A 423,099-nucleotide genomic window follows, 5' to 3' on the forward strand; every position below is an offset into this window, starting at 1 on the left:
GTGAGTTATCAGTTGTTTCGCGCGGTGCGACTGCACAGGATGCTGGCGGCTCGTCTGCTGCGTGATCTGGGCCTGCATCTCGGCCAGGAGCTGTTGCTGATGCATTTGTGGGACTCCGGCCCGGTGCGCCAGAGCGAACTGATCGCGGTGCTCGACTCCGACTCGCCGACCATCACTCGGATGGTGCAGCGGCTCGGGAAGGCCGGCCTGATCGAGCAGGTGCCCGATCCCACCGATGGACGCGCAAGCCTGGTGTCCGCCACCTCCGCGAGCCACACCTTGCGCCCAGAAGTCGAGCGCATGTGGCGCGCTCTGGAGGCAGCGACCATCGGAGGCCTCACCGACTCCGATCTCTCTGCCACGCTCCGCACCTTGAACCAAGTCGAAGCCAACCTCACGACCGCCTTGGCCCACACCCGACCCGCGACGTAGAGATCACTGCCGCTGTCACAACTGCGCCACTGACTGCTCCTGTGCGCAGCAATGACATGTGGCTGTCAGAGACCTCGAGTCTCCGTTGCGATGATCGCAGCGTGCAGCCTGACAAGTCGCGCTCGGGCGCAGGTCGCCGCACCCGACCACAGGGCTCGTGCGGCAAGGCCTATGCCCGTGACGCCTGCCGGACACGGGCTTTCGATCACCTGAGCGCGTGTCCCGTCGGGTCGGTTCACGTGCGAGGAAGGGCAGCAGCGTTCAATTGGCCGGCGGCGGGCTGGGTTTGCGCCCAGGTGGTCCGTGCCGGTCGACCTCATCCGCGAAGCGAGTGAGCAGGGCGGCCAGATGTGCGACATCGTCCTGTGGCCACTGGTGCAAGGTCTCGGTGAGCCAGGTGAGCCGGAAGCCGGTGGCGCGTTGTCTGGTGTGGCGCCCGCTTTCGGTGAGCACGACCCTGGTCCTTCGGGCGTCAGCGGGTGAGGGTTCGCGTCGCACCAGTCCGGCCTTGGCGGCGCGGTCGACGAGGCGGCTGGCGGTCGAGTGCTCGGTGTCGGTGAACGCGGCGATGTCGCGGATCGTGGTGTCCTCGCCGGCCTCTGTTCCACGCGCGCACGCCTCGATCACCAAGATGCTGGACATGTCCACGGCGACGCCGCCGTCGTCGATGCTCGACCGCGGTGCACTCCACAGCCTGCGCAGTCTGACCAGAGCCCGGTCGAGGTCGTCCAGGGATCGCTCACCCGTCATGTATGTATGGTACATGTAATGGAGTGAGGGTGATCGGCGGAGGTGCTCGATGAGGATCGTGGTCTTGGGTGCGGCGGGCCGCACCGGACGTGTGACCGTGGCGGAGTTGCTGCGCAGAGGGCATGAACTCGTGGCGGTGGTGCGTGATCCCGAGCGAGCTGGGTTGCCCGGTGAGGTGACGCTCGTCGTGGGTGATGTGCGGAGCGCGGAAGTGCTGGAGCAGGCGGTGCCGGGGGCGGACGCCGTGGTGTCGGCGCTCGGGCCGGGTCCCGACGCGCCCCGGTTGCACGGCGAGGTCGCCCCGGTGCTGCGGGCGGTCATGGCCAAGCACAACGTGCGCCGCTACGTCGGTGTCAGCGGCGCAGGGCTCACGGTTCCCGGTGATCGCAAGAGTGTCCGCGACCGGGTCTTCTCGGCGCTGATGTCCCGGTTGCCGATGGTGCTGGACAAGGCTGCCGAGTACCAGGTGTGGGCAGGCAGCGGGATCCGGTGGACGCTGGTGCGGCCGCCGCGGCTGAACGACGAACCCGCCGAGGGCCGCGTGGAGCACCACGCGCACGCCTCTCCGCGGCGCACCGCGCTCAGCCGCGCCGATCTCGCTCTGTTCCTCGTCGACGTGACCGAGGACGATCTCTACCTCGAGCAGGCACCGCTGGTGGCGGCGCGGTGAAGGCCGTTGTGCTGCAAGGCCGCGGCGGCCCGGAGGTCCTCGCATGTGCCGAGGTGCCCGACCTCGGTGCGCCCCGCGGCGACGAGGTCCTCGTCAGGGTGCGGGCCAGCAGTGTCAACGGCACGGATCTGGGTCTGCGCCGAGGTGGGGTGCCGGTCCCGTGGATGCGGCGCGGGGGCTTCGTGCCGGGATTCGACCTCGCCGGCACGGTCGTCGCATGCGGACCGACGGTGACTGCTTTCGCCCCTGGTGATGAGGTGGTGGCGCTGCTCGGTCACCGCGGCGGAGGGCAGGCCGAGTACGCGCTGGTCCGTCAGGACCGGGCGGTGCTCGCTCCGCGCGGTGTCCCTGCCGCCGAGGCGGCGGCGGTGCCGCTGGCCGGTTTGACCGCGTTGCAGGCGCTGTACCGCCGAGCCCATCTGCACCGGCGGCCTGGCGCACGGGTGCTCGTGATCGGCGGAAGTGGTGGCATCGGCGTGTTCGCCGTACAGCTGGCGGCACTGGCCGGCGCACACGTGACAGCCACCGCCTCCATGGTCAAACGCGACCTCGTCGCATCCCTCGGCGCCCATGACGTGCTCGCTCCCGACGAGATCCGAGGCACCTACGACGTCGTGCTCGACACCCCCGGCGTACTGCCGGCGTCAGCGGCGCACCGCCTGCTGGGCTCAGGTGGCCTCATGGTGTCCACGCGGCCGGCGAGTGCCCAGGCCGTGCGGGGACTGCTCACCTCGGCGCTGGGCGGTCCCGGCTATTCCGTGGTGGCTACCTCGGCGAGACCCACGGACTTATCCAGGCTCGTGCGGCTCGTCGAGGACGGTGCCCTGCGGGTTCCCGTCGACCGGGTGTTCCCGCTCAGCGAGGCCTCGCACGCCCACGCGCATCTGGACAGCGGCACGAGCACGGGGAAAGTCGTTCTCGCCGTCGCAGAGGAGCCGGTGCCATGATTCTGATCACCGGCCCGTCAGGCAACGTCGGCGCTGAACTCGTCGCCCTGCTCGACCAGCACCCCGGCGTGCCGCGGCGCATCGCGAGCAGGCATCCTGTGCCCCATCGAGCCGATCACGCCCGCCTGGACTTCGCCGACCGAACCACGTGGACGAACGCACTGTCCGGTGTGGACACCTTGTTCTTGCTCTTCCCGTTGCCCGGCAACAAGGCAGCCCGCGAGCGGATCATCCCGTTCGTCGAGGCAGCGGCCCGAGCGGGATGCCGGCACGTCGTCTACGTATCGGTGTTCGGCGCGGACCGTCTCACCTTCCTCCCGCATCACAAGGTGGAGAAAGCGATTCAGGCCAGCGGCATGACCTGGACCGTACTGCGCTGCTCGTTCTTCATGCAGAACCTGCACCGCGCTGTGTCCACCCACGGCATCGACATCGTCGAGCACGGCGAACTGTTCGTCCCAGCGGGCAAAGGACGGACAACGTTCTTGGACGCGCGGGACGCCTCAGCCGTCGCACTCGACGCCCTGCTGCACCCTGATCGCCACCGCGACACCGTCCACCACCTCACCGGCGGACAAGCACTCGGCATGTCCGACGTCGCCGCCGAACTAGGTGTCGCACTGGGCCGGACGATTCGCTACACCCGCCCCGGCCTGATCCGGTTCACCATCCGGCTGCGGCGCCGCGGAGTCGGTTGGGACAGCATCGGCTTCATGGCCGCGGTCTACACCGCGACGCGGCTCGGCCTCAACCAGCCGGCCACGGACGAGGTGAGGACGTTGCTGGGCGAAGAGCCCACCCCACTGCGGCGCTTCCTCGACGACTCGGCCTGGCGCTGGCGAGACCGGCGATGGACCTGACTCACTAAACCGTCCGGACGGTACAGTAGAGGGCATGGCTGACACCCGTGACCAGATCCTCGACGCGGCCGAGCGGCTGCTGATCGCCGGCAAGGTGCCCCCGCCTCTGCACGCCGTGGCGGAGGAAGCCGGTGTGAGCAAAGGCGGTGTGCTCTACCACTTCACGACCGCGACGCTGCTGCACGGCGTCGTGCAACGTGCGGTCCGACTGGCCGACGAGCGGCTCACGGCGGCCGCCGCCCAGGGCGCGATGGCCGCCGCGTGGTTGCGGCTGTCGGTGCCCGACGACCAGGAACGGCGTCTGTTCCAGGCGATGCTGTCGATGGTGAAGGTGACCGCGGTGGGGGACCTCGACCTGCCCGCGGAGGTGGGGGAGGCCATCGAGCGCTGGGACCGCATGCTGGAAGCGGAGCTCGGTGATCCGGTCCGCGCTCGCGTGGTCCGCCTGGTCGGAGACGGGTTGTTGTTCACCGCGCTCACCGCGCAGCCGCCCGGCGCGGCCGACGTCGACGCTCTCGTCGCCCACTTCGGACTGCCGCTGGGCGTCGAATGAGTCCCGTGCTGCTCGCGGGCATCGTGGGACTGGCGTTGCTGGACGCGCTGAACCCGGCGACGATCGCCGGTGTCGCGTTGCTCCTGCTCGCCCCGTTGCGCCGACCGGTGACCGCCGCGGTGCTGTTCGCGCTGGGCGCTTACGCCGCGGTGTTCGCGCTCGGCGTCGTGCTCCTGCTCGGTGCCGACGTCGCAGCGGGTGTCATCACCGACGCGATGGCGTGGTTGCGCCGTGCGGCGCTGCTGCTCGGGGCTGGCTCACTGGCGGTGGCGGGTGTGCGCCGCTTTCGCACACGTACCCGCACTGCTGTCGTGCTGCCGTCGTGGGTCTCGGTGCGGACCGCGGTGCCACTGGGTGTCGTGGTCACAGGCGCGGACCTGCCCAACGCCTTCCCGTACTTCCCGGCCGTCGAGCGACTGGTCACCGCCGGCGTCCACACAGGACAGGCGCTGCTCGTCCTGGCCGGCTACGCGCTGATCTACTGCCTGCCATGCCTCGTCCTCATCGTGCTGGGCGCGGCTTTCGGCGGACGAGTGCATGCCCGGCTCGCCGGCCTGTACGCCCGACTCGGTGCCGAAAAGGTCCTGCCGGCGAACGCCGCACTGGCCGTGCTGTGGCTTCTGCTCGCCTGTTGCGTCGTGGTACTTGCCTTCCTTTGGTGAGCTGACGCGGAGATCGACGCGCAGGAAGGCCCGCTGGAGAAGGCCACTGCGGGCCACGACCCGCCGGATCGCGGAGCTGGGACGGAGACAGCGACGTCTCGCCAGCGGTCTGGCCCGGTTCTGGCGGGACACCCCCTCCGGCGGCTGGCCCGAACCGCGCTCGATCAGGACATCGCCCATCGCGCGACGTACATCGCCGCCCATGGCGTCGGCAGGCGTTCGGAGCACTCCACCACGGCCTCGATCGGACCGGCGACGCGGTCACCCTCGCCGAGTCGTCGGATGGCGAATCGATGTCACCGGCTGGAAGCTGGTCCTCGTTCCCGGCGTGCTCTGTGGGTCCGACGTCATCATCCAGGTCGACACCGTTGCCATTCCTTCGCGGTTCACCCTCTGCCGCCCCAGGCTGACACGATCGTGCGTAGCTCGGTGGCCGTCTCGGCGATCAGGTCGGCGAGCGAGGCGTCGCTGCCGGGTGCGACCCAGCGGGCGTATGCAACCCGGAAGACCGTGATACCGGACTCGGCGGCCAGGGTGGCCGTGGTTTCGTGGAGGCCCTTGGCGCGCAGAGTGGTGGCGACCGCGGCCGCCAGCGAACCGATCTTGCGTAGCTCACGCTCTTGCAGTTCTGGACTGGCCTCGATGATGGAGTGCCGCACTCGGATCAGATCGAGGCGATCGGCGAACATCACCTGCGCGACCCGGCGGAAGGCGGTGATGACCGCCTCGAAGGGGTCGGCGTCGGTGTCGGTCACTGCCCTCACCAGGATTTCCTCCAGGTGCCCACTGCCGCTGAAGAGTGCCTCGCGCTTGTCGCCGAAGAGTCGGTAAAAGGTGCGCTTGTCGAGGCCGGCGCGGGCGGCGATGTCGGTGACCGTGGTCTGGTCGAACCCGCGCTCGCCGAACAGCTCCAAGGCGGCCGCCTCCAAGCGGCCGCGTGCGTCTGGTTGCCAGCGGGCCATGTGGGGATGGTATCTGATGTCACCCTGCGACTTCCTTCTTTGCCAGAGGTATGTCGCATGGTGACATCATGGGGGGTACGGTGATGTCGCAAGGTGACATCGATGGTTGTGAAGGGACTCCCATGCGGTTACTCGTTACAAGTGCTTCTGGCCATCTCGGCTCCGCAGTCGTGCCGGAACTGATCTCCGCCGGACACGAGGTTGTCGGCCCGGCCTGCGCCGACACGTCCGCTGCCGCGATTGAGAAGCTCGGCCCTCAGGCACGCCCCGGTGACCTGTCCGTGCTCGCCGCGCGCTCCAGCGGTGCCATCAACCCGCTGGTGGCGCGAACTTCCCAGCTGCGCGACGCCGACCACACGATCCGCCACGCCCAGCAGGGCCGCCTCTTCGGAAAGGTGGTGTCGGTACCGTGATGGCGCGCCTTCTCACGACCTCAGCGGCCATCCGGCGCTTTTCAGGAAGCACCGTGCTCCTTTGGGTCTCCCTGGTCATAAGCACCGTGATGTTCAGCGTGCTCGTCCCCGCCGGCTCCCGAGCCGTCACCTCCGATGGCGTCCGTGGCGCGCGGCTGTTGGACGAAGAAGTGCCGATCTGGTCCGCCGCCGGGGCGCGTGCGCTGCTGGCGGGCCTCGGCCCAGACGGCCGCGAGGCGTACCAGGACTTCTACCTTCGTCTCGATTTCTGGTTCCCGGTGCTGAGCCTGAGCGTCTTCTTCGCGGCGGCACTCTCCTTGCTCTACCCGGTGTCGAGCCGGCTCCAGTGGGTGAACCTGCTACCGCTGCCGCTGTGGATTCTCGACGTGGCCGAGAATGTCAATCACTTCACGATGGCCGCAGCTTTCCCCGAACGGTTTGAGCCGTCGTACCAGCTCGGGCCGTTCTTCACCCTGGCCAAGTGGCTCGTGATGGCGGCGTGCATCGTCCTGCTCGTCGTCGGGCTCGTCCGTCGGCTCGCGGTGTGGAGGGCTCGCGGCAGGCGATCCCTGAAGTGACTCCCGCTGGCCCGACGCCTCCAGACTTGGCAGTAGCCGAGGAGAAGAACGCGCGATGGGGCAGCGAAGCAAGTACCCCGAAGTAGTTCCGGCGCAATGCCACGAAGCTCGCCCACGACGGTCGTCGCCCGGTCCGGGACGTGGCTTGCGGGCTCAGGGAATCCACGAGACGCGGCGGAACTGGGGCGAGGCGTTGCGCCGGAACGCCGTGACCGACCGGCGCGGTCGGCGGGAGTGACTGCACCGCGGCTTGCTGTGGAAGCGCGGCATCAAGCCCCTGATTGCCCGACGCGGCACAGTCCACGGCTCCGGACCGGGCAAGGTCCGCTGGGCAGTGGAGCGGGTGCGCCGTGAGGCGCTTGTGGGTCGGGTGGAGGTGAAAGACCCGCACCAGCCTGCTTGGTCGTCGAGATGGCGATGACCGTCCTTACCTCGCAGGCCGGACAGGACCGCGGCCCACGAGCGGCCTCGACCTTGAACCGCGATCGTTCACAGCCCAAGATCTACTTTCGTCACACGGTCTAAAAGACGTCGCGCAGGGTCTCCAGGAGACGGGCGATGTTGTCTTCGTCGCGGCGGTAGTAGGTCCACTTGCCTCGCCGGGTGGCGATCACCAGCCCTGCCTGTCGCAGCATCGTGAGGTACTGCGAGGTGGTCGGCTGACTCAGACCAGCACGCTGCTGGATGTCGGTCACGCAGACGCCGATCTCGACGTCGTCGAGCTCCTGGCCGGGGAAGCTCATCGGCTCCTTGAGCCACACCAGCATCTGGCGGCGGGCCGGATTGGACAGGGCCCGGAACACAGCCAGCAACTCCGCCTCCGAGAACACGCGATCATCGTAACGCAGGATCACATTGACGATTTGCAATTTATCAATCTAAGGTTGCCGCATGGCTACCTCGATGCGCGTGATGGAACTCGTCCGCTTCGGTGGTGCGGACACCGCGTTCGCCACCCGAGAGCTGCCGCGGCCTGCTCCGGGGCCCGGCCAGGTACTGGTGCGGGTGATGGCCACGTCCGTGAACCCTCTTGATCTGCAGACCCGGCGCGGCGACTACCGCGACCAGATCGCGCTGCCGGCGGTAATCGGCAACGACGTGTCCGGAGTCGTGGTCGAGACCGGCCCCGGGGCAGACGATTTCCAGCCGGGTGACGAGGTCTGGTACCTGGCGCCGGTGTTCGCCGGGCAGGGAACCTATGCTGAGTTCCACTTGGTCGACCAGGCACTGGTCGCCCGCAAGCCCACACGCCTGTCGCACGTCGAGGCCGCTGGTCTCGCGCTCGTGGGCGTGACGGTGTGGGAAGCGTTGGTCGAACGCGCCGGGGTGCGGGCCGGGGAACGGGTCCTGGTGCACGGCGGAGCGGGCGGGGTCGGTTCGGTCGCCGTCCAGATCGCCAGAGCGCTCGGAGCCGAGGTGATCACCACCGCGCGGGCCAAAGATCACGAGTTCGTCGCCGGACTGGGCGCCGACACCGCGATCGACTTCTCGACCGGTGACTACGCGCCGCAGGTCCGCGCGATGGGCGGGGTGGACGTCGTCCTGGACACCGTAGGCGGGGACACCCTCACCCGCAGCCCGGAGATCCTCGCCGACCGAGGCCGTGTGGTGTCCATCGTGGACATCGCCGAACCCCAGAACCTGCTCGCCGCGTGGGGCGTGAACGCGACCTACCACTTCGTCTTCGTCAGTCCCGGCCGTGCGAAGCTCGAGGCCCTCAGCCGGCTGGTCGACCAGGGAGAACTCCGACCGGTGATCGGTGCCGTGCTGTCGCTGGCCGACATCGCGCAGGCGCACACACTGCTGGAAGGCGACTCTGCCGGCGAAGGCCGCAGGCGCCCTCGCGGCAAGATCGCCATCGCCGTGCACCCCCTGGACCAGCCGCCGCAGGGGACGGGGTCCTCGGGTCGGAAGGGGTAACGGACCGCTTGCCGCCCATGCCCTTTCGCCCACCGCTCGGCGAGCAGGCCGTGAGGAAGAAGCTCTCCTGGTCGACCTGACGGGCACGGCAGAATCCCAGGCGCCGGGGGGACAGCAGCGCCACAGGTCCTCGATGGCCAGCGCTTGCTGCTCGTCGACGGCACCGGGGCGGCTGCCGTGCAAGTGGTCCCGTTCCCGCGGGCTGATAGGACACGGCCACGCCGATCGCCGCGATGGCGACCGTCGTGGCCGTGATCCCGATGAGTCCTCGTAACCTCGTGCGTATCGTGCTTCCTCCACACCCGGTGGGGCGGCGGCGGATCACTGCCCGAACGAGAACCAGTTGACGTTGACGAAGTCGGCCGGTTGCCCGCTCGTGAAGGTCAGGTAGACGTCCTGCTTGCCGGTCAGCGGTGACATGTTCGCGGGCACGGTGCGCCAACTCTGCCAGCCGCCGGTGTTGCCGACGGCGAACGAGCCGAGCACGGTGCCGGTGGGACTGCCGGTTCGGACCTCCACCAAGCCGCTCACGCCGCCGGCGGCGCCGCTGGCGACCCGTGCGGTGAACTGCCTTCCGGTGGCGGAGCCGAAGTCGACTCCCCGGAACAGCGCCCAGTTGCCGTTGCCGAGCCCGGCGATGTTCTGGCCGCCGCCGGTGTCGGTCGTGGTCTCGGTGAGCACGCCGCTCTGCCCGTCGAACGACTCCGCCTGGATGGTCGCGAACGCGTTCCTGCCGCCGGGCGGGTTCGTGGTGGTTGTGGTGGTGGTCGTTGTTGTTGTGGTGGTCGTCGGCGATGTCGGGTTCACCCCGCCGCTGCCGGAGTCAGTGCCGCTGCCCGCCGGACCGCGCCACGCGGTCGAGGACGCCGGGACGGACAACGTCTGGCCGTCGGAGAAGCTCACCGTGGCCGTGGTGGTGCCGGGGTTGTAGGCCACGTAGGTCCGCGCGCCGTTCTTCGCCAGCACCGCGTACGTCGGGACGCTGGCGGTGACGGAGTGATCGGGTGTGCCGTAGGTGTTCAGCGACGTGATCCAGTGGTAGGCGTGCGCCCTGGAGTCACCGGCCTCCGGTTCGAGGCCGCCGCCGTAGTTGGCGAGGGCCTGCGCCGGGTCGGCGATGGCGAGGAACTCGGTGATGACGTCCTTCCACTCCACCTCCGTGCCGCCGTTGGCCGCGCGCATCTCGGCGATGTTCTGCAGGATGTCGGCTTTCCACGCCCCGTGGTACAGCGAGCCACCGGTGATCGGCAGCATGTTGATGCCGTGGATCTCTTCCGGGTTCGCGGTCCACCACGTGCCGTACGTGCCACCAGCACCCCAGACGATGCCGACCGTGCCGTGGTTGAACCCTGCCGGGAAGACGGCGTTGTCCTTGTTGAACCAGTACTGGCCGATGGCGGCCTGCTGGGTCGTGTAGAGGTAGATGCCCGCGTCGCGGAGGGTGTTGTCACCGGTCGCCTGGCCGAACAGCACGGCGGCGGTGGCGAACATCATCGACTCCGAGGAGGACTCCTCGTTGTTGCCGTGTGCGAAGCCCGCGTGGCCCGAAGCCCAGTTCTGCCCCGCGTATGCGTCGAACGACCGCAGGAACGGGAAGCGGCTCTCGGAGCGGTCGTAGTTGTTGGCGTCCTTGACGAGCATCTTGATCATGCCGCCGTAGCGGGCGTCGGACGCCCACGCCGGATCGTGCTGCGCCACGATCGCCGCGGCCAGGATGTAGTAGCCGTAGTGGAAGTGGTGGTCGTTCAGTTCGCGGTCGGACCCGAACGACGCCGGGTAGCCGATCAGCGTGTCCCAGGTCGAGTCGTAGGCGAAGTGCCTGCCTGCCTCGCCGGGGGTCGCGGTGAGCCAGTCGGTGAGCCGGTCGCGGACCATCGCGATGAGCCGGTCGCGGCCCGCGGTGTAGCCGATCTGGTTCGCGATGCGGGCCAGGTTCGACAACCGGTTGAGCGCCTTGCCGGTCCAGTAGGTGTCCGTGGCTCCCTTCCACGGGTCCGCGGCGTTGAGCTCGGCGTCGATCTCGTTGCGCAGCCTCGTGGTGTCGGCCTGCGACGAGAGCGGCAGCGCGGGCAGGACGCCGCTGAACGCCTGGCGCGTGGTGAACGAGCCGCCTTCGCGCAGCCGCATCTCGCCGCGCGGCGAGATGTAGCGGTGCGCGGTCACCGCGTCGGTGGTGTTGAGCCACTGGTGGCGGTACAGCGCCTGGAGTGTGCCGGTCTGCGTGCCCTGCCTGGCCACCGTGGTCGCCGAGTAGGTCGCCGACGACTGCGCCGTGCCCGCGTTGTACGACCAAGACACCTTGGTGTCGGTGACGAACGAGAAGGCGTACTTCTGGAACAGCGCTAGCGCGTCGCGGGAGGGCAACAGCGCGACGGAGAAGAAGGCCGCGGCCGAAGTCGCCTCGGACCCGGACACCGTCCAGGTCGACGGTGAGAACAGGGCGTACTCGTGGCCGTTGATCGTCACCCCGAGGACTCCGGGAGTGTTGCTCCACACTGTGGCGGTCGCGTTGAACGCGACGCGGGCGTTGCCGCCCGTCGCCTCGGCGTGGACGAACGGCAGGCCGTGGCCGATGGTGGCGCGCAGGGTACGACCACCACCGGTCCACAGTGGACTGACAGTCCAGTCCGACCAGCCGTCGACGGCGACACCGGGCGCGTTGAGCCCGGTGACGCCGACGAACAGGTCGTCGCGGTGCAGCATCTCGTAGGCGGTGCCGTTGGAGACGACGGCCGCGGTGTTCGGGTACCCGACGCCGAGGCCTTGTGCCTGAGCGTGGAACGACATCGGGTGGGCGTACAGGTTCTCGCCGTACGGGTTGCCCGCGTAGCGCTGCCACACCAGGGACGACCACCACTCGTTGGTGGGCACCGGCTGGCCCGCCATGCGCGCGGTGACCTTCGGCGTCACGGGGGCGCCGTCGGAGTTGGACGGTCCGGCGGCGCCCGCGGGCCGCTCGGTGGCATAACTGCCCGCTCCGACCGCGACCGCGTTTGCGGCCGGAGGGAGTATCAGGGTGATCGCGGTGGCCGCGACCACCGCGGCGGCGAACGCCGCCAAACGTGGTCGGATCGAACGCACAGGGAACCTCCAGCGGAGCAACAGGGACTCACACTGTGAGAGCGCTCTCACATTATCGATACGGTAAACCTAAGGTGTCCGACTGTCCACGTTTTGTTTCGTTTGTGTTTCTTGCCCGAGAGAAGAGGGCTACTTCAAGGGAAGGCTGTCCCAGCCTGTGGTGCCCGTGGTCCGGAAGGTCGACTGGACGCCGTCGAACTCGGGCGTCAAGGGTGCTGCGTCGTGCGGCGTGCGAGGCGTCCGGCGGATCTTGCCGGCGGCATCGTCCAGGTCCAGGTCCAGGTCGAGGTCGGGCTGGCTCAACCGCGACCACGAGACGCCTGCGACGGGGAAGGTCGGTGGCAATTCCTCATCCAGGCCGGGGCCCCGGTGGTCCACGGGCTGGTCAACGCTGTGGCAACGTCGACATCGAAGCTGCCGACGGGGTGGGTGAAGTGCATCAGCCCCGTTACGGCCGGCATTCGACGGGCCCGGACCGGCTCGTGGGACGGGGTGGCTGCTGCTGCGAGCGCAGCGCATCATGAAATCCCGGTTTATGGGTGGTTGGAGTACCTGCTCGCACATCTGGTGCGCAGGTGGGGCAGCTTGGACGGATGCGGCGCAGGACCAAAGGACGCGGTCCAGAAGCGCGAGATGCTCGTCGTCGGGCGGTGTCCCTGCAGGGCGGCCCTGAGCGCGGCGGCGCGCTCCGGGTCGATGTCCGGTTGGTGAGTTCGAAGCCTTGCTGCGTTGAGATCCCGAGGCTCGGCAGGTGCGGCTATTACGCAGTAGCCGCAAAAACGGCAACACCTCGTCCCGTAACTCTGGTGCCATCGCGATCGCGCAGCGCGACCCGGTCGAGTGTGGCCTGCCGTCAGCACCACAGACCAGGTTCAGTGCGGAGGGGCTGTACCGGCGAAGCTTTTGCGCTCGGGCGGCAGAAGGACAGCGCGGTGACGCCGAGGACCGGCTGGTCGTGGTGGACCAGGCCGAGCCAGATGACGCACAGCGGGTTGGTGTCTTTCGAGTTGCTTCTGGCGCCAGAGCGCGACGGATGAACGAGCGGTGGATGTCTGGTCAGGAGTCAGCAGCCACCGCTGGCGCTCGCCGGTCAGATCATCGACGCGCAAGCGGTCGCGAGCGCCGTGGGACGCAGGTCGAGGTTGCCGAGTTCGGTGTCGGTGACCCAGTGCGCTTCGCCGTGACCAACCTGGATCGCACTGGGATCGGTAAGGGCCACGTCGGACAGCATCGCCAATTCGTAAACCGCGGGCTTTCCTCCTGCCGCGCGATGGGCAGCTCCACGGCGGCGCAGAAGTCGAGGTGGGCGACGTGCGAGTTGACTTGATCTCGCAGGATGCGCCGCAAGGCGTACTCGACAGGCTCGCCTGCCGATCGGACCGCTATCGCGATTTTGCAACTAGTTGTGTGGATTTTTCATGCTTGACACACAGAGTTGCGGTCGCGACGCTGTGAGAGCGCTCTCACTTCGCGAGACCGAGGAGTTCTGTGATGCGTGCTGTCGACAGAGCACAAGTCGTAGTGGCTGAGTCGGGGTTGCTGTTGTCGTCGGTGTCGAGACCTAGAACGGGACCAGGACCGGGATCAGGCATCGTCGGTCGCGCGCGCGGGATGGGTTTCGCAAGTAGGCGGCGGATCTCCGTGGCGTGAATCCGATCATGCCCCGCATCGTCGAAGTCGATCTTCCCTTCAGGTCGGAGAGCGGGAGGCGGGCAATCTGTCGCCCCTGGACGCCAGTTTCCGGCTCTGAAATCATTTTCTGATCAGTTTGTCATTACCAGCGGTGCGACATGTGCTTCTATCCGGTATCTCGGCTTGAGGTGAGGGTGCAGGCGATAATCGACTTGCCATGATTTCAGGTAGTGGCCCGAAGGTGATGTTCACAGGTAGAGACGATGTCGATCGATCAGTCGTCCTGATGGGGTCGGTGGACAGTGCAAGGCGATCGACCCGACTTCATGAAGCCGGAGCCGGTCACTGCTGCACAACGGTGCGAGCGGCGTTCCCTCGTTCCCTCGTTCTCCTGCAACGGCACTGAGCGGCCAGATCAGCACCTTCCTTCGACCGGTTGATCAATCGACTGAATAAGACGTGCTGATCCCAATGGATCACCGCAATCGACCGAATGGACCGGTCGAAAATGTCACGAGACAGCTTCGTCGGGAAAGCTTGTCGCCTCTGAGTAATCAACGCTAACTTGTCTAGACCACGTCGTGTGGTTCATCGACTTCGGGTCGACGATGTCGAGGTGTGTGCGAAACACTATTCTTGGAGGCACTTCAAGTGCGTTCAATCAGAAGGAGAACAGGCAGTTGGGTGGCCCTCGCCTCCCTCGCGTTCGGTACCGTGCTCGGTACGCCGCCGACGGCCAACGCCGCGCCGGGCGGACCGCTGGTCGGTCAGTCGGTCACATTGATCACCGGTGACCGCGTCGTAGTCCTGGATGCGCAGCGGGACGTCAAAACCATCGTGCCCGGCGAGGGCCGGAGCGAGATCGAGTTTTCCACGTACCAGCGGAACGACCACCTGTTCGTGGTCCCGAGGGACGCGGTTCCACTCGTCCGGCAAGGAAAGGTCGATGAGCGTCTGTTCGACGTGACGACGTTGCTGGACTCCGGCTACGGCGACAGCAAGCGGGCAACGCTCCCGCTCATCGTGACCTACGCACCTGGTGTCGCTCACGCGCAGTTGGCCGGCGTCAAGCAGACACAGAGCCTGGCGAGCATCAACTCGTCCGCGGTCAGCGCGGACCGTGACGGATCGGCCTGGCAGTCGATGCAGAGCACCACCGTGCGGAAGGTCTGGCTGGACTCTGTGAAGCACACCTCGCTGGACCGCAGCGTTGCGCAGATCGGCGGGCCGGAGGCGTGGAGAGCCGGTTACACCGGTGCGGGGACGAAGGTCGCCGTCCTGGACACCGGTGTCGACGAGACCCATCCGGATCTGGCAGGCCGTGAGGTCGCCGAACAGAACTTCAGTGGCGCTGCGGACACCTTGGACCGGATCGGCCACGGCACGCATGTCGCGTCGATCGTCGCCGGCACAGGAGCAAAGTCGGGCGGCAAGCTCAAAGGCGTTGCCCACGAGGCGCAGATCGTCGACGGCAAGGTGTTCGACGACAACGGCCGAGCCACGGACTCAGGGATCATCGCCGGCATGCAGTGGGCGGTCGAGCAGGGCGCCAAGGTGGTGAACATGAGCTTGGGGGGATTGGACGACGAAGGGGTCGATCCGCTGGAGGAGGCCGTCAACGAACTGTCCAAGACGGGCACGTTGTTCGTGATCTCCGCGGGCAACAACGGCAACGGTGGCGACGGCACCGTCCTGTCGCCGGGTAGCGCGGACGCCGCGCTGACGGTCGGGGCCGTGGACCGCGAGGACAACCTGGCGTCGTTCTCCAGCCGTGGCCCGCGACTCGGCGACGGCGCGATCAAGCCGGACATCACCGCACCCGGCGTGGGCATCGTGGCCGCGAAGGCCACCGTCGGCCAAATCGGTACGTCCACCGGCGACGGGTACGTCGCGCTGAGCGGCACGTCGATGGCGGCCCCGCACGTGGCCGGATCGGCCGCGCTGCTGGCGCAGCAGCACCCGACGTGGACCGGGCAGCAGCTCAAGGCTGCGCTGACCGCGTCGGCCACACCGAACGACAAGCTGAACGTCTTCGCCCAGGGCTCCGGCCGCGTGGACGTCGCCCGCGCGATCAGCCAGGTGGTGACGAGCGAACCGACGAACATCGGTTTCGGCACCCAGCTCTGGCCGCACGACGACGACCAGCCGGTGAGCAAGAACGTGACGTACCGCAACGCGAGCACCGCGGACATGACCCTGGACCTCGCGGTGACCGCGACCGGTCCTGACGGGAGGCCCGCGCCCACCGGCATGCTGACCCCCTCGGTGCCGAGGGTGACGATCCCGGCCGGCGGCACGGCGTCGGTGAACGTCGTCGCCGACACGCGGCTGGGCTCGCTCGACGGCGTGTTCAGCGGGGTGCTGACCGCGACCTCACCCAGCACCCAGGTGCTCACGCCGGTCGCGGTCACCCGCGAGGGGGAAGCCCACACCTTGACCATCAACCACATCGGCCTCGATGGGCAGCCGACCACCGCCGAGTACGGCACCTATGCGCAGAACATCGACACCGGCGACATGTACCGCTTGTTCAGCCCGGACGGACGCGTGTCGATTCGCTTGCCCAAGGGGCGTTACATCCTGGACAGCGTGCTCACCGCCAAGCACACCGCATGGCTGGTGTACCCGTCGCTGGACATGACCCGGGAGTTGAGCGTGGACTTGGACTTCCGCGCGGCCCGGCAGACGAAGATCACCCCACCGGACAACGCCTCCTTGGGCGTCGCTGACGTCAGGTACACGAGGTACGGACGCATCAAGGGTGGTGCCGGCTTTACCTGGGTGCGCTTCGGCGGCGACCTGGGCACCCTGTGGACCGCCGGGCTCGGCCCGGAGCTGCCGCCGAACGAGTTCGTGACGCAGTACAACACGCAGTGGGTCGGCGGCAACGCGGACTTCTACGGCCTCGGATACTACGCCAACGGTTCCTTCCCCGCCGGATTCACCCGAGCGGACAGGAAGGAGGACCTCGGTCGCGTGCACACCACGTACGCAGTCCCGCTTCCTGGCAGGTCGGGGCTGGCGTGGTCGTTCCCGCATCCGAAATTCGGTCCGGCGCTGTCGGGGTGGTGGTCCAAGGTCATGCCCGTCTCCCTGCCAGGTGAACGATACGGGTACTACTCCTCCGACGCGCTGTGGGTGCTCGAGGCCTGGCAGATGAGCCCGGAGCAGACGCTCGAGCAGCGACTCATCTCGCGGCCTCGGTCGGTGCGGGCGGGCACCACCATCGAGGCGCCCTTCAACCGCGGCGTGTTCGGGCCGGCGTTGCCGGAGTCGAAGTACGACAACGACTACCTGACCAGAGCCGGCAACGAGATCCGGGTCAACATCCCGCTGTGGGGCGACGCGGCAGGCAACATGGGTGTGACGGCAGCGGACAAGCACAGCATCGTCCTTTACAAGGACGGCGTGAAGATCGGCGAAAGCACCTACGGCGCCGATGACTTCAAGGTCCCGTCGGAGCCAGGCAACTACACGTTGTCCATTGAAGGCGTCCGCAGCCGTGCCGCCGACGTGACCACCACGGTCCGGCTCACGAGCACGTTCCGTTCCGAACACGTCGGTCCCAACCGGACGCGGCTGCCGCTGTCGGTCCTCCGCTTCACGCCCAAGCTGGACGACAACAACTCGGTGCCGGCAGGTAGCTCGCTCATCGTGCCCGTCGCGCTCCAGCAGCAAGCGACGAACACCAGCACCGTGCCACGGACGTTGAAGGTCGATGCGTCGTTCGACCGCGGCCTGACCTGGACGCCGGTGACCGTCGTGGCGGACGTGCTGGCGGTCGTCCAGCACCCCGATGACGCTACCTCGGTGTCATTGCGGGCCAAAGCGACAGACGCGGCCGGCAACTCCGTCGAGCAAACGCTGATCAACGCCTACAAGTTGCACTGATCGATCGACTGAGCACTTCGTTCGGGAACCGCGCCTCGGAGGCCGGAACGTCATCCGGTTCCGGCCCCCGAGGAGCGACGCACGGATTGATGCTCCACGGGTCCACCGACATGTGGCGCGGTTCGGTCTCGCGGACGGCGGTGTGTTCTGAGCCGCCATCGGCCCGGCCTTGACCTGAACCTTGGTTGAAGTCCTAGCGTCGCGGTCATGTCTTTCGATCTCGACCGCACCGTTCTCGTCACCGGAGCCACCGGCAAGGTGGGCCGTCATGTCGTCGCCGGTCTGCTGGAAGCCGGCGCGCGCGTGCGGGCGCTCGTCCGCGAGTCCGCGACCGCCGGGCTGCCCGGCGGCGTCGAGGTCGTCGCCGGGGATCTGCATGCCCCGGCGACCGTGGACGCGGCGGCGCGCGGCACCGACGCCGCGTTCCTGCTCTGGCCCGGCTTCTCGGCGGACGGCGCCGCGCAGGCGGTCAAGGCTCTCGCCCGCCACTCGAGTCACCTCGTCCACCTCTCCGCCGCGCGGCTGCAGAGTGACGACGGTCCGACGCCCGGCGTGTGGGCGGACGTCGAGGCGCTCGTCGCGGCGTCCGGAGCCTCGTGGACGTTCCTGCGCGCGGGCGGCTTCGCGGCGAACACGCTCGAGTGGGCCGAACAGATCCAGCGCGGCGACGTCATCGAGCTGCCGTTCCCCGACGCCGCCCGGTCACTCGTGCACGAGCGCGACATCGCCGACGTCGCGGTGCGCGCGCTGCTCGACCCGGCGCTCGCGGGCGGCGCGTTCCCCGTCACCGGGCCGCAGGTGTTGACCCAGCGCGAGCAAGTGGCAGCGATCGGGGCGGCACTCGGACGCGAGCTCAGGGTGCGCGAGCAGTCCCCTGAGGCGGCTCGGCGCGCGTACGCGGCGGTGCTCGGCCCGGACTACGCCGCGGCGGCGCTGGCCCACTGGGCGACGCTGGCCGAGCGCCCGGAGCGCGCGACGGACGACGTGCGGCGCATCCTCGGCCGACCGGCCCGAACGTTCCGGGAGTGGGCGAGGGACCATGCCGGCGACTTCACCGCCTGACCGCGGCGAACGATCGGACTGCACGATGCCGCGGGCCACGCACCACCACGACCCCGACTGGCACGTCGATGGCCTCACCGTCGGGCAAGTCGCCGAGCGCAGCGGTCTCGCGCCCTCCGCGATTCGCTTCTACGACCGCAAAGGCCTCCTGCGCGCCGACCGCACGACCGGGAATCGGCGTCGCTTCCGCGGCGACGTTCTCTGCCGCGTCGCCATGATCGGCGCCTGCAGACGCGTCGGCCTGACGCTTGCCGAGATCCACGCCGCGCTCGCCGCGCTGCCGGACGACCGCCCGCCCGGACCGGCGGAGTGGCAAGAACTGTCCGAGCACCTGCAGCGGGAAGCCGGCCTCCGCATTCGACAGCTCCAGGAGGCGCTCGACGAACTGGTCGCCGGCGCGATCCTGCCGCCCTCGGCGATGGCAGGACCGCGCCGCTAGGACCTTCACCCATCACTGCGGACCCGTCGGCCTGCCGCGACATGTACTCCTGGCGCGGCGAAGATTCGATGTGCGACCGGCATCGCCGTGGCCGGGGTCTTCGCTCCATCTCGGCGGCTCGATGTGGTCAATCGTCACGAGCTGTTGCATCGGTGTAGATCAAGAGCGCGGCGCCGGGTGGACGTCGGCATGTTGCCGAACAAGGCGGTCGCCGCTCAGTAGCATCAACTATTTTCAGGACCGTTCGAGCGGGGGTCAGAAACTATGGCGCGGAGATCCGTCCGGTCCGGCCGTGCCAACGATCGCCGAGCCAAGCCGACGTCGAGTGACGTAGCCGCTGCGGCAGGAGTGTCGCGGGCAGCGGTGTCGTTCGCTTACAACAACCCGCACCGGATTTCTGCGGCGACGCGAGAGCGCATTCTGGCGGCGGCCGAGGAGCTGGGGTACGCACCGAGCACGGTGGCGCGGATGTTGCAGGCAGGTCGGACCAACGCGTTGGGTGTGCTGCTGCCGCAGAACCTGGCGACGGTGATGGAGAACCCGTACTACGCACAGTTTCTGATGGGCGTCGGGCAGGTGTGCGACCAGGAGGGGTTCACGCTGCTGCTCAGCGCTCCGTTGCGGGATTCGATGCTCAAGGCGATCCCGTACGCGGCCGTGGACGGGTTCGTGGTGTGCGGGCTGGAGAGCGACCGGGGCGAGGTCGCCGAACTCGAGCGGCGCAAGATCCCGTTCGTCCTGGTCGACAGTGATCCGCAGGAGAACGTGCCGAGTGTGGACGTCGACGACCGCATGGGTGCTCGTGAGGTCGTGGAGCACCTGCTGGAGATGGGACACCGGCGTCTGGCGGTGTTGTCGATGGACCCTGGTCCGGACCATGCCGAGCGTGGTTACCGGGGTCCGCTGGCGCGGCGGATGGAGGGCATTGTCGAGGCGTTGGCCGAGGTCGGGATGACGATGGCGGACGTGGAGCTGCTCGAGGTACCGGTCACCCGCGTCGACGGGTTCCGGGCGACGAAACGGCTGATGGCCGAGTACGCGCCGACCGCGATCGTCGCGTTGTCGGACGTGTTGGCGATCGGCGCGCTGGACGCGCTGCACGAGTTGGGACTCGACGTCCCGGGGCAGGTGTCGGTGACCGGGTTCGACGACCTGCCGGAGGCGGCGTGGCAGCGGCCCCGGTTGACCACGGTGCGGCAGGCGATCGCGACGAAGGGGCGGACGGCCGCGGATTTTCTGATCTCGGCCATCCGCGGAGAGGATCAGCACCCCCACCAGTACTTGAGCGCGACGCTGATCGTGCGCGAGTCGACCGGACGGGTTCCACGTTCCCCGTGACGCGGCCGAGGGCCGGCCCTCCAGCTCGGGGTGCCGGCCCTCGGGGTGAGGGCGGTTACTGGATAAGACGGAACACGGCGGTGGTGCGCGGGGGCACGGTGAAGGTGCCGGTGGACGGGGTGAACGTGGCGGTCTTGACCACCGGGTCACTGCCGGCGGCTTGGGTGGGGTCGAGGGTGTAGCCGGCGCCCTGTGCGGCGGCGAGGGTGTGGCTGGTGGGTTGGGTGCCGGCGTTGAAGATGACCACCAGGCCTTTGACGTTGGGGTCGACGTCGGCGCCGGTGGTGTCGTCGATGCGCATGACGATCACGCCGGGCTTCTGGTTGGGGCCGCTGTCGGGGAACGAGACCTTCTGTTGCACTTGGGCGGCGGTGGCCAGGCGGAACAGCGGGTTGGTCGCCCGGATCGTCAGGAAGTCCTTGGACTGCGCGGCGGCTTTGGCGATGTCGGCTGGTGACGGCTTGAGCGCCGGGTCTGCCAGCAGCGGTGTGGCGTAGGACCACTGACTTCTGGCGCGTTCGGAGGCGGGCAGGCCGCGGCCGAAGCCGTTGTCGGTTTTGGTCGGGTCGTAGACGTTGAACCAGTCGCCGGAGTTGTAGCTGTTGCTGTCGAAGGACTTGCTGCGCAGCATCTCGCTGCCCGCGTGCCAGAACGCCACGCCTTGGCTCAGGGCCGGGATGCTCAGTGCGAGCGACTGCGCGCGGATGCGGTCGGCCATGGTGGTGCCGGTGGGCAGTTTGTAGGTCAGGTTGTCGAACAGGACCAGGTCGTCGTGCGCGTCGACGTAGGCGACGCTCTCCTGCGGGTCACTGGTGTAGCCGGTGGGCGAGCCGCCGTAGGGCACTTGGGAACCCTTGACCGTCGCGCCGGTGCGGTCGACGAACGAGTAGTCCTTGAGGTTGCCGGTCAGGCCGACCTTGATCTGGTCCTGCTGCAGCAGGAGCTTGGTCTTCTGCGCGGTGCTGTCGCCGTTGACGCCGTCGCCGTTGGACGCGGTGAACAGGCCGCTGGCGAAGCCCTGCGCGCGAGGGTTGGCGTCCGCGGGACCGCCTCCGCGCACGGCGTCGCGGATGCGGTCGTTGAAGGTGCCGACCCCGGTGCCGGCCATGTTGACCTGGGTGGCCTGGGTGAACAGGGTGTTGCCCGCCACCTCGCCGAAGTCCCAGCCCTCGCCGTAGAGGTAGACCGCTTTGCCGTCGACGCCGTCCTTGGCGACGGTGAGCGTGTCCAGGGCGGCGCGCAGGTCGGTGAGCACGGATTTGGGGTGGTGGCCCATCAGGTCGAAGCGGAACCCGTCGATCTTGTACGCCTTGGCCCACGTGAGCACGGAGTCGACCAGCAACTTGCCCATCATGGCGTGCTCGGCGGCGGTGTTGGGACAGCAGGTGGAGTTCTCCACCTGTCCCTCGGCGTTGAGCCGGTGGTAGTAACCGGGCACGATGCGGTCGAGGTTGTTGGTGCCGCTCGGGCCCGCGTCGGGCGTGTGGTTGTAGACCACGTCCATCACCGCCCGCAGGCCGGCGCCGTTGAGCCCCGCGACCATCTGCCGGGTCTGCAGCGTGCGTGCGCCGCCCTGGGGGTCGGTGGCGAATGATCCTTCCGGAACGGTGTAGTGCTGGGTGTTGTAGCCCCAGTCGAAGCCGTCGCTGTTGGCCACGGCGTTGACGCAGGACTGCTGCTGGTCGCTGTCACGTGCCATGGATCGCAGGTCGCACTGCGGGTTCTGGTGCTGTGAGCGCTGCTCTTGGATGGTGAAGTCCGCGAAGGGCAGCAGATGCACGGTGGTGAGACCGGCGCGGGCGAGGTCGGCGAGGTGTTTCATGCCGTTGCTGCCCGCGTGGGTGAAGGCGCGGTAGGTGCCGCGGTCGGCGGCGGGGACGGTGGTGTCACCGATGGAGAAGTCACGGATGTGCAGCTCGTAGATCGCCTGGTCCTCGGGCTTGGCCAAAGCGGGCTTCGCCAGTGACGTCCAGCCGGCCGGGGCCAGGGCGGGGTCGGCCAGGTCGAGCAGGGCGCTGCGGGTGCCGTTGGTGGACAGGCCCACCGAGTAGGGGTCGGTGACCTGGTGCCGCTGGAAGGAGCCGTTGTCGGCCAGCACCTCGACGTCGAACAGGTAGAACTTGTTCTTCCACGTGGCGTTGCCGGTCGCGGTCCACACGCCGTCGCCGCCCGCGGCCAGGTCCACTGTGGACGACGGCGTGCCGGTGGTGGCGTCGTCGTAGAGGTTGACCTTGACCGAGCGGGCCGTCGGCGCCCACAGGTGCAGCGCCGGTACGCCTGCGGTCCACATCGGCCCGAGGGCACGCGTGCGGGCCGAAGCGTGGACATCGTCGAGAACGCCGTGGTTGCGCAGCCGGGTCGACGCGCGCAGCGACGCGCCGTCGAACGCGGCCACCGCCACGTCACCGGTCAGGATCTTCTCGATGTCGGCTTCGGCGATGCCGTCGGGCAGCGCGAGCGCGCCCAGGTCCGCCTGCCGCGGGAAGGCCCGCCTGAGGTCCGCGGGCAGGCCGCCGGGAACGGGCTCCAGCTTGATCGCCCGGCTGGGCGCGCCGATGCGCACGTCGCCGTCGGGTCGTGTGTACAGGTAGTACGTGCCGGTGCCGGTGGCGCGGTCCCAGGCGATGTGCTTGCGCGACAACCAATGGGCCTTGATGCCCGCCTCAGGCGGCGTGCCAGGTCCCGGCGCTCCGATGCCGCCATCGGAGCGCGCCGTCAGCAGATGACTCGTGGCGTTGTAGGCGAAATCGGTCTTCGCGCCGTTCCCGCTCACGGTGAAGGCGATGTTCGCACCGTTGGGCGTGCCGTCCTGGCCGTAGTTCTCATCCCACGACCCGCCGATGGTGGCCTTGACCTGCCAGGCGCCGGCCGGGATCGCGGTGGTGGAGAAGGTGTACGTGCCATCGCCATCGGTGTCGGACAACCGCGAGTTGCCACACGAGGGCGACCAGTCGCCGGCGCAGCCGAGTTCGGACTGGAAGTCGCCTGCGGCCACCACGGCAAGGGTGCCGCCACCTCCGCCGTGGGAGGTGACGGTCAGCACGTGAGTGGCCGAGTTGTAGCTGAACGAGGTGGTCGCGCCGGCGGAGGGCACGGTGAAGGGAATGTCGGCGCCGCCGCGGACGCCGTTCTGTCCGTAGTTCTCCGCCCACGACTGTCCGATGGCGGCTTTGACGTGGTGGGTGCCAGCAGGGATCGCGTTTGTGGACCAGGTGTAGGTGCCATCGCCGTCGATGTCCTGCAGCCACGACTTGAGGCAGTCAGGGGCCCAGTCATCGGCGCAGGCGAGCTCGGACTGGAAGGATCCCGCCGCGGTGACGATGCGGTGGTTGACGTCGTCGGTGATCCAGTGCGTGACGGGGTCGTAGGCGAACGTGACGCGCGCCCCGCCCGCTGGCACCTCAAGCGCGATGTTCGGCCCGTTGGCGACAGCGCCCGCGCCGTAGTTCTCGCTCCAGGAGCCGTTTAGCGCTGCTTTGTAGGAATGCCGGCCAGCGGGCAGGGACAGAGGCACGGACCACGTTCCGTCCGCGCGCCGGGTCAGCCGCGTCGCGGTGCACGCGACGTCCCAGTCGGTCGCGCAGCCGATCTCACCGGTGAAGTCCCCGACGACTCCCACCGAGGTGGGAGGTGCGGCCACGGCGGACGGCCCGACGACGCTGCCCGCCATCAGGCTGGCTATGGCGAACACGGCTAAGAGGGCACGACGGGGGACAGAGCCTCTGGGCCTCATGGGAGCACTCCTCGTTGAGTAGCCGCAAGCTGTCATGTTACTAACTCGATTAACCACGTGAAGGGTCACTGGTCAAGCTCCGAGACTCACAAGGGGCGCTCGACGGCGTCGGCAAGGCGGCGCAACGACGCCGAACAGCAGTTCGCACGAGTTCCGCCTGTCGGCATCATCGGCCGGTGGGTGCACGACCCGCCAACGTCGAGCTCCCTCGATGGCGGCGACGAAATGGACCAAGACCCGCGGAACTCTGGCTCAGCGGCTCGCAGGTGGACAACGACGGGAGAACGTGATCAATGGCCAGCAACTGGCTCGGCAAGTGCGTCAAGGTGCCGAACTGGAACTTCAGCGATGGTCAGCGACTGACGTGTGGGGAACTGCGGTGCGGTGCGGTGCCAGTCAGACGTGGGAGTTCGTCGGCAAAGCCCTGCGGCCGCACAACAACATGTGCAAGGACGTAACACGGGGTTCGATGGCGATGGCACTGTCGTGCAGATCGTGCGGTGCAACGGCAATCCGGCACAGCTGCTGGTGCCGAATTCGGTGGAGACGAGCGGCGGAGCGTCTCGTGCTGACGATCGACACCCGTCATCGCGGTCCCAGGTGTCACCGCAAGCGGCGGCCGGAATTGCGGGATGGCCGGTTTTGTCAGAATCAAGGTGAGTGCTTTGCCCGTGCCTGCGGCCATGCCACTCTGAAGTTGCGTCGACGCGATTCGTTTCTTCCCTGTCACAAGGAGCGAACGTGCACCGAACTACGCCACACAACAGAATCCTCGCCCTGACGACGATCGCATTCGCGGTGCTGGCCGTCAGCCCAGCGGCCCAGGCCACCGGCGCCAGGGAGCTGTCCTCCGGCGAGCAACGCACGCTGACCCAGCGCCCGCTGATCGAAGCCGCCGAGGTCTTGTACGCCACCACTCCCGGCCTGTCCGGCTATGCCGGGATCACCTTGACCGACACCGCGGTCAACCTGTGGTGGAAGGGAATCCCTCCCGCCGCGACCACCGCGGCACTACAGCGGGCCGTCCGGCACGCTCCGGTCCACATCCGACCGGCCGCGCACAGCGAGGCCGAGCTCGACCACGCCACCACGCGCCTGCGGTCCTGGCTGGACCAGCAGGGCGAGTCCACCGCCGCCATCAAGACTCCCGGCGACGGCAGCGGCCTGGTCGTGTCCGATGAACCGGGCGCCACCACTTTCCGCAGCTCTGCCGAAGTCACCGGCGTCGCAGGCGTTCCCGTCCGGGTTTTGTACGAAGAACAGCTGAAACCGGTGTCGCGACAGGACGACAGTCCGCCGTGGAGCGGCGGCGCCCGCACGTGGAACCAGACCGCGAGCACCATCTGCACGTCAGGGTTCGGTGTCCGCAACGGCGCGGGCCGGCAGTTCGTCCTGACCGCCGAGCACTGCGGCCAGGTCGGCCATCGGATCGCCGACGGACGAGGCGAGCTCATCGGCAACACCAGTCACGGCCACGACGACCACGACATCGGACTGGTGCCGGCGAGTCAGGTCAGCGATCGCATGTACGTCGGTGGACGGGACAGCAACACCACCGAACACGTCGTCGGCTGGGGTCATGTCTTCGTCGGTCAGTACCTGTGCCAGAGCGGGGTGACCAGTGCGGAGCAGATCGGCGGTCCGGTGTGCGACCTGAAGGTGCTGTTCTTCTGGCAGGACAGGGAAGACCTCGTCGAGGTGGAGCAGCAACAGGGCCAGCCCGGTGCCAGGGGCGGCGACAGCGGCGGCTCGGTGTACTCGCACGTGTCCGGCGGTGTGCGCGCCAACGGCACGGTAACCCGCGCTGCTGGACCACGCATGGCCTTCCAGGACTTCGCCACAGCCGCGTGTGACTTCGGAGTCGACATCCCGTGATCACGGCGAGGGCCGGGTCCTGACCTGCGGGAGCCGGCCCTCGTCACGTCAGGTCACATCCTGGCCGCAGGGCACAAGTGGACGCGGTGCTGTGCTTGCTCGAGGCGGACCGGGTGATGCTGCACCGTCGAATGGGACGTGGTGAGCACTCTCCTGCTGAGCCGGTCGCTTGGACCCGAGCCGAGCGACGTGCTGGATTGCGTACGCTCGCCGCTACGAGCATGAAGGGAACACCAGTGCTCCCATTTCTCGAGCCCGCCGCTCTTCGGTGCGGACGGCTTCAGCGTAGATCGCAGATTGCTCGAGCACGGTGCGCGGAATGAGTAGAAGGTTCTCAGGTTCGCACCCGATTGCAGCGAGCCGAGCCACTCGGCGTCGTAGTCGCGCCTGAGGAAGGGCAAGGTCAACGCGCCGGCTACATGACCAGATCATCGAGTCCTGCTACTGCATACGAATCAAGAACTCAGGACACTAGCTGCCCGCGCGCAGCAGCTGGGCGGTGCGCGGGTTGAGCTCCTCCGCGCCGTCGTCACCCACGAGCACGGTCCCGCCGACCGTGACGAGGTGGCGCTCGAAGCCGCAGCTCGGCTCGAAGGCGAACGTCATTCCCTTCGCCAGCACCAGGTTCGGGGGCATCGTGGGTGTTTCCGGGCAGTTCGGGTACTGCTCGATGCCCTCGACGCGCAGGGAGTTCGCGGGAATGCGAGCGAGCCCGACGCAGGGGTTGAGCGCGTGAACCTGCGGACCGCGTACCCACCCGCCCGCCGCTTCCACCGGCGCCAGCATCGCTTCAGCGATGTCGCCGAATGCTGCGCCTGGGCGAAGGGCGGCCAGTCCCGCCCGGTAGGCATCGCCGGCGATGAGCGCCGCGCGCTCGATGTCCTCGTGCACCTCACCGACGGCGATGGTCACCTGGTGCTGCGAGGCCCGCATGCCGAAGTTGCAGAAGACCTCGGCCATGAGGACATCGCCGTCCTGGATGATCCGCGCCTCCCCTGGGCGGTAGGACCACGCGGGCGGCCCCGACGCCGCGTACTCCGAGCCCGACCACAGATGCATGCCGGGAACGACGGTGCCGTAGCTCAGCGCCGCGGCGGTGCCCGCCGTGTAGACCGCAGCCTCCGACACACCGGGCCGGGTCGCCTCGACCATCGCCTCGACCATCGCGTCGCCGATGCGCGCGGTGTACCGGACCACCTCGACCTCCTCCTCGCTGAGCTGGAACAGCAGCAGCCCGAACTCCGACCCCACCGAGACGATCTCGACCTCGGGCAGCTCGACACCCAGTCCGTGCATCAGGCGGAACGGGATGACGCCCTCGGGGTGCCACGGGATGTGCGGGTCCAGCCCGACCACCCCGATCCGCGCTCGCGACAGCCCCAGGTCCCGGAACGCGGCGATCAGCGTGCCCGCGTCGCGACCGAGGCGGACACTGGGCGCAGAGACCCAGACGTCGTGTCCCCGTCGCTCCGCCTCCAGCCGGTCGAGCAGGTACAGCGGCATCGGCACGAGGACGACCGGCTCTTCTCCCTTGGGCATGAGCACGGTTGTCCCGGCCCGGTCGTTGGTGAACCAGGTGTCGAAGTAAAGGGGCATCGCACCAGCGTCCTCGTGTTCGCCGTAGACGAGGAGCGCGTCGAGACCCCGGCGCTCCATGAAGGCGTTCGCGAGGTCCCACCGGCGGTCGCGCTCCGCGAGCGAGAACCGGGGGATGGTGGTGCGAACATTGGTAGTCATCAACTTTTTCCTTTCACGAATAAAAGACGAGAAGGAATACCAGCGCCTTCCTCGACGGCTTCGTCGCCCCGGTAGCAGCCGGGGCCAAGGGACTGTCACTGCCCGATTGACGCGCCGGCTCCGGTGAGAGCGGCGGTTGCCAGCCACAGGCTTTGGGCAACGGTCGGGTTCAGGCCGGCCCGGCTGGGCTTCCGGACAAGGGGGTGTCCCGTGAAGCTGAACAAGCCGTCGGGGCCGACGTATGCGTTGCCGGGGATGTCCTGCGTGGCGGCATAGAGAAGTGGTAGCGCTCCGTGCTCGGCGTCTTGAACCAGGAATGGGAGCCGGTTGACAAATCGTAGGTTCGAGTGGTCGACCAGTCCGGTCCGGGCGACGCCGGGATGGGCGATGACCGAGCGGATGTGGCTGCCCGCCGCAGTCAGGCGGCGCTGCAGTTCCAGCGAGAACAGCACGACCGCGAGCTTGGACGACTGATAGGCCGCCATTGCGTCATATTTGCGCGTACGCCAGTCGAGGTCGTCGAGATCCAATTTGCCGAACCGGTGCATCTGGCTGGACACCGTCACCACGCGGTCGGTCAACCGGGACAGCAGCAGGTTGGTGAGCAGGAACGGCCCGAAGTAGTTCGTCGCGGTCTGCACGTCCAGGCCCTGCGCGGTCCGCGCCGCCGGGATGTCCATCACCCCGGCGTTGTTGATCAGGATGTCGATGTCACCGGTGTACGTCTGCGCGAACGCGCGTACCGAGTCCAGATCGGCGACATCGAGATGCTGGAATTCGAATTCACCTCGCATATTGGTGGTCGCCTGGCGTGCCTTGTCGATGTTGCGCACGACCAGCACCACGTGGGCGCCAACCCGGGCGAGTTCCCGGGCGGTCACCAGTCCGATTCCTCCACCCGCGCCGGTGATCAGCACCGTTTTGCCGGTCATGCTCGGCAGTTGGTCCGCGGTCCATTTCGCCATGAAACTCCTTCTGAGGTAAGGGGGCTCGATTCGGGAAACGTCATCAGTTCCTGCGCCCCTGTGATGCTGCCGCTCATTTCAGGTGCGGCGAAATCGCCTCGAACTTCGCGACAAGTACTGGCCGCGCGCCTCGTTACTGGCCGGCACAACAGATCAACGAATCGAAATCAGCATGCTTGCGGCTCGTTCCGGCAAGGCCTTGGCCACCCGGCATTGCGCCTAGAGGATGCCGTCGCGTGCGGCGGCGTAGATGGTCGGCACGCTCGGAGAGAAGCCGAGCTCACGGATGAGGGTGCCGTCCAGATGTCCGAACCACGGATTGGCCAGCGGCTCGGCGGACCCTTCGATCGGTTGCCCGGCGAGCCTGGCCATCTCGAAGATGGTGACCGGGGCGCCGTCGGTGACGTTGACGATCCGGCCGTCCATCACCCCGGTCAGCGCGAGGCGCACGGCGGCCGCGACGTCGCGGTGGTGCGCCACGGCAAAGGCCTGCGCCGGGTGCAGGCCCAACCGCGGGGCGAGCATCTGAATCGACGCGAGGTGACCGTCGCCCTCCCCGTACACGAACGGTAGCCGCAGGACCGCCCAGGTCAGGCCACTGTCGCGGAGCAGCTGCTCCGCCGCCAGCTTGCTCGCCGGATAGGCGGCGGCCGGCGAGCACGCGTCCGTTTCAAGCGCCGGGCGTGTGGCGTTCGCGTTGTAGACGTTCCCGGTGCTGCTCATGACGAGCCGGGTGTTCGGCGCGTGCTCCTTCACGGCGGCGATCAGGTTGCGGGTGCCGTCGAGGTTCGCGCGCCAGATGGCGGCATCGTCGCTCGTGCGGAACTGCGCCGCCAGGTGGACCACCGCGTCGACGCCTTCCACCGCCGTACGCAGCGTGTCCGGGTCGTCCAGGTCACCGCGGACGCCGGTGGTCCCCGGCGGCAGCGCGGCGTCGCCGCGGACGAGCGCGCGGCACTTGAAGCCGTCCTGTGCGAGGCGTGGCAGCAGCCGTGAACCCACGAGACCGGTGGCACCGGTGAGCAACAGAGTCGTCATAATCTTCCCCTTCGCTGATCGTCAGTACTACTGACGATCAGCGTAACAGTATCCTGTCGAGATGACGACCGAAGGGGACCTGGAGCCGCGGCTGAGCGCGCGGTTGACCTATCTGCTCAAGCGCGCCCTCGTAGCCCTGGAAGACCTGCACGCCGAACACCTGGCACCGATCGGAGTCAACGGACGCGAGCTGGCCGTCCTGCTCCTCCTGGACGGCCACAATCCCGAGTCGCAGCAGCAGGTGGCCGGACGTCTCAGGGTCGACCGGACCACGATGGTCGCGCTGCTCGACGGGCTGGAGGCCAAGGGGCTGGTGGCGCGGCACGCGGACGCCGGGGACCGGCGTCGCAACGTCGTCGAGCTGACCGGGGACGGGCGGACGGCGCTGGTCCGAGCGGTCCGCGCCAGCGACGAGGCCGAACGGCAGCTCCTCGCGGAGTTCGACGACGACGAATCCGCGCAGTTGCGCACGCTGCTGACGCGCCTGATCCAGGACCGCTCGAAGCCCTAGGCTGAGTTGATCTTTAACCCGTACGGCGTGGACGGGGTTGTTCGAGGTCCTTGGACTCGTCTTGGCTTCGCGCTGATGTGCACGTCGTGGTGTGCGGCGGTCTGGGTGTTGCGGCGTCCGCTGCCAACCGTTGAAGGTGGTCGTTCACCGCCGCTAGGTCGGCCACTGTCCAATGCTGGACGTATACCAGTGGAGGCAGTCGTTCACGTTCTTGCGCCGCTCCGGCCCTGTCCGATGCGCATAAAGGGTATCTCTCATTCCCCTTGATTTCGGCCCGGCTCTGACACGGCCCCTGATATCAGCGTGTAATCGACTACGTGCCGATTGGCCTGCAGATCGGCACGCAGCGTGTGTTCGATTAGGCCGATATGAGGTCTCATTCATGTGAGAACAGCGCGTGGGTGCGTACTCGCGGACGCAGTTCCGTAGATGGCGCGAATCCGTCGAAAGTTGGCAATTATCCGAGGCCGACCTTACTATGCCGACCCTAGGCTGAGGTTATGGAATCTGTTGGTGTTGATAGCGCTGACGAGTCAGGTTCGTCTTCTCAAAATGGGGTTGGCCGCCGCGGGTTGCTGTTCTCGGGTGCGCGGGTCGTGGCAGCGGCCGGCCTGCTCGGCGTCGCGGGCTCGGGCGTGGCACCGGTGGCCACCGCTGCGCAGCCGGTCCGGTACCCGACGACGGGGCTCCGTATCCCGGATACGGAGTTGGCCCGTCAGGCGATGGAGTTCGTACGTGAAGTGTCCACTCCGACGCTGTTCGGTCATGTGATGCGTTCTTATCAGTTCGGCGTGCTGATGCTCGAGCGGACGGGCCAGAGGTATGACCGTGAGCTTTTGTTCGTGGGCGCCGCTCTGCATGATCTTGGCCTCGTTGAACGCTTCGTCTCCACTGCTGAGCGCTTCGAACTGGACGGCGCTGACGTGGCACGGCGTTTCCTGCGGGAACGCGGCATGAGTACCGCCCGTGCGGAGGTCGTCTGGGACGCGATCGCGTTGCACACCAATTTCACGATCGCGGCGCGGAAACGGCCGGAGATCGCCGCGGTGGCGGCCGGCGCCGGTGTGGACGTCTCCGGTCAGGGGCTGGACCAGCTGGATCGTGACGACGTGGCCGAAGTGCTGGAGACTTATCCGCGCCTCGGGTTCAAGCGTGAAGCCGTCGCCAACATCATCGACCAGTGCAGACGCAAACCGATGGCGTACCTCCTGCACCCGTTCGCGGAGGTAGGGCGTAAGTACATTCCAGGGTTCCCTGTTCCCACCATCGAGCAAGCCGTGCTGGCGGCCCCATTCCCGGAGTGACCCGCGCGCCTGGGGCTCCACGAGCCCTTTGGTCACCAGCCCGTCGAGCAGTGCGACCATCGTGGTCCGGTGGCGCCTCGCGTCAAGCATGTTCGAGGAGTTGATCGGGCGGGTCTGCGGTCGCTGTTGATCGTCGCCGATGGGTGGATGTCTTCCACGGCTCGACGCGCCGCTTCTAGGAGCCCGAGTTCGAGGGCTCGGAGCTGATCTTCGTCGGCTGGCTAGGCTTGACACCCATGATCGTCTCGTGCTCACGACTGGTCTGCAGCATGGCGCCGGCAAGAGGCACCGCCGAACCCCGCCGTGCCCATGGACGCGGCAGCACCATGACGGGCCGATGTTGAATCTGCACGATCGTTCTCCGCACTGTTCGAGCACACGCGGTGACCACGACTTCAGCGACGTCCACACCGGTCGAGCGTGATCGGGACCGACCGTGGTCGTCGGCTCGCTGGACGGTCGCGTCCTCGCCGGCGCCACAGATCGTGCACAGCGCTACCCGCACGCACCTCAGTCGCTGTTGCTCTGGCAGAAGTGTTCATTGGTTCGCTGTGACCGAGTGCGCCCTCCGGGTGATCTGCAGGGAGCAAGGTCGGGATCGTCAAGACCTGCAAGACGAAGCCAACCGGCCTTGTCACGATGTCCTGGCTGGTACCGCGGTCGGTCGTGTAGGGCGGAGGAGCCGGACGGCGAGCGCGAGGAGGAGCGCGGCGACCGCGACGACGAGCAGGGCGGTGGGCAGTCCGGTGGCGTCCGCCAGGACGAGGATCGCAAGTGGGCAGGCGAACTGGCCGATGAAGATCGCGGAGGTCCAGATTCCGGTGCCGCGGCCGCGTTGTGCGAAGGTCAGGTTGCCCAGCGCCCAGGTGAGCAGTGCGGGCAGCATGAGGCCGTTGCCCAGGCCGGCGACGACGGCGCCGAGCACCGCGACCGGTACTGACTGGGCCAGCGCGAGGCCGAGGATGCCGATCCCGCAGAGCGCGAACGCCGCCGGGACCGTGACGGCTGGACCGAACCGGGCGACGCGGGGGAACAGATAGGCCGCGACGGCGGTGGCCAGTGAGCCGACGGCGCTGGCCATGCCGATGGTGGCGGTGGACGTGACGCCGATGCCGTCGAGCACATAGGACAGTTCGACGATGAGGACGTAGAAGACGAGACCGCCGAAGAGGCTGACGCAGACCGGGGCCAGGAGGTCGCGCCAGGGCAGGGACGGGAGCTTCTCGCGGGTGCGGTGCTGCGGTGGCTGCCAAATGACGCGAGCCGCCACGAACGCGAGCGGCAGACTGATCGCGTAGAGCCAGAACGGAGTACGCCAGCCCCACGAGCCGAGCAATCCGCCGACGGCGAAGAAGATCGTTGCGGCCACGGTGGTGTAAACGGTCTGGAGGCCGAAGTACCGCTCCCGCTCGGGGCCGTGGAAGTAGTCGGCGAGCAGCGTCGTGCAGCAGGTCATGATCGCGGCTTCGGTGAGGCCGACCAGGACCCGGCTGGCGACGATCAGATGCAGGGACGGCAGCCACAGCGGCGCGGTGCCGACGACGGCGTACACGACGAGAGCGCCCACCAGCAGCCGTTTGCGGCCCAGCCGGTCGACGACGCGCCCGGCGAACGTCGCGGTGAGGCCGATGACCAGTGCCGGCACGGTCAGGACCATGGGCGTGAGGGTGGTGACGCCCGGTATGCCGGCGAAGGCGTCCTGGATGCGGGGTAGCACCGGGGCGAGCAGCACCGCGCCGAGCACGGCCAGGCAGCTGGACAGCAGTAGGACGACGGCTTGGGCGGTGCCCGCCGGGCGCCCGGTGGCCGGGTCGGCGGTGGCTTGGTCCGCGGTGGTGCTGAGCGGGGGAGCGGAGTGCGTCACTGGCTTCTCCGATGAAGTCAGGGCCGGCTCTCGACGACCGGCGTCACTGACGTCGAAGTGTCAGCGCGGGTACCGCACGAGCGGAAATCAAATCTGCCGAAGCGCGGTATCAGCGGCATCGATGCGGACGGCGCGGATGACGAGGTCTCGCAGGTAGCGGTGCTCGGGATCGTCGTCGTACATCGGGTGCCACCACATCGCCTCCACCAACGGGCCTGCCTCGAACGGGCACGGCAGTGCCCGTACCCCCAGGTCGTCCGGAATCCGGTCGGCCAGGCGTCGTTGCAGCAGAGCGACGCGATTCGAGCCGGCGACGAGTGCCGGCACGGTCAGGAACGTCTCGGTGACGACCTGGATGTGCGGTTCGATGCCGAGCATGCGCATCTGCCGCGCGGCCGGCGTGGACGCGGTGGGGCCGTGGTAGGTGACGACCCACGGCATGGTCTCCAGTTGCCCGACGGTGAGCGAATCACCGACCTCGGTGTTGCCGGCGGAGACCAGGCACACCCACTCGTCGCGGTAGAGATCGTGGTGCGAGAGGTCCTCGACGAACCCGTGCGGGATGACGAGCAGGTCGATGTTGATCAGCACCTGTGCGGCCGCGTCGACCATCTTCGGCGTGTTGGCGGGGAACCGCAGCCTCGTCCTGGGGGCCTCTTCCGCGAGCAGTGCCACGATGCCGGGGCCGAGGACCGCGATGCCGTAGTCGGCCATCAGCAGCGAGAACTCCCGGGTGGACAGTGCGGGGTCGAAGTCGGGCTCGGCCGCGAACACCCGTTCCGCGCCGGCGAGTGCGACCCGCACGCGGTCCTTGAGCTGCAGCGCGAGCGGCGTGAGCCGGTACTGGTTACCTGCTCGGGTCAGCAACTCGTCGTGGAAGTGCCGGCGCAACCTGCCCAGCTGGGCCGACACCGCGGGCTGACCGAGCCCCATCTGCTCGGCGGCGCGGGTCACGCTGCGCTCCCGCAGCAGGGCGTCCAGTGCCACGAGCAGGTTCAGGTCCAGTCGCGCGAGGTTCATGCCGCCGACGGTATCAATCTCGTCGATACCGTTCATCAACGATTTCGGCTTCCCTGATACCTCGCTGTCGCTGAAGGTGAGGTGGTGGACAGAAACGATCCCGAGGGCGCGATCGCGGCTGCGGCCGAGCGGTGCTCCAACTGGGGCCGCTGGGGCGCCGACGATGTCCTTGGCACGCTGAACTTCCTGGACGAGGCAAAGCGCAGGGAAGGCGCCGCACTCGTCCGCCGGGGCGCCAGTTTCTCGCTGGCGCAACGGTTCGACGCGAACGGCCCGCAGAAGGGCTGGCGCCGGCGTACCAATCCCGTGCACACCATGCTCGACACCGGGACGGACGCAGAGCGCGGCACGCAGGGTTTTCCGCACGGCATCGGCGGGGCCGACGACGTGATCTTCATGCCCTTGCAGGCCTCGACGCAGTGGGACGGTCTCGGCCACATCTTCGACCACGGTCTCGCCTACAACGGCCGCCGTGCCGGGGACGTCGTGACCAGCGAGGGCGACCGGATCACCGGCATCGAGACCACGGCAGGACTGATCGCGGGTCGCGGCGTGCTGCTCGACGTCGGCCGGGTGTTCGGTGTTGGCCAGAAGGGTGGAGCAGAGGGTGAGCTGCCCGACGGCTTCGCCATCACCACCGGCCACCTGGAGGCGACGATCGCCGCGCACGGTGACACTGCACGGGTCGGCCGCGGTGACCTGCTCCTCGTGCGCACCGGCCGGTTGACCAGGGCGCGGCGGGAGGGCTGGGGCGACTACGCCGGTGGGGACTCGGCCGGCCTGTCGTTCTCCACTGTGGACTGGTTGCACGGCACGGAGATCGCCGGGGTCGCGACCGACACCTGGGGCGTCGAGGTGCGACCCAACGAGTTCGACAACGCGTTCCAGCCGCTGCACCAGGTGGCCATCCCGCACATCGGCCTGTTCCTCGGTGAGATGTGGGACCTCGACGCACTCGCCGACGACTGCGCCGCTGACGGGGTCCACGAGTTCTGGCTGACCGCAACGCCGCTGCCGGTGACCGGCGCGGTCGGCGCCCCGGTCGCCCCCATCGCCGTCAAGTAGCCGGACAAAGGAGTCCTCATGCCTTCGGTCGACAACGTGCTGGTGGTCGGAGCCGGTCTCGCCGGCACCGCGACGGCGATCCTGCTCGCGCGGGAGGGCGTCGCGGTCGACCTCATCGAGGTCAAGCCGGACGTCGCCGCGATCGGTTCCGGAATCACCTTGCAGGGCAACGCTTTGCGCGAGCTGCGCCACCTCGGCGTGTGGGAACGCGCGAGAGCGGCCGGTTTCTGCTTCGACTTCCTCGGCATGCGCGCCCCCGACGCCGCCGGCACCCTGCTGGTCGAGGTGCGGGACGTGCGCAGCGGCGGACCGGATCTGCCTGCCACGATGGGCATGCCTCGGCCGACACTGGCGCGGATCCTGCTGGACCAGGCAGCCGTTGCCGGGGTGAAGTCCCGCTTCGGGGTCACCGCGACGCGGCTGGAACAGGACACCACCGGCGTGGACGTGACGCTCACCGACGGCTCGAGCCGGCGCTACGACCTCGTGGTCGGCGCGGACGGCGTCCGCTCCGCAATCCGCCGCATGGTCGGCATCGAGATCGGGCCCCGGCCCACAGGCATGGGGATCTGGCGGGCGTTCGGGCCGCGTCCGGCGTCCGTGACCCACAGCGATCTGTTCTTCGGTGGCCCCTGTCACATCGCCGGATACACGCCCACGGGAGAGGACTCGCTCTACGCCTTCATCGTCGAGGACGTCCAGGACCACAGCGAACTCGATCCTGAGCGGCGGCTCGCGGAGATGCGCCGGCTCGCCGCCGACTACCACGGGCCGTGGGACGAGATCCGGTCCACGCTCGACGATCCGAGCCGGGTGAACTACACGCGGTTCGAGACGCACGTGCTGCCGGCGCCGTGGAACCGCGGCCGGGTCGTGCTGATCGGCGATGCCGCGCACTCGTGCCCGCCCACCCTCGCACAGGGCGGCGCACAGGCACTGGAGGACGCGACGGTGCTGGCCGAACTGCTGCTCACCAACGACGTTCTTGACGACAGCCTGTGGGACGCCTTCAGCGCCCGCCGCCACGACCGCGTCAAGACGGTGGTGGAGGCGTCGAACCAACTCGGTCAGTGGCTGCTGGACCACGAGCAGGGCGACGTGGCCGGTCTCGTCCGCCGCATCGGTGACCTGGTGTCCCACCCCGCCTGAAGGGAAAACCCGTGACTGAACCTGTCATCACCCACCTGCGGCACGTCGACCTGGCCGTGCCCGACCTCGCGCGGCAACAGGAGTTCTTCACCGGTGTGTGGGGCCTTACCAACGAACACAGCGACACCGGCATCTCGTTCCTGGCCGCCGAGGGCTCGCCGGAGCAGTACGTGGTCCGGTTGCGCGAGGCCGCCGACAAGCGGATCGACCTGATCGCGTTCGGCGCCGCGACACCCGCTGACGTGGACACGTTGGCACACCGGCTGCTCGTGGCCGGTGTGAGGCTCGTGCACGAGCCGACCGCGCTGCAGACACCCGGCGGCGGGTACGGGTTCAGGTTCTTCGACAACGAGGGCCGCACCGTCGAGATCAGCGCGAACGTGGCGGTCCGGCGGCACCGCAAGATCGAGGTGGGCGAGTCCGTCCCGGTGCGGCTCTCGCACGTGGTCGTCAACTCGGCCGATCCCGAAGGTACGCGTGCCTTCTACGAGCGCCATCTCGGGTTCCGGCTGTCCGACACGCTGATGCATCCGCGCATGGGCGAGATGATGTACTTCCTGCGGATCAACGCCTGGCACCACAGCCTGGCGATCGCCCGCGGCCCGCACCCGTCGCTGCACCACGCCTCGTTCGAGCTGCGCGGGCTCGACGAGTACCTGCGGGGCACCGGGCGGCTGCTGCGGGCCGGGGTGGAGAAGATCTGGGGCCCAGGGCGGCACCTGGCCGGCAACAACACGTTCAGCTACTTCCTCGACCCGCACGGCAACACCGTCGAGTACACCACCGAGCTGGAGCTCGTCGACGAGGACGCCTGGCACCCGCACCTCTACGACTTCAGCCAGCCAGAGGTGTCCGACCAGTGGGGCACGGCGAACGCGATGAACGAGTTCGTGGCGCAGAAGTCGTTCAACGACCTGGACAAGGGCCTGTTCGTGGCCCCGCCGGTCTGATGCGCTTCGCCACCTACGAGCACCGGGGAACGGTGCGCGCGGGCGTGGTCTCCGACGGCGGCATCCACCCCTTCCCGCGCGGGGTGACGGTGCTCGACCTCGTGCGGTCGGGCTCGCGGGCCGCGCAGGACGCGGGCAGGACAGTCCTCGGCGAGACCCCCGTGCCGCTCGACCAGGTCCGGCTGCTGCCGCCGCTGGACCCGCCGACCGTACGAGATTTCGTCGCGTTCGAAGAGCACGTCGAGGGTGTCGTCGCGAGCGTGTCCGGTGGCAGTGGCGTGCCACCGGAGTGGTACGAGGCGCCCACATTCTACTTCACCAACCCCTACGCGCTGCTCGGTGCGCATGACGACGTACCGGTGCCGCCCGGCTCGCGGCTGTTCGACTTCGAGCTGGAGGTCGCCGCCGTGGTGGGCCGGGACGGGATGTCGCTGAGCCCCGAGCAGGTCGAGATCTTCGGCTACACGATTCTCAACGACTGGTCGGCCCGTGATCTCCAGCGACGGGAGATGAAGGTCCAGCTTGGCCCGGCCAAGGGCAAGGACTCGGCCACCACGCTCGGACCCTGGCTCGTCACCGCCGACGAGCTGGAGTCCTGTCGGGACAGTGATGGGCTTCTGGGGCTGAACATGCGGGTGTCTGTGAACGGCACCGAGATCGGTCACGACCGGCTGTCCAACATGGGCTGGCCGTTCGAGGAGCTCGTGGCATACGCCTCCCGCGGTACGTGGGTGCGCGCGGGTGACGTGCTCGGTTCCGGCACCTGTGGCAACGGCGGCTGCCTGGCCGAGCTGTGGGGCCGCAGGGGCGAGCAGAACCCGCCTCCGCTGCGCGTGGGAGACGTCGTCGAGATGACGGTCGAGGGCATCGGCGCCATCCGCAACACGGTCGTGCCGGGCCTGGACCTGCCACCGGTTCGCCCGGCTCGCACCAGGACGCGGTCGCGGTGACCGGAGCGGGGATGGCCGGCAAGGTCGTGCTCGTCACCGGCGCGGGCAGGGGACAGGGCGCTGCCGAAGCACGCCTGTTGGCAGTTCTGGGTGCCACCGTCATCGGTGTCGACCTGACGGACGTGCCTGCGGAGGAACTGCCCGGCGTCGACTACCGGCGGCTCGACGTCACCGACTCCGCGGGCTGGGTCGGCCTCGTCGCCGGCCTGGACAGGATCGACGGCCTGGTCGCGAACGCCGCCATCACTTGGCGTGCTCGCCTGGACGAACTGGACCCCGCCGACCTGGCACGCGTACACGACGTCAACGTCGGCGGCGTCCTGCGGGCGATGCAGGCCGTACTGCCGCTCATGCCCGCCGGCGGGTCGATCGTGGTCGTCGGCTCGGTCGCCGCGCTGACGGGCCACTTTCCCATCGCCTACACCGCCGGCAAATGGGCCCTGCGCGGCCTGATGCGCGCCGCGTGCCTCGAACTGGGGCCCCGCGGGATCCGGATCAACGCCGTGCATCCCGGCTACATCGACACCCCGATGACCGCGTCAGCGTCACCCGCGTTCCGCGACGCGAACATCGTCGAGACCCCACTCGGCCGGACCGGCACCGTGGACGAGATCGCCCCGCTCGTCGCGTTCCTGATCAGCGACGAAGCCTCGTTCATCTCCGGCGCCGAGATTCCCGTAGACGGTGGCATGACCGCCCATGGTGGCGTGAAGTCGATCAGCGAAGCAGCACGAACCTGAGAGGAACCGCTGTGTACGAGTACTTTCCCGGCAACTACGTCTGGAACCTGGGCGTGGTCGCCACCCTCAACAGCGGCGGCCTCATCGACGAGGTCGACCGTGCCTGCCGCTCCATCCGCGAGGCCGCCACCCGCGGCGAGGACGCCGGCACCCCGGACTTCCTGCGGGCCTGGACGGCACTCACCGACCAGCTCGTCACGCAGGCCGAGGAAGCCGAGAAGGCGGGCCACACCCGAACCGCCGGGCAGCTGTACGCCAGGGCCACCAACTACCTGTGCCAGGCCGAGCGGCTGCAGAGCCCGTCGGCGCCGGGAAGGCTCGACACCTACCGCCGCGTCCTCGAACTGCAGCAGAAAGCGTTCGACCTCAAGAATCCCAGCATCACTCGCGTGGCGATCCCCTACGAGGGCACGACGATGCCCGCGTACTTCAGCTCAGCCGGCGACCGCGCCCCGGTGATGATCTTGTGGAACGGGCTGGATTCCACCAAGGAACACATGTACTCATCGGACCACTGGCGGGAACTGGCCGCGCGCGGAATCTCGTGCCTGATGGTCGACTGCCCCGGCTCCGGTGAAGCGCTGCGCGTGCAGGGCCTGACCGCCCGCATCGACACCGAGGCATGGGCCACCGCCTGCGTGGACTACCTCCAAACCCGCGCCGACGTCGACCACGACCGGATCGGGCTTGCCGGCTGGTCCCTGGGTGGCTACTACGCCCCCCGTGCCGCCGCGTTCGAGAAGCGCCTTGCTCTCGTGGTCGCCTGGGGTGCCAACCACGACTGGGGCGCCGTGCAACGCCGCCGTCTCGAGCGAGAAGGCGAGCGCCCGGTCCCGCACTACTGGGACCACGTGCGGTGGGTCTGGGGGCACGACGACCTCGACACGTTCCCCGACTTCGCCGACCACGTGAACCTCGACGGCGTGGTCGAGCACATCACGGTGCCGTTCCTCATCTGCCACGGCGAAAACGACCGGCAGATCCCCGTTGCCTACGCCCACCGCTCCTACGAGCAGGCCGTCCACAGCCCCAACCGACGGCTGCGGCTGTTCACCGCTGAGGAGGGCGCGACCGAACACATCGGACTCGACCACCTGTCCCACGTCAGCACCTACATCGCTGACTGGGTCGCCGACACCCTTGTTCAGCCATGAGAACTGACGTGGTGGCTGCCCTGAAGGGCCCACCGTGCTCGATCGTGGACCTTGCCTCCGGTACAGGAGGGCACCTTCGCGCTCCCTACGGCGCAGGTCGCAGCCGTCGGCGCCTCGCATCCGGATCGTCAGCAGCCTTTGATCGACTACCTCGCCGCTGCGGCCCAGGTCGCCAGCGAGGTGCCCGGCTGGATGTCGGCGAGCCTCCACCGCAGTCTGGACGGCACTCGCCTGGTGAACTACGCGCAGAGCGAGGATCAGGACGCCGCGCAGAGGGTGTTCCAGCACCTGAAGTCCCGAGGAGTGATCGAGGGCATCAAGGCGTTCGGGCAAGCCGACCCAGGTCTGTACGAGGACTCGTTCACCCTTGATCGAGACGGTCGCTGACGCCTGTCTGATCGGTCCCGGTCAGGCGCAACGAGTCGGCCGCCACCGGAGCCGGCATCGAGACGTTGGCCGAGAGCATCGACGATCAGCACCGTTCGACTGGTCAGTTGCACGCCTCGATGGAAGAACGGCGACCAGTACCCCGTCGAGTCATACCTGTAGATGAGACTTCCGTCCATCTGGGACGGTTTGAGCAACTGCCGACATATGGCGCGAGAACCTGTCGCCGAAACTCACCGGGGTCGATATAACGCTTTCGGAACCGAATGTTGTAATTGCCGAGAAGTACCTCCATGCAGTTCATCAGGCATCGATGGGTAGCGCTCGTCATCCGGCATGATCGCGGCCATGCTGGCTTGGGTCGTCGCGACTTCACGCGCTGAGCCGGCGCACCAGTGAGGTGGGCAGTAGAACTGATGAAGGTAGCTGGGGTTCGCCGGCGAGTTCGGCGATCAGCCGCCAGGCCATGGTGCTCCCGAGCTGTTCGATGTCCTGACGCACCGTGGTGAGCGCAGGCCTGGCGTTGAGGGCCATCGCTGAGTCGTCGAAACCGATGATGGCAACGTCGTCGGGAACCCTTTTACCCCTGGCGTGCAGGACGTCCAGTGCGCCCAGTGCCATGATGTCGGCGGCGGCGAAGACAGCGTCGAGATCCGGCGCTCTGTTCAGCAAAGCGTTCATCGCACGGGCACCGCCCTCGAAGGTGAAGTCGCTGTGCACGAACAGGTCCGTCGGAATTTGCTGCTCGCCGAGACCGCGACGCCATCCACTCAGCCGCTCCATGCCGACTGCCGTGTTACTCGGGCCGGCGATGGTCGAGATTCTGGTGCGGCCGAGTGTTACGAGATGACGCGCCGCTTCGAGTGCTCCGTTGAAGTTGTCCGCATCAACGAACGGGATGTCGCCGCCTGCGAGCGGCCTGCCGCCCATCACGACAGGAAGGTCGCTCTCGCGCAGCATGCGGGGCAGAGGATCGTCGCAGTGCAGGCACAACACCAGCACACCGTCGACATGTCCGCCGGTCAAATAGGTCGCGAGGTCTTGGTTCGCGGTGTACTGGCTGGTCATCAGAAGCACGTGGATTCCCTGCCCGGCAAGTTCCGCGTGCACGCCGCGAAGCACGCTTGCGACGAACGGGTCGGTGAGCACATGACTGCCGTGGTCCTGCACCACCATTGCGATCGCGTTCGCCTTGCTGCCCGCGAGTGTCCGAGCTGCGTGGTTGGGACTGAATCCAAGGCGTTCGATCGCCCGGTTTACGGCGTCGCGAGATCGCTGGCTGACGTACGGCTCGTCGTTGATCACCCGGGAGACGGTCGACTTCGAGACACCAGCCGCATGCGCGACCTCGTCGATGCGCGGACGAGAGCGCCGGGCTTGTGCGCCCGTGGTCATGACACCGCGACGAGCGCGTTTTCGAGTGCCGCCGGCGCGTACCGTTCGGCGATCAGTTCGCTGGCGGGTGTGTCTGCAGAACCGCAGGCAGTGCCGGTGCGATGAGCTAGGGCTTCGGCCCGACGGCGGTGGCCCACGAGAAAACTCCGATGGTCGCGATGGACGAGTTCTGGCGGCGCTGCCGAGCACAAGTCTCGCGTGGCGCTCAGAGACGCGTCAACGAGCCCTGGCCGTTCCGCAACCAAAGACACAGCCGTGGTGTTGTGAATGACGCGACGTGCAGGTTGAGATTGGGCCAAGGGGCACCGGGAAAGCCCCGCCAGCAGAGCGATCACTACCGAAGCGAGTTCCGGCACGGACGCAGTCCGAGCGCTTGGACGCTGCTCTGTGGATGGCCGCGAGTCGCGACACGCTGCGGCGGACTTCGGTCCACAATGGACGTTGGTGCGCTGCGCGATGAGCCGCTCGTTGCTCCCCGCAGCGGCTTGATGCGCAGGTCAGGCCGATGAGCAGCACGGAGGCGATCACGGCGACGATGACAATGGTCCGACGGCAGGCGCCAGATCGTTCTGGGCGTGGCGTTGTCGAACGGCTCGCTGGGGCTACTGCGAGCGCTATCGTCGCGTCGTGACGTCACCAGCCCGCGCTCGTGCCACGCCGACATGGCCGGACCTGCCCGAAGCAGCCCGCGACGTCCTGATGGAAGTGCTGATCCACGGGGCCATGTCCCGAGCCGAGATCGCCCCGCGGGTGCGCCTGTCGAGAGCGACCCTCACCCGTGCGGCCAGGGCTCTGGTCGGCCACGGATTGCTGGTCGAGGGCGGCACCGAGCTGCGCTCCTCCACCGGTCGTCCCTCGGAGATCCTGCACGTCCGGGGCGAGGCTCACCAATTTCTGGGCGTGAAGCTCACCGCCGACCGCCTCTACGCCGCCGTCGCCGACCTGACCGCCACCGTGACCGACGCCGTCGACCAGCCGTTGCGCTCCACCGACCCCGCCGAGGTCGTCGCCCGGATCGCCGAGCTCGTGACCGACCGGCCTCGGTTGACCGGGATCGGTGTCACGCTCGGTGGTGTCGTTCGTGACGGCGTAGTCGTCGACGCCGGGTTCCTGGGCTGGGAGGACGTGCCGCTCGCGGAGTCGGTCACCGGGGCGACCGGGCTGCCCGTCGCCGTCGACAACGACGTCCAGGCGTTGACCTCCGCCGAGCACTGGTTCGGCGCCGGCGCGGGCGTGGAGTCGATGGTGGTGATCACCGTCGGCGCGGGTGTCGGCACCGGTCTGGTCATCGACGGCAAACTCGTCCAGGGCGCACACCGCCGACCGCCTCGCTTCGCCCACCTCCTCGTCGACCCCAGGGGACCGCAGTGCGGCTACGGTCATCGCGGCTGTGCCTCGAGCTATCTGATGAGCCACGTCATCGCGCGCCGAATCGACGGCTGCGCCACCTACGACGAGGCGGTCGAACGGGCACAGGCCGATGACCCCGAGGCCAAGCAGGTCTTCGCCGAGGCCGGCTACGCGCTCGGTGTCCTCATCGGACACGCGGCCAACTTCCTGGACCCGGCCAAGATCCTGCTCACCGGCGACGGCCTGCCCCTCTACGAACTCGCCTCCGGGCAGGTCCACGACGGCATCGAGGACACCTACGAGGACGACCCCGCCCTGATCGACCTGAACGTACAACCGTTCGACTTCGGCGAATGGGCACGCGCCGCCGCCGTGCTCGCCATCAAGGCCGCGATCACCGGCACCACCTGATCGCGCCGCTGGGGGAGCAGGAGCGGTCCGGGCGTCCGGTCAGGGCCCCGCTGCCCGGCCCGACCGGACGCCCGGTCCGCGTCGACGTCGATCAGATGGGCCTGACGTCGACCCAGAAGCGGGTGTCGTTGCTCAGGTTGGCCGAGTTGCTGTTGAGCTGGTCCCTGATCCAGTAGATGGCGGTCTTGTAGCCGTTGATGTCGCCCGTGTTGGGGTTGTTGATGCCGGTCTGACCGTTGCGGTGGCCGCCGAACCAGACCGTCATGCCGTAGGCGTTCTGGCTCTGGTGCAGGCAGGAGATGTCGGCGGTGAGGTTGCTGTTGAGCGCGGCGCCGTTGTTCCACTGGCTGGTGGTCTGGCCGCGGAACCGGTCGCACTTGCTGCGCAGCATGTACCAGTTCTGCTTGAAGATGCCGAAGTTCGCGGCGTCATCCCGCTTGTTGTCGCCGTAGGGGTAGTTGGTGTTCATGCGGTCGGTCTCCAGCATGGCCACCGCCAGGTCGAGCACGTTGCCACCCGCGTTGCGGACCTGTTGCTTGCGGCTGCCCAAGCCGCTGATGCTGTACGAGCCGCAGCGCATGCCCGATGGGCAAGCGGCTATGACGATGCCGTCGGCTGCACTGTCAGATGTCTTCTGCGCACTGGACGGGACGGCGGACAGTGCCGCTCCGGCAAGCGTCAGTCCCAAGGTGACCATGATCGCGGGAAGTCTCCGCATGTGCTCTCACTCCTTCGTGAGTCCACTCGTCAAAAGCAGGGCGGTGACGACAGGGGAGTTGTGACCGTGTCGTCTACCGGAAGCTGGGCAACTCGTCGCGGGTGATGACGTAGCTGCTGGCGTACACCTTCTGCAGGTGGGCGACCGAATTGTGCTGGGTCAGGTACTGCGAGTTCCAGGTCATGAACCACAGCCACCGGGTGTTGGTGGACTGCAGGCGGTCCGGGTCCGGGATCGGTCCGTTCTCGTGCAACGCCACCGGTACTTGGGAACCGACGGCGTTGCGCGCGGCGTTGTACATCGCGTTCTGCGGGTCGTAGTTGCCGCTCCCGGCGTAGGTGTCGGCGCCGCCGATGTCCACATAGGACCGGCCGGGGTAGAAGGATCCGTTCGGGCTGCCGTTCGTGCCGAACATCCAGATCAGGTTGTTCAGGCCCTTGGGCCGGGTCATGTAGTCGTACATGTAGCGCCAGAGCCGCACGTACTGGCCGCCGCCTTCCTTGCTCCACCAGAACCAGGTGCCACCGGCCTCGTGGAACGGACGCCAGATCACCGCGGCGCCGATGTCCTCCAACCGCTGGAGATTCGCGGCGGCGGCGTCCATGCGCTGGCGGAAGGAGGTGTTCTCGGCCGTGCCGGAGGTCAGCACGGCGTTGATGGACACGGCCATCTGGCTGCCCTCGTAGGTGTCGGGCTTCGTCGGCGCGCCCATGTGGTACGCCACCTCGGGGATGCCGCCGGAGTTCCACCAAGCGATGGCGCGGCCGACGTAGTCGGTGGTGGCCTGGTCCATGCCCCGCAGCGCCGGAAGTTTGCCGGTGTTGCGCTGGACGTAGCTCATCTCGTACTCGGGTCCACCGTTCCAAGTGGACTCTTCCTGGCCCGCGAGGATGTGGTTGCCGTACTGCGAGTGCAGGTAGCACAGGACCTTGCGCACAGCGGCGTTGGAGCCGGGGTTGACCGGGTTGACCGAACACGTCGGGTCGGGACCGGTGTCGGCGCGCCACTGCTGGTTGGTCTGCCCGTTGCAGTTCCAGGTGTTCACCAGGGTGCCGTTGGCCGTCGCGGCCCCGACCACGTCCAGGCAGAGACCGGATTGGACCGCGGTCACGGAACCGTTGGCGTTGAGCCGGAATCTCTGGTTGGGCTGTCCGGTGCTCTCCCGGATCAGCGCCCGCGCGCCCGCGGTGGTGGAGCCGTTCTCCACGTCCAGGCAACGGGTGCCGCCGAAAGTGCGCAGGTCACCGGACGCGGTGAAGTCCCATGACTGGTTGGCCTGACCGTTGCAGTCCCAGATCGCCACCGCCGATCCGGGGGTGTTGCTGTTGCCCACCACGTCCAGGCACCTGTTGGACGCCACGCTGGTCAGCGAAGCCGGTGCCGCGACTGCCGGCATGGCGCTCACCACGGCCAGGCCGGGTACCGTCAGGGCGATCGCCAGCAGCGTCCGCCCGAGTTTTCCCTTGGGGTGCATTGGATCTCCTTTGATCCAAGGTGACCGGACGCCACCGGACACCGGCAGTCGGCAAGCGACGGCGGAGGTGCCGCGCAGTGACGGCTGGCGGCACCGGATGCGGATCCGGTCACGACGAAGGGCTGACGCGGCTGACGAGCCACGCCCCTGCCTTCCGGGTCCTCGACCGGCAAAGTCCTTGCGAGACAGCCGTAAGCGGGTGCGCCGGACCAATACTGGAGAGCGTTCCTCCGGAACGTAACGCAGCAAGCCGGTTCAGAACAAGGGGTTCGGCTCAAGTTGAAACTAACTGCGGGCGAGTGCGCTTCGAGGCGGGCGGGCCAGCGGAGTCAGGTCTTGGTCCAACGCTGGTTGATGCCCCCGTTGCAGTCCCAGATCACGGTTCTGGTGCCGTTCGCGATGCCGGCGGCATCGAGGCACTTGGCGGACCCGCCGGCCAGGACGGTGCCGTCGGTGTTGACGACGAACCGCTGGTGTGCGCCTCCGTTGCAGTCCCAGATGGCCACCGCGGTGCCGTTGGCGGTGCCGCCACCGACGACGTCCAGGCACTTGGCGTTGTCGTACACGCGCAGCTCGCCGGCGGTGGTGGCGGTGAACCGCTGGTTGGGCTGCCCGTTGCAGTCCCAGATTTCGGCGAGTGCGCCGTTGGCCTGCGCGGCGCCGGTGATGTCGAGGCACCTGTTCGATCCGTTGCCGCGCAGGGAGAAACTCGTCGCGGGTTTGCCACCGCCGCTCACGATGTACATGGCTGCGCCGTGGGCAGGGACGGAGGCGCTGATCGTGCCGCCGCTGGTGCCCGTGGTGTGAGCCCACAGGTCGCGCACCGAGTAGCTGCTCGCGGGGCCGAGGCCGATCTGCGACGCCGTGCTGGAGACGGTGGCGGTGCTGCTGCCGCGGTTGAGCAGGACAACGGCGACAGAGCCGTTGGCCATGGGCTTCGTCCAGACTTCGGTGTTGCCGTTGTCCACGATCCGGTTGCCTTGGCGGCCGCCCCAGTCCTGGTTGACCCCGATGACCTCGGTGTTGGTCAGGATCGTCCTGGTCGCCTCGCTCATGGTGCGCAGGTCGTTGCCGGCGAGCAATGGCGCGTTGAGCAGGGCCCAGAGGCTGAAGTGCGCGCGGGCTTCGGTGTCGGTCAGGCCGTTGCCGACTTCCAGCATGTCGGGGTCGTTCCAGGCGCCGGGGTGTGAGGCTCCGGCGTACCGGGGCTGGGCGTCCAGGATGCCCATGACCGAGCTCCAGTTGCCTTCGATGTCCCCCGTGGTGCGCCAGGAGTGGCCCGTGGCGGCTCCCCACTGGATGACGTTGTCGTTGCCCCAGTTGCAGATGGCGAAGAAGATCTGCCTGCCGGTCCTGGCGAGGGCGTCGCGCATCGCGGTGTAGCGGGCTTCGGCGGTGCGGCCCTGGTGGTCACCGCAGTTGTCGTACTTGAGGTAGTCGATGCCCCAGGACGCCCACAGGTTCGCGTCACGCTGCTCGTTGCCCAGACTGGCCGGGTACCCGGCGCAGGTCGTCAGGCCGGCCGAGGAGTAGATGCCCAGCTTGAGGCCCTTGCGGTGCACGTAGTCCGCCAACGCCTTCATGCCGCTCGGGAACTTGGTCCGCGAGGCCACCAGGTTGCCGCTGCCGTCACGCGACATCTCCGACCAGCAGTCGTCGATGTTCACGTACCTGTACCCGGCTGCCGCCATGCCGCTGGAGACCATCACGTCGGCGGTCTGGCGGACCAAGCTCTCGTTGACGTTGCAGCCGAAGCTGTTCCAGTTGTTCCACCCCAGCTGCGGGGTACGACCGAGACCGTTCTCCAACGCCTGCGCCGGACTGGCCGGCGCCAGCGCGACCGGCACGACAGCGGCGGCGAGCACCGCCGCCAACGCGGCGCGCAGCAGTTTCTTCACGTGGGTCTCCTTGTCGGCTCCGACGGTGCTCAGGCAGCGGTCCGAGGGGCTCGGAGGGGGTAAGCGCAGCGTCACGATGATGTCGCATCGCGTTGAATGTTGTTTGAATTTGACACAAAGACATCGGGGTGTCAACGAGCCATATGGCTCATGCGATCCGAGCGGAATCAAGTGGGCAGTGAACGGTCTGCCGGAAGAGGCGCGTCGATCGGCGTGAATCGAATCGAACACAACTGTGTTCGATCGTTGCCTGATGGGCGAGGGTGTCGCACCAATCGGCAGTGAGACCATAGTTGATTTCACGATGGTACTAACCCCTTGTTCGGACCGGAAGTGCTGCGCTACGTTGCGCAAGTAGCACGCCGGGCAGCCGAGAGTCGCTGTATCACCGGTCATCGCCGCGCACGACGCCGGATTCGGTTGCTCGTCGCCCGTTTCCGGCTCCACTCCACCGTGTCGACGACGACACGCGCACCCTGGAGGCTTTCGTGGAGATCAGCCGTCGCAACTTCCTGGAGTTGGGTGCGACCGGAATCGGAGTGGCGGGCTTGTCCGCGTTGGGTGCGAGTGCCCTGGGTGTCCCCGCAGCCGGCGCCGCACCCGCAGGCCCCGCCACCGAGACCCTGTTGCTGACCGGTTCCGACGCGGACAACACCGTCCCCTGGGACTTCCAGGTGACCGAAGGGCGCAACGCCGGTGTGTGGCGCACGATCCCGACGCCGTCGAACTGGGAGTGCCACGGTTTCGGCACCTACCAGTGGGGCTGGAACCTGCGGCCCAACGAGAAGGGCCTCTACCGGCGTCGTTTCACCCCGCCCTACACCTGGTCGGGCCGACGGGTCTTCGTGGTGTTCGAGGGTTCGATGACGGACACCGAGGTGCGGATCAACGGCACCCTGGCCGGCCCGATCCACCAGGGCGGGTTCTACCGGTTCCGCTACGACGTGACGCCGTTGGTGCGGCCGGGACAGGAGAACCTGCTCGAGGTGACGGTCAGCCGGGACTCTGCGAACAACTCGGTCAACGACGCCGAGCGCCGGGGCGACTACTGGAACTTCAGCGGCATCTACCGGCCGGTGTCGCTCCAGGCGTTCCCCGCCTCGCGGATCGACAGGGTCGCGATCGACGCCAGGCACACCGGCGCGTTCCGGATGGACGTGCACCTGGCGGGGGTCAGCGCGGCGGGGCGTGTGGCCGGTCAGCTCCGGCGGCTCGACGGCACCGCGGTCGGTGGTCCGTTCTCGGTGGCGGTCTCGCCGGGGGCGACGGCGGCGACGCTGACCACTTCGGTGCCCTCGCCTCAGACGTGGACCGCGGAGACGCCGAACCTGTATCTGGTCGACGTGCAGCTCACCAACAGCGGCGGCACGCCCCTGCACGGGACGACCGAGCGGTTCGGCTTCCGCACGATCGAGGTGCGTGCCGGTGACGGCGTGTACGTCAACGGCTCGAAGGTGATCCTCAAGGGCACCAACCGGCACACGTTCTGGCCGACCCTGGGACGCGCGTCCAGCCCGCGCATGGCCCGGATGGACATCCTCCTGATGAAGGAGATGAACAACAACGCCGTGCGGATGTCGCACTACCCACCGGACACGTTCTTCCTGGACCTGTGTGACGAGCTGGGCCTGTACGTGATCGACGAGTTGGCCGGGTGGCAGAAGCGCTACGACGAGAACGTGGGCGCGCCGCTGGTCGCCTCGATGGTGACGCGGGACGTCAACCACCCGTCGATCCTCATGTGGGCCAACGGAAACGAGGGTGGCTGGAACACCGCCCTAGACGACGACTACGCCCGCTACGACCCGCAGCGACGCCCGGTGATCCACCCGTGGGCGACGTTCGGCGGTCTCAACACCGACCACTACGAGACCTACGACAGCACCCGGACCATCCTCAACGGTTCGGCGATCCACCTGCCGACCGAGTTCCTGCACGCGCTGTACGACGGCGGGGCGGGAGCTGGCCTGAACGACTACTGGGCGCTGCTGGGTGCGGGCACGCGCCGGGCGGGCGGCTTCATCTGGGCTTTCGTGGACGAAGGGCTCCGCCGCGACGACCTGGGCGGCGCCATCGACACCACCGGAAACTCCGGCCCGGACGGCATCCTCGGCCCGTTTCGCGAGAAGGAAGCCTCCTTCCACACCATCCGCGACATCTGGTCCCCGGTCCAGCTCACCAACCCCAGCTACTACACCACGACGTTCCCCGCGGGCTTCGACGGCCGGGTCAACGTCGTCAACCGCTACGACCACACCAACCTGCAGGGCTGCCGGTTCAGATGGCAGCTGCTCAGGCAGCCCGCACCGGGCACGCCGGGCACCACGCCGACCGTGATCGCGCAGGGCGCGGTCGCCGGTCCGAACACCGCGCCGGGAGCCACCGGCTCGGTCGCTCTCGGCCTACCCGGCACGTGGGCGGACGCCGACGCGCTGCGGATCGACGTCCTGGATCCCGCCGGCCGCACGATCGGCACCTGGAGCTGGCGGATCAAGAAGGCGGTCGACCTCGCGCGGCGCATCGTGGTCCCGGCGCCGGGCACCACGTCCGTCACGGAGGACAGCACCAGCGTGACCATGACCGCGAACGGCACGGTGATCACGATCTCCAAGTCGTCCGGCAGGCTGTCCCGCGTCAACCGCGACGGGACCACCGTGTCGCTCACCAACGGCCCGGCCATGGCGGTGGGCTCGGCGGCGCTGACCGGCATCTCGCACTTCCGCGACGGCACCGGCCACGTCGTGCAGGCCACCTACAGCGGCGATCTGAACCAGGTGCGGTGGCGGCTGGACTCCAACGGGTGGCTGCGCCTGGATTACCGCTACACCCGCACAGGGCCGCACGACTTCCTCGGCGTGAACCTCGACTACCCCGAGAACCGGGTACTGGGCATGACCTGGCTGGGTGACGGGCCTTACCGGGTGTGGAAGAACCGGATGCGCGGCGTGCACCACGGCGTGTGGAGCAAGGACTACAACCGGACCGCGACCGGAGCGAGCGCCTGGCAGTACCCGGAGTTCAAGGGCTACCACGCCAACACCTACTGGGCCGCGCTGCGCACCACTGAAGGCACCATCACCCTCGTGTCCGAACAGGACAACCTGTTCCTCCGGCTGTTCACCCCTGACGTCGGAGCCAGCCCGATGAGCGCCACCGCGCCGTTCCCCGGCGGAGGGATCTCCCTGCTCGACGCCATTCCGGCCATCGGCAACAAGTTCCACACCGCCGACAGCCTCGGCCCGGAAGGGCAGAAGTCCGCGGCCTCCGGCCAGTACAACCGCGCGGTCCACTTCCGTTTCACCGCCTGACGCCGGCACACCGGCCAGCCGACCGAGGCCACCACGTCAATCCCTTGTGGACATAAGGCCGTGGTAGCCGTGAACGCAGTGCGCGACAGGGAAGAGCACGCCATGGATGCTCCGAACCGCAACGACACAGCGCTCAGCACCACTGAACTCCGCACACGCGACGATGTGCCGGTCATCGAGGTCAACGGAGAGATCGAGACCAGCAACGGCGCAGCCGGTCGAAGTCCGATGGTGTCAACGGCATGCGGCCATCCAACCAGTGCGGGCCAGTCCGACCGCGGTCTGATGAGCCGCCATGCACACCCGTGCTCGCCGCGCGGCAGCTGCGTTCGAGTATCTCGGCGACGGAGTTGTCGTGGGCGCTTGAGGCGTCCAACTCCTACGTCGTTGTCCGCGTCCAAGATCAGTCACCAGGTCGACGGTTCGGGTAGCACCCCGCGACCAGTTGTAACCGCCGCAGCAAGTGCGTGGAGGCTGTCGCGGGTGAGGTCGGCGAGTGTGAGGTAGCCGTCGACCGCCATGATCAAGTCGGCCTCGGCAAGGATGGATCGCAGGACGTGCACGATGCCGTCGGTGCCGCCCAGGGCGAGGGCCTTGACGACGTCGGCGCCGGTGCGGACACCGGAGTCGAACAGGACCGGAAGTCCGTCTGCCGCGTCGATCACGCCGGGAAGGCAGTCAAGGGCGGTGCCCGATCCGGGGAGTTGGACTCCGGGCGTCAGGATCGACGCGGGCACCGGCTCCGGCAACGGCGCCCCCTGGCCGGAGTTCCTGGTCATCCGCAACGACAGGGCCGCGGCGCTGTGCCTGGTCGCCGGCAGCTCGACCGGCGGCATCACCGGCGCCGGCGTCGCCGAGATGGAAGGTCGCGGCAGGCACAGCTACGCCACGCTCACCGCCGCGCGGCCGTTCGACTACGTCGACGCCTGGAATTTCCTCGACGGCACGAGCATCCAGTTCGGGATCACCACCGAGGACGTCGTCGCGGTGTCGGTGGTGTGGCAGGACGGCAGCATGACGCCCGCGCGGCTGCACGACGGCACGTTCGCGGTGAAGATCGACCGCGGCGAGATGTGCGGCAGGCCCGGCCACCCCGACGCGGCGCCCGTGGCGAGCAACGTGGTGCGGGTGACGCTCGGCAACGGCCAGATCGTCGAAGGCCCGCTGTGCAAGCCCGCCGGGTAGGTGCCGCCCGCCAGGGCCAGTGCTGCAACAGCTACCGGGACGCGATGTTCCATCTCGGCGCGGACGAACTCATCACCACCGGGCTGTTCCCCGGCGCCTGCTGCAGATCGGCAGTCGCTCGCTGCTGGCCGCCCTTCCAGCACACGCTCCAGCCAGTCCTGGACGGGCGGGACGCCGATGATCAGCCCGATGGCGTGCTCGGCCGGGTTCAGCGTCCGCCAGCTCACGTTCGCGCCCGCCGCGCAGTAGGTGTCGTAGAGCGCCTTGGCCTGCCCGAGCGGCACCACCTCGTCGGCTCCGGCGTGCGTGAGCAGCACGGGCACATCCGGAGACGTGCCGCCGAGGCTGTTCTCCATCAGCCGCGCCCGCCAGAGCGGGTTGTTCAGCGGGTTGGCGGTGGTGTACTCCGACAGGCGGTGGAACGCCGCGGCCAGGAACGCCGGACCCGGCGGCAACAGGCACTCGTACCGGATGCTGTTGACCATCGCGCGCCCTTGGGCGTTCAGGTACCGGTTCAGGTCCAGCTCCGAGTAGGCGGTGTCGAACCCGACGGACGCCATCAGCAGCATCCCGGTGAACGGACCGCCGTCGGCCCCCGCGGCGATGCCGGCCATGTCCGCCGGGACACCGCCGGCCGCGACCCCGCGCACGTCGAGTTCTGGGGCGTAGTCGTCCTTGAGCTGGGCCGCCCACGCGGCGGAGGCGCCGCCTTGGGAGTAGCCCTGGATGCCCACCGGCCCGGCGGCCGGGAGCTTCGCGGGCGCCAGGCGCTGGGCCGCGCGCACCGAGTCGAGCACCGCGTGCGCGGCGGAGTGGCCCACCAGGTAGGTGTGGTCGCCCGGCGTACCGAGGCCCTCGTAGTCGGTCACCGCGACCGCCCAGCCGCGCTGGAGCGCCGCGGCCACCGCGAAGCCCTCGTAGTCGGTGCCGATCGTCAAGCCGCGGCTGGGCGCGCACTGGTCACCCATGCCGTGGGTGCCGATCGCGTAGGCGACGATCGGCCGGGGCCCGGCGTACCTCGCCAGCGGCACCAGGATCGTGCCGGAGACGGAGATGCGCTCGCCGGTCGCCGACGTGCTCAGGTAGAGCACCTGCCACGCCTTGGCGCTGGAGGGCACCAGCGGCAACGGGTGGAACGCGACCGGCCTTGACCTGATCACGTCGCCGGGCTTGCCCGCCGGCAGCGGGGACGGTGGGGTGAAGAACGAATCGGCCGGCGCCGGGGCGGACGTGGCCGGGGCGTCCGGCTCGGCTCGCGCCGTGCCGGTGTGGGCCGTGAGGAGCAGACCCGTGATCAGGGCCAGTGCCGCGAGGCATCGCGGACGGCCGGGCAGGGGGATCGACATCACTCACTCCGATGGTCGGGTGGTGCTGTGAGCAGGGCCTTGATCACGACAGTGCTGATGTGGTCGACGAGGGCGTCATGGCGCAGGTCGATGTCACCCGCGCGCCACGCGGCAATGAGGTCGAGCGCGCCGCCGGAGAGCATGAGCATCGTGGCGCGCAGCTCCTCGACCGGCGCTGATTTCGGGCCGAGCGCGCGGGCGACCTCGTTGGCGGTGAACTCGGCGGCGGCCACGAGAAGCCGTCCACGCCACCGCGTCGCCGGGCCGACGACGTCGGTCTCGCCCAGCAGGAGCTGGCCGAGCGGCTCGTCGCCGGCCACGAAGTCGACCAGCGCCGCGACGGCAGCCTTCACGTGCGCAAGCGGGAGCGACTTGGCGGGCAACCCGGTGCGGGCGGCGAGCATGGCGGCGGCCAATCGGTGCCGCGCGACGTCGAACAGCTCGGCGAGCAGCGCGTCCCGGTCCAGGAAGCTCTCGTAGAAGTAGCGCTGGTGCAGCCCGGACCGCTCGCAGACCGCGCGCAGCGTGACCGCGGCCGGGCCGCCTGTGGAGAGCAGCCCGATCGCTGCCTCGACCAGCTTGGTATGGCGGCGCCGACGGCGTTCCTCCCCACTCACCCCGCCGTAGCGGCGAGCGGGCTCGTCAGTGCTCACCGCGCCACCGGATCTCTGGAAGTTGTGGCACGGGACACATCTGGATACGCATGTATCCAAAATGGGCGCACAGGACTGCGGTGTCAACGGTTCGAGCTCTTCTTGCCCCCGGCTGTCTCTACATTCGGCCATCCGGTGCGCCCGAGACGAGCTTGGAACACAGGCCCCAGCTGGTCTGACGACAACGAGCGCCCGGCGGTTTCTGCTGCCGGGCGCTCGCCGCGTTGATCACCTTCGAGGGCCGGTGGTCTGAGCCCTGGAGACAGTCAAGGGTGTAGGAGCTGGAGACCTGATGGTCGACACCGCCGGGGAGGGCCGTCATCCATCTCCACGATGCTGACGTGAGGTGGAGTCAGCGAATCAGACTCCCAGCCTGCCGCGCGTGCGCGCGAGTGCGTTCCTGGAGCTTTGAGCAGCCGCAGCAGCCTGGAAAGCCGCCCAGCTGCCAATGGCCTGGCGCATCACGGTGATCGTGGCGTTCTCGACAACCCAGGTTTCCGCACGCCGGATGCCCGGACCGAGCTGTCCGGCCGAGGCTCCCGAGACGACACACGCAGTGAGCACATCGCTGATCGCCAGGTCGGTCTTCGGCTTGTCCGGCGTGATCCTCTGCGTCACGTAGGTGCCCGCCACACCACCAAGACATCCGCCCACGATCGCCGCGACGACAGAATCCGTACCCCCGGTGACCGCCGCGACGGCAGCCGTCGCGAAGGTGGCGACCACGAGTGCGACGGCGAGGCCGGCGAGCGTGGCGAGTACCTGCTGCGCCCACCGCGGGACCGAAGCCAGGTTGCGGCCCTTGTGCGGCTCCACCTTCTGGGCGATGCAGTTCTGGGCCGCGACCCCTCGAAGGTCGCTGTACGCCGTCACAGTGACCGTGTCGTTCGATTGCGACACGTGCGTCTGCATGCGCACGTTGCCGACTTCCGTGCCGTTCTGCCGGCCGTACGCCTTGGCCAGGTTCTCGGCTTCGCGGACGCTGCTCGCGTTGACGCGGTAGGTGTGGCCGACCCGGCATCCCTTCCCGTTGACAGCGAGCACGAACTCGTCCTGCTTCACGGCCACCGAGTGCGGTGGCGCCGCCTGAGCGGTGCCCTGAACCAGTCCGGCGAACACTGCCGACGTGGCGACGAGCACGACGGCGGAACGGCGAGCGGCGACCATGGCCGGACGTAGCCGATCACGATGCGGCGAAGCGGGAGTGTCGATGACGTGCACGACTGATCCTCCTGAGACAGGGCTGCGCGCCAGCCGGCGCGCCTGCATTGGATGGAGTGCGAACCTGCGGGCCTCGGCTTCGATCGGGAGCGACGAAGCGGGTGAGGGCCCCAGCCATTCGGGTTCGAGCAGTGGATGAACGGCTGGAAGTTGTGACGGGGAGAACGCTATGCAGCTCGACCTTCGTCCACATCGGCCACTTCGCCCGGTTCTGCGATCTGGTCGAGCGGGAGACCACGCGGCACGCGTCCACCACATCAGCCAGCTGGCTGATTTCTCGCTGCCGGCCCTCGCCGGGACGACTGGATCGGCGCTCCGATCAGTGCTGACGTGCGCGCTCTGTTCGACCTCGGGCTTCGGCTTCGGCTGGCCGTCGCGCGGGCGATCGCGCCGACCGTCGAACCGAGCGGAGGCTCACCCGCCCAGACGACGATCCTGTCTCCGGCGTCGTATCGCCGCACTCCGTCGAATTCGAAGTCGATCGACGTCGAATCGCCGTCCGGACTGTTCTGCCGAGTGCGGACGCGGCATCGTGAGCAGCCGACAGGGACGCGGACCCGGCGAAAACACGCCGGCTACCACTCCTCAAGGCCTCCGGGTAGGCGGTGAGACGCGGACAGGTGAGCCGACTTCGTTGTGCGGCGGGCGGATCACGCGCTGGGTGGGGTGATCATCGCTGGTTCGTCGGCCGAGAGGTTCTCGGGCAGTCGCTGTGTCGCGTGCAAGGGCACGAGTTCGGACTGCAGCACCATGGCGGCGGCGCCGATCGCGGGGGCTGTTGCCGCTGTGTGGGAGAGCCGCACGTCGACGGTGTGCACACCGCGCGCGAAGAAGCTTCGGTCCAGATCCTCGCGAACGATCGGCAGGTACACCGATCCGGCGACGGCGAAGCTCGGTCCGGTGAGGACGATGAACTCCGCGTCCATGACGTTGGCCAGCGTGCGGGCGGCCACCGCCACGTACCGCGCGGAGCGTTCGAGGATCGCGGTGGCCTGCGGCTCGCCCTGCCGCGCTGCCCGGCTCACCGCCGCGAAGTCCGCGGCCAGCGAGTGGTGGGATCGGCTCGTACCGACGAGGCGGGCGAGTGCCGGGTCCGCGCGCGCCGCGGCGACGACGGCGCCGGGGCCTGCCAGTGCCTCGATGCATCCGCGCGCTCCGCACCAGCATTCAGGACCCATGATGTCGACGCAGACGTGCCCGATCTCGCCGGCGTTGCCGCTCGTGCCGCGGTAGGTGATGCCGCCGATCACGATGCCCGCGCCGATGCCGGTGCCCATGTAGAGCGCGGCGGAGGTGGAGGCGCTGCCCATGCCGCCCGACCAGTGCTCACCGAGCGCTGCCGCGGTGGCGTCGTTGTCCAGCACCACGGGCAGGCCGGTCGCCGTCGAAAGTTCGAGGTCGACGGGATAGTCCTCCCACTGGCGCATCGCGGGCGGGGTGAGGGTCATGCCGGTGCTCGCGCCGAGTGGACCGGGGGACACCAGTCCGAGCCCCAGCACCTGACCCGGCTCGACGCCGACCCTGGCGACGAGTGCGGCGACCTCGTCGGCCATGCGCCTGACGATCACGGACGGTTCCCGGACTCCGGCTCCCGGCCTGGAGATGCGCGCGACCACGGCGCCACCGAGATTCGTCAGCACGTAGGTGATGCGTCCGTGGTCGAGGTGCACGCCGACCGCGTAGCGCGAGTCGTGGTTGAGCTGGAGGAGCACCCTGCGTTTGCCACCGGTGGACTCGGCATGGCCCGTTTCCACCACGAGGCCCTCGTCGAGCAGTTTGCGGACCGCGATGGAGATCGTCGCACCGGTCAGGCCGGTCGCGTTGATCAGTCCGACCCGGCTGATCGTGCCCGCCGCTCGGATGACGTCCAGCACCGCGGCCTTGCTGCTCGCATGCGGGGTGGTGCGTGCCGGGGCGTTCACGGTCACCTCCGCGTAGTCACTTCACCTGCTGATCAAAGGCTAGCAACCAGCGCTGCTGGCGCCACGCGTTAGCACCAGTGAACCAGCAGGTATTGACTTTGTTTCTTCATCTACTTAAGAATCTCACCTGATGGTGTGATCCAGCCCACTACGCTCCCTCGGTGAGAGGACCCTCGATGTCCCCGAAGTCACAGCGGGTGCGCGTCGTCGCAGCCGGCTTGGCGTTGCTCGGCCTGGTGGCGACCGGATGCGGCTCGTCGACCGGCACCAGCTCGGCGGACGCCGAGACGCTGATCGTGTTCACCGGGCAGTCCGGTGACTACCAGGGCAACTTCAACCCGTACTCGCCGACCGTCAACGAGGGTCCCGGCACCATCTTCGAACCGCTGTTCTTCTTCAACGCCGTCAAGCGCGACGCGAAGCCGAAACCGCGGCTGGGCAAGGAGTTCTCCTGGAACGCCGACGGCACGGAGCTGTCGGTGACGTTGCGGGACGACGTGAAGTGGTCGGACGGTCAGAAGTTCTCCGCGAAGGACGTCGTGTTCACGCTCGACATGGTGCGCAAGAACAACACCATGAACTCGACCGGCTACCGCGGTACGGCGACAGCCGTCGACGACACGCACGTCGTCGTCAAGTTCGACGAGCCCGCGTTCATGGAGGGCCCGCAGGTGCTCGGCAGGCTCTGGATGGTTCCCGAGCACCTGTGGAAGGACCTCGCCACGCCGGCGACCGACCCGATCAAGACGCCGGTGGGCACGGGACCGTTCCAGCTCGACGAGTCCAAGGCGCAGGCCATCACGCTCAAGTCGAACCCCGGCTACTACGGCGGCGAGCCCGCCGTGAAGAAGGTCCGCTACCTCTCGCTGTCCGGCAACCAGGCCGGTGCCGACGCGCTCAAGGCCGGCAAGATCGACTGGCAGACCGGGCCGGTGCCGGACATGAAGAACGTCGAGAAGAACTACCCCGGCTACAAGGCCATCACCATCCCGCAGAACCAGACGGCGCTGTTCACCTGCTCCAACGCCGAGCTCGGCTGCGCCGGCCCGCAGACCGATCCCGCCGTCCGCAGGGCGATCTACCACGGCCTCAACCGCGAGCAGCTCAACGCGCTCGCGTTCCAGGACACCTCGAGCGAAATCTCGCCGGGATTCGCCCTGCTGGAACGGGACCAGCCCTACATCTCCGCGAAGTTGAGGGACAAGTCCGCGCCGATGGGCGCCGACGTGGCGAAAGCGACCCAGCAGCTCGAGAGCGCGGGCTACGCCAAGGGGCCCGACGGCATCTACGCCAAGGACGGCAAGCCGCTGTCGCTGACCTTGAAGGTCGTGTCCGGCTGGACCGACTACATCACCGCGGTCAACACCATCGGCCAGCAGCTGCAGCAGGTGGGCATCAAGGTGACACCGCAGCAGCTCTCCTGGAACGAGTGGTCGGAGCAGCGCAACCAGGGCAACTACGAGCTGTTGATCGACGCGGTCGACCAGGGGCCTGCGGCGGACCCGTTCTACACCTTCAGCTACTTCTTCGACAGCAGCAACACGGCGCGGGTCGGTGAGACGGCGAACCCGAACTTCGGCCGGATGAAGGACGCCCAGGTCGACGCCGCGCTGGCCGCCCTCAAGCGCATCAACCCCGAGGACACCGCTACCCGGCAGCCCCACTTCGACGTCATCCAGACCCGGATCGAAGAGGTCATGCCGTACATCCCGGTGCTCACCGGTGGCACCACCAGCGAGTACAACGCGAAGAAGTTCACGGGCTGGCCGACCCAGGACGACCTCTACGCGTTCCCGGCGATCTGGTCGCGGCCCGCGCACTCCGAGATCTTCATGAAGCTCAAGCCAGCGGGCAAGTGACGAACCGATGGCGTACTACGGCAGGAAGTTGTTGTTCTACTTGGCCGCACTCTGGGCGGCGGTGACGCTGAACTTCATCATCCCCAGGCTCATGCCGGGCAACCCGGTGGACATCCTGCTGGCGAAGCTGCAGCAGCGCGGTGGCTCGGTCGACCCGTCCGTGCGGCGCTCGTACGAGCTGCTGCTCGGCACCGGCGGCGGCGGGTCCGCGGTGAGCGAGTACTTCGCTTATCTGGGCAACCTGGCCCGTGGTGATCTCGGCATCTCGGTGAGCGTGTTCCCGTCGCCGGTGTCCGAGGTCATCATGGCCTCGCTGTGGTGGACCGTCGTGCTGGTCGGCATCGCGACGCTGCTGTCGTTCCTGCTGGGGGTGGCGCTCGGCGCCCTGGTCGGCTGGCGGCGCGGCACCTGGCTCGACAACCTGGTGCCGTCGACCACCGTGCTCGCGGCGGTGCCGTACTTCTGGCTCGCCCTGCTCCTGGTGGCGCTGCTGTCGTCGGCACTGGGCTGGTTCCCGTTGCTCGGCGGGTACGACGTGGTGCTCTCGCCCGGCTGGAACGCCGAGTTCCTCTCGTCCGCGATCTACCACGGCACGTTGCCCGCGCTGACCATCGTCCTCTCGTCGATCGGCGGCTGGCTGCTGGGCATGCGCAACATGATGGTGTCGGCCATGTCCGAGGACTACGTGCTGACCGCGCGGGCGAAGGGGTTGCGCGGTAGCCGGGTCATGATCCGCTACGCGGCGCGCAACGCCGTCCTCCCGTCGGTGGCCGGCTTCGCGATCTCGCTGGGTTTCGTGGTCGCCGGCTCGATCGTCACCGAACAGGTCTTCTCCTATCCCGGCATCGGGTCGCGACTGCTGCAGGCGGTGCAGAACAACGACTACGCGTTGATGCAGGGCATCTTCCTGGTGATCACCATCGCGGTGCTCGGCGCCAACCTGGTGGTCGACGTCATGTACGCCCTGATCGACCCCCGAACCCGCGTGAGCGGCTGAGAGGAGCTGGCCGTGACCAACATCAGCACAGCCACCACCCTGTCCGCCGCCCCGGCTTCCCGCGCGGGCTGGCGGTCGATGCTGCCGCGCTGGACGCCGAAACTCGGTGTCGGACTCGGCCTGATCATCGTGATCACCCTGTTCGGACTGCTCGGGCCGCTGTTCGCGGGAGACCCGGACGCGGTGCGCGACATCGGCCTGACCCCGCCGGGCGGTGAGCACCTGGTGGGCACCACCCAGACCGGGCAGGACGTGCTCGCCCAGCTGACCCACGCCACCAGGGGCTCGTTGCAGATCGGCCTGCTCGTGGGCGTGATGGCCACGATCCTGTCCGCCTTCTTCGGGATCATCGGCGCCTACGCCGGCGGCTTCGCCGACGAGTTCTTCTCGTTGTTCTCCAACGTGATGCTGGTGATCCCGGGCCTGCCGCTCGTCATCGTCATCGCCGGGTTCGTGCCCGCCGACCAGCGCGGGGCGTGGACGATCGCGATCGTGCTGGCGGTCACGAGCTGGGCCGCGTCGGCCAGGGTGCTGCGGGCGCAGACGCTGTCGCTGCGCAACCGCGACTACGTCGCCGCGGCGCGGGTGGCGGGGGAGAAGTCGTGGCGGGTGATCACGGTGGAGATCCTGCCCAACCTGTTGCCGCTGCTGGCCTCCCAGTTCGTGTTCGCGGTCATCGCGGCGATCCTCGGCGAGGCGGGGCTGTCATTCCTCGGGCTCGGGGCGTCGAACTCCTCGACGCTGGGCACGATGCTCTTCTTCGCCCAGAACGGATTCGCGCTGCAGCTCAACGCGTGGTGGTGGTTCGTCCCACCTGGACTCATCATCGCGTTGTTCGGTTGTGGCCTCTCGCTGGTGAACTTCAGCATCGACGAGATCATCAACCCCAAGCTGCGGGACGTGCCGCTGCGCGCGAACGAGGCCCCCGTGGCCTCGAGGGCGGTACCGGCCGCGCGCACGAAGGACGCGGTGCTCACCGTCGAGAACCTTTCCGTTGTCTACCAAGGACCTGCCCCGGTGCACGCCGTGCGGGACGTGTCCTTCACCCTGCGCCGCGGTGAGATCCTCGGCCTGGCAGGGGAGTCGGGATGCGGGAAGACCACCCTGGCCTACGCGGTCAACCGGCTGCACCGGCCGCCGGCCGAGGTGACGTCCGGGTCCGTGACCTTCCACGACCACGACGGCGCGGACGTCGACGTGCTGGCGCTGGCACCCGAAGAACTGCGTGCGTTCCGCTGGTCGAAGCTGTCCATGGTCTTCCAAGGTGCGATGAACGCGCTGAACCCGGTGACGACCATCGGCGCGCAACTCGACGACGTGTTCACCACGCACCGGCCGGACATGTCCCGCGACGATCGGCGGCAGCGGTGCGCCGACGTGCTGGAACTGGTCGGTGTCGACCCGCGGCGCCTCAGCTCGTTCGCGCACGAGCTGTCCGGCGGGATGCGGCAACGGGTCATGATCGCGATGGCACTGCTGCTCGACCCTCAGGTCATGATCATGGATGAACCGACGACGGCGCTGGACGTCGTGGTGCAGCGCGGCATCGTGCAGGAGATCCTGCGATTCCGCGACGAGCTGGGCTTCGCCGTCGTCTTCATCACCCACGACCTACCGCTGCTGCTGGAGATCAGCGACCGGATCGCGGTCATGCGCGACGGCCGGGTCGTCGAGCTCGGCACGGCGGAGGAGATCCACCGAGCGGCCGAGCACCCCTACACCCGCGAGCTGCTCGACGCTTTCCCGAGCCTCACCGGCGAACGAGGCGGGTTCGTTCGTGACGCGAAGCCGTTGCTGCACGAAGGAGGAGTGCGATGACCACGCTGCAGGCGCGCGACCTGGTCAAGAGCTTCACCGTGCGCAACGGGATGCGCCGCACGACCCTGCGCGCGGTGGACAACGTCTCCTTCACCCTCGAACCCGGCAGGACAGTGGCGCTCGTCGGCGAGTCCGGCTCCGGCAAGTCGACGATCGCGCGGATGATCGCCCGCCTGGAGCGACCCACCTCGGGCGACATCGTCGTCACCGACTCGGACGGTGCGCCGGTGCCGGACCGCGATTACCGGCACCGCGTGCAGATGGTGTTCCAGGACCCGTTCGCCTCGCTCAACCCGTTTCACACGGTCGAGCACCATCTGGTGCGTCCACTGCTTCTGCACAGCAGGGCGCGTGGACGTGCGGAGTCGGCCCTGCTGGCAGAGGAACTGCTGGAGCGGGTGACTCTGTTGCCGCCCCGCGACTTCCTCCAGCGGCGGCCCCACGAGCTGTCCGGCGGCCAGCGCCAGCGGGTGGCGATCGCCCGTGCCCTCGCTCCGGGCGCGGAGATCCTCGTCGCCGACGAACCGGTGTCCATGCTGGACGTCTCGATCCGGCTCGGTGTGCTCAAGCTCCTCGCCCGGCTGCAGCGCGAGGAGAACCTCGCCGTCCTGTACATCACGCACGACCTGGCGACGGCCCGGCACTTCTCCGACGAGATCCTGGTGCTGTACCGGGGCAGGGTGGTCGAACGCGGACCGGCCGACGCGGTGATCCTCGAGCCCCGCCACCCCTACACCAAGCTGCTCGCCGCGGCCTCGCCGAATCCCGAGGCCCGCGGGCGCACGTTCGACTCGGACGCGAAGTCGTGGCGGAGGCTGGCGCCGCTGCGGCGTACGACCACCACACGGGTCGATGGGAGGGCGCCGCGTGATCTGGTCCGCAGGTGGCGTGCGACTGGCGTTCTCGATCGGCCCGGACGCACCCGTGGCCCTGCTGTCCCTGCGTCCCAGGGGAAACAACGGTGGTGGGCTGCCGACGGCCTCGCCACTGGTCGAGATCCTCGCGATCGGGCACGGACGGTTTCCCGGCAGCCACCGCTACGCCGACACCACGATCGGCGCCAGGCTGCGCCATCGCGACCACACCGCCACGGCGCACGAGCTGAGGATCGTGCAGGCGGATCCCGTGAGCGGCCTCATGGTCACCAGCGTGTTCCAGGCGACGCCGGACGTGCCGGCTGTCCGCACGTGGACCACTGTCGAGGTCGAGGGGGACGAACCGGTCTGCCTGCACGCCGTCACCTCGGTCGTCATCTCGGCGTTCCACGCGGACGCGAACCGTTCGGTGGACCAGGTGGACCTGGTGCACGGCGACTCCGACTGGGTGGCCGAGTCGCGGTGGCGGCGAACACCGCTGCGCGCCGCCGGTCTCGTGGCGATGGACCCTGCCGCACACCACCACGCTTCTCGCAGCCGTTTCGCGCTGACCTCACGCAGTTCGTGGTCCACCGGAGAGCACCTGCCGACCGGCGTGCTCGTCGCCCGTGACGACACGTGGGCGTTGTCCTGGCAGATCGAGCACAACGGCGCGTGGCACTGGGAAGTGGGGGAGACCCTGACCGGTGCCTACCTCGCGTTGCTCGGACCGACCGACGCCGAGCACCAGTGGCACACCGAGGTGTCCGCCGGACAGGGCTTCACCACCGTTCCGGTCTCGCTCGCCGTGGCCGAAGGCGGAACCGACGACGCTCTGGCCGCCCTGACCCGGCAACGCCGGGCGACGTTGCTGCACCGGCGCGCCACGCACCTTCCCGTGGTGTTCAACGACTACATGAACACGCTCATGGGCGATCCCACGACCGGCAAGCTCCTGCCGTTGATCGACGCGGCGGCGGACGTGGGAGCGGACTACTTCTGCGTCGACGCGGGCTGGTACGACTCCGACGGCGGCTGGTGGGACAGCGTGGGGGAGTGGCTGCCGTCCACGACCCGGTTCCCAGGGGGCTTCGGCGAGGTCACCGACCGCATCCGGGCCCGGGGGATGGTGCCGGGCATCTGGCTCGAACCGGAGGTCGTCGGTGTCCGGTCGGCGCTGGCGGACAAGCTGCCCGCGGAGGCGTTCTTCCAACGCCGCGGTGCCCGTGTCGTCGAGCACGGCCGGTTCCACCTCGACCTGCGCCACCCCGCCGCCGTGGACCACCTGGACGAGGTGGTCGACCGGCTGGTCGGCGACTTCGGCATCGGCTACGTCAAGCTGGACTACAACATCATGCCGGGAGCGGGCACGGACGTCGGTGGATGCTCGCCGGGCGAGGGCCTGCTCGGCCACAACCGCGCACACCTGCGTTGGCTCGACGCGCTGCTGGAACGCCATCCGCGGCTGCTGGTGGAGAACTGCGCCTCCGGAGCGATGCGGATGGACTACGCGTTGCTCTCCCGCCTGCACCTGCAGTCGACCTCCGACCAGCAGAACCCGTTGCTCTACCCGCCGATCGCCGCCGCAGCGCCCGCCTCCATGCTGCCGGAGCAGATGGGGGTCTGGGCGTACGCACAACCCGGCATGACGCCGGGCGAAGCGGCGTTCACGCTCGCCACCGGCCTGCTCGGTCGGCTCTACCTCTCCGGCAGGCTCGATCTGATGGATCCTGAGCAGCGCGCGACGGTGCGCGATGCCGTGACCGTCCACAAGAGACTTGGCAAGGAGATCGGTGACTCCGTCCCGTTCTGGCCGCTCGGCCTGACCGCACCCGCCGGACCGTGGGTGACGATGGGCCTGCGCTGTCCCAGCACGACTTACCTGACGCTGTGGCGCCTGTCAGGCGCCTCGGCGACCTTCGCAGCCCCGGTGGCCCACCTGCGGGGCTCGGACGTCTCCGCGGAGCTGCTCTTCCCGGCTGCCGCGGCGGCCGGCTGGTCGCTGCACTGGCACCGCGACACGGGTGTGCTCCACATCGCGTGTTCCGCGGGCCCCCCGACTTCCGCCGTCATCCAGCTCACTCGCAAGTGATCAAAGGAGATCTCATGCGACACCTCCCCAGGGTGGGCGCGGCGTTGTCCGCGCTCGTCCTGACAGCACCCCTGCTCGCACTGATCAACCCGGGCACCGCGATCGCGGTGCCCACGCCCTACACCAGCGCGGCGTCCGGCCGATGCCTGGACGTCGCCGGAGCCTCCACCACCCAGGGCGCGCTGATCCAGATCTACGACTGCAACGGAGGCGCCAACCAGGCCTGGGACCTGACGCCGGCGGCGGAGTTGCGCGTGTTCGGCGGCACCCGGTGCCTGGAGGTACCGGCAGGCCAGACCGCGCCCGGCACGCGTCCGCAGATCGCGAACTGCACCGGCGGCGCCGGCCAGAAGTTCCGGCTCAACTCCGACGGCAGCATCGCGGCCACCCAGACCGGGCTCTGCCTGGACGTCGCGAACGCGGCCACGACGAACGGGTCCGCCGTGCTGCTGTGGAACTGCAACGGGCAGGCGAACCAGCGGTGGTCGGCGGGCGGCGGCGCACCGCAGCCCGCGTGCTCGGCCACCCCGGTCGGCCCGAACTCGACCACGCAGGCCCGCAAGCTGCTGTGCTACCTGTACAGCCAGTACGGCAACCACATCCTGTCCGGGCAGCAGGAGTCGACGTGGATCGGCGGGCCCGAGTACGAGATGAACCACATCCGGAACAACACCGGCAAACTCCCGGCCATCCGAGGCCTCGACTACGGCGACTCCAAGGACCTCGCACCCAGGGCGATCACCTGGTGGCAGGCGGGCGGCATCCCGATGATCGGCTACCACATGGGCGCGCCGACCAAGCCGGACACCTACGAGGGCAGCCAGATGACGGTGTCGATCAATGCCGTCCTCACGCCCGGCACGGCCGAGTACACGTCGTTCATCCAACGCCTGGACGGCGCGGCGGGAATGCTGCAGCAGCTGAAGAACTCGGGCGCGGCGGTGATCTGGCGCCCGTTCCACGAGGCGGGCGGCACCTGGTTCTGGTGGAGCAAGGAGGGCGGCGGCCAGTACAACCGGCTGTGGCGCTTCATGTTCGACTACTTCACCAGGGTCAAGGGCCTCAACAACCTGGTGTGGCTGCACGGGTACAACGGTTCTCCGCAGTCGTCGTTCTACCCCGGAAAATCCTATGTGGACGTCGGCGGTGCGGACACCTACGCCGGTAACGGCAACTACGACCCGCTCAAGCCGATGTACGACTCGGTGCGCAACATCGTCGGCGGCACGATCCCGATCGCGCTGCACGAGAACGGTCCCATCCCGGACCCGGACCGGCTGCAGTCCTCCGGCGCGCGCTGGGTGTTGTTCGGCACCTGGCACGGCAACCACCTGACGCAGAGCAACTCGGTGAGCCATCTGCAGAAGGTGTACGGCCACAGCTATGTGATCACCCGCGATGAGCTGCCCAACCTGAGGTAGCCCGCGCGGCTGTCGCGGGCGATCGCGGGCGCGGCGCCCGCGGCAGCCGGTCTCCTAGCACGTTGACTTACTTTACTTGCCGACGTAACGATCGCCGTGGTGACCGCGGCATCGGGGAGCGAGGAACGATGAAGCGCCAGACGTTGCACGACGGGTGGCAGCTGAGCGTGGCGGCGGGCCCCGTGCCCGACGGTGTGCGGGACGCCCGTGTGCCTGCCGCGGTGCCCGGCAGCACGCACCTCGACCTGCTGGCGGCGGGACTGATCCCGGATCCCTTCCTCGACCGCAACGAGGAGTCGCTCACCTGGATGCACCGCACGGACTGGCGGTACGAGCTGACCTTCGACACCACGGCACCGTCCGTGGACGAACGGGTCGATCTCGTGTTCGAGGGACTCGACACAGTGGCCGCCGTCGAGCTCAACGGCCTGCCGGTCGGCACCGCGGTGAACATGCACCGCACGCACCGGTTCGACGTGCGTCCTCTGCTCCGCGACGGCGCGAACGAGCTGACCGTCACCTTCTCCTCCGCGCTGAACCACGCCCAGCAGCTCGAGCAGGAACTGGGCTGGCGGGACCACGCCTATCCGCACCCGTTCAACATGATCCGCAAGATGGCCTGCTCGTTCGGCTGGGACTGGGGTCCCGACCTGCAGACCGCGGGCATCTGGCGACCGGTGCGCCTGGAACGCTGGCGCACCGCGCGCCTCGCGTCGGTCCGCCCGCTGGTGACCATCGACCCCGACGGCACCGGCCGGGTCGAGGTGCACGCCGGCGTCGAGCGCGGCGATCCCGGCGCGCAGCGGCTGTGGCTGGCGGCTACCGTGAACGGACGCACGGCACGGGTTCCGTTCAGCGGTGACACGGCCGTCGTGACCGCGTTCGTCCCCGACGCGCGGCTGTGGTGGCCTGCCGGGTACGGCGAGCAGCCCCGGTACGACCTTTCCGTGTCGCTGGAGTCCGACGGCGAGACGATCGACGCGACGGAGCACCGAATCGGGTTCCGCACGATCACCGTGGACACCGAGCCCGATGAGATCGGCACTCCGTTCACCTTCGTGGTCAACGGCAGGCGCGTCTTCGCCAAGGGCGCGAACTGGATCCCGGACGACCACTTCCTCACCCGGATCACCCGTGACCGCCTGGTGCGGAGAGTCGATCAGGCCGTCGAGGCGAACTTCACCATGCTGCGGGTGTGGGGCGGCGGCATCTACGAGTCCGAGGACTTCTACGACGTCTGCGACGAACGCGGAATCCTGGTGTGGCAGGACTTCCCGTTCGCCTGCGCCGCCTACCCCGAGGAAGAACCGTTGTGGAGCGAGGTGGAGGCCGAGGCACGGGAGAACGTCGCCCGGCTCACCGGCCACCCGTCGCTCGCGCTGTGGAACGGCAACAACGAGAACCTGTGGGGCTTCGCCGACTGGGGCTGGCCGGAGCAGCTCGGCGGGAAGACCTGGGGCCTGAGGTATTACACGGAACTGCTGCCCGCGATCGTCGCCGAGCTGGACCCGACCAGGCACTACGCGCCAGGCAGTCCGTACAGCACCGGCGATCGGCATCCGAACGACGCCGATCACGGCACCCGCCACGACTGGGAGGTGTGGAATCGCGTCGACTACCAGCACTACCGCGACCACGTGCCGCGGTTCTGCTCGGAGTTCGGCTTCCAGGGGCCGCCCACGTGGGCGACGCTGTCGAGCTGGGTGCACGACGAGCCGCTGACCCCCACCTCGGCGGGGTTCCTCCTGCACCAGAAGGCCGACGACGGCAACGGCAAGCTCGAACGCGGGCTGGCAGCTCACCTGCCGGTGCCCGCGGACTTCGCCGATTGGCACTGGGCGACCCAGCTCAACCAGGCGCGTGCCGTGGCGTTCGGCATCGAGCACTTCCGGTCGTGGTGGCCGCGCACGGCGGGCGCGCTGGTCTGGCAGCTCAACGACTGCTGGCCCGCGACGTCGTGGGCCGCCGTCGACAGCGACGGGCGGCGCAAACCGCTCTGGTACGCGCTCCGGCAGGCGTTCGCGCCACGCCTGCTGACCGTGCAACCGAGGGATGGCCGCTCCGTCCTGTTCCTCGTCAACGATCACGACGACCAGTGGAGCGGCCACCTGCGCGTCGAGCGGCAGTCGTTCGCGGGAGCGGTGCTGGACTCCGCCGTGCTCCCGTTCTCGGCGCCTGCCAGGTCCGTCGCCCGTGTCGAGTTGCCGGAGAACCTGCTCGTCCCTTCCGGTCCTGCCGCAGAGGTGCTCGTCGCGACCACGGACGAGGCTCGTGTCGTGCACCTGTTCCGCGAGGACCTCGATCTGGCGTACGACCCGGCACCGCTCACCGCGCACGTGGAGGTCGTCGAAGGCGGATATCGTGTCGACGTGCGCGCCACCTCGTTCGCACGAGATGTCGCCGTGCTGGCCGACCGGGTCGCCCCGGACGCTGTCGTCGAGGAGATGCTGGTGCCGATGCTCGCCGGCGAGACCCGCTCGTTCTTCGTGCGGACCGGGACACGGCTCGCCGACCCCGCCGTGCTGGCCGGACCGCTGGTGCTGCGCAGCGCCAACGGGCTCTGCGCACCGATGGTGAGGTCCTGAGTGGCTGCTGCGGATTCGTCTGGCGCCGTCGGGCTGGTGCTGGCCCGCCCGGCCCGGCTGCTCGGTGCCGAGCCGTTCTTCATGGAGTTCATCGCCGGCATCGAGGAATGCCTCACCGAGCGCGACATGTCCGTTCTGCTGCACGTGGTCACGACGCACGCCGCAGAGCTCGCCGCATACCGGCGGTGGGCGGCCGGCCGGCTGGTGGACGCGGTCGTCCTGGTCAACCGGTCAGTCGTCGACCCGCGTCCGGCGCTGTTGCGCGAGCTCGACATGCCTGTTGTGGTCGTCGGCGAACCCGCTGCCGCGCTGGGCGGGCCCGCGGTGCGCACCGATGACGCCGGTCCGGTCGTGGAAGCGCTGCGTCACCTGTTCGAGCTCGGTCACTCCCGCATCGCCAGGATCACCGGACCGGCAGGCTTGCTGCACACCGCCGCGAGAACCGCGGCGATGCTCGACGGGTGTCGCGCCGCCGGTGCCGTCCCGATGATCCTGGAAGGCGACTACTCCGAGGAGTCCGGCGCGAAGCTGACCGCCGCGCTGCTCGGCCGGTCCGAGCCGCCCACCGCGATCCTCTACGACAACGACGTGATGGCGGTCGCCGGACTGGGCGCGGCGAAGGAGCTGGGCGTCTCGGTGCCCGGCCGGCTCAGTCTGATCGCCTGGGACGACTCGACGTTGTGCCGGCTGGCGTCACCCTCGCTGACGACGATGAGCGTGGACGTCCACCAGTTCGGCGTCTCGGTCGCGCAGTCGGTGCTGGAACTGACCAGCGGACAACAGGTCGCTGAACGGTGGTCGCCTGCCGCCACGCTCCTCGTCCGGGAAAGTTCGGCCATCGTGGCGGCTCACTAGAGCCGAACCAGTTCGAACCAGCGTTGTGCACGGGAACCATGCGTGGCTCACGCAGGGTTTCGCCGTGAGCAAAAGATCTTTCTTCAGTTCGTCATGACTGCCGCACATCTCACTCCGCGATCGTCGCGGACTTCGGCGACCTCGATCGACCGGCGGCGGGCGATGGTGAGCAACCAGACGAGCAGGCTGCCCTTGGCGGGGTCGAAACTCTCCCTGCCGCGCCACGCCGTCACGAACGTCGTCCGCGCCACGTCCTCGGCGTCCGCCCGCGACGGCAGGCTCGACGCGGCCACCCGCAACACCGCTGGGGCGTAGCGCTCGTAGACGGCTCCAAGTGCGCCTTCCTCACGTGCGACGAAGGACTTGGTCGTCTCGACGACGGTGTCGCTGGCGCCGGTCAGCACGGTGACCCCCGCGGGCAAGATCGCACCACCTGACCGGATCTGGGGCTCGCGGACGAGGTTCGCTCAACGGGCGGGCGCGCCCTCACCGTGGTGGGCGCGCCGGGACAGGGGAGACCTCATCGCAGCACCGGTTGCCGTACCCGATGACCAGGCCGGCGGAGAATGCGGTGACACCGAACGTGCTGTCCAGCACCGACGCGGCACCGGGTGTCAGAGCGAGCGTGACACCCTGCGGCGTCGCGGCTCCAATGATGAACAGGTCAGCGCGCTGCCTGAAGTTTCCAGACCTGACAGCACACCCCGGTTGAGGTCGATCGTGTAGTTGGTCAGGTACGAACGGGTGTGCCCGGCCTGCGGCACGAGTCCGCCGACGTGCTCGATCGTTCCGTCGGACGGGTCGCCGACGATCGCGAAGCTGATCGCCGCTCCTGTTTGCCGGCGAACACGGGCTTCACCTTGACCCCCAACGAGGTCAGCGCCGCCGCGGCGGGGTCGAGCGTCAGATCGGTGCGGCCCTGGAAGAAGGCCGATGAGCGTCCATCATGTCAACATCTGGTCGGCTCACCACGCAGCTTTGAGCGATGGAGCGGAGGGACGCTGTGGCAGGCGGAGAGGAAATCACTACCGGCACTCCTCTTGCTCGAGTCACACCCTGCAGGATGGTGCGGTGAAGCTCGCCTGCGAAGTGGAGGATCGATGCTTGTGGTGACCGGTCCTTCCGGCAACGTGGGCGCCGAGCTGACCGACCTGTTGTGTTCGCGGACTGCGGACTGCGGACTCCTGGCGAGTGGGCAGTCGGCGCCCTGAGTTGATGGCCGAGCGTGCCGCGGCCGGCGGTGGTCAGGCGGTGCGGTTCGACTTCTTCGACTCCTCCACCTGGCCTGCGGCGCTCGACGGCGTCCGGGAGTTGTTCCTCCTCTTTCCCCTGCCTGCCAACAAGGCGGCGCGGACCGCGATGCTGCCGTTCCTCCGCGCCGCGGAGAAGGCCGGCTGCGGCACGTCGTCTACGTGTCGGTGTTCGGTGCGGACAAGGCGCGGTTCATCCCTCACCACAAGATCGAGCAGGCCCTGTTCGCGTCGTCCATGACGTGGACGGTGTTGCGGTGCAGCTTCTTCATGCAGAACCTGTTCCGGTCGATCTCGACGCATGGCGAGGACATCGCGGAACGCGGCGAACTGTTCATCCCGGCTGGGCGTGGCCGAACCACGTTCATCGATGCCCGTGACGCTGCTGAGGTAGCCGTCGAAGAGTTGCTCGACCCAAACCGCCATCGCAACACCGTGCACCACCTGACCGGTGCGACGGCCTTGAAGATGGACGAGGTTGCCGCGTCTCTGAGCATCCACCTGGGCGCACCGGTGAGGTACACCAACCCGAGTCTGCCCCGGTTCGCCGGGCGCTTGCGCAAGCGCGGAGTGGGTTGGGACAGCATCGGTTTCATGTCAGCGGTGTACAGCTTGACCCGCTTGGGACTCAACCAGCCGATCACCGGTGACGTGGAGCGCCTTCTTGGCCGGCGACCGCGCACCCTGGACGACTTCCTGGTCGATCAGTCCTGGCGATTCGCGGGACGATCTTGGACCTGAGGCCGAGCCGAGATCATCGCTTCGCTAGAGCCACTTGTTGCGCCTGAACAGCCGGTACATCACGAGGCACGCGACGGCCAGGGCCGCGAGTACGAGCGGGGCGGCCGTAGGTCCACCGGAGTTCGGGCATATGGTCGAAATTCACGATCATCTTCAAGGCCGACGTCAACGCCCAGGCCGGCGCCTATGCCACCGGCATCCTGGCGATGATGGTCTCCGCATCGGTCGCCGTGACCATCTCCGCTGTCCGGCGGCGATAGCGATGGGCCGCGGTCGCGTTCACCGTGCTGACGCTCATCCTGCTCTACGCCCTGGTGGAGAACGTGATCGAGAAACCGGACGGCATCACCATCTCGCTCTTCTTCATCCTCGGCATCATCGCCATCTCGCTGGTGTCCCGGGTCACCCGGACGACCGAGCTGCGGGTGGAGCACATCGAACTCGACGAGACAGCCCGCCGGTTCGTCACCGACTCGCTGATCCACGACGGTGCTCTCACGATCATCGCCAACCGCCGTCAAGCGGGAGACGCCACCGAGTACGCGGAGAAGGAGGCCGAGCAACGAGGGACCAACCCCGTACCCGGTACGGCAGACGTGATCTTCCTGGAGATCGACGTGGTCGACCCCTCCGACTTCAGCGACGTCCTGCAGGTGCGCGGGGTGGAGGTCGACGGACATCGGATCCTGTGCGCCGGCAGCCCCGCCGCACCCAACGCCATCGCCGCGATCCTGCTCGCCCTGCGCGACGCCACCGGGGTGCGGCCGCACTGCCACTTCGCCTGGAGCGAAGGCAATCCGCTGGGCCACCTCTTCCGCTACCTGCTCCTCGGCCGCGGTGACACGGCCCCGGTCGTACGAGAGATCATCCGGGCCAGCGAACGCGATCCCGGCCGGAGGCCCGGCATCCACGTCGGCGGCTGAAGCCCACGGCCGTTAGGCTGCGTCGATGGGTGATTGGCCGGACCTGCGACGCCGTGCTGACGAGGGCGATCAGGACGCGGTGGACGAGCTGGTCGAGCTCGCGGGCGAGGCCGGTGACGTGGACGAGCTGCGGCGGCTCGCCGAGGCGGGCAGCACCGACGCGGCCGACCAGCTCGTCGAACTCGCGAGTGAGCGCGAAGACTTCGACGAACTGCGCAGGCTGGCGGCGCTGGGCAACAGCGACGCCGCCGACGTGCTGGCCGAACTGCAGGAGTGACATCTGCTCGGATGTTCGTGACCTCCTGAGATGAACTCGGTCAGAGTCCGGCGCCCGTGTGTGGTGTCGAATCAGGGGCGGACCGATCCGCCGAGGTCCAATCCTTCCAGCCATCGCTGGTGCCAGTGCAGCAGGCAGGGGCGCAGCCATCGGCCCGCGATGGCGGGGAGGAGTCCTCGCTGGGTTTCCTCCGTGACCACGTGGGTCGTCCCGTCGGGTTGCGGTGTGAGCAGCCAACGGTGGTGGCCCTGCGTGCCGAACGCGGTCCCCGTCCAGCCGAGTTCGCGGTGCGGGTCGAAGAAGGTGACGATGCAGTCGACCCGGACGTTGAACGTGGTCCAGCGGAACCGGGTGCCTGGACCGAGCTCGGTCACGTCGTCGAGCTGGATCCTGCGTGTGTTCCGGTACCAGTCGGGCCAGGAGCGGGCGTCGACGAGCATCTTCCAGATGACGTCGACATCGGTGTCGACCACCAGTTCGTTGCGGGTGTGCACCAAGGTTTCCTCTGGTGACAAGCCCTGTGGCCAGTGGATGGTCATGACGGTCTCCTGGCGAGGTCACGCAGGTTGGTGCCGCGCACGGTCAGCGCGAGGTCGGTTTCGTGCACCTGGGCGGGCGTCCGGTAGCCCGGCACCGCCGCTCCGGCACCTGTGCGGGCGAGGAGTTCGGCTGCGGCGTGGGTGAAACAGGTAGGCCTCTCGCCCGGTGAGCACCGCTTCGGCGACCGACCCGTCCAGTGCTGTCGCCTTTCCGTGCACGACCGTGCGTCCAGCGGCCAACTGCTGGTCCGATGTCGCCCCGGTTGACCCACCGTGCGGGTGGATCTCGAGAAGCTCGGCCGACTGGCGCTGGAGATGGTCTTGTCGAGTGGGGACGGCGTCCCGCGGACCTGCCGGGAGAAGTGCCAGGTGGTACCGGGTTCCAGCACACCCGGCCCAAGCCCGTTGGCCGGAAGTCCGCGGCGAGAGGGTGACCACGGCGTGGTCACCGGCCATCGGCGGTGGACTTCCGGGTCGACCGCGCTCGGCTGCGTCACGCCGGCCGCCGGGACCACTCGCCGTCGACTCGGCGCGGTACGTGCCACGGGTTGTCCCGGCGCAGGGGCGGCGGTAGCAGCACGTCCGGCACGTCCTGGTAGGCCATCGGGCGCAGCCACCGGTTGATGGCGGTCGCGCCGACACTGGTGTGCAACGGCGCGGTGGTCGCGGGCCACGGCCCTCCGTGGTGCATGGCCGCGGTGACCGACACGCCCGTGGGCCAGCCGTTCCAGACCACCCGGCCCGTCTGCACCGCGCGGAACACCTTGAACGCCAGTTCTTCCTCGGCCTCTCCGTGCACGGAGACGGCCAGGCTCGCGGGCAGCGTCGCGAGAGCGGCCAGCAGGTCCTCGTCGGACTCGTACTCCACAACCACCGCCGACGGGCCGAAACACTCCGCGACCGGTCCTTCCCGCAAGGCTGAAGCGGACATCGTGAAGAGGCTCGGTGCAACCGCGTCTTCCGTTCCCCCGGGCAACGGCACGATCTCGCGGACATCGTTTCGCCGTGCGAGCTCGCCGACCGAGGCCAGGTAACCTTCCCGGATCCAGGCGCCCAGCAGGAGCCTCGGCGCGACCTCCGCGACCGCGAGCCGCAGGACCTCGTCCAGACCGTGTCCTGCGGGCAGGAAGAGCAGGCCGGGTTTCGTGCACAGCTGGCCCGAGCCGAGGGTGAACGACGCCACGAACGCCTTCGCCACCTCCTCTCCGCGAGCCGCCACGGCAGCAGGGGTGACGACGGCCGGGTTCACCGAGCCCAGCTCGCCGTAGAACGGGATCGGGTCCTCCCTGCCGGTCGCGAGGTCGAACAACGCGCGTCCACCGGCGCCGGAACCGGTGAACCCCACGGCGGTGATGTTCGGGTCCACCACCAGCGCCCGGCCCGCATCCCGGCCGGTGACGAGCGACAGCGCGCCGTCGGGCAGCACGTCCGCGGCCAGTGCGCACGTCAGTTCCGACAGCTCCGGATGTCCCTCGTGGGCTTTGACCACCACCGGGCATCCCGCGGCCAGGGCACTGGCGGTGTCGCCGCCGAGCACGGAGAACGCGAACGGGAAGTTCGACGCCGCGAACACGCCCACCGGTCCGAGCGGGGTGAGCATCCGGCGGATGTCGGGCCGGCCTGCGGGCGGCGGACCCGCTATCGGCCGGTCGACGACGACGTCGAGATAAGCGCCATCGGTGACCACGTCGGCGAACGCGGTCAGCTGGAACCGGGTGCGGTCCACCTCGCCGCCGAGGCGCGCCGCACCGATGTGGGTCTCGCGGTCGGCGACTGAGACGAGTTCATCGCGGTGCTCCTGCAGTACCTGCGCGAGACGGTGCAGCAGGTCGGCGCGGTCACGTGGTGACGACGCGGCAAGAGCGGGAGATGCCGCGAGGGCGGTCGCGGTCACCTCGGACACTCGGCCGGTCACAGATGTGGTGTGCATCAGACCTCGCAGTGCTGGGCAGATCGACGAAATCCAGAATTTCCGGCGCCGACACTTGCGCTTGGTATCTTGGTATACCAACATACCGGTATGCCGTACGGAGATGTGACCCGGACCATAAGCTCACCGCGCGCGCCGGTCAACGGAGCAGCGCTGGCCGCTTTGCTGCCTCCCGCCCAGACGCCCGCGTCCCGCGCCGACGTGGTGTGCGAGGCGTTGCGCCGGGCGATCCTCGACGGCGTGCTCCAGCCAGGACAGCCGCTGGTCGAGCGTGAGCTGGCGGACATGCTCGGCGTCTCGAAGACGCCGGTCCGCGAAGCGCTCAAGCAGCTGCGGTCCACCGGCCTCGTCGAGGTGGCGTCGTTCCAAGGCGTGCGGGTGCGCGAACTGGACGCGGACTACGTGGAAAAGCTGTACGCCGCACGAGCGAGCACCGAACCGTCCGCGGTTCGCCTTGCCGTGCAGCGGCTCGGCGCCACCGAGCACGCCGCCGCGCACGCCGCATTGGGCGAGGCGGCCGACTGCGCCTCTCGTGGCGACCGCACCGGGATGGGCATTGCGAACCGGACCTTCCACCGAGTGCTGTACACGGCGTCGGACAACGGGTTCCTGTGCGACTTCCTCGACCAGTTGCAGGATCTGACCGCCTTCGCGGCCACCACCGGGTGGCGGCTGCGGGCCACCTTCGAGCAGGAGGCGGCCGAGCACGCCGCGATCCTCGCCGCTGTGGAGCAGGGCGACGCGGACCTGGCCGAGCGGCTGGCCCGCGAGCACATCGAGAAGGCCGCCAAGACGCTGTCGGACACCTTGCACGAGGCGGACGCGGGCCATGAAGCTTGATCTCTTCGCCCACCCGGTCTCCTTCCGGTCCGACCGGGAGGGAGAAGCCGCGCGGATCGCGGCCACGGGCGCGGACGGAGTCGTCCTCGCGCTGGCCTACCACAGCGGTCGCTGGCTGCTCACCACCAGCGATCCCGGCGCCGTCGTCCACCTCGACGCGGGACGCTTCTTCCGCGCCGACGACCCGGACCTGCTCGACCAGTCCGTTGTGGACGACTCGTCCGCGGGCGTGGTCGGGGCGTTGAGGTCGGCCGGGCTCGACGCGTCCGGCTGGCTGGTCGGTCTGCACCAGTCGGAGATGGCCACCCGCCGCCCCGATCTGGCCCTGCGCAACGCGTTCGGCCACCGGTACCGGCACGCGCTGTGCCCGGCGAGACCGGAAGTCGTCGCGTTCGCCCGCGCCCTGGTGGCGGGTGCGGCGCGGGCCACGGGTGTGTCCCGGCTGGAACTGGAGGCGTTCGGTTACCTCGGCTGGGAGCACCAGGGAGCACACGAGAAGGTGGGCACCGCGCTCCGCCCGGCCGACCGGTGGCTGTTGTCGCTGTGCGTCTGCTTGGCGTGCTCGGCGCAGTTCAACGACTCAGGCGTGGACCCGGCCGAACTCGCCGAACGGACCGCCACGGCGGTCCGGACCCAACTCGCCGAACCGCGTCCGGCCGCGACCGACCCGGTGGAGGACGTCGACTCGGCGCTCGGACCCCAGCTCCACCAAGCGGTGCTCCGAGTCCGGTCGCGGGTCAGCTGTGACCTGGTGACGGCAGCCGTCGACGCCGCCGGGAGCACCCCGGTCTCCGTGCGCGCCACCGCCGACCCCCACGGCTGCGCAGGCAAGACGGCGGGAGGTCTCGGCGATCTCACGGCCACCCGCGCGGGGCTCACCGTCACCGACCTGTCCGGTGATTTCGGTGCCCTGCAACGAGAACTCGAGGCGGCCGCCGCGGTCGCGACCCACCTGACCGTCGGCTGGAGCCTCTTCCACTCCGCCACCCCGACCAGCGCGGTGCTGGGAGCCGTCACGGATCTGGCGCTCGCGCACGGGGCAGACGCGCTCGCGCTGTACCTCTACGACCTCGTTCCCGCGGCCCGGCTGCGGGACCTGTCCACCCAGCGCCGCGCGTCCGCGCTCGTCACCACGGGGGAGACGTCCCGATGACGGCTTACCTGATCCGCCGGCTGGCGCAGCTCGTGCCGGTCCTGATCGTCGTCTCGATGGTCCTGTTCGCGCTGCTGCGGCTGCTGCCCGGCGATCCCACCACGGAGATCCTCGGTCAGGAGGCCAGTGAGGCCGACCGGGCCGCGTTGCGAGCAGACCTCGGCCTGGACGACCCGGTGTGGCTGCAGTACCTGAACTGGACGGGAGGTGCGCTGACCGGTGACCTCGGCCGGTCCTGGCTCACCAACGAACCGGTCGGCGCCGTCATCCTCGACCGGCTGCCCGCGACCGTGGAACTCGGCCTGATCGCGATCGTGCTGACCGTCCTCATCGGACTCCCGGCGGGCATCATCGCCGCGGTGCGCAGTCGCACCAAGACCGACGCGGTGATGACCACGGCCAGCGTGTTCGCCCTGTCGACGCCGCACTTCTACCTGGCGGCACTGCTGATCCTGGTGTTCGGGCTCTGGCTCCGCATCCTCCCGCCGTCGGGATACGTGCCGTTCACCGAGGACCCGCTGCAAAACCTGCTGCACATGGTGCTGCCCGCGATCACGATCGGGTCCACGATCATCGCGGTGATCATGCGGCAGACCCGTGGCTCGCTGCTGGCCGCGCTCGGCGAGGACTACGTCCGCACAGCGCGTGCCTCGGGACTGGCCCAGCGCAGGATCGTCACCGTCTACGCGCTGCGCAACGCCGTGGTGCCGGTCGTCACGGTGGCCGCGTTGCAGATCGGCGCGCTGATGAGCGCCACCGTGGTCACCGAAGCGGTCTTCACCGTGCCGGGCATGGGCACGTTGATCGTCAACGCCATCTTCAGCAGGGATCTGCCCATCGTCCAGGGCGCGGTGCTCGTGGTCGTGGTGTTCGTCCTGCTGGTCAACCTGCTCGCCGACCTCGTCTACGCGCGGCTCGACCCGCGCATCACCTACTAGGAGCCCGACCATGGCGATGACGACGAAGTCCCCGCCGCGCGAGCGGCCCGTGCTCGACAGCCTGCGCCGCGACCGACGTGCCTGGTTCGCCCTGCCCGTGCTCGCGCTGCTGGTGCTCGCCGCGGCCACCGCGCCGTTCCTCGACGACGCGGTCGCCGACACCGACACCGACAACCTGCTCGCCGGGCCCTCCGCCGCACACCTGCTGGGCACCGACGAACTGGGCCGCGACATCCTCGTCCGCGTTATCGCCGGCGCGCTGGTGACCTTCGAGGTCGCCACCATCGCCGTCGGCCTGGCACTCGTGCTGGGCACCGCGCTCGGCCTGGTCGCGGGCTACCGGGGCGGCTGGGTGGACTCGGTGCTCATGCGTGTCACCGACGGCCTGCTCGCCTTCCCCCTGCTGGTGCTCGCGCTGACCGTCGTCGCGGCACTCGGACCGGGACTCCGCAACGCGCTGATCGCCATCGCCGTCGTGACCACACCACGCTTCGCCCGCTTGGTGCGTGGTGAAGTCCTGTCCCTGCGCACCCGTGAGTGGGTGTCGGCCGCCAGGATCGTCGGTGTCGGCACCCCGACGATCCTCGTGCGGCACCTGCTGCCGCACCTGGCCGGCACCCTCCTCGTGTTCGCCGCCCTGCAGGCCTCCACCGCGATCATGGCCGAGGCGTCGCTGAGCTTCCTCGGGCTCGGCGTGCAGCCACCCCAGCCCGGTTGGGGCGGCATGGTGGCCTCCGGCACCGCGCACCTCGACTCCACCTGGGCGCTGAGCGTGTTCCCCGGCCTCGCGATCCTGCTGACGATCGCCGCCTTCAACCTCCTGGCCGACGCGGTGCGCGACGCGCTCGACGCACATCGGCCGGTGCTGTCCCCGATCCGCTGACCTTCGCTCCTCCGCCCCCGTGAAGGGATCCGCTGCCGTGTCCCACCCCAGCACAACCCGGCGTGCCGCACTCTTCGGCCTCGCCGCCGTCCTGATCGCCTCCACCGTCGCGTGCGGGAGTTCCGCTTCCACCGGTCCGCGCAACGCGCCCCGCACAGGCGGCACGGTGTCCGTCGGGTTCGACAACGAACCGACCACTTTGGACCCCGCGTTCTCCAGCCAGATCTCCTCTGACCGCAGCGTGCTGAACCTGTTCTACGACACACTGCTGCGCCAGAACCGCGACGGCGGCTTCGTGCCCGCCCTCGCCGAGAAGTGGGAAGCAGAACCTCGCGCGCTGACGTTCACGCTCCGCACCGGCGTGAAGTTCCACGACGGCACGCCGTTCGACGCGCAGGCCGTCGCCGCGAACATCAACCGCGTGCTCGACCCGGCCACGAAGTCGACCAAGACCAGTGCGCTGAGCAAGGTCGCCACGGTGCAGGTCGTCGACACCACGACCGTGCGCTTCAACCTGAAGGACCCGGACCCGCTGCTGCTGGTCCAGCTCGCCCACGAGCCCGGCATGATGGTGTCGCCGGCCGCGCTGAAGGCCAAGGGCGGCGAATACGGTCGCAACCCCGTCGGCACCGGGCCGTTCACGTTCGACCAGTGGCGCTCCAAGGTCCAGCTCACGGTCAACCGCAACACCTCCTACTGGGCCAAGGACTCCGACGGCAACCAGCTGCCGAGGCTCGACAAGGTCGTGGTCCGGTTCATCACCGAACCCAAGGTGCTGCGCACGGAGCTCGCCACCGGTGGTGTCCAGCTGGTGCGCGCCCTGCCGCCGGAGGAGTTCGCGCAACTCGCTTCCGACAAGCAGGTCAGCATGGAGGACGTCGGCGTGCGCCGGTCGTACTACGTGGCGCTCAACACGACTCGCGCACCGTTCAACGACCCCAAGATGCGCGCCGCGTTCACCGCTGCCGTGGACCGATCCGCCATCGGCAAGGTCGCGGCGTCTGACCAGTTCGATCTCGTGCCGTCGTTCGCGACGAAGAAGGACTGGTACTACGACGACTCGATCACGTCGCCCTCCTTCGACCAGGCGGCGGCCAAAGCGGCCGTCACCACACCCACGTCCATCACCGTGCTGGCCCGCAGGCGCGCACCGGACCCGACGATCGCCGAACTGCTCCAGGCCCAGCTCTCCGACGCGGGATTCACCGTGAAGTCCGAGGTGCTCGAGCTGCAGACGCAGCTCGACCGGATGCGCAAGCAGGACTTCGACGCCGCGGTGCTGGTGGTCGACGTACCGCGACTCGATCCCTCCCTGGTGTTCGACCCGTACTTCACCAGCAAGGGCTCGAACAACTGGTCGGGTCTGACCGACAGCACGCTGGACGACGTGCTCCTGCTCGCCCGCAGCACCGACGACAAGGTCGTGCGCAGCAAGGCCTATGGCGATGTGCAGCGCCGAATCCTGGACCAGCGCTACTGGACCTTCCTGCACCAGGCCAAGTCCCCGCTGATCCACCGCACCGCGCTGAAGGGCGTCGTGCTCAACGTCGACGGCCAGTGGCGCCTCGACGAGGCCTACCTCGACCGATGAGGACATCCATGAGCTTGTTGCGCGTCACCGATCTCGCGGTCTCGTTCGCCGGCCGGCCGGGGCAGGACCCGGTCCGGGTGGTCGACGGCGTCGACCTCCACCTCGACGCAGGGGAGACCCTCGCGGTCGTGGGGGAGTCCGGGTCGGGCAAGACCGTCACCGCACTCAGCCTGCTCGGTCTCAACCCCGCGTCACCGACGTGCACCACCACCGGGTCCGTGCTCGTCGACGGCACCGAGGTCGTCGGACTCGACGAGCGGCAGTGGCAGCGGGTCCGGGGGAGCACCGTCGCGATGGTGTTCCAGGACCCGAGCGCCGCCCTGAACCCGTTGCTCACCATCGGCACCCAGATCGCGGACGCTGTGCGCGCCCACGAGCCGATGTCCCGCGAGCAGGCCCGGCGCCGGGCGGTGGAAGCACTGGACCTGGCGCGGATGCCCAACCCGCAGGGGCGGCTCGGGCAGTACGCGCACGAGCTGTCCGGAGGTATGCGGCAGCGTGCGGCGATCGCGTTGGCGATCGCCGCACGGCCTCGGCTGCTGATCGCGGACGAGCCCACCACGGCGCTCGACGTCGCGGTGCAGGCCGAGATCATGGGAATGCTGGGGTCGCTGTGCACCGACCTCGACATGGGGCTGATCCTCATCACGCACGACCTCGGTGTCGTCGCGGGTCACGCCGACCGCGTCGCGGTGATGTACGCCGGGCGCCTCGTCGAGACCGGCGCGGCGGCGACTGTGCTGGGCGATCCGCGGATGCCCTACACCCAGTCGCTGCTCGCCGCGACACCTCGTGTGGACGGGCCCGCACGGCAGCGGTTGACCGCCATCGGCGGGCGGCCGCCGAACCCCCGCGAGCGTCCGGAGGGATGTCCGTTCCAGCCGCGGTGCCCGGTGGCCGTCGAACGCTGCTCCACCACCCGCCCGGTGCGGGTGGACCTCGGCCTGGGCCACAGCGCGGCGTGTCTCCTCGTCGAGCAGCGTCCCTCCATCGAGCCGCCTGCTGTTGCGATCCACAGCGGACCAGCGGCCGGCGCTGAGGTCCTGGCGCAGTTCGACGACGTGTCGCTGAGCTACCCGATGCGCGGAGGTCTGCTGCGACGGGTCACCGGACACGTGCACGCGGTCCGCGGCGTGAGCCTGTCGGTCGCCCGCGGGCGGACAGTGGCACTGGTCGGCGAGTCGGGATCGGGCAAGACCAGCCTCACGAAAATGTTGCTGCGCCTGGAGAAACCGGACCAGGGCACAGTCCTCTACGACGGCATCGACGTCACGAGGCCGGACCGTGACCAGCTCAGAACCCTGCAACGCGACGTCCAGGTCGTGTTCCAGAACCCTTACGCGAGCCTGGATCCCCGGATGCGGGTGCGCGAGCTCCTGGCGGAGCCGATGAAGGTCCACGGCCTGGACACGGACGAGGCCGAACTCGTCCGGCTGCTCCGTGAGGTGGGGCTGGACGCCGGTGCGCTCACCCGGTACCCGACGGCGTTCTCCGGTGGCCAGCGGCAACGGATCGCCATCGCACGGGCACTGGCCCTGCGGCCGAAGCTGATCGTGTGCGACGAGGCGGTCAGCGCGCTGGACGTGTCGGTGCAGGCGCAGGTGCTCAACCTGCTGGCCGACCTCCAGCAACAGCACGGGCTGGCCTACCTCTTCATCACTCACGACCTGGCCGTCGTGAGGTCCGTCGCGCACGACATCGCCGTGATGCGCGACGGCCAGGTGGTCGAGGCCGGCCCGGCCGAGGAGATCTACCAGGACCCGAAGCACGACTACACCCGTTCACTGCTGGCCATGGCGCCAGGACACCCCACGGCACCCCAGAGGAGCACGGCATGACCCGCATCACCGGGGTCCGGTTGACCACTGTCAACACCCCGCGGCACAACAGCATCACCTGCGGGCACGTGATGGTCGAACTGCTCACCGACACCGACCTGGTCGGGCTGGGGGAGATGTCGGACCTGCAGCACCTGCCGCGGTTCCACTTCGACATCCCCGAACTGGCCGCGACCCTCGAAGACCTGCTCGTCGGTCTGGACCCGTTGCAGACCACGGAGGTCGAACGCAGGCTGGAAGCCAACTTCCCACAGGCCGGCTACATCTACGACAAGAGCCGTGCGATCAAGTGCGGCGTGGACATCGCCGTCTGGGACCTGGCCGCCAAAGTGCTCGGCCTGCCGCTGTACCAGCTGCTCGGCGGGCAGGTGCGCGACTCCGTGCCGATCGCCTACCCCGTGTTCCGGCAGCAGAGCGAAGCCGACGTCGAGCGCAACCTCGCGATGGTCGACCGCAGGCTGGACGAGGGCTTCGAGTTCTTCCGCGTCTACGTGGGCCGCGACCTCGCACTGGACGAGCGGTTCCTGCGCGAGGCGCGGGACCGGTTCGGTGACCGGCTCACGATCAAGTCGCTGGACTTCTCCAACCTTCTCGACGCCAAGTCCGCTTGCGCCTTCGCCGAACGGGTCGCCGACGTCGGCTACGGGCTCGTCGAGGCGCCCGCACCGAACCACGACGTGCGCGGACTCGCGTACGCGCGCAACAGGTTGCACGTGCCGATCAGCGAGCACGTCTACAGCAACCGGTGGGCGCTCGACCTCGTGGCGGCCGACGCGGTGGACGTGTTCAACGTCAGCGTGATCGCCATCGGCGGCATCACCCCTGCGCGGCGCATCTTCGCCATCGCCGAGGCCGCGGAGAAGACCTGCCTGATCGGCACGACCCAGGAACTGTCCATCGGCACCGCCGCCGCGGCCCACGTCGCCATGGCCATGCCGGCCGCGACGCTGCCCAGCGACCCGGTCGGCCCGCTGCTCTACACCCGCGACGTGGTGCGCGAGCCGGTGCGGTACGAGAAGGGCCGGCTGCACGTGCCCGAGGGCCACGGGCTGGGCATGGAGCTCGACCCGGACCTCCTCGAGGCCAGCGCGGGCCCGCTGACCTGGCGGCACACCACCGCAGACGCCGTGGTGGACCGGCAGCAGGTGACACCGTGACCCAGCGCTTCTCCGGCAAGGTCGTTCTTGTTACGGGCGGCGCGCGCAACATCGGCCGGGCCATCGCGCTGCGGATGGCGCGGGAGGGCGCCGCCGTCGCCGTCAACGGCCCGGACCCCGACGAAGCCGAAACCACCGCCCGCGAGCTGCGCGACGCCGGGGCGCAGGCGGTGGCCTGCCCGGCGGACGTGTCGGACGGTGAAGCGGTCGACCGTGCCTTCGAACGGGTGCTCGCCACGTTCGGCAGGCTGGACTTCCTGGTCAACAACGCCGCCCTGCCCATGGTCGGGCGCGCTCGCCTCGTCGACCTCGACCCGGCCGACTGGGAGCGCAGCTTCGCCGTCAACGTGCGCGGCGTCTTCCTGGCGACGGCCGCGGCGGCCAAGATAATGCGGCCCGGGTCAGCCGTCGTGAACATCTCCTCGATCGGTGCCACCCGCGCCCACCTCGGCACCATCGCCTACGACGCGGGCAAAGGCGCGGTCGAGGCCGCGACCAGGGCCATCGCCGTCGACCTCGCTTCGGTGGGCATCCGCGTCAACGCCGTGGCACCCGGACCGATCGCCAACGACCGGTTCGACGCGCTCTCACCAGAACAGCAACGCGCCCGAGCCGAACCCGTACCGCTCGGGCGGGTCGGGACCGGCGCCGACGTGGCCGGGGTGGTCGCGTTCCTGTGCTCGCCCGACGCCGCCTACATCACCGGTCAGGTCATCACCACCGACGGCGGCCTCACCGCGCAGGCCCGTCCCACCGGTCTGGACCCGACCCTCGACCCGCCGCCATCCGAACACGAAGCAGAAAGCCGGCACCGATGACTGACAGCTCCACCATCCCGCTCGATCCCGACGACCTCGGCGCACTCGCGGAGGCGGGCACCGCGACCGTGACCACCCAGCTGTTCAAGCTGGGGCTGCGCAACACCTTCCTGGCCGGACTGCGCACCTACGGCCGTCCCACCAAGCGAATGGTCGGCGAGGCCTTCACGTTGCGGTACATCCCGGCGCGCGAGGACATCGACGTGCTCGACGTGTTCGACGACTACGACCACCCTCAGCGCCTGGCCGTCGAATCCGTCGGCCCCGGCCAGATCCTCGTGGTCGACTGCCGGGGCGAGGGCCGGGCGGCCTCCGCGGGGCACATCCTGCTCACGCGCCTCGCGGCCCGCCACGCCGCCGGGTTCGTCACCGACGGCACGTTGCGCGACATCGCGGGCATCGACGAACTGCCCATGCCCGTCTACGCCACCGGCCCGGCGGCCATGACCAACCTCGCCCTGCACCACGCCGTCGACGTGCAGCTGCCGATCGGCTGTGCGGGAGTCGCCGTCTACCCCGGTGACGTGCTGCTCGGCGACGCTGACGGCGTGGTCTGCGTGCCGCGCCACCTCGTAGCGGCGATCGCGAACCCCGCACGAGAGCAGGAAGAGCTCGAGTCGTTCCTGCAGCAGCGTGTCGCCGGCGGTGCTCCGCTGCGCGGCACCTACCCGCCCGACGAGGCGACCATGCTGGCCTACCGCGCGTCCACCCGGCCGTCCGCGGCCGCTTCCTGAGCCGTCGGCGAGCGGGCGGTGCTCGTCACCCGCCCTGCCCGCTCGCCGCCCGATCCCGAGGAACCCCATGGACAGCCTGCTCGATCGACTGCGCGCGGAGATCGGTTCCGGCAACGTCCTCACCGATCCCGACGTCACCGACTCGTATGCGCGCGACATGATGCCGCTCGTTCCGGCAGGGCGCCCCCTCGCCGTCGTCCTGCCGATCGACACCGCCGGAATCCAAGCCGTGGTGCGCGCCTGTGCTGAGAACGGTGTGCCCGTCGTACCGCGTGGTGCGGGCAGCGGACTGACCGGCGCCGCCAACGCCGTGGACGGCTGCGTTGTGCTGTCGCTGACCAAGCTCGACCGGGTGCTGGAGATCGACCCGGACGACCGGATAGCCGTGGTGCAACCGGGTGTGGTCACGAAACACCTGCGCGACCAGGTCGCTGACCACGGCCTGTTCTACCCACCCGACCCGTCCAGCTACGACTGGTGCACCATCGGCGGGAACCTGGCCACCAACGCGGGCGGCCTGTGCTGCGTGAAGTACGGCGTCACCACGGATTCCGTGCTGGGCTTGGAAGTCGTGCTCGCGGACGGGTCGGTGCTGCGGACCGGCAGGCGCACTGTGAAGGGTGTCGCGGGGTACGACCTGACTAGTCTCTTCGTCGGCAGCGAGGGAACCCTCGGCGTCATCACCGAGGCGACGCTCGCACTGCGTCCCCTACCGGCGGCACCGAGCACGCTCGTCGCCGCGTTCGCCTCGGCCCAGGACGCGGGCCTCGCGGTCGCCGAGGTCGTCCGCGCGGGTGTAGTGCCGTCGCTCATGGAGATCATGGACGCCGTGTCGATCGAGGCGGCCGAGTCCTACCTGCGGGCCGACCTGGGCGCAGGGGACGGGACAAAAGCCTTGCTGTTGTGCCAGTCCGACGCCGGGCCCGCCGCCGGCGACGACCTCGCGGCCGTGGAGCGCCTTTGTGAGAAGCACGGCGCGCTCTTCACCCACACGACCGACGACCAGGCCGAGGGCGCGATGCTGCTCGAAGCACGCCGGGTCGTCCTCACCGCGTTGGAAGCCCGCGGTGCCCTCCTCGTCGACGACGTGTGCGTGCCCCGCACCCGGATTGCCGAACTGATCCTTGGCTGCGAGGAGATCTCGGCGGAGGTCGAGTTGACGATCGCCGTGGTCGGTCACGCCGGTGACGGCAACATGCACCCCACGATCGTGTTCTCCGGCCCTGGCGAGGTGAACAGGGCTCGCCAGGCGTTCGATTCCATCCTCGCGCTGGGCCTGTCGCTCGGCGGCACGGTGACGGGTGAACACGGGATCGGGCGGCTCAAACGCGACTGGCTCGCCCGCGAGATCGGTGAGGCCGGACTGGCCGTCCACCGATCCGTCAAGCAGGCGCTCGACCCGCACGGCTTGCTCAACCCCGGAGCCGTCTTCCACTGACGGGCCGTCCCCACCCTTCTCCCGCACAACGGAACCAGGCGTCGCGCTGAACGACGCCGGCCCCCGGCGCGCGGTCGCTCACCCACTCCCACCCCAGGAGGTATCAGTGTCGATACCAGCAGACGTCACTCCGACCGGCCGTTCGCGTCGCCGTCCTCGCCGGCTGGCCGCCGCCTTCGTGGCCGCGGCGTTGGCGGCGGCGACACCGCCGTCCGTCTTACCGGCGGCCGCCGCTGCCGACAGCGCCGACATCACCGACGCGTTCACCGGCGACGTGGGCTCGTCCCCGGCGGGGTGGACCGCCTCGCCCGAAGGCGGAACCGCCACCGTGCAGCAGGTCTCCGAACTCGAACGGAGCCTGCGGTTGCAGGACGACTCGACGACCGCCTCGATGGTGGTCACCCGCTCCCTGGGCACCACCAGGTCCACCCTCGTCGCCGCCGCGCGGCTGCGCGCCGCCCAGACGACGTCGGTGATCGGCGTGCACCTCAGGGGACCGGCGGGTGACGCGGCCACCGTGGCGGTGGACGCCGCAGGCCGCCTGTACACCTACAACGGGGCCAAGCGCGTGGAGTTGGGCACCTACCGAGCCGACGAGTGGCTCGACCTGCGGATCGTGGCGCAGCCCACCGCCCGGAAGTACGGCGTTTTCCTCAAGGGCAAGCAGATCGCCGCCGACCTCTCGTTCCGCGTCGGCACAAGCACCCTGACCGACCTCCGGATCGGAGTGAGCAGGGAGAGCGTCGGCACCGTGTGGATCGACGACGTGCGCGTCTTCGCCTCACCCGCGCCCGGCGGCTGGACCCCTGTCGGGACCGTCACACCCCGCACCGCGAAGCAGATCGGCTCGTCACGACTGCTGTCCGGCTGCGAGACCACCGGCCGCAAGTACGCCAAGTTCTCCGAGTACCGCGACCAGTTGCTCGCGCTGGGCACCACGACCTGCCGCGTCCAACCCGAATGGAACGCCGTCGAGGCCAACGCCGACGGCAAGTACAACTGGACGACGGTCGACGAGATCGTGGACGCGCTCCTCGAAGCCGGCATCCAGCCGTGGCTGCAGGTGTCGTACGGCAACTGGGCCTACGGCAAGAAGGGGATCCCGGCCGGCGGCGCGAACCTCGGCGCGCCCCTGCCGAGCGGCGCGGGCCTGGAGGTCAACGCGAACTGGGTCAGGGCAATGGTGGAGCGGTACAAGCCCGGCGGTGTGCGGTACCAGGGCCGCGGCGCGGGCTACGGCGTCCGTCATTGGGAGATCTGGAACGAGCCAAACCACCCCGACGCGCCCTCGACCATCGGCGCCGACTACGCGGCCTACTACAAGCTCATGGCCACGATCGTCCGGCAGCAGCAGCCGGACGCGGTGCTCTTCGGCGTGGAGTACGGCCTCGACGTGGCTTTCGCCGACAAGTTCATGTCCGCTCTCAAGGCGGCCAAGGACGAGGGCGAGGCGGACGGCGACACGACCAAGCAGGCCGCCCGGATCGCTTTGGTGAACGGGTTCTCCTACCACCCGTACAGCAACTACCCGGACAACCCGGCGCTCTACAACTCGATGGCCGCGCTGCGCACCGTGCTCGCCAAGTACTCCCCGGCGATCGAGATCCGCCAGGGGGAGAACGGCGCGCCGAGCACGGCGGGTTCGGTCGGGGCGTTCGGGCAGGACACCTTCACCGAGTACAGCCAGAACTCCTACGACCTGCGCCGGGTCGTCGGAGACCTCGGCGTCGGCATCAGCACGGAACTCCTCGGCACCGTGGACCTGTGGTACCGGTGGACGCCGAGCAGCGCGCCCCAGATCAACTCCAAGGGACTCGTCGCGGCCACTTCGGGCCTCAAGGCGACCTACACGAAGAGGTCGTACTACGGCGTGCAGAACGTGGCTGCCTTGTTCGACAACACCCTGAGCCCCGTGACACGGCTGGAACCGTCCGACGACATCAAGAAGAAGTCGCCGATCCAGGGCTTCGACTTCACCACCTCCGGCAACGGCGACCGGACCGTCACGGCGCGGGCGTTCGAGAAGAACGGTTCCGGTCAGCACGCGGTCGCGCTGTGGTTCGGTGGCGACCCCGCGCAGCAACCCCGCTACGACAGCACCGGCAAAGAGATCGACATCGCATCGCGACCCGACCGCGTGCCGAACGAGAACCGGGCCACCAAACCCGTCACGGTGACCTTCCGCGACGCGAAGATGAGCAACCCCCGTCTGGTCGACCTCACCACCGGCACCGTCTACCGGATACCGCCGAGCGCCGTGTCCCGGCACGGCAGCTCCCTCACCATCACCGGGGTTCCCATCGGCAACACACCGGTCGTGATCGCCGACCGTTCGATCACCGGCGGCTGACGGACTCCGGCGCCGGAAGGGCACACCCCTTCCGGCGCCGGAGTTCCGCATCGTGGATCCACTCTGGACCACGGCTGCATCCGTCGTCATGTCGCCGGTGGCGCCATTCCCGTGGTGGTGACCGGGACGCCCGGCGTGGTGCGGTACGAGTCGGGTACTCCCTTGGGAGTGGTGAGCACGCTGTCCGTCGTCGATGTCGGCGCCTGCAGGGACGGGCCGGGATCCACCGGCGTGCTGGTGGTGTCGGGCAGGAAAGCCAGTGCCAGCACGAGGATCCCCGCCGTGGCGACGACACTTCCCGTCACCGCGGCGCTACGACGCCGTGACTGCCTCGCCCGGCTGCACCTGATCAGGTCGGTGGCGGAACTGGAACCCGGTGGTGCCGTCTGCGACCGCAGCGCGGAGAAGATCGCTCTCAGTTCGTCTTCGTGGACCATCAGGCCTCCAGCCTCGACCGGCCGAACCCAGGACCGAGCTTGCCCCGCAACGTCAACAACCCCTTGCTGCTCTGCGACTTCACCGTGCCGGTCGAACACCCGAGTGCGGCGGCGACGTCCTCCACGCTCATGTCGTTCCAGTAGCGCAGCACCAGCACCGCACGCTGACGCGCGGGCAGCGTGGACAACGCCTCCCACACCACGAGACCGTCCTCGGCACCAGGCGTGTCGAAGACCTCCTCTGGTGGTGCGTCGGTCAGCTCCTCTCTGCGCCAGCGCAGGCGTCTGCGCTCGGCGAGGAAGGTCCGGACGACGACCTGCCGCAGGTACGCCTCGATCCCGCTCCGGTCAGCCAGCTTCGGTCCGGCCTGGTAGAGCTTCATGAACGCCGACTGCATCACGTCCTCCGCCTCGTGCCAGTTGCCGCACAGCAGATAGGCCGTGAACCGCATCGAGTCCGCACACCGGTCGAAGAGTTCGGCGAACTCGGTTTCCCAGCTCAGCGTCGTCCCCTATCTGACGGGCCGTGGCGGCGAGGACGGCACGGACGACGGCGTCCTCTGCCACGTCATGTCATCCGTGCGGATCACTGTGGGCCGCTGCTCCGGAGCTCGTTCCACATCACGGAGCGCGAGCACCGGAACGGCGATGACCGCGAGGGCGAGCAGGAACACCGCCACTGCGATCACCTGGCCCGCTCGCACCGCGATTCTCCCCGAGGATCAGTGGCGCCTGGCAGACGCCCTCACCCTTATCCATGCGATGGGAGGCCGGTTTGGTTGCCCGTGTGTTCTCAATCGCACCGCCGGCACGTGCGAGTGCCACAGACATCGGGCGCTCGGCGATCCTGACGCCTCTCCGTGTGCGGAGGTCTCGTCCTCTGTGGAGTGTCCGGTGTGTTCGGACAGCTGCAGGTTTTCGTTGCGGTCTGCTCATGAGCGTCAACGTGTCGGTCGGCACCCGGATCCCGGCCTTCGCGACCTCGACGGGCCGGGTGCTCCTGGCTCGGGCGCCGGACACCAGCGTGAAGTCGACTACGTGCCAATCGGTACGTGGCGTGCCTTCGATTTCGGCCGACATGAGGTCTCATTCATATGAGAGCAGCGCGGAGTGCGTACTCACTGGACGCAGTCCCCGTAGATGGCGCGAATCCGTGGAAAATTGGCAATTAGCCGAGACCGTCGCTGCAACGCCGACCCTAGGCTGCGGTTATGGGATCTGTTGGAATTGACAGCGCTGACGAGTCAGGTTCGTCTTCTGAAAGTGGGGTCGGCCGTCGCGGCTTGCTGTTCTCGGGTGCGCGGGTCGTGGCAGCGGCCGGCCTGCTCGGCGTCGCGGGCGCGGCACCGGTGGCCGCCGCTGCGCAGCCGGTCCGGTACCCGACGACGGGGCTTCGCATCCCGGATACGGAGTTGGCCCGTCAGGCGATGGAGTTCGCGCGTGAAGTGTCCACTCCGACGCTGTTCGGTCATGTGATGCGTTCTTATCAGTTCGGCGTGCTGATGCTTGAGCGCACGGGTCAGAGGTATGACCGCGAGCTTTTGTTCGTGGGCGCAGCTCTGCACGATCTCGGCCTCGTCGAACGCTTCATCTCCACCGGTGAACGGTTCGAACTGGACGGCGCCGACGTGGCACGGCGTTTCCTGCGGGAACGCGGCATGAGCACCGCCCGTGCGGAGGTCGTCTGGGACGCGATCGCGTTGCACACCAACTTCACGATCGCGGCGCGGAAACGGCCGGAGATCGCCGCGGTGGCGGCCGGCGCCGGTGTGGACGTCTCCGGTCAGGGGCTGGACCAGCTGGATCGTGACGACGTGGCCGAAGTGCTGGAGACTTATCCGCGCCTCGGGTTCAAGCGTGAAGCCGTCGCCAACATCATCGACCAGTGCGGGCGCAAACCGATGGCGTACCTCCTGCACCCGTTCGCGGAGGTAGGACGCAAGTACATTCCAGGGTTCCCCGTTCCCACCATTGAGCAAGCCGTGCTGGCGGCCCCGTTCCCGGAGTGACCCGCGCGCCTGGATTTCCATGACCATCTCCGACGGGCGAACGTCGCCCACTTCAACCGCAATCCGGAGAAGGCCGTCGCTGGCCACCACCGCGAGATGCACACCGCACGAACGCGTTCCGGGCCGCCGTCGCGATCACGCCGCTGAACACGTCACCGCTTGACGGGCCAACGCCCAAAGGCCCTCTCGCCTGCCGCTACTGGCTTGAACACGTTGCCAGGGTTGGGCGAAACGGTTTTTCTCGTCAGTGCTGCGAGACGGAACAGCGGCCCGACCAGCCGGTCGTACAGGCTCGGCAGGCAACGGAACGCCGAAATGATCAACGGATTGGCCGGGCCGACTGGAACGGAGACGTGTCGCCGAGGCCGGTCGGCCAAGCGGACGATCGCGGCGGCTACGCGGTCAGGACTCAAAACCGGATCGGTGGCCGTGCCGCGACCGGTGTAGTTGGCGGCCTGGTCGTACACCGGTGTGTTGACGCTACCGGGGCTCACGATGCACACGTGCACCCTGCGTTCGTCGCGGGTTTCCTGTTGCAGGGTGCGCAGAACCGCGCGCTGTCCCCATTTGGCGGTCGAGTAGGCGCCCATCTGCGGGACGGTGATCGAGCCGAGCAGGGAGTTCACCGCGATGAACACACCTCTGCGCTGACGGCGCAGGACAGGCAGGACCGCTTGGGCGAGGTGGAGCGTGCCGTGGATCGCGGTGTCGACGACGGTGTTGAACACCTCCGCGGGCATCGACTCCACGGTGCCGTATCCCAGCACCGTGGCACTGTGCACCACGATGTCGATGCTGCCGTGCAGGTCCAGCGTCCTCGCGACGATCCTGGCGGCGCCACCGGAATCGGCGATGTCGTCGACGACGACGTCCACCGCGCCGGCTCCCACCGCGCGGCAGGCCTTGTCCGTGGCGTCAAGTGCCAGGCCGCTACGGGAGGAGGTCCTCCCCGCGAGAGGCGAACGCCGTCGCCGCGGCGAGCCCGATCCCGCTGCTGGCTCCGACCACGAGCACGACCCGCCCGGTCATGGGGTCAACACGACCTTGATGCAGCCATCGCTCTTGGCGCGGAAAATCTCGTACCCGCGTGTGGCGTCGGCGAGCGGGATGCGGTGCGTGGTCAGGTCCAGCGTGCCGAGCGGGTCGGCCGGGTCGAGCACCAGCGGCAGGATGTCGTCTGTCCAGCGGTCGCCGGGCAGCGATGCGGAGCAGTGGTACCGCAAGGTCTGAGGATCTCGCAGTCGCTGAACCAGAAGGCAGGGCGTCAGCAGCGTCAAGACGGCGACAGAGTGAGCGCTGAGGCCTTTGGTGACCTACCGACCGCGGTGGCGCAGGTGGCCGCCGAAGCCCACCTCCGCTTGAAGGAGGTGGCCCTCGGCGGCCGTGTCTCAGCTGCCGGCTTCGCAGAGTTCCTTGTGTGCGGCCCTGGCGGCGAGGATGTGGAGGAAGCTCTGGCAGCTCGCTTCCTCTGACAGCCTGTCGTAGGCGTCGTGCACTGCTTGGCGCACGGCTTGTGGTTCCACCGTGTCGCCGCAGCGCCTGGTGACTTCCTCGGCGGCGAGTTCCAGTTGTGCCTCGACCTCCGCGTGGAGGTCGTGCGGATCGCGGACGACATGCCCTTCGAGGGTGCTGACCACGGCTCCTCCTCTTGGTCGGAACAGGCGCCACCTGGTTGCCCGACTGTGCTCGAAGTCAAACGACGTCGTCGGCCGAGCGGGGCGGTCTCCCGCGACTGGTCGGCCGATCGGGCTACGTTGACCGGGTGGTTTGGGAAGGGCCGCGGACAGTGGCAGAGCTGGCGGCGACATCGAGCGACTGGGTTGTTCAGCGCGGCACCGAGTACGGCGGGTGGCTCACCGCCGAGCGGGTCGTCGAGCAGGACGGTCGCAAGTGGAGGCTCGGGCTCACGCTCGCCGGCGGGGCGCTCGTCGCCTTCTTGCTGTGGCTGGGCGACGAGGAGTCGGTGAGCTTCAACTCGGCCATGATCTTCTGTGCGGCCGGTGTGCTGGCCAGGAAAAGTGAAGCCGTAGCCGTTGTTCTTCAGCGCTGCCAACATCTCCCGCGACCCGCGTGAGTCGACCGTGCCCCGCAGTCCCGCGCAGGCGAGCCGGTCACGCACCCGTTGGTCGGCGAAGAACGCCTCCTTCTCCGATCCGATTACACCGCGCACGTCGGTGAGCTGCCCCGTGCAGCCGCCTCGCTGCTCGGCCGTGTACCGGTCGAGCACGACGAACCCGACGGTCGCGATCAGCACCACGCCGAGTGCGATCGAGATGTACCTGATGAACGCAGCCTGTCTCGCCGCGCCATCATTCCTCCGAGACTCTGGTTGCGGGTGAGACGTGTGATCGGTCCGGCCGGGTTCCCGTCACGGCCGTTGATTCAGATCTTTGGTCGGCTCCGCAGAGCTGCTGCCGCCCAGCACTCCAAACGCGATCAGCGTCCCGGCCACCGCGAGCGCCAGCGGCGTCACCGGCCGCCACATCCGGTCGACCAACCCGTTCAGCACCAGCACGAGCCCCGCGCCCGCCCCGGCGAGCGCGGCGACAGCACCCCACACCAGACCGCGCGGCGTGCGCCTGGCCGGCGGTGGCGAGGTCCTGACCGCGGGCATGATGATCGTGTCGATCGCCGCCCGCGCCGCCGCGCCCAGCTCGCCGGCCGACTGGTAGCGCCGCTCCCGGTCCTTCTCCAGACCCTTCAGCACCACCTGCCGCAGCGCAGCGAGAACGTGGTCCGGCAACGGGTCCGGCTGGTCGAGCACGTGCGCGGTGAGCACCGCCATGTCGTTGTCCCGCACGAACGGCCGACGCCCGCCAGGCATTCGTAGAGCACCACGGCGAGCGAGTAGACGTCCGCGCGATGGTCGGCCTTCGTGCCGGACTGCAGTCGTTCGGGTGCGATGTAGCCGGGCGTGCCTGCGCGCCCCGTTCTGGACGCGGTGATCGTACGTGGGCGAACCGGGGAGCGGTCCTTCTTCACTCAGATGCCGGTGGACCTCCCTGTCCGCCCAGGGCGGTCTCCCAACGAGTTCGATCCGCGGCGGACGACATTGCCGTGTAGCCGAACGATCACAAATGGTCACGCAGTCTCCAGTGAGGGAACTGGTTACCTCCTGCAAGCCGGTACTCGATCTGACGTCCACGTTGGAACCCAAGCATTCCGAGTGGTGTCGGGCCGAAAGCACGGGTGCTAGATCACGTATGGCCTGCGGAACTGTGTCGTGCAAGCAAGGCTCACCACTGTCGTCGATGTTGACGCTAGCTCGCGATGCACTCCCACCCCGCGAATCAGCTCTCTTCCGGGCCTACCGGAGGGTAAGTGGGCTCCGTCCGTGCCGCGTGCGCAGCACAGCCGCGCGAGCTGCTGCAGCAGCGCTGGCGGACCGGTTCCACATCGGCGACGAGTTCGGTGAGGTCGTCCAGTCCTGGAGCGTCTGGGTGTACGAGGCGCCACCGTGCCAGTTGTCGCACCGTCGTGGCGTGGCTGACGCCGACGTCGCGGTACTCGTCCTCGAGCTGATCGCACCATGAGCTGTCGGCCTGTCCTTGCGTCAGCCCGGCGAGCTCGCGGGCCAGATCGCGAGCCTCGGCGAGCTCGGCAAGGATTGCAACAAGAAGCGTATATGGGCTTGGGCCTGTGCAGTGGGAGCAGCGCCGCATCCGCGCTCGGCGAGGATCGCAACGCCTCGGCTCACCCCGGCTCGTCGATGCCGCGTGCGCGGACTGCCAGTCCACACCGGGGAGTGCAGCACCCTCGACTCCCGCTTGCTCATCACGCGCAGGTCGTCACGCTCGCGCAGCAACCGCACCAGCACTCCTGCGGTCGTCCGGGATGCGGATCACAGCCAGCGACCGACGACAGCTTTCGGGACGGGGTCGCCGAGTTCATGCCGGCACCTTGACGACGAGCGCTGCGGGGTTCACTTCGACCTTCAGTGACTTGGTTGTCCCGCAGACTTCTCCGTCGACCTCGAACGGCTTGGTGCGGCTGCTGCGCAACTCCAAGCGTCGGAACCGGAACCGCTCCACCGCCGGCCCGTCCACCCGGCGGGAACCGATCAGGCGCCCCGCCGTGACCAGCCAACCCCTGGTGTGCACGTCATGCAGCAATGCCAGGTCCAGGAGCCCGTCGGCGGGATCTGCCTCTGGCAGGAGGGAAATCCCGCCCTGCAGGGCTCCTATGTTGCCGACGACCGCCCCAAGGACGCGGCGGGTCAGCCAGGGGCCGTCGTCGAGCCGGACGGTCACTCGACTGGCGCCCGACCTCAGACCTTTGAGGACCGCTGGTACATAGGCGGGCCACCCCAGGAGGCGCTTCATCCTGGGCGAGGTGTCGCGGACCATCTGCGCGTCCAGGCCGATCCCGCCCATGCCGACGAAAGGGCGTCCGTCCAGCAGGCCCATGTCGACGCGGCGGTCCGTCCCGTCGAACGCCGATGTGACCGCGTCCTCCACCCCGCTGCCGATTCCCAGGTTCCGGGCCACGAGGTTCCCCGTGCCGATCGGCACGATTCCCATCGCCACCCCGGTGTGCGCCAACCCGGCGGCCACCGCGTTCACCGTGCCGTCTCCACCACACGCCAAAACCAGCCGCGGGTGGTTGCGCAGGGCGAGCGCCGTTACCCCCGTCCCGGCATCGTCACGGGTGGTCTCGAACCACTGCGGCTCGCACCAGCCGCGGTCCCGGGCGGTCCGAGATATCAGGTCGCGCAATCCGGAGTGGTCCACCACGGCGACCGGATGAACGACCACCGCCACACGAAGCCCGTCACGCCATGGATCCACCCGAACCGCCTTCACGAGGTCGACACCGGACCGGATGCCCTGCGACAGGCGAACGCACACGTAAACGCGACACGCAAACCGCTGTTGACCCGGCCGGGCCGGTCTACAGCCACGCCCCGTATCGCCGGCGCGGGTGCGGAAAGGGCCACAAGGGTGTCCGTCCGGCCCCTGGCCCTCGCTCTACCAGGGACGATGACTTACCGAGCGGTACAAGATGCACCTTCATGATCTACGTCATACGCACAGACCTGGCTCATCGAAGACGACGTGCCCCGTGTGCTGCGTCTGGAGCGGCTGGGACACAAGCGCAAGGACGTTGACGACGGCTACTCGCACGTGACGGATTTGATGATCAGCCGGATGCTGGCGGCGCTGCAGCGCCGGTGAGAGACGGGACGAGGGTGGACCTGGAACCAGCAGGCAATGCCTGAAGTCGTGCCTCAGACACTGTGACCACTTAGGTGTCGCGAATGTGGTCAGGAGGCCATGCTCCCAAATTGTTCCCACGGTAACGCAAACGGCCCGCCGATATAATCACCGACAGGCCGTCTGACTAGGTAAAATACACTGTGGGCGATACTGGGATCGAACCAGTGACCTCTTCGGTGTGAACGGATCCTGCCGAGTGTCAGGTGCTCTGATCAGTCTCAGTGTTTATGTCCTGATCTGCAGGAACCGCACGTTCGCGTCTCAGGGATATTCGGGCATCTCGCTTATAGCTGGCTATTTTAACTACCGGATTTACTACCGCTTGGGTCGGATGTCGGTCGCGGGGTGGCCCGGCGAGGTGGATCAGCCCGGAAGCAGACGCCACATGTGGTCGGGAGTGTGGGTGTCGCTGAACTGCACGACCTGCGCGGAGTCCTGGTAGGACATGCCGTCTACGGCCAGGACCTTCCTGGAGTGCTTGTTCTGCAGACGCCACACGGTGTCCGTGTCGATCCGCAGGCGCCAGAGGTGGTCTGCGGTTCCGTTGTCGGCGAACTGGACCACGGGTGCGGAGTCCGCAGTGGACATCAAGTCGACGCCGAGCACCTTGCCGGAGTTGAGGTTGCGGATGCGGAAGCAGCCGTCAGCGTCGGGCAGGAACTGCCAGAGGTGGTCCCGAGTGCCGTTGTCGGCGAACTGGACCACGCGGGCGGAGTCGGCGGCGGACATGCGGTCGACGCCCAGAACCTTGGTCGAGTTGAGGTTCTGTATCTTCACGATCCCGTCCGGTATCGCCCGCCAGAGGTGGTCGCGGGTCCCGTTGTCGGCGAACTGCACCACCCGAGCGGAGTCCGCTGTGGACATCTGGTCGACGCCGAGCACCTTGCCGGAGTGCTCGTTGCGCAACCGGAACCAGCCGTCACCGTTGTCCAGCAGCTCCCACCGGTGGTCAGCGGTGCCGTTGTCCTCGAACTGCACGACTTGTGCGGAGTCCGCGGTGGACATCTGGTCGACGCCGAGCACCTTGCCGGAATGTTCGTTGCGCAGCTTGACCCGGCCGTTGCCCAGGTCGACCAGTCGCCACAGGTGGTCCGCGGTCCCGGTGTCGGCGAACTGCACCGCTCTCGCCGAGTTCGCGGTCGACATCCCGTCCACGGCCAGCACTTTGCCGCTGTTGAGGTTCTGCAGCCGGATCAGCACGCCGGGGGTGCCCCACCCGCGCGAGCCACCGCTGCGCGGGAAGGTGGTGATGCGAAGCCTTGCCGCACCTGAAGGGATCAGTGTCGCTTGCCGCGCAACCGAGGAGACCTGGACGGGACTGTCGCTGAGCGTGCCCACCACGTGTTCGCCGTCGGCACTCCAGTCGGACACCTCGCGCACCCGCGCCGTGATCTGGACAGGGCTGTTGCCCGGCGCGAACGGGTCCGATGGGTTGCCGCCGCCGCTGACGGCGGTCAGCTGCGGATCGGAGTCGAGTGCGACGTTCCACGCCGAGGCGGCTGTCACCTCCCACTCGGGCCAGTCGACCGTGCCCCCGTACCGGTTCCACCGCTCGTCGATGCGCAACGAGAAGGTGAGCGGGCCGCGCTCGACTGAGACCGCGTTGTGGTTGCCCTGCCACGTCCGCAGAACAGGTGACATCGGCAGGCGCAGGACGATGACGTCACCGGAGGACCACTGCCGGCGAATGGTGGAGAAGCCGGCCGACACAGGTGCCGGTTGGCCGTTCACCGTGGCCGACGCTGTGCGGCACCAGCCTGGGATTCGCAGGACCAGGGGGAAGGTCACCGGCCGAGCGGTCTCCAGCCGGAAGGTGATGACATCTCCGAACGGGTAGGTGGTCTCCTCGGTGATCGTGACCGGCTGACCACCCGCTACCTCTGCCGTCACCCGGCACGGGCCGTGATGCGCTGCCACCAGGCCACCGTCGTCGGTGGCCCACCACATCTCCTCCACGAAGTACGGCCAGCCCTGGCCGTAGTTGTGCGGACAGCAGCGGTACTCGTCGATGCCCGGCTTGTAGGCAAGCATCGGAAAGCCGTTCTGGAACTGCCTCCGGCGCTTGACATCGTTGTCCAGGCGCACGCTGTTGGCGCTTGTGACGTAGTGGCTCACCTTCCCGGCCGGGTCGAGGGCGGCGGGGAGGAGGTTGAACGCCAGCTCCTCGGTGCGGTCGGCCCAGACCGGGTCGCCGGTGATGCGCCCGAGGAGCTCGTGGCTTCCCATGAGCTCGACGATGCCGCACGTCTCGAAGCCTTGGCGTGGGTCGCCGAATCCGGGCCGCGCGTTCTCGTCACCGGCGAAACCGCCGCCCGGGAATTGACCGTAGGTGCGCATGACGGTGTCGTAGGCGCGATAGGTCGCGTTGCGGTGAGCGTCGTCTCCCGACAGCAGCCAGTACTGGGCGGGTTCGCGGAAGCCCTGGGCGATGTTGACGTTGTGCAGCGTGGGCAGGGGGCCTGACCAGTCCGCGGACAGCCGGTGGATGCGGTGCGTCAGGTCCACCAGCAGCGGATCGCCGGTCCGGTTGTGCAGCCACGCGATCACGTCCAACGTGTCACCCCAGCGCGTCAGGCCCCACCCGTCGGTGAACACCGCGTCCGGCTGACGGCTCATGAACGCGAAGAACCTCGTCAACGCCTGGTCGACTCGGCTGTCCCGGTGGTACTCGGCCCACGACCGCAGTGCGTGCAGCATCGGCATGTGCGGCCAGAAGTCGGCATGCCCGTTGAGCGATGACCGCAGACCGCGGGGCCCGAAGAAGCCGTCGGCGGCCTGTGTGGCCAGTACACCTTCGATCCACCGCGCGGTGTCGTCGAGCACCCGCGCATCGCCGGTGACATAGCCGAGATCACCGAATCCTCGCAGCCAGTACGGCAACTCCTCCCAGCCGCCGTTGTCCGGGTGCACCCATCCCGAGCGGTCGAAGCGCAGGAAGTGCGAAATCTGCTCGAGCCGGCCGTTCAGGCCGTTGAGCTGCTTGTCCAGCTCGGTGGCCAGCCAACCTCGGGCGGTCACCGCGCCTGGCGGCAGTCGCAGGTAGGCCGCTTTGCGGAAAGGAGCGCGATAGGAGCCGTACAGCGGTCCTTCAGCCGCATTGGATGCGCTGCCGAGCATGTGGGTCGTGGTCGCGGCAAGTCCCGCCACCAAGATCGTTCTGCGCTGGATCGACATGACTCTCCTTGTGCGTCGTCGTCGACGGGCGGAGCACCTGCCAGATTTACAACGTTGTAACCGTGGTCTCCGGAGTTCCCCTCGGTCATGTCGGGAACAGGGGAGCGAGCTCGACGAGGGCCACCGGAACTCAGCTCGCCCGCTCTGCCCGCCATCCCCTTGCGGGCAGAGCCGGCGAGCACGCCTCGTGCCGTCGCGGCCGACGCCACCGTAACCACGATGTCATCGATGTCGCAACGGAGTCGCCTGTGCCGTCATCGCGCATGTTCCACCGGAGCGCGCACGGACCAAAGCTGTGTAGTCGCGGTGGCTGCCACGGCAGGTGCGATCAGCCGAAGGGACAGGGTTGGACAGGACACGAGTTGTGTCATGTGTTGACCGGTCCGAGTTGCTTGATGCAGCTTGAGAGCGCTCTCATGTTCGTCGCCTCGGCAACGGGGCCGGTGGCGATCCTGCACGGACAAGGAGGAGAGCATGCGATCGACCCTGCCGAGAATCGCGCCGGTGCTGGCGCTCGTGTTGGTCGGAACCACGCTTGTGACGCCGCTGCAGGCGTCGGCGAAAGAGTTATCACCTGGTCTGCTCGCCGCGATGAGCTCGGTGTTCGGGCTGAGCGAACAGCAGGCGCGGCTGCGCCTGGAGAAGGAGGAACGCGCGTCGGTGCTCGCACCGCGCGCGGAGGCCGAGGCCGGCACCGCCCACGCGGGCAGTTGGTTCGAGGACAACCGCCTCGTCGTCGGCGTCACCGACCAGTCGGCGGCCCGCCGGGTCGAGTCCACCGGCGCCGTGGCGAAGGTCGTCAGCCGCTCGGCCGGCTCGATGAACGCCCACAAGAACCGGCTCGACGCCCTGTCCGCGACCGGCTCCGTGCCGGCCGCGGTCGCGAGCTGGCACCCGGACCCCAAGTCCGGCACCATCGTCGTCAACGTCGAGGCGGGCAAGCAGACCGCCGAGGTCGTCGCGTTCCTCGACAAGGCCAAGCAGTTCGGCGCCATCAGCGTCAACACCGCCAGCGTCCAGCAGCCGCAGCCGTTCGCGGCGGGCACCGTCGGCGGCGACCCGTACTACACCGGCAACGTCCGCTGCTCCATCGGCTTCTCGGTGCACGGCGGCTACGTCACGGCCGGCCACTGCGGCGGCAACGGCGCGGCGGTCTACGGCTGGGACCGCTCCTTCCAGGGCAACTTCGCCGGTTCCTCCTTCCCCGGCAACGACTACGCGTGGGTCCGCACCGGCGGCGGCTGGTGGACCGTGCCCGTCGTGCTCGGCTGGGGCACCGTGCCCGACTCGCTGGTCCGCGGCTCGTGGGAGGCGCCGGTCGGCACCTCGGTGTGCCGCTCCGGCTCGACGACGCGCTGGCACTGCGGCGTGGTCCAGAGCCGCAACGAGACCATCCGCTACGCGCAGGGCGACGTCCACCAGATGGCGGGCACCAGCGTGTGCGCCGAGGGCGGCGACTCCGGCGGCTCGTTCATCACCGGTGACCAGGCGCAGGGCGTGACGTCCGGCGGTTACGGCAACTGCTCCAGCGGTGGCCGCACCTGGTTCCAGCCGATCAACGAGATCCTGAACGTCTACGGGCTGCGCCTGCACACCGCCTGATCATCGGAGGACCAGCTTTAGGGCTTCAGCCTTCACACAAGCCGTTCATCTGGCGAGTCGACGAGCGGGCTCAAGACTCACGTGTCGACTCGGTCCGCGTCGAGGTACTGCATGTCTTCGACGTGATTCGTTTCTTCCCTGCCATGAGGAGCGAACGTGCATCGAACTGCGTTCCACAAGAGAATCCTTGCCCTGACGGCCATCGCACTCGCAGTGCTGGCCGTGAGCCCTGCGGCCCAAGGCGCCGTGGCCAGGGCGTTGACCGCCGGCGAGCAGCGGTCGCTGGCCCAGCGGCCTCTAGTCGAAGCAGCCGAGGTTCTGTACGCCGCCACGCCCGCCTTGTCCGGTTATGCCGGGATCACGTTGACCGACACCGCGGTCAACCTGTGGTGGAAGGGAGCTGCTCCCCACGCGGCGACCGCGGCGGTACAACGGGCCACCCGGCACGCTCCGGTTCACATCCGGCCAGCCGCGCACAGCGAGGCTGAGCTCGACGACGCCACTGCGCGGTTGCGGACCTGGCTGGGGCAGGGGGGTGAGTCCACCGCGGTCATCAAGAGCACCGGCGACGGCAGCGGTCTGGTCGTGTCCACCGACCTGGCAACTATGCAGAACAGCTCTGCCGAGGTCTCCGACATCGCGGGTGTTCCCGTCTCGGTGCGGTACGAAGAACAACTGATGCCGGTGTCGCGACAGGACGACAGTCCGCCGTGGAGCGGCGGTGCCCGCACGTGGAACCAGACCGCGAGCACCATCTGCACGTCGGGGTTCGGTGTCCGCAACGGCGCGGGCCGGCAGTTCGTCCTGACCGCCGAGCACTGCGGCCAGGTCGGCCATCGGATCGCCGACGGACGAGGTGAGTTCATCGGCAACACCAGTCACGGCCACGACGACCACGACATCGGACTGGTGCCGGCGAGTCAGGTCAGCGATCGCATGTACGTCGGTGGACGGGACAGCAACACCACCGAACACGTCGTCGGCTGGGGGCATGTCTTCGTCGGTCAGTACCTGTGCCAGAGCGGGGTGACCAGTGCTGAGCAGATCGGCGGTCCGGTGTGCGACCTGAAGGTGCTGTTCTTCTGGCAGGACAGGGAGGACCTCGTCGAGGTCGAGCAGCAGCAGGGCCAGCCCGGCGCCAGGGGTGGTGACAGCGGCGGCTCGGTGTACTCGCGCGTTTCCGGCGGCGTGCACGCCAACGGCACGGTCACCCGCGCTGCTGGGCCGCGTATGGCGTTCCAGGACTTCGCCACAGCCGCCCGCGACTTCGGAGTCGACATCCCGTGATCGCGCGCGAGGGACGGGTTCTCCGCTGACGGGAACCCGTCCCTCGTCGTGACAGGCTTTGTGTCGTTGGCTGACGACCTACCTTGGGCTACTCGGCGTTCTCCGCTTCCGGGCGCGCCTGGTTGTTGTCGAGGTCGTCGAGTTGTCGTCGAACGCGGTCGGCATGGGTGCTGTTTCGGGCTCTCCCGCTCAAGGGCTGAGTTCGTCGCGTGGAGCCACCTGCTGGATCCAGATCCGAGCGGGACATCCTAGGGCGAGGCCAGCACAGACGGCTGGCCTCGCCCTAGGATCAACAAGGCCGAAGTCGGTCTTGCTCCGCTTCCTGAACATATTCGCCCACAGGCAGCTTGGCCTGATCGTCCACGGTGGGCAGCGCCAGCCCTTGGAGGTAGGTGAAGGTGGTGAACACACCATCCGGTGCAATGGCGTCTGTGACTCGTTCCAGCAGCAGCTGTTGCTTGGCGTGGGTGAACAACGTCCACGGCAGGCAGGAGATCACCACATCCGCAGGTCCGCGGCCTTCCGCCTCCAGTACGGACTGGATGTCCGCGGCATCGGCGTGGTGAGCCGCCGCGTCGGGTTGGTGACGGCGGAAGAAGGACAGCATGCCGGAGTCGGCCTCGATGGCTATCTGGTGGCCACGACCGCCCAGCCGCGCGGCGAGCACTCTGGTGACTGCACCTATGTCCGCTCGAGCTCGGTCGGTATCGCCGCTTCCACGGCAACACCGACGGTGTGAACATTCGGTCGTGCTCCCACTGGGGTGGGTGGCTACAAGCGGTTTCGGGCCGTGGATGCTGTCGGTATGAGTGAGACTCCTGGGTCGACGCAGAATCTGCGTGCGGACGCGCGCCGCAACCACGAGCGCATCCTGGAGGCGGCGCGCGCTGTGATCGTCGAGCAGGGTGCCGGGTTCGGGATCAACGATGTCGCGATCCGGGCCGGGGTCGGGCTGCGAACGGTGTACCGGCGGTTCGCGAGGCGCGAAGATCTTGTCAGCGCGTTGTTCGAGCAGTATGTCGCCGAAGAGGTCCGCCCCCTGGTCGAGGCCGCGGTCTCGCACGACGATCCGTGGCAGGGCCTGGTGAACGGGCTTGAGGCCACGATTGTCAGCGTTGCCAACAACTCCGCGTTGCTGCAGGCGGCACAGGACACCGCGCTGGTCACACGCGCGACAACTCAGAGCTTCATCGAACCGCTCGGGCGTGCTTTGGCGCGGGCGCAGGCTGCCGGAGTGGCCCGCAAGGACCTGAACGCGGCCGACTTCCCGTCGCTCATCGCCATGGTCGTGGCCACGATGCTCGTCGTGCCCGAGCTCGACAGCGAGCAGCCCGTGCGATGGCGGCGGTACCTCGCCTTGCTCTTGGACGGGTGCCGCGCCGGCGAGGCCAAGCAGCTACTTCCATGATCGTGTCCTAGAGCACATCCGAGCTAAGTGACAGTCGTGTGCCATTTAGCGGTACCGTCAGGAGGCGAACACACGGTTCATCCCTGGGAGTTGGCAGATGCGGCCCGATACCGCGGAGATCCCTCGCTTGCCGTTCGATCGTCCGGCGGTGCTCGACATCGGACCGGTCTGGGCGGATCTGCGGGCCCGCCACCCGGTCTCTCGTGTCCTGACCCCTGCCGGCGATCCGGCCTGGTTGGTCACCGGCTACGCCGAGGCCAAGGCGCTGTTCAGCGACCCGCGGCTGGGGCGCTCGCATCGCCGGCCCGGCGAAGCCTCCCGGATTTCCAACTCCGGGTTCAACGGCGGCCCGGTCGGAGACTTCGACGCCGAGCCGGCCTTCAACGCCTGCCTGCGTCGCGTCCTGGTGCCCTCGTTATCCGCGCGTCGCATGCGGCGTCTTGAGGACGAGGTGCAGACGCTGACCGACTCGCTCGTGGACCGCATGATCGCCGAGGGTGGTGACGGCAAGGTTGTTGACCTGCACCAGCACCTTTCGCTGCCGCTTCCGATCTTCGTGATCTGCCAGCTGCTCGGTGTGCCCTACAGCCACCGCGACCACTTCAAGGACCTGTCCGAGCGCTCGGCCACGATGACCGGTGACGATCCGCTTTCGGGCGTCGTCGAGCTGTTCACGTACGCGGCGGAGCTCGCCGAGGTCAAGAAGCGGGAGCCGGGCGAGGACGTCATCACCGATCTCGTCCAGGCCCAGCGCGACGATCCTGATTTCACCGACAGCCAACTGGCCATGGTCGTCGCGGGCGTGCTCTTCGCGGGGCATGAAACCACCGTCAACCGCATCAGCATCGGAACCCTACTGCTGTTGGAGAATCCCGAGACACGCCGCCGGCTGGTCGAGGACGCGGACAGTCGAGCCCCGATCGTCGAGGAGGTGCTGCGCTTGGCAGCACCCGAGGGTTTCGGTCTCGCGCGATATGCGCGCGAGGACATCACGATCGGCGAGGTCACGATCGCTTCCGGGGACGCGGTCATCATCTCCACGCTCGCGGGCAATCGCGACGAGTGGGTGTTCCCGGATCCCGAAGCCTTGGACCCCGAGCGGCGTACCGGCGCACCTCATCTGAGCTTCGGGCACGGCGCGCACTACTGCATCGGCGCAAGCTTGGCACGGGTCGAACTCAAGATCGCGCTCACCACCCTGTTCGCCCGCGTGCCCGATCTTCGGCTCGCGGTCGACGTGGGCCAGCTGAGCCTGCACACCGAGCGGCTCACCGGCGGTTTGCACGACCTCCCGGTCACCTGGTGACCGAACCCGCCTCCACCACTTCCGCACCTCCACGAGGAGAGCCGATGACTATTGCACACGAGCTGTTCGCCGGTGGTTTCTGGGACAATCCTTATCCGGCCTACGCCGAATTGCGGGAGGCCGCGCCGGTACACCGCATCGATCACGCGGGCACCACGGTCTGGCTGCTCAGCCGCTACGCCGACGTACGCGCCGCGCTCGCCGATCCACGGCTGTCCAAGGACAAGCGCTACACACTGCCACCCGAGCAGCGCGCCGAGGCGCCGGGCCCCGCGGTGGAGATGATGGTGCTGATGGATCCTCCAGACCACACCCGACTGCGCAGGCTGGTCTCGCGGGTGTTCACGACCCGGCGCATGGAAGCGCTGCGCCCTCGCGTGGAACAGCTCAGCCGCGAGCTGGTCGACGCACTGCCGGCCACTGGGCGAGTCGACATCTTGCACGAGTACGCGTTCCTGTTGCCGGTGTTCGTGATCTGCGAGCTGCTCGGTGTTCCGCCTGAGGATCGCGACGATTTCGCCGCTTGGTCCGGTGTGGTCGTTGACGACTCCACTCCGGAAGCGTCGATGGAGGCCATGGGGAAGTTGTACGTCTACTTGTCCGGTCTCATCGAGACGAAGCGGACTCAGCCAGATGACGCGTTGATCAGCGCGTTGATCAACGACGCCGACGACGACAAGCTCTCCCATACCGAACTCGTCTCGATGTCGGTGATGCTTCTGATCGCCGGGCACGAGACGACGGTCAACCTCATCGGCAACGGTCTGCTCGCCCTGCTGACCCACCCTGAGCAGCTCGTCTCGTTGCGCGAAAACCCGGATCGCATGCCGGCCGCGGTGGAGGAGTTCCTGCGATGGGACTCCCCGGTCCACTCCCTGAGCACGTTCTACACGACCGAGGACGTCGAGTACTCAGGAGTCACGATTCCGGGCGGGTCCGTCGTGCAGGTGTCGCTCGCCGCCGCCAACCGCGATCCGGAACGCTTCCCCGACGCTGAGGAACTACGGCTCGACCGCACCGAAACCGGGCACCTGGCCTTCTCCCACGGCCTGCACTACTGCCTCGGAGCACAGCTCGCCAGGGTCGAGGGACAGGAGGCCATTCGAACCCTGATCACCGCGCGCCCGAACATGTCACTAGCTGTGAAACCCGCGGAGCTGGAATACAGGCGCAGTCGTGTCGTACGCGGTCTGAAGGAGCTGCCGGTGTTGCTGGGTACTTGAGCATCAAGCTCTCAGGCGCTCCGATCGCGATGATCGCTATGAGAATGATGCTCATGTGGACGATCACCCTCCCAACGAGATCGAATCGATGCCCGCCTGCAGGCGTCCGTCGCACTGCGAGTGGCCGGCATCATCCATTTGCGCCTCGGGGTTCGATGACAAGCGGGACGAGTGATTGATCGGCGGGAGTACCAAAGGACAAGAACAAGGCTGACCTGCGATCTATGCGGGTAGCCTGGTGGTGGAATCATCCTTCGGCCTATCTGTGCCCGATTCGCGGCCTGTGTGCGGGCGCGTTGAACCCGTGCTTTGCGTCGGCCGGGGGACAAAACCTGCTGCGATAATTTGCGGCGCGCTAATGGTAGGCGCGCGACCGCGCTGATGCATGGGCCCTTTGTGCGGCGTTTGCTCCACGAAGATGTTCACTCGTTGTTGGCCCACGATGGTCATGACGTCAGGAAAGATCTCCCTGGGAACATTGCGCCCGTGAGTGTTTTGAATGCCTAATCCGGGTGAAGCAAGGATGGCTACCGTGTTCAGACGCACTAAAATCCCGCAACGACGTAAATTCTCTACCCTCGGCACAGCGTTGACGCTGTGCGTTGCGATGATGGTGAGCAGTACCTCGACTGCGGACGCAGCGGTCATCTCCAGCGCGAGAGAGTCAGTCGTGCCGGCGGCGGCATTGAACGGGGTCCAAGTCGCGGCCGCGGGCGAAGACGTGGTCGTCTCGCTGGACCTGCAGAGCGACTACGACCGCGCCGAGCTGGACCGGATCGTCACCGAGATCCAGCAGGGCCACGCGCACCTGAGCGACACGATCCTCAGTCAGTTGCAGACCTACAGGGTGGACGTGCCGGGCTCGTCCACGGACGACTGGCACCAGTTCGACGGCACCTTCTCCACCACCCCGACGGGGCTGCAGGTCGTCATCCGAGGTGGCGAAGTCTGGACGAACGCCTCCTGGTGGGCGACCGCTCTGGCGTCCGTGGTCGGCGTCATGGTCGGCCTGGGAATCCGGATGCTGTGCGTCGGCACGCTGGTGGCGACCAATCCCGAAGCCGGTCTGGTCATCCCGGTCGCGTGCGCGATCCTCGGCGCCTTCATCGGCAGCATGACCCGCAGCATGATTCTCATGGTGATCGACGGCAAGGCCGCCGACGCGGAGGAGTGGGCGAAGGCACTGTGGACCGCGTTGATCGCCGGTTTCGGTGCAGCGCTGTGGGAAGCGGGAATCAACGTCTGGTCCAAAGAGACCTTGCCCGGCCTGCTGACGCAGTTCGGGACCTGGGTGAAGGACACGGCGAGGAAGTTGCCTGGGTACTTCTCGTCCATCCGTGACGGGTTCAGCGTCGTGGGCGACAAGCTGAAGGAAATCGGAAGCTACCTTCCGGGCCTGATCGTCCTCCCGCCGACTGGCGGCGGGGGAAAGCTGACGGTGTTGCCGTTGGGGGATTCGATCACCGCCGGCGTCGGCAGCTCGAACGGCGCGGCGTACCGCGGGGTGCTGTACGACAGGCTGGCCGCCAAGGCCGACTTCGTCGGCAGTCAGCGCAGCGGCAGCATTCCCGACCGGGACAACGAAGGGCACTCCGGCTTTCGAATCGACGAGATCGCCGCCAATGCGACTGCCTGGGCTTCGACGTACCGCCCGGACGTCGTGGCCCTGCACCTGGGAACGAACGACATGGACCGGAACTACCAGACGGCCACGGCACCGGACCGGCTCGGCGCGCTGATCGACCAGATCCTTGCGGCCAACTCGAAAACCACTGTGCTCGTTTCCTCGCTCGTACCGTCGGCCAATGCCACGACGCAGGCGCGGGTCGCCGAGTTCAACCGGCGTGTTCCGGATGTCGTCGCGCAACGGGCGAACGCCGGCAAGCACGTCCTGTTCGTCGACATGGCCGCAGTCACCACCAGTGACCTGGACGACCTGCTGCACCCCAATGACCGGGGCTACGCCAAGATGGGCAACGCGTTCTACGACGGCATCAGGAAAGCCGTGGACAAGAAGTGGATCCCCGACCCAGGACCGGGCAATCCCGCGCCAGCGGATCCGGAACCTGCAGCGAAACCGGAACCAAAACCGAACCCAGGCGACGCCAGCGCGTCTTCCGGGCTCACGCCGGGGGTCGACACCCAGGTGCGCTTCGCCGACTTCGACGGCGACGACAAGGCCGACTACGTCGTCGTGGACCCCGACGGATCTGTCCGGGTCTGGTTGAACAAGGGAGGCGACAGGGTCGTGCCCGCCTCGGAACTCCCGTACGAGGGCTGGGCGCCGCTGGGGCGGGTCGCCGCCGGAGTCGGCGTCGGCGGAAACCGCGTGCGAATGGCGGACATGACGAACGACGGGAAGGCGGAGTACCTCGCCATCAGACCGGACAACTCGGTCAGCGAGTGGATCAACAAGGGCGGCGACAGGGTCGTGCCTGCCTCGGAACTCCCGTACGAGGGCTGGGCGTACAACGGCACGGTGGCAGCCGGCGTCGGTGCCCAGCCTGGCCACGTCCAGTTCGCCAACTTCGACGGGGACGGCAAAGCCGACTACATCGTCGTCGGTGACGACGGATCGCTGAACGTCTGGCTCTTCGACGGTGGCGGAGTGGAAGGCGGATGGCGCCCCCTCGGCAAGGTCGCCGCGGGCGTCGGGGTTCCTGGAAACAGGGTGCGACTCGCCGACGTCAACAGCGACGGGAGAGTCGACTACCTCGCGGTGGGCGACAACAGCTCGGTGCGGTGCTGGCTGAACAACGGTGGCGACAGCCCGGACGGCGCCGGCTGGGTATATCTGCCGAACTTCGCGGCCGGAGTCGGGGTTTCGCCCGACCAGGTCCAGTTCGCCGACATCAACGGCGACGGCAAGGCCGACTACCTGGCGGTCGGCCCCGGCGGCTCGGTGAAGGAGTGGGAACGAACCGACGACGACTGGGCCTATCGAGGACAGATCGCAGCGGGCGTGTCGGGCGTCAGCTGAGAGCGGCGGCTGCCTGCTGAGCAGCGGAGGGGCCGGTGGCGCACGCGGCGCCACCGGCCCCTTTGCTTCCGTGGATCTACCTCTTGCTGTCGACGCGTCCGTGCGCGGCGGCGTGCTTTTCGAGTGCCGCACAAGCATCCGCCCACGCTGGGCACCCTCGCGGCGAGCGGACCGGGGGTAGGCACAGGTCATGTGAGGCGTGTTCTCGAGCCGCTCCAGGTCTTCGTCGTCGGTTTCCTTGAGGTTGTAGCCGGCGATTCCGCCGAGGAAGTGCGTGGCGTCGAGGAGAGTCAGCAGGTGGCCGGCAACCGCCGCCGCCCAGAACGGGAAGACCTCAGTAGTCGAGGTCGCGTCTGGTGACCTGGTGAACCATTCAGGGCGACGGCGACACCACGGTCGCTGCAATCGTGGGCGAGTACACCCAGATCCCGGACGGCAAGTTTGTGTTCGTTCTAAATGATGATCAGGTTCCTGACTGGGCTCGGACAGAGCCGCGAGCTGTCACGCCCTCTGGACGTGTTTGGTTAGTGCGCTGTCAGGCAGCTCTGGTCGTGGTGATGCCGCCGTCGACCGCGATCGTCGCGCCGTGCACGTACGCCGCCTGATCCGAGGCCAGCCAAGCGATCGCGGCCGCGATGTCCGCTGGCAGGCCTGCGCGCCCGGCCGGGAGGTTCTCGGTCATGCGGCGGATGACGTCGTCGGAGCCGTCGTTGATCGGGGTGCGCGTGGCGCCCGGCGCGACGATGTTGACGCGCACGCCGCGCGGCCCGAACTCGGCTGCCCAGCTGCGGGCCAGTTGCGCTTCGGCTGCCTTCGACGCGGAGTAGAGCCCGACGAACGGGTGGCCGACCTCCGCCATCCACGAGCCGACCACGATGATCACGCCCTGTCCCTGCTTCGTCATCGCGGGCGCCAGCGCGGCGGTGAGGACGTGCGGGGCACGGATGTTGACCGCGAGTGTCTGCTCCAAGTCCGCATCGGACAGTGCGAGCGTGTCCACGGCGGGGCAGACCGCGGCGTTGTGCACCAGCAGATCGATGGGGGAGCCCGCGGCGTCGGTGGCCTCCTTGGCGAACTCACGAAGAACGTCAGGAGCGGCAGTGAGGTCGGAGGCGACGAACAACGCATCGCCGCCGTTGTCGCGAATCTCCTTCGCCACGGCGTCACCGCGCGCGACGTCGCGACCGGTGACGACGACCCGCGCGCCTTCAGCGGCGAGTCGGTGCGCGGTGGCGGCGCCAATGCCGCTGGTGGATCCGGTGACGAGGGCTGTGCGACCGGTGAGTGTCTGGGTCATGCCGTCCAGACAAACCAGTTTCGGGGCGGGGTACCAGTGCGAGCGGTGCCTGGTCACGGCATGACCAGGCACGAGCCCTCGACGCTGTTTAGGCTGGTGGACGTGCCAGCAGACCGTGTCGCCCTCGGGGCTTTCCTTCGTTCGCGCCGGGACAGCCTGACCCCGGCGCAGGTGGGGATCGAACCGTTTCCCGGCCTGCGCCGAGTGCCTGGGCTGCGCCGCGAGGAACTGGCTGTTCTCGCGGGGCTCAGCCCGGAGCACTACAGCCGCATCGAGCAGGGCCGGCAGCACACGATGAGCGAGAACGTCGTGGAAGCGCTGGCGCGGGCGCTCGGACTTGACGACATCGAACGCGAGCATCTTCGCGACCTTGCCGCCCCTGTCAGACGCGCCTTGCGCGACGACAGCGCACCGCAGCAGGCGGATCCCGGCCTGCTGCGATTGATGGACAGCCTCGATGTCCCGGTGTTGCTGCTCGGCCGCCGCGGTGAGGTCCTGGCGCGCAACGGACTCCTCACCGGCGTGCTCGGGGCGCCGATGGAGCCAGGGTTCTCCTTCCTGCGCTGGCTTTTCCTTGACCAGCTCGCTCGCGAGCGCATCGTGAACTGGGCTGACTTCGCCGCCGCTGCCGTCGGTGCGATGCGGTATGAGCTCGGCAGGCACCCCGCCGACCGACGCCTCGGCGCGCTGATCGCCGAACTGCGCGCTTCCGACCCAGACGTGGCGCGGTGGTGGGATGATCACGGCGTCACCGACCGCACGTCGGTGGCCAAGCGGATCGCGCACCCAGTGGCTGGACCGCTGGAGTTCTGGATCGAATCGGTCGCCAAACCGCACGAGCCCGAACAGCGGCTGGTCGTCTACACCGTCGAACCGAACTCGCTCACCGCGCGGAACCTGCCGCTCCTCGCGGCATGGGAGACCGTCGGCTGACAGCAACGCACAGCCATACCTTGCCGTGCATCCACCCAGTTGATCTCAGGGCTGTCCACAATGGATGGGGCTGGAGACGAGCATCGTCGTCTCGGCTCGGATGTCAGCCCCGCGATCGCCCGCCTGATCGGTGCGCGCTAGGGCGATCGCCATTCAGTGAATTGGCGGAGGACGACCGGGACGTTGCTGATCTGTCGATCATGGCGCAGCACTCCTTCATGGCCCAAGGGGTGTATGCAGCGCAGGCTGCGTGACCCCCGCCAGAACTCGTTATGGCCAAGGCTGCATCGAGACTCGAACCTTTCAGGAGAGCCCAGGTCGCCAGCTCGGTGCGACCGGAAGCATCGAGCTCCGGACGGGTCGAAGTACTGCTGTCCTGACCCGGCCGGAGCTCGGCGCTGTGTCGAGGATCGATCAGATGGGCCTGACGTCGACCCAGAAGCGAATGTCGTTGCTCAGGTTCGAGGAATTGCGGTTGAGCTGGTCGCGGATCCGGTAGACGGCGGCCTTGTAGCCGTTGATGTCTCCGGTGTTCGGGTTGTTGATGCCGGTCTGACCGTTGCGGTGGCCGCCGAACCAGGTGTTCATGCCATTGCTGTTCTGGCTTTGGTGCAGGCAGGAGATGTCGGCGGACAAGTTGCTGTTGAGCGAGGCGCCGTTGTTCCACTCACCCGTGGACTGGTTGCGGAACCGGTCGCACTTGCTGCGCAACATGTACCAGTTCTGCTTGAAGATGCCGAAGTTCGCGGCGTCATCGCGCTTGTTGTCCCCATAGGGATAGTTGGTGTCCATGCGTTCGGTCTCCAGCATGGCCACGGCCAAGTCCAGCACGTTGCCGCCCGCGTTGCGCACCTGCTGCTTGCGGGTACCCAGACCACCGATGCTGTACGACCCGCAACGCATTCCCGAGGGACAGGCGGTCGTGGCGTTGCCATCGGCCGGGCCTCCGCGCACTACGCACGACCTGCTGTTCTCCCAGCCCCATCCATCCCCGTCAGGATCTGTAGCACTTTCGTTGACGCAGCAGAGGTAGCCGTTGGGTGCGTTCTCCGCCCACGCCGACCCTACTGACAGCGATGCCCCGGCGAGTACCAACGTCAAGGCAGCCATGAGCGCGGATAGTCTCCGCATGCGCTCTTACTCCCTCGTGAGTTCACGTGTTGAGCAGGCGACGGTCCAATCAGGATGGGTGGACCAATTGGTCAAGTCAATGACCCGCAGAGACACGTCGAAGGTGTCAAGAATCTCCTATATCGATTAAGTCGGTCTCTTCCCGTCGAATTCGACGAGTTTTCGATAGGTTGCCGTACTGCGTTAGGGTGAACCTGCCGCTGTAGGCGCCTGAAACATGTCTGTCCTGCAGTTTTTTCAACTGGTGAACGGTGTCGAGTGGGTGGCGTGGTCGGCCCGAGCGCAGGATTAGGTGTCTGTCGATGGGCGTGCCTGAACGTTGCGTGATCCTCTCAACTGCGGCTTAGCGAATCTCGATCGTTAGATATCAACAACTGTTGATATTGTGTCGCCGCCAGCGTAAGGTGCGTAAGGAAGGCGTCGTGGCCATCGAACAGTGGTGGGGGATAGTCCTCCCGCGCTATCGCAACGGTGTGGCGCGCAAGGGCAGTCGGCACCATGGTGACTGCTGCGAGCGGTGCGCCAGAGCTGGGTGCAAGCGGAATAGGGCCAATCGTTTAGCGCTGTCGACGCGTTTAATGTTTCTCTGAGAGAGGCGTGAGCATGAATTCTGGCACCGTCCTGATCACCGGCACATCGTCAGGCATCGGACTGGCTACGACAGTCGCCGCCGCGCGGGCCGGCTGGCGCGCGGTCGCCACGATGCGCGACACGTCGCGGGCCAAGGCGTTGCTCGCGGAGCTGGACAGCGCCGGCCTGACCGACCTGGTCGACGTGCGGCACTTGGACGTCACGGACAGGGACTCCGTCGATGCCTGCATTCGTGGGGTCGTAGCCGACTACGGCCGACTCGACGCGCTGATCAACAACGCGGGGTCCGGACATGTCGGCACCCTGGAGCAGGACACGATCGAGACGATCCGCGAGGTGATGGAGGTGAACTTCTTCGGCGTACTCGCGGTCACCCGTGCTGCTCTGCCGCATCTGCGAGCGGCTTCCGGGCGGATCGTGACGATCACCAGTGTTGGCGGTGTCGTCGGCCAGCCGTTCAACGAGGCGTACTGCGCGGCGAAGTTCGCCGTCGAGGGGTTCATGGAATCGCTCGCACCGGTCGCCGCCGGCACGGGGGTGAAGGTGATCGTGGTCGAGCCGGGCGCGGTGGCCAGTGAGTTCGTCGGCAACACCGGTGTGCAAGCCGTCGACATCGACGCCAACGGGCCGTATGCGCCCGCACTGCGTGCCTATCTCGAGCGAACCAGTGGCGCCTTTGCCGACGCGCAGACGCCAGCCGATGCGGCGGCCTCGATCGTCACCGCTTTGACGTCCGACACGCCGCCTTTTCGCGTGCAGACCTCGGACCGGGCTCGAGCGTTCGCCGGTGTGAAGCTCGCGGACATGGACGGCTCTGCTGTCCAGAACACTCTGAAGGCGTGGCTGGGCTGAACCTCGCATTTGGGCATTCGTCGTGCCGACGGGCGGAAGTTGTCCGGACGTGCCCTTTCACCTGTCTGGGCTCAGGGAAAAGTTCCGCATTTGTGCAGTCCTATCGGATCTGCGACCTCGAGCTTGTGTACGCCGAGCGTCAGAGCCAGCGCTTGAACTTGAACACGCCCCAGAGCCCGACACCCAAGCCGAGCATGAGCACCACCGCGAAGGGATAGCCCCACAGCCAGTGCAGCTCGGGCATGTGGTCGAAGTTCATTCCGTAGACGGAGGAGATGAGGGTGGGGGTGAAGAGGATCGCCGCCCAGGACGAGATCTTCTTGACCTCTTCGCCCTGTTCGATGGTTTCGCGTGCGAGTTGCCGGCTTTCCTCGCCTTGAGCGAGGCTGGCGCTGGACATGCGCCGCATCGCCTCGTTCTGCTCCAGGGATACCAGGGTCGAGTGGACGGTGAGCGCGTTCTCCAGCAGTGATCGGCAGGTGTTGACTCGTTCGGTGATCCGGATGACGTGGTCGAGGACGTTGCGAAGCCGGTTCTGGACGTCGTCGCCGGTGCCGTAGCGTCCGGCGCCGCGCAGCAGGCCCTGCACCATTGTCGGAAGTGGACCGATGGCGCGCTGGAACGAGAGCACCTGTTCGATCAGCCGGTAGATGCGCTGCGACAACGCGGGGTCGACGTGGCCGTCGATGAACAGGCTGTCCTCGACCTGGTCGATGTCTTCCTCGAGTCCGGAGACCATCGGTGCGTATCCGTCGACGATCTCATCGAGCAAAGCCGTCAGCATGGCCTCGGGGCCGGTGCCGAGAAACTCCGGTTCTGCTTCGAGCGCCTCGCGAGTGGCCGCCAGGTCTGGACGGTTGCCGCGACGGAGGGTGAGAACGAACCTCGACCCGACGAACAGATGTACTTCGCCGAACTCGACTCGTTCGGTGTCATCGTCATACGTCCCAGGGCGCAGGACGACGAACATGGTGTCGCCGTAGCGTTCCAGTTTCGCGCGTTGGTGGCCTTTCCGTGCGTCCTCAATGGCCAGTGGGTGCAGGCCGAACCTCGCCGCGGCTTCGTCCAGCGTCGCGGGATCTGGCTCTCTCAACCCTATCCAGGCAACGGCACCTTCGCCCTCGAGCGCCTCGGCTGCTTCTTCGAGACTGTGGAGTTCTGCCGTCCGGTGTCCGTTGACGTAGATGTGACCGTCTATCCGCGCCACCCGACCACCCTTCTTCGATCTTGGTGGTGTCAGCCTGCCGGGAGTTGCGCCCTCCCGCTCGTTCAGGCCGAGTCAGCACCGCTCAGTCGGGTGTGAACGCTGGAGGCTGCGGGTGGGGCGGACGTCTCGTGCGCACCCCACCCGCAGCGCGTCATCGGTCGCCGCTACCGCACCTGTACCGGCAGTTGCAGGTAGGAGGCGTGCTCGCCGCCCGTGTGGATGATGTGCTTTCCCTTGTTGGCGGGCTCGTACTCCCGCAGCCTGGGCATCATCCCGCCGAGCAGGTGCCGGCCGCTCACGACGAATCGGAGTTGCTCACCGGGGTAGAAGACCAGCCCGACCGGCAGCAGGTCGATCTCGATGTCGACGATCTCGCCGGGCGAGAGCTTCTCCTCTCGGTCGAACCGGTGGGCGGGAACGTCCTCGGTGGACAGCGACTGGTCCAGGCTGCGCAAGGACACCCGCAGACGCCCGTCGGAGCCCTTGTACCGCAGGATCGAACCGCCGCGTTCGGTGAGGTCGTGCGCCATCGCACTCTGGTTCGGCGAGGTGAACTGCTGCAGCGGAGTGCCGTGGACGTCCAGTTTCTGCACCAGCACGAACAGGTCCATGTCGTCGGAGCCCTGTGCCTCGACCCAGAGGTGTGCCTTCGGGTAGCCGACCAGGACGGTCTCCTTGTCGAACCGCGCGATGAACGACACCAGGTCCGGGTTCGCCCCGAACTCGTAGCCGACGCTGGTCTCGTCGGCCGGTGCCGTCGTGACCAAGGCTCGTGTCCGGCCGTCGAGGTAGTACTTCGTCGAGGTGACGTCCACCGGCGGGAACTCGTCAGCGGCGAGGTTGACCTGGTCTCCGCCCTGGAGGTCGAGCAGCGAGTATCGGACGCGAGGGGTGTTCTCCCACCCGTTGTCCTCGCCCTTGAGGTAGTGGTCGAAGAACCGGCGCAGGTCCTCCCGGTTCGCCTCGTCGTAGTAGTCCGGCCATTCCTGGGTGTTGTGGATGCGCAACCACTTGTCCTCGGAGGCGATCCGGCGCCAGGCCCGGAACGTTCCCGCGGTGTGCAGCGTGTTCGAGTAGCTGGCCACGACGTACGCCGGCACCGTGATCTGGTCGAACTGCGGGATCTTGTTCTCCCACAGGTCGGTCATCAACGGGTACTGGTCCGCCTCGGCGATGATGTCTTCCTTCCGGCTCTTGCCCCAGAAGCTGTAGTCCCGCAACTGCTGGGCGAAGCCGTGGTCCGGCATGCCCCCGCGCAGCACGAGGTCGCGGTAGACGTCGCTGACGCCCTCCCACGGGTTGATCGCCGCCAGGTGCGGAGGCTGCTCGGCGGCGGTGAACCACTGCGAGACCGCGAGGTATGAGGTCCCGCTCATGGCGACCTTGCCGGTGCACCAGTCCTGGACGGCCAGCCACTCGATCAGGTCGTGGCAGTCGCGGCCTTCCTGGCGGTCCCACAGGACGCTGTCGCCCTCGGAGTCGACCACGCCGCGGACGTCGGGGTTGCAGATCGCGTAGCCCCGCGCGCACCAGTAGGCGGGGTCGGGACCTTCGAACTTCTCCAGCCCGGAGACGATCCCGTTGTCCAGCCCGACCAGGCCGAACACGCCCATCACGCTGGTCGCGGTTCCCTGGCCCTTGCCGTACGGGCTCCAGGCCACGATCACCGGCACCTTCTCGGCTCCTACTGGGCGCAGCACGTCGACGTGAATTGTGACGCCGTCCCGCAGGGTGACCGGGACGTCCTTCTCGAACACGATGTCGATCGGCAAGGGCAGGAACGGCGGTGCGATCTGGAAGCCCGCCTCCAGCGTCCGCGTGCCGGGCTCGAACCCGGACAGCACGCCGTACCTGTCGCTTCCCGGCTCGAGCGGTCGGGAGGGCATGAACACCTTCTGGTCGTCGCTCATGACGAGCTCCTCACGTTGTCGTCCGAGGACCGGCGTCATGTCGGTTCGCGGAGGCCCAGACGTCACTGTCTGTCAACAACCTACCTCCGGATGGCCTAGATATCAACACGCGTTGATATGCTTCGAACGTGTGAACTTGGTCATCGTCGCGGTAGGTGACGGCGCGGTGTCGTGGCTCGCTGGCATCGAACCTTAAGGTTTGCCAGGTTAAACGGCTCGCTCAATTGCGATCGGTTCAGTAAATCACCCGGTGTTGATATCTTCGGCGGTTTTGACCGATGTTCAGCAAAGGGTCGAAAGCGGCAAATCCTGGGTGTGTACCCTCTGTGATATCTACAACCGTTGACAATTGTCTTGGTGAAGATCCATCCTGAGGCATGTCGTCAAGTCAGAGCGGTGCCTCTTCACCCGTCAGGCGGGGGAGAAGGCCCGGCCAGCCTGAGACGCGGCAGGTCATCCTCGACGCGGCTCGCGCACGCTTCGCCTCGGACGGGTACACCGCCACGACGATCCGCAAGATCGCCGCCGATGCGGGTGTCGATGCGGCGCTGGTCATGCAGTACTTCAAATCGAAAGACGAGTTGTTCGCAACTGTGCTGTCCGTGCCGGCGCACGCGCTCATGCGGATGACGGACGCGTGGCGCGGTCCTGAGGTCGGCATCGGTGAGCGTGTGGCGCGCGCCTTCCTCGAGGTGTGGGAGAACGATCCGACCGCGTCGGAGCCGTTGCTGGCGATGTTGCGCGGTGCGATGTCCACCGAGCAAGCGGCCGCGCAGTTGCGTGACTTCATAGAGGACCGGCTCCTGATCGGGGTGTCCGCTCATCTGCGGGGGGACGATCCAGACACCCGCCTGCGTATCGGGATCGCTTCGGCGATGCTGGTCGGCATCATCGTTGCCCGCAGCGTCGTTCGCGTGCCCACCGTCGCGAACGTGAGCCTGGAGTCGATCGTCAGCGCGACAGCCACGGCGTTGCAACCGTTGCTCGCGTCTGAGTGACAGCGGCACGAGGCCTGAACCGGCGGTCGTCCACCGGAACGTACCGATGCCACCTCGTGCACGACACGGCACGTCGTTTGTTCTCTCAAGTGGACACCCGGCTGCGGCCATGGAGACGTCTCCATGGCCGCAGCCGGGTGTCGTGACGCTCAGCTGTGGCCATGCTCGTGGTTGGCGCGGCGCACGGCAGCGTCGATGAACGGGGTGGCGTCGAAGTAGAAGGGGCGGATCTCGCAGATCTGACCCCCGCGGAAGCGAATCACTTCAGCGACCTGCGTCGGCGGCCCGTCGTGTCCGTCCAGGACGAACTCCACGATCTGGACCGCGTAGTCATCTCCGACGGTGGTCGCAACGAACCGCAGGTCCTTCACCCCGGCGCTGGCGACGACGATCGGGATGAGTTCGCGAAAAGCACCTCGGCCTCGGTACACCCCAGCGAACGGCATGTACGACGGGATCTCGATGACGAAGTCGTCGGTCAGGAACTGCTCGGCCGCGTCGTGATCACCCGCAGCCTGAAGCGCGTAGTGACGTTTGACGGTTTCGAGCTGGTCTTGCGGCGTCATAGCGGCGACCTTTCATCCGTGTCATCAGCCGGGTTCACGCGGGCCAGTCCTCCGTCGTCAGCCGGGTGCCGTCGAAGCCTGCGACCGGGCGCAGACTCGGGTCGTTTCCGTCCCGCAGCCGGACGGAGGCGTCGGGGTGGTCGTCGAACCAACCGGTGGTCGGATACCGGTACATCCAGTCGACGGACAGCTTGCGGCGCGCGATCCGCCAGGCGCCGTCACGTTTTTCGAACCTGTCGAGGTAGCGCGCCCACAGCTTGACGGTGTCGTTCTTCCAGTGGTGCTCGTCCGACCCCTGGTGATCGGCCTGGAGGTAGGTCTCCACGTGAGCGACGTCGGGGCCGTCGAAGTCGATCAGGCTGTTTCCGAGGAAGTGCATGGTGCGCACGAAACGAGGCATCTCCGCGGACAGGAACTCCACGAAGCCGTCGACCGATCCGGTGTGCAGGCTCTCGGGGAACTGCACCCACGCGTCGTCGTGGAAGGCACCGCGCACGAGGTTCATGTCGACGCGGTCCAGCCCGCGGCAGTACCGCAGCAGGACGTCGTGGATCTCCGTACGGGCGAGTAGCTCTTCGATCTTCATCGATCTCTTCCTGCCTGTTGAACTGTGGTGACTAGCAGGTGGTGATGGCCGTGCTCCAGCAAACGTTCACCTGGTGGTGGCCGCGGTGAACCGCTGCTCGTTCGCGACCACCGCGTTGCGCAACACGCCGAGACGTTCGATCTCGACTTCGACGATGTCTCCTGGCCGCAGGAACTGGGGTGGGGTGCGGGCGTACCCGACGCCGGCCGGTGTCCCGGTCGCCAGCAGATCGCCAGGACGCAGAGACAGTGTGTGAGAGATCTGCGACAGCGTCTCGCCGACGGGGTACATCATCTGCTTGGTGCTGGCGTCCTGCATCGTCGCGCCGTTGACGCGGGTCTGCAGTCGCAGGCCGTCGCGCAGGTCACCGACCTCGGCGGCGGGGACCATCGGGCCGATGGGCCCTGACCGGTCCGCGTTCTTGCCCAAGGTCCACTGAGAGGTCCGCTTCTGCGCCGTGCGGGCGGTCAGGTCGTTGAACGCGGAATAGCCGATGACCGCCGCCAGCGCTTCGTCGGGGGAGGCGTCGATCAGCGGGGCGCCGATCCAGGCGACGACCTCGCCTTCCCAGTCCAGGCCCTGCTCGTTCGCGGGTACTGGGATCTCGGCGCCGTCGACGGTGAGCGACTGGGTCCACCGCGCGAACAGGGTCGGATGTGCGGGCAGGGCTTCGTCGCGGTAGCTGCCTTCCGCGACGTGGTCGTGGTAGTTGAGACCGACGCAGAGCACTCGTGCGTCGGGCAGCACCGGCGGCACATGCTCCAGTTCCGCTGTGTCGAACGTCGGTCCAGCGGGCGGCCTGGACAGATGTCCCGCTGGATCGGCCCAGAAGTCGGCGAGCGAGGCGATGAGAGTGACTTCGGCGTTGTCCTCCGCCAGCGCCGCGACCATCACACCGGAGCCCTGTGTTTGTCTGACCCCTACGATCCTCATCTGTTCCCCTTCGTTTTGATCTGGGACAACGCGGTGCCGTCGCGGAGTTGTGCTCCGCCGGTGATCCGCCGCCTGGATGTTCAGCTGGTGGCCGGCCGGATGACGAGCATGCTGGCGGGCAGGTGGGTTCGGTTGACGACCTGACGCAGCGTTCCGGCGGAGAAGCGCACGGAGTCGTACGGACCGAGAGCCTCCTCGACTCCCTCGCTGACCATGACCAGTTCTCCGGAGACCACCACGTACACGGTTTCCGTGGGCTGCTCGGCCAGTTCCGCTTCGCCGTAGGGCAAGTAGTGCGACAGCACCACGGTCACGCCGGCCTGGGATGGGCCCGGACCGTTCTGGAGACGGACGGGACCCACACCGCGGTGTCCCGGCGGGTCGAACGGCTCAGCGTCGGCGAGCCTGAAGACCTGCATGCCCATGATCGATCACTCTCCCGAGGTCGTGGCTGGCTGGATCGCCTGGCGCAGGCGCGTCAGAAAGTGTGGGACGTCGGTGTGCGCGCCGGCGGCGAAGACGTAGAAGTCCGGGCGGGCCAGGATCGCCTGACAGCTGTGCGCGTCGAACCAGCGTTTGTAGTGGCCGTCGACGTCCTCGACGTGGCCTTGACCGGAGACGTCGGCAATGACGCCGCCGATCTGCCGAAACCACGACAGGTCGTCGGCATCGCACAACTCGGCTGGATCTCCGCCGAAGCTGAGCAGTTGCCATTCGCCGCCCACCACGTCGTCAAACAGACCCACCCGCTCGCCAACGCGAACACGGCCCTGCGGCGCCAGTCGCCCGTCGTTGTCCGCACTGGGATCCGTCAGCGACGGCTGACCGAGACGAGGATGGGGTGGTTCACGTGTGGCAGCACCAGGATCCTGCGCACGTAGCCTCATTTCGGCGTCGCGAGCTGCCGCCCGCTCGACGTCGAGCTCGCAGATGACCCGGCCCGCCGCTACGGCCTCGTCGATGATCTCGCAGACGTGCCCGGTGCGTTCCGGTCCATAGGTGTCCAGCACCGCGGGCCGCGCGAGTCCGTGGTGCACCAGGCTCAACCGCCAAGAAAGAGAACGTGCGTCCCTGAGTCCCGAGCACAGTCCCTGCCCCAGGAAGGGAGGCATGACGTGTGCTGCGTCCCCGGCGAGAAAAACGTTGCCCTCGCGCCAAGATTGAGCGCACTGCCCCTTGAAGGTGTAGACGGCGTGTCGCTCCAGCCGGGCACTCTCAGGTGTCACGCCCCAGGGCGCCATCAAGCGCCATGCGGTGTCCTGCCGCCCGAGTTCGTCCGCGGTGATGTCCTCGCGGCGCATGAACTCGAACCGTCGCCGTCCCGGGCCGCTGTTCACCGCGGTCGCCGGTTGTGCCGGATCACAGTACTGGGTCACGAACGCCGTCCAGTCCTCATCGGACAGTGGCTGGTAGTCCACGACCAGCCAGTCGGCCTCGAAGCCCGAGTCCTTGACAGCGACACCGAGTTGCGAGCGCACTGCGCTGTTGGCTCCGTCGGCGCCGACGAGCCAACGGGCATCGACTTGCGCGAGCTCGGTCTGCTGATCGGTGCGGGCCAACCGGGCGGTGACTCCGCCGTCGTGCTGATCGAAGGCAGTGAACGTCCATCCACGGTGGACGCTCACGCCGGGTGTCGTGCTCGCCAGGTCTTCCAGGGCCGCCTCGAGGTCGGGCTGGTAGAAACCGTTGGTGTTGGCCCATCCCGATTCGGCGACCCGGTTCCAGTTGATGGTCTGCAGGAGTTCGCCGTCACCGTTGCGGAACTCGTAGCCGCCGCGTTCGCCTTGTGAAGGCTCGAAGAGGTGGGCGTGCTCGGCCATGAACCCCGCGGCCTGCAGGATGCGGATCGCTTCGTGGTCGATCGTGCAGGCCCGAGGCAGCGGATAGCGCAGTGGCCAACGCTCCACCACGGCGACCCGCAGACCGTCCCGTCCGAGCAAGATCGCGGTCAGCAGCCCGACTGGTCCGCCGCCGACCACCAAACAGTCGACTTCCCGCGGCGGAGGGGCAGCGTCCTGACCCACTGGACTCGTCATGCGTCCCACCCAGCCGCGTCCAGCGCGGCGACCTGGATGTTCGGGACCGCGCCACCCCTGGACAGTGCCCGCGTCGAAGTCCGCTGCACCACAGCTCAGCCCTCCTGTCGGCTTTGACAGTGCTCGGCGCACGACTCAGACGTGAGCGGTGCCGATAAACGACCCGTATGTTTCGGGTAGTTTTGAATACTGGCTTTGGCGGTCAGCCGCTGTCAAGGGCTAAACTATGCGTATGTTTTCGCGACCGCCTGGCCTGCCGCAGAACCTCGCCTCTGAGATCGAGGCGCTGATCGGCACCCGCGGCCTGCAGCCAGGAGACCGGATCGCGACTATGGAGGAGCTACGCACCCAGACCGGCTACGGCCGGGGAACCATCGGTGAGACCTGCCGTCTGCTCTCCGAGCGAGGGATCGTCGACGTTCGTCCTGGGCGCGGTGGCGGCTTGTTCGTGGCGGCCGCCGGTCCGGTGGTGCGGCTGCGTCAGACGCTCTTGACGGTGCCGCAGGGAGCGGGCACGGTCGCCCACGCGATCGCGGTACGAGATGCGCTCGAAGAGCTCATCGCCGTTGAAGCGGCACTGCACCGGACCGATCGGGATCTGCGCGACCTGGACGTATGCCTCGACGCGATGCGACGGTCCGACGACCTCGAGAGCTTCCTGCAGTCGAACTGGTCTCTGCACGAGCGGATCGCCGACATCACTCCTAACGAGATCGCTCGCGCGGTGTACGTCTCGTTGATCCGAACCATCGCCGAGTTGTCGGTCCGCGCCGACCCTGAGCGTTCGTCGACCTCGGACGGGTACCTCGTCGAGCGGTTGGCAGTGCACGAGGAACTCGTCGAAGCGATCCGCTCGCGCGACGAGGATCGCGTACGAGCCGCGGTCGTGGCACATCGCGGCGACGCCTCGTCGGGTTCGCTGAACGAAGACCAGGAAGAGTTGCCCGCGACCGTCCGTGCGCACGGCTCCAGCCGTCTCGTTTTTGCCGAGGCGCACGACGTCCGTCCGTGATCGCTGCTTCGGGATGGGCTGCTGACTCAGGTTTGGAACCGCTGGCCTGGTCCACAGTGGCAGCCCGCCGTGGTCAGTGGTGTAGCACCACCGACCACGTTCTCCCGGGCTCAGATGTCGGAGCGCGCCGACAACTCCGACGCAGCTCGCAGGATCCAGTTGTGGAACTCCACCGCGAAATGCTCCAGGTGGTGCTCGATCACCGTCGGACTGCACGAGGCTGGGAGAGTCACCGAGAGGCTGGCGGTGAACCCGCCCTCGACGTCGGTGAACGCGTTGGCGATGCCGCCGATGACGGTGCCGTCCTCGAGCACCATGCGCGAGCGGCGGCCGTACGTCGAGTTCGGGTCTGCGGGCAATGTCGGCGCTTCCGGGCTCTTCGCCTCGTCCCACTCGCGCATGTAGAACGAGCAGATGTGATCGCCGAGAGTTTCGACGATGTTGACCCGGCCGCCGCCGGCGTGGATGGAGTAGTGCTCCGGGTGCCCGGCGAGCAGGACGTCCTCCCGCGCGAAGGCCTGTGAGAGCCAGCCCGTGAACTGCCCCGCGGTGATGCCGTGTGCGTGCAGCGTCGTTGTGCCTGTTGCCTCCTCGCCGGCCGAGCGCGCGACTTGGTCGCGCAGGTAGGCGTCACCCGCTGCGATCTCGTCGGCGAGGAGGTCGAGGAGGCGCTCACGGCCGAGCTTGGTCTTGAGCAGTGCGAGGGCACGTTGTGCGGAGCGGACCTCGAACCGATCGATAGAGCTGTCGTCCTGCTCGCCTGCCAGGCAGACCCGCCACTCGGACGCCGCCGTCGTGCTCTTGCTGCTGATGGTCTCCGTGTCGCTGCTCATGGTGGTCCTCCGTCGGGTGACTCGTGACGTCGTTGTCCTGATGCCGCAGGAGATGCGTACACGTGCGGGTGGAGCACAACGGCCCGTTCAGCCAGCGTTGCGGGCAGCGCTTGCAGCGGACCGGTTGAGGGTGGTGATCCCTGCGAAGTCGTGGGGCTGGATGCCGGCCATGAGGCGCCCGTAGTTCTCCGAGAGCGCTTCCAGGTTCAGCGCGCCGTGGAGTGTGACAACGCGCGCGTCGCGCCACGCCCGCTGGATGTGTTCGAAGTCCATGATCGCGGTGGAGCCGGAGTTGCGCTGGAGCAGCTCGATCGCTTCGGCGCACCACTTGGCGGCGTAGGCAGTCTCAGCGAGAACTCGCGCGCTGAAGTGCTGCAGGTACTCCGGCGACGCGGGCGGGCCGGCGGCGGCGAGCTCGCCCAGGCGATCGGTCTCGGCCGCGTTGGCCTGTGCCATCAACGTCGCCGACCGGATCTTGCTGTGAACCTCGGTCAGCATGAGGTGCGTCAGCGGCGCTTCGAGCTGGTTCTTGTAGGTCGTGCCACGGATCGGCCGCCCGGCGGAGCGCTCGAGGAAGCGGGCCAGCGCGCCCTGGGCGATCCCGATCGACATACCGGCCATGAGGCTGAACGCCCAGCCGAGCGAAGGCGCTTTCCACAGTGATCCGGCAAGGCCGTTGTCCAGGGTGCCGGCCACGACGTCGCGGAAATCGACGACGCGGTGCGCGGGGACGAACAGCTCATCGGCCGCGAGGGTGACGGACACACTGCCCGTGGCGCGCATGCCGGCGACTTGCCAGTCGTCGAGGAACCGCAGTTCGTCGCGGGGGACCTGGACCCCGACGAGGTGAGGGCCGTCGCCGTCGTCGGCCATGCAGCCCAGGTTCGTGTACGGCGCCCACAGCGCATCGCTGCCGAAAGTCCACGGTCCACCGGAGACGATCCAGCCGCCGTCCACCCGCTTCGCGCGTCCCCGTGTCGCCGGGAAGTGGCTCGATCCGGCAACGCGGGGCCCGACCCACGCGGGGCCGTAGACCTCCTCCACGACCCTCGCGCCCGAGCCGGCCGGAATCCAGTTCGTCGAAGCCCCCACCCACACCGTCCACCCGGCCGAACCGTCCCACGACGACACCTCGGTGACGACGTCGAGCTGGTCGCGGACCGGGAGTTCGGCACCACCGAACTCCGCAGGGCTGGCGATGTTGAAGGCACCCGTGGCGTCGAGCGCGGCGATCGTCGCGTCGGAGTGGCGGCCTGCGCGTTCACCCTCCAGCGCGGCGGCGCGCAGGGTCGGACCGACCTCACGCACCTTCTCCAGGACAGCGGCGAGCGTGGTGGGCCTGTCATCGGTGACGAGCATCGTGGACTCCGTGTCGGGTCGATCGTTCAGAGGACGCAGAACTTCGCCGGCGATCTGGGTCGTCACCGGCTCGCCTTCACGGCGTTCAGGTAGGCGACTCGACCGGCTTCCGCGTGCTCACGTAGAACGTTGAGCTCCATGTCGGGCCGGTGCTCGGCGTTCGGCACGGGTACGAACGGGTTGCCGGTCCAGGCCTGCAACCGGCAGACGCGCCGCTGGATGCGCCAGCCGCCCTCGGTGCGGACGAGCTCGTCGTCGTACCAGCCGGTGCCTGTCCACGTGGGGCCGCCCTCGGCCGCCTCCCGGATGAGCAGCCAGTTTCCGTAGCTGAACGCGTTGGCACGATCGCCGTCGACGTGGACCAGTTGCCCCATCATCGTGTGCTGGTGGCTGTCCAGCGTTTCGTGGAACTCGGCGAAGGACCGCTTGAACTCCTCCAGGCCGATCCACGCGTTCCCGGCCGGACCGAACTCGGCGGTCACGTCCTCGGAGAAGACGAGGTCGAACAGCTCCCAGGCGTGCGCGTCCAAAGCGAACCCGTACAGGTTGAGTAGCTCGGTGATCGCTGCCTTGTCCTCGGTGTTCGTCACGCTGCCCGTCTCCGTCCCTTGCTGTGACATGTCACAGAATGTCTGTGGAATGTCTAGACTGGTCGTTGGGGGGTGTCAAGACGGAAGTGGCAACCCGCTCGGAGGTACTCTGGTGGGCCCGGTGGTCCACCAGCACGAGGTAACGACCTGAGGGGCAACCCAGTTGACTGACGTGTCCGACTCCCGTGTCTCGTTGAACGAGACGGCCTACCGCCAGCTGAGAGGCGACATCATCGCTTGCCGTCTGGCGCCCGGTCAGCGGCTCACCGAGAAGCAGCTGGCGGCTGACATGGGCTTCAGCGTTGCGCCTCTGCGCGACGCCCTCATCCGCCTCGATCACGAAGGTTTGATCCGCACCCTGCCTCGCAAGGGTTATCAGGTCACGCCGTTGACGCCGAAGTCCATCGACGACCTCTTCGGCGTTTGGGGGCTCGTCGGACCCGAGCTCATCCGGCTCGGCCTGCGCCAAGCGAGCCAAGCCCAGCTCGACGCGGCGCGGGAGGCGTTCGACGGACTGGACGCCCTCTCTCAGGAGCAGGGCGGATCACCGTCGGTCCTCCTCGACATCGACGTCGTCAACAGGACCTTCGAGGTTCTGGCCGAGGCCACCGGCAACACCTATTTGATCAACTTCTTCCAGCAGCTCATGGGCGACATGAGTCGCATTCGCGCACTGCTGCTGACCTCGGATCGCACGAGCGCTGCGACGGGCCTGGCCGACCACTGGGTGCGCCACATCCTCGATGAGCAGGACGTGGACAAGGCCGCAGAGCACGCCAGGCGCTACATCGAGGACGTCCACCAGCACGTTCTCCGGGTCATCATCAGGTGGCCCTCGGTGATGAGCAGTGAAGTCAGTGTCCTCCCGCCCCGATGATCACACCGACCTGACTCTGATCGGCGTCACTGTGCCGGTGAACGCGGTCCTGTGGCTGGTGTGACTGCGGTCTGAACGGGTTTCGGACGCGGTGCGGAAGGGGCGAAGAAGACGGCGAGGCCCGCGATGGCGGCCGCTGCGGCGGACAGCACCGCGATGCTTGCCAAGCCTGCCCCGGCGTCGACCAGAAGGCCGCCCAGGGAGGTGCCGGCTGCGGCGCCAACCCGACCGGCGCTCATCGTGAAACCCAAGGCGGTGGCGCGTGAGCGGTCGCCGTATCGCTCTGCCACGAACGCCCACAGCACCGTTCCGACGCCGACACCGCACGCACCGGCGACGAAAAGCAGCATTGCGATCACACCCGCCGGCATCGCGGGCAAAGCGAGCAACCCGAGAGCGATCGCCGCGGCCACGTACAGCCCGCCGGTCACGACTCGGCCGCCCAGGCGGTCGGACATCACGCCTCCGAGCACCGCGCCCACCAGCGCCCCGACGTTGAGCAACAGCTGGAACCGGAGCGAGGACTGCACGCTGTACCCAGCCTCGGTCATCAACTGCGGGAGCCAGACGGTGATGGAGAAGACCAGCAGAAAGGCAGAGAAGTTGGCCAGTGCGAACAGGGTGGTCGCCACGCCGGCCCGTCCCTTGAAGATCGCGACCCATGGACTTGTACTCGTGTGCCTTGTGCTCTGATCGCTGGAACTGCGGAAACCGGGAGACTCCGGCAGCAGCCAGATGGCCAGCGGCACGACGGTCACCAGTGCGATCCCGCCGAGGGCGAACATGAACCGGAAACCCAGGTCCTCCAGGAGGGCGATGCTCAGCACCGAGGCCAGGATGGCGCCGACACCGAAGCCGGAAGCGGTGACGGTCGTGAGGAATGCGCGACGCCTCGCCGGGGCGAACTCGCTCACCAGCGCGATCGCGATCGGCGGAAGTCCTCCGAGGCCGATGCCGGCCAGGAAGCGGCACAACGCGAGCAGTTCGGGACTCGGTGCGACCGCCGAAAAGATCATCATGACCGAGAAGAACGACAGCATGCTGATGAAGCTCACGCGGCGTCCGGATCGGTCGCTCAACCAGCCTGCGGCCAACGCGCCGACCACCATGCCCGCGAGAGCAGCAGACCCGATGAAGCCGACCTGCGCCGCGTCCAGCCCCCACTCGGAGTGGGCGAGCAGGTCGGGAACGGCGGATCCGTAGATGATCAGGTCGTATCCCTCGAAGGCGGTGGCGAAGAAACCGAGGACTACGACCAGGTAGACCGATCTCGAAGAGGCGCCTGGCGAAGCGGATGCAGACATGTTGCTCTCCAAAGAGGACAGGACACGAAGGAATCGGCGTGGTCGGTCGGGTACGGGGTGTGGACCGTGTTGGGGCGTACCGCTCCAGTTGTCGCTGTGCAGCTGACGAGACAAGTCGGTGGACGTACTCCAGCCGGGATGTCATCGGTGTGCGACGGCGTACCGGTACGGACCGAGGAACGCGAACAAGCCGGCGCAGCCCACGCACGCGACGGCCAGCACCAACATCGCCGGGCAGTAGGAGCCGTAACTCTCACGACTCATGCTCACCAGGAAAGGTGCGACGGCAGAGCCGAGTTGGAACACGGCGAACGCGATGCCGTAGATCTTCCCGAACGCCAAACGCCCGAAGTACGGCGGAATGAGATAGCTGAGGACGTCGAACTCGGCGCCGATCAGCAGACCGGCCAGTGCTCCCGCGATGATGGCCGTGGCCACGTTCGGCCCCGCGGCGAACAGCAGGAACGAGACCACGCCGCCAAAGAGGGCTGCTGACATCACATAGGACACCTTGAAGTGATCCAGCAGCCAGCCCGTCACGATTCTGGCCACGATGAGCGCCACGCCGAGTGCGATCGGCATCAGGTTCGCGACGTTCGAGGGGACGCCGGCGTCGAGCAGCAGGCGGATCTGGTGGACGACAACCGACGAACCGATCATTCCCAGAAGCAGGAAGGCGGCCAGGACGAGCCAGAACGGTCGTGTCCTGGCGGCAACCCGCAGCGTGTCGCCGCCGAAGTGGACAGTCGTCTTACGCGGACTCGGTTCGGAGAGGAAAAAGAAGGCGACTGGGAACGCGAGGAGTGCGAGACCCCCGAGACCCAGAAATGCCCCGCGCCAGCCGAAGTTGGCGATCAGCACGGCGGTGACGATCGGAACGATCACCGAACCGATGCCGACGCCGGAGTTCGCGATCCCCAGCGCCAGACCGAGCCTGCGTTCGAACCAACCCGCCGTGACGCGCAGGTAGGTCACCGGCCACAACCCCAGTCCGCACAGCGGAAGGAGGACCCACGCCAGGTAGAACACCGGCAAACTGTTGGGCAGCAGGGACATCGCTATCAGCGAAGCCCCGAAAGCCGGGGCACTGAACAGGATGAGCCGGCGGCCACCGATCCGGTCGACCAGAAATCCCAGAACCGGCGAGATCAGCATGACCGTCACGCTGAGGATGGACGCGCCCAGCGCAATGGCGGGCACTCCCCATCCGAACTCCTCGTCGAGAGGGGTGATGAGGGCTCCGAAAGCCATGACCAAGAGCACGCTGGGGCCGAAAGTCAGCCCGATTGCCGACGCGACGGCTGTCCGCCAACCTCGGTTGCCTGCTTCTTCGGCTACTTCGCGCAGTGCCACCGACTGGTCCGAACTCATGTGGATTCTCCTGACACGTTGCACGACCTCGGCCGGGTCGCCACGGGCAGGACGCCTCACTCCCGACCACTGTTCGAGATCGCCGTGCGCGCACTGCTTTGGGACTCATGGACAGCTCTCGGCATGGCATGGCTCATCCGGCGCTGACTCCACGGCGAGGAGGTCATGCGGTGCCATCGATCTGTCCGCCAGGCGACGTGCTGGCTGGTTCAGCTAAATACCCGTATGTTTCGGATGGTTGATCCTGCTGTGACGGCGATCGCATGTCAACCCGCAATTCGTTCACGGAACGGGGTGCGCGGGTCTCAAACAGAGCGCCCACTCTTTTTGGATGCTAGTCTCAAACGGAGCGAGCGTTCTGTTTGAGATGCTGTGAGGGAGGCGTCGTTGCCCAAGCTCAGCCAGGCCCGTCAAGAGTTGCGCCGTCAACAGATCCTCCAAGCGGCGATGCGCTGCTTTGTGCGCAACGGCATGGGACGGACCTCGGTCGCGGACATCACGGCAGAGTCCGGACTGTCCGCCGGGTCGATCTACACGCACTTCGCCAGCAAGGCCGAGATCGTCCAGGCCACCGCACAGGACCTGCTGGAGCGACGGCTGACAGCTCTCGCGGGTTTCGTCGGCGAGGCGCGTTTGCCGAGTCCGGCGCAGTTGCTGCGGCATCTCGCAGACGGCATCAGTCGCGACGAGGCGCGGGTCGGTTTGCAGGCGTGGGGAGAGGCGACGACCGATCCCGTCATGTGCGGCAACGTCGTGGCTACCACGGATGGCATGCGTGATGCGATCGCCGCTCATTGTGAGGTCTGGCTCGTCGCGGTGAAGGGGCACGAAGCATCAGTCGCCCGCTCCCGCGCTGCCGGGCTCGCCGCCCAGCTCATGGCCGTCTACCAAGGGCTCATCGTTCGAAAAGCGCTGTTCGGCACGACCGACGCTGCCGATGAAACCTTCATCGCCGACGCGGCCGACAGGTTCGCCTGATCTCACCCCGTGCCGAGCGGCATCTACGCTGCCAGAAAGGAAACTGATGACTCGCGCCTACGATCCACGCCTCAGTTTCAGGATCATCGCGATCCTGCCGATCATCTTGTTCGTCCCGTCGCTCGTCTCCTTCGCCATCAGCGAACCGGGAGTGGTCTGGCCTGAGTGCTCAGGCGTTTTCTTCCATCTGGCGATCCTCTTGCTGGTCTCCCGGTTGGACGCACCCAACTGGGCCAAGGCGGCTGGCTACAGCTGGATCACGCTTGACGTGCTCACCGGCATCATGTCGATCAACGGCGTGGCGCATGACATCACGTGGCCGATCCGCTTGGGCGGCCACGTCTTCGCAGGCGTGTGGATTGCGGTCGCTTCAGCTTGTGCGAGCCGGCAGATCATCCGCGTCGTCGGCATCGTCACTGGCGTCTGGCTCGGTGGTTACTCCTTCGTCGCCGACATCGCGCCCGACTTCGTTCTTTACCCCAGTGCCCTTCTGATCATCGTCTGGTTCGCCTTACTGGCGGACATGTACGACGCGACGAGCGCTTCGGAACGCTCTCCGCTCAGTCCACACGGGAAGAGGCACTGGCCTAAGTGGATGGTCGCGGTCAGTTAGTCTCCTGCTGAGCGGGCGAGGCGGCCCCATCAGGCACGACGACGTACTTCTCGTGCGATGAGTCAGCCTGGGCCGCCCAGGCTGCCGGAAGTTGCTCCAGCGCGATCCTGCGGACATCGAGACGCAACTCGTCCCGGCGAATGGCGGTCCACAGCCAGCTCAGCACATCGTGCTTCTCCTGGAACGGGATGTGCAGGCCGGCAAAGCCAGACAGTGTCAACTGCTTGCCCCGCAACAGTCCCGCTGGCACCTGCGCGGTAGCCCCGGCGGCGTTGCCGATGTTGACCACGCGTGCACGCGGCGCACATACCTGCAGCGCGGCCTCGAGCGGTGGCCCGTACACGCCATCGAGAACGACATCCACCGCTCCGGTCACCGCCAACAACCTGTCTGCCAGCTCATCTGCAGTTTCGTCGGCGCGCAACTCGACGACGGCGTCCGCGCCAAGGCCGCGCAACTGTGCCAGTGCTGCGCGGTTGCGTCCTACGCCGATCACGCGACCAGCTCCGCTTCGGTGCGCGATCTGGACAGCGATCTTGCCGACCGTGCCGGTCGCTCCCAGCACCAGAACCGCGTCCCCTGGGCGAAGGCCGCCTATCTCGATCAGAGGTGCGAACGCGGCAACGCCAGCGTTGCCGACGGCCGCGGCCAGAACGGGATCGACTCCATCGGGCAACGCCAGCAGGTTGTCGTCGGCAACCAGGACCTGCGCGGCGAAGGTACCCGGAGTTCTCGGAGAGGCGTGGCACTCCGCGTACATCAGGGTTCCTGGTGGGTAGCGGTCGGAGTCGAGCACGGCGCCGACGCACTCGCTGCCGGGGACGTACGGAGCGCCGTGCATGGAGTGGAACGTGCCTGAGGCGATGGCCAAGTCCAGAGGATTCAACGGAGCGGGCACTACAGAGAGCAACGTTGTGCCTGATGTCCGCGTTGGTTCCGGTACCGAGCCCAGTCGCGGCTGTGCGCCGGGAGCAGTGACGATTGCCGCTGGCATCTTGCCGCGCCCGTTGGTTGTTCCTGTGGCGTCACCAACTTCGGTCATGCCTGCCTCCAGCGACGGGTGGTGGGACGAGGTTGCTCAGTGATCAGGCGAGTGCGCGGACCGGCCCAGGAGGGCTGACACTCGACGCATCTGAACTTGACAGACGGTCACGGCCGGATCAGAGTAGCAAAAGACACGAAACATACGGGTGTTTTAGCTCGGTCCTCGACGATGAGGGAAGTGCAATGGTGCGTGAGGGAAGGGTCGCCGGACCCATCGCCGGCTTGCGGTTCGAGACGCCCACCTGTTCAGGTGTGACCGACCACGCGGGCACTTTTCAGTTCCGCAACGGGGAGATCGTCACGTTCTTCGTCGGCAAGGTCGTGGTTGGCACGGCACGCGGCGCGGAGAGGCTGACTGTCGCCGACCTCGTGGCGAGAGTGGACGGGAGTCTCTCCAAGGTCGCTGATCCCGGGCTGACCAACATCGCCCGATTCCTGCTGACACTTGATGACGACGGCAATCCGGACAACGGGATCACCCTGACGGCCGAGATCCACGAGTTCGTGGGAGATCGGGCCATCGACTTCCGCTACCGGATCATGTCCCTGCCCGGCGCCCCGATCGATCCGGTTCAGGCGTTCACCGATGATCCCGTTGTCGTGCAACTCTTGCAGGACCTGAACGAGGCGAAGGTGTTCACGGGCTCGACGCCACGAGGGCTCGCCTCCGCTGCCGCGGCGCGCAACGAGGTGCGTCGCAACATTCTCGGCATCCGTCGCTACCGTGACGTGAAGATCCCTCTGCGCAACGGGTCCTTCGTCTACGCGGACGTCTTCCGCCCGGACAACGACGAGCCGGTTCCGGTCGTGATGAACCTCGGTGTCTACGGACGGGCGTTCGTCCATCACTCCATCGACGGTGACGAGGCCGCCGAGCACCACGAGGTGATGGAGGACCGGTACTTCCTCGGTAACCCGGACGGGTACGAGTACGAGAACCACGAAAGCATCAACACGGCCACCTGGATCCCGCGAGGCTATGCCCTCGTCCGAGTCGATGGCCCTGGAGCGGGCAAAAGCCCCGGCACTCTGGGGATCTGGGGCATCGAGGAAGCCGAGGCCTTCTACGACGCGATCGAGTGGGCCGGTGTTCAGCCCTGGTCGAACGGGAACATCGGTCTGTGGGGGATGTCCTACTACGCGGTCAACCAGCACGCGGTAGCCAGTCTCCGTCCGCCGCACCTGAAGGCGATGATCGCGATCGGGACGGACACCGACCTCTACGAGGAGCTCGCGTACACCGGCGGCATCTTCAACGAGGAGTTCTTCCCCGGCTGGTTCGCCAACGGCATCGTCCCGGCGATCGTGGGCGACATCGACGCGAAGGACTTCCTCGCCGCGGCAAAGGCGAATCCCTTCAAGGACTCCGATCCCTCGCTGATCTTCGGGCCGCGCTCCGAGGTGCTCATGAGCCCGGAAATGAGCGACGTGTCCGTGCCACTGTGGACGGTCGCCGCGACCGCACATCCAGGCAATTTCCACCAGCTCGGCAGCAGCGAGACCTTCCTCAACACGCCCACGCCGAACAAGAAGATCGACTTCTGGGAGGACTGGTTCCTCAAGTCGTACTCCGCCGCTGCGGTCGAGGACCACGTGGCGTTCTTCGACCACTGGCTCAAGGGTGTCGACAACGGGATCATGGACACCCCTCCGGTCCGCATGGAGATCCGCACCGGCCGCGGCACCTCGTATCTGCAAGAAGAGAACGAGTGGCCGATCGCCCGCACCCAGTACGTCAAGTGGTACCTCGACGCGACTCCCTCGGAGTGGAACGGGCTCACCGGCTGCGACTACGTGCTGCGCCTCGAGCAGAGTGCTCCCGAGCACGCGGGAGAGGTGACCTACTCGGCCGAGGTGGACAGTTCCACCGCCTTCTCCGCCGGTATCGACATCGCGGAATTCCGCAGGCGTGCGGCTCAGACAGCCGCGCAGCTCGCTGCCACCGCGTCCGCGCCGTGCTCCCCAGGAGCGACGTTCGTCAGCGCACCCTTCGAGGACGACACCATCCTCGCCGGCTACAGCAAGCTCGTCGTCTGGGTGTCCTCCACCAGTGAAGACATGGACATCTTCGTGTCTCTGCGCGTGCTCGACGAGAACGACCACGAGGTCGACTTCTGCGGGCCGGCGCTCATCCCTGGCATCTCCACCCGGTTCTACCCGCTGGCCAAGGGCTGGCTCAAGGTCTCGCACCGCAAGCTGGACCCCGAGCGGTCGACCGAGTTCCGACCGAAGCACACCCACCTGCGCGCGGACCACGCGCCGCTGCAGAACGGCGAGATCGTGCCGGTGGAGGTGGAGATCATCCCGAACACCGGCCTGATCCGAAAAGGACAGCGTCTGCGCGTCGACATCGAGCCCTACACAGGCGCCGGGCACGGGATGCGTCACACCTACGACGCGACCTACCACGACGGGGCGCAGAACACGATCTTCACCGGCGCGCAGTACCCGAGCTACGTGCAGCTGCCGGTCCTGCCGCCCGCCGGTCCATGAGCGGCACAACGGCAACGCGGCCACGCACTACCGAACATCAGCAGCAGAGGTGATCAACACATGGCGACTCCCAGCACCACGCAGGTCGATCGGCCGCGAGCTCAGGACATCCTCGCCCACATCGCGGAGATGACGCCCTGGTTGCGCGAGCACCAGGCCGAGACCGAACACCAGCGCCGCGTTCCCCAGGAGACCGTCGAACGTCTCGACAAGATCGGCATCTTCAGCCTGACCACGCCGACGCGCTACGGGGGCGCCGAGTTCACCACCCGCGAGACGCACGACATCTTCCGGGCACTCGCATCCGGCTGCGGCGCGACCGCCTGGGTGGTGTGGGCCGCCGCCGGCGGGAACCTGTGGAGCTGCGCCTTCCCCGAGGACGTCATCGCGCCGGTGTACGAGTCACCGTGGGTGGGCAACCGGACGTTCGCTCTCGGCGGCACGAGCCGACGCATGTCCGGTACCGCGCGCAAGGTCGACGGTGGCTGGATGATCAAGGGCGTCTGGCCGTTCGCCACCGGCAGCGTCCACGCCTCGCACGGCTACCTCGCGGTCTTCTACGACGAGACCGACGACTCCAAGGTGGGCATGGCGCTCATCCCCAAGGACCAGCTCATCGCTCGTGACGACTGGGACGCCATGGGTCTGGCCGGTACCGGTAGCCAGACCGTGGCGACCGACGGCGAACTGTTCGTGCCGGACGAGCGCTTCAGCACCCCTGCGCGACTCGCGGAGCAGATCGAGGAACTCACCAAGCAGGGACTCGGCCCGGCGCGCGGCGGCATCGTCCGCTCGCTCATCTGTGGTGCGGGGCTTGCGCTCGGCATGGCCGATCAGGCGATGGAGGTGTTCCTCGCCAACATCGGCAGGCGCAGCTTGCCCTACTCGCCGTACGCAAGGCAGCTCGACGCACCGGTCGCCCATCACACCGTGGGTCGCGCCTACGCCCAGATCCGCGCCGCCGGTCGCGTCGCGGACGCGGCGATCGCCGAGCTCGACCGCTTCCAGAACGAAGGCACAGACCCCTCGGAACTGGAAGCACTGAAGCTGCACACCGACGCCGCCTACATCTGGGATGCGTGCGGTTCCGCGGTCGAGACGCTGTTCCGGGCCTCTGGAGCATCGGTGATCATCAAGCGCAACCCGCTGCAGCTGATCACCCGCAACTGCCTGGCCGGCAGCACGCACGCGGCCAACCACCTCGACACCTGGCTGGAGAACATCGGCCGGACGCTGTGCGGCGCCGACGCGGCGCCGCTGTCCACCAGCGTCCTGGAACGTCCGAAGGCCTGAGCAGCGAACGACGAAGAAGGCAGCATGTCCGAATCCATCGACCCGCAGCACTTCCGCCATGTGCTGGGTCATTTCCCCACGGGTGTCGCCGCCGTGACCTCGTGTGACGGCTCCGGGGCCCCGGTGGGAATGACGGTCGGGTCCTTCGTCTCCGTCTCCCTGTCACCTCCGCTGGTGGCGTTCCTGCCTGGAAAGCAGTCGCGCACGTCCGCACAGATCCTCCAGAGTGGACGGTTCTGCATCAACGTGCTGGGAGCCCACCAGGAGTCGGCTTCCCGCGCGTTCGCCACCGGAGGCGACCGCAAGTTCGACGGCCTCGACTGGACGATGTCGTCCAGCGCCCTGCCACGCCTCGACAGCGCCGTCGCGTGGATTGAGTGCACGGTCGACGCGGTCCACGACGCCGGCGATCACGACATCGTCGTCGGCCGGGTCACGTCCCTTGACGCGGCGGGACCGTCTTTGCCTCTCCTGTTCTTCCAGGGCGGCTACGGACGCTTCTCCCCGCTGTCGCTTGCGGCAGCGGGGGAGCCCGACCTCATCGAGCACCTGAAGCTGGTCGACGTCGCGCGACCGGTCATGGAAGAGGTGGCAGATCAGCACGACGTGGAATGCCTGGCCTCCGCCGCGGTCGGCGAGGAGATCGTCCTGCTGGCCACCGCGGGCAGGCCTGCTGGTGGCCGTGCCTACAGCCGGGTCGGTCAACGGTTGCCGCACATCCCTCCGCTGGGAACCGCGCTCGTGGCCTGGTCTGACAAGGCGACACAGGCGTGGATGGCGCGTGCCGGCGGGTCGCCGTCGTTGTGCTGGGGCCACGATCCCCAGCAGCTGGTCGATCGTGTGCGTGCGCGCGGCTGGTCGGTCGCGACGTGGAGCGACAGCCTGCGCAAGCTCGAGTCCACCGTCGACGAAACCACGCTCAACGGACTGACTCCGCACGGCCGCCTGGCGATCCGGCAACTGATCGGACAGCTCGGCGGCGAGCACGAGCCCGACGACCTGCAAGACCGGAGTCGGGAGTACAGCATCCGCAGCGTGTCCGTTCCGGTGTTCGACGCGCGGCAGCAGGTCGTCATGCAGCTCACTGTCGACGGCTTGCCGCTTGATGCCAACCACGCCGATGTCGATCGGTACGTCGCGCGTCTGATGACCGCGGCCGAGACCGTTTCCCGTGCTCTGCCCGGCGCAGACGCAACAGCACCCGCTGCCTCGGTGAAAAGGAACCATTGATGACGTGTGCAGGCTCTTCGAATACACCCCGTTCAGCGACCGAGGGGCCGCTCAGCGAGCTGCTCGTGGTGGATCTGAGCCGCGCCGTGGCGGGGCCTCACGCCACGATGATGCTTGGTGACCTCGGTGCGAGGGTGATCAAGGTGGAGGCTCCGGGCACCGGCGATGACGCCCGTGGCTGGGGGCCGCCGTTCATGACCACCGAGGGGCAGGAGCAGGAGTCGACGTACTTCCTCTCGGTCAATCGGAACAAGGAGTCGATCTGCCTCGACCTGAAGGCGGCCGCCGACATCGAGGTGCTCGAAGGACTGGTTCGCCGTGCCGACGTCCTGGTGGAGAACTTCCGCACCGGCGTGATGGACCGGCTGGGACTCGGCGCCGCACGACTGGCCGAGCTCAACCCGCAGTTGGTGATCCTGTCGATCACAGGGTTCGGCCACGACGGACCTGAAGGCGGCCGGCCAGGCTACGACCAGATCGCCCAGGGCGAGTCCGGGCTCATGTCGGTGACCGGATCCGGCCCTGACGACCCGCAGAAGCTCGGCACTCCCATCTGCGATCTGCTCTCCGGGATGTACGGCGCCTACGGCGTTCTCGCCGCACTGCACGAACGCGCTCACACCGGTCGCGGCCAGCACGTGCGTACCTCATTACTCGCCGCCGCTGTTGGCGTGCACGCGTTCCAGGGCACGCGCTGGACCGTTGCCGGCGAGGTGGGACGAGCGGCCGGTAACCACCACCCTGCCATCGCTCCCTACGGTCTCTTCCGCTGCGCCGACGGGTCGGTCCAGATCGCGGTCGGTACGGAAGCGCAGTGGCGCAAGTTCTGCAACAGCTTCGGACTTGACCCGGCCTTCCCGGGGCTCTCCTCGAACCCCGAGCGGGTCGCCCGGCGCGAAGAGCTCATCGCTCTGGTGGAAAAGGCTTTCTCGACGTGGAACGCCGCGGACCTGCTCGACCGGTTGAACGAGGTCGGTGTCCCCGCGGGCAAAGTGCGCAGCCTCGACGAGGTGTACACCTGGGACCAGACGCGAAGCCAGGGCCTGCTCGTCGACGTCGACCACGACAGCCTGGGGAAGATCACCCTTCCCGGCCCGCCCTTGCGGTTCTTCGAGCCATCGGGGGCTGAACGCACCCGAACCGGCCACCGCGCGCCCCCGAGGCTCGACCAGCACGGCCGTGCCGTCCGCTCCTGGATCAGCGATCGAACGGACCCGCAAGCGGTCTCGACGAACGAGCACTGACCGTTCCCCATGTCCGCGCCGTCCGGACACGAAAGCCACTACGCCCCAACCGAATCCCGTTGCTCACGGCTGATCGCCAAGGACCTCTCTGATGCCGGAAGACTTCCGCGACTATCTGACGCCGCTCCACTCCGAGAAGATCGCCGGCATCGGCGACCTCGATGCGTATCAGTGGGTGGAGAGGCACCTTCAGCAGGACACATTTCGCAGCGCTGTCGACGCCTGGACCGGCCTGTTCGCCGCCACGTCGTTCCGCGGCATCACCACCGACGGCACCCTGGACCGGGCGTTGTTCCCACGCCGGCCCGAGAACGCGCCGACCGCCGAAATGGTCGCTGCGGCGGGGCTGCTGCTCGGCACACTCGACGACCAGCAGCGCAGCGCCGTGCGTCACCCGCTGAACAGCCGCGTCTGGCGTGCCTGGATGAACCCCGAGCTCTACGTCAACCGATTCGGCCTGCGCCTGGACGAGGTCTCCGTCAACGTGCGTGAGGCAGTGCTGGGGCTCGTCCAAGCGAGTCTGAGCAAGAGTGGGTTCGAGAAGGTCCGCAAATGCATGTGGACCAACGACTTCCTCGGTCAGCTGGTCCGTGGCCCCCGCGTCATGAACGAGTTCAGCTACAACTTCAACCTCTTCGGGGAGCCGAGCGAAACCACGCCCTGGGGATGGTCGCTGTACGGACACCACGTCTGCGTCAACGTCATGGTGGTCGGCACGCAGATGGTCGCAAGCCCCGTGTTCCTCGGCGCCGAACCGAACATCATCGACGAGGGCCCGTACGCGGGAACCAGGTTGTTCGTCAAGCCGGACGAACTCGCCCTGGAGTTGCTGCACAGCTTGCCGAAGGCCGCCCGCGACGCGGTCGTGCTCTACCCCGACAAGCGGCACCCCGACATCCCGCCCGGCCGAGAGGTCTTCGGTGACGAACTGCACCTCGCCGGCATGTTCCAGGACAACCGCGTCATCCCCTACGAGGGCGGCCGCGCCGCCGACTTCCCGACGGACAGCCGCGAACTGCTCCTCCAACTCGCCGGCAACTTCGTCGATCATCTGCCACCCGGTCCCTACCGGGCACGCCTCGACGACATCCGCGCACACCTGGACGACACCTGGCTGTGCTGGATTGGCGGATCGAGTCCCGACAGTCCCTTCTACCTCCGCATCCAGAGTCCTGTGGTCCTCATCGAGTACGAACACCACGCCGGAATCATGCTCACCAACAAGAAGCCGGCCAAGTTCCACACCCACACGATCATGCGCACGCCCAACGGCAACGACTACGGCGCCGCGTTGGTCGCGCAGGAGACCGGACAACAGCTCACCTTCACCGACGAGTCGTGACACCATCCCCTTGAAAACAAAGGAAGTGGTGCCGGGATCTCGTCGCCATCGGACCGTCATCACCCGAGTACGGGTCTTTGACGGCCAGCAGGTCACCGAGCCGCGCACCGTCGTCGTAGAAGACGGAATCATCCGCGCCGATCTGGACACCGCCGGCGCCCGCGTTGTCGACGCCGATGGATCGGTGCTGTTGCCCGGCCTGATCGACTCCCATGTTCACCTCAGCGACCTCCAGGCGCTGGAGCAGTTCGCGGCTCACGGTGTGACCACGGCACTGGACATGGGGACGTGGCCGCCGAGCCTGGTGGATTATTGCGTCACCACGCCGGTCTGACCGACATCCGGAGTTGCGGGGTGGCAGCGTCCTCACCGGCCAGCGCTCATGGTCAGCGCCGGGGGCGCCAGGCGAGCGGACTTGTCGAGGGACCCGAGGCCGCGGAGGAATGGGTCGCGAAGCGGGTCGTCGAAGGCGTCGACTACGTCAAGATCGTGATCGACCTACCAGGATTCGATCAGTCCACAGTGGATGCTTTGGCGACTGCGGCTCGCAGGCGAGGCCTGCGCACGATCGCTCACGTCTCGTCGTTGTCAGCGGTCCGGATGGCTCAGGTGGCGGGCGTGAGCGTGCTCGCCCACGCGCCGCTGGACCGTGCAGTGGAAGAAGTCGACGTAGCGCGTGCGGCCTTCGAGAAGCGCGTCATCATTCCTACGCTGACAATGATGGAGGCCATCTCCGACAGGCTCGTTCATGCCGCGAGATCGCGACCTTCTTACGAGGCCGCCCGCGCGAGCGTTGCCGCGTTGCACCGCGCAGGAGTGCCCGTTCTGGCAGGTACCGGCGCCAACAAGGCAACCGGTGTGCCCGCTTGGCCGCCGTTCGGAGAGAGCCTGCACCACGAACTGGAGCTGCTGGTAGACGCGGGGTTGTCCACGGTGAGCGCCTTGCACGCCGCGACCGCCCTTCCGGCCGTCCACTTCGGCCTGAACGATCGCGGCACGATCACGCCTGGAGCGCGAGTCGATCTGCTCCTGGTCGCGGGCGATCCAGTGGCCGACATCAAGGCGACTCGGCTGGTGGAGCGTGTCTGGTGCGCAGGCGTCGAACACAGGTGGTCGACGTGAGAGAGCCGCTCCAGAAGCGAGCTCCTCGAACGGGCGTCATCCTTGGCTCACCCTGTCAGCAACGTTGAGTTCCAGCTTCAACGCAGGTGTCGCAACAGGAACCGCCCGACGAGTTGAATCGACTTCCGGGCGGTCTCGACCGGCGGGAAGTGGCTGAAGCCGTGGTCTGCCGCTGGAAAGCGTCGATGATCAACCTGGGCACCTTCTGCCATCAGCCTTTCGGCGAGCGTGTCCATTTCAGGACCTAGCGTGTCCAGCCCACCGGTCAGGATGAGCGTCGGAGGCAACGCCGCGGCCAGATCCGGATCGAAGGCAGGCGAGGCGAGCCGCTCGGTGCGCTTCACCGTGTCAGCGAAGTAGCTGTTCAGCATCAGCTTCTGGGCGCGAGTGTCGATCAACGCATCTGGCTTGGGAGAGGTTCGGTCGGTCCGCGTGGCATCGGCGACGGCGCAAATGGCGACAAGCGCACGCAGTGGCCTGTCGCCGGCCGCATGAACCATTTGAACGATGTTGAAGGCCAGTTTGCCGCCCGCGCTGGTGCCACCGACCGATACGCGTGATCCGTCCCAGCCGTACCGCCATGCATTGCCCTGTACCCAGGTTGCCACGTCGTAGCACTGCTCCTCAGCCGTCGGGTACTGAACCTGAGGGGCGACGCGGTAGTCCGGATTGATCACGACCGCTCCGACCTCGGAGGCGATGTAGGAGTTGATGTGGTCGTCCTGCTGCGGAACCCGGATGAAGAACGCGCCTCCGTGGATCTGGAGATGGACGGGGAGCCTGCTGTTCGATTCGGTCACCAGCGGAGCGCTCGGGTGCGGCCGGTGGACCCTGCACCGCACGGGGCCGTGCCTCGTCGGCACCGTCATGATCACGGGTTCCGGTACGTCGCGAGTCGCGAAGTAGAGCCTTTTGTCCGTGCGCAGGCCTACCGCTGAGATCTTTTGTGCGAGGAACGACATCACTTTCGGGGCGAAGGCGATTCGGGCAGTCACTTCGGGTCTCCTGTGATCCTCTACCACCTTGTTCGCTGACTGGCCACTTGGCGGTGAAGCGGTGGGTGGCTGCGCTTCAGGACCGCGGCCATGTCATCTGGCAAGGGGTGCGATCGAAAACGACAACGCACTTTGCGTGCGGCGAGTGCGCCTGATCCCGCCAGGCCCTCGGCAGTTCCTCGAGAGAGACGGTACGAACCTCGAGCTGCAGCTTGCTGCGAACGAGTGCGTTCCACAACCAGCTCAGCGCGACTCGCTTTGCCTTGAGAGGTGTGTGCAAACCAGCGAAGCCGGACAGGGTCAGTTGCTTGCTGCGGACGAGTCCGGCAGGTACCTGCGCGCTGGCGCCGGCGGCATTGCCGATGTTGACCACACGTGCCCCTGCGGCGCACGCCTGCAGCGCTGCCTCGAGAGGTGCTCCGTAAAGTCCGTCGAGTACGACATCCACAGGTCCAGCTGCGGCGAGCAGTCGAATCGCCAGCTCGTTCGTCGGTTCGTCGGCCCGGAGGTCGACGACCGCGTTCGCTCCCAAGCCGAGCAGCTGTTGCAACGCCGCATGATCTCGGCCGACGCCCACCACCCTGCCGGCTCCGGTCTGGCGTGCGATCTGGATCGCGATCTGCCCTACGGTTCCAGTGGCTCCCAGCACCAGCACCGTTTCCCCTGAGCGCAGGCCACCCCGCTCGATGAGCGGCATGAACGCGGCAGTGCCAGAGTTGCCGACGGCCGCGCCGAGCACCGGGTCGACTTCCTGAGGCAGCGGTATGAGGTTCTCGTCTGCGACGAGGACGCACGCCACGAAGGTGCCGGGCGAGGCCGGCGATGCGTGACACTCGGCGTAGACCCACGAACCAGGCAGGTAAACGTCGGACTCGAGCACCATGCCGACGCACTCACTACCCGGCACGTAAGGAGCTTCGTGTCGCGCCGAGTGGAATGTTCCCGAAGCGATGGCCAGATCGAGCGGATTCAGAGGCGCGGCGACCACGGCCACCACCGTGGTGCCGGGTGTGCGCACAGGTCTCGCGACCGAGCCCAGGCGAGGTTCCGCGCCAGGCGCGTCAACGATCACAGCCGGCACGGCCGCATCGCGATACCAAGCTTGTTCGTAACGCATACCGCCGTAGGTGATCATGCCGCCCGCTTCGACATCAGCGTCATGAACTTCGCGGTGCGACGCGGTGTCGCACCAGTCGCAGGTGGTGCTGCGCCCCGAGTGATCAGGTTGGTCGTGGCCACAAGCTTCCCTTCTCGAGCTGGATCGTCATCGGAACCGGCGGGGCGACCTGGGTAACCGATCCAGCGTGTCCGGAGTTCGGCGTTGCGTCGCGCTCTGCAGAGGGTAGCAAAAGATACATAAGATACGAGTATTTAATGTGACGCTTGCGACGACCGATGACCGATGACCGATGACCGATGACCGATGGCTTGTGGCGCAGCTGAGGCGCTGATCGGGCTTTTCTCCAGCGTGCCAAGCGGCCGGTCCGTGTATGTGAGCATGTGGATGCCCCGCGAGGTCTGCGGGGTTGGTTGCTGGGCGTCGGCGGACAGTCGACCTTGAGGCGGGCGTGTGATCTCGCTGTCGTGTTTCCGAAGGCCGGCGATGGGCACTTGATCGGCACCTGGCAGCGTCCAGGCCAAGGGGCGCTGCCGGTGCGCGCTTCTGGTTCGGTGTCGAGGCGCCGAACCCGTGAGGCGTCTGGCCGTTGATCGTGGCTACGGCGACGAGAACCTGGTCAGTTCTCTCGTTTCGTCAGGCGACCGTGCGCTGCGTGGCGGTACGACGGCGCAGAAGTGGGTTCTGGAGGGCCGGCGGAATGTAGGCCTGGTCAAGCGTGCCGACGTCGAAGCCGGGAGGCACGATTTCATCGATGCGGTCGAGGACGTCATCGGTGAGAGTGACGTCCACGCCGGCGAGCAGGTCGTCGAGATGAGCCATCGTGCGAGCACGGAGGAGCGCGCTTGTGACGCCGGGGTGGGCGATGGTGAATGCCATCGCGAGGTGGGTCATTGGCAAGCCGACGTCGGCGGCCCGCGCGCCGGCGGCGCGCCGCCGCGCAACGAAACGTCGAGGTGTTGGTCGAGGCCGCGAAGGCGGTGTTCGACACCTCAAGTGTCGACGCTCCAGCCAAAGAGATCACCGAACTTGCCGGAGTGGGTGTCGGCACGCTGTATCGGCACTTCCCGCAACGCGCGGACTTGGTGAAGGTCGTGGTGCAGAGCGGGATCGACTCTGTCGTTGAAGCCGGGCCCCTGCTCAGCGCGAGCCACTTTCCCGACGAGGCGCTGAACCGCTGAATCGAGAGTTTCATCGACCTGCTCGCCACCAAGCGAGGGCTGGCGTCGGCCCTGCACTCCGGCGACCCGGCCTTCGACGGTCTGTCGGGGTACTTCCTCCGGCGCCTGGTTCCTGCTCTTGGATCCTTGCTCGAAGCGGCAGCGGCCGAAGGCGCGATTCGTGGTGACGTCGGAGCCGAAGATCTCTTGTGCACCAGTGCTCTGCTGTGTTAGCCGACACCGGGCCGCGAGCTGGAGGACAGTCGTCGCATGGTGGGCGTCTTCGTTGACGGGTTGCGGTACAGAGCCTCACCGGCATGAGGTCAGCAAGACGCCTGCCGGCATTGGTGGTCGTCTCGCCAACTGGTCCGAGCCCGGAGGTGAGCGGCACCGGACGGATCCGATGAGCCACGCCTATCGGATGCGAAGTGCCAGCTGGTCGTCGCCTCGCTGTCGATCCCAATTGGACGGAGGTTCCGGGTTTGTCATCTCTCCCTCCGTTTCAACGTGGGAGCAGGCTGGCCAATCGTTGCAGTGCAGCACGAAGGCTGGCGTCTCCGGTGCCGCGGGCGCTGAGATAGCCGTCGGGACGTACGAGGATCCAGTCCCCATCGGTTGCGGCCAGCGTGTCCTGGACTCGGCCGTCGGGATCCCACACACCTTGGTCAGTCTCATCCAGCCGATGCCGGCTGATCGTCACCTTGTCCAGCCAGGTCGGCAATGACCTGGTTTGCGCGGTGACCTGATCCTGAGTGGTGGCGTACGTGCTCCCAGTGAAAGCGAGCAGGTGCCAGGCTGAGGTCCGGAGCAACGCGCGCAGTGCGGTCCAGCCAGGTGATTGAGCGTCAGCAGCGGAGATCTGGGTCAGCCGCTGACCCGGTCGCGGACCCGCGCCTGACTTGTCGCCGGGCATTGTCAGAGGGCTGTCGGGGTAAGCGATGTGCAGACCCGACATGTTCCGAATGAGCTTGTGCATGAACTCGCGATCGGAATCCCCCGTGTCCTTGGTGTTCCCCGCTGGGCTGTCGACCATGGCTGTATTCATGACCTCTCCGGTGGAGGCGAGTAGTGCTTGGCCGATGGGGACGCGTTCTGTGTCGCAGGTGTCGAGCAGTGCGGCATCGGCGTGGCCGTGTAGGACCATGGCCAGCTTCCACGCCAGGTTGTACGCGTCCTGGATTCCGGTGTTGAGGCCCTGTCCCGAGGCGGGGGAGTGGACGTGGGCGGCGTCGCCCGAAACGAAACACCGCCCGACGTGCATCGAGGGCACCGCGCGCTGCTGAATGGTGAACTTCGACGCCCAGGTGGGGTTGTCCACTGTGGTGTCGCACCCCAGGGCCTGTGACAACTTGGTGCTGAACTGCTGGGCAATCTGCCCGGAATGCTCAGGCTCTCCTTCGCCGGTGGTGTCGAGCAGCCGCCACTTGCCTGGGTCGGGGAACGGGAATGCCATCAGCGCGCCACCGGCCGGGAACAGCCAGTGCACCCCATCTCGCTCAAGATCGGTGTGCACGACCGCATCGGCGATCAGCCAGGTGTGGGCGGCTTCGCCCGCCAGTGGGAGTTGGAGGGTCTTGCGGACGGTCGAGTGTCCGCCGTCGCAGCCCCAGAGGTACCGCGCACGCACCGTCTCCCGTGTCGCGCCAGAGTCATCGCCGCTGAGCAACGTGGCTGTGACGGCATCTTCGTCGTGCTGAAACGACTCGAGCCTGGTGTCCCACTCCACCTCTGTCCCGGCCGAGGCGGCATGTCCGCGGAGCACGCGTTCAGTGATCGCCTGATCGATGTTGAACATGTACGGAAACTGGGTCGCCAGACCACCGAAGTCGTAGTCGACCCGGGACGCGCGCTCGGCATGATGGCGGATGAACGCGTTGACCCTTGTTCCGTGTGGAGCGATGTCGCCGAGAATCCCGAGATGATCACAAATCTCCAGGCTGCGGGCGTGCATACCTAGCGCACGGCTGGTGGTGGCCGGACCATGTGCGGCATCAACCAAGCGAACTGAGATACCCCACCGGGTCAGCTGTAACGCCGCCGTGAGTCCGACCGGGCCGGCCCCAGCGATGAGGACGTCAACGTCATAACCTGTCATGGCAACGAACTCCTCTGTGTCACCTTACCTGACACTGGAGCCTACTCTCGAGCGATAGGAACGCGAGCGATGAGCGCTGAAGATCACTCGGACGCGAAGCCGCCGCTGCTCACACTGCTACAACGAGGCGCGCGGTGGTTTTCCGACGAGCTGGTGGAGCGCCTGGCCGCCGCGGGCGTGGATCCCATCACGCCGGCGCACGCAGCCGTGCTGGCGCACCTGGAGAACGACACAGCGCTGAGCGTCGCCGAACTCGCCCGCCGCGCCGGCGTCGCCCGCCAGACAATGCATCGCGCAGTCACACAGCTTGTCGACGAGGGCCTGCTGGTCAGTACGCCAGGGCCAGGATTTCCGCGCAGCACCCTCATCGCACTGACCGCCGCAGGTTGTCAGCGTCGCGATGTCGCATCGGGGATTCTGCTTGACCTGGAACAGATTGTTGAGAGTCGGCTGGGACCCGCAGCACTGGCGGAGTTGCGCGACAGCCTGACGCGAGCATGGCCGCGGTAAGAATCGGCCGAGTGGGCCGCGTGCGAGGCAATGCGCCCTGGTGGTCGGCATGAGCTCGCACGCCAAAACCTGGTATGACACCAGTGTCTGGACGAAGAACTACAACGACACCGATCGGGGTGTAGAGCTGGACGTGCCCGGCGTTCAAGGGCCACCACGCGAAAATCCGGCGAGTCATCCTGCACACGACGGCTGGAACCATCACAGTGGTCGCGGACCAGGAGGGCCTTCGTACGCCCGCCGAGCCGAGGCAAAGCTGACTTCCTTATCATCGGGTCGCCGACGCTGCCCGCAGATCGCACGTAACCGCTCTGGGCCGTTCGCTGCGTGTCCAGCGCTGTCCGGGCTTGGCCAATCGCGACTACAGCGACCCGCGCACCACCTTCTGGTTGCGGAGCAGTGGAGGCGATTGTCAGAGCTCTGAACACGCACGACGGTGGGTGTTCAGAGCTCGTCCTTGCGTAGCCGCCCGGAGATCTCCTCGCCATCCGAGATGGACAACGGCCCGCTGGGCTCAAGACCGAGCTGAATTGCCAGATCTCGTCCGTGGAGATCGGCGGCGGACTCGACCAATGCGCACAGCGTCGCGGTCGCAGCCCGGGTCCTGACCAGTGAGACGACCAGCACCGCCAGTGCGATGGGTAGCGCTGGCCACCACCGCACGCCGAGCACGCCGTACAGCAGAGCCCAGCCGCTCAGCGTGCTCGCCACGACGTAGGAGTTCTGCGCTGTGGCGATAGTGATCCGCAGGTGTTCGGGCAGCACCGACCACAATCGCGGCCACGTCAAAGTCAACTCCAGCCCGTACGCCCGATGTACGCGGACGGACAACGCCCTCCACTGATCTGCGGTCCACGTCGGACGCTCGGGTGGTTCCAGCGCCACCGCGTCCCGCCGGGCCAGGCGGTCGGCGACCTGGGGACCTGTGATCACGGTCGCGGTGTTCGGCGGGGCGGCGCGGACTGCGGCGGCCACGGCGGCGGTGACCTTGCGGTCCGCGCGGCGCCAGCGCCAGCGGCGCAAGGTGGTCAGCACGCGGGCGGGCCACCAGTGGCCTCGCAGCAACGCGAGCCTGCGCGTCGTGGTGCCGAGGCCGGTGGCGACGAGGCCGGCTGCCGAGGCGGCAATTAGCAAGGCTGCGACGACAGTGGGGCTGGGCTTGGTGGCGATCAGGTCGGTGAGGGCGCGCGTGTTGAACACCCGTTTCCAGGCCAGTATTGCGACCGCGACCCAGAACACGCCGGGTAGCAGGATCAGTTCCAGCCAGCGTTCGGCGACGCGTTTGCCCAGTGTTTCGAGGAAGGCGGTCACCCGCTGATCACCTTGACCGGTGCCAGTTCGTCGGAGGTGAGCGCACAGACGGGCGTGCGGCGGCCGGTCTCGACGCGGTCGCATGGGTGTGTGTGAGGGCATCGCCAGCCGCGCACGGTGCGAACGCTGACATCCGGAAGCGCTTCGTACTGCCGGTCGCCGGTGGTCACGCCATCGATGCCGGCCGAAGCCGCGACGTCCTCTACGGCGTCCAGCAGCGCGGTCAGCGCATCCGTGTCCGCGCCCCGCTTGACCGCGTCGGCGAGCTGGTTCAGGGCGTCACCGGGTTGCAGTGCCCTGCGCAGGTCCGGGTCGTCGCCGAGGTTGCGGCACAGTCGGCCGACGCGGATCTGCACGTTGTTTCCTCTCAAAAAGGGCCGCTGTGCGTTATCGGCACATTACCCTTGGCGACCGGAGCAAGGGGAGGACAATGCGCGTTCTGCTTGTCATCGGGGCGGTCGTCACCGCTGTCCAAGGCGGGCCTTGGTGGGTTCCTGCGGCGTGTGCGGCACTGGTGACCATCCCGATGATGAACGGCTTTTACGTGCTCGGGATCGGCGTGCTGATCTACCTCACCTGGGGCACCTGGTGGATGGCGTTGCCGCTGCTGGTGTTCGTCGTCTCCGTGCTGCCGAGGCCTCGGATCGGACCGCGCACGCTGAACATCACCTTGGGCATCGACCTGGTCACGTTGCTGTTGCTCCTGGTCGCGGTGGCCGCCCAACTGCTTGACGCTCCGCAGTGGCTGCGCATCGCTTCGGCCGTGCTGTTCTCGGTGTATTGGATATTCGAACCGCGGGCGTCTTTGCCTGTCGACGTGGCGAAGCGCAGGGTCGAGGCGCACATCGGCCGCTTCCGGCGGTACGGCGTCAAGATTTTCGCGCGGCGCGCGGGCATGTTGTGCAGGGCCGCGCTCGCCAACCTGCCCGAAAACCACGCCGATCGCCCTTGGTTTCAGGACAACCTCGGCCACAGCCTGCACCTGTTGTTCATGCGGACCGGTGACAAGACTGCGCTTGCCGAGGCCGTGTCAGCGGGGCGGGCGGCGGTGGCCGCCGATCCGGCCAATGGCACCTATCTCATGAACCTGTCGCTCAGCCTGATCATGAGCTGTGGTGCCGAGCTGGAGCGGGAGGTGCTGGACGAGGCGCTCCACGTTGCCAGGGAGGCGGTGCGGGTCAGCGAACCGGGTGACGTGAACCTGTCCAGCCGGATGACGAACCTCGGCTTGTGCCTGTTCTTGCTGTTCGTGATCGAGCAGGACGCGGCCGTGCTCGACGAGTCGGTTCAGGTGGCCCGTGACTCGGTGGCCGCCATGGTGCCCGACGATCCGGATCCGTCCGGCTACCTGATCACGCTGAGCATCAACCTGCTGCTGGTGTACACGTCCCGTGGTGATTTGGCCGCGTTGGAGGAGGCGGTGAGCGTCGGCAGGAAGGCCGCGGCTGCCCGCTCGGGCACGAGGCTCGAACGGTCCGGCAACCTCGGAAATCTCAGCAGCGCGTTGTTCCAGCTCGCCGGTCGCCGCGCGGACCGGGCACTGTTGCGGGAGGCCATCAAGGTGTGCCGTGAGGCCGTTGCCGTGACGCCGTGGAGCCACCACAACCGGCCGTTGCTGATGGTGAACCTCAGCCAGGGCTTGCGGATCCTCGCGAGGTCGACCGACGATTCCGCCGCGGTGCGCGAAGCGGTCAGCGTCAGCAAGGCCGCCCTGGCCGCGACACCGGTCGGCAGTCCCGGTCGTAGCGCGAGCCTGTCCGGACTCGGCGCTTCGTTGCACGAGCTGTCGCTGCTCACCGGTGACCCGGTGCCGCTGCAACGGGCGCTCAAGCTTTGCCGGGAGGCGGTCCGGCTGATGCCCACCGGCGCGCCCGCCAGGGTGGCCTGTCTGACGACGTTCGGGGAGGTGTCGCGAAGCCTGTTCGAGCAGTCGGGCGACCCGGCTCATCTGCTGCAGGCCGGGCACGCGTTCGCGGAGGCGGCCGAGAGTGGAACGCAGGTGCTCGCTACGCTTGCTGCAGCGCAGCAGGCGGCCGACCTCGATCTGCGGCAGGGCGACACCGCTCACGCGATGGCCATGGTCGACCTCGCGGTGGGGCTGTTACCACAGGTGACGTCGAGGCAGGCCGGTCGCGTGGACCGGCAACATCGCATCACCGGTTTTCCCGGTCTGGCCTCCACAGCCGCGACCGCCGCGATCTCCGCCGAACAACCGGACCGGGCGGTCGAACTGCTCGAGCAGACCCGCGGCCTGGTGCTGGCGAGCAGCCTCGACATGCGCGGCGAGACCACCGCGCTGCGTGCTGCCGCTCCGGAGCTGGCCCGCGAGTTCGACGAGCTGCGGTCGATGCTGGAGATCGCCGACTACGCTCCGCCGACGCCGCACAGCCAGCCGGCCGAGCCTGCGATGCACGAGGCGCTGGCCCGGCGCCGCGCCGACCTGGAAGCACGGTGGACGCAGCTGCTCGGCCGCATCAGATCTAGGCCGGGGCTGGCGGGTTTCCTGGTGCAGCCGTCGATGGACGGGCTCCGCGCACAGGCGTCCGGCGGGCCGATCATCTACGTGCTGGCACACCACTTGAGCGGCCACGCGCTGATCGTGACCAGCGACGCCACCCAAGTCGTGCCGCTGCCCGAGTACACCCTGAAAGCGGCCGCGGAACAGGCCGACCGGCTGAGCACCTCGCTCAGCAACGCCGCGGACCGCATGCGCTCCGCCGCCGCCCGAAGCCAGGCACAGCAGGATGTCCTCGAGCTCCTAGGCTGGCTGTGGGACGTCGCGGCCGAACCGGTCATGTGCGCGCTCGGGCACACCGCCACAACCGACCACCCGCCCCGGCTGTGGTGGTGCCCGGTGGGTGTCAGCACGTTGCTGCCGCTGCACGCCGCCGGACGTGGCGACGACGCCGTGGCGAACCGGGTGATCTCCTCGTACACGCCGACCATCCGCGCACTCGGTCACGCCCGCGCGCGCCGAAGTGGGCACAGCGGCCGGTCGCTGCTGGTCGTGGCGGTTCCCGACGCTCCAGGTGTCCCACCGCTACCTGGGGTGACGTGCGAAGCCGACCTGCTGCGCCAGCTGGTGCCCGGTGCCACGGTTCTCCCGGCCGCGACCCACGACGCCGTGGCCGAAGCGCTCACCCGCCACCGGATAGCGCACTTCGCCTGCCACAGCTTCGCCGACCTCGTGGACCCGTCGTCCAGCAGGCTGGAACTGACCGACGGCCCACTCACCGTGAGCGAGCTGTCGCGCCTGCAACTTGGCCACGGCGAGCTCGCGTACCTGTCGGCTTGCGGAACGGTCGGCATCGACCGCCGGCACGCCGACGAGGCCGCGCACCTCACCGCGGCCTTCCAACTGGCTGGGTATCGCGCGGTCGTCGGGACCCTGTGGACGATCAACGACCACGCCGCCATCGCGGTGGCGGTAGGTTTCTACCGTGCTCTCGCCCATGCCGGGATCAACGAGTCCGCAGCGGCGCTGCATGCATCCGTGCGGGAGCAGCGGGCCAAGTTCCCCGCTGTGCCAACGCGTTGGGCCGGTCACGTCCACATGGGAGCCTGAGACGACAGATAGGTGTCGGACTGTTCGCAATGTCTCGGGTCTGTACGGCTAGGCGATGTGGTGGCACGGAACAGTCGCGGCTCCGGCTCTGCGCGCGATTCTCGAACCATCCCGAGGCTCTGCAACGGCGAAATCGCGGTCTCGAATCTGACTGCCCGGCCATCGCATCACGATGACAAACGCAACGGAGACGCATCTGCCGGCAGGTGTGCCGTCGGCTACTTCTTGCTCTTACCTGGCAGCTGCGGCTTGTCCTTCTGCTTCTTTGCGTCCGCTTTCGCAGCCGGGGCCTGGACGGCTGGTTGTTGTGCCACCTCTGGAACGGCCTGAACGGGGGTGACGGTGTCGACCTGGGCGGCGGGCTGTTGAGCTGGCATCGTCACCGGTGCCGCGGTCTGGGGCGATGCGGTGGATGCTGGAGCCACTGAGCTGGAGGACGTGGTAGTCGAGGGCGCGCTCGACACCGGTGCCGAATTCACCGGCTGCGCACCGGGTGCGATCGCCCACGCGACGCTGACCGCGCCCAACAGCGCCGCCGCCGAGGCGAGGAGCGCCTTGCGGGGCACCCGTGCCGACCGCTGCACCTCCACCGGAGCCGTTTCCGTCACGTGGGCGGGGACCGGCAGGGTGTCATCGGCGGGGGTCGCCTGCAGGGCGCGGACGCAGTCGACGGCGGCCGGCCGCTGATCGGGGGCGGAGGCGGTCATCGACGACAGCAGTCTGACCAGATCGGCCGGCAGGTGCTCGGGGATCGCGGGGGAGCGGTGCAGGCGGGCGACGGCAGCCTCGACCTCGCTGCCGGGGTATTCGCGGCGCGCGGTGAGGCACTCCAGCAGGACCAGGCCGAGGGCGTAGATGTCGGCGGGGTAGTCGACGTCGCTGCCTCGGACCTGCTCGGGTGCCAGGTAGGCGGCGGTGCCGACCATCTGGTCGGCGCGGGTAAGCCTGGTCGCGCCGGGCAGATGGGCCAAGCCGAAGTCAGCCAGGTACGGCTTGTCGAGGGCGTCGAGCAGGATGTTGGACGGCTTGACGTCGCGATGCACTACGCCCTGGGCATGCACATAGGCCAGGGCCTCGGCCAAGTTCATGCTCAACCGGCGCACTCGCTGCGCCGACAACGGGCCGTCAGCGATCTCCGCGCGCAGGGTGCGCCCCTCGACCAGCCGCATCACCAGGAACGGCGTGTCATCCTCGGTACAGGCGTCATGGACCGGCACCAAACCAGGATGCGACAGCCCGGCCAGCGTCCGAACCTCGGCCTCGAACCGGTGCCTGGCCGTGTCGTCCCACCCAGACCGGAAGACCTTGACCGCCACTGCACGGCCCAGCACGGTGTCCTCGGCACGGTAGACCTCGGCCATCCCGCCGGTGCCCACCATGTCCAGCAACCGGTAGCGGCCCGCCAGCAGGCTGTCGTTCACCGTCAGTGACACCGCCACACCCTCCATCGCCCGACCCGACACTTTCGGGTGCCCTGCTGTGCAGACGCGAAAACACGAGAGACATCAACACATGCGTGTGGTCGATGGTGCTTGCTCGCCGGGCGGGTGTGCCTGCGAAATGCCGAAGCTGGTGTTGTGGGCGTGACCTGCTGCTCTCCACGGCGTCGCTGGTGTCGGCCGCGTGCGGCGACCAAGGAACCGATGATCAGGCAAGTTGCGCGTGATCTCGTGGCCGGCTTCGCAGACCAGGGCGAGGCCGACCCCGTGGCGGACTTCGCCGTCCCGCTCCCGATCACGGTGATCACGGTGATCACGGTGATCTTCGGCATCGAGGCGCCCGTGGCCCACGTGAAACGCTAGACCGACGGTGCTTTCACCCTGGGACTGTCGTTCATCGACAGCGCGACCCGCGAACGCCTCACCGCCGAGCAGGTGGCCTTTTCCGCAGCGTTGGACGATGCCATCGCCCGCCATCGCGCGGAGCCGGGTTCAAGTCTGGCGGCGAGCCTCGTCGCCAACATGACCAACGTCGAGGCCAGGGCGGTCCTCGCACAACTTCTCATAGCCGGCAACGAGACCACGACCAACTTCCTCGGCAATCTCGTGCACCTGCTGCTGAGCAGGCCGGATCTTCACCGTGGCGACCTGTCGGCCGTGGTGGAGGAGGGGCTGCGCCTCGTCGGGCCGGTCAAGGGCCTGCTCCGCAGGGCGACACGGGACACCGAGGTGGGCGGTTGCCCGGTCGCGCGTGACGCCCGGCTGCTGGTCCTGTTCGCCTCGGCCAACCGCGACGAGGCGGTGTCCGCCGCCGCCGACGAGTTCGTCCCGGACCGCCCAGAACTCCGTCGTTCGCTGGCGTTCGGCCGTGGTGTCCACTTCTGCGCCGGTGCGGCACTGGCGCGCATGGAGGTGAGAATGGCGTTGAAGGTGCCGTTCGGCGCCCTGCCACGACTGCGCCTCCACGACGTCCGGCGCGCGATCCGCACCGGTGAGTTCCATTATGGACTGACGTCGTTGCCGGTCGCGTGGCGCGCCGAGAATTGTTGAGCGCAGGGCAATGCTCTGCTGCGGCGTACTTGAGGTGTCGTGGGCAACCCCGCTCACTTCCCTGATCCGCCTGCGGCCAGCAGCTCGGACGTCCGCGACCTCGGCAGGGTTCCAGCCCAGGCGTGGCACCGAGGCGAGGAGCAGCTCGGTGTAGGTGCCGGTGGGCCGGCTCAGGACCCGGTCGGTCGGCCCTCGCTCCATGCCTCTGCTTTTGCGCATGACCAGCGTGTCATCGGTGCAGTGGGCCACGACGGCGAGGTCGTGGCTGATGAACACGAGCGCGACGCCGGTTTCCCTGCGGATGTACTGCAGGAGCTTGAGGATTTGCGCCTGGATGGAGACGTCGAGCGCGGCCACCGCTTCGTCGAGCACCAGGACTCGTGGGCCGACCGCAAGCGCACGGGCGATCGTCAGTCGCCGACGCTGTCCGCCGGACAGCTCGTTAGGGGCGGGTGCCGGCCTCCCTTGCGCCCAGTCCGACACGGTCCAGGAGATCGCGGATGTGATCGGCATCGGCGTTCTTGCCGTGCAGGCGCAGCGCGGTCCACAGGCACTGCTGTGCGGTCAGTCGTGGTCCAGCGAGCCGACTCGCCGAGGTCGTGGCTGCCAGTCCTGTGCCCATCGCCTGCGGCGAACGTTTGTATTCGCGGGCCGACTTCCTGCCGGCCTTGCGCGCGGGTATCGCGGTCGCCCAGCCTGACCTGTCCCACGCCGGCGGCATTTCCGAGGTGCGCCGGATCGCCTCGCTGGCCGAAGTGCACGATGCCGTGCCGGCACCACATTGCCCGCTGGGGCCGATCGCCCTCGCCGCCAGTCTTCAGATCGCCTTCGCCACGCCGAACTTCCTCATCCAGGAACAAAGCATCGGCATCCACTACCACGACGGGGCCGAGTTGCTGGACTACGTGGTGGACCGGGCGCCGTTCGCGTTCCCCAGCGGCGCCATCCGCCGGTGGGAGGCGCCTGGTCTGGGCATCGAGGTCGACGAGGACGAGGTGCGGCGCGCCGATGCAGTCGGCCACCGATGGCGACCACCGCTGTGGCGGCACGACGACGGTTCGTTCGCGGAATGGTGAGATCTTTGGGGAAGGCGACTATGAGCATCGTGGAAGCTTTGGCCGAACACCGGCTGCTCGGCATCATCCGCGGCAACGATCCCGACGCGTGCGTTGAGACCGCCAGGACACTGCTCGCCCAAGGGGTCGAGGTGCTGGAAGTCTCGCTTACCAGCCGCGATGCCCTCACCGTTCTAGGGCGCTTGGCCGGCTCTGCTCGTTGGATCGGCGCCGGCACCGTGCTGACCGCGAGAGACGCCCGCCGTGCTCGCGATGCCGGCGCCACGTTCGCCGTCACCCCGGCGCTGGGAGAGGGGGTCACAGCCTCGATCGAGATGGGGTTGCCAGTGCTGGCCGGCGCACTGACGCCCACCGAGGTGCACGCCGCCGTCACCGCTGGCGCTGCGGCGGTCAAGCTGTTCCCCGCCTCGGAGTTCGGTCCCGACTACCTCGCTGCTCTGCGCGCCCCGTTCCCCGGTGTGCCGTTCGTTCCGGTGGGCGGTATCAGCGTGGAGGACGTACCGCGCTACCTCGCCGCCGGCGCGCTCGCCGTGGGCGTTGGGAGTCCGCTGGTGGGCGACGCTCCCGATGGCGGCGACCTGTCCGCGCTGGCCGACCGCGCCGCGCGGTTCGTCAAGGCTTTGTCATGATCGACGTGGTACTCGTCGGTGAGACGATGATGTCGCTGCGGGCACGCGGCACGTGGCGCCTCGGTGCCGATGCCCGTACGTCGATCGCCGGCGCCGAGGCGACCGTCGCGATCGGACTGTCGAGGCTCGGGCACAGCGCCCGCTGGGTCGGCAGAGTCGGTGCCGACGAACCCGGCGAACTGATCCTGCGGACCCTGCGAGCCGAGGGCGTGGACACCTCGGCGGTCGGCCGCGACCCTGACACGCCCACCGGCTTGATCCTGTTCGAACAGCGCACCCCCGAGGTCACTCGAGTCCTCTACCACCGAGCCGGCTCCGCCGGATCACACCTCGACCGGCAGGATGTGCAGACCGGCCTCGACTGCGACGCCCGCTTGCTGCACCTCACCGGGATCACGCCGGCGCTGAGCAACACCGCTCTCGACGCTGTGCACGCCGCCCTGGCCCACGCCCGCGAACGAGGCTGGACCGTGTCGTTCGACGTCAACCACCGCTCTCGGCTGTGGTCGGCCGACCGCGCGGCGTCCGTGCTGTCACCCCTGGCGCGCAGAGCAGACGTGGTCATCGGCTCACCCGGCGAGATCGACCTCATCGGCGGCCCAGAACTCCTCATGGCATCCGGCGTCACCGAACTGGTGACCAAGAATGGAGCCGCGGGCGCGTCAGCACGCACCCGCGATGGGCTTTGGAGCGCGCCTGCGCACCTCGTGACTGCCGTGGACACCATCGGTGCGGGCGACGCCTTCACTGCCGGGTACCTGTCCGGGCTGCTCGACGATGTTGCTCCGGAGGAACGTCTGGCACGGGGCAATGCCGTCGGGGCCTTCGCCGTGATGGCCGCCGGCGACTGGGAAGGGCTACCCACCAGAGACGAGCTGGACCTGCTCGGCTTGGGCGACGGCGTGGCGCTGCGCTGACCGACATGCCGGGTTCGCTGGCGAGCAGGTACCGCTGTGCCCAGCGGTTCACCGTTGCCATGAGACCGCGATCCGCTCCGCGGCCCGAGCCACCGGCCAGCCCTTGTCGACGATCAGCCTGGCAAGGCGTGACCGGGCACGCGGGGTCAACGCTGCGTTGGCGTGAGACACGACCTCCTGGGTCGTGGTGCGGATGCCGTCAGACAGCTCCACACCACCCCAGGAGGTCTTCCAATATCAAGATCAGGCAGATCGTGTCGCCACACGACCAACGTCCCCGGTCAATACAGCTGGTGCAGCTGTGCGCCGGCTGCTGCTGCCGTGTCCCGCAGCCAGCAATGAGCCGGGTCGCTTGTGTGGGCCACGTGCCACCACAAGGTCTCCACCAGCGGTGGTGTCTGGAACGGTGGTTGCAGAACCCGCATGGACGGCGGTGAGCCCGTGATCATGCGTGAGGGTACAAGCCCGATACGGCGACTATTTCGTACCAACGGGATGACAGAGTGGAAGTCGCCCACCACGCACTGCACGTGGGGCTCGACTCCGTGAGCTCGTAGGGCGGTCATCACAGAGCTCGTGTGCTCGGTGGTGTCCTGGACGACCCAGGGGAGAACGGCCATGGAGTTGAGGGTCAGCCGGTTTCCGACATCGGGGTTGTCCTCGTCCACGAGACACATCCACGTGTCCTGAAACAGATCGAGACCGGTAAAGCCCTCTACTGCCATCCCACGAGGCATGACGAAGCCAGCGACCTTCCGCGCTGCCAGTGAGGCGGTATCAGTGGATTCCCTCGGTAGAGGAAGAAGTCGCAGGCGCGCCTTCGGAGCAGCTTCGAGCAGTACCTGCGCCAGCAGGGGTCCGTACACCGACGCGGCGTAGTCGGACACCAGGAGCACGAACTCCTGTTCGCACTCCGCGGGGTCGAATCGGGTGTTCGCCGAGAAGGTTTGTTCGATCAGCAGCAAGGCAGCGGCCGAAGAGTGGCGAAGACCCGCTGCGAGCGGTGTCAGCTCGTAGCGGTTGCCGACTCGGTGCAGCAGTTCGTCGCCGAAGTGGCGGCGTAGGCGGCCGAGCGCTTCGCTGGTGGCCGACTGGCTCAGCCCCATTCGACGGGCAGCCCGGCTCACGTGCCGTTCCTCGAGAAGGGCGGTCAGCGCTGTCAGGAGGTTCAGGTCGAGGGACGCGATCTTCACGTAGTTCCTCCGCGCTCGTCACCTGAGGAATCCAAGATTCATCACGAGTGCGTCGCGGACAAGGGGGTCCTACCGATTCCAGGTATCGGTGCGGTTGATACCCGAGGTACGAGATCAGGCGTGGACGCGAATCGGCAGGCGGATGAAGCCGCCCCCGATGAGGCCTGTGTCGTTGTCCGGTGCGCCGGACAGCTCGATGGACGAGGTACGAGCAAGCAGCTCCTCCAGTGCCACCCGCATTTCCAGCCGTGCCAGCGGTGCTCCGATGCACTTGTGGATGCCGTGACCGAAGCTCAAATGCCGGTTGGGGTTGCGCGAGACGTCCACGTCGTCCGGACGGTCGAACACCTCGGGATCTCTGTTGGCCGCGGCAAGTTGAGGCTGACGGCGCTGCCGTCCGGGAGGGTCCTGCCGTGCAGGTCGACCACGTCCGCGGGCGTGCGGCTGAGTTCGTGTAGTGGAGGGTCGATGCGGATGAACTCCTCGATGGCGTCGGGGAGCAGAGTGAGGTCGGCGCGCAAACGACTCTGCAGGTCTGGATCCTCCGCCAGCCGGTGTATCGCCGAGGACAGGCTGTCCGCCGTGGTGGCGTGCCCGGCGGCGATCATCTGCACCCCGATCATGATCACCTGCTCGACGGTGATCTCCTCACCGTCGATCTCGGTGGCGAGTGCACCGCTGAACATGTCGTCGTCGGGATCGAGCGGCTCGGCCATACGTTGTGCGACGACCGTGGCGATGTGTTCGCTGAACACCCCGAGGATCATGTTGTTGACCTGCTCGGGTTTCCAGCCGACCGCGTCGAACCGCCGGAACTGGGCCAGCAAGTCCTGCCAGGCGCCCTCGGGCAGGTTCAACAGGGTGGCCAACGCGCGAGCTGGTAGCGGCCGGCAGAAGGCGGTCATCGCGTCGGACTCACCTGCCTCGATGAGCGCCTCGACGTGCTCGACGGCGAATGCGCGGATCAGCGGTTCGAGGTCTCGCATGCGCTCCGGCCGGAAGAAGGGGTTCAGCAGACGGCGGAAGAACCGGTGTTCCGGCGGGTTGAGGGAGATGGGGATCTGCCCGACGAGATCGGGCATGGCGATGAACGGCCGACCGCTGCGGAACCGCTTGGTGTCCACCGCCGCGGCGGTCACATCCGCGTACCGGGTCAGTGTGAAGAAGCCTCCCAGTTGATCGGACCAAGCGACGGGCGCCTGTTCGCGCAGTCGAGCGTATTCGGCGAACCGCTCGGCGGAACGCAGACCGTCGCCTCGTGTGCCGTCGGCGCGATCCTGCTCCGGATCCCAGTCGACCGAGTTGATCGATGAGTGCTGTTCAGGCATCGTCGCCCGCCCTTCGCCAGGTTTCCCGGCGCGGAGCATAGGTGTTTCTGTTCGGCAAAAACCGTTGTGAGCAAACGGTTCGCACGGGTGTGGCCATCGGTCATGCCGATAGTCGAGTGAGCTATCGGTCGGGCCGATGGGCAGGGCAGCGCGGATCGATCGCCGAAGTGCTGACCCGCCGGGTAGCGGCGCCTAGGGTCGGTGACCTGACTTCGTCCGCAGAAGAAGGAGCGTTGTGGGAATCGACAACCTGGACGGGCAGACCGTCCTCATCGTGGGAGCCGGTATCGCCGGGACGGCACTCGCCACGGCGTTGGGACGACTGGGCGTCCACAGCGAGGTGATCGACGTCGACGACCGCACTGTCGGTGCCCACATCGGACTGACCAACCGCGCAGTGGACGTCCTGTCCGAGATCGGTGTTCTCGACGAGGTCGTGGAAGCTGGGTCGGCGCAGCAGGACAACGTGTTCATCCGCATGTACACCGAGGACGGTCAAGCCATCCCGGTTCCCCCGCCTCCTCGGCCGGACACCGACCTGCCCGCCTCGATCGGCATCTACCGGCCCACCCTGTCGGAGATCCTGGTCCGTGCCGCGTCAGCAGCCGGTGCCACTGTCCGTCGTGGCATCTCGGTGTCCTCGTTCAGCCAGGACGACACGGGCGTCGATGTCACCTTCACCGATGGCAGCACGGGCAGGTACCCGCTCGTCGTCGGCGCCGATGGTGTTCGCAGCCGCGTCCGCGAGCTGGTGCACCCCGATCTGACGCCGCACTACACCGGCGTCGCCGCCCTGCGGTGGATGCTCGACGAGGAGCCGCCGGGCCCTGTCGGTTTCTACAACACGAGGACCGAGATGGTCGCGGTCGCACCGGTGAAGGGCGGCCTGACGTACGTGGCCACCGGCGCGGAATCCCCTGAGGGGCACCGTGTTGACGCCGGTGAGGCGCGTGATCTCCTGCGCTCGGTGCTCGCCAGGTTCCCGGCTCCCGTCACCTCGGCACTGCTGGCCAAGCTAACCGACGACCAGAACGTGCTCGTGCACCCCTACGAGTGGATCATGGTGCCGCCGCCGTGGCACCGCGGCCGGATTGCCTTGATCGGCGACGCCGCTCACGCGACCACCGCGCACATGTCCTCGGGTGGTGGGCTCGCGTTGGAAGACGCCGCGGTCCTGGCTCAGGAACTGGTCGCCGCTGACTCGGTGGAAGTAGCGCTCGACCAGTTCACCGCCCGGCGGTTCGAGCGGGTGAAGCTCGTCGTCGACGCGAGCGTGAAGTTGCTCGAGATGCACCAGGCCGGAGCCTCACAGATGGAGATGGGCATGTTGCGCACCAAGGCGACGGCGGCACTGATCCAGCCCTACTGACGACGCGAAGTCGTCAGCACCCCACGAATCCACACCGGTCACAGCTGTTTCGGTTGTGAGGAAGGAACCACGACTTGTCCACCAGCACGGGCGCCGAGTCCCATCCCGTTCCCGGGTACGTCGCCGGGACCTGGCGCATCGATCCCTTGCACACCCACGTGGGGTTCTCGGTGCGCCACTTGATGATCAGCAATGTCCGAGGCCGGTTCGGCACCGTCTCGGGCACCATCACCACGGACGAGGACGTGGTGCTGTCGTCGGTCGTGGCGGAGATCGGCACGGCATCGATCGACACCGGATTCGCCGCGCGAGACGAGCACATCCGCTCCGCCGAGTTCCTCGACGCGACTGAACACCCGGTCATGACCTACCGGTCCACGGGTGTCGAGCGTCGCAACGAGGACTACGTCGTCACGGGTGAGCTGACGTTGCGCGGCGTCACCCGACCGGTCGACCTGGCCGTGCAGTTGCTCGGCTTCGGACCCGACGACCACGGCGGAACCCGGTGCGGCTTCAGCGCCAACGCCGAGCTGAACCGGCTGGACTTCGGCGTCCAGGGCAACAAGAGGCTTGACGGCGGTGTGGTGATGATCGGTGACACGATCCGCGTCACCCTCGAGGTCGAAGCTGTGCTCGAGTCCTGAACAAGTGTCCTGGAAGGACGGTGGACCAAGGCTTCACCGTCCTCGTCCGTGTTCGGCACGGCGTCCGGCCGCCAGGACCTGGTCGCGCAACCACCGGTGCGCGGGGCAACGGGTGTGCGCGGGGTACCGCCAGAAGTTCTCAACGACCGGCGCCACCTCGAAGGCGGGCGCCCTTGTCGTGCGTCACCTCGGCGGTGATGTGATCGATCATCGCGGTGCGGAGCTCGGTCGCCGGCAAGGTTCTGCACCCAGTCGGGTGTTTGGTTGTGCCACACCAGTGTGTGACCGCGTACCGCTTGTTTCGCTGCCTTCGCGACATCTACCACCACCTCGTCGGCGGGACTGAAGTCGAATCTGCTGCCGGCGCTGCAGGTCCCACCCGTTCCGTCTCGAAGGTGGTGGCTTTGCCTGTCATCTAGCGGTGTCATAGCGTTGCCGTGCCGCGATGACCTCGGGCATCTGCGCCTCGACGTCCTTGATCAGACCGAGGAGCAGTTCGGCTGTGTGCCTGCCCCGATCGGTCAGGCTGTACTCCACCTTCGGGGGAATCGTCTGCTGTGCCTCGCGATGGACGAACCCGTCCCGCTCCAAAGCCTGCAGCGTCTGCGCGAGCATCTTCTCGCTCACCCCGTCAACCCGGCGGCGCAGTTGGTTGAACCGGAACGTGCCCTCGTACAAGGCCACCATCGCCAACGTGCCCCACCTGCCGGTCAGGTGCTCGAGTGCCGATCGAGACGGACAGCGCTGCGCGAACACGTCGAACACGAACTCGTCGTGCTCGTCCACGGAACTCACCACGTCGCTCACAGAGCCATACTACCTATTACACCGCACAAGCTATGTGACTGCGCTCACTCAAAGGTTGCACTTTCAAAAAGTTTGTACAATCTTGTGGTTAGTACAAACTCGAAGGAGAGCTCCAATGATCGTTGTCACCGGTGCCACCGGACACCTTGGCCGCCTCGTGGTGGAAGCCCTTGCGCGAAAGATCCCGGCAGACCAGATCGTGGCGACCGTGCGGAACCCGGAGAAGGCCGGAGGCCTGGCGGCGCTCGGCGTCCACGTGCGAACTGCCGACTACGACCAGCCGTCTACGTTGACCGAGGCATTCGCGGGCGCGGAGAAGCTGTTGCTGGTCTCGGGCAGTGAGATCGGTCGCCGCGTTCCCCAGCACACCGCCGTCGTGCGGGCCGCCAAGGCCGCTGGCGTGAACCACCTCGTCTACACGAGCGTGCTGGGCGCCGACACCAGTACGACCGTGGTGGCCCCTGAGCACAGGGCCACCGAGGAGGTCGTCCGCGCTTCGGGCATCCCGTTCACGTTCCTGCGCAACGGCTGGTACACCGAGAATTACGAGCAGGCCGTCGCCCAGGCGCTGGCGACCGGCGCCATCCTCGGCAGTGCGGGCGAGGGCAAGGTCGGCGGCGTGCCGCGCGCCGACTACGCCGACGCCGCGGTCAAGGTGCTCACTAGCACTGGCCACGACAACACGGTCTACGAGCTCGCCGCCGACGAGGCCTGGAGTTATGCCGACCTGGCCGAGTCGGTCGGCCGGATCGCCGGGAAGCCGATCAGCTACCAGGACGTCCCCGCGGAGCAGCACCGTGCCATTCTGCTCGGCGCGGGCCTGCCGGAGCCTATCGCGAACATGCTCGTGGACAACGACCGCGCGATCGCCGCCGGCGAGCTGGCCTCTGACAGCGCAGATCTGCGCGCGCTGCTCGGCCGTCCCACCACGAGCCTGGACGACGCGGTTGCCGCGCTGCTCAAGGGCTGAGGCCGGCGACGGCTTGCAGGCTCAGACGTCTCACAAATCGTACCGAATCTGTAAGCGTGTTGCGTTTGCAGACCGGACCGCCGTCACACCTGAAGCGGCTCAACGCGGCTCAGGTGTGACGGGATGGTCCGACGTGTGCCGAGATAATCTTGGAGCTTCCGTGGAAGGGCACACGATGATCATCGATGTGTGGGCGCAGCACCCCACCCGGCGGTTCATGCAGCACGACATGTTCGACTCGCTGCGACGGTGGACCGGCACCACGGCGCCCTTGGACGAACTCCCGGTGGCGGCGACGATTGCCACCATGGACGCGGCTGGCGTGGACGTCGCACTCATCAGTGCCTGGTACGGGCCGGAGGGAGCGTTGATCTCCAACGACGAGGTCGCCGGTTTCGTCGCCCAGGCACCTGGCCGCCTCGTCGGAGTCGCCGCCGTGGATCTGGCGCGCCCGATGAGCGCGGTGCGGGAGCTGCGCCGCTGCGTGCGAGATCTCGGCTTTGCCGCACTGCGGGTGGTTCCCTGGTTGTGGGGCTGGCCGCCGGACGACCGCCGCTACTACCCGCTCTACGCCGAATGCGTCGAACTCGGCATCCCCTTCTGCACCCAGGTCGGCCACACCGGCCCATTGCGCACCTCCGAAACGGGCCGACCGATCCCGTACCTGGACAACGTCGCCCTCGACTTCCCCGAACTGGTGATCGTTGCCGGACACGTCGGCTACCCGTGGACCAACGAGATGATCGCGGTGGCGCACAAGCACCAGAACGTCTACATCGACACCTCGGCCTACACCGTGACGCGGTTTCCATCCGAACTCGTCGCACACCTGAAGGGCGACCACCACAAGGTCCTCTTCGGAACCAACTATCCGATGATCAGCGCGGCCAAGGCGCTGGAGGGACTGGACGAACTCAAGCTGAGCGAGTCGTCCGCACAACTGTTCCTCCACGGTCACGCGGAGCGGATCTTCGGTGTGAGCGTCGCCAGGTGATTTCGGCGCGTGCCAAGTTCCGTCTGGCGACGAAGTCGTTGGGCGGAGCGAATTGGGCGGACATGCAGGAGCGTCGTGACCAGGAGGTGCCGGCGTCGGATCGCGAGTTGGTGAAGCAGGTCCTGGCGGAGGTGCGTCGCAGTGCGCTGGGCAGGTGCTGACGGCCTGGACTTTCGTCCTGGACGCTAGGGCAAGGCTCCACCGTCCTCATCCGCGTTCGATCAGGCGTCCCGCCGCCACGACCTGATCCCGCAGCCATCGGTGCGCGGGGTCCCGGGTGTGGACAGGGTGCCACCAGAACGTCTCCACCACGGGCGCCACGTCGAAGGGCAAGGGCAGTAGTTGCAGGCCCGCCGACGTCGCCTTGCCCGCCAGAAGCCGCTCTTGCACCACGCACGCTCGCTTGCTCTCCCGCACCAGATCAGCCACGAGGGAGAACTGGTCGACCACGACCTCCACCTCGGGGCGGAGTCCGTGGGCCCGCAACGTGCCCATGATCGATGTCGCACGTTCGGCCAGTTCGTGCAGCACCCAGGGCAAGCTCGCCAGCACCTCGACGGTCAACGGTTGCAGCGCCGCCGGGTTGTCGTCGGACAACGCGCACACCCAGCGGTCGCGAAACAGCGTGACGCCGGGAAAGCCTTCGACCGCGATGCCTCTCGGCAGCACGAAACCGTCGACGTTGCGGGCGTGCGGGGTGATGGTGGTTTCGGGTTCCTCGGCGGGGATCCTTCCGAACCGGAGACGTGCTCCAGGCGCCTGACCGCGGACCGCGGCGATCAGGTGTGAGCCCAGGACCCCGGCCGCGTAGTCCGACGCCAGCAGGGTGAACTCGCGTTCGCAGGTCGCCGGGTCGAAGCTCTCGGCGATCCTGAACGTCTGGTCTACGAGTTCTACCGCGGCCGCCGACGAAGCACGCAGGCTCGCACCCAGCGGAGTGAGTTCGTACCGGTTGCCGACCCGGACGAGCAGCTCGTCGCCGAAGTGTCTGCGCAGCCGGCCCAGCGCATCGCTCATCGCCGGCTGGCTGAGCCCGATCCGCCGACCTGCTCGGGTGACGCTCCGCTCGTCCAGCAGCGCGTCCAGAGCGTTGAGCAGGTTGAGGTCGATAGTCGTCCGCATGTGCCCTCCCACACCTGTGTGGATTCGGTCCAACTCAGTGGCTGCTCGCGGCAACTCGTGCCGCTTCCTCGACAACGCCCCGCAGCCACCGGTGCCCTGCATCGGCGGTGTTCACCGGATGCCACCACAGAGCCAGCTTCAGGGGAGCCAGTGGTACCGGGGACGGCACGGCGCGTACCGGCCAGGCCAGGGCGAGGCGCTCAGCAAGCCGACGCTGCACCAGGGTGATGCGGTCGGTGCCGACCAACAGAGCGGGTAGCGTTGCGTAGCTCTCGGTCACAAGGCGCACCTTCGGTTCCACGCCGTGCATCCGCAGCTCTCGCAAGGCCGTCGTGAAGGCGGTCGGGCGGTGGTAGACCGTTACCCACGACAGCTTCGCCAGGTTGTCTGTGGTCACCACGTCGTTGACGACGGTGTTGCCTTCCGCGATGAGGCAGACCCACTCGTCGGTGATCAGGTCGGTGTGCGGCAAGTCAGACAGGAAGCCGTGTGGCAGAACGAAAGCATCGGATTCGCGCAATGTCTCTGGTGCACCGTCGACGGCTTCGCTGGTGATCGGGCGCAGATGCAACTGCACGCCGGGAGCGTGCTCGGCGAGCATCGTGGACAGCGGTGGTCCGAGGGTGCTGATGGTGTAGTCCGAGGCGACCACGGTGAACCGGCGCTCCGCCGACGTGGCGTCGAACTCGGGTTGCAGTGAGAACACGCGGTCGGCCATGGTCATCGTCGTCGTGACCTGCTCGAGGAGCTGCGTGGCAAGCGGCGTGACCTGGTAGCCGTTGCCGACCCGCACGAGCAGTTGGTCACCGAAGTGGCGGCGCAGTTTGCCCAGAGCGGCGCTGGTGGCGGGCTGGCTCAGCCCGATGCGCTCGGCCGCGCGCGTCACGTTGCGTTCCTCCAGCAACGCGCGCAATGCCTTGAGCAGGTTGAGATCCACATCCTTGGGCACACCGACACACTATTCGTGAAGCGGATACCCCGCATACCCAAACTCGTCTTCCCGGATGGTCCATCGCGTCGCACAGTGGATGTTCCGCTACCGAGGAGGACCTACGCGATGGCGCGTCTCGTCGAGGTCGTGTGCGTACCGCACGACCCCACGATCCCGGCAGGCCTGCGGGCTGCCGAACCACCGAAGGCGCTGGCTGAGACCCGCGATGCCTTCGAGCACCTGCGCGGCCGGCTGAAGGAGGCCAGCCCGGACGTGCTTCTCGTAGCCGCCGGTGATCACCTGAACCAGTGGTTCATGCACAACATGCCGCAGTTCCTCATTGGCAAGGCGCCGCGGGCGGCAGGTCCGTTCGACCACGAGCGTGAGCTGTTCGGGTTGGACGCCTATGACACCGAGATCGAGGGAGCGCTCGCCCGGCACCTGCTCGACCGCGGTGTCGAGAAGCACTCTGACTTCGCCTACTCCAACGAGTTCACCCTCGACCACGGCTTCGTGGTGCCGCTGTCGATGTTGCGGCCCGAGCAGGACCTGCCGGTGGTGCCGCTGTTCACCAACGTCATGGCACCGCCGGTCGCGCCGGGCACGCGGTTCCACGCACTGGGCGTGGCGGTGCGCGAGCTCGTCGAGCGGTTCGACCAGGACCTGAGGGTGGCGGTGATCACCAGCGGTCACATGTCCAACAGCATCGGCGGCCCGCGGATGCTCGACTTCGTGAAAGACCCGCTGTCGGAGTGGGATCGCAGGACGTGGGAGCAGCTGCACGACGGTGATGTGGGCGAGCTCGTCGCCGAGTGCACGTTCGAACGGCTCTATGAGCAGGGCAACGGCACCGCGGGCTTCCTGGACTACCTGTTCGCGCTGGGTCTCGTGGGCGATGCGCGACCGACCTGGTCAGCGCTCGCCGCCGGCCCCACCCAGCCACCGGCCGGATTCCTGCGGTGGGACGAGGCGACGGTGAACGGAGTGCGCGCATGAGCCGTTACGAGGTCGACAAGGCGCTGTGGGACGTCTATCGGGACGCGTCCGCGGCCAAGCAGTACAGGCGGGATCCTGTCGGGTTTCTCGCGCCGCGCGACCTGTCGGACGAGGAGCGAGAAGCCCTGGCGGCTCGGGACGTCCGCCGGCTGGTGGCGTTGGGCAGCCATCCGTTCCTGACCTACAACTTCGCCCTGCGCCTCGCCGGGGGCTTCAGCATGCCGTTCGTCCAAGACTACGTCGGGCAGCTCCAGGGCTTGGTCGTCGGAGACATCACGACATGACGAGACGAGGAACCACCGAGATGAGCACGGGTCTGCGAGCCGGAACCTTCGGCATCGGCACCTTCGAAGCGAGCGGCCGGACGTTTCCCGGGCTCGTGCTGCCCGACGGCGAGGTGATCGACGTGGGCGACCGTTTCACCGACACCCACGAGATCTTCGGAGACTGGCCACGCAACCTCGAACTGCTCGAACGGCGGACAGCCGACAAGCCTCTGGCGAGCTTCCAGGACGTCCGCCCACTGCCACCCCTGGCGCACCCGAACCTGTTGTGTGCCGGCGCGAACTACAAACAGCACGTCGCAGAAATGCTGACCAAGAACAAGTTCAACCAGCACAACAAATTGCTCGGCGAGACCGACGAGCAGTTCTTCGCGCGCAACTACGCGATGATGGACCGCCGAGCGGCCGAGGGCACCCCATTCCTGTGGGCGGGTGTCCACTCCGCACTGATCGGTGCGCACGACGACCTCGTGCTGCCACCGGTCGGCGTGCAGCACGACTGGGAGCTGGAACTCGGCGCGGTCATCGGGGGCACCGGCCGGTACACGACGGTCGACGAAGCCGAGCTCCTGATCGCCGGCTACGTCATGCTCAACGACGTGGGGTCGGTGGACACCTTCCGGCGCACCGACATCCCCTGGGGTTACGACTGGATCGGCAAGCACCAGCCCGGCTTCAAGCCGGCCGGGCCGTTCGTCGTTCCCGCGCAGTTCGTCGACGTCGCCGAGCTCACCATCACGCTGAAGGTCAACGGGCAGACCATGCAGGACTGGCCGGCGGACGACATGGTGTTCTCGCTGCCCCAGCTGATCACCTATGCCAGCGAACGGGTCCGGCTGACGCCGGGCGACGTGGTGACCGCGGGATCGCCGCCCGGCAACGGGATGCACCACGGCAAGTTCCTGTCGCCAGGCGACCTGGTGGAGAGTGAGATCACCGGGCTCGGTCGTCAACGCAACCAGTGCGTCGCCGAGGACATCGGCGACCGCAAACCGGTGTTCGGGGCCTGGAAGAACGCGGACTGACACAACGGCGCCGCGAGCGGTCAAGGCCCGCCCGTCAGGTCGGCGTTGCACGCTGCCACCAGCACCTCTCGCATCCAGGCGTGCTCGGGATCATGGGTGTACATGGGGTGCCACCACAACGCCTCCGCCAGTGGCACGGCGTCGAACGGGCACTCGAGCACCCGCAACCCCGACTGTTCCGCGATCCGGACGGCCAGTCGTCGCTGCATGAGCGCGACCCGGTCCGTGCCTGCCACCAGGAACGGGATCGCGAGGAAGCTCTCCACGACGACCTGCACGCGTGGTTCGACGCCGAGCAGTTCGAGCTGCCGCATCGCTGGGGTGAAAGCCGTGGGGCGGTTGAACGTCACAACCCACGGGCTTTCGGCGAGGTCTTCCATGCTCAACGTCGCCCCGACGCGCGTGTTGTCCTCCGACACCACGCAGACCCAACGGTCGTGGTGAAGATCCACGTGCGGCAGCCCGGTGATGAAGCCGTGGGGGAGCAGGAGCCCGTCGACACTGCGAAGCGCCTCTTCCGCGTTGTCCACAGCTGTGTCGGAGATGTGCTCGACCCGAACGCGCACCAGCGGCGCTTCCTGTCGCAATGCTGCGGACAGGTTGCGACCGGCCACGGCCGCGCCGTAGTCGGAGGAGAGAAACGAGAATTCGCGCCGGGAGGCGGAAGGGTCGAAGTCCGGCTGGACGGAGAACACCCGCGTCACCCCGTCGAGCGCCACGCTGGTGCGCTCGCGCAGGCGTACCGAGAGCGGCGTCAGCTCATACCTGTTACCCACTCTCACCAGCAGGTCGTCCCGGAAGTGTCGGCGCAGCCGTGCCAGTGAGGCGCTGAGGGTGGGTTGGGTGAGACCCAGGCGTGCCGCGGCGCGAGTGACGCTGCGCTCCTGCAACAGCGCGTCCAGCGCGACCAGCAGGTTCAGGTCGAGGTTGCTGATATTCACCCACACCTCCGGGTATCGACACGGTCTATTCCGGTCATGGGAAAGTACAACTTCCTCGATGTCTTCGCAGCCGCCAAAGTGAGCTGCGACTCGACGAGGAGGCACGGTGGGCATCACGGGATTCGGCACGTTCTCCCACAGCGGCGGTACGAGGTTCGCCGGCCTGGTCCGCGACGACAGGGTGCTGGCACTGCCCGGCACCACGACCCGCGATCTGCTCGCCGACGTGGACAACTCGTTTCCTGAGTTGCTCGCCAGGACACCTGACGAGACTTGGTTGCCGTTGAACGATCTGACCGTCCACGCGCCGGTGGAGCCACACCAGGTGTTCCAGTGCGGTGCGAACTACCGCACACATGTGATCGACCTGGCGGTGGCACACGGAGCGGGAGAACGCGACGAGGTCGCCGCGATGATGGACCGCCGCGCCGCGAACGGAACCCCCTACCTGTTCCTCGGGCTGCCCAGTGCGGTCACGGGACCGTACGACGACGTCGTGCTGCCCGGTTACAGCGAACAGCACGACTGGGAGCTCGAACTGGTCGCGGTCATCGGGAAACCGGCGTTCCGCGTCTCACGCGAGCAGGCTCTGGACCACGTCGCCGCCTACACCGTCGGCAACGACCTCACCACCCGAGACCTGGTGTTCCGCAAGGACATGAAGGAGATCGGCACCGACTGGTTCCGCGCGAAAAACGCCCCGGGCTTCCTGCCGCTGGGCCCGTACCTGGTGCCGGCGAGCCTGGTCGATCCCACCGACCTGCACCTGGAGCTGCGCGTCAACGGGACCGTGATGCAGGACGAGTCCACGAAGGACATGCTCTTCGACGTCGCGGCGATGGTGGAGGCCGCCTCCCAGATCACCACCCTGCTGCCCGGCGATCTCGTCCTGACCGGGTCGCCGGCCGGAAACGGCATGGCGAGCGGTGTGTTCCTCAAGCCCGGTGACGTCATCGACGCCTCGATCACCGGCCTGGGCGCGCAGCGTACGGAGTTCACCGCATGATCGACCGCACCGACCCCGAAGGCACGATCGCCGCCGCGGCTCAGCGGTGCTCGAACTGGGGCAGGTGGGGCGAGGACGACGTGCTGGGAACGCTGAACTTCCTCACCGACGACAAGCGGGTCGAAGCCGCTCGGCTGGTCCGCACCGGCCGCGTGTTCTCCCTGGCCCAGCCGTTCGACGCCAACGGTCCGCAGCGCGGGTGGAGGCGTCGCACCAACCCCGTCCACACCATGCTCGACACCGGCCTGGACGCCGAGCGGGGAACGCAGGGCTTCCCTCACGGTTTCGGCGGCGCGGACGACGTGGTGTTCATGCCGCTGCAGTGCTCCACGCAATGGGACGGGCTCGGCCACATCTTCGACCATGGTCAAGCCTGGAACGGTCGTCCCGCAGGCGACGTCGTCACGTCCGAAGGTGACCGGGTCACCGGTATCGAGACCGTCGGCGCGCGCTTGACCGGACGTGGCGTGCTGCTCGACTTCGGCGATCTGCCCGACGGCCACGCCATCACCGCTGACGAGCTCGACGAGTGCGCGCAGGACCAAGGCGTCGAAGTCGGGCAGGGTGACATCGTTTGCGTGCGCACGGGCCAGCTTGCGCGCGCCAAGCGCGACGGATGGGGCGACTACGCGGGCGGTCCGGCACCGGGACTGTCGTTCACCACCGTCGACTGGCTGCACGCCAAGGAGATCGCCGCGATCGCCACCGACACCTGGGGCTTCGAGGTCCGGCCCAACGAGTTCGACGAGGCGTTCCAGCCGCTGCACCAGGTCGTCATCCCGCACCTCGGTCTGTTCGTCGGCGAGATGTGGGACTTCGAGGACCTGGCCGCCGATTGCGCCGCGGACGGCCGCCACGACTTCTGGCTCACCGCGGCGCCGCTACCGGTGAGCGGCGCCGTCGGCTCACCCCTCAACCCCGTTGCCGTGAAGTGAGGAACCGAACATGACGAGTTTGCGCACAGTGCTGGTGGTGGGGGCGGGCGCGGCGGGCGCCGCTGCCGCCACCCTGCTGGCCGCAGGAGGCGTCGAGGTCGACGTGGTCGAGCGAGAGCCAGAAGTCGGCCTGCACGGAGCGGGGATCACCCTGCAGGGCAACGCTTTGCGCGTCCTGCGCGAGCTCGGCGTGTGGGATCAGGTGCGCAAGCTCGGGTACGCCTTCGACAGCCTCGCGCTGCGCACCCCCGACGGCCGTCTGATCGTCGAGATGGACGACCTGCGCACCGGCGGCGACGACCTGCCCGCCACCCTGGGCATGCAGCGACCTGACTTCGCCCGCGTGCTGGTGGACCGGGCACGTGAAGCCGGCGCTGCTGTGCGCACCGGCATCACGGTCGCGGAACTGGACCAGGACGACCACGGTGCGGACGTGCGGTTCTCCGACGGCTCCGCCGGGCGCTACGACCTGGTCATCGGCGCCGACGGCATCCGGTCCGCGACCCGGCAGCAAATCGGCACATACCTGGATCCGCAGCCCACCGGCATGGGCATCTGGCGTGTCACCGCGTCCCGCCCGGAGGGTCTCGACCGCACGGAGCTGATCTACGGCGGTCCCTGCTACATCGCCGGCTACTGCCCGACCAGTCCCGACACCGTCTACGCCTACCTCGTGGAAGCCGCGCAGGACCGCTCGGGGTTGACCGCCGAACAGCGCCTCGAGGTCGTACATGACCTGGCTGCAGGTTATGGCGGCTACTGGGACCACATCCGCGAGCACATGACCGACCCGAACTACACCTGGTTCGAGGCTCACGTCGTGGAACGCCCTTGGCACAAGGGGCGCGTGGTGCTGATCGGCGACGCCGCGCACTCCTGCCCGCCGACGCTGGCCCAGGGCGCCGCGCAGGCGCTCGAGGACGCCTCGGTGCTGGCTGAGCTGCTGCTGGCGGCCGACGAGGTCGACGAGGAGTTGTGGCAACGGTTCGGTGATCGGCGCTTCGAGCGGGCCAAGACCGTGGTCGACGCCTCGGTGCAGGTCGGACGGTGGCTGCTCGACGGCGAGCGCGGGGACGTGCCGGGCCTGATGGGCCGCATCGCCACGATGGTGAGGGAGCCCGCGTGACCGTCGACGTGCACGCCCATGTCCTGCTTCCCGCCGTTGAGGAACTCGTCGCCGGCGCTCCCGGTCACGCCGAGCACCGCGCCCTGGACGCCGCCCGCAACGGCGAGGCGTCGCTGGCCGCGTCCGGGCGGATGATCGCGGAACGCCTTCCCCGGTTGCTCGACCTCGACGCCCGGCTGGCCGCCATGGACGCGTCCGGAGTGGACAGTCAGGTGGTGTCGGTCTCTCCGTCGCAGTACCACTACTGGGCTGAACCGGAGCTGGCTAAGCAGGTCGTCAAGCAGATCAACGAGGGTGTCGCCGCCTTGTGTGCGCAACGCCCGGACCGCCTGACCGGCCTGGGCACCATTGCCCTGCAGCACCCTGAGTCGGCGGTCGACGACCTCGAGCACGCCGTCCTGGGCTGCGGGCTGTGCGGAGTGCAGATCTCCTCACACGCTCCGACCGGCGCCTCGACGGTGGAGTTGTCGGATGACAGGCTGTCGCCTTTGTGGGCGCGAGCCGAGGAGCTGGGCGCGGTCGTGTTCGTCCATCCCTTCGGATGCACGCTCGACGCCCGCCTGGACCGCTGGTACCTGTCCAACAGCGTCGGGCAGCCGGTGGAGAACGCCGTGGCGTTGTCACACCTGATCTTCTCCGGTGTGCTGGACCGGCATCCCGACCTGCGGCTGCTGTTCTCGCACGGCGGCGGCTACCTGCCCACCTACCTGGGACGGGCGGACCACGCCTGGCGCACCCGTCCCGACGCCCGATCCTGCCGAGACCTGCCCAGCAGCTACGTGCGCCGCGTGCACTTCGACTCGCTGGTCCATACGCCTCAAGCATTGCGCGCACTGGTGCTGGCGGTCGGTCCTGAGCAGGTGCTGCTGGGCTCGGACTACCCCTTCGACATGGGGGTCGAGGACCCGGTCACCCGGCTCGACGCGGCCGGACTCGCGCCACGCGACCGCGACCGCATCGCCCACGGCAACGCCCGCAGGCTCGGCCTGCTGCCCCAGGAGGAGTCATGACAGACCGGCTGATCACCCACTTGCGGCACGTTGACCTCGCCGTACCCGACTTCCAGCGGCAGCGGGACTTCTACGTCGACATGTGGGGCCTGACCCCCGTGCACGAGGAGAAGGGGCTCGTCTTCCTCGCCGCCGAGGGCTCACCCGAGCAGTACGTCGTGCGCATCCGCACCGACGAGCAGAAGCGCCTCGACCTGGTGTCCTTCGGTGCCGGCTCGCGCGAGGACGTGGACGCGCTCGCCGAACGCCTGGGCCGCAAGGGCGTCAAGCTCGTCAGCGAACCCGATGTGGTGCAGACCCCCGGCGGTGGCTACGGCTTCCGCTTCTTCGACATCGACGGCCGGACAGTCGAGGTGTCGTGCGAGGTGGAGGTGCGAAAGCACCGCAAGGTTGAGGAAGGGGAGTCGGTCCCCGTCAAGCTTTCGCACGTCGTGCTCAACTCGCCCAGCCCCGAACGCACTGTGGCGTTCTACGACGAAGCGTTGGACTTCAAGCTGTCGGACACTTTGACGTCGAAGCACATGGGCGACGTGATGTGGTTCCTGCGCTGCAACCCGCAGCACCACAGCATCGCGATCGCTCGCGGCCCGCACGTCTCGTTGCACCACGCGTCGTTCGAGATGCGTGGCATCGACGAGTACATGCGCGGCTCCGGCCGGCTCATGCGGGCCGGGATCACCAAGGTGTGGGGCCCTGGCAGGCACATGGCGGGCAACAACACCTTCACCTACTTCCTCGACCCGCACGGGAACACCGTCGAGTACACGACCGAGCTTGAGGAGCTGGACGAGGACACCTGGCACCCGCACCTCTACGACTTCTCGAAGCCCGAGGTCACCGACGTGTGGGGGACCGCGAACCCGATGAACGAACTGGTCGCCAAGGAGTCGTTCAACGACCCCGACAACGGCGTGTTCGTGGCGCCGCCGGTCTGATGCGCCTCGCCACCTACCGCCACGAGGGACGCGTACGCGCGGGAGTCCTCGTGAACGACCACCTGCACGACCTGCCCAACGGCTACACGGCGCTGGACGCCGTGTGCCTGGGCTTGGTCGAGTTGCTCGACCTGGGCAACCGGGCGATCAACTCGGCACCCCCGGTGCCACTGACCGAAGTGCGCCTGTTGCCACCGTTGACACCGCCGACCGTGCGCGACTTCGTCGCCTTCGAAGAGCACGTGGAAGGTGTTGTGCGCAGCGTGTCCGGCTCTGCCGGCGTGGCACCCGAGTGGTACGAGGCACCCACTTTCTACTTCACCAACCCTTCCGCCCTCATCGGCGCACATGATCCGGTCGAAGTACCTCACGGTTGCGAGAAGCTCGACTTCGAGCTGGAGGTGGCCGCGGTCATCGGCAGGGAAGGGATCGACCTGGATCCGGTGGCTGCCCGCAAACACATCATCGGCTACACGATCCTGAACGACTGGTCCGCCCGCGATCTGCAGGCGCGCGAGATGCGCGTCAACCTCGGCCCGGCCAAGGGGAAGGACTTCGCCTCCACCCTCGGGCCGTGGCTCGTCACCGCGGACGAGCTGGAGGCACACCACGACGCCGACGGCTTCCTGCGGCTGAGGATGACCGTTGAGGTCAACGGCCGGTTGGTCGGGGAGGACCTGCTGTCCAACATGGGCTGGCCGTTCGGAGATCTCGTCGCCTACGCATCACGCGGTGCGTGGGTCAGACCCGGCGACGTGCTCGGATCCGGCACGGCCGGCAACGGCGGCTGTCTGGCAGAGCTATGGGGGAGGGGCGTCGACATCCCGCCCCTGCGGCCAGGTGATCAGGTCACCATGACCGTCGAGGGCATCGGCACCGTCACCAACACGGTCACCGCCCGCTCCAGTCCGCCACCACCTCCGGTTCGGCCGGCTCGTGCTCGGCCGAGAGACCGCGGGTGACCGGCGCGCTCGCCGGGAAGGTCGTCGTGGTGACGGGAGCTGCGCGCGGTCAAGGCGCCGCCGCAGCCCTCGCCCTGGCCGAAGCGGGCGCCCAGGTGATCGCCACCGACCTCGCGGAGGAAGCTGATCTGCCTGCCACGGTCGGGTACCACCGCCTGGACGTGACCGATCACGCCGGCTGGTCGGAGCTGGCACAGAGGCTGACGGACCAGCACGGCGCGGTGCACGGCTTGGTCGCCAACGCCGGGGTGACGTGGCGGGCTCGCCTGGGTGACGTCGAACCCGCCGATCTGCATCGCGTCGTGGACGTGAACGTCATCGGCGTGCTCCTTGGCGTGCAACACATCACTCCGCTGATGCCGGCGGGTGGGTCGGTCGTCGTCATGGGCTCGGCCGCTGCCCTCACCGAGCATTACCCGGTGGCCTACACAGCGAGCAAGTGGGCGTTGCGCGGCTTGGTGAAGGCCGCGTGTGTGGAGCTCGGTCCGCGAGGGATTCGAGTGAACGCCGTGCACCCCGGTTTCATCGAGACCCCGATGACGGCGTCGGCACCACCCGCGTTCCGCAACGCCGACATCGCTGAAACCCCGTTGGGACGCACGGGGACAGCGGATGAGGTCGCTTCCGTCGTGCTGTTCCTGATCGGCGACGGGGCGTCGTTCGTGACCGGTGCCGAAATCGCGGTAGACGGCGGGATGACGGCTCACGGCGGTGCGAAGTTGATCTCCGATGCCGTGCGGTGATGCTCGCCTGCGCCCACACCCTCAGCTTGATCGTGGACCGTGCAGCACCACGGCGGTACCGTCCGGAACGGTCACCACGCAGCGCAACTCGTGCGGTCCTTCGGTGATCGGTCCGACCTCGAGACCTGAGTCTTTCGCGCTGGCGTGTGCTCGTTCCAGGTCGGGCACTCGCACCAGCACTGCCGGGCCGTCGTGCACACGATCGGTACCGGCCAGCGCCAAGCGTCCGCCCGCCACGTCGAACTGAGCCCAGCGGTCACCGTCGACGAAGGTGGGCGGCACGCCGAGCAGGGCCGACCACAGCGCGACCGAACCTGCCAGGTCGTCGGCGGGGATCATCGTCGCGATGCGCTCGGCGCTCATGGGCAACAAACCTACTGACGTGTCAGTCGGTCGTCAACTGGTTGTCGAGGAGGTCCATCAGCAGCTCGAATGCGGGAATTGTGGGTGCGTCGGGCTCGAGGAGCCAGATCTTCTGCAAGCCATTGATGGTCGCCGCGACGAGGGTGACGACGGTTTCCAGGTCTTCTGCCGGCGTCTCGTGCTCTAGGCGCCGCCGGATCTCGTCGCGCACCTTCACCAGGCGTTCGGCCACGTACCGCGCGGCGGCCTCGTTGCCCGCAATCGCCTCACCCTCCAGCACGTGGACGAGCTGCAGCGGGGTGCGTGCCGCCGCGTCGCGGCCGAGGAAGACTCCGAGCTCCCGAATGGTGTCCAGGCCGGTGGTTCCCGTCTCGCCGCCCGCGCGTTCCTGCGCCCACTCGCGTTCCCGGTCGAGCACTGCCAGGAACAACGCCTCCTTGGACGGGAAGTGGTGCAGCAGACCGGTGCGTCCCAGCCCCACCCGCTTGGCCACCGCGTCCAAAGTGGTCAGTGCGTAGCCGTTCTCGGCGAAGACCTCGGACGCCGCGGTGACGATCTCCGCCTTGATCGTGGCGCTCTCCTCGATCTGGCGCTGGGAGCGCCGGCGAGGCCGGCGGGCGGGTGGCTGCGGCGGAGTCTGCTCGATCACCGGCTGATGGTATCCACGGCGCAAGGGCATGGAGCGCGTGAATACGCGGTATCGGAAGCATCGATTTCCGGTCTGTCCGGGTCGTTGCGACAGTGGGGGCGTCTTGCGTCCTGGTGACGCAGCAAACCCGTGTGTTCGACGGACATAGGAGTCCCATGTCGACCAGAACCGATACGCCTGCGCACCCGCCGCGCGTCCGCGCACCTTTCCTCGTCTCCTACGGCTTGGCCAACTTCGGCCTCTGGCTGGCCGTGATGACGCCCGTCATCGTCTCGCTGCAACTGCGTGTCGCCCAGATCGACCCCGTGGCGAAGGAGCGCAACCTCTCCCTCGTCCTCGGCCTCGGGGCGTTCGTCGGGATGGTGGCCAACCCAATCGCCGGCCGGATGTCGGACCGCACCGCGTCGCGGTTCGGCATGCGCAAGCCGTGGATCGTCGGCAGCGCTCTGCTAGGGGTCGCAGGGCTGACGGTCGTCGCGATGGGTGACACCATCGCCGTGGTGGCCGCGGGGTGGTGTCTCGCGCAGATCTCCTACAACGCCATGCTCGCCGGTTTGATGGCGGTGCTGCCCGACCAGGTTCCGCCCGAGCAGCGCGGCACGGTGTCCGGGACGCTCGGCATGGGACAGGCGGTCGCGGCCGTGGTGGGCACCGGGATCGCGGGGGCGCTGTCGGACTCGGCTCTGCTCATGTTCGTGGTACCCGGTGTGGTCGCCGCCGTCAGCGCGATAGTCATGGCCGTGCAGCTGCGCGACCGCAGGCTCGACCCGGTCGACCGGCCGCCGTTCGCGTGGGCCGACCTGGCGCGCAGCTTTTCGCTCAACCCGCGTCAGCACCCGGATTTCGCCTGGGCCTGGCTGAGCCGGTTCATGATCTTCATGGCTATCGCCTCGGTGCTCAACTACCAGGTCTACTACCTCCAGGACCGGTTGGGCCTCGGTGACGACGTCACGCGCGTGCTCGGGCTCGGAGTCGTCGTGCAGACGGTGACGGTGGTGCTGACCAGCAACCTGATGGGGTGGCTGTCCGACCGCGTCGGGCGGCGGCGGATCTTCGTCTGCATCGCCGGACTGGTCGCCGCGAGCGGTCTGGTCCTCTTGGCCGTCGCCGACGACCTGCCGCTGTACGTGGTGGCCATGGCGCTCACGGGGCTCGGGCAGGGCACCTACTTCGCCGTGGACTTCGCACTCGTCGCCGACGTGCTGCCCGACCGGCGGCGCAACGCGGCCAAGGACCTCGGAGTGATCAACGTGGCCAACACCTTGCCGCAGTCGTTGGCGCCCGCGATCGCACCGGTGTTCCTCGCGGTCGGCGCGGGGGACAACTACCCGCTGCTGTTCACCGCTGGTGCGGTGTTCGCGTTGCTCAGCGGTCTGACCGTGCTGAAGATCCGCGGAGCACGCTGATCGGTGCCGCCGATTTGCTCGAGGAACTCCGCACGTCTATTGACCGACTGACAAGTCAGTCGTTAGATTCTTCTGCATCATCCGACTCTCCGCCGAGAGGTCTTCATGCGCATCGACGTTCACGCCCACTACTGGGCGGCTGAGTACATCGACCGGCTGGTCGCCCTGGGCCGCAACGACCTCGCCTTCGCCGGCCGTCAAGCGGACGACCTCGCCCAACGGGTCGACGAAATGGATTCGGTCGGCGTCGACGTGCAGATCCTGTCCGCCATCGGCCTCAACACCGAGGTGCCGGATCCGGCCGGTTCCCGTGATGCGGCCCGATGCATCAACGACATCTACGGCGGCATCGTCGAGCGGTTCGGCGGTCGCTTCCGGGCGTTCGGCAGCGTTCCGCTGCCGTTCGTCGACGAGGCGATCGCCGAGACCGACCGCGTTCTGGGCGAGCTGGGTATGACCGGCATCGCGTTGCCCTGCTCCGTCGACGGCCGTCCCCTGGACGCCCCCGAGTTCGAGCCGTTCTGGGAGAACCTGGCTCGTTACGACGCGGTGGTGTACCTACACCCGGTCGGCTCGAACTCGGCCGTGCACCCCGGCTTGGGCGACTGGGGGCTGCACACCGCCTACGGCAGCCCCCTCCAACTGGCCACCGCCGCCACGCGGATGGTGTTCTCCGGCTTGACCTTCCGGCACCCGACGCTGAAGTTCGTCTTCGGTGTGTGCGGCGGCATCCTGCCCTTCCTGTGGCCGCGTCTGGAACGCAACCTGCGCCGCGCTTTCGACCACAGCGCGGACAAGGCCGTGGGCGGCGGCTACTTCAGCTGGGTGAAGGAGCTGCCGCTCGACCCCGACGACCCCATGTCGGCGTTCAAGCGGTTCTGGTACGACACCAGCACCCAGGAGGTGCCAGAGGCGTTGCTGCTGGCCAAGAACACCTACGGCGTCGAGCGGATGTTGCTGGGCAGCGACGCCATCTTCGCCTCTCTCACCGAAGCCGTGCACTACATCGAGAGCTCCTCGTACCTCACCGACGAGGAGAAGCACGACGTGCTCGACCTCAACGCCCAGAAGCTTCTCAACCTGCCCGCACCCCGCTGACCCCTGGAGCCCGATATGCGCGTGTCCGTATTCATGGGCCCGTTCTCCCGCGGTCCGCAGGAGGACAAGCCCAACATCGACCTGTGCATCGAGCAGGCCGTGCAGGCCGCCGAGGCAGGGTTCGCCATGGTCACCTTCGGCGAACAGCACTTCAACAATTACGAGCCTTACAGCAACCCGTTCCTCATGGCGGCACGCCTCGCCCCGCACCTGGGGGAGACGTGGTTCGGCACCACGATCGTGCCCCTGGTCTTCCACGACCCGTTGCGGCTGGCCGAGGACGCCAGCGTGGTCGACCTGTTGCTGGCAGGCCGGTTCATCTTGGGGATGTCCGCAGGAAGGGTCGGCTTCTCGCCCGACTTTGCCAATTTCGGTCTGTACGCCGAGGACCGCGATGCGATCTTCGCTTCCAAACTGGACACTTTGCGTGCCGCGTTCGCCCACGAACCCGGTGACCCGCCCATCGAGGTCGACACCCCGTGGCACCGCGGCACGCTCAACGGCAGGCTCATGCCGGTGTCCCACCGCGCGGGCGGACCGCTGCTGGCGATCGGCACCAACACCGACGCCACCATCGTGCGCATCGCCGAACAGGGAACGCCGGTGTTCCTGGGGCCGTGCACGCTGCCTGATGCTGCGGCGAAGTTCCGCACGCACAGGGACGCGGCCATCGCCGCCGGGCACAGCGAGTCCGATGTGGACGTGATGTCGTCGCGCTCCCTCGTCACCCGGCACGTCATCGTCGGCCGGACTTCCGAACTGGCCTGGGAGCGCGCGGAACTCATGGCCGGTGCCAACCCGATGATGGACCGCTCCAACGACGGGCGTTCCCTGCGAGAACTGGCCAAGGTCGACCTGGCCGAGAACCCGGACGACCGCAACGCCAAGCATGTGCAGTCGTGGATCCTGGCGGGGGATCCCGACGAGGTGACGGCGCAGATGCTGGCTTACCGGGCCGCCGGAGTGCCGCAGCTGCTGACCCGCTTCACCGTCGGCGGTTACAACCCGGACGAGATCCGCGACTCGTTCCGGAGGTTCGTCGACCACGTGATGCCCGCACTCGACGCACCTGTGTTCCCGCCGCTGCCCGAGCACGAGGTCCGCAAGCACGAATCCCCCGTCCTGCCTGCTGTTACCGGTCTCGCGGGCACGGGAGAGATCGAAGGCAAGTGGCGCGTGGTGCTGGACACGCCGATGGGCAGGCAGCCGGTCGAGCTGGAACTGCTGGTCGACGAGGGCAGTCTGCGCGGCACGGTCACGCAGGGCGGTGCGGCCGTCGATCTGGCCGACGGCCAAGTCAACGGCCAGGACGCGACCTTCACCGCCGCGGTCACCCAACCGTTCCCAATCACTATCACCTACGCCGTCACCGTGGCAGGTGACACCATCAGCGGTACGGCGCAAGCGGGCGCCTTCCCGCCCTCACCTCTGACGGGGGAGCGCGCGTGATGACGCTCGACAGCTCCGACTTCCGCAGGGTCCTGTCCCACTTCTGCAGCGGCATCGTCGTCGTCACGGCCGTGCACGACGGCGACCCGGTCGGCCTGACCTGCCAGTCGTTCACCTCGCTATCGATCTCTCCGCCGCTGGTGTCCTTCGCCGTGGCCAGGACTTCGAGCAGCTGGGCGCGGATCAGGGCGGCGCAACGCTTCGCGGTCAACATCCTGGGGGAGCACCAGCAGCACGTGAGCCGGTCGTTCTCCGCGAGCGGGACCGACAAGTTCGCTGGCCACTCCTGGAGGACCGGACCGCTCGGTTCCCCGTTGTTGGACGGCGCTATCGCCCACGTCGACTGCGAGCTGCATGCGGTGCACGAGGGCGGGGACCACGACATCGTCGTCGGCGCCGTACACCAGGTGATCGAGAACCCGGCCGCGGGGCGTCCGTTGTTGTACTTCCGCAGTGCCTACCACGTCCTTAGGGACGAGCACCCACCCGCCGCGTGAACCGGGCCGCCCTTGTCTGGGGCGGCCCGCACGACTCAGACCCGTCGGCCCACCAGTGGGGAAGGCGGGAAGTGACCAGCGGTCACCTGCCCCGTCATCTCGTCGCCCGCGACCGTCACGTCGAACTGCAGCTTCAGCGGAATCGGCACGGTGATCGAGGTCGTCCACGTGAGGTGGTCACCGTCCGCGGAGCCGTCGGCGATCGGTACGGACTCTCCGTGCGCCGTGGACGTGCCGGTCAGCGACGAGCCGTCCACCTCGAGGTCCAGCTCTGTCTCCTGCACACCCATTCCAGTAGTGACCGTCGCCGTCCACGTCCCATCGGCCGCCATGCCCGCTCCCTCGCTGAAGATGTCTGTCCGAACGCGACCGTACGAGTGGGGGACGGGCGCCGATACCTTTCGCACCATCGCTTTTCCAGATGGTGCGCTTCGGCCGGACCGATGCCGTGAACGACTGCTGATCAAGCCTGTCATCGCGCAGGAGGTCATAGCGGGTATACGAAAAAGGGATCATCGACCGGCTCTTCGCAGTCTTCCTCCCGCCCTACTCTTCTGCCGGTACAAGTCCTGACTAGACCGAGTGGAACCGAGGAGTCACTGTGGGAGTTCCGGCAGTCCCCGCAGATCCCGCAGAGCTGCTTCGGTGGTTGGCCGACCACGCCGCCATCCGTGCGCTGATCGACGCCTTCGCGATCAGCATCGACACACGGGATCAGGAAACCTACACGGACACCTTCACCGAGGACGCCACACTTTCGTTGCCGTTCGGCTCTTTCCGCAGCCGTGGGGAGATCGCCGCGATGCCCACGGCGCCGCCACCGATGACCTCGCACCACCTGGTCGGTACCCACCGCTGCGATGTGAACGGGGATGACGCACAGGCGCGGTGGAACGTCATCGCCACCCACATCTTCGATGCGGCGCAACCGGACAAGCACGCTCAGGCAGGTGGCTGGTACGAGGCGACACTGCGGCGCACCGAGCAGGGATGGCGCTTCTCGTCCGTGCAGCTGCACATCAAGTGGAACAGCGGCGCCATGATTCCCAGGAAGAGCTCGTGACGACGCGGACCCCTGTCGCCGAATCGCCGTTGCTGAGCGGTCCGCATCGGCTCAAGCTGGCCACCTTTGGCTTCAACGCCCAGGGCGGTACGACCATCACCAGCGCGGAGGGACCTCCGGACACCGACTGGGACCAGCAGGTCCGCATCGCCCAACTGTCGGAGGCTGCCGGTATCGAAGCGGTGCTGCCCGGCGCGCGGTGGCTCGGCTACGGCGGTCGCACGAACTTCCAGGGACGCAGCTACGACACGTTCGCCTGGGCTGCGGCCATCGCCGCTGTCACCACGCGTTGCCAGGTGTTCGCCACCTTCCACCTGCCCACGGCGCACCCGGTGCGGGTGGCCAAGACGATCGCCACCATCGACCACGTCTCCGGCGGCCGTTTCGGGTTGAACATCGTCGCCGGCTGGAACGTTGACGAGCTGTCGATGTTCGGCCTGACGCAGCGCGACCACGACGAGCGCTACGACTTCGGTGATGACTACCTGGCTGTCCTGAACCAGCTGCTCGACCACGACGGGTTCTTCGACCACACCGGCCCGTACTTCGAGCTGAAGCGGGGGTACTCCGAACCCAAGCCGCTCCAGTCACCCCGGCCGGTGTACATGGCCGCCGGTCTCAGCCCCCGCGGCCGCCGGTTCGCCGCCCAGCACGCCGACATCAGCTTCATGGCCGTGCAGGACGTCTCGAAGATCGCACCCGCGATCGCGCAGACCAAACAGGAGGCCCGCGACTTCGGACGCGACCTGATGGTGTTCGTGCAAACTCCGATCGTGTGTGCCGACACCGAGAAGGAGGCGCAGGAGCTCCTAGGTCACTACGTGGACGAGATGGGCGACTTCGAGGCCGCCCGCAACATGGTGTCGTCCTTGTTCGGAAACACGCTCGACACGACCGGTGCGCAGCGGGATGTCCCGGTGGAGGAGGGAGTGCGCGCCTTCCTGCGGCTCGCTGTGGCCGGGCACGGGGCCGCTCCTCTGATCGGCACACCGGAGCAGATCGTCGACGCGCTGCTCGTGCGTGCCGAAGCGGGAATCGACGGAGTGACGCTGTCCTGGCTCAACTACGAAGAGGGTCTGGTGCAGTTCCAGGAGAAGATCCTCCCGCTACTGGTCCAGGCAGGCTTGCGGGTCGACGAGGATCTGCCGGCGTCGTCACCGGAGCCGGTCCGGTGACCACCTCGGTGCTCGCGGTCGACGGGTCCCCGACCGGATCTGGGCGTACGAGGCTGGTGCTGGACGCCGTTCTCACGGGAGCCGAAGCCGTCGGTGCCCGGACGAGCCTCATCTCGCTGGCCGAGGCCGATGTGACCGAGGCGGTGGCAAAACTCGGCGAGGCCGACGCTTTCGTCATCGGCAGCCCGGTCCACCGGGGCTCCTACGCGACTCCGCTGAAAGCCCTGATCGACCGCACACCCCGCGGACGTTGGGGAGAGACCGAGCAGCCGCTCACCGCGCGTGCGGTCGGGATGGTGCTCACGGGTGCGCAGTGGTCGCACTACCTCGCGCTCGACGGTCTGCGCAGCGTGTTGGCGGGCTTCTTCGCCGCGCACGTCCTCAGTCCTGGGCTTTACGTGCCGGGTGAGGGATTCGGTCCAGACAAGAACCTGGTCGACTCCTTCGCAACCGAGGCGGCATCACAAGGAGCCGCTCTCGTAGCCCTGGCCGAGGCAGTCGCCGGATCGCAGGCGCTGCGCGCGGTCGAACCGCAGGTGTGAGGGAACTGCCAGACGCCGGTCTGGTGCCAGTCCCGCAACCGCCGCCACGCGGTCATGCCGGAACCGACCCGAGCACCAGAGGCAGGAACTCCCACGGGATCCCGGTGCAGAGCACAAACAGGATGCCGCACAACACCTTCCGGTCATCCAGCCGTTTACGCGCCGGATGGTCCGCACGACGCGGAACCACCGGGAGCAACGGCTCGATCCGCACCCACAACTCGTCGGACACGATTCACGGAAGCTGCTCACCCTTCCTCGCCAAGGTCAACAGCTAGATGATCAACGGTATTCCAAGATCATTGTGTTAGGAGTTCTTAGGGGCGAAGTGGCATCGAGGCGAACAGCGGGTCGGTGAAGTCCGTGATGCGGGCGTGGTCGTCCGCGATCCGCGCGTACACCTCGGCCGCGGCAGAGGGCGTGAAGACGTCGGCAGTGGTGACCATCGCCTTGACCGCGCTGTCCCAGCCTGGGTGCACGCCGCTGCCCACCGCCGCGCAGATGGCGGCACCGAGACCCGCGGCGTCGCTCATCCTCGTGCGCCGCACCGGACGTCCGAACACGTCGGCGAAGATCTGCATCATCAGGTCGGACCGCGACCCGCCGCCGGAGACGATCAGCTCCGGGAACTCGCGGTCGAGGGCGTCGGCCATCGACTCGCTGTGCCGGCGCATGGTCAGCGCGATTCCTTCGAGGATCGACCGGTACACGTGGTAGCGCCCCTGGGTGCCGTCGAAGCCGAGTAACGCGCCGCGCCGGTACGGGTGGTCGCCCGGCGCCAGCCAGTCGAGCACCGTCATGAGTCCGCCGCAGCCCGGTTCGACGGCCGTCGCACCGGCTTCGAGTTCGCCGAGGTCGGAGTCGACGAGCTGGCGGTACCAGCTGACCGTCCACATGCCGCGCCGGATCCCGTTGCTCTCGTAGAGGTACTTTCCTGGCACAGACCCGAAGTTCGACCAGAACCGTCCCGCGGGGTCGACCGTGTGCCGGTCGCCGGTGGTCATGGCGGCGATGTAGGTGCCGAGCGACACCAGCAACTCGTCGGCGAGCCCGCTGCCCAGCGCCTCGACCGCCTTGTCGTTGGAGGTCGCGAACACGGGCAGTCCGGCGGGCAGACCCGTGGCCGCGGCGGCCTCGCTGGTCACGGTTCCCAGCAGCGCACCCGGATCGACGAGGTCGAACAATTCGTCGCGGGGCATGCCCGTGTCCACATAGGACGGTGATGAGTCCGGCCAGCGCCACGTCTCGTGGTCGATCGGCCACATGCCCTCGTAGTTGCCGGCGGTGTCACGCCGCTGACCGGTGAGCCGGAGCGTCACGTAGCCCGACGATGGAGAGACGAGACGTCTCGTTTCGCTGGGCCCCTGGGGCTGCGCGAGCCGGTCGTCCATCCAGCTCAGCATCGGTTCGGTGAGCCGGCCGTCGGTGTCCATCAACGCCCGGCAGAACCGAATCGTGCACAGCCCGACGCCCGCGATCTCGCCCGGCGCGCCGGTGAACCGTTGCATCGCCTCGGTGCAGGCCTCGGTGATCGAGTCCCACACGTCGTCGTCCGGGTGCACGACCTGGCCGGGCGACGGGTGCGCGTACGGCCGCAGCGGGCGCTGGGCCGACGCGTGCACCCGGCCGACCTCGTCGACGATCGACACCTTCGTGCTCTGCGAACCGTTGTCGATCGCGATCAGGTAGCTCATGACACCGGGAAGATCGTGCCGGCGTTCATGATCCCGTTCGGGTCGAAGCCCCGCTTGAGCACCTCGAGCATCGGGTAGGCGCTGCCGTGCTCGTGACGCGTCCACGGCGTGCGGTACTTGCCGATGCCGTGGTGGTGCACCATGGAACCGCCCAGCCGCAACGACTCCTCGACGATGATCGCGTTGAGCGGGATGTGGTATTCGATGATCTCCTGCTCCGGCTCGCAGGTGATGTCGTAGTCGTAGACGAAGTACAGGTTCGTGCCGGTCTGGTAGCTGTGCGACGAGTGCGCGCCGAGCATCGTGAGGTCGGCGAAGCGCGGGAACTCGTCGCGCACGCGGGTCATGATCGCGTCGTAGAGCGGGGTGACGTTCGACCAGTCGACGGAGACCTCGGTCGTGTAGCCGAGGTGCCGCGTCTCCAGCATCGCCCGCTTCTCGGCGTCGATCTTGTCCTGGCCCCAGTTGAGGTTGTCGAACCACTCGACGACCAGCTTCGGGTCCACGGCTTCCGTGCCCGCGAACGTCCTCTCGATCGCCTCGGACGTCGCGCGCGCGATGCCCTCCGGGCCCTCCGCGACGAGCACGACCACGTTCTTGCCGTCCGAGAAGTGGCTGAAGTGCTGGTTCGCGTCCTCGGGGGAGTAGACGCGGCACACGCTCGGCCGGTACCCGTCGGTGATCAACGTGCGCAGCCGCTCGACGGCGTCACCGAAGTCCTCGGTGAGGAATCCGAAGTAGTGGTTGTTCTCGGGCTGGTACTTGAAGAGCTTCACGGTGACCTCGGTGATCACGCACAGCGCGCCCTCGTTGCCGATCACGACGTGCCGGATGTCGGGGCCGGCCGCGCGGCGCGGGACGTTCTTGATCCGGCTGACCGTGCCGTCCGGGAACACCGCCTCCAGGCCGACGACCATGTCCTCGATGCCGCCGTACAGCGTGGAGAACTGGCCGATCGAGCGGGTCGCGACCAGCCCGCCCATCTGCGCGAGGGGCTTGGACTGCGGCGAGTGCCCGGTCGTGAGGCCACGCTCGCGCAGCGCGTCCTCCAACTGCTGCAACGGAACGCCGCACTGCGCGGTGACCATCATGTTGACCGGGTCGATGCGGACGATCGCGTCCATTGTGGAACCGTCGAGCACGACGGTGTCCTCCACCAGCGTCTCCAGGCCGCCCTCGGTGGCGGTGCGGCCGGTGCGCGGGACGATGTTGATCCGGTGCTCGTTCGCGAACGCCAGCACCTTGCTGACTTCCTCGGTGCTTCCCGGCTTCACGATCGCGGCCGGGATCGGGCCGGTGAAGATGCCGTGCACCGAGGTGTACTTGCGGAACCTGTCGACGCTGGCATCCCGCAGTTCGTGCTCGTCGGTGGAGACCTTGGCGGAACCGAGGAGTGCGGTGAGCCCGGCGACGATCTCGGAGCGGCTCAGGCCGGAGGCGGAGGGAACGGGGGGCGGCGGTGCAGGAAACATGGCTCTGCCTTCGAGAAGAGTCAGCGAACGAGGTATCCGCCGTCGACCACGAGCGTGTGGCCGTTGACGTAGTCGGAGGCGCGGCAGGCGAGGAACACCAGTGCGCCCATCAGATCGCTCGGATCACCCCAGCGACCGGCCGGGATGTGGTCGATCACGCGCTGGTTGGTCGCGGGGTCCGACCGGGTGGCCTCAGTGATCTTCGTGGAGAAGTAGCCCGGCGCCAGCGCGTTGACCTGGATGTTGTGCTGCGCCAGCTCGTCGCAGTAGGCCTTGGTGAACCCGGCGATGCCGTGCTTGGTGGCGGCGTAGGCGGGGGACTGGCGGCCGCCGAGGAACGAGAACAGCGACGCGATGTTGATGATCTTCCCGGACCGCTGCGGGATCATGTACCTGGTCGCCTCGTGGGCCAGTTCGAAGGCCGCGGTCAGGTTGACCGCGATCATCGGGTCCCACTTGGCGCGGTCGAAGTTCTCCACGTCGTCGAGCAGGCTGATGCCGGCCGAGTTGACGATGATGTCGACCGAGCCGAGCTGGTCGGAACAAGCGTCCACAACGGACGCACAGGCGCCGGGCGCCGTGATGTCCGCGGTCATCCCGGCGAACCGCTGTCCCTGCGCCTCGACGAGCTTCTGCGTCTCACCCTCGTCCGAGACGAGGCTCGGCACGAACACGTCCGCCCCGGCGGCGGCCAGGCCGAGCGCGAACGCCTGGCCCAGGCCCGTGTTGCCGCCGGTGACGATCGCGTTCTTCCCCTTGAGAGAGAACAGGTCCAACCCGAAGTCCATCAGATGCTCCCGAACGGATCAGACAGAGCGACATAAGTGGTTTCGAGGTACTCCTCGATGCCCTCGGCCCCGCCCTCGCGGCCGATGCCCGAGTGCTTGACGCCGCCGAACGGCGCGGCGGGGTTCGACACGATTCCCGTGTTGAGGCCGAGCATCCCGGTCTCCAGGGACTCCGCGAGCCGCAGACCCCGGTTCAGGTCACGGGTGTAGGCGAAGCACACCAGGCCGTACTCCGTGGAGTTGGCGATCCGGACCGCCTCTTCCTCGGTCTCGAACGTGACCACCGGCGCGACCGGTCCGAAGATCTCCTCGTGCAGCAGCCGGGCGTCGGCCGGCACGCCGGACAGCACGGTCGCCTCGAAGAAGAAACCCCTGCCCTCCAACGCGGCCCCGCCCAAAGCCAGTTCGGCACCGCGGTCCAGGGCGTCCTCGACGAGCTCGGTGACCTTCGCGCGAGTCCTGGCGTCGATCAACGGGCCGAGCGGGTAGTCCTTCATGCGCGCGGCCAGCTTCGCCGTGAACTCCTCGGCGACCGAGCCGTGCACGAGGAACCGGTTCGCCGCCACGCACGCCTCGCCGCCGTTGCGCAGCTTGGCGAGCACGGCACCGTCGGCGGCCGCGTCGAGGTCGGCGTCCTCGAAGACGAGGAACGGCGCGTTGCCGCCCAGTTCCATCGAGACCCGCAGCACCTGGTCGGCGGACTGCGCGATGAGCTTCCTGCCCACCGCCGTCGACCCGGTGAACGACAGCTTGCGCAGCCGCGGGTCGGTCAGCAGCGGGCCGGTGACCGCGCCCGGATCCGTCGTGGTGATCACGTTGAGCACACCCGCGGGCAGCCCGGCATCGGTGAGCACCTCGGCGAACAGCAACGCGGTCAACGGGGTGAGCTCGGCGGGCTTGAGCACCATCGTGCAGCCCGCCGCGATCGCCGGGGCGATCTTGCGCGTGGCCATCGCCAGCGGGAAGTTCCACGGCGTCACGAACAGGCACGGTCCGACCGGCCGCTTCACCGTGACCAGACGGTTGCGGCCGTCCGGTGCGGTGGTGAACCGGCCGGAGATCCGCGGAGCCTCCTCGGAGAACCACCGCAGGAACTCCGCGCCGTAGGCGACCTCGGCCCGTGACTCGGCGAGCGGTTTGCCCATCTCCGAGGTGATGAGCGCGGCGAACTCCTCGGTCCGCGCGGTCACCAGTTCGAATGCCTTGCGGAGGATCTCGGCACGCGCTCGTGGCGCGGTCTTCCCCCACGCGGCCTGGGCGGCGACGGCGGCGTCGAGCGCTTTCAGGCCGTCCTGAGGAGTGGCTTCGGCGACGTGCGCCAGAACCTCCTCTGTGGACGGATCCAGCACCTCGAACGTGCGGCCGTCACCCGAATCGAGCCAGTCGCCGTCGATGTACAGCTTGGTGTGCATGGCGTGTCCCCTCACAGCCTCAGGTCGACCCCGATGAGGTCCTCGTAGAGCTTCACCGGGGTCATCTCGCCGGCCCGGTCTCCGTAGCTCGCGCGGGCCCGGCGGAAGATCTGCTCGACCAGCGCGGACAGCTCGGCGGGCACCCCGACGGACGCCGCGAGATCGGTCGACAGACCGAGGTCCTTGCAGGCCAGCGCGATCGCGAAACCCTCGTCGTAGTCGCCGTGGTCCAGGACGGACAGCACGTCGCGTTCGACGAAGTTGCTCTGGGCCGGGCTGTTGACCAGCGCGTTGCGCAGCACACCCAGGTCTACACCCGCCTTGACGCCGATCGCGAGCACCTCGGCCGTGGCGACCAGGTGCGAGAACCACAGTTGGTTCAGCATCAGCTTCACGGTGTAGCCCGCACCGTGCCCGCCGACGTGCAGGATGCGTTCCCGGTCGCCCATGGCGTCGAACACCGGCCGCAGGCGGTTCACGTCATCGGTGTCACCGCCGATGAAGATCTGCAACGTGCCGTTCGCCGCGCCCACGGACATGCCGCTGACCGGCGCGTCCAGCACGTGCAGGCCGGGGTTCTTCTTGCGGATCTCGTCGGCCACCTCGGGCACCGAGGTGGACATGTCGATCCACGTGCCGGTGGGGGCCATCCCGGCGAGCACGCCGGCCTGGCCGTTCATGACCTCGTGGACGTGCTTGGGCGTGGGCAGCATGGTGATCACGAGGTCGCTGCTTGCAGCGACCTCGGCGGGCGTGTCCGCCCAGCGGGCGCCGCCGGCGACCAGTTCGTCCGCCGACTCGCGGCGGATGTCGTTGACCACCAGCGAGAACCCGGCCTTGCGCAGGTTGCGGGTCATGCCGGAGCCCATGCTGCCGAGTCCGATGAAACCGACGGTCACATCAACTGCGGGGGTCGTCACGCTCTCTCCTCGGGTGGCGTGTAGAAGGGGTTGCTCGGAGACGCCGCCAGCACGTCCTCAAGAAGCGGAAGGTCCTGTGCGCCGTTGGCCAACGCGGTGCGCGTGGCCTCGCGGTTGTTGCGGTACACGGTGTCCGCGTCGTCGGCACCGGGGTTGACCCAGACGGCCGCGATCAGGACGTGCGTCGAGGTGTCCGGCTCCGGGATGCTGCCCTCGGCCACCGCGTCGGCGACCCCGGCGGCGACACCGGCCTGGGCGGGACCCCAGATCAGCAGTCCGTGGTCGTCGGAAGCGGGTGCGGCCTTGGTGACGAACAACGTCATCGGCTTGACCGGCAGCGAAGGCCGCAGCACGGCGACGAACGGGACATGACCGGCGGAAGGCGTGGCGAGGGCCGTTGCCCACGCGGTGCCGGCCGGTCCGTCGCGGTGGCCGAGCACGGTGTTGATGTGGGCGGCGTTGACGCCGTCGCCGACGAAGCTCTCTCCGATCTGCACGGTCAGATCAGCCCCTGCGCGGTCAGCCACTCCTGCGCGACCTCGTCCGGCTCGTCACCGTCGACGTCGACCTTGGCGTTGAGCTTCTGCATCTCTTCCGTGGTCAGCTTGTCTGCCATGGGCTTGAGCACGTCCGCGATCTTCGGGTGGCTCTTGAGCACGTCGGCCTGCAGCGTGAACCCGCCCTGGTAGATCGGGAAGAACGCCTTGTCGTCCTGCAGCACGGTCAGACCCAGAGCGGCGATGCGGCCATCGGTCGCGAACACCTCACCGAAGTTGCAGTCCTTGCCGTCCTTGGTGGCGGTGTAGATGACGCCGGTGTCGAGCAGCTTCACGTTGTCCTTGGGGGCGTCGAAGCTGTAGGTCTTCGAGACGCCGGGCCAGCCGTCGTCGCGCGTGGAGAACTCGCTCTCGATGCAGAACGTCCGCTCGTTCGCGGGCAGCTTGGCGATGTCGCTCATCTTGGAGACGCCGAGCTCCTTCGCCTTCTCGTTGCGGATCGCGAAGGTGTAGGTGTTGTTGAACTTCGCGGGCGAGACCCACGCGATGCTCTTGGCCTCGTCGGCTTTTTTCACCGCGTCGAACTGCTCCTGCTCGGTCTTCATCGGCGCGGTCTGCTTGTTGTAGGTGATCCAGGACGTGCCGGTGTACTCCCAATAGCCCACGAACTGCTTGTTCTCCAACGCCTGCCGCACGTTCGCCGAGCCGACCAGCTTGGTGTTGGCCTCGAGTGTCGCGCCGTGGGCGTTGAGGAGCTTGGTCGTCAGGTGGGCGAGGATGTACTGCTCGGCGAAGTCCTTGGAGCCGATCTGGCCGGACAGTCCCGCGAGATCGCTGGTCTTCGCGGCGATGCCGGCGGACGGGGAACTGGAACAGGCGGCCAGCCCGAGGGCCAGCACGCCGATGAAGGCGCGCTTGTACATGGAGGGTTCCTTACGGCGGAAGGGACTTAGAGACCGCGGGGGCGGACAAGGTCCTCGACGAGACCGGCGGCCCAGTCGATGAGGACGGCGATCGCGGCGACGAGCACGGCGCCGACGACGATCACGGGGTAGCGCTGGAGCTTCAGGCCGTTGACGATCATGTCGCCGAGGCCGCCTGCGTTGATGAACGTCGCGATGGTCGCGACACCGACGGAGAACACGAGCGCGGTCCGCAGCCCGGCCAGGATCACCGGTGAGGCCAGCGGGAGCTCGATGCGCCACAGGACCTGGCGCGGGGTCATGCCCATGCCCCTGGCCGCCTCGCGGGTGGCCTGGTCGACCTGTTCGAGGCCGGTCAGGGTGTTGCGCAGCACCGGGAGGAAGCAGTAGGCGACCAACGAGATCAGGGCGGTGAAGAAGCCCGTCTGCCACACGATCGCCAGCAGGATCACGACGCCGACCGCGGGCGTGGCCTGGCCGATGTTGCCCAGGCCGATCACGAACGCGCGGACCGCCTTGGAACGGACGCGGTAGGCGGCGATTCCCGCCGGGATGGCGAGCAGTGCCACGAGCGCGGACGAGGCCACCGTCAGGATGAGGTGTTCCTGGGTGCGTTCGACGAGGTAGCTGGTGTTGAGCGTGCGTTCCTCGATGGAGTCGAGGGTGAGGCTGCCGAGCCAGAGGAACAGGACGGCCAGCACGACCACGACGGCGAACGGCGTACCGAACCGCTTGAGCCCCAGGCGAGCACGTTGTTCGGTGAGGGCGGTCATGACGCCTCCACCGGATGCCGGGCCTTGTTCAGCGCGGCCGAGATCCTCGCGTGCGTCAACGACCCCTCGCCGCCGGACACGTTGACCCGCTCTGCCCCCGTGACCATCAGCAGGTCCAGCGCGTCGCGCAGCGAGGAATCCGCGTCGACGGCGGGCGCTGTCGCGTCCGGCGCGTCGAGCTCGACGTCGGAGATCGGGATCAGTGCGAGGCGCATGAGGCCGGCGCCGTGGCCGATGAAGCTGGACACGTAGTCGTTGGCGGGGTTGGCGAGGATGTTCGCGGGTGTGTCGAACTGCTCGATCCGGCTGCGTTCGCCCAGCACCGCGATCCGGTCGCCGAGCCGGACGGCCTCGTCGAAGTCGTGCGTGACGAAGATGATCGTCTTGCCGATGTCCGCCTGCAGCTTGAGGAACTCGGCCTGCAGCTTCTGCCGGGTGATCGGGTCGGTGGCGCCGAACGGTTCGTCCATCAGCATCACCGGCGGGTCGGCGGCCAGGGCGCGGGCGACACCGACGCGTTGCTGCTGACCGCCGGAGAGCTGCTTGGGGTAGCGGTGGGCGAACACCGCGGGGTCGAGCTGGACGGTCCGCAGCAGCTCGTCGACGCGGTTGTTCGTGCGCTCGCGAGACCAGCCCAGGAGCTTCGGGACGGTGGCGATGTTCTCCGCGATCGTCATGTGCGGAAACAGGCCGATCTGCTGGATCACGTACCCGATGTGGCGGCGGAGCTCGTTGGGGTCCAGTGACAGCACGTCCTGGCCGTCGATCGTGATCGACCCGCTCGACGGCTCGATGATGCGGTTGATCATCTTCATCGTCGTGGTCTTGCCGCAGCCCGACGGTCCGACGAACATCACGAGCTCGCCGGGGTCGACGCTCAGCGAGAAGTCCTCGACCGCGGCCTGCTGCTGGCCCGCGTACAGCTTGGTGACGTGGCTCAGTTCGATGCCGACTCCAGGCTCAGACACGGAGACCCCTCGAGGTGCTGTAGCGGGCGATCAGGACGAAGGCGCCGTCGATCAACAGGGCCAGCAGCACGACGCAGATCGTGCCGGTGAGCGCGAAGTTGAGCGCGTTGGCCGAACCGAGCGAGGACAGGCCCTTGAAGATGTAGAGGCCGAGACCGGGACCGGCGACGTAGGCTGCGATCGCCGCGATGCCGACCGTGAGCTGCGCCGCGACCCGGATGCCGGTGACGATGACCGGCCAGGCCAGCGGCAGCTGGATGCTCAGCAAGGTCTTCACGGGCGTCATGCCCATGCCGCGCGCCGACTCCACGAGGTGGGCGGGCACCTCCCGCAGACCGACCACGGTGTTCCGCACGATCGGCAGCAGCGAGTAGAAGACCAGCGACACCACCGTGGGTGCCCAGCCGAGCCCGAGCACGGGGCTCAGCAGTGCGAGCAACGCCAGCGACGGGATGGTGATGGCGATGCCGGCGGCGGTGAGCGCTGCCGTGCGGGGGACGTTGCGGTCCCACACCAGCAGGCCGATCAGGACGCCGAGGACGGTGGCGATGGCGAGGCTCAGGGCCACCACGGCGAGGTGTTGCAGCGTCAGCATGACGAGGTCTTCCCAGCGGCGGGCCAGGAACACGTCGAGAGAACCGGACACGGGGCCTCCTTTCGGCGTCGGTGCCGATGGCCGGGAACGGTAGATTTGGCGTGGTCTTATGCACAACACGTGTTGGCAATATGGCAACCGCCCTCGTAGCGTATGGCCTCATGCAGGGATCACGACGCAACTCGGCAGGCCTGGCTCGCGACATCGAAGTGCTGGAGGTGCTCGGCCGACCCGAAGCCGTGCAGGCCGGCGGCCTCGGCGTCGTGCGGATCGCCGCCCTCGTCGGCAGGGACAAAACGGTCGCGTCGCGGACCTTGGCGACCCTGGCCGAGAGCGGGCTCGTCGACCGGGACCCTGACACGCAGGCCTACCGGCTGGGCTCACGGCTCTACGCGCTGGCCGCCAGGACCTCCGAGGGTGCTCTCGGGTGGAGCGCCCGCGGACGCCTCAAGCACCTGGCGCAGGTGACGCGCGAGACGGCGCACCTGTGCGTGCTGCGCGGCGGGAACGTGCTGACATTGATGAGCGAACTGAGCCCGAACCGCTTCCACACCACCAGGTGGGAGGGCGTGACGACCGCCGCGTGGCGCACCCCGTCGGGCCGGGCGCTGCTCAGCGACTGGGACGCGGGCTCGCTCGCCGTCTGGTACGCCGAGCACGGCCACGACGAGGGCGTGCTGGAGGCAGGGGAGCGGGCGGACTCGATGTTCGCGGTGCTGGCCCAGCCGTCACCGCGGCCGAACTCGATCACCGACCTGGAGTCGCTGGTCGCGGAGCTGCGGCGGGTGCGGGAACGCGGCTACGCGACCTCGGACGAGGAACTGGAGCGCGGAGTCGTCGCGGCCTCGGCGCCGGTGCACGACTTCACGTCGCGCGTCGTGGCGGCGCTGAACGTGTCGGCGCCCAAGGAGCGGATTGGGGGGCAGCTGGACAAGCTGGGCCGGATCGTGTCCGGCGCCGCCCGCGACCTGTCGGCCGCGCTGGGCCACACCGCCTAGCCGTAATGACCGAGAGGTCAGGAACGCGGCTGGACGGTAGGCCCTGGAATGCGAAGTGACCGCGGTGGTCGTTGCAGGTGCACTTGCCGGCGAATGGGTTTGGCTGGCACGCGGGATTGCCAGCGCCGACCACGAGCCGATCCCGAGCAGATCTCGGCCGCCTCTGAGGGGGCGCGCCGTAGTTACTGTCGCTGCCTCAACTGAAGGTTCCCGCGCCGCTACCCATTTTTCGGACGTGCTGGCCCTCAACTCAGGGTTGAGACCACTGTTCGTCGTCGGCCTCATGAGTTCATCATGGCCATCAACAGGCTGGCTCCGCTAGACGTTTGGAGAGCAGTACGCCGCCGGTCTGCCTACACCTCCTGGAGTGCAGATGAGTCCTGTGGTTCAGCAACTACTAACTCTCGCTGGTGTACTTCTCGGTGCGTCCGCGTCCTTCGCGGCCACGACGTTGACTGAGAGATCGAGGTGGAGGCGGACGCATAGCACGCGGTGGGACGACAAGAGGCTTCTTGCTTACACCGACTACGCGAACGCGATCAAGACCGCTGTTCACGTCTGCTACCGGCTCGCCGGAACTCGGGGCTTCCCGGCAGGTGGCGTCGCGGTCGATCTGGAGACTGGTCTCAAGGAACTGAGCGACGCGGAGCGAGATCGCACAGTCAGGTGGGAACTGGTCCTGTTGCTCGGAAGCCCGGCAGTCACTGCAGCTGCGCGTCGATGGCACGAATGCCTGTGGAGACTCGAAGCGCTCGCTCGAGGAGAAGCTGCGACCGAGGAAGACTTCCTCAAGATGCATACGGACTTCAACCAGGCGCGAGATGTCTTCTACGCGTGTGCTCGTGCCGATCTGGGCGTGACCAGTGGCGAGTTGCCTTCGCCGGGACTGCGAGACACGTTTCGATGGAAGCCTCTGGCGGACAAGACCACGGCGAACCTGACCGAATCTACAAGGTGAGCAGAGCCGGGAAAGATCAGCGAGCGCCACGGCCGGATAAGACTGCCGGCATCCTGAGATCCTGCAGCACTTCCGTAGTGGCCACAAACGTTCGGTCCGCACCGGGCGGCCGGATAGTCGACGGTCAGCCGTTCGAACTCTCGAAGAAGGGGAGCGGGGCCGCAGCAGTAGACCTTGATGTCCGATCCCGCCCGAGTCAAACCACCGCGACTCCCGCGTCCCGTCCGCGTTGTACTTGCGCAGCCGTTCGTATGCGTCTTCCATCGCTCGTGCCGCTCGAGGAGCTCACGCCAGGGTCTTCCTTCCGCTGGATCGCGTTGGTCACCTGCCGGTGGCTACGCCACAGGTCATCCTGTCTCCCCGTCTGCGCGGCAGCAACAGCGTGATCCTCGCCCAGGCCTTACCTGTCAGTTCAGCACGTCCGACCACACAACATCATCTGAACACGATCATGAGATATTCGCAGGACTCGCGCTAGCCGGAAGCGGTGTGATCAGGTGCCACGAGCAGCCCGGTCGCCCTGGTGGGGGTGGCGCGCGAGCGGCGCAGGGGATCGGCTGGGCCGGAGGTTTCCGGGAGGTCGCGGAACTTCTTCGAGAGGGTCTTCGCCGCGCGCAGTCTGCTGTTGAACCGGTCCGTGAGGTTCGCGTAGCCGCCCATGATGTTGTTGACCCGCTCGAAGGCATCGCGCGCCTGGTGCGCTAGTTCCGCGTCCCTGGTGAGCACCGCGTACAGCAACGTGATGTCGTGGGCGGCGAGCAGCCGGTTGGGTGAGGGGTGGTCGGCGGCCATCGTGACGAACCGTTCGAACTGCTGCTCGACCAGTTGCGCGTGCCGTCTGCTGGGCACGGCGATCGCGAGGTCGTTCCGCCGCACGGCGAAGCCCAGTGCCAGCTCCAGAGAGCGGCGTTCCCTGGTGAACTGGATTTCGACCCGGTCGTCGGTGTCCGCAACGGCGTGCACTCCTCGCATTGCCCTGATCGCCTTCGCCCGGTCGCCGTTGCGCAGCACTTCGGTGTAGGCGAGCTGCGCACGCGCGGTCTGCAGGCTCTCGCGGTGCAGCAAGTGTTCCTCCCCGGTTTCGTCGTCTCGCGCCTGGAAGTGCGCCGCGTGCCGTGCAGCGGCGGCGAAGCACCGGATCGCCGCGTCGTAGTGGCCGAACATCTGCAGGATGTGCCCGCGCCCGCTCATGCCGCGGGCGACCCGCGGGTCGGCGGTCCCGAGCGGGCTGTAGCGTGCGGCGTCAACCTGCCAGGCTCGGGCGTAACGCAGCGCGGCGATGTTCTCAGACTCCATCGCGGCGTGGTAGCGCAGCTGCAGGTACGACAGCCAAAGGTCGACACCCGCCGCACCGACGTCGGGGAGGTCGACTACGCAACGGCCTGCGGCCAAGGCATCCCGTGCCGCCGCTTCGCCCGTTCGGCGAAGGCCGGTGGAGAGATCCGATGCGAACAACAATCCGGCCGGCGACTGCAACAACGCCGCGCCGTACGGCACTCGCACCAGCTGTGCGATCTCTGCGCTGCTCCTCAGACCGGAGCGAAGCTGATCGAGATTGCGTTGTGCGGCGACCGGATCCACCTGGTCACGCTGGAGGGCGGCTCGCAAGGCCTCGTCATCGCTCTTGATCTTCCGCGCGCCGCGCGAGTCGTCGCCGATCTCGTTGGCGAACTCTTTCACCGACTCGGTTATCGACGGGGGATATGTCCGCTGATCAGCTACGGGCGCGTGCAGGACTTCGCTGACTAGATGGCCGATGATCGCACCGCGCAGATCTCCTGGTGGCAACCTCCTCACCAGGTCAGCCATCAGCGGGGCGTCGTTCTCCGGCAGCGGGACGCCGATGTGTAGTTGCATCCACAGCCGGATCTCGGCCTCGGTCGTGGGCTCGGGCCGGTACCTGGCGAGAATCTCCCGTGCCTGCACCACATCGCCGGCGTTGTGCACAGCGGCCAGCAGGTTCCACGCGAGATCTGGATCTTCGCGTACGGCGAGGCCAGTCTTCGCCAAGGTTGCCGCCTCGGAGTACTGGTCACGCTCGACGTTCCGCGACACCAGCCATTTGCACGCCTGAAGCCGCATGTCGTCCGACAGGGCATCGTTGGAGACGATGGCCGCGCTCACTTCCTCGGCGCGGTCCAAGCTTTTGTGACGGCGCAACAGATCGGCCAGCAGCACCATCGTGATGGGATCCGGCCGCGACCGGAGTTGTTCCTCACATTCCTGGATGGCGGCATCGGGACCGGAGTGGTCCTCGAGCACGATGACCAGCACATGCACTGCTTGTGCATCACTCAAGATCAATTCACGCAGCCGCGCTGTACCTAGTTCGTGATCCGTCGTCCTGGCGAGGTACTCGGCGCGAAGGATCTCCAGAGTGACCTGCGGAAGGGCCTTTCGCCGCGCCAACGAGTCCGCCGCTTCAGGCCACACCCCTAGCCTGACCAAACGGGGCACGAACCGTGCCGCGGTCGCATCGTCTTCTGCTTTCTGCACCAACTCGGCCCACATCGCTACGCGTTCTGACGGTGACAGCTCGGCCTCGGTCTCGAGCGCGGTCAGCTCGCGCAGTCGCGGACCGGCCGGCAGCAGCTGCCGGAAGAACGAGAGAGCAGCCGCGTTGCCGTCAGCGAGAGCCGCCAACGCGCCCAGACGGGCGACAGAGGGGGAGACCGACTCGATTTCGAGGGCTGTTCCGCCTTGAGAGATGGGCAAAGCGGCCCGCACGGCCTCGCGGAACTCGGCATTCGTCACCAGGAGTTCGACGAGGACGGTGAGCGCGTCCGCGCTCGGCCCTGCCCACCGTCGACGATCCTCGACTGCTGCCTGAGCATGACCGACAGCCCGCCGACGCTCCTGCGGCGAGTGGTTGCCTTCTCTCATCGCGCGTTGCCAGATATTGCGAGCCAGCTCGAGCCGGATTCCGCTGTGCGGCTCGCTGGATGCGTCGACCGCACGTTGCCGATAAGCGATCGCCGCGGTCAGATCCCCTCGACGAACCTCGACCTCTCCGAGAGCGTTCAATACCGTGGGTTCGCCGTCGAGCTGAGCTTCGGACGCCTCACGAATCGACTTCGGAACCTCGATCTCGCCGGCCACGTCCGCGAGGACGTCCAAGATCATGAAGCCGACGTCGGCCAACAGGGTCTGACCTCCGTCACGGGCACGACCAAGAAGTTCGGCCGCCAGCGGCCGGTCGACGAACACCAGGCTGAGCCCACCGAAAGCGTTCGCGCGAGCTGACCTCGGACCCTCCGCGGCGGCAGCGAGCCGGAAGGCTGCGGCCGCTTCCCGATCGGCTGTGTGCTCGCCTGCGTAGGCGGCGACCGCGCACCACAGGTCCTGGGCCGAATCGCTGTCGGCGAGCCAAGTGGGCTGCGCCGCCGTTACTGAAGCCGCTGTCATCGCGGGTTCTGCACGTCCGGCCGCGAGCCGGTCGGCCAGACGTGCCGCTGCCAGTGGATCCACCTTGGCGGCTCGGCGCAGGTTCGACACCGAGTCCGGTGGGAGTACGCGGTAATGCCCAGGCAACGACCCGATTAGGGTCTCACTCCGCCCGCCGATTTCGAGCAGCGCGTCACGCGCCGACCGATCAAACGGTTGGTTCCGGGGGACCGTGAGCTTGTAGGCCTTTTTCGTCTCGGTCACCGAGCTGGTGGAGACTACTTGCCAGTAGGCTTTTCGATCGGTGTCGACGAGGACCACGATGACCGGGAGGGAGTGCCCGAGCCAATACGCGATGTGGTCGGCGTTCGGCCGGAAGACCCATCCGTCGGCGGTCTCCTCGTCAAACCAGGACGAGCCGCTCTTGATCTGCAGGGCGATCAACCGCCCCGTCACCAACTCGTCGTCGGTCTCGATCTCGGCGTGTGCGTCAATTCCGTAGTCCTGCACGGGCTGATCGCGAAAGATCCACTCAAGCTCATCCTCGACCAGGTCGGCGACTGCCCGGACGCCGCGGTCGCTGACCCGGGCGGTGTGGCCTCGCCGCATACCAGGTGCTTTGCGACGAGGTACGCCACCGTCTGACGAAGCGCCCGGCTGTCCATCCACCGACTAATTATTGAGCAGCGCGCGGCCTTCGGTGAGGAGAAACGCCGAATCGGTGACGAGACCGCATAGAGCCTGTCCTGTAAGCCGTTGATCTGGGCGTCTGGTATTTCACTGCGGTGGTTGGTCGCGGTGAGTTGACGGATCGGGCGTGGGCGGCGATCGCGCCGCTGCTGCCCCCTGTGTGGGGCGGTGGGCGGCGGTGAAGGGATCACCGTCAGGTGATCAACGCGATCCTGTGGAAGCTGCGGACCGGTGCGCCGTGGCGTGACCTGCCCGAACGGTATGGGCCGTGCAAGACCGCGCATGAACGGTTGCGGTTGTGGACCGAGGATGGCACCTGGGCACGCATCCCAGACGAGGTGATCGTCAAGGACGACTCCATCGGCGATGTCGAGTGGGTGATCAGCGTGGACTCCAGCGTCGTGCGGGCCCATCAGCACTCGGCCGGAGCCCGGAAAAAGGGGGCTGTACTGCCGGAACCGAGGCTCTCGCCGTCGACGGGGAAGGACTCGGCCGCTCCCGCGGCGGACTGAGCACCAAGACCCACTTCGCGGTCGACGGCCGTGGCCTGCCGATGCGGATCCTGCTCGCCGCCGGCCAGGTCGGCGACAACCCGCAACTACTGCCTCTGCTCGACGGCATCCGCGTCCGGCGCGACGACCCGGGCCGTCCGCGATCATGACCGAGTGCCGTGATCTCGGATAAGGCATACTCACATCCCTCGACACGACAAGCATTACGCCGCCGGAAGATCACGTTCGTCAGCCCGAAACGCGCCGACCAGATCGCCCTCCGCATGAGCAAAGGCGCCCGTGGCGGGTGATAACCGGCGTTCAACGCCGAGTGGACAAGCAGCGCAGCGTGGTCGAACGATGCTTCAACCGGCTCAAGCAGTTCCGCGAACTCGCCACTCGCTATGCCAAGCGCGTTGCCCAGTACCAGCCGAACTCACCATCGCCGCTATCGTGCTCTGGCTCTGATGACTGACAGGATAAGCACTAGTAGTACTTTGTTAGGTGTTGCTGACCTGGTCGGAAACCTTCGGAGCGGTGAAACACACCAATTCGAGGCCGCGTTCTGGGAGCTGTACCTGCACTACCGCCGGACTGGATGTCTGCACCACCGGACTTCGACGAAGGCTGAGATCGACTGGCCTGGAGTGCAGTGGGTCGAAGGGGCACGGTTGCCACAGGAACTTGTTGGCCGGACGCGAAGGAGTGGATCTTGAGTCGCTGCTCAACATGCGCCAGCGCACTTGATTCGCAGTCAAGTGCGCCGAACCGCGGTCAAAGCACCTGTTTTTGCAGGTCAGCGGCTCGTGAACCCGTATCTGGGGTCAAGGGGTCGCAGGTTCGAATCCGGTCATTCTAACGGTTTGAGTCAGCCCGGTGATCCAGGTGAAAGCTCAAGTCGCCGGGAATTTCGTGCATTCGAAACGATCGATATTTGATCATCATGTTGATCAATGGCCGGTGGAGGAGTCGCGAACTCCTCGCCTTCTTTCTCGTGCTCCTCGAGGCGCAAATTTCGTACCTGCGCTTCCGGTACGCCTTCCGAGCGAGGGCTGCCGCCTCCTGCGCTACACCATCACGGAGCTTGTCGATGCCGACTAGCCCCAGTGGATCATGGTCGGAAGGGACTTGGTCACTTCCAGACGGGTGAATCCGAAGCTGTCATCGGTTGAGGTGTCCCCAACGGGCTCGTAAATCGGAGTTAAGAGGCGTCAAGTCGTCTCTCCGGGAGGACACCCGTGGCTTACATCGACCGTGAAACCTTTCTGCGTTCAGGAGATTTCGCCTCCAGCGGGCGACGTTCGTCTTCCGTGTCGCCTGTCCCAGCGGAGCCCTCCGAGGACGCCCTGCCGAACCAGGCCGCCAGCGTCCGGCCGCCTGTGCGTGACCTACCGGCCACTGCGGACCAAATCCTGTTCACTCCTGCCCAAGCGGCTGCGCTGCTACAGGTGCGGGAGACGTGGCTGCGACGGCGCGCTGCCCGGAGGTTGGTGCCGTGCACATTCCTTGGCAAGCACCTGCGCTTCTCCCGCGACAACCTTGAGCAGATCGCTGCGGACGCGGTCCGTCCAGCGAGTACCGCCTCCGAATCGTCAGCCCGGTCAAGCGGACCACGTGGTGGCAGGAGCGCCTACGGGCATCGGCGGGGTCGGTCTAAGAAGTCCTCCGGTCAAGAACACATTTAGGTTGCCCTTTTCTCTGAAACGAGCGTTCATACAGGTTGCGCATGATTCATGCGCATGTTCGGATCTTGGTGAAGGGTGAATGATGGCCTGGGTAGAAAAGCATGGAGACACGTTTCGCGTCCGCTATCGTCTTGACGATGAAACGGTCTTCTCTGAGAACGGGTTCGCGACGATCACATTGGCAGAGAATCGGGCCGCCGATGTGGAGTCTGATCAGCGGCGGCAGCGGTTCACCGATCCGCGCTTGTCGAGGACCACGGTCGACGAATGGATCCGAGTGTGGTCGGAGGCGCACAGCGTTGCGGCTATGACGTGGTCGACCTATGACTCGCGCATCCGCAACCACATCCTGCCCCGGTGGTCCGGCACGGCTGTCGGTGACATCGAAAGGATCAAGGTGAAGGGATGGGTGAACAAGACACTGCGGCAGAACCTGGCCGACAAAAGCGTCAAGGACATCTTGGTGCTGTTCTCAATGATCCTCGGCGAGGCCGTCGAGGAGGGACTGCTCACCTTGAACCCGTGCCGGAAGCTGCGGATCGCCTTCGACGAGGCGCCGGAACGACCGCACGCCAGTACGAAAGAAGTCGATGCGCTCGCGGGACGAATGGATCCTGACGACGGGCTGCTGACGGTCACGGCCGCATACACCGGGCTGCGGTGGGGCGAGCTGGCTGGACTGCAGTGGATCAGGACTTATCTTTCGAGCGATCCCAGGATTGAGGTCGACCCGAAGTTCGGTGCGCTGCACGAAGTCCGAGGACGGAAGCTCGAACTCGGCCCGCCCAAGACTCCTGCCAGTGTTCGGTCTGTGCACCTGCCGCCGTTCCTGGTTGATGAGTTGCTCGCGCACCGGGAGCGGAACCTGGATGCACGGTTCGTGTTCCCCGGAGCGAGGGGAGCGTTGCGGCGTCGATCGAACTTCCGGCAGCGAGTGTGGTTGCCGGCTCTGGCTGGTGACGAGAGGCCGGGCTGGGCGCCGCTCAATCAGGAAATGCATTTTCATGATCTACGTCACACACACAAGACCTGGCTCATCGAAGACGACGTGCCCCGCGTGCTGCGTCTGGAACGGCTGGGGCACAAGCGCAAGGACGTTGACGACGGCTACTCGCACGTGACGGATTTGATGATCAGCCGGATGCTAGCGGCGCTGCAGCGCCGGTGGGAGACGGACGGCGGGGGGACCTGGAACCAGCAGGCAATACCCGAAGTCGTGCCTCAGACACTGTGACCACTTAGGTGTCGCGAATGTGGTCAGGAGGCCGTGCTCCCAAATTGCTCCCACGGCAACGCAAACGGCCCGCCGATGTAATCATCGACAGGCCGCCTGACTAGGTAAAACACACTGTGGGCGATACTGGGATCGAACCAGTGACCTCTTCGGTGTGAACGAAGCGCTCTCCCGCTGAGCTAAACGCCCGTGTTCTGTTGTGGTGCTGTTCCGCTCTCGCGGTGTGGCCATAGCCTACAACATCATCAACGAGAACCAAAAATCGGGCTCTGCAACCAGCTCCACTCGATGCCGAACCAGCCGCCTACCAGCGCGAACACGTTGAGGAAGTAGCAGGTTGCGAGGACGATGGCGCAGACGCCGGCCATCACCAGGCCTCGGACCCAGGACGGCTGGCGCTTGAGCCACTCGACCCAACGGTCGTAGTAGCGCTTTGCGAACTTCAGGACTCGGCCTGCCCACTCGAACTCCGTGGCGAGGATGGCCAGGCCCGCGAAGACCACGAGCCAGCCTGGGCCGGGGTACGGGATCATGATGATGCCCGCTACCAGCACCAGGCCGCCGATCACGCCCACGCCGATGCGGTAGGCGAGGTTGAGCGCCGGGTTTCTGTGGAACCAGTGGCGCCAGCCCTTGTGCTCTTCGGGCTTCACGTCGGGCTTCGTCATGTGTCGATCATCCTGTTGGGATTCAGGCGGGTGCAACCTGGCCGCCCGCTAGCACTTCCGAGGGTTTCGGCGGGGCTTGGCGGCCTGGTTCGAGCGACACCGCGAAGGTCGTGTGCTTGTGCGCGTCGGAGGACCAGGCCAGCAGTTGCGGGTCGGTCGAACCGGCGCGTACGTCGAACACCGCCAACGGTACCGGCGACTTCGTGCTCGCGCCCCAAACTACGTAGATGTGGCCCTGGTCGGTTGGTTTCAGGTTCGTCGGCACCACGGCGCCCGAGGTCGGGTTCGAGAGGACCACGGCCACCTCGTCGCCTGTGCCCGTGCGCAGGACCGCCCTGTTCGTGGCCGGGTCCGCGGCCAGGGAAAGGGCCTTGTTCAGGTCGTTCGTGCGGGCCTCGGAGGCCGCCACCTCGCCGGAGAGCTGGTTGACGCGCACGCCTAGGTAGCCGGCGCCCGCGAGGACGGCCAGCGCTGCCGCCGCGGCCAGCAGGACGCGGCCCGTGCGGCGGCGGTGTTGCGGGCGTAGCGGGATCGGGGCCGCGTGGCGCGGCGTGTGGTGTGCGGGTGGTTCCTGGGGGATGTGCTCGATCTGTTCCATCAGCCTCGCGCGCAGGCGGGGTGGTGGTTGTTCCTGGCGGACCGCGCCGCCGATGCCCGCGAGCACCTCCTGCGTCGCGTCCACGGTGCTCCTGCACGTGGCGCAGGTCGGCAGGTGGTCGCGGACCAGTGCTTCCTCGTCGGGCTCCAGGGAGTGCATCGCCCAGCCGACGGCGAGCTCCTCCTGAGCGCACGGGTCGCCGTTCACCGGTGAACTCCTGTCGTCTCGCCGGTTTCTCCGGCCCACAAGGTCCCCAACGTGCCTCTCAGGCGTCTGATCGCCGCGAACGTGCGCGATTTCACAGTTCCCAGTGGGACGCCTGTCAGTTTTGCCACCTCGCACTGCGTGTAGCCGCCCAGATAGGCGAGCGCGATTACTTGGCGCTGTTCTTCGGGCAGCGTGTGGAGGGCCGCTCTGACCTCGGCGCTCACCACGCTGACCAACGCTGCGTGGTCGGAACCTTCGACCGGAGGTGAAGCATCGTCGGTGAGGGGAACAGTTCGACGACGCTGAGTGTTCTCTTTACGTACGGCGTCCACCGCGCGGTGGTGAGTCAAGGTCATCAACCAGGTGCCGAAACTTCCGCGGGTGGGATCGAACCTGGCAGGGTGCCGCCAGAGCGCGAGGAAGGCTTCCTGGACGACGTCCTCGGCCAGTTCCGGGTCCACGCAGATCCGCCTGGCCAGCGAATATGCTGGTGTGCCGTACCTGTCGTACAGCTCACCGAACGCCGACCGATCGCCCTGTGCGAGTCTTTGCACGAGCTCGAAATCGGTCGGCCGGCCGTCGCTCGACGCGACGGTTGGGCCGGGCGAGTCAGCCACCAGAGATGTCCTCACGTCCAACATTCGCGCAACAGCCGGTACCGGGTTCAGGTTAGACCCAGCAAGATGGGAGTCGCTGAACACCGGCTGACGAACGAGGAGGCCACGCAGAGCGTGCACGCGATCGCGTTGCGGAGTCGAGCTGACCCGATGGGGTGATCTGCACCCGATTCGCGAGCGTTCCTCGCCACATGCACGTCACAACTAAGGTGCTCGGTCGTTTCATTGACCGGGAAGGGAGAAGAGGGTAACGACGATGCGCAACGATCACGTGACGCTCCGCTCGACAGCGGTCTTCGACCTGCTGGCACCGAGGACCCCTGCGGTCCCGGTTCAAGTGGAGCTGCGATACGACACGAAGGACCCGTACGCGGTCGTCGCCGCGTTCCGCACCGGCCGCGCCGGTTGGGTCGAGTGGGTGTACGCCCGCGACCTGCTCGCAGACGGACTCATCGCCGACGCCGGCGACGGTGACGTCCGGATCCGCCCCGCCGCCGACGACCCCGAGGTCGTCGTGATCGAGCTGAGCTCGCCTTCCGGGCACGCCATGTTCGAGGCGTCCGCCCAGGAACTCGCCGACTTCCTCGATCGGACCTACGACGTCGTCGTACCGGGCAACGAGCACCTGTGGGTCAACGTCGATGAGGCGCTCACGCACCTCATCTCGAACGACCTGAGCTGAATAATCCGAGGTAGGGGGCCCGCGAAGGCGATGCGGGCACCCCCGGTGAAACCCGCTTGAACCCCTCGTATAAGCTTTGTTTCAACATCATGAAGTCAGTGGTGTAAGCGGATGTAGCGCAGTTGGTAGCGCATCACCTTGCCAAGGTGAGGGTCGCGAGTTCGAGTCTCGTCATCCGCTCTGTGGTTCCACGGTGTACCTGCCGTGGGGTCATGCTCCTGGCGGAGTGGCCGAGTGGCTTAGGCAAGGGCCTGCAAAGCCCTGTACACGGGTTCGATTCCCGTCTCCGCCTCGGACGATTAGCTCAGCGGGAGAGCACTACCTTGACACGGTAGGGGTCACAGGTTCAATCCCTGTATCGTCCATTCGGAACTCGGGGCGAGCTGTGTTCGCGGAAGGCGCGAACCGGCTCGCCCCGAAGTGTTTTCTGGGGGTGCAACCCTCAGACCCCGCCTGGCGGGCTCCGCCCCCGGACCCCCGACTGTGGTCGACCTGGGCTCAAGATCAGCCGATTTGGAACTTCCGGGGACCGTCGGATAAAGTTCCTCTCGCGCCACGGGAAACCGGGGAGCGACGCGGATGTAGCGCAGTTGGTAGCGCATCACCTTGCCAAGGTGAGGGTCGCGAGTTCGAGTCTCGTCATCCGCTCGGACGATTAGCTCAGCGGGAGAGCACTACCTTGACACGGTAGGGGTCACAGGTTCAATCCCTGTATCGTCCACTTCAGACAGGAAGCCCTCGATCATCATGATCGGGGGCTTCCTGGCGTTACAGGGTGATCCAGGCGACCAGTTATTGTCCAGTTTTTGGTCGTAAGCCCTGAAAATGCCCACTTTTTCGTCTTTTATAGACGCCTCGACCGCATCTACCGTGGTGCGCTGTGTCCGGCTACAAGTACGACTTCTTCATCAGCTACTGCCGCCACGGCAGCGTGCAGAGGTGGTTGCTGAACCACTTCCTCGACAAGCTCAAGGAATGTCTGGCTGATCAGTACGCGCCGACTCCGACGGTGTACGTCGACCGCACCATGGAGCGGGGTGTGCACTGGCCGTCGAACCTGCGGGATGCCCTGCGGCACAGCAAGATCATGATTCAGCTCCAGACGCCGCAGTACTACGAGTCGCGCTGGTGCATGGCGGAGCAGACGAGCATGCGAGCACGGGAGAACATGCTCGGAATCGCCAGTCTGAAGAATTCCCAGGGATTGATCTACCCCATTCTCTACTCCGACTCGGAGAACTTCCCGGAGCAGGAGAAGGAACGGTCCTGGGTGAACTTCAAGGACGTCGCCCACCCGGATCTCGTGTACCAGCAGAGCAAGAAGTACCTCCGGTTCCACACGCGGGTCAACGACCTGGCGGCCGATCTGGTCCGGCTCGCCAAAACAGCGCCGCCCTGGCAGCCGGACTGGCCTGACATCGACACCCCGGAACCGCCGCTCATGCCGCCGCCGCAGATACCGAGGTTCTGACCATGGCTGGGACCGTCATCACCTTCTACTCCTACAAAGGCGGCGTCGGGCGCAGCTTCACCATGGCCAACATCGCGGTTCTGCTCGCCCGGTGGGGTTATCGGGTGCTGACGGTCGACTGGGACCTGGAAGCTCCTGGACTGCACCACTACTTCGCGCCTGTGCTGCGGGAGAAACCGCGCGGCGGTGTGATCGACCTCGCGCACGATTTCCTCGCCGGCGCCGTGGAGCCCGCCCCGCACATCGAGAAGGTCGATGTCGGCGGCAGTGGGACTCTCGCGTTGCTGGCCGCGGGGAAGATGGACCGCTCGTACATGGGCCGGATGCAGTCGATCGACTGGGAGAACCTCTATGCACAGGGCTTCGCGAACTTCCTCGAGGTGTGCCGGGCCGAGTGGACGGCTGAGCACGACTTCGTGCTGATCGACAGCAGGACCGGTATCTCCGACATCGCGAGCATCTGCACCGCCCACCTGCCCGACCGGTTGGCCGTCGTGTTCACCGCCAACGACCAGAACCTGGACGAGGTTGTCGAGATAGCGCGGCGCGCTGACGACGCGAGGGACCGGATGCCGTACGACCGGCCTCGGCACGTTGTGCTCCCCGTGCTCTCACGGCTGGACAACAGGGTGGAGTACAAGCGTGCGGAGGCATGGAAGATCAAGTGCGCCGCAGCGGTCGCCCCGCTCTTCGAGAACTGGCTGGTCAAGAGCGTTCCGGAGGACCTGATGCTGCGGCATCTCACCGTGCCGTACGTGTCGTACTGGAGTTTCGGCGAACAGCTCCCTGTGCTGGAGGAGCCCACTCCCTCACCGGAGCAGATCTCGTACGCGCTGGAGACCGTCGCCGCGGTGATCGCGCAGGGCTTCGACCGGACCGACGTGCTCGCGGACAACCGCGATGCCTACGTCGCCGCCGCGCGCAACCAACACCGCCAGTTCGACCTCGACCTGTTGGTGTCCAGTCCCCGGACGCTGCTGAAAGCCACCGAGAAGCTCATCGTCGAACTCAACGCGCTCGGCGTTCGAGCGGAGCGCTCCGTCTCCGGTGATCCGGAGATGCTGGAGCAGGCCGGCGAACAGGCAGAACACCTGTGCCTTCTCGTGGACGGAAACGCGAGCCGCTGGCAGATCACCGAGGCCGAGCGGTTCCTCCGGCACGCGATCGGTCTGGAAGGCGAGCAACGGCAGTTGTTCTGCGTGCTGTCGAGGAACACCGACCGCGACCAGCTGCCGGGCTTCCTGCGCAACCTGCGGCACCTCGAACTCGGCTCCCGGCCGGAGCTGGTCGCGCGGCAGCTCCACGACCTCATCCAGGGGAGCAGCGAGCAGGAGCCGAACCTCGAAGCCCTGACGAAGGCGGCGGACGCCCTGCGCGGCGTGCCGGACCGGATGCCCTATGCCGGACGCTTCGCGCTCGTCCAGGAGACGGTGCGCGGCATGAAGGCAGCTCTCGACGCCGGCGACGTGGAGCTGCTGCTGGACCACTCCGCCGACCTGGCGCTGATCAGCAAGACGCACGGCGACGGCGCTCAGGCCGCCATGCCGACGGAGCTGCGAGCCGCTGTGGGAGAGCTGCTCGCGCGGATCGATCGACGACTCAACGCGTTCACCGACTGAGAGAGGCGGCGTGATGCCGGAGAAGTTTGGTGCCCCTGAACGTGCGGCGCTGATGGTGCTGATGCTGGAGAACCGCAAGCTGCTCAACACCGAGCTGAAAGATCAGGTGAGGCTCGCCAAGGCCGGCCGTGAGAAGTTGAACGAGGCCGGCCTGATCCACACGGACAACACCGTCACGCCGATGGTCCACGAGATCACGGACGAGGGAATCTCGTGGTGCCTGAGCGATCTCGTCAGTGGTGACTTGCCGCCCAGGTCGACGTCGCACGCGCGGGCCACCTTCGGGCTCCTCAAGAAGTTCGTCCTGCACCACCAGGAGCGCGGCGACCTCGTCGAGGTGTTCCGGTCGAGGGATCTGGAGTCGTTGATCCGCTCCGTCTACGAGGACCTGGCCGTGGAGCCGCAGGACTGGATCCGGCTGGCGCGCATCCGGCCTCGTCTCAACGGCGCGGACAAGGGCGAGGTCGACGTCGCGCTGGTGAAGATGATGAAGACCGGGACGGTCCACTTCGCGCCCGAGTCCAACACGAAGGTGCTCACCGCCGAGGACCACGCCGCCGCGCTGCGGGTCGGAAGTGAGGATCTGCACCTCGTGGCGATGGAGGAATCATGACCGCACAACTGCGGGAGGCACTCGCCGCGCTCAGGTTCAACTCCGCCGAGACCCCGGACGACGTCTGGCGCACCTCTCCGTTCCATGTGGACGGTCTGCACACGAGGGCGGAGCACCGCATCAGGACGGGCATCGCGGATGCCAGGGACAGCCGGGACTCGAACCCCATCGGGCTCGTGCTGCAGGGACGCAAGGGCGTGGGCAAGACGCACCTGCTCGGCACGGTCCGCAGCATGGTGCAGGGGACCGGCGGCTACTTCTTCCTGATCGAGGTCACCTCCGCGGTGATGTTCTGGGAGGACGTCGCCGACGCGATGCGCAGCGAGTTGCTCAGGACCGACGACAGCGGAGAACTCCAGCTCGTCGTCCTGCTGCGGCAACTCTGCCGCGGCGCGGACGTGCCAGAAGAGGTCACTCGCGCGATCGTCAACGAGGCCACGTTGACCCCTGAGCACCTGCGTGTGCTCATCGCCGGTCTGCGCAGGGTGGATGCCCGGATCGCAAGCGAGTGCGAGGACGTCATCCGGGCACTGGTCCTGTACACGTCGAGCTACTCGGCAATCGGCCGGACATACCTCGAAGGTCTCGAGGACGGGGTTGCCGAGCGACGTGAGTGGGGCTTGTCGGCCAGGCCGAAGCCGGCACAGCACCTGGTGCGCGACATCTCGCGCGTGCTCGCCATGACGGGTCCGTGTGTGATCGCGATCGACCAACTGGACACCGTGGTCAACAAGAGTCAGGAGCGCATCGAGGACGAGATCAACCCGGAGGAGGCGCGGGAGCTCGCGCTCATCTCGGACGGGTTGATGCAACTCCGCGAGATCACTCGTCGAACGTTGACCGTCGTGGCCTGCCTGCCGACCACCTGGAAGAAGTTGAGCAAGGCCGCGAGCGACACCGTCGGCGACCGGTTCACGACGACCCCGGTCCTCGGCGCGATCATGGACCCGGCGATCGCGAAGACGCTCGTCGAGAAGTGGTTGACCGTGATCTACCGGAGCAAGGAGATCACACCGCCTCACTCGACCTGGCCGATCGCCGCTGAGGCGTTCGGCGAGCACTGGCAGGCGGAAACACCCCGCACCCTTCTCAAGCGCATCCACCTCCACGCGGAGGCGTGCCTGCACGGCGAGATCCGGGAACTCCGCTCGTTCCAAGAACCTTTGACGGAGGAACCGCAGGCGTCGGTCGCGACATTCGTGGCGGAGCCGCTCTCCGAGGAGGGTTACCTCTCCGAGCTCGATGCCAAGTTCAGGCGGTTGCGGGAGAGAGCCGCTCTCGCCGCCGCAGACGTTCGTCCGCACAACGAGGACGACGTCATGCCGGAGTTGCTGCTGGCCGGGCTGAGGTCCTGGGTCACCGAGATCGGCAACGACGACCTCGCGTGGCACCCCGAACCCCAGTCCGCGGACAAGAGCCTGCACGCGAGCCTGCGCCACACCGTCGACGAGGAACGGGACGTCGAGGAGCGCTGGGTCTTCCGGCTCATCGCGAGCAGCCACGGCAACCGGGTCCTGCGCAAGCTGCGCGACGCGCGGGCGGCGGCCGAGGACGGACGCGGGCGGCACCTCGTCCTGATCCGCAACGGCTCCAAGGGATGGGCCGGGGCGAAGACCAAGGGCGAGGTCGCGGAGTTCGAGAAGCGCGGTGGCAAGAGCATCGACGTGTCCGACGACGATCTGCGCACGTTCATCGCGCTCAAGGAGATGTGGTCGTCGCAGTCGCACCAGCTGCTCGCGTGGCTCGTGGCGCGGAAGCCGGCCAGCAGCACCACGTTCCTGCAGGTGATCCTCCCGGACCCGGTGAGGAGTGGCGCGAGGAGCGGACACCAGGAGACACGGCCGCCGCCGCGACCAATGCCCGAGCCACGATCCAAGCCCCAGTCGAAGGCACAACCGAAACCGCTACCCGAGCAAGGACCACGATCGCAGCCCAAGGTCGAGAGACAGGTGCCCGGGGCGAGTGACGGGGCGATCCTGCTCGGGATGGACGGGGAGATCCGGATCGAGCTCGAGTCGTTGCGCAAGCACGCGATCGTGTTCGCCGGGTCTGGCAGTGGCAAGACCGTGTTGTTGCGGCGGATCGTTGAAGAGTGTGCGCTGCAAGGGGTTTCGGCGATCGTGCTCGATCCCAACAACGACCTCGCGCGGCTCGGGGATGCCTGGCCCGAGGTGCCGGGGGAGTGGCGGGCTGGTGATCCGGCGCTGGCCGCCGAGTACCTCGCCGGTACCGAAGTCGTGGTGTGGACGCCTGGGCGGGCCGGTGGGCGGCCCTTGAGTTTTCATCCGCTGCCTGACTTCGCGCTGGTTCGGGGGGATGAGGATGAGTTCGAGGCAGCTGTCGAGGCTGCTGTTGCTCGGTTGGTGCCTCATGCCCGGATCGCCAGTGAGACGAAGTTCGCTGTTCGGGGGCGGGCTGTGCTCAAGGAGGCGTTGAAGCACTATGCGCGCAATGATCGCAGGGATCTGAACGGGTTGGTGGACCTGTTGGCCGAGTTGCCGGACGGGGTCAGCAAGTTGTACTCCGCCACGGCTACCGCGGCGGATCTGGCCGAGACGTTGCGGGCCGCGATGGTCAACGATCCGTTGCTCGCCGGGACCGGTGAGGCTACTGATCCCGGGGTGTTGTTCGAGCCTTCCGCGGGGAAGAAGGCCCGGATCTCGGTGGTCAGCTTTGTCGGGTTGCCGTCCGACGAGCAGCGGCAGGGGTTCATCAGCCAGTTGCAGCTGGAGGTGTTCGCCTGGATCAAGCGGAATCCCGCTGTGGATCGGCCGCTCGGTGGGCTGATGGTGATGGACGAGGCGCAGACGATCGCGCCTTCCGGTGGTGCTTCGGCCAGTACGCGGACGACTATTCTGCTTGCGTCGCAGGCGCGGAAGTACGGGCTTGGGTTGTTGTTGGCGACGCAGGCGCCCAAGGGTGTGCACAATCAGGTGACCGGGAATGCGACCACGCAGTTCTTCGGGCGGTTGAACAGTCCGGCGCAGATCGCCGCGGCCACGGAGATGGCTCGGGCCAAGGGGAGTTCGATCTCGGACATCTCGCGGCTGGAGCGCGGGCAGTTCTACGTCACCGGCGACACGTTCGGGTTCCGGCGGATGCGGGCGCCGTTGTGCCTGAGTCACCATCCGCCCAGTCCGTTGCGGCTGGAGGAAGTGATCGAGAGAGCCCGGCAGTGAACGAGGGCGGTGCCCCCTGAACGTTGGGGGCACCGCCCTTCGGTCTCACAGCGCGGTGAGCATGTCCTCGATTCGTTGCCACAGCACGGGTAGCTGTTCGGCTGAACCGACCAGCACGACGAAGTTCACCCTCTCGTTGTCGCTGTCGACCTGCAGCGCGTACACCGCGTCGCCCGCCCGTTCGACGCGCAGGGCGATCGTGCTGTCGCCCTGGTGCAGGGTGCCGGTGAGGCCGCGTCCGGCCAGTGCGGGTGAGGCCGCGGCGAACTGTTCGGCCAGCTGGCGCAGGGCGTTGCCCGCGGGTGCCGGCTGCTTGTGCGCTTCGGCCAGATCGGACACCAGGGCGCGCTCCTCTCCTGCGGTTTCCGCGGCTTCCACGCGGGCCACGAGGGTGTCGACGAGGTGTTCGTCGGCGCGCAGGTAGATCACGTCCGACGACGCGGGCGGCTCGCCGGTCAGGACCGGGAGCACGTGGTCGCGGTCCACCAGGTCGTCCACTGTGGACACGAACGGCACCAGGAAGCGCACCCGGGCCTGCGGCAGGTCGTTGCCCTCCAGCACCGTCAGGCCGCGCTGGCGGCAGGCCTCGACCACCTCGTCGACGACGGCGCGCTGTTCTTCGGCGAACGACACGGCGATGTCGTAGGTCGCGGATTCGGTCACTCGAACCTCCTCGGTGAGTTCCGGCCGGCGGCCGGGCGCGCGCAGCATTCACCGGGGTTGTCGACCAGAAGTGGATGAGGAGTGGACGCGTTGACCACCTCGGTGGGCAACGGGAAACACCTGGTTCCACGCTTTTCGAAGACGAATGCTCGAAGGGAGCCCGCAGAGAGCGGGCGAAATCCGGAAATCAATTCCGATCACCTTCGGAGGATTCGCCATGTCCAAAATCGTGTCCACTGTCGCCGCCGGCGCCGCCACGCTCCTGACCGCGATCGCCATCGCGGGCTCCGTTTCCGGTGGTGTCGCGGCCAACGCCGACGACAACCCGCCGCCGCCCCCCACCACGACCACCACGGAAACGCAGGACGGCGGCGGCAACGTGTGGCACGGCTGAGGTAGTCGTGAAATCGCCCCGGCCCTATTTTCAGCAGGGCCGGGGCGATTGCCTCGCGCACGTTCGGATGATGTACTCGGAACACGCCGGAAGGGGAGGTAATCGTGGCCGCGACCTTTGGTGAGTTGTTGCGCCGGCATCGCATCGCCGCGGGTTTGTCGATGGGGCAGCTGGCCAAGCTGATCCACTACAGCAAGGGCTACCTCAGCAAGATCGAGAACGACCTCAAACCACCCACCCCGACGGTCGCCAGGTTGTGCGACGGCGTGCTGGAGGTGGGAGGTCTGCTGGTCGAGGCGGCGATGAGGCCGGCCTCCAGCGGACGCAGACACGTGCTGGTCGCCGGGACGATGCTCGGCGCGAGCACGATGCTCGGCGTCGCGCCGCTCGGGGGCGGCGGGGCGCGGTCGGTCCCGGACGAGATGGTGCTCGCCGGGATGCGCACGTCGTTCGAGACGCTGCAGGGCCTCGGTCTGCGGACCAGCCCGCTGGTGCTGGTCGAACCGCTGAAAGCCTTGCAGCACACGGTGCACGGGATGGCGCGCGAGAACACCGGGCCGGTCGGCACGCGGTTGCTGCGGCTCGCGGCGCGCATCGCCGAGTACACCGGCTGGATGTGCCAGGAGGCCGGGGACGAGCCGAACGCGCTGTGGTGGACGAGGCACGCGTCCGAACTCTCCCGCGCGGCAGGCGATCCCGACATCGCCGCCTACGCGTTCGTGCGGGAGGCCGGGCTCGCGCTCTACCGGCAGGACGCGGCCTCCACGATCAGCCTCGCCCAGCAGGCGCAGTGGATCGGCAGCGCCGGGTCGCGGGTGCTCGCGCTGGCCGCACGGCGTGAGGCACAGGGACATGCGCTCGCCGGCGACCGGTACGGGACGGAGAGCGCGTTCGACCGGGCGGCGAACCTGATGGAGGCCGTCGACCCGGACGGCCCCTACCCGGCGCTCGGTTCCAGCGCGCCCGATCCGCTGGAACTGGCGAAGGGGTGGTCGCTGTCCGACCTCGGGCTCAACGAGGAGGCGGCGGCCGTGCTGGACCGCCAGCTCGCGTTGGTACCGGCCACGTCCCGCCGTTCCCGGGCCAGGTTCGGCACGCGCAGGGCACTCGCGTACGCGTTGTCAGGCGAGGTGGACGAGAGCTGCCGGACGCTCGCGTCCGTGCTGGACGACGCGGCGCAGGTCGACTCCGCGACGGTGCGGACCGACCTGCGGCAGCTCGCGAGAACCCTGGGGCGGTGGCACAACCACGGCGCGGTCCAAGAGGTCTACCCGGATCTGAAGCGCCTGCTCACTCACCGCTGACGCAGTCGCACGTCAGCGCCGCCCGTTCGGCCCGCACCTCCTCGGCCTCGGCTTGTCCGAGCTCGCGGAAGAGCGCTTCGGCGGAGTCCCAGTGTGCGACGGCTTCGGCGTGACGTTCGAGCGCGTGCAGCATCCGGGCGACGCCGAGCTCGCCGTGCGCCTGGTTCGTCAGGTTGCCCGTGCCGGTGGTCTCGCGCAACGACTTCTGGAACAGGAGCAACGCCGCGGCCCGGTCTCCGCCGTCCCGGACGGTGGCGGCGTGGTCGCGGTAGAGCCGTGCGTTCAAGTCCGGGTCGTGCAGTCCTGCCGCCGCCTTGGCCGCCAGGCCGTGGTGGTGCAACGCTTCGGTGAGCCTGCCCGCGAGCCGGTGGGCGTCGGCGATGTTGGTCAGGGCGAAGGAGGCTGTGCTCGCATCGCCGATCTCGTCGGCGATGTCATGTGCTTCCAGGTGGATCGGGATGGCCCCGTCACGGTCGCCGAGGTGCTGCCGGATCGCGCCGAGGTTGTTGAGCGCGTGCGCGAGACCGAGCCGGAACTGGATCTTCCGGAAGACCTCGACGGCTTCGTTGTGCTGCGCCAGCGCGATGTCGTAGTGGCGGTGCTGTTCGTTGATGAAGCCGAGCATGGTCAACGCGTGCCCGCGGCCGCGCTGGTCGCCGCACTCCTCGCACTTCGCTTGCGCGGCCTCGAAATGCTTCAACGCCTGGTCGTGCAAGCCGAGCTGGAGGGACGACACGGCGAGCGCGCCCAGCGTCACCGCTTCGCCCGCCACGTCGCCGAGCCGGGTCCAGCGCGCCAACGCCTGCTCGGCCAGCTTCAACGCCTCCGCGTGCCGCCCGCACCTGTCGTTCGCGGTGGAAAGGCGTTGCAGCACATGCGCTTGGCTGTAGTCGTCGTCCGTGCGCACGTACTTGACGGCCTCGATCCAGTCCTCGAAGAGGTTCAACGTGAGGAAGTGCCGCCAGATGAGCGCAGCCAGCCGCCACGCCTGGTCCGAGCCGGAACGCCGGATCGCGGCCATCAGGTTGTCGCGCTCGGCGGTGATCCACGTCAGCGCCTCGCCCTCGGTGGTGAAACTGAGGCCGTGCGGGCTTTCGCGTTCTGGGGAAGGCAGTGCGAGGCGGTCGAACGGGTGGGCGACACTCACCGCGCCGGCCAGCGTCACGAGGTAGAAGTCCAGCAGCCGCGTCAAAGCGTCGGCGGGTACCTCTTCCTGGGCGGCGAACTCCTTGATGGAGTCGAGCATCTGGTAGCGGTCCGGCGCGACCTCTTCGAGCAGGCAGACCTCGTGCAGGTCGTAGAGGAGCTTGCGGGTGGTGGCGACGTCGTGGTCTGCCAGCGCGGCCGCGCCGATCAGGTCGACGTCAGGGCCCGGGAGGTGGCCGAACAGGCGGAAGAGCCGTTGCTGCTGGTCGTCCAGCTGCTGGTAGGAGGTGTGGATGGCGGCGGTGCCCTCCTGCCACGACCCGCTGTCGTCCATCAGGCCGAGCAGGTGTTCGAGCGACCACCTGTCGTGCTTGCGCAGCAAGGCCGCGGCGACCGTGATGGACACCGGCAGGTAGCCGCAGCGCTTCACCAACCCGGCCACGGCCTTCGACCTGCCGTGCACGCGTGGTCCGGTCAGCGTCAGGAACAGCGCCTCGGCGTCGTCGCGCGGCATCGGGGACAGCCGGACGTGCTCGCTGATGTCGGGCTCGCCCATCCTGCGGCTGGTGACGATCGCGAAGCAGTCGCGTGCCTCGGGCAGCAACGGGCGGATCTGTTCGGGTGACGCCGCGTTGTCCAGCACCACGAGCGTTTTCGTGCCGTAGAGCTGGGTCTGGTAGAGCGTTGCCTTGCGGCCCTCGGTGTCCGGGATCTGTTCGGGCGGGATGCCCAGCTCGGTCAGGAGTTGCGTCAACGCCTCCGACACCGACATCGGGGCCACGTTCGGCGTGAACCCGTTGAGGCCCACGAGGAGCTGTCCGTCGGGGAAGCGGTGGCGCAGGCGGTGCGCGGCCTCGACGGCGAGGCCGGTCTTGCCGACGCCGGGCGTGCCGCTGATCCACACCGCGCGGCGTTCGTTCGATCCCGCGGCGGCGGCCTCGATCGTGCCGAGTTCCCCCGACCGGCCGGTGAAGCCGCCGGGACGGGTCGGCAGCGAGCTGGCCGGTTCGCCGCGGCGGGCGCGTTCGGCGAGGTTGCGCAGCACGGTTCCGGGTTCGAGGCCCAGGTCGGCGAGCGCTTCGGACGCGGCGTCGAAGGCCTTGATCGCCCCGACGCGGTCGCCGCCCGCGATCAGCGCGCGCATCAGCAGTTCCGTGTACTTCTGGTGGGCAGGCTGGAGGCGGACGGCGCGGCGCATCCGGTCGCGGGCCGAGCGGTGGTCGCCGGTGACGAGCTCCAGTTCGGCGAGGTCGCCGAGCGCGTCGAGGTGGGCCTCGTCCGGCGGGATCACCTCGGTGCCGCCGATCCGGTCGATGTTGATGTCCTCCAGGAAGTCGCCACGCCACAGCGCCACCGCCTTGCGCAGCAGTGCGACGGCACGCCTTTGGTCGTTGTCCTGCAGGGCCTGGGCCGCCTCGGCGCGCAGCCGTTCGAAGAGGACCGCGTCGATCCGGTCCTCGTCCACGCGCAGCACGTACCCGGTGGCCGTCCGCTCGATCAGCGCGTCGGTGCCGTCGAACGCCTTGCGCAGCTTGTTGATGTACCCGCGCACCAGCGTCCGGCGTTCCGGGTTGTCCGGCCACACGATCTCGGTGATCCGTTCGGGTGACACGGGTTTGTTCGCGTTCAGCAGGAGCACGACGAGGATGAAGCGTTGTTGCTGGTCCCCCAACGGTATGGCGGCGTGGTCGTGCCATGCGTCCAGTGGGCCCAGCATTCGAAATTCCACGCCGCCTCCTGCTCTGAAGCTTCCGTCTGGGTGGAATGTCGCGCAAGGCCGCTTCCGCGTGTCAGGGAATCATCTTTTTGTCCACGTTTGATCAACGCGATCCGGTAACGGTGCACGTCATGGTGCCCGATGTGTTGCCGTGCTACCTGCTGTGCGACGTGTCGTTCTCGATGAGCGACCACATCGACGAGGTCAACGCCGGAATGCGCGAGTTCCGCGGCGTGGTGCACGCGGATCGGCGCGCTGCCGCGCAGATCCGGCTGTGCGTGGTCGCATTCGCGGAAAGTCCGCTGGTCGTGCGGCCTTTGCAGCCCGCACTCGACCCGTCGGAAATCATTCGTCCTCGCCAGGAATCGGGATCCGACTTCGGGTCCGCGTTCACCCTGGTGCGCACCGTCATCGAACGCGACGTGCACGCCCTCAAGGAACAGCGGTTGCGGGTGCGCCGCCCGATGCTGTTCTTCGTCTCCGACGGCAGGCCGACCGATCCGGCCTGGCCCGCCGCGCTGGCACGGCTGACGGCCACCGCGTCGTGCCCGGAGATGATCGCGTTCGGGCTCGGCGCGGTCGACCAGCCGACGCTCGGCCGCATCGGCACCTCGCGCGTCTTCCTCGGCCGCGACGGCGTCCGCCTGGGCAACGCGCTGGCCTCTTCGGTCGCGCGGACGGTCCTGCGAGCGGAGCACGTGTGACGAATCCACGGCGTGTCCACTTCTCGTCCACACGCCCACCGCAACCTGCCCCCGCCGCACGTGAGAGAGCACGGGAGGAGATCGGGATGATGACGAACCTGGTCCGGGAGCTGAAGACCCTCCGCAAGGGACGGGGCGTGCACGCCGGACGGATCGCGGACAGGGTCGGCCCGTCGCTGGCCGCCGCCTGCGGGATCACCAGCGCGGACGGGTCGGTCGCGGCGAAGCAGAAGCTCGTCACGCGGCTGACCGAGCTGGTCGAGCAGCTCCCGGAGGACCTGCAGCTCGCGGCGCGGGCGGCGTTCGGTCTCATCGCCGACGTCCGGCAGCCGCTCTACCAGGAGCGCGTCACCTGGGTGGCCGCACGGATCGACCGCGACTCCCGCACCGTGCGCCGGCGCGTGGACGAGGCCGTGGAGCAGCTGGCCGAGCTCGCCGCCACGACGTCCCCGCGCACGGACGGCGGCTGGCACACCGCGGAGCTCAGCGTCGCGGTGGTCCTGGACCAGGGGCAGCCGGAGGTGCTGGAGCGCTACCAGGTCGTCGCCGACCAGGACGGCGTCGACTCGCTGGACTTCGCCCCGGTCTTCCCCGTGCGGCGGCGCGACGTGGACGTGCACCTCCTCTACGGCGGCACCCTGCAGGAACGCGGCGACGGCATCCGGCCCGGCTTCACGCTGATCCCGGCCGAACCGCTGGCGCGCGGCGTGACCCACGACTTCGCGATCCGCTACCGGATGTCGCACCGCGACGCCATGCACCCGTGCGTGCTGCACGTGCCCGAACGGCCGTGCGAGCTGTTCGACCTGCGTGTGCGGTTCGAGCACGACCGCAAACGGCTGGTGCGGGCGTTCGACGGGGTGCTGGTGCAGCGGTCCGACGGCGAGCCGGCCGGGATGGCGCAGGCGGTGGACCGGGCGGGAGAGGTCCACCTGCGGTTCCGGCGGCTGCTGCCCGGGCTGCTCTACGGGGCGCGGTGGGGGAGCGCGGCGGTGTGCGCGGCGCGCCGGGCGTCATGAGCGGCGGGGCTCGTACCAGGTCTCGCCCACCGGTTCGCCCGCCATGTTCCACGCCCAGACGCGGGTCGGGGTGATCCGGCTGTAGACGCCCGGACCGACGAGGCCGACGCGGTCCGCCGGGTCGTCGGCGACGCCGTAGACCCGGATCGCCCTCGCGACGAACGGGGTGAACGAGACCAGGTCGTCGACCACGAGCGACACCTGGCGGCGGCCGGCGGTGATGTTGCGGAACTTGCGGGTGTTCCTGACCTGGTCACCCACACCGCCGACCCAGAGGTGCGTGCCGTCGTACTCGAACGCCACCGGCACCACGTCCGGCTGGCCGTCCTCGTTGACGGTGGCGAGGCGGGCCAGGGGTTGTTCGCGCAGGTAGGCGATCTCTTCGTCGGTGAACATGTACCTATGAGAACAGCAGGCCGCGATTTCGACCATCAGGCGGCGGTCACGACCCTCAACGCCCACGGCACCACCGGGTCGAGCGTGTGCAGCCGGTCGCACAGCCTGGTGTCACCGACCAGCACCCCTGAGGCGAGGCCCGCCGCCACATCGGGCTGACGGCTCAGGTAGGTCTGCTGCAGCGTCCCGTCGCGGAGGCGTTCGTAGTCCTCGCGCCAGTGCCAGCCGACGCCGGGATCGAGGCGGGTGTTGGCCGCGTAGGCCGCGCCGCCGTTCGCGATCTTGCGCTCGTACTGGTCGTAGCCGCGGTCCGGCACGTGCAGGATGTCGATGCCGGCCGTCGTCATCGGGCCGAGGCGCGGGCCGGACACGCCGTGGTTGCCCTGGTCGACGGTGACGTCCGGATCGCCGCGGTGGCAGGTCTTGGGCCCGATCCTGGTGCCGCGCGGCGACAACGACGCGGTGTCGCGCAGGACCAGCCGCCGCATCCAGCCACCGCCGGCGGACGGGTCGGCGACCAGGTTGTCGCGCCGCATCTCCACCACCCCGAACGCCGGGTCCACCGCGCCGAGGTCGTCGCGCAGCGAGGTGGACGCGGGCCAGAAGAACTCGTCGGCGTCCGCGTTGACCACCCAGTCCGCGCCGTGCACGGCGGCCGCGCGGCGGGCCATCGCGGTCACCCAGCGGCCCTGCTCGTAGTCCTGCGACGGTTCGTGGTGCAGCTCGAGCGCACCCGCGTCGCGGTAGGCCTCCAGGACCTCGACCGTGCCGTCGACCGAGCCGTTGTCGGTCGCGACGACGAGGTCCACACCCGCCGCGAGGTGGTGTTCGATCATCGCGGCGACGACGTCGGCCTCGTCGCGGACGAGCAGGGTCATGATCAGGCGCACCCGGACAGCCTACGGACGGGGCCGGGGCATGCTGGAGGGATGCGCCCGTTGATCCTGCTCGACGTCGATGGCCCGCTCCACCCGTGGGCCGCGAACCCCAAACCGGACCGCTACCGGCTGTTCGAGATCAAGGCGGGCTGGCGGCGGAGACTCCGCGTCTGGCTCGACCCGGACCACGGCCGCCAGCTGAGACAGCTGGCGCAGGACACGGGAGCCGAACTCGCGTGGGCCACGACGTGGCTGCACCGGGCGAACACCGAGATCGGGCCACGTCTGGGCCTTCCGCCGCTCAAGGTGATCGAGTTCCACGACGCGACCGGGTGGAAGTACCCGGCGGTGGCGCGCTATGCCTACGAAAGGCCCCTGGTCTGGTTCGACGACGACTTCGGGCTGCACGCGTCGCGCCGCGAGGAGTTCGTCCACAAGCGACGGCGGTTGACCACCGCGCTCATCCACGTCGATCCGGCCACCGGGATCTCGGCACAGCACCTCGCCGAAGCTCGGAAAGCATTCAGCGGTCACCTCTGAGGCACCGAGAATTCACGGTTGGAGTCGAGAAGGTCTCAACCGGCGCGGCTGGCTTGACAACGAAAGCATCCCGAGCCAATCCTCCGCTGGTGCTGAAGCGAGGGAACGTCACGACGAAGTTGATTGGCGTCGGCGCGTTGGTGCTGGCGGTGGCCGCATGTGGCGCCCCGCCCGCCAAGGAGACGCCCGCCGGCGCCGCCGGGACCGCGAAGTCCGCGAGTGAGCTCGGTGGCATGGACAAGCTGGTCGAGGCCGCGAAGAAGGAGGGCAAGCTCAACGTCATCGCGCTGCCCCCGGACTGGGCCAACTACGGGAAGGTCATCGAGGCCTTCAAGGCGAAGTACGGCATCGAGGTCAAGTCCGACCAGCCGGACGCCTCCAGCCAGGAGGAGATCAACGCCGCCAAGCAGCTCAAGGGCACCGACCGCGCGCCCGACGTGTTCGACCTCGGACTGAACGTGGCGCTGGCCAACAAGGACCTGTTCGCTCCCTACAAGGTCAGCACGTGGGAGGACATCCCCGCTGAGCTCAAGGACGCGGACGGCGCCTACTACGGCGACTACGGCGGCTTCATGTCGATCGGCTACGACGCCGCCAAGGTGCCCGCGCCGACCAGCGTGAAGGACCTGCTCAAGCCCGAGTACAAGGGCAAGGTCGCGCTCAACGGCGACCCGACGGCCGCCGGTGCCGCGTTCTCCGGTGTCGTGATGGCGGCGCTGGGCAACGGTGGTTCCGCCGACGACATCGCGCCCGGTGTCGAGTTCTTCAAGCAGCTCAAGCAGGCCGGCAACTTCCAGCCGGTCGACCCGTCGCCCGCGACGATCGAGTCCGGTCAGACGCCCGTCGTCATCGACTGGGACTACACGAACGCCGCCCAGACCGACAAGCTCAAGGGCAAGCTCGACTGGAAGGTCGTCGTGCCCGCCGAGGCGCAGATCGGCGGCTACTACAACCAGGCCATCAGCAAGGACGCGCCGCACCCCGCGGCCGCGCGCCTCTGGCAGGAGTTCCTCTACTCCGACGAGGGCCAGAACCTCTACCTGCAGGGTCTCGCCCGCCCGGTGCGCCTCGACAAGATGGGCGACAAGGCGGACAAGGCGGCGAAGGAGAAGCTGCCGAAGACCGACGGCAAGCAGGTGTTCCAGACGCAGGCCCAGGCCGACAAGGCCAAGGCCGTCCTGACCGCGACCTGGGCCCAGGCCATCGGATGACCTCGGTCGCTCCCGTAGCGGCGGCGAAGCCCGGCGGTTCCACCCCCAAGAAGGGTGGGGCCGCCGGTCGGCCGTCTGCGGCCGCGTGGCTCGTCGCGGTGCCGTTCCTGGCGTTCGTCGGCACCTTCCTCGTCTACCCCACGGTGCTCGTGCTGTTCGGTGCCTTCCAGGACTCGAACGGCGCGTTCACGCTCGAGAACCTCACGACCCTGTTCACGGGTGTCGTGTTCGACGCGTTCGTGCGCAGCATCGAACTCTCCGCGCTCACGGCGGTCATCGGCGCGATCTTCGGCGCGCTGCTCACGTGGGCGATCGCGGTCGGCAACCCCGACGGGATGCTGCGCCGGACCGTCGTCGCGGGCAGCGGTGTGCTCGCCCAGTTCGGTGGCGTGCCACTGGCGTTCGCGTTCCTCGCGACGGTCGGCTTCGAAGGTCTTGTCACGAAGTTCCTGCGTGACAACGTTGGCATCGACCTGTTCGCCGGCAGCGCGTGGCTGTTCGAGCTGCCCGGCCTGACGCTCGTCTACACGTTCTTCCAGATCCCGCTGATGGTGATCGTGTTCCTGCCCGCGCTCGACGGTCTCCGGCCGCAGTGGCGCGAGGCGAACGCGAGCCTCGGCGGCACGAGCTGGACGTACTGGCGCCACGTCGGCGGACCGATCCTGACGCCGCCGTTCCTCGGCGCGCTGCTCCTGTTGTTCGCCAACGCCTTCAGCGCGTACGCCACGGCCGCCGCCCTCGTCTCGCAGGGCAGCCCGATCGTGCCGCTGCAGATCCGCGGGTTCCTCACCGGCGAGGTCGTGCTGGGCCAGGAGAACCTCGGCAAGGCGCTCGGCCTCGGCATGGTGATCGTGGTCAGCATCGCCATGGGCGTGAACGTGCTGCTGCAGAAGAGGGTGGCCAAGTGGGTTCGCTAGTGAAGCAGCGCGTCCTGCGCACGATCGTCCTGCTGGTCCTGGGTGTCTACTTCATCCTGCCGCTGATCGCGATGGCCGAGTTCTCCACGCGCGGCAGGGAAGGCAGCCGCAGCCTGGAGTCGTGGACGTCCATCGTCGACGACGAAGGGTTGATGGAAGCACTCGTCAACTCGTTGCTGTTGTCGGTGACGTCGGCGGTGCTGATGCTGGTGCTGCTCGTGCCGACGATGGCTTGGATCCGGTTGAGGCTCCCGCAGCTGCAACGGTTCGTGGAGTTCCTGTGCCTGCTGCCGCTGGCGATTCCCGCGATCGTGCTGGTGGTCGGCATGGCGCCGCTCTACGCGTGGGTGAACTACTTCCTCGGCGACTCACCGCTGACGCTGACGTACGCCTACACGATCCTGGTGCTGCCGTTCGCCTACCGCGCGGTCGACGCCGGACTCTCCGCGATCGACCTGAAGACACTGGCCGAAGCGGCGCGCAGTCTTGGCGCGTCGTGGTTCACGGTGCTGTGGAAGGTCGTCGTGCCGAACATCCGCGTCGCACTGATCGGTGCTTCGCTGCTGAGCGTGGCACTGGTGCTCGGCGAGTTCACCATCGCGTCGCTGCTCAACTTCGACACGCTGCAGGTGCAGGTCAACCTGCTGGGCAAGCGGAACGCGGGTGTGTCCATCGCGGTGTCGTTGCTGTGCCTGATCTTCGCGTTCGTTCTTCTTTTCGCACTTTCCTACGTCGGCCAGCGGCGCCGTCAGACCGTGGTCGAGGAGTGAAGATGGGTCACCTGGTACTCAAGGGACTGCGCAAGACGTTCGGCGACAACACCGCGCTGGACGGTCTCGACCTGGAACTGGCCGAGGGCGAACTCGTGTCGCTGCTCGGCCCGTCGGGCTGCGGCAAGACGACGGCGCTGCGCATCGTCGCGGGCTTCGAGACGTCCGACTCGGGCACGGTCACCGTGGGCGGCAAGGACATCACTCGCGTTCCGGCCAACAAGCGGGACATGGGCATGGTCTTCCAGGCCTACAGCCTCTTCCCGAACATGACCGCGGCGCAGAACGTCGCGTTCGGCCTGAAGATGCGCAAGGCCGACTCCCGCAAGGCCGGTGAGTTGCTGGAACTGGTGGGGCTGGCGCACCTGGGCGGTCGCTACCCGCACCAGATGTCCGGTGGTCAGCAGCAGCGCATCGCGCTGGCCCGCGCGCTCGCGATCCAGCCGCGCGTGCTGCTGCTCGACGAGCCGCTGTCCGCGTTGGACGCCAAGGTCCGCGTGTCGTTGCGGGACGAGATCCGTCGCATCCAGACGGAGCTCGGCATGACGACGCTGTTCGTCACGCACGACCAGGAGGAGGCGCTCGCCGTCTCCGACCGGGTCGGCGTGATGTCGCACGGACGTCTGGAGCAGCTCGACACCCCGTCCGTGGTCTACCGCGAGCCGAAGACCGCGTTCGTCGCGCAGTTCGTCGGCGTCACGAACTCGGTGGAGGCCAAGGCGGAGGGCCAGACCGTCGTGGTCAACGGCGTGACGGTGGCGGCCTCGCACGACCAGCCGTCCGGCAGCGACGTCCGGTTGATCGTGCGCCCGGAGGACATCGGCGTTTCCGCGCACGACGGCGACGCCGGTGGCAAGATCGTGGGCGACGTGCTGACCCAGTCGTTCCTCGGGCCGGTCACGCGGATCTCGGTCAGGGTGGGGGAGCAGGTGCTGCGCATCGACCAGCCCTCCAACACCGCCGCCGCGTACCAGCCGGGCACGCGGGTCGCGCTCGACCTCAGCGAATCAAGGATCATGGTGGTGCCCGGATGATCAAGAAGCTCCTCGCGCGCGACACGGCGGAGGCCCATCGGGTCGCGACGCCGCTGGAGCTGCTGTTCGACCTGAGCTTCGTGGTGGCGGTCGCCCAGGCCGCCGCCTCGTTGCACCACGCCGTCTCCGAGAACCACGCCGGGGCCGGCCTGCTGGCGTTCTGCATGGCGTTCTTCGCGCTGTGGCTGCCCTGGCTGAACTTCACCTGGTTCTCCAGCGCGTTCGACAACGACGACACGCTGTACCGGATCATCACGATGGTCCAGATCGCCGGTGTCCTCGTGATCGCGGCCGGCATCCCCGCCGTCTTCGAGCACCAGGACTACCGGATCGTCGTCGGCGGCTACGTGGTCATCAGGCTCGCGATGGTCACGCACTGGCTGCGTGCCGCGCGGGACAACCCGGAGCACAAGGCGTGCGCGTACCGGTACGCGGGCGGCATCGCGGCCATGCAGGTGCTGTGGGTGTTGTGGCTCTTCATGCCGCCGGGCCTCGCGCTCGCGTTCTGGGTGCTCGGCATGCTCGCCGAGCTGCTGATCCCGGCCTGGGCCGAGAGGACGACCGCGACGACGTGGCACCCGCACCACATCGCGGAGCGGCACGGCCTGTTCACGCTGATCGTGCTCGGCGAGTCGATCCTGGCGGCCACGCTCGCGTTCCAGAAGGGCTTCGACAGCGGCGTCAACCTCATCTCGCTCGCCGCGGCCTCGCTCGTCATCGTGTTCTCGGTGTGGTGGATCTACTTCGAGGCGCCGGCGCATCTGCACAACCTGAAGAAGGCGTTCCTGTGGGGGTACGCGCACCTCTTCATCCTCGGCTCGATTGCGGCACTAGGTGCGGGGCTCGCCGCTTCGGTGGACTACGACCTGCACATCTCGCACGCGCCCGGGACGACGGTGGCCGCGTTCACGACGGTGCCGCTGGCGGTGTTCTTCCTGTGCGTCTGGTACGTGCAGGACTGTCCCGGCCAGTCCGGGGTGCGCAAGTACCTGCTGCCGCTCGGGTCGGTGGCGGTGCTGGCGGCGACGTTCGGGCCGGCGCCGATCCACGTGACGGCGGGGATCGCGCTGGTCCTGGTGGTCGCGACGCGCCTGGTGCTCGGGCAGCCGCAGCGCGTCGAGGTGTAGTCCCGGACGGTCTGCCGGGGAGGGGAGTTCGGCGGGTTCGCCTTGTTCTGACACGAGTGGTGCGATGATCGTCACCATGACCGGTGTCCGTGAACTCCGCCTAGTCGTCACCGCGGCCGACTACGACGAGGCCCTGCGTTTCTACCGAGACGTGCTGGGGCTCGAGCAACGGGCGGCGTTCGCGTCCGACGGCGGGCGGGTCACGATCCTCGAGGCCGGGCGGGCGACGCTGGAGATCGCCGATCCGCCGCACGCCGAGTTCATCGACGAGGTCGAGGTCGGCACGCGCGTCGCGGGGCACGTCCGGATCGCGTTCGAGGTGGACGACTCCGCGGCGACCACCCGTGAGCTGGAGGCCGCAGGGGCCGAGGTGATCGCGGAACCGACGCGCACGCCGTGGAACTCGCTGAACGCACGACTGCAAGCGCCTGCCGGGTTGCAGCTGACGTTGTTCCAGGAGCTGGGCGAGTAGATGACGATCTCCGCTGCCGGGTACCGCGACCTCGCGAACCGGGACGTGCTGGCGTGCGCCGTGGTGACGGTCGCCGCGAAGTTACCGATGTCGATGACGCCGCTGATGATGGTGTTCCTGACGAGAGGGCTGCCCGGCGGGTACGTGCTGGCCGCGTCGCTGGTCGCCGTCTACGTGCTGGGCGAGGTCCTCGGCGCCGCGCTGCTCGGGTTGTTCCTCGACCCGTCGCGGATGCGCGGGCAGTTGTCGGTCGGGCTGCTCGTCGGCGCCGGGGCGTTCACGACGCTGGCGCTCACGCAGAACGTGACGGTGCTGGCGATCGCGGCGTTCGTCGCGGGGGCCGGGCCGTCGACGACGCCGGGCGGGTTGCGGGCGATGCTGCTCGGGCTGGTGCCGGACGCGTTGGTGCCCAAGGCGATGGGCTTCGACGCCATGATCACGCAGGTGGTGTGGGCGGTGGCGCCCGCGCTGGTCACGGTGCTGGCGCTGAGCGTCGACCACCGGGCGCCCGTCGTGGTGTCGGTGTCGCTCGTCGTCGTGGCGGCGTGGCTGGTGTTCATCCTGCCGCGCGGGCACGTGACGTCGCGGTCGGGGACGGCGAAGCCGCACGTGGTGGCGTCGGCGTGGCCGATTTACCTGGTGAGCGCGGCGGCACTGGCGCAGCTCGCGGTCGCCGAGCTCGTGCTGCCCGCGTTGCTGGAGCACCGGGGGATCGCCATCGGCTGGATCGGGCCGTTGCTCATGGGGTTCGCGGCGTGCAGTGCGCTGGGGGCGGTGCTGTACGGGCTGCGGCCGTGGCCGGGATCGTTGCGCACGCAGGGTTTGGTGCTGCTCGTCGTCACGGCGACGTGCGTCGGCGCGCTGGCGTTGTTCCCGAACCTGCCGGGCATCGCGGGCGCGTTGCTCGCGGCCGGGCTGTTCCAGTCCGGGGTGCTGGTGACGCGCAGTCTCGCGTTGCGCGAACGGCTTCCGGTCGGCGCGCACGCGGCCGGGTTCTCGATGATGTACGCGGTGACGGGCGCGGGCTACGGGCTCACGGCCGTCGTCGCCGCGTGGGCGATGGACGTCGGCAACCCGGTGTGGGCCGTTTTCGGTGGTGTCGCGGTGACCCTGGTCCTGACAGCAGTCAGCGCGGCTGCCGAACGCCGGCAGCCGCGCTGATCTGAGAGGGCTTCTACCCGCGGTAGAAGTTGCCCTGGGTCTGCACGTTCAGCTCGTCCGTGCGGAACAGCTTCGCGACGAACGTGCGCGGGTCGCGCATGTCGATGACGTCGAAGCCGCGGCCCATCTCCGAGGAGTAGATGTAGCCGTTGTACCAGTAGGTCGACCAGGTGCCGCCGCCCTGGAGGTTCGGCATCGGGCCGCGCTCGAAGAAGCCGATCTCACGCGGCTTGGCCGAGTTCGTGAAGTCCCACACCGAGATGCCGCCCTGGTACCAGGACTGGACCATGATGTCCTTGCCGGGAACCGGGATCAGCGAACCGTTGTGCGCGACGCAGTTCTCCGAGTCGGTCTGCATGCGCGGGATCTTGTAGTAGGACTTGAACACCAGCTTGCGGTCCTTGCCCTTGCCCACGATGTCGTAGATGCCGTTGGCACCGCGGTTCGGGCCGATCTTCTCGTTGCACGTCGCCGCGCCACCGCCACCGAGCTCGTCGGTGAAGACGACCTTGGTGCCGCTGTTGTTGAACGTGGCGGAGTGCCAGAACGCGAAGTTCTTGTCGTCCTGCACGCGGTTGATCTCGACCAGGTTCTCCCGGTTGGAGATGTCCCACAGGACGCCGTCACCCATGCAGGCGCCGGCCGCGAGGTCGAGCTGCGGGTAGACGGTGATGTCGTGGCAACCCGAGGTGGCCGTGACGTAGCCGGTCTCGATGCTGCCGGGCTCGCCGTCGTTGCCGCCGTCCGGGAAGAGGACCGGTGCCTTGAGCAGCGAGGCAGCGGACGGGTTCTTCACCGGCACCTTGACGATGGAGATCTTGTCGTGCGGCGGCTGGCAGTCCGGGAACGTGGCGTTGGGCGAGTAGGAAGAGACGTAGAGGTACACGTCCTTCTTGTTCTTGCTCGGCACCATCGTGTGGGTGTGCGAACCGCAGGCGGTCTCGACGGCCGAGACGTACTTCGGGGCCTTCTTGTCACTGATGTCGAAGACCTTGATGCCCTCCCACGACTCCTTGACCGTCGCGGGCTGGGACACGCTGCTGCACGAGTTGTCGCTGCGCGACGAGTCGGTCGACAGGAACAGCAGGTTCCCGTACACCGAGATGTCGTTCTGCGAGCCGGGGCACAGGACCTGGCTCTTGATCGTGGGCTTCTTCGGGTTGCGGATGTCGTAGATGACGAAGCCGTCGTAGTTGCCGACGAACGCGTAGTTGTCCTGGAACGCGATGTCGGTCTGCGTCGAGTTGAGCGGAGCCTGCTTGTCCAGGTGGGCGACCGGGACCATGTTGCGGCTGCGGCTGATCTCGTCGACGCCCGGAAGAGCGGCGGACCCGTCCGCGCGCGACTCGAGCTGAGCCTCGCTCAGTCCCTTGCCGTCCGCGGGCAGGTCGGGCTCGGCGTACGCGGGCGCGGTCACCGTCGACAGCGTCAGCGCGAGCGCCCCCAGAACCGCCAACGACGCTCTGCGCCGCCCGGCAGTTGCGCGTGAAGTCACAGCTGTACCCCCTCAGTACGGGTTGGTGAGGGGGAGTATGACCCTTTCGCCTTGCTAAGGGCCAGCTTCTTTCGGAGGGTTCTGCACTCTTTGTCCACGCTCGAAGGGCAGGACGTACTTCATGGAGTGATTGTCCGGATTCGCACCGTCACCGGCAGTATGCCAAGTCGCGAGTCCCGTGATCACGGCGCGGCGAACTGTATTGTCCGAAGCATGCGCTCTGGGGTGTTGGTCATCGTGGCGGCGATCGCGCTGCTCGCAGGCTGTTCGTCCGAACCCGAGGCGGCGCCCGTCATCGCGCCGGACACTCCCGGCGGCTCCGCGCCGACGGTCGCGCTCTCCGACGTGACCGGGGTGACCCCGGCGCCGCCGAACGACGCCGACCGCCAGTACGTGGCGATGATGATCGCGCACCACGAGCAGGCGCTCGCCATGACGCGGTTCGCCCCCGACCGCGCGCAGAACGAGACGGTGAAGGGCCTCGCGGACCGCATCCGGTTCAGCCAGGAGCCCGAGATCGGCGCCATGAAGCAGTGGCAGCGGACGTTCAACGCCATCGGCACGCACGGCGACCACTCGTCGATGCCCGGCATGGCGACGCAGGACCAGCTGACCGCGCTGGGAGCCGCGCGCGGCAAGGACTTCGACCGGATGTTCCTGGAGCTGATGATCAAGCACCACGAGGGTGCGGTCAAGATGGCGACGGACGTGCGCGGGGCCGGCACCAACGTCCAGGTCGAGGAGATGGCCGACGACGTGGTGGCCACCCAGGACGACGAGATCAACCGGATGAGGAAGCTGCGGGCAGAGCTGTGAGGCGGGCGCGGGCCTGGGCGGCGTCCGCGTGGTTGAGCCGTTCGTAGATCTCGAGCGCCTCCTGCCAGACGCGGCGGGCCTCGTTCACGCCACCAGTCGCCAGATGGGTGTCGCCGAGGTTCACCAGGGTGGTCGCGATTTCGAACTGCTCGCCGATGGCGGTGAACACCTCCAGCGACTGCCGGTAGTGCTCGATCGCGCCGGAGAAGTCGCCGTCGTGGTGCAGGTTGTAGGCGATGCTGTCGAGCGTGCTCGCCTCACCGAGCTGGTCACCGCATTCCCGGTGCAGCGCCAGTGCGGTCCGGCAGTGATCGAGGGCCTGGGCGCGGTCGCCGAGCAGCCCCAGGTACCAGCCGATCTGGTTCATCGACCCGGCGTGCCCGGAGACGTCGCCGAACCGCTCGCTCAGGTCCGCCGCTCGCCGCGCGTGGTGCAGCGCACCGGCCAGGTCCTCCGTCGTCTCCTTGCAGAACGCGTAGTAGCGGTGCACGCGGATCTGTCCGTCGATGCTCTCGGTGAGCTCGTTCAACCGGAGGGCTTCAGCGAGATGGGTCTCGGCGGCGGCGGGATCGCCGAGCCGGAGTTCGGCGTGGGCGAGCAGTTGGTTCAGCAGCGCCGCCGCCCGCTCGTCGTCGAGGCGGCGCGTGGCGGTCAACGCGCTGCGGAGCAGACCGGCCGCCTGGTGCCAGCGGCCGAGGATGTCCATGAAGTTGTAGACGCCCCAGGTGATCTGCCACGCGTGCCGGTCCTCCCTGCTCGCCAGTGCGAGTTCGCTCAACGCGATCAGCACCTCGATCTCCGTGTCCAGCCACAGCTGTGCGCTCGTCCGGTCATCCGTCGTCTCCGGCACGACCCCGGCCGCCGGTGCGAGGACGTCCACCTCGGACAGGAACGGGTGCAGCACCCCGGCCGCGCCGACCGCGCTGTGCAGGTAGTGGTCGAGCAGGCGGCGCAGGCCCTCCCTGCCCTCCGCCTCGCCGGCCAGGTCACGGGCGTGGGCGCGGACGAGGTCGTGCAGCTCGTAGCGTCCGGGCCTGGTCTCGGTGATGAGGTTGGCGGCGACCAGTTCGGCCAGTGGGGGAGCGCCCGCGGCGAGACTCCGGGCCGCGGCGGCGGACACGTCCGGGCCCGGATGCACGCCCAGGAGGCGGAACAGGCGTTGTGCGGCAGGGGAAAGCCGGTGGTAGGACCAGTCGAAGACGGACCGGACACTGGTCGTCTCCTCGCCGGTGTCGAGGAAGTCGAGCACGTCGTCGTTCGCGAAGTCGTCGGCGAGCGCGGTCAGCGAGTGCTGCGGGTCGGCGCGGGCGGCCACGATCGCGAGGGCGAGCGGTAGTCCACCGCACCGCGCGGCGAGTCTCGACAGGGCTTGGGGTTCGGCGGTGGCGCGGGCGCCGATCCGCTGGGACAGGACGTCCTGCGCCTCCGCGTGGCTCAACGCGTCGATCCGCACCCTGGTGGTGCCGTCGAGGTCGTCCATCCGGTTGCGGCTGGTGATCACCACACGGCAGGCGGGGTCGTCCGGCAGCAGCGGACGCACCTGGTCGGCGTCGCGGGCGTTGTCGAGCAGGAGCAGCATGTTCTTGCCGCGCAACAACGTCCGGTAGAGCTCGCCCTGTTCGTCGGTGCCCGCGGGCAGGTTGTCCGGTGGCACGCCGAGCGCGCCGAGAAAACCGCGGATGGCGTCCTCGGCGCGTGCGGGTGCGGTCGGGTCGAAGCCGCGCAGGTTCACGTGCAGCTTGCCGGCGGGGAAGTCGGCCTCGTTCGCCCATTGCAGCGCGAGGGTGGTCTTGCCGGCGCCTCCCACGCCGCTGAGCAGGGTCACCGGACCGGAACGGCGCAACGCGGCGAGTTCGCGGTCACGGCCGGCGAACTGGGCCAGCGGTGCGGGAACCTGGCGCGGCACCGGCACGAGCGCCTCGACGGCCTCGCGTTCGCGGGTCAGTTCCCGGGCGGTCGTGCTGACCGCGTCGATGCCCTCGAACGGGTCGCCGCGCCACAACGTGAGCGCCTCGGCGTGCCTGCCCTGGTCGCGCAGCGCGCGGAAGTCGATCAGGTCCGAGTCGGTGACGTGGGCGAGGTACCCGGTCTCGTAGGTGCGGATGAAGTCCGCCTCGCCCAGCGCCCGCCGGAGTCTGCTGATCGCGGTGCGCAGGGCCTGGGTGTCGCCGAGTTCGTGCAGCGGGACGACCTCGTTCGCGCGGGCGACGAGGAGCGCCAGCAGGTCCCGTCCGCGGCCTGCGGGCAGCGCGATCGGCTGCCCGCTCACCTCGACCGCGAGCGGGCCGAGCACAAGGAAGCGGACGTCCCCCACGCGGGGATTATCGCCTATTCGGTGCGCTGGCGCGGCAGCACCATGTCCTCCGCGTGCGTGAACCGCTCCGGCTCGTTGCCCGTGACCAGGCGTGCGATCGTGCGGTGGCCCTTATGCGCCTCGCGGAACGCGTCGGAGGCGACCCACGCGCGGAAGGCCTCCTCGGACTCGAACTCGTTGACCGAGACGTACGGCTGGTCGTCCTGCGTCGGCTTGAGCAGCGTGCTGCGCAGCAGGCCGGGGACTCCGGGCAGGTGGGTGCGCATGTTGCCGCGGAAGTACCGCTCGAACTCCTCGGACATGTCCGTGTTCACGAACATCCGGTTGGTCGCGATGAACATGCTGGCCTCCCTGATCCCGACGCTCTGTCGGGAACTATTCCAACTCCCCGTCGGGAAATCAAGCGCGATACGATCCCGATGTGCCGAGGATCAGCGCAGACACCGTGGCCGAGCACCGCGCGAACCGGTTGCGCGCCCTGCTGGACGCCGGGCGCGACATCGTGGCGACCGAGGGAGCGGAGGCGCTGACGCTCGCGTCGCTCGCCAGACGGGTCGGGCTGTCGCGGCCGAGCCTCTACGAGTACTTCCGGTCGCGCGAGGAACTGGTCGCCGCGATCGTGTCGGACGCGCTGCCGGAGTGGGCGGACAAGCTGGAGGACGCGGTCAACAGCGCGTCGTCCGTGCCGGAGAAGATCGAGGCGTACCTGCGCACCGAGCTCGCGATCATCACCGACGGCAGCCACGGCGCGGTGGTGGCGTTGTCCGCGCACACGCTGCCGGACTCGTCGCGCGAGCAGATCCGTGCCGAGCACGAGCGGTTGCTGGCGCCGCTGGTCGGGGTCTTCAAGACGGCCGGGGTCGAGCGCGCGCCGTTGCGGGCGATGCTCGTGCACGCGATGGTCGAGGCGACGTCGCGGATGATCACGCCGGGCCGCAACGAGCACAACGAGGCGGTCATCCGGACGCTGCTCGACCAGGTGGTGCACGGGCTGGACAAGCCCATCAGCTGAACGGCACGACCTCGCCGTGGCGGACGAGTTCGCCGTAGTGCGCCGGGTTCAGCGGTTCGAGCGCCAGGTCCAGCAACGCCGTCGCGGCCTGGGCCGGGGCCGGGGCGGTGCTGACGTCCCACCACAGCGCGGACGTGGGTGTGTTGATCATCCCCGGACAGGCGGCGGCGATCAGGATCCCCCGTGCCAGGTCGTTTTCGCGGCGTTCGTCCGCGAGCACGCGCACGGCGGCGACCTGGCCGATCTTGGACGGGATGTTCACGAACCCCGGCCACGCCCCGGCCCTCGCCCTGCCGTCCTTCACCTCGTCGCGCCAGCGGGCGATCTGCTCGTCCAGCTCGTCCAGAGTGGACGGTCTGGTGAACCGCCTGTGCAGCACCGGTGCGAGGTGGTGGAGGGTGCCGAGCGAGCTCGCGACGACGACCAGCCTGCCGTTGTCGTTCAGCAGCGGGGCGAAGGCTTTGAGGAGCCTCGTGGTGCCGAAGTTGTTGACCTCGGTGTAGGTGTCGATGATCGCGCGCGGGTCGTCGTCGGGGCCGACGCGCATCACGGCGTTGCCGAAGACGACGTCGATGCCGCCGTGCCGTTCTTCCAGCTGTGCGGCGAGTCTCGCGGCGGCGTCCGGGTCCGCGACGTCCAGGAGTTCGCCGCGGACCCTCGCACCGCCGCCGGGCATCGACCGCACGGCCTCGGTGATCCGGTCGATGTTCCTGCCGGTGAGGTAGACGGTGTCGGCGGGCTCCAGGCGCTGGGCGAGTCCTTCGACGAGGGCCAGGCCCAGGCCCTGGGTGGCGCCGGTGACCAGTGCGACTGTCATGTCAGGCCTTCTCGATGAGGGTCTCGGAGTACGTCCAGAGGCGGGCGGCGTTGTCCGGGTCGACGGCATAACGCGCGACGCCGTGCAGGGGCGGTGCCTCGTCGCGGCGGTCGACGGTCTGCGTCTCGTTGCAGTCGTCGAAGTAGCGGCCGCCGACGCCTTCCAGCAGTGGCGAGGTGGCCAGCAGCACCGACGTCGCCGCGCCCTGCTCGGGCGTCTTGATCGTGGAGAGGTCGACGTCGGCCTCCGTGATGCCGAGGTGGGCCGACAGGTTCGTGAAGATCATGCCGGGCATGGCCGCGTTCGCCGTGATGCCGTCCCCGGCCCAGCGGCGGGTCGCCTCGACCGCGAACAGGACGTTGGCGGTCTTGCTCTGGCCGTAGGCGGTCCACGGGTCGTAGGCGCGGAACGCGTAGTTGACGTCGTCGAAGACGACCGGCGAGCGCATGTGGCCGGTGGAGGTGACGACGACGATGCGGGCGTCGCCGGCGGCCCTGAGCGCCGGGTGCAGGCCGGTGGCGAGCGCGAAGTGGCCGAGGTGGTTCGTGGCGAACTGCCACTCCCAGCCCTGCTCGGTGTACTGCTCGGGGACGGCCATCACGCCCGCGTTGGCGATCAGGACGTGCAGCGGCCCGTCCCAGTCGCGGACGAACGCGTCGACGGACGCGAGGTCGGTCAGGTCGAGCTTCGCGACGCGGACGTCGCCACCGATGTCCCGCGCGGTCTTCTCGCCCGCGGCGACGTTGCGAACGGCCAGGGTGACCTCGGCACCCCCACCCGCCAGGGCCCGTGCCGTCTCGACGCCGATACCGGAGGCCGCGCCGGTCACGACGACGCGTTTCCCGGTCAGGTCGATGCCTTCAGCGACCTCGGCGGCGGTGCTGCTGAATCCGAACTGGGTCTTGATCACACCTCCACGCTAGGCCGCTCGGACGCATGCGGGTAGCGAGAGTTCCTCATCTCGGGTATGCGTATACGTCATGTCTTTGACCGACGCCTCGCTGGTGGCGCTGCGCGTGTTCCGCGAGGTGGCCGAGCGTGGCACGCTGACCGCGGCGGCGACAGCCCTGGGTTACACGCAGTCCGCGGTGTCGCGGCAGATCGCGGCGCTGGAACGGGCCGCGGGCGCGGAACTGCTGGAGCGGCGGCACGACGGCGTGCGGCTCACCGCGGCCGGCCGGCTCGTGTTGCGCCGCGCCGCCGTCGTCGTGGACGAGGTCGACGCGGGCGCCCGTGAGCTGGCCGGACTGCCGGACGACGTGAGCACCATCAGGCTCGGCTGGATCGCGACGGCCGGGGCGTGGCTGGTCCCGCGGGCGTTGACGGCGTTGACGCGCACGCACCCGTCGATCACCGTGGTCACACGGGAGGGGAGCACCCCGGCGTTGGTGCGCGCGCTGCGGGCGGGCACGGTGGACGTCGCGCTGATCTCGTCGTCGCCGCCCTTCCGCGCGCCGGACGACGAGACGCCGCCGCTGGAGGTGGACACCCTCGTCGAACGCAGTCTGCGCGTGGCCGTGCCGTCCACACATCCCCTGGCGCGCAACGACTTCATCGACGTCGCCGACCTGCGGGGCCAGCGGTGGATCTCCGGTCCGGGTGACCAGTGGGTGATGGGGGTGTGGCCGGGGCTCGACGAACGGCCCGTCGTCGCCCACACCGCACGGGACTGGCTGGCGAAGGTGCAGCTGGTCGCGGCCGGGCTCGGCATCACGACGATCTCGGCGTCGCTGGTGGCCGTCGTTCCCGCCGGGGTGCGGGTCATGCAGGTGCGGGGAGGGCCCGCGGAGCAACGCCGGACGATGCTCGCGCGGTTGCCAGGACCGATGCCCGAGCCCGTCGCGAGACTGGCCTCCGCGTTGCGTGCCGCCGTTCTGGAGACTGAGTGACGGCATCAACCGATCGGTTGATGCAGCCGGCGCTCGTTGTTCGATGATCTTCTCGCTCTGTTCTCCGACGCTGGAGGCATGGCAATCATCGAAGTGCGCGACCTCGGGAAGAGGTACGGGCCCCGCGTGGCGGTGGACTCCGTGTCGTTCGAGGTGGCCGAGGGGGAGATCTTCGGGGTCCTGGGGCCGAACGGGGCGGGCAAGACGACGACGGTCGAGTGCGTGTCGGGACTGCGGGCGCCGGACCGGGGGAGCGTGTCGGTGCTGGGGCAGCGGCCCGCGGACGTGCGTGCGGCGATCGGGGTGCAGCTGCAGGACTCGGAACTGCCGGAGCGGATGCGGGTCAGCGAGGCCCTGGAGTTGTTCTCGTCGTTCTACCCGTCGCCGGCCGACTGGTCGGAGCGGCTGGGGCTGACCTCGCACCTGAGGTCGGAGTTCGGGCAGCTGTCGGGCGGGTTGAAGCAGCGGTTGTCGATCGCTCTGGCGCTGATCGGCTCACCGCGCGTCGCGATCCTGGACGAGCTGACGACGGGACTCGACCCGCAGGCGCGGCGGGACACCTGGTCGGTCATCGAGGAGGTGCGGGCGGCCGGCGTGACGATCCTGCTGGTCACGCACTTCATGGAGGAGGCCGAACGGCTCTGCGACCGGGTGGCGGTGTTCCGCGACGGGCGGATCGTCGCGCTGGACACGCCGTCCGCGCTGGTGTCGCGTGTGGACGGTGCCACGCGGGTGCGGTTCGTGCCGTCCGTTCCGCTGGACGTGTCGTTGCTGGAGGCGTTGCCGGAGGTCACTTCGGTGTCGTCGGTGGGGGAGCAGCTCGTGGTCAGCGGGTCGGAGAACCTGGTGCACGCGGTGACCTCCCTGCTGGCACGGCGGCAGGTCGTGGCACGCCGGCTCCGCGTCGACCAGGTCTCGCTGGACGACGCCTACGTCGAACTCACCGGGAGTCGTGATGGTGAAGATCATTGAGATCGAGGCGCGGTTGTTCCTGCGCGATCGGCTGAACTCGCTGTTCGCGGTGCTGTTCCCGAGCTTGTTGTTGCTGGTGCTGGGCGCGATCCCGGCGTTGCGGACGCCGGACGCGAACTTCGGCGGCCAGCGGTTCATCGACAGCTACGTGTCGGCGCTCGTCGTGTTCACGCTGGTGTTCATCGGGTTGCAACGGCTACCCGCCGTCGTGGCGACCTACCGGGAGAAGGGCGTGCTGCGGCGGTTGGCGACGACGCCCATGCACCCGGCGCGGCTGCTGGCCGGGCAGCTGGTGGTCAACTTCGTCGCGGTGATCTTGTCGGTGCTGCTCCTTATGCTCGTGGGGTACGTCGTTTTCGGCGTCGACCTGCCTCACCATCCCCTCGGCCTGGCGTGTGCCGTGGTGCTGGGAGGCGCGGGCACGTTCGCGTTGGGCCTGGTGATCGCCGCACTGGCTCCGAGCGCGCGGGCGGCCGGTGGCTGGGCGACGGTGGTGTTCATGCTGCTGATGTTCTTCGGCGGTGTGTACCTGCCGCGGTTCATGCTGCCCTCGGTGATCCAGGCGATCGGTTCGTACACGCCTCCCGGTGTGGAGGCGTTGCAGCAGGCGTGGCTCGGTACCGCGCCGGACTGGAGGCATCTCGCGATCATGGGGCTGGTGAGCCTCGTGGCAGGTACCGTCGCGGCCAAGACCTTCCGCTGGGAGTAGTTCGTGGACATGGCCGCGTTGGACAGGTGGGAGCGCAGGCTCGTCTCGATCGCCCGCGTGATCCCGTACTTCGTGCTGACCGTGACGACGGTGCTGTACTCGATCTTCACCACGCACTCGGTGGCGGAACGCTGGTTCACCTACGGCGTGGTGGCGTTCGGCTTCGTGTGGATGTTGTGGTGGTTCACGCTGCATCCCGCGTGGCACAAGCGTGCGGGGCTCATGGCCGTGTTCGTCGGCGGCATGGTCGTGTTCTACGCGGTGCTCGGCATGCGGGAGCACTGGTTCGGCGCGGTGTCCTACGCGGTCTACATCCACGCGAGCGAATTCCTGCGCGGGCGCTGGATGTTCGTCGTCGTGGGGCTGACGGCCGGGCTGGCGACGCTGTCGTTGTTCGGCGGGTACCCGTCCGACGCGCCGGCGGCGTTCTGGTTGCTGCTGCTCGTGTTCGTGGTGCTGGCGTGCACCTTCACGTACGTCGGCCACGTGACGACGGAGCAGTCCAGGCTGCGCAAGGAACTCCTCGACGAGAACGAGGGGCTCCACGCCCAGTTGCTGGTGCAGGCGCACGAGGCAGGTGTGCAGGACGAACGCCACCGCATGGCCGGCGAGATCCACGACACCCTGGCGCAGGGCCTGGCGGGCATCATCACGCAACTGTCGGCGGCCACGAGCACCGACTGGGAACGCCGCGTGGCGGTGGCGGCGGAACTGGCGCGCGCGAACCTGGCCGAGGCCCGCCGCTCGGTGCACGCCCTGAGCCCACCGGCGCTGGACTCGGCCGCGCTGCACGAGGCCCTGGACGACGTCGCGTCCGGCTGGTCCAGGCACAACGGCGTGCCGATCTCGGTGACGCTGACCGGAGCCGTGCGCGAAATGCACCCAGAGGTGGAGGTCGCGCTGCTGCGCACCGCCCAGGAGGCCCTGGCGAACGTGGCGAAGCACGCTTCGGCGTCCCGCGTGGGCCTGACCCTGTCGTACATGGAGGACGTGGTGACCCTGGACGTGCGCGACGACGGCGTGGGCTTCGACCTCGCGGTGCAGTCCGGCGGCTTCGGCCTGCCCGCGATGCGCCACCGCGTGCACCGCCTGTCCGGCGCGCTGTTCGTGGAGTCCGAACCGGGCGCGGGCACGGCGATCTCGGCGCGGGTGCCCGCGTGATCCGCCTGGTCATCGTCGACGACCACCCGGTGGTCCGCGACGGGTTGCGCGGCATGCTGTCCACCGGCGACTTCGAGGTGGTCGGCGAGGCCGCGTCGGGCGACGAGGCCGTCGCCGTCGTCACGGCCGTGGCGCCGGACGTGGTGCTGATGGACCTGCGCATGCCCGGCTCGGACGGCGTCTCCGCGATCGAACGGCTGCGCGACCACCCGTGCCGCGTCCTGGTGCTGACCACCTACGACACGGACCGCGACGTGCTGCCGGCCATCAAGGCGGGCGCCACCGGCTACCTGCTCAAGGACACCCCGCGCGACGAACTGCAGCGCGCCATCCGCGCGGCGCACTCGGGCGAGGCCGTGCTCTCGCCTGCGGTGGCGACCAGGCTGCTCGGGCAGGTGCGGGAGCCCGCGCTGGAACCGTTGTCCACCCGCGAGCTCGACGTGCTGGCGCTGGTGGCGAAGGGGACGACGAACCGGGCGGTGGCGGCGGCGCTGTTCATCAGCGAGGCGACGGTGAAGACCCACCTGCTGCACGTCTACGCGAAGCTCGGGGTGTCGGACCGTGCGGCGGCCGTGGCGGTGGCGTACGAACGCGGGCTGTTGAGGGGGCGTGGGCGTTGATCACCGACCAGCCGTTGTCCTGGTTGTGCCACCTCTCGCCGCTGTTGCGGAGCACGAACTGCAAGAGCTGGCGTTCGGTGCGGACTGGGAGGCGGCCGGGCAATTCGGGCAGGAGCTCAGGTTTCCTGACGCGACCTGCCCTCGGAGGCGACCACGCGCGTCGCTCGATGCGCTCGCCAAGATCAGCGCCGCGGTCAACGGGGGCTGAGGCTTCCCCCGCGGCGGGCCCGGCCGGAACCGGACCCGCCGCCTGCGGCAACTCCCCCTTGCCAGTGGCACCCCCCGATGCCACTTCCCTCACCCCTCGCGATGTAGGAACTCCCGCCAGTCCCCCAGATACGAGATGTCCCGGATGTCACCTGAATGGAGCAACGGGTCGACCATCGCGTCGCGCAGGACGGTCGCGAGGGCCGCGCTGCCGTCCTCCAGTTCGATGACACCGATCTCCAGCTCGGCCGGCTCGGCGGGGACCAGGTGGTCGCGCAGGACCTTCAGCGGCAGGTCGTAGAGCTCACCCACCACCGAGGCCGAACCCGACTCGTGCATCGCGGGGAACTGCCCCCGCACCGAGAAGTACCGGTACCTGGCCGCACTGCGCGCCCGGCACACCATCGGCGTGCCCTGCAGCTGGGAGTGCAGCGGTCCGCCCTTCATACCGCCGCCGTTGAGGAAGATCAGCGCCATGACTCTCCAGGGTTCGGTGGATGGGGGTGGTCAGCGAGGACAGCGGCAGGCCGGTGCCGCCGTGCCGCACGGCGACGAGCTCGGCCGCGATCGACACGGCGGTCTCGGCGGGGCTGCGGCCGCCCAGGTCGAGGCCGACGGGGGACCGGAGCCGTGCCAGCGAGGCCTCCGGGACGCCTTCCGCGCGCAGCCGCGCCAGCCGTTCCAGGTGGGTGCGGCGGGAGCCGAGCGCGCCGACGAACGCCAGCGGGCGGGACAGAGCCTCCACCAGTACCGGGATGTCGAACTTCGGGTCGTGGGTCAGCACGACGACGGCGGTGGACGAGTCGGTGTGGGTGGACGCGAGGTAGCGGTGCGGCCAGTCGACGACGACCGAGTGGGCTGCGGGGAAACGTTCGGGAGTGGCGAACACGGGCCGTGCGTCGCACACGGTCACGTGATAGCCGAGGAAGCGTCCGATCTCGGCGACCGCGGCGGCGTGGTCGATGGCGCCGAACACGAGCAGACGCGGCGGCGGCATCCAGGACTCGGTGAACACCCGCCCCTCCGCTTCGAAGCGAACCGAAAGCGGTTGTCCCGCAACGGAAGCCTCCAGAGCCGCGCGCAACGACGGGGAGTCGCGCTGCACGAGCACGTCCAATGAGCCGCCGCAGGTGAGACCGACCGCGAACGCCGTGTCGTCGGAGTAGCCGAACGAGGCGAGCGCGGGGACACCGCTCGACAGCACCTGGCACGCCAGGTCGTAGACCTCGGCCTCCACGCAGCCGCCGGACACGCTGCCGATCACCTCACCCGAGGGGCCGACGGCCATCGCGGCGCCGACCGGGCGCGGCGCACTGCCGCGCACGGCCACCACCGAGGCGACCGCGAACCGGTCCCACGAGAGCAGGGTCGGAGCCAGGTCACGCATCGAACCTCCCAGGAGCGGGGCTCGGCCGGGTGGCCGCCCGGCCGAGCCCGCGTCACTTGCCGGTGATCAGGTCCACGGCGAAGTACACCGCGAACATCAGGGCGAGGCCGGTCATCAGCCAGCCGGGCCAGCGGCCCTTGCAGACGCGCAGCACGACGTAGGACACGAGGCCGGCGCCGATGCCGTTGGTGATCGAGTAGGTGAACGGGATGATCGCGATCGTGAGGAAGACCGGGATCGTGTAGTCCGTTTCCTGCCAGGGGATTCGGCGGATCTGGGTCATCATCAGACCGCCGATCACCACCAGTGCCGGAGCCGCCGCCTGCGCGGGCACGACCGTCGCGAGCGGTGTGAAGAGCAGTGCCACCAGGAAGAGTCCGCCGGTCACCACCGAGGCCAGACCGGTGCGGGCGCCTTCGCCAACGCCCGCCGCCGACTCCAGGAACACGGTGTTCGGGGCGGACCCCGTGACGCCACCGGCGATCGCGCCGGCCCCGTCGACCACGAGGATCTTGCCCATGCCCTCGACCTTGCCGTCCTTGGTGAGCCCGGCCTCGTCGGACACCGACGTGATCGTGCCCATGGCGTCGAAGAAGCCGGACAGCACCAGCGTGAACAGGAAGATCGTCGCCGCGATCACGCCCGCCGACACGAAGCCACCGAACAGGTCCACCCGTCCGAACAGCCCGAAGTCCGGCGAACTCACCACCGAGGAGGGCAGCGACGGGGTCACGAGCCCCCAGCCCTCGACGTCGAACGCGGCGTTCACGCCGATGGCGACGAGGGTGGCCACCACGATGCTGATCAGCACGGCGCCGGGCACGCCGCGCGCCATCAGCACGATCATCAGCAGCAGACCCAGGCAGAAGATCGCGATCGGCCAGCCGCTCAGGTGGCCGTCGACGCCCATCCGCACCGGCACAGTCGAGTGCGCCGCGTCCGGCGTGCGGGTCACGAAACCGGCGGAGACCAGTCCCACCAAGGCGATGTAGAGCCCGATGCCCACCGTGATGGCGATCTTCAACGGCTCCGGGATCGCGTTGATGATCCGCTCCCGGACCCCCGACGCGGCCATGATCACGATGCAGATGCCTTCCAGCACCACGAGACCGAAGGCCTGCGCCCACGTCATCGTCGGCGCCATCTGGAAGGCCACCACGCCGTTGACGCCGAGACCGGCGGCGATGGCGAGGGGCGCGTTGCCGACGAGTCCCATGAGGACGGTCATCACGCCGGCGGCCAGCGCCGTCGCGGTGGTGATCTCGGCGATGGTGAGCTTGGCGCCGGTGATGTCCGCGGACGCGCCGAGGATCAACGGGTTCAGCAGCACGATGTACGACATCGCGACGAACGTCGTGATGCCGCCGCGCACCTCACGGCCGAGCGAGCTGCCGCGTTCGGTGATGCGGAAGAACTGGTCGAACGACGAAGTCGTCGGTCGGCTCCGTAACTGGGTCATTGAAGGACGGCCTTTCCCATGCCGGTGGGCGCGTTCCAACGCCGGAACGCGTTTGTGCGATGCAAGCTCCGGTCAGCGCTGTGTTTGACTCTTTTGGGAGGCTTTTGGCCGTCTTCTAGTAGTCGATACGGGTCGCGAGTGACATCCACGCGGTGAACGGGGCGTTGTCCTCGCCCGTGGAGATCTGGTGCACCGGCAGGTCCCATTCGTTGCGGGACTTGCTGAACAGCTCGTAGAACTCCCGGTCGTCGAACCCTGCCGCCGCCGCGTCGTGGCGGTCGGCGGCGTAGATCACCTTGTCCACGCGCGCCCAGAGCGCGGCGGACAGGCACAGGGGACACGGCTCGCACGACGAGATCAGCGTGCAGCCGGTCAGCTTGAAGTCACCGAGCGCCTGGCAGGCCGCGCGGATGGCGACCACCTCGGCGTGGGCGGTCGGGTCGAGTGAAGGCGTCACCTGGTTGACACCGGTGGCGATCACCTCGCCGTCCCGGACGATCATCGCGCCGAACGGGCCTCCACCGAAGGCCACGTTCTGGGTCGCGAGGTCGATGGTGGCGAGCAGATGTGCGTTCACGGCAGCAACTCCAGAGAAATCAAGCACAGATCAGGTACCGGTGAGGTGTTCCGGGCGGACCGGGACGCGGGTGAGCGCCAGGCCGGTCGCCGCGCGGATCGCCGCCACGATCGCCGGGGTCGACGAGATGGTGGGCGGTTCGCCGACGCCGCGGATCCCGTACGGGGCGTGGGGGTCGGCGAGCTCGAGCACGTCGATGCTCATCGGCGGCATGTCGAGCACGGTGGGGATGAGGTAGTCGGTGAAGGACGGGTTGCGCACCTTGCCGCCGGAGGTCTGGATCTCCTCCATCACCGCGAGGCCGAGGCCCTGGGCGGAGCCGCCCTGGATCTGGCCCACGACGGCCTGCGGGTTCAGCGCCTTGCCCACGTCCTGCGCGCAGTCCAGGGAGACCACCCGCACCAGGCCGAGGTCGACGTCCACGTCGACGACGGCGCGGTGGGCGGCGAACCCGTACTGGACGTGCGCGTTGCCCTGTCCCGTCTCGGGATCGAGGGCCTCGGTCGCGCGGTGCCGCCACTCGGTGGTCTCGTCGATGATCTCGTCGCCGATGTCCGTGCGACCGGCCAGACGATCGAGCACCAGAGCACAGGCGGCCTTCACCGCGCCGCCGGTGACGTAGGTCTGGCGCGAGGCCGAGGTCGAGCCGCCGTTGCCGATCGTGGTGTCCATCGGCAGCACGGTCACGCGCTCGATGCCGAGCTCGGTCCGCACGATCTGCTGCATGATCGTCACCAGGCCCTGGCCGACCTCGCACGCCGCGGTGTGCACGGCGGCGGCCAGCTCCCCGTTGACCATCGACACCCGGACGCGCGCGGTCGAGTAGTCGTCGTAGCCCTCGGAGAAGCAGATGTTCTTGATGCCGACCGCGAAGCCGACGCCGCGGACGACACCCTCGCCATGCGTGGTGTTCGAGACACCACCGGGCAGTTCGCGGATGTCCGACGACGTGCCGGCGGGCAACGGCTTGTCCTGCACCAGCTTCAGCAACTGTGCGACGGGCGCGGCCGAGTCGACGACCTGGCCGGTCGGCATCACCGAACCCTCGGTCATCGCGTTGCGGACGCGCACGTCGACCGGCGACATGCCGAGCGCCTCGGCCAGCTTGTCCATTTGGGATTCATAGGCGAAACCTGCCTGCACAGCACCGAATCCGCGCATCGCACCGCACGGCGGGTTGTTGGTGTAGAGGCCGTAGGCGTCGATCGTGACGTTGTCGACCTCGTACGGGCCAACGCCCAGCGTCGCCGCGTTCGCCACGACAGCGGGCGTGGAAGAAGCGTAGGCGCCGCCGTCCAGGTACATGCGAGTGCGGACGTAGACGAGCTTGCCGGTGTGGTCGGCGCCGTGCTCGTAGTACAGCACGGCGGGGTGCCGGTGCACGTGCCCGTAGAACGACTCTTCGCGGTTGTAGACCATCTTCACGGGCTTGCCGGTGTGCAGGGCCAGCAGACACGCGTGCACCTGCATCGACAGGTCCTCGCGGCCACCGAACGCGCCGCCGACACCCGAGAGCGTCAGCCGCACCTGCTCCTGCGGCAGGCCCAGGGCCGCCGCGATCTGGTCGCGGTCGACGTGCAGCCACTGCGTCGCGATGTAGAGGTCGACCGAACCGTCTTCCGCCGGCACCGCGAGCCCGGACTCCGGCCCGAGGAACGCCTGGTCCTGCATGCCGACCTCGTACCGCCCGGTCACCACGACCTCGGCCTCGACGTCCTGCGAGCCACGCCGGATCGGCACGTGCCGCACGAGGTTGCCGCCGGGGTGCAACGGGGTGTCGTCGGCCGCGGTCTCCATGTCCACCACGGGTTCCAGCACGTCGTAGGTCACGACGATCTTCTTCATCGCCCGCTGCGCGGTCTCCGGGTGGTCCGCGCCCACGAGTGCGATGGGCTCGCCCTGGTAGCGCACCACGTCGACGGCCAGCACCGGCTGGTCCTTGTGCTCCAGCCCGTACAGGTTGCGGCCGGGTACGTCCTGGTGCGTCAGCACCGCGTACACGCCCGGCACCTTCAACGCCTCGGTCAGGTCGACCGACGTGATGCGGGCGTACGGGTGCGGTGAGCGCAGGGTCGCGCCCCAGATCATGTCCTCGTGCCACAGGTCGGACGAGTAGGCGAACTCGCCGCGCACCTTGAGGTTGCCGTCCGGGCGCTGCGGCGACGTCCCGATGCCACCCGACACCGCGGAGGTCAGTTCGGCGGGAGTGAGGGTCATCGCGCAGCCTCCTGGAGCTTGGCGCTGGCAGCGGACAGGTCACGTGCCAGCTCGTCGGTGGACGCCGTGAGCAGGACACCGTCGCGCACCACGACCTCACCGCCCACGATCAACAGTTTCAACGGCGGGGGAGTGCCGAGCACCAGTGCCGCCACCGGGTCCGCGATGCCCGCGTGGTCGAGTCCGGAGAGGTCCCACACGGCGAGGTCCGCGACCTTGCCCGGCTCGATCGAGCCCAGCGAGTCCGCGCGGCCCAGCACCTGCGCACCGCCCATCGTGCCCATCCACAACGCCTTGCGGGCGTCGAGCGCTGACGGCCCGCCCCGCTGACGTGCCTGGTACAGCGCCGAACGCAGCTCCACGACCAGTCCACCGTCCTCATTGGACGCGGCCCCGTCGACGCCGAGCCCGACCGGTGCGCCGGCGTCCAGCAGGTCGCGGACGGGAGCGATTCCCGTGCCCAGCCGCCCGTTGGACGTCGGGCAGTGCGCGGACCCCGTGCGCGTCGCCCCGAGGCGCTTCACCGCGTCACCGTTGAGGTGCACGGTGTGCGCGAGCCACACGTCCGGCCCCAGCCAGCCGAGCTGCTCGGCGTACTCGGTCGGCGTGCACCCGTTCTCCGCCAGGCACTGCTCTTCCTCGTCCATCGTCTCGGCGAGGTGGGTGTGCAGCCGGACGCCGTGCCGACGAGCCAGCGAGGCCGCGCCGGTCATCAGTTCGCGCGACACAGAGAAGGGCGAGCACGGTCCGACCGCCACCCGCACCAGCGCGTCGTCCGCGGTCGAGTGGTAGTCGCCGATCGCCTGCTCGGTCGCGATCAGCGCGGCCTCGGTCTCCTCGACCAGGTTGTCCGGCGGGAGGCCGCCGTGCGACTGGCCGCGGTCCATCGACCCGCGGATCGCCTCCAGCCGGATGCCGATCCGCCGGCCCGCCGACACCAGCGCGTCGAACACGTCGCCGCCGCCGGAGGGGAAGACGTAGTGGTGGTCGGCGGCCAGCGTGCAGCCCGTCAACGCGAGCTTCGCGAGGCCCGCCGACGCCGCCGCGTGTGTCACGGTGTCGTCCAGCCCGCGCCACACCGGGTACAGCGTGGTCAGCCACTCGAACAGCGTGGCGTCGGTCGCGAGGCCGCGCGTCGCCCACTGGTACAGGTGGTGGTGGGTGTTGATCAGCCCCGGCGTGACCAGGCACGACGACGCGTCGACGTAGGTGTGCGACCCGTGCGGACGGGGTGCGGGCCCTGACGCGACGGAGGAGATCCTGCCGTTCTCGATCACGACGTGCCCGGACGCGTGCTCGGTCCCGGCCTCGTCCACAGTGGATACCGCGCAGCGGTCGAGGACGATCATCGGCGCGACGCCGCCAATCGCACGGCGTCCAGGATCTTCTCGTACCCCGTGCAGCGGCACAGGTTCCCGGCCAGCGCCTCGCGGATCTCCGGGTCGGACGGGTTCGGCACGCGGTCCAGCAGGTCGTGCGCCTGCACGACCAGACCGGGCGTGCAGAACCCGCACTGCACCGCCCCCGCCTCGACGAACGCCTCCTGCACCGGGTCGAGCCGATCGCCGTCGGCCAGGCCCTCGACCGTGCGCACCTCGCGGTCCTGCACCTGCCCGGCCGCGACCAGGCACGCGCACACCGGCACGTTGTCGAGGTACACCGTGCACGAACCGCACTCGCCCTGCTCGCAGGCGTTCTTCGAGCCGGGCAGCCCGAGCCGCTCGCGCAGCACGAACAGCAGCGACTCGCCCTCCCACACGTCGTCGGCCTGGCGCTGCTCGCCGTTGACCGTCACGTTCACGCGCATGCCCGCTCCCCGTCCATGAGTTCCTGCCAGGCCCAGCCCAGCGTCCTGCGTGCCATCACGGCCAGTGCGTGCTTGCGGTACGCCGCCGACCCGCGCACGTCGTCGATCGGGGACGCGGCCCGCGAGACCAGCTCGCCGAACTCGCGCTTCACCGAGTCGAGCAACGGCCTGGGGTTTCCGAAGTCCACCGCCGAGGCCAGGAACTGCTCGGCCTCGGAAGCCCGCCGCGGCGTCGGAGCCGCGGACCCGACCGCCGCGCCGACGCGGTTCTCCTGCGGGAACAGCGAGATCCCGAACGAGCACACCGCGATCACCATGGCGTTGCGCGTGCCGACCTTCGAGAACTGCTGTGGCCCCTTGGCAGGCGTGAGGTGAACGGCCACGATCAGTTCGTCCTGCTCCAGCGCGTTCCGCTTCACCCCCAGGTAGAACTCGGCGGCGGGGATCATCCGCGTGCCGCGCACGGAGGCCACCTCGATGACCGCGTCGGACGCCAGCAGCACCGGGTGCGTGTCCCCGGCGGGGGAGGCCGCGCCGAGGTTGCCGCCGACCGTGCCGCGGTTGCGGATCTGCGGCGACCCGACCGTGCGTGCGGCCATCGCGAGGCCCGGCAGTTCGGCGCCCAGTTCCTCGATGATCCGCACGTACGGCACACCCGCGCCGACGCGCAGCCCGTCCGACCACTGCTGGAGCTCCGGGATCCGGGTGAGGTCGAGCAGGGCGGAGGGCCTGCGGTGGTCGTAGTTCAGCTCCACCATGACGTCCGTGCCGCCGGCGATCGGCACGGCATCAGGGCGCTGGGCTTTCAGCTCCAACGCCTCCGCAAGCGTTTCCGGTCGAAGGAAGTCCATCGTCAGCTACCTCGGTAGGTGGAGTAGGCGAACGGCGACAGCAGCAACGGCACGTGGTAGTGCTGCGCCGGATCGGAGTAGTCGAAGGTGAGCACGACCTCGGGGAAGAACGGCGCCGCCTCCGACGTGTCGAACACCAGCCGGTAGACCCCGGCTTCGAGGCCCTCACCCCAACCGGTGATCCGGCCGTCGGTGTTCGTCTCGGCGTTCGCCACCTCGGACCCGTCGCGGCGTCGCAGCGACACGGCGATACCGGCGAACGGCCTGCCGCGTGCCGCGTCCAGCACGTGCGTGGAGATCGTCACTCGCCCTCCCATCTGGTTGTGAGCCAGTACACAGAGCCCGCGTGTCCCTGAGCTACGGCTGCGTTACATGAATCGCCAGGCTCCTACAGACGGTGAATTTGTGCTTTCCTACAAACACGAATGGACGAAAGTGACCTGTCATGTTGCTGCTGCGGACGTTGCTGCAGATGCCGGAACTGCGCCTGAGCCTGCACACCGGTGAGGACCAGCTCGACCGCACGGTCACCCGCGTGTACGGAACGGAGCTGCCCGACCCCAGCCGGTACCTGTCCGGTGGGGAGCTCGTGCTGTCCGGCCTGCTCTGGCACCACGGCCCGCAGGACTCCGAGACGTTCGTCCGCTCGCTCGCCTCGGCCCGCGTCGCCGGTCTGGCCGCGTCCGAGACCGAGAACCGCGCGCTGCCCGTCGACCTGGTCGACGCTTGCGAACGCCACCACGTGCCGTTGCTCGAAGTGCCCGTCGACCTGTCGTTCGCGACCATCACCGAACGCGTCTCGATGGAACTGGTTGGGCTCTCCCGCCACCGCCGCCTGCTCAACGTCGTCGCGGAGGGCTCCGGCCTGCCCGCGCTGCTGCTCGCCGGCAGTCACGAACTCGGCGCGTCCTGCTGGGTGCTGTCCACGGCGGGCCGCGTCGTCGCGGGCGGCGAACTGCCGGACCGCCTCACCCTCGTGAAGGAGTTCCTGCAGGCCGACCGGCTGCCGAGAACGGTCAAGGGCGTGACCCTCGTGCCCGTCTCCGAACGCGGCGGCAACCGCCTCACCAGCTGGATCCTCGTCGTCGGCGGCGCGGCCCAGCAGGAGGCCGCCACCGAGCTCGCGTCACTCGTGGGGCTTGAGAGGCTGCGCGAGGCCCAAGGCCGGCAGATCGAGAACCGCACCGCCGCGCCCCTGGTGTCCGCGGTGCTGAGCGGCTCGGCCGACGTCGAGTCACGGCTCGCGGCGGCCGGTCTGGAACGCACCCGGCTGCGGGTGATCAGCGCGGTGACGTCCGACCAGCGCCCCGAGCTCGCGGCGGCCGTGCTGGAGGAGGCCCTGCCGCAGGCCCTCGTGACGTCCGTCGGCGACACCGTCTACGCCGTGGCGAAGGCGGGCGACTCGCTGCCCGACGACCTCCGCGAGGCGATGCGCGTGATGGAACCGGGCCTCGGCTCGTCCCGCGTGCTCGTCGGCATCAGCTCACCCGTCACGTCCCGTGGGCTCCGCGGCGCAGCAGAGGAAGCCACGCACGCGCGTCGCTTGGGCGAGCGCCGTGGCGGCCGCACGTGTGTGGTGGCGGGCGAGGAGATCGCACTGCACCAACTGCTGCTCGCGGGCGTGCCGGAGGAGTTGCGCACCTCGTTGCGTCGGCGGCTCCTCGGGCCTGTGCTGGACTACGACGCCGAGCACGGTTCGGATCTCGTGGGCACCCTGAAGGTGTTCCTCGACTGCTCCGGCTCGTGGACGGCGGCAGCGGCCCGGTTGCACGTCCACGTCAACACGCTGCGGTACCGGGTGGGGCGCGTGGAGGAGCTGCTCGGCGCGGACCTCGCGGAGTTCGAGGCGCGCGTGGACCTCTTCCTCGCGTTGCAGGCGGGGTAGCTTGGACCGGTGCCCGACCATCGGCCGATAGAACGAATCGCGGCCGACCTTCGTCGTGTGCGCCGGACGCGGGCGGGGTTCGAACCCGGGGCGTCGGCCGCGAAGAAGATCGGTGCCCGTCAGGCCTACGACGCGCTGCTCGTGCAGGCCTGCGCCGCGCTGGAGGTCGAGCACCGGTTGCTCTCCCTGCCCGAGGGTCTCGACCGCGAGATCGAGCGGTTGCGGGTGGAGGACCGCCTGAGGGATCTCGGGTTGTCAGTCTGATGGCTGATAGCGCTTGAGCCTTCAGGCTGATGTCTCGGCACGTCCCCGCTTCCTACTGTTCGGGACATGAAGACCGCCGCCTTACTCGTGGGCCTGCTGCTGGCCGGGATCTCCGGCTGCGCGGTGGCGCCCAGCATCCGCGTGGTGGTCGAGGGGACGGGCACGACCGACCGGCTCACCTACACGTTCCCCGGCGAGGAAGAACGCACCCTGCGCAACCCCGACCTGCCGTTCGAGCGCATGGGCAAGCGCAAGGGGCGGGTCGTCGTGCGGCTCGAGGGAGTGCACGGCGAGCTCACCTGCAAGATCATCGTCAACGGGCGGCAGGTGCGGTCGTCGACCTCGAAGACCGGGGCCGCTCTCACGTGCGATCACTCTATGGCCGTCTGATGAAAGCGGAGGAAAGCCCGTAGCTTCAAGGTGTCGGGGAGGTACGGGTGATGAGTGACGTGCTGGCTGTCGAAGCCATCGGGGTCATCGGGGTCGTCAGGGGCAGGAACGACGTACCACCGCGCTTCCGGCCCCCTGCGCCACCGCGGCACTTCGTGGGCAGGGACGCCGAGCTGGCGGGCATCAGGGCCGGGGTGACGGTGCTGCACGGCGCGGCCGGGGCGGGCAAGACCGCGCTCGCGCTGAAGTGGTTGCGGGACAGGGGATCCGGCGCCCAGCTGTACCTCGATCTGGCCGCGCACGACCTGAGCCGGGTCCTGCGGGCGTTCGGTCTCGAGGCCGACCCCGCCGACGAACCGGCGGTGTTCCGCAGTCTCGTGCTGCGCCGGCAGTTCACCCTGTTGCTGGACAACGCGGACTCGGCCGAGCAGGTGACGCCGCTGCTGCCGGCGTCCGGCACCGTGCTCGTGACCAGCCGCCGGAACCTCGGCATCGGGCAGGGGATCGAGGTCGGGCCGCTCCCCGACGACGGACGGCTCGGGCCGTTGCTCGACCTGTCCTATGTGGAGCTTCCTGAACGGCAGGCGCGGCTCTACCGGCTCTGCGCGTGGGAGCCGGACGCGTTCGGCGTGCCGGCAGCGGCGGCGATCGCGGGAGAGTCCGAGTGCGACGTCGAGGACGCGCTGGACGACCTGGTGGAGAAGTCGTTGCTGACCGAGGTCGGCGACTACGCGTTCAGGTTCCATGACCTCGTGCGTGCCCATGCGCGCGCACAGCGTTATCAATCGTGAGACGGCCGTCGGAGCGTTTAACGCACAGCGCTCCGGTGAACGAACTTCCTTGCCAGTAAAGGGTTGTCCACACCGACCCGTCCCTTTCGGGAATCCGAATTGGTCATATCCTTCGCGTCATGCCGAAGGATTTCCGGGCCACGACGCTCGAACGCGCCATCGGGCGGCAGCTGGCCGGGTGGCGCGCCGAGCGCGAGCTGAGCCTCACCGAGGCCGGCCAGCGCGTGGGCTTCAGCAGCGCCAAGCTGTCCATGATGGAGAACGCGGTGCAGCCGTCGGCGCCGCTGGACGTCATGGCGCTCGGGTACGTCTACAAGGTGCCTGTCGTGGAATGGCAGTCCGTGGTGGTGCGGGCGCAACACGCGGAACGGGTGCGCGCGCGTTCGGCCGGAGGTCCTGACTTCGACCCGGCGGCGGACTTCGCGAACCTCGTGTTCGAGGCGACGCTGCTGCGGGTGTTCACGACGGATCTCGTGCCGGCGGTCTTCCAGCTCCCCGTCTACCTGAACGCGGTGATGCAGTCCGACGACCCGGTGCGCACGGCACGGCTCGCCATGGTGCGCGAGGCGTGGGCCTCCCGGCTGAACGGCAAGGACCCGTTGGTGGCGCACGCGGTGTTCCCGGAGGCGGTGCTGCGGCACGTGATCGGCGGGCCGCGGGTGATGAAGGCGCAGCTGCTGCACCTGATGGAGGTCAGCGAGCACCCGGCGGTCAGCGTGCGGGTGGTGCCGCGCGGCGCGGGGGCGTACCCGGCGATGGGCTCGCCGTTCACGTTGCTCGGGTTCCCGCACCGGCAGCACAACGACGTGGCCTACCTGGAGACGTTCATCAAGGGCGAGTACGTCGAGGAGCCGGGGCTCACCGAGGAGTGCGCGTCGCGGTTCGCGAGCCTGCAGGAGACCGCGCTCGGGGAGGGCGAGTCGCTGGAGCTCATCGCGGAGGCGGCGGCTGACCTGTAGAGATGTCGGATTCCTGAGAAAACTCCTGTTCGCCGCCCGGCAGGGGAAGGATCAGGAGCGCACCCCATCCGACTAGGAGGCGGCATGTACCGCAGATTCGGTGTCCTGCTCGCGGCGGTCCTGGGCGTCACGCTCACCGTCGTGGCGCCGGCCACCGCAGACGGTTCGAAGAGTTTCCCGACCGAGTTCGCCCTGCCCAACGGGTGGCAACCGGAAGGCATCGCGATCAGCGGCACGAAGGCCTACTTCGGGTCGCGGGCCGACGGGTCGATCTACGCGGCGGACCTGCGCACCGGCAAGGGCAAGGTGCTCGCCAAGGGGCCCGGCACGCCGTCGCTCGGCTTGAAGGTCGACGACCGCGAACGGCTGTGGGTCGCCGGTGGTGTTGGTGGCGACGCACGGGTCTATGACACGCGGTCGGGCAAGTTGCTGGCGAAGTTCCAGTTCGCGACCGCGGACACGTTCGTCAACGACGTCGTGCTGACCGAGAAGTCGGCGTGGTTCACCGACTCGCGCAAGGCGGTGCTCTACGAGGTGCCGCTGAACCTCAAACCGCACCGCACGCTCGCGTTGACCGGCGACCTCGTCGTCACCCCCGGCGCGACGAACCTCAACGGCATCGTCACCGGGCTCGACGGCGGTCTGATCGTCGTGCAGAGCAACACCGGAAAGCTGTTCCGGGCCGATCCCCGGAGCGGGAAAACGGCCGAGATCAATTTGAGCGGTCAAACACTCACCAATGGCGACGGTCTGTTGCGTGAGGGGCGGCAGTTGTACGTGGTGCAAAACCGCCTGAACAAAGTCGCGCGCTACACGCTCAGTCGTGACGGCGCGACGCTCGCGGCGGAACGCACGGACGCGCGGTTCGACGTTCCGACGACGGTGGCCGCGTTCGGCAAGCGCCTCTACCTGCCGAATGCCCGGTTCACGACGCCTCCGACGCCCGAGACGACCTACAACGTCGTCGCGGTGGAACGGCCGTAGAACGGGCCGACGGAACTAGCCCGTACGGGGGTTCTCACTAGGCAAGAACCCCCATACCAGGTGTTGCTGGACTCACTCGACTGGGTAGCCTGCGCAGCGCATGGTGCGTGTGATCGCTGTCATTGAGTAACGATGATCTCGGGCCGTAACCTGATTACAGCCGAAGGAGTTACTCAGGTAACCCGCAGCGCTAGCCGTGGGACACAGGAGACCGTGAGAGCGCTGTGAACGAGAAGAGCGGGTACACACCGACCAACTACCGGACCATTCGGTCGCGGCTGGCCGGTGTCGTGGTCGTTCCCAGCGTGGTGCTGCTGGTCATGTGGGCGGTTTTCTCCTCTTACACCCTTTTCGACGGCTTTTACATGAAGTCGGTCGCGACCGGGGTGAAGGGCGCGACGATCCCGTCCGTCGAGGCGCTCGCGGGCCTGCAGAAGGAACGCCAGCTGACCCTGGAGGTCCTCAGCAAGGCCGAGGGCGTCGACAAGGCCGGCCTGAAGCGCCAGCACGCCGTCACGGACGAAGCGGTGCGCAAGATGAAGGACGCGCTCGCCGAACTCTCCGAGCCCCAGGACACCGTCGACCGGATCAACGCGCTGAACTCCGCGCTGGGTGAACTGCCGCAGCAGCGGGCGGGCGTCGACTCGGGGTCGGCGAACCCGCAGGCGGTCTACGACTACTACAACAGCCTCCTCGACTCGGGCGTCGCGCTGCTGTCGCGGCAGGCGCGGCTCGTGCCCGATGCGGAGGCGAGCCAGGCGGGCGTCCAGGCCATCACGATCTTCCAGACCGCGGACTGGCTCTCGCGCGCTGCCACGATCGGGTCACGCGGACTGCTCAACGGCACGTTCACCGCGCCCGAACGCGTCGAGTTCGCCCGGCTGACCGGCGCCTACCACTCGGGCCTCGACACCACGATCCCGTTCGCGCTGCAGCAGCCGCGCTCGCAGTACGACGCGCTGCGCGGCAGCACCGAGTACCGGACGCTGCTCGACCTCGAAGGCAAGATCATCAACGGTGACAGGGCGGTCACCGACGTGCAGTGGCGCGGGGTGGCGAGCCCCGTGCACGACAACCTCGTCGGGCTCGCCGTCACGCAGGCCCGCGACGCCGCCGACCTCGGTCTCGACAAGGCCGACAGCCGGGTCGCCGCGGTGCTGATCGGCAGCCTCATCGCGTTGCTCGCGGTCGTCGTCGGCATCGTGCTGGCGCTGCGCATCTCGAACCGGCTCGTGTCGAAGGCCCTCGTCATGCGGCTGGCCTCGTTGCGGGAGGACACGCTGCGGCTGGCGCAGGAACGGCTGCCGCACATCGTGGCGCGCCTGCGCGGCGGGGAGCAGGTGGACGTGCACCGCGACATGCCGCCGCTCGACTACGGCAACGACGAGATCGGCCAGGTCGCCGACGCGTTCAACGCCGCCCAGTACACGGCCGTCGCGGCGGCGGTGAAGGAGACGCAGGCGCGCGAGGGCGTGAACCGGGTCTTCCTCGACATCGCGCACCGCAACCAGGGGCTCGTGCACCGCCAGCTCAAGATCCTCGACAAGCTGGAACGGGAAGAGGAACACCCCGAACAGCTCGACTCGCTCTTCCAGCTCGACCACCTGGCGACCAGGGCGCGCCGCAACGCGGAGAACCTGATCATCCTCGCCGGCGAGCAGCCCGGCAGGCAGTGGCGCAAACCGGTGCGGCTGAGCGACGTCATCCGCTCCGCCGTCGCCGAGACCGAGCAGTACGTCCGGGTCAGGGTCAACCCGGTGCCCGACCAAGCACTGGTGGGTGTGGCCGTCGCCGACACCATCCACCTGCTCGCGGAGCTCGTCGACAACGCGACGGCGTTCTCGTCGCCGCGGTCGGAGGTGACCGTCCACTCCAGCGCCGCGCCGCACGGCCTCGTCGTGGAGATCGAGGACCACGGCCTCGGCATGACGCAGGAAGAGCGCCTCCAGGCCAACGCGAAGCTCTCCAACCCACCCGACTTCGAGACGATGGCGTTCCGCGGCGAGTCCCGCCTCGGGCTGTTCGTCGTCGCCCGGCTGGCCGCACGGCGGGGCATCAAGGTGGAGCTGCGCGACTCGCCCTACGGCGGCACGGTCGCGTTGTGCGTGCTGCCGCCGAGCATCGTCGCCCCGCACAACACCGCGGGGGACATCACCGAGACCACGCAGATGCCGGTGCGGTCGTTCCACGACACGTACCACGGGCACGCCGAGGACCACCCGAGCTTTCCCGTGAAGGTGAATCCCGAAGTGCAGGAGGCACTGAACGCCGGGCTGAACGCGCTCGTAGAACCTGGTATGAGCGCATTCGCACCCGCGGCAGGCCCCGCAGCAGATGCATCGGTGGAGGAAGCGACCCCCGCGGCACCTCCGGCCCAGGACGGGAAGGCACCCCTTCCCCGCAGGAAGAAGCGGCAGAACCTCGCGCCGCAGCTCATGCAGTCCACGGAGGAGCCGCCCCACGCCGAGCCGGTGATCGGCGACAGGTCGGCCGAGCGCACCCGTGACGGGTTCGCCGCGTTCCAGCGGGGTACCCGTGACGCCCGGCTGACCGACGACTGGAGATCAGAAGGAGCCCCCTCGTCATGAAGGACACTGCAAGCCAGCACGGCGAACTGAACTGGTTGCTGGAGGACCTGATCCAGCGAGTGGTCGGCGCCCGCCACGCGGTCGTGCTGTCGGCGGACGGACTCCTGCTCGGCCGCTCGGCCGGGCTGTCCCGCGACGACTCGGAGCACCTGTCCGCGATGGCGTCGGCGTTCCAGTCGCTCGCCCGCGGCACCGGCCGCCATTTCGGTGGTGGCGCCGTCCGGCAGACCATCGTCGAGATGGAGCACGCATACTTGTTCGTGACCGCTGCCGGTCACGGCGCCTGCCTGGCCGTGCTGGGTGAGGAGGACGCGGACATGGGCATGATCGCGTACGAGATGAACATGCTGGTCAAGCGCGTGGGCACGTACCTCTCGTCGGCTCCTCGCGCGGAGACCGCGACCGTTCCCTCGGCGCGTGAGTCTCGCTGATGACCTCGCGCGAGGACTGGTGGTACGACGAGGCCGCGGGGCCGCTGGTGCGGCCCTACGCGATGGTGCGTGGCCGCACCCGGCCGAACGCGCCTGACCTCCACCTCGTGACGCAGGTCCGGGCCTCCTCGTTTGCGTCCGACCAGACGTCGCTGACGGTCGAACATCGCGAGATCATGGCCCTGTGCGCACGCCCCCTCTCGGTCGCCGAGGTCGCCGCCTACCTCGACGTGCCGCTCGTCGTGGTGAAGGTCCTGCTGTCGGACCTCATCGAGCGGGGTGACGTGCTCGTGCAGACTTCCACCCCCAAGATTCCCGACAGGGATCTCCTGCAGGCCGTACTGGATGGTGTTCGTGGGATCTGATGGCCAGCTGACCGTGCCGACCGCGGTCAAGATCGTCATCGCGGGCGGGTTCGGCACCGGCAAGACCACGATGGTCGCGTCGGTGTCCGAGATCCCGCCGCTGCGGACCGAGGAACTGCTCACCGAGGCCGGCGTGCACGTCGACGACCTCGCGGGCATCGAGGGCAAGGACACCACCACGGTCGCCCTCGACTTCGGTCGCATCACCATCAACACCAAGGTGGTGCTGTACCTGTTCGGCACGCCCGGCCAGAACAGGTTCTGGTTCATGTGGGACGAGCTGGCGACCGGCGCGATCGGCGCCGTGGTCCTGGTGGACACGCGCCGGCTCGACTCGTCGTTCCCCTCGATCGACTTCTTCGAGCACCGGGCGATCCCGTTCATCGTCGCCGTGAACTGCTTCGACGGGTCGCAGTTGTACACGGTGGACGAGGTCCGGCACGCCCTCGACCTGGACGAGCAGATCCCGGTGATCCTGTGCGACGCGCGGGACCGGGAGTCGTCGAAGGCCGTGCTGGTGGAGCTGATCCAGCACTCGATGAACCGGCTGGCGGCGGTCTAGGCGGTCGCTCACGGGGTGCGCGTCCGCGGGCCGGGTGCCTTCGCGGACGACGCGCTCGGCGATCCGCAGCGCTTCGGTCAGCGGCATCGTGTCCGCGTCCGGGTACCCGTTGGCCTGGCCGTAGGACGAAGCCCTCGCTGATCCCCTGGACACCGGGTCGGTGGCGTGCTCGCCCGTGTCTCCTTCTTCCTCCAGCAGCATGACCATCGCGCGCCCGGTGTTCGTGACGAAAGCGAGCAGGCAGCCAGGCTCGCTGGTCAGCCACCTTTCGAGGTGTCCGGCGTCGATGCGCGCGCGAAGAACGGCGCCCACCTCGTCCGATGCGAGGCGAGCGCCGTCCAGGGGCCACCCGTCAGCGAGCTACTTCGCGTAGTTGTGGAACCCGCGACCCGACTTCTTGCCCAGCAGGCCCGCGTCCACCATGCGCAGCAGCAGCGGCGGCGGCGAGTAGAGCGGCTCCTTGAACTCGTCGTACATCGACTCGGCGATGGCCTTCGTGGTGTCGAGGCCGATCAGGTCGGTGAGGCGCAGCGGGCCCATCGGGTGCGCGCAGCCGAGCACCATGCCGTTGTCGATGTCGTCGGCCGAGGCGAAGCCGGACTCGAGCATGCGGATCGAGGAGAGCAGGTAGGGGATCAGCAGCGCGTTGACCACGAAGCCTGCGCGGTCCTGCGAGCGGATGACCTCCTTGTGCAGGGTCTCGCGCACGAACGTCTCGGCGCGGTCCTGCGTGGCGGCGCCCGTGAGCAGGGACGGCACGATCTCCACGAGCTTGAGCACCGGCACCGGGTTGAAGAAGTGCACGCCGATGACGTGCTCCGGCCGGTTCGTGGCCATGCCGAGCTTCATGATCGGGATGGACGACGTGTTGGACGCGAAGATGGCGTCCTCGTCCGTCACGACCTTGTCCAGCGCGGTGAAGACGTCGGTCTTGATCTGCTCGTTCTCGGCGACCGCCTCGACCACGAACTGCCGGTCGGCGAACTCGCCGATGTCGGTGGTGAACCGGATGCGGCCGATGGCGGCGTCGCGGTCCTCCTCGCTGAGCTTGCCGGACTTGACGCCCCTGGCGAGCGAGGTGGCGATCCGCCCCTGCGCTGCCTCGGCCGCGCCCGCGTTGACCTCGACGACGATGACGTCGAGGCCGGCGCGTGCGCTCACTTCGGCGATTCCGGAGCCCATGAGGCCGGAACCGACGACTCCCACACGTTGAATGTCACTCACGCGACCGATCCTGCCACGAGTGGCTCGAAACGAGGTCGCGGAGCGTCTCCTGCACGGTGAACGCGTAGTCCCCGACCGGCCGGTAGCCGAGTGCCGACGCCCGGGACGTGTCCAGGACGAAGCCGCGGTGCCACGGGTGGAGGCCCGCTTCGGCGTGGTCCAGCAGGATCTCGTGCCACGTCCAGCCGAGCGAGCGCGCGATGATCCGCGAGATCTCCAGGCCGTTCGGGGCGTCCGGGTCGGCCGCGTTCAGCACCCGCGCGCCGGGGTGCTCCCCAGCCGTCTCGATCAGCGCGGCCAGGTTCGCGGCGGCGGTCGGGTGGTCGACGCCCTCGCCGCGCGACGCCAGCACGACGACGCGGTTCCCGGCGAGGATCCGTTCCACGAAGTACCGCTCCAGCGGGCGCTTGTTGCCCGGTCCGTGCACTTTGGACGGTCGCAGCACGGTGACCGGAAGGCCGCTGTCGAGCAACGTCCGTTCGGCCGCGACCTTGTTCGGCCCGTAGCCCTCGCGGCTGAACGGGTCCGAGTCGAGCGGCGCGAGCGTCGGCTGGTCCTCCGTGACCGGGCCGTCGAAGCGGGGAGGCTCGGCGGAGTTGACGTGCCGGCCGGCCGCATCCGCGTACACGGCCTTGGCGGAGATCATCACGGTCGAGGCGGCCTTGCGCGCCGACGGCAGCAGCGTGCGGGCGTCGGCGGCCGAGTAGCAGAGGGTGTCGACCGGCAGGTCGGCGCCGTCTCCCATCGCGCGGGCCAGGGCGGAAGGATCGGAGCGGTCGACCTCACGGCCGGGGGCGTCGACGGTCCAGCCCGCCTGCCGCAGCCGCCGAGCGGCGGCACGGCCGATGAGGCCCGTGCCGCCGAGGATCAACGCTCGCTTGCTCACCCGAGCCAGTAGATCAGAGGCCGAGGCCCTCGGTCAGGCCGCCGACGCCGTCGAGGACGTCCAGGTCGCCGAGCGTGTCGCCGCCGAGCACGTTGCCCACGGTGCCGTCGACGACGCCGTGGACGGTGTCGTGCACGCCGCTGACCGGCGCGACGTCCGGGACGACGTCGTGGGCCACGTCGGTGATGTGCGTGACGTCGGTGGTGACGGCGCCGAGCACACCGGGCACGCCGTCGACGGAGACGACGCCGGTCACGCCGGTGACGGTGCCGAGGACGCCGCCGACGTCCGCCAGACCGGTCGCCGTGCCGAGCAGGTCGCCGGTGCCGGCGAGACCCGTGACACCGGACAGGTCGGTGACGTTGCCGAGGTCCGTGACGCCGCCCAGGCCGGCCGCGTCGCCGAAGCCGGGGACGACGCCGGTGACGGCGTCGAGGGTGCTCGACACGTCGCAGTGGCCGGCCAGGTCGCCGGTGAAGCCGTTGGCGGCGTCGAGGTTCGCGAGGCCCGCGAGGGCGTTGTAGGACGAGAGGCCGCCGACGTCCGCGACCGAGGCGGCGTCGAGCACCAGCGGGAGGATCTCCCGGACGTCACCGGGGGTGATGTCGCTCAGGCCGCAGGAGCCCAGGACGCCTTCGGGATCGAGGTCGAACGCCGACAGGGCCGCCGGGTCGTTCAGGAGGTTCAGGGCGAACTCCTGCAGCGTGGCCGGCTGGGCCTCCTGCGGCACGGCCGCCGGGGTGACCTCGGGCGCGGTGGGCGCGACGGGCTGCTGCGGGGTGGCCGGCTGGATGTCCTGCTGCATCATGGAGTGAAGCTCCTACGGCGTTTCGGGGGATGTCGCCGGAACCGTAGTGAGATCAACATCCCCCTGACATCGGGTGAGATCCCTAGACTTCCGGCGGCCGAACTCCTTAGGGGCCGAAGGTCACCCGTTAGGGGGACGTCGAACTCGTTAGGGGTACCGCTTCCACCCGCAGACGCCGAACGGCGGCACGGCCGGTGACGACCGTGCCGCCGCTCGCGTGATCAGTCGAGCTCCGCCTCCGCCTTCGCGATCGCCGCGAACTCCTCCTCCGGAGCGTTCGCGACCAGGTGATGACGGCTGTAGAACCAGTAGTACGCCACGGCGACCAGCACGATGCCCGCTGTCACAGCAGCAGCGACCTCGTCCACGAAGAACGTCGCGATGACCGCCGCGACGGCGAGAACGAGAGCCACGCTCGTGGTCACCACACCGCCAGGAGTCCGGTACGGGCGTGGCAGGTCCGGCGCTGTCTTTCGCAGAACGATGTGCGACAGCATCATCAGCACGTAGGACAGTGCGGCACCGAACACCGCGATGTTGATGAGCCGGGCACCACCCGTGACGGGGTCGATCGTCTTCATCGTCGTCGCCAAGACGAACCCGATGGTGCCGGGCACGATCAGCGCCAGGTACGGCGTCTTGCGCTTGCCGGTCTTCGACAGCCAGCGCGGCAGATAACCCGCGCGCGACAACGCGAACAGCTGCCGCGAGTAGGCGTAGATGATCGAGAAGAACGACGCGACCAGACCCGCGAGACCGACGTAGTTCACGAGCTGCGCCAGGAACGTGTCACCGCCGTAGGCCGCCCGGACCGCCTCGGGCAACGGGTTCCCGGACGCCTCCAGCGCCTTCGAGCCCGCACCGCCGGGCGCCACGAGCAGGATCGCCGCCGCGAACACCAGCAGCACGACCATCGCGCCGATGATCCCGCGAGGCATGTCCCGCTTGGGATCCCGCGCTTCCTCGGCGGCCAGCGGCACGCCCTCCACCGCGAGGAAGAACCAGATCGCGAACACGATCGCGCCCCACGCCCCGGTCACGCCCATCGGCAGGAACGAGCCGTCGCCGATGTCGAACAGCTTGGCGGAGTCGAACTTCGGGATCATGCCCGCCACGAACGCGACCAGCGCGACGACGGCGACACCGGTGATCACGAACATCACCCGCAGCGCCTCGCCGACGCCGTAGAGGTGGATGCCGACGAAGACGATGTAGCACGCGAGGTACACCGGCCACGTGGCGTCCAGCAGACCGAGAGCCTTGACGTAGTCGCCGATGAACACCGAGATCGCCGCGGGAGCGATGGCGTACTCGATGAGGATGGCGATACCTGTGGCGTACCCGCCCAACGGGCCGAGCGCGCGCCTCGCGAAACCGTAGCCCGCGCCCGCGACGGGCAGCGCTGAGGCGAGTTCGGCGAGACCGAACACCATGCACGTGTACATCGTCGCCATCAGGATCGTGGCGACCAGCATCCCGCCCCAGCCACCCTGGGCGAGGCCGAAGTTCCACCCGGCGAAGTCGCCGGAGATCACGTACGAGACACCCAGCCCGGCCAGCAGGACCCACCCCGCCGCGCCACGCTTGAGCTGACGGTGCTCCAGGTAGTCGCTGCTCACCTTCTCGTACTCGACGTGCTTGGCCATATGGACTCCTAACAGTCCTTTAAGCAGTGGTTGAGGGTGGCGCTCGTCACCCGGTGGTGTCAAGATGATGCGGTCAATGGCTCGCAGACATACCTTTGGAGGAACGCGGAGATGCTGACCGTCGAGGAGTTGAGCGTGGCCGTGGACGCCGGTGAGATCGACACCGTCCTGGTCGCGATCGTGGACATGCAGGGTCGCCTGCAGGGCAAGCGGTGCGCCGCTCAGTACTTCCTCGACGAGGTTCTCGGCCACTCCGCGGAGGGCTGCAACTACATGCTCGCGGTCGACGTCGAGATGAACCCGGTCAGCGGCTTCGAGATGTCGAGCTGGGAGCGCGGGTACGGCGACTTCGTGATGAAGCCCGACGTCGAGACGCTCCGCCGCGTGCCGTGGCAGGAGGGCACCGCCCTTGTCATGTGCGACGTCGTCTGGGAGAACGGTGACCCCGTCGTCGCCTCGCCGCGGCAGATCCTGCGCAAGCAACTCGACCGGCTCGCCGCGCTCGGCCTGGACTGCTACGTCGGCACCGAGCTGGAGTTCATCCTCTTCGAAGACTCCTACGAGCAGGCGTGGAACGCCGGCTACCGCAACCTCACGCCGTCCAACCAGTACAACGTCGACTACTCGTTGCTCGGCACCGCGCGCGTGGAACCGTTGCTGCGCGCCATCCGCAACGGCATGACGGGCGCGGGCATGGTCGTCGAGTCGGCCAAGGGGGAGTGCAACCCCGGCCAGCACGAGATCGCGTTCAAGTACACGACGGCACTGCGCACCTGCGACCAGCACGCGATCTACAAGAACGGCTCCAAGGAGATCGCGTCGCAGCAGGGCAAGGCGCTCACGTTCATGGCGAAGTACAACGAACGCGAGGGCAACTCCTGCCACATCCACCTGTCCTTGCGCTCCAAGGACGGTGAGCCGGTCTTCGCCGAGGGCCACGGCATGTCGAAGCTGATGAAGCACTTCCTCGCGGGCCAGCTGGCCGCGCTGCGCGAGTTCACCTACTTCCTCGCCCCGAACATCAACTCCTACAAGCGTTTCGTGCAGGGCTCGTTCGCGCCGACCGCCGTCGCGTGGGGCCGGGACAACCGCACGTGCGCGCTCCGGGTCGTCGGTCACGGCCAGTCCCTGAGGTTCGAGAACCGGGTACCCGGCGGGGACGTCAACCCGTACCTCGCGGTGGCGGCGCTGATCGCGGCCGGTCTGCACGGCGTCGAGCAGGAGCTGGAGCTGGAGGACGAGTTCGTCGGCAACGCCTACGCGTCCGACCGCCCGACGGTGCCGACGACGCTGCGCGAGGCCGCGGACCTGTTCGCGGCCAGCGAGATCGCGCGGTCGGCGTTCGGCAAGGAGGTCGTCGACCACTACCTGAACGCGGCGAAGGTCGAGCTCGCGGCGTTCGACGCGGCGGTCACGGACTGGGAGAAGGTACGCGGTTTTGAGCGCCTCTAAGCCACTCATCGGCATCAGCACCTACCTGGAGCGCACGCGCTTCGGGCACTGGGACGTGGAGGCCGCGGTGCTCTACCGCGGCTACCTCGACTGCGTGGTCCAGGCGGGCGGCAACCCCGTCATGCTGCCCCCGGTCGGTGCCTGGAACGCCGAGACCATCGCGTTCCTCGACGGCCTGGTGATCGCGGGCGGCGCCGACGTCGACCCCGCCGCCTACGGTGCCGAGAAGCACGAGAAGACCGGCGAGCCGCACCCCACCCGTGACGAGGCCGAGTTCGCGCTGGTCGAGGCCGCGTTGAAGCTCGACCTGCCGGTGCTCGGGGTGTGCCGGGGCATGCAGGTCCTCAACGTGGCACTGGGCGGCACGCTGCACCAGCACATCGAGGGCCACAACCCGGCGCCCGCGGTGTTCGAGCACACCGAGATCGCCGTGGCCGAAGGCTCCGCGCTGCACCGGGTTCTCGGCGATCGAACGACCGTTCAGTGCCACCACCACCAGTCGCTCGACCGGATCGCCGACGGGCTCCGCGTCACCGCGCAGGCACCGGACGGCACGGTCGAGGCCGTCGAACTGGAGGGCGCGCGGTTCGTCGTGGGCGTGCAGTCGCACCCCGAGCAGGACATCGAGGACCTGAGGCTGTTCGAAGCACTCGTGGACGTGGCAAGGAGTAGAGCGCTGTGAGCTTTGACGTCATCAACCCGGCCACCGAGAAGGTCGTGCGGACCGTCCCGCACACCACTCTCGATGACACGGACGCGGCGATCAGCCGGGCGCAGAAGGCGTTCGAGAGCTGGCGGGACGTCGCACCCGGCGACCGCGCCCGGCTGCTGCGCAGGTTCGCGGAGGTCGTCGACTCCCACGTCGAGGAGCTCGCGCTGCTCGAAGTCGAGAACTCCGGCCACACCATCGGCAACGCGCGGTGGGAGGCGGGCAACGTCCGCGACGTGCTGCAGTACTACTCGGCCGCGCCGGAACGCCTGTTCGGCAAGCAGATCCCGGTCGCGGGCGGGCTCGACGTCACGTTCCACGAGCCGCTCGGCGTGGTCGGCGTGATCGTGCCGTGGAACTTCCCGATGCCCATCGCGGGCTGGGGGTTCGCGCCCGCTCTCGCGGCCGGCAACACCGTCGTGCTCAAACCTGCCGAGATCACGCCGCTGACCGCGATCCGGCTGGGCGAGCTCGCGCTGGAGGCGGGCATCCCGGAGGGCGTCTTCCAGGTGCTGCCGGGCAAGGGCAGCGTCGTCGGCAACCGGTTCGTCACGCACCCGTTGGTGCGCAAGGTCGTCTTCACCGGCTCCACCGAGGTCGGCAAGCAGATCATGGCCGGCTGCGCGAACCAGGTGAAGCGGGTGACGCTGGAGCTGGGCGGCAAGTCCGCGAACATCGTCTTCGCGGACTCCGACCTGGAGAAGGCCGCCGCCACCGCGCCGTACGGGGTGTTCGACAACGCCGGGCAGGACTGCTGCGCGCGTTCGCGGATCCTCGTGCAGGCCAGCGTCTACGACAGGTTCATGGAGCTGCTGGAGCCCGCGGTCAAGGGCGTGAAGGTCGGCGAGCCCGGTGACGAGGCCACCGAGATGGGGCCGCTCATCAGCGCGGCGCACCTGAGCAAGGTCACGTCTTACGTCCCAGACGACGCGCCCGTCGCGTTCCGGGGCAGCGCGCCGGACGGACCGGGTTTCTGGTTCCCGCCGACCGTGCTCACGCCCGCCTACGACCACCCGGCGGTCACCGAGGAGATCTTCGGCCCGGTCGTCGTCGTGCTGCCGTTCACCGATGAGGCCGACGCGATCCGCATCGCGAACGACTCCGAGTACGGCCTGTCCGGTTCCATCTGGACCCAGGACGTCGGCCGTGCGATCCGCGTCTCACGGGCCGTCGAGGCCGGGAACCTCTCGGTGAACTCGCACTCGTCCGTCCGCTACTCGACGCCGTTCGGTGGCGTGAAGCAGTCCGGGCTCGGCCGTGAGCTCGGCCCGGACGCGCTCGACTCGTTCACCGAAGTCAAGAACGTCTTCATCGCCACCTGATTCCGGACAGACCCGAACGACGAGGAGAACAAGAGATGGTGCAGCGACTCGAGGGCCGGGTGGCCGTCGTGACGGGTGGCGGCAGCGGGATCGGACTCGCGACCGCGCGCAGGTTCGCGAGCGAGGGCGCGAAGGTCGTCGTCGCCGACCTCGACCCCGCGTCGGGCAAGGCGGCCGCGGACGAGGTCGGCGGGCTGTTCGTCCAGGTCGACGTGACCGACGAGGAACAGGTCAAAGCGCTGTTCCAGACCACTGTGGACACTTACGGCAAGCTGGACATCGCGTTCAACAACGCCGGTATCTCGCCGCCCGACGACGACTCGATCCTCACCACGGGCCTCGAGGCGTGGGAACGCGTGCAGAAGGTGAACCTCACGTCGGTTTATTTGTGTTGCAAGTACGCCATTCCGCACATGCAGGCGGGCGGCAAGGGTTCCATCATCAACACGGCGTCGTTCGTGGCGACGATGGGCGCGGCGACGTCGCAGATCTCCTACACGGCGTCGAAGGGCGGCGTGCTCGCGATGTCGCGTGAGCTCGGCGTGCAGTTCGCGCGCGAGGGCATCCGCGTCAACGCCCTGTCTCCCGGCCCGGTCAACACCCCGCTGTTGCGGGAGCTGTTCGCGAAGGACCCGGAGCGGGCCGCGCGCCGGCTCGTCCACGTACCGCTCGGTCGGTTCGCCGAACCCGAGGAGATCGCCGCTGCGGTCGCGTTCCTGGCGTCCGACGACTCGTCGTTCATGACCGCGTCGAACTTCCTCGTGGACGGCGGCATCGCCGGCGCGTACGTGACACCGCTCTAGGCCCCGTCCTGCAAGTCCGCCCGCGACAGTCGCGGCCGAGGGCCCCGGAGGCGGCACCGCCACAACGCCCGAATACCTCCGGTATGAGGACGTCGCGGCGGCACCACCTCCGGGACTCTCGACCGTGACTCTCATCGAACAGACCTACAGGACAGGGCCCAGCCATGACGGAGCACGCGCAGGACGCGTTGTTCCGCCCGGTGCGGGCGGGCAACGCGTTCGAGGAGACCGTCGAACGGCTCATGCAGTCCATCCGGCTCGGCGTCGTCGCGCCGGGGGAGCGGCTGCCGTCCGAACGGGAACTGGCCACCCGGCTCGGCGTGAGCCGGGTGACCGTGCGCGAGGCCATCAGGTCGTTGCAGGAGAACCATTTCGTGGAGTCCCGAAGGGGACGGTACGGCGGTACGTTCGTCAACGAGGTGCTGCCGAAGTCCGCGCCCGCCAAGGAGTTCGGCGACCTCCACGACGTGCTGACGCTGCGCAGGGTGCTCGAGACCGGTGCGGCGGAGACGGCGGCGGGACGGTCTCTGGGGCCCGCCGAACGGCGCGGGCTGCGCGCTCGCCTGGAGGAGGCCTCCACGTCGACGGTCGCGGAATACCGGCGCAAGGATTCACGTCTGCACCTCGCCATCGCCGAGGCCACCGGCTCCGCGGCGCTGACCGCCGCCGTCGCCGAGTCGCGGATGCGCGCGAACGAGCTGCTCGACCACATCCCGCTGCTCGAACCGAACCTCGCGCACTCCAACGCCCAGCACGAGCGCGTCATCGCCTCCATTTTGGACGGAGACCCAGCCGGGGCGCGCCGGGCGATGGCCGAGCACCTCGACGGCACCGCCTCGTTGTTGCGGGGCTTCTTGGTCTGACCGGTCAGACTCCGGCGATTGCCGCAGTGGGAGCGCTACCGGGCATCTTGCGGGCGGTGTGAAAACGTTTACAGGTCCAAATGTCCCGTTGTCATGCGAATTCCGCATGACACAAGGCTTGGCCTGAGCCTTGCGGACAGTTACCGTCCGAATACCTCGGGGACTTGCAGCGCGAGGAGCTGTTGATGCCAGGGTTGCGCAAGGTGTTTCGCGACGCCATGGGCCGGGTGCACTCACTCCGTGTTCTGTCCGCCGCGGGCATGGTGAGTCTCACGAACTTCAAGATGTCCGTGGAGGCGCTGAGAGAGGTCAAGGTCTGGGGGCCGAACGTCACGGCGCTGCGCCGTTCCGTCCGGCTGAACCCCGACGGCGTCGCGATCGTCGACGACCGCGGCTCCGTCACGTACCGGCAGCTCGACCGGCGTTCCAACGCCATCGCCCAGGGCCTGCGCTCGCTGGGCGTCCAGCACATGCACGTCGTCGCGCTGATGTGCCGCAACCACCGCGGCATGGTCGAGTCCCTGCTGGCGTGCGCGAAGCTCGGCGTGCGCGTGCTGCTGGTGAACACGGGGTTCGGCGCGCCGGTCGTCCTGGACCTCCTGCAACGTGAACGCGCGTCGGTCGTCATCCACGACGAGGAGTTCACGCCGCTGTTCCACCAGCTGCCCCCGTCGATCCCGCGCTGGCTCTCGTGGTCGCGCGACGGACTGGACCGTCGCACGCCGACACTCGACCAGCTGGTCGCCAAGGCGCCGCGCGGCGAACTGGAACCGCCGCGCGAACCGGGCGTCGTGATCCAGCTGACGTCCGGCACGACCGGTACGCCCAAGGGCACGGCCCGCGAGATCAAGTCGGTGCTCACCGCGTCGGACTTCCTCGACCGCATCCCGATGCGCTCGGGCGAGTCGACGTTCATCGCCGCGCCGATCTTCCACTCCGTCGGCTACTCGCACCTGACGCTCGCCATGTCGCTGGGCTCGCGCGCGGTCCTGCACCGCCGCTTCGACCCGCGCAAGACGCTGTGGTCGGTGCAGGGCCAGCGCTGCACCACGCTCGTCCTGGTGCCGACGATGCTGCAGCGGATCATGGAACTCGACCGGCACGTGCTCGACTCGTTCGACCTGTCGCACCTGAGCGTCGTGTTCTCCTCCGGCTCGCCGATCTCGCCCGACCTGGTGGAGCGCACCCAGGCCGTCCTGGGCCCGGTGCTCTACAACCTCTACGGCTCAACGGAAGTCGCCGTCGCCACCGTCGCCACACCGGAGGACCTCGAGGCCGCCCCGTCCAGCGTCGGCCTGCCGCCGCACAACTGCGTGGTGCGCATCTACGACGAGCAGGGCAACCGGGTCACGCGGTCGTTCGTGACGGGCAAGATCTACGTGCGCGGCTCACTGACCGTGGACCTGTACACGGACGGCTCGCAGAAGGAGTCCATCGACGGGCTCGTCGCGACCGGCGACCTCGGGCACTTCGACCCCAGCGGCCGGCTGTACTTCGACGGCCGCGAGGACGACATGATCGTGTCCGGCGGCGAGAACGTGTACCCGGTCGAGGTCGAGAACCTGCTCATGACGCACTACCGCGTGCGCGACGCGGCGGTGCTCGGCGTACCGGATCCCGAGTACGGGCAACGGTTGCGCGCGTTCGTGGTGCCGGTGGCGGGGACGCGGATCGACGTCCGCGAGCTGCGCGAGTTCGTGCGCACCCGGCTGGCGCGGCACAAGGTGCCGCGTGAGGTCGTCGTGGTGCCGCAGTTGCCGCGCAACGCGACCGGGAAGGTGCTGCGGCGTCAGCTGCTGGCGATCAGGCTGGGACCGCAGCCGCATTAGGGCATTGGGGCGGAACGCACGCCACAGCAGAACGAGGGGGACTAATCCGGCTGTGGCGCGCGTTCCTGGTTTTGGGGAGCGCACGACCCGTGTCGGTCGTCGGGGAATCGGTTCGGCACGGGTCGTGCGCTCGGTCGGTCACCGCTCGAAGCGGTCGCCCCTGTCACCGCGATCGCCGAACGGACCGCGCTGGTCGAAGCGGTCGTTGCCGTGATCCGGTCCGCGCTCGCCGCGGTCGTACATCCGCACGTGGCCCGGGCCGCCGCGCTCGTCGAACCGGTCAGCCGCGATCGCTCCCACGATGCCGCCGCCGAGGACGAGCCCCAGCAGGCCCACGGCGACCAGCTGGGTGGCACGGTGCCGCACGAAACGGCGTCCCCGGCCAGGGGATGCCGGCACTGCAACCGAAGGGGTCGCCGGTGGTGGGGGCGGTGGTGGCGGCGCGTCCGCCGCCGTGGTCGCCGGTGTGGGTTGCTGCGCCGCCGGGGCGGGCTCTGGTGCGGCCGGCTGCGCGCCGGCGTTCGGGTGCTGACCGGGCGTGGCCGGTGCTTCGGCCGGCAGCGGGGTCGTCGCCTGGTCCGGTGCAGGCTGGGCGGCCTGCGGTTCGTCGCGTGACGGCTCCCGCGGTGGAGGCGTCTGTCCCTGCTCGCTCATGTCCTCAACGATGCGCCGCTCGACTGAGCTGGGGCTGACAGCCACCTGTTCGTTTCCTGAAGTCCGGAAGGATCGCGCCTGGAGTTCAGGACGGGCCTGGAACCAGCGAAAACGTGCCGCTGGTCGGCGTAGGTCGCGCCGAAGTGCTCGGCGTCGAGGACGCCGCTCCACAGGAAGTGCAGCGTGGTGCGCGTGCCGTTGCGGGCGTCGCGGCGGGCGTAGTGGTCGCGCAGATCGGCGTAGAGCAGGCGCAGTTCGTCCCGGTTGGACTCGGTGAGGCGGACCGGGCATTCGACGACCAGGTCGGACATGTCGGTGCTCCATTCGGCGGGCCGGGAGACAACAGAGTGCTCGCCCCCGGTGCTCGGACGCATCCGAAAAACCACTCAGAAGCGTGTACGTAGGTGTCGCCGCGAGAATCCGCTTGCACGGACCGGCTTCAATCGGAGGCATGGAACTCGTACCCCTGCGCAAGGAGTTCGCCGTCGCGATGGCCGCGGTCCGGCCGAACGACGACGAGGTCAACCGGTTCACCGGTACTCACGGGACGTTCACGCTCGAGGATTACGAGGCGTACATCGAACGCACGCTGAACGATCCGAACCGCTACACGCGTGCGATAACGGAGGACGGCGAGTTCCTCGGCGAGGTCGTTCTCACCATCAATCCGCACAACCGGTCAGCGGGCCTCCGGATCGCGTTGTGGGACGACTTCGGCAAGGGATACGGCTCCGCCGCCATCCGGCACGTCCTGGACCACGCGTTCGGTGAGCGGAACCTGCACCGGGTCGATCTGGAGGTGTACGACTTCAACGACCGGGCGATCCACGTCTACAAGAAGCTGGGCTTCCGCGAGGAGGGCCGGTTGCGGGACGCCCTGCTCTGGGACGGCGTCTTCCACGACGCGATCGTCATGTCCATCTTGAGCACCGATAACATCTGATCGCAATCACCATCTTCGAACGTAGGAGTCACCGTGTCCGAGTCGCGCCCAGCAGTCGCCCAGAACCCGCCGCGCGTGGTGGTTCCGGCTGGGACGACGGCGGGCACGGCCGTGCGCGAGGCCGGCCTGCCGGGCAAGGGTTCCGACGCGATCGTCGTCGTGCGCGACGCCGAGGGCCACCTGCGCGACCTGTCGTGGGTCCCGCAGGTCGACGTCGAGGTCGAGGCCGTCGCCGCCGACACCGAGGACGGCCGCAGCGTCGTCCGCCACTCCGCCGCGCACGTGCTGGCGCAGGCCGTGCAGCAGCAGTTCCCCGACGCCAAGCTCGGCATCGGCCCGCCCGTGAAGGACGGCTTCTACTACGACTTCCAGGTCGAGAAGCCCTTCACGCCCGAGGACCTGCAGGCGCTCGAGAAGCGCATGAAGCAGATCATCAAGTCCTCGCAGCGGTTCTCGCGCCGGGTCGTCGAGTCGGTCGACTCCGCGAAGACCGAGCTCGCGTCGGAGCCGTTCAAGCTGGAGCTCGTCGACATCAAGAGCGACGTCGACACCAGCGAGGTCATGGAGGTCGGCGGCGGCGAGCTGACGATCTACGACAACCTCGACCCGCGCTCCGGTGAGCAGGTCTGGGGCGACCTGTGCCGCGGCCCGCACGTGCCGACCACCAAGCACATCCCGGCGTTCAAGCTGACCCGCGTGGCCGCCGCGTACTGGCGCGGCAACGAGAACAACCCGCAGCTGCAGCGCATCTACGGCACCGCGTGGGAGTCGCAGGAGGCGCAGGACGCGTACCTGGAGCGCCTGGCGGAGGCCGAGCGCCGCGACCACCGCAAGCTCGGCGTGGAGCTCGACCTGTTCTCGTTCCCGGACGAGATCGGCTCCGGCCTCGTGGTGTTCCACCCCAAGGGCGGCATCATCCGCAAGGCGATGGAGGACTACTCCCGCCAGCGGCACACCGAGGCGGGCTACGAGTTCGTCTACTCGCCGCACATCACCAAGGGCAAGCTGTTCGAGGTCTCCGGTCACCTGGACTGGTACAAGGACGGCATGTACCCGGCGATGCACCTCGACGCCGAGTTCAACGAGGACGGCACGGTCCGCAAGCCGGGCCAGGACTACTACCTCAAGCCGATGAACTGCCCGTTCCACGACCTGATCTTCAAGGCGCGCGGCCGTTCCTACCGCGAGCTGCCGCTGCGCATGTTCGAGTTCGGCGGCGTCTACCGGTACGAGAAGTCCGGCGTGGTGCACGGCCTGACCCGCGTGCGCGGCATGACGCAGGACGACGCGCACATCTTCTGCTCGCGCGACCAGGTCCGCGACGAGCTGAAGTCGCTGCTGACGTTCGTGCTGGACCTGCTGCGCGACTACGGTCTCGACGACTTCTACCTGGAGCTCTCCACCAAGAACCCGCAGAAGTTCGTCGGCCCGGACGACATCTGGGAGGAGGCGACCGCGACGCTCGCCTCCGTGGCCGAGGAGTCCGGCCTGGACCTCGTGCCGGACCCCGGTGGCGCCGCGTTCTACGGCCCGAAGATCTCGGTGCAGTGCCGTGACGCGCTCGGCCGCACCTGGCAGATGTCGACCATCCAGCTCGACTTCAACCTGCCGGAGAAGTTCGAACTGGAGTACACCGGTCCGGACGGCTCGCGCCAGCGCCCGGTCATGATCCACCGCGCGCTGTTCGGTTCGGTCGAGCGCTTCTTCGGCGTGCTGACCGAGCACTACGCGGGCGCGTTCCCGGCGTGGCTCGCGCCGGTGCAGGTCATGGGCATCCCGGTGACGGCCGAGAACGCCGACCACCTGTTCGCGGTGCGCGAGGTGCTGCGCGAGCAGGGCATCCGCGTCGACGTCGACGCCTCGGACGACCGCATGCAGAAGAAGATCCGCAACCACACCATGCAGAAGGTGCCGTTCATGCTCCTGGCAGGCGCCAAGGACGTGGAGGCGAACGCGGTGTCGTTCCGGTTCCGCGACGGCACGCAGATCAACGGCGTGCCGGTGGAGCGGGCCGTCGAGCAGATCGTCGAGTGGGTGCGGCGCCGTGAGAACGCCTCGCCCACGGCGGAACTGCTCTCGTGACGCCTGAGTACTCCTCGCAGGACGGTGTGGGGGTCCCGGACGCGTTGCAGCGCCTGTGGACCCCGCACCGCCTGTCGTACGTGCAGGGCGCGGGCAAGGCCGACGGCGACGAGCCCGCCGGCTGCCCGTTCTGCCGCGTGGTGGAGCTGTCCGACTCCGACGGTCTGATCATCGCGCGCGGGGCGGAGGTCTTCGCGCTGCTGAACCTGTACCCGTACAATCCCGGTCACCTGATGGTGCTGCCGTACCGGCACGTGGCGGACTACACCGAGCTGACCACGTCCGAGGTGGCCGAGCTCGGCGCGTTCACGCAGAGGGCCATGAAGGTCGCGCGGCACGTGGCGTCGCCGCACGGGTTCAACATCGGCATGAACCAGGGCGTCGTCGCCGGTGCCGGGATCGCCGCCCACCTGCACCAGCACGTGGTGCCGCGGTGGGGCGGGGACGCGAACTTCATGCCGGTCGTCGGGCACACCAAGGTGCTGCCGCAGCTCCTGGGGGAGACCCGTCAGCTGCTGGCGGACGGCTGGAAGGCCGTCGACTGATCGCTTAACGGTGCTTATCTGTTGACTTTCGATAGGTTGCAGGCGAGGCTGTAGGCATGCCTCGCCTGTTGCTGCCGTTGATCGGCTGTCTCCTGCTCGCCGCGCTCGGCGTCGGCGCTCTCATGTACGCCCAGCACGACGACGCTCCGGGACTCGGGCTCATCGCGTTCGTGCTGATTTTCGGTGCCATCGCTCTCGCTGTTCGCGCGGTATTGCGGGCTAAACGAGGCGTTTAGTCGGCGTGTCCGTGATTGAAAGCCGTACTAATTCTTGGACAAAAGAGTGACAAAAACCACTCGCGTTGTCCGAGGTGGACAATCAAGCCGGTTTCCACGCGGTGCGGAATAGCTTTCGGTTACATCTTTCGGGTGCATTTCTCCAGTCGATCGAGACGTAACACCAGCACAAAGCGATTCCAGGTAGGTGAGATCACCCACCTGGAGGTGTCAACTGCGAGCCAAGTCCCCGCCTATGGCCGATCGTCTCACCGTGTGCGAATGGTTACGGTGCGAACATGACCGCACCTGAGCGTTCGCGATTAGCGAGAGAGCGGCTTTCGCGTGAACTACGCCGGTTGCGCACCGAGGCGAAGATGACCGGCACGGCCACCGCCCGTGCCACCGGGATGAGCCAGTCAAAGCTGTCGAAGATCGAGAACGGCATGCTGCTCCCGTCCGTGACGGACGTGGAGCGTCTCGTGGCGGAACTGGCCGCCGCGAGAGAGACGCGCATCGAACTGGTCGAACTCGCCAAGTCGCTGCACGCCGAGGCGGAAACTCGCCGAGTCGTGCTGCACCGAGGAGCGCACCGCCACCAGCAGACGATCAGCCGCGTGGAGGCGCGGGCCGCGACGTCGAGGTTCTTCCAGGTCAACCTGGTACCCGCGCTGTTGCAGTCCGAGCCCTACCTGCGGACCGTGCTGGGGACGATGCCGCACTCGGAGCAGGAGGCCGCGGTAGCCGCCCTGCGCACCCGCCGTTCCCGCATGGACGACCTGGCGAAGCAGTTCGTGTTCGTGCTCTCCGAAGCCGCACTCCGGTGGCGGATGGGCCCGGCCGAACTGATGGCGGAACAGGTGGAACACCTGGCCGCGATCCAGCGCCGCCCGAACGTCCGCCTGGGCGTGGTGCCGTGGTCGGCCGACGCGAACGTCGTCGCCCTGCACGGGTTCCACATCTACGACGAACGAGTCGTCACGGTCAGCGTGCTGACCGGCAACGCCACCATCACCGACCCGTTGGACGTGCGGGAGTACCTCGCGTTGTTCGGGCGGCTGGAGCGGCTGGCGGTGCGAGGGGAGGAGTTGCAGGGGTTGCTGAAGCGCATCGCCGAGGACCACCGCCGGCTCGGGTAGCCCGCCGGTGTGAGTTCCGGGGGAGAGCTGAGGAGAGGGGTCGGGCGGGCTGTTTGCGGGTGCCGGGTGCACCTGACGGCCCGCCTCCGGCTTGACCGCAGGGCCTGCTCCCGTGTCCCGCCTGTGGAACGTCGCGGTGTCGGCTCGCCGGACGTTGCCGAGGACGAGTTCCCGCGGTCAAGACCCGTCAGCGGTCGCTTCACGCGCACGCCGTGGGTGTCCCGTGTTCCTCGCTTACCCGCGGAACGCCTGTTTCACCAGTCCAGCTAGGCTGCGACTGCCATGCTGAACATCTTCGCTCGCGCGTCCGTCTCGCGCGTCACCGATCCGATCGGGGCGTGGCTGCTGGCGCGTGGCCTCACGCCCAACGCCGTGACCGTGGGCGGCACGATCGGTGCCGTCGCGAGTGCGCTGTGGTTCATTCCCCGCGGGCAGCTGTTCCTGGGCTGTGCGCTGGTGGCGTTCTTCGTGCTGCTCGACCTCCTCGACGGGGCCATGGCCCGCGCGCAGGGGCCTACGCGGTTCGGGGCCGTGCTCGACGCCACCTGTGACCGCATCGCGGACGGGGCGTTGTTCGCGGCGCTCACCTGGTACGCGTTCGACACCGGGAACCGGTGGACGGCGGCGGCCGGGTTCATCTGCCTCGTGGCCTCGCAGGTCATCTCGTACGTCAAGGCTCGTGCCGACGCGTCCGGGCTCAACGCGGACGGCGGGCTGGCCGAGCGGGCCGAGCGGTTCATCGTCGCGCTCGTCGGGGCCGGGGTGCAGGGGCTGGGTGTGCCGTACCTGATGGACATCTCGCTGTGGCTGCTCGCGGCCATGACGGTCGTGACGGTGCTGCAGCGGATCCTTGCCGTGGCCAAGTCGGCGCGGGAGGCCGCGTGAACCTCGCGACCCTCGGGTACAGCGCCGGGTGGCGGCTCATTCGCCTGCTGCCGGAGTCGTGGGCGCGCGGGTTGTTCCGGGCCGGCGCCGACTACGCGGTCAAGCGTGGTGGCGCGAGCATCGAGCAGTTGCGCACGAACCTGAAGCGGGTCGTGCCGCAGGCCGGTGAGGACGAGCTCGACGAACTGGTGCGCGACTCGCTGCGGTCGTACGCGCGGTACTGGTGCGAGGCGTTCCGCCTGCCGTCGATGGACCTCGAGGCGGCGTACGAGAAGTGCGACTCGCAAGTGTCCGGCGTGGAGAACCTGGACGCGGCGCTCGCGAACGGCACCGGCGCGGTCGTCGCGCTGCCGCACAGCGGCAACTGGGACATGGCGGGCGTCTGGCTCGTCGGCCACTCCGGCACGTTCACGACGGTCGCCGAGCGGCTCAAGCCCGAGTCGCTGTACCGCAAGTTCGTGGAGTTCCGCGAGACGCTCGGCTTCGAGGTGCTGCCGCTCAACGGCGGCGACCGTCCACCCGCGACGGTGCTGGCCGAACGCCTGCGCGCCAACAAGGTCGTGTGCCTGCTGGCGGACCGGGACCTGACGTCGTCGGGCGTGCCCGTGACGTTCTTCGGCGAGCAGACCATGATGCCCGCGGGTCCCGCGCACCTGGCCTCGACGACGGGGGCCGCGCTGCTGCCGGTCGGCTGCTGGTTCACCGGCGACGGCTGGCACTTCCGCATCCACCCGCCGATCAAGGTGAGCACCGTCCAGGCCGCCACGCAGGCCATCGCGGACGTGTTCGCCGCCGACATCGCCGCGCACCCGGCCGACTGGCACATGCTGCAGAAGCTCTGGCTCGCCGACCTGCCGGAGAGCCGCCGCGCCGCCCTGGCCAGGAGGCTCGCGCGGTGAAGGTAGGCATCGTCTGCCCGTACTCGTTCGACGTGCCGGGAGGAGTGCAGGCGCACGTCGTCGACCTCGCGCGCGCCCTCATCGGCCTCGGGCACGACGTGAACGTCTTCGCGCCGGCCGACGACGACCAGGCGCTGCCGCCGTTCGTCACCTCCGCGGGCCGCGCCGTCGCCATTCCCTACAACGGCTCCGTGGCACGCCTGAGCTTCGGCCCCGTCTCGTACGCGCGGGTCCGCCGCTGGATCGACGAGCACCAGTTCGACGTCCTGCACCTGCACGAACCGACGGCGCCGTCCCTGTCGTTCCTGGCACTGGTGGTCGCGGACGGCCCGATCGTCGTCACCTTCCACACCTCGACGCCGCGCTCCAAGATCCTGTCGGCGTTCCAGCCCGTGCTGCAGCCGTTCCTGGAGAAGGTCACCGCCCGCATCGCCGTCTCCGCACTCGCGCGGCGCGTCCAGGTCGAGCACCTCGGCGGCGACGCGGTGGAGATCCCGAACGGCGTCGACGTCGACTTCTTCGCCTCCGCGTCCACTTTGGACGGCTACCCGCGCTCGGGCGGCACGATCGGCTTCGTCGGCCGCTACGACGAACCGCGAAAGGGCATGCCGATCCTGTGGGAGGCGTTCGGCCTGATCGCCGACGAGTTCCCGGACCTGCGCCTGCTCGTCGTGGGCCGCGGCGAGACCCCGTTCGAGGGCCCTCACGCCGACCGCGTCGACCTGCTCGGCCAGGTCAGCGACGAGGACAAGGCCCGCATGCTGCGCTCGCTCGACGTCTACGTCGCCCCGAACACCGGCGGCGAGTCGTTCGGCATCATCCTGACCGAGGCCATGTCCGCCGGCACCGCCGTGGTGGCGAGTGATCTCGACGCGTTCCGCCGCGTGCTGGACGACGGCAAGGCGGGCGCGCTGTTCCCGGTCGGCGACGCACATGCCCTGGCCGACGCGCTGCGTTCGGTGCTGCGTGACTCGGCCCTGCGCGCCGAGTACGTCGACATCGCCTCTCAGCGGGTGCAGGCCTTCGACTGGTCCGTCGTCGCGAGCCAGGTGCTGCGGGTCTACGAGACCGCCATCGCCGCAGACCCGCGCCGGGTGAGCGAGGCATGACCGCCGTACTGGTCGTAGTCGTCCTTACCCTGCTGTTCGCCGCCTGGGTCCTCTCGATCGCGAACCGCCTCGACCGCCTGCACGTCCGCACCGACGCCGCCTGGGCAGCGCTCGACGCCGTGCTGGCCCGCCGGGCCGTCGTGGTCCGCGCCCTGCTGAACCCCGAACTGTCCGCCGCCGCGTCGAAGGCCGAGGCAGCGTCCCGCGCCGACCGCGAACAGGCCGAGAACGAACTCTCCGGCCTGCTCGGCGCCCTGGACCGCTCGGCCTTGGCCCCGGCACTGGCCTTCGAGCTCGCCGACGCCGAGGAACGCGTGGTGCTCGCCCGCCGGGTCCACAACGACGCCGTCCGCGACGCCCTGCTCCTGCGCCGCCGCCGGGTGGTCCGGTGGCTGAGGCTCGCGGGCACCGCTCCGCAGCCGTCGTACTTCGAGATCGCCGAACCCGCGGCCCCGTCCGACGCGGTGATGCTCAAGCCCCGTCCGTCCGCACGGGTGGTCCTCACCGACGCGAAGGGCCGCGTGCTGCTGTTCCACGGCTTCGACCCCGCCCGGCCCCAGGAACTGTTCTGGTTCACCGTCGGCGGCGGTGTCGAGGAGGGCGAGGAACTGCGCGACGCGGCTGTCCGCGAGACCTTCGAGGAGACCGGCCTGAAGCTCGCGCCGGAGCAGCTGGTCGGCCCGATCTGGCGTCGCCGCGCGGTGTTCAGCTTCGACGGCGAGACGTTCGACGCGGAGGAGTGGTTCTTCTACGCCTCCGTCGACGGCGGCCTGACCGTCGACACCTCGGGCTTCAACGACGTCGAGGAGACCAGCATCTCCGGCCACCGCTGGTGGAGCGCAGAGGAGCTGGAGTCCACAGAGGACACCGTGTACCCGGTGCAGCTGGCCGAGCTCCTGCCCGCGCTCACCCAGGACTGGGACGGTCAGACCCGCCCTGTGCGCTGACCTCGCGCCAGTGGTCGAGCTTCGCACGGGTGGAGCGCACGTCGGGGTGGTGCTCGCCGAGCACCCGGAGCTGGTCCTCCAGCAGGGCCTCGAACGCCTCCACCGCGCAGGTGTGACGGCCCGAGAGCCCGAGGTGCTGTGCAAGGCTCCACCGGTTCAGCAGCGTGCGCTGGTGGTCAGGGCCGAGCACCCGGAGCTGGTCCTCCAGCAGATCCTCCAACTGGTCCGCCGCGTCGTCGAAGTCGCCCGCGGCGGCCAGGACGGCGGCGAGGCCGTACCGGGCGTCCAGCGTCCTCTCGTCGTCGGGACCCACCGCGCGTTCCAGGTCTCGCACCAGCATCTCGAAGGACTCCGCCGCGCGGTCGTGGTCACCCGTCTTCGACTGCGCGTACGCGAGGTTGTGGCGGGTCGTCAGCGTGATCGGCTCGTCCGGGCCCAGCACCCGCATCTGGTCGAAGTACAGGTCCCGCAACGCCTTGACCGCCCGCGCCCGGTCACCCGACTCGCCGATCCAGTGTGCGAGGTTGTTGCGCACCCTCAGCGTCTCGCGGTGGTCCGGCCCGAACACCCGCGTCACGTCGTGGAGCAGGTTCTCGTACGACCGGAGCGCCCCGGCCGCGTCGCCTCCCTCACCACGCCAGGCGGCCGCGTTGTTGCGGCAGAGCAAGGTGTCGACGTGATCGGGTCCCAGGTGCTCCGACGCGGTGGAGTGGAGATCGTCGAAGTACCGGGCGGCCTCCGCGTGGTGGCCGGACTCACCCAGGCTGCGTCCCGCGCGGAACAGCAGGAAGTGGGCGTTCGGGCTCCACAGGTGGGCGCCACCGGCATCGGCGAGCGCCTTGGCGTTGGCCCGCAACACCTGACCCCGCAACGGATCCGTCACCCCGTCCGGCCACGCCTGGGCCAGCGCGTCCGCTGCGGCCTCGACCACCGCTCCGGTCCGCTCGCCGGACAGGGCCTCACGAGTGGCGCGCTGCACGAGCGAATGCACCCGCACCTCGCGTGAGCCCTCCCTGAAGCTGACCAGGCTCAGCCGGTGCAGGCAGCTCAGCCCGTCACGTGCGCCGAGCTCGTCAACGCCGAGGAAGCCGAGCATCACCGGCGTGGTGAAGACCGCGACCGGGATCCCGTTGGGGTCCAGCAGGCTCGCGACGTCGAGCAGCGGCCGCACCACCCCGGTCCGCGCGAGCCGGTCGGCCTGTTCGACCGCCAGCGACCACGTCGCCGCGCTGGGATCGAGCCGCCGTGGCAGAAGAGCGCGGTACTCGGCGCACGACATGTGCTCGTCCAGCATGTTCGCCGCGGCCTGGGCCAGCGCCACCGGCAGCCCGCCGAGCTCGCGCACCAGGCCGTCGTCGTCGAGCAGTTCGGGGCGGTCGGCCAGAGCCGTGCGCAGGTAGGCGATTCCCTCCGCCTCGGTGAACGCCTCGACGTCGACCAGCTTCCGCTCGTGCCCGCGCAGCACGGCGTCGCGGCGCAACGTCGTCACCACGACCCGGCCGTTCGCGGGCGGCCACAGGTCGTCGAGATCGGCGGGCGCTCTCAGGTCGTCCAGCACCACGAGCCACGGTTCGTGCGTGCCGGCCAGCCATTCCAGCAACGCCCGCGCGCCCCGCTCGGGATCCTCGATGCCGAACAGCTTCGCGGCCACGTCGGCGTACCCGGCGACGATCGCGTCGCGCGAGCTCGCCGTCACCCAGACCAGCAGGTCGACCTCGCCGGCGGCCCACTGCCGTTCGGCGTGGTCGGCGGCCAGCTGGCTCTTGCCCACCCCGGACAGCCCGGACAGCACCGTCACCGGCGCGCCGAGGTCGGCGGACCGCCGCTGGAACGCGGCCGCGCGCGGAGGCACCAGACCGCACCGCAGCGGCAGTGTGGCCCGCTGCGGAGCGGCGTGGTGGTGGAAGTCGCCGGTGAACTCGCCGACCTGCAGAACCATCCCGCTCACGTTTCCGTGCACGGCGTTCTCCACGGACGGCGTGGGCAGGTCGTCGTCAGGCATCAAGAACCATTATCACCACTACACGGCGGAGATGATCGAAGAGCCGTAGGCGTCCCTCGTCTTGTCCTTCTCGTCGTGCATCAGGTAGAGCGCGAAGTTGTCGACACCGATCTCCTTCAGCTCCTGCAGCCGTTCGACGTGCGCCGACTCCGGCCCGACGAGGCAGAACCGGTCCACGATCGCGTCCGGCACGAAGTCCGTGGAACGGTTGCCCGCCTTGCCGTGGTGGGCGTAGTCGTAGCCCTCGCGGTCCTTGATGTAGTCGGTCAGGGTCTTGGGCACGGCGCCCGAGTCCCCGTACCGCGCCACGAGGTCCGCGACGTGGTTGCCGACCATGCCGCCGAACCACCGCAGCTGGTCGCGCTGGTGCGCCAGGTCCGTGCCGACGTAGGCCGGTGCCGCCACGCACATCGTGATCGCCGCCGGGTCACGTCCGGCGGCCACCGCGGCCTCGCGGACCGAGCCGATCGTCCAGCGGGCGATGTCCGGGTCGGCGGTCTGCAGGATGAAGCCGTCGGCCTGCTCGCCGACCATCTTCAGCGCCTTGGGACCGTACGCGGCCATCCACATCTCGAGCTTTCCGTTGCGCACCCACGGGATCTGCACCGCGGTGCCGTGGTGTTCGACGGAACGCCCCTCGGCCAGCTCCTTGATCACGTGCATCGCCTCGCCCAGGGTCGCCAGGGTGGCGGGCTTCTGGCCGATGACGCGGCGGGCCGAGTCGCCCCGGCCGATGCCGCAGACCGTGCGGTTGCCGAACATGTCGTTCAGCGTCGCGAACAGCGAGGCGGTCACGGACCAGTCGCGGGTGGACGGGTTCGTGACCATCGGGCCGATCACCAGGTCGCGGGTGGCGGCCAGCACCTGCGAGTAGATGACGAACGGCTCCTGCCACAGCACGCAGGAGTCGAACGTCCAGCCGTAGCGGAAGCCGCAGTCCTCGGCCGCGCGGAGGCCCTCCACCACGTCCCGCGCCGGCGGGTCGGTCTGCAGCACTACACCGAAGTCCACGGGTGACCGCCCTTCTCAGACGAGGTACTGGTTGAGGTCGCGGGACACGAAACGGCCGTGGCCCGTCGAACCGTGGTACGCGCCGTCCGCGATCACCTTGCGGCCGCGGGAGAACACCGTGTCCACGCGACCGGTGACCTCGAAGCCCTCGTAGGCCGAGTAGTCCACGGCCATGTGGTGGGTCTCCGCGGAGATCGTCTGCGTGGCCTTCGGGTCGTAGATCACGACATCCGCGTCTGCTCCCGGTGCGATCACACCCTTGCGCGGGTACATGCCGAACATCCGCGCGGGAGTCGTGGAGACGATCTCGACCCAGCGTTCGCGGGTGATCTCGCCCTTCACGACGCCCTGGTGCAGCAGGTCGACGCGGTGCTCGACGCCGGGCATGCCGTTGGGGATCTTGGAGAAGTCGCCGACGCCGAGCTGCTTCTGGTCCTTGAAGCAGAACGGGCAGTGGTCGGTGCTCACCACCGAGAGGTCGTTGGTGCGCAGCCCTCGCCACAGCGACGACTGGTGCTCCTTGGGCCGCAACGGAGGCGAGGCCACGTACTTGGCGCCCTCGAAACCGGGCTTGGCCAGGTCCTCCAGCGACAGGTACAGGTACTGCGGGCACGTCTCGGCGAACACGTTCTGGCCCGTGTCGCGTGCTGCCGTCACGGCGTCGAGTGCCTGCGACGCCGACAGGTGCACGATGTACAACGGCGAACCGGTGACCTTTGCGAGCTGGATCGCGCGGGACGTCGCCTCGCCCTCCAGCTCCGGCGGCCGGGTCAGGCCGTGCTGCACCGGGTCGCCCAGCCCCGAGGCGAGCGCCTGCGCGACGAGCTGGTCGATCGCGATGCCGTTCTCCGCGTGCATCATGATCGTGGCACCGGTCTCGCGCGCCTTCTGCATGGCGCGCAGGATCTCGCCGTCCGTCGCGTAGAAGACGCCGGGATACGCCATGAACATCTTGAAGCTGTTCACGCCCGCCGCGATGCACGAGTCCATCTCCTTGAGCGACTCGTCGGTCACGTCGGAGATGATCATGTGGAAGCCGTAGTCGACCGCGCAGTTGCCGTCGGCCTTGCTGTGCCACTTGTCCAGAGTGGACAGCAGACTGCTTCCCTTGGGCTGCACGGCGAAGTCGACGATCGTGGTCGTGCCGCCCCACGCCGCCGCGGTCGTGCCCGTCTCGAACGTGTCGGCGGACTGGGTGCCGCCGAACGGCATCTCCATGTGCGTGTGGGCGTCGATGCCGCCGGGGATGACGTACTTCCCGGCGGCGTCGACCACCTCGTCGGCTTCGACCGAGAACCCCGGCGTCACCAGGGCGGCGATGTGCTCGCCCTGGATGAGCACGTCGGCGGCGTGCGAACCGGTCGCGTTGATGACCAGGCCGTTGCGGATCAGGGTGCTCACGGGGTCACCAGGCCCTCGTAGGTGTCGGGGCGGCGGTCGCGGTAGAACGCCCACGTGTCGCGGACCTCGGTCAGCAGGTCCAGGTCGAGGTCGCGCACCACGAGCTCCTCCTCGGTGTCGGAGGCCGCGTCGCCGACGAGCTGGCCGCGTGGCGAGACGAAGTACGTCTGGCCGTAGAACTCGTTGTCGCCCAACGGTTCCACGCCCACCCGGTTGATCGCGCCGACGAAGTACTCGTTCGCGACGGCCGCGGCGGGCTGCTCGAGCCTCCACAGGTACTCGGACAACGACCTGCTGGTGGCCGACGGGTTGAACACGATCTTCGCGCCCGCGAGGCCGAGGGCACGCCAGCCCTCGGGGAAGTGGCGTTCGTAGCAGATGTACACGCCGATCCGGCCGACCGCGGTGTCGAACACGGGATACCCGAGGTTGCCGGGCTTGAAGTAGAACTTCTCCCAGAAGCCCTTCACCTGCGGGATGTGGTTCTTGCGGTACTTGCCGAGGTACGTGCCGTCCGCGTCGATCACGGCCGCGGTGTTGTAGTAGACGCCCGGCTGTTCCACCTCGTACATCGGCACGATCAGCACGATGTTGTTCTGCGCGGCCACTTCCTGCATCAGCGCGGTCGTCGGGCCGTCCGGGATCGCCTCGGTGTAGGAGTAGTAGTCCGCGTCCTGGATCTGGCAGAAGTACGGGCCGTAGAAGAGTTCCTGGAGGCAGAGCACCTGTGCGCCCTGGGATGCGGCAGCGCGGATGTGCTCGACCGCGTTCGCGATCATCGACTCCTTGTCGCCCGTCCACTTCTGCTGGACGAGCGCCGCCCGGATGATGTTGCTCACCTGGTCGTCTCCTTTGCCGAGTTGTCCTTCAGAGCGAGGAAGACCAGGAAGCCGGCCGCGAAGCCGACGACCCAGTTGTAGTCGTAGAGGGGCTTGAGGAACGGGATCAGCCCGTCCGCCGGGAACGGCCCGCCGTGGGCGCCGCCGACCGCGAGCACCGAGCCCACGAGCGTCGCCACGACGGCGCGCCAGTTCCAGCCGCCGTTGAACCAGTACGCGCCCCTGCCGTCCAGGTACAGGTCGGCGAGCTCCAGCCGGGTTTTCTTGATCACCCAGTACCCGGCGACGAACACGCCGGCCACCGATGCCAGCAGACCGCCGTAGAACCCGAGCCACGCGAAGATGTAGATGTTCGGGTCGGAGATCAGCCGCCACGGCTGGATCACGATGCCGATGACACCGGTGATCAGCCCGCCGACCGCGAACGTGATCTTGCGCGGGAAGGCGTTCGAGAAGTCGTAGGACGGGCTGACGACGTTCGCCGCGAGGTTCGCCGAGATCGTGGCCAGCACCAGCGAGACCAGCGCGATGACCACCAGGAGCGTGTTGTCGAAGCGCGACGCGAGGTCGGCCGGGTCCCAGATGGCCTCGCCGTACAGCGCCTGCGCGCCCGACGTCGTCAGGATCGCCACGATCGCGATGAACGACATCGTGGTCGGCAGACCCAGGATCTGCCCGGTGACCTGCTTCTTCTGCGACCCGCCGAACCGCGTGAAGTCCGGCATGTTCAGCGAGAGCGTCGACCAGAACGCGATCATGCCCATCAGCGCCGGGAAGAAGACCTTCCAGAAGTCCGGTCCCCAGCCGAGCTTGCTGGGACTGTCGAGGATCGGGCCGAAGCCGCCCGCCTTCACCAGCACGTAGCCCAGCAGGATCAGGAACCCGATGCTGACGAGCGGTGCCGTCCAGTTCTCGAACCGCCGGATCGCCTCTATGCCGCGCCAGATGACGAGCATCTGCACGATCCAGAAACCGAAGAAGCACAACCACAACGTCCACGGCTGGCCGCCGATCGACGACGCCTTGGTCCACCCGTCACCGGTCAGCCGCCCGATGATCACGTGCAGCGCCTTGCCACCGACCCACGTCTGGATGCCGAACCAGGCGCACGCGATGAACGCGCGCAGCAACGCCACCAGGTTCGCGCCGCGGATGCCGTAGAAGGCGCGGGCGAACACGGGGAACGGGATGCCGTACTTCGTGCCCGCGTGACTGTTGAGCAGCATGGGGACGAGCACGATCAGGTTGCCGAGCGTGATCGTCAGGAACGCCTGCACCCAGTCCATGCCGATCGCGATCAACGACGCCGCGAGCGTGTAACTGGGGATGTTGTGCGCCATGCCCATCCACAGCGCGAAGAAGTTGTACGTCGACCATGTCCGCTTCTCGACGGGCACGGGTGCGAGTTCGGGGTTGAAGAACCTGCTGTCCCTGATGGGACCTGTGTCGCTCAGTTCGACGCGACCATCAGGTGTGACCTGGGGCGGTGAGGACTCGACTGCCATCGTTCAACCCCCTGTTACGCTGCTGAAACAACGCCAACCCGGTCGGATTCCATCCCGGAATCCTGGGTCCGCCGCTGCAGGTCTGGCAGTGTCAGAGTGTCCACTCTTGTCATGATCGGCGCACATTGTGTTCCACTGGCGTGCATGGGGATGTCACGGCGGGCCTTGCTGGTGGCGGGCGCGGGCCTGGTGGGAGCGGCGGGAACGTGCGGAGCGCTGACCCCGCGCGGCCGTCGCCTGCTCGGCTGGACGGGCCCCGACGGCGTGGTGCCGTCCGTGGAACCCGTACCCGTTCAGCCCATGCCGTGGGGCGCGTGGATGGGTGAGGCCGGCCCGGTGGTGCTCGTGCTGCACGGCCGCGGCGGCAGCGTGTCGTGGTGGGAGGAGCTGGGACTGCCAAGGTTCCTGAACGGGCACGGCTTCCGGTGCGCGGTCGTCAACGGCGGCGACGACTACTGGGTGGACCTCGACCCGCCGGTGCCGTTCGAGGCCGCGCTGGGGGTGTCGATGGGCGGGTTCGGTGTGCTGGACCTCGCGTCGCGGCGGTCGTTGAAGGCCGTGGCGGCGGTCAGCCCTGCTTTGTTCCCCTCGTGGGAGGACGCCGAGCGGATCGACGGGTTCGCGTCGCGCGAGGTGTGGGAGACGCAGGAACCGTTGCGGCACACGGCGACCATCAAGTCACCGGTCGGCGTGTGGTGCGGGCGGGAGGACCCGTTCCACGATGCCGCGCGGGACTTCGCGGAGTCGGTGGGTGCGGTGGGTTCGTTCGACCACGGCGAACACGACGCCGGTTATTGGCGGCGGGTGCTGCCGGAGGCGTTGGGGTTCATCGGGCAGCGACTTTGAGCCGCACCACGGCCGTGCCCGCCTTGCGGTCGTGCCACGTCCGCGTGCCGCGCAGGTCGAGCGCCTCCACCACGGACAGCACCAGCAGCACGAACCCGCCCACCAGCAGGAACGAGCCCGCCGACGCGGCCCCGATGTGCTCGCCGACGACCACCCACGGCTGCTGCCAGCCGAGGCCCGCCATCAGCGCGGGCTCCCGCCAGCCCAGACCGGTCAGCACGAGCACCACGCCCACACCGGGCAGCGCGGTCGTGACGAGCGTGCGCGCCAGCACCCGTCTGAGGCTCAGGCCGGACGCCGGGCCCACGACCCGCAGCCCCGTGAGGGCCTTGCCGAGGGTGTTCAGCCGGAGCAGCAGAGCGTCGTACACCGCCGCGCAGAGCACCACCAGCACGGGTTCGTGGACCAGCGGCCACGCCACGACCAGCACCAGCAGCCAGTCGAGCACACGGGCGATCAGCCGACGAACGAGCATGATTCACGCTAAGCGGAGGAAGTCCGCCATAAGTGGTCAGTTCATGGCCAGTTGACGGGCGAACTCCGCGACCCACCTGCCGTTGTCGCGCCTGGTCGAACGCGAGGTCAGGCCGTCACCCGCGAACGCCTCGACCTCGGCGGGCGTGAGGGGCCACGGCGGCCCGTCCGGCTCGGGGCCCTCGTCCCGCGCCACGGCGAGGACCAGCAGCGTCGAGCCGGTCAGCGACGAGACCCGCCCGGCCGCCTCGGCGTGCAGGGCGACGGGCAGCGCCTGCAGCGTCATGTTCTCGACGACGAGGTCGAACGCGCGGTGCCACTCGGCGGGCGGGTCCAGCAGGTCGGCGACCACGTAGGTGACCCGGGACCGCGGGAAGCGCTGCTGAACGGCCTTGACCGCGGTGGGGGAGATGTCGAACGCGGTCACGTCGTATCCCAGCGAGGCCAGGAACTCCGCGTCACGGCCGTAGCCGCAGCCCACGACCAGCGCGCGCCGGCCGGTGCCGTCGACGCCTTCCGCCCATTCGACAAGGTGGGGCTGGGGGTGCGGGACGTCCCAGGGGACGGAGGCCGTGCCGGCCTCGGCCTCCGCGTAGAGGTCTTCGAACCAGCCGGTCGGGTTGGCGGCCTGCAGGCGTCGGTCGTCGGGGAGCATGCCCCACTTCTACCGAACTCGTCGGTGTCGTGCGATCGAGTATGCGGGCAGGAGCACCTCCGCGGTCAGCCGCGAGTCCGAATGGGACAGTGCCAATCGGACCTCCTCCAGGCAAAGAACGAGCCGGCACAACGATCTCACCTGATAGAGGCGGCGGACTTCGTCCGGTGTGTACCGACGGTGACCGGACAACGTGCGTTCGGAAGCGGTGATCAGTCCGATTTTGTCGTGGTGGTGCACCGTGCGGACCGTCAGTCCGCTCGCTTTGGCCAGGTCACCAATGCTCCAGCGGGTCACGTCACGACCGCAGGACCTCCCACTGCGTCAGGTTCAAGCCCTAAACACCCGATCGAGCGGGTTAATCCGCGAACCGAACGCGCCGATGTAATCGAAGATCGGTCCCCAAAAACCAGATTGAGGAAAACTGTGTCTCGTTCCGGACTGTTCCGCGCCGCCGCCCTGCTCGCCGCCAGCGCTGCCCCGCTCCTCGCGGGTTCCGCCAGCGCCGCCGAGCTCCCCCAGCTGGGCACCGGTCTCCCCGACGTCGGTGCGGACAAGCTGGTCTCCAACGCCACCCAGCTCGCCGGCCCGCTCGGGGCGGTCAACCCGGTGCAGATGCCGCAGGTCGACGCGCCCGTGCCCTCCGAGCTGCCGGTTGCCCCCCTTCCGGCGGTTCCGGACGTGCAGGAGCGTTCGGTGCAGCACCCGATCGCGGTCACGGCCAGCGATGTCGCCGGGCTGCCGAACCCGCGCGACCTGCCGGGCACCGCGAGCCTCGGCAACCTGCCGTCGCCGTCGCTGTCCGACCTGCCGACCAATGGCGTCGTGCCGAACCCGTCCGTTCTCTCGGGTGTCCACCCGACGATCAACGGCTGAGTTCACACGTCGAAAATGGGCCCGTGCGCGCTCACGGGCCCATTTCGTGTACCAGCAGGGCGACGTACAGCGACAGCACGGACTCCGGGTCCTCCAGCGAGACGCCGAGCACCTGCTCGATCCGCCCCAGCTGCTGGTAGTAGGCAGTGCGCGAGAGGTGGGCCGCCGCGGCCGCCGCCGACTTGTTGCCGCCGTTCTCGCACAGGCACCGCAGCAGTTCGACCAGCCGGGAGCCCTGCGCCAAGTCCCGCGCCAGCAACGGCCCGAGCTCGCGGTCCGCGAACGCCCGCACCCGTTCGTCCTCGCGCAGCAGGTGCAGCAGCCCGCGCAGCCGCACGTCGTCGAGCCGGTGGTAGAGCTGGGATCCCGGTGCCCGCAACGCCGCCCCGGCCACGTGCGCGGCCTCGCCGAGCGAGCGCCGAACGTCCGTTGTGGACGTCACGGTCGTGCCGACGGCGATCACCACGGGGGACGCCGCCGTCCGGTGGACCTCGCGTGCGACCTTGCGCAGAACCCCTTCCACACCGACGGTCATCGGCACCGAGAGCAGTGCACGGACCGAGGTGTCGTCCACGACGCCGACCAGCGCCGCGACCGTGACCCGCCGTGCGGCCAGTGCGGTCGCCTCGGCGAGATCCCGCAGAACCTCCTGCGTGGCAAGCGTTTGCCCCTGCAGCACCGACACCGGCCGGATCGCCACGCCGATCAGCTGCCGTCTTTCCAGCGGCACCCCCAGCGCCGCCGCCCGCGCGCCCAGGTCCGGTGACTGCGGCGACTGCCCGAGCAGCTGGGCCAGCAACGTCCGGTGCGTTTGCCGTTCCAGCGACTCCCGGTCGCGCGCCACGAGCCGATGCACGGCCAATGCCGACGCGGCGCGTTCGGCCACCACGACGTGCCGGTGCGGTGGTGGCTCGGGCGAGACCAGCACGAGCCGGCCCCAGTCCGCACCGCGCGCCCCGACGATCGTGATCAACCAGCCGGACGCCGTGTCGTAGGCGGTCCGCTCGGACACCGTGACCGCGCGGGAGCGCGCCGCCCAGTCGTCCAGGAGCGCCGCGGGATCGTGCCCGGCCGCGTCGTAGGCGAGCACGTCGTGGCCGAGCGTCTCCAGCACGACCGCCAGCCCGGACGTCCGTGCCACCTCGCGCAGCACCTCGGACGGTTCGGCGCCCGCGACCGTGAGCGCCGTGAACGTCTCGTGCACCTGCTCGGCGGCCCGCAGCTCCGCGAGCTGGGCCTCCACGATCAGCCCCACGACCGCTTCCGTCACGGCGACGTACCTGGTCTCCTCGGTGAGCGTGACCAGCGGCAACCCGTGCCGTTCCGCCTCGGTGACCAGCGCGGCCGGCACGTCGTCGCGCCACCGCCGGCCGAGCTCGACGATCAACCCGGCACAGCCCACGGCGGCCAGTTCCTCGACGTAGCGGCCGAGGCCGGACTCGGGCAGCATCACGCCGGTCGTGAGCACCAGTTCGCCACCGCGCAGCAACGGCGCGATGTCTGCGATCTCCGCCACATGCACCCATCGCACGCGTCGTGACAGGCCGGCGGACCCGGCCACCAGTCGCGGCTTTCCCTGCCGGATGACCGGCAGAGCGACGACTTCGGCGACCGTCGGGTACATGGACACAACGTAATGCCAACCAGCCGATCCGGGTACAGGTTGTGCATGGCGGCGAACCCCGGGCCCCAGCAGACTCCGAAGGGAGGCGGAGACCCCCTGGAGGACGTGATGGCCCACAAGGAGCTTCTGGCACGACACCGCGCGGTGATGCCGAAGTGGCTGGCCCTCTACTACGACGAGCCCATCGAGATCGCGAGCGCCGGCGGGCGCCGGGTGACCGACCGCGAGGGCACGACCTACCTGGACTTCTTCGCGGGCATCCTGACCAACGCCATCGGCTACGACGTCGCGGAGATCAGCGACGCGATCCGGAGGCAGGTCGACACGGGCGTGTTCCACAGCTCGACGCTGTACCTGATCAAGAACCAGATCGAGCTCGCCGAGAAGGTCGCCGAGCTGTCCGGCATCCCGGACGCCAAGGTCTTCTTCACCAACTCCGGCACCGAGGCCAACGAGACCGCGCTGATGCTCGCCACCCAGGCGCGCCGCAGCGAGCAGGTCCTGGCTCTGCGCAACAGCTACCACGGCCGTGCGTTCGCCACGATCGCCATCACGGGCAACCGCGGCTGGTCGGCGTCCGCGCTGTCGCCGATCAAGGTCAGCTGGGTGCACGGCGGCTACCGCTACCGCGGCCCGTTCAAGGCGCTCAACGACAAGGACTACATCAAGGCGTGCGTCGAGGACCTGCGCGAGGTCATCGAGGTCACCACGTCCGGCGACGTCGCGTGCATGATCGTCGAGCCTATCCAGGGCGTCGGCGGCTTCACCTCGCCGCCCGACGGCCTGTTCCGCGCGTTCAAGGACGTGCTGGACGAGTACGGCATCCTCTTCATCTCCGACGAGGTGCAGACCGGCTGGGGCCGCACCGGCGAGCACTTCTGGGGGATCCAGGCGCACGACGTGGTGCCGGACGCGATGACGTTCGCCAAGGGCCTGGGCAACGGCCTGGCGATCGGCGGCGTGGTGGCGCGCGGCGACCTGATGGACACGATCAACGCGAACTCGATCTCGACGTTCGGCGGCAACCCGATCTCCACGGCCGGCGCGCTCGCCACCCTCGACTACCTGCTCGGCCACGACCTGCAGGCCAACGCGGCCAAGCTCGGTTCGCGACTGCTCGGGGGCCTGCGCGAACTCGCCGAGAAGCACCCGGTGATCGGGGACGTGCGCGGCAAGGGCCTGATGGTCGGCGTCGAGTTCGTCGGTCCGGAGGGCGAGCCGAACGCCGGTGCCGCGGCCACGGTGCTGGCCGAGTCGAAGGCGGGCGGGCTGCTCGTCGGCAAGGGCGGCCTGTACGGCAACGTGATCCGGCTGGCCCCGCCGATGACCGTCACCGCGGACGAGGTGGAGGAGGCGCTGGGCATTCTGGCGCAGGCGGTGGAGCGGGCGTGATCAGGCACTGGATCAACGGCAAGCCGTGGGAGTCGGCTTCCGGGCGTCGTGGTGACGTCTACGACCCGACGACGGGCAAGGTCGCGCAGCAGGTCGCCTTCGCCTCGGTGTCCGAAGTGGACGCCGCTGTCTCCGCCGCCGCGGAAGCGTTTGCGTCCTGGCGCAACGCGTCCCTCGCCCAGCGCTCGACGGTGCTGTTCAAGTTCCGCGAGCTGTTCAACGCACGCAAGGACGACCTCGCGCGGATCGTCTCGGCGGAGCACGGCAAGGTCGTGTCCGACGCGGGCGGCGAGATCCAGCGCGCGCTGGAGTCCGTCGAGTACGCGTGCGGCATCCCGACGCTGCTCAAGGGCGGCTTCAGCGAGAACGCGTCGACCCGCGTCGACGTCTACTCGATCCAGCAGCCGGTCGGCGTGGTCGGCGTGATCTCGCCGTTCAACTTCCCGGCCATGGTCCCGCTCTGGTTCGTGCCCACCGCAATCGCTTGCGGTAACACCGTGGTGCTGAAACCGTCCGAAAAGGACCCGTCGGCGTCGAACTTCATCGCCGAGCTGTTCGCCGAGGCCGGACTCCCGGACGGCGTCCTGAACGTCGTGCACGGCGACAAGGTCGCTGTCGACCGGCTACTCGAACACCCGGCGGTGAAAGCGATCTCGTTCGTCGGCTCCACCCCGATCGCCCGCTACGTCTACGAGACCGGCACCGCGCACGGCAAGCGCGTGCAGGCGCTCGGCGGCGCCAAGAACCACATGGTCGTCCTGCCCGACGCCGACCTGGACCTGGCCGCGGACGCCGCGGTGTCCGCCGGTTTCGGCTCGGCGGGCGAGCGGTGCATGGCGATCTCGGTCGTCGTCGCGGTCGGCGAGGCCGGTGACCCGCTGGTCGACCGGATCAAGTCGCGGATCGCCGACGTGAAGGTCGGTTCGGGTTCCTCCTGCGAGATGGGACCGCTCGTCACCGGCGTGCACCGGGACAAGGTCACGTCCTATTTGGACGCGGGTGTGGCAGCAGGAGCTGTGCTCGCGGTCGACGGCCGTGACCACCCGATCGACGGCGACGACGGCGGGTTCTGGCTCGGCCCGACGCTCTTCGACCACGTCGGCACGGACATGACGATCTACACCGACGAGATCTTCGGCCCGGTCCTCTCGGTCGTCCGCTGTGCCACGTACGAGGAGGCCGTGGAGATGGTGAACTCGAACCGGTACGGCAACGGCACCGCGATCTTCACCAACGACGGGGGCGCGGCCCGCCGGTTCCAGAACGAGATCGAGGTCGGCATGGTCGGCGTGAACGTGCCGATCCCCGTGCCGGTGGCCTACTACTCGTTCGGCGGGTGGAAGGAATCGCTGTTCGGCGACTCGCATGCGTACGGGCCGCACGGCGTGCACTTCTTCACGCGCTCGAAGGTCGTCACGTCGCGCTGGCTCGACCCGTCGCACGGTGGCGTGAACCTGGGGTTCCCGCAGAACACCTAGGGACCTGCGCACTCATCGGTCCGTCTTCGCAGGCGAGGATGGACCGATGAGTTTTGTCGAGAGGGTCCAGCGGGCGCACCGGCTGACCGAGGAGCTCAACCTGCTGCGGTACGCCGACCAGGAGGCGATCCGCGCGGCGTGGAGCGAGCTCACCGGCCAGGTGATCGACGAGAAGTTCCACCTCATCCCGCCCGTGTACTCCGACCACGGCGTCAACATCCGGGTCGGGCGCAACGTCTTCGTCAACCAGGGCTGCCGCTTCAACGACATCGGCGGGATCGAGATCGGCGACGACGTGATGTTCGGCCCGAACGTCAGCCTCATCAGCTCCGGCCACCCGCTCGAGCCGGACCGGCGCCGCACCGGCATCACCGCGGCGCCGATCCGGATCGGGCGCAACGTCTGGATCGGCGCCTCCGCGTTGGTGCTGCAGGGCGTGACGGTCGGCGAGGACGCCGTCGTCGCCGCCGGAGCCGTGGTCACCCGCGACGTCCCCGCGCGCACCCTCGTGGGCGGCGTGCCGGCCGTGGTCCTGAAGGAGGTCGGCTGAGTCACCTCCCCGCGCGGGCCGCCAGCGCCTCCGGCAGCGGGTCGTAACGCGAGAAGCGGCGCGTGAACGTGCCCGTGCCCGACGTCAGCGACCGCAGCTCGATCGCGTACCGCAGCAGCTCCGACGACGGCACCTCGGCGCGGATCACCGTGCGCCCGCCCTCGTCCGACTCGGTCCCGAGCACCCGTCCGCGCCGTCCGGACAGGTCGCCCAGCACCGTGCCCAGGTGCTCGTCGGGCAGCCGGATCGAGACCTCGTCCATCGGTTCCAGCAGCTGGGTGCGCGCGGCGGACGCGGCCTCCTTCAACGCGAGCGCGCCGGCCGTCTGGAATGCCGCGTCCGACGAGTCGACCGAGTGCGCCTTGCCGTCCACGAGCGTCACGCGGACGTCCACCACGGGCGTGCCGTCGTTGAGGCCGCGTTCCAGCTGGGCGCGGACGCCCTTCTCCACGGACGGGATGAACTGGTGGGGGATCGAGCCGCCGACGATCTTGTCCACGAACTCGAAGCCGGAGCCGCGGGGGAGCGGTTCGACGACGATGTCGCACACCGCGTACTGGCCGTGACCTCCGGATTGCTTGACGTGCCGGCCGTGGCCCTTCGCCGGTCCGGCGAAGGTTTCGCGGAACGGCACGCGCACCGGTTCGGTGTCGATCTCCGCGCCGCCGGCCCGCAGGCGGGCCAGCACGACGTCGGCGTGTGCCTCGCCCATGCACCACAGGACCATCTGGTGGGTCTCGGCGTTGCGGTCCAGGCGCAGCGTCGGGTCGCTCGCGACCAGGCGGTTCATGTTGCGGGCCAGGTTGTCCTCGTCGCTGCGTGTGCGGGGCACGACGGCGATGGGCAGCAACGGTTCCGGCATGTCCCACGGCGCCATGAGCAGCGGCTGCTCGGGCGCGGACACGGTGTCACCGGTCTCGGCGGTGGTGAGCTTGGTGAGGGCGCACAGGTCGCCGGCCACGCAGTACGGCACCTCGCGCAGGGTCGAGCCCAGCGGCGAGTAGATGTGGGCGACGCGTTCGTCGGCGTCGTGGTCCTCGTGGCCGCGGTCGGCCATGCCGTGCCCGGAGACGTGCACGGGGCGTTCGGGGCGCAGGGTGCCGGAGAAGACGCGGACCAGCGACACGCGGCCGACGTAGGAGTCCACGGCGGTGCGGACCACCTCGGCGACGAGTGGCCCGTCCGGGTCGGCGGCCATGCGGGGCTGCGGGATGCCCTCGACGGACGTCACGTCGGGAACCTGGTGCTCCAGCGGTGACGGGAACGCACGCGCGATGCCGTCCATCAGTTCCACCAGGCCCATGCCGGTCGCCGCGCACACGGGCATCACGGGGTGGAACGAGCCGCGCGAGACGGCGGTCTCCAGGTCGGCGATCAGGGTGTCCTGGTCGATGTCCTCACCGGACAGGTAGCGGTCCATGAGGGTCTCGTCCTCGCTCTCGGCGATGATCCCCTCGATCAACGCCGCGCGCTCGTCCGGGTAGTTCTCACCGGACGTGAGCAGTCCGACGAGAGAGTCGCCCTCCTGCATGTACAACGGCACGACGCCCGCGCCGAACGCCGCCTGGCACTCGATGACCTCGTTGCCGAAGTTCGCACGGTGGTGGTCGGTGCGTGTGATGACCACGGCGCGAGGCATGCCGACCAGAGCGCACTCCCCCCACAACGCGATGGTGGCCGCGTCGACGCCCTCGAAAGCGTTGACAACAAAAAGGGCCGCGTCCGCGGCCCGTAAACCTGCCCTGAGCTCACCCACGAAGTCGACGTAGCCGGGGGTGTCGATCAGGTTGATCTTGATGTCCCCGTGCTGGATCGGGGCCACCGCTAGGCCGACCGATCGTTGTTGTCGCACGGCGGCCGGGTCGTGGTCGCAGACCGTGGTGCCCTCGGTGACCGATCCCGCGCGGGTCAGGACACCGGTGGCGGCGAGCAGGGCCTCGGTGAGCGTCGTCTTGCCCGCGCCGGACGGGCCCACGAGCACGACGTTGCGGACCTTGGCCGGGTCGTCCACAGCGACCGCGCCTGCCGATGTGCCGTTGTCGGAGTGCTTGCTTCCCATGGCGACCTCCGTCAAGTCGTAGTGTTCGATCTCACACCCGTTGCCGTTCCGGGACAACCCCGCAGACCCGACTGGTCGCCCACCGGCGTTTCACACCCGTGTGAGTGAGCAGGCTCACCACCTGCGGTTGATCAGGAAGTGGCCTTCTGATTCGGGGCTCCAGTGGCTTGGGCGAGAGGGCCACACCGGTCGTACGCTCGCTTCACCAAGACTTCCCCTCGGAAAGGTTGCCCAGGTGAGCACTGATCAGGTCACGGGTACTGCCCGCGTCAAGCGCGGCATGGCCGAGATGCTCAAGGGCGGCGTGATCATGGACGTGGTCGACGCCACCCAGGCGAAGATCGCGGAGGACGCGGGCGCCGTCGCCGTCATGGCCCTCGAGCGCGTGCCCGCCGACATCCGCTCCCAGGGCGGCGTCGCGCGCATGAGCGACCCCGACCTGATCGACGGGATCATCGACGCCGTCTCCATCCCCGTCATGGCGAAGGCCCGCATCGGCCACTTCGTCGAGGCCCAGGTCCTCGCGTCGCTCGGTGTCGACTACATCGACGAGTCCGAGGTGCTGACCCCGGCCGACTACGCGAACCACATCGACAAGTGGGCCTTCACGGTCCCCTTCGTCTGCGGCGCCACGAACCTGGGCGAGGCCCTGCGCCGCATCACCGAGGGCGCGGCCATGATCCGCTCCAAGGGCGAGGCCGGCACCGGTGACGTCTCGAACGCCACCACGCACATGCGCAAGATCCGCCAGGAGATCCGCCGCCTGCAGAACCTCCCCGAGGACGAGCTCTACGTCGCCGCCAAGGAGCTCCAGGCGCCGTACGAGCTGGTGAAGGAGATCGCGCAGAACGGCAAGCTCCCCGTCGTGCTGTTCACCGCGGGCGGCATCGCCACCCCGGCCGACGCCGCGATGATGATGCAGCTCGGCGCCGAGGGCGTGTTCGTCGGTTCCGGCATCTTCAAGTCCGGCAACCCGGCCCAGCGCGCCGAGGCCATCGTGAAGGCCACCACCTTCCACGACGACCCCGACGTGATCGCCAAGGTCTCGCGCGGCCTTGGCGAGGCCATGGTCGGCATCAACGTCGACGAGATCCCGGAGCCGCACCGCCTGGCCGAGCGCGGCTGGTAAGCCCGAACGTCGCGAAGTCCCCCTGCCGGAATCCTCGCGCAGGGGGACTTCGTCGTTCCGCCGGGCTCAGATCGTGAACGTGTGCGTCAGGCAGTAGGTCGTGGAGATCTCCGGGTACGCCAACGCGAGGGCCAGCCGCTCGTCCTGCCCGCAGGCCGCCTTGTCCGCGGTGCCGGGGAGCACCTTGGCCTTCACGACCATGTAGCCACCGCACGGCTTCTTCGGGAACTCCGCCTGGAGCGACGCGAGCGCGAAGTCGTAGCACTCGCCGTCCGCGAACACCGGGATCAGGCACACGTTCATGCCGTACCCCTTGGTGTACCTGACGTAGGCGTCCTCGGTGGTGCCGCACTTCTCGGCTGCCGTCGGCATCGTCTTGCTGACCGTGTAGTTGTGCTTGTTCTCGGCACACGCGGTCTTCGTGTACGTCGCGTCGAACGTGCCGCCCGCGAGCTGCACGCAGTCGCCGACCACCGCGAACGGCGGTGGCTTGGAGGTGGTCGTGGGCGGCGCGGTGGTCGTGGCGGCGACGCTGCTGAACTTGGGGTCGTCCTTGCCCACCGCCCAGAGCATCACGGCGCCGATCGCCACGACGAGCGCGAGCAGGCCGGCGCCGATCAGCAGGCCGGCGCGGGAAGAGCGTTGGGGTGCGACGTGCAGCATCGGGCGCGGCACGTTCGGGTCGCCTGACGGGTATCGCTGCGCCGGGCCCGAGTACGCGCCGAACGGGTCGGTGTCGATCGGGCCGTACATGGCGTCGTGCGGGTCGGGAGACCTGCGAACCGGGCCCGCGGGCGCGGCCCACGGGTTCTCCGGCTCGTCAGGTCTGGGAGGTGTGGTCACGGGATCGGACCTTAGAGCCGGCCCGATCCCCGCACCCACCGATTTAGCCGTTCGTGCCCACGGTCACCTCGAGGCCGGCCAGCTCGCTCGGCAACGGCCCGTGGTGCAGCACACCGAGCCGTTGTGTGGCACGGGTGAGCGCCACGTAGAGCTCCGCCGCGCCGCGCGGGCCGTCGGCCAGGATCCGTTCCGGCGCGACGACCAGCACCGAGTCGTACTCCAGGCCCTTGGTCTCCGAGGCGGGCACCGTGCCGGGCACGCCGGGCGGGCCGATCACGACGCTCGTGCCCTCGAACTCCGCCTCCTGCTTGGCGAACTCCTCGATGGCGGCGGGCAGTTCGTCCTCGGTCAACTGCCGCGACCACGGTCGCACACCGTTGGCGCGCACGGATTCCGGTGCCTTCACGTCCGGCGCGAAGCTCGCCAGCACCTGCGCGGCGACGGCCATGATCTCCGCCGGCGTGCGGTAGTTGACCGTCAGCGACCGGTACTCCCAGCGGCCCGGTACGTACGGGTCGAGCATCTGGCCCCACGACGTGGCACCCGCCGCCGCGCGTCGCTGTGCCAGGTCGCCCACCACCGTGAAGGAACGGCCCGGGCAGCGGCGCATCAGGACCCGCCAGTCCATTTCGGACAGTTCCTGCGCCTCGTCGACGACGACGTGCCGGTAGGTCCAGGCGCGGTCCGCGAGTGCGCGCTCGGCCAGCGTGCGCTGGTCGTGGTCCTCGAAGCGCTCGGCCAGGTCCTCGGCGAACAACATGTCCGACGCGAAGAGGTGGTCCTCGTCGTCCATGTGGTCGAAGCGGCCGACCATGCCGTCGAGCACCTCGGCGGCGTACCGGGCCTCGGCGGCGCGTTCGGCCGACGCGGCCTGGTCCTCGGACTGCTCGGTGCCGTCCTTGCCCAGCAGGTCGTACAGCTCGTCGAGCAGCGGCACGTCCGAGATCGTCCACGGCTCGCCCTCGGCACGCAGCAGCGACGGGTCCGCGCCCGCCGCCGCGAGCTCCTCCGCAGATGCGTACAACCCGCTCAACAGCTCGAACGGCGTCATGATCGGCCACAGGACGTCGAGCGCGGCGATGAACGAGTCGTCGTCGGCGAGGTCCTTGACCAGGCCGGACCGCATGTCCTCCCAGGCCTGCTTGTCGGAACGGGACATCCAGCCCTTGCCGATCCGGCCGATGGCCCGCTCGGTCAGGACGTACGTGACGATCTCGCGGAACACCGCGCGGGCCTCGTTGTGCGGCAGCCCGCTGTCGCGCGCCTCCTGCCGGGCCCACTCGGCGACGTCCGAGCCGATCTGGACGACGACGTCCTTCATGCCGATCGGGATCGGGTCCTCCGGCACGCGCTGCCGGGCCGCGACGGCCGCCTTCAGCACGTCCACCATCTTGCGTGAGCCCTTGAGCTTCGCGACCTCCGGAGCGTCCTCGGCGGTCGCGAGCAGACCGGGCAGCAGGCTGCCGGCGGTCGAGAACACGACGTCGGACTCACCGAGCGACGGCAGCACCCGGCCGATGTGGTTGAGGAACGCCGGGTTCGGCCCCACGACGAGCACGCCGTGCCGTTCCATGCGCTCTCGTTGCGTGTACATAAGGTACGCGACGCGGTGCAGCGCCACGACCGTCTTGCCGGTGCCGGGACCACCCTCGATCACCAGCACGCCGGGGTGGTCGAGCCGGATGATCGCGTCCTGTTCGGACTGGATGGTCGCGACGATGTCGCGCATGCCCGTGCCGCGCGGCGCGTTCAACGCCTCCAGCAGGGCCACGTCGCCCCGCTCCTCGCCGAGCTTGCCGAACACCTCGTCGGTGAACCCGGCCACCGCGCGGCGGCGGGTGAGGAACTGACGGCGCCGGCGCATGCCCTCGGGCGTCGCGCCGGTCGCGGTGTAGAACGGCCGCGCCGCCGGTGCCCGCCAGTCGAGCAGCAACGGCTCGAAGTCGTCGAACTCGTCGAACAGGCCGATCCTGCCGATGTAGGAGGTGGTCCCGTCGACCCCGTCGAGCCGGCCGAAGCACAGCCCGTAGTCGGCCACGTTCAGACGCTTCATCTCACGGTGCCGGGCGCGCACCTCGTTGTCACGGTCCATCGCGGTCTCGCCGGTGCCACCCAGCGCTGACTGGTACGCCGCCTTCACGCGCGCACGTTCGCCATCGAGCCGTGCGTAGAGACCGGCCACGTATTCACGCTCGGACTGCAGTTCTTCTTCGTAACCCACGTGCTCCCCAGTGCGCCTCTGTTCCGGCTGAGGCGATGAGTGTGAACGATGGACGGGGTCTTGTGGCAAGGCCCCCTCTCTGCTATACGTTTAAGTGGAAGAACGGGCCTGGTCGCGTGTGCGGCCGGGCCCGTTTTTCGTTGGCGCGGTGCACGCCGCACTGGCCATCATGGCCACGTGAACTGCCGCTCCGCTGGGACCTCGTGACGCCGGACCAGCTCGGGTCGATGCTCGACGACGTCGAGGCGCCCGAGGCCTGGTACCTCGGCGACCTCGCGGAGTGCGCGGGCAAGGTCCTGGCCCGCAGCGGCAACGGCGACCTGGTGTTCGTGGGCCGCTCGCTCGACTCGATGTTCGACCTGCTCGGCGGCGCACTCGACGAGGGCAGGGCACTCCACCGGCTGCCCGTGTCGTTCCGCCACGGCCCGGTCCTGCACGGGGACGTCCCGCGCGTCCGCGAGCTGCTCACCGAGGCCGGCGTCACGCCCGCCTCGCTGGCCCGGCGCGACCGGCCGGTCACCTTCGTGGACGTCGTGGCGACGGGTGGGTCGTTCACCAAGCTGTTCGGCCTGCTGGACGACTGGATCACCGAGGAACGCGAGACCTGGCCGGCGATCCGGCGCAAGCTGCGGTTCGTCGGCGTGACGATCCGCCGGCAGACCAGCCCGAACGTCGAACGCTGGCAGCAGCGGGCCGAGTGGACGCGCCGCCTGCCCGCGTCCTCCGTGGTCAACGTGTCGCTCGACGAGGACGTCTGGCACTACTTCGGCAACTGGCAGACCAAGCTCACCTGGCCCTTCACCCTGCACCGCTGGCGCGAGCACCTGCGCGAGGCCAAGCGGGACGAACGCACCCGCGAGGCGCTGGCCGAGGCCGTGCAGCTGGTCTCGCTCGGCCGCACCAAGGAGGTCCGGCGGATGATCGCGCGCGGCATGGACGGCGAACCCGCCCTCTCCGAACCGTGGCTGCGCACCTTGCAGAGCCGACTTACCTAGACCGTGTGCTCCATGACCATCACCGCGGTCGTGCCCGGCTCCAGCGCCTTGCAGATGTGCGGCACGTCCCCGGGATACACGATGTAGTCACCGGGCCCCAGCTCGATCGGGTCGTCGGCGAGGCCCGCGAGGCAACGGCCGGACGCCACGATCATGTGCTCGACGCTGCCCGGCACGTGCGGCAGCGACTCGCGGGCGCCGCCCGGTTCGAGGGCCAGCCAGTAGATGTCGTGCTTGGTGCCCGGACGGCACGCGGCCAGCAGTGTCGCCGAGTAGTGCGCGCGTTCGGAGTGGATGACGGGGCCCTCGCCCGCGCGGATGACCTGCACGCGCGGGACTGCGGGTTCGACGAGCTGGCTGAACGGGACGCCCAGCGCCACGCCGAGTGCCCACAGGGTCTCCACGCTGGGGTTTCCGGCGCCGGACTCCAGCTGGGAGAGCGTCGACTTCGCCACGCCGGCCTTCTTCGCGACCTCGCTCAGCGACATGCCTGTGCGGTCGCGCTCACGCCGGAGGTTGGCCGCGATGAGGTCGAGTGGTGCGTTCGACACAGAAGTCCATCCGTTCGTCTTGACGAACACCGATCCCAGGTGTTCATCTTAATGGGTGGTGCGTTCGATCTGGCGAACTCTTGATGCTGTGCTCCTGCGTGACGTGGCCGCAGTGGCGCTCGGTGCGGCGGTGACCGGTGCCTCGTTCGGCGCCATCTCGGTCGGCTCCGGCCTGCCGTGGTGGATGCCGGTGCTGATGTCGCTGCTGATCTTCGCGGGCGGCTCGCAGTTCATGGCCGTGGGAATCGTCGCCGCTGGTGGCAGCCCCGCCGCTGCGGTGCTGGCGGGGCTCGTGCTCAACGCGCGGCACCTGCCGTTCGGGCTCGCGATCGGCGACGTGCTGGGCAAGAGCCCGCTCGCCCGGATCGTCGGCAGTCATTTGCTGATCGACGAGTCGACGGCGTTCGCGATGTCGCAGAAGGATCCCGCGAGAGCGCGGGCGGCCTACTGGGCGTGCGGCGTGGCGTTGTTCTTCAGTTGGAACACGGGCGTGCTCATCGGCGCCCTGGTGGGCCAGGCGATCGGCGACCCGATGACGTTCGGACTGGACGCGGCGTTCCCGGCGGCACTTCTCGCACTCACACTCCCCGCGCTCAAAGACAAGTCGACGCGCAATGCGGCGCTCACGGGCGGTGCGATCGCTCTGGCGACCACGCCGTTCCTGCCCGCAGGGGTGCCCGTGCTGCTCGCGCTCGCCGGACTGTTCGTGTTCAAGACGAAGAAGGAGGAGCCGTGCCCGTCACCGCAGTCCTGATCCTGGCCGCCGGCACCTTCGCGATCCGCCTCGCCGGGCCGTTGCTGCGCGACCGCGTCACCTTGCCCGAAAAGGTCCGCGAACTGATGTCGGCCAGCGCGACCGTGTTGCTGTTCGCATTGGTGGCGGTGTCGGCGTTGACGAACGGCAAGCAGTTCGGCGGTTGGGCGCTCGCCATCGGAGTCGCCGTCGGCGGTCTCGCGGCGTGGCGGAAACTGCCGTTTGTCGCAGTTATTGTTCTGGCCGCGGTGACGACTGCGGGACTGAGGCTCGCAGGCGTGGCTTAGTGCTTTCTCACGTGGGAGAAAAGCAGGTTCGTGTGCACCTCGGTCACCTCTCGCCGGCTCGTGAACTTGTCGAGCACGAGCCGTTGCAGATGGCCGACGTCGGAAACCGCGACGTGCACCAGGAAATCCTCCGGGCCCGTCACGTGCGAGAGCGCGACCGTTTCCGGGAGCGAGAGCACGTACGCCATGAACGGGTCGACGATCTCCTTGGTGTGCGGCCGGATCTTCACCGCGAGCATCGCCTGGACGTGCTGCCCGACCGCGCTCGGATCGATCTCCGCGTGGTAGCCGGTGATCACGCCGCGCTCCCGCAGCGCCCGGTGCCGGACGACCGCCGTGGACTGCGCGACGTTGACGCGTTCGGCCAGGTCCTTGTTCTGCAGTCGCGCGTCCTTCCGCAGCTCCCGCACGATGGCCTCGTCGATCGAATCCAGCACGGCTCTTCTCCATTTCCCCGAATCTGCTGCGGTTCTACACCCGCTTTGCCGATGAAGTCTCCATCATTCGGGCCATGACGCGCATCGAGACCATCGCAGTGCACGGCGGACGCGACGACCTCGCGGAGCTCGGCGTGCACGCTCCCCCCATCGACCTGTCCACCACCTACCCCGTGCCCGACCAGGCGCTCGGCGGGGAAGCGCTGGGGGAGTGGGCCACCGGGACCGCGCGGGCGGCGTCGCCCGTCTACGCGCGGCTGCACAACCCGACCGTGGCCCGGTTCGAACAGGCGCTCGCGGCTCTCGAGCACACCGAGACGTCCGTGGCGTTCGGCAGCGGCATGGCAGCGGTGACCGCCGTGGTCCAGGCCGCCTGCGTGATGGCGGGGAAACCGCACGTCGTCGCCGTGCGGCCGTTGTACGGCGGCACCGACCACCTGCTGTCGTCCGGTCTGCTGGGCGTCACGACCACGTACGTGGAAGCGGGTCTGGTGTCCTCCGCGATCCGGCCGGACACCGGGCTCGTGGTCGTCGAGACCCCGGCCAACCCGAACCTCGACCTGGTCGACATCGAGCACGTCGTGCGCCAGGCAGGCTCCGTGCCGGTCATGGTCGACAACACCTTCGCGACCCCGATCCTGCAGAACCCGGCGCTGCACGGCGCCTCCTACGTGCTGCACTCCGGCACCAAGTACCTGGGCGGGCACGGGGACGTGCTCGGCGGCGTCGTGGCCTGCTCCGAAGAGCGTGCGGCGGCGTTGCGGCAGGTCAGGATCATCACGGGTGCCGTGCTGCACCCGCTGGGCGGCTACCTGCTGCACCGCGGGCTGGCCACGCTGCCGTTGCGCGTCGAGGCGGCCTCACGGTCCGCCGCCCTGCTGGCCCTGCGGCTGGCCGAGCACGACGCCGTGGAGTTCGTGCGCTACCCGTCCACGTCACGGCAGATGCGCGGAACGGGCGCGATGATCGCGTTCGGCGTGCACGGCGACCCCGTCGAGGTGGTGCGCCGGTTGAAGCTCATCACCCCGGCCGTCTCATTGGGTTCGGTCGACACGTTGATCGAGCACCCCTCGGCATTGACGCATCGCCTGGTTCCCGATGAAGAACTGCGGGCTTCCGGCGTTCCGGACAATCTGCTGCGCATTTCCGTGGGCCTCGAGCACGTCGAGGACATTTGGGAAGACCTGAACGCGGCACTCTGTGACGTCGCTTACGTTAAGTCTTCCCCAACTGATTTCTTGGTGATGGCCGCCACTCGCTAGGGTTCCCCGCAATCGGCGCGTCGGGGCGCGGGAGGTTCCGACGCGAGCATTTTTCCGTTTTCGGAAGGAACCTCCTCGTGAGTTCTGTGGAAACTGATGCGGACGGCTACACCAAGGCGCTGAGCAAGCGCCAGGTGCAGATGATCGCAATCGGTGGCGCGATCGGCGTCGGCCTTTTCCTGGGTGCGGGCGGACGCCTCGCCACAGCGGGGCCGTCGCTGATCCTGTCTTACGCGGTGTGCGGCCTCGCGGCGTTCTTCGTCATGCGCGCGTTGGGCGAACTCGTCCTGCACCGTCCCGTCTCCGGCAGCTTCGTCGAGTACGCCCGCGAGTTCATCGGCCCGTGGGCCGGCTTCACCTCGGGCTGGCTCTACTGGCTCAACTGGGCGATGACCGGCATCGCCGAGATCACCGCCATCGCGATCTACATGCACAAGTGGTTCCCGGACCTCCCGCAGTGGATCACCGCTCTCGTCGCGCTGGTGGTCCTGGTGGCCATCAACCTGCTGTCGGTGAAGCTCTTCGGTGAACTGGAGTTCTGGTTCTCCGTCATCAAGGTCACCGCCATCGTCGTCTTCCTGGTGGTGGGCGCGGGCCTGGTCATCGGCAACGCGGACATCGGCGGCACGACGGCCTCGGTCTCGAACACCCTCGGCCACGGCGGCCTGTTCCCGGCCGGCGTCGGCGTCGCCCTCATGACGTTGCAGGCCGTCGTCTTCGCCTACGCGGCCATCGAGCTCGTCGGTATCGCCGCCGGGGAGACCAAGGACCCCGAGAAGGTCATGCCGCGCGCCATCAACGGCGTGGTCTACCGCATCGCGATCTTCTACGTCGGTTCGGTGCTGCTGCTGACGATGTTGTTGCCGTGGGACCACTTCACCGGCACCGAGTCGCCGTTCGTGACCGTGTTCTCGGCGCTGGGCGTCCCGGTGGTCGGCGACATCATGAACGCCGTCGTGCTGACCGCCGCGCTGTCGTCCTGCAACTCCGGTCTCTACTCGACCGGCCGCATCCTGAGGTCGCTGGCGCAGAAGGGCGAGGCGCCCGCGATCACCGGTCGCATGAACTCCCGGCACGTCCCTTACGGCGGCATCCTCTTCACCGGTGTCGCGTACCTCTTCGGCGTGGTGCTCAACTACACGGTGCCGAAGGAGGCGTTCGACATCGCGATCGCCGTCGCCTCGCTGGGTGTCGTGTCGACCTGGGCCACGCTGATCATCTGCCAGCTCAGGTTGCGCAAGAAGGCCTTGGCGGGCGAGATCGCGCGGCCTTCCTACCGGATGCCCGGCGCGCCTTACACCTCGTACGGGACGTTGGCGTTCCTCGCGCTGGTGATCGGGCAGATGGCCTTCGCCGGGACCGCGGAGAAGATCGCGTTCTGGTCGATTCCGGTGCTGGCGCTGGTGTTGTTCCTCGGGTGGCGTTTCGTGAAGTCGCGCGAGGCGCGGCAGGAGGAACTCGTCACCGTCGACTGACAGTGCGGCACAAGGCCTCCTCGTCCTAGGACGGGGAGGCCTTTTCGTACCCGCTCAACGCTCACCCGGCCCTGCGCGACGCTGACGCGGAACGGGGAGGGGTCGGTTCGGTGGCCCGCTGCTGCTCCTGGCGGACGTCCAGGCCTTCTGCAACCCCTGATCCGGCTCGAATATGCTGGTGAGCATGGTTGTCGCTGCTCCTCCCGTCATCGGCGTGCTCGCCCTTCAAGGCGATGTACAGGAACACCTCGTGTCGCTCGCGAAGTGCGATGTGACCGCACGGCCCGTGCGCCGCGTCGAAGAGTTGGACGAACTGGACGGGATCGTCATCCCCGGCGGCGAGTCGACGACCATGAGCAAGCTGCTCGACAACTTCGAGCTGCTCGAGCCGCTGCGCGCGAAGATCAAGGCGGGCTTCCCGGCGTACGGGTCGTGCGCGGGCATGATCCTGCTGGCCAACGACGTGCTCGACGGGCGCGAGGACCAGCACCAGCTCGGTGGCCTGGACATCACCGTGCGCCGCAACGCGTTCGGCCGGCAGGTCGACTCGTTCGAGACGGACCTCGACCTGGCCGGTGAGACCGTGCACGCCGTGTTCATCCGTGCGCCGTGGGTGGAGGCGGTGAGCGGGCACGTGGAGGTTCTCGCTACGGTGCCCGTTACGGCTGAGGCGGGCGATGCCGCCGGTAGGATCGTCGCGGTCAGGCAGGGCAACGTGCTGGCCACGGCGTTTCATCCGGAGCTCACGGGGGATGAGCGCGTCCATCGCCTGTTCGTGGACATGGTTCGTGGTTTGACTGGTTCGGAGGAGAAATGAGCGGCCACTCCAAGTGGGCGACCACCAAGCACAAGAAGGCCGCCATCGACGCCAAGCGCGGCAAGCTCTTCGCGCGGCTGATCAAGAACATCGAGGTGGCGGCCCGCACCGGTGGTGGTGACCCGGACGGCAACCCGACGCTGTTCGACGCCATCCAGAAGGCCCGCAAGAACTCGGTGCCGCTGGACAACATCGAACGGGCCCGCAAGCGCGGCGGCGGTGAAGAGGCCGGCGGCGCCGACTGGCAGACCATCATGTACGAGGGCTACGGCCCCAACGGTGTCGCGGTGCTCATCGAGTGCCTCACGGACAACCGCAACCGCGCCGCCACGGAAGTCCGCACGGCGATGACGCGCAACGGCGGTTCGATGGCCGACCCGGGCTCCGTGTCGTACATGTTCAGCCGCAAGGGCGTCGTGATCGTGCCGAAGGCGGGCACGACCGAGGACGACGTGATGATGTCGGTGCTCGAGGCCGGTGCCGAGGAGGTCAACGACCTGGGCGAGGCCTTCGAGGTCGTGTCCGAGGCGGGCGACCTGATCCCGGTCCGCAAGGCGCTGCAGGAGGCCGGCATCGACTACGAGTCGGCCGAGTCGAGCTTCCTGCCGTCGGTCTCGGTGCAGCTCGAGGCCGAGGGCGCGAAGAAGATCTTCAAGCTGATCGACGCGCTGGAGGACTGCGACGACGTGCAGAACGTCTTCGCGAACTTCGACGTGTCGGACGAGGTCATGGCCGAGGTCGGCTGACGACTTCCACGACAAACGCTGGTCACGCAGCACGCGTGACCGGCGTTTTTTTCTTCTACTTGACGTCGAGACGGCCGGTGGGACCGAGGTCCTCGGCCTGCGCCTGCTTCCACGCGAGTCCGTCGACCCCGAGGGCGTCGCGCAGGAACGCCCACGCCACCCGCCGGATCAACGCGACGCGTTCGGGGCTCTCATCGGTCGTATCCGTGGCGTTGTAGCCGTGGATGCCGCCGAGCGAGTGCTCGCCGCCGGACAGGGTGAGCAGCGCGCGGGCGCCGGGGCCGTGGTGGAAGACGTCGGTGAACCAGTCGGGGCCGCGAGTGCTGAGCATGGACTGGTCCGCGTCACCCGCGACGACGAGGAACGGCGTGGTCAGCCGCTCGAAGTCCGGCGACATGAACGAGCCGAAGTTGTCCCGCGCGAACGGCGTCAGCTCGTTGCCGCCGAAGCCGGTCGCGGCGAAGAGCACACCGGCCTTCACGCGGCTGTCGGACAGATCGGGCCCCGGCTGCCCGTCCGCGTCGAGGACACGGGCGCCGAGGAGCATGCCCACGGTCTGCGCGCCCCAGGAGTGGCCCGCGACGGCGATGCGGTCCAGGGAGGCGCGGCCGGCCAGTCCGGGGACGGCGGCGAGCAGGTTCTCCAGTTCGTCGAGCACCCGTTGGACGTCCTGCACGCGGAACCGCGAGATGTCCGGGTAGCGGGGGTCCGCGGGCGTGAGGCCCAGGGTGCGCGAGTCGAGGAACGTCGGCTGGACGACCACGAACCCGTTGGCCGCCCAAAAGTCCACGAGCGGGTCGTAGTAGGTCATCGACCCGCCGAAACCGTGAGCCAGCACGACGATCGGGAGGTCGGAGCCGGTGACCGGCGCGGACACGCGCACTTGAAGGTCGTCGCCGCGGTCCGGTGCAGGCAGGACGACCGGCTTGACGCTGATGATTCCGGGCATGGCAAATATCCCCAAGTGAGGAGGAGAGGCTGTTAAGCTCCTAACCGGAGCGCAGTTCCGAATATACGGAGCAGTGTTCCGCTTTGGCAAGTGCCGTGGTGGAGAGGAGTGCCCGCGTGGGTGCAGGGGAGTCGGCGACCGCGAAGCGGGCGGACGCGCGGCGGAACGAGAAAGCGCTGCTCGACGCCGCTGCGGCGGTGTTCGTCACCGACGGGGTGGACGCGCCGGTGCGTCGCATCGCCGCCGAGGCCGGTGTCGGCATGGGGACGATCTACCGGCACTTCCCGACGCGCGCGGACCTGGTCGTGGCCGTGTACCGGCACCAGATCGACGCGTGCGCTGAGGCCGGGCCCGCTCTGCTCGCGTCGGCGGAGTCGCCGTTCGCCGCGCTGCGGGACTGGGTGGACCTCTTCGTGGACTTCCTCGTGACCAAGCACGGCCTCGCCGCCGCGAGTCGCAACGACCCCGAGGGCTTCAGCGCCCTGCACGGGCTCTTCCTCGACCGGCTCCTGCCGGTGCTCACCGAGATCCTCGACGCGGCGCGCGAAGCCGGTGAGATCAGGACGGGCATCCCGCCCCTGCACCTGCTCCGCGCGATCGGCGACATCTGCGCGGGGGCCGAAGGCGCCGGCCCCGGCTACGACGCGAGGATGGCCATCGGCCTACTGCTCGACGGGTGCCGATACCTCGGCTGACGTCATCTTCAAGAACGCCGACCAGGCTTCGGCCGAGACGGGCAGATGGGTGGCGGGCGCCTTGCTGTCCCGGATGCCGGTTCCACGGCCGATCTCGACGCAGTTGTTGCCATCGCCGCTGTAGCTGCTCTTGCGCCAGTTGGTCATTGGAGACCCTCCAAGATGCTGTTGATCACCGCCCTAGATTCTTCCTCATCCAAGGCGACGCCTGCGAGGTCCTTCAGGATGTTCTCGTAGGTGTCGACGGTTTCCTTGTCGTCGAAGAACAAGCAGCAGCGGACGCTCTCGATGTACACGACCGGCGGGTACTTCGAGAATTTCATAAGCCGGAAGTCACCCGACGTACCCGCGTGCATACCCGCCGACCTCGGGACGATGCGGATGCTGATGTACTTGCGCACCGACAGTCGCAGCAGGTGTGCGAGCTGCTCGCGCCACACCTCGGTGCCCCCGACCGGAAGCCACAGCGCCTGCTCGTGGATGTAGAAAGTGAACGACCGGCTGTATTCGAGGATCTCCGCCCTGGCCGCGCGTGCGGCGACGGTCTTCGGGATGTTCTCCTCCGAGACCGTCTGGGCTTTAGCGGTGACGGCCTGGATGTACTCGAAGATCTGGAGCAGGCCCGGCACGAGGATCATCGACCAGTCGATGATCTCGATGGCCTCCTGCTCCTGGTTGATCAGCGTGCGCACCTGGTCCGGCACGCCGTCGTCGGTGAACTGCGCGTAGAAGCTCCCCGACTCGCGGAACAGGGCCTGCAGGCGCTCGCGTTCTTCGAGTGGTGTGCGGCAGTAGGCGAGCAGGGTGGCGACTTCCAACTCGTTGACCCCGCCCTTGCCGGCGAGCATGTCGGACAGTTTGGCCTCCTGCCAGCCGAGCAGCTCGGCGAGCCTGCGCTGGATGAGTCCGGTGCTCTCTACGGCAGCGCGGACACCGTTGCCGAACTCGCGGCCCACCACGCTGGACGATCTCTTGGGCATGGACGGACGGTAGGGGCAGCGACCGCGAATCCTCCATCGTTTCCGGCCAAATCTGCCTGAAGGTGGGAGTCTTGGACCAGCTCCAAGCAGGCATAAGGCGCCGGGAGGGTGCCGTAGGCTGGGTGCCGTGCTTTCCGACGAAGACATCGAACTACGGGCGCGGCTGCTGTCCGCGGCCGACCGGTTCGGCCACACGAACATCGTTGTGAACCCGGACGCCGAGGGGCCGGGGTACGTGTTCTCGGTGGGGGCCTGGCGGCGGTTCGGCGTGGCCGAGGCGGTCGTCATCGGGCTGCCGCAGGGCATGGGCGAGAACTTGATCAACCTGTACGTGCGGCGGGCCAGCGAGGGTGAGCGGTTCCAGCCGGGCAAGCTCTACGACGACTTCTTCGAAGGGGTGCCGGTCGCGTTCGAGCGGGTCTACAAGGGGTTCTACCCGGAGTTCTTCGGGAGCGCCTACCTGCTCTACGACGGGTCGGACTTCGCGGCCGTGCAGATCATCGTGCCGACGCCGCAGGGGCAGTGGCCGTGGCAGCCGGACGCGCCGGCGGGGTTCGGCGACCACCAGATGATCCTCACGGAGAGCGGTCTGCCGGAGAGTTGGACGCCGGGGGTCACCGGGCCGTGAGCGTCCACATCGGAGGGTTGACGCCGGAGCACGCCGGTGAGGTCATGACGATCCAGCGGGCCGCGTACCTCCAGGAGGCCAGGAGGTACGGCGCGTGGGACCTGCCGCCGCTGGTCGAGACGCTCGACGAGATCCGCGGCCACCTCGGTGACGGCACGCCCGCGTTCGGGGCGTTCGACGGGGCGCGGCTGATCGGCTCGGTGCGCAGCCGGGTCGACGGCGACCGGATGGAGGTCGCCCGGTTGTCGGTCGCCCCCGACGTGCAGGGCGGCGGGGTCGGGCGCCTGCTGCTGCGGGCGATCAGCGAGCGGACGCCCGAAAAGGTGCAGGTCGTCTGGCTGTTCACCGGGGCCGAGAGCGACGGGAACATCAGGTTCTACGAGAGCGCCGGGTTCGTCCGCGTGAGCGAGCACCTCGACGCGGTCGGGATCAAGTGCGTGACGTTGGAACAAAAGCTCCGAAAACGTTGTCCGGAAGTCGTTGTCCGCTGATCGAGCTACGACACCGGACAACGATCTACCTGTAGAAATGCGGTGCGACCAACGGTCCGGGGGGATCCGGGGGTCGCGGCCGGGGGAGGAACGCCCCGCCTCGCAGGAATTGCAGGGGGATGCGAAGCGGGGCGTTTCGGCAGACCTGGTCCAGCAGCCGTCAGGGCTTACGTCCCAGGAGTCCGATCAGTCGTGTCTGGTCGTCCGCGTCCGGCGCCACCGGGACGGCCGAGTCGAACATCGACGACCCGCCCCACTCGTCGATGTTGCGCTCGACGTAGGCCAGCACCGCCGACGCCAGGCCGGGGTCGATCCGCTCGTCCGCGCCGATCGAGCGCGCCAGGTCCCAGGCGTGGACCGCGAGGTCCGTGGTCATCTGCCAGCAGTACTCCTCGGCGTCGAGCTTCCCGGACGACACCGTCACGGGTTTCGCCAGCGCGTGCGGCCCGAGCCACGCCTCGCGCGCCGCCGCGGCCGCCACGACCCAGGACACGAGCGGGTCGTCGCCGAGGTTGTCGTGGTCGAACCGGTCGCCGACCTGTTTCGCCGTGCAGCCGGCGAGCAACTCTGGTGCCCAGAGCTGTTCGTAGACCAGGTGCCCGACGAGGTCTCTGACCGACCACTCCCGGCAGGGGGTGCCGAGCGACCACTGGTCGGGTGCGATCTCCCGCACCCGCCGGTCGAACTCCGTCATGGCCATGCCGTGCGCCTGGATCAAGTCCATCGGTGTAGTGCATTCAAATCCTGCTCGAGTGCGCACCCTGGCATGAGAGCTGGGCCACTCGGACGCAACCCGATTTGCTAGCCGTACACGCGTTCGGCGTAATCTCAACCGAATCCGCCGTGACATCGTTGACACGAGAGGACGATGACTGTGAGCGCTCCAAGCGCCAGCATCTCCGCGCAGGACAAGGGATTCTTCGGGCACCCCCGAGGCCTGTCCACGCTGTTCTTCACCGAACTCTGGGAACGGTTCTCGTTCTACGGGATGAAGGCCATCCTCGGCCTCTACCTGTGGACAGCCGTGTCCGAGGGCGGCCTCGGCGTCGACAAGGCGCTCGCCCTGTCGATCGTCGCCATCTACGGCACGGCGGTCTACATGTCCGGCGTCGCGGGCGGCTGGCTGGCCGACCGCGTCTGGGGCGGGCAGCGGTCGACGTTCAACGGCGGCGTGCTGATCATGTGCGGCCACATCGCGCTGGCCCTGCCGATCGGCATCACCGGTGTCTACCTCGGCCTGATCTTCATCGTCTTCGGCACGGGCCTGCTCAAGCCGAACATCTCGACCGTCGTCGGCGGCCTCTACGACCGCGACGACACGCGTCGGGACGCCGGCTTCACGGTCTTCTACATGGCGATCAACATCGGCGGCTTCGTCTCGCCGTTGATCACCGGAGCGCTCGCGGACGGCATCGGCTTCCACGCCGGGTTCGCCGTCGCCGCGATCGGCATGGCGGCCGGCCTCATCCAGTACCGGCTGGGCCGCAAGCACCTGCGCGGTTCGGCCGCCGTGGCGCCGAACCCGTTGCACCCGCAGGAGAAGGGCCGCGTCTACGGCCTCATCGCCCTGATCGCGGTCGTGATCGCCGGGCTCGGCGTCGTCTCGTACCTGCTCGGTGGCGTCGAGGGCGTCATCCTGATGATCAGCATCATGTCGATCGTCCTGCCGATCACGTACTTCACCGTCATGTACCGCAGCAAGAAGACGCTGCCGACGGAGAAGCCGCGCGTCCTCGCGTACATCCCGCTGTTCGTCGCGGCGGCGATGTTCTGGCTGATCTTCGAGCAGAGCGCGTCGGTCATCGCGGAGTTCGCCGACTCGCACGTCGACAACCACGTGTTCGGCTGGGAGTTCCCGGTCGCCTGGTTCCAGTCGATCAACCCGATCATGATCATCGCGCTGGCGCCGGTGTTCGCGTGGCTGTGGCTGAAGCTCAAGGACCGCGCGCCGTCCACGCCGCGCAAGTTCGCCGGCGCACTCGTGCTCGTCGGCCTGTCGTTCGTGCTCATGTACTTCGCGAGCAACTCGGCCGCCGACGGCAAGGTGACGCCGCTGTGGCTCGTGGCGATGTTCCTGATCATGACCGCGGGTGAGCTCATGCTCTCGCCGGTCGGCCTGTCGGTCACGACGAAGCTGGCGCCCAAGGCGTTCGCGTCGCAGACGATGAGCCTGTGGTTCCTCGCGGTCTCGGCCGGTACCGGTGTGGCCGCGCAGCTCGTGAAGTTCTACACGACGAGCCCCTCGGCGTACTTCTTCACGCTGGGCGGCGCGGCGATCGTCCTCGGTGTCGCGCTCGCGGTGGCGGCTCCGGCGATCAAGAAGCTGATGGCCGGCGTCGAATAGGGCCTGAGACAAGGTGAGAGGGAGGCCCGTCGCGGCGGCGGTGCGGCGGGTCTCCCTCTCGCTTCTAAGAATGCCTTACGCAGATGTGTCATTGGGGCACGAACATTGCTCCACGCGGGTGAAGTCGAGCACTCGTCGCAACAAAATTCGCCCCAGGTCAGCATTAGTTCACTGCGAGTGACCGTTCGGTTTCGCCGGCTCGTACCGGAAGTCGCAACGCGCCGCGGATGAGCTTGGACTTGCGACGCGTCACCGGGCCGTCCGCCGCGAGGTTGGGGAAGCGCTTGAAGAGCTCGTGCAACGCCAGCGTGCCCTCGATGCGGCTCAGTCCCGCGCCGATGCAGTAGTGGATGCCCGCGCTGAACGCGAGGTGCTCACGCGCGTTGGACCGCGTCGGGTCGAACACCAGCGGGTTGTCGAAGACGCGCGGATCGCGGTTCGCCGCCGCCAGCATCAGCATGACCGGCATGCCCTTCGGCAGACTCACCCCGGCGAGTTCGAGGCGTTCCTTGGGCCAGCGGATCGTGTACTGCACGGGCGGGTCGAGCCGCAGCACCTCCTCGACGAACCCCTCGGCGTACTCGGGGCTCTGGGACAGCGGCGCGATCGTGTGCGGGTTCTCGAACGCCTTCAGCACGCCGTTGCTGATCAGGTTGACCGTCGTCTCGAAGCCCGCGAAGAGCAACAACCCCGTGGTGGCAACGAGATCCTCGCGGCTGAGGTCGTGGTGCTCCTGGACGAGGTGGCTGACGATGTCGTCCTGGGGGTTGCGGCGGCGTTCGTCGATCAGCACGTCGATGAAGTCGTTGTACTCGATGATCGTGGCGTGCAGGTCCTTCAGCTGCTGGTGCGACCACACGCCGTCGAGCGTCTCGGCCAGCGAGCTTCCCCAGCGCGCGAACAGGTCCTTGTTCTCGTCCGGCACCCCGAGCAGGTCCGCGATGACCTGGATCGGCACCTGCGACGCGAACTCGCTGACGACGTCGAACCTGTCACCGAGCCGGTCGAGGTGGTCGGTCACGATCTTCTGGATGGACGCGGTGCGGTCCTTGAGCGCCCGCGGCGTGAAGAACGGCTGGACGAGCTTGCGAAGGCGCGTGTGGTCCGGCGGGTTCTTCATCAGGAACGAGTCCTGCACCGGGTTGACGATCTTCTCGCCGTCCTTGACCAGCGTGATCGGCACCATCGACGCCTCGTCGAAGGTCGCGGTGACGAACCTGTTGTCCCGCAGCACCGAGTCGCAGATCTCGCGGCTCGGCGTGACGTACGCGCCCATGCGGCTGCGCACCATGTCGCCCTTCGCGCGCACCTTCTCGTACATCGCGTACGGGTCGCGGTGCGCCGGCGAGGCCATGACGCCCGCGTACGGGTCACCCATGAGTGCATAGCCGCGAACGAGCGTGCGCAGCGCGAAGAACTGGGCGGCGGTCTTCAGCGTGGACATGTGTCCACATTGAGGTTTGAGCTTCGAACTCTCAAGAGCTGCGACGGTGTCGCCGCACGGTTTCTTCCACCAGATCGAGTACCGGCTCCATGTCGTCGGCCGGCAACCCCATCGCGAGGTGCGAGACGAGACCCTCGAGGACCAGTTCGAGGAAGTTGGTCAGCACCGTCACGTCGACGTCGTCACGCAGGTTCCCAGCCTCGCGCTGACGGATGAGACGCTGCCGGGTCGCGGCCGTGAGCTGCTCGCTGCGCTCGGCCCACCGCGCCCGGAAGTCGGGGTCGGTGCGGAGGCGGCGGGAGACTTCGAGGCGCGTGCCGAGCCAGTCGGCGGCGTGCTCCTCGGTCCGCTTCTCCGGCTCGTCGAGAAGATCGCGCATGACCTGGACGAGACCCTGCTCGGCGACCACGTCCGCCATCCGGAGCGCATCGTCCTCGGCGAGAGCGAGGAAGAGCGACTCCTTGTCGCGGAAGTGGTGGAAAATCGCACCGCGAGAGAGGCTCGTGGCCTCTTCCAGACGGCGTACCGTGGCACCCTCGTAGCCGTGTCGCGCGAAACAGGCACGCGCACCGTCGAGGATCTGACGGCGGCGGGCGTCGAGGTGGTCCTGGCTCACCCTGGGCACCGGTAGATGGTCGCAGGGAGCCGGTGGGAAATCCAATCCGTACGTACGGATTGGACAGGTCCATCTGTGTGATCTTCGACCGTGATCCCTTTCGTGTGGATCATCGGGCGGGGCTGCGGGTGGGGGTGGGGTCTTGGCCATATCGTTTGGCGGCATGGACACGCGGGAGATCGTCAAGCTGTCGGCGGTCGTTGAGCGGCTGGGGTGGCGGCGGCGTGAGTCCACGGGTGTGCATGTGGTGGATTTGTTGGTGAGTCGGAGGGTTTCGGATTTGATCTCGGCGTTGGCGGAGCATCGGGAACGTTGATGGTGCTGTTGCGTTGGCTGGTTGTCGCGTTCCAGCGGGGTTGGTCGCGTACCTGGGGCACGGTTGCCTTGCGAGGGTGGTCCGGCGGGTCATGACGGATCAAGGGGCTGCGATTGGGGCTTGACCTTGAGCCTCTGGCGGGATGCGTGACGGCCGGAAAAAGGCCGGGCTGAAAAGCGCCCGGCCGTGCCCGTGAGGGTGGCATCCCGCCCCCTCAAGGTAAAGCCCCAATCGCCATTCGAGGCGCTCACCGGAACCAGGGTGCACGAGGTTCACACGGCTCGCTTCGCATCGCCACGCCAGGACTCGTAGATGGGCGGCTTGCATTGCTGGCTTACCGGTTGGCACCGCGCGCCGGGCTTGCGTGCGTGGTTCCCTTGCGCTGGCGAGTGCGGTTGGCACCGTGGGCGGGAGCGCGCATCCGCCCAGCCCTGCTGCCTGCTGCCAGCCCCACCCGCTGCCAGTCCACTCGCCCAGCCCCGCTGCCCGAGCGCACCCGCCCAGCCCCGCTGCCTGTGCGCACCTGCCCGGACCCGCTGCCCGTGCGCACCCGTCTGGTCCCGCTGCCTGTGCGCACCCGCCCAGCCCTGCTGCCCGAGCGCACCCGCCCGATCCGGCTGCCCAAGCGCACCCGCCCAGCCCCACGTCACTGCCCTAACCAGGGGACCGGGATCGGTGCCGGGTTCCCGGTAAGCGCTTTCCAACCCATTCGAGACGGGGTTGACTCAGCGTCCGCGTGGTGGTGTGATTTTCGCGACAGTCAGGAAAGTTTCTTGTCTAAATGAATCCGCCGCCGCTCCGTCGTGATCCCCCTACCCGTCTTGTGGGAGGCACAACAGTGGCACCGAGTAGAAGCCGGGCGTTTCGCGCGTTCGGCGTGATGGGTGTTGCCTGCGCGACAGCCGTCGCGGTGATGTCGGTACCGGCGTCGGCCCTCGCGGCGCCGGTGCGGTACGAAGCGGAGAACGCGACCATCAGCCAAGGCGTGGTGGAGTCGAACCACGCCGGGTTCTCCGGGGCCGGGTTCGTCAACGTCGACAACGTCGTGGGGTCGTCGGTCGAGTTCACCGTCACCGCGGCGAAGGCGGGGCAGGCGAAGCTGGTTTTCCGCTACGCCAACGGGTCCGCGGACAACCGGTCGGCCGACGTGAGCGTCAACGGTGCGCTTGCCGTTGATGAGCGCGTGTTCGCCGGTACCGGTGCGTGGGCGACGTGGGTGTCGGTCGAGAACACGGTGAGCCTGAACGCGGGTTCGAACAAGATCAAGGTCACGTCCACCGGTGCCACTGGTGGTCCCAACCTCGACTACCTGGAGGTCGAGGAGATCGCGTCGGTCCCGGCCCTGGAGCAGGAAGCCGAGGACGCGAACATCAGCCAAGGGGTCGTGGAGTCGAACTGGGCCGGGTTCTCCGGTCGCGGGTTCGTGAACTACGACAACGTCATCGGCTCGTCGGTCGAGTACGTCATCAACGCCGAGTCCGGTGGTGAGCACGACCTGACGTTCCGCTACGCCAACGGGACGACGGCCGACCGGCCCGTCTCGGTGACCGTGGACGGTGTCGGCGCGCAGACCGTCTCGTTCCCCGGCACGGGGGCCTGGACGACGTGGCAGACGCGGACCCTCAAGGTCGTGCTGCACGCCGGTGCGAACCGGATCAAGGCGACCGCGACCACTGCGAACGGTGGTCCGAACGCGGACAAGCTGACCGCGGTGCTGGTCGGGCCGCCGGACGACGAGGCGCCGACGCCGCCGCGCAACCTGCAGTTCGTCAGCTCCACGCACAACTCCGTGACGTTGAAGTGGGAGGCGGCCACCGACAACGTGGGCGTCACCGGTTACGACATCTACCAGCACGGACAGCTCGTCACGAGTGTCGGCAACGTGCTGGAGGCGACGGCGACCGGGCTGCGTGCTGACGTCGAGTACGACTGGACGGTGTTCGCGAAGGACCGCGCGGGCAACGTCTCGCAGGCCTCGAACAACGTGCCGGGCCGCACCAAGCCCGCGCCCGTGGACAACCAGGCGCCCACCACGCCCGGCACGCTGCGGTCGACCGGCGCCACCTCGGCCAGCGTCTCCATCGCGTGGGGTGCTTCGAGCGACAACGTGGCGGTCACCGGGTACGAGATCCACTTCGACGGCGCGCTGAAGCAGACCGCGGACGGCTCCGCCACGAGCGCGACCGTCGCCGGACTGGTCACCGGGCAGACGTACGCGGTGAAGGTGCGGGCGAAGGACGCGGCGGGCAACCTCTCGGCGTTCTCGAACGAGATCTCCGTGAAACCGGTCGCGGGTGGTGGTACCGGGGTGCCGAACCCCGGCACGGTCAAGCAGATCGCGTCCGGCGTCGATGTGGCGTGGGGGCTCGCGTTCCTGCCCGACGGTTCGGCGCTGGTCACCGAGCGCGAGACGTTCACCGTGCTGCGGGTGACCGAGGCCGGTGCCAAGACCGTCGTCGGCAAGGTTCCGGGTGCGGTCGGCACGAACGGTGAGGGCGGCGCGCTCGGCATCGAGGTGTCGCGCACCTTCGCCAGCGACCGGTTCGTCTACGTCTACCACACCTATGCGAACGGGAACCGGCTGGTCAGGGCCCAGTTCGACGGCACGGGGCTCTCCGGCTGGACGACGTTGCTCGACGGTGTGCCGAAGAACCGGTACCACAACGGCGGGCGCCTGCGGTTCAGCCCGGACGGCCGGCACCTGTTCATCTCGACCGGTGACGCGCAGAACGGCAACAACGCGCAGAACCTCAACACCAACGCCGGCAAGATCCTGCGCCTCAACGCGGACGGCTCCATCCCGTCCGACAACCCGTTCCCCGGCAAGGCGATCTGGAGCTACGGCCACCGCAACGTGCAGGGTCTCGACTTCGACTCGCAGGGCCGCCTCTGGGCCTCGGAGTTCGGCAACTCGCAGCAGGACGAGGTCAACCTGATCACGAAGGGCGGCAACTACGGCTGGGAGCCCTGCGAGGGCACGATCGGCAGCTGCGCCGGCACCGTTGCGCCGAAGAAGACCTGGTCGACCTCGCAGGCCTCACCCTCGGGCCTGACGATCATCAACGACTACGTCTTCGTCGCCACCACCGTCGGCCAGCGCATCTACCGCATGCGCATCGACGCGGGCGGCAACCTCGTCGACCAGCAGATCTACTTCCAGGGCACCTACAGCCGCCTGCGGACGGTCGAGGTGGACGCCGAGGGCGACATCTGGCTGACGACCACGACCGACAAGGACGGGTCTGCGGGCAACGACCGGATCCTGCACATCGACATCGTCTACGAGGGCGGCAGCGCTTTTAAGCTCTCCTCCACAGCTTTTGCAGACGACGCGATGATCCCGGCCAAGCACACCTGCGCCGGTGACGGTGCCGCCGGGCAGGACCCGTCGCCGCCGTTCGCGTGGGGTGAGTCCGCCGGGGCCGCCGCCTACGCGATCGTGTTCGCGGACCGCGTGAACAACGGCAACAAGCTGCATTGGGCGATCTGGGACACTCCGGGTGCTTCGCGGTCTTTGCCGGAGAACCTCGGGTCCGGGTTCAGCGTGCCGGGCCAGGGCGGGGCGAAGCAGAAGGCGATGGAGTCGGGCGCCAATGCTTTGAAGTACTTCGGGCCGTGCCCAGGTGGATCGACCAACCCGTACACGTTCACGTTGTACGCGTTGAACACCGCGACGGTTCCGGGAATCACCTCCGGGTCGTCGATGGCGCAGATCGAGACGGCCATCAAGAACGCGTCAACCGCCAACACGGTGCTGCGCGGCCGTTCGAATGCCAGGACGTAGCTCCACCTGGTGAGACAGGTGCCCGTGTGCACGCGTGCACACGGGCACTCCACTTGTTTCGTAAGGATTTGAGGGCTGCGAGTGTCAGACCCCGCGTGTAGCGTCGAACGGGCCAGACGATCACGGGGAGTGTGGCAGCGTGACTGCGTTGCGTAATCAACCGGCGCCGGCGAGGTTCGCCGATCGCGCCGAGGCCGAGGCTTATGTGGCCTCGGTCTGTTTCAAGCACGGGCCTCCGAGGCTGTTCGGCGTGGAGCTCGAGTGGACCGTCCACCACGCCGAAGACCCTGCGGAAATCCTCGATCGACACCGGCTCGCCACAGCGCTCGGCGAGCACGCACCACCCACGCTAGTACCGGACAGCCCCCAGCGGCCGCTTCCCAGCGGCACCCCGCTGACCGTCGAACCCGGCGGGCAGGTCGAGATCTCCACTTCTCCCTGCACCAGCCTCCCGGACCTCTTCCGGACGGTCTCCCAGGACATCTCCCAGCTCACCGCCATGCTGGCCGAGCACGGCCTCGTGCTCGGCGACAAGGGTGCCGACCCGCACCGCCGTCCCACGCGTCTGCTGCAGGTGCCCCGGTACGCCGCGATGGAGCACGCGTTCGGCGCGCTCGGCGACGACGGCATCTCGATGATGTGCAACACCGCGGGGCTGCAGGTGTGCCTCGACTTAGGTGAGGCCAAGCACCTGCAGGACAGATGGGCGGCCGTGCACCAGCTCGGGCCGGTGATGATCGCGTTGTTCGCGAACTCGCCGAGCATCGGTGGCATGCACCAGGGCTGGGAGTCCGCCCGCATGCGCTCCCTGTACGGCTGCGATCCCGTGCGCACCAGACCCAGTGCCGTGTGTGCCGATCCGGCCCAGGCCTACGCGCGCAGAGTCGTCGACACACCCGTGATCGTCGTGCGCGGTCCGAGTTCCAACTGGATCCCGGAGCGCCGCTTCACGTTCGCGGAGTGGGTCGACGGGGCACACGATCGTGCTCCTACCAGCGACGACCTCGACTACCACATGTCGTTGATGTTCCCGCCGGTCCGGCCGCGCGGGTACATGGAGGTCAGATATCTCGACACACCCGCGCCGGGCGGGTGGATCGCGCCGAGTGCGCTGCTCGTCGCGCTGTTCAGCGATCCGTCCGTTGTGGACGGTGTGCTGGCGGCGACGGAACGGGCTGCCGGGCGGTGGCTGGTGGCCGCACGGCACGGGTTGGCGGACGAACGCATCGCGCGTGCCGCGAAAGACGTCGTGGCGCTGGGCATCGAGGCGTTGCCTCGCACCGGCCTCTCCCACGACCAGATCAGCACCATCAGCCGGGAGCTTGAGGGGAAGCTGTGACCGAAGAACTCCGCGAGCAGGTGGCGGGGGAGCTGTTGCGCTCGCGCGCGCGTTCCACCGCCCTGACCGACGCCGTCGACGAGCACGACCTCGTCCGGCAGCACTCCAAACTGATGTCGCCGCTGGTCTGGGACCTGGCGCACATCGGCAACCAGGAAGAGCTGTGGCTGGTCCGCGACGTCGGCGGACGTGAACCGGTGCGCAGCGACATCGACGAGTACTACGACGCGTTCAAGTTCTCGCGCAGCGTGCGGCCCGAGTTGCCGCTGCTGAACCCGCGCGAGACCCGGCAGTACGTCGGGGACGTGCGCGGCAAGGTGTTCGACGTGCTGGAGAAGGTGCCGCTGGAAGGCCGCCGGCTCGTCGAGAACGCGTTCGCGTTCGGCATGATCGTGCAGCACGAGCAGCAGCACGACGAGACGATGCTCGCGACGCACCAGCTGCGCACGGGCGAACCGGTGCTGCACGCGCCCGCGCCGCCGCCGGGAAGCCTTGTGCCGACAACCGAAGTGTTCATTCCGGGCGGACCGTTCGAAATGGGCGCTTCGGACGAGCCGTGGGCGCTGGACAACGAACGGCCCGCGCACGCCGTGCACGTCGACTCGTTCTTCATCGACACGACGCCGGTCACGAACGGCGAGTACGCCCAGTTCATCCTGGCCGGCGGGTACGACGACCGTCGACTGTGGACGGAGGAGGGCTGGGAGCACCGGACGACGGCCAAGCTGGTCGCGCCCCGGTTCTGGCAGCGCGAGGAGAACTCGTTCGTGCGCAACGCGTTCGGCGTGGTCGAGCCGATCGTGCCGGACGAGCCCGTGGTGCACGTGTGCTTCCACGAGGCCCAGGCCTACGCGACGTGGGCCGGCAAACGCCTGCCCACCGAGGCCGAGTGGGAGAAGGCGGCCCGCTTCGACACCGCGACCGGCCGGACCCGCCGTTACCCGTGGGGCGAAGAGGACCCGAGCGAGGAGCACGCGAACCTCGGCCAGCGCCACCTGCGCCCGGCCCCGGTCGGCGCCTACCCGGCGGGGGCGTCTCCTGCCGGGGTGCACCAGCTGATCGGCGACGTGTGGGAGTGGACGTCGAGCGACTTCGGGCCGTACCCGGGCTTCGAGGTGTTCCCGTACAAGGAGTACTCCGAGGTCTTCTTCGGGCCGGACTACAAGGTGCTGCGCGGAGGCTCGTTCGGCACGGACAAGTCCGCGGTCCGTGCGACGTTCCGCAACTGGGACTACCCGATCAGACGGCAGATCTTCGCCGGCTTCCGCTGCGCCAGGGACGCCTAGGCCGATGTGCCGCCATCTGGCTTACCTGGGCAGAGCCATGCCCATCGCGAGCCTGCTCTACGACGCACCGCACTCGCTGGAGCACCAGTCGTACGCTCCCGGCGACATGCGGGCCGGCGGAACCGTGAACGTCGACGGCTACGGCGTCGGCTGGTTCCCCGGCCCGGTGCGGTACCGGCGGGCGGGCACGTTGTGGAGCGACCCGAACCTGCGTCAGCTGGCGGGCACGGAGTCCGCGGCGTTCCTCGCGGCGGTCCGCTCGGCGACCACGGGCATGCCGGTGAGCGATGCCGCCTGCGCGCCGTTCACCGACGGCACGTGGTTGTTCAGCCACAACGGACGCGTCGACGGCTGGCCGCACAGCGTCGCGGAGCTGGCGAAGACCCTCGACGTGACCGACCTGCTCACGATGGACGCGCCGACCGACTCCGCGCTGTTGTGGACGGTCCTCAGACGTCGTTTGGAGACCGGGAAGAACCCGGCCCAGACGCTTGTTGAACTCGTGCAAGAGGTCGCGGACGCGGCTCCGAAGTCACGCCTGAACTTCTTGCTCACCAACGGAGAAGTGCTCGTAGGGACGACGTGGACACACGCCCTGTGGGTGCTTCAACGAGGCGAGGGCGTGACACTTGCGTCCGAACCGCTCGACGACGACCCGGGCTGGCGGGAGATCCCCGACCGGCACGTGATCACCGCCGTTCCATCCACTGTGGAGGTTCGACCACTATGACCGAGCCGGTGCTGGACGTTCATCTCACTCCGGAGGACGCCGCACACGCGCTACGTGCCGACGTGCGGGCCGGACTGACCGCGAACCCCAAGTGGGTCTCGCCGAAGTGGTTCTACGACGCCGTCGGCAGCGCGTTGTTCGAGGACATCACGAGGTTGCCCGAGTACTACCCGACCCGTGCCGAACGGGAGGTGCTCGCGGAACGCGCGGGCGAGATCGCGGCGGCGACGGGCGCGCATTCGCTGGTGGAGCTGGGTTCCGGCTCGTCGGAGAAGACGCGGCTGCTGCTCAGTGCTCTCAGGGAACACGGCACGCTGCAGGAGTTCGTGCCGCAGGACGTGTCGGTGTCCGCTCTGACCGAGGCCGCGCACGCGATCATGGCGGACTACCCGGGGTTGCGGGTGCACGGTGTGGTCGGCGACTTCACGCAGCACCTGTCGTTGCTGCCGGGTGAGTCGCCGCGCCTGGTCGCGTTCCTGGGCGGCACGATCGGCAACCTGATCCCGGAGGAGCGGGAGAAGTTCCTGCGCACGGTCCGGGACGTGCTGGAGCCGGGGGAGTGGCTGCTGCTCGGCACGGATCTGGTCAAGGATCCGGGCACGCTGGTGCGTGCGTACGACGACGCGCAGGGCGTCACGGCGGAGTTCAACCGCAACGTGCTGAACGTGCTGAACCGCGAGGTCGGCGGCAACTTCGACGTCGACGCGTTCGAGCACGTGGCGTTGTGGAACGCCGAGCAGGAGTGGATCGAGATGCGACTGCGGGCGAAGCGGGCGATGACCGTGACGCTCGCCGAGCTCGGCCTCACGGTGGAGTTCCGCGAGGGCGAGGAACTGAGGACCGAGGTGTCGGCCAAGTTCCGCGAGGAGGGCGTGAAGAGCGAACTGGAGGACGCGGGATTTTCGCTGCACCGCTGGTGGACCGACGCCGAGGGCCGGTTCGCGGTCTCGCTAGCCCAAGCGGTGTAATCCAGGTCACAACCCGACGATAGGCGGGTACTGGCGGCCCACCTTCGGTGGTGGGCTGGCTCGATGACTCCTGCATCAACGCGTGCCGTGCGCGTGGCGCTCGTCAGTGCGCTCGCGCTCGGCACCGTCATCACCGGCCTGGGCAGCGCGTCAGCCCAGCCCGAAGCCACCTCCGCCGCCAGACCCGCCGCCTGGGGACCGTGCGCGGCCGACGTGCTCGCCGAGATCCCCGCCGCCGAACGCACGAAGGTCAGCTGTGCGGTCCAGGCCGTGCCCGTCGACCACTCGCGGCCGCGCGGGGACTCGACCGGCATCGTCATGATGAAACGCCCCGCCGGCGACCCGGCGAAGAAGATCGGCTCGCTGTTCATCAACCCCGGCGGTCCCGGTGGCGCCGGCCTGATCTACAGCGCGTACGGCTCCAGCTTCTTCACACCGGAGATCCTCGAGAAGTTCGACCTCATCGGCTTCGACCCGCGCGGTGTCGGCCGCAGCGCGCCGCTGCGCTGCTTCCGCACCCAGGAAGAAGCGGACGCGGTCAACGACGGCTGGTACGCGTTGCCGATCACGCGCGACGAGATCGCCAGCTCGATCCGGCAGTCCAAGGTCTACACGGACTACTGCGGGATCAACGCCGGTCCGCTGCTGAACCACATGTCGACGGAAGCGGTCGCCCGTGACCTCGACGTGATGCGCGAAGCCGTGGGGGACAGGCAGCTCACGTACGTCGGCTTCTCGTACGGCACGCTGCTCGGCGCCACCTACGCGAACATCTTCCCGTCGAAGTCGCGCGCTCTGGTGCTGGACGGCAACGTCGACCCGCGGCTGCGCCTGACCGATGGCGCGCAGTACGACCGTGAACGCGCTCGTGGCTTCGAGATCGCCCTCGACGCCATGCTTAAGCGGTGTGACACCGTCGGTGTCGAGCGGTGTGCGTTCGCCGGTGGTGCGCGCAAGAAGTTCGACGACATCCGCGAGTCGCTGCGCAAGGCGCCGACCACGCTGCCCGGTGGCGTCGTCGTCACGTTGACCGGTCTCGTCGGCCGCACGGCGAGCAACCTGTACAGCCCGACGACGTTCAAGGCGCTCACCGCGTGGCTGCAGTCGATCCACGCCGTGCAGAACCCCTCGGCCGCGCTGGCAGTGCAGTCCGTTGTGGACGTTCCGATGCTCAACAACCTGGGTGGCAAGGCCGACGTGCGGGTGCTGCCGGAGACGCCGTACACCAGCGACGACTCGTACTACGCCGTCAACTGCACCGACAAACCGTTCGCGCGCTCGAACCGCAACTGGGCCCAGACGGCCGAGAAGTGGGAGAGGGAGTCGAGGACGTTCGGCCGCTACCAGGCCGCGTCCGACCTGCTCACCTGCCCGACCTGGCCGGCGCGCCACCCGGACCGCTGGATCGGGCCGTGGAACAAGCGGACCAAGAACCCGATCGTCGTGGTGGGCAACTACTACGACCCGGCGACGCAGTACCTGTTCTCGCAGCGCATGGCCAAGCAGCTCGGCAACGCGCGGCTGATCAGCGTCGACGCGTTCGGTCACTGCATCCTCGGTGACTCGGCCGGTGCCGACGCGGCGGTGACCCGTTACCTCGTCGACCTGGTGGCGCCGGCCGACGGCCAGGTCTTCCAGCCGAACGCTCAACCGTTCTGATCCTCGGCAGGGCCCGCCTGTCGTCGGGACACAACCCGACGATAGGCGGGTACAAACGGTGCACGGTCGGTGATGGGGTGCATCCGTGACGTCATCATCTCCAGTGCGTGTCGTGCTCGCGACCGCGCTCGTGCTCGGCACCATCGCTTCCGGCCTGGGCGTGTCCTCCGCCCAGGCCGAGACCTCTGTCAGACCCGCTGCCTGGGGGCAGTGCGCGGCGGACGTTCTCGCCACCCTCCCCGCGTCCGTGACGCCCGAGGAGCGCGCCAAGCTCACCTGCGCCGTCCAGGAGGTGCCCGTCGACCACTCGCGCCCGCGCGGGGAGAAGACCGGCATCGCCATGATGAAGCGCCCGGCGAACGACCCCTCGCGCAAGATCGGTTCGATCTTCCTCAACCCCGGTGGCCCCGGCGGTTCCGGCCTGATCCGCGGCGCCGTCTCGAAGAACTACTTCCAGCCCGCCGTGCTGGACCGGTTCGACGTCATCGGCTTCGATCCGCGTGGCGTCGCCCGCAGCGCCCCGATGCGGTGCTTCCGCACCCAGGAGGAGGCGGACGCGGTCAACGACGGCTGGTACTCGTTGCCGACCACCCGCGACGAGATCTCCAGCACGATCCGCCAGTCCAAGGCCTACACGGACTACTGCAAGATCAACGCCGGTCCGCTGCTCAACCACATGTCGACCGAGGCGGTCGCCCGTGACCTCGACGTCATGCGCGAAGCCGTGGGGGACAAGCAGCTCAACTTCGTCGGCTTCTCCTACGGCACGTTGCTCGGCGCCACCTACGCGAACATCTTCCCTGCCAAGACGCGCGCGATGGTGATCGATGGCAACGTCGACCCGAGGCTGCGCCTCACCGATGGCGCGCAGTACGACCGTGAGCGCGCTCGTGGCTTCGAGATCGCTCTCGACGCGATGCTGAAGCGCTGCGACTCAGTCGGCGCGACGAAGTGCGCGTTCGCCGGTAACGCTCGCGGCAAGTTCGAGGCTCTGAAGGCCGCCCTGGCCAAGGGGCCGGCGACGTTGCCGGACGGCACGAAGGTCACGCTGTCCGACGTCGTCGGCCGCGTCGCCGGTGACCTGTACTCGATCGCCCGGATCGCGCCGCTGGCCGCGTGGCTGCAGAGCGTTCACAACGCGCTGAACCCGTCCGCGGCGACGATGAGCGTCCAGTCCACTGTGGAGCTCGCCGCGCCGCTGAACAACGCCGGTGGCCGCATGGACGTCGACCCGCTGCCGGACACCCCGTACACCGCGGACGACTCGTACTTCGGCGTCAACTGCATCGACAAGCCGTTCGCCCGCACCACCCGCAACTGGGCTTCCACGGCGGCGAAGTGGGAGAAGGAGTCGCCGACGTTCGGCCGCTACCAGGCCGCGGCGGACCTGCTGACCTGTGCGACGTGGCCCGCCCGCAACCCCGATCGCTGGATCGGCCCGTGGAACAAGCGCACCAAGAACCCGATCGTCGTGGTGGGCAACTACTACGACCCGGCGACGCAGTACCTGTTCTCGCAGCGCATGGCCAAGCAGCTCGGCAACGCACGCCTGATCAGCGTCGACGCGTTCGGCCACTGCATCCTCGGCCGGTCGGCGGGTACGGACGCCGCCGTCGCGAAGTACCTGGTGGACCTGGTCGCACCGGCTGATGGACAGGTGTTCCAGCCGAACGTTCAGCCGTTCGCCTGATCACCGGGCTCATCAGCGACACCCCGCACTGAGGAACGGCGTCGGCGGGGCCACGGCCAGGGAAACCAGGGCGATGGCCGCGTCGACGCCGTTCTTCTTCGTGAGAGCGAGGATTCCGAGGCCGAGTGCGGCGATCGCGACGATGGTGACCAGCAGGGGCCACATCGAGTAGCGGTCGGCCAGTGCCAGCAGTGACGCCCAGAACCACGTCACAGCAGCGCACTCCTCACGATCAGCACGACAGCGCTCGCTCCCGAGACGACCAGCATGGGCGTCCGGATGCCCCCGGCGTCGAACTTCTTGCGCAACGGCCCTGAAAGCAGGAACCCGGCGACCAGGAACGGGATCAGCAGCACCCCGCTCCACAACTGGTGCGCCGTCACGTTGCCGCTGGCGGTCAGGCCGATGATCGACGCGCCGGAGCCCAGCACGAAGAACGCCCCGAGCGTCGCCCTGACCTGTGGTCCCGCCTGGTTCTGGTAGAGCAGCGCGACCATCGGGCCGCCCACCGCCGTCGCCGTGCCGAACGAGCCGCTCGCGAACCCGGCCGTGACCAGCGACTTCGGCTCGGGCTGCGGGCGCCAGGCCGTGATCGAGAGGAGCACGCACGCCAGCACCGAGCCGCCGACCACGAGGCCGAAGCCCTTCGGGTCGAGCGCGTCGACGATCAGGATGCCGACGACGGTGCCGGGCAGGCGGCCGAGCATCGCCCAGCCGACGCCGCGCCAGTCGACGTGGGCGAACTCGCGTGCGAGCGACAGCGACGCGTGCGCGGCGGCGATCATCAGGACCGGCACCGGCAGCAGCGACGGGTCCAGCAGCGCGAGCAACGGGACGGCGACCAGGGCCAGGCCGAAGCCGATCAGGCCCTGCAACAACCCTCCGAGAGCGACGACCGCACCGGCCGCCGCGAGCAACCCCCAGGACATAGTTCGCGATGCTATCCACCGTTGTTCGCCTGGTGTTCGCAGAGCGCACCTACGCTCCGCGCCATGACCGCGTCCCGCCGTTCCTTCCTGCTCGGCACCGGTGCGTCCGCTGCCGCTGCCGCCCTGGTCACGCCTGGTTCCGCGACCGCGGACAACGTTGTCGGCGGCCGTCCTGACCGCGAGTCGCGGCGGTTCACGCTCGCCGTGATCCCGGACACGCAGTACATGTTCGACCTCGACCGCGGCGACTCCGCGCCGTTGAAGGCCACGCTGCAGTACCTCGTCGACCGCCAGAGGTCCGAGAACATCGTCTTCGTCAGCCACCTCGGCGACCTGGTCGAGAACGCGCGCAAGAGCGAGATCGACGACATCAGCGAGCGCTTCGAGGTGCTCGACCGGCGCCGGATCGGGTACAGCGTGCTCGCGGGCAACCACGACGTGCCGGACTCGCGCCTGGACGACCAGCGCGGCCGCACGCCGTACCTCGACAGGTTCGGGCCGCAGCGGTTCCGCACCTCGCCGACGTTCCGCGGTGCCAGCGCCGACGGCTACAACTCGTTCCACGTCTTCCGTGCCGGTGGCAAGGAGTGGCTGGTCCTGGCGCTCGACTGGCGCATGTCCGCCAAGGGGTTCGAGTGGGCGCGTTCGGTGCTGGCCGAGCACGCGCGGCTGCCCGTCATCCTTACCACGCACGAACTGGTGTACGACGGTGGTGACGGGGTCGCTTCGATGTCCGACTACGGGCGTCGGCTGTGGAACGAGCTGATCAAGGACAACGACCAGGTCTTCCTGACGTTGAACGGGCACTTCTGGCCGCCGGCGCGGGCCACGATGACCAATGCGTTCGGCAACGACGTGCACGTGCACATCACGAACTACCAGGACCGCTACTACGGCGGCGGGGCGATGATCCGGCTCTACCACTTCGACCTGGACCGCGGGGTGGTCGACGTGCGCACCGTGTCGCCGTGGCTGCTCGGGAAGAAGTCGCTCAACCCGTTGGAGCGCAAGGAGACCGAGCTGACCGGCCCGGCCGACCGGTTCAGCGTGCCGATCGACTTCGAGCAGCGGTTCGCCCGGTTCGACCCGCCCGTGCTGCCTGCTCCGCAACCCGTCCGCGACGTGCTGGTGCGCGGCACGGTCGCGTACTGGCGGCTCGGCGAAGGGCTGAAGGACCTGTCGGGCAACGGAAACGACCTGCGGCAGGTCGGTTCGCTGACGGCCTCGGACGACCACAGCCGGCTCGCACCGTCGCACCGTTCGCTGTACTTCGGCAAAGACGGCTACCTGTCCACTGTGGACTCGGCGCCGGTGAACAGGGAGACGTTCGAGCGCGGGTACACGATCGAGGTGTTCCTCAAGCTGCCCCAAGGGTTCAACCACCCGTGGTGCGGTCTGTTCACGAAGCTCGCGCCCGGTTCGGCCGTCGGCAAGACCGGGGACGACCCGAGTGAGCCGATCGCGACGCTGAACGTCGCCGGGGGCGGCCAGCTGCAGTGGGCGGTGTTCCCGCGCAACCTGCCGGGCATCTCCACGAACTGGGGCCACGAGATGGACTACGAGACGTGGTGGCACATCGCCGTGGTCAACGACGGCGTGCACGCGACGTTGTACGTGGACGGGTCTCCGTTGCTGCGCAACCCGTCCACGCCCGCGCGTGGCATCTCGACCGCCGGTGATCCGTGGCTCGTCGGTGCCTACGCGTACAACAAGGTCGTCGAGAAGTCCTTGCACGGCTGGGTCGGTGACATGCGGATCGTCGGCCGGGCGTTGGACCGCTCGGAGTTCATGCGGTCGAAGGCAGCCCGAACTTCGGGAACAGACTGAGGTCGAAGAACGACGAGACGCGCGTGATCCGGTCCCGCACCTCCAGGACCTGGAGGTTGAACGGCCGGAACACGCCGTCCTCGGCCCGGAGGTACAGGCCGAAGGCGGGCTGGCCGTTCGCCTCCGTCGCGATCATCCTGGCGCCGTGCGGGACGGCAGGGCACTGGTTCGTGAGGTGCCACGCGACCATCTGGGGGCCCCGGTAGAACTGCGGGTACGGCGGCATCTCCCAGACGACATCCTCGGCGAACATGCCGATGATCGCCGGGACGTCCTTGGCCTCGAAGGCTTTCACCCACCGGTCGAGCAACGGCTTGGCGTCCGCCGGTTCGGAGACCTCGTCCTCGGTGAGGTCCTTGAGCTGCGCGTGCGCCCGTTGCAGCGCGCTGTTCACGGCCGCGACCGTCATCTCCAGCTCGTCGGCGGTCTCGGCGGCGCTCAGCTTCAGGACGTCCCGCAGGATGAGCACCGCGCGTTGCCTCGGCGGGAGGTGCTGCAGGGCCGCGACGAACGCGAGCCGGGTGGACTCGCGTTCTGTGACGATCGCGGCGGGATCGGTCGGGAACGGCTCCAGCCACGGGATCTCGTGGTCCTGCGTGAGCGGGTCGCTCTCCGTGCTGCCCTGGGTGCCGAGCCCGAACGGCAGCGGGCGTCTCGTGCGGCCGTCGAGCGCGGTGAGGCAGGCGTTCGTGGCGATCCGGTACAGCCAGGTGCGCACCGACGAGCGGCCCTCGAACCGGTCGTACGACTTCCACGCGCGCAGGTACGTCTCCTGCACCAGGTCCTCGGCGTCGTGCAGTGAGCCGAGCATCCGGTAGCAGTGTGCGAGAAGCTCCCGTCTGAACGGGTCCGCGGCGGTCGCGAAGTCCACTGTCACTCCCGCACTCTAATCGCGTTGTGGAGTCTGCCGACGAGGACTTCGACGTAGTCCCTGAGTTCTTCCGGTTCGTGCACGTCGAACTCGAAGCCGAGGAACAGCAGGTGCCACACGATCCGTTCGAGCGCGTCGGCACCCGTGCGCATCAGGCACGAGTTGTCGTCGATCGGTTCCAGGGCGGCGGACATCGGCGTGGTGCGTTCCGCGACTGCCTGCATGGGTGCGTGGATCGTGAGCACGGCCTGGTAGGTGTAGACGTTGGAGGCGATCTGCCTCGACACGAACTCGCCCAGGGACTCGGCGGGTGGCGGGCGGGGTGTGAACCGTGCGGCCGGGGTCGGTTCCCCGGTGACGCGGTCCACCCGGAACGTTCGCCAGTCCTCTTTGGACACGTCCCACGCGACCAGGTACCACCGGCGGCCGGTGTGCACGAGCCCCTGCGGTTCCGCGAGCCGCTTCGAGGGCTCGCCCCGCGTCGAGGCGTAGGTGAACCGGAGCTGCTGGTGGTCGCGGCAGGCGGCGGCGATGATCGTCAGCGTCTCCGGGTCGACGGTCGGCCCCGCGGCCGGCAGGGGAGTGGTGTGCATCTGGAGCGCCTGCACGCGCCGGCGCAACCTGGTCGGCAGCACCTGTTCGAGCTTGGTGAGAGCGCGGATCGACGTCTCCTCGATGCCCGCGATCGACCCGTTCGCCGCCGTCCTGAGCCCGACCGCGACGGCGACCGCCTCGTCGTCGTCGAGCAGCAGCGGCGGGAGTTCCGCGCCCGCCCCGAGCTGGTACCCGCCGGCCGCGCCGGGCAACGACGTGACGGGGTAACCGAGGCTGCGCAACTTGTCCACGTCGCGGCGGATCGTGCGCACGTCGACGCTGAGCCGCCCGGCGAGCTCCGGGCCCGTCCAGTCGCGCCGCACCTGCAGCAGCGAGAGGAGCTTCAGCAGCCGTGCGGACGTCTCCAGCATGTGTCGGATTCTAGAATCCATTGCGGACAACGGCCTGCGGTGGTTAGGGTTTGCCTCATGACTGCCGGGTCGGCCTTGTGCCGTGAGCGGAACGGTTGCCCGGCCCTGACTTGATCAGGGCCCCTCCAGCTCCCGCGCCTGTTCGTTCGTTGGACACGCGCACTGGGAGAGGAGGTGATGCGCAATGCTTCCCAACGTTGGTGATGTCTTTTCGGGGAAGGTCGTCTCGACCGTTCCCTTCGGTTCGTTCATCGAGCACCCCGCCGGTGCACACGGGCTCCTGCACGGCCAGCAGGCCGAGGTCGGTGCCTCCGTGCAGGTGAAGGTGCTCGCGGTGGACGCTGAGCAGCAGCGGTTCAGCCTGGAGCTGGCGTGACGTGAGTGCTCGGGCAGAGGCGCCCTGCCCGGGCTTTCGTCACGGTCTCCGGTAGTCCGCGCACTCGCTGGTCAAGCGGTCGTGCAGGGTCTTGCGGTGCCCCTCCTCGAGGGGTGCCGGCCCGAGCGCGTCCGCTGGGCTGGTGACCCCGTGCAGCAACCTGTAGAGCACCACATCCGTTGCTGTGTAGAGCCAATCGTCCGCCTTGCCGGGCGGTGCGGCCGGTCCGAGCATGTTCTCGAACCACGCCGGGAACAGCAGATCCCTCGCCACCGCGTCCTCGATGCGGGTGCGGATCCGGTATCGCGTGTGCTTGATGGCCTCGTTGCCGGCCGACTTGGCGACGGTGTCCTTGGCGTGCGTGTCGTCGTCCGGTGGGTCTGGGCGGTTCAGCTGGGTGATCGCTCGCCACTGCTTGTAGTGCTTGCGCCACAACGCTTCTGCTGCCGGCGGGAGGTGGGTGAGCGCCTCGGCCGCGTCGATGGCCTGTGCGGCCTGTTTGTCGTACTCGGCTATGGCCTTGCGGGTGTCCTTGGCTTCCTGCGGGGTGAAAGTCCTTCTGGCGTAGGCTTCCTGGCCCTTGAGGATCTTGGCCAGGTCTGGCTGGTCTATCTCCGGCCAGTTGTCGAAGTCGGCCTTCTGGGTTTCGCTTGCCCTCACTTTTCTGTTCAGGGCTACCAGAAGGCGTTCCAGGCGGTGGACGCTCTCTGCCAGTTCGGTTACTCGGTCGTTGGTCTTGGTGAGCTTGCGGGTGTTGTCCTTGAGCTGGTTGGTGTGGGTCAGGTGGGTCTGGGCCGCTTCCGACTGGGTGTTGTCGAGGCGGGTTTCCAGGGATTTGAGCTCTCGTTTCAGACGCTCTGTTTTGTCTTCCAGGGCCTTGAGCGGGTCTATGTTCATTTGAGCGTCCTCCAGGCCCACCAGGTGATCCCTGCGGCGGTGATGAGTGTTGCCCAGCCGTTGAGGAGTGGGGTCAGGAGGGTGGCTGCCAGGGCCGCTGTGATCGCTGCTGTTCTTGCCCTGGGTTCCCAGATTTTTTGTCCTGTGGGGTCTACCAGGACTGATGCTGCTGTGGCTGTTGCGGTGAGGAGGGAGAGCAGGGACCAGGGGTCGAACCAACCCACCGCGACTATCAGGGCTGCTGCTGTGGTGGCGGCGGCTGTCGCTCGGTTCGGGGTGGTCAGCCTGGCTGCTTCCACGTCTCTCCTGGCCTGCATCACGGCTTCGACTTCGTCGTTCGTGGTGGTCAGGAGGGTGTGGAAGTCTTGGGTGCCTGGGCTTGCCGATTGGAGGGCTTTGAGGGCTGTTCGCAGGGAGTGCTGGCGGTCGGCCAGGCGAGCGAACGGATCGGCTGCCATGCCCTGAAATCGTGATCAAGCGGGGTGGGTGGGGCTAGGGTTGGGGAGGGAGTTGGTCCGGTTGCCGACGAACTTCCCTCGCTCGGACTAGTCGTCGCTTCGGTCGACTGCGGGGGCACCTTGCGGTACGCGGCCTGGCGGTACGGGGCTCTGCGGTACGCGGCCTGGCGGTACGCGGCCTGGCGGGTGGTTGCGTTGCGGGCGGCGAGCTTGCGGTTGCGTGCTTCCCCTGGGGGCTCTGCCCCCAGACCCCCGGCAATCTGATCAGGGGGCCCGCGCCGCCCGCAGGTAGATGGCACGCCTGTTGCGTTGGGCGGCCGCCGGTTGAGTTGTGAGTTGCGTCGGCGGTGGGGTCCCATCACGAGCCGAGCCAAGAGCGGGCCACATGCCTGAGGAGGTGTCAAGCGGACGAAAAGCGTGTCCGCTTGACACCTCCTCAGGCATGCAGCAAGTGCTATGGCGCGACTCGTGATGGGACCCCACCGCCCAGTGCCTATTCGAAGGACGGCTCGCCTGCGGCATCGCTGACCGAGGACGGCTCGCCTGCGGCATCGCGGGCTGACCGAGTTAGGACTTCCGGCGAGCTTCCGGGGGCCAGACGACCTCGATCGGTACGCCGGAGGCGCGTGCTTGTTCCACCACGTCTGCTGTGCCGCCCTTGCCTTGGGCTGGGACGCCGTCCCAGACCGCTATGAGGACCTCTACCGAGGCGAGCATTCGTTCGTTCGCTGCCACGTAGGCCAGGCGTCCGCTCGACATGTGCGGGAGGACGCTGACCACGGTGGCCGCTGCTCGTAGTTCGTCGTAGTCGGCTACCTGGTGTGGTTTCAGGCGGTCGCGGTAGTCCAGTGCTGGGAGGACCACCTCCACTTCGCCGCCCAGTGCGAGGACTGCTCTGGCGAAGACCTGGTCTGCTCCTGGGGCCAGGCAGGTCACGCCCACCAGGTTGGCGTCCAGCTTGGTCAGGGCCTCCGTGATGGCGGCCTGGACGGCTGGGATGCATTCTGGGACCAGGTTGCTGTGGCCGGTGATGCCTACTCGCATCAGGCTGTCCGGATCGCTCTGATCGCGTCCCTGGTGTCCTGCACGGCGGGGATGTGGCGGTGTCGTGCCGCCTCCTTCGCGAAGTCCTCCAGTTTGCGCAGGACGCGCCCCGAGGAGAGCTTCGCCGCTGTCGGCAGGACCTCGTTGATCAACCCGCACGCTGCCTCCGGGTCTCCCGCGACCATTTTGGTGCGCGCCAGTCCGATCACGTCGAATGCGCGGTTGCGCACCTTGGACGGGTCCCGTAGCGCCAGGGCTCGCCGGATGTGTTGTTCGGCGAAGACGGCCTGGGCCGGGTCGTGCATGGCGAGGTCTCGGCAGCGGGCGCCGATGACGCCCTCCAGTTCGGCCTCGTCGAAGTTGTGCAGGTAGCGCGGTTCGTTGTCCGCGTCTCGTTGCGCGAAGCTGTCCTGGGCCATGCCCACGGCCTGGTGGAACTCGCGGGTCTTGCCCATTTGGGCGTAGGCCCAGGCCTCGCGGGTGAGCAGGAGGGCTTTGAGCGTGGGTGTGCCCGTGCGGCGGGTGCCGTACTGGCCCAGTTGGACGAGCTCCAGGCCGTCCTCCGGGCGGCCCAGGTCGAACATCTGCCTCGCCATGGCGGCCAGGCAGAGGGCCGCGAAGCCGTCGTTGTGGCCGGCCTTGGCCATGCGGACGGCCAGCACGTAGTAGCGCTGCGCCGCGTTGTGCAGGCCCGCGTCGAACGACATGCTCGCCGCCACCTTCGACAGTTCGGCGCCGATGAAGAACGCGCGTTCCGTCGTCGGGCCGGACGGGGCCCTGCCCAGGCGTTCGGCCAGCTCGTCGAGCTGACCCAGGACTGCCTTGCGGGCCAGGCCGTAGCCGCCCCTGCCGCCCCAGCCGCGCAGGCCGTCGGCCACGCGTTGCAACGCGTAGAGCTCCTCCTCGCTGATCGCCGAGTGCGACGACCACTTCGACAGGTTCTGCAGGGGGTGCAACCACCGCTGCAGCGGCTCGACCAGTGCGGACCCCACCGTCACCGCGGCGGCTCCGGTGAGCGCCGCTCGTCTGCTGATCGCCAAGTCGCTCCTCGCCGTCTCCTCGACCGAACGGGCAATGCTCGTCGCCTCCCAGGGGGCGGCGAGCACGTCTGGCGGGCCTGCCACGGGGAGGCCCACCTGAGCTGGGATGACGACTCGGTCGAACCACAGTCGTTCGCCCGGTACACCGAGCACTTGTGCGAAATGGCGCAGCCGGTCGAGGCGGTCGATCTGGTTCTCGCCCGACTCGTAACGCGAGAGCTGCGCCTGGCTGATCCCGAGCCACGCCGCCATGCGGTCCTGCGTGACCCGGCTCAGGTGCTGGGGGTGGTGCCGGTACGCGGAGATCAGCGCACCCATGTCGCGGTCGGTGCACGCCGCCGCGATCGCTGGGTGGTCCCAGAAGTCGTTCGGCACTTCAGGTGGTCCGTGCACGTCCGCACGAGCGTTGCGGCGGCACCGGTGACACAGCCGATCGGAGTTGTCGGCGGCGATGAACGCCCCGCACGGGCAAGCGCGTCTGGATGTGGGTCTCGCTGCATCCATCGGCCTCGCCCCCGTCACTGAGCGTTCACCCAGTGTACGGAGGTGTGATCGTCAGTCCATCCATCTCATGCATAAGACGTAATGGGTTCGCGTGTCGCAGTCCTGGTCCCCCCGCCTGGCGGATGAGCTTCATACGTCCGCTGCATGAGGTGGATGCAGCGGACGAGTGGTGTTGGCGGGAACCGAGAAGCACCCTGCACAACGTCAGGCTGCGGGTGGATCCCCGTGGCTTGGCCAGTGCCTGACCCACCTAAGGGGAGGACAACCGCCGATGAGCCTCACGACCGCGGAGACCGGTACCGCCGGGATCCCACAGAACAGGGGACACGCACGTGCGATCGGGGAGGCCGTCGCGGGCTACCGGTTGCTCGGCTGGCAGGTGACCGTCACCGAGCAGGGTGTGTTCCTGCCCCTGGGCCCCGCCACGACAGCTTTGGCGATGCCGGCGCGGATCGGGTCGAGGGTGCTGGCCGATCTGAAGTCCCGGATGCTCGCCGGGCCCGTGACGGTGATCCCCGGCCCCCGCGAACACTGGATCTTCCTGGCCGAGCTGGTGGCGTTGCTGCCGACGCACCTCAAGGCGCCGCCGGAGGTCCAGTTCGTGCGATCGCCGCACCGGATAGCCCTGCCACCGACGATGACCAGGTACGGATCGCTGCGCTGGGCGAACCCGCCGTCGCACTCGCGGCACTGGTTCCCCCCGTTCACCGCCGTGCTGGCGCTGGCCCGGACGGCCGCCGCGGAGGACCAGCGCCGATAATCGGTGCTCGTGGATCGACGAACTGTGTTGTTGTGTGGGCTCGCTGCCGCGTTGAGCGCCTGTGGCGAGCCCGCTCCTCGCAAGACGGGTGGCGTCGGGACCGCCCGGCCCGGTGATCGGGTCGTGGCCGTGTCCGCGGTGCCCTCCGGTTCCGGCTTGCTGGTGGACATGCCCGGCAACGCCCAGCTGCTGGTCGTGCAACCTCGATCGGGTGAATTCCGGGCGTTCAACCCGGCCTGTCCGCACGTCGGTTCCCTCGTGAACCCGCCTGCCGCCGGAGTGATCACCTGCCCGTTGCACGGGAGCACGTTCGACCCCTCTTCGGGCGCTGTCCGCGAAGCACCTGCGACTTCGGGACTGACCGAGGTCGCACTCGTGCGTTCCGGCGACGATCTGGTGCTCGGCTGAGACCTGTGCATTTGCTGTGCATCGGTGCTCTCGCTGAACTCTCGCTGACTGATTCGCGTAATGCTGTGGTGTAACCCCGAACACCCTCACCACCACCACGGAGGATCGGTCGTGAACACCGAAAGCCCGGTCAGCAGGCGCGCGGCCCTGTGCGGAATCGCAGTCGCTCTCGCCGTGCCCAGCGGACTCGTGACGGCGTGCAGTTCCCCGAGTCCTTCCGGCTCCGCTCCGACCCAGGGCGGCTCGACCCCGACGGGGTCCAGCGGTTCCGCCGGGACCAGCGGCACCAAGCTGGTCGCGCTCGCCGACGTGCCCGAAGGCGGCGGTGCGGTCGTCGACGCCCCCGGCGGCAAGAAGATCGTCGTGGCGCGCATCTCCGCCACCGAGGTCAAGGCGTACGACGCGACGTGCCCGCACCAGGGGTCGATGGTCGCGGAGCCTTCCGGCGGCACCATCATCTGCCCTTCGCACGGCAGCCAGTTCGGTGCTTCCGACGGTGCGGTGAAGAAGGGGCCGGCGACGACCGGTCTGCGCGCCGTCTCCGTGAAGGTCGACGGTGACCAGGTGGTCCTGACCTGACCCTTTCTGTTTTTGTCAGACCGCGTCGATAGTCTGGACGGCGTGGCAGATCCCTCGACGTACCGCCCCGCTATGGGCACGATTCCCGAGGCTCCCGGCGTCTACAAGTTCCGCGACGCCGGTGGCCGGGTCGTGTACGTCGGCAAGGCGAAGAGCTTGCGCAGCAGGCTGAACTCCTACTTCGCGGATCTGGCCGGGCTGCACCCGCGCACCCGCCAGATGGTGACGACGGCGGCCTCCGTCGAGTGGACGGTCGTCACCACCGAGGTCGAGGCGCTGCAGCTCGAGTACAACTGGATCAAGGAGTACGACCCGCGCTTCAACGTCCGGTACCGCGACGACAAGTCGTACCCGGTGCTGGCCGTCACGCTGCACGAGGACTACCCGCGCCTGCACGTGTACCGGGGGCCGCGCAAGAAGGGCGTGCGCTACTTCGGGCCGTTCGCCCACGCCTGGGCGATCCGCGAGACGCTCGACCTGCTGCTGCGCGTGTTCCCCGCGCGCACGTGCTCGGCGGGTGTTTTCAAGCGGCACAACCAGATCGGCCGCCCGTGCCTGCTCGGGTACATCGACAAGTGCTCGGCGCCGTGCGTGGGCAAGGTGTCGGCGGACGAGCACCGCGACATCGTGCTCGACTTCTGCGACTTCCTGGCGGGCAAGACGGACAACATGGTCCGCCGCCTCGAACGCGAGATGCTGCAGGCGTCGGAGGAGCTGGAGTTCGAACGAGCGGCCCGGCTGCGCGACGACCTGGGCGCGTTGCGCCGTGCGATGGAGAAGCAGGCCGTCGTCCTGGGCGACGGCACCGACGCCGACGTGATGGCGTTCGCGCAGGACGAGCTGGAGGTCTCGGTCCAGGTCTTCCACGTGCGCGGCGGCCGGGTGCGCGGCCAGCGCGGCTGGGTGCTCGACAAGGTGGAGGCGCTCGACGACGGAGGGCTCGTCGACCAGTTCATCATGCAGTTCTACGGCGACGACACGGAGAACACCCCGCGCGAGGTGCTGGTCCCGGTGCTGCCGGAGGACGCGCCCGCGCTGGAAGACCTGCTGTCCGAGCAACGCGGCTCACGGGTCGTGCTGCGCGTCCCGCAACGAGGCGACAAGCGGGCGTTGATGGAAACGGTGGCGCGCAACGCCTCCGAGGCCTTCGCCCAGCACAAGCTCCGCCGGGCGGGCGACCTGACCGCCCGTTCCGCCGCACTGCAGGAGATCCAGGACGCGCTGGCGCTCGACACCGCACCGTTGCGCATCGAGTGCATCGACATCAGCCACGTCCAGGGCACGGATGTGGTGGCGTCCCTGGTCGTGTTCGAGGACGGCCTGGCCCGCAAGTCGGAGTACCGCCGCTTCGCCATCCGCGAGGCGGCCACCGAGGGCGACGTCGCCTCGATCGCCGAGGTGGTCCGCCGCCGCTTCCAGGCCATGCTGCGCGAAACGGCCTCGGGCGGCCCGAACCCGGGCATCGACCCGGACACCGGCAAACCCCGCAAGTTCGCCTACCCGCCCAACCTCCTGGTGGTCGACGGCGCGGGCCCCCAGGCAGCGGCGGCCTCCGACGTCCTGGCCGAACTGGGCATCACCGACGTGGCCGTCGTCGGCCTGGCCAAGCGCCTCGAAGAGGTCTGGGTTCCCGGCGAGGCGGACCCGGTGATCCTGCCGCGCTCGAGCGACGGCCTGTACCTGTTGCAACGAGTCCGCGACGAGGCACACCGCTTCGCCATCGCCTACCACCGCCAGAAGCGCTCGAAGCGCATGACCACCTCGGAGCTCGACGAGGTGCCGGGCCTCGGCGAGACCCGCAAAGCCGCACTGCTCAAGCACTTCGGCTCGGTCCGCAAACTGCGACAGGCCACAGTGGACGAGATCAGCGACGTACCGGGCGTGGGCCGGCGCACCGCGGAGGCCGTGGTGGCGACACTGGCCTCGGGCGGGAAGGCCTGATGGTGTCGGACATGCCGCCGCTCCCTGCTCTGGCCGAGTCGTTGCTGACCGATCTGCACGCGCCCCCACGCCTGGCGGCGCACCTGCGCCTCGTGCACGACGTGGCGTGCGAGCTGGTCGCGTGGGTGTCACGACACCACCCCGCGGTGGCTCTCGACCAGGAGGCGGTGCTCTTCGGCGCGGCCACCCACGACATCGGGAAGGTGTTGCACCCCAACGAGTTGTCCGGCCCGGGGTCCGCCCACGAGCCAGCGGGCTACGCGCTGCTGCTGGAGCGCGGCGTCTCGGAGCGGCTGGCCCGCTTCGCCCGTACGCACGCGTCGTGGACGGCGCCGGGGATCAGCCTGGAGGAGCTGCTCGTCAGCCTCGCGGACAAGGTGTGGAAGGCCAAGCGCGTGCCGGAGCTCGAGCAACTCGTGACCGAAAGGCTGGCCGCGGCCGCGGGCCTGGAGTCGTGGGAGGTGTTCATGGCGCTGGACGACGAGCTGGACCGGATCGCGTCGGACGCCGACGCGCGGCTGGCGTACCAGTCGAGCTACCCGGTCGCGGTGTGAGTGCGATGCCGCGTGCGTGTGGACGTGCCGTGCCGCGGTGGTGGCGCGCCTGCGAACGCGCGGTGCCGCACCTGCCTCGCGTGGCGCACCTGTCTCGCGTGGCGCACTTGTCTCGCGTGCCGCAGTGGGCGTGCGCGCGCGAACGCCCGGTTCTCCTCCCGCCTGCCGCACCCTTGTTGCCTGCCGCACTTCTCGGGCCTGCCACGCTTTCTCGTGCGTTGCGCTCCTCCCGTGCGCCGCACGAGACCGGCCTGCCGCGCTCTCTCGGCGCCGCACTCCTCCGGCCTGCCGCGCCCTCTCTCGCGCCGCACTCCTCCGGCGTGCTGTGCCCTCCTCACGCCGGACCCTTCCCGCTTGCCACACCCTTCCCGCGTGCTGCACTTCTCCGGCTTGCCGTGTCCTCTCTCGGCGCCGCACTCGTCCCGCTTGCCGCGTCCTCTCTCTCGCGTGGTGCACTTCTCCGGCCTGCCGCGTCCTCTCACGCGCCGTACTCCTCCGGCTTGCCGCGCTCTCTCGCGCCGCACTCTTCCCGCCTGCCGCGTCCTCGCGCGCCGTACTCCTCCGGCCTGCCGCGCTCTCTCGCGCGCCGTACTCCTCCGGCCTGCCGCGCCCTCTCTCGCGCGCCGCACTCGTCCCGCATGCCGCGCCCTCCCGCGCGCCGCATCCCTGCTGCCCGCCTCACCCTCCCGCCTACCGCAACACCCCACCACCAGCCCACCCTCCGCGAGCCGCACCAGCCCCACCCGCCGCACTGGTCACGCCCGCCCTGCGAGCAGCCCGCACACGGGGCGAGGATCGTGACCGCGGCCACGACGCGCCCGTCTCAATCGCCGAACCTGCCGCGCGTGAGGGCCGTTCCAGTGGAGACTCACCCAGGGCGCGCCCGGTCGTGGCGTGGCCCAGCATCGAGCTTGCCCAAACGAGAGTGCGGTAGAAACGCGCTCATGAACAGGTAACGGAGTCGTAGTCGTGAACGCGGAGAAGTCCGGCATCGAAGTCGCCGTGGTGACCGGGCTGTCCGGTGCGGGCCGCAGCACCGCGGCCAAGTGCCTGGAGGACCTCGGCTGGTTCGTCGTGGACAACCTGCCCCCGGAACTCATCGCCACCATGGTCGAGCTCGGCGCCCAGGCGCGCGGGGCGATCACCAGGGTCGCCGTCGTCATGGACGTGCGCAGCCGCGCGTTCACCGAGGACCTGGCCGCCATCATCAAGGACCTGGACGCGCGTGGGTACAAGCCGCGTGTGCTGTTCCTCGAAGCCACCGACGACGTGCTGATCCGGCGGTTCGAGGCGGTGCGCCGCGGTCACCCGATGCAGGGGGACGGGCGGCTGCACGACGGCATCGAGGCCGAGCGGATCCTGCTGACGCCGCTCAAGCAGGAAGCCGACCTCGTGCTCGACACGTCGGCGCTGAGCATCCACCAGCTGCGGGCCAAGATCGAGGACTCGTTCGGCTCCGAGGCCGCGAGCAGGACGCGGGTCACCGTGCTGAGCTTCGGCTACAAGTACGGGCTGCCGATGGACGCCGACCTCGTCATGGACGTGCGGTTCCTGCCGAACCCGTTCTGGATCCCGGAGCTGCGGGAGCAGACGGGTCTCGATGGTGAGGTGCGCAACTACGTGCTGTCCCAGGAGGGCGCGGACGAGTTCCTTGATCGGTACCACGAGCTCCTGAGGCTCATCGGTGCCGGTTACCGGCGTGAGGGCAAGCGCTACCTGACGCTCGCGATCGGGTGCACCGGCGGCAAGCACCGCAGTGTCGCCCTGAGCGAAGAGCTGGCCACGCGGCTGGCGAGCGAGGACGGCATGGCCGTGAAGGTCGTGCACAGGGATCTGGGACGTGAGTGACGAAGTTGAAAGCTGTTGCTTTGGGTGGCGGGCACGGGCTGCACGCGACGCTGACTGCGTTGAGGCGGGTCACCGACGACGTGACGGCCGTGGTGACCGTCGCGGACGACGGGGGCTCCTCGGGCCGTCTCCGGCGTGAGCTGCAAGACCTGTTGCCGCCGGGTGACCTGCGCAAGGCCATGGCGGCGCTGGCGGGGGAGGACGAGGCCAGCCAGCGCTGGACGTCGCTGTTCAAGCACCGGTTCGGTGGGACGGGGGCGCTCGCGGGCCACGCGGTCGGCAACCTGGTGATCGCCGGGCTGCTCGAGCAGCTCGGCGACCCGGTCGCGGTGCTGGACCTGACGAGCAGGCTGCTCGGCGTCAAGGGCAGGGTGCTGCCGATGTCGAACGATCCGCTCGACATCGAGGCCGACGTCATGGGCCTCGACGAGGACGTGACGGACGTGCGGCGCATCCGGGGGCAGGTCGCCATCGCGACCACGCCGGGGCTCGTGCAGCGCATCCGGCTGACTGCCCCGAACGGGCGACCTGCCGGCTGTCCGGAAGCAGTACAGGCTGTACTTGACGCCGATGTCGTGGTACTCGGGCCCGGATCGTGGTTCACCAGCGTCTTGCCGCATCTGCTGGTGCCCGATCTGCTCGACGCGCTGGTGCGCACGCGTGCCAAGAAGGTGCTCGTGCTCAATCTCGTCCCCCAACCGGGTGAAACTGCTGGTTTCTCTCCGGAGCGGCATTTGGACGTAGTCTGCGAACACGCACCCGAGCTGAAGGTGGACGCGGTGATCGCCGACGTCGACTCGGTCCCGACCCCGGACCGGCTGACGCGAGCCGCCTCGGCACTGGGCGCGCGTACGCATCTGGCGAAGATCGCCGCACCGGAGGCCGCGGAACGGCATGATCCGGAGGCGCTCGCCGGTTGCCTGAGGCAAGTGGTCGAGGAGACCGGAGTGGGAGGGACGAGCCCGTGGCGATGACGTCGGCGGTCAAGGACGAGCTGAGCAGGCTCGCGGTATCCAAGACCTGTTGCCGCCGCGCGGAGGTGTCCTCCCTGCTCAGGTTCGCCGGCGGCCTGCACATCGTGTCCGGCCGGGTCGTCGTCGAGGCCGAGCTCGACCTGGGTTCCGCGGCCCGCAGGCTGCTCAAGGAGATCCAGGCGCTCTACGGCCACCACGCCGAGGTCTTCACGATCCAGTCCAACGGCCTGCGCAAGGGCACCCGGTACGTCGTCCGCGTGGTCAAGGACGGCGAGGGTCTCGCCCGGCAGACCGGTCTGCTCGACCCGCGCGGCCGCCCGGTCCGAGGCTTGCCCGCGCCGGTCGTGTCCGGCGGTGTGTGCGACGCCGAAGCCGCGTGGCGTGGCGCCTTCCTGGCACACGGCTCGCTGACCGAACCGGGCCGCAGCTCGTCGCTGGAGATCACCTGCCCCGGCCCCGAGGCCGCGCTGGCACTGGTCGGCGCGGCGCGCAGGATGGGCATCTCGTCCAAGTCGCGCGAGGTCCGCGGGGCCGAGCGCGTGGTGATAAGGGACGGCGACGCCATCGGCGCGATGCTGACCAAGCTCGGCGCGCACGACAGCGTCATGGCGTGGGAAGAGCGCCGGATGCGGCGCGAGGTCCGCGCCACCGCGAACAGGCTGGCGAACTTCGACGACGCGAACCTGCGCCGCTCGGCCCGCGCGGCCGTCGCGGCGGCCGCACGGGTCGCCCGCGCGCTGGAGATCCTCGGCCCGGAGGCGCCGGACCACCTGGCCGCCGCCGGCACACTGCGCCTCGCGCACCGCCAGGCGTCGCTGGAGGAACTGGGCCAGCTGTCGGACCCGCAGATGACCAAGGACGCGGTGGCAGGCCGTATAAGGCGTCTGCTGGCCATGGCGGACAAGCGGGCCAAGGACCTGGGGCTGCCGGACACCGAGTCCGCGGTCACGGCGGAGATGCTCGAAGCCGAGGTCTGAGAGACGTTTGCCGGGCCCCGAGTCGATCGACTCGGGGCCCTTTCGCATCTAAAAAGTGACTAAAAGCCACTGACTGATCCTCTTTAGATTTTCTTCAGTTCGCCCTGTGATCGTTCTTCCATCGAGCAACCCTGAACAGGGAAAATCGGAGGAAACGAGAATGAAGTACCCCACTGCGATCCTGTCTGCGGTGACCGTCGCATCGCTCTTCGTCGGTGCGTTCACCGGTGTCGCGTCCGCTGACTTGAACGCCCTGCCCTGTACGTCCGGCGGGCCCACCGCTGCGGATTCCGCCGCTGCATCCGCCCTGAACCCGTTACTCGGCAACAAGATGCGTGGTTCGATGACCGCATATAACACGTCTTGTGCCAGAGCCGTGGTGGAGCGGGTGAAGGCTCGTGGGTTCAACCAGCGTGCCGCTGCGATCGCTCTGGCGACAACGATTGTCGAGTCGAGCAACGCGAACCTCGACGGAGGCGACCTGGACTCGGTTGGCCTCTACCAGCAGCGGGCGAGTTGGGGCAGCTTTGCGGAACGGACGAACCCGCAGATCGCCACCGACAAGTTCCTCGACACGATGGTCCGCTTTTACCCCAACGGGTCCTGGAACAACGCGAGCATCGGTGCCGTGGCCGCGGATGTGCAGCGGCCGCGCGAGGACCTCCGCTACAAGTACGGCGTCGAGGCATCCGACGCGGTCAAGATCGGGAACCACCTCTGGGGCGGAGGCGGTGGCGGGACCCCGTTCGGCAAGGCGGATGTGGTGCGGTTCAACGTCGACGGCTCGCTGACCGGCTGGCAGAACAGTGACGCCCTGGCCGGATCCTGGTACGCGCCGCAGGCCATCGGTGGCACCGGTCCGGTCGAGCCCGCACGGCTGAAGTTCGGTGACCTCAACGGCGACGGCCGGGAGGATCTGGTCCGCGTGAACCCCGACGGCTCGCTCACCGGCTGGCAGAACAACAAGGCTCTGGCCGGGTCGTGGTTCGCGCCGTCCACCATTGGTGGCGTCGGCTCGGTCGACCCGAAACAACTGCGGCTGGCCGACCTCAACGGTGACCACAAGGCCGACCTGATCAAGGTAGACATCGACGGCTCGCTCACCGCCTGGCAGAACAACGACGCCCTGGCCGGTTCCTGGCACGCCCCGAAGGCCATCGGCAGCACCGGTCCCGTCGACCCTGCGCAGCTGCGTTTCGCGGACCTCAACGCGGACGGCAAGGCCGACCTGATCAGGGTCAACGCGGACGGCTCGCTGACCGCCTGGCAGAACAGCAACGCCCTGGCCGGGTCGTGGTTCGCACCGTCGACCATCGGTGGTGTCGGGGCCGACGGTGTCGCCGGAGTCCGGTTCGCGGACCTCAACGCGGACGGGAAGGCGGACGTGATCAAGGTCTACAGCGGTGGTTCGTTGACCGCCTGGCAGAACAACGACGCCCTGGCCGGTTCCTGGCACGCGCCGTCGAACATCGGCGGCGTGGGCATCGACCAGCCCGACCGCGTCGAGTTCGCCGAGCTCGGCTGAGCAATCCGAAACCACACTGGACAAGGAGAATCGTCATGAAACTCAGCCGCGCCATCATCCGGGTCGCCACGACCCTGCTCTCCGCCGCAGTCCTCAGCCCGCTCCTGCTCGCAGGTCAGGCCCAGGCCGCGACCGGCGCCGACATCGCCAACCTGGCCAACGCCAATGAGGGCAAGATGGCCTGCAGCACCAACAGTTTGGGAGGCAGATACTTCTACACCAGCTGCACCGGTTTCAGCGGGCGTCCCGAGTACTGGTGCGCGGACTTCGCCAAGTGGGTCTGGGCGAACGTCGGAGGCATCAGCGTCAACGGCCTCGACCCAGGCGCCCGCAGTTTCTACCGCTACGGCGTCGCCAACAGTTCGCTCAGCGACACTCCGCGCGTCGGTGACGCCGCGGTCTTCAGCCCGAACAACTCGGCGAGCAACATCCAGCACGTGGCCATCGTCGTCGCGGTCAACTCCAACGGCACGGTCCGCGTCCAGAACGGCAACTGGGACGGCGGGTCCGGCGACCAGCCGACGACTTCAGGCCGCTCCCGTGTGGTGCCGACGACGATCAACGCCACGACCGGCACCTACTCGGCGAGCGAGGGCTACTACCTCGTGAAGTACGTCCGCCCGGCAGGGGTGAGCGATGCGCCGCCGCCCCCGCAGTTCGGCAAGGCCGACGTCGTGCGGCTCGAGGCGGGAGGCTCACTGACCGGCTGGCAGAACTTCGACGCGCTCGGTGGATCTTGGTTCGCACCGGAGGGCATCGGCGGAGTCGGACCGGTGGAGGCCTCGCGGGTGAAGTACGGCGACCTCGACGGTGACGGCAAGGAAGACATCGTCCGCGTCAACGCGGACGGCTCGCTGACCGGCTGGAAGAACGGCAACGCGCTCACCGGTTCGTGGCACGCCCCAGCGGGCATCGGCGGCGTCGGTGACGCCGACCCGGCTCAGCTCCGGCTCGCCGACCTCAATGGTGACAAGCGCGCGGACCTGGTCAAGATCGGTACGGACGGCTCGCTGACCGCGTGGCTGAACAACAACGCCCTGGCGGGCTCCTGGTATGCGCCGGTGGCCATCGGCAGCACGGGTCCGGTCAACCCGGCGCAGCTGCGCTTCGCCGACCTCAACGCGGACCGCAAAGCCGACCTGATCAAGGTCCACGCTGACGGCACACTCGTCGCGTGGCAGAACAGCGACGCCTTCGCCGGTTCGTGGTACGCACCATCGACCATCGGTGGTGTCGGCGCCGGTCCGATCTCCGGCGTCAAGTTCGCGGATCTCAACGCGGACGGTAAGGCAGAGGTGATCAGGGTGTCCGGTGACGGCTCGCTGACGGCTTGGCAGAACAACAACGCGCTGGCGGGTTCGTGGCACGCCCCGTCGTCCATCGGCGGCGTCGGCACCGTCGACCCCGAGCGCGTGGAGTTCCCCGACCTCGGCTGACCTGAACGGCTCGAGAAGGCCCGCACCGGCGATCCGGTGCGGGCCTTCTCGGCGTTCGGCGACCGGTCCACACGGCGAGTTGGGCCTGCGACCGCAGCCCCGGTGTCGAAGGTGCGCGGGTGACGTGCCGCGCGACTGTGTGCGGCGAGATGCCGAGCCGCTGCTCGATCTGCCGGTTCGTCAGCCCTTCGCGACCAGCGTCGCCACGTCCTGTTCGCGTGCAGTGACCAGTCCGTTGGGATTCTCGACGAGACGTTTCGTCTCGTTTCGTGCCAGCGGGGCCTGCTCCTCATGGCAGCCGGCGAAGGTGTCGAGCGCGCCGGGACGGCCTAGCCGTTTCACCGAGCGGATTTCCACGGTCGCGCAGGCGGCGGTGGCGGCTATGACAGACCCGACCAGACCCGAGGGCCCGCTCGTGCCGCCCCAGGACCGTCCCGTCGTCGACGAGTGGCTCGCGCGCATCGCGGCCGTCGTCGGGACCGGTTCGCAGGAGACCGGTCCGGAGGCTTGCCGCTCCGCCGCCGAGGCCGCGGAGGAGCTGAGCGCCTACCTCTGGATGCTCCGCGCGTTCCGCCGCCGAACGGCCTAATCAGGACCCCTTTTTCTGGCTCGATACAGAGATACTCACTATCCCTGTGACCAGGGACGCAGTTCGGCAGATAGGGTGGGCTCGTTCCTACCAAGCTGAACGCAAGGAGTCAGTCGTGACGGTTCGTGTAGGTGTCAATGGTTTCGGTCGCATCGGGCGCAACTTCTTCCGCGCCGTGAGGGCCGGTGGCCACGACATCGAGATCGTCGCGTTCAACGACCTCGGTGACGTCGCCACGATGGCGCACCTGCTGAAGTACGACAGCATCCTCGGTCGTCTGGACGCCGACGTGCAGGTCACCGACGAGGGCATCTCCGTCGACGGCAAGGTCATCAAGGCCCTGGCCGAGCGCGACCCGGGCAAGCTGCCCTGGAAGGACCTCGGCGTCGACGTCGTGGTCGAGTCGACCGGTTTCTTCACCGACGCCACCAAGGCCCGCTCGCACGTGGACGAGGGCGGCGCCAAGAAGGTCATCATCTCCGCGCCCGCCAAGAACGAGGACCTCACCGTCGTCATCGGCGCGAACGAGGAGAAGTTCGACGGTTCGCAGACGATCATCTCGAACGCGTCCTGCACCACCAACTGCCTCGCGCCGCTGGCCAAGGTCCTCAACGACAGCTTCGGCATCGAGCAGGGCCTCATGACCACGATCCACGCGTACACGCAGGACCAGAACCTGCAGGACGCGCCGCACAGCGACCTCCGCCGTGCCCGCGCCGCCGCGCTGAACATCGTCCCGACCTCCACGGGTGCCGCGAAGGCCATCGGCCTGGTGCTGCCGGAGCTCAAGGGCAAGCTCGACGGCTACGCGCTGCGCGTGCCGATCCCCACCGGCTCGGCCACCGACCTGACCGTCACGCTCAAGCGCGAGGTCACCGTCGACGAGGTCAACGCCGCGTACAAGGCCGCCGCCGAGGGCCCCCTGGCCGGCATCCTCAAGTACTCGACGGACCCGATCGTGTCGGCCGACATCGTCACCGACCCGCACTCGTGCATCTACGACGCGCCGCTGACCAAGGTCATCGGCAACCAGGTCAAGGTCGTCGGCTGGTACGACAACGAGTGGGGCTACTCCAACCGCCTCGCGGACCTGGTCAAGCTCGTCGCCTCCAAGATCTGAGTTCGGGAGCGGAACGTTGAAGACTCTCAGCGACCTGCTCGCCGAGGGTGTCGCGGGTCGGCGCGTGCTCGTGCGCGCCGACCTGAACGTCCCCCTCGACGGAGACAAGATCACCGACGACGGCCGCGTGCGCGCGTCGGTGCCGACGATCAAGGCACTCGCCGACGCGGGTGCCCGCGTGATCGTCACCGCCCACCTCGGCCGCCCCAAGGGCGAGCCGGACCCGAAGTTCTCCCTCGCGCCCGCCGCCGCTCGCCTCGGTGAGCTGCTCGGCACCGAGGTCCCGCTCGCGAGCGACCTCGTCGGCCCGTCCGCCACCTCCGTGGTCGGCGCGCTGACCGACGGTGGCGTCGTGATGCTGGAGAACGTCCGCTTCGACGCCCGCGAGACCTCGAAGGTCGACGCGGAGCGCGCGGAGCTCGCGGACGAGCTCGCCTCGTTCGCGGACGCGTTCGTGTCCGACGGCTTCGGTGTCGTGCACCGCAAGCAGGCCTCGGTCTACGACGTGGCGCAGAAGCTGCCCGCGTACGTCGGCGGTCTCGTCGAGGCCGAGCTCGGCGTGCTCAAGAAGCTCACCGACGACCTGGAGCGCCCGTACGTCGTGGCGCTCGGCGGGTCGAAGGTGTCCGACAAGCTCGGCGTCATCGCGAACCTGCTGTCCAAGGTCGACCGGCTGCTCATCGGCGGCGGCATGGCGTACACGTTCCTCAAGGCCCAGGGCCACGAGGTCGGCACGTCGCTGCTGCAGGAGGACCAGCTCGACCAGGTCAAGGGCTTCCTCGCGGAGGCCGAGAAGCGCGGCGTCGAGCTCGTGCTGCCGGTCGACGTGCTGGTCACGGCCGAGTTCGGCAACGTCGAGCACGACGTCGTCGCGATCTCCGACATCCCCGCGGACAAGATGGGCCTCGACATCGGCCCGAAGTCGCGCGAGCTGTTCGCGTCGAAGCTCGCCGACGCCAAGACCGTGTTCTGGAACGGCCCCATGGGCGTCTTCGAGATCGAGACCTACGCCGGTGGCACCCGTGCCGTCGCCGAGGCCCTCGTGAAGTCCGAGGCGTTCACCGTCGTCGGCGGCGGCGACTCGGCCGCGGCGGTGCGTGCGCTGGGTCTGCCCGAGGACGGCTTCTCGCACATCTCCACCGGCGGCGGCGCCTCCCTCGAATACCTCGAGGGCAAGGAACTCCCCGGCATCAGCGTTTTGGAGTCCTGATGGCAGCCCGGCTCCCGCTCATCGCGGGCAACTGGAAGATGAACCTCAACCACCTCGAGGCCATCGGCCTCGTGCAGAAGATCGCCTTCTCCCTCCCGGAGAAGTACTTCGCCAAGGTCGAGGTCGCCGTTCTTCCCCCGTTCGTCGACATCCGCAGCATCCAGACGCTGGTCGACGGCGACAAGCTGCTGCTGAAGTACGGCGCCCAGGACATCTCGCAGCACGAGTCCGGCGCGTACACCGGCGAGGTGTCCGGCGCGATGCTGAAGAAGCTGGCCTGCCACTACGTCGTGGTCGGTCACTCCGAGCGCCGCGAGTACCACGGCGAGACGGACGCGATCATCAACGCCAAGGTCAAGGCGGCGCTGAAGCACGAGGTCACCCCGATCTTCTGCTTCGGCGAGAAGCTCGACGTCCGCGAGGCCAAGGGTCACCTGGAGCTGGTGCGCCAGCAGCTCGAGGACGGCCTGAAGGGCTTCACGGCCGAGCAGGTCGCCAAGATCGTGTTCGCCTACGAGCCCGTGTGGGCCATCGGCACCGGTCGCACCGCTTCCTCTGCCGACGCGCAGGAGGTGTGCTCGCTGGTCCGCTCGTTCGTGGCGGAGAAGTACGGCGAGGAGACCGCGGCGGTTGTGCGGGTGCTGTACGGCGGTTCGGTGAAGTCGTCCAACATCGGTGAGCTCATCGCGCAGAAGGACATCGACGGCGCTCTCGTCGGCGGTGCCAGCCTTCAGGCGGACGAATTCACCAAGCTGTGCGCATTGGCTGCCGGCGGGCCTCTACCCTAAGTTGATCTGGCTAAACCCATAACCCCACTGGTTGCACACGTTCGGCAGTCGAACAGGTACTCTATGGCGTCGGCTGCCTGACAGCGAGGAAGAAATGATCCTGTTCCTGCAGATCCTGTTGATCGTCTCCAGCGTGCTGCTGGTGCTGCTCGTGCTGTTGCACCGCGGCCGTGGTGGCGGCCTTTCCTCGCTGTTCGGCGGCGGTATGCAGTCGAGTCTGTCCGGTTCCTCCGTCGTGGAGAAGAACCTCGACCGCCTGACGCTCTTCGTCGGCGCGATCTGGGTCATCGCCATCGTGGGCATCGGACTGCTGATCAAGCTGCCTCCGTCAGCCTGATCAACCGTTCAGCGGCAGAAGCCCCTCGGGGCTTGGGGTAACCACTTGGTGGGGGTGTAACGGTCGATGTCTGGTGGTAACGCGATTCGCGGTACCCGCGTCGGCGCAGGCCCGATGGGCGAATCGGAGCGCGGCGAGTCCGCGCCCCGTCGTCGGGTGTCGTACTGGTGCGCGAACGGTCACGAGTCCCGGCCTTCTTTCGCGATGGAAGCGGACGTGCCGGAGAACTGGGACTGCCCGCGCTGCGGCCTGCCGGCAGGTCGTGACGAGCAGACGCCACCCGCGCCTCCGCGCAACGAGCCGTACAAGACGCACCTCGCGTACGTGAAGGAGCGGCGCTCCGACGCGGACGGTGAGGCGATCCTCGAAGAGGCTCTCGCCAAGCTGCGCCGTCAGCGCGAAGAGCCGTAAGCCTGGCTCGCAGATCAACGCGAAAGGCCCCCTCTACTGCGGAGAGGGGGCCTTTCGCGTCTGATCAGGGGTCTTACCGCCTCAGGCCGGAGAACTGACGGCGCAGCATCGCGGCGCCGATGAGCAGGAAGAACAGCAGCACCACGAGCGTGCTGGTCGAGCCGCCGGACGAGCTCATCAACGTCACGTCCACGTTGCCCACGAGCACGATGCCGCACTCCGCGCGCACCTTGTGACGGCCGGGCTCGATGCTGGCGAACTTCACCGGGGACGAGAACCCGCCGTTCTCGTCGGCCGTCGTCTTGCCGACGTCCTGACCCAGCGACCTCAGGGTCACGCTCGCGCCCTTGGGACAGCCGGTGCCGGTCGCGGTCAGGTCGTCACCGGGCTGGATGTTCTCCTTGTCCAGCACGAGGACGCCGTCGGCGGGACCGGTGAACGCGTCGGTGGTGGAGGAGGACGAGGGCGTCGACGAGTCCGTGGTGGTCGTCGTGGTCGTGGTCGTCACCGGGGGAGTCGTGGTGGTCGTGACGACCGGCGGACGGGTCGTCACGGGCGGGTTGGTCACCGGTGGGTTGGTGACGGGCGGCTGCGTGGTGGTGGTCGGCTGCCTGGTCGTGGTGACGGGCGGCGGGGGCGTCACGGTGAACTGGTTGCGCGCGATGTGCTGGCACTCGTCCGTCGCGGTGAAGGTGTACGTGCCCACCTTGGTCCCGGGCGGGATGGTGGCCGTGACCGAACCAGTGGACGCGTACGGCGCGGTGGCCAGTACGCTCCCGGCCCAGTTGATGCGGATCGTGCCCTTGCATCTGATGAAGCCTGACCAGGTGAAAGTCGTACTGGAGCCGGCCGGGCCGCTGTTAGGATTCGCGGTCACCGTCGTCTGCTGCTGTGCGGCCGCAGGTGTGGCGACCAGCACCGTAACACCGGCTGCTACAGCCACGAGTAAGCCTAAAGACCGCATTCCCTCTCCCCGGATCAGAACCTAAGGTGCGCTAGTGAGACGTCGCATGGCCGGTGCAGGTTTACTGCTGTTGTGCGGAATTATGCTGCTCCCACCGACGGCTTCCGCACAGGACGGGTCCGTGATCCTCGAGGCCGATGTGGACGGTAGGCCGGTTGGAGTAGGGAATCTGGTGCTGGACCCGTCGCAGACCGCCAAGGTCTCGATCACGGTCCGCAACAACACGAACACCCTGCAGCGCGTGAAGACCGTGCGGATCAGCGGCACCGCGCTGGCGTTGACCTTCTTCTCCTACGACACAACGGTTCCGTTCGAGGTGCAGGCGAAGTCGTCGGAGACCCGGTCGTTCCCCCTTGACCCCACGGACCTCGGCTCGCAGGCCATCGGTCTCCTTCCGGTCACGGTCGAGGTCATCGACGCGCAACGCGAGAGCATCGCGTCCGTCGAGACGACCGGTGACGTCAAGGGTTCGCTCTGGTCGGTCTACGGGGCGTTCGGGCTGGGCGTGCTCGTGCTGACGGCGTTGTCGTGGGCGGGGGCGTTGATCGCACTGGCGCGCAGGAGGCTTCCCGCGAACCGGTGGCAGCGGGCCATGCGGTTCCTGCCCGCGGGCATCGGGACCGGGCTGATCGCGGTGATCTCGTTGTCGGTGCTGCGGCTGGTGGCGCCGTCGCCGACGGCCGAGATCCCGTTCATCGTCGGGGCCGCGGCGGCCGCGTTCGTTCTCGGCTACGTGACACCGCATCCTGGCGAACGGTCACCGTCCTCAATGGATGCGGACACGGTGAGGATCCAGCGGTGAGTCTGTCCAGTGTGGTCGCCGCCCTGCCGCAGTACGCCGTCGGCGAGCAGATCGGCGAGGGCGGCATGGGCGTCGTCTACGGCGGTCTGCACCGCCAGCTCGGGCGTCCCGTGGCGATCAAACGGCTGCCGCACGCGGTGGCCGAGGACCCGAGGATGAGCGAGCGCTTCGAGCACGAGGCGCGGCTGCTGGCCCGGCTCGACCACCCGCACATCGTGCCGGTCTACGACTACGTCCGGCAGCAGGGCGAGCACCTGCTGGTGATGGAACGCCTCGACGGCGGCACGGTCTGGTCGCGGTTCTCCGGCGACGGGCTGACGGCGCAGCAGTCGTGCGGGATCGTGCTGGCGGCGTTGTCCGGGCTGCACGCGGCGCACGACGCCGGGGTGCTGCACCTCGACGTGAAGCCGAAGAACCTGCTCTTCACCTCGAACGGCGTGGTGAAGGTGGCGGACTTCGGCATCTCGCAGGTGGTGTCGGAGGGCGCGACGCTCGTGACGCACGGTGGCGCGGTGCTCGGCACGCCCGCGTACATCGCGCCGGAGCAGGCGATGGGTAACGCGCTGTCGCCCGCGGCCGACGTCTACGCGACCGGCACGATGCTCTACGAACTGCTCTGCGGCGACCTGCCGTTCGAACGCGGCGGCGGCCCGATCGCGATGATCCAGAAGCGGGTGTTCCAGGACCCGAGGCCGTTGCCGAACGTGCCGGAACCCCTTGCGGGCGTGGTGATGCGCAGCATCGCCCGGGAGCCCGACGCGCGGTACCGCAACGCCGAGACGTTCGCGATCGACCTGGCCGCCGCGGCGGGCCACCTGTTCGGTCCGGACTGGCTCGTGCGCCTGGGCATGCCCGTGCACCTCGCACCGCAGGTGTCGTCGTCGTCCACGCGTCCGTCGCTGCGGCCCGTGCCCGAACGCGACACCGTGACGCTCACCGGGCAGCGGATCAGGGCCACGCTGGTCGACCCGATCCCGGCCGCGCGCCTGAGCGGCAGCAGCACGTTGGTGCCGGCCGCGCAGGTGATCAAGCCGCCGTCGACGCCGTGGGCGTTGTGGCTGGTGGCCGCGCTCGCGTTGATCGCGATGGTCGTCGTGCCGTTCGTGGCGACGGCCAACACGCTCACGACCTCGGTCACGCTGGACCTCGCGGATCCGGTGAAGGCCGACGGCACGCACCTCGTCGTGACGGCGGCCGGTATCCCGATCGCGGACGTGGAGCGCACGCCGGAGGGGTTCGTGCTGCCCGGTGTCACGCGGTGGATCGTCGGCGGCGCCGTGCGGGCCCAGGTCGACGAGCAGCCGCCGTTCCTGCTGGTGTCGAGCCAGACGCCGTGGCTGAGCCTCATGGGCACCGGTTCGGTGCTGTTGCTGCTCTTCGCGTTCGCGTACCTGGAGTCGAACCTGCGCGCGTTGCGGCGGCGGCAGACCGGCGTGGCGGCGATCATCGCGTCGGTGCCGCTCGGCCTCGTGCTGGGGCTCGCCGTGTGGCTGCTGGTGTCGGTGCTGCTCACGCACGAGCCGACGATGTCGATCGCGCTCACGTGCGGGGTGCTGGGTGCGGCGGCGGCGTTGAGCGCGTCGCTCGCCTCTAAGCGGCCCTGACCGCTCGTTCGAACAGGTCCGCGAGTTCGCTCGCGTACGCGGAGACGTCGGTGTCCGGCCGGGCCACGAGCTCGGCCGGCGCCGCCTCCATCGCGGCGAGCACCGACACGGCCATCACGCGAGGCGAGAACGCCCGCAGTTCGCCGAGCGCCTGACCCTCGCGGAACATGTCCTCCAACTCGTCCAGCGTGGCCGCGTTCTGCGCTTCTGCCCACGCCCGTGCGGCTTCCGCGTCGCGTGCGGCGGCCGCGATCTGGGAGATCGCGATGAGCTCCGCGGGATGCTCGGCGCAGTAGTGCACGAAGCCCTTGATGAGCTGCCGTAGCGCCGTGACGTGGTCGGTGGCGTTCTCGGTGTACGTGGTCAGTGCGCGGTCCATCGAGTCGTGCACGGTCAGCATGACCTGCTTCATCAGCTCCTCGCGCTTGGCGAAGTGGTACGTGATGAGCCCAGGGCTGATGCCCGCACGCTGCGCGATCTGCACGAACGACGACTTCGCGTACCCGATCTCGGTGATCGTCGCGATCGTCGCGGCCACGATCTGACCGCGCCGGGCGTCCTCGATGAAGCTGCGCTTCTGGCCGCCCGACCGATTTTCTGGTTGCATGACCAGTAGCCTAGTTGAGTAACTAGTCGAGGGGGAATGATGATCAGTCGAAAGGTGTTCCTGAAGTCCGTCGCGGGTGCCGTGGCGCTGGCCGGCGTGGGTGGGACGGCCTCGGCGGCGCCGAAGAAGCGCGGTGGCGTCTGCTACGACACGGGCGTCCTGCACGCGGTGGGGGACCCGTTGAGCCGGGCGCGGTGGAGCCGGCGGCAGCTCGAACGGGAGATCGGCCTGATCGCGGACGACCTGCGCTGCCCGTCGATCACGGCGTTCGGCACCGACCTCGGCCGCCTCGCCGAGACGACGGACGTGGCGTTGCGCCGCGGCCTGAAAGTCTTCGTGCAGCCCAGGCTCTACGACCACCCGCAAGAGCAGATCCTGGAGCACATGGCCGAGGCCGCGCGCACGGCCGAGCGCAAGCGACACGGCGACGACATCACGTTCGTCACCGGCTGCGAGCACTTCCTCTTCACGCCGGGCATCATCCCCGGCGACACGTTCCTGGACCGGATCGCGCACATCCCGTCCATCCCGCAGACCGAGTGGCCCGTGATCATCCGCCGCTTCCGCGAGTTCATGGCGAAGGCCGTTGAGGTGACGCGCCGGGAGTTCCGGGGCCGCATCACCTACGGCGCGGCGGCGAGCGCCGACGCGGAGTGGAACGACTGGTCGTTGTTCGACGTCGTCGGTCTCGACTACTACACGCACTTCGCGACCGATGCCGAGTACACGGCCGACCTGGACAGGTACCGGCGCTGGGGCAAGCCGCTGATGATCCTCGAGTACGGCTGCTGCACGTTCACCGGTGCCGCGAGCGCCGGTGGGATGGGCTGGGACATCGTCGACTACGAGGCCGTCCCGCCGGTGATCAAGCCCGGCTACGAGCGGGACGAACGCGAACAGGCCGACCACGTCGCGCGCATGCTGCGCGTGTTCGGCGCACAGCCCGACGTCGAGGGATCGCACCTGTACTCGGTCATCTCACCGGACTCGCCGCACAACCCGACGTGCCGCGATCGCGACTACGACATGGCCTCGTACAGCCTGCTCCGCACGGTCCGTGAGCGATTCGACGACGACAACTCGCCGTACCGACTGGAGCCGAAGAAGTCGTTCCACGCCTTCCAGCGCTTCAATCGGTGATGACGCGTTCCCTCGGGAACGTCGCCGACACGAGGAAGCCGCCGTCCTCGGTCGGCCCCGCGGAGAACTCGCCACCGAGCAACGTGGCGCGCTCACGCAGGCCGACCAGGCCGTGACCTCCGCTGGGCAACGTCGACGACGGGCTGGACGCGGCGGTGTTGCGCACCTCGACCAGCACGTTGTCGTCGTACTGGGCGTCGATGAACACCGTCGCGCTCGCCCCCACGGCGTGCTTGCGGATGTTCGTCAGGGCCTCCTGCACCGTCCGGTAGACGGCGCCGGACACCGGTGCGGAGAGGTCCTCGACCGGGCCCTTGAGCTGGATGGTGACCTCGAAGCCCGCGTCGGCGGCCAGGTCGGGGAGCTCGTCGAGGCTCGGCTGCGTGTCGTCCGTGGTGCGTAGAACGGACACGAGCGTGCGGAGTTCATCGAGCGTGCGCGTCGACAACGTGCGGATGGTGCCGGCGACCTGCTTGTGTTCGGCGTCCGCCACGGCCATGCGGAGCGCGCCCGCCTGCATCGCGATGAGACTGACCTGGTGCGACACGACGTCGTGCATCTCGCGGGCGAGCTTTGCCCGTTCGTCGGCACGGATGGCGTGCGCGTGCAGCACCCGTTCTCTCTCGCGGGACTCGGCCAGTTCGCGGATGCGGTCCGACAGCTCCTGCCGTGCGTGCACCAGCAGGCCGATCGCGATCGGCAGACCTGCCACCAGGAAGCCGTAGATCGCCGAGTGGAAGTGACCGGAGGCCGGCCGTTCGATGAGCTCCTCGAACGGCCACGCGACGAACCGGCACAGCCACACCAGCGCGGCCGCGAGGCCCGTCTGCCAGCCGCCGATGTAGCGGCGGGCGACCGTGTAGAGGGCGATCATCGCGGCGAGCTGCGACCAGCCGACGAAGAAGCCGGGGATGGTCAGCACGAGCGTGAGGAACGGGAACCGGCGGCGCAGGACGAGCGCGCCGACCGCGAGCCAGTTGAGCCACAGCTGGTAGTTCTCGATCGGCGGGAGGTCCGTGATCGGGTCCGCCTCGAGCCACAACCCGTACAGCCAGACGTCGAGCGCGGCGAAGAAGATCAGCGCGAGGTCGGCGAGCACCTGCCGGTAGTCGCCGCTGAGCGGCCAGCGCGAACTGGCTGAAGCCTCCGCCGACCGTCTGGCCGGGAGCAACGTCGTGGTCAGGATCCGACCTCCCCTGTGAGCCTTGCGATCCTCACCGTACTGCGCGTATGCGGCGGTTGGCATTGGCTGCCCCTTTACCCCGACCTGCCCCGTCATGGGGGTAAGACGCCCGCACACGCGAATCTGTACGGCTGTCGGCTCACATATGTGCTACCGCACACGCTCGTGTGAACGCGTGCGGTAGTCACAGCCCTACTAGGGGCATGTCTTCCACGAGAACTGGTAGGTCGTGTCGATGGCACCGTCCGTGGAGTCCATCGAGACGAAGCTGGTCGTCGTCGCCGTGTTGGACGAGCCGGGGTACACGCGGAGCTCGGTGTTGATGTTGAAGTTCCGCTTCTCGCCGCACGGGGAGTAGACGATCGCGGCGACCTCGGTCTGGTCCGTGGCCTGCCAGTCGTCGCTGTGCGGGCCGTTGTAGCGGTGTTGCGCCGAGTCGTTCTGCGACATGCCCTGGAAGTAGTAGTTGGCCTTCTGGATGGCGTACGCGCCTCTCTCCAGGTGCGCGAAGCCTCTGTAGTCGGCCTGGGCGATGCCGTAGGTGAAGCCCTGCGGGACGTTGACCCGCAGGTTGAGCTGGCAGTTCTTGCGGAAGTCGGTCGGCCGCGCGCCGACGCCGACCTGGGCCAGGTAGTCGCTGTAGGTGACGGTGAACGCCTTGTTGTCCTCGGACACCGCGACGGCCGCCGTGCCCGCCGGGCATCCGGAGCCGTTGACCGTGACGATGTCGATCGTGATGTGGTCGGGCGGCGGCGTCTCGTTGGGCGCGCCGGGCGGGATGATGATGGCTGAGGCCAGCAGGGCAGCGGCAACCGCGTTGAGCATGGGGCACCTTTCCAAACGCGTCTCGCGGGGAGGGGTGGCGGCGGTTGGACTCGGGTGGCGGCGGCCTTTATCGGGAAATCAGCAGCGCTTCCACGAGAAGTGGTGCAACGTGCGCACTTCTCCGCGCTGGTGGTCCATCGTCATGAAACTGTTTGTATTGGCGTCCGAGGTACCCTTGTCGACCCGCAGGGCGCTGTTGACGTTGAGATTCTTCTTCTCACCGCACGGTGCCCAGACGATCTCGGAGAACTCGGTTCGATGGGTGATCGACCAGTTGTCGTCGAACGGCCCGGTGAACGTGTGCTTCCACGTCGTGGTGGCCGATTGACCGGCGAAGTAGTAATTCACCGACTGGTACCCGGTCGCGCCGGGCCTGAGGTACCCGTAGCCGCCGTAGGTCGCTTCCGCGATGCCGTACGAGAAGCCCTGCGGCACGTTGACCTGCAGCGTCAGCTGGCAGTTCTTCCGGAAGTCGGTCGCAGCGGCACCCTTGCCCGCCTGGGCGAGGTAGTCGCTGTAGATCACCCAGAACGACGTGTTGTCGGGTGAGACGATCACTTCGGCGGTGCCTTGCTTGCACCCGGAACCGTTCACCGTCACCACGTCGATCGTCACACGCTCCGAAGGAATCGTCGCGGCGTGTGCGGGTGCTGACGACAATGTGAACAGCACGGCCAGAGCGGCTGCTGCCGTCGCTTTACGCATGAAGTTGGCCTTTCCTGGTGCCTCTTTCTCAGCGTGGAGCGGCAGCGGTGCCGCGAAGGTTAGCGCAGAGGGTCGACCAATGGTGTGATCCAAATGGCCCAGGTCACACTGATGGAGCAGCTCGTGGAGAATTATCACAAACAGTCGGCGACCTGGTGCTGAGGACACGAATAGTTTCCGGCATACTTGCCCGCATGTCGCTGGCTGGGCTGGTGCTCGTCGTCGAGGACGAGGACCCCGTGCGTAGGTACACCGTGAGCCTGCTCGAGGAGCTGGGCTTCACCGTTCTGCAGGCCATCGACGGCACCGAGGCGATCGAGGTCCTGCGCCACCGGTCCGGTGAGATCAGCCTGATGCTGCTCGACCACTCCATGCCGGGCCTGTCCGGCGAGGAGGTGCTGGCGGAGCTGGAACGCGAGGGGCTCACGGTACCGGTGGTGCTGACCAGCGGGTACGACCGCACGTCGCTGGAGCGGCGGTTCGCCGGGCACGAGATCGCCGACTACCTGCAGAAGCCGTTCCGGCTGGAGACGCTCGACGAGACGGTCCGCGCCGTGCTCGCGAACCGCGCTCAGGCGTCCTGAGCCAACGCGCGGCGGACGCGTTCGAGCAGTTCGGACTCCACGTACGGCTTGGTGATCAGCACCTCGTCGTCGAGAACCTCGTCGGTCGTGTAGCCGGACATGTAGATCACGGCCGGCGCGGCGCCCGTCGAGCGCAGCAGCCGGACGAGCTCCGGGCCACCCATCTTCGGCATCACGACGTCGGTGAGCACCAGGTCGATGGTGCTGCGGTGCGCGGTGGCGAGCTGCAGCGCCTCCTGACCGTCGCCCGCCTCGATCACCGCGTAGCCCGCGATCTCCAGTGAGCGCCTGGTCATGACGCGCACCTGGGCGTCGTCCTCCACGAGCAGCACGGTGCCGACGCCCTGGTGCGTGGTCGGGCGGCGCGCGCACGGTGCTTCGGCCTTGCCGTCGCGTTCGTGCGGCACGGGCAGGTAGACCTCCACGGTCGTGCCCTCGCCCGGTGCGCTGATCAGTTCGATCTGCCCGCCGGACTGCTGCACGATGCCGAACACCGTGGACAGGCCGAGGCCCGTGCCCTTGCCGACCGGTTTGGTCGTGAAGTACGGCTCGAACACCTGCGCCTGCACGTCCGGGGCCATGCCGCCGCCGGTGTCCTGGACGCGCATCACGACGTACTCGCCCGGCCGCACACCGACGATCCGGCCGCTGTCGCCGCTGCCGAGGGTCCTGCCCGCGATCTCGATCCGCAGCGTGCCGCCGTCGGGCATGGCGTCGCGGGAGTTGACCGCGAGGTTGAACAGGATCTGCTCGACCTGACCCGCGTCCGCCCACACCTGCGCGACGCCGTCCGGCAGGTGCATCTCCAGTTCGATGTGGTCGCCGACGAGCGTGCGCAGCATCGAGTGGACCTTCGTGAGGTTGTGCCGCAGGTCCAGGGACTCCGGGTGCAGGACCTGCTGGCGGGTGAACGCGAGCAGTTGCCTCGTCAGGTTCGCGGCCCGTTCGCCAGCGTGCCTTATGTCCTCGATCGCCGTGCGCCGCGGATCGTCCTGAAGGGTGCGTCGCAGCAGCATCTCGCTGTTGCCGTTCACGACCGTGAGGATGTTGTTGAAGTCGTGCGCGATGCCGCCGGTCAACCGGCCGATGGCTTCCATCTTCTGTGCGTGCCGTAGCTGCGCCTCGGTCTCGCCGACGCGTTCCTCGAGCCGTGCGCGCGCGTCCTTCAGCTCCTGCATCAGCCTGATGCTCCGCAGCGCACTGCTGAGCTGCTGCTGCACGGCCTCGTAGATCCAGCCGGGCTCCGGGCCCTCCTCGAAGATCACGTACCCGAGGTTGTCCTCGTCGGTGTGCAGCGGCGCGATCAGCGCGTTGAACGGCGTGGTCCGGCGGAACGGGTACGGCGTCAGGTTGATGGTGGGGAACGGGGTGTCCGGCGGGGGCTTGAGCTCGCCGTTCTCGTAACGGACGAGGGTGCGCGCCGTGCCTGGCGTGTCGTACGCCATGACGTGACAGCCCGGGATGGCGAGGCGGGGGAGCTCCTCGGCCAGTGCGGTCGTCAGCTCGTCCACGTCCCGTGACGCGATGAGCCGTTGGCCTGCTTCACGCACCGTCTGGTCGTGACGCTCGTGCGATAGGTACTTGAACCGTGCGTCCGTGGCGAACGCATCGCCCAGAAGAAACTGAACGCGCAGCCACAGGTCGTTGATGATGGTCGCGTCGCTGATGCGGGCCGTCACGAACCGATGCAGGTCGAACAGCGGTGGCCACCACTGCGCCGGTTCGCACCCGGCGCGCGCACTCAGGCGGATGTACTCGGCCAGCAGTTTCAGGAACTCCGCGCCCTCGACCTCACCGCGGCCCGCCGCCATCAGCTCGACGACCAGCTGTTCGGCCCAGCCGTCCGGCAGCTGCGCGGAGGGTTGCCCGAGCGAGTCGCGCAGGTGGTCGGCCACCGTGGACGCGGTCGCGGACTCGTTGATCCCGATCCGGTCGTGCGCGGGGGCGTGGTCGCCGAGCCCCGCCGGCAGGCAGCCGCACGACCGGCGCACGATCAGCTCGGTCGGCATGGTCTGCCGGTGCCGCGCCGGCTCACCCCGCACCAGCGCCACCGCGAGTTCGGCGGCCCGGAAACCCATCTCGTGGAACGGCGCCCTGACGGTGGTGAACGCGGGCGCCGCCGCGTCGATGTCCACCTCGCGCTGCATCCTCGCCGCCGCGCTGTAGCCGAGGTCGTGTGTGCGGACGTTCGTGTGGTTGCCGTACCCGACGACGGCGACGTCCTCCGGCGTGCGGAAACCCAGTTCCTCCAGCGCGGACACGACCCCGATCGCGTAGTCGTCGTTCGCGGCGGCGACGGCGTCCGGTGGTTCGTCGATCCGCGCGAGCATCTTGCGCACGGTCTCGGCGGCGCGGTTGGGTTCCCAGATGAACGAACCCGGCATCGTGACGAGCGCGGGATCGAACGGGATTCCGTGGTTGCGCAACGAATCCGCGTACCCCAGGAACCGCTCACGGGCGCCCGCATGCGTTTGCGGCCCGCGGACGAACGCGATCCGGCGCTTGCCGTGCACCTCGATGAGGTGGTCGACGGCCTGCTTCATGCCGCCCCGGTTGTCCATCAGGATCGTTGGCCACTGGGCAAGGCTCGTCTCGACGCTCACGATGGGCATCGGCGCGTACCGCTTCACGTACTCCTGCATGCCATCGGAGCCGATGAGCTGCCCCACGCGCGTAGTCCACACCACGAGCGCATCGATGCGGTTCGGCGAAATGAGGTCGTAGACCGTGTTCGCACGACGCTTGAGCGGATCCGGGTGGTCCAGCTCGCTGCCGACGAAACACACGAGGTCGCACCCGAGCCGCTGAGCGCCGTCACTGACACCACGCCACTGCTCGCCCGCGAGCTCGATCAGCGGGCCAGCGGTGATCATCCCGATAGTGGGACGTCGCTTCGCACTGCCGTTCGCCACAAAACCCCCGCTACTCAACGCGATTGGGGATGATACGCGTTGTCGGGGGGAATGCCTGCCGTGTTACCAGGGAGATTGGTGAACGCTGTACTGGAGGGCCTGGCGTCGAACCCCGCGCTGCCGGGTTTCCTGCTCGACCGCCTGGTCACGTCTGCCGAGCTCGCCACGGTCCTCGCGGATCGAAACGATCTGGCTCCGCACCACGTGCGCGCGTTGCTCGCTCACGGCGACTCGTCGGCCGTGCACACACTGCTGGAAAAGAAGTTGGTCCATCCGGACGACGTACCGATCGCGAACGAATCGGTGGCCCTGGTCCTGACCGGACACGCCGACTCGGATCCCGCACTGGCCCGCGCCCTCGCGTTCCACCCGGACCCGTCCATTCGGGCAAAACTCCCGGAGTGGGCGTGTTCGCTACCCAAGGACGTGATCGCACTGCTGGCCCGCGACCCGTCCCCATCAGTCGTCGCCGAACTGGTGCTGTTCCACGAGTTGCCCCTGCCGCTGGCGTCGACGGTGAGCCGCCACCCGGACCCCGGCGTGCGCCGAGCACTGGCCTCCAGCCCGCACACGCCCGCCTCGGTGCTGGCGTCGCTCGACCAGGGGGAGCTGGCCCGCGAACTGGCCGACAACCCCGCGACTCCTGCTGCGGTCGCAGCAGACCTGCTGCCGCACCACGCCTCCCGCTACTTCCTGGCCGGACGCACCGACCTGCCTTCGAGCGTCTACGAACAGCTCGCCTCGGAACTCGAACCGGGCATCCTGTCGCAGCTGGCCGCGAACCCGGCCGTCCCGGTCCCGGTCCTGCGCCAGCTCTCCGGCACCCGCGCGTTGCGTCCCGCGGTCCTGCGCAACCCGTCGATCCCGCTGGACCTCCTGACCGACCTGGCCCCGGCCGCGCGCATCGGCCCCGACCCGGTGCCCCGCATCGCTTCCGCCTCCGCGGTGGAACTCCGGGAACTGGCCGCGTCGCCGGTGGCGCAGGTGCGGTTGATGGTGGCCTTGCGCGCCGATCTGCCCGCGGAGCTGTTCGCGCGTCTCGTGACCGACGCTGATCACGGTGTGGCTGCCGCGGCCGCTCCGCGGGCGACCGCTGCCCAGCTGTGGGAGCTGGTGTCGCGGCACGGGGTGCCGGTGTTCGCCGCGGTGGCGCGGAGCCCGTTGTGCCCGCCGGAGTTGTTGCACCACATGGCTTTGCGGGCCGGTTCGGAGGGCGAGGTGTGCCGGGCGGTCGCCGGGCACGCTGCCGTTCGGGGTGAGACTTTGGTGTTGTGCTTGGAAGATGCCCGTGCTCGGCACCTCGCGGCTGCTCATCCGCACCTGCCGGTGGGGACGATCCTGGAGTTGCTGGGAATCGAGTTCACGGCGGGTGCCGCGGCGGCGAACCCGTCGTTGCCGCTGCGGGTGATGGAGGAACTGGTCAGCTCCGCCACCTGGTGAAGCTCGTGCGCGCAGCGGGATCAGCAGGCTGCGCAACGAAAAGGCCCCCAGGCCGAAGCCTGGGGGCCGGAGAGCTCAAGCCAGTGGTGGCTTGAACAACGCCGGGACCGCCGAAGCGGCCGCCGAGTCCAGCAACCACAACGTGCGGCGGCGGCCACGAGCGCCGGCGGCGGGCAGTTGCACCTCGCCGGCACCGTCCAGTGCCATCGCCACGGCGGCGGCCTTGGCCTCGCCGGTCGTCATCAGCCAGACCTCCTGCGCGGACCGCACCGACGCCAGCGTCAGCGACACGCGCGTCGGCGGCGGCTTCGGGCAGTTGCGCACGGCCACGACCGAACGCTCCTTCTCGTGCACCGCAGGGGAGTCGGGGAACACCGAGGCCACGTGCCCCTCCTCGCCGACGCCCAGCATGCAGACGTCGAACGAGGGCACGTCGCCGTGGTCCTCCGGCCGCGCGAGAGAAGCCAGCAGTGACGCGTACTCCGCCGCCGCGGCCTCCGGGTCGTCGCCGAACTTGCCGTCCGAAGGCTCCATCACGTGCACCCGCGACGGGTCCACCGAAACGTGGTCCAGCAGCGCGGCCCGTGCCTGGGTCTCGTTGCGCTCGGCGTGCCCCGAGGGCAGGAACCGCTCGTCGCCCCAGAACAGGTCCACCCGCGACCAGTCCACCGCGTCCCGCGCGGCGTTGCGGTTCAGGTGTTCCAGCACCGCGGTACCGGTGCGGCCGCCCGTCAGCACGACGGACGCGGAGCCGCGCGCTGCCTGGGCGTCGACGATGCGGGTCACCAGGCGGGCCGCCGCGGCGGCGGCCAGGAGGTCGCCGTCGCGGTGGACCACCACTTGCGGGTTGCTCACGAACCAGCCTTCGCCTTCGACTTCTTGGGAGCGGAACCGTTGGTCGCCTCCGCGGCGGCGGGTGCCTCGTCCTTCGCCGTGTGCGCGCGGCCCTTCACGACCTTCGCGAGCGACTTGAGCGCCGCCGCGTAGACCTCGTCCGGGTCGAGCCTGCGGAGTTCCTCGGCGAGGCAGTCGCGCACCGAACGACGCTGCAGCGCGACCCGCCGCGACGGCTGGCCGGGCTGGGTCAGCGTGCCGACCTTGCCGTCCGGCCGCAGCAGGTCGACGGCGCCGGAGGGACGGCCGAGCCGGACCTCCACGATGCCTTCACCCGACGTCGCCTTGAAGCGCTTGGCGGGCACCTTCAGCCGGTCCGTCAGCCACGCGGCGAGCAGGTCCGTGGACGGCGAGTCGGCCTCACCGGTCACCTCGGCGTCCACGACCTTCTCGTACGGTGGGAGGTCCAAAGAGGACGCGAGCATGGCGCGCCACAGCGTCAGCCGCGTCCACGCCAGGTCCGTGTCACCCGGCGCGTAGTGCGCCCGCCGGGACTCCAGGGCCTTGATCGGGTTCTTCTCGGCCGCGGCGTCGGTGATGCGACGCTGCGCGAGCTGACCGATCGGGTCCTTCGAAGGCGACACGGGCGCGTCGAACGGCCACCACGCCACGACCGGGGTGTCCGGCAGCAGCAGCGGCATGACGCACGAGGCGCCCTCCTTGGCCAGTTCTCCGTACAGACGAAGAACAACGACCTCGGAGGCACCCGCGTCGCCACCGACGCGGATCTGCGCGTCCAGGCGGGGAGCCGCCTGACGAGCACCGCGGGCCACGACGATCACGCGACACGGGTGTTCGCGCGAAGCGTCGTTCGCCGCGTCGATCGCGGCATCGGTGCGCTGGCCGTCCTCGGTCACGATGACGAGGGTCAGCACGCGACCCAGGGTCGTCGCACCGCCTTCGTCCCGCAGCCGGACCAGCCGCGAGTTGATCTGGGAGGTGGTGGTCGAGGGCAGGTCGATGATCACGGACGCCTCCAGTGCCTTCCGGTCCTGGCGGTCATCGCGTCCGCCGAGGGCGGACCCCAGGTCCCAGCCTTGTACTTCTCCAGAGCCGGCTCGTCCTTGCGCGCCCAGAACTCCAGCACCGGGTCGAGGATCTCCCAGGAGAGCTCGACCTCGTCGTTCTTCGGGAACAGCGACGGCTCACCGAGCAGCACGTCGAGCAGCAGCCGCTCGTAGGCCTCCGGCGACGACTCGGTGAACGAGTGGCCGTAACCGAAGTCCATCGTGACGTCGCGGACCTCCATCGTGTTGCCCGGCACCTTCGACCCGAACCGGATCGTCACGCCCTCGTCCGGCTGAACCCGGACCACCAGGGCGTTCTGACCGAGCTCCTCGGTCGCGGTGTCGTCGAACGGCAGGTGCGGCGCCCGCTTGAACACGACGGCCACCTCGGTGACACGGCGGCCCAGGCGCTTGCCGGTGCGCAGGTAGAACGGCACCCCGGCCCAGCGGCGGGTGTTGACCTCGCAGGTGATCGCGCCGAACGTCTCGGTCTTCGACTCGGGCGAGAAACCGCCCTCCTCCAGCAGGCCCGGGACCTTCTGACCGCCCTGCCAGCCACCGGTGTACTGGCCGCGCGCGGTCGTCTCCTCGAACGGCTCCGCGGGACGCGTCGCCGAGAGGATCTTCACCTTCTCCGCCCGCAGGTCCGACGGCTTGAAGGAGACGGGCTCCTCCATCGCGATCAGCGCGAGCAGCTGCAGCAGGTGGTTCTGGATGACGTCGCGCGTCGCGCCGATGCCGTCGTAGTACCCGGCGCGGCCACCGAGACCGATGTCCTCGGCCATGGTGATCTGCACGTGGTCGACGTAGTTCGAGTTCCAGATGGGTTCGTACAGCTGGTTCGCGAACCGCAGCGCCAGGATGTTCTGCACGGTCTCCTTGCCGAGGTAGTGGTCGATGCGGAACACCGACTCCTCGGGGAAGACCTCGTTGACCGTGCGGTTGAGCTCCTTGGCCGACTTCAGGTCGTGGCCGAACGGCTTCTCGATGACGACACGGCGCCACTGGTCGGGTGCCGTCTGGGCGAGACCCGCGCGCTTGAGCTGGTTGACCACCGTCGGGAACGCGCCCGGCGGAATCGACAGGTAGAACGCGTGATTGCCGCCCGTGCCGCGCTCGGCGTCCAGAGCAGCGAGACACGACGCGAGGTTGTCGAACGACGCGTCGTCGTCGAACGTGCCCTGCACGAACCGGATGCCTTCGGCGAGCTGAGCCCACACGGCCTCGTTGAACGGCGTGCGCGCGTGCTCCTTGACGGCGTCGTGGACGACCTTCATGAAGTCCTGGTCGGCCCAGTCGCGGCGGGCGAACCCGACGAGACCGAAGCCCGGCGGCAGCAGACCCCGGTTCGCGAGGTCGTAGATCGCCGGCATGAGCTTCTTGCGCGACAGGTCACCGGTGACACCGAAGATGACCAGCGCGCTCGGACCCGCGATGCGGGGCATGCGCTTGTCGCGCGCGTCCCGCAGCGGGTTGTGCCACTTGGCGGATGTGGTCACGAGCCGTCCTCCTGGACTGCCTCGACGAGCTGGGCCAGTCCGGCGATGCGGTCCTCGAGGTGCAGGCGCAGCACCGGGCGACCGTGTTCGGCCAGGACCTGACCGTCACCGAGCGCCTGCGCGAGCTGCAGCTGCGCCAGCGTGTAGGGACGGCCGGGCACCTCCAGGTCGTCACCGGACTCGCCGGTGATCTGGATGAACACGCCGTTCTGGTGACCGCCCTTGTGGTACTGGCCGGTCGAGTGCAGGAAGCGCGGACCCCAGCCGAACGTGGTCTGCAGGTGCGTCCTCTTCGCGATCTCCGCACGGAGCAGCTCGAACGACGCGTCGTCGATCCTGTCCAAGTACGCCTGAACGGAGATGTAGCCGTGCTCGGGCGCCACTTCAACGATCGCCGCCAGCGCTTCCGCGACGGTGTTGACCTTGCGCGGCGCCCAGTCCGTGCCGTGGCCCTGCACCGGACCGTCCACGAAGGACGGAATCGTCGCGGCGACGGCCGGCGCGTCGAGCAGCGCGCGGGAGGCCTTCTTCGCGGCCTCGACGTCGGGCTGGTCGAACGGGTTGATGCCGAGCACCCGGCCGACGAGCGCGGTCGCGTACTCCCACAGCAGGAACTGCGCGCCGAGCTTGCCCTCGACCGCGACGCTCGCCGAACCGGTGGCCGGTCCGATGGCGACGGTCGTGGCGTCCGAACGTGCGTTCACGAAGCCCTCGGCACCCGGACCCTCGACGACGACCGGCAGCAGGCCGGTGCCGTTCTTGCCGGTCGACTCGGCGATGAGCTGCTCGGCCCAGTCGCCGAAGCCCTTGATGCCGGAGCCGGTGTCGGCGAAGACGACCTTCTCGGCACCGTGCGCGTGCGCGGCACCGAAGATCGCGGCGAGAACGACCGCGGGGTTCTCGGCGGAGTCCTCCGACACGAGCTTCGCGACCTCGGCCGCGTCGTCGAGCAGTTCCTCGACGTTCGCACCCGCCAGGTAGGACGGCACCAGGCCGAACGCCGTCAGCGCCGAGTACCGGCCACCGACGTTCGGGTCGGCGAGGAACACCTTGCGGTACCCCGCCTCCTCGGACGCCTTCTGCAGCGGCGAGCCGGGGTCGGTGACGACCACGATGCGCGACGCGGCGTCGATGCCCGCGTCGGTGAAGGCCTTCTCGAAGATGCGCCGGTGGCTGTCGGTCTCGACAGTCCCGCCGGACTTGGACGACACCACGATCACCGTGCGCTCGAGGTCACCGGCGAGAGCGTCGGCGACCTGGGCGGGATCGGTGGTGTCCAGCACGACCAGCGGCACGCCCGCGGTCCGCGTGATCACCTCGGGGGCCAGCGACGAGCCGCCCATCCCGGCGAGCACGACGCGGTCGACGCCCTCGGCGTGCAGTTCCTCGCGCAGGGCCACGAGATCGGGGAGCAGGGCTCGCGACGTCTCGTGCAACGTCGTCCACGAGAGGCGGATGCCCGCCTCGGACTCGGCTTCCGGACCCCACAGGGTCGGGTCCTGCGCGGTCAGCTTGCTCGGCACCGAATCCGCGACCAGGTCAGCAGCGATCGTGCTGACCTGGTCGGCGTTCGGTGACCTCACGATTTCGACGGAGGTCACTTGGTGATCAGCCCTTCAGTTGAGCCAGTTGGTTCTTCACCGTCTCGAGCAACTCTTCCCAGGACTTCTCGAACTTCTCGACGCCCTCGGTCTCCAGCGCGACGAACACGTCCTGGAGGTCGATTCCCACGGCGGCGAGCCGGTCGAACACTTCCTGGCCCTCAGCGGCGCGACCGGTGACCGTGTCTCCGGTGATCTCGCCGCCGTCGGCGACGGCCCGCAGCGTCTTCTCCGGCATCGTGTTCACGACGTCGTTCACGACGAGCTGGTCGACGTAGAGGGTGGGGGAGTAGCTCGGGTCCTTCACACCGGTCGACGCCCACAGCGGACGCTGCGCGTGCGCGCCGTCCGCCTCGAGAGCCTCCCAGCGCTCGCCCTGGAACGTCTTCTCGAACGCTCCGTAGGCGATCCACGCGTTGGCGAGAGCGGCCTTGCCCTTGAGCGCGGTCGCCTCGTCGGTGCCGATCTTGTCGAGGCGCTTGTCGATCTCGGTGTCCACACGCGACACGAAGAAGGAGGCGACCGAGTGGATCGAGCGCAGGTCGTGGCCGTTCGCCTTCGCCTGCTCGAGGCCCGCGACGTAGGCCTCCATGACCTTCTCGTACCGCTCCACCGAGAAGATCAGCGTGACGTTGACGGAGATGCCCTCGGCGATCACCTTGGTGATCGCGGGGATGCCCGCCTCGGTCGCCGGGATCTTCACCAGCAGGTTCGGCCTGTCGACTGTCTTCCACAGGTCCTGCGCCTCGGCGACGGTCTTGTCCGAGTCGAACGCCATGCGCGGGTCGACCTCGATGGAGACGCGGCCGTCCACACCACCGGTCGAGTTGTAGATGTCGCGGAACTTGTCGCACGCGTTGCGCACGTCGGTCGTCGTGACCTCGCGGATGGTCGCCTCGACGTCGGCACCGCGCGACGACAGCTCACGCACCTGCTCGTCGTAGGACTCGCCCTTCGACAGGGCGCTCGCGAAGATCGTCGGGTTCGTCGTGACACCGACGACGTTCCAGTCGCGGATCAGCTCGTCGAGGTTGCCGCTCGTGAGCCGCTCCCGGGACAGGTCGTCGAGCCAGATGGAAACTCCGGCGCCGGACAGGGCGCCGAGATTCGGCTTGCTCACTTGTTACCCCTCACTCGGTCAAGGGAACGACGCGCTGCGGCGGCGACGTTCTCGGTCGTGAAACCGAACTCCTTGAACAGGACCTGGTAGTCGGCCGAGGCACCGAAGTGCTCGATCGACACGATCTCGCCGTTGTCGCCGACGTGGCGGTACCACGGCTGCGCGATGCCGGCCTCGACCGCGACACGGGCCTTCACCGCGGACGGGATGACCGACTCGCGGTACTCCGCGTCCTGAGCCTCGAACCAGTCGAGCGACGGCATGGACACCACACGCACTGCAACGCCCTCGCCCTGCAGAACCTTTCCGGCCTCGGCAGCCATCTGCAGCTCCGAGCCCGTGCCGATGATCACAACCTCGGGGTTGTCGTCACCGAAGAGCACGTAACCACCGCGCTTGACGCCCTCGGCGGAGGTGCCCTCCAGGATCGGCAGGTTCTGGCGGGAGAGCGCGAGGCCCACCGGGCCGGTCTGCTCGATGACGGCCTTCCACGCGTACGCCGTCTCGTTCGCGTCGCCGGGACGGACGACGGCGAAGTCCGGGATCGCGCGCAGGGCGGCGAGGTGCTCGATCGGCTGGTGCGTCGGGCCGTCCTCGCCCAGGCCGATGGAGTCGTGCGTCCACACGTACGTGACGGCGGCCTTCATGATCGCGGCCAGGCGCACCGCGGGACGCATGTAGTCGGAGAACACGAGGAACGTGCCGCCGAACGGGCGGGTCGGGCCGTGCAGCGCGATGCCGTTGAGGATCATGCCCATGGCGTTCTCGCGGACACCGAAGTGCAGCACGCGGCCGTACGGGTCGGCGCTCCACATGCTCGTGGAGATCTCCGCGGGACCGAAGGACTTCGCGCCCTTGATCGTGGTCAGGTTCGACTCGGCCAGGTCGGCGGAACCGCCCCACAGCTCGGGCAGGTGCTTCGCCAGCGCGTTGATGACCTCACCGGAGGCCTTGCGGGTCGGGACCTCCTTGCCGCCTGCCTCGTACACGGGGAGGTCGGCGTCCCAGCCCTCGGGCAGCTCACGGGCGACGAGGCGGTCCAGCAGCGCCTTGTTCCCCGCGTTGGCCGAGGCCCACGCGTCGAAGGACTTCTGCCACTCGGCCTTGGCGTGCTCGCCGCGCTTGACGACCTCGCGGGCGTGGGTCAGGACCTCGTCGGCGACCTCGAACTGCTGCTCGGGGTCGAAGCCGAGGATCTCCTTGGTGGCCTTGACCTCGTCGACGCCCAGCGCGGCACCGTGCGCGGCACCGGTGTTCTGCTTGTTCGGCGCCGGGAAGCCGATGATCGTGCGCAGCAGGATGAACGACGGCTTGTCGGTGACGGCCTTGGCCTTCTCGACGGCCTCGAGGATGCCCTTGACGTTCTCGCCGGACTCGACGACCTGGACGTGCCAGCCGTAGGCCTCGTAGCGCGCCGCGGTGTCCTCGGACAGCGCGATCGTCGTGTCGTCCTCGATGGAGATCTTGTTGTCGTCGTAGAAGACGACCAGGTTGCCCAGCTGCTGCGTGCCCGCGAGCGACGAGGCCTCGGAGGTGACGCCCTCCTCGATGTCACCGTCGGAGGCGATCACGTAGACGTGGTGGTCGAACGGGCTCTGGCCCGGCGCGGCACCGGGGTCGAACAGGCCGCGCTCGCGGCGGGCGGCCATCGCCATGCCGACCGCGGAGGCGAGACCGGAACCCAGCGGGCCGGTGGTGATCTCGACGCCCCTGGTGTGGCCGTGCTCCGGGTGACCCGGCGTCTTCGAGCCCCACTTGCGCAGGTGCTTGAGGTCGTCGAGCTCCAGGCCGTAGCCCGACAGGAACAGCTGGACGTACAGCGTCAGGCTGGAGTGCCCCGCGGAGAGCACGAACCGGTCGCGGCCGATCCAGTCCGCGTCCGCGGGGTCGTGCCGCATGATGCGCTGGAACAACGTGTACGCGAGCGGTGCGAGACTCATCGCCGTGCCGGGATGGCCGTTGCCGACGTTCTGCACGGCGTCCGCCGCGAGCACGCGCGCGGTGTCCACGGCGCGCTTGTCGAGGTCGGTCCAGTCGTCAGGCAGATCGGCCTTGGTGAGCCGGGCGATGTCGTCGGTGACGGTCACGGACTTACAGCTCCAAACTTTGTCGCTAGGGCGGGTCCGACGACTCTTCGGAATCGATCCCGAAGAGCCTGACCCGCGTCTCTCCCACGTCCTCCGGCCAGCCTAGTCCTGGAAGTTTCAGAAGGTGCTCTGAAAGGTCCCAGGCACATGTGTGGCGGGGCACACCAGCACCCGAACGGGCTGTGAATTCTTCCCGCAGTTACCATCAGTCGCTGGATTTCCCACCACTTGCAACACGAGGAGCGTTCACGCGATGAGTGCCGTCCTCGAGGCTCCCAACCGGACGCCTCGCCAGGTAGTTGGCGCCTATGTGGCACTCACCAAGCCGCGGGTCATCGAGCTCCTGCTGATCACCACGATCCCCGCGATGCTCCTCGCCCAGCACGGCCTGCCGCCGTTGTGGCTGATCGCTTGCACTCTCACGGGCGGTACCCTCGCGGCGGGGTCGGCAAACGCCCTCAACTGCTTCATCGACGCCGACATCGACTCGGTCATGAAGCGGACGGCGGCCCGCCCGCTCGCGCACAACGCCATTCCGCCGCGCAACGCCCTGATCTTCGGCGTCGTGCTCGGAATCGTCTCGTTCGCCTTCTTCCTGATCTTCATCAACCTGATGTCGGCCGTGTTCGCGGTGGCGACGATCCTCTTCTACATCTTCGTCTACACGCTGGTCCTCAAGCGCCGCACCTCCCAGAACATCATCTGGGGCGGCATGGCGGGCTGCATGCCGGTGATCATCGGCTGGAGCGCGGTGACGGGCACCGTCGAGTGGCCCGCCCTGGTCATGTTCGGCGTCATCTTCTTCTGGACGCCGCCCCACACCTGGGCCCTCGCGATGAAGTTCAAGGAGGACTACGCCCGAGCAGGCGTGCCGATGCTGCCCGTGGTGGCCACAGCTGCGCAGGTGACGCGGCAGATCGTGATCTACAGCTGGATCACCGTCGTCTGCACGCTCGCCCTCGCCCCCGTCACCTCCTGGCTCTACGTGGCGGTGGCGGCCGCTTCGGGCCTGTGGTTCGCCATCTTCGCGCACAAGTTGCACAACGTCGTCCGGCGCGGCGGATCCACGAACACCATGAAGTTCTTCCACATGTCGAACCTCTACCTGATGCTGGTGTTCTGCGGTCTCGCCGTGGACGCCGTGGTCGGGTTGCCGGTGCTTGGCTGGCCGTTCTAGCTGCACTTCCAGTCGTACGGCTGTGGCGCCCGTTGAGTTCACCGTCACCGGTGGTGAAGGTTCACCACTGGACTTCGTCGCGGCCCTGACGCCCGCTCGTTCGCTCGTCGTGATCACCGATCCGGGCGGGTGGGCGCAGGTCAGCCAGGGGCTGGCCGTCGGCACCGCCGCGGCTGCCGCCGTCCCGACGCAGGTGCGCGTGCTCCGGTTCGCCGTGCTCGACCTGCGTCACTTCCCGTCGGCCGCCGCGCTGCCCTCGCTCGCGGACGTGCCCGGCGACGTGGTGGCGCTGCACGACACGCGCTCGTGGGACTCGGCCCCGGTGGTCGCGTCGCTGCGCGGACTGGGCCGGCCGGTCGTCCTCTTCACCGCCGTGCACGCGTGGGTGTCCGGTGTGGACACCGCGTCGGTCGTGATCGGGTGGAGCGCGCCGCACGTGGTGCTCGCCGCGCCGACCGGCCCCGGCGAGACACGGGTCGAGGACGCCCTCTGGCAGTTCCGCGAGCTGGAACGGCGGGGCCGGATGACCTACACCTCGCTGCCCGCGCCGCCGGTCGTCGCGGACCGGCCCGTGTCGGTCGTGGTCGCGCTGCCGGGTGCCACGCAGGGCATCGCCGGGGCGTTGCGGCCCGGAGCCGGCTACGAGGTGTGGGTCCGGGTCGGGGACGGCCCCGTGCTGGCGGAGGACCTGAGGCTGCGGGCGGTGCTGAGCATGTCGGGGCGGCCGGTGGTGGCCGAGACGTTCATGCTGCCCGCCGAGGGACCGAGCCCGTGGGTGAACTTCGAGGTCACCACGCCGTACGCCGCCGTGCCGTGGACCGGTGAGCTGGTCGTCTACCACGGGGTGGTGCCGGTGCACGTGCAGCAGGTCGTGCTGCCGGTCGGTGCGGGGGAGCCTCGCGCTCTGCCGCGGCTGAAGCTGTCGCGGACGTTCGCGGACCTGCCGCCCGCGCGGGCGGTGTCGGTGCTGGAGTTCGGTGAGCGGGCGCTGGTCGCCGCGGGGGACGTGCCGTCGTGGGTGAGCCTGGCCGGCCCGCCGCTGTCGCTGCCGGCGATGTCCGGGCTCGATCCCTGGTACGGCAAGGACTTCCCGGCTTACTGCACGGATCTCGCGTTCCTGGCGCGGCAGGGGGCGGCGGCGTACGCGCGGTTGTTCGGCGGGGGTGAACCGGCCGGTGGCCGGCACGCGGCGAGTGGCGACCCCGGCCCGGCCGGTCTCGGCCCGCAGGTGTCCGGTTCTGGCCCGGCTGCCGCGCTCCGGCACGCCGCGCGCGTGACGGGACGCCCCGCCGGGGTGGTGGTGGCGTCCGTCGCGGCGGGTCCGGTGCGGTGGCCGATGATCTACGACCTGCCGTTCACCGACGGGCCGCACCGGCTGTGCGCGTCGGTCGGGCGGTTCGGGCCCTTCGGTGCCGGGGGAGAGGTGCCGCCGCACTGCCCGGTGCACGACCACAGCGGGAACGTGTTGTGCCCCTTCGGGTTCTGGGGGCTGTCGAGCGTGCTGGAGCACCCCGTCGGTCCGCTGGTGTCGCGGGTCCTGCCACGCGCGTGGCCGTTCGAGGTGGCGATGGCGGTCGATCCCGGGATGGACCGCGGGCTGACCGAGCGGCACGTGACGGAGCTGATGTCGCAGGTGCCGCCGGAGTCCGTGACGTCGGCGTACCTCAGCCCCGCCGAGCTGGGACGGGCGCTGGCGGACGAGACCATGGACGTCGTGCACCTGCACTTCCGCGAGGGGTTCCTCGAAGCAGAGGAGATCGCACGGTGGAACCGCGAGGGTGTGTGGCCGCAGCCGCATTGGCCCGTGCGCAAGCCGTTGGTCGTGGGGACGACACCGATGGTCGGGCTCGTGCGGTCGTTCGTCGAGCACGGCGCGTCGGCGGTCGTCTGTCCTGAGGAGGCTGTGCCGCAGGACATGGCCGGCTGGGTCACGGGCATGCTGCTCGCACGGCTGGCCGCCGGGGTGGGCGCCGGTGAGGCGTTGCGGCAGGTTCGGTGGGAGATGCTCAGCCGCGGCAACGTGATGGGGCTCGCGTACTCGTTGCACGGAAGTGCTGATCTGCGGATGCGCTGAACCGCGGGCCTCGGCTGATCGTTTACCAGGGCATGCTGAACTCGGAGGCCCAGCTGCGGCAGGCGATCGAAGAACTGGTTCGCCGCTTCGGTGATCGCGTGGAGGACGCGCAGATCGCCGACGCCGCTGTCGAGGCCTACCTCGACCTGCGCCACGCCTCGACCGTGCACACCCATCTCGTCGTGCTCACCGTGCGTCGGGCTTCTCGCGAACTCGCGTTCACCGCCGTCGGCGTGACGATGCCCCTGCAGCAGACGGTGGGCCTCACGCCCGCTCGCTGACCTTCAGGTAGACGGTCTCGGCGCGGCTCACGGCCGTGCGCGCAAGAGTCGACAGCTCCACGAGGTGTGCGAACGCCTCGTGGAAGTCCATGTCCACGAGAGGTGCCCACGAGAGCGCGACGTCGTGCATGCGTGCCGGATCGGCTTTGACGAGCTGCGCCACGAGGGCTTCGGGGAGCTCGACAACGTTGTCGTCGGGCAGAGGTGTCCACACCTCGTTGAACACCTCGTGCCACACGACGACGGCAGCCCGCGGGTCGTAGTCGCCGGCTGCGACCGACTCCCCGCTCGTGATGAAGAACGTGCTCAGGACGCCACCTTGGTCAGCAGGTCCTCGACGCACGGGTCGTCGAGGGACTCAACGATGCACTGCCACAGCCGGAGGTTCGTCTCGGCCCACTTGGTGTAGGTCGCGGCGGCCTCCGCGTCGTAGAAGTAGTAGCCCTCGTCGGCTTTGCCCACCTGCTCGCCCACGATCTTGTACGCGAGCTCGCGCAGGGTGATGCCGTTCTCCTGGAGGTACCTGTGCGCCAGCACGACCGGCGTGACCGGCAGCGCCTTGAACAGGGTGTCCGCGTCGGACAGGGCCTGCGCCTCCAGCGAGATGTCCCGGGAGCGGGTGCGCATCTCGGCCTCGATGACGATCCGCTCGATCCAGTCGATGTCGCCCATCGACACACCGGCGACGAAGAGGACCTTGCGCCGCAGCGCCGCGCCATCGGTGGGCAGCGAGTTGCGGCGGACCATGTAGTTCAGGTCGTGCACCAGTGCCGCGACCTCCACCACGTCCCGTGCGGCGCCGTTGCGTTCGGCGAAGTGCACGGACTTGTCGCGGACGAAGCTCACGTGGTGCCAACCGTGGAACTGCAGCTTGGCGGCCAGGTCCTCGCACAGCCGCCTCACGCGCTGTTCCACGTCCGCTATGACAGATCTCGGAATCCTTGTGCGCGTACGCATCATCAGCCCTCCCGACCAGGTGGGCTGATGGTAGGCGCGTGGCGGCCGGCTCAGGGCGCTTCACAGGTGGTTCGTCAGATCCTCCAGCCGGTCCTCGACGGGCACGTGCCGATGGCTGACACCGGTGTCCGGGTCGTAGCTGAGGCTCCACGGGTTCACGGCACGTGACTTGACCAGGAACGTCATCGTTCCGTCCGCTGCTCGCGGGATGCGGTGGAACTCGTGCGCGAGCAACGTGCCGGTGGCGCCCTCGGTGCACTGGGTGCGGTTCGTGAGCTCCGTGCCCACGATGGTGCGGCCGCCGGCGCCGAGCCGGGCGTCGAAACGTTCGTGCAGGTAGGCGCCACTCAGGATGGTTGTGCAGAAGTGGTAGCGGTGGTTGTGCACCGAGTCGGCGTAGCCGGTCCGCCAGTCGGCCAGCGGTTTGTACTCGTGCAGCCAGAACGTGAACGGTTCGTCCGCGACGTCGCGCAGGCACCAGGCGAAGTGCGTCGTCGTCTCGCGGGAGTGCGCGATCACCCAGGTCGCCTCCTGGGGAGTGAGGCCGTCGATGTGCGCGCGCAGCTCCTTGCGCAGCTCGGGCCGGGCCGCCCAGTCGGTGAACCACGTGCCGACGTCGGTCCAGTGGTCGACGACGGGGAATTCGGCGCGCTGCACCCGGGCGGCGAGCTCCTCGAGCGCGGACAACCCGGTGAACTCGGCTAGCAAGATCGATCAGCTCCTCAACTGAGCAGACGTGGAGAATTCGCGACGGAATGCGTGGAACTTGCCTTCGAGTTCCGTGAAACCGCCAGTGGTGAGCGGTTCGCCGGTGATCTTCTCGAACAACGCCAGGAAGTCGTTCCGAGTGGTCGCCGGCGTGATGGCGAAGTGGTAACCGGCCTTGGAATTGCTGATGCGCAGGAACTCCGCGCGTTCCATCGCGTAAAGGAACGAACTCTCGGTGAACCTGAGCGTGCGCGGATACGGCCTGAGCACTCCCGCGGTGTTGCTGTAGAGCGTGAGCCACGCCGAGTCGTCGAACAGCTCGAGCCGGTCGAGTGGCGGATCGGAAACGATCGTCACGTCGATTCTCGTGCATCGGCTGCGGGCCGCGTAGAGCCCGACGAGCCCGATGCCGATCTGCTCCTTGAGCCGTTCCCGGATCTCGTCGTAGTCGCCGTCCGCGCCCTCGTTGCGCAACAGGTACCGCGCCCGGCCGCTGATCGCGTTGTCGTCGCGCGGATCGGCCAGCACGGCCCTGACCTCGCACTCCGACTGGCTGAGCAGCACCCTTCCCGCCGCGTACCGGCCCGCGAACCCGCGGAAGCAGTACAGCCGCGTCCGTTCCAGGTCCTGCATCATGAGCTGGTTGAACACCGGGTCGGGCTTGGCCGTCGGTTCGAACACGTGACTGGGGAAGAACTCGCGGTCGAGTGCGCGGTACTCCTCGGTGAGCTCTTTGAGAGCCTTGCGGCTCTCCTCGATGACCGGGGCGAGCAGTGCCTTCTGTGCCGCTTTCGACGTGATCAACGTTTGCGTGAAGCTCACCACGGCCGAAATGAGCGTGCCCGTACCCACTGCCGTCAGCAGGTTTCTCGCTGTCCCGGAATCCATTTGACTGGAAATGGCCAGCGACGCACCCGACGTCACGACGAGTATGAGGAGGAGCAACCCGGTCCGAGTCCAGAACAACTCCTGGATCAGGTTGCTGCGGATGCCTCCGGCCTCCGCGGACACGTGTCCCACCTCCTGGATCACCAGATTGGTCGCTACCCGAACGGACGAATGCGGTCGGTGTCCGATCATGTGCGCGGAGTTACTGTACGCGTCGGTCAAAAGATAAGGAAGCTGCTATTCGTGCGACATTCACGACCGGAATAACCGCCCTTGGGCCCAGTTGTCGGCCCGCACTCGTGCACTTCGGTGACGCCCCGTCGCCGCCGCCCCCGAACGTGTCGGATGAGGGTGACCACCCCACCCACATGCACCCATGCCGAGTGGCATGGGCCGGAGGGCCGCGCGGGTTGCTACACGCCGCTCACACCCGCCCGAATACGCTCACCCACCATGCGTAACGTCCTGCTCATCGCTTCCGTGGCGCTCGCGGCGGCCACCGGCCTCACCGGGTGCGCCGGTTCGGCCCAGCCCTCGGCCGGCGGTACGACCCCCGCCGCCGCGCCCACGAACCCCTGCAAGGCCGACGACTTCAAGGTCACCGGCGACTTCGGCGCGGCGCCCAAGGTCGAGATCCCGAGCTGCAAGCCCACCGACGAGCTCATCATCAAGGACCTGGTGCCCGGCACCGGCGCCGAGGTGAAGACGGGCACGACGGCCACGGTCAACTACCAGCTCACGACGTTCTCCGACAAGAAGGTGCTCGACAGCTCCTTCCAGCGCGGCACCCCGTTCGACGTCGAGAACGTCGGCCAGGCGCCGGTCATCGACGGCTGGAACGAGGGCATCGTCGGCCTCAAGGAGAAGGGCCGCCGCCTGCTGATCGTGCCGCCCGCCAAGGGCTACGGCCAGGGCGGTCAGGGCATCAAGCCGAACGAGACCCTCGTGTTCGTGATCGACGGTGTGAAGGTCACCCCCGCCGCCTGACCCGTGCACGCGAAACGGCCCCCGAACCGGTACCGGTTCGGGGGCCGTCGCGTTCCGCCCGTCAGGGCAGGAGCAGCAGCTTGCCGGTCGTGCGACGCGACTGCAGGTCCGTGTGCGCCTGTGCCGCCTCCTCCAGCTTGTACCGCCCGCCGATGCGCACGTTCAGCTCCCCGGACGCGATCGCCGAGAACAGCTCGCCCGCCCGCCACTCCAGTTCCGCGCGGTCGAGCAGGTAGTGCCCGGTCGACGGGCGCGTCAGGTAGAGCGACCCGCCCGCGTTGAGCCGCTGCGGGTCCACCGGCGGCACCGGCCCGGACGAGGCACCGAACAGCGCCAGCGTCCCGCGCGGCTTCAGCGACGCGAGCGACTGGTCGAACGTGTCCTTGCCGACCCCGTCGTAGACGACGTCGACCTTCTCGATCTGCGACGCGAAGTCGCCGTACCGCAGCACCTGGTCGGCTCCGGCCTCGCGGGCCAGCGCCTCCTTCTCGTCGGTCGACACCGTCGCGACGACGGTGGCGCCCTTCGACTTCGCCCACTGCGTCAGCAGCAGCCCGACGCCACCGGCCGCCGCGTGCACCAGCACCCGGTCGCCTTCCTTCACGACGTACGTCGAGTGGACCAGGTAGTGCGCGGTGATGCCCTGCAGCAGCGCGGCCGCGGCCAGTTCGACGTCCAGCCCCTCCGGCACCCGCACCGCCGACGCGGCCGGCACCACGACCTCGGACGCGTAGCTGCCCAGCACGCCCATCCACGCGACCTTGTCGCCGACGGCGAAGTCCGCGGAGTTGCTCACGACGACCTCGCCCGCGCCCTCGAGCCCCAGCGTGGTCGGCAGCGGGATCGGGTACTGGCCGCTGCGCTGGTACGTGTCGATGTAGTTGACGCCCGCGGCGCCCACCTTCACCAGCAGCTCACCGTCACCGGGCACGGGCGGCGGCACGTCCGCGTGCTCCAGCACCTCGGGGCCACCGGCCGAACGCACCACCACTGCCTTGGGCATCTGTCCTCCTTGATCGACTCAACCCGCTCAACCCGCGGCGCGACCCCGATGTTCCCCGTTCCAGCGGGTGGGAGCCAGTCGGTGCGGCTACCGTCGGTGTTCCCACGGTGACAGGCGGCACCCGGCACTGGTAAGACCGGTCCATGCGAAAGACATCCCTGCTGCTGATCGCATTGCTGCTACTGGTGGGAGCGCTTCCATCCCACGCCGCCTCGGCCAAGAAAGGCGTGAACGCGGCCGACGACCCAGGCCCGGCCGGCGCCGCCATGGCCGCCCTCGACGCCCGCTGGTACTACACCTGGGCCTCGGACCGTCGGGGCATCCAGAGCAACGCCGAGTTCGTCCCCATGATCTGGGGCGCGGCCAGCGTCACCGACGCCGAACTGAACAGGGCCAAGGCCAACGGCACACAACTGCTGGGGTTCAACGAACCCGACATGGCCGGGCAGGCCGACATGACCGTCGAACGCGCCCTGGACCTGTGGCCGCGCCTGCAGAGCACCGGCCTGAGGCTCGGCGCCCCGGGCGTCGCGTTCGGCGGTGACGTCGCCGGCGGCTGGCTCGACCGCTTCATGGCCGGGGCGAAGGCGCGCAACCTCCGCGTGGACTTCATCCCGATCCACTGGTACGGCCAGGACTTCTCCGCTGCTGCCACCGGACATCTGGAGTCGTACCTGCGCAACGTGTACAACCGTTACAAGAAGCCGATCTGGCTCACCGAGTACGCGCTGATCGACTGGCGTTCCGGCCGTGCGGTCTACCCGAGCCAGCAACAGCAGACCGCGTTCATCACCGCGTCGACGAGGATGCTCGACGGTCTGTCCTTTGTGGAACGGTATTCGTGGTTCACGTTGTCCACGAGGACCAGCCCCACCGGACTTTCCACGGGCACGGCGCTGACGGCGGCGGGCAACGCCTACAAAGTCGCTTAGTGGTGTGAGCTGGCAACGTTCCGGCTCACACTGCTTAGTCCTCCCCGAGGGCGACCCGGCGCGCGAGGCCCAGCGGCAGCGCGCCGGACCCCGCGATCCGGTCGTGGAAGTCGCGGAGCGACCCCAGGCCCGCCGCCAGGTACTCGTCGCGGATCAGGTCGATCTCCAGCGCCCCGGTCAGGTACGACGGCGCCTGCGTCGGCCACGCGCAGTACCGCTTCACCTCACCGGTGGCGGTGCCCGGCGTGAGTGCCGTGCGCGCCACCATGAACGACTCGGCCTCGGCGGGGGTCATGTCACCGCAGTGCAACGCCGTGTCGACGATCATCCGCGCCGCCCGGAACAGCCGCGCCTCGACATGACCCATCAGCGCGCCCTTGGTGGTGTAGTAGCCGACCGACCGCAGCAGCTTCTCCGAGTACAGCGCCCAGCCCTCGGAGAAGTACGAGGTCCGGAACACCTTGCGCAGCGGGTGCGCCGGGCCCTGCGCGGCCAGCCACGCCGAGTGCCAGTGGTGGCCGGGGTAGGCCTCGTGCACCGAGATCGTCGGCAGCTGCGACCGCGCGTTGGTGCGCAGGCGGTGCGTGACCTGCTCGTCGGACGCGCCGTCCGGAGTGAACGGCACGAAGAAGTAGCCGGTGCGCTTCGACGTGAGCGGCGGCGGCCCGAGGTAGCTCGCGACCGACATGACAGCCCGTTGGAACGGCGGCGACCCGACGACCCGGCAGTCCTCGCCCTCCGGCATCGTCACGAGCGAGTGCTCGATCAACGCGGCGCGCGCCCGTGAGGTCTCCGCCTCGTACTCGGCGCGCATCGCCTCCATGGTCGGCGGGTGGTCGTCCTGCAACGACGTCATCGCCGCGCGCCAGTCCGGCGACCCGGCCAGCTCGACGAGCTCGGCCTCCAGCGCCGCGTAGGCGTCCTGGCCGCGCTGGTGCAGCTCCGGCGCCCCGTAGCCGAGCACTCCTTGTCCTGCAACACGGTCGAGTAGAGCTTCTCGCCCATCCGCCAGTCGCCACCCGCCCGCACGGCCAGGTCCTCGAGGAACGCCGAGTGCCGGTCGAACGCGTCGGCGGCGGGTCCGGCGGCCTCCGCCAGCGTCGCGCGCAGCTCGGGCGACGACACCTGCAGCGGCAGCTGGTCCAGCAGGAACGACCGGCCCGTCCGCACCTGCCCGAGCGTGCGCAGCACGACCAGCGACGACGCCAGCGACGGGTCGAGGTTCGCCTCGGCGGCGGCGAGCACCGACGGCACCTCGCGCAGCTTCGCGACGGTCGACGTGACGAGCTCGGCCTCGGGCAGCAGCCCGTGCAGGAACGGTCCCAGCAGCCCGAAGAAGATCATCCCGGAGTACTCGTGCGGGTCGCGCCGCCAGCCCGGCCACGCCTCCATCGCCGACGCCCCGCGCAGCACCGACACCGCCAGATCGCGGTCCACCGACCTCGGCAGCGTCTCCAGCTCCGCCAGCCACGCCTCCTTCTCCCTGGCCCGCTGCTCGAACGCCGCCGCGGAGAAGTCCCCGAAGGTCGAGTAGTGCGGAAGCGAGCCGACTCCGGCCGCGTGCGCGGGGTGGCGGTCGAAGTACCAGGAGAGGAACGACGCGAGGGTGTCGGTGGTCACCCGATGGAAGTTACCCGGTGGTTTTACAGTGTGGGGGTGTCTGATCAAACCACTCAGAAGCGCATCGCGGAGTTCGTGAAGGCCCACGGCAAGCCGGGCACGGCGGTCAGGGCCGTCGTGGAGCCGATCGGCCGGGCGGGCGCGCGGATCGTGCTGGTCGGCGCCGACGGCGCCATGGGCGACGTGATGACCAAGGACGTCGAGTCCGCCACCAAGGCCGTCGAAGCCGCCGACAACGTCGAGCAGGCCGAATGGGACCGCGAGACCACCGCGGCCACCAAGATCGGCCCGGCTCACCGCCGCAAGATGGCCAAGATGCAGTCATGAGGGTCGTGCTCGTCTCGTGCGACCTCCTGCCCGAGGGTGACGGCGACGAGGAGTCGCTGGTCGCCGCCCTGGTCCGGGACGGCGTCGACGTCACGTGGCAGCCGTGGGGCGGCCCGGTGGACGCCGATCTCGTCGTCCTGCGCGCCACCTGGGACTACACCGAGCACCTGGACGAGTTCCTGGCGTGGTGCGCCACCGTGCCCGCGCTCGCGAACCCGCTGCCGGTGGTCCGCTGGAACATCGACAAGTCGTACATGGCCGAGCTCGCCTCGCGCGGCGTCCCCGTCGTACCGACCGCGGTGGTGGAGCCCGGACAGGAGCCGGACTTCCCGGACGGCGAGTTCGTGGTGAAGCCGGCGGTCGGCGCGGGCTCACGCGGTGCCGGTCGGTTCACCGACCACGCTGCCGCACGGGCGCACCTCGAAGCCATCGGGGTCAAGGCTTTGGTGCAGCCGTATCAGTCCAGTGTGGACGAAAACGGTGAGACGGCGCTGGTGTTCTTCGCCGGCGAGTACTCCCACTCGTTCCACAAGGGACCGATGCTGGCGCAGGGGCTCGGCGAGGCCGAGTCGGGCCTCTACGTCGAGGAGCGGCTGGGCAGCATCGAACCGTCCCCGCGCCAGGTCGACCTCGCGAACCAGGTCCTCGACGTGGCCGCCGAGCTGCTGTCGTTGCGGCGCAGCGACTTCCTCTACGCCCGCGTGGACGTCGTCGAAGGTCCTGACGGCGCACCGCTGCTGCTCGAGCTGGAGCTGACCGAGCCGTCGCTCGGCTTCCGGCTCACGACCGGCGAGGCGGCGGAGCGGTTCAGCAAGGCGATCCAGGCGGCCGCGTCAGGGGCTTAAGTCCGGCGTGCCGCGGGCGATTCCCGCGAGCACGTCCAGGGCTGTGCTCAGCACGTCCGGTGGCGGGGACGCCAGTGCCAGCCGGACGGCGTTCGGTGCCGCGCCGACCGCGAACGCCGCCGCCGGGGTGACTGCGATGCCCTCGCGGGCGGCCGCGGCGGCGAACGTGTCGGCGCGCCACGGCGGTGGCAGCTCCCACCAGCAGTGGTAGGCACGTGGATCTGCGCGCACGGCGAACCCCGCCAGCCGGTCCGCGGCGATCGCCTGCCGTGCCGCCGCGTCCGCCCGTTTGGCGAGTTGGATCGCTGCCGCCGTGCCGTCCGCGATGTGGTGTGCGGCAACGTCCACGGCGAACCGCGGTGCCGTCCACCCGCCGCCGCGCACGGCCGTGGCGATCTCGTCGAAGAGGTCCGGCGGAGGTACGACGAACCCGAGCGTCAGGCCCGGTGCGATTCGCTTGGACAGGCTGTCGACCAGCACCGTGCGGTCCGGGGCCAGTGCGGCCAGCGGAGGCTCGTCGGCCAGGAACGTGTACACGGCGTCTTCGATCAGCGGCACGTCCAGCGCCGCAACGACTTCCGCCCGCCGGTGCGCGGGCATCGTGACGCCGAGCGGGTTGTGCAGGACGGGCTGGAGGTAGACCGCGTGCACCGCCGCCGCGCGCAGGGCGTCCGGCAGCACGCCGTGCTCGTCCATCTCCAGCGGGACCGCGGTGACCCCGAGCCGGCCGCAGATCGTGCGGACCACCGGATAGGTCAGCGCCTCCACGCCGAGCCGCCCGCCGACCGGGACGAGCGCCGCGATGACCGCCGCCAGCGACTGCTTCCCGTTGCCGGTGAACAGGATCTGCGACGGGCGCCATCCGTCGCGTGCCAGCAGCTCCGTCACCGCGGCGCGGGCTGCGGCCGTGCCCGTCACGCCACCCGCCTGCAACGCCTCGGCCAGCACGTCCGGGCGCAGCATCGTGGCGAGGCTCGCCGACAGGAGTGCGGACTGCGTTGGCAGGACCGGGAAGTTGAGCTGCAGGTCGACCGGCGCGCCACCGGGATCGGCGAGTGCGGGTTCCGCCGCCCCGGCCCGCACGAACGTGCCGCGGCCGACCTCGCCGACGGTCAGTCCGCGCCGCGCCAGCTCGCCGTACACACGGGCGGCGGTCGACGCGGCGATGCGCCGGCGCCGGGCGAACGCGCGTTGCGGCGGCAGCCGTTCGCCAGGCCGCAGCCGCCCGGCCGTGATGTCCGCGGCCACGGCGTCGGCGATCCGCCGGTAGTCCTCCACGAGCAGCCCCATTGCACCGAGAGCAATGTTTTGATTGTACCGAGCGAAACCCCTGGTTACGGTCGGGATCATGAGCACCGCGAACGTCAACGGCATCACCGTCGGCTACGACGACGAAGGCACCGGCGAGGTGTTGGTGCTGGTGCACGGCCACCCGTTCGACCGCACGATGTGGCGTCCGCAGGTCGAGCACTTCAGTGCGAAGGGGTGGCGGGTGATCGCCGCGGACCTGCGTGGCTACGGCGAGACCACCGTCGTCCCCGGCATCACGCCGCTGGACGTGTTCGCCGCCGACGTCGCCGCACTGCTCGACCACCTCGGCGTCGAGAGGTTCGTGCTCGGCGGCCTCTCGATGGGCGGGCAGATCGTCATGCAGTGCGTCCAAGCGTTCCCCGAACGGCTGAAGGGCGTGATCCTCGCCGACACGTTCGCGCAGGCGGAGACCGAGGAGGGTCGGCTCGACCGCAACGCCATGGCCGACCGGTTGCTGCGCGAGGGCATGTCCGGCTACGCCACCGAGGTGAAGTGGAAGATGGTGGCGCGGCACAACCCCGAGGCCGCCGAGTTCGTCGCGGGCCTGATGCACGCCGCCCCACCGCAAGGCGCGGCGGCGGCACTCCGAGGCCGCGCGGAACGGCCCGACCACACCGAGACGCTCGCCACGATCACCGTGCCCACGCTGGTGATCGTCGGCAGCGAGGACGAGTTCACGCCGGTGAAGGACGCCGAGTACATGAGCGAGCGCGTTCCAGGTTCGACGCTGGTGGTGGTCGACGGTGCCGCCCACATGCCGAACCTGGAACGCCCCGAGGTGTTCAACAGGGCAGTGGAAGAACTTCTAGCGCAGACCTGAGCCGATGCCGGTCAGGCCGCGCACCTCCATCTCCGCCTGCTTGGCCGGATCCGCCTTCTCCCCACCGAGGACCGTGCCGAGGAACCCGGCCAGGAACGACAGCGGGATCGACACGATGCCGGGGTTCGACAACGGGAAGAACGCGAAGTCGACGTCCGGGAACATCGACGACTTCGAGCCCGAGATCGCGGGGGAGAACACGATCAGCAGCACGCACGACGTGAGGCCGCCGTAGATGCTCCACAACGTGCCACGCGTGTTGAAACGCTTCCAGAACAAGGAGTACAGCAGCGTCGGCAGGTTCGCGGAGGCCGCGAGCGCGAACGCCAGGGCGACCAGGAAGGCGACGTTCTGGCCGTTCGCCGCGATGCCGCCGACGATCGCCAGCACACCGACGCAGACCGCCGTGATGCGCGCGACCCGGACCTCGTCGGCCGGGTTCGTCTCACCGTGCTTGATCACGTTGGCGTACACGTCGTGCGCGAACGAGGCCGACGCCGTCAGCGTGAGACCCGCCACCACGGCGAGGATCGTGGCGAACGCCACCGCGCACACGATGCCCAGCAGCACCGTGCCGCCGACCTGGAACGCCAGCAGCGGCGCGGCCGAGTTCTCGCCGCCCGGCGCACTGGTGATCTTGTCCGAGCCGACCAGTGCCATCGCGCCGAAACCGATGACGAGGATGCACGAGTAGAAGATCGCCATCATCCACGTGGCCCACACGACGGACTTCCGGGCCTCACGCGCGTTCGGCACCGTGTAGAAGCGCATCAGGACGTGTGGCAGGGAAGCCGTGCCGAGCACCAGGGCCAGGGCCAGCGAGATGAAGTCGATCTTGGACAGGTCCGATGCGCCGTACTTCACACCCGGCGACAGGACGGCCTCGCCCAGCGGCGAGCGCTGCGTCGCGCGGTCGAGCATCGAGGAGAAGTCGAAGCCGAACTTGCCGATCAGGAAGATCGTCAGCATCGACACGGACAGGATCAGCAGCACGGCCTTGATGATCTGCACCCACGTGGTGCCCTTCATGCCGCCGACCAGCACGTACAGCACCATGACGATGCCGACGACCGCGATGATGACGGCCTGGCCGACCTTGCTGTGCACGTCCAGCAGCAACGCCATCAGGCCGCCGGCGCCCGCCATCTGGGCGATCATGTAGAAGAGCGAGATGACCAGGGTCGCGTTCGCCGCGGCCGCACGCACGGGGCGCTGGCGCATGCGGAACGCCATCACGTCGCCCATGGTGAAGCGGCCGGTGTTGCGCAGCCGCTCGGAGATGAGCATCAGGCCGATCAGCCAGGCGACGACCCACCCGATCGAGTACATGAAGCCGTCGTAGCCGTTCACGGCAATCGCACCGGAGATGCCCAGGAACGAGGCCGCGGACAGGAAGTCGCCGGAGAGCGCGATGCCGTTCTGCGTGCCCGTGAAACTGCTGCCCGCCGCGTAGTAGTCCGACGCGCTCACGTTCCGCGTCGACGCCCGGTACACGATGTACAGCGTCAGCAGCACGAAAATGCCGAAGACGGACAGGTTGATCGCGGTGTTCGCCCCGGTCACGCGAGCTCCTCGTCGGTTTCCACGAGCGCGCGCACCTTGTCGACCTGGGGGTCGAGCTTCCGCTTGGAGTAACGCGCGTACGCCATTGTGATGATGATGGTGGTGACGATCTGGAGGAATCCCATCGTCAAGCCGACGTTCACGGTTCCGAACAGCGGAGTGCTCATGAACCCGGCGGCGTAAGCGGAAAGCAATACGAACGTGACGTACCAAGCGAGGAACAGCACCGTCGCCGGGAGAATGAATCGCTTGACCCGGCGCTTCAGGTCGAGGAAATCGTCACTCGTTTGGATGGCACCGAAATCAGGCTCACCGTCACCATCGATAAGCAATGAGTGAGATGGCTCGTCAAAGGTCGCGAAACCGGGGGTGGCCGGGCGTGACACGGAGGGCAGCGCCTTCGTCATCAACCGCTCGCATTCGTTACGGGGAGTGCCCGGCGAGGCTCCGCGCACACAGCGCGTCGAGTCCGGGGGTGGGAGGCGCCAGCGTAACCACGCGTGGCGGCGAGTCAATCCCCGAAGGCCACAGGACCACCCCAAAAGGTCCAGCGTCACACTGGGTGATCGGTCGTGCACGCCCGAGGTCGTTGTCGCGTCACGCTCTCTGGCCTACTATCCGCTCACACCCGATACGGCTGATGGAGATATCGAGCTGCGGGGACATCGACTCGCGGGGATTCACCAGGCCAGGAGGTAGCCGATAGTGGGGCACTTCGAGCGCGCCTTGGGGATCATTTCGTGAATGTCGAGTGGAGAAAGATCAGCGACTGGCGCAACTGGCGCCTGCCCGTCAAGCTCGGAGTCGTGCTGCTCGTGCCGGTCGCCGTGGCCGTCGGCGCGGGCGCCCTGCAGATCTCGGGATACGTCGACCGGTCCGACAACTACGTGCAGATCCAGGGCCTGGTCCGGCTCAGGGCCGATCTCGCGCCACTGATCTCCAGCGTCCAGCAGGAGCGCACGCTCGCCGCGCAGAGCGCCACGAGCGGTTCCGGGGTCGGCGCCTACCAGAACCAGATCAGCGCCACCGACAACGCCGCCTCGACCGTGCGCCGGCGCATCGACCGCACCGACGGCATCAGCGACGTCTCACGCCAGCGCTTCGCCGAGGTCGGCGGTCAGCTGGAGACGTTGAAGAACCTGCGGGAGAAGGTCGCGCAGGGCGGCGACGGCGGCGACCCGTCCGGCGGCACCTACGGCTACACCGCGATCATCAAGTCTTTGCTGGACTTCGAACAGGCGCTTATCGGGCAGTTCAACGACAACGCCATCTCCGGCACCGCGAACGCGCTGCACAACATGGTCATCGCGCAGGAGCAGGTCTCGCTGCAGCACGCGTTCGTGTTAGCCGGGATCGGCCGCGGCAAGCTCCTGAGCCCCGAGGTCCGCGCGCTGGAGCAGTCCGACATCCGGTTGCAGGACAGGCTCAGCGACTTCCAGGCCATCGGCACCACCGAACAGCGCCGCGTCTACGACCAGACCGTGACCGGCGCCGCCGTCGCGAACCGCAACGCACTCGTCGAACGCGCGCTCACCCAGCCCGACGGCACCCCGCCGCCGGTGACGCGCCCCGGCCAGCCCAAGCCGCCGCCGGAGTTCGGCATCGCCGTCGAGGACTGGAACAAGTCCTCCGGCACCACCGCCCGCCTGATGGAGCAGGTCGTCCGCGAACTGCAGGACGAGCTCGCGGACACCGCCGCCGCGCTGCAGGACGACACGTCCAACAAGGCCGGCGCCGCCGCGGTCATCCTGCTCGCGATGCTGCTCATCGCCGGCACGCTCGGCTTCGTCATCGGCCGCTACCTGCTGCGCTCGCTCTCGGAGCTGCGCCGCTCCGCGCTGAACGTGGCGCACCACCACCTCCCCGAGGTCGTCGCCGCTATCCGCGCCGACCGCAGGCCGGACACCGAGATCGAACCGGTGCCCGTGCACACCTTCGAGGAGTTCGGTCAGCTGGCGCGCGCGTTCGACGCCGTGCACGAGCAGGCCGTCCGCGGCGCGATCGAGCAGTCGTCGCTGCGATCGGGCATGAAGAACATCTTCGTCAACCTGTCGCGCCGCTCACAGGGCCTCGTCGAGCGCCAGCTCAAGCTCATGGAGGAGCTGGAGCGCCACGAGGAGAACCCCGAGCAGCTCGCGAACCTGTTCAAGCTCGACCACCTCGCGACGCGCATGCGCCGCAACAACGAGAACCTGATGGTGCTCTCCGGCACCGACACCGCCCGCCGGTTCCACCAGCCGGTGCCGCTCGCGGACGTGCTGCGCGCCGCCGCGTCGGAGATCGAGCACTACCAGCGCGTCGTGGTGAAGTCGACGCCGTCGGTCGAGATCGTCGGCTACGCCGCTGGCGACCTCGTCCGCCTCGTCGCCGAGCTGCTGGACAACGCCACCGCGTTCTCCGCGCCCACGACCCAGGTCATGATCGGCTCGCGCGTCGACCAGCAGGGAGCCGTGCTCGTCGAGGTGGCCGACCAGGGCATCGGCATGGGACCCGCCGAGCTCACCGAGGCCAACGAGCGGCTCTCCACCGGCACCGACGAGGACGTGCCCGTCTCGCGCCAGATGGGCCTGTTCGTCGTCGGCAGGCTCGCGGGCCGCCACGGCATCACCGTCCGCCTGCGCGGCGCGGGAGAGGGCCGTGAGGGCCTGCGCGCGTTCGTGCTCGTGCCGGCGGAGCTCGTGCGCTCCCACGAGGAGGCCCCGGCGCCGTCCCAGCCGCGGCACGCCGCGCTGCCCCAGCCGAAGCAGGCCGTCCCCAAGCAGCCGCACGTCGTCGTGAAGACGCCGAACCTGGCGCCCCCGCCCGCACCCGCGCCGGCCATCGACAGCCCGCGCGAGTCCGCCGAGTGGACGTCGTTCCGCGGCGCCGCGATCGACGAGTCGCTGCCGCAGCGCACACCCCGCCCCGCTTCGGGTCAGCACAACGGCGTGCCGCCCGAGTCGCCGAACGAGACGACGTCGTCCTGGTTCAGGGGCAGCGGAGCCCCGGCCGGACAGATCAACGGCGATCCTCCGGCGCCGCGGACCAATCCGGGACCCTCACCGTCCTCGTCACCGTCAGTAGTGGCATCCTGGTTCGGGAAGAAGCCCGGAGGGACGGTCTGGGAGCAGCCGGGAGACCCCGCGACGGACGCGGGGGAGACCGACGCCGGGTTGCCGAAACGGGCACCTCGCAAGAACCTGCTCCCCGACCTCGCGGGACCCTCCGAGATCGGCCCGCGGCCCGCCGTGAGCCCGAAACGCGATCCGGAACGAGCACGAGGCTTTCTCGCCAGCTACCAGACGGGCCTGCGCCAGGCGCCGCTCGGCGGCGGCGGGAACGGGAACGGCCAGTACAACGGGGAGAAGGCATGAGCACGCCTCAGTCGCGCCAGGTCGACCAGTTCGGCTGGTTGATCACGAACTTCACCGATCGCGTGGCCGGTGTCGCCCACGCGATCGTGATCTCGGTGGACGGCTTGCTGCTCACCAAGTCGACAGGTCTGCCGCCCGAGCGCGCCGACCAGCTGTCCGCCATCGCGTCGGGGGTCGCGGCCCTCACGACGGCCGCCTCACGATGCTTCGAAGGTGGCGGAGTGTTGCGCACCGTGATCGAGATGGACTACGGGATCATGCTCCTCATGTCCATTCGAGACGGGTCCTGCCTGGCGGTGCTCGCCGCCCCCGACAGCGACGTCGGCCAGGTGGCCTACGAGATGACCGTGGTCGTCGACCAGGTCGGCCAGATCCTCACTCCCGAACTGCGAGCGCAGCTGCACAGCGTGAGGTGATCAATGAGCCCGTCCCCTGACGCGCCCCGACGACGGAGTCGGGCCGAGACGCCCGCCGAGCAGACGTTCGCCGACCTGATGAACGGGTTCTCCCTGGACTCGGGCCGCAAGCGGCCGCGCACGACGGAGCAGGAGCCCGCGCGGGAGGCCACTCCCGTTGTCCCGCAAGCAGATGCGAGGGCTTTCGAATCGTCCGTTCAGGAGACCCACGAGTCGTCGATCGTTCGTGCATATGCCTGGACGGGTGGGCGCACTCGGTCGAACATCGACCTCGAGATCGAGACACTTGTCTCCGCCAATGATCAGAGTCGGCACTCTGCAGGTATCTTGCAGGCTGAGCACCAACGCGTTGTCGAGCTCTGCCACTCACCGCGATCCGTCGCGGAGGTGGCCGCACTGATGCGCCTCCCCCTGGGAGTCGTGAAGGTGCTGCTCGGTGACATGGCGGAACGAGGTCTGGTGGACGTGCACCAGACCGCTTCCGCGGGCGGTGACACGCCAGACCTCGGGTTGATGGAGAGAGTGCTTAGTGGACTACGTCGGCTCTAGATTTCCCGAATTCGGCCCTCCTGGGCCGCCCGGTCGGGAGCTGACCTCGGCCAAGATCGTCGTCGCCGGTGGCTTCGGCGTGGGCAAGAGCACTTTCATCAGGTCCATCGTGGAGAACGATCTCCTGACGATGAGTTCCCTCGCGCCGGAGCGCGCCGGTGGCGTGACGGAGCTGGTTCGCATCCAGTTCGGCCGCGTGTGGCTCGATCCGGGTCTCGCGCTGCACCTGTTCGTGGCGCCGCAGTGGCAGGACCCGCGCGCGGGCTGGAACGACGTGGTGCGCGGTGCCGTCGGCGCCGTGGTGCTGTTCGACGTGATGCGCCCCGCGGACTCCGTGGACGCGATGCGGTACTTCGAGGACCAGAACATCCCGTACGTGCTGGCGTTGAACAACATCCACGCGTCCGTGCGCTCCGACGTGACGGCGATCATCCGCGGCATGGGCATCTCGCCCGACGTGCCGGTCATGAACTGCGACCCGCGCGTGCGGCTGTCCGTCCGGGAAGCGCTGATCTCGCTGACCGAGCACGCGAAGCTGGACCGCTGGCGCCGCCGTCCCGGGCCCGACGAGACCACCCCGCTCGCGCCCGTCTGCTGACTTGGAGCTGCTCCAAGCTCTCGCTCCTCCTGGTCGATCGGCCCCGAGTGCCTGGCGCTCGGGGCCTTCTCGCGCTGGCCTAAGACCGCAGGTCGGCCAGTTGCCGGGTGTGCACGGGTACGTGGTTCTCGGCGAGGCCGTTGACGAGATCGGCGAGCGGGACCGGCTGGTCGAGCAGAAGTTCGTCGCCGGACATGAGGAACGTCGGCACCAGCACCGCGGCGGCCTGTTCGCCGACCTGGTCGGCGACGTCGCAGAGGACGGCCGCCTGGTGGCGGACACGGGTGATCAGGCCGGCCCTGCCGGAGTGCTCGGCGATGATCCGGCCGAGGTTCCAGTGGTCGAGGCAGATCCGGTTGTCGAAGGTGGGGCGTGCGCCGGACACGACGCCGAGTGCGACGGCGGCGGTCGCCGCGTCGACGCTGAGCACGTGGGCCAGCACCTGGTCGGCGTTCCAGCCCCCGTCCGCGGCCTCGCCGAGATCGGGCTCCGCCGCCACGCCGAGGAACTTCTCGTAAGCGCTGCGAAGTGCGGTCGTGTCCATAGGTACGTCCCTGTCGATGTCGGAGGCAATGCGCAACCGATGGTTGCACGTTCCCGTCATCTGTTGCAACCAGCGGGTTGCATGTGAATGTTGACAAGATAGCTACGATGATTTCAGTGTCGACCGAAAGGGATCACTGATGAGCGTCGGGCGGGAGACCAGGCTGTCGGCCTGGATCGAGCGGTTCGCGGCCCATTTCGCCGAGGAGGGCATCCCGCTGATCGGTGGCCGCATCCTCGGCTACCTGCTGGTGTGCCAGCCGGTCGAGCGCACCGCCGCCGAGCTCTCCCAGGAGCTGGAGGCCAGCAGCGGGTCGATCAGCACAAACCTGAAGTACCTGGTCAACGTCGGCCTCGTGACCAAGCGGACGCGGCGCGGCCGGCAGGCGGCCGAGTACCGGATCAACGAGAAGGCCTGGACGGACTTCATCCAGCGCAAGTTCACCGCGATCGCGAGCGTCCAGCAGCTCACCGACGACGGCATGCGGCTGCTCAGCGGCGACCCGGAGCGCTCGATGCGGCTGAGGACCGTCGACAACCTCTACGGTTGGCTCTCAGAGGAACTCCCCGCTTTGTGGGAGCGCAGGCCCGCCGCACCGAAGTAGCGTGGTGCCATGTGGCACCCGTTTCGCGATGACGTCGAGTACTACGAGGAGCGAGCCAGAGGCCTGCTCGCCTCCGCGTGGGACGGCGTGCCCGGCGCTCTCGAGGTGTTCGACGACGTACCGCTGACGGACGAGGGCGCGCACATGGTGCTCGCCCGGGCCCACGGCTGCGAAGACTGGAAGGCGCTCAAGGCCAACATCCGCAAGCCTCGCCCGTTCGCCCGCGCCTACCAGGCCATCGAGATGCAGAACCCCGGTGAGCTGAAGGCGATCATCACGCGCGACCCGTGGCTCGTGAAAGCCAGCGGCACCAACGGCAACGACCTGCTCGGCCTCGCGACGGCCAAGTGCGACGAACGCCTGGTCGAGGTGCTGCTCAACGACGGCACGGACATCGACCACCAGAACGTCCACGGCTGGACGGCGTTGCACCAGGTGGCCTACGCGAACCAGCCGAACCTGGCCGAACTGCTGCTGAGCCGAGGCGCCCGCACCGACCTGGACGCCCGCGGCGAAGGCGGCACCCCGCTCGCCGTCGCGTTGTTCTGGGGCAACACCGGCACCGCCGAACTCCTGGCACGGCACGGGGTCCGGCCGCCGAACCTGCGCACCGCCGCCGGTCTCGGCGACCTGGACCTGGCCACCGCGCCGGAGTCGGGACGCGGCTATTACCGGCCCCACAGCGGTCTCCCGCGCTGGTGGCCGACGAACGACCCGCAGGAGGTGCTCGACGAGGCGCTGTCGTGGGCCGCCCGCAACGACCGCGCCGAAGTGTTCGGCGAGCTGCTCAAGCGCGGCGCCAGGATCGACGCGGACGTCTACCGCGGCACGGCCCTCGCGTGGGCGGCCTGGTGCGGGCTGGAGAACGCCACGCGCTCGTTGCTGGACCTGGGCGCGAACCCCAACCAGCGCACCACTTTCGGCGGTCCGATGCACGGCGAGGGCGTGACGGCGCTGCACCTCGCGGCCGAACGCGGCCACCTGCCGGTCATCCGCGTCCTGCTCGACGCGGGCGCGGACCGGACCATCACCGACGTGAACTTCGAGGCCACGCCGGCGAACTGGGCCGGGCACAACGACCAGGGTGAGGCTCAGGCCTTGCTGAGCGCCTGATCCTCGGACGCCGGAAGCTCGACCTCGTGCGTGCGCTCACGCGACGACGTCCAGAGCATCGCCGTGGCAACCACGGCCGCACCGGCACCCAGCACGTGCAGCGACACGAGCACCTCGGGCACCCCGGTGAAGTACTGCACCATGCCCAGCGCACCCTGGGCGACGACGACGCCGACCAGCACCCAATAAGCCTTCGTACGCACGAAGAAGCCCATCGCGATCAGCATGCCCAGGAACAGGAACAGCAGGTCCGCGTGGATCTGGGCCAGCGTCGGCACCGGCACGTCCAGGCGCGGCGTCTTCGAGTCGCCCGCGTGGGGCCCGGCGGCGGTGACGAACGTGCCCGCGATCAGCAGCGCGTACATCACGACGGCCATGACGATCTGCAGGCCACGGGCGCCTGCGGGGACCAGCCAGCGGGCCGGGCCGTCGCCCTCGCTCAGCGAACGCAGGAGCAGCACGGCGAACCAAACCAGCACCATCGAGACCATGAAGTGGACCGAGACGCTCCACCACACCAGGCCGAGGCGGACGGTCGCGCCACCGATGACGGCCTGCGCGAGAACACCGCCGACCTGGATCGCGGCGAGCGTGATGACCCGGCGGCGGCGCGGCTTGTTCAGCACCGCGGCGACCAGGCAGAGACCGGTGATGATGCCGATGACGCCGAACAGCGTCCGGTTGCCGAACTCGACCCACTGGTGCAGCGCGGCGACGTCCGGGTGCTCGACCGGGACGATGCTGCCCGGGACGCACTCCGGCCACGTCGGGCAGCCGAGCCCGGAGCCGGTGACCCGCACGATGGACCCGGTGACCGCGATGCCGCCCTGCGCGATGATGGCGGCGATCGCAAGGGCGCGTTGCAAGGGAACGATGAAAGCGGTCAATCGAGACACGGACTGATGGTAAGCCGGGTCAGGTCAGCTTCGTCGTCCGGGTCGCCAGAGCACCCGCCACAACACCCCAGGCCACGAGCACTGCGACGGGGCCCACACCGGGTGCCGTGCCGTGCACCACGGAGGTCTCCAGCGCCTGGGCCAGCGCGGCCGACGGCAGCAGGTGCACGAACGACACCGGCACGCTCAGCGCCACACCGCCGACCATCAGCAGCACGAACCAGATGATGTTCGCCAGCGCCAGCACGATCTCCGCGCGCAACGCCCCGCCCAGCAGCACGCCCAGCGCACCGAACGTCAGCGTGCCCAGGACGATCAGCAGCACCACCCATGGCAGACCGGCGAGAGGGAACCTCCAGCCCAGCAGCAACGCCGTGACCGCCAGCAACACGATCTGCAGCGCGACCACGACCAGAGCGCCGCAGACCCGTCCGGCCACGAGCAGCCACCGGGGCAGCGCCGAGGCCGCAAGCCGCTTCAGCACGCCGTAACGGCGGTCGAAGCCCAGCGCGATGGCCTGCCCGGTGAACGCGCTCGAGATGATCGCCAGCGCGAAGATCCGCGCGGTGGCGGAACCCACGCGCGGCTCCGGCATCGGGATCACCGACATCAGTGACAAAGCGATCAGCAGCGCCAGCGGGATGATCACGGTGAGCAGGATCTGCTCGCCGTTGCGCAACGTCAGCATCGCCTCGGTGCGCGCGTGCACGAACAGCATGCGCGGCAGCGAACCGCGGCCGGGCGCGGGCTTGAACGTGCCGGGAGCGAAGGTGGTCACGAGCGCAGCTCCCTGCCGGTCAGCTCCAGGAAAACGTCTTCGAGGCTGCGCTTGGCCACCGTCAGCTCCTCGGCCAGCACGCCCTGCTGCGCGCACCACGACGTGACGGTCGACACGACCTGCGGGTCGATCAGGCCTTCCACGACGTACGCGCCCCGCGTCACCTCGCGCACCTTCAGCCCCTCGGGCAGTGCGGCGGACAGCAACGTGAGGTCGAGGCCGGGCCGCGCGCGGAACCGCAGCTGCTGGTCGTCCGGCCGGTTCGCGGTCAGCTCGGCGGGCGAGCCCTGCGCGACGACACGGCCCTCGTCGATGATCACGACGTCGTCGGCGAGCGCCTCGGCCTCGTCCATGAGGTGCGTCGTCAGGAGCACGGCGACGCCGTCGTCCTTGAGCGCCGCCACCAGGTCCCACACCAGCCTTCGCGCCTGCGGGTCCATGCCCGCGGTCGGCTCGTCCAGGAACACGAGCTCGGGGCGTCCGATCAACGCGCACGCGAGGGACAGGCGCTGCTGCTGGCCGCCGGAGAGCCTCTTGTACGGAGTGCGGACCGCGCCGCCGAGCCCGAGGACCTCGATCAGCCACTTCGGGTCGAGCGGGTTCTTCGCGCACGTGGCCACGAGGTTCAGCATCTCCTCGGCGCGGATGCCGGGATAACCGCCGCCGCCCTGCGGCATCACGCCGATGCGGGGCCGCAGTGCTTCGGAACCGGCCGGGAGGCCGAGGACGCGCACCGACCCGTCGTCGGCCGTGCGGAAGCCCTCGCAGATCTCGACGGTCGTCGTCTTGCCCGCGCCGTTGGGCCCGAGCAGGGCGAGAACGGTGCCGGGCTGCTGGACGAGGTCGAGGCCGTCGACGGCGGTCTTCGAGCCGTATCTCTTGACCAGCCCCGACACTTCCACCGCAGGCTGGGGATTCGGGCTCACAGGCACGCAGCCTAGGCGGTCGGGACGATCCGCACGCAGCTGGGTCATTCGGCCCATTCCTGAAGCGCAGCTGAAAAAGGTGGGGCTAGCCCTACCCCGGTGACTAAGGGACACCTCAGGGTCCTCTCGGGGGAGTTCCCCATTGGTTGATCAACGCGTTCGCAAGAGACTTTTCCCGTGATCGAAGCGGGGGCGAAAAGACGGGGATGGGTTGTCGGGGGACTGGTGTTCTCACTGGTCCCGGTTTTCTACCTGCATGTCATGTCGGCAGGGCAGCTCAACCCGATCTCGGACGTGATCAGCGACTACGTGTTCGTGGACAACGGCACGGGCTGGCTCGCGGCGACGTCTCTTAGCCTCGCGGCCGTGTCGGCGTTGCTCGCCGTCAACCTGCGGGGTGTAGGCAGGTCAGCGCAGTGGCTGATCGGGATCTGGTCGGCGGGGCTCACCGTGGCGACGATCTTCCCGACCGATCCGACGGGAGAGCCGACCTCGATGTCGGGCTACGTCCACCGGTACGCCGGCGCGGTGATGTTCGTGGCCCTTCCGGCCGCGGGGGTGCTCATCGCCCGTCAGTTCCCGGCCCTGCTCGGTATCGCGACAACGGCCACCGTCTCCAGCGCGGCGTTTCTCGTGAGCCACGTTTCCTTCGGCGGTTTCGAGGCGCGCGGACTTACGGAACGCGTTTTGTTCGCATCTCTTTACGTACTCCTTTTCGCCATCGCGGCACTTCAAGTGAGGCGCACGTCATGACCATGCTCGCCATCACGCTCGCCGTGTTCGGTGCCGTGTGCTTCGCACTCGCCGCCCGCCTGCAGCACGACGCGGTCGCCCTGACCGGCGCGCGTGCCAGCGTCCTGCGGCAACCCCAGTGGCTCGGCGGGCTCGCGTTGCTCGTCGCCGGTGCCGGGGTGCACGCCGTCGCGCTGGGCATGGCGCCGCTGACGGTCGTGCAGCCGATCGGTGTGCTCGCGATCGGCATGACCGCACTGATGGACCGCCGTTTCCGTGAGTTGCCGGCGATCCTGCTCACGACCGTGGGCGTCGGTGCGTTCGTGTTCTTCGCCTCGGGCAGTGCGACCTCGACCAAGGTCGCGCCGGACGTCGAACTCACCGCCGGACTCGTGACTCTCGGCCTGATCGCGGTGCCCGGCGTGATCGCAGCCCTTACGACCAACGCACGCATCCGCGCTGTGGCGTTCGCATCAGCCGGTGGCGTCGCGTACGGGTACGTGTCCGTGCTGATGCGTGCCGTCTCTCAGTCCGTGCAGCAAGGCGGTTTCGGGCTCTCGCACCTCGCGTCCGTGCTCGGCATCGCCCTCTCGCTCGCCGTCGGCGGCTGGCTCGTCCAGCACGCCTACGCCGGTGGACCCCCTCATCTCGCCGTCGCCTGCCTGACCGTGGTCGACCCGCTCGTCGCCGTCGGCCTCGGCGCCTTCCTGCTCGGCGAAGCCGCGCATTTGTCTCCTTTGACCGGTGTCGCGCTGTTCGCCTGCGCTCTCGCCGCCGTTTGCGGCGTGTTCGCACTTGCTCGTCAACCTCGTGAAAACATCCGAACGGAGCTTCCCGTGAACACCTCCAGCGCGCTGCGCGTCGTCATCGCCGCCGACACGTTCCCCCCGGACGTCAACGGTGCCGCGCGCTTCGCGCAGCGCCTGGCGGTCGGCCTCGCCGAGAAGGGCCACGACGTCCACGTCATCGCCCCGGACTCGCCACGTGCCACGGAGATCCCCGGTGTGACAGTCCACCGGCTGCGCTCGCACCGGCTCCCGTTCTACCCGGACTTCCGCTTCTGCCTGCCGTGGCAGGCCTCCCGCGAGGCCGACGCGCTGATCAAGGCGCTGAAGCCGGACGTCGTGCACGTCCAGGCGCATTTCGTGGTCGGCCGGTTCGTCCTCAACTCCGCTGTGGCGCAGGGCATCCCGACGCTCGCGACCAACCACTTCATGCCGGAGAACCTGTTCAGCCACGCCCACGTGCCGGCGTTCCTGCAGGGCTGGGCCCGCAAGTTCGCCTACCGCGACCTGGCCCGTGTCTTCGGCCGCGCAGACGTCGTGACCGCACCGACCCCGCGCGCCGTGCAGCTGTTGCACGACAGCGGTTTCCCGGAGCCGGCCGTGCCCGTGTCGTGCGGCATCGACATCTCCCGCTACCAGCGTTCCGTGACGCACAACGACCGCCCGACCGCACTGTTCGTGGGCCGCCTCGACGAGGAGAAGCGCGTCGACGAGTTCCTGCGCGCCCTGGCCCGCGTGCCCGGCGCGTTCGGCGAGATCGTCGGAGACGGCACCTGCAAGGCGGAATGGGAACTCCTGGCGAGGGACCTCGAGATCACGGACCGCGTGAAGTTCCACGGCTTCGTCTCCGAGGACGACCTGCTCGACGCCTACGCCCGCTGCGACCTGTTCGTCATGCCCGGCGTGGCCGAACTGCAGAGCCTCGCCACGATGGAGGCGATGGCCGCGGGCAAGCCGGTGATCGCCGCGAACGCCATGGCACTCCCGCACCTCGTGCACACCGGCCGCAACGGCTGGCTGTTCGAGCCGGGCGACGTGAACCAGCTGTCCCAGCGCCTGCACACGCTCGTGCACGACGCCCCGATGCGCGCCCGGATGGGCGCGGCCAGCAGCGAGATCATCTCGCACCACGCGCTGGCCACGACGCTGGACCGCTTCGAGGCGCTGTACGCGCGGGCGATGGGCCGGACGGTCCCGGTCATCGCGCTGGCGGCCTGAGGTTCAGGGGAGGGGCGGCAGGCGCGCGGCCTGTCGCTCGGGGGAGAGGCCCGGCTGCGGGGGGACGCGGCCGGGCCTTCGCTTGTGGGTGGGGTGTTCGGGGCTGCCGCGTTGGTGGTGTGTGCGGCGCGGCCGGACTTCGCTTGTGGGTGGGTGCCCAGGGCTGCCGCGCCGGCGGTTTGTGCGGCGAGGCCGGGCCCTCGCTCGTGCGTGGGGCGCTCGCGGCTGCCGCATCGGCGGTTGTGCGGCGCGGCCGGGCCTTCGTCGTGTGGACCACCCTCGCTGGCTGCCGCACCAGCGGCCCGCGCGGCACCCCTCCGGCCCGCGCGGCACCCTCCGGCCCAACTCGGTCAGCTCTCGTCCGCCGGGAAGTCGGCGGACGCGCTCACCGCCGCCCACTTCTCCGTCTCGGCGCTCCGCCGGGCCTCCGCGGCCAGCACCGTCTCGACCGCGGCCGCACCCAGCACCAACCGGCGCGGCGGGTCGTCGGCACGAACCACGTCGACCACCACCCGCGCGCCACGGGCCGGGTCGCCCGGCTGCCTGCCGTCGGTCTCGTCGCGGAACCGGTTGATCGCGCCCACGGACTCCTCGTAGTCCGCCCCGACCTCGTGCCGGACCATCGACGAGCCCTGCCAGTCCGTGCGGAACGCGCCCGGCTCGACGATCACGACCCGCACGCCGAACGGCGCCACCTCGTTCGCGAGCACCTCGGAGAAGCCCTCCACGGCGAACTTCGCGGTCTGGTACGCGCCCATGCCCGGCGTGCCTCCCGCGCGGCCGCCGACGGACGAGAACTGCACGAACGTCCCGGAACGCTGCTGCCGCAACACCGGCAGCGCCGCGCGGGTCACGTTCACGACGCCGAACAGGTTCGCCTCGACCTGGGCGCGGAAGTCGTCCTCGGCCGTCTCCTCGATGGGCGCGCTGTTCGCGTACCCGGCGTTGTTCACGACCACGTCGAGCCCGCCGAACGCCTCGACGGTCCGTTCCACCGCGCGGTGGGCGGCAGCGGGGTCGGTCACGTCCAGGGCGACCGCCAGCACGCGGTCCGGGAACCGCGCCACCAGGTCTTCCAGCTGTTCCGGCCGCCGGGCCGTCGCGGCTACCCGGTCACCCGCCTCGGCGGCGGCCACGGCGATCTCGCGCCCGAAACCGCGGGACGCCCCGGTGATGAGCCACGTCTTCGACATCGTCCACTCCTTAAGTGTCACTCTTGATGACACTTAAGACGCCGACAGCAGCCCGAAAATGCCCGACCGAGGCATGGCCCTCGTCACACCCGACCCGAAACGCCGTGCAGGAACGTCTCGACCACCAGCGCGGCGGCCGGACCGGGCTCCAGCGCGGGCATCTCCTGCGCGACCGTGTGCAGCTGGGTCTGCAGCACCCGCAACGCCCAGCCGGCGGGCAGCCCGGCCGCGACCACACCGGTGCCCCGCAGGAACTCGTCCATGCGCGCGTCGAGCGCGGAACGCCGCTGCTGGATCGCGGGATCGGTCACCGCGCGGATGTCCACGGGCCAGTCGCGGCTGAGCCGGATCCCGCCCTCGGCGAACGCCAGCAGCGCCTCGCGCGCCGGGCCGGTGAGGGTCGTGTCGATCAGCGCTTCCAGCTCGTCGAGCCGCGCGCGGTAGACCGCCAGCAGCAGTTCCTCGCGCGAGTCGAAGCGGCGGTAGACGGTCCGCTTGTCCACGCCCGCCGCGGCGGCGACGTCGGCCATGCGCGCGAGCGGGTCCGCGGAGAACACCTGGGCGGCCGCGCGCAGCACCGCTTCGACGTTGCGTGTCGCATCGGCCCTCATCCGCCTCAAATTACAGGGTCGGGGTGCCGTCCTTTGTGGAGCTTCGTCTCGATTCGCCGCGCCACGACGAGCCCGGCCGGCGAGAGGGTGAGCTCGGAGGGGTGCTCGCCCTCGCCGTGCACCAGGAACCGGTACAGCGAGGCGTGCCCCTCCAGCCGTTCGCGCAACCGGGCCGCGACGTCGTCGCCCTCCGGGTAGATCGCCGGGATCGCCTCGGCCACCAGCTGTTCGCGCAACCGGCGGCGTTCGGCCCGCGGCACGTACCAGGACGTGATCAGCAGCAACGTCAGGCCGAACGCCAGCGCCGTGCCGATCACCGCCTGCCAGCCCCACCCGCGCGGCCCGACGACCAGCAGCACGTCGGCGACCGCGAGGTAGCCGATGCCGTAGACCACGGCCCAGCCGGCGGTCGCGGCGGCGGGCGGCTCGGCGCGTTCCGTGCCCCACACGCCCTCGACCCGGCGCCAGCGCTGCAGCGACTTGCCGCCGGACAGGGCCATCCACGTCCCGAACGCTCCACAGAGGACTGAAACGGGGATCACCAGCCACGGCTCGGTGTGCGGCTCGAACCGCCACACCGACCAGACCAGCCCCGCGACCACGAGCAACACCGCGACCCGCTTCCAGCGGCGCCTGATGATCTCCCACGGCCGGAAGTCGGCCAGCACCGCGAGCGGCGTGCGGACCGGGGCGGGCAGCGACCCCAGGACCAGCAGCGCCGCCACGACGAACGCGACACCGGCCACCGTGATCGTGCCGGTCGTGATCTCCGCGCCGTCCCGGGGAAGCCGGTCGACGGCTATGGCCACCAACGGGATCACGGGTGACAGCAACACCAGCCCGTGCAGCATCGTGCCGCTGCGCAGGGCCGCGTACCCGAAGGCACCGAGCAGGCTGGCCGCGCCGAGTGCCGCGCCCGGACCGGCGGCCCACGCGGGCAGCATCCCGAACAACGCCATCACGACCAGCGCGCCACCGACCGCGAGGCCTAGCAGCCCGAGGAACTGGACCAGCTTGCCACCGCGGGTGAGCCCGGTGATCGTCCAGTAGGGGAGCAGGGCAGCGCCGCGCACCACGCGCGTCACCGGCCGCACCGCCGCGAGCCCGGACCGTTCGGAGTCGGCGACCGTGACCGCGACGGCCGCGGCGGTCGCGGCCGTGCGGATCATCTGGTCCGACGCCGCCTCCTGGGTCAGCGGCTCACGGCCGATGCCCGCGCGGTCGAAGGCGTTCAACGCCGACATGCCCAGCGTGACCGTGTGCTCGTGCGGATATTCCAGGCGCCGCAACAGGTCCGCGTGCTCCTCCAGGAACAGCTCACCCCGCGACCGCCGGTCCGCGCCGTCACCGCGGTCGGCGATGATCGCGGCCCGCAGCCGGGGCAGCTCCTCGCAGATGATCCGCCAGTGCAGGCCCCACGCGGCCAGCTCGGCGAGCTTCATCGACGACGGCGACAGCTCGTTGTCGGTCTCGTAGATGCCGGCGAGCTCCTTGCGGGCCTCCTCGGCGCACGCGGCGACCTGGATCGGCAGCTCCACCCCGAACATGCTCTCCAGCACCTGGTCGACCACGGCCTTCGCCCGCTCGTCAGCCGTGCGCTGGTCGCCCTCCGGCCGGCCCAGCAGGTCCATCCGCCGCAACCGCCGAGGGTCGAACAGCACCCGGCACAGCATCGTCGCGCCGTCCAACCGGCCCCAGATCCAGTCGTTGACCCGCCACGACCTCTTCAGGAACCCCGAGAACCGCGACAGCGACGCACCCCCGGCCTTGTCGTCGGCCGTGATCGACTGCTGCGCGAACGCGTTGCGCGTCTGCAGCGACACCTGCACCAGCTCGACCGGCGTGTCCATCCCGGTCGAGGCGTCGTCGGACAGGCACGTGCCGGCGATCTCCAGCGCCAGCAGGCGCGAAAGCCACCGCTCACCGTCGCCGAGCCCGGCCTCCGCCGCGACCGCCGGGGCGCCCAGCAGCGCGTGCCAGCAGACGAGCCCGCCGAGCTTCAGCCGGTGCCCGTCGAGCGCGGTGATCACCTTCTGCGCCTCGCCGACGATCCGGCCGATCTCGGTCACCTGGGCCCGGACCTCCAGGCCGAGGTGCCCGTCGATCATGTGCTCGTGGTAGCTCGCGAGCCGCCCGGTCCAGTAGGTGTCGCCGAGCGAGTCCGACGGCTTCCAATCGAAGAGCTCCTCCCGCAGCCGGCGCAGCTCCGCGCGGACCTGGTGGAGTTCGCGGCGGGACTGGGTGATCCCTTCCGCCTGCGCCTCGGGGATGACCCACACGATCCGCTTGAGCAGGTCGAGCGCCGACGCCCCGAGGCGTTCGGCCATCGTGATGCCCCACTCCCAGCCCGTGTCGGGACGGCACACGAGATCGGGCAGCCTCACGCCCGGCACGTACGGCAGGACGCCGTGCTGCTTCTTCCACTTGCGCTGCGCGGTCTCCGCGGCCCGGCGCGCCCGTTCGAACGACCAGTTCGCCGGATTCCCCTTGGGCAGCGCGAACTGCTGCGCCGTCACCTGCCGCGCGGCGAGCCGGATCTCGACGTCCTCGTAGTGGCCGAAGAGCTTGTCCGCCAGCGAGTACACCTCGCCGACGACGTCCTCGCCGACGACGTCCTCGCCGCCCGCGTGCAGCCGTTCCAGCAACGCCATCCGGCCGCCCCTGCTGCTCGCGGCCCGCCGGTTGTGCTCCTCGATCTTCTCGACGTAGGTCCTGTTGGCCTGGCTGGACATCGCGCCCAGCAGCTTGCCGCCGGACCCGACCGTCGTCAGTCCCCTGTCGACCGTGTCGGCCACCGGCTCCGACCCCAGCGGCTCCGCGTGCGGGAAGACCAGCAGCATCACCCGCCGCACCGGCCCGTCCGCGGGCATCCGGTCGATGGCCTCGAGCGCCTCGCGGGTGGGCGTGTTCACGAGCACACCGCCGTCGACCGCGAACCTGCTGCGGTCGCCACCGTTGGACCAGCTCGCGACGTCCGCCATGTCCGGGCGGTCCGGCGAGGCCTGCCCGCCGACCGGGATGAAGCTCGGCTCGAACGCGAACGGGAAGCTGGCACTCGACCGCGCGGCCAGCGCGAGCTGCAGCACGCGGTCGTTCAGCGTGCCGGCCGCGAAGTCGTCACGGGTGTCCGCGGAGACCCAGTTGTACGGGTCGCGGCGGAACGAGAACGAGCCCTGGTGCACCGACTGCGTCAGCGGCTGGCCCAGGTCGTCGTAGGTGATCGTGGGCACGCCACCGAGCAGTGTGGTGGTGATCCGCAGGTCGATCGGGCGCCGGTCGGGCTCGGTCGGCTCGAAGTCGGTGGTGAGCCGGGCCAGCGCCTCCTGCAGCCGGGGCAGGAAGAACTCGTCGCCCTTGAGCAGCGACGCGGGCGAGCCGCGGAACGGCGTCCGCAGCAGCTGTTCCATCCGCCCCTGCTCGGCCCAGAGGTCCCGCAATCTGGTCAGGTCGGCGTGCTTGTTGACCTGCGACAACGCCAGCGCGGCCCCGTTGATGCCGCCCGCGGACGTGCCCGAGATGACGTCCGCCCTGGCCGTGCAGCCGACGAGGTCGAGCAACGGCTGGTACACCGATCCGGGCCTGGTCAGCCGGTCGAGCTCCAGCACCGTGCCGCCCATCCAGACGGCGAGGCTCACGCCCCCGTTGAGCACGACGGCGAACCGGACCTCTTCCCGCGACATGGGTTGCTCGGTCATGTCACGCACCCCCTCCGGCGACGATCTTCCCCTGTGGGGTTACTCGTCCGCCGCGGGTTCGGGGTTACTGCTCAGACGTGTCCTCCGCCGGCAGGGTCGGACTTCAGGAACGGCCCGACCCGCTTGCGCGCGATCAGCACGCAGATCGCGAACGTGATGACCGCCCCGGCGACCGCCTGCGGCACCGTGTACGCACGTCCGTCGAACGCGGACCCGGTCGGCGGCAGGATGATCGCGATGATCGCCGAGGTGACCATGGCGAACATGCGGAACTTCGGCCCGACCACGGCGGTGGCCAGCGGGATCGCGGCCCACAGCACGTACCAGGGCTGCAGCACCGGACCGAGCACCAGGATCGCGCCCAGCGCCGCGCCCAGGCCGTTCATCGCCTTGATCCGGCCCTTGAAGCTGCGCCACAGCAGCCCGACCGTGATCACCACGGACACGGCCTGCCCGAGCAGCCGGGTCAGCGAGATCATCGCCTCGGTGTGGTTGCCGAGGCCGAGCAGGATGCCGGTGCCCGCGCCCAGGAAGCCCAGCGCGGTCGGCGGTGACATCCACGACTTCACGGTCGACGCGACGTTCAGCGTCTCGACCCAGCCGAAGCCGAACCCGGTGCCGAGGCAGATCACCACCACCCCGACGGCGGCGATGCCCGCCATGATCCCGGCGACCAGCGCCAGGTGCTTGAACTGCCCGCCGAGCTTGCGCGCCACCATCACGCCGAGGAAGCCCAGCGCCGCCATCGCGGGGATCTTCACCATCGCACCGCACACGATGACCACGGCGCCCAGCGAGATCCAGGTCCACCTCAACGGTTCCAGCCCGCGCATCGCGAGCTCCAGGCCGACCAGCATCAGGCCGAGCGCCAAGCCGTCGTTGTGCACGCCGATGACGATGTGGAACAGCACCAGCGGGTTCAGCGCGCCCAGCCACAACGCGCCGACCGGCGGCACCCCGAAGCGAGCCGCGAGCCGGGGCAGCGCCCACACGATCATGCCCAGGCCGACCAGCACCAGCAGCCGGTGCACGAACACACCGGACACCACGTGGTCACCGGTCAGCATCGCGGTCAACCGGCCGAACGCGAGGAACAACGGCCCGTACGGCGCGGGCGTCTCCCGCCAGATGTTCGGCACACCGCGCGTCAGCACGTGGTCGACGCCCAGCGCGTTCGCCGGCCCCAGCTCGTACGGGTCGAGCCCGCGCGCCGCGATCTCGCTCTGCGCGAGGTAGGAGTAGACGTCGCGGGAGAACATCGGCACGCAGAAGACCAGCGGGACGGTCCACATCAGCAGCGTGCGGTCCATCTGGCCGCGCGAGATCAGCCGGGGCCTGCCGGGCTTCACGAACCGGCCCAGCGCGAGCCAGGCCGACACGATCATGAAGATGCCGGTCCAGACGACCCCCATCGCGACACTGGGCATCCTCGAGAAGAGCCCGAGGACGGGCACGCCGTAGAGCGGCGAGTAGATGGGCGCGGCACCGCCACCGAGGGACCCGACCGTGAGCAACAAAGCACCGATCGTGCCCCACCGCCGGACGATGTCCAGCTGGCGACGCTCTCGACCGTTCAAGAGGTCGCTCTCCGGAGTCACGGCTCCGCCGGAAGTGGGCATGTGGGCAGGGTATCGAGCCACGTTCAGCCGTGAGTCAGGTCACCCTGTGACCGCGATCTTTGCGACCTCCGGCGAAATACGCAACACTGGTGTTGTGAAAAACGCCGAGACCCACCTTGACGCCGTGCATCAGCACGACGGCAAGACTCGGCGCGCCGTCGCCAGGCTCCTGCTGGAGCAGGGCCCGGTCACCGCGGCAGCCGTCGCGGAGGAACTGGGCATCAGCCCCACGGCCGTGCGTCGTCACATAGACGCGCTGCTCGCGGACGGCGAGGCACTCACGAGGGACGCACCGCGGCAGACCCAACGTGGTCGTGGCCGTCCCGCGAAGCTCTTCCTGCTGACGGATGCCGGACGCGCCCGGTTCGGCCACGCCTACGACGACCTCGCGGTCGCCGCTATCAGGTTCCTCGCCCAGACGGGTGGGGAAGAGGCTGTGCGTGCTTTCGCGCAGAGCCGTGTCGACGCACTGGTGGACCGTCATCGGTCGGCGATCGTGGCCCAGGTCACGCCCGCCGAACGGGCGAAGGCCCTCGCAGCCGCGTTGACCAGGGAGGGCTACGCTTCATCGGCGCGAAACGTCGGGGTGGGTGAGCAGTTGTGCCAGCACCACTGCCCGGTCGCCCACGTTGCCGCCGAGTTCCCCCAGCTGTGCGAGACCGAGACGGAGACGTTCGCGAACCTCCTCGGTACCCACGTGCAGCGCCTCGCGACGATCGCCCGCGGCCACGCCGTGTGCACGACGCACATCCCGAACGTTCAACCCGGCACCGCCGGGAAGCTCATCCCAGATGATGGAGGGGAGCCCGCATGACTGCCGCTGCCGAGCAGCGCACGCCCACCACGGTGCAGTCTCCGCTCACGCAGGAAGAGACGATTGCGTCTCTGGGCAACTACGAGTTCGGCTGGGCCGACTCCGACGTTGCCGGCGCGAGCGCACGCCGAGGCCTCAGCGAGGACGTCGTCCGCGACATCTCGGCGAAGAAGGACGAGCCCGAGTGGATGCTCGAGTACCGGTTGAAGGCGCTCAAGCTCTTCGACCTCAAGCCGATGCCGAACTGGGGCGCTGACCTCTCTGGGATCGACTTCGACTCGATCAAGTACTTCGTGCGTTCGACGGAGAAGCAGGCCACCTCCTGGGAGGACCTGCCCGAGGACATCAAGAACACCTACGACCGCCTGGGCATCCCGGAGGCCGAGAAGCAGCGCCTCGTCGCCGGTGTCGCCGCCCAGTACGAGTCCGAGGTCGTCTACCACCAGATCCGCGAGGACCTGGAGGAGAAGGGTGTCCTCTTCCTGGACACCGACACCGCTCTGAAGGAGCAGCCGGAGCTCTTCAAGGAGTACTTCGGCTCCGTCATCCCCGCGGGTGACAACAAGTTCTCGGCGCTCAACGCCGCGACGTGGTCCGGTGGGTCGTTCATCTACGTCCCCAAGGGCGTGCACGTGGACATCCCGCTGCAGGCCTACTTCCGGATCAACACCGAGAACATGGGTCAGTTCGAGCGCACGCTGATCATCGTCGACGAGGGTGCGTACGTGCACTACGTCGAGGGTTGCACCGCGCCGATCTACTCCTCGGACTCGCTGCACTCGGCCGTCGTCGAGATCATCGTGAAGAAGGGCGGCCGCTGCCGCTACACGACGATCCAGAACTGGTCGAACAACGTCTACAACCTGGTCACCAAGCGCGCCAAGGCCGAAGAGGGCGCGACCATGGAGTGGGTCGACGGCAACATCGGCTCCAAGGTGACCATGAAGTACCCGGCCGTCTTCCTGATGGGCGAGCACGCCAAGGGCGAGGTCCTCTCGATCGCGTTCGCGGGCGAGGGCCAGCACCAGGACGCCGGCGCCAAGATGGTCCACATGGCACCGCACACCTCTTCGACGATCATCTCGAAGTCGGTTGCGCGGGGCGGTGGCCGCACGTCGTACCGCGGCCTGGTCCAGGTCAACAAGCGGGCGCACCACTCGAAGTCCACGGTGAAGTGCGACGCGCTGCTGGTCGACACCATCAGCCGCTCGGACACCTACCCGTACGTCGACGTCCGCGAGGACGACGTGCAGATGGGTCACGAGGCCACGGTCTCGAAGGTCTCCGAGGACCAGCTGTTCTACCTGATGTCGCGCGGCCTGAACGAGGACGAGGCCATGGCGATGATCGTGCGCGGGTTCGTCGAGCCCATCGCGCGCGAGCTCCCCATGGAGTACGCCCTCGAACTGAACCGCCTGATCGAACTGCAGATGGAAGGGGCCGTCGGCTGACATGGCCGCCCTGTCGACTCAACCTCACTCCCACGGTGCTGTCGTTCCGGTGACCTCGCGCGCCGAACACTTCACGTCCTACGACGTGGAGGCGTTCGAGGTCCCGGGCGGCCGTGAGGAGATCTGGCGCTTCACGCCTCTCAAGCGTCTTGCCGGCCTGCACTCCGGCGCTGCGGCAACGGGTTCCGCTGCCGTCGAGGTGAACGCCGCTCCCGGTGTCACCGTCGAGACCGTAAGTCGTGACGACTCACGGCTCGGCACCGCCGGCGTCCCCGGTGACCGCGTCGCGGCGCAGGCGTACTCGTCCTTCGAGAACGCCACGATCGTGACGCTGCCCGGTGACGCGAAGTCCGAGCCGACCACCGTCACGGTGACCGGCGCGGGCGTCGGCTCGGTCTCCTACGGGCACGTCCAGGTCAAGGCCTCGCAGTTCGCCGAGGGCACCGTGATCCTGGACTTCCGCGGTTCCGGCGCGTACGCGGACAACGTCGAGTTCCTCGTCGCGGACGGCGCGCACCTCACGGTGATCACCATCCACGACTGGGCCGACGACGCCGTGCACGTCTCGCAGCACCACGTGAAGCTCGGTCGCGACGCGACCATCAAGCACACCGTGGTCACGCTCGGCGGCGACGTCGTGCGTGTGACGCCGGTCGTGCAGTACGCGGGCCGCGGCGGAGACGCCGAGCTGTTCGGTCTGTACTTCGCGGACGCGGGCCAGCACCAGGAGCACCGGCCGTTCATCGACCACGCGCAGGCGAACTGCCGCAGCAACGTCGTCTACAAGGGCGCGCTGCAGGGCGAGGGCGCGCACGCGGTGTGGATCGGTGACGTGCTCATCCGCGTCGCTGCCGAGGGCACCGAGACGTTCGAGCTGAACCGGAACCTGATCCTGACCGACGGCGCCCGCGCCGACTCGGTGCCGAACCTGGAGATCGAGACCGGCGAGATCGAGGGTGCGGGCCACGCCAGCGCCACCGGCCGGTTCGACGACGAGCAGCTCTTCTACCTGCAGGCGCGCGGCATCCCGGAGGAGCAGGCACGGCGTCTCGTCGTGCGCGGCTTCTTCCAGGAGCTGATCGCGAAGATCGCCGTCCCCGAGGTGCGCGAGCGCCTCGAGGCCGCCATCGAGGCAGAGCTCGAGGCGGTCGGCACGTGATCAAGGTGTGTGCACTGTCCTCATTGGACGACCGCAAGCCGTTCGCCGCCGACGTCGATGGAACCGACGTCGTGCTGGTGCGCGACGGCGAGCGGGTGCACGCGCTCGCGGATCTGTGCTCGCACGCCGCGGTGTCGCTGAGCGAGGGCGAGGTCTCCCGCAAGGGGATCGAGTGCTGGTTGCACGGGTCGTGCTTCGACCTGGAGACCGGCGCGCCCTCGTCGCCGCCCGCAAGCGAACCGGTCGACGTCTACGCCGTCGACATCCGTGACGGCGACGTCTTCGTCGACGTCACCGTCACCAAGAACTGACTTCTAGCTACACCACCAGGAGAACGGCAAGTCATGGCCACCCTTGAGATCAAGGACCTGCACGTCTCGGTCGTCAGCGAGGACGCTCCCAAGGAGATCCTCAAGGGCGTCGACCTGACGATCAAGGCCGGCGAGACGCACGCCATCATGGGCCCCAACGGCTCCGGCAAGTCCACGCTGTCCTACGCGATCGCCGGGCACCCGAAGTACACGATCACCTCGGGCACCGTCACGCTCGACGGTGAGGACGTCCTCGAGATGTCCGTCGACGAGCGCGCCCGCGCGGGTCTCTTCCTCGCCATGCAGTACCCGGTCGAGGTCCCCGGCGTCTCGATGTCGAACTTCCTGCGCACCGCCGCCACCGCCGTCCGCGGCGAGGCCCCCGCCCTTCGCCACTGGGTGAAGGAGGTCAAGGGTGCGATGGCCGAGCTCGACATCGACCCGGCGTTCGCCGAGCGTTCGGTGAACGAGGGCTTCTCCGGCGGTGAGAAGAAGCGCCACGAGATCCTGCAGCTGGGCCTGCTCCAGCCGAAGGTCGCGATCCTCGACGAGACCGACTCGGGTCTCGACGTCGACGCCCTGCGCGTCGTGTCCGAGGGCGTCAACCGCTACAAGGCCTCCGGTGAGGTCGGCGTCATGCTGATCACGCACTACACCCGGATCCTCAAGTACATCCAGCCGGACTTCGTGCACGTCTTCGCGAACGGCCGGATCGTCGAGTCGGGCGGCCGCGAGCTCGCCGACGTGCTCGAGTCCGAGGGTTACGTGAAGTACACCGGCAAGACGGAAGCCGCAGCCCTTTCCTGATGTTGCAGGTGTTGAGAGGAGGCGCTGTGACCACCACCGCAGCACCATTGGACGTGACCGCCCTGAGGGCGGACTTCCCGATCCTGTCTCGCACCGTTCGTGACGGGAAGCGCCTGGTCTACCTGGACTCCGGCGCCACCTCGCAACGCCCGACGCAGGTTCTGGACGCGGAACGCGCGTTCCTGGAGCGGCACAACGCCGCCGTGCACAGGGGCGCCCACCAGCTGGCGGAGGAAGCGACCGACGAGTACGAGGGTGCGCGTCAGCGCATCGCGGACTTCGTCGGCGCCGACTTCGGCGAGCTGGTGTTCACCAAGAACGCCACCGAGGGCTTCAACCTCGTGGCGTACGCGATGGGCAACGCCGCGACCTCGGGTCCCGAGGCCGCGCGTTTCGTCGTGGGTCCCGGCGACGAGATCGTCGTGACCGAGATGGAGCACCACGCGAACCTCGTTCCGTGGCAGCAGCTCGCCGCCCGGACCGGCGCGACGCTGAAGTGGTTCAAGCTGACCCCAGACGGCAGGCTCGACCTGTCCGATGTGGACAGCGTGATCACTCCGCGCACCAAGGTCGTCGCGTTCACGCACCAGTCGAACGTCACCGGCGTGATCAACCCGGTCGACGTGCTCGTCGCGGCCGCGCGGAAGGTCGGCGCGCTGACCGTGCTGGACGCGTGTCAGTCCGTTCCGCACAGCCCGGTGAACTTCCGGAAGCTGGGCGTCGACTTCGCGTCGTTCTCCGGTCACAAGATGCTCGGCCCGTCCGGCATCGGTGTCCTTTATGGACGCCGTGAGCTGCTGGAGGCGTTGCCCCCCTTCATCACCGGCGGCTCGATGATCGAGCTGGTGAAGATGGAGGGCTCGACGTTCGCCCCGCCGCCGGCGCGCTTCGAGGCCGGTTCGCCGATGACGTCCCAGGCCGTCGGCCTGGGTGCGGCGGTGGACTACCTGAGCGTCGTCGGCATCGAGCGGATCAACGCCCACGAGCACGATCTGACCGTCGCGGCGCTGGAAGGTCTGTCGTCCGTCAAGGGCGTCCGCCTCATCGGCCCTTCCGACGCCGTGAACCGCGGTGGCGCCGTGCCGTTCGAGATCGAGGGCGTCCACCCGCACGACGCCGGCCAGGTGCTCGACAGCCTGGGCATCGCCGTGCGCGTCGGCCACCACTGCGCGTGGCCGCTGCACCGCTGCCTCAACGCCCAGTCGTCGGTGCGAGCGACGTTCTACCTGTACAACACGCTGGACGAGGTCGACGCACTGGTCGACGGCGTCCGCGAGGCGCAGAAGTTCTTCGGGGTGGCCTGAGATGCAGCTCCAGCAGATGTACCAGGAGATCATCCTGGACCACTACAAGAACCCGCACGGCCGAGGCCTGCGCGACCCGTTCGACGCGGAGTCGTTCCAGGTCAACCCGACCTGCGGCGACGAGGTGACGCTGCGGGTCAAGCTCGACGGCGAGATCGTCTCCGACGTCTCCTACGACGGCCAGGGCTGCTCGATCAGCCAGGCGTCGACGTCGGTGCTGACGGACCTCGTCGTGGGCAGGCCCGTGGGCGAGGCGTTCAAGAAGATGGACGCGTTCGTCGAGCTGATGCAGAGCCGCGGCCAGATCGAGCCCGACGAGGACGTCCTCGAGGACGGCATCGCCTTCGCCGGTGTCTCGAAGTACCCGGCGCGCGTGAAGTGCGCGCTGCTGGGCTGGATGGCCTTCAAAGACGCAGTAGCACGAAGCCAGGGAGCAGCATGAGCACCGAAGAAGTGGTCCGGGGAGCCGAAGGCATGCCGGTCTTCGAGCCCAAGGCTGACGTCGCCGCGCTCGACGACCTCGAAGAGGCGATGCGCGACGTCGTGGACCCGGAGCTCGGCATCAACGTCGTCGACCTGGGTCTCGTCTACGACATCCACGTCGACGAGAAGAACGTCGCCACCATCGACATGACGCTCACGTCCGCGGCCTGCCCGCTGACCGACGTCATCGAGGACCAGACCCGCGCGGCCCTCACCGGCGGCACGGGCGGCGGTCTCGTGTCGGACTTCCGCATCAACTGGGTGTGGATGCCGCCGTGGGGCCCCGAGAAGATCACCGACGACGGCCGCGAGCAGCTGCGCGCGCTCGGGTTCACCGTCTGATCTCCGTCTCTCCGAACGGCGCGCGTCCTGCGGGATGCGCGCCGTTCGTCGTTCAGAGCAGGTCGAGGAACGTCGTCGCCAGCGAGTCGTTCCGCAACGTCCGGCCGCAGTGCCCTCGAAGACGACCAGCTCGCCGCCCCGCGCCGGGGTGGCGTTCCCCGAATCCGGGCCTCGCACCCCTCATGAACACCACCGAAACAGAAACCCACCATCTGGAACACCGCGCGAAGCTTCGATAAATGCGTTGCACGGTTGTCCGGCCGTCGCATAGCTTGATCCCATCACGAACAACAGAGATCACCCGGAGGAAGACATGCTTGCCAACGCACAGCTCGCGGGATGGCGAATTCTCGCCCTCGTCGCCAGCGGTCTGCTGGCGGTGGCGTGGGGCTCCACGCCATGACCTGATCCCCAGGTCATGACCTCGGAGCCGCCCACGGGAAACCTGGGCGGTTTTCTTTTGCCCTGCCTCGATACCGATGAGCTTCGGAAGCGGAACGGATTCCAAACCCGTTACCCGAGGGTTCGACTCCTTCCATCGGTGCTGCTCGAAAACAATGCGGTCGTGGTGAACTCGGCGGACACGTCGGTCTTCCAAACCGAAGAAGAGGGTTCGATGCCCTCCGACCGCTCGCCCCGGTAGCCCAACGGAAGAGGCAACGCGCTCAGAACGCGTTCAGTGCAGGTTCGAATCCTGCCCGCGGCACTGCACAACTGAATCGGGGGACGCGCCGGCGCGCAGGTGATCCTTGCAAGATCGCCCCGGAGGGTTCGACACCCTCGTCTTCCACTGCGTCCCGTAGCTCAGTCCGGTGAGAGCGTCCGTCTGATACGCGGTAGGTCCCAGGTTCAAATCCTGGCGGGACGACTACGTCCGGTAGCTCAGCGGGAGAGCGTCTGCCTTACAAGCAGAGGGTCCCAGGTTCGAAACCTGGCCGGACGACCATTCGTACACGAACCAGTGAAGTAGATTGGACCCACGACCGACGGGAGTGGGTGGAGTGGCACGTCTTCACGTCGGCTGCGCGATGTGGACCCACAAGGCGTGGCCCGGCCGGTTCCTGCCGCAACCCCTGCCGCCGAAGGAACGCCTGCGGGCGTACGCGGGCTGGTGCAACGCGGTCGAGGGCAACACCACGTTCTACGCGACCCCCGCCCGGATCACCGTGGAGATGTGGGCGCAGCAGACCGACCCCGAGTTCCGGTTCATGGTCAAGGTGCCCAAGGTCGTCACGCACGAGCGCCGGTTCGTCGGCGTCGAGGCGGAGATGCGGGCGTTCCTGGACGCGATCGAACCCCTCGGTGAGCGGGCCGTGCTGTGGACGCAGCTGCCCCCGTCGTTCGGCCCGCTCGACGTCGACGCCCTCGGCCGGTTCCTGCGCAGACTGCCCGCCGATCGCCGGCGCGCGGTGGAGGTCCGCCACCTCGACTTCTTCACCGACGCGCGCTCGGCGTCGCTGCTCGAGGGGACGCTCGACGACGTGCGTGCCGAATGGGTGCCGTTCGACACCGAGGTCCTGTTCAGCAGTCCGCCGAGCAGTGAGGGCGAAGCGGAGGCGTGGGCCAGGAAACCGAGGATGCCGCGGCGGACGCGCGCGCTGACCGATCGGCCGGTCGTCCGCTACCTGGGCCGGGACTCCGTCGAGGAGACGGTGCGGGGGTGGCTGCCGTGGACCGGGGTGGTCGCGGGCTGGTTGCGCGAAGGCCTGTCGCCGACGTTCTTCATGCACACCCCCAACAACGACGACGCGCCCGCGCTGGCCCGCCGCTTCCACGACGACGTGCGCGCGTTGGTTCCCGAGCTCGACCCACTGCCCGAACCGGAACCGGTCGAGCCCGCCACCCTTTTCTGAGCCCGTACAAAGGGAACGTGGACCACAGCAGCAGAGCGATCTCGGCGGCCGGCGCGTTGTTCTTCGACGAGGCGGGGCGCCTCCTGCTCGTCGAGCCCACCTACAAGCCGCACTGGGAGATCCCGGGCGGGGCGATCGAGCACGGCGAGACGCCGAGCGAGGCCTGCCGCCGCGAGGTCGAGGAGGAACTCGGCCTGGTCAGGGAACCCGGCCGGCTGCTCGTGGCCGACTGGGCGCCGCGCGACGGCGAGGACCGCGTGCTGTTCGTCTTCGAGGGCGGCCTGATCACCGCGGCGGACGAGATCCGGCTGCGGGCGGACGAACTCCGGTCGTACGAGTTCGTCCCGCCGACCGAGGCGCGGGAACGCCTGATCCCCAGACTCGCCCGCAGGGTCGCGGAAGCGTTGCGAGCACGGGAATCAGGCGAGACCCACTACCTGGAACACGGCAGACGTCACGCGTAGACCCGTTCGACGAACGCCGCGAGCTGGTCCTCCGGCAGGTGCCGGGCGAGGTCCGCCTCCGACACCATGCCGACCAGCCGGCGGTCCTCGAGCACCGGCAGGCGCCGGATCTGGTGCTCTCCCATGGTCTCGAGCACGTGTTCCAACGGATCCTCCGCATCGACCCAGTGGACGTGACCGCCGAACTCGCCAGCGCGGGTGGCCGCGAGGTCCAGCCCCTCCGCCACCGCCCTCACCACGATGTCGCGGTCGGTGATGATCCCGTGCAGCCGGTCGTCCTTGCCGCAGATCGGCAGGGAACCGACGTCGAGGTCCCGCATCATGCGGGCGGCCTCGACGAGGCTCGCGTCCTCGTCCACGCACCGCACCCCGGGGTGCATGATGTCGCGCGCTGTCGTCACAACCTCCTCCTTCCGGCCTTTCGACCAGCATCCGCCCGCTCGGAGCGTTCCGCTGGACACTGCGCCGAACGGAGTAACCGCTGCTGCGGCACGGCACGTCCGCGGCCGTGGCGTCGACGATCGTGCTGGCCGTGATCCCTTCGCTGGCCTGAAGCCCGGCTCAGACCGGAGAAGTCTGCGCCACCAGGAAACCCACCACGTCGTCCCGCCTGCCCCGCCGCGCGAACGCCCGCCGTTGCCGCACCGCCCCCGTGCCGTCGAGCAGCAACCGGTCGATCGCCGTGGTCACCATCTCGTGGTCACCGGAGAACTCCAGCGCCGGCCGGATCCACCGCAGCAACGACGCGACGATCGACGACGCGGGCGTGGGCGCGCCGGTCACCGGGTCGATGCCGAAGCCCTCCAAGCCGTCCCGCGCGGCCCGCCACATCGCGACCTTCAGCAGGTGGGGCGGGAGCTTGAGCGGCGCCGCGCAGGAACTCAGTGCGGTGGCGGCGATCCCGCGCACCAGGGCGGCCATCAGCACCGCCTCCTCGACCGTCGGCGCGACGTCCGAGACCCGCAGTTCGAGCGTGGGGTGGCGGGCGGAGAGCCGGACGTCCCAGTAGAGCATCCCGGCGTCGATCGCCGCGCCGCTCGCGACGATCTCCTCCCGTGCCGCGTAGTACTCGGCCGCCGAGTCGAAGTGCGGCGGCGCACCCGAAGTGGGCCAACGGTTCCAGACCACGTACCGCCAGCTCGCGTAGCCCGTGTCGCCGTCGAGCCAGTACGGCGAGTTCGCGCCCAGCGCGAGCAGCGTCGGCAGCCACGGACGCAGGTGGTTGCTCACGAAGATCTTCGACTCGTCGTCGGGCAGCCCGACGTGCACGTGACAACCGCAGATCGCGAGATCGTTGGTGAGCGCGCCCATCTCCTGCGCCATCCGGTGGTAGCGCGGGGAGTTCGTCAACGGCGTCGGCATCGTGAGGCCCAGCACGGGCGTCCCGGTCGCGGCCAGCCTCGCGTCGTGCCGCGCGGCCCGTTCGATCAGAGCTCTTCGCGCTGTGGCCAGTTGTTCGCGCAGCACGGACATGTCCGTGCAGATCCCGCTGGCCGATTCCACCTGGTACTGCGCGATTTCCGGCTGCAGGTCGACCTCGTACCGGTCCGCGCCCGCCAGCACTTCGTTGGCACGGTTGGCCAAATGTCCCGTGGAAGCTTCAACGAGAACGAATTCCTCTTCCACGCCAACGGTCAGGAGGCCGTCCATGCTTCTGCGCTGCGCGGGAACCGATTGAGTTCTGCTGCCGACCTGCACGCCGAACCTCCTGTGCACTGAGTAACAGTCTCGATGCTATGAGTGATCAGCGCGCCGCACAGGAGGCGTTCGGTTGTACTTGTCAGCTCACCGCGCGTTGCGCGACACCACGCAGCACGTCCCGTCGTTCGGTACCGGGGCGGCCCATGACCCAGCTGGACCCGGCGAGCGACTTCGCGTGCTCCTTCACTGGTGCCAGCAACCGCGACACCTCGCGATACGACCCCACTGATCCCGGGGCACAGACAAGGGTCGCAAGAGAGAGGGTGACGTGTCGTCCCTCTGCCGTGTATGGCTTGTCGAGCAAACGAGCACTCAGCGGCACCGTCTCGTCGAGCCCGGCGAGGAGCAGGAAGTCGTCACCACCGACGTGCCCGACGTGCACACCGGGGAACGTGTGCGCGAGATCGGCCAGGTCGTGCCCGATCTCGCGGATCAGATCGTCCCCGGCCGCGAACCCGACCGAGTCGTTGACCAGCTTGAAGCTGTCCACGTCCAGCCAGGAGACCGAGAAGATCTCCCCGGCCTCGATACGCCGGTCCACCTCTCTCGCGACCGCGTCACTGCCAGGAAGCCGGGTCAGCGGACTGAGTGCGGCCGCCTGCTCCACCTTCAGCTCGGCGACACCGCGCACAACGTCCGCCACGCGCACGACACCCATGCACCGCTCGTTGTGGTCCACGACGATGAGATCGTCGTTGGTGCGCTCACGGTTCGCACCCGTCACCACGTCCAGCAGTTCGAGCGCCGACGACTCGGTGCCGATGACGTGAGGCTTGTCCGCCAGCCGTGCGGCCTCTCGCTTCGCATGCAACGCGTGCCCGTACGGACCCGTCACCGCCAGAAGGAACCGGTTCCGGTCCACGGACCACTTCGGGCGGCCCTCGTCGTCCAGCAGCACGACACCCGTGACCGACGGCTGCGAGGCGAACACCTCGCGCACCTCCTCGCTCGTGGCGTTCTCGGGCAACACCGTGGCGGGGTGCAGGAACGCCGTGATGCGCGGGCCCGTGCTGGCCCGGCGGATCTCCCCGGTCGCGGTGACCGCCTCGGGCGCGATGCGGGCGTTCACCGCCGGGCGCCGCTGCGGGGGAGCGAGGAGCCGGCCCTGCGCGTACCCCACCCCCAGCTTGCGCAGGTAGGTCAGTTCCGCCTCGGTCTCCACGCCCTCGGCCACGACCTGACCGCCCGTGTACTCGCCCAGGTGCACCAGCGACTTCACCAACGCACCCCGCGCGGCGTCGTCGGGCAGCGAGCGGACGATCTCGCGGTCGAGCTTGATGTAGTCCGGCGAAGCGCTGGTCAGCAGGCCGAGCGGGACGTCGCCCTCGCCCACGCAGTCGAGCGCGATCCGGAAGCCGTTGTTCCGCAGCGCCTGCATGCCGCGGGCGAGACGGCCGCGGTTGGCGCGCGAGTACGGCTCGCCGATCTCGATGACCACGGTGTCCGGAGACCGTCCCGCGTCCCGGAGCGCACCGTAGAGAGGGCTCATGACCTCGGGTTTGTCCGCGACCGTGATCGCGAGCAGGTTCACGTGCAGCGGCAGCATGAGGTCGAAGTCGGCCGCGGAACGGAGGGCACGGCAGGCGAGTCCGACGTCGGCGTTGGCCAGCAGACCCGCCCGGAAGGCGGCCTGGAGCAGATCCTGCACGCTGCCGTCGTGCGGCCGGGCCAGCGCCTCGATCGCGACGACGCCCCCGGTGTTCAGGTTGAACAGCGGCTGGAAGGCGAACCTGACGTCATCCAGCAAGGCGGGCACGCCCTCGATCGTGCCGGTGCGAACGAGCCGCACCAAGTGGGTTCACCAGCTGTTCACGAGCTTGGCTTCGATTTGCCACGCTGGCGGCGCGTTCGGTGACACGACGTTCACGCTGGGAGTTCAGCGGAGGAGTTTCCACCTGAGATGGCCCGGGGTGGTCCGGAACAGGGCGAGCATGGCGGCCGCCGTTCCCCTGACGTCCTCCCGGCCGGACAGGTAGGCGCGCTGCAGTTCGACGTCGAGCCGGAAGAACACCTCGAAGAAGTCCAGCGTCTCCTCCGGGCTGAGCCGGAGAAGGGCTTCGAGGCCTCTCATGCGCATGGCGTGCACCATGCGCGCCTTGCGAGACCAGATCACGTGCTCCGGATCTTCGTTCCGCACGACCGCCCGGGCCACCTTCGGAGCGAGTTGCAGCGAAGTGGCGACGCTGTAGCCCGTCGCGGGGTGGATGAAGCCGGCCGAGGCACCGAACGCCAGACCGCCGGCCCTGGGGGAGTCGAGGGGGAATCGAACCCGTTCCTCTTCCTCGCTGTTCCGGTGCGCGCCCTCACGCGTGTGGAGTCGCCGGCGGAGTTCGTCGAGCGGGATACCCGGCCTCCCCGCCAGACAGGTCTCCTCCACGAGAACCCGGCCTTCTCCCAGCGGGACCGTGTAGAGGAACGTGTCGCCGTCGCCGCGCCAGTCCATCAACGTCGTCTCGGTGCTGTCCGACTCGATGACCAGACCCACCGCCGTTTGCTCGGCACGGCCCTTGCGCGCACCTGTGGCGTTGAAGGTGTACCGCGCTGGTTCTGGCCGTTGGAGCACTTCGACCGTGTCTGGCAGTTCGTGGAGCTTTGCGTTGTCGAGGACGACGTAGGTGCGTTGGATCAGGTGCTCCTCGCGCGCGTACGCGCGAACAGTCGTGCTCACGGACTTGGACGGCGTGTTCGGCGGGAGCTCGTCGGCCCACGCGCCGTAGGTCGCCGTTGGTGGACGTTGGGGGTGGCGATCGACGATCGCTGTGTGCAGGCCTTCGTGTGCACAGGCCCGTGCGAGCGCACGGCCCGCAGGACCTCCACCAATCACCACTACGTCGAACGTCATGAGGTCCATGATTGACCTTGTGGCCAAGACCTACCGTCAGCACCTCGTGCGCCGTGTCGGCAACGTCGTCATCAGTCGGGCCGTTGCGCTCGGCATCGCGCCCTCCTACTACGTGCTGCTGACGATCCGCGGCCGGCGCAGTGGTGCGGAGCGCACGATTCCCATTCGCCTGATGTCGCATGACGGTCAGGAGTGGCTCGTCGCGCCGTACGGCGTTCGCGACTGGGTGCACAACGCACGGGCAGCCGGTTCGGCGGTCCTGCGAAGGGGACGCAGGTCACGTCAAGTCGTTTTGAACGAGGTTTCCGCGGCCGTAGCGGCGCCCGTGCTGGCCGCTTATGTGCGCAAAGAGCCCGTGACCAGGCCGTTCTTCGACGCTCGGGTCGGTGACCCCGTCTCGGCGTTCGAGGCGGAGGCCGGCCGCCACCCGGTCTTCGCGGTGACGAACGCCCAGGTCAACGGCGGTCCGGGCGCTTAGGGCACCCCCCGATTTGGAGATCGAAAGTGCCGCGTGTAATGTTCTCCAAGTCAGAGCGACACGGGCCGGAAAAGAAGCCGGAACGAGCCTGGCAACACAAGCCCCGGAAGTAATCAGCTGAAAAGCTGATGTGACTGCGGTGAGCGCGTGTTCTTTGAGAACTCAACAGCGTGCCGAAACACAGCCAGTAA

General features: G+C 68.4%; 392 protein-coding genes, 11 tRNA genes and 9 pseudogenes. 239 read left to right on the forward strand and 173 right to left on the reverse strand.

The genetic code is table 11. The features are described from left to right. Positions 1-432 (forward strand): MarR family winged helix-turn-helix transcriptional regulator, encoded by a 432-nt coding sequence (locus IEY88_RS16745; RefSeq protein WP_229693454.1) that lies wholly within the window; start codon positions 1-3, stop codon positions 430-432. 261 nt (positions 433-693) lie between these two features. Here IEY88_RS16745 and IEY88_RS16750 read toward each other — a convergent pair whose 3' ends face one another. Next, positions 694-1,182: a MarR family winged helix-turn-helix transcriptional regulator gene (locus IEY88_RS16750; protein ID WP_189155683.1), complete on the reverse strand. Its 489-nt coding sequence runs from the start codon at positions 1,180-1,182 to the stop codon at positions 694-696. Positions 1,183-1,231: 49 nt separating this feature from the next. On the opposite strand from IEY88_RS16750, the gene IEY88_RS16755 reads away from it, so the two are divergent. Genes IEY88_RS16755 through IEY88_RS16775 form a run of 5 tightly spaced genes read left to right on the forward strand, consistent with a single transcriptional unit; the run spans position 1,232 to position 4,874 of the window. Then, entirely contained in the window at positions 1,232-1,852 is a 621-nt protein-coding gene (locus IEY88_RS16755) for an NAD(P)-dependent oxidoreductase (protein ID WP_189155684.1), read from the forward strand. After that, positions 1,849-2,799 carry an NADP-dependent oxidoreductase gene (locus tag IEY88_RS16760; protein WP_189155685.1) on the forward strand — a complete coding sequence of 317 codons (951 nt, stop codon included), beginning with the start codon at positions 1,849-1,851 and terminating at the stop codon, positions 2,797-2,799. Before IEY88_RS16755 ends, IEY88_RS16760 begins: the two co-directional genes overlap by 4 nt. Further along, a complete protein-coding gene (locus tag IEY88_RS16765) occupies positions 2,796-3,659 on the forward strand; it encodes an NmrA family NAD(P)-binding protein (protein WP_189155686.1) in 864 nt (287 codons plus the stop codon). Before IEY88_RS16760 ends, IEY88_RS16765 begins: the two co-directional genes overlap by 4 nt. Before the next feature lie 34 nt (positions 3,660-3,693). Next, positions 3,694-4,212 (forward strand): TetR/AcrR family transcriptional regulator, encoded by a 519-nt coding sequence (locus IEY88_RS16770; RefSeq protein ID WP_189155687.1) that lies wholly within the window; start codon positions 3,694-3,696, stop codon positions 4,210-4,212. Beyond that, on the forward strand, positions 4,209-4,874 hold the full coding sequence (locus IEY88_RS16775) for a GAP family protein (protein WP_189155688.1): 666 nt from the start codon (positions 4,209-4,211) through the stop codon (positions 4,872-4,874). Before IEY88_RS16770 ends, IEY88_RS16775 begins: the two co-directional genes overlap by 4 nt. A gap of 386 nt (positions 4,875-5,260) precedes the next feature. Here the strand turns inward: IEY88_RS16775 and IEY88_RS16780 are convergent, their stop codons facing one another. Next, positions 5,261-5,836, reverse strand: a complete 576-nt coding sequence (locus IEY88_RS16780) for a TetR family transcriptional regulator (RefSeq protein WP_189155689.1) — start codon at positions 5,834-5,836, stop codon at positions 5,261-5,263. 170 nt (positions 5,837-6,006) lie between these two features. Between IEY88_RS16780 and IEY88_RS16785 the strand changes: the two genes are divergently transcribed. Together IEY88_RS16785 and IEY88_RS16790 are read left to right on the forward strand one after the other, a co-directional pair. Continuing rightward, positions 6,007-6,249, forward strand: coding sequence for a hypothetical protein (locus IEY88_RS16785; protein WP_189155690.1), 243 nt, complete (start codon positions 6,007-6,009; stop codon positions 6,247-6,249). Next, the gene (locus IEY88_RS16790; RefSeq protein ID WP_189155691.1) at positions 6,249-6,827 is read left to right on the forward strand and encodes a hypothetical protein; all 579 of its coding nucleotides are present in this window, start codon (positions 6,249-6,251) and stop codon (positions 6,825-6,827) included. Before IEY88_RS16785 ends, IEY88_RS16790 begins: the two co-directional genes overlap by 1 nt. Before the next feature lie 521 nt (positions 6,828-7,348). Here IEY88_RS16790 and IEY88_RS16800 read toward each other — a convergent pair. Next, positions 7,349-7,657 (reverse strand): ArsR/SmtB family transcription factor, encoded by a 309-nt coding sequence (locus tag IEY88_RS16800; RefSeq protein WP_189155692.1) that lies wholly within the window; start codon positions 7,655-7,657, stop codon positions 7,349-7,351. Positions 7,658-7,718: 61 nt separating this feature from the next. On the opposite strand from IEY88_RS16800, the gene IEY88_RS16805 reads away from it, so the two are divergent. Further along, a complete protein-coding gene (locus tag IEY88_RS16805) occupies positions 7,719-8,747 on the forward strand; it encodes a zinc-binding dehydrogenase (RefSeq protein ID WP_229693455.1) in 1,029 nt (342 codons plus the stop codon). Between the two features lie 321 nt (positions 8,748-9,068). Here IEY88_RS16805 and IEY88_RS16810 read toward each other — a convergent pair whose 3' ends face one another. The 3 genes from IEY88_RS16810 to IEY88_RS16820 all read right to left on the reverse strand — a co-directional run bounded on the left by IEY88_RS16810 (position 9,069) and on the right by IEY88_RS16820 (position 13,059). Then, the gene (locus IEY88_RS16810) at positions 9,069-11,828 is read right to left on the reverse strand and encodes a glycosyl hydrolase (protein ID WP_189155693.1); all 2,760 of its coding nucleotides are present in this window, start codon (positions 11,826-11,828) and stop codon (positions 9,069-9,071) included. A 129-nt stretch (positions 11,829-11,957) separates the two neighbouring features. Next, positions 11,958-12,173 (reverse strand): hypothetical protein, encoded by a 216-nt coding sequence (locus IEY88_RS16815; RefSeq protein WP_189155694.1) that lies wholly within the window; start codon positions 12,171-12,173, stop codon positions 11,958-11,960. Between the two features lie 745 nt (positions 12,174-12,918). Next, complete coding sequence (locus IEY88_RS16820; RefSeq protein ID WP_189155695.1) at positions 12,919-13,059, reverse strand: hypothetical protein; 141 nt, start codon at positions 13,057-13,059, stop codon at positions 12,919-12,921. Positions 13,060-14,144: 1,085 nt separating this feature from the next. On the opposite strand from IEY88_RS16820, the gene IEY88_RS16825 reads away from it, so the two are divergent. From IEY88_RS16825 to IEY88_RS16840, 4 genes are all read left to right on the forward strand, one after another. After that, complete coding sequence (locus IEY88_RS16825) at positions 14,145-17,351, forward strand: S8 family peptidase (protein WP_189155696.1); 3,207 nt, start codon at positions 14,145-14,147, stop codon at positions 17,349-17,351. 207 nt (positions 17,352-17,558) lie between these two features. Continuing rightward, the gene (locus tag IEY88_RS16830; RefSeq protein WP_189155697.1) at positions 17,559-18,413 is read left to right on the forward strand and encodes an SDR family oxidoreductase; all 855 of its coding nucleotides are present in this window, start codon (positions 17,559-17,561) and stop codon (positions 18,411-18,413) included. A 25-nt stretch (positions 18,414-18,438) separates the two neighbouring features. Further along, positions 18,439-18,852, forward strand: coding sequence for a MerR family transcriptional regulator (locus tag IEY88_RS16835; protein WP_189155698.1), 414 nt, complete (start codon positions 18,439-18,441; stop codon positions 18,850-18,852). 264 nt (positions 18,853-19,116) lie between these two features. After that, entirely contained in the window at positions 19,117-20,190 is a 1,074-nt protein-coding gene (locus tag IEY88_RS16840; protein ID WP_189155699.1) for a LacI family DNA-binding transcriptional regulator, read from the forward strand. Positions 20,191-20,245: 55 nt separating this feature from the next. On the opposite strand, the gene pulA is transcribed toward IEY88_RS16840, so the two are convergent. Continuing rightward, complete coding sequence (gene pulA, locus IEY88_RS16845; RefSeq protein WP_189155700.1) at positions 20,246-23,881, reverse strand: pullulanase-type alpha-1,6-glucosidase; 3,636 nt, start codon at positions 23,879-23,881, stop codon at positions 20,246-20,248. Between the two features lie 783 nt (positions 23,882-24,664). Here pulA and IEY88_RS16850 point away from each other — a divergent pair. Beyond that, the gene (locus IEY88_RS16850) at positions 24,665-25,798 is read left to right on the forward strand and encodes a chymotrypsin family serine protease (protein ID WP_189155701.1); all 1,134 of its coding nucleotides are present in this window, start codon (positions 24,665-24,667) and stop codon (positions 25,796-25,798) included. Positions 25,799-26,269: 471 nt separating this feature from the next. On the opposite strand, the gene IEY88_RS16855 is transcribed toward IEY88_RS16850, so the two are convergent. The 3 genes from IEY88_RS16855 to IEY88_RS16865 form a co-directional block, all read right to left on the reverse strand. Further along, a complete protein-coding gene (locus IEY88_RS16855; RefSeq protein ID WP_189155702.1) occupies positions 26,270-27,535 on the reverse strand; it encodes an aminopeptidase P family protein in 1,266 nt (421 codons plus the stop codon). Positions 27,536-27,630: 95 nt separating this feature from the next. Beyond that, complete coding sequence (locus tag IEY88_RS16860) at positions 27,631-28,500, reverse strand: SDR family NAD(P)-dependent oxidoreductase (RefSeq protein ID WP_189155703.1); 870 nt, start codon at positions 28,498-28,500, stop codon at positions 27,631-27,633. Between the two features lie 219 nt (positions 28,501-28,719). Continuing rightward, positions 28,720-29,538 carry an NAD-dependent epimerase/dehydratase family protein gene (locus IEY88_RS16865; protein ID WP_189155704.1) on the reverse strand — a complete coding sequence of 273 codons (819 nt, stop codon included), beginning with the start codon at positions 29,536-29,538 and terminating at the stop codon, positions 28,720-28,722. A 61-nt stretch (positions 29,539-29,599) separates the two neighbouring features. Here IEY88_RS16865 and IEY88_RS16870 point away from each other — a divergent pair, with 61 nt between their 5' ends. Together IEY88_RS16870 and IEY88_RS16875 are read left to right on the forward strand one after the other, a co-directional pair. Next, a complete protein-coding gene (locus tag IEY88_RS16870) occupies positions 29,600-30,049 on the forward strand; it encodes a MarR family winged helix-turn-helix transcriptional regulator (protein WP_189155705.1) in 450 nt (149 codons plus the stop codon). Positions 30,050-30,549: 500 nt separating this feature from the next. Then, positions 30,550-31,353 (forward strand): HD domain-containing protein, encoded by an 804-nt coding sequence (locus IEY88_RS16875; RefSeq protein ID WP_189155706.1) that lies wholly within the window; start codon positions 30,550-30,552, stop codon positions 31,351-31,353. A gap of 634 nt (positions 31,354-31,987) precedes the next feature. Here the strand turns inward: IEY88_RS16875 and IEY88_RS16880 are convergent. Next, positions 31,988-33,217, reverse strand: a complete 1,230-nt coding sequence (locus tag IEY88_RS16880) for an MFS transporter (protein ID WP_229693457.1) — start codon at positions 33,215-33,217, stop codon at positions 31,988-31,990. An 87-nt stretch (positions 33,218-33,304) separates the two neighbouring features. Continuing rightward, the gene (locus IEY88_RS16885; protein ID WP_189155707.1) at positions 33,305-34,237 is read right to left on the reverse strand and encodes a LysR family transcriptional regulator; all 933 of its coding nucleotides are present in this window, start codon (positions 34,235-34,237) and stop codon (positions 33,305-33,307) included. 84 nt (positions 34,238-34,321) lie between these two features. Here IEY88_RS16885 and IEY88_RS16890 point away from each other — a divergent pair, with 84 nt between their 5' ends. The 7 genes from IEY88_RS16890 to IEY88_RS16920 are packed head-to-tail and all read left to right on the forward strand — an operon-like array spanning position 34,322 to position 40,632. Continuing rightward, the gene (locus IEY88_RS16890; protein WP_189155708.1) at positions 34,322-35,302 is read left to right on the forward strand and encodes a cyclase family protein; all 981 of its coding nucleotides are present in this window, start codon (positions 34,322-34,324) and stop codon (positions 35,300-35,302) included. An 18-nt stretch (positions 35,303-35,320) separates the two neighbouring features. Beyond that, positions 35,321-36,451 (forward strand): FAD-dependent oxidoreductase, encoded by a 1,131-nt coding sequence (locus tag IEY88_RS16895; protein ID WP_189155709.1) that lies wholly within the window; start codon positions 35,321-35,323, stop codon positions 36,449-36,451. Between the two features lie 11 nt (positions 36,452-36,462). After that, positions 36,463-37,401, forward strand: coding sequence for a VOC family protein (locus IEY88_RS16900; RefSeq protein WP_189155710.1), 939 nt, complete (start codon positions 36,463-36,465; stop codon positions 37,399-37,401). Then, positions 37,401-38,351 (forward strand): fumarylacetoacetate hydrolase family protein, encoded by a 951-nt coding sequence (locus IEY88_RS16905; RefSeq protein WP_189155711.1) that lies wholly within the window; start codon positions 37,401-37,403, stop codon positions 38,349-38,351. The genes IEY88_RS16900 and IEY88_RS16905 overlap by 1 nt, the downstream gene beginning before the upstream one ends. After that, a complete protein-coding gene (locus tag IEY88_RS16910; protein WP_229693458.1) occupies positions 38,348-39,091 on the forward strand; it encodes an SDR family NAD(P)-dependent oxidoreductase in 744 nt (247 codons plus the stop codon). Before IEY88_RS16905 ends, IEY88_RS16910 begins: the two co-directional genes overlap by 4 nt. Positions 39,092-39,102: 11 nt before the next feature. After that, complete coding sequence (locus IEY88_RS16915; protein ID WP_189155712.1) at positions 39,103-40,245, forward strand: alpha/beta fold hydrolase; 1,143 nt, start codon at positions 39,103-39,105, stop codon at positions 40,243-40,245. A 51-nt stretch (positions 40,246-40,296) separates the two neighbouring features. After that, entirely contained in the window at positions 40,297-40,632 is a 336-nt protein-coding gene (locus IEY88_RS16920) for an antibiotic biosynthesis monooxygenase family protein (RefSeq protein WP_189155713.1), read from the forward strand. A gap of 372 nt (positions 40,633-41,004) precedes the next feature. On the opposite strand, the gene IEY88_RS16925 is transcribed toward IEY88_RS16920, so the two are convergent. Then, the gene (locus IEY88_RS16925; RefSeq protein ID WP_189155714.1) at positions 41,005-42,027 is read right to left on the reverse strand and encodes a LacI family DNA-binding transcriptional regulator; all 1,023 of its coding nucleotides are present in this window, start codon (positions 42,025-42,027) and stop codon (positions 41,005-41,007) included. 627 nt (positions 42,028-42,654) lie between these two features. On the opposite strand from IEY88_RS16925, the gene IEY88_RS16930 reads away from it, so the two are divergent. After that, positions 42,655-43,788 carry an ROK family transcriptional regulator gene (locus IEY88_RS16930; protein WP_229693459.1) on the forward strand — a complete coding sequence of 378 codons (1,134 nt, stop codon included), beginning with the start codon at positions 42,655-42,657 and terminating at the stop codon, positions 43,786-43,788. 91 nt (positions 43,789-43,879) lie between these two features. On the opposite strand, the gene IEY88_RS16935 is transcribed toward IEY88_RS16930, so the two are convergent. The 3 genes from IEY88_RS16935 to IEY88_RS16945 all read right to left on the reverse strand — a co-directional run bounded on the left by IEY88_RS16935 (position 43,880) and on the right by IEY88_RS16945 (position 47,878). Next, the gene (locus IEY88_RS16935) at positions 43,880-44,506 is read right to left on the reverse strand and encodes a lysozyme family protein (protein WP_189155715.1); all 627 of its coding nucleotides are present in this window, start codon (positions 44,504-44,506) and stop codon (positions 43,880-43,882) included. A gap of 73 nt (positions 44,507-44,579) precedes the next feature. Next, positions 44,580-45,980: a glycosyl hydrolase gene (locus IEY88_RS16940; RefSeq protein WP_229693460.1), complete on the reverse strand. Its 1,401-nt coding sequence runs from the start codon at positions 45,978-45,980 to the stop codon at positions 44,580-44,582. Between the two features lie 329 nt (positions 45,981-46,309). Continuing rightward, positions 46,310-47,878, reverse strand: coding sequence for a ricin-type beta-trefoil lectin domain protein (locus tag IEY88_RS16945; protein WP_189155716.1), 1,569 nt, complete (start codon positions 47,876-47,878; stop codon positions 46,310-46,312). Positions 47,879-48,366: 488 nt separating this feature from the next. On the opposite strand from IEY88_RS16945, the gene IEY88_RS16950 reads away from it, so the two are divergent. Continuing rightward, the gene (locus IEY88_RS16950; protein WP_229693461.1) at positions 48,367-51,186 is read left to right on the forward strand and encodes a glycoside hydrolase family 2 protein; all 2,820 of its coding nucleotides are present in this window, start codon (positions 48,367-48,369) and stop codon (positions 51,184-51,186) included. A gap of 407 nt (positions 51,187-51,593) precedes the next feature. On the opposite strand, the gene IEY88_RS16955 is transcribed toward IEY88_RS16950, so the two are convergent. From IEY88_RS16955 to IEY88_RS16975, 5 genes are all read right to left on the reverse strand, one after another. Continuing rightward, positions 51,594-52,022 (reverse strand): alpha-hydroxy-acid oxidizing protein, encoded by a 429-nt coding sequence (locus tag IEY88_RS16955; protein ID WP_373294123.1) that lies wholly within the window; start codon positions 52,020-52,022, stop codon positions 51,594-51,596. A gap of 78 nt (positions 52,023-52,100) precedes the next feature. Continuing rightward, positions 52,101-53,717, reverse strand: coding sequence for a lipase family protein (locus IEY88_RS16960; RefSeq protein ID WP_189155717.1), 1,617 nt, complete (start codon positions 53,715-53,717; stop codon positions 52,101-52,103). Continuing rightward, a complete protein-coding gene (locus IEY88_RS16965) occupies positions 53,717-54,370 on the reverse strand; it encodes a TetR/AcrR family transcriptional regulator (RefSeq protein WP_189155718.1) in 654 nt (217 codons plus the stop codon). The genes IEY88_RS16960 and IEY88_RS16965 overlap by 1 nt, the downstream gene beginning before the upstream one ends. 360 nt (positions 54,371-54,730) lie before the next feature. Then, positions 54,731-55,591, reverse strand: a complete 861-nt coding sequence (locus IEY88_RS16970; RefSeq protein WP_189155719.1) for a hypothetical protein — start codon at positions 55,589-55,591, stop codon at positions 54,731-54,733. A 650-nt stretch (positions 55,592-56,241) separates the two neighbouring features. Further along, positions 56,242-57,513: an ROK family protein gene (locus IEY88_RS16975; protein WP_189155720.1), complete on the reverse strand. Its 1,272-nt coding sequence runs from the start codon at positions 57,511-57,513 to the stop codon at positions 56,242-56,244. A 176-nt stretch (positions 57,514-57,689) separates the two neighbouring features. Between IEY88_RS16975 and IEY88_RS16980 the strand changes: the two genes are divergently transcribed. From IEY88_RS16980 to IEY88_RS17010, 8 genes and pseudogenes are all read left to right on the forward strand, one after another. Next, complete coding sequence (locus tag IEY88_RS16980; protein WP_189155721.1) at positions 57,690-59,372, forward strand: ABC transporter substrate-binding protein; 1,683 nt, start codon at positions 57,690-57,692, stop codon at positions 59,370-59,372. A gap of 7 nt (positions 59,373-59,379) precedes the next feature. After that, positions 59,380-60,369, forward strand: coding sequence for an ABC transporter permease (locus IEY88_RS16985; RefSeq protein WP_189155722.1), 990 nt, complete (start codon positions 59,380-59,382; stop codon positions 60,367-60,369). Positions 60,370-60,381: 12 nt separating this feature from the next. Further along, positions 60,382-62,187 (forward strand): dipeptide/oligopeptide/nickel ABC transporter permease/ATP-binding protein, encoded by a 1,806-nt coding sequence (locus IEY88_RS16990; protein ID WP_229693462.1) that lies wholly within the window; start codon positions 60,382-60,384, stop codon positions 62,185-62,187. Positions 62,188-62,237: 50 nt separating this feature from the next. After that, a pseudogene (locus IEY88_RS44270) lies at positions 62,238-62,927 on the forward strand (ABC transporter ATP-binding protein); the annotation flags it as partial. A gap of 127 nt (positions 62,928-63,054) precedes the next feature. Further along, entirely contained in the window at positions 63,055-65,133 is a 2,079-nt protein-coding gene (locus tag IEY88_RS44275) for a glycoside hydrolase family 36 protein (protein ID WP_229693463.1), read from the forward strand. 14 nt (positions 65,134-65,147) lie between these two features. Then, positions 65,148-66,554 (forward strand): glycosyl hydrolase, encoded by a 1,407-nt coding sequence (locus tag IEY88_RS17000; protein WP_189155724.1) that lies wholly within the window; start codon positions 65,148-65,150, stop codon positions 66,552-66,554. A 128-nt stretch (positions 66,555-66,682) separates the two neighbouring features. Beyond that, positions 66,683-69,139 (forward strand): glycoside hydrolase family 2 protein, encoded by a 2,457-nt coding sequence (locus IEY88_RS17005; protein ID WP_189155725.1) that lies wholly within the window; start codon positions 66,683-66,685, stop codon positions 69,137-69,139. After that, complete coding sequence (locus tag IEY88_RS17010; RefSeq protein ID WP_189155726.1) at positions 69,140-69,994, forward strand: LacI family DNA-binding transcriptional regulator; 855 nt, start codon at positions 69,140-69,142, stop codon at positions 69,992-69,994. An 83-nt stretch (positions 69,995-70,077) separates the two neighbouring features. On the opposite strand, the gene IEY88_RS17015 is transcribed toward IEY88_RS17010, so the two are convergent. Both IEY88_RS17015 and IEY88_RS45730 read right to left on the reverse strand, forming a co-directional pair. Then, a complete protein-coding gene (locus tag IEY88_RS17015) occupies positions 70,078-70,416 on the reverse strand; it encodes an RNA polymerase sigma factor (protein WP_189155727.1) in 339 nt (112 codons plus the stop codon). 822 nt (positions 70,417-71,238) lie between these two features. Beyond that, positions 71,239-71,670 carry a hypothetical protein gene (locus tag IEY88_RS45730; RefSeq protein WP_444543329.1) on the reverse strand — a complete coding sequence of 144 codons (432 nt, stop codon included), beginning with the start codon at positions 71,668-71,670 and terminating at the stop codon, positions 71,239-71,241. Between the two features lie 9 nt (positions 71,671-71,679). Here IEY88_RS45730 and IEY88_RS45735 point away from each other — a divergent pair, with 9 nt between their 5' ends. The 3 genes and pseudogenes from IEY88_RS45735 to IEY88_RS17030 all read left to right on the forward strand — a co-directional run bounded on the left by IEY88_RS45735 (position 71,680) and on the right by IEY88_RS17030 (position 73,185). Next, the gene (locus IEY88_RS45735; RefSeq protein WP_444543330.1) at positions 71,680-71,985 is read left to right on the forward strand and encodes a Rossmann-fold NAD(P)-binding domain-containing protein; all 306 of its coding nucleotides are present in this window, start codon (positions 71,680-71,682) and stop codon (positions 71,983-71,985) included. A gap of 143 nt (positions 71,986-72,128) precedes the next feature. After that, positions 72,129-72,908: pseudogene (locus IEY88_RS17025) on the forward strand (amino acid transporter); the annotation flags it as partial. Between the two features lie 25 nt (positions 72,909-72,933). Then, positions 72,934-73,185: a hypothetical protein gene (locus IEY88_RS17030; protein WP_189155729.1), complete on the forward strand. Its 252-nt coding sequence runs from the start codon at positions 72,934-72,936 to the stop codon at positions 73,183-73,185. Positions 73,186-73,256: 71 nt separating this feature from the next. Here the strand turns inward: IEY88_RS17030 and IEY88_RS17035 are convergent, their stop codons facing one another. Then, positions 73,257-73,724: an SRPBCC domain-containing protein gene (locus IEY88_RS17035; protein ID WP_189155730.1), complete on the reverse strand. Its 468-nt coding sequence runs from the start codon at positions 73,722-73,724 to the stop codon at positions 73,257-73,259. Between the two features lie 493 nt (positions 73,725-74,217). Then, positions 74,218-75,654 (reverse strand): aldehyde dehydrogenase family protein, encoded by a 1,437-nt coding sequence (locus IEY88_RS17040; RefSeq protein ID WP_189155731.1) that lies wholly within the window; start codon positions 75,652-75,654, stop codon positions 74,218-74,220. A 105-nt stretch (positions 75,655-75,759) separates the two neighbouring features. Between IEY88_RS17040 and IEY88_RS17045 the strand changes: the two genes are divergently transcribed. From IEY88_RS17045 to IEY88_RS17095, 11 genes are all read left to right on the forward strand, one after another. Beyond that, complete coding sequence (locus tag IEY88_RS17045) at positions 75,760-76,494, forward strand: GntR family transcriptional regulator (protein ID WP_229693465.1); 735 nt, start codon at positions 75,760-75,762, stop codon at positions 76,492-76,494. Beyond that, positions 76,484-77,647 carry an alpha-amylase family protein gene (locus IEY88_RS17050; RefSeq protein ID WP_189155733.1) on the forward strand — a complete coding sequence of 388 codons (1,164 nt, stop codon included), beginning with the start codon at positions 76,484-76,486 and terminating at the stop codon, positions 77,645-77,647. The genes IEY88_RS17045 and IEY88_RS17050 overlap by 11 nt, the downstream gene beginning before the upstream one ends. Then, positions 77,644-78,585, forward strand: coding sequence for an ABC transporter permease (locus IEY88_RS17055; RefSeq protein ID WP_189155734.1), 942 nt, complete (start codon positions 77,644-77,646; stop codon positions 78,583-78,585). The genes IEY88_RS17050 and IEY88_RS17055 overlap by 4 nt, the downstream gene beginning before the upstream one ends. 10 nt (positions 78,586-78,595) lie before the next feature. After that, a complete protein-coding gene (locus tag IEY88_RS17060; protein WP_189155735.1) occupies positions 78,596-79,468 on the forward strand; it encodes an ABC transporter permease in 873 nt (290 codons plus the stop codon). A 37-nt stretch (positions 79,469-79,505) separates the two neighbouring features. Then, on the forward strand, positions 79,506-81,059 hold the full coding sequence (locus IEY88_RS17065) for an ABC transporter substrate-binding protein (protein WP_189155736.1): 1,554 nt from the start codon (positions 79,506-79,508) through the stop codon (positions 81,057-81,059). A gap of 8 nt (positions 81,060-81,067) precedes the next feature. Further along, positions 81,068-82,897: a dipeptide ABC transporter ATP-binding protein gene (locus IEY88_RS17070; RefSeq protein WP_229693466.1), complete on the forward strand. Its 1,830-nt coding sequence runs from the start codon at positions 81,068-81,070 to the stop codon at positions 82,895-82,897. After that, positions 82,894-84,054 carry a mandelate racemase/muconate lactonizing enzyme family protein gene (locus tag IEY88_RS17075; RefSeq protein WP_189155738.1) on the forward strand — a complete coding sequence of 387 codons (1,161 nt, stop codon included), beginning with the start codon at positions 82,894-82,896 and terminating at the stop codon, positions 84,052-84,054. Before IEY88_RS17070 ends, IEY88_RS17075 begins: the two co-directional genes overlap by 4 nt. After that, positions 84,051-84,872, forward strand: a complete 822-nt coding sequence (locus IEY88_RS17080; RefSeq protein ID WP_189155739.1) for an SDR family NAD(P)-dependent oxidoreductase — start codon at positions 84,051-84,053, stop codon at positions 84,870-84,872. Before IEY88_RS17075 ends, IEY88_RS17080 begins: the two co-directional genes overlap by 4 nt. After that, entirely contained in the window at positions 84,869-85,606 is a 738-nt protein-coding gene (locus IEY88_RS17085; protein ID WP_189155740.1) for a ribonuclease activity regulator RraA, read from the forward strand. Before IEY88_RS17080 ends, IEY88_RS17085 begins: the two co-directional genes overlap by 4 nt. Before the next feature lie 67 nt (positions 85,607-85,673). Then, positions 85,674-87,044: an FAD-binding oxidoreductase gene (locus tag IEY88_RS17090; RefSeq protein WP_189155741.1), complete on the forward strand. Its 1,371-nt coding sequence runs from the start codon at positions 85,674-85,676 to the stop codon at positions 87,042-87,044. A gap of 106 nt (positions 87,045-87,150) precedes the next feature. Continuing rightward, positions 87,151-89,394: a GH39 family glycosyl hydrolase gene (locus tag IEY88_RS17095; RefSeq protein WP_189155742.1), complete on the forward strand. Its 2,244-nt coding sequence runs from the start codon at positions 87,151-87,153 to the stop codon at positions 89,392-89,394. Positions 89,395-89,480: 86 nt separating this feature from the next. Here IEY88_RS17095 and IEY88_RS17100 read toward each other — a convergent pair whose 3' ends face one another. Genes IEY88_RS17100 through IEY88_RS17110 form a run of 3 tightly spaced genes read right to left on the reverse strand, consistent with a single transcriptional unit; the run spans position 89,481 to position 90,535 of the window. Further along, positions 89,481-89,831, reverse strand: coding sequence for a hypothetical protein (locus IEY88_RS17100; RefSeq protein ID WP_189155743.1), 351 nt, complete (start codon positions 89,829-89,831; stop codon positions 89,481-89,483). Then, positions 89,831-90,334 carry a SigE family RNA polymerase sigma factor gene (locus tag IEY88_RS17105; RefSeq protein ID WP_189156059.1) on the reverse strand — a complete coding sequence of 168 codons (504 nt, stop codon included), beginning with the start codon at positions 90,332-90,334 and terminating at the stop codon, positions 89,831-89,833. Before IEY88_RS17105 ends, IEY88_RS17100 begins: the two co-directional genes overlap by 1 nt. A gap of 9 nt (positions 90,335-90,343) precedes the next feature. Continuing rightward, positions 90,344-90,535: a hypothetical protein gene (locus IEY88_RS17110; RefSeq protein ID WP_189155744.1), complete on the reverse strand. Its 192-nt coding sequence runs from the start codon at positions 90,533-90,535 to the stop codon at positions 90,344-90,346. Positions 90,536-91,138: 603 nt separating this feature from the next. On the opposite strand from IEY88_RS17110, the gene IEY88_RS17120 reads away from it, so the two are divergent. After that, a complete protein-coding gene (locus IEY88_RS17120) occupies positions 91,139-91,840 on the forward strand; it encodes an HD domain-containing protein (RefSeq protein WP_229693467.1) in 702 nt (233 codons plus the stop codon). A gap of 152 nt (positions 91,841-91,992) precedes the next feature. Here the strand turns inward: IEY88_RS17120 and IEY88_RS17125 are convergent, their stop codons facing one another. From IEY88_RS17125 to IEY88_RS17135, 3 genes are all read right to left on the reverse strand, one after another. Next, positions 91,993-92,766 carry an SDR family NAD(P)-dependent oxidoreductase gene (locus tag IEY88_RS17125; protein ID WP_268241250.1) on the reverse strand — a complete coding sequence of 258 codons (774 nt, stop codon included), beginning with the start codon at positions 92,764-92,766 and terminating at the stop codon, positions 91,993-91,995. A 99-nt stretch (positions 92,767-92,865) separates the two neighbouring features. Continuing rightward, on the reverse strand, positions 92,866-93,117 hold the full coding sequence (locus IEY88_RS17130; RefSeq protein ID WP_189155748.1) for a hypothetical protein: 252 nt from the start codon (positions 93,115-93,117) through the stop codon (positions 92,866-92,868). A 111-nt stretch (positions 93,118-93,228) separates the two neighbouring features. Continuing rightward, complete coding sequence (locus IEY88_RS17135; RefSeq protein WP_189155749.1) at positions 93,229-93,477, reverse strand: three-helix bundle dimerization domain-containing protein; 249 nt, start codon at positions 93,475-93,477, stop codon at positions 93,229-93,231. A gap of 125 nt (positions 93,478-93,602) precedes the next feature. On the opposite strand from IEY88_RS17135, the gene IEY88_RS17140 reads away from it, so the two are divergent. Beyond that, positions 93,603-93,914: a hypothetical protein gene (locus IEY88_RS17140; protein ID WP_189155750.1), complete on the forward strand. Its 312-nt coding sequence runs from the start codon at positions 93,603-93,605 to the stop codon at positions 93,912-93,914. Between the two features lie 294 nt (positions 93,915-94,208). On the opposite strand, the gene IEY88_RS17145 is transcribed toward IEY88_RS17140, so the two are convergent. Next, positions 94,209-94,664, reverse strand: coding sequence for a serine/threonine-protein kinase (locus tag IEY88_RS17145; protein WP_189155751.1), 456 nt, complete (start codon positions 94,662-94,664; stop codon positions 94,209-94,211). 517 nt (positions 94,665-95,181) lie between these two features. On the opposite strand from IEY88_RS17145, the gene IEY88_RS17150 reads away from it, so the two are divergent. Further along, positions 95,182-95,373, forward strand: a complete 192-nt coding sequence (locus IEY88_RS17150; RefSeq protein WP_189155752.1) for a hypothetical protein — start codon at positions 95,182-95,184, stop codon at positions 95,371-95,373. 354 nt (positions 95,374-95,727) lie between these two features. Here the strand turns inward: IEY88_RS17150 and IEY88_RS17155 are convergent, their stop codons facing one another. Beyond that, positions 95,728-96,600: a diacylglycerol/lipid kinase family protein gene (locus IEY88_RS17155; RefSeq protein WP_189155753.1), complete on the reverse strand. Its 873-nt coding sequence runs from the start codon at positions 96,598-96,600 to the stop codon at positions 95,728-95,730. Between the two features lie 819 nt (positions 96,601-97,419). Further along, a complete protein-coding gene (locus IEY88_RS17160) occupies positions 97,420-100,230 on the reverse strand; it encodes an RICIN domain-containing protein (RefSeq protein WP_189155754.1) in 2,811 nt (936 codons plus the stop codon). Between the two features lie 474 nt (positions 100,231-100,704). Between IEY88_RS17160 and IEY88_RS17165 the strand changes: the two genes are divergently transcribed. Together IEY88_RS17165 and IEY88_RS17170 are read left to right on the forward strand one after the other, a co-directional pair. Continuing rightward, positions 100,705-101,832: a S1 family peptidase gene (locus IEY88_RS17165; protein WP_189155755.1), complete on the forward strand. Its 1,128-nt coding sequence runs from the start codon at positions 100,705-100,707 to the stop codon at positions 101,830-101,832. Positions 101,833-101,988: 156 nt separating this feature from the next. Then, positions 101,989-103,119 carry a chymotrypsin family serine protease gene (locus IEY88_RS17170; RefSeq protein ID WP_189155756.1) on the forward strand — a complete coding sequence of 377 codons (1,131 nt, stop codon included), beginning with the start codon at positions 101,989-101,991 and terminating at the stop codon, positions 103,117-103,119. Between the two features lie 289 nt (positions 103,120-103,408). Here IEY88_RS17170 and IEY88_RS17175 read toward each other — a convergent pair whose 3' ends face one another. After that, complete coding sequence (locus IEY88_RS17175; protein ID WP_189155757.1) at positions 103,409-103,786, reverse strand: class I SAM-dependent methyltransferase; 378 nt, start codon at positions 103,784-103,786, stop codon at positions 103,409-103,411. Between the two features lie 138 nt (positions 103,787-103,924). Between IEY88_RS17175 and IEY88_RS17180 the strand changes: the two genes are divergently transcribed. From IEY88_RS17180 to IEY88_RS17195, 4 genes are all read left to right on the forward strand, one after another. Next, positions 103,925-104,527: a TetR/AcrR family transcriptional regulator gene (locus IEY88_RS17180; protein ID WP_189155758.1), complete on the forward strand. Its 603-nt coding sequence runs from the start codon at positions 103,925-103,927 to the stop codon at positions 104,525-104,527. Between the two features lie 97 nt (positions 104,528-104,624). Beyond that, a complete protein-coding gene (locus tag IEY88_RS17185; RefSeq protein WP_189155759.1) occupies positions 104,625-105,833 on the forward strand; it encodes a cytochrome P450 in 1,209 nt (402 codons plus the stop codon). A gap of 44 nt (positions 105,834-105,877) precedes the next feature. Further along, positions 105,878-107,056 carry a cytochrome P450 family protein gene (locus IEY88_RS17190; RefSeq protein WP_189155760.1) on the forward strand — a complete coding sequence of 393 codons (1,179 nt, stop codon included), beginning with the start codon at positions 105,878-105,880 and terminating at the stop codon, positions 107,054-107,056. Positions 107,057-107,726: 670 nt separating this feature from the next. Continuing rightward, a complete protein-coding gene (locus IEY88_RS17195) occupies positions 107,727-110,036 on the forward strand; it encodes a GDSL-type esterase/lipase family protein (RefSeq protein WP_189155761.1) in 2,310 nt (769 codons plus the stop codon). Between the two features lie 535 nt (positions 110,037-110,571). On the opposite strand, the gene IEY88_RS17200 is transcribed toward IEY88_RS17195, so the two are convergent. Continuing rightward, positions 110,572-111,333, reverse strand: a complete 762-nt coding sequence (locus tag IEY88_RS17200; RefSeq protein ID WP_189155762.1) for an SDR family NAD(P)-dependent oxidoreductase — start codon at positions 111,331-111,333, stop codon at positions 110,572-110,574. Between the two features lie 102 nt (positions 111,334-111,435). Between IEY88_RS17200 and IEY88_RS17205 the strand changes: the two genes are divergently transcribed. Then, positions 111,436-112,266 carry a helix-turn-helix transcriptional regulator gene (locus IEY88_RS17205; protein WP_189155763.1) on the forward strand — a complete coding sequence of 277 codons (831 nt, stop codon included), beginning with the start codon at positions 111,436-111,438 and terminating at the stop codon, positions 112,264-112,266. Positions 112,267-112,680: 414 nt separating this feature from the next. Here the strand turns inward: IEY88_RS17205 and IEY88_RS44280 are convergent, their stop codons facing one another. Then, complete coding sequence (locus IEY88_RS44280) at positions 112,681-113,376, reverse strand: carbohydrate-binding domain-containing protein (protein ID WP_229693468.1); 696 nt, start codon at positions 113,374-113,376, stop codon at positions 112,681-112,683. A gap of 624 nt (positions 113,377-114,000) precedes the next feature. Here IEY88_RS44280 and IEY88_RS17215 point away from each other — a divergent pair. Next, the gene (locus IEY88_RS17215) at positions 114,001-114,840 is read left to right on the forward strand and encodes an SDR family oxidoreductase (RefSeq protein WP_189155764.1); all 840 of its coding nucleotides are present in this window, start codon (positions 114,001-114,003) and stop codon (positions 114,838-114,840) included. 139 nt (positions 114,841-114,979) lie between these two features. Here IEY88_RS17215 and IEY88_RS17220 read toward each other — a convergent pair whose 3' ends face one another. Together IEY88_RS17220 and IEY88_RS17225 are read right to left on the reverse strand one after the other, a co-directional pair. After that, positions 114,980-116,047, reverse strand: a complete 1,068-nt coding sequence (locus tag IEY88_RS17220; protein ID WP_189155765.1) for a magnesium and cobalt transport protein CorA — start codon at positions 116,045-116,047, stop codon at positions 114,980-114,982. Between the two features lie 164 nt (positions 116,048-116,211). After that, on the reverse strand, positions 116,212-117,957 hold the full coding sequence (locus IEY88_RS17225; protein ID WP_189155766.1) for a CocE/NonD family hydrolase: 1,746 nt from the start codon (positions 117,955-117,957) through the stop codon (positions 116,212-116,214). A 377-nt stretch (positions 117,958-118,334) separates the two neighbouring features. Between IEY88_RS17225 and IEY88_RS17230 the strand changes: the two genes are divergently transcribed. Next, positions 118,335-118,955, forward strand: coding sequence for a TetR/AcrR family transcriptional regulator (locus tag IEY88_RS17230; RefSeq protein ID WP_189155767.1), 621 nt, complete (start codon positions 118,335-118,337; stop codon positions 118,953-118,955). Between the two features lie 149 nt (positions 118,956-119,104). Here the strand turns inward: IEY88_RS17230 and IEY88_RS17235 are convergent, their stop codons facing one another. From IEY88_RS17235 to mhpA, 5 genes are all read right to left on the reverse strand, one after another. Further along, positions 119,105-119,521, reverse strand: a complete 417-nt coding sequence (locus IEY88_RS17235) for a nuclear transport factor 2 family protein (RefSeq protein ID WP_189155768.1) — start codon at positions 119,519-119,521, stop codon at positions 119,105-119,107. Between the two features lie 34 nt (positions 119,522-119,555). Then, positions 119,556-120,107 (reverse strand): nuclear transport factor 2 family protein, encoded by a 552-nt coding sequence (locus IEY88_RS17240; protein WP_189155769.1) that lies wholly within the window; start codon positions 120,105-120,107, stop codon positions 119,556-119,558. Positions 120,108-120,173: 66 nt separating this feature from the next. Then, complete coding sequence (locus IEY88_RS17245; protein ID WP_189155770.1) at positions 120,174-121,040, reverse strand: fumarylacetoacetate hydrolase family protein; 867 nt, start codon at positions 121,038-121,040, stop codon at positions 120,174-120,176. Positions 121,041-121,120: 80 nt separating this feature from the next. Beyond that, entirely contained in the window at positions 121,121-121,465 is a 345-nt protein-coding gene (locus IEY88_RS17250) for a cupin domain-containing protein (RefSeq protein ID WP_189155771.1), read from the reverse strand. Between the two features lie 6 nt (positions 121,466-121,471). Continuing rightward, positions 121,472-123,076, reverse strand: a complete 1,605-nt coding sequence (mhpA, locus tag IEY88_RS17255; protein ID WP_189155772.1) for a bifunctional 3-(3-hydroxy-phenyl)propionate/3-hydroxycinnamic acid hydroxylase MhpA — start codon at positions 123,074-123,076, stop codon at positions 121,472-121,474. Positions 123,077-123,308: 232 nt separating this feature from the next. Here mhpA and IEY88_RS17260 point away from each other — a divergent pair, with 232 nt between their 5' ends. Next, on the forward strand, positions 123,309-124,088 hold the full coding sequence (locus IEY88_RS17260; RefSeq protein ID WP_229693469.1) for a FadR/GntR family transcriptional regulator: 780 nt from the start codon (positions 123,309-123,311) through the stop codon (positions 124,086-124,088). A 110-nt stretch (positions 124,089-124,198) separates the two neighbouring features. Here the strand turns inward: IEY88_RS17260 and IEY88_RS17265 are convergent, their stop codons facing one another. The 3 genes from IEY88_RS17265 to IEY88_RS17275 all read right to left on the reverse strand — a co-directional run bounded on the left by IEY88_RS17265 (position 124,199) and on the right by IEY88_RS17275 (position 126,900). Further along, entirely contained in the window at positions 124,199-124,921 is a 723-nt protein-coding gene (locus tag IEY88_RS17265) for a hypothetical protein (protein ID WP_189155774.1), read from the reverse strand. Positions 124,922-125,008: 87 nt separating this feature from the next. Next, a complete protein-coding gene (locus IEY88_RS17270) occupies positions 125,009-126,280 on the reverse strand; it encodes an acyl-CoA dehydrogenase family protein (protein ID WP_189155775.1) in 1,272 nt (423 codons plus the stop codon). Positions 126,281-126,342: 62 nt separating this feature from the next. Then, positions 126,343-126,900, reverse strand: a complete 558-nt coding sequence (locus IEY88_RS17275) for a nuclear transport factor 2 family protein (RefSeq protein WP_229693470.1) — start codon at positions 126,898-126,900, stop codon at positions 126,343-126,345. A gap of 163 nt (positions 126,901-127,063) precedes the next feature. Here IEY88_RS17275 and IEY88_RS17280 point away from each other — a divergent pair, with 163 nt between their 5' ends. Then, positions 127,064-127,747, forward strand: a complete 684-nt coding sequence (locus IEY88_RS17280; RefSeq protein WP_189155776.1) for a GntR family transcriptional regulator — start codon at positions 127,064-127,066, stop codon at positions 127,745-127,747. 26 nt (positions 127,748-127,773) lie between these two features. On the opposite strand, the gene IEY88_RS17285 is transcribed toward IEY88_RS17280, so the two are convergent. Both IEY88_RS17285 and IEY88_RS17290 read right to left on the reverse strand, forming a co-directional pair. Continuing rightward, entirely contained in the window at positions 127,774-129,051 is a 1,278-nt protein-coding gene (locus IEY88_RS17285) for an MFS transporter (protein ID WP_189155777.1), read from the reverse strand. Positions 129,052-129,192: 141 nt separating this feature from the next. After that, positions 129,193-130,422 carry an MFS transporter gene (locus IEY88_RS17290; protein ID WP_189155778.1) on the reverse strand — a complete coding sequence of 410 codons (1,230 nt, stop codon included), beginning with the start codon at positions 130,420-130,422 and terminating at the stop codon, positions 129,193-129,195. A 387-nt stretch (positions 130,423-130,809) separates the two neighbouring features. Here IEY88_RS17290 and IEY88_RS17295 point away from each other — a divergent pair, with 387 nt between their 5' ends. Together IEY88_RS17295 and IEY88_RS17300 are read left to right on the forward strand one after the other, a co-directional pair. Next, entirely contained in the window at positions 130,810-131,400 is a 591-nt protein-coding gene (locus IEY88_RS17295) for a TetR/AcrR family transcriptional regulator (RefSeq protein WP_189155779.1), read from the forward strand. Between the two features lie 46 nt (positions 131,401-131,446). Further along, complete coding sequence (locus tag IEY88_RS17300) at positions 131,447-132,013, forward strand: hypothetical protein (RefSeq protein WP_189155780.1); 567 nt, start codon at positions 131,447-131,449, stop codon at positions 132,011-132,013. On the opposite strand, the gene IEY88_RS17305 is transcribed toward IEY88_RS17300, so the two are convergent. Next, positions 132,006-132,884, reverse strand: a complete 879-nt coding sequence (locus tag IEY88_RS17305) for a quinone oxidoreductase family protein (RefSeq protein ID WP_189155781.1) — start codon at positions 132,882-132,884, stop codon at positions 132,006-132,008. The two genes, IEY88_RS17300 and IEY88_RS17305, sit on opposite strands and share 8 nt — an antisense overlap. A 356-nt stretch (positions 132,885-133,240) precedes the next feature. Between IEY88_RS17305 and IEY88_RS17310 the strand changes: the two genes are divergently transcribed. The 7 genes from IEY88_RS17310 (at position 133,241) to IEY88_RS17335 (ending at position 141,781) form a co-directional block, all read left to right on the forward strand. After that, entirely contained in the window at positions 133,241-135,550 is a 2,310-nt protein-coding gene (locus IEY88_RS17310; protein ID WP_189155782.1) for a CocE/NonD family hydrolase, read from the forward strand. Positions 135,551-135,610: 60 nt separating this feature from the next. Beyond that, on the forward strand, positions 135,611-136,843 hold the full coding sequence (locus IEY88_RS17315; RefSeq protein WP_189155783.1) for an acyl-CoA dehydrogenase family protein: 1,233 nt from the start codon (positions 135,611-135,613) through the stop codon (positions 136,841-136,843). A 24-nt stretch (positions 136,844-136,867) separates the two neighbouring features. Continuing rightward, positions 136,868-138,073 carry a flavin reductase gene (locus tag IEY88_RS17320; protein ID WP_189155784.1) on the forward strand — a complete coding sequence of 402 codons (1,206 nt, stop codon included), beginning with the start codon at positions 136,868-136,870 and terminating at the stop codon, positions 138,071-138,073. Further along, a complete protein-coding gene (locus tag IEY88_RS17325) occupies positions 138,073-139,317 on the forward strand; it encodes a CaiB/BaiF CoA transferase family protein (protein WP_189155785.1) in 1,245 nt (414 codons plus the stop codon). The genes IEY88_RS17320 and IEY88_RS17325 overlap by 1 nt, the downstream gene beginning before the upstream one ends. A 91-nt stretch (positions 139,318-139,408) precedes the next feature. Continuing rightward, complete coding sequence (locus IEY88_RS17330; protein WP_189155786.1) at positions 139,409-140,659, forward strand: DUF3500 domain-containing protein; 1,251 nt, start codon at positions 139,409-139,411, stop codon at positions 140,657-140,659. 10 nt (positions 140,660-140,669) lie between these two features. After that, positions 140,670-140,993 carry a hypothetical protein gene (locus tag IEY88_RS44285; protein WP_229693471.1) on the forward strand — a complete coding sequence of 108 codons (324 nt, stop codon included), beginning with the start codon at positions 140,670-140,672 and terminating at the stop codon, positions 140,991-140,993. Further along, positions 140,948-141,781, forward strand: coding sequence for an amidohydrolase family protein (locus IEY88_RS17335; RefSeq protein WP_229693472.1), 834 nt, complete (start codon positions 140,948-140,950; stop codon positions 141,779-141,781). Before IEY88_RS44285 ends, IEY88_RS17335 begins: the two co-directional genes overlap by 46 nt. Positions 141,782-141,858: 77 nt before the next feature. Here the strand turns inward: IEY88_RS17335 and IEY88_RS17340 are convergent, their stop codons facing one another. The 3 genes from IEY88_RS17340 to IEY88_RS17350 all read right to left on the reverse strand — a co-directional run bounded on the left by IEY88_RS17340 (position 141,859) and on the right by IEY88_RS17350 (position 144,772). Further along, positions 141,859-142,776: an alpha/beta hydrolase gene (locus tag IEY88_RS17340; RefSeq protein WP_189155787.1), complete on the reverse strand. Its 918-nt coding sequence runs from the start codon at positions 142,774-142,776 to the stop codon at positions 141,859-141,861. Between the two features lie 76 nt (positions 142,777-142,852). Continuing rightward, complete coding sequence (locus tag IEY88_RS17345; RefSeq protein ID WP_189155788.1) at positions 142,853-143,911, reverse strand: quinone oxidoreductase family protein; 1,059 nt, start codon at positions 143,909-143,911, stop codon at positions 142,853-142,855. A gap of 618 nt (positions 143,912-144,529) precedes the next feature. Then, positions 144,530-144,772: a hypothetical protein gene (locus IEY88_RS17350; protein WP_229693473.1), complete on the reverse strand. Its 243-nt coding sequence runs from the start codon at positions 144,770-144,772 to the stop codon at positions 144,530-144,532. Between the two features lie 14 nt (positions 144,773-144,786). Between IEY88_RS17350 and IEY88_RS44290 the strand changes: the two genes are divergently transcribed. After that, complete coding sequence (locus IEY88_RS44290) at positions 144,787-145,074, forward strand: TetR/AcrR family transcriptional regulator (RefSeq protein ID WP_229693474.1); 288 nt, start codon at positions 144,787-144,789, stop codon at positions 145,072-145,074. Between the two features lie 18 nt (positions 145,075-145,092). Further along, positions 145,093-145,287 (forward strand): SbtR family transcriptional regulator, encoded by a 195-nt coding sequence (locus tag IEY88_RS45500; protein ID WP_373294125.1) that lies wholly within the window; start codon positions 145,093-145,095, stop codon positions 145,285-145,287. Between the two features lie 268 nt (positions 145,288-145,555). On the opposite strand, the gene IEY88_RS17360 is transcribed toward IEY88_RS45500, so the two are convergent. After that, positions 145,556-147,148 carry an FAD-dependent oxidoreductase gene (locus IEY88_RS17360; protein ID WP_189155789.1) on the reverse strand — a complete coding sequence of 531 codons (1,593 nt, stop codon included), beginning with the start codon at positions 147,146-147,148 and terminating at the stop codon, positions 145,556-145,558. Between the two features lie 69 nt (positions 147,149-147,217). Between IEY88_RS17360 and IEY88_RS17365 the strand changes: the two genes are divergently transcribed. After that, entirely contained in the window at positions 147,218-147,658 is a 441-nt protein-coding gene (locus tag IEY88_RS17365; RefSeq protein WP_189155790.1) for a MarR family winged helix-turn-helix transcriptional regulator, read from the forward strand. 444 nt (positions 147,659-148,102) lie between these two features. Here IEY88_RS17365 and IEY88_RS17370 read toward each other — a convergent pair whose 3' ends face one another. Further along, positions 148,103-148,969, reverse strand: a complete 867-nt coding sequence (locus IEY88_RS17370; RefSeq protein WP_189155791.1) for a hypothetical protein — start codon at positions 148,967-148,969, stop codon at positions 148,103-148,105. Continuing rightward, positions 148,966-149,325: a hypothetical protein gene (locus IEY88_RS17375; protein ID WP_189155792.1), complete on the reverse strand. Its 360-nt coding sequence runs from the start codon at positions 149,323-149,325 to the stop codon at positions 148,966-148,968. Before IEY88_RS17375 ends, IEY88_RS17370 begins: the two co-directional genes overlap by 4 nt. 74 nt (positions 149,326-149,399) lie before the next feature. Here IEY88_RS17375 and IEY88_RS17380 point away from each other — a divergent pair, with 74 nt between their 5' ends. Beyond that, positions 149,400-152,534 carry a CHAT domain-containing protein gene (locus IEY88_RS17380; protein WP_189155793.1) on the forward strand — a complete coding sequence of 1,045 codons (3,135 nt, stop codon included), beginning with the start codon at positions 149,400-149,402 and terminating at the stop codon, positions 152,532-152,534. A gap of 218 nt (positions 152,535-152,752) precedes the next feature. Here IEY88_RS17380 and IEY88_RS17385 read toward each other — a convergent pair whose 3' ends face one another. Next, positions 152,753-153,955, reverse strand: coding sequence for a serine/threonine-protein kinase (locus tag IEY88_RS17385; RefSeq protein WP_189155794.1), 1,203 nt, complete (start codon positions 153,953-153,955; stop codon positions 152,753-152,755). 222 nt (positions 153,956-154,177) lie between these two features. Here IEY88_RS17385 and IEY88_RS17390 point away from each other — a divergent pair, with 222 nt between their 5' ends. Together IEY88_RS17390 and IEY88_RS45505 are read left to right on the forward strand one after the other, a co-directional pair. Continuing rightward, positions 154,178-154,336 carry a hypothetical protein gene (locus IEY88_RS17390; RefSeq protein WP_189155795.1) on the forward strand — a complete coding sequence of 53 codons (159 nt, stop codon included), beginning with the start codon at positions 154,178-154,180 and terminating at the stop codon, positions 154,334-154,336. 159 nt (positions 154,337-154,495) lie between these two features. Continuing rightward, positions 154,496-155,023, forward strand: coding sequence for a cytochrome P450 (locus IEY88_RS45505; RefSeq protein ID WP_373294126.1), 528 nt, complete (start codon positions 154,496-154,498; stop codon positions 155,021-155,023). 366 nt (positions 155,024-155,389) lie between these two features. Here IEY88_RS45505 and IEY88_RS45510 read toward each other — a convergent pair. Then, positions 155,390-155,536: pseudogene (locus IEY88_RS45510) on the reverse strand (ATP-binding cassette domain-containing protein); the annotation flags it as partial. 74 nt (positions 155,537-155,610) lie between these two features. Between IEY88_RS45510 and IEY88_RS17405 the strand changes: the two are divergent. The 3 genes and pseudogenes from IEY88_RS17405 to IEY88_RS17415 form a co-directional block, all read left to right on the forward strand. After that, positions 155,611-156,099: pseudogene (locus tag IEY88_RS17405) on the forward strand (enolase C-terminal domain-like protein); the annotation flags it as partial. 20 nt (positions 156,100-156,119) lie between these two features. Next, positions 156,120-156,728 carry a bifunctional 4-hydroxy-2-oxoglutarate aldolase/2-dehydro-3-deoxy-phosphogluconate aldolase gene (locus tag IEY88_RS17410; RefSeq protein ID WP_189155797.1) on the forward strand — a complete coding sequence of 203 codons (609 nt, stop codon included), beginning with the start codon at positions 156,120-156,122 and terminating at the stop codon, positions 156,726-156,728. Continuing rightward, on the forward strand, positions 156,725-157,645 hold the full coding sequence (locus IEY88_RS17415; protein WP_189155798.1) for a sugar kinase: 921 nt from the start codon (positions 156,725-156,727) through the stop codon (positions 157,643-157,645). The genes IEY88_RS17410 and IEY88_RS17415 overlap by 4 nt, the downstream gene beginning before the upstream one ends. Before the next feature lie 48 nt (positions 157,646-157,693). Here the strand turns inward: IEY88_RS17415 and IEY88_RS17420 are convergent, their stop codons facing one another. The 3 genes and pseudogenes from IEY88_RS17420 to IEY88_RS45115 form a co-directional block, all read right to left on the reverse strand. Continuing rightward, positions 157,694-157,858: a hypothetical protein gene (locus IEY88_RS17420; protein WP_189155799.1), complete on the reverse strand. Its 165-nt coding sequence runs from the start codon at positions 157,856-157,858 to the stop codon at positions 157,694-157,696. A gap of 68 nt (positions 157,859-157,926) precedes the next feature. Further along, positions 157,927-158,838, reverse strand: coding sequence for a LysR family transcriptional regulator (locus IEY88_RS17425; protein ID WP_189155800.1), 912 nt, complete (start codon positions 158,836-158,838; stop codon positions 157,927-157,929). Positions 158,839-158,952: 114 nt separating this feature from the next. Further along, a pseudogene (locus tag IEY88_RS45115) lies at positions 158,953-160,205 on the reverse strand (cytochrome P450). Between the two features lie 196 nt (positions 160,206-160,401). On the opposite strand from IEY88_RS45115, the gene IEY88_RS17440 reads away from it, so the two are divergent. Further along, positions 160,402-161,535, forward strand: a complete 1,134-nt coding sequence (locus IEY88_RS17440) for an FAD-dependent oxidoreductase (protein WP_189155803.1) — start codon at positions 160,402-160,404, stop codon at positions 161,533-161,535. 74 nt (positions 161,536-161,609) lie between these two features. Next, a complete protein-coding gene (locus IEY88_RS17445) occupies positions 161,610-162,179 on the forward strand; it encodes a YceI family protein (RefSeq protein ID WP_189155804.1) in 570 nt (189 codons plus the stop codon). Between the two features lie 287 nt (positions 162,180-162,466). Here the strand turns inward: IEY88_RS17445 and IEY88_RS45515 are convergent. After that, a pseudogene (locus tag IEY88_RS45515) lies at positions 162,467-162,607 on the reverse strand (hypothetical protein); the annotation flags it as partial. Further along, positions 162,591-162,986 carry a winged helix-turn-helix transcriptional regulator gene (locus IEY88_RS17455; RefSeq protein WP_268241244.1) on the reverse strand — a complete coding sequence of 132 codons (396 nt, stop codon included), beginning with the start codon at positions 162,984-162,986 and terminating at the stop codon, positions 162,591-162,593. The pseudogene IEY88_RS45515 and the gene IEY88_RS17455, both read right to left, overlap by 17 nt. Positions 162,987-163,101: 115 nt before the next feature. On the opposite strand from IEY88_RS17455, the gene IEY88_RS17460 reads away from it, so the two are divergent. After that, positions 163,102-163,956 carry an SDR family oxidoreductase gene (locus IEY88_RS17460; protein ID WP_189155805.1) on the forward strand — a complete coding sequence of 285 codons (855 nt, stop codon included), beginning with the start codon at positions 163,102-163,104 and terminating at the stop codon, positions 163,954-163,956. A 175-nt stretch (positions 163,957-164,131) separates the two neighbouring features. After that, entirely contained in the window at positions 164,132-164,950 is an 819-nt protein-coding gene (locus IEY88_RS17465) for an amidohydrolase family protein (protein ID WP_189155806.1), read from the forward strand. Positions 164,951-165,157: 207 nt separating this feature from the next. Here the strand turns inward: IEY88_RS17465 and IEY88_RS17470 are convergent, their stop codons facing one another. Next, on the reverse strand, positions 165,158-166,072 hold the full coding sequence (locus IEY88_RS17470; protein ID WP_189155807.1) for a LysR family transcriptional regulator: 915 nt from the start codon (positions 166,070-166,072) through the stop codon (positions 165,158-165,160). Between the two features lie 34 nt (positions 166,073-166,106). Continuing rightward, positions 166,107-167,021, reverse strand: a complete 915-nt coding sequence (locus tag IEY88_RS17475) for a LysR family transcriptional regulator (protein WP_189155808.1) — start codon at positions 167,019-167,021, stop codon at positions 166,107-166,109. Between the two features lie 108 nt (positions 167,022-167,129). Between IEY88_RS17475 and IEY88_RS17480 the strand changes: the two genes are divergently transcribed. The 3 genes from IEY88_RS17480 to IEY88_RS17490 are packed head-to-tail and all read left to right on the forward strand — an operon-like array spanning position 167,130 to position 169,308. Continuing rightward, a complete protein-coding gene (locus tag IEY88_RS17480) occupies positions 167,130-167,999 on the forward strand; it encodes a DODA-type extradiol aromatic ring-opening family dioxygenase (protein WP_189155809.1) in 870 nt (289 codons plus the stop codon). Beyond that, positions 167,996-168,283, forward strand: a complete 288-nt coding sequence (locus IEY88_RS17485; protein ID WP_189155810.1) for a hypothetical protein — start codon at positions 167,996-167,998, stop codon at positions 168,281-168,283. The genes IEY88_RS17480 and IEY88_RS17485 overlap by 4 nt, the downstream gene beginning before the upstream one ends. Further along, positions 168,280-169,308: a fumarylacetoacetate hydrolase family protein gene (locus IEY88_RS17490; RefSeq protein WP_189155811.1), complete on the forward strand. Its 1,029-nt coding sequence runs from the start codon at positions 168,280-168,282 to the stop codon at positions 169,306-169,308. The genes IEY88_RS17485 and IEY88_RS17490 overlap by 4 nt, the downstream gene beginning before the upstream one ends. Before the next feature lie 20 nt (positions 169,309-169,328). Here the strand turns inward: IEY88_RS17490 and IEY88_RS17495 are convergent, their stop codons facing one another. Beyond that, positions 169,329-170,363: a LysR family transcriptional regulator gene (locus IEY88_RS17495; protein WP_308425996.1), complete on the reverse strand. Its 1,035-nt coding sequence runs from the start codon at positions 170,361-170,363 to the stop codon at positions 169,329-169,331. Between IEY88_RS17495 and IEY88_RS17500 the strand changes: the two genes are divergently transcribed. The 7 genes from IEY88_RS17500 to IEY88_RS17530 are packed head-to-tail and all read left to right on the forward strand — an operon-like array spanning position 170,356 to position 176,966. Next, on the forward strand, positions 170,356-171,255 hold the full coding sequence (locus tag IEY88_RS17500) for a fumarylacetoacetate hydrolase family protein (protein ID WP_229693477.1): 900 nt from the start codon (positions 170,356-170,358) through the stop codon (positions 171,253-171,255). The two genes, IEY88_RS17495 and IEY88_RS17500, sit on opposite strands and share 8 nt — an antisense overlap. Further along, entirely contained in the window at positions 171,252-172,190 is a 939-nt protein-coding gene (locus IEY88_RS17505; RefSeq protein WP_189155812.1) for a cyclase family protein, read from the forward strand. Before IEY88_RS17500 ends, IEY88_RS17505 begins: the two co-directional genes overlap by 4 nt. 10 nt (positions 172,191-172,200) lie before the next feature. Then, positions 172,201-173,316, forward strand: a complete 1,116-nt coding sequence (locus tag IEY88_RS17510; protein WP_189155813.1) for an FAD-dependent monooxygenase — start codon at positions 172,201-172,203, stop codon at positions 173,314-173,316. Then, complete coding sequence (locus tag IEY88_RS17515) at positions 173,313-174,326, forward strand: amidohydrolase family protein (RefSeq protein WP_189155814.1); 1,014 nt, start codon at positions 173,313-173,315, stop codon at positions 174,324-174,326. Before IEY88_RS17510 ends, IEY88_RS17515 begins: the two co-directional genes overlap by 4 nt. Then, positions 174,323-175,261 carry a VOC family protein gene (locus tag IEY88_RS17520; RefSeq protein WP_189155815.1) on the forward strand — a complete coding sequence of 313 codons (939 nt, stop codon included), beginning with the start codon at positions 174,323-174,325 and terminating at the stop codon, positions 175,259-175,261. Before IEY88_RS17515 ends, IEY88_RS17520 begins: the two co-directional genes overlap by 4 nt. Next, on the forward strand, positions 175,261-176,223 hold the full coding sequence (locus IEY88_RS17525; protein ID WP_189155816.1) for a fumarylacetoacetate hydrolase family protein: 963 nt from the start codon (positions 175,261-175,263) through the stop codon (positions 176,221-176,223). The genes IEY88_RS17520 and IEY88_RS17525 overlap by 1 nt, the downstream gene beginning before the upstream one ends. Next, positions 176,220-176,966 (forward strand): SDR family NAD(P)-dependent oxidoreductase, encoded by a 747-nt coding sequence (locus IEY88_RS17530; RefSeq protein WP_189155817.1) that lies wholly within the window; start codon positions 176,220-176,222, stop codon positions 176,964-176,966. The genes IEY88_RS17525 and IEY88_RS17530 overlap by 4 nt, the downstream gene beginning before the upstream one ends. A gap of 21 nt (positions 176,967-176,987) precedes the next feature. Here IEY88_RS17530 and IEY88_RS17535 read toward each other — a convergent pair whose 3' ends face one another. Both IEY88_RS17535 and IEY88_RS17540 read right to left on the reverse strand, forming a co-directional pair. Beyond that, positions 176,988-177,329: a VOC family protein gene (locus tag IEY88_RS17535; protein ID WP_189155818.1), complete on the reverse strand. Its 342-nt coding sequence runs from the start codon at positions 177,327-177,329 to the stop codon at positions 176,988-176,990. 22 nt (positions 177,330-177,351) lie between these two features. Then, positions 177,352-177,978, reverse strand: coding sequence for a TetR/AcrR family transcriptional regulator (locus IEY88_RS17540; protein WP_189155819.1), 627 nt, complete (start codon positions 177,976-177,978; stop codon positions 177,352-177,354). 155 nt (positions 177,979-178,133) lie between these two features. Here IEY88_RS17540 and IEY88_RS17545 point away from each other — a divergent pair, with 155 nt between their 5' ends. From IEY88_RS17545 to IEY88_RS17560, 4 genes are all read left to right on the forward strand, one after another. After that, positions 178,134-179,384, forward strand: coding sequence for an MFS transporter (locus IEY88_RS17545; RefSeq protein ID WP_189155820.1), 1,251 nt, complete (start codon positions 178,134-178,136; stop codon positions 179,382-179,384). A 105-nt stretch (positions 179,385-179,489) separates the two neighbouring features. Beyond that, a complete protein-coding gene (locus IEY88_RS17550) occupies positions 179,490-180,482 on the forward strand; it encodes an amidohydrolase family protein (RefSeq protein ID WP_189155821.1) in 993 nt (330 codons plus the stop codon). A gap of 15 nt (positions 180,483-180,497) precedes the next feature. After that, complete coding sequence (locus IEY88_RS17555) at positions 180,498-181,931, forward strand: LLM class flavin-dependent oxidoreductase (RefSeq protein WP_189155822.1); 1,434 nt, start codon at positions 180,498-180,500, stop codon at positions 181,929-181,931. Then, a complete protein-coding gene (locus tag IEY88_RS17560) occupies positions 181,931-182,428 on the forward strand; it encodes a flavin reductase family protein (protein WP_189155823.1) in 498 nt (165 codons plus the stop codon). The genes IEY88_RS17555 and IEY88_RS17560 overlap by 1 nt, the downstream gene beginning before the upstream one ends. Positions 182,429-182,463: 35 nt before the next feature. On the opposite strand, the gene IEY88_RS17565 is transcribed toward IEY88_RS17560, so the two are convergent. Beyond that, complete coding sequence (locus IEY88_RS17565; RefSeq protein ID WP_189155824.1) at positions 182,464-182,760, reverse strand: hypothetical protein; 297 nt, start codon at positions 182,758-182,760, stop codon at positions 182,464-182,466. Positions 182,761-183,077: 317 nt separating this feature from the next. Between IEY88_RS17565 and IEY88_RS17570 the strand changes: the two genes are divergently transcribed. Genes IEY88_RS17570 through IEY88_RS17580 form a run of 3 tightly spaced genes read left to right on the forward strand, consistent with a single transcriptional unit; the run spans position 183,078 to position 185,208 of the window. Then, positions 183,078-183,491: a nuclear transport factor 2 family protein gene (locus tag IEY88_RS17570; RefSeq protein ID WP_189155825.1), complete on the forward strand. Its 414-nt coding sequence runs from the start codon at positions 183,078-183,080 to the stop codon at positions 183,489-183,491. Further along, complete coding sequence (locus IEY88_RS17575) at positions 183,488-184,666, forward strand: LLM class flavin-dependent oxidoreductase (protein WP_189155826.1); 1,179 nt, start codon at positions 183,488-183,490, stop codon at positions 184,664-184,666. Before IEY88_RS17570 ends, IEY88_RS17575 begins: the two co-directional genes overlap by 4 nt. Beyond that, the gene (locus tag IEY88_RS17580) at positions 184,663-185,208 is read left to right on the forward strand and encodes an NAD(P)H-dependent oxidoreductase (RefSeq protein WP_189155827.1); all 546 of its coding nucleotides are present in this window, start codon (positions 184,663-184,665) and stop codon (positions 185,206-185,208) included. The genes IEY88_RS17575 and IEY88_RS17580 overlap by 4 nt, the downstream gene beginning before the upstream one ends. Before the next feature lie 5 nt (positions 185,209-185,213). Here IEY88_RS17580 and IEY88_RS17585 read toward each other — a convergent pair. The 11 genes and pseudogenes from IEY88_RS17585 to IEY88_RS17635 all read right to left on the reverse strand — a co-directional run. Further along, positions 185,214-185,443: pseudogene (locus IEY88_RS17585) on the reverse strand (transposase); the annotation flags it as partial. An 82-nt stretch (positions 185,444-185,525) separates the two neighbouring features. Beyond that, on the reverse strand, positions 185,526-186,902 hold the full coding sequence (locus IEY88_RS17590; protein WP_189155828.1) for an FGGY-family carbohydrate kinase: 1,377 nt from the start codon (positions 186,900-186,902) through the stop codon (positions 185,526-185,528). After that, the gene (locus IEY88_RS17595) at positions 186,899-188,374 is read right to left on the reverse strand and encodes an FAD-binding oxidoreductase (protein ID WP_189155829.1); all 1,476 of its coding nucleotides are present in this window, start codon (positions 188,372-188,374) and stop codon (positions 186,899-186,901) included. The genes IEY88_RS17590 and IEY88_RS17595 overlap by 4 nt, the downstream gene beginning before the upstream one ends. 20 nt (positions 188,375-188,394) lie before the next feature. Then, complete coding sequence (locus IEY88_RS17600) at positions 188,395-189,162, reverse strand: SDR family oxidoreductase (RefSeq protein ID WP_189155830.1); 768 nt, start codon at positions 189,160-189,162, stop codon at positions 188,395-188,397. Further along, positions 189,162-190,574 carry an NAD-dependent succinate-semialdehyde dehydrogenase gene (locus IEY88_RS17605; RefSeq protein WP_189155831.1) on the reverse strand — a complete coding sequence of 471 codons (1,413 nt, stop codon included), beginning with the start codon at positions 190,572-190,574 and terminating at the stop codon, positions 189,162-189,164. Before IEY88_RS17605 ends, IEY88_RS17600 begins: the two co-directional genes overlap by 1 nt. Before the next feature lie 11 nt (positions 190,575-190,585). Continuing rightward, entirely contained in the window at positions 190,586-191,494 is a 909-nt protein-coding gene (locus tag IEY88_RS17610) for an NAD(P)-dependent oxidoreductase (RefSeq protein ID WP_229693478.1), read from the reverse strand. Further along, positions 191,491-192,021: a formaldehyde-activating enzyme gene (gene fae / locus IEY88_RS17615; RefSeq protein ID WP_229693479.1), complete on the reverse strand. Its 531-nt coding sequence runs from the start codon at positions 192,019-192,021 to the stop codon at positions 191,491-191,493. Before fae ends, IEY88_RS17610 begins: the two co-directional genes overlap by 4 nt. After that, the gene (locus IEY88_RS17620) at positions 191,994-192,914 is read right to left on the reverse strand and encodes a glycine betaine ABC transporter substrate-binding protein (RefSeq protein ID WP_189155832.1); all 921 of its coding nucleotides are present in this window, start codon (positions 192,912-192,914) and stop codon (positions 191,994-191,996) included. Before IEY88_RS17620 ends, fae begins: the two co-directional genes overlap by 28 nt. A gap of 26 nt (positions 192,915-192,940) precedes the next feature. Further along, positions 192,941-193,687: an ABC transporter permease gene (locus IEY88_RS17625; RefSeq protein WP_189155833.1), complete on the reverse strand. Its 747-nt coding sequence runs from the start codon at positions 193,685-193,687 to the stop codon at positions 192,941-192,943. Beyond that, the gene (locus IEY88_RS17630) at positions 193,684-194,655 is read right to left on the reverse strand and encodes an ABC transporter ATP-binding protein (protein ID WP_189155834.1); all 972 of its coding nucleotides are present in this window, start codon (positions 194,653-194,655) and stop codon (positions 193,684-193,686) included. Before IEY88_RS17630 ends, IEY88_RS17625 begins: the two co-directional genes overlap by 4 nt. Next, entirely contained in the window at positions 194,648-195,301 is a 654-nt protein-coding gene (locus IEY88_RS17635; protein ID WP_229693480.1) for an ABC transporter permease, read from the reverse strand. The genes IEY88_RS17630 and IEY88_RS17635 overlap by 8 nt, the downstream gene beginning before the upstream one ends. Before the next feature lie 110 nt (positions 195,302-195,411). Between IEY88_RS17635 and IEY88_RS17640 the strand changes: the two genes are divergently transcribed. Both IEY88_RS17640 and IEY88_RS17645 read left to right on the forward strand, forming a co-directional pair. Further along, positions 195,412-196,248 (forward strand): IclR family transcriptional regulator, encoded by an 837-nt coding sequence (locus IEY88_RS17640; protein WP_189155835.1) that lies wholly within the window; start codon positions 195,412-195,414, stop codon positions 196,246-196,248. A 373-nt stretch (positions 196,249-196,621) separates the two neighbouring features. Continuing rightward, positions 196,622-197,206 (forward strand): hypothetical protein, encoded by a 585-nt coding sequence (locus tag IEY88_RS17645; protein WP_189155836.1) that lies wholly within the window; start codon positions 196,622-196,624, stop codon positions 197,204-197,206. A gap of 474 nt (positions 197,207-197,680) precedes the next feature. Here the strand turns inward: IEY88_RS17645 and IEY88_RS17650 are convergent, their stop codons facing one another. Beyond that, positions 197,681-201,199: a DUF4365 domain-containing protein gene (locus tag IEY88_RS17650; RefSeq protein ID WP_189155837.1), complete on the reverse strand. Its 3,519-nt coding sequence runs from the start codon at positions 201,197-201,199 to the stop codon at positions 197,681-197,683. A gap of 176 nt (positions 201,200-201,375) precedes the next feature. On the opposite strand from IEY88_RS17650, the pseudogene IEY88_RS17655 reads away from it, so the two are divergent. From IEY88_RS17655 to IEY88_RS17660, 3 genes and pseudogenes are all read left to right on the forward strand, one after another. After that, positions 201,376-202,239 (forward strand): annotated as a pseudogene (locus IEY88_RS17655) (IS5 family transposase). Positions 202,240-203,150: 911 nt separating this feature from the next. Next, positions 203,151-203,456, forward strand: coding sequence for a helix-turn-helix domain-containing protein (locus tag IEY88_RS45520; protein WP_373294127.1), 306 nt, complete (start codon positions 203,151-203,153; stop codon positions 203,454-203,456). 82 nt (positions 203,457-203,538) lie between these two features. Then, on the forward strand, positions 203,539-204,690 hold the full coding sequence (locus tag IEY88_RS17660) for a tyrosine-type recombinase/integrase (RefSeq protein WP_189155838.1): 1,152 nt from the start codon (positions 203,539-203,541) through the stop codon (positions 204,688-204,690). Positions 204,691-204,807: 117 nt separating this feature from the next. Here the strand turns inward: IEY88_RS17660 and IEY88_RS17665 are convergent. The 4 genes from IEY88_RS17665 to IEY88_RS17680 all read right to left on the reverse strand — a co-directional run bounded on the left by IEY88_RS17665 (position 204,808) and on the right by IEY88_RS17680 (position 206,780). Next, positions 204,808-204,879: transfer RNA gene (locus tag IEY88_RS17665), tRNA-Val, on the reverse strand. A 56-nt stretch (positions 204,880-204,935) separates the two neighbouring features. Beyond that, a complete protein-coding gene (locus tag IEY88_RS17670) occupies positions 204,936-205,358 on the reverse strand; it encodes a TIGR02611 family protein (protein ID WP_189155839.1) in 423 nt (140 codons plus the stop codon). 22 nt (positions 205,359-205,380) lie between these two features. Further along, the gene (locus tag IEY88_RS17675; RefSeq protein WP_189155840.1) at positions 205,381-206,163 is read right to left on the reverse strand and encodes an anti-sigma factor; all 783 of its coding nucleotides are present in this window, start codon (positions 206,161-206,163) and stop codon (positions 205,381-205,383) included. After that, positions 206,160-206,780, reverse strand: a complete 621-nt coding sequence (locus IEY88_RS17680) for an RNA polymerase sigma factor (RefSeq protein ID WP_308425991.1) — start codon at positions 206,778-206,780, stop codon at positions 206,160-206,162. Before IEY88_RS17680 ends, IEY88_RS17675 begins: the two co-directional genes overlap by 4 nt. Positions 206,781-207,036: 256 nt before the next feature. Between IEY88_RS17680 and IEY88_RS17685 the strand changes: the two genes are divergently transcribed. The 10 genes from IEY88_RS17685 to IEY88_RS17730 all read left to right on the forward strand — a co-directional run bounded on the left by IEY88_RS17685 (position 207,037) and on the right by IEY88_RS17730 (position 214,344). After that, complete coding sequence (locus IEY88_RS17685) at positions 207,037-207,462, forward strand: SsgA family sporulation/cell division regulator (protein ID WP_030477975.1); 426 nt, start codon at positions 207,037-207,039, stop codon at positions 207,460-207,462. A 107-nt stretch (positions 207,463-207,569) separates the two neighbouring features. After that, positions 207,570-207,642, forward strand: a tRNA-Gly gene (locus IEY88_RS17690). A gap of 40 nt (positions 207,643-207,682) precedes the next feature. After that, positions 207,683-207,754 (forward strand) — tRNA-Cys (locus tag IEY88_RS17695). Position 207,755: 1 nt separating this feature from the next. Continuing rightward, a tRNA-Val gene (locus tag IEY88_RS17700) sits at positions 207,756-207,827 on the forward strand. Between the two features lie 210 nt (positions 207,828-208,037). Then, a tRNA-Gly gene (locus IEY88_RS17705) sits at positions 208,038-208,110 on the forward strand. A 1-nt stretch (position 208,111) separates the two neighbouring features. Then, positions 208,112-208,183 (forward strand) — tRNA-Val (locus IEY88_RS17710). 159 nt (positions 208,184-208,342) lie between these two features. Beyond that, on the forward strand, positions 208,343-208,933 hold the full coding sequence (locus IEY88_RS17715) for a TIR domain-containing protein (RefSeq protein WP_189155842.1): 591 nt from the start codon (positions 208,343-208,345) through the stop codon (positions 208,931-208,933). A 2-nt stretch (positions 208,934-208,935) separates the two neighbouring features. Continuing rightward, entirely contained in the window at positions 208,936-210,552 is a 1,617-nt protein-coding gene (locus IEY88_RS17720; RefSeq protein ID WP_189155843.1) for a tyrosine-protein kinase family protein, read from the forward strand. A gap of 13 nt (positions 210,553-210,565) precedes the next feature. Then, positions 210,566-211,165, forward strand: a complete 600-nt coding sequence (locus IEY88_RS17725; RefSeq protein ID WP_189155844.1) for a hypothetical protein — start codon at positions 210,566-210,568, stop codon at positions 211,163-211,165. Continuing rightward, complete coding sequence (locus tag IEY88_RS17730) at positions 211,162-214,344, forward strand: ATP-binding protein (protein ID WP_189155845.1); 3,183 nt, start codon at positions 211,162-211,164, stop codon at positions 214,342-214,344. The genes IEY88_RS17725 and IEY88_RS17730 overlap by 4 nt, the downstream gene beginning before the upstream one ends. A 45-nt stretch (positions 214,345-214,389) precedes the next feature. Here IEY88_RS17730 and IEY88_RS17735 read toward each other — a convergent pair whose 3' ends face one another. Beyond that, a complete protein-coding gene (locus tag IEY88_RS17735) occupies positions 214,390-215,007 on the reverse strand; it encodes a hypothetical protein (protein WP_189155846.1) in 618 nt (205 codons plus the stop codon). 217 nt (positions 215,008-215,224) lie between these two features. Here IEY88_RS17735 and IEY88_RS17740 point away from each other — a divergent pair, with 217 nt between their 5' ends. Both IEY88_RS17740 and IEY88_RS17745 read left to right on the forward strand, forming a co-directional pair. Beyond that, entirely contained in the window at positions 215,225-215,401 is a 177-nt protein-coding gene (locus tag IEY88_RS17740; protein ID WP_189155847.1) for a hypothetical protein, read from the forward strand. Positions 215,402-215,505: 104 nt separating this feature from the next. Continuing rightward, positions 215,506-216,705 (forward strand): helix-turn-helix domain-containing protein, encoded by a 1,200-nt coding sequence (locus tag IEY88_RS17745; RefSeq protein ID WP_189155848.1) that lies wholly within the window; start codon positions 215,506-215,508, stop codon positions 216,703-216,705. Here the strand turns inward: IEY88_RS17745 and IEY88_RS17750 are convergent. Next, the gene (locus tag IEY88_RS17750; protein ID WP_229693481.1) at positions 216,692-219,580 is read right to left on the reverse strand and encodes an AfsR/SARP family transcriptional regulator; all 2,889 of its coding nucleotides are present in this window, start codon (positions 219,578-219,580) and stop codon (positions 216,692-216,694) included. The two genes, IEY88_RS17745 and IEY88_RS17750, sit on opposite strands and share 14 nt — an antisense overlap. Positions 219,581-219,699: 119 nt before the next feature. On the opposite strand from IEY88_RS17750, the gene IEY88_RS17755 reads away from it, so the two are divergent. Further along, entirely contained in the window at positions 219,700-220,272 is a 573-nt protein-coding gene (locus tag IEY88_RS17755) for a vWA domain-containing protein (protein ID WP_189155849.1), read from the forward strand. 86 nt (positions 220,273-220,358) lie between these two features. Then, the gene (locus tag IEY88_RS17760; protein ID WP_189155850.1) at positions 220,359-221,291 is read left to right on the forward strand and encodes a hypothetical protein; all 933 of its coding nucleotides are present in this window, start codon (positions 220,359-220,361) and stop codon (positions 221,289-221,291) included. Here IEY88_RS17760 and IEY88_RS17765 read toward each other — a convergent pair. Then, entirely contained in the window at positions 221,286-221,687 is a 402-nt protein-coding gene (locus IEY88_RS17765) for a PPOX class F420-dependent oxidoreductase (protein ID WP_189155851.1), read from the reverse strand. The two genes, IEY88_RS17760 and IEY88_RS17765, sit on opposite strands and share 6 nt — an antisense overlap. A 35-nt stretch (positions 221,688-221,722) precedes the next feature. Then, entirely contained in the window at positions 221,723-222,577 is an 855-nt protein-coding gene (locus IEY88_RS17770) for a glycosyltransferase family 2 protein (protein ID WP_189155852.1), read from the reverse strand. Positions 222,578-222,616: 39 nt separating this feature from the next. Between IEY88_RS17770 and IEY88_RS17775 the strand changes: the two genes are divergently transcribed. From IEY88_RS17775 to IEY88_RS17810, 8 genes are all read left to right on the forward strand, one after another. Beyond that, a complete protein-coding gene (locus IEY88_RS17775; RefSeq protein ID WP_189155853.1) occupies positions 222,617-223,105 on the forward strand; it encodes an HAD domain-containing protein in 489 nt (162 codons plus the stop codon). An 89-nt stretch (positions 223,106-223,194) separates the two neighbouring features. Further along, the gene (locus tag IEY88_RS17780; protein ID WP_229693482.1) at positions 223,195-224,316 is read left to right on the forward strand and encodes an ABC transporter substrate-binding protein; all 1,122 of its coding nucleotides are present in this window, start codon (positions 223,195-223,197) and stop codon (positions 224,314-224,316) included. Continuing rightward, complete coding sequence (locus tag IEY88_RS17785; RefSeq protein WP_229693483.1) at positions 224,313-225,233, forward strand: ABC transporter permease; 921 nt, start codon at positions 224,313-224,315, stop codon at positions 225,231-225,233. The genes IEY88_RS17780 and IEY88_RS17785 overlap by 4 nt, the downstream gene beginning before the upstream one ends. Continuing rightward, entirely contained in the window at positions 225,221-226,003 is a 783-nt protein-coding gene (locus IEY88_RS17790) for an ABC transporter permease (protein ID WP_229693484.1), read from the forward strand. The genes IEY88_RS17785 and IEY88_RS17790 overlap by 13 nt, the downstream gene beginning before the upstream one ends. Before the next feature lie 2 nt (positions 226,004-226,005). Further along, complete coding sequence (locus IEY88_RS17795) at positions 226,006-227,037, forward strand: ABC transporter ATP-binding protein (RefSeq protein ID WP_189155854.1); 1,032 nt, start codon at positions 226,006-226,008, stop codon at positions 227,035-227,037. Continuing rightward, on the forward strand, positions 227,034-228,164 hold the full coding sequence (locus IEY88_RS17800) for a low temperature requirement protein A (RefSeq protein ID WP_189155855.1): 1,131 nt from the start codon (positions 227,034-227,036) through the stop codon (positions 228,162-228,164). Before IEY88_RS17795 ends, IEY88_RS17800 begins: the two co-directional genes overlap by 4 nt. A gap of 76 nt (positions 228,165-228,240) precedes the next feature. Continuing rightward, the gene (locus IEY88_RS17805) at positions 228,241-228,636 is read left to right on the forward strand and encodes a VOC family protein (protein WP_189155856.1); all 396 of its coding nucleotides are present in this window, start codon (positions 228,241-228,243) and stop codon (positions 228,634-228,636) included. Next, a complete protein-coding gene (locus tag IEY88_RS17810) occupies positions 228,637-229,797 on the forward strand; it encodes an MFS transporter (RefSeq protein ID WP_189155857.1) in 1,161 nt (386 codons plus the stop codon). It abuts the gene before it with no gap. Positions 229,798-229,810: 13 nt separating this feature from the next. Here IEY88_RS17810 and IEY88_RS17815 read toward each other — a convergent pair whose 3' ends face one another. Beyond that, positions 229,811-231,253 carry an LVIVD repeat-containing protein gene (locus IEY88_RS17815; RefSeq protein ID WP_373294110.1) on the reverse strand — a complete coding sequence of 481 codons (1,443 nt, stop codon included), beginning with the start codon at positions 231,251-231,253 and terminating at the stop codon, positions 229,811-229,813. Between the two features lie 252 nt (positions 231,254-231,505). Between IEY88_RS17815 and IEY88_RS17820 the strand changes: the two genes are divergently transcribed. Further along, on the forward strand, positions 231,506-232,108 hold the full coding sequence (locus tag IEY88_RS17820) for a DUF305 domain-containing protein (RefSeq protein WP_189155858.1): 603 nt from the start codon (positions 231,506-231,508) through the stop codon (positions 232,106-232,108). On the opposite strand, the gene IEY88_RS17825 is transcribed toward IEY88_RS17820, so the two are convergent. After that, a complete protein-coding gene (locus IEY88_RS17825) occupies positions 232,074-234,422 on the reverse strand; it encodes an ATP-binding protein (protein WP_189155859.1) in 2,349 nt (782 codons plus the stop codon). The genes IEY88_RS17820 and IEY88_RS17825 overlap by 35 nt on opposite strands. Before the next feature lie 14 nt (positions 234,423-234,436). Next, positions 234,437-234,763 carry an antibiotic biosynthesis monooxygenase family protein gene (locus IEY88_RS17830; RefSeq protein ID WP_189155860.1) on the reverse strand — a complete coding sequence of 109 codons (327 nt, stop codon included), beginning with the start codon at positions 234,761-234,763 and terminating at the stop codon, positions 234,437-234,439. Between the two features lie 80 nt (positions 234,764-234,843). On the opposite strand from IEY88_RS17830, the gene IEY88_RS17835 reads away from it, so the two are divergent. Further along, a complete protein-coding gene (locus tag IEY88_RS17835) occupies positions 234,844-235,434 on the forward strand; it encodes a TetR/AcrR family transcriptional regulator (RefSeq protein WP_189155861.1) in 591 nt (196 codons plus the stop codon). On the opposite strand, the gene IEY88_RS17840 is transcribed toward IEY88_RS17835, so the two are convergent. Beyond that, on the reverse strand, positions 235,427-236,251 hold the full coding sequence (locus IEY88_RS17840) for an SDR family NAD(P)-dependent oxidoreductase (protein ID WP_189155862.1): 825 nt from the start codon (positions 236,249-236,251) through the stop codon (positions 235,427-235,429). The genes IEY88_RS17835 and IEY88_RS17840 overlap by 8 nt on opposite strands. A 1-nt stretch (position 236,252) precedes the next feature. Next, complete coding sequence (locus IEY88_RS17845) at positions 236,253-237,161, reverse strand: SDR family NAD(P)-dependent oxidoreductase (protein WP_189155863.1); 909 nt, start codon at positions 237,159-237,161, stop codon at positions 236,253-236,255. A 70-nt stretch (positions 237,162-237,231) separates the two neighbouring features. Here IEY88_RS17845 and IEY88_RS17850 point away from each other — a divergent pair, with 70 nt between their 5' ends. The 5 genes from IEY88_RS17850 (at position 237,232) to IEY88_RS17870 (ending at position 241,602) form a co-directional block, all read left to right on the forward strand. Beyond that, the gene (locus IEY88_RS17850) at positions 237,232-238,140 is read left to right on the forward strand and encodes a LysR family transcriptional regulator (RefSeq protein WP_189155864.1); all 909 of its coding nucleotides are present in this window, start codon (positions 237,232-237,234) and stop codon (positions 238,138-238,140) included. A 78-nt stretch (positions 238,141-238,218) separates the two neighbouring features. After that, positions 238,219-239,112 carry an ABC transporter ATP-binding protein gene (locus tag IEY88_RS17855; RefSeq protein WP_189155865.1) on the forward strand — a complete coding sequence of 298 codons (894 nt, stop codon included), beginning with the start codon at positions 238,219-238,221 and terminating at the stop codon, positions 239,110-239,112. Next, a complete protein-coding gene (locus IEY88_RS17860; RefSeq protein ID WP_189155866.1) occupies positions 239,096-239,821 on the forward strand; it encodes an ABC transporter permease in 726 nt (241 codons plus the stop codon). Before IEY88_RS17855 ends, IEY88_RS17860 begins: the two co-directional genes overlap by 17 nt. Positions 239,822-239,830: 9 nt before the next feature. Then, positions 239,831-240,982, forward strand: coding sequence for a sensor histidine kinase (locus IEY88_RS17865; protein ID WP_189156072.1), 1,152 nt, complete (start codon positions 239,831-239,833; stop codon positions 240,980-240,982). Beyond that, the gene (locus tag IEY88_RS17870) at positions 240,979-241,602 is read left to right on the forward strand and encodes a response regulator (RefSeq protein WP_189155867.1); all 624 of its coding nucleotides are present in this window, start codon (positions 240,979-240,981) and stop codon (positions 241,600-241,602) included. Before IEY88_RS17865 ends, IEY88_RS17870 begins: the two co-directional genes overlap by 4 nt. Positions 241,603-241,899: 297 nt before the next feature. On the opposite strand, the gene IEY88_RS17875 is transcribed toward IEY88_RS17870, so the two are convergent. The 9 genes from IEY88_RS17875 to uraH form a co-directional block, all read right to left on the reverse strand. Beyond that, complete coding sequence (locus tag IEY88_RS17875; RefSeq protein WP_373294128.1) at positions 241,900-242,229, reverse strand: allophanate hydrolase-related protein; 330 nt, start codon at positions 242,227-242,229, stop codon at positions 241,900-241,902. Beyond that, positions 242,114-243,196 carry an XdhC family protein gene (locus IEY88_RS17880; protein ID WP_189155869.1) on the reverse strand — a complete coding sequence of 361 codons (1,083 nt, stop codon included), beginning with the start codon at positions 243,194-243,196 and terminating at the stop codon, positions 242,114-242,116. Before IEY88_RS17880 ends, IEY88_RS17875 begins: the two co-directional genes overlap by 116 nt. Before the next feature lie 52 nt (positions 243,197-243,248). Beyond that, entirely contained in the window at positions 243,249-244,655 is a 1,407-nt protein-coding gene (locus IEY88_RS17885) for an NCS2 family permease (RefSeq protein WP_189155870.1), read from the reverse strand. 115 nt (positions 244,656-244,770) lie between these two features. Next, positions 244,771-245,232, reverse strand: coding sequence for a nucleoside deaminase (locus tag IEY88_RS17890; protein ID WP_229693485.1), 462 nt, complete (start codon positions 245,230-245,232; stop codon positions 244,771-244,773). 30 nt (positions 245,233-245,262) lie between these two features. Next, positions 245,263-247,449, reverse strand: coding sequence for a molybdopterin cofactor-binding domain-containing protein (locus IEY88_RS17895; RefSeq protein ID WP_189155871.1), 2,187 nt, complete (start codon positions 247,447-247,449; stop codon positions 245,263-245,265). Then, positions 247,446-248,798 (reverse strand): 8-oxoguanine deaminase, encoded by a 1,353-nt coding sequence (locus tag IEY88_RS17900; RefSeq protein WP_189155872.1) that lies wholly within the window; start codon positions 248,796-248,798, stop codon positions 247,446-247,448. Before IEY88_RS17900 ends, IEY88_RS17895 begins: the two co-directional genes overlap by 4 nt. Beyond that, complete coding sequence (locus tag IEY88_RS17905) at positions 248,795-249,256, reverse strand: (2Fe-2S)-binding protein (RefSeq protein ID WP_189155873.1); 462 nt, start codon at positions 249,254-249,256, stop codon at positions 248,795-248,797. Before IEY88_RS17905 ends, IEY88_RS17900 begins: the two co-directional genes overlap by 4 nt. Continuing rightward, complete coding sequence (locus tag IEY88_RS17910) at positions 249,247-250,107, reverse strand: FAD binding domain-containing protein (protein ID WP_189155874.1); 861 nt, start codon at positions 250,105-250,107, stop codon at positions 249,247-249,249. Before IEY88_RS17910 ends, IEY88_RS17905 begins: the two co-directional genes overlap by 10 nt. Before the next feature lie 2 nt (positions 250,108-250,109). Then, positions 250,110-250,412 carry a hydroxyisourate hydrolase gene (uraH, locus tag IEY88_RS17915; RefSeq protein ID WP_189155875.1) on the reverse strand — a complete coding sequence of 101 codons (303 nt, stop codon included), beginning with the start codon at positions 250,410-250,412 and terminating at the stop codon, positions 250,110-250,112. Between the two features lie 140 nt (positions 250,413-250,552). Here uraH and IEY88_RS17920 point away from each other — a divergent pair, with 140 nt between their 5' ends. The 10 genes from IEY88_RS17920 (at position 250,553) to IEY88_RS17965 (ending at position 259,326) form a co-directional block, all read left to right on the forward strand. After that, positions 250,553-251,992 carry a PucR family transcriptional regulator gene (locus IEY88_RS17920; RefSeq protein ID WP_189155876.1) on the forward strand — a complete coding sequence of 480 codons (1,440 nt, stop codon included), beginning with the start codon at positions 250,553-250,555 and terminating at the stop codon, positions 251,990-251,992. 57 nt (positions 251,993-252,049) lie between these two features. Then, positions 252,050-252,256, forward strand: coding sequence for a hypothetical protein (locus tag IEY88_RS17925; RefSeq protein WP_189155877.1), 207 nt, complete (start codon positions 252,050-252,052; stop codon positions 252,254-252,256). 66 nt (positions 252,257-252,322) lie between these two features. Beyond that, entirely contained in the window at positions 252,323-252,646 is a 324-nt protein-coding gene (locus tag IEY88_RS17930; protein ID WP_189155878.1) for a hypothetical protein, read from the forward strand. Positions 252,647-252,696: 50 nt separating this feature from the next. Then, complete coding sequence (locus IEY88_RS17935) at positions 252,697-253,437, forward strand: hypothetical protein (protein WP_189155879.1); 741 nt, start codon at positions 252,697-252,699, stop codon at positions 253,435-253,437. A gap of 119 nt (positions 253,438-253,556) precedes the next feature. Beyond that, on the forward strand, positions 253,557-254,396 hold the full coding sequence (locus tag IEY88_RS17940; protein ID WP_189155880.1) for a helix-turn-helix domain-containing protein: 840 nt from the start codon (positions 253,557-253,559) through the stop codon (positions 254,394-254,396). An 84-nt stretch (positions 254,397-254,480) separates the two neighbouring features. Then, positions 254,481-255,380: an SMP-30/gluconolactonase/LRE family protein gene (locus IEY88_RS17945; protein ID WP_189155881.1), complete on the forward strand. Its 900-nt coding sequence runs from the start codon at positions 254,481-254,483 to the stop codon at positions 255,378-255,380. Positions 255,381-255,604: 224 nt separating this feature from the next. Further along, complete coding sequence (locus IEY88_RS17950) at positions 255,605-257,968, forward strand: sensor histidine kinase (protein ID WP_308425992.1); 2,364 nt, start codon at positions 255,605-255,607, stop codon at positions 257,966-257,968. Then, positions 257,965-258,399: a roadblock/LC7 domain-containing protein gene (locus IEY88_RS17955; RefSeq protein WP_189155882.1), complete on the forward strand. Its 435-nt coding sequence runs from the start codon at positions 257,965-257,967 to the stop codon at positions 258,397-258,399. The genes IEY88_RS17950 and IEY88_RS17955 overlap by 4 nt, the downstream gene beginning before the upstream one ends. Continuing rightward, complete coding sequence (locus IEY88_RS17960) at positions 258,399-258,764, forward strand: DUF742 domain-containing protein (RefSeq protein WP_189155883.1); 366 nt, start codon at positions 258,399-258,401, stop codon at positions 258,762-258,764. The genes IEY88_RS17955 and IEY88_RS17960 overlap by 1 nt, the downstream gene beginning before the upstream one ends. Continuing rightward, positions 258,745-259,326, forward strand: a complete 582-nt coding sequence (locus tag IEY88_RS17965; protein WP_189155884.1) for a GTP-binding protein — start codon at positions 258,745-258,747, stop codon at positions 259,324-259,326. The genes IEY88_RS17960 and IEY88_RS17965 overlap by 20 nt, the downstream gene beginning before the upstream one ends. A gap of 360 nt (positions 259,327-259,686) precedes the next feature. Here IEY88_RS17965 and IEY88_RS17970 read toward each other — a convergent pair whose 3' ends face one another. The 4 genes from IEY88_RS17970 to eat form a co-directional block, all read right to left on the reverse strand. Next, positions 259,687-260,550: a 3-hydroxybutyryl-CoA dehydrogenase gene (locus IEY88_RS17970; protein ID WP_189155885.1), complete on the reverse strand. Its 864-nt coding sequence runs from the start codon at positions 260,548-260,550 to the stop codon at positions 259,687-259,689. Then, the gene (locus IEY88_RS17975; protein ID WP_229693487.1) at positions 260,543-261,436 is read right to left on the reverse strand and encodes an NAD-dependent epimerase/dehydratase family protein; all 894 of its coding nucleotides are present in this window, start codon (positions 261,434-261,436) and stop codon (positions 260,543-260,545) included. The genes IEY88_RS17970 and IEY88_RS17975 overlap by 8 nt, the downstream gene beginning before the upstream one ends. Before the next feature lie 13 nt (positions 261,437-261,449). Continuing rightward, complete coding sequence (locus IEY88_RS17980) at positions 261,450-262,244, reverse strand: IniB N-terminal domain-containing protein (RefSeq protein ID WP_189155886.1); 795 nt, start codon at positions 262,242-262,244, stop codon at positions 261,450-261,452. Positions 262,245-262,465: 221 nt separating this feature from the next. After that, entirely contained in the window at positions 262,466-263,890 is a 1,425-nt protein-coding gene (eat, locus tag IEY88_RS17985; RefSeq protein ID WP_189155887.1) for an ethanolamine permease, read from the reverse strand. Positions 263,891-264,001: 111 nt separating this feature from the next. On the opposite strand from eat, the gene IEY88_RS17990 reads away from it, so the two are divergent. From IEY88_RS17990 to IEY88_RS18015, 6 genes are all read left to right on the forward strand, one after another. Beyond that, positions 264,002-265,342: a glutamine synthetase family protein gene (locus IEY88_RS17990; RefSeq protein WP_189155888.1), complete on the forward strand. Its 1,341-nt coding sequence runs from the start codon at positions 264,002-264,004 to the stop codon at positions 265,340-265,342. Next, complete coding sequence (locus IEY88_RS17995; RefSeq protein ID WP_229693488.1) at positions 265,329-266,024, forward strand: gamma-glutamyl-gamma-aminobutyrate hydrolase family protein; 696 nt, start codon at positions 265,329-265,331, stop codon at positions 266,022-266,024. The genes IEY88_RS17990 and IEY88_RS17995 overlap by 14 nt, the downstream gene beginning before the upstream one ends. Then, positions 266,021-267,373 (forward strand): aldehyde dehydrogenase family protein, encoded by a 1,353-nt coding sequence (locus IEY88_RS18000; RefSeq protein ID WP_189155889.1) that lies wholly within the window; start codon positions 266,021-266,023, stop codon positions 267,371-267,373. Before IEY88_RS17995 ends, IEY88_RS18000 begins: the two co-directional genes overlap by 4 nt. A gap of 35 nt (positions 267,374-267,408) precedes the next feature. Then, positions 267,409-268,176 carry a 3-oxoacyl-ACP reductase gene (locus IEY88_RS18005; protein ID WP_189155890.1) on the forward strand — a complete coding sequence of 256 codons (768 nt, stop codon included), beginning with the start codon at positions 267,409-267,411 and terminating at the stop codon, positions 268,174-268,176. Positions 268,177-268,340: 164 nt separating this feature from the next. Continuing rightward, positions 268,341-269,039, forward strand: a complete 699-nt coding sequence (locus IEY88_RS18010; RefSeq protein ID WP_189155891.1) for a FadR/GntR family transcriptional regulator — start codon at positions 268,341-268,343, stop codon at positions 269,037-269,039. Between the two features lie 185 nt (positions 269,040-269,224). After that, complete coding sequence (locus tag IEY88_RS18015; RefSeq protein ID WP_189155892.1) at positions 269,225-270,868, forward strand: AMP-binding protein; 1,644 nt, start codon at positions 269,225-269,227, stop codon at positions 270,866-270,868. Between the two features lie 138 nt (positions 270,869-271,006). Here IEY88_RS18015 and IEY88_RS18020 read toward each other — a convergent pair whose 3' ends face one another. Both IEY88_RS18020 and IEY88_RS18025 read right to left on the reverse strand, forming a co-directional pair. After that, a complete protein-coding gene (locus tag IEY88_RS18020) occupies positions 271,007-271,522 on the reverse strand; it encodes a hypothetical protein (protein WP_189156096.1) in 516 nt (171 codons plus the stop codon). Continuing rightward, complete coding sequence (locus IEY88_RS18025) at positions 271,519-271,833, reverse strand: hypothetical protein (RefSeq protein WP_189155893.1); 315 nt, start codon at positions 271,831-271,833, stop codon at positions 271,519-271,521. The genes IEY88_RS18020 and IEY88_RS18025 overlap by 4 nt, the downstream gene beginning before the upstream one ends. A gap of 140 nt (positions 271,834-271,973) precedes the next feature. Between IEY88_RS18025 and IEY88_RS18030 the strand changes: the two genes are divergently transcribed. The 9 genes from IEY88_RS18030 (at position 271,974) to IEY88_RS18070 (ending at position 280,286) form a co-directional block, all read left to right on the forward strand. Continuing rightward, entirely contained in the window at positions 271,974-272,465 is a 492-nt protein-coding gene (locus tag IEY88_RS18030) for a GNAT family N-acetyltransferase (protein WP_189155894.1), read from the forward strand. A 33-nt stretch (positions 272,466-272,498) separates the two neighbouring features. Further along, entirely contained in the window at positions 272,499-274,547 is a 2,049-nt protein-coding gene (thrS, locus tag IEY88_RS18035; RefSeq protein WP_229693489.1) for a threonine--tRNA ligase, read from the forward strand. Then, positions 274,544-275,092 carry an HIT family protein gene (locus IEY88_RS18040; RefSeq protein WP_189155895.1) on the forward strand — a complete coding sequence of 183 codons (549 nt, stop codon included), beginning with the start codon at positions 274,544-274,546 and terminating at the stop codon, positions 275,090-275,092. The genes thrS and IEY88_RS18040 overlap by 4 nt, the downstream gene beginning before the upstream one ends. 56 nt (positions 275,093-275,148) lie before the next feature. Beyond that, positions 275,149-275,328 carry a hypothetical protein gene (locus tag IEY88_RS18045; RefSeq protein ID WP_189155896.1) on the forward strand — a complete coding sequence of 60 codons (180 nt, stop codon included), beginning with the start codon at positions 275,149-275,151 and terminating at the stop codon, positions 275,326-275,328. 278 nt (positions 275,329-275,606) lie between these two features. Further along, positions 275,607-276,446 (forward strand): helix-turn-helix domain-containing protein, encoded by an 840-nt coding sequence (locus IEY88_RS18050; RefSeq protein WP_189155897.1) that lies wholly within the window; start codon positions 275,607-275,609, stop codon positions 276,444-276,446. Between the two features lie 282 nt (positions 276,447-276,728). Continuing rightward, complete coding sequence (gene pgsA, locus IEY88_RS18055) at positions 276,729-277,331, forward strand: phosphatidylinositol phosphate synthase (protein ID WP_189155898.1); 603 nt, start codon at positions 276,729-276,731, stop codon at positions 277,329-277,331. Next, complete coding sequence (locus IEY88_RS18060; protein WP_189155899.1) at positions 277,328-278,230, forward strand: phosphatidylinositol mannoside acyltransferase; 903 nt, start codon at positions 277,328-277,330, stop codon at positions 278,228-278,230. The genes pgsA and IEY88_RS18060 overlap by 4 nt, the downstream gene beginning before the upstream one ends. Beyond that, positions 278,227-279,339 carry a glycosyltransferase family 4 protein gene (locus IEY88_RS18065; protein WP_189155900.1) on the forward strand — a complete coding sequence of 371 codons (1,113 nt, stop codon included), beginning with the start codon at positions 278,227-278,229 and terminating at the stop codon, positions 279,337-279,339. Before IEY88_RS18060 ends, IEY88_RS18065 begins: the two co-directional genes overlap by 4 nt. Continuing rightward, positions 279,336-280,286, forward strand: a complete 951-nt coding sequence (locus tag IEY88_RS18070; protein WP_189155901.1) for an NUDIX hydrolase — start codon at positions 279,336-279,338, stop codon at positions 280,284-280,286. Before IEY88_RS18065 ends, IEY88_RS18070 begins: the two co-directional genes overlap by 4 nt. Here IEY88_RS18070 and IEY88_RS18075 read toward each other — a convergent pair. From IEY88_RS18075 to IEY88_RS18095, 5 genes are read right to left on the reverse strand one after another with little or no spacing between them, the layout of a single operon-like run. Further along, the gene (locus IEY88_RS18075) at positions 280,246-282,288 is read right to left on the reverse strand and encodes a tetratricopeptide repeat protein (protein ID WP_189155902.1); all 2,043 of its coding nucleotides are present in this window, start codon (positions 282,286-282,288) and stop codon (positions 280,246-280,248) included. The genes IEY88_RS18070 and IEY88_RS18075 overlap by 41 nt on opposite strands. A gap of 18 nt (positions 282,289-282,306) precedes the next feature. Next, entirely contained in the window at positions 282,307-283,299 is a 993-nt protein-coding gene (locus IEY88_RS18080) for a TIGR03842 family LLM class F420-dependent oxidoreductase (RefSeq protein WP_189155903.1), read from the reverse strand. Positions 283,300-283,314: 15 nt separating this feature from the next. Beyond that, positions 283,315-284,700: a dihydropyrimidinase gene (gene hydA, locus IEY88_RS18085; protein ID WP_189155904.1), complete on the reverse strand. Its 1,386-nt coding sequence runs from the start codon at positions 284,698-284,700 to the stop codon at positions 283,315-283,317. Continuing rightward, positions 284,697-285,539 carry a nitrilase-related carbon-nitrogen hydrolase gene (locus tag IEY88_RS18090; RefSeq protein WP_189155905.1) on the reverse strand — a complete coding sequence of 281 codons (843 nt, stop codon included), beginning with the start codon at positions 285,537-285,539 and terminating at the stop codon, positions 284,697-284,699. The genes hydA and IEY88_RS18090 overlap by 4 nt, the downstream gene beginning before the upstream one ends. Then, on the reverse strand, positions 285,536-287,044 hold the full coding sequence (locus IEY88_RS18095) for an NCS1 family nucleobase:cation symporter-1 (RefSeq protein ID WP_189155906.1): 1,509 nt from the start codon (positions 287,042-287,044) through the stop codon (positions 285,536-285,538). The genes IEY88_RS18090 and IEY88_RS18095 overlap by 4 nt, the downstream gene beginning before the upstream one ends. Before the next feature lie 144 nt (positions 287,045-287,188). Between IEY88_RS18095 and IEY88_RS18100 the strand changes: the two genes are divergently transcribed. Beyond that, the gene (locus tag IEY88_RS18100) at positions 287,189-287,890 is read left to right on the forward strand and encodes an alpha/beta hydrolase (RefSeq protein ID WP_189155907.1); all 702 of its coding nucleotides are present in this window, start codon (positions 287,189-287,191) and stop codon (positions 287,888-287,890) included. Here IEY88_RS18100 and IEY88_RS18105 read toward each other — a convergent pair. The 3 genes from IEY88_RS18105 to IEY88_RS18115 are packed head-to-tail and all read right to left on the reverse strand — an operon-like array spanning position 287,871 to position 289,316. Then, entirely contained in the window at positions 287,871-288,365 is a 495-nt protein-coding gene (locus tag IEY88_RS18105) for an RDD family protein (protein ID WP_189155908.1), read from the reverse strand. The two genes, IEY88_RS18100 and IEY88_RS18105, sit on opposite strands and share 20 nt — an antisense overlap. A gap of 36 nt (positions 288,366-288,401) precedes the next feature. Next, on the reverse strand, positions 288,402-289,019 hold the full coding sequence (locus IEY88_RS18110) for a class I SAM-dependent methyltransferase (RefSeq protein WP_189155909.1): 618 nt from the start codon (positions 289,017-289,019) through the stop codon (positions 288,402-288,404). Between the two features lie 9 nt (positions 289,020-289,028). Then, complete coding sequence (locus IEY88_RS18115; RefSeq protein ID WP_189155910.1) at positions 289,029-289,316, reverse strand: MerR family DNA-binding transcriptional regulator; 288 nt, start codon at positions 289,314-289,316, stop codon at positions 289,029-289,031. A gap of 129 nt (positions 289,317-289,445) precedes the next feature. Between IEY88_RS18115 and IEY88_RS18120 the strand changes: the two genes are divergently transcribed. Beyond that, positions 289,446-289,895: a hypothetical protein gene (locus IEY88_RS18120; RefSeq protein ID WP_189155911.1), complete on the forward strand. Its 450-nt coding sequence runs from the start codon at positions 289,446-289,448 to the stop codon at positions 289,893-289,895. Between the two features lie 31 nt (positions 289,896-289,926). Here the strand turns inward: IEY88_RS18120 and IEY88_RS18125 are convergent, their stop codons facing one another. Next, positions 289,927-291,519, reverse strand: coding sequence for a PucR family transcriptional regulator (locus tag IEY88_RS18125; protein ID WP_189155912.1), 1,593 nt, complete (start codon positions 291,517-291,519; stop codon positions 289,927-289,929). A gap of 108 nt (positions 291,520-291,627) precedes the next feature. On the opposite strand from IEY88_RS18125, the gene IEY88_RS18130 reads away from it, so the two are divergent. From IEY88_RS18130 to IEY88_RS18140, 3 genes are read left to right on the forward strand one after another with little or no spacing between them, the layout of a single operon-like run. Beyond that, the gene (locus tag IEY88_RS18130; protein ID WP_189155913.1) at positions 291,628-292,911 is read left to right on the forward strand and encodes an aspartate aminotransferase family protein; all 1,284 of its coding nucleotides are present in this window, start codon (positions 291,628-291,630) and stop codon (positions 292,909-292,911) included. Next, positions 292,908-294,389 carry a CoA-acylating methylmalonate-semialdehyde dehydrogenase gene (locus IEY88_RS18135; protein ID WP_189155914.1) on the forward strand — a complete coding sequence of 494 codons (1,482 nt, stop codon included), beginning with the start codon at positions 292,908-292,910 and terminating at the stop codon, positions 294,387-294,389. The genes IEY88_RS18130 and IEY88_RS18135 overlap by 4 nt, the downstream gene beginning before the upstream one ends. Before the next feature lie 46 nt (positions 294,390-294,435). After that, on the forward strand, positions 294,436-294,939 hold the full coding sequence (locus tag IEY88_RS18140) for a DapH/DapD/GlmU-related protein (protein ID WP_189155915.1): 504 nt from the start codon (positions 294,436-294,438) through the stop codon (positions 294,937-294,939). Between the two features lies 1 nt (position 294,940). Here the strand turns inward: IEY88_RS18140 and IEY88_RS18145 are convergent, their stop codons facing one another. After that, positions 294,941-296,998: an elongation factor G-like protein EF-G2 gene (locus tag IEY88_RS18145; RefSeq protein ID WP_189155916.1), complete on the reverse strand. Its 2,058-nt coding sequence runs from the start codon at positions 296,996-296,998 to the stop codon at positions 294,941-294,943. 235 nt (positions 296,999-297,233) lie between these two features. Here IEY88_RS18145 and pdxS point away from each other — a divergent pair, with 235 nt between their 5' ends. Beyond that, a complete protein-coding gene (pdxS, locus tag IEY88_RS18150) occupies positions 297,234-298,127 on the forward strand; it encodes a pyridoxal 5'-phosphate synthase lyase subunit PdxS (protein ID WP_189155917.1) in 894 nt (297 codons plus the stop codon). Between the two features lie 66 nt (positions 298,128-298,193). On the opposite strand, the gene IEY88_RS18155 is transcribed toward pdxS, so the two are convergent. Beyond that, a complete protein-coding gene (locus IEY88_RS18155; protein WP_189155918.1) occupies positions 298,194-298,970 on the reverse strand; it encodes an LppU/SCO3897 family protein in 777 nt (258 codons plus the stop codon). Positions 298,971-299,013: 43 nt separating this feature from the next. Further along, entirely contained in the window at positions 299,014-301,191 is a 2,178-nt protein-coding gene (helR, locus tag IEY88_RS18160; protein WP_229693490.1) for an RNA polymerase recycling motor ATPase HelR, read from the reverse strand. A 203-nt stretch (positions 301,192-301,394) separates the two neighbouring features. Here helR and IEY88_RS18165 point away from each other — a divergent pair, with 203 nt between their 5' ends. Next, positions 301,395-302,186 (forward strand): hypothetical protein, encoded by a 792-nt coding sequence (locus tag IEY88_RS18165; protein WP_229693491.1) that lies wholly within the window; start codon positions 301,395-301,397, stop codon positions 302,184-302,186. On the opposite strand, the gene IEY88_RS18170 is transcribed toward IEY88_RS18165, so the two are convergent. Further along, complete coding sequence (locus IEY88_RS18170) at positions 302,183-302,737, reverse strand: helix-turn-helix domain-containing protein (RefSeq protein ID WP_229693492.1); 555 nt, start codon at positions 302,735-302,737, stop codon at positions 302,183-302,185. The two genes, IEY88_RS18165 and IEY88_RS18170, sit on opposite strands and share 4 nt — an antisense overlap. Positions 302,738-302,795: 58 nt before the next feature. Here IEY88_RS18170 and IEY88_RS18175 point away from each other — a divergent pair, with 58 nt between their 5' ends. Beyond that, positions 302,796-303,491 (forward strand): AzlC family ABC transporter permease, encoded by a 696-nt coding sequence (locus IEY88_RS18175; protein WP_189155920.1) that lies wholly within the window; start codon positions 302,796-302,798, stop codon positions 303,489-303,491. Further along, a complete protein-coding gene (locus tag IEY88_RS18180; RefSeq protein ID WP_189155921.1) occupies positions 303,470-303,778 on the forward strand; it encodes an AzlD domain-containing protein in 309 nt (102 codons plus the stop codon). Before IEY88_RS18175 ends, IEY88_RS18180 begins: the two co-directional genes overlap by 22 nt. On the opposite strand, the gene IEY88_RS18185 is transcribed toward IEY88_RS18180, so the two are convergent. Continuing rightward, positions 303,775-304,215 (reverse strand): Lrp/AsnC family transcriptional regulator, encoded by a 441-nt coding sequence (locus tag IEY88_RS18185; RefSeq protein ID WP_189155922.1) that lies wholly within the window; start codon positions 304,213-304,215, stop codon positions 303,775-303,777. The two genes, IEY88_RS18180 and IEY88_RS18185, sit on opposite strands and share 4 nt — an antisense overlap. Before the next feature lie 74 nt (positions 304,216-304,289). Between IEY88_RS18185 and IEY88_RS18190 the strand changes: the two genes are divergently transcribed. The 4 genes from IEY88_RS18190 (at position 304,290) to IEY88_RS18205 (ending at position 308,515) form a co-directional block, all read left to right on the forward strand. Beyond that, positions 304,290-305,477 carry a trans-sulfuration enzyme family protein gene (locus IEY88_RS18190; protein WP_189155923.1) on the forward strand — a complete coding sequence of 396 codons (1,188 nt, stop codon included), beginning with the start codon at positions 304,290-304,292 and terminating at the stop codon, positions 305,475-305,477. A 140-nt stretch (positions 305,478-305,617) separates the two neighbouring features. Further along, positions 305,618-306,952, forward strand: a complete 1,335-nt coding sequence (locus IEY88_RS18195) for an amino acid permease (RefSeq protein ID WP_229693526.1) — start codon at positions 305,618-305,620, stop codon at positions 306,950-306,952. A gap of 184 nt (positions 306,953-307,136) precedes the next feature. Continuing rightward, a complete protein-coding gene (gene pdxT, locus IEY88_RS18200; protein ID WP_229693493.1) occupies positions 307,137-307,769 on the forward strand; it encodes a pyridoxal 5'-phosphate synthase glutaminase subunit PdxT in 633 nt (210 codons plus the stop codon). Further along, on the forward strand, positions 307,766-308,515 hold the full coding sequence (locus tag IEY88_RS18205) for a YebC/PmpR family DNA-binding transcriptional regulator (RefSeq protein ID WP_189155925.1): 750 nt from the start codon (positions 307,766-307,768) through the stop codon (positions 308,513-308,515). Before pdxT ends, IEY88_RS18205 begins: the two co-directional genes overlap by 4 nt. A 55-nt stretch (positions 308,516-308,570) precedes the next feature. On the opposite strand, the gene IEY88_RS18210 is transcribed toward IEY88_RS18205, so the two are convergent. Further along, complete coding sequence (locus IEY88_RS18210; protein ID WP_189155926.1) at positions 308,571-309,464, reverse strand: alpha/beta hydrolase family protein; 894 nt, start codon at positions 309,462-309,464, stop codon at positions 308,571-308,573. Between the two features lie 116 nt (positions 309,465-309,580). Here IEY88_RS18210 and IEY88_RS18215 point away from each other — a divergent pair, with 116 nt between their 5' ends. Next, positions 309,581-310,159 carry a TetR/AcrR family transcriptional regulator gene (locus IEY88_RS18215; protein WP_189155927.1) on the forward strand — a complete coding sequence of 193 codons (579 nt, stop codon included), beginning with the start codon at positions 309,581-309,583 and terminating at the stop codon, positions 310,157-310,159. On the opposite strand, the gene IEY88_RS18220 is transcribed toward IEY88_RS18215, so the two are convergent. Continuing rightward, a complete protein-coding gene (locus IEY88_RS18220; protein ID WP_189155928.1) occupies positions 310,127-310,306 on the reverse strand; it encodes a DUF397 domain-containing protein in 180 nt (59 codons plus the stop codon). The two genes, IEY88_RS18215 and IEY88_RS18220, sit on opposite strands and share 33 nt — an antisense overlap. Then, entirely contained in the window at positions 310,303-311,139 is an 837-nt protein-coding gene (locus IEY88_RS18225; RefSeq protein WP_189155929.1) for a helix-turn-helix domain-containing protein, read from the reverse strand. The genes IEY88_RS18220 and IEY88_RS18225 overlap by 4 nt, the downstream gene beginning before the upstream one ends. Positions 311,140-311,266: 127 nt before the next feature. Between IEY88_RS18225 and IEY88_RS18230 the strand changes: the two genes are divergently transcribed. Next, a complete protein-coding gene (locus IEY88_RS18230) occupies positions 311,267-311,767 on the forward strand; it encodes a DUF4262 domain-containing protein (protein WP_229693494.1) in 501 nt (166 codons plus the stop codon). Next, the gene (locus IEY88_RS18235; RefSeq protein WP_189155930.1) at positions 311,764-312,258 is read left to right on the forward strand and encodes a GNAT family N-acetyltransferase; all 495 of its coding nucleotides are present in this window, start codon (positions 311,764-311,766) and stop codon (positions 312,256-312,258) included. The genes IEY88_RS18230 and IEY88_RS18235 overlap by 4 nt, the downstream gene beginning before the upstream one ends. 160 nt (positions 312,259-312,418) lie before the next feature. Here IEY88_RS18235 and IEY88_RS18240 read toward each other — a convergent pair whose 3' ends face one another. Continuing rightward, positions 312,419-312,982: a TIGR03086 family metal-binding protein gene (locus IEY88_RS18240; protein ID WP_189155931.1), complete on the reverse strand. Its 564-nt coding sequence runs from the start codon at positions 312,980-312,982 to the stop codon at positions 312,419-312,421. Positions 312,983-313,126: 144 nt separating this feature from the next. On the opposite strand from IEY88_RS18240, the gene IEY88_RS18245 reads away from it, so the two are divergent. Beyond that, complete coding sequence (locus IEY88_RS18245; protein WP_189155932.1) at positions 313,127-314,602, forward strand: peptide MFS transporter; 1,476 nt, start codon at positions 313,127-313,129, stop codon at positions 314,600-314,602. Between the two features lie 163 nt (positions 314,603-314,765). On the opposite strand, the gene IEY88_RS18250 is transcribed toward IEY88_RS18245, so the two are convergent. Both IEY88_RS18250 and IEY88_RS18255 read right to left on the reverse strand, forming a co-directional pair. Continuing rightward, positions 314,766-316,046 (reverse strand): cytochrome P450, encoded by a 1,281-nt coding sequence (locus IEY88_RS18250; RefSeq protein WP_189155933.1) that lies wholly within the window; start codon positions 316,044-316,046, stop codon positions 314,766-314,768. Between the two features lie 31 nt (positions 316,047-316,077). Continuing rightward, on the reverse strand, positions 316,078-316,671 hold the full coding sequence (locus IEY88_RS18255) for a TetR/AcrR family transcriptional regulator (RefSeq protein WP_189155934.1): 594 nt from the start codon (positions 316,669-316,671) through the stop codon (positions 316,078-316,080). Between the two features lie 154 nt (positions 316,672-316,825). On the opposite strand from IEY88_RS18255, the gene IEY88_RS18260 reads away from it, so the two are divergent. The 8 genes from IEY88_RS18260 to IEY88_RS18295 all read left to right on the forward strand — a co-directional run bounded on the left by IEY88_RS18260 (position 316,826) and on the right by IEY88_RS18295 (position 328,434). Then, entirely contained in the window at positions 316,826-316,978 is a 153-nt protein-coding gene (locus tag IEY88_RS18260) for a hypothetical protein (RefSeq protein WP_189155935.1), read from the forward strand. Positions 316,979-317,858: 880 nt separating this feature from the next. Next, positions 317,859-320,762, forward strand: a complete 2,904-nt coding sequence (locus IEY88_RS18265) for a PQQ-dependent sugar dehydrogenase (protein ID WP_189155936.1) — start codon at positions 317,859-317,861, stop codon at positions 320,760-320,762. Positions 320,763-320,901: 139 nt separating this feature from the next. Further along, positions 320,902-322,101 carry a glutamate-cysteine ligase family protein gene (locus IEY88_RS18270; protein WP_189155937.1) on the forward strand — a complete coding sequence of 400 codons (1,200 nt, stop codon included), beginning with the start codon at positions 320,902-320,904 and terminating at the stop codon, positions 322,099-322,101. Then, complete coding sequence (egtB, locus tag IEY88_RS18275; RefSeq protein ID WP_189155938.1) at positions 322,098-323,387, forward strand: ergothioneine biosynthesis protein EgtB; 1,290 nt, start codon at positions 322,098-322,100, stop codon at positions 323,385-323,387. Before IEY88_RS18270 ends, egtB begins: the two co-directional genes overlap by 4 nt. 4 nt (positions 323,388-323,391) lie before the next feature. After that, positions 323,392-324,117, forward strand: coding sequence for an ergothioneine biosynthesis protein EgtC (gene egtC / locus IEY88_RS18280; RefSeq protein WP_189155939.1), 726 nt, complete (start codon positions 323,392-323,394; stop codon positions 324,115-324,117). Then, on the forward strand, positions 324,114-325,085 hold the full coding sequence (gene egtD, locus IEY88_RS18285) for an L-histidine N(alpha)-methyltransferase (RefSeq protein WP_189155940.1): 972 nt from the start codon (positions 324,114-324,116) through the stop codon (positions 325,083-325,085). The genes egtC and egtD overlap by 4 nt, the downstream gene beginning before the upstream one ends. A 63-nt stretch (positions 325,086-325,148) precedes the next feature. Next, entirely contained in the window at positions 325,149-326,744 is a 1,596-nt protein-coding gene (locus tag IEY88_RS18290; RefSeq protein WP_189155941.1) for an alpha/beta fold hydrolase, read from the forward strand. A gap of 112 nt (positions 326,745-326,856) precedes the next feature. Further along, a complete protein-coding gene (locus IEY88_RS18295) occupies positions 326,857-328,434 on the forward strand; it encodes an alpha/beta hydrolase (RefSeq protein ID WP_229693496.1) in 1,578 nt (525 codons plus the stop codon). Positions 328,435-328,446: 12 nt separating this feature from the next. Here the strand turns inward: IEY88_RS18295 and IEY88_RS18300 are convergent, their stop codons facing one another. Continuing rightward, positions 328,447-328,647: a hypothetical protein gene (locus tag IEY88_RS18300; protein ID WP_189155942.1), complete on the reverse strand. Its 201-nt coding sequence runs from the start codon at positions 328,645-328,647 to the stop codon at positions 328,447-328,449. Then, on the reverse strand, positions 328,644-329,363 hold the full coding sequence (locus IEY88_RS18305; protein ID WP_189155943.1) for a sulfite exporter TauE/SafE family protein: 720 nt from the start codon (positions 329,361-329,363) through the stop codon (positions 328,644-328,646). The genes IEY88_RS18300 and IEY88_RS18305 overlap by 4 nt, the downstream gene beginning before the upstream one ends. A 63-nt stretch (positions 329,364-329,426) precedes the next feature. Here IEY88_RS18305 and IEY88_RS18310 point away from each other — a divergent pair, with 63 nt between their 5' ends. Next, positions 329,427-331,190, forward strand: coding sequence for a LamG-like jellyroll fold domain-containing protein (locus IEY88_RS18310; protein WP_189155944.1), 1,764 nt, complete (start codon positions 329,427-329,429; stop codon positions 331,188-331,190). On the opposite strand, the gene IEY88_RS18315 is transcribed toward IEY88_RS18310, so the two are convergent. After that, positions 331,150-332,067: a sigma-70 family RNA polymerase sigma factor gene (locus tag IEY88_RS18315; RefSeq protein ID WP_189155945.1), complete on the reverse strand. Its 918-nt coding sequence runs from the start codon at positions 332,065-332,067 to the stop codon at positions 331,150-331,152. The two genes, IEY88_RS18310 and IEY88_RS18315, sit on opposite strands and share 41 nt — an antisense overlap. After that, a complete protein-coding gene (locus IEY88_RS18320) occupies positions 332,064-333,026 on the reverse strand; it encodes a helix-turn-helix transcriptional regulator (RefSeq protein WP_189155946.1) in 963 nt (320 codons plus the stop codon). The genes IEY88_RS18315 and IEY88_RS18320 overlap by 4 nt, the downstream gene beginning before the upstream one ends. Before the next feature lie 184 nt (positions 333,027-333,210). On the opposite strand from IEY88_RS18320, the gene IEY88_RS18325 reads away from it, so the two are divergent. After that, positions 333,211-333,402, forward strand: a complete 192-nt coding sequence (locus tag IEY88_RS18325; protein WP_189155947.1) for a S1 RNA-binding domain-containing protein — start codon at positions 333,211-333,213, stop codon at positions 333,400-333,402. Between the two features lie 39 nt (positions 333,403-333,441). Here IEY88_RS18325 and IEY88_RS18330 read toward each other — a convergent pair whose 3' ends face one another. From IEY88_RS18330 to IEY88_RS18345, 4 genes are all read right to left on the reverse strand, one after another. Continuing rightward, a complete protein-coding gene (locus tag IEY88_RS18330; RefSeq protein WP_189155948.1) occupies positions 333,442-334,320 on the reverse strand; it encodes a hypothetical protein in 879 nt (292 codons plus the stop codon). Continuing rightward, positions 334,296-334,757 (reverse strand): hypothetical protein, encoded by a 462-nt coding sequence (locus IEY88_RS18335; RefSeq protein ID WP_189155949.1) that lies wholly within the window; start codon positions 334,755-334,757, stop codon positions 334,296-334,298. The genes IEY88_RS18330 and IEY88_RS18335 overlap by 25 nt, the downstream gene beginning before the upstream one ends. A 567-nt stretch (positions 334,758-335,324) precedes the next feature. Continuing rightward, on the reverse strand, positions 335,325-335,801 hold the full coding sequence (locus IEY88_RS18340; protein WP_189155950.1) for a hypothetical protein: 477 nt from the start codon (positions 335,799-335,801) through the stop codon (positions 335,325-335,327). Beyond that, positions 335,801-337,216, reverse strand: coding sequence for a helix-turn-helix domain-containing protein (locus tag IEY88_RS18345; protein WP_229693497.1), 1,416 nt, complete (start codon positions 337,214-337,216; stop codon positions 335,801-335,803). Before IEY88_RS18345 ends, IEY88_RS18340 begins: the two co-directional genes overlap by 1 nt. Before the next feature lie 400 nt (positions 337,217-337,616). Between IEY88_RS18345 and IEY88_RS18350 the strand changes: the two genes are divergently transcribed. From IEY88_RS18350 to IEY88_RS18370, 5 genes are all read left to right on the forward strand, one after another. Further along, a complete protein-coding gene (locus tag IEY88_RS18350; RefSeq protein WP_189155952.1) occupies positions 337,617-338,105 on the forward strand; it encodes a hypothetical protein in 489 nt (162 codons plus the stop codon). A 9-nt stretch (positions 338,106-338,114) separates the two neighbouring features. Further along, positions 338,115-338,513 (forward strand): Rieske (2Fe-2S) protein, encoded by a 399-nt coding sequence (locus IEY88_RS18355; protein ID WP_189155953.1) that lies wholly within the window; start codon positions 338,115-338,117, stop codon positions 338,511-338,513. 111 nt (positions 338,514-338,624) lie between these two features. Next, complete coding sequence (locus IEY88_RS18360; protein ID WP_229693498.1) at positions 338,625-339,092, forward strand: Rieske (2Fe-2S) protein; 468 nt, start codon at positions 338,625-338,627, stop codon at positions 339,090-339,092. 42 nt (positions 339,093-339,134) lie between these two features. Next, on the forward strand, positions 339,135-341,033 hold the full coding sequence (gene uvrC, locus IEY88_RS18365) for an excinuclease ABC subunit UvrC (protein ID WP_189155955.1): 1,899 nt from the start codon (positions 339,135-339,137) through the stop codon (positions 341,031-341,033). Positions 341,034-341,044: 11 nt separating this feature from the next. Further along, positions 341,045-341,587, forward strand: coding sequence for an HD domain-containing protein (locus IEY88_RS18370; RefSeq protein ID WP_189155956.1), 543 nt, complete (start codon positions 341,045-341,047; stop codon positions 341,585-341,587). A gap of 478 nt (positions 341,588-342,065) precedes the next feature. Here IEY88_RS18370 and IEY88_RS18375 read toward each other — a convergent pair whose 3' ends face one another. Beyond that, entirely contained in the window at positions 342,066-342,251 is a 186-nt protein-coding gene (locus tag IEY88_RS18375; protein WP_189155957.1) for a hypothetical protein, read from the reverse strand. Positions 342,252-342,577: 326 nt separating this feature from the next. Here IEY88_RS18375 and rapZ point away from each other — a divergent pair, with 326 nt between their 5' ends. From rapZ to IEY88_RS18400, 5 genes are all read left to right on the forward strand, one after another. Next, a complete protein-coding gene (rapZ, locus tag IEY88_RS18380) occupies positions 342,578-343,435 on the forward strand; it encodes an RNase adapter RapZ (RefSeq protein ID WP_189156083.1) in 858 nt (285 codons plus the stop codon). A gap of 5 nt (positions 343,436-343,440) precedes the next feature. After that, positions 343,441-344,409, forward strand: coding sequence for a gluconeogenesis factor YvcK family protein (locus IEY88_RS18385; RefSeq protein ID WP_189156084.1), 969 nt, complete (start codon positions 343,441-343,443; stop codon positions 344,407-344,409). Continuing rightward, complete coding sequence (gene whiA / locus IEY88_RS18390; protein WP_189155958.1) at positions 344,400-345,386, forward strand: DNA-binding protein WhiA; 987 nt, start codon at positions 344,400-344,402, stop codon at positions 345,384-345,386. Before IEY88_RS18385 ends, whiA begins: the two co-directional genes overlap by 10 nt. 160 nt (positions 345,387-345,546) lie before the next feature. Further along, on the forward strand, positions 345,547-346,911 hold the full coding sequence (locus tag IEY88_RS18395; RefSeq protein WP_189155959.1) for an FG-GAP repeat domain-containing protein: 1,365 nt from the start codon (positions 345,547-345,549) through the stop codon (positions 346,909-346,911). A gap of 35 nt (positions 346,912-346,946) precedes the next feature. Then, positions 346,947-348,347, forward strand: a complete 1,401-nt coding sequence (locus IEY88_RS18400) for an FG-GAP-like repeat-containing protein (protein ID WP_189155960.1) — start codon at positions 346,947-346,949, stop codon at positions 348,345-348,347. A 180-nt stretch (positions 348,348-348,527) separates the two neighbouring features. Here the strand turns inward: IEY88_RS18400 and IEY88_RS18405 are convergent, their stop codons facing one another. Further along, positions 348,528-348,704 carry a hypothetical protein gene (locus tag IEY88_RS18405; protein ID WP_189155961.1) on the reverse strand — a complete coding sequence of 59 codons (177 nt, stop codon included), beginning with the start codon at positions 348,702-348,704 and terminating at the stop codon, positions 348,528-348,530. Positions 348,705-348,729: 25 nt separating this feature from the next. Between IEY88_RS18405 and IEY88_RS18410 the strand changes: the two genes are divergently transcribed. The 6 genes from IEY88_RS18410 (at position 348,730) to IEY88_RS18435 (ending at position 352,802) form a co-directional block, all read left to right on the forward strand. Next, positions 348,730-348,936 (forward strand): hypothetical protein, encoded by a 207-nt coding sequence (locus tag IEY88_RS18410; RefSeq protein WP_189155962.1) that lies wholly within the window; start codon positions 348,730-348,732, stop codon positions 348,934-348,936. 115 nt (positions 348,937-349,051) lie between these two features. Next, on the forward strand, positions 349,052-350,056 hold the full coding sequence (gene gap / locus IEY88_RS18415; protein WP_189155963.1) for a type I glyceraldehyde-3-phosphate dehydrogenase: 1,005 nt from the start codon (positions 349,052-349,054) through the stop codon (positions 350,054-350,056). Positions 350,057-350,072: 16 nt separating this feature from the next. After that, positions 350,073-351,266, forward strand: coding sequence for a phosphoglycerate kinase (locus IEY88_RS18420; RefSeq protein ID WP_189155964.1), 1,194 nt, complete (start codon positions 350,073-350,075; stop codon positions 351,264-351,266). Then, a complete protein-coding gene (gene tpiA / locus IEY88_RS18425; RefSeq protein ID WP_189155965.1) occupies positions 351,266-352,054 on the forward strand; it encodes a triose-phosphate isomerase in 789 nt (262 codons plus the stop codon). Before IEY88_RS18420 ends, tpiA begins: the two co-directional genes overlap by 1 nt. A gap of 94 nt (positions 352,055-352,148) precedes the next feature. After that, positions 352,149-352,391 carry a preprotein translocase subunit SecG gene (gene secG, locus IEY88_RS18430; protein WP_189155966.1) on the forward strand — a complete coding sequence of 81 codons (243 nt, stop codon included), beginning with the start codon at positions 352,149-352,151 and terminating at the stop codon, positions 352,389-352,391. A gap of 66 nt (positions 352,392-352,457) precedes the next feature. Further along, a complete protein-coding gene (locus IEY88_RS18435; RefSeq protein ID WP_090067021.1) occupies positions 352,458-352,802 on the forward strand; it encodes an RNA polymerase-binding protein RbpA in 345 nt (114 codons plus the stop codon). 73 nt (positions 352,803-352,875) lie between these two features. Here the strand turns inward: IEY88_RS18435 and IEY88_RS44305 are convergent, their stop codons facing one another. Beyond that, positions 352,876-353,679 (reverse strand): hypothetical protein, encoded by an 804-nt coding sequence (locus IEY88_RS44305; protein WP_229693500.1) that lies wholly within the window; start codon positions 353,677-353,679, stop codon positions 352,876-352,878. A gap of 259 nt (positions 353,680-353,938) precedes the next feature. Between IEY88_RS44305 and IEY88_RS18445 the strand changes: the two genes are divergently transcribed. Both IEY88_RS18445 and IEY88_RS18450 read left to right on the forward strand, forming a co-directional pair. After that, complete coding sequence (locus tag IEY88_RS18445) at positions 353,939-354,568, forward strand: hypothetical protein (protein WP_229693501.1); 630 nt, start codon at positions 353,939-353,941, stop codon at positions 354,566-354,568. Then, positions 354,565-356,172 (forward strand): serine/threonine-protein kinase, encoded by a 1,608-nt coding sequence (locus tag IEY88_RS18450; protein ID WP_189155967.1) that lies wholly within the window; start codon positions 354,565-354,567, stop codon positions 356,170-356,172. The genes IEY88_RS18445 and IEY88_RS18450 overlap by 4 nt, the downstream gene beginning before the upstream one ends. Here IEY88_RS18450 and IEY88_RS18455 read toward each other — a convergent pair. After that, positions 356,159-356,779 (reverse strand): TetR/AcrR family transcriptional regulator, encoded by a 621-nt coding sequence (locus tag IEY88_RS18455; RefSeq protein WP_189155968.1) that lies wholly within the window; start codon positions 356,777-356,779, stop codon positions 356,159-356,161. The two genes, IEY88_RS18450 and IEY88_RS18455, sit on opposite strands and share 14 nt — an antisense overlap. 39 nt (positions 356,780-356,818) lie before the next feature. On the opposite strand from IEY88_RS18455, the gene IEY88_RS18460 reads away from it, so the two are divergent. After that, a complete protein-coding gene (locus tag IEY88_RS18460; RefSeq protein WP_189155969.1) occupies positions 356,819-357,919 on the forward strand; it encodes a glycoside hydrolase family 113 protein in 1,101 nt (366 codons plus the stop codon). Here IEY88_RS18460 and IEY88_RS18465 read toward each other — a convergent pair. The 3 genes from IEY88_RS18465 to IEY88_RS18475 form a co-directional block, all read right to left on the reverse strand. Next, the gene (locus IEY88_RS18465) at positions 357,909-359,165 is read right to left on the reverse strand and encodes a sensor histidine kinase (RefSeq protein ID WP_189155970.1); all 1,257 of its coding nucleotides are present in this window, start codon (positions 359,163-359,165) and stop codon (positions 357,909-357,911) included. The two genes, IEY88_RS18460 and IEY88_RS18465, sit on opposite strands and share 11 nt — an antisense overlap. Before the next feature lie 132 nt (positions 359,166-359,297). Continuing rightward, positions 359,298-359,927, reverse strand: a complete 630-nt coding sequence (locus IEY88_RS18470) for a DUF4360 domain-containing protein (RefSeq protein ID WP_189155971.1) — start codon at positions 359,925-359,927, stop codon at positions 359,298-359,300. A 78-nt stretch (positions 359,928-360,005) separates the two neighbouring features. Then, the gene (locus IEY88_RS18475) at positions 360,006-360,725 is read right to left on the reverse strand and encodes a DUF4360 domain-containing protein (protein WP_229693502.1); all 720 of its coding nucleotides are present in this window, start codon (positions 360,723-360,725) and stop codon (positions 360,006-360,008) included. Between the two features lie 101 nt (positions 360,726-360,826). On the opposite strand from IEY88_RS18475, the gene IEY88_RS18480 reads away from it, so the two are divergent. Further along, entirely contained in the window at positions 360,827-361,216 is a 390-nt protein-coding gene (locus IEY88_RS18480) for a response regulator (protein ID WP_189155972.1), read from the forward strand. On the opposite strand, the gene IEY88_RS18485 is transcribed toward IEY88_RS18480, so the two are convergent. After that, positions 361,204-364,089 (reverse strand): substrate-binding domain-containing protein, encoded by a 2,886-nt coding sequence (locus IEY88_RS18485; RefSeq protein WP_189155973.1) that lies wholly within the window; start codon positions 364,087-364,089, stop codon positions 361,204-361,206. The two genes, IEY88_RS18480 and IEY88_RS18485, sit on opposite strands and share 13 nt — an antisense overlap. Positions 364,090-364,206: 117 nt before the next feature. Between IEY88_RS18485 and IEY88_RS18490 the strand changes: the two genes are divergently transcribed. Next, entirely contained in the window at positions 364,207-365,568 is a 1,362-nt protein-coding gene (locus IEY88_RS18490) for a hypothetical protein (protein ID WP_189155974.1), read from the forward strand. A 75-nt stretch (positions 365,569-365,643) separates the two neighbouring features. Here IEY88_RS18490 and pgl read toward each other — a convergent pair whose 3' ends face one another. From pgl to tkt, 6 genes are read right to left on the reverse strand one after another with little or no spacing between them, the layout of a single operon-like run. Next, the gene (gene pgl, locus IEY88_RS18495; RefSeq protein WP_189155975.1) at positions 365,644-366,423 is read right to left on the reverse strand and encodes a 6-phosphogluconolactonase; all 780 of its coding nucleotides are present in this window, start codon (positions 366,421-366,423) and stop codon (positions 365,644-365,646) included. Next, complete coding sequence (opcA, locus tag IEY88_RS18500; protein WP_189155976.1) at positions 366,420-367,430, reverse strand: glucose-6-phosphate dehydrogenase assembly protein OpcA; 1,011 nt, start codon at positions 367,428-367,430, stop codon at positions 366,420-366,422. The genes pgl and opcA overlap by 4 nt, the downstream gene beginning before the upstream one ends. Next, entirely contained in the window at positions 367,427-368,914 is a 1,488-nt protein-coding gene (zwf, locus tag IEY88_RS18505; RefSeq protein ID WP_189156088.1) for a glucose-6-phosphate dehydrogenase, read from the reverse strand. Before zwf ends, opcA begins: the two co-directional genes overlap by 4 nt. A 50-nt stretch (positions 368,915-368,964) precedes the next feature. Beyond that, positions 368,965-370,551 (reverse strand): phosphoglucose isomerase-related protein, encoded by a 1,587-nt coding sequence (locus IEY88_RS18510; RefSeq protein ID WP_229693503.1) that lies wholly within the window; start codon positions 370,549-370,551, stop codon positions 368,965-368,967. Positions 370,552-370,576: 25 nt separating this feature from the next. Beyond that, positions 370,577-371,689: a transaldolase gene (gene tal / locus IEY88_RS18515; protein ID WP_189155978.1), complete on the reverse strand. Its 1,113-nt coding sequence runs from the start codon at positions 371,687-371,689 to the stop codon at positions 370,577-370,579. Continuing rightward, a complete protein-coding gene (gene tkt / locus IEY88_RS18520; protein ID WP_189155979.1) occupies positions 371,686-373,776 on the reverse strand; it encodes a transketolase in 2,091 nt (696 codons plus the stop codon). Before tkt ends, tal begins: the two co-directional genes overlap by 4 nt. Positions 373,777-374,029: 253 nt before the next feature. Here tkt and IEY88_RS18525 point away from each other — a divergent pair, with 253 nt between their 5' ends. Genes IEY88_RS18525 through IEY88_RS18535 form a run of 3 tightly spaced genes read left to right on the forward strand, consistent with a single transcriptional unit; the run spans position 374,030 to position 377,308 of the window. After that, positions 374,030-374,953: a heme o synthase gene (locus IEY88_RS18525; RefSeq protein ID WP_189155980.1), complete on the forward strand. Its 924-nt coding sequence runs from the start codon at positions 374,030-374,032 to the stop codon at positions 374,951-374,953. Positions 374,954-374,975: 22 nt separating this feature from the next. After that, a complete protein-coding gene (locus IEY88_RS18530) occupies positions 374,976-377,027 on the forward strand; it encodes a hypothetical protein (RefSeq protein ID WP_189155981.1) in 2,052 nt (683 codons plus the stop codon). A gap of 32 nt (positions 377,028-377,059) precedes the next feature. After that, entirely contained in the window at positions 377,060-377,308 is a 249-nt protein-coding gene (locus IEY88_RS18535; protein WP_189155982.1) for a three-helix bundle dimerization domain-containing protein, read from the forward strand. On the opposite strand, the gene IEY88_RS18540 is transcribed toward IEY88_RS18535, so the two are convergent. From IEY88_RS18540 to IEY88_RS18555, 4 genes are read right to left on the reverse strand one after another with little or no spacing between them, the layout of a single operon-like run. Then, positions 377,292-377,651: a hypothetical protein gene (locus tag IEY88_RS18540; protein ID WP_189155983.1), complete on the reverse strand. Its 360-nt coding sequence runs from the start codon at positions 377,649-377,651 to the stop codon at positions 377,292-377,294. The genes IEY88_RS18535 and IEY88_RS18540 overlap by 17 nt on opposite strands. Next, positions 377,615-378,265, reverse strand: a complete 651-nt coding sequence (locus tag IEY88_RS18545; RefSeq protein WP_373294129.1) for an HD domain-containing protein — start codon at positions 378,263-378,265, stop codon at positions 377,615-377,617. Before IEY88_RS18545 ends, IEY88_RS18540 begins: the two co-directional genes overlap by 37 nt. A 60-nt stretch (positions 378,266-378,325) precedes the next feature. After that, a complete protein-coding gene (locus IEY88_RS18550) occupies positions 378,326-378,973 on the reverse strand; it encodes a hypothetical protein (protein WP_189155985.1) in 648 nt (215 codons plus the stop codon). A gap of 6 nt (positions 378,974-378,979) precedes the next feature. Next, positions 378,980-379,984 (reverse strand): hypothetical protein, encoded by a 1,005-nt coding sequence (locus IEY88_RS18555; RefSeq protein WP_229693504.1) that lies wholly within the window; start codon positions 379,982-379,984, stop codon positions 378,980-378,982. 330 nt (positions 379,985-380,314) lie between these two features. Between IEY88_RS18555 and IEY88_RS18560 the strand changes: the two genes are divergently transcribed. Further along, complete coding sequence (locus IEY88_RS18560) at positions 380,315-380,848, forward strand: FKBP-type peptidyl-prolyl cis-trans isomerase (protein ID WP_189155986.1); 534 nt, start codon at positions 380,315-380,317, stop codon at positions 380,846-380,848. Between the two features lie 61 nt (positions 380,849-380,909). Here the strand turns inward: IEY88_RS18560 and IEY88_RS18565 are convergent, their stop codons facing one another. Then, positions 380,910-381,851 carry a quinone oxidoreductase family protein gene (locus IEY88_RS18565; RefSeq protein WP_189155987.1) on the reverse strand — a complete coding sequence of 314 codons (942 nt, stop codon included), beginning with the start codon at positions 381,849-381,851 and terminating at the stop codon, positions 380,910-380,912. Positions 381,852-381,994: 143 nt separating this feature from the next. Between IEY88_RS18565 and IEY88_RS18570 the strand changes: the two genes are divergently transcribed. Further along, entirely contained in the window at positions 381,995-382,783 is a 789-nt protein-coding gene (locus IEY88_RS18570) for a glycoside hydrolase family protein (protein WP_189155988.1), read from the forward strand. A gap of 34 nt (positions 382,784-382,817) precedes the next feature. Here the strand turns inward: IEY88_RS18570 and IEY88_RS45525 are convergent. After that, positions 382,818-384,490: pseudogene (locus IEY88_RS45525) on the reverse strand (DUF885 domain-containing protein). On the opposite strand from IEY88_RS45525, the gene IEY88_RS18580 reads away from it, so the two are divergent. Together IEY88_RS18580 and IEY88_RS18585 are read left to right on the forward strand one after the other, a co-directional pair. Continuing rightward, positions 384,407-384,730 (forward strand): hypothetical protein, encoded by a 324-nt coding sequence (locus tag IEY88_RS18580; protein ID WP_189155989.1) that lies wholly within the window; start codon positions 384,407-384,409, stop codon positions 384,728-384,730. The pseudogene IEY88_RS45525 and the gene IEY88_RS18580 sit on opposite strands and share 84 nt — an antisense overlap. Further along, a complete protein-coding gene (locus tag IEY88_RS18585; protein WP_189155990.1) occupies positions 384,727-385,575 on the forward strand; it encodes an ATP-grasp domain-containing protein in 849 nt (282 codons plus the stop codon). Before IEY88_RS18580 ends, IEY88_RS18585 begins: the two co-directional genes overlap by 4 nt. Here IEY88_RS18585 and IEY88_RS18590 read toward each other — a convergent pair. Then, a complete protein-coding gene (locus IEY88_RS18590) occupies positions 385,564-386,853 on the reverse strand; it encodes an aminotransferase-like domain-containing protein (protein ID WP_189156090.1) in 1,290 nt (429 codons plus the stop codon). The two genes, IEY88_RS18585 and IEY88_RS18590, sit on opposite strands and share 12 nt — an antisense overlap. Before the next feature lie 70 nt (positions 386,854-386,923). Here IEY88_RS18590 and IEY88_RS18595 point away from each other — a divergent pair, with 70 nt between their 5' ends. Further along, positions 386,924-387,706 (forward strand): alpha/beta fold hydrolase, encoded by a 783-nt coding sequence (locus IEY88_RS18595; RefSeq protein ID WP_189155991.1) that lies wholly within the window; start codon positions 386,924-386,926, stop codon positions 387,704-387,706. Here the strand turns inward: IEY88_RS18595 and IEY88_RS18600 are convergent. Continuing rightward, the gene (locus IEY88_RS18600; protein ID WP_189155992.1) at positions 387,692-389,269 is read right to left on the reverse strand and encodes a monocarboxylic acid transporter; all 1,578 of its coding nucleotides are present in this window, start codon (positions 389,267-389,269) and stop codon (positions 387,692-387,694) included. The two genes, IEY88_RS18595 and IEY88_RS18600, sit on opposite strands and share 15 nt — an antisense overlap. Further along, the gene (locus IEY88_RS18605) at positions 389,266-389,676 is read right to left on the reverse strand and encodes a DUF485 domain-containing protein (RefSeq protein WP_189155993.1); all 411 of its coding nucleotides are present in this window, start codon (positions 389,674-389,676) and stop codon (positions 389,266-389,268) included. Before IEY88_RS18605 ends, IEY88_RS18600 begins: the two co-directional genes overlap by 4 nt. 333 nt (positions 389,677-390,009) lie before the next feature. Between IEY88_RS18605 and IEY88_RS18610 the strand changes: the two genes are divergently transcribed. The 4 genes from IEY88_RS18610 (at position 390,010) to IEY88_RS18625 (ending at position 394,185) form a co-directional block, all read left to right on the forward strand. Then, on the forward strand, positions 390,010-392,622 hold the full coding sequence (locus tag IEY88_RS18610; protein ID WP_189155994.1) for a nitrate- and nitrite sensing domain-containing protein: 2,613 nt from the start codon (positions 390,010-390,012) through the stop codon (positions 392,620-392,622). Beyond that, positions 392,619-393,038, forward strand: coding sequence for a roadblock/LC7 domain-containing protein (locus tag IEY88_RS18615; protein ID WP_189155995.1), 420 nt, complete (start codon positions 392,619-392,621; stop codon positions 393,036-393,038). The genes IEY88_RS18610 and IEY88_RS18615 overlap by 4 nt, the downstream gene beginning before the upstream one ends. Positions 393,039-393,116: 78 nt before the next feature. Next, complete coding sequence (locus IEY88_RS18620; protein ID WP_229693527.1) at positions 393,117-393,587, forward strand: DUF742 domain-containing protein; 471 nt, start codon at positions 393,117-393,119, stop codon at positions 393,585-393,587. Further along, positions 393,568-394,185: a GTP-binding protein gene (locus tag IEY88_RS18625; protein WP_189155997.1), complete on the forward strand. Its 618-nt coding sequence runs from the start codon at positions 393,568-393,570 to the stop codon at positions 394,183-394,185. The genes IEY88_RS18620 and IEY88_RS18625 overlap by 20 nt, the downstream gene beginning before the upstream one ends. Before the next feature lie 79 nt (positions 394,186-394,264). On the opposite strand, the gene IEY88_RS18630 is transcribed toward IEY88_RS18625, so the two are convergent. After that, on the reverse strand, positions 394,265-394,729 hold the full coding sequence (locus tag IEY88_RS18630) for a hypothetical protein (RefSeq protein ID WP_189155998.1): 465 nt from the start codon (positions 394,727-394,729) through the stop codon (positions 394,265-394,267). Between the two features lie 139 nt (positions 394,730-394,868). Between IEY88_RS18630 and IEY88_RS18635 the strand changes: the two genes are divergently transcribed. Together IEY88_RS18635 and IEY88_RS18640 are read left to right on the forward strand one after the other, a co-directional pair. Then, positions 394,869-395,333, forward strand: a complete 465-nt coding sequence (locus tag IEY88_RS18635; protein ID WP_189155999.1) for a GbsR/MarR family transcriptional regulator — start codon at positions 394,869-394,871, stop codon at positions 395,331-395,333. 9 nt (positions 395,334-395,342) lie between these two features. After that, on the forward strand, positions 395,343-396,446 hold the full coding sequence (locus tag IEY88_RS18640) for an ankyrin repeat domain-containing protein (protein ID WP_189156000.1): 1,104 nt from the start codon (positions 395,343-395,345) through the stop codon (positions 396,444-396,446). Here the strand turns inward: IEY88_RS18640 and IEY88_RS18645 are convergent. Genes IEY88_RS18645 through IEY88_RS18655 form a run of 3 tightly spaced genes read right to left on the reverse strand, consistent with a single transcriptional unit; the run spans position 396,425 to position 399,022 of the window. Then, the gene (locus IEY88_RS18645) at positions 396,425-397,342 is read right to left on the reverse strand and encodes a COX15/CtaA family protein (protein ID WP_189156001.1); all 918 of its coding nucleotides are present in this window, start codon (positions 397,340-397,342) and stop codon (positions 396,425-396,427) included. The genes IEY88_RS18640 and IEY88_RS18645 overlap by 22 nt on opposite strands. Before the next feature lie 19 nt (positions 397,343-397,361). Beyond that, positions 397,362-398,120: an ABC transporter permease gene (locus tag IEY88_RS18650; RefSeq protein ID WP_373294116.1), complete on the reverse strand. Its 759-nt coding sequence runs from the start codon at positions 398,118-398,120 to the stop codon at positions 397,362-397,364. Then, positions 398,117-399,022 (reverse strand): ABC transporter ATP-binding protein, encoded by a 906-nt coding sequence (locus tag IEY88_RS18655; protein WP_373294131.1) that lies wholly within the window; start codon positions 399,020-399,022, stop codon positions 398,117-398,119. The genes IEY88_RS18650 and IEY88_RS18655 overlap by 4 nt, the downstream gene beginning before the upstream one ends. 201 nt (positions 399,023-399,223) lie before the next feature. Here IEY88_RS18655 and IEY88_RS18660 point away from each other — a divergent pair, with 201 nt between their 5' ends. Together IEY88_RS18660 and IEY88_RS18665 are read left to right on the forward strand one after the other, a co-directional pair. Next, a complete protein-coding gene (locus IEY88_RS18660; RefSeq protein ID WP_268241245.1) occupies positions 399,224-399,799 on the forward strand; it encodes a DUF998 domain-containing protein in 576 nt (191 codons plus the stop codon). Next, on the forward strand, positions 399,796-401,781 hold the full coding sequence (locus IEY88_RS18665; RefSeq protein WP_189156003.1) for a glycosyltransferase: 1,986 nt from the start codon (positions 399,796-399,798) through the stop codon (positions 401,779-401,781). Before IEY88_RS18660 ends, IEY88_RS18665 begins: the two co-directional genes overlap by 4 nt. Positions 401,782-402,131: 350 nt before the next feature. Here the strand turns inward: IEY88_RS18665 and IEY88_RS18670 are convergent, their stop codons facing one another. From IEY88_RS18670 to mptB, 4 genes are all read right to left on the reverse strand, one after another. Continuing rightward, a complete protein-coding gene (locus tag IEY88_RS18670; protein ID WP_189156004.1) occupies positions 402,132-402,974 on the reverse strand; it encodes an oxidoreductase in 843 nt (280 codons plus the stop codon). Between the two features lie 83 nt (positions 402,975-403,057). Next, positions 403,058-403,585 carry a TetR family transcriptional regulator gene (locus IEY88_RS18675; protein WP_189156005.1) on the reverse strand — a complete coding sequence of 176 codons (528 nt, stop codon included), beginning with the start codon at positions 403,583-403,585 and terminating at the stop codon, positions 403,058-403,060. Positions 403,586-403,590: 5 nt separating this feature from the next. Further along, the gene (locus IEY88_RS18680) at positions 403,591-407,280 is read right to left on the reverse strand and encodes a patatin-like protein (protein ID WP_189156006.1); all 3,690 of its coding nucleotides are present in this window, start codon (positions 407,278-407,280) and stop codon (positions 403,591-403,593) included. 71 nt (positions 407,281-407,351) lie between these two features. Further along, positions 407,352-408,899 carry a polyprenol phosphomannose-dependent alpha 1,6 mannosyltransferase MptB gene (gene mptB, locus IEY88_RS18685; protein WP_189156007.1) on the reverse strand — a complete coding sequence of 516 codons (1,548 nt, stop codon included), beginning with the start codon at positions 408,897-408,899 and terminating at the stop codon, positions 407,352-407,354. 124 nt (positions 408,900-409,023) lie between these two features. Here mptB and IEY88_RS18690 point away from each other — a divergent pair, with 124 nt between their 5' ends. From IEY88_RS18690 to IEY88_RS18725, 8 genes are read left to right on the forward strand one after another with little or no spacing between them, the layout of a single operon-like run. Continuing rightward, entirely contained in the window at positions 409,024-409,713 is a 690-nt protein-coding gene (locus IEY88_RS18690; protein ID WP_373294117.1) for a helix-turn-helix transcriptional regulator, read from the forward strand. Continuing rightward, a complete protein-coding gene (sufB, locus tag IEY88_RS18695) occupies positions 409,710-411,164 on the forward strand; it encodes a Fe-S cluster assembly protein SufB (RefSeq protein ID WP_189156009.1) in 1,455 nt (484 codons plus the stop codon). Before IEY88_RS18690 ends, sufB begins: the two co-directional genes overlap by 4 nt. A 1-nt stretch (position 411,165) precedes the next feature. Further along, positions 411,166-412,323, forward strand: a complete 1,158-nt coding sequence (sufD, locus tag IEY88_RS18700; protein ID WP_189156010.1) for a Fe-S cluster assembly protein SufD — start codon at positions 411,166-411,168, stop codon at positions 412,321-412,323. After that, positions 412,320-412,634: a non-heme iron oxygenase ferredoxin subunit gene (locus IEY88_RS18705; RefSeq protein ID WP_189156011.1), complete on the forward strand. Its 315-nt coding sequence runs from the start codon at positions 412,320-412,322 to the stop codon at positions 412,632-412,634. The genes sufD and IEY88_RS18705 overlap by 4 nt, the downstream gene beginning before the upstream one ends. A 33-nt stretch (positions 412,635-412,667) precedes the next feature. Then, positions 412,668-413,441, forward strand: coding sequence for a Fe-S cluster assembly ATPase SufC (sufC, locus tag IEY88_RS18710; RefSeq protein WP_189156012.1), 774 nt, complete (start codon positions 412,668-412,670; stop codon positions 413,439-413,441). 26 nt (positions 413,442-413,467) lie between these two features. Further along, positions 413,468-414,745 carry a cysteine desulfurase gene (locus tag IEY88_RS18715; protein WP_189156013.1) on the forward strand — a complete coding sequence of 426 codons (1,278 nt, stop codon included), beginning with the start codon at positions 413,468-413,470 and terminating at the stop codon, positions 414,743-414,745. A 1-nt stretch (position 414,746) separates the two neighbouring features. Continuing rightward, positions 414,747-415,187, forward strand: a complete 441-nt coding sequence (sufU, locus tag IEY88_RS18720; RefSeq protein ID WP_189156014.1) for a Fe-S cluster assembly sulfur transfer protein SufU — start codon at positions 414,747-414,749, stop codon at positions 415,185-415,187. Continuing rightward, complete coding sequence (locus tag IEY88_RS18725) at positions 415,184-415,570, forward strand: metal-sulfur cluster assembly factor (protein ID WP_189156015.1); 387 nt, start codon at positions 415,184-415,186, stop codon at positions 415,568-415,570. Before sufU ends, IEY88_RS18725 begins: the two co-directional genes overlap by 4 nt. 52 nt (positions 415,571-415,622) lie before the next feature. On the opposite strand, the gene IEY88_RS45120 is transcribed toward IEY88_RS18725, so the two are convergent. Further along, positions 415,623-415,754: a hypothetical protein gene (locus IEY88_RS45120; RefSeq protein WP_268241246.1), complete on the reverse strand. Its 132-nt coding sequence runs from the start codon at positions 415,752-415,754 to the stop codon at positions 415,623-415,625. A gap of 291 nt (positions 415,755-416,045) precedes the next feature. On the opposite strand from IEY88_RS45120, the gene IEY88_RS18730 reads away from it, so the two are divergent. The 7 genes from IEY88_RS18730 to IEY88_RS18760 all read left to right on the forward strand — a co-directional run bounded on the left by IEY88_RS18730 (position 416,046) and on the right by IEY88_RS18760 (position 417,887). Further along, positions 416,046-416,114: transfer RNA gene (locus IEY88_RS18730), tRNA-Trp, on the forward strand. 15 nt (positions 416,115-416,129) lie between these two features. Beyond that, a tRNA-Gly gene (locus IEY88_RS18735) sits at positions 416,130-416,202 on the forward strand. Between the two features lies 1 nt (position 416,203). Continuing rightward, positions 416,204-416,276 (forward strand) — tRNA-Leu (locus IEY88_RS18740). An 87-nt stretch (positions 416,277-416,363) separates the two neighbouring features. Next, positions 416,364-416,438 (forward strand) — tRNA-Ile (locus IEY88_RS18745). 3 nt (positions 416,439-416,441) lie between these two features. After that, positions 416,442-416,516 (forward strand) — tRNA-Val (locus IEY88_RS18750). Positions 416,517-416,571: 55 nt separating this feature from the next. Next, positions 416,572-417,423: a DUF72 domain-containing protein gene (locus tag IEY88_RS18755; RefSeq protein ID WP_505744122.1), complete on the forward strand. Its 852-nt coding sequence runs from the start codon at positions 416,572-416,574 to the stop codon at positions 417,421-417,423. Between the two features lie 17 nt (positions 417,424-417,440). Further along, positions 417,441-417,887, forward strand: coding sequence for an NUDIX domain-containing protein (locus IEY88_RS18760; RefSeq protein ID WP_189156016.1), 447 nt, complete (start codon positions 417,441-417,443; stop codon positions 417,885-417,887). Here the strand turns inward: IEY88_RS18760 and IEY88_RS18765 are convergent. From IEY88_RS18765 to IEY88_RS18780, 4 genes are all read right to left on the reverse strand, one after another. Further along, positions 417,878-418,288 carry a CBS domain-containing protein gene (locus IEY88_RS18765; protein WP_189156017.1) on the reverse strand — a complete coding sequence of 137 codons (411 nt, stop codon included), beginning with the start codon at positions 418,286-418,288 and terminating at the stop codon, positions 417,878-417,880. The genes IEY88_RS18760 and IEY88_RS18765 overlap by 10 nt on opposite strands. Positions 418,289-418,448: 160 nt before the next feature. Further along, a complete protein-coding gene (locus IEY88_RS18770; protein ID WP_189156018.1) occupies positions 418,449-419,537 on the reverse strand; it encodes a carboxylate-amine ligase in 1,089 nt (362 codons plus the stop codon). A 130-nt stretch (positions 419,538-419,667) separates the two neighbouring features. Next, a complete protein-coding gene (locus tag IEY88_RS18775) occupies positions 419,668-421,377 on the reverse strand; it encodes a GGDEF domain-containing protein (protein WP_229693528.1) in 1,710 nt (569 codons plus the stop codon). An 87-nt stretch (positions 421,378-421,464) separates the two neighbouring features. Continuing rightward, on the reverse strand, positions 421,465-422,430 hold the full coding sequence (locus tag IEY88_RS18780; RefSeq protein WP_229693512.1) for a lycopene cyclase family protein: 966 nt from the start codon (positions 422,428-422,430) through the stop codon (positions 421,465-421,467). Positions 422,431-422,437: 7 nt separating this feature from the next. On the opposite strand from IEY88_RS18780, the gene IEY88_RS18785 reads away from it, so the two are divergent. Next, a complete protein-coding gene (locus IEY88_RS18785) occupies positions 422,438-422,908 on the forward strand; it encodes a nitroreductase family deazaflavin-dependent oxidoreductase (RefSeq protein ID WP_229693513.1) in 471 nt (156 codons plus the stop codon). Positions 422,909-423,099 lie beyond the last annotated feature (191 nt).

Source organism: Lentzea pudingi (assembly GCF_014646255.1).
GTDB classification, from domain to species: domain Bacteria; phylum Actinomycetota; class Actinomycetes; order Mycobacteriales; family Pseudonocardiaceae; genus Lentzea; species Lentzea pudingi.

Bases quoted from the DNA above. Each gene is read 5' to 3' on its own strand.
- IEY88_RS16750 (WP_189155683.1), bottom strand. From the start codon at position 1,182: ATGACGGGTGAGCGATCCCTGGACGACCTCGACCGGGCTCTGGTCAGA.
- IEY88_RS16755 (WP_189155684.1), top strand. From the start codon at position 1,232: ATGAGGATCGTGGTCTTGGGTGCGGCGGGCCGCACCGGACGTGTGACC.
- IEY88_RS16765 (WP_189155686.1), top strand. From the start codon at position 2,796: ATGATTCTGATCACCGGCCCGTCAGGCAACGTCGGCGCTGAACTCGTC.
- IEY88_RS16770 (WP_189155687.1), top strand. From the start codon at position 3,694: ATGGCTGACACCCGTGACCAGATCCTCGACGCGGCCGAGCGGCTGCTG.
- IEY88_RS16775 (WP_189155688.1), top strand. From the start codon at position 4,209: ATGAGTCCCGTGCTGCTCGCGGGCATCGTGGGACTGGCGTTGCTGGAC.
- IEY88_RS16780 (WP_189155689.1), bottom strand. From the start codon at position 5,836: ATGGCCCGCTGGCAACCAGACGCACGCGGCCGCTTGGAGGCGGCCGCC.
- IEY88_RS16790 (WP_189155691.1), top strand. From the start codon at position 6,249: ATGGCGCGCCTTCTCACGACCTCAGCGGCCATCCGGCGCTTTTCAGGA.
- IEY88_RS16805 (WP_229693455.1), top strand. From the start codon at position 7,719: ATGGCTACCTCGATGCGCGTGATGGAACTCGTCCGCTTCGGTGGTGCG.
- IEY88_RS16820 (WP_189155695.1), bottom strand. From the start codon at position 13,059: ATGCTGTCCGACGTGGCCCTTACCGATCCCAGTGCGATCCAGGTTGGT.
- IEY88_RS16830 (WP_189155697.1), top strand. From the start codon at position 17,559: ATGTCTTTCGATCTCGACCGCACCGTTCTCGTCACCGGAGCCACCGGC.
- IEY88_RS16835 (WP_189155698.1), top strand. From the start codon at position 18,439: ATGCCGCGGGCCACGCACCACCACGACCCCGACTGGCACGTCGATGGC.
- IEY88_RS16840 (WP_189155699.1), top strand. From the start codon at position 19,117: ATGGCGCGGAGATCCGTCCGGTCCGGCCGTGCCAACGATCGCCGAGCC.
- IEY88_RS16855 (WP_189155702.1), bottom strand. From the start codon at position 27,535: ATGACTACCAATGTTCGCACCACCATCCCCCGGTTCTCGCTCGCGGAG.
- IEY88_RS16860 (WP_189155703.1), bottom strand. From the start codon at position 28,500: ATGGCGAAATGGACCGCGGACCAACTGCCGAGCATGACCGGCAAAACG.
- IEY88_RS16865 (WP_189155704.1), bottom strand. From the start codon at position 29,538: ATGACGACTCTGTTGCTCACCGGTGCCACCGGTCTCGTGGGTTCACGG.
- IEY88_RS16870 (WP_189155705.1), top strand. From the start codon at position 29,600: ATGACGACCGAAGGGGACCTGGAGCCGCGGCTGAGCGCGCGGTTGACC.
- IEY88_RS16875 (WP_189155706.1), top strand. From the start codon at position 30,550: ATGGAATCTGTTGGTGTTGATAGCGCTGACGAGTCAGGTTCGTCTTCT.
- IEY88_RS16885 (WP_189155707.1), bottom strand. From the start codon at position 34,237: ATGAACCTCGCGCGACTGGACCTGAACCTGCTCGTGGCACTGGACGCC.
- IEY88_RS16895 (WP_189155709.1), top strand. From the start codon at position 35,321: ATGCCTTCGGTCGACAACGTGCTGGTGGTCGGAGCCGGTCTCGCCGGC.
- IEY88_RS16905 (WP_189155711.1), top strand. From the start codon at position 37,401: ATGCGCTTCGCCACCTACGAGCACCGGGGAACGGTGCGCGCGGGCGTG.
- IEY88_RS16925 (WP_189155714.1), bottom strand. From the start codon at position 42,027: ATGACCACGGGCGCACAAGCCCGGCGCTCTCGTCCGCGCATCGACGAG.
- IEY88_RS16935 (WP_189155715.1), bottom strand. From the start codon at position 44,506: ATGCGGAGACTTCCCGCGATCATGGTCACCTTGGGACTGACGCTTGCC.
- IEY88_RS16940 (WP_229693460.1), bottom strand. From the start codon at position 45,980: ATGCACCCCAAGGGAAAACTCGGGCGGACGCTGCTGGCGATCGCCCTG.
- IEY88_RS16955 (WP_373294123.1), bottom strand. From the start codon at position 52,022: ATGCCGCCGGTCGAGCTGCCGGCGACCAGGCACAGCGCCGCGGCCCTG.
- IEY88_RS16960 (WP_189155717.1), bottom strand. From the start codon at position 53,717: ATGTCGATCCCCCTGCCCGGCCGTCCGCGATGCCTCGCGGCACTGGCC.
- IEY88_RS16980 (WP_189155721.1), top strand. From the start codon at position 57,690: ATGTCCCCGAAGTCACAGCGGGTGCGCGTCGTCGCAGCCGGCTTGGCG.
- IEY88_RS16985 (WP_189155722.1), top strand. From the start codon at position 59,380: ATGGCGTACTACGGCAGGAAGTTGTTGTTCTACTTGGCCGCACTCTGG.
- IEY88_RS17000 (WP_189155724.1), top strand. From the start codon at position 65,148: ATGCGACACCTCCCCAGGGTGGGCGCGGCGTTGTCCGCGCTCGTCCTG.
- IEY88_RS17005 (WP_189155725.1), top strand. From the start codon at position 66,683: ATGAAGCGCCAGACGTTGCACGACGGGTGGCAGCTGAGCGTGGCGGCG.
- IEY88_RS45730 (WP_444543329.1), bottom strand. From the start codon at position 71,670: ATGGCGGTTTGGGTCGAGCAACTCTTCGACGGCTACCTCAGCAGCGTC.
- IEY88_RS17030 (WP_189155729.1), top strand. From the start codon at position 72,934: ATGGGTGATTGGCCGGACCTGCGACGCCGTGCTGACGAGGGCGATCAG.
- IEY88_RS17035 (WP_189155730.1), bottom strand. From the start codon at position 73,724: ATGACCATCCACTGGCCACAGGGCTTGTCACCAGAGGAAACCTTGGTG.
- IEY88_RS17040 (WP_189155731.1), bottom strand. From the start codon at position 75,654: ATGCACACCACATCTGTGACCGGCCGAGTGTCCGAGGTGACCGCGACC.
- IEY88_RS17050 (WP_189155733.1), top strand. From the start codon at position 76,484: ATGAAGCTTGATCTCTTCGCCCACCCGGTCTCCTTCCGGTCCGACCGG.
- IEY88_RS17055 (WP_189155734.1), top strand. From the start codon at position 77,644: ATGACGGCTTACCTGATCCGCCGGCTGGCGCAGCTCGTGCCGGTCCTG.
- IEY88_RS17060 (WP_189155735.1), top strand. From the start codon at position 78,596: ATGGCGATGACGACGAAGTCCCCGCCGCGCGAGCGGCCCGTGCTCGAC.
- IEY88_RS17070 (WP_229693466.1), top strand. From the start codon at position 81,068: ATGAGCTTGTTGCGCGTCACCGATCTCGCGGTCTCGTTCGCCGGCCGG.
- IEY88_RS17075 (WP_189155738.1), top strand. From the start codon at position 82,894: ATGACCCGCATCACCGGGGTCCGGTTGACCACTGTCAACACCCCGCGG.
- IEY88_RS17085 (WP_189155740.1), top strand. From the start codon at position 84,869: ATGACTGACAGCTCCACCATCCCGCTCGATCCCGACGACCTCGGCGCA.
- IEY88_RS17090 (WP_189155741.1), top strand. From the start codon at position 85,674: ATGGACAGCCTGCTCGATCGACTGCGCGCGGAGATCGGTTCCGGCAAC.
- IEY88_RS17100 (WP_189155743.1), bottom strand. From the start codon at position 89,831: ATGGTCCACGAAGACGAACTGAGAGCGATCTTCTCCGCGCTGCGGTCG.
- IEY88_RS17145 (WP_189155751.1), bottom strand. From the start codon at position 94,664: ATGCCTGGCGGGCGTCGGCCGTTCGTGCGGGACAACGACATGGCGGTG.
- IEY88_RS17160 (WP_189155754.1), bottom strand. From the start codon at position 100,230: ATGTCGATCCAGCGCAGAACGATCTTGGTGGCGGGACTTGCCGCGACC.
- IEY88_RS17165 (WP_189155755.1), top strand. From the start codon at position 100,705: ATGCGATCGACCCTGCCGAGAATCGCGCCGGTGCTGGCGCTCGTGTTG.
- IEY88_RS17180 (WP_189155758.1), top strand. From the start codon at position 103,925: ATGAGTGAGACTCCTGGGTCGACGCAGAATCTGCGTGCGGACGCGCGC.
- IEY88_RS17185 (WP_189155759.1), top strand. From the start codon at position 104,625: ATGCGGCCCGATACCGCGGAGATCCCTCGCTTGCCGTTCGATCGTCCG.
- IEY88_RS17190 (WP_189155760.1), top strand. From the start codon at position 105,878: ATGACTATTGCACACGAGCTGTTCGCCGGTGGTTTCTGGGACAATCCT.
- IEY88_RS17200 (WP_189155762.1), bottom strand. From the start codon at position 111,333: ATGACCCAGACACTCACCGGTCGCACAGCCCTCGTCACCGGATCCACC.
- IEY88_RS44280 (WP_229693468.1), bottom strand. From the start codon at position 113,376: ATGGCTGCCTTGACGTTGGTACTCGCCGGGGCATCGCTGTCAGTAGGG.
- IEY88_RS17215 (WP_189155764.1), top strand. From the start codon at position 114,001: ATGAATTCTGGCACCGTCCTGATCACCGGCACATCGTCAGGCATCGGA.
- IEY88_RS17225 (WP_189155766.1), bottom strand. From the start codon at position 117,957: ATGAGCGACGACCAGAAGGTGTTCATGCCCTCCCGACCGCTCGAGCCG.
- IEY88_RS17230 (WP_189155767.1), top strand. From the start codon at position 118,335: ATGTCGTCAAGTCAGAGCGGTGCCTCTTCACCCGTCAGGCGGGGGAGA.
- IEY88_RS17235 (WP_189155768.1), bottom strand. From the start codon at position 119,521: ATGACGCCGCAAGACCAGCTCGAAACCGTCAAACGTCACTACGCGCTT.
- IEY88_RS17240 (WP_189155769.1), bottom strand. From the start codon at position 120,107: ATGAAGATCGAAGAGCTACTCGCCCGTACGGAGATCCACGACGTCCTG.
- IEY88_RS17245 (WP_189155770.1), bottom strand. From the start codon at position 121,040: ATGAGGATCGTAGGGGTCAGACAAACACAGGGCTCCGGTGTGATGGTC.
- IEY88_RS17250 (WP_189155771.1), bottom strand. From the start codon at position 121,465: ATGGGCATGCAGGTCTTCAGGCTCGCCGACGCTGAGCCGTTCGACCCG.
- mhpA (WP_189155772.1), bottom strand. From the start codon at position 123,076: ATGACGAGTCCAGTGGGTCAGGACGCTGCCCCTCCGCCGCGGGAAGTC.
- IEY88_RS17260 (WP_229693469.1), top strand. From the start codon at position 123,309: ATGTTTTCGCGACCGCCTGGCCTGCCGCAGAACCTCGCCTCTGAGATC.
- IEY88_RS17265 (WP_189155774.1), bottom strand. From the start codon at position 124,921: ATGAGCAGCGACACGGAGACCATCAGCAGCAAGAGCACGACGGCGGCG.
- IEY88_RS17270 (WP_189155775.1), bottom strand. From the start codon at position 126,280: ATGCTCGTCACCGATGACAGGCCCACCACGCTCGCCGCTGTCCTGGAG.
- IEY88_RS17275 (WP_229693470.1), bottom strand. From the start codon at position 126,900: ATGTCACAGCAAGGGACGGAGACGGGCAGCGTGACGAACACCGAGGAC.
- IEY88_RS17285 (WP_189155777.1), bottom strand. From the start codon at position 129,051: ATGTCTGCATCCGCTTCGCCAGGCGCCTCTTCGAGATCGGTCTACCTG.
- IEY88_RS17290 (WP_189155778.1), bottom strand. From the start codon at position 130,422: ATGAGTTCGGACCAGTCGGTGGCACTGCGCGAAGTAGCCGAAGAAGCA.
- IEY88_RS17300 (WP_189155780.1), top strand. From the start codon at position 131,447: ATGACTCGCGCCTACGATCCACGCCTCAGTTTCAGGATCATCGCGATC.
- IEY88_RS17310 (WP_189155782.1), top strand. From the start codon at position 133,241: ATGGTGCGTGAGGGAAGGGTCGCCGGACCCATCGCCGGCTTGCGGTTC.
- IEY88_RS17315 (WP_189155783.1), top strand. From the start codon at position 135,611: ATGGCGACTCCCAGCACCACGCAGGTCGATCGGCCGCGAGCTCAGGAC.
- IEY88_RS17320 (WP_189155784.1), top strand. From the start codon at position 136,868: ATGTCCGAATCCATCGACCCGCAGCACTTCCGCCATGTGCTGGGTCAT.
- IEY88_RS17325 (WP_189155785.1), top strand. From the start codon at position 138,073: ATGACGTGTGCAGGCTCTTCGAATACACCCCGTTCAGCGACCGAGGGG.
- IEY88_RS17330 (WP_189155786.1), top strand. From the start codon at position 139,409: ATGCCGGAAGACTTCCGCGACTATCTGACGCCGCTCCACTCCGAGAAG.
- IEY88_RS17345 (WP_189155788.1), bottom strand. From the start codon at position 143,911: ATGATCACCTACGGCGGTATGCGTTACGAACAAGCTTGGTATCGCGAT.
- IEY88_RS17350 (WP_229693473.1), bottom strand. From the start codon at position 144,772: ATGGCATTCACCATCGCCCACCCCGGCGTCACAAGCGCGCTCCTCCGT.
- IEY88_RS17360 (WP_189155789.1), bottom strand. From the start codon at position 147,148: ATGACAGGTTATGACGTTGACGTCCTCATCGCTGGGGCCGGCCCGGTC.
- IEY88_RS17365 (WP_189155790.1), top strand. From the start codon at position 147,218: ATGAGCGCTGAAGATCACTCGGACGCGAAGCCGCCGCTGCTCACACTG.
- IEY88_RS17380 (WP_189155793.1), top strand. From the start codon at position 149,400: ATGCGCGTTCTGCTTGTCATCGGGGCGGTCGTCACCGCTGTCCAAGGC.
- IEY88_RS17390 (WP_189155795.1), top strand. From the start codon at position 154,178: ATGATCAGGCAAGTTGCGCGTGATCTCGTGGCCGGCTTCGCAGACCAG.
- IEY88_RS45505 (WP_373294126.1), top strand. From the start codon at position 154,496: ATGACCAACGTCGAGGCCAGGGCGGTCCTCGCACAACTTCTCATAGCC.
- IEY88_RS17410 (WP_189155797.1), top strand. From the start codon at position 156,120: ATGAGCATCGTGGAAGCTTTGGCCGAACACCGGCTGCTCGGCATCATC.
- IEY88_RS17415 (WP_189155798.1), top strand. From the start codon at position 156,725: ATGATCGACGTGGTACTCGTCGGTGAGACGATGATGTCGCTGCGGGCA.
- IEY88_RS17460 (WP_189155805.1), top strand. From the start codon at position 163,102: ATGATCGTTGTCACCGGTGCCACCGGACACCTTGGCCGCCTCGTGGTG.
- IEY88_RS17465 (WP_189155806.1), top strand. From the start codon at position 164,132: ATGATCATCGATGTGTGGGCGCAGCACCCCACCCGGCGGTTCATGCAG.
- IEY88_RS17470 (WP_189155807.1), bottom strand. From the start codon at position 166,072: ATGCGGACGACTATCGACCTCAACCTGCTCAACGCTCTGGACGCGCTG.
- IEY88_RS17480 (WP_189155809.1), top strand. From the start codon at position 167,130: ATGGCGCGTCTCGTCGAGGTCGTGTGCGTACCGCACGACCCCACGATC.
- IEY88_RS17485 (WP_189155810.1), top strand. From the start codon at position 167,996: ATGAGCCGTTACGAGGTCGACAAGGCGCTGTGGGACGTCTATCGGGAC.
- IEY88_RS17490 (WP_189155811.1), top strand. From the start codon at position 168,280: ATGACGAGACGAGGAACCACCGAGATGAGCACGGGTCTGCGAGCCGGA.
- IEY88_RS17495 (WP_308425996.1), bottom strand. From the start codon at position 170,363: ATGCCCACCGTGCCTCCTCGTCGAGTCGCAGCTCACTTTGGCGGCTGC.
- IEY88_RS17505 (WP_189155812.1), top strand. From the start codon at position 171,252: ATGATCGACCGCACCGACCCCGAAGGCACGATCGCCGCCGCGGCTCAG.
- IEY88_RS17510 (WP_189155813.1), top strand. From the start codon at position 172,201: ATGACGAGTTTGCGCACAGTGCTGGTGGTGGGGGCGGGCGCGGCGGGC.
- IEY88_RS17520 (WP_189155815.1), top strand. From the start codon at position 174,323: ATGACAGACCGGCTGATCACCCACTTGCGGCACGTTGACCTCGCCGTA.
- IEY88_RS17525 (WP_189155816.1), top strand. From the start codon at position 175,261: ATGCGCCTCGCCACCTACCGCCACGAGGGACGCGTACGCGCGGGAGTC.
- IEY88_RS17535 (WP_189155818.1), bottom strand. From the start codon at position 177,329: ATGAGCGCCGAGCGCATCGCGACGATGATCCCCGCCGACGACCTGGCA.
- IEY88_RS17545 (WP_189155820.1), top strand. From the start codon at position 178,134: ATGTCGACCAGAACCGATACGCCTGCGCACCCGCCGCGCGTCCGCGCA.
- IEY88_RS17550 (WP_189155821.1), top strand. From the start codon at position 179,490: ATGCGCATCGACGTTCACGCCCACTACTGGGCGGCTGAGTACATCGAC.
- IEY88_RS17555 (WP_189155822.1), top strand. From the start codon at position 180,498: ATGCGCGTGTCCGTATTCATGGGCCCGTTCTCCCGCGGTCCGCAGGAG.
- IEY88_RS17560 (WP_189155823.1), top strand. From the start codon at position 181,931: ATGACGCTCGACAGCTCCGACTTCCGCAGGGTCCTGTCCCACTTCTGC.
- IEY88_RS17565 (WP_189155824.1), bottom strand. From the start codon at position 182,760: ATGGCGGCCGATGGGACGTGGACGGCGACGGTCACTACTGGAATGGGT.
- IEY88_RS17590 (WP_189155828.1), bottom strand. From the start codon at position 186,902: ATGAGCTACCTGATCGCGATCGACAACGGTTCGCAGAGCACGAAGGTG.
- IEY88_RS17595 (WP_189155829.1), bottom strand. From the start codon at position 188,374: ATGTTTCCTGCACCGCCGCCCCCCGTTCCCTCCGCCTCCGGCCTGAGC.
- IEY88_RS17600 (WP_189155830.1), bottom strand. From the start codon at position 189,162: ATGGACTTCGGGTTGGACCTGTTCTCTCTCAAGGGGAAGAACGCGATC.
- IEY88_RS17605 (WP_189155831.1), bottom strand. From the start codon at position 190,574: ATGCACACCAAGCTGTACATCGACGGCGACTGGCTCGATTCGGGTGAC.
- IEY88_RS17620 (WP_189155832.1), bottom strand. From the start codon at position 192,914: ATGTACAAGCGCGCCTTCATCGGCGTGCTGGCCCTCGGGCTGGCCGCC.
- IEY88_RS17625 (WP_189155833.1), bottom strand. From the start codon at position 193,687: ATGACCGCCCTCACCGAACAACGTGCTCGCCTGGGGCTCAAGCGGTTC.
- IEY88_RS17640 (WP_189155835.1), top strand. From the start codon at position 195,412: ATGCAGGGATCACGACGCAACTCGGCAGGCCTGGCTCGCGACATCGAA.
- IEY88_RS17645 (WP_189155836.1), top strand. From the start codon at position 196,622: ATGAGTCCTGTGGTTCAGCAACTACTAACTCTCGCTGGTGTACTTCTC.
- IEY88_RS17650 (WP_189155837.1), bottom strand. From the start codon at position 201,199: ATGCGGCGAGGCCACACCGCCCGGGTCAGCGACCGCGGCGTCCGGGCA.
- IEY88_RS17660 (WP_189155838.1), top strand. From the start codon at position 203,539: ATGGCCTGGGTAGAAAAGCATGGAGACACGTTTCGCGTCCGCTATCGT.
- IEY88_RS17670 (WP_189155839.1), bottom strand. From the start codon at position 205,358: ATGACGAAGCCCGACGTGAAGCCCGAAGAGCACAAGGGCTGGCGCCAC.
- IEY88_RS17685 (WP_030477975.1), top strand. From the start codon at position 207,037: ATGCGCAACGATCACGTGACGCTCCGCTCGACAGCGGTCTTCGACCTG.
- IEY88_RS17720 (WP_189155843.1), top strand. From the start codon at position 208,936: ATGGCTGGGACCGTCATCACCTTCTACTCCTACAAAGGCGGCGTCGGG.
- IEY88_RS17725 (WP_189155844.1), top strand. From the start codon at position 210,566: ATGCCGGAGAAGTTTGGTGCCCCTGAACGTGCGGCGCTGATGGTGCTG.
- IEY88_RS17730 (WP_189155845.1), top strand. From the start codon at position 211,162: ATGACCGCACAACTGCGGGAGGCACTCGCCGCGCTCAGGTTCAACTCC.
- IEY88_RS17740 (WP_189155847.1), top strand. From the start codon at position 215,225: ATGTCCAAAATCGTGTCCACTGTCGCCGCCGGCGCCGCCACGCTCCTG.
- IEY88_RS17755 (WP_189155849.1), top strand. From the start codon at position 219,700: ATGGTGCCCGATGTGTTGCCGTGCTACCTGCTGTGCGACGTGTCGTTC.
- IEY88_RS17760 (WP_189155850.1), top strand. From the start codon at position 220,359: ATGATGACGAACCTGGTCCGGGAGCTGAAGACCCTCCGCAAGGGACGG.
- IEY88_RS17765 (WP_189155851.1), bottom strand. From the start codon at position 221,687: ATGTTCACCGACGAAGAGATCGCCTACCTGCGCGAACAACCCCTGGCC.
- IEY88_RS17775 (WP_189155853.1), top strand. From the start codon at position 222,617: ATGCGCCCGTTGATCCTGCTCGACGTCGATGGCCCGCTCCACCCGTGG.
- IEY88_RS17785 (WP_229693483.1), top strand. From the start codon at position 224,313: ATGACCTCGGTCGCTCCCGTAGCGGCGGCGAAGCCCGGCGGTTCCACC.
- IEY88_RS17795 (WP_189155854.1), top strand. From the start codon at position 226,006: ATGGGTCACCTGGTACTCAAGGGACTGCGCAAGACGTTCGGCGACAAC.
- IEY88_RS17800 (WP_189155855.1), top strand. From the start codon at position 227,034: ATGATCAAGAAGCTCCTCGCGCGCGACACGGCGGAGGCCCATCGGGTC.
- IEY88_RS17805 (WP_189155856.1), top strand. From the start codon at position 228,241: ATGACCGGTGTCCGTGAACTCCGCCTAGTCGTCACCGCGGCCGACTAC.
- IEY88_RS17810 (WP_189155857.1), top strand. From the start codon at position 228,637: ATGACGATCTCCGCTGCCGGGTACCGCGACCTCGCGAACCGGGACGTG.
- IEY88_RS17820 (WP_189155858.1), top strand. From the start codon at position 231,506: ATGCGCTCTGGGGTGTTGGTCATCGTGGCGGCGATCGCGCTGCTCGCA.
- IEY88_RS17830 (WP_189155860.1), bottom strand. From the start codon at position 234,763: ATGTTCATCGCGACCAACCGGATGTTCGTGAACACGGACATGTCCGAG.
- IEY88_RS17840 (WP_189155862.1), bottom strand. From the start codon at position 236,251: ATGACAGTCGCACTGGTCACCGGCGCCACCCAGGGCCTGGGCCTGGCC.
- IEY88_RS17850 (WP_189155864.1), top strand. From the start codon at position 237,232: ATGTCTTTGACCGACGCCTCGCTGGTGGCGCTGCGCGTGTTCCGCGAG.
- IEY88_RS17855 (WP_189155865.1), top strand. From the start codon at position 238,219: ATGGCAATCATCGAAGTGCGCGACCTCGGGAAGAGGTACGGGCCCCGC.
- IEY88_RS17860 (WP_189155866.1), top strand. From the start codon at position 239,096: ATGGTGAAGATCATTGAGATCGAGGCGCGGTTGTTCCTGCGCGATCGG.
- IEY88_RS17865 (WP_189156072.1), top strand. From the start codon at position 239,831: ATGGCCGCGTTGGACAGGTGGGAGCGCAGGCTCGTCTCGATCGCCCGC.
- IEY88_RS17880 (WP_189155869.1), bottom strand. From the start codon at position 243,196: ATGCGTGACCTGGCTCCGACCCTGCTCTCGTGGGACCGGTTCGCGGTC.
- IEY88_RS17885 (WP_189155870.1), bottom strand. From the start codon at position 244,655: ATGACCCAGTTACGGAGCCGACCGACGACTTCGTCGTTCGACCAGTTC.
- IEY88_RS17895 (WP_189155871.1), bottom strand. From the start codon at position 247,449: ATGACCCTCACTCCCGCCGAACTGACCTCCGCGGTGTCGGGTGGCATC.
- IEY88_RS17900 (WP_189155872.1), bottom strand. From the start codon at position 248,798: ATGATCGTCCTCGACCGCTGCGCGGTATCCACTGTGGACGAGGCCGGG.
- IEY88_RS17905 (WP_189155873.1), bottom strand. From the start codon at position 249,256: ATGCGCGTGAACGTGACGGTCAACGGCGAGCAGCGCCAGGCCGACGAC.
- IEY88_RS17910 (WP_189155874.1), bottom strand. From the start codon at position 250,107: ATGGACTTCCTTCGACCGGAAACGCTTGCGGAGGCGTTGGAGCTGAAA.
- IEY88_RS17920 (WP_189155876.1), top strand. From the start codon at position 250,553: ATGTTGCTGCTGCGGACGTTGCTGCAGATGCCGGAACTGCGCCTGAGC.
- IEY88_RS17930 (WP_189155878.1), top strand. From the start codon at position 252,323: ATGAAGACCGCCGCCTTACTCGTGGGCCTGCTGCTGGCCGGGATCTCC.
- IEY88_RS17935 (WP_189155879.1), top strand. From the start codon at position 252,697: ATGAGTGACGTGCTGGCTGTCGAAGCCATCGGGGTCATCGGGGTCGTC.
- IEY88_RS17940 (WP_189155880.1), top strand. From the start codon at position 253,557: ATGCCGAAGGATTTCCGGGCCACGACGCTCGAACGCGCCATCGGGCGG.
- IEY88_RS17945 (WP_189155881.1), top strand. From the start codon at position 254,481: ATGTACCGCAGATTCGGTGTCCTGCTCGCGGCGGTCCTGGGCGTCACG.
- IEY88_RS17955 (WP_189155882.1), top strand. From the start codon at position 257,965: ATGAAGGACACTGCAAGCCAGCACGGCGAACTGAACTGGTTGCTGGAG.
- IEY88_RS17960 (WP_189155883.1), top strand. From the start codon at position 258,399: ATGACCTCGCGCGAGGACTGGTGGTACGACGAGGCCGCGGGGCCGCTG.
- IEY88_RS17965 (WP_189155884.1), top strand. From the start codon at position 258,745: ATGGTGTTCGTGGGATCTGATGGCCAGCTGACCGTGCCGACCGCGGTC.
- IEY88_RS17980 (WP_189155886.1), bottom strand. From the start codon at position 262,244: ATGATGCAGCAGGACATCCAGCCGGCCACCCCGCAGCAGCCCGTCGCG.
- eat (WP_189155887.1), bottom strand. From the start codon at position 263,890: ATGGCCAAGCACGTCGAGTACGAGAAGGTGAGCAGCGACTACCTGGAG.
- IEY88_RS17990 (WP_189155888.1), top strand. From the start codon at position 264,002: ATGCTGACCGTCGAGGAGTTGAGCGTGGCCGTGGACGCCGGTGAGATC.
- IEY88_RS18005 (WP_189155890.1), top strand. From the start codon at position 267,409: ATGGTGCAGCGACTCGAGGGCCGGGTGGCCGTCGTGACGGGTGGCGGC.
- IEY88_RS18010 (WP_189155891.1), top strand. From the start codon at position 268,341: ATGACGGAGCACGCGCAGGACGCGTTGTTCCGCCCGGTGCGGGCGGGC.
- IEY88_RS18015 (WP_189155892.1), top strand. From the start codon at position 269,225: ATGCCAGGGTTGCGCAAGGTGTTTCGCGACGCCATGGGCCGGGTGCAC.
- IEY88_RS18020 (WP_189156096.1), bottom strand. From the start codon at position 271,522: ATGAGCGAGCAGGGACAGACGCCTCCACCGCGGGAGCCGTCACGCGAC.
- IEY88_RS18025 (WP_189155893.1), bottom strand. From the start codon at position 271,833: ATGTCCGACCTGGTCGTCGAATGCCCGGTCCGCCTCACCGAGTCCAAC.
- IEY88_RS18030 (WP_189155894.1), top strand. From the start codon at position 271,974: ATGGAACTCGTACCCCTGCGCAAGGAGTTCGCCGTCGCGATGGCCGCG.
- IEY88_RS18045 (WP_189155896.1), top strand. From the start codon at position 275,149: ATGCCTCGCCTGTTGCTGCCGTTGATCGGCTGTCTCCTGCTCGCCGCG.
- IEY88_RS18050 (WP_189155897.1), top strand. From the start codon at position 275,607: ATGACCGCACCTGAGCGTTCGCGATTAGCGAGAGAGCGGCTTTCGCGT.
- pgsA (WP_189155898.1), top strand. From the start codon at position 276,729: ATGCTGAACATCTTCGCTCGCGCGTCCGTCTCGCGCGTCACCGATCCG.
- IEY88_RS18070 (WP_189155901.1), top strand. From the start codon at position 279,336: ATGACCGCCGTACTGGTCGTAGTCGTCCTTACCCTGCTGTTCGCCGCC.
- IEY88_RS18075 (WP_189155902.1), bottom strand. From the start codon at position 282,288: ATGCCTGACGACGACCTGCCCACGCCGTCCGTGGAGAACGCCGTGCAC.
- IEY88_RS18095 (WP_189155906.1), bottom strand. From the start codon at position 287,044: ATGGCAGTCGAGTCCTCACCGCCCCAGGTCACACCTGATGGTCGCGTC.
- IEY88_RS18100 (WP_189155907.1), top strand. From the start codon at position 287,189: ATGGGGATGTCACGGCGGGCCTTGCTGGTGGCGGGCGCGGGCCTGGTG.
- IEY88_RS18105 (WP_189155908.1), bottom strand. From the start codon at position 288,365: ATGCTCGTTCGTCGGCTGATCGCCCGTGTGCTCGACTGGCTGCTGGTG.
- IEY88_RS18110 (WP_189155909.1), bottom strand. From the start codon at position 289,019: ATGCTCCCCGACGACCGACGCCTGCAGGCCGCCAACCCGACCGGCTGG.
- IEY88_RS18125 (WP_189155912.1), bottom strand. From the start codon at position 291,519: ATGTACCCGACGGTCGCCGAAGTCGTCGCTCTGCCGGTCATCCGGCAG.
- IEY88_RS18130 (WP_189155913.1), top strand. From the start codon at position 291,628: ATGGCCCACAAGGAGCTTCTGGCACGACACCGCGCGGTGATGCCGAAG.
- IEY88_RS18140 (WP_189155915.1), top strand. From the start codon at position 294,436: ATGAGTTTTGTCGAGAGGGTCCAGCGGGCGCACCGGCTGACCGAGGAG.
- IEY88_RS18145 (WP_189155916.1), bottom strand. From the start codon at position 296,998: ATGGGAAGCAAGCACTCCGACAACGGCACATCGGCAGGCGCGGTCGCT.
- IEY88_RS18190 (WP_189155923.1), top strand. From the start codon at position 304,290: ATGACGCGCATCGAGACCATCGCAGTGCACGGCGGACGCGACGACCTC.
- IEY88_RS18195 (WP_229693526.1), top strand. From the start codon at position 305,618: ATGATCGCAATCGGTGGCGCGATCGGCGTCGGCCTTTTCCTGGGTGCG.
- pdxT (WP_229693493.1), top strand. From the start codon at position 307,137: ATGGTTGTCGCTGCTCCTCCCGTCATCGGCGTGCTCGCCCTTCAAGGC.
- IEY88_RS18205 (WP_189155925.1), top strand. From the start codon at position 307,766: ATGAGCGGCCACTCCAAGTGGGCGACCACCAAGCACAAGAAGGCCGCC.
- IEY88_RS18210 (WP_189155926.1), bottom strand. From the start codon at position 309,464: ATGCCCGGAATCATCAGCGTCAAGCCGGTCGTCCTGCCTGCACCGGAC.
- IEY88_RS18220 (WP_189155928.1), bottom strand. From the start codon at position 310,306: ATGACCAACTGGCGCAAGAGCAGCTACAGCGGCGATGGCAACAACTGC.
- IEY88_RS18225 (WP_189155929.1), bottom strand. From the start codon at position 311,139: ATGCCCAAGAGATCGTCCAGCGTGGTGGGCCGCGAGTTCGGCAACGGT.
- IEY88_RS18240 (WP_189155931.1), bottom strand. From the start codon at position 312,982: ATGGACTTGATCCAGGCGCACGGCATGGCCATGACGGAGTTCGACCGG.
- IEY88_RS18245 (WP_189155932.1), top strand. From the start codon at position 313,127: ATGACTGTGAGCGCTCCAAGCGCCAGCATCTCCGCGCAGGACAAGGGA.
- IEY88_RS18250 (WP_189155933.1), bottom strand. From the start codon at position 316,046: ATGTCCACGCTGAAGACCGCCGCCCAGTTCTTCGCGCTGCGCACGCTC.
- IEY88_RS18260 (WP_189155935.1), top strand. From the start codon at position 316,826: ATGGACACGCGGGAGATCGTCAAGCTGTCGGCGGTCGTTGAGCGGCTG.
- IEY88_RS18265 (WP_189155936.1), top strand. From the start codon at position 317,859: ATGGGTGTTGCCTGCGCGACAGCCGTCGCGGTGATGTCGGTACCGGCG.
- egtC (WP_189155939.1), top strand. From the start codon at position 323,392: ATGTGCCGCCATCTGGCTTACCTGGGCAGAGCCATGCCCATCGCGAGC.
- egtD (WP_189155940.1), top strand. From the start codon at position 324,114: ATGACCGAGCCGGTGCTGGACGTTCATCTCACTCCGGAGGACGCCGCA.
- IEY88_RS18290 (WP_189155941.1), top strand. From the start codon at position 325,149: ATGACTCCTGCATCAACGCGTGCCGTGCGCGTGGCGCTCGTCAGTGCG.
- IEY88_RS18305 (WP_189155943.1), bottom strand. From the start codon at position 329,363: ATGTCCTGGGGGTTGCTCGCGGCGGCCGGTGCGGTCGTCGCTCTCGGA.
- IEY88_RS18310 (WP_189155944.1), top strand. From the start codon at position 329,427: ATGACCGCGTCCCGCCGTTCCTTCCTGCTCGGCACCGGTGCGTCCGCT.
- IEY88_RS18320 (WP_189155946.1), bottom strand. From the start codon at position 333,026: ATGCTGGAGACGTCCGCACGGCTGCTGAAGCTCCTCTCGCTGCTGCAG.
- IEY88_RS18325 (WP_189155947.1), top strand. From the start codon at position 333,211: ATGCTTCCCAACGTTGGTGATGTCTTTTCGGGGAAGGTCGTCTCGACC.
- IEY88_RS18335 (WP_189155949.1), bottom strand. From the start codon at position 334,757: ATGGCAGCCGATCCGTTCGCTCGCCTGGCCGACCGCCAGCACTCCCTG.
- IEY88_RS18340 (WP_189155950.1), bottom strand. From the start codon at position 335,801: ATGCGAGTAGGCATCACCGGCCACAGCAACCTGGTCCCAGAATGCATC.
- IEY88_RS18350 (WP_189155952.1), top strand. From the start codon at position 337,617: ATGAGCCTCACGACCGCGGAGACCGGTACCGCCGGGATCCCACAGAAC.
- IEY88_RS18370 (WP_189155956.1), top strand. From the start codon at position 341,045: ATGCCGCCGCTCCCTGCTCTGGCCGAGTCGTTGCTGACCGATCTGCAC.
- IEY88_RS18375 (WP_189155957.1), bottom strand. From the start codon at position 342,251: ATGCGGCGCGCGGGAGGGCGCGGCATGCGGGACGAGTGCGGCGCGCGA.
- IEY88_RS18395 (WP_189155959.1), top strand. From the start codon at position 345,547: ATGAAGTACCCCACTGCGATCCTGTCTGCGGTGACCGTCGCATCGCTC.
- IEY88_RS18400 (WP_189155960.1), top strand. From the start codon at position 346,947: ATGAAACTCAGCCGCGCCATCATCCGGGTCGCCACGACCCTGCTCTCC.
- IEY88_RS18410 (WP_189155962.1), top strand. From the start codon at position 348,730: ATGACAGACCCGACCAGACCCGAGGGCCCGCTCGTGCCGCCCCAGGAC.
- tpiA (WP_189155965.1), top strand. From the start codon at position 351,266: ATGGCAGCCCGGCTCCCGCTCATCGCGGGCAACTGGAAGATGAACCTC.
- secG (WP_189155966.1), top strand. From the start codon at position 352,149: ATGATCCTGTTCCTGCAGATCCTGTTGATCGTCTCCAGCGTGCTGCTG.
- IEY88_RS18435 (WP_090067021.1), top strand. From the start codon at position 352,458: ATGTCTGGTGGTAACGCGATTCGCGGTACCCGCGTCGGCGCAGGCCCG.
- IEY88_RS18455 (WP_189155968.1), bottom strand. From the start codon at position 356,779: ATGCAACCAGAAAATCGGTCGGGCGGCCAGAAGCGCAGCTTCATCGAG.
- IEY88_RS18460 (WP_189155969.1), top strand. From the start codon at position 356,819: ATGATCAGTCGAAAGGTGTTCCTGAAGTCCGTCGCGGGTGCCGTGGCG.
- IEY88_RS18465 (WP_189155970.1), bottom strand. From the start codon at position 359,165: ATGCCAACCGCCGCATACGCGCAGTACGGTGAGGATCGCAAGGCTCAC.
- IEY88_RS18470 (WP_189155971.1), bottom strand. From the start codon at position 359,927: ATGCTCAACGCGGTTGCCGCTGCCCTGCTGGCCTCAGCCATCATCATC.
- IEY88_RS18480 (WP_189155972.1), top strand. From the start codon at position 360,827: ATGTCGCTGGCTGGGCTGGTGCTCGTCGTCGAGGACGAGGACCCCGTG.
- IEY88_RS18485 (WP_189155973.1), bottom strand. From the start codon at position 364,089: ATGATCACCGCTGGCCCGCTGATCGAGCTCGCGGGCGAGCAGTGGCGT.
- zwf (WP_189156088.1), bottom strand. From the start codon at position 368,914: ATGCCCCGCATCGCGGGTCCGAGCGCGCTGGTCATCTTCGGTGTCACC.
- IEY88_RS18525 (WP_189155980.1), top strand. From the start codon at position 374,030: ATGAGTGCCGTCCTCGAGGCTCCCAACCGGACGCCTCGCCAGGTAGTT.
- IEY88_RS18535 (WP_189155982.1), top strand. From the start codon at position 377,060: ATGCTGAACTCGGAGGCCCAGCTGCGGCAGGCGATCGAAGAACTGGTT.
- IEY88_RS18545 (WP_373294129.1), bottom strand. From the start codon at position 378,265: ATGCGTACGCGCACAAGGATTCCGAGATCTGTCATAGCGGACGTGGAA.
- IEY88_RS18560 (WP_189155986.1), top strand. From the start codon at position 380,315: ATGCGTAACGTCCTGCTCATCGCTTCCGTGGCGCTCGCGGCGGCCACC.
- IEY88_RS18565 (WP_189155987.1), bottom strand. From the start codon at position 381,851: ATGCCCAAGGCAGTGGTGGTGCGTTCGGCCGGTGGCCCCGAGGTGCTG.
- IEY88_RS18570 (WP_189155988.1), top strand. From the start codon at position 381,995: ATGCGAAAGACATCCCTGCTGCTGATCGCATTGCTGCTACTGGTGGGA.
- IEY88_RS18580 (WP_189155989.1), top strand. From the start codon at position 384,407: ATGGAAGTTACCCGGTGGTTTTACAGTGTGGGGGTGTCTGATCAAACC.
- IEY88_RS18585 (WP_189155990.1), top strand. From the start codon at position 384,727: ATGAGGGTCGTGCTCGTCTCGTGCGACCTCCTGCCCGAGGGTGACGGC.
- IEY88_RS18595 (WP_189155991.1), top strand. From the start codon at position 386,924: ATGAGCACCGCGAACGTCAACGGCATCACCGTCGGCTACGACGACGAA.
- IEY88_RS18605 (WP_189155993.1), bottom strand. From the start codon at position 389,676: ATGACGAAGGCGCTGCCCTCCGTGTCACGCCCGGCCACCCCCGGTTTC.
- IEY88_RS18615 (WP_189155995.1), top strand. From the start codon at position 392,619: ATGAGCACGCCTCAGTCGCGCCAGGTCGACCAGTTCGGCTGGTTGATC.
- IEY88_RS18620 (WP_229693527.1), top strand. From the start codon at position 393,117: ATGAACGGGTTCTCCCTGGACTCGGGCCGCAAGCGGCCGCGCACGACG.
- IEY88_RS18630 (WP_189155998.1), bottom strand. From the start codon at position 394,729: ATGGACACGACCGCACTTCGCAGCGCTTACGAGAAGTTCCTCGGCGTG.
- IEY88_RS18635 (WP_189155999.1), top strand. From the start codon at position 394,869: ATGAGCGTCGGGCGGGAGACCAGGCTGTCGGCCTGGATCGAGCGGTTC.
- IEY88_RS18640 (WP_189156000.1), top strand. From the start codon at position 395,343: ATGTGGCACCCGTTTCGCGATGACGTCGAGTACTACGAGGAGCGAGCC.
- IEY88_RS18665 (WP_189156003.1), top strand. From the start codon at position 399,796: ATGACCATGCTCGCCATCACGCTCGCCGTGTTCGGTGCCGTGTGCTTC.
- IEY88_RS18670 (WP_189156004.1), bottom strand. From the start codon at position 402,974: ATGTCGAAGACGTGGCTCATCACCGGGGCGTCCCGCGGTTTCGGGCGC.
- IEY88_RS18675 (WP_189156005.1), bottom strand. From the start codon at position 403,585: ATGAGGGCCGATGCGACACGCAACGTCGAAGCGGTGCTGCGCGCGGCC.
- IEY88_RS18680 (WP_189156006.1), bottom strand. From the start codon at position 407,280: ATGACCGAGCAACCCATGTCGCGGGAAGAGGTCCGGTTCGCCGTCGTG.
- mptB (WP_189156007.1), bottom strand. From the start codon at position 408,899: ATGCCCACTTCCGGCGGAGCCGTGACTCCGGAGAGCGACCTCTTGAAC.
- sufB (WP_189156009.1), top strand. From the start codon at position 409,710: ATGACTGCCGCTGCCGAGCAGCGCACGCCCACCACGGTGCAGTCTCCG.
- sufD (WP_189156010.1), top strand. From the start codon at position 411,166: ATGGCCGCCCTGTCGACTCAACCTCACTCCCACGGTGCTGTCGTTCCG.
- sufC (WP_189156012.1), top strand. From the start codon at position 412,668: ATGGCCACCCTTGAGATCAAGGACCTGCACGTCTCGGTCGTCAGCGAG.
- sufU (WP_189156014.1), top strand. From the start codon at position 414,747: ATGCAGCTCCAGCAGATGTACCAGGAGATCATCCTGGACCACTACAAG.
- IEY88_RS18725 (WP_189156015.1), top strand. From the start codon at position 415,184: ATGAGCACCGAAGAAGTGGTCCGGGGAGCCGAAGGCATGCCGGTCTTC.
- IEY88_RS45120 (WP_268241246.1), bottom strand. From the start codon at position 415,754: ATGAGGGGTGCGAGGCCCGGATTCGGGGAACGCCACCCCGGCGCGGGG.
- IEY88_RS18770 (WP_189156018.1), bottom strand. From the start codon at position 419,537: ATGGACGGCCTCCTGACCGTTGGCGTGGAAGAGGAATTCGTTCTCGTT.
- IEY88_RS18780 (WP_229693512.1), bottom strand. From the start codon at position 422,430: ATGACGTTCGACGTAGTGGTGATTGGTGGAGGTCCTGCGGGCCGTGCG.
- IEY88_RS18785 (WP_229693513.1), top strand. From the start codon at position 422,438: ATGATTGACCTTGTGGCCAAGACCTACCGTCAGCACCTCGTGCGCCGT.